Raw genomic sequence first — 434,042 nt, forward strand, 5'->3', positions numbered from 1 at the left:
TTCCAAGAGCGCTACCCGCACTGGCGGTGGGGGATGACGTACGACCGCCAGCGGAAGACCGACCAGTTCGGCATGGGCAAGGCGTTCGAAATCGTCAACAACGACGACCCGGCGAACGCCTTCCTCCAAGAGTCGAACTCGCTGGCCGACCAGAAGGCCGTCATCACCCACGTCGAGGCGCACTCGGACTTCTTCAAGAACAACCAGTGGTTCGGGCTGTTCTCCGACGAGGGGCAGTTCGCCGCGGCCGCGATGCTCGAACGCCACGCCCAGACTATCGAGCGGTACGTCGAAAACCCCGAAATCAGCCGGGACGACGTGGAGAAGTTCATCGACGCCGTCCTCTGTCTGGAAGACACCATCGACCAGCACCGGACCATCCGCGAGGCCGCCGCCGACGAGGACGGTCACATCCCCGAGGACATCCGCGCCCAGTTGGACAGCCTCGATATCTCCGACGACGTGCGCCGCGAGGTGTTCGACGACGCGTGGCTCGATGCGGTCGAAGAGGCCGAACGCGAGGCCGCGAAGCTCACCGACCCCCGGAAGGACGTGCTCGCGTACGTCCGCGAACACGGTATGCGGTACGACGAGGAGACGGGCAAGGCCGAGGAGATGGAGCCGTGGCAGAAGGACGTCCTCGACATGCTCCGCGAGGAGGCGTACTACTTCGCCGCCCAGAAGATGACGAAGGTGATGAACGAGGGGTGGGCGGCCTACTGGGAGTCGCTCATGATGGCCGACGAGCAGTTCGCCGGCACGGACGAGTTCGTCACCTACGCCGACCACCAGTCGCGCGTCCTCGGGTCGCCCGGGCTCAACCCCTACAAACTCGGCAAGGAGCTGTGGGAGTACATCGAGAACTCGACGAACCGCGCGGAGGTCGCCGACAAGCTCCTGCGCGTGAAGGGCGTCACGTGGCGCAACTTCCGCGAGACGGTCGACTTCGACGAGGTGCAGGAACTCCTCCGGGCGGACCCCGCCATCGACGGCGTCAGCGCCGACTCCCTCGACGAACTGTCCGAGCTCGGCCCCGACGACCCCAGAGTCGACCACGAGACGCTCGACAGAGCGCTCTCGGGCGACGACTCGCTGGACCTCGACGCCTACCCGTGGAAGCTCCTCACCTACGCGGGGCTCGCGGAGCGACACTACTCGCTGGTCAAAGCGCAGAACCGCGGGTTCCTCAGTCGGATTCGGCGCTCGGAGCTCGAACAGCTCTCGCGGTACATGTTCGACGACGAGGTGTACGACAGCGTCGCGGACGCCGTCGCCGACGTGGACAAGACCGCCGGGTGGGACCGCATGCGCGAGATTCGCGAGAGTCACAACGACGTGACGTTCCTCGACGCGTTCCTCTCCGAGGAGTTCGTCCGCGCGAACCACTACTTCGCCTACGAGTTCTCCCAGTCGTCACAGCAGTTCCGCGTCTCCTCGTCGGAGTACCGCGACGTGAAAAAGAAGCTCCTGTTCCAGTTCACCAACTTCGGGAAGCCGACCATCGCGGTGTACGACGGCAACTTCGACAACCGCGGGGAGCTCCTGTTGGGCCACCAGTACAACGGCGTCATCCTCGACATGAAACAGGCGAAGGGCGTCTTAGAGCGCGTCTACCACCTCTGGGGTCGCCCGGTGAATCTGATGACCATCACGAAGGAGTTCGACGAACACGAGGTGGAAGTCGCCCGGCGACGGGGGCGCGAGCCGACGCCCGAAGAGCGGGCCATCCGGATTCGGTACGACGGCGAGTCGTTCGAGGAACACGACCTCGACCCCGAACTGGAAGCGCGTATCGCCGCCGGCGAGGTCGACTACGACACGAAGCCCGATGACTGGCTCTGAGCGGGGCGATGGTCGACGCTGAGTCGCCGACCGTGGACGAGTCGGCGGACGATTCGCTCGACGAGGCGGACATCCACGACGTGCTCAGAAACGAGCGGCGGCGGCTCGCGCTCGAACGACTGCGCGACGGGGACGGCCCGGAGTCGGTCGGCGACCTCGCCGAGCACATCGCCGAGATAGAGTCCGGCGAGTCGCCGCCCCCCAAGAACGTCCGGCAGAGCGTCTACATTTCACTGCACCAGACGCATCTGCCCAAACTCGATTCGCTCCGCATCGTCGCGTACGACTCGCGGGCGAAGACCGTCTCGCTCGGGTCGAGCGCCGCCGAACTCGACTACTTCTTGGCCGACGCGGAGCCGACACAGCCACCGCTGGCGCTCCTGTCGCTCGCGACGTGTCTCGCCGGCCTCGCGCTCCTCGTCGCCGGCTGGATGGGCGTCCCCGTCATCGGCGAGGTGGACCCGCGGCTCGTCGCCGGTCTCGCGCTCACCGCGGTCGCGGTCGTCGCCGGCGCGGAACTCGGCTTACAGACGCGAAGCCGGACGTAGCTCGGAGACACGGTCGCGGTCCGTCAGATTCCACTAGCCCTGAATCCGCCGTTTGACTCAAGTCAGCCCCATCCTAAGCGCCGCCGACGATGTCCGAGTCAACTTCGCTCGCGTGGTTCCGCCGCGACCTCCGCCTGCACGACAACGCGGCGCTCGCGGCCGCCTGTGACGCCGACCGCGTGGTTCCCGTCTACTGCGTGGACCCCCGAGAGTACGGCGACCGACCGTTCGGTGGGGCCGACTCCTTCGACTTCGAGAAGACCGGCGCGCACCGCGTCCGCTTCCGGCTCGAATCGCTGACCGACCTGCGGTCGTCGCTCCGCGACCGCGGAAGCGACCTCCTCGTCCGCGAGGGTCGCCCCGAGTCCGTCCTCCCCGAGGTGGCCGCCGCCGTCGACGCCGACTTCGTGACGGTCCACACGCGCCCGACGCCCGAGGAGTCGCGGGTCGAATCGGCGGTCGAAACGGAGCTCCGAGACGACGGCGTCGAACTCCGGCGCTTCTGGGGCCACACGCTCACCCACCTCGATGACCTCCCGATGGCGCTCTCGGAGCTCCCGGACACGTACACGACGTTTCGGAAGGCGGTCGAATCGGCCGCCGAAGACGCCGACACAGACGCGGAGACTGGGCACGGAAGCGCGCGCGTCGGCGACCCCGCTGTCGGCAACCCCGCCGGCCGCGACCCGCTTCCCGAACCGGCCGTCCCGCCGCTTCCCCGAGACGCGCCCGACGGGGGCGAACGTCCTCCCGTCTCGGAGTTCGTCGGAACCCCGGACGCCGAGTTCGACCCCGCTCCCGACGACCGCGGCGTCCTCCCCTTCGACGGCGGCGAGACGGCCGCGCTCGACCGCGTGGAGTCGTACATCTGGACGGGCGACCACCTCCGCGAGTACAAGGAGACGCGGAACGGACTGCTCGGAGCCGACTACTCCTCGAAGCTCTCGCCGTGGCTGAACGAGGGCTGTCTCTCGCCGCGGTACGTCAAAGCCGAGGTGGACCGCTACGAGGACCGGCGGGTCGCCAACGACTCGACGTACTGGCTCGTCTTCGAACTCCGTTGGCGCGACTTCTTCCAGTTCCAGTTCGCCAAACACGGGAGCGACTTCTTCCGCCGCGAGGGCATCCGCGAGCGGACCGACATCGACTGGCGAAGCGACGACGCGCAGTTCGAGCGCTGGGCGGCGGGAGAAACGGGTATCCCCTTCGTCGACGCGAACATGCGGGAGCTGAACGCGACTGGCTACATGTCGAATCGCGGGCGACAGAACGCCGCGTCGTTCCTCGCAAACGACCTCCGACTGGACTGGCGACGCGGCGCGGCCTACTTCGAGACGCGCCTCGTCGATTACGACCCCGCGTCGAACTACGGCAACTGGGCCTACATCGCGGGCGTCGGCAACGACTCGCGGGACCGTTCGTTCGACGTGCGCTGGCAGGCGAAGCGCTACGACGAGGACGCCGAGTACGTGACGACGTGGCTCCCCGAACTCGACGCGTTACCCGCCGAGTACGCCCGCGAGCCGTGGAAACTGAGCGAGGACGAACAGTCGTCCTACGGCGTCGAGCTGGGCGTCGACTACCCCGGTCCGATGGTCGACCTCGACGAGAGTTAGCGAGACGACGGCGCTCGGAGCGCGGTCCCGACCGCGGTCACGTTACATCCCCCACCCGTCGTCGGCCCCGCCGAGGCGGGCGACGGCGACTGCGAGGACCGTCACGAGGGCGAACCCGACGAAGGCGAGTCGCGGAATCGTCAGGAGACCGCCGAGCATGGGATACTGGATGGACGTGCACGGGCCGCCGACGGTGCAAGTCGCGCCCGGCGCGACCTGCAGATAGGAGTGGTACCCCGAAAAGGCGAGGCCACCGAGCGAGAGCGGCAGTACCGTCTTCCAGACCCCGGGTCGGTCTTCGACCGCGGCGACCCCGAGCACCACGACGAGCGGGTACATCAGGATGCGCTGGTACCAACAGAGGTCGCAAGGCGTCAGTCCGAGGCCGAGGCTGAAGTAGAGACTCCCGCTCGTCGCGGCGAGGGCGACGAGGGTTCCCGCGGCGAGCGCGGCGCGCGTCGCGTCCGACACGCTCAGGCGCTCCCGAGGACGTGCCTCGTTCCGTTCGGCTTCCGAGCCGACCGGTGTCGCTCCCCGCGCGGTTCGCCACGGTCTCGTCGAGTCGAGTCGAGTATCATCGCTTGTTGGACGTGGGGCGACGATAGCCCCCGGCGTACCTCAAGCCATCGGCTCGTGCGGCGACCCGTCTGCCCGCCGGTCGCACACCCGCGTCGGTGCCGACCGCTCGCGTCCGCTCCCGTCCGCTCCGCCCGCCCCCGCTCAGGGCTGAACGGCGACGGTGGTGACGATGACGACGCCGACGACGCCGGCGGCCACGAGGAGCGCGCTCCGGCGGGCCACCGGCCCGAGGAGTTCCCGGTCGACGCTCGCCGCGAGCGCGACCTTGACCGCGATGCTCGCGGCGGTGCCGGCGAGGACGCCGACGACGGCGGTCGTCTCGCCGATGGTGCCGCCGCCGTAGAGCGTGACTGCGGTCGTGACGACCGATCCGCTCGACACTAACCCGCCGAGGAAGCTCGTCACGACGAACCCGGTCGCGCCGAAGTACTCCTGTGCCGCCGCGGAGGCGAGCAGGACGAGGAGGAAAAAGACGCCGAATCGGAGGGCGCTTTCGAGGCTGAACGGCGACTCGAACACCACGTCGAGGTCGACGCCCCACTCCCGGGAGTGAAGCGCGTAGCTCACCCCGACGAGCGCGACGAGTCCGAGGGGAACGCCCACCTCGACCGCGAGCTCCGGCGCGAACACGGCGACGAGCGAGAGGTTCCGAAGCGCCATCGCCGCGTCGGCCATCAGAATCGCGCCGGCCGCGAGCGGCCGAATCGACGGGTTTCGGCTGGTCCGACCGGCTATCTCGCCGATGACGGCCGTCGAGTTCACCAGTCCGCCGAAAAACCCCGTGATGGCGATGCCCCGCTCGCCGTACCGCTGGATGATGACGTAGTTGACGAAGCCGATTGCGCTCACCGCGACGACGAGCAGCCAGACGGTTCGGGGGCTGACGGCGTCCCACGGGCCGACCTGTCCCTCGGGGAGCAACGGGTAGACGACGAACGCGATGATGGCGAACTCGACGGCGCTTCGGACCTCGTCCGTCGTCAGTCGCCGAGCGAACCCGTGGAGTTCACGCCGCAGGACCAACAGGAGCGACGAGGTGAGCGCGACGACGACCCCCTCGATGACAAAGCCGCTTACGACCGCCGCGCCGACCGCGTAGGCGACCAGAAGCGACGTGGACGTGGTGAGCGAGAGGCTCACGCCGAGGTCGTCTAACCCGGCGACTCCGGCGTCGTCGCGGCGGTTTCCATCGCGGTGTGAATCGGTATCATCGACGGCGTCGCGGTCGACCCGCGAGTCGGCTCCGTCGGCGTCGCTTTCGTGGGGCCCGCGGTCGAACAGCCCGCGACTCCCGAGCAACACCGCCTGCGCGACGACCAACAGCCCGCCGACCGCGAGGAGGATGTCGCTCCCGACCGCGACGGCGATGCCTCCGAGGAGACTCGTCAGGGTGAACGTCCGAACGCCGGCGCTCTTCTTCGACCGCTCACGGTCTAACCCGAGGAACATACCTAACGCCGCCGCGACGAACAGGCGGACGACCACGGGGTCGAGTTGCGAGACGAACTCTTCGAGCATTACCGACTCCTCGTCTCGGGACGTTCGTGTTCCATGCTATCGTTCGTATTTTAATTGCTATCGTTAAAAACGTGCAAGCTAATCGGGTCGGTCCGCGGCGAACGGGTCGGTCGAGGACGTGAAACGCAGTCGCCACTCTTCGAAGATAGTTCAGCAGGGAACTGCTCGGTCAGGGATTCGAACTTCACTGGCAACACGTTGCTCGCTAGTTCAAATCCCCGACGCTCCGCTCTCTCTTCGTCACGTTGTTCCTTAGAGAAGTGCTCGGTCAGGGATTTGAACCCTGGTCCTCGGCTCGAAAGGCCAAGATGATTGGCCGGACTACACCAACCGAGCGTCTGCATTCACGAGTGGTCGTTGGACTATTTTAAGCGTTGCGTTCCATCGTGGGTGAGTGAGAGGAACCCACCCACGACAGTCGATTACTCGCCCGTGAATTCGGGGTCGCGGTCGCTCGTGAAGGCGGCGACTCCCTCCATCAGGTCGGTGGTCGTGAACACCAGCCCGAACGCCTGTGATTCGACTTCGAGGCCGGCGTCGCTGTCTTCCCACGCGCTGTGCATGGCGCGTTTGGTGAGTCGCTGGGCGACGGGCGGTCCCTGTGCGAACTGTTTGGCGTACTCGAACGCGTCGGCCTCGAAGTTCTCGCTCTCGAAGAGTTCGTTGACGAAGCCGTAGTCGGCCATCGTCTCGGCGTCGTACCGGTCGGCGGTGAAGATGATTTCTTTCGCCCGACCCGTGCCCACGATGCGCTGGAGTCGGACGGTGCCGCCCCACCCGGGGACGAGACCGAGGTTGTGTTCCGGTTGGCCGAACTCGGAGCGTTTCGTGGCGATTCGCAGGTCGGCGCACATGGTGAGCTCCATGCCACCGCCCAGACAGAAGCCGTCGATGGCGGCGACGACGGGCATATCGCTCGCTTCGAGTTTGCTGAACACCTTTTGGCCCGTCCGGGAGAGTTCGGTGCCGGTCAGGGCGTCGGGACCGCTCGCGGCGATGCTTGTCACGTCCGCACCGGCGGAGAACGCGCGCTCGCCGGCCCCCGTGAGGAGGACGGCGCGAACGTCGTCGTCGTCGGCGAACAGGTCGATAGCCGTCGAAAGCTCGTCGATGAGGTCCGTGCTGATGGTGTTGAGACGGTGCGGGCGGTCGAGCGTGATATGGCCGACACCCTCGCGCACGTCGACCGAGAGGGTGTCGAACGCGGGGGCGTCGTCGGACGACCCCTTGCCGCCGTAGAAGCCCTCGCCGGACCGGGCGAGGTCACGGAGGTACGCGACGGCCTCGTAGCGCTCCTCGCCGGTCTCGTCGTGTAGGTCGTCGAGCGCGTCGACGAGGCTGTCGATACCGGCGCTGTCGGCCATCTTCGCCGGGCCGTCGGGGAAGCGCCCGCCGAGTTTGACCGCGCGGTCGATGGCGGCCGGGTCGGCCACGTCGTTTCCGACGAGACCGGCGACCTCGTTCGCCATGACGCCGAGCAGGCGGTTCTTGACCGCCTCGCTTCCCTCGTCGTGAGGGACCTCAGCGCCCTCGCCGTCTTCGTAGTCGTAGAAACCCCTGCCGGTCTTCTGGCCGAGGTCACCCGCCTCGACCTTCTCCGAGAGGAGCGGACACGGTTCGTAGGCGTCGCCGAGCACCTCGTGCATGTATTCGAGGACGTGATAGCCCACGTCGATGCCGACGTAGTCGGCGAGTTCGAAGCTCCCCATCGGAAGGCCCATGTCGTACTTCGTCGTGGAGTCGACTTCGGCCATCGTCGCGTCGCCGGCGTGGACGATCCACGCCGCCTCGTTCATCAGCGGGACGAGGATGCGGTTCACGATGAAGCCGGGGCTGTCCTTGCGGACGCGGACGGGCGTCTTACCCATCGACTCGGCGAGGTCCTCGACGAGGTCGAGCGTCTCGTCGGCGGTGTGCGCGCCGGAGATGACCTCGACGAGGTCCATGCGGACCGGCGGGTTGAAAAAGTGCATCCCGCAGAAGCGCTCGGGTCGCGCCGTCACCTCGGAGAGTTCGGTGATAGAGAGGCTGGAGGTGTTGGTGGCGAACACCGCGTGGTCGGGAGCGTGTTCCTCCAACTCGGTGTACACCTCCTTTTTGATGGCCATCTTCTCGGGGACGGCCTCGATGACGACGTCGGCGTCGGCGACGGCCTCGGCGAGATCCACCGCGGTCGACACGCGGGCGAGCGCGGCGTCGGCGTCCTCCTGCGATAGTCGGTCCTTCTCGGCGAGTTTGTTCAGCGACCACTCGATTTTGTCGTAGCCCTGCTGGACGAACTCGTCTTCGATGTCGCGCAGGACGACGTCGTAGCCGGCGAGCGCCGCGACCTCCGCGATGCCGTGGCCCATGTTGCCCGCTCCGAGAACGGTGATACTGTCGACGTCATCTACGTTCATGGAAGAACGTTATACTGCGTCGCGGTTTCAACGTTTCCCTCGCATGAGATGTAAACTCAACTTCTGTTTATTAAATTCTCGATAGACACCGCCGCAGTCCGTCGATTAACTCGGTCGGTTCGACTTTCCACCCATTTACCGTTAGTCAACGCACCGCCAGAGATACCGGCTGGCGTAGCTCCGATAGGGTGCCCATCGCTCGGCGCGCTCGCGCATCTCGCCGCGGGAGACGGCGTCGCGTTCGAACCCGAAGACGTGTTCCATGCCGCGTCGAATCCCGAGGTCTTCGACCGGGAACACGTCCTCGCGGGCGAGCACGAAGATAAGGAACATCTTGGCGGTCCAGTCGCCGACGCCGCGAATCTCGGTGAGCGCCGCGACGACCTCGCCGTCGTCCATCGCCCGGAGCGAGTCGGCCGACAGTCCGCCTCGGAACGCCTCGGCGACGTTGCGAACGTAGCCGACCTTCTGGTTCGAGAGGCCGCAGTCGCGCAGAACGGCCTCGTCGGCGGCGAGTATCCCCTCGGGCGTGACCTCGACGCGGTCGAACAGGCGGTCCCGAATCGTCGCCGCCGCGGTCGTCGAGAGCTGTTGGTTGACGATTGAGACGACCAGTCGCTCGAAGGGGTCGTCGGCCGGGTCGAGCGAGAGCGGGCCGTGTTCGTCGACCACGTCGCCGAGGTGGGGGTCCGCCCGGAGTTCGCGGTAGGCGTCGTCGCTCATCGACTCGTGGTTGGGTCGTCGGGGAGAAAAGTGCGCGTGTCTGTGGGTGCGGTCGCGGGGAGACGCGACGGCGATGGTGAGCGCGTCGGGGGAGTCGCGCCGGCGGCCGGCTTACTCTTCGAGGAGTTCCTCTTCCTCGTCGTCGCTGTCGGTGCGGTCGGCGTTGGCGCGGCGGCGCACGTCCACGCGGTAGTGTTCGAGGATGTCGCGCCCGAGGAGAAGCGGGTAGTCCATGTGCGAGCGGTCCTCGACGCTGGCGGTCACGGTGTGCTGGGTACCGCCGATACCGATGACGAGGTCGACCACGGGGCGGGCCTTCCCGCTCTTGAGGCTCCCGGACTTCACGCGCGTCATGCTCTTAATCGGCCCCGCGCCGATTTCGGCGGCGAGGCTCGTGTCGATGCTCGTCCGGGTCGCGCCGGTGTCGGACTTCGCGAGGGTCTGCTGGGAGCCGCTGGTCCCGTTGACGACGACTTCCTCGATGTAGCCGATGAGGGGCGCTTCGCCGTCGATGATGGGCGATTCGTTGGGGGCACACGAGGGGACGGAGTCGTCGAGCGTCGCCGACAGCTCCTCGACGCGCGTGTCGTCAATCTCGCCGCCCGCACGCTCGATTGCGAGCTTCGCGATGTGCGGCGCGGGGCTCTTGCCCGTCGCCTGATAGAGGCCCTTGAACCCGGCGGTCGGGTTGGCTTCGAGGACGAACCAGCCGTCCTCGCCCTCGACGAGGTCGACGCCGACGTAGTCCATCTCCATCACTTCGGCGGCGTAGAGCGCCGTCTCACGCGCCTCGTCGGGCATCTCGTCGGTCGCGTCGAGCACGTCGCCGCCGAGGGCGACGTTGGTCCGCCAGTCGCCCTCCGGGGCGTAGCGGTACATCGCGCCGACGATGTCGCCGTCGACGATGTAGACGCGCAGGTCGCGGTGGCGGTCGCCGTCGCGGTCGATGAGCTTCTGAAGGAACGCCTGCCGGTTGCCGACCTTCGGGTTGACGGGCTCGGTCAGGTCGACTTTCCACGTCCCGCCGCCGTGGGTACCGATGGCGGACTTGTAGACGCCGACGTCGCCGAAGCGCTCGCGGCCCTTGTTGAGCCGGTCGTTCGAGAGCGCGAGGAGCGCGTCGGGCACTTGGATGTTCCAGTTGGCGAGCGTCGCGGCCGTGGCGAACTTGTGGATGGCCGCGAGGACCGCGTCCGGCTCGTTGAGCATCGGCCGGATGCGGTTGAACGTCGTCGCCAGCCCGAGTAGCTCCGCGGGCTCTTCGGTGTTCGACAGGAGCAGTCGGTTCGCGATGATGTCCACCTCAGGCTCGACTGTCACCTCGCCGTCTTCGATGCTGACCGCCGCGTTCTCCCGACGGAGCCACACCGGCTCGTGGCCCAGGTCTTCGACCGCGTTGAGGATTGCCTTCGTCTCCTTGCTGTTGTGTAGAGAAAGCACGCCGACACGCACGGCGTCGTCTGTGGTGGACATACTCTGTTGATATCTTCCCGGTTTCAAAGACATGACGGTCGAGAGCGGAAGGCCCTCGGTTCGCAACGGCGAGGACGGCGTCGGGCGGTCCGTCGCGACCGTTTATAACCCCGGCCCACCCATCGAATCACATGGCCGACAACGAGGCCTTCACCTACAACGGCGGGAAGGTCGAGCCGGGCGAGACACAGGACATCCGGTACGGCATCTCGGAGACGTATCTCGGCGACCCGGTTCGCATCCCCGTCACCATCATCAACGGGGAGCGGCCGGGGCCGACCGTGTTCCTCTCCGCCGCCGCCCACGGTGACGAACTGAACGGTATCGAGGTCGTCCGCGAGGTGGCCTACGAGTGGGACCTCGCGGATTTCACGGGCACGCTCGTCTGCATGCCGGTGATGAACGTCCCCGCCTTTCTCGCCCAACAGCGGTATCTCCCCATCTACGACCGCGACCTGAACCGGTCGTTTCCGGGCTCCGAGACCTCGACGGGGGCAAAGCGGATGGCCCACCGAATCTACCAGAACTTCATCGCGCCCTGCGACCTCGGCATCGACTTCCACACCTCGACGCGGGGGCGGACCAACATGCTTCACGTCCGCGCCGACATGTCCGACCCCGCGGTCGCGCGCCTCGCCAACGCCTTCGGCTCGCACGTCATCATCGACAGTTCCGGGTCCAGCGGGATGCTCCGGACGGAGTCGTCGGCGGACGGGACGCCGGCGATAACCGTCGAGATGGGCGAGGCCCACCGCTTCCAGCGCGAACTCATCGACGAGGCGCTCGCGGGCGTCGAGAGCGTCTTCGCCGAGTACGGCCTCCGGGAGACCTCAACGGTCAACTGGCCGGGCTGGCGGACCGTCATCTCGGACGAAAACGAGAAGACGTGGCTCCGCGCCGACGCGGGCGGCATCGTCGACATGCACCACGACCGCGGCGCGCTCGTCCACCAGGGCGACCGCATCTGCACGATTACGAACCCGTTCAAGGACGACAACGTGACCGTCGTGGCCCCCTTCACGGGCCTGCTCGTCGGCGTCCTCGAAAACCCGGTCGTCTACCCCGGCAACCCGCTTTGCCACCTCGTCGAACTGAAGGACAAGGTGCGGCGCGTCGTCGAGCGCGAGCAGTCCGGCGCTCCCGAAGCGACGCGCTGAGACCGGCCGACGCGACCCGAGACGTCCGCGGGCCCGGCGATTCTTGCCGACCCTCACGAAACTCCATACACGTAAGTTCTATACCCTCCCCTTCCCGACACTCACAGGAGCATGAGTCAGTCTTACAATCGGGGCCTCATCGAGGACTTCAGCAGATGGCGGGAGTTCTCGGCCGGCATGTGGGCCTGGATATTCCACAAGTTCACCGGCTGGGTGCTTGTGGGCTATCTCTTCACCCACATCGCCGTGTTGTCGACGGCCCTCTCGGGCGCGGCGGCGTACACGAACACGATTCAGGCGCTGGAGAGTCTCCTGGTCGTGCGTATTCTCGAAGTCGGACTGCTCGCGGTGGCGGTGTTCCACATCCTCAACGGACTGCGACTGCTGTTCGTCGACTTGGGCGTCGGGCTGGAAGCACAGGACAGGAGCTTCTACGCGTCGCTTATCCTCACGGGTGTCATCGTCGTCGCGAGCGTCCCCACGTTCCTCTCGGGGGTGAGCATCTGATGGCGGAACGATACACGTCCTTCGAGCCCGGCGGCCGGCGGTGGCTCTGGCAGCGGCTGACCGCCGCGTTCCTCGTCGTGGTGCTGGCGTTCCATTTCTTCCTGCTCCACTTCCTCAACCACGCCGACGAAGTGACGTTCGCGCTCTCGCAGGCGCGCATGGAGCAGTTGACGTACTTCTCGCTGATGATCCTGTTCCTCGTTACCGCGACGTTCCACGGGGTCAACGGCGTCTACAACGCCCTCGTCAACCAGGGCCTCTCCGGCACCCGGAAGACGGCGGTCAAGGCGATTCTCGGTCTCGCGAGCGTCCTCCTCATCGTGCAGGGCGTCCGTACGGCCCTCGCGTGGGCCGGAGGTGTTCCCATCTAATGAGCACGCAAGTTCCCGAATCAGTCGAAGAGGAATCGGCTACCGAACCCGCGTCCGCCGGCAAGCAGAAACGCGACGCGAAAAAGCGCGAACGCGCCGAGCGCGTCCAAGAACAGCGCGAGGTCGAGGCGGCCGAGAAAGCGCGTTCCGCCGACGACGTCTACCACCTCAAGGTCTTCCGCTACGACCCCGAGGTGCCGGAGAAACAGGAGCCCCGCTTCGACGACTTCCACGTCCCGTACAAACAGGGGATGACGGTCCTCGACGCGCTGATGTGGGCGCGTGACCACTACGACTCCTCGCTGACCTTCCGGCACTCCTGCCGGCAGGCCATCTGCGGGTCCGACGCGCTGTTCGTCAACGGCTCGCAGCGACTCGGCTGTAAGACTCAGCTGTCGGACCTCTCGGAGCCGGTTCGGGTCGAACCGCTCCCGCACGCCGATGTGGTCAAGGACCTCGTCGTCGACATGGAGCATTTCTACGACCAGATGGAGTCCGTCGAGCCGTACTTCCAGACGAACTCGCTTCCGGACGGCGAACTCGACGAGCAACGACAGACGCGAGAGAACCGCGAGAAGGTCAAGATGTCCACCCGTTGCATCTGGTGTAGCGCGTGTATGTCCTCGTGTAACATCGCCGCCGGCGACAACGAGTACCTCGGTCCCGCGGCCATCAACAAGGCCTACCGCTTCGCCATGGACGAACGCGAGGGCGAGGATATGAAACAGCGCCGCCTCGAAATCCTCGAACAGGAACACGGCGTCTGGCGCTGTCAGACGCAGTTCTCCTGTACCGAGGTGTGCCCGAAAGACATCCCCCTCACGGAGCACATCCAGGAACTCAAGCGCGAGGCGATTAAGAACAACCTGAAGTTCTGGTGAACTTCCCGGTGAAACCCTGAAGTTCGACCAACCCTACGACACACCCAAACACACCATGTACGAACACGACGTTATCGTAGTCGGCGCGGGCGGGGCGGGCCTGCGCGCGGCGATTGCGGCACACGAGGAAGGGGCCGACGTGGCCATCGTGTCGAAGCTCCACCCGGTCCGAAGTCACACGGGCGCGGCGGAGGGCGGCATCAACGCCGCGCTCCGCGAAGGCGACTCGTGGGAGGACCACGCCTACGACACGATGAAGGGCTCGGACTATCTCGCCGACGCGCCGGCGGCCGAGACCCTCTGTAAGGACAGTCCGAAAGAGACCATCCAGCTCGAACACTGGGGAATGGCGTTCTCCCGCGACGACGACGGTCGCGTCAGCCAGCGGCCGTTCGGCGGACTCTCGTTCCCGCGGACCACTTACGCGGGCGCGGAGACGGGTCACCAGTTGCTCCACACGATGTACGAGCAACTCGTCAAACGCGGCATCAAGGTGTACGACGAGTGGCACGTGACCCGACTGGCCGTCTCCGACGAGGAGACGCCCGAGGACCGAAGCTGTCACGGCATCGTCGCCTACGACGTCCAGACCGGACAGGTCGAGGGCTTCCGCGCCCGCAACGGCGTCATCCTCGCCACCGGCGGTCTCGGGCAGGTCTACGACCACACGACGAACGCGGTCGCCAACACCGGCGACGGCGTCGCGATGGCCTACCGGGCGGGCGCGCCGATGGAGGACATGGAGTTCATCCAGTTCCACCCGACGACGCTCCCCTCGACGGGCGTCCTCATCACCGAGGGCGTCCGCGGCGAGGGCGGTATCCTCTACAACGAAAACGGCGAGCGCTTCATGTTCGAGTACGGCTACGCGAACAACCTCGGCGAACTCGCCTCTCGCGACGTGGTCTCGCGCGCCGAACTGACCGAGGTCAACGAGGGCCGCGGTATCGAAGACGAGTACGTCCACCTCGACATGCGCCACCTCGGCGAGGAGCGCATCGTCGACCGCCTCGAAAACATCATCCACCTCTCGGAGGACTTCGAGGGCGTCAACCCCCTCGATGCGCCGATGCCGGTCAAGCCGGGCCAGCACTACGCGATGGGCGGCATCGAGACCGACGAGAACGGCGAGACGTGCATCGACGGCCTGTATGCGGCCGGCGAGTGCGCCTGCGCCTCCGTCCACGGCGGCAACCGCCTCGGCGGCAACGCGCTCCCCGAACTCATCGTCTTCGGCAAGCGCGCCGGCCACCACGCCGCGGGCAAGGACATGGAGTCGGCCGAAATCACGACCGGCAAAGAAGGCGAGTACGAACTCGGTGAGGTCGACTCGCCGGTCGAACTCGGCGAAGCGGGCATCGGCGAGGACGCCGTCGCGGACGGCGGGACGGCCGCCGACGCCGGCGCGTCAGCCTCCGGGACCGACCTCGTCCAGCGCGCCGTCGAAGACGAGCGCGAGACCATCGAGACGCTCTTGGAGCGAGACGACGGTATCCAGCAGGCCGAGATTCGCGAGCGCGTCCAGAAGTCGATGACGCGCAACGTGAACGTCTTCCGGGAGGAGTCGGCGCTCAAGGACGCGCTCCGGGACATCCGCGAGGCGCGCGAACTCTATCAGGACGTGTTCGTGGCCGACAAGTCGCGGACGTTCAACACGGACCTGCTCCAGACGCTGGAGACGCGGAACATCCTCGACATCGCCGAGGCCATCACGCTCGGCGCGCTCGCGCGCAACGAGTTCCGCGGTGCCCACTGGCGCAAGGAGTACCAGGAGCGCCGCGACGAGGACTGGCTCAAGCACACGATGCTCTCGTGGAGCGACGGCCGCCCAGAACTCTGGTTCAAACCGGTCATCCTCGAAGGCGAGAACAAGACCTACGAGCCGAAGATTCGGAGCTACTGAGCGAACTCCGACCCCGCCGAGCCACAGCCGACATTTCTTTCGACGCCGACCGCCCAGCGGCGCATCGACGGGCGCTCGGCCCGCCGAACCGCGTGACCGTGACCGGACCCACCAACGGCTATTTGGCCGCTCGACTCCTACGCTCGGCCGGAAGGGTGGCTCAGTGGTAGAGCACACCGGCACAGGCCCTCGCGGTCGGACCGGTGGTTTTCAATGGCTTCGCGTGGTTCGACTCCCGCCCCTTCCGTCTCGAAACCGCGACGCTCCGGGCCGTTCGGCACGCGACGACTCACGGCTCGCGCTCTTCGACGACAGTCGAAGTCGGAGGCGTCGAACGCCGCATTTCGTCGGATAGATATTCGTGATGGATTCGGCGATTCCCCCGAATTCGAGACGTTCGAAGCCTCACTCCCGGCCCCCGTTCTTCGACGATTGTTGTAAGAGAGTTTTATTATCGTCGAAGCAAAGAGGATGACAACGACCATGCAACAGACGGTTCCGACCATCGAAGTCCCCGGCGAACTCGAATCGCCCTCGGCCAAACTCGTGTACCTCTATCTCACCACGCACGACGGCGCGTCTATCACCGACCTGCAAAACGGTCTGGAGATGAAGAAAATCGCTCTCTACAGCATCCTCAGTACGCTCTCGAAGCGCGGATTCGTCCGACAGGACGCCGAGCACTACCACGTCGCGCAGTAACGGCTCGGACCGTTAGTGATTTCTCGGTGAGCGGGCCGCCCGCACCTGCGCGCCGTCGCGGACCATATCCTCGCAGTTCGGACAGACGCGCGGGTTCTCCATGCCATCGGGGGTGAAGACTCGGGCGTATGCTGGCGTCACGAACGAACCACAGTTCTGACATTCCGGCATGGTATCTAGTATCCTCCATGAATATCACATAAGTTTTCTCCCTACACGAGTGCGAGAAGCAGGCCGACGACGAGGAGCGCGAAGATGAGAAGCGTCACGGCGAGCATGAATTGATCGGTCGCGTTCATACCGAACAGGACGTTCCGGGTGAAGATAAAATTCCGTCTCGACGGCGGTCCACCGCCGCGCAGGGTGGCGTTCTCTGATTTTCTCCCGCGATAACGAGGGAGGTAGAACTAAATTCCCCGCACTCGTCGGGCCCGTAACGGTCCTCTAATGGAGTTCGTGTACGCGCTGTCTGGGTTGTTCGCCGGGCTCTTTCTCGGAGCGGTAGCAGTCGTCACCGCGCTCACGTACACGCCTTACGGCGCGTCGCTGTTCGACACCGCGATAACGGCGCTGACCGGCGTCACGCTCCAACTGGGGAATCTCCTGTTCATCTCGGCGCTCACCGCTCTCGCGTTCGAGGCGCTGGCGATGCTCGGGATTCGATATCCGGTCGTCGTCCCCGCGGCGTTCGCGTACGTGTTGACTCACGTCACGGTCTACTACTCGTGTATCCGCATCACCGACCTCCAGTCGGAGCCGCTCGACCCCGACGTTATCATCAAGCATAACCCGTTCCGCGCGCTCGTCCTCGGCGTTCCGGGGTCGCTTCTCCTCATTCGCGTGCGGCCGCCCGCCCGCCGGAACTGACGGCGTGCGTCGAGGCCCCGACTGCGACGGTGGCTCGGTGGCGACGGGATTCGAGAAAAACGAACGAAACGCCGAAACAAGCCAGGAGTGGGATTCGAACCCACGAAGTCTCGATTACAAGTCGAGTGCATGAACCGCCCATGCTCTCCTGGCGCGTCCGTCGATTACCCGTCCTCCTTTGAGTGTGTATCGCTTCGCATCGATTTCTCCAGTTCGACGCGGTGGGGTCGATAGCCGTGTCGCCGATAGAACCGACGGGCGGCGTCGTTGGCCGCCAGCACGTCCAGCGCGACGGTGTCGGCTCCGGCCTCACCGAGTGCGTTCTCCGCGGCCTCCAGCAGTCGCGTGCCGACGCCGGCGTCCCGGTACGCCGGACGGACGAACAGGTTCCGCACCAGCCCGCGGGTCGCGTCCTGTTCGTACGCCCCCGCCTCGATGTCGAACATGACGAAGCCGACGACGTCGTCCGTGCCCGCGGCCTCCGTGTTGCTTCCGCCCTCCGTCCCGCCCGCGGTATCGCCTTCGCGGGCGACGAGCACGCCGTCGGCGGCGACGTGCCGAGCCAGCGCCTCCCGAATCGGCGTCCGGTTGGCGTCGGCGCGGAGGTGCGACCCGAACGCCCGCTGGTCCGCGGCGAGTTCGACCCACAGGTCGGCGAGGCGGTCGAGGTCCGAAAACGCCGCCGAACTGACGCGCATGGGGTCTGTCGTGGCTCTATCTGCTTTTAAGTGTCGCCGATTCGACTCCAAATCGGGGAATCGCGTTCCTGCGGGGTGCCGAGTAGGGTCAGTAAAGACGACCGATGAGGAAAGATTTATCTATGTTTATGGTCCGCACATATCATGAGGATAGTTATCAATGGGTATTGCCGAAACCTACTCCCGTGGAAGGCAGTTTGCCATCGAGCGCCCGTTCGCGCTCGTCTTGGCGGTCATCGTAGTCGTACTGCTCGGTGACTTACTTCGCGGGTTAGCAACGGGGCAGACGCAGTTTGCCGACATTGGCACGCTCGTCTGGGATGGTCTGATGCGGGGGCTCGTAATCGGCCTCGCGGGCATCGGGTTGTCGATGACGTACAGTATTCTAAACTTCGCTAACTTCTCGCACGGCGACTACATCACGGCCGGAGCGTTCTCGGGGTGGGCGACGACGTACCTCATCGCCGGACTGGGTCGCGCCGACGTCGGCGCGCTCCTGCTCGTCGGGGCCGGGGGGTCGGTCTACGGCGGGACGCTCGGTATCGGGGTGCTCTCGACGCCGCTCGCGGTCGTCGCCGGCATCGTCGTCTCCGGCGGCTTCGCCATCGCCCTGTCGCTCGCGGTCGACCGAACCATCTTCAAACCGATTCGAAACGAGGACGGCATCACGCTTCTCATCACGAGCGTCGGCGTCGCGTTCGCGCTCCGCTACCTGATGCAGTTCGTCTTCGGCTCCGACGTTCGCGGCACGACCGCCCAGCCGCCCTCGATATCGCTGTACTTCGTCGACGGAACGGTCTTCATCAACGCCCACGACATCACGCTCCTCGTGGTCGCCTCGGGCCTGATGCTCGGGGTTCACGTCCTCTTACAGCGGACGAAACTCGGGAAGGCGATGCGCGCGATGGCCGACAACAAGGACCTCGCGCTCATCACCGGCATCTCAACCGAGCGCGTCGTCCGCGCGACGTGGATTATCGGCGGGGGCCTGACTGGCGTCGCCGGGTACATGTTCATTCTCTGGAAGGGGACACTCGGGTTCAACGACGGGTGGCTCCTGTTGCTTCTCATCTTCGCCGCGGTCATCCTCGGTGGCATCGGCTCCATCTACGGGGCTATCGCCGGCGGACTCGTCATCGGGCTGACGGCGTCGATGTCGGTCCTGTGGATTCCCTCGGCGTTCTCGCGGGCCGCCGCCTTCGTCGTCATGATCGTCATCCTCCTCGTGAAACCGTCCGGGCTGTTCAGCGGGAGGGCGACCGCATGAGCGTCCGCGACGACTTCACCGACCGCATTCCGGGCGGCGACGCGGGCCTCATCGTGCTGGTCCTCCTCGCGACGTACCTCGCGTACGTCCTCGCCGGGTCCGTCCTCGGCTACACGCTCCGCGGACAGCTCAACTCCATCGCGACGCTGACGTTCTACATCGGCGTCTTCGCCATGCTGTCGCTCGCGCTCAACCTCCATTGGGGATACACCGGGCTGTTCAACATCGGCATCGTCGGCTTCATGGCCGTCGGCGTCTACGTCACGGCCATCGTGACGAAACCGACGTACGTCGCCGGCGGCGCGGCGCAGGTCGGCGGCCTCGGCCTGCCGCTTTGGGTCGGTATCCTCGCCGGGATGCTCGCGGCCGCGCTCTTGGGGCTCGTGGTCGCGCTCCCGGCGCTCCGGTTGCGAGCCGACTACCTCGCTATCGTCACCATCGCCATGTCGGAAATCGTCCGTTTCAGCTTCCTCTCGGGCGAAATCCAGCAGTTCCAGCTGTTCGGCAACCGCGTCGGCTTCGGCGGTGGGTCGGGCCTCATCCTCGACTTCGCCCCGCCGCTTGAGGCGCTGTTCCGCGGCCTCGGCCTCTGGAACGCGTACCTCGGCTTCGTCGACGCCTTCCAAGTGGTGGTGCCGAGGAACCCCAAGCCGGTCGTCGACGGCCTCATCTACGGGCTGTTACTCCTCGGCTTCGTCGCGGTGTTCTACTGGCTACTCAAGCGCACCGGCGAGTCGCCGTTCGGCCGCGTACTGAAGGCTATCCGTGAGGACGAGGACGTGGCGAACGCCCTCGGAAAGAACACCGACCGGTTCAAAATCAAGTCGTTCATGCTCGGGTGCGCGCTGATGGGACTCGCCGGCATCCTCTGGCTCGTCCCGCAGGGCGCGGTGACGCCGAACTTCTTCCGGCCGCGCGTGACGTTCTTCGTCTGGATTGCTCTCATCATCGGCGGCGCTGGCTCGAACACCGGGAGCGTCCTCGGCGGGGCCGTCTTCGCGGCGGTGCTCTATCAGGGGCCGCGGTACTTCCAGAACCTCGTGACGGCGGTGTTCCCCAACTTCGACTCGCCGTCCGGCTTCGGACAGGCTATCTCGCCGCTCATCTCGCAGTTCGACCCCGTGCCGTTCCTCCTGTACACGGTCGACAGCATCCGGCAACTCCAACTGGTCGTGATGGGCCTCGTGCTCATCTGGCTGATGCACAACCGGCCGGAGGGGATGCTCGGCTACCGCAAGGAGACGGCGTCGGTCATCCCGCTGTCGCGGCCGAAGTCGATGACCGCCGACGGCGGGGACGACGACTCGGTCCGCACCGACGGCGGCGTCGACACCGCGGCCGAAGGAGGTGAGACCGATGAGTGACGCCGCCGACCAACCCGCCGAAGACGTGGCGAGGAAAGTCGACGAGGGGGCGCTCGGCGCGTTCGCCTCCGGCGTCGACACGTCGGTCGACTACCCGCTACAGGTCGAGGGACTGGAGAAGTCCTTCGGCGGTATCACCGCCGTCGACGGCGCGACCTTCGAGGTCGAATCCGGGACGCTCACGGGCCTTATCGGCCCGAACGGGGCCGGCAAGTCGACGACGTTCAACCTCATCACGGGCATGCTCAAGCCCGACGCCGGGACGGTCACGTTCAACGGCGAGGACATCACCGGTGAGGAACCCCACCAAATCGCCAACCGCGGGATGGTTCGGACGTTCCAAATCGCCCGCGAACTGAGCGAGATGACGGTCCTCGAAAACATGATGCTCGCACCGAAACACCAGCGGGGCGAGGCGCTGTGGCGCTCGGTCATGCCGGGCCTCCGCGACGACGTTCGCGAACAGGAAGAGGAACTGCTCGAACGCGTCTGGGAGGTGCTCGACTTCTTCGACATCGCCCACATCGCAGAGGAGTACGCGGGCAACCTCTCGGGCGGCCAGCGCAAACTCCTCGAAATGGCGCGGGCGCTTCTGACCGACCCCGACATGCTACTCTTGGACGAGCCGTTCGCCGGGGTCAACCCCACGCTTGAGAAGAAGCTACTCGAACACGTACACGAACTCCGCGAGCAGGGCTACACGTTCCTGCTCGTCGAGCACGACATGGACCTCATCATGAACAACTGTGAACACGTCATCGTCCTCCATCAGGGCTCGGTGCTCACTGAGGGGACGCCCGACGAGATTCGGAGCAACGAAGAGGTCATCAAGGCCTACCTCGGAGGCAACGTATGAGCGTCGACGCCAACACCGACGCGACGAGCGGCGCGGGCGTCGAGGGCCGCGACGACGTGCTCTTGCGCGTCCGCAACCTCGACGCCGGCTACGGCGACCTCCAGATTCTCACCGACGTCGACATGGACGTGTTCGACGGCGAGTACGTCACCATCGTCGGGCCGAACGGAGCCGGCAAATCGACCACGATGAAGTCAGTCTTCGGGCTGACCGTCCACATGGGGGGCAACGTCCGGTTCAAAGACGAGGATATCACCGGCCGCCGGCCCGAGGACATCATCCACGTCGGCATCGGCTACGTCCCGCAGAACGACAACATCTTCCCGACGCTGACGGTCGAAGAGAACCTCGAAATGGGCGCGTACATCCTCGACGAGGTGCCGAAGGACGCCATGGAGGCGGTCTACGAGCGGTTCCCCATCCTCAGAGAGCGGAAAGACCAGAAGGCGGGCACCATGTCCGGCGGGCAACAGCAGATGCTCGCGATGGGTCGCGCGCTCATGCTCGACCCCGACCTCCTGCTCTTAGACGAGCCGTCGGCGGGCCTCGCGCCCGACCTCGTCGAGGAGATGTTCGACAAAATCGACGAAATCAACGAGGCCGGCACGGCCATCCTGATGGTCGAACAGAACGCGACGGAGGCGCTCCAGCGCTGTGACCGCGGCTACGTCCTCGCCAACGGGCAGAACCGCTACATGGACACCGGCACGGCGCTCCTCGAAGACGAACAGGTCCGGCAGGACTTCCTCGGCGGGTAGTCCGTCTCAACGGCCCACGCCATTTTTCGCCGGTCACTCGCAGACGTACTGGAACGACTCGACCGACGGGCCGTCGTCTCCGCCGTTCGAAGCTCCCGCCGAGGTACCGCCGACTGTCACCGTTACATCCGTGCTCCAGCAGTAACACGCCGGGTAGTCGACCGTCTCTGAGCCCGCAGGCGTCTCGACAGCTAGTTCGTACTCGTCGCCGATGGGGACGTCGACCGACACGTTCGACTCGCCGGGTGGGACAGTCTGCGCCGTCTCCGAGACGACCGCGCCCCCAGAGCCGGTTCCGACGCCGGCGTCGTCACCGCCGGCATCAGCGTCGTTGGGGCGGACGAGCGTCAGCGTCACCTCGCGTTCCGTCTCGGCCTCGTTCGCCACGCGAACCGAGGCCGTCTCTGGCCACGCACAGCCGACCCGAAGCGAGCCGTCTGCCGCGACGAGCACCGCGAGCATCGGCCACGCCCACGTCTCCGGGATGTGCCACTCGTGGCTCGCGGTGCGGCCGTCGTCGGCCTCCACGAACACCTCGTAGGTGCCGTGGGACTCGACGAGCGCCGGCGTCGAAATCTCTCTGTCGGTCGCCGCGTCGAACGTGTGCTCGAAAAAGCGGGTCCCGTCGTGTTCGATGGCGACCGTCAGCCGAGCATCGGCGTCGCTCCGGTTCCGAATCCCCGCGGTCGGCGGCGAGAAGATGTCCGCCGCGCCCGGCACCGAGTACGGCAGGTCGGCGTCGTCGAGTGCCGGCGTCACGAGCCGTCGCGGTTCGAGGCCGGCGTCGGACGTGACGACGAGTTCGAGGCGGCGCGTCTCGTTCGTGACCGTCCACTCGTAGTCGAGGGTCGCGCCGCTTTCGAGTTCGGCGACGACGCGGTAGCGACCGTCGTCGACGAGGTCGTTCGCGACGTTCCGGCCGTAGCCGGGGCCGGCACCGACGTCGAGCGAACGGTCGACGCGCGTCTCGTCGTCGTCGGCCACTCGGACCGACAGCGCGTGCGGCTCGTCGTCCTCGTTGACGACCGAGAGGCCGACGCCGGGGTCGGATTCCGAGTCCGGCGTGTCCGACTCGCTCGGGGCGTCAGTCGTGGCCGTGGTGGTCTGCGGGTCCGTGGGGGTCTCGGTCGGGGCGTCGGTGTCGGAGAGACAGCCGCCGGTGAGTCCGAGAGCCGACCCGGCGACCGTCGAGAGGAGGGCGCGTCGCTTCATCGACTCGAAGCTGTCAGCGGCCGTATGTATATCTTGTGTCACCCGGAGGCGTGTAGCGGGAACGCAGAACGGAAGCGACGGGAACCGAATGGACGGGAACGGAACAGGAACGGAGACGTGAACTGGTACGCGGGCGCGGCGACAGAGCGCAGTCGCTCGCGTCGGCGGCGACGAAGAAAAAATCGGGTCTGTCGGGTTAGTTCTCCGGGCCGGACAGCGCCGTCTCGATGACCGAGGAGTACGAGGACTCGCCGATGTTGAACGCGACTTGGTTGTACACTTCGCCGTCGAACGAGTCGCTGAACACGCTCGCAAAGCGCTCGGAGAGCTGTTGGCCGTAGTCGTTGTTGACGTACAGCGTCGAGACCGAACTGGCTTCGAGGCGCTCGGCCATGACCTGCGCCATGACGCGGCCCTGCAGGAAGTCCGAGGGCGCGGTTCGGAAGATGAAGTCGTTGTCTTCGAGGTTCGAGACGGACAGCGCCGTCGAGGACGGCGAACAGCCGACGATTTCGTTCGGGATGAACGCCTGCTGTGAGACGGGGACGTTCACGCCGGACGACGCGGACCCACAGACCGAGGGAACGCCCGCGGAGACGAGCGACTGCGCGGCGGAGACACCGGCGTCCGGGGACGTCTGGGTGTCTTCGATCTGCGCGTTGACCGAGAGGCCGGCCGGGTTGGCGTCGTTGACCTGCATGACCGGAATCTGACCGGCCTGAATCATCGGCGCACCGACGGCCGCGAGGTCGCCGGTCTCGGGCAGGAGGATGCCGATCGACATCTCGCGGTCGGAGCCGCCCGGGCCGCTGTCGGCGGCCGGTCCGGAGCCGTCCGGACTGTCGCCTTCGAAGCTCTGGACGTCCTCTTGGCTCGTCGCGTTGTTGTCGGCGTCGAACGTCCAGATGGCGTACGCGGCTTCCGCCGGGTCGCCGTTCTCGTCGAAGTTGACGGACGAGGACGCACCCTGGTAGTCGATGTCTTCGCCGTTCGCGGCGGCCTCGATACCCTCGACGAGGTTGTCCGGTCCGACGGTCATTCCGCCGGGGTTAGCCATCCGGCGCATCTGGTCCCTGATTGCCGGCCCGGAGTTCTCCCCGGCGGCGGCGTTCGAGAGCAACTGAATCGCGACCGAGTCGTACGTCTGCGACGTGAAGACGCCCGGTGCCGCATCGTACTCGTCCTGAAACAGCTGATTGAACGTATCTTGGTTCGGACCGCCCGCCGCGGGTGCCGTCCCGGTCACGTTCGCCATGTCGTTGCCGACCTGCCCGGGCATCGAGCCGGAGCGCATCCCGTCGGGCACGAGTATCTCCTCGCTCCCGTCGGACGCGCTGTAGTAGTCACGGAACAGTTGAATCCCGCTTTCGGGGTAGCCGATGACGACGAGCCCCTCGGGGCCGCCGCCGCCGCCGCCGCCACCGATGCATCCGGATAAGCCAGTCAAGCCTGCCGCGCCCGCGGCTCCCACTCCCTTGAGGAAGTCGCGGCGTACGATATCACGTACCATGTGAAAGCCAATAGCAACTCCCACTGATAAAACTTACTCCCCGCGTTTGAAAAGACATGATAATTGCGACCGACGGCGGTGCGAGAATCGGTTGTGTGAAACTGCCTGACATCGTGCTTTATATACTCACTCGCCGAAGCCGGCGAACCGCTGCGTTCAAACCCGTTCGCGGGCGTCTTTGGGACAATGACTATCCCGTCGTTCGTCATCGGTATCGCGGGGGGAAGCGGTGCCGGAAAGACCACCGTGGCCCGCCTCATCACGGAGAACGTCGGCGAGTCCGTGATGCGGATTCCGATTGACAACTACTACAAAGACCGGAGCCACCTCGACATGGCCGAACGCGAGCAGTTGAACTACGACCATCCCTCGGCGTTCGAGTGGGAGCTCCTGTACGAACAGCTCTCGGAGCTGATGGAGGGCAGAGCGGTCGAGATGCCACAGTACGACTTCGAAATTCACAACCGGAAGCCCGAGCGGGAGACCGTCGAGCCGACCGATGTCATCATCCTCGAAGGGATTCTCGCGCTCTACGACGAGGACGTAAACGAGATGCTCGACCTCCGACTCTACGTGGAGACCGACGCCGACGTTCGCATCCTCCGGCGCATCCAACGCGACGCCATCGACCGCGGACGCGACCTTCAGGGCGTCATCGACCAGTATCTCTCGACGGTCAAGCCGATGCACGAGCAGTTCATCGAGCCGACGAAGAAGCACGCGGACCTCATCATCCCCGAGGGAGCCAACAGCGTCGCCGTCACGCTCCTCGAAGAGAAGGTGCAAGCCGAAGTAGAGGGCGAAGAGACGCGCACCTGGGAGCGAGGCGCTATCGAGCGGGAAGTCCAAGATCGGACCTCGTTCCGCGGGTCCGGCAACTAACTCGCCGTCGCGGGTCGAAAGTCCGGGCCGCGGAGGTTACGCCTTCTTGCCGGTGACGAACTGGTCTGCGCCCTCGTAGAACCAAAAGCCGTTCTCGCGCATCGCCTTGCCGACGGCCTTATGAAGCTCGACGAAGTCGCCGAACTCCTCGCCGTCGACGTGCTCGAAGATGTCCGCGAGCGAGACGACGCGCTCGTAGTCGAGTCGGATGGGGTGGTCGCCGACCTCCTCGACGAACTCCGCTTTGTTCAGCGGGAAGTCCTCGTCTTCGTCGATCTTCTTCGCGATGACCGCCTGGCCGTACTTGCGTCCGCCTTCGCTCCCCTCTTCGCCGTCCGGGTCGTGTGGCCAATCCATACCCGAGTGTTGGCAGGCCGATTCAAAGCCGTTACGCATCTGTGGGGAGTTGTCACGCGGAGCGTCGCCACCATCGGCGAGGTGGTCGTCGGCTGGACGCATCTCGACCTCCCGCCGGTGTCGCGTGGTAAGTGCGGTGGGACTGGGAGTTGCACCTCACTCGCTCCGCTCACGTCGTTCGCTCCGCTCCCTGCTTCGAATCCCAGTCCGTCTCCGACTTCCACTCACAGGGCCGCGCAGATGTCACTGCGCGGCGTAGGGTTCGTGGAAAATGCGGTGGGACTGGGATTTGAACCCAGGATTCCGTGAGGAAACCTGCTTTCAAGGCAGGCGCGTTAGGCCACTCCGCCATCCCACCCTCACACGAGGTTTTTGAGTCGGATACCTAAGTGTTGTCGCTTCGCTCAGTCGCGGACGAGTTCCAACACGCCGTCGGTCGATTCGACCCGAAGCCCCTTCTCGAAGACGAACGTCGTCGTGTGCTCGGGGACGACCCGCTCGGATTCGACCCGCGAGCGGAGCATCGGCACGACCGTCGCGAGGTCCGCGCCCGTTTCGAGGACGGGGAGCATCGGGACGTAGTCGAGGCCGTGGCCCGCGTCGTCGGCGCGCTCGGCGAGCGTCTCGACTTCCGGCTCCGCGTAGGCGTCGGTGAAGTCGATGGGGTCGAGGAAGCCCGAGAAGTAGACCCGCCCCTCCGTCGAGGGACCGAGGACGACCGGCGTGCTCCGGAGTTTCATCGCCGCGCTGTCGATGTGGGTGCGACCGAGAAGCGGCGCGACCGGCCGGACGACGGCGACCGAGTGGACCTCCTCCTCGGTGAGGAGGTGCGAGACGGTGTTGCCCGCCCGGGCGGAGAACGTCGAGCCGACCTGCGGTTCGAACCGCGCGTCGTCGGTGCCGCCGAGGGCGTCGGCGACGACGCTCCGAATCTCGGCTTCCGACCTGTGGTCGCCGGTGAACTCGTCGGAGAGGTCGTCCTCGGCGCGGTAGTTCACGAGGAGGTCGCCGCCCGACCGCTCGACGGCGATACAGACGTCTTTGAGCATCGCGGCGTAGAGGTCCGCGGCTTCGGCCTCCGAGAGCGGACTCGTCTCCGCGAGTTCCGAAAGCACCAGTCCCGGCCGCGGCGGTTCGGCGAGTACGGCGATGACCGTCATACCCTCCCTCGCGCCGGGGAACCCTTGAACCCGCCGCTTGCGGGGCGCGGTCGCGGACGCCTCGAACCCGGCGGGCCGCCTCAGCGACTCTGCCGCCCCTTCGTCTGCCGGTAGTCCCGGCCGAACACGGACTCGCGGACGTGCTCGACGAACGCCTCGGCGTCGTCGTCGGTCAGGCGCTCGGGCTCTTTCATCGGGACGAGTTCGAAGCCGCGGCCGCGGATTGTCGTCGCGTGCTCCGCGTCGACGTCGAAACTATCCGCCGCGCGCGTGGTGTAATCGAAGGCGAGCGCCTCCAGTGCGGCCTGTCCGACGGGGACGATGATATGCGGGTTTATCATTCGTATCTCCGCGTTCAGGTAGGGCTCGCAGGTCGCGACCTCATCGTCGGTCGGCCCGCGGTCGGGGTGTCGACAGCGCGTGAGATACGTGAAAAAGACGTTCTGTACGTCCGGTTCGTCGGCGTCCGGGTCGGACCGGACGAAGCCGAGGTCGCCGAGGATGCGCTGGACGCGCGCTCCGGCCTCGTCGCCGGTGAAGGGCACGCCCGTCCGCTCCGCGGCCGCGGTCGGGGCCTCGCCGACGAACAGGAACTCCGCGCCCACGTCGCCGTAGCCGTGGACGACCCGCTCGCGCGTCCCGCAGAGCGCCGAGCAGTTCGTGCAGTCGGTGTCCATCGAGAAGGGGTTCCGGAACTGGCGTTGGTGTGCGTCCACACCCTCGAATTCGGCTCCGGAACCAAAACCCGCCCGGTCGACGCAGGGTCAGCGTCCCCCGGCTTCCAGTCCGTGGTGAAAGTGAACACGAGGCGACCGGGTGGGTGAGTCGCCGAAGGCGGCGCTGGCGGTCGAACCGCGGACTCGGAGAAAGCGAAAGTGAACGTCCGAAGGCGGACGCCGGTCGGAGCGCTGGGGAGACGTGGTTTCGGACGGCTCAGCGGTCGATGCCGCCCTGTGCCTTGATGTCCATGATGTGGCGGACGTTCAGGTATATCTCCTCGGGCGAGGTGTCGCCGTCGGGGTCGTAGAGGTCGCTGATGCGGTAGAGGATAGCCGACACCTGCCGACTCTCGGAGGACTCGCCGTAGACGTCGTCGGCGATTTCACGGAGGAACGCGACGCGTTCGGGTTCCGCGGGGAAGTCGGCGTCCGAGTCCGGGGCCATCTCCCAGTCGACTTCGTCGGTGCCGGCGTCGGCATCGGGGTCCGCGTCGGGGTTCGAGTCTGCGTCGGGGTCCGTGTCCGCATCGGGTCGGCCGTCGTCGCTCATCGCTCGCTGACGGTCCGTCGCTGGACGACACCGACCATGTCGGCGATGTTCTCGGTCATCACGCGGAACGCGTCGGCCGTCTCGTCGTTGTCTTCGAGGACGATGGGTTTGCCGCCGTCGCCGCCCTCGCGGACGGCCGGGTCGAGCGGGAGCGCCCCGAGGAACGGCAGGTCGTTCGACGCGGCGAACTCGCGGCCGCCGCCCGAGCCGAAGATGTCGTGGCGGTTGCCGCAGTCGGGACACCGGAACGTGCTCATGTTCTCGACGATGCCGAGGACGTTCGTGTCGTGCTTGCCGAACATGCGGAGGCCCTTGTTGGCGTCGTCGAGGGCGACGTTCTGCGGGGTCGTGACGATGACAGCGCCCGTGAGCGGGAGCGTCTGGAGAATGGAGAGTTGGGTGTCGCCGGTGCCCGGCGGCAGGTCGAGGACGAGGTAGTCGAGACTCCCCCACTCCACGTCCTCGACGAGTTGGGTGAGAAGTTGGTGGACCATCGGGCCGCGCCAGATGACGGGGTCGTCGTCGCCGACGAGGAACGCCATCGACATGAGCTTCATCCCGTACTTCTCGGGCGGGACGATGGTCTGGTCTTGGGTCGCCTGCGGCGCTTCCTCGGCGGCGACCATCCGCGGGACGTTCGGCCCGTAGATGTCGGCGTCGAACAGGCCGACGCGCGCGCCGAGCTTCGAGAGGCCGGCCGCGAGGTTCACGGCGACCGTCGACTTCCCGACGCCGCCCTTTCCGGAGGCGACGGCGATGATGTTCTTCACGCCGGGGAGCACTTCCTCGTCGGGGTCGCGGTCGCTCGGAACGTTGGCGGTGAGGTCGGCCTCCAGTCCGTCCTCGGCGAGGACTTCGCGGATTCGACGGCCGATATCCGTCTCCGTCGGGGAGTACGGGGCACCGAGCGCGAGCGAGATACGGGCGGTGTCGCCGTCCACCTCGACGGCGTTCACCAGCCCGAGCGAGACGATGTCGTCTCCGAGGTCGGGGTCCTCGACCGCACGTAAGCGGTCGCGTACGTCGGCTTCGTCCATGTCCGTCACTCCGGCGGTGCGGCCGATAAGGGTTTTGTAAGGTCTCGTCGCGCGGTGACGGTCGCCGTTACCGACCCGGCCAGCGTGCGCCCCGCGTCGGGGTCCGACCGGCGTCGGTGCGTCGCCGAGCCAACCCACACCGACTTCGAGACGCCGCGGTCGTAACGAAATACGGTTACTACGACCCGGCTATCGACAGCGAATTTATCAACGTACACCTCCAGGATTCGGTATATGGTGTTGGTGGACGACTTCGGCCGCGAGGTAACTGGCGTTCGAATCTCGCTGACTGACCGGTGTAACTTCGACTGCGTCTACTGCCACAACGAGGGACTGGGCGACACCCGCGGGCCGATGGACGCCTCCGACGCGGAGATGAGCGCCGACGACGTGGTCCGCTTTCTCGAAGTCGTCGAGGAGTACGGCGTCGAGAAGGTGAAGTTCACCGGCGGCGAGCCGATGCTCCGCGCGGACCTCGAAGAGATTATCCGGCGGACGCCGGACTCGATGGAGACCTCGCTCACCACCAACGGGACGTTCCTCGGCGACCGTGCCGAGGACCTCGTCGCGGCCGGGCTCGACCGCGTGAACGTCTCGCAGGACGCCCTCGACCCCGAGGCGTTCGCTCAAATCACGAAGTCCGGCGCGTACGACAAAGTGATGGAGGGCGTCAAGGCCGCGGTCGACGCCGGCCTCACGCCGGTGAAGCTCAACATGGTCGTGTTCACGAAGACCGCCGGCCACGTCGAGGAGATGGTCGAGTACGTCGCCGAAAACGAGGGGCTTCAGCTCCAACTCATCCAGTACATGCCCGAACTGACGGGCCGCCCGGAGTGGAACATCGACATCGAGCGCGTCCACCGGTGGCTGGCCGACCTCGCCGACGAGGTGGAGGTCCGCGACATGCACCACCGCCGCCGCTACTACGTCGGCAAGGGTATGGTCGAAATCGTCGACCCCGTCGAGAACCCCGAGTTCTGCGCCAACTGCCACCGCGTGCGCGTGACGCACGAAGGATACCTCAAGGGCTGTCTCAACCGCAACGACGACCTCCGCCCGATGGGAGAGATGACGCGCGCGAACATCCGCGAGACGTTCGAGGCGGTCGTCGAAAACCGCGTGCCGTACTACGGCGAGTACCTCGTCCGCGACGGCGACGACGGCTGGAGGATAAACGAGGAGTACATCGGCGCCTGAGCGTCGGCCGACTCGACACACGGGGTTTCTCCTCCGACGACCGCTCGGGGCGCATGACTGTCACCGTCGAGCGAGTAGTTCTCGCGACGGACGGAAGCGCCCCCGCGCCGGTTTTCGTGGCTCACTTTCTGTGTCCGTTCCGCGTCGGTTCGCGCGTCGATGTGCGTTCGGTCGCTCGGGGACAGAGGCGGACGCGCGACCGCGTTCGCTCGCCGCGTCTCACGAACGGAACTCTCATGAGCGAGAACCAATCGAATCCACGTATGTCCGCACTCACGAAACTCCGCCCCTGGCTCGCCGCGATACTCGGCCTCGTACTCACGGGGCTCGGGCATCTGTATCTGCGACGCTGGCGGCGGGCCGCGCTCTGGGTGCTTCTCACGTTCGCGGTGTCCGCGCTGTTCGTTCCGGCGGAGGCGTTCGACCCGCTGTCCAGCGGTGCGGGCATCCCGCCGTCGGAGTTCGCCGCGGTGCTCGGGAAACTGGTGCCCATCCTCGCGGTGAGCTTCGCGAGCGTCCTCGACGCCTTCTTCCTCGGCTTGCGGCAGGCCGCGGCGCGGGCGGACCGCGCTCCCGTCGAAGACGCCGAGGAGTCGGCGGCCACCGTCGCCGAGCCCGACGCGGACACCGTCACGTGCCCCGAGTGCGGCCGCGAGGTCGACGCCGACATCGACTTCTGCCACTGGTGTACGACCCGCCTCGACGAACCGACCGACCGCTGAGACTGCCACGCCACCACGGGGTCGAAAGAGTGCCCCCGACCGAGGCCGTGCCGAACTGACGCGAACCGACCTTACCGCTCTTTCTCGACGAAGTCGACGACCGCCTGCGCCCCTTGGAAGCCGTCGGCGAGGCGGTCGACGAGTTCGCCGTCTTCGAACAAGAGGAGCGTCGGGACGCTCCGAATCGTGTACCGCTCTGCGACCGACATATCCGTCTGCGGATTTATCATCGCGACGACCACGTCGGTGGCTTTCGAGACGTTGCCGAGGACGGGTTCGATGCTCTGACACAACGTACAGCCCTTCGTGTAGATGTCGAGGAGGACGCGGTCGTGTTCGGCCACGAGGGCGTCGAGCTCCTCGGCGGTGTCGATTCGCACGGGCTTCGTCGGCGCGGTCGCGGACTCTGTCGAACTCATTGCCGGGAATACGTAACAGAAGTCCTTATGATTTCGGTGGGATGGTGTACCACACCACATCGCCGGCGAGCGGCGGTGACTCGGGCTGTCACGCGAGCCCCCTTTCGTGATGTTTAAGTAATGCCCCCGTCTCGTAACGGATGCAATCGATGTAGGGGAATGTCGTCCCCGAGTCCGGAAGGGCGAAACTAACACGACCGAAGTGTTGCGGTAGCCAAGCCTGGCCCAAGGCGCTGGGTTGCTAACTCAGTGGCGTCAAGCCCCCGGGGTTCGAATCCCCGCCGCAACGCTCACAACACGACTTCCAAAGTCATGAGTGCAGAAGAACCACAGGACGGCTCTCCGGAGGAGGAAGAGGACCTCCGTTACTTCATCCGAATTGGTCAGACCGACCTTGACGGAACGAAGACGGTAGAGCGCAGTCTGACGGACATGAAGGGTATCGGCAAGCGCACAGCGCGCATCATCGCCGACGCCGCGGAAGTGAACCGAACGGCGCTGTTCGGTAAGCTCCCCGAAGGCGAGATCGACTCCGTTGTCGATGTCGTCGAGAACTTCGAGGACCACGCCCCCGAGTGGATGGCAAACCGACGGAAGGACTTCTTCTCCGGTGAGACCGACCACATCACGGGTTCGGACCTTGAAGAGAAGCGGCGGCATGATATCAACCGCATGAAGATGATCAGCTCCTACAAGGGCGTTCGACACCAGCGCGGCCAGAAGGTTCGCGGCCAGCGGACGAAGTCCACTGGACGTACCGAAGGCACCATCGGTGTCAACGTCGAGGAGATCAAGGAGGCGCAGGCTGAAGAATGACGACGGGTAACAACACCAAGTTCTACGAGACCCCGAACCACCCGTTCCAGGGCGAGCGTATCGCGCAGGAATCGGACCTCCTCTCTCGGTACGGTCTCAAGAACAAAGAAGAACTCTGGCGCGCGCAGTCCGAACTGCGCAACCTCCGCCGCGAGGCGCGACGCCTCCTCGGCGAGGCCCAGGGTGACGTCGAAGAAGCCGAGTCGCTCGGTGCCGAGTTCATGGCGCGCATGCGCCGCTACGGCATCCTCTCTGCGGAGGACGACATCTCCCAGACACTGCGTCTCGACGTGACCGACATCCTCGAACGTCGGTTCCAGACGGTCGCCTACCGGAAGGGGCTCGCACAGACGCCCCAGCAGGCCCGTCAGTTCATCGTCCACGGTCACGTGACCGTCGACGGTGCGCGGACGACCATCCCCTCCCGCAAGGTCGAGGTCGACGAAGAGGACACCGTGGCGTTCGACGAGACGTCGAAGCTCGCGGACGAACTGCACCCTGAGCGCGCGGAGGCCCAAGAATGAGCGAATCCGAAACCGGTGACAAGTGGGGTATCGCCCACGTCCACGCATCGTTCAACAACACGCTCATCACGGTGACTGACATCACGGGCGCCGAGACGATCGTCAAGTCGTCCGGCGGTTCCGTCGTCAAGCAGAACCGTGACGAGGCATCTCCGTACGCGGCCATGCAGATGGCAGAGAGCGTCGCCGACCAGATTAAGGCGGCCGGTATCGCCGGTCTGCACGTTCGCGTTCGCGGTCCCGGTGGCAACGGTAACAAGAGCCCCGGCCCCGGCGCACAGGCAACGATTCGCGCCCTCGCTCGCGCCGGTCTCGAAATCGGTCGCATCGAGGACGTGACGCCGATTCCGCACGACGGAACTCGCGCGCCGAAAAACAGCCGACTCTAACACACCATGGTAAACGACTTCCAGGTCGAGTTCATCGAACGCGAAGACCGACGCGCCCGTTTCGTCGCGCGCGGTCTGACCCCGGCGCTAGCCAACGGCATTCGCCGGGCGATGGTCGCCGACGTGCCGACGTTCTCCATCGAAACCGTTCGGTTCGTGGAGAACACCTCGGTCATGTTCGACGAGATGATCGGGCTTCGTCTCGGTCTGGTTCCGTTGACCACGCCTCTCGACGACTTCGAGCCCGGTGACACCGTCACCGTCGCGCTCGAAGTCGACGGGCCGGCAACCGCGTACTCCGGGGACATCGAATCCGCGGACGACATGGTCGTCCCGGCGGACGAGAACATCCCCATCATCGAGCTGAAGGAGGGCCAGCGCCTCGAGTTCGAGGCCGACGCCGTCCTCGGCTACGGAAAGGACCACGCCAAGAACCAAGGCGGGGTCGCCGTCGGTTACCGACACCTCCAGCGCGTGGAGGTCGTCGGCGACGCCGGCGAGTTCGATGAACAGGAGCCGAACATCCTCCGCGGCGTCATCGAAGAGGCCGCGGCGGAGCACGCCGAGGGGGACGCCGAAGACGGCGACCTCGTCGCGACGGAGACGTTCGGCAACGACCTGACGGAGCGGTACCCCGGTAAAGAGGTCGAAGTACACGACGTACCCGGAGCGTTCGTCTTCAGTGTGGAGACGGACGGTTCGTTCGATGTCGACGAGCTCGTGACGCGCGCTGTCGCCTCCTTGGGTGACCGCGCGGCCGAACTCGAAGAGAAGGTCGCACTGTAAGAATGAACACTGCCCCGTCTCAACACCGACGTTCGCCCGCCCCACGAGGGGTCACAGCCACCGATAGCGTGGCGTGTGGCTCTCTCACGGCGTCGGGTCGGACCGAAGGTGTTTTTACGGGGCATGAAGTACAGCGGAATGCTTGCAGGGATAGCCAAGTCTGGCCAACGGCGCAGCGTTCAGGGCGCTGTCTCATAGGAGTCCGCAGGTTCAAATCCTGCTCCCTGCACTCCGCTTTCTCTCTGGAGGTAGACAATGAGTAAGACGAACCCGAGACTCAACAGTCTCATCGCCGAGCTGAAGGCGGTCTCGCGTGAGTCCGGTGCCAACGTCTGGCAGGATGTCGCGGACCGTCTCGAAAAGCCACGGCGCACCCACGCGGAAGTCAACCTTGGTCGTATCGAACGATACGCTCAGGAAGACGAGACCGTCGTCGTGCCCGGCAAGGTGCTGGGTAGCGGTGTGCTGCAGAAGAACGTCACAGTCGCGGCCGTGGACTTCTCGTCCACCGCTCGAACGAAGATCGAGCAGGTCGGCGACACCGTGACGCTAGAACAACTCGCTGAACAGAACCCCGACGGGTCCAACGTACGGGTGATCCGATGAGCCTCGCAGAATTCGACGCAGACGTCGTCGTCGACGCTCGAAACTGCATCGTCGGTCGCGTCGCCTCGGAGGTCGCACAGCGCGCCCTCGCGGGCGAGACGGTCGCCGTCGTCAACGCGGAAGACGCCGTCATCACGGGCTCGGAAGAGGACGTGATGGCCAAGTACAGAAAGCGCGTCGAAGTCGGTTCGGACCAGGGTCCGTACTACCCGAAGCGTCCCGACCGCATCTTCAAGCGTGCCATCCGCGGCATGCTTCCGTACAAGAAGCCCCGCGGCCGCGAGGCGCTCTCGAACGTCCGCGTCTACGTCGGCAATCCGTACGACGAAGACGGCGAGATGCTCGAAGACACCTCGCTGGACCGCCTTTCGAACATCAAGTTCATCTCGCTCGGAGAGGTCTCCGAGAAGCTGGGTGCTAACGTCACATGGTAACGAACACGTCCGGGAAGAAGAAGACCGCAATCGCCCGCGCCACCGTGCGCGAGGGCGAGGGTCGAGTCCGAATCAACTCCCAGCCGGTCGAGCTGGTCGAGCCGGAGATGGCCCGCCTCAAGATGCTGGAACCGTTCCGCATCGCAGGCGAGGACCTCCGCTCGCAGGTCGACATCGACGTGCGCGTCAACGGCGGCGGCGTGGCCGGTCAGGCCGACGCAGTCCGCACCGCGCTCGCTCGTGGGCTGGTGCAGCACCTGAACGCCGCAGAGCTTCGCGACGCGTACATGGAGTTCGACCGCTCGCTTCTGGTCAACGACGTTCGCCAGTCCGAACCCAAGAAGTGGGGCGGACCGGGCGCGCGCGCTCGCTACCAGAAGTCCTACCGCTGAGGTGATCTAACCATGATGATTCCCGTCCGGTGTTTCACCTGCGGCACAGTGATCGGCGAACACTGGGACGAATTCAAGGCCCGTGCTCGCGAGGGAGACGAGGACCCCGCTGACGTCCTCGACGACCTCGGGGTCACCCGTGCCTGCTGCCGGCGGATGATGGTGTCGCACAAGGACCTCGTGGACGTCGTGTCTCCCTATCAATGATGCAACGGTACAACCGATACGAGAAGGCACGAATCCTCGGCGCGCGAGCGTTGCAGGTCTCCTACGGCGCACCTGTTCTCGTCGATTCGGAACAGACAGAACCGATATTAATCGCCGCTGAGGAGTACGACGCAGGTGTACTTCCGTTCACCGTCAAACGAGAGGGTAAGTGACAACATGACACGAATCACATCCGTAGCTCTGCGCCGCGTGCTCGACTCCCGTGGGAACCCGACGGTCGAAGCCGACGTGCTCACCGAATCCGGTGGGTTCGGTCGCGCCGCGGCCCCCAGCGGGGCGTCCACCGGCGAGTACGAGGCAATCGAACTGCCGCCGACCGAAGCAATCGCCGCCGCGCGGCGACACGCGGTTCCCCGACTCGTGGACGAGGTCCACGCGGGCAACCAGCGCGAGGTCGACGCGACGCTCCGCGCCGCCGACGGCTCCGAGAACTTCTCGGAAATCGGCGCGAACAGCGCGGTCGCCATCTCGATGGCGGCCGCCAAGGCCGGTGCCGACGTGCTCGGTGCGCCCCTGTACCAGCATCTCGGCGGCGCGTTCCGCGGCGACAACTTCCCGACGCCGCTCGGGAACGTCATCGGTGGCGGTGAACACGCCAAGGAGGCGACGAACATCCAGGAGTTCCTCGCCGCGCCCGTCGGCGCGCCGAGCGTCTCCGAAGCCGTCTTCGCCAACGCGAAGGTCCACGCCCGCGCGTCCGAGATTCTCGACGAGCGCGGCGTGCCCGCCGCGAAGGGCGACGAGGGCGCGTGGGCACCGCCGGTCTCCGACGCCGAGGCGTTCGAAATCATGGGCGAAGCGGTCTCCGACGTCGAGGACGAACTCGGCTTCGAGATTCGCTTCGGCCTCGACATCGCGGCCTCGGAGATGTTCGAAGACGGCGTCTACCACTACGGTGACGAGACGAAGACGACCGACGAGCAGATCGACTACGTCGCCGAGATGGTCGACGAGTACGACCTCGTCTACGTCGAAGACCCCCTCGACGAGAACGACTACGAGGGCTTCGCGGAACTCACAGAGCGCGTGGGCGACCGCACGCTCATCTGCGGTGACGACCTGTTCGTCACCAACGTCGACCGTCTGCAGGACGGCATCGACGTGGGCGCCGCGAACTCCATCCTCATCAAGCCGAACCAGATCGGGACGCTGACCGACGCGTTCGACGCCGTCGAACTGGCCTCCCGAAACGGGATGGACGCCGTCATCTCTCACCGCTCCGGTGAGACCGAAGACGCGACCATCGCACACCTCGCCGTCGCAACCGACGCGCCGTTCATCAAGACTGGCACGGTGCAGGGCGAGCGAACCGCCAAATTGAACGAACTCATCCGCATCGCGGACGACGCAGTATGAGCGACAACGAAAACGACGCGGTGGAGGTCGCCGACGAGGAACCCGAGACGGAGACCGAAGCGGTCGCCGAGACGGAACCCGCCGAGGCCGCCACCGAAGACGAGACAGCAGAGACCGCCGAGGCGGCCGACGACGCCGCCGAGGTCGAAGAAGAAGCAGAGCCGGAACCGGCGTTCGACGAGGACGTCATGCCCGACGAAGACGCCGACCTGCTCATCCCGGTCGAGGACTACCTGGCCGCCGGTGTCCACATCGGTACCCAGCAGAAGACCAAGGACATGGTCCGGTTCATCCACCGTGTCCGCGACGACGGGCTCTACGTGCTCGACGTCAGCCAGACGGACTCGCGAATCCGCACCGCCGCGGACTTCCTCGCGAACTACAATCCGGAGCAGATTCTGGTCACGTCCTCCCGCCAGTACGGTCGCTTCCCGGCCGAGAAGTTCGCCGACGCCGTCGGCGCTCGCGCCCGCACGGGCCGCTTCATCCCGGGCACCCTGACGAACCCGGACTACGCCGGCTACATCGAACCCGACGTGGTCGTCGTCACCGACCCGATTGGTGACGCGCAGGCCGTCAAGGAGGCCATCACGGTCGGCATCCCGGTCATCGCGATGTGCGACTCCAACAACCAGACGTCGAACGTCGACCTCGTCGTCCCGACGAACAACAAGGGTCGACGCGCGCTGTCGGTCGTCTACTGGCTGCTGGCCAACGAGACGCTCGACCGCCGCGGCTCCGACACCGTCTACGCCCTCGAAGACTTCGAGGACGAACTGTAGTTCGGGACGACGTTTCGATTCGACTTTTCTGACACCCATCCGGCGAGCGGCGGCGCTTTCGGCGACTCGACACAGTTGGGACGACGCCGACCGCGATGGCGTGTCGACGCCACACGGGACCACGGACTCGCGTCCGCCGCAAACGGTTTTGTGCGTCGTTCCCATAGCTAACCACATGAGTAAACTCCTCCACCAGCTCACCGTGGGTGAGCTCGCAGACCGGCTCGACGCGGGAGATTCGTTCACCGTGGTCGACACGCGGCCGCCGGAGAGCTTCGAGTCGTGGCACATCGACGGAGCCGTCAACGTCCCCTACCACCCCGTCGACGGACTCGGCGGCGATTGGGACTGGGACCGCGTCGGCGACCTCGCCGCGGAGGGACGGGTCGTCGCTATCTGCGGGAAGGGGCTGTCCTCTACGTCGTTCGGCTTCGAACTCGCGACGCGGGGCTACGACGACGTGGAGGTCGTCAAGGGCGGCATGGAAGACTGGAGCAAGCTGTACGAGGTGGTCGAACTCGGCACCGGCGACGACGACCTATTCGTCGCGCAGGTCCAGCGCCGCGCGAAGGGATGTCTGGGCTACGTCGTCGGCTCGCGGTCGGCCGGCGACGCGGTCGTCGTGGACGCGACCCGGCAGACCCACGAGTTCGAACTCGTCGCCGCCGACGCGGGGATGACGGTCGTGGGCGTGCTCGACACGCACGTCCACGCCGACCACGTCTCCGGGGGGCGCGCGCTCGCCGACCGACTCGGCGTGCCGTACTACCTCGGGTCGGAGGCGACGGGCCGCGACGTCGAGTACGAGTTCACCGCGCTCGACGACGGACAGACGTTGACCGTCGGCGACTACGATATCGAGGCGATTCACGCGCCGGGGCACACCTCGGACATGACGAACTACCTCGTCGACGGTCGGTTCCTCCTCACCGGCGACACGCTGTTCGTCGAGTCGGTCGGCCGCACGGAGCTCCAGTTCGGTGACGACGACGCGGCGACGGGCGCGAAACTCCTCTACGCGACGCTCCACGACACGCTGTTGTCGCTTCCCGACGAGACGCGCGTCCTCCCCGGCCACGTCTCCGTGGACGCGGACGGGCGCTACGGCGTCGCCGCGCCGGGCGAACTCGTGAGCGCGACGCTCGGCGACCTGCGTGCGGACCTCGACCTCCTGTCGATGGACGAGTCGGCGTTCGTCGCCCGCGTCGCAGACGACACGCCCGAGAAGCCGGTGAACTACGAGCGCGTCATCGACATCAACACCGGACGCGCCTCCGTCGGCGACGAGGAGGAGGCGACCGAACTCGAACTCGGACCGAACAACTGCGCCGCCTGAGCCCGTCGTCCGGCTTCAATCGGCGATTCAGGGGAGCTCGACCACGCCCAACCGCCCGTCGAACAGGTCGTGGTCGAACCACGCCATGCGGCGGTCGCTGTAGCGAATCTCGGGGCCGAGCGACAGCGAGTTCCGCGCCCGGTCGAGGTCGGTGACGCCGACGAGGAACGCGCACGGACCCTCGCCGACGTCGTCGATGCGCTCCCTGAGCGCGCCGTCGCCGGGCTCGCACAGGGCGAGCGGCGTGCCGGGAAGGACGGCGAACCCGGAGAACGGGCCGTTGATATCGACCGGCGAGGGGGAGCGGTGCCGCCGGGCGAACAGCGCCGCGGTCGCCTCGCGGTCGGCGGTCGCGACGACGACGGTTCGAAGTCCGCGGACGGCGGCGTTTCGCACGGCACTCGGAACGCGGTAGCTCCGCGGGGTGCGGTCGCGGATGAAAAAGGGAAGTCGCTGGTCTGTGCTCTCGAAGCACATATCCCACTCGACGAGGCGGCCGTCCGGGCGGGCACGGGAGGCCTCGTGGGGGCCGTCGACGGGGAGACCGGCGTCGATGGCGGTCTTGGCGGTGGCGGCGGCGTCGTCGGTCTCCAGACACCACGCCGCGGGGCCGGCGTCGGCCGCGAGGTGGTCGGGCCAGAAGCCGGCGTCCGCGGCGTCGGTCCCGAGCGTCGGCGCGATGAGTTCGAGGTACGAGCCGTCGGGGAACGGAACGACGGCCATGTGGGTCGTTCCGGTCCCGTGTTCGCCGCCGTAGGTCGGCGTGAGACCGACCTCGTTCGCGGCCGCCCGGAGTTCGTACAGCTCGGTACCACCGAACGCGACGTGGTCGATGGTTCGGTCCATACGCCCCCCACGTCCGACTCGATATAGTGTCTAGGGTGGTCGTGTCTGCGAATCGGCGGGTTCGAACACCCCGACCGAAGCGTTTTGCGTCCGGCCCGCCACGGTACGGTATGAACCTCTTTCGGAGCGTCAGAGCGGTCGCGGACGCTTCGGCGACCGGCTCCGGTACCATCGACTGGGACGCCGTCACCGAGGCCGCGAAGTCGGCGACCGACCCCGGGTCGCTCGACCTCACGGACGCCGAGCGCGCGGGCTATGCGGCCGACGTTCGCGACGCGCGCGACCGACTGTCGGCCGTCGCCGAGGTCGAGTTCGACGTGCCCGAGGTCGTCGAAGTCCAGAACCGACACCACTGGATAGACGCGAACGTGGCGACGTTCCGCCGGGTGATGGTCCCGTTCGAAGAACACGGTCCCGCGGTCCTCCCCGGGCTCACGCGCGCGGTCAACACGGGGTCGTTCGCCTTCGTCCTCTCGTTTCTCGGCAACAACGTCCTCGGGCAGTACGACCCGCTCCTCCTCGCCGAGGGCGACGACGACCACGGGTTGTACTTCGTTCACCCGAACATCCGCCGCGTCGCCGCCAGCCTCGACGTGGACTACCCGCGGTTCCGCCGCTGGATCGCCTTCCACGAGGTGGCGCACGCCGCGGAGTTCGGCGCGGCCCCGTGGCTCTCGACGCACCTCGAATCGCGGATGCAACGCGGGGTCGACGCCCTCGTCGACGGCGACATCGACCGCGACGCCTTCCGCGAACTCGACACGGCGATGACGGCCGTCGAGGGCTACGCGGAACTGCTGATGGACCGGGCGTTCGACGACGACTACGAGGACCTCCGCCGGAAACTCGACGAGCGTCGGCAGGGCGGCGGCCCGGTCGCGAAACTCGCACGGCGACTCCTCGGCCTCGGACTCAAGCGCCGGCAGTACGAACGCGGCGCTCGCTTCTTCGAGCGCGTCGCCGACGAGCGCGGCGTCGCCGCCGCGTCGCGGGTGTGGGACCATCCGGAGAACTTACCGACCGACGCGGAACTGGACGCGCCCGAGCAATGGCTCGCGCGGGTGTCGCCCTGAGCGACCGCCTCTACCGGCGGTTCACGGCGGTGAACTCGCGGGCCCACCGCCCCAAGTACCACGTGAGGAGTCCGCCGATGACCAGTCCAGCGAGGAGCGCGAGCGCGCCCTGAAGGAGCGTCCCCCCCGCCTGCACGGCGACGAGCGCGGCCGACACGCCGACCAGCAGGGTAAAGCCGATTTTGAGCCGGTTGTTGGCGAGTCGCGTCTCCTCGTCGCTCATGCTCGAACCGACCATCGTCCCTCCGAAGTCCCGCCGTGGGGCGGTCGTCGCGGCCGCCCGCGGAGCCTATCGTCCATGGATAGCTAATGGAGGTGCGAGGGTTTGAAACCGGTGACTCCTACTGGAAGCCGCGGTTGCGGCCGTCGTCGACGACCTCCGAGCGGATGTCCTGCCAGTGTCTGACGGTGAGCGTACCACACGGTAGAGAAAGCGTGTGACGGTCGGGGGATTCGCACACGCGACCTGCTGAACCGCCCGCGCCCCACCGACGGCTATTTGCCCGCGCCTCACCCACGGTTTCGACGTGAACCTTCGCGGTCCGCTCGTCGAGGTCGGCGAGCCGCGCGACGTCGAGACGAACCACGGCGAGCGCTCGCTGGCGGAGGTGACGCTCCGCCCCGAGCGCGGGACCGGAGAGCCGGTAACCGTCACTCTCTGGGGGAAGTGGACTCACGCCGCCGAGCACGCCGAACCGGGCATGGACCTCCTCGTCACCGACGCCGAGGAGTCCGAGTACCGCGGCGAGACGACCTACACGACCGGCTCGGAGTCGTTCGTCGTCGTCGAGCCCGACTTCCTCGTGGACGTGACCGACATCCGCTCGTGGGTGCAGTGCTCGCGGATGTACTACCTGAACAAGCTCTCTGGCATCCCGCTGAACTACCCGGTGGTAAAGGGGACCATCGTCCACGACGTGTTCGGCGACCTCCTCCGCGGCCGCGACCTCGACTCGTCCATCGACGAGCGCATCGACGAGCGCGGCCTCGAACTCGGCCTGCTCGGCCGCGAGGTCGACGAGGTCGCCGACGAGGTGCGCCGCAACGCCGCCGCCATCGAGGGCTGGCTCTCGCAGGGCGTCCTCACCGACGAAGACGAGTGGCGCTCGGAGTACACCCTCATCTCGCCGACGTTCGGTATCAAGGGCCGCGCCGACGCCCTCCGCCGAGGGTCGCCCGTCGAACTCAAGACCGGCAAGAACCTCAACCGCGACCCGCGGTTTCAGGACAAGATTCAGGCCGCCTCCTACGCGCTCATCCTCGAAGAGCGGGGCGTCCCGGTCGACACGGGGACGCTCCTCTACACGAAGAACACGACGCTCGACCGCGCCGAGGAGTCCGGCGACCTCTCGCCGGCGAAGGACTTCTCCATCGGCCGCGGTCTCCTGGAGTTCGTCGTCCGCACCCGCAACGAAATCGCGGCGATGGAACGCGACGCGTCGGTGCCGACCGGCTACGAGGTGAACTCGAAGTGCGAGTACTGCTTCGAGAAAGACGCCTGCATGGTCGTCTCCGGCAGACTCGATCAGGAGTCGAAAGCCGGCGCAGTCGGGAAACCCGTTCCCGAGGACGAACGCGACTACTTCGACCGCTTCTACCGCGCCGTCGAAGAAGAGCGCCGGGCGGTCCACAAGGAGTACCGCAAACTCTGGGACCAGAGCGCCGAGGAGCGCGCCGACGACGACCGGGCGCTCATCGGCCTCGAACCCATCGGCCAGACGGAGCGCCCCGACGGCACGTGGGAACTCCGGGCGAAGCAGACCGACGACGCGGTGTCGAAGCTCCGCGCCGGCGACGTGGCGCTCGCCAGCGACGGCCACCCCGTCGAGGGCCACGCCGAACTCGCACGCATCGTCGAACTCGGCGACGAAATCGTCGTCACGACCGACGAACCCGTGCCGCTCCGCCGCCTCGACGTCTACCCCTCCGAACTCACCGTCGACCGCCTGCTCACCGCCCTTCACGACGCGGTGCTCAAGGGCTCGACCGACCGAAAGGACGCGCTGTTCGGCCGCCGCGACCCCGAGTTTTCCGACCGCTCTGTGGGTCGCACGTTCATCGATAACAACGACGCGCAGGACGACGCGGTGCGCCTCGCGGTCGACGCCGACGACCTCGCGCTCATCCACGGGCCGCCGGGGACGGGCAAGACCTACACCATCGCCCGGACCATCCGCGCGCTCGTCGAGGACGGCAACCGCGTCCTGCTTTCGGCCTTTACGAACCGCGCGGTCGACAACGCGCTCGAAGCCCTGCGCGACCAGGGGTTCGAGGACAGCGCGGAGCAAAGCTCCGCCGGCGGTCGGCGATTCGCCGACAACGTCGTCCGCGTCGGCACCGAATCGGGCGTCCGAGAGGACATGCAGGACGTGCGCCTCTCGCGGAGCGGCGACCCGAACGCGCTCGCCGCCGCCCTCCGCGACGCGCCGGTCGTCGCCGCGACCACCGCCTCCTGCGGGTCGCGCGTGATGCGCGAGCAGTCGTTCGACGCGGCGCTCGTCGACGAGGCGTCGCAGATAACCGAACCGGGGACGCTCGCCGCCGTCAACCTCGCCGACCGGTTCGTCCTCGTCGGCGACCACAAACAGCTTCCGCCGGTCGTCCGCGCCGAAAACGACCTCCAGACATCGCTGTTCCAGCGGCTCATCGAGACCTACCCCGACGCCTCGGTCATGCTCGACCGCCAGTACCGCATGTCCCAGCGGATTCAGGCGTTCGCCTCAAAGGAGTTCTACGACGGCGCGCTCCGGCCGGCCACGGGTGCGGTCGCCGCCCAGCACCTCCGAGACCTCGGCGTCGACACCGCGGACCTCCCCGCCGAACTCGCGGCCCAAGTCGCCTTCGTCGACCCCGACGGCCGGCGCGTCGGCAACACCAACCCCACCGAGGCGGACCGCGTCGCAGAGGTCGTCGCCGCCTACGAGGCCGCCGGCGTCGACGCTGATGACATCGGCGTCATCGCCCCGTTTCGGGCACAGGTCGCCGAGATTTCCCGCCGAACCGACGCCACCGTCGACACGGTCGACCGGTTCCAGGGCTCCTCGAAGGAGGTCATCGTCGTCTCCTTCGTCGCCACCGGCGAGTTGGACGGCCCGCTGTTCGAGGACCACCGCCGCATCAACGTCGCCCTCACGCGGGCGAAGAAGGCGCTGTGTCTCGTCGGCGACGCCGACGCACTCGAATCCGACCCGTTCTACGACCGGATGCTCGCGTGGGCGCGGCGGTAGGCGTCTCCTCGGCTGTCCGACTGGAGGGCGTCTCACTCCACGTCGATGCCGAGGTCCGTTTCGTCGTCGCCGATTTCGGCCTTGACGCGCTCGTGAAACTCTCTGAGCGCCGCGCTCTCGTCTTCGGCGAGGACCACGTCGCTCGCCGTCAGCGTGGCGAGGCCGAACGCCCGCGGCGTCGGCGACGAGACCTGATGGCCGACCACGGCCACGTCGCCCGCCTGAATCGCCGCAATCGCGTCCTCGATGGCGGCGAGGTTCAGTTTGTCTTCGAGAATCTCGCGGTAGGTCTCTTCCATCACGGCGAACTCGTCGAGGTCCTGGGCGAACGACAGCAACATCTCGGAGGAGACCTGCTGTTGGGCGGCGGACTTCTCGTAGCCCTTGTAGCGCTTGAGAATCATGAGCGAGCGCGTCGCGTTGATGCGGAAGTAGCGCTTCAGGAGGTCGGTCCCGTCGAGGGCGGCCCGCAGGTCGTCCTCGACTTCCTCGGGGTTGAGGTCGCGGAGGACGCCCGCGAGGTCGACTTTGCGGTTGAGCGGCATCGACAGCGAAAAGCCGTTGTCGGCGACGGCGACCTGCACGTTCGCGTTCGTCCGGCGGGACGCGTGGTACGCGAGGAGCCGCGAGAGGCCGTCGTTGAACCGCCGGCCGTCGGTGCAGTGGACGTAGAACTGTCGGCGGTAGGCCTCGCGGTCGAGTTCGGTCTCGACGACGAGTCTGTCGGGGGTCGCCACGCTCTCGGGGCCGGCGTACCTGACCTGCTCGTCGAACAGTCGCGTGACGGCGCGGACGCTGTTCTCGTCGAGCGGGAACTCCCGGAGCCACGACCTGACGGCGGGCGCGCCGCCGGCGTCGAGTCGGTCCACGAGGTCGGCCTGAAACGCCGCGAGTTCGCGGCCGAGGTCGTACGAAAGCGGCAGGCGCTCGGAGAACCACGAGGGGACCGTCGGGCGCTGTGCGGTGCGGTCGACGTACACCTTCGACCCGCGGCGGTAGCGGTAGGCGAAGTGGTCGCCGCCGAGGACGAACACGTCGCCTTTCTCCAGCGTGTCGAGGTAGCCCTCGTCGAGCGTGCCGACCCACTGGTCGGCCCCGCGGACCAGCACGTCGCAGGTGAACGAATCGGGAATCGTGCCGATGTTGGTCATGTAGATGACGCGGGCCATCCGGCCGCGTTTGCCGATGAGCGGCTCGCCCACGGGGTACTCCTCGTAGTGGTGTTCGCCGTCCGGCGAGTCGTTGGTGTCCCGCCAGATTTTCGCGTAGACGTTCTTGTCTTCGAGGCCGTCGTAGTCGGCGGTGAGATAGCGAAACAGGCGCTCGAAGTCGTCGTCGGAGAAGTTCCGATACGGGTAGGCCCGCCGGAGCGTCTCGCGGAGCTCCGACTCGGGGCGAATCGCGTTGATTGCCATCCCGTACACCTGCTGGGCGGCCACGTCGAAGGCGTTCTCGGGGATGAACACCCGGTCGACGAAGCCCGACTCGGCCTTCGAGAGCATCACCGCACACTCGACGAGTTCGTCCCTGTCGAGGGCGATGACGCGCCCCTCGACCGTCTGGCCGAGCTGGTGGCCCGCGCGGCCGACCCGCTGGAGGAGCGCGGCGACGGACTTGGGCGAGCCGACCTGTACGACGAGGTCGATGTGGGGCATGTCGATGCCGAGTTCGAGGCTCGTAGAGGTGGTGACGACCCGCAACTCGCCGGCTTTCAGCTTCGACTCTATCTCCTGTCTGCGCTCTTTCGAGAGGCTCCCGTGGTGACAGCCGGAGTTCGATTCGTCGATGTCGTCGAACCCCTCGCGGAGGTTGTGGAGGACGCGCTCTGCGCCCGACCGCGTGTTGGTGAACACGAGCGTGTTCGTGTGCGAGGCGACGAGGTCGTACAGGCGGTCGTAAAACCGGCTCTGGACCTCGCTTCGGGGCGTCCGAATCAGGTCGTCGGTCGGACACTCCAGTCGGACGTCGAAGTCGCGGACGAACCGCGTGTCCACGAGTTCGTAATCGCGGGGTTCGCCGTCCTCGCAACCGACGAGGAACTCCGCGACCGTGTCGAGCGGTTCGACGGTGGCCGAACAGCCGATGCGCGTCGGCGACGACTCGGCGAGGTCCTCCAGTCGCTCCAGCGACACCGACAGGTGCGTGCCGCGTTTGTTCTCCGCGAGGCTGTGAATCTCGTCGACGACGACGTACTCGACGGTTCGGAGCTTCTCTTTGAACTTCGGCGAGTTGAGCAGAATCGCCAGCGTCTCGGGCGTCGTGTTGAGGATGTGCGGCGTCTCCGAGAGCATCTTCTGGCGGTCCGCCGAGGAGGTGTCGCCGTGGCGGATGGCGTGTCTGATGTCCACCGTCTCGCCGCGGCTCTCGGCGATGTCGGCGATGCCGGAAAGCGGCTCGGCGAGGTTCCGATGGATGTCGTTGGCGAGCGACTTCAGCGGCGAGACGTAGAGACAGTACACCGAGTTGTCGAGGCCGTCTGGCGACTCCCGGTCGCGGCGGAACAGCTCGTTGATGATGGCGGTGAAGGAGGCGAGCGTCTTGCCCGACCCCGTCGGCGCACAGATGAGGGCGTTGTCGCCGTCGTGGATGTGCGGGATGGCCCCGCGCTGTGGCGGGGTGAAAAAGCCGTCGTTGCCGGGGACGAACTCGCCGAATCGGTCGACCCACCACTCCTGAACGGCCGGTTCCAACAGGTCGAGGACGTCCTCGTCGGCGACCGACACCGACTCGGGGTCGAACTCGTAGTCGTCGCCTCTCGACGCGAGAAGCGAGCGGCCGCGCCGGGTCATTATCTCCGGGTTAGCCTGCGCGGGTATGAGGGTTGTGCCTGTGTCCGCGGCGGCCGCCCCGGCGAGCACAAGGACTAACGCCGCCGCCGTGGTAGCTCTGGCCATGCGCGTCACGTTCCTCGGCACCGGCAGTGCGATGCCCGTCACCGGCCGCGCCCAGACCGGTCTCCTCCTCGAATCGGACGGTAACGCCCTCCTCGTGGACTGCGGGTCGGGTGTCCTCGCTCGCCTCGCCGAGACGGAAGTCGGCTACGAGGGCGTCTCGTCGGTCCTCCTCACGCATCACCACCTCGACCACGTGTCGGACCTCATGGCGCTCGTGAAAGCCCGGTGGCTCGCCGGCGCTGACAGCCTCGAAATCGTCGGCCCGGAGGGAACAGAAGACCTCGTCGAGGGGCTGTTCGACGTCCACGACTACCTGCGGGGCCGCCTCGACGTGCAGATTCGGGAAGTCGGCCCGACCGAGTTCGGCATCGCCGGCTTCGACGTGATGGGATTCGAGGTCCGCCACTCGATGCCGACGCTCGCCTACCGCTTCAGCAACGAGCGGGGCGAGGCCGACTTCGTTTTCTCCGGGGACACCGAGGCGTTCTCCGCCCTCGGCGACTTCGCCGACGGCGCGAGCGTCCTCGCGCACGACTGCTCGTTCCCGGACGACGTGGACGTGTCGAACCACCCGACGCCGTCGCAGGTGGGCGAGGCGCTCGCCGGCCGGGACATCGAGTCGGTCTATCTGACGCACCTCTACCCGCACGCCGACCGCGTCGCCGACGACCTCCGCGCGAGCGTGAGCGAACAGTTCGAGGGCGAGGTCAGAGTCGCAAAAGACGGGCTGGTCGTCGAACTCTGAGTCCGCGTTCGGGGTCGCTCACTCCCCGCGGATGACGGTCCCCGGCGACTCGCCGGCGACGAACGCCGACAGCCCCCCGGGGCCGAAGACGTGCGCCGGCGCGCCGAGCGCGAGCAGTTTTCTGACCTTCGCGGCCATCCCGCCGGTCACGTCGGTCGACTCCGACCCGCCGAGCGCGTCGGCCGCGTCCGCGAACGCCGTAATCTCGGGGATCACGTCGCCGTCGGCGTCGAGCACACCGGGCACGGTCGAGCAGAGTCCGACGCGGTCCGCGCCGAGCCCGGACGCGAGCGACACCACGAGGTCGTCGCCGCTGACGATGGTCGCGCCCTTTCCTGCGTGCGCGATGACGTCTCCGTGGAGGACCGGGACGAAGCCCTCGTCGAGCATCGTCTCGGTCGCCGCGAGGGGAAGCGACAGCGAGCCGTCGGCCTCGCGCGCGCCGGCCGAAAGCGGGTGGACCGGCAGGGCCGAGACGCCGCGGTCGGCGAGGGCGTCGAGGACGGCGTCGTTGAGGCGCTTCATCGCGTCGTGGATAGCGCGCACGCCGCGGGCGTCGTGACTGCCGACCTCGGAGGAGACGCCGTGTTCGGCGGCGTGGTGGTGGCCGAAGCTCCCGCCGCCGTGGACGACGACGACGCGGCCCGACTCGGCGAGGGTCGCGACCGCGTCCGCCGCGGCCGCCAGCCCCGCCTCGTCGACGGTCTCCGGTTCGTCCTTGTCGGTGACGACGCTCCCGCCGAGTTTGAGGACGACGAGGCTCACGCCGAGTCCGCCCCCTTCTCCACCCCGTCTCCGGGGTCGCGCTCGGCGTCCGGTTCCGCTTCCGCTTCCGGTTCCGCGTCCGGCGGCACCTCGACGCTGACGCCCTCGGTGGCGAGTTCGGCGCGGAAGGCGTCCTCGCAACCGGGGGTGAACCGGAGCGCGGTCTGAGTCTCGGGCGTCGGGTCGAGAGAGACGATACAGCCGCCGCCGCCCGCGCCGGTCAGTTTCGCGCCGTACGCGCCGGCCTCGCGGGCGGCCCACACCATCGAATCGAGCGAGCGCGAGGAGACGCCGAGGGCCTCCAGCAGGCCGTGGTTGAAGTTCATGAAGCCGCCGAGTTCCGAGAGGAGTTCCTCGGGCGGGTCGTCGGCGTCGGGGTCCGCCTCGGCCAGCAGTTCCTCGCCCCGGCGCACGATGTCGCCGACGGTCGAGACGGTGTCGGCGGCGAAGTCGTACTCCTCGCGGAGCGCGCGGACGCCGGAGACGAGCGCGCCGGTGTCGCCCGCGCCGCCGTCGAAGCCGATGACGAACGGAAGTGGCGGCGCGTCGATGGTCCGGCAGTCGTCGCCCTCGACGCGGACGGCCCCGCCCATCGCCGAACAGAAGGTGTCGGCGCGAGACGCCTGTCCGTCCTGGACCTCGTGTTCGGCTTGGTAGGCGCGTTCCGCGATTTCGCGCGGCGCGAGTTCGACGCCGAGCTCGCGGGTCGCGGCGTCGATGCCGGCGACGACGACCGCCGCGGAGGAGCCGAGGCCGGCCCCCAGCGGGATGTCGCTTTCGACGGTGATGTCGAAGCCGGCGTCGGGCGCGCCGGCGGCGTCGCGGGCCTGGTCGACCGCGGCGTCGATGTAGCCCATCGCGGCCTCCACGAGCGGTGCCGGAACGTCCACGTCGGGGCGGTCGCCGGTCGACCCGCGGTACTCGACGGTGAAGCCGTTGAGACTCAGGTCCTCGGCGCGGACGCGGACGTGGTCGTCGTCGCGGGCGGAGACGGTGACGGTCGCCCGGCGCTCGACCGCGCAGGGGACCGCCGGCTCGCCGTAGACGACTGCGTGCTCCCCGAACAGATACACCTTGCCGGGAGCGCTCGAAACGGTCATACCCCGGAGTTGCTACGGGATTCGCTTAAGGGTATCCGACTGCGGTCGAACCCGGTGGCGGGCGTCGAGGAGAGCGGTCGGTAGAAACGGTCGAAGAGAGCGGTCGGTAGAAACGGTCGGTGGAAGCGGTCGCGGAAAACGGTGTTCGGTGCCGTCGGCTCAGGCGTCGATTTCGACTTCGTCGCGCTCCTCGTCGCCGGCGTCGTCGAGGTCGGTCAGCTCGTCGAACTCGTCGCCGTCGCCGCGGATGTAGCGGACTACCGCCGCGATGCCGACGAGCAGAACCAACCCGACGAGAAGCGCCACGCCGGGGCGGCCGCCCGACTCGTCTGATTCGGATTCGTCGAACGCGTCGTCCTCGTCGGCGTCGAACTCGACGTCGTAGTCGTCGTGCGATTCGCCGTCAGATTCGAGGGCCGTCCCACCGCGCTTGGAGAGAAGCGGCGCGCTGTTGGTCGGGCTGAACTCGAAGCCGTCGTGCAGGTGGACCTCGAAGAGAGTGAAGTCGGCCATACCCATCAGTACGCTCACAAGATGGATATGCCTTGTGGCGACGGGTCGATTCGGGTCGTCGCGTCCTCCGACGACCCCGCCCCGCGGCGATTCCCGGTGGAGTGTGCTGGAGTCGCTGTGTTCTTGTTTCGCCGCTCCGGAACGTCCCGTATGGACGACGACCGACGCGCCTTCCTCGAAGACCTGCTCACCACACCCAGCCCGTCCGGCTACGAGGCCGCCGGCCAGCGCGTGTGGGTGGACTACGTCTCGCAGTTCGCCGACGACGTGACGGTCGACGACTACGGCAACGCCGTCGCGGTCCACGAGGGCACCGGCGAGGGGCCCGAAATCGCCTTCACCGGCCACGCGGACCAAATCGGCTACATCGTCCGCGACATCGACGACGACGGGTTCGTCCGCATCGGCCCCATCGGCGGCGCGGACCGCACCGTCTCGAAGGGCCAGCACGTCACGGTCCACGGCGACGACGGCGACGTGGCGGGCGTCATCGGCCAGACCGCCATCCACCTCCGCGACGTGGGGAGCGAGGAGTACGACGACCTCGAAGAGCAGTTCGTCGACATCGGCGCGACGAGCAAGGGCGACGCGAGAGACCGCGTCGAAGTGGGCGACCCCGTGACGGTCGAAGCGCGGGTCCGCGACCTCGCGGGCGACCGCGTCGCGGCCAACGGGATGGACAACCGCGTCGGCACGTGGTCGGCCGCGGAGGGGCTCCGCGCCGCCGTCGAGGCCGACGTGGACGCGACGGTGTACGCCGTCAGCACCGTCCAAGAAGAAGTCGGCGTGCAGGGCGCGAAGATGGTCGGCTACGACCTCGACCCAGACGCGATGGTCGCCGTCGACGTGACCCACGCGACGGACAACCCCGACGTGCCCGGTAAGCGCAAAGGGCCGGTCGAACTCGGCGAGGGTCCGGTCGTCTCCCGCGGGAGCGCGAACCACCCGAACGTCGTCGCACTCGCCCGCGACGCGGCCGCGGACGCCGACATCGGCGTGCAGTTGCAGGCCGCCGGCGTCCGCACGGGCACCGACGCGGACGCCTTCTACACGAGTCGCTCCGGCATTCCCTCGCTCAACATCGGCATCCCGAACCGCTACATGCACACGCCCGTGGAGGTCGTCTCTACGAACGACCTCGACGACGTGGCCGAACTCCTCGGGTCGATGGCCGCGCTCGCGGGTGACGTGGACTCGTTCGGCGTCGAACTGTAAGCGGGCGGACGGCGGCTCCGCGCGCTGTGCGTAGTTGTCGCATACGACTCCGGGCGAAAGAAAACCGTTAAAAGTCGCCACACGGTGTTTCCACGTATGGCTGGAACTATCGAAGTACTCGTTCCCGGCGGGAAGGCGAACCCCGGTCCGCCGCTCGGCCCGGAACTCGGCCCGACCCCTGTCGACGTGCAGGACGTCGTCAACGACATCAACGACCAGACGGCGGCCTTCGACGGCATGGAAGTCCCCGTCACCGTCGAGTACGACGACGACGGCTCGTTCAGCATCGAGGTGGGCGTCCCGCCGACGGCCGCCCTCATCAAGGACGAAGTCGGATTCGACACCGGAAGCGGCGAACCCCAGGAGAACTTCGTCGCCGACATGTCCATCGAACAGCTGAAGAAGGTCGCAGAGCAGAAGTCCTCTGACCTGCTCTCGTACGACCTCAAGAACGCCTCGAAGGAAGTCGCCGGGACGTGTGCGTCCCTCGGCGTCACCATCGAGGGCGAAGACGCCCGCACGTTCAAACAGCGCATCGACGGCGGCGACTTCGACGACGACTTCGACGACGAGTAATCGTCTCGGAACCGTCTCGGCGGTTCGAACCGCCCTTTCCGTCGGGCCGAGCCGACTCGGCCCGCTTTCTTCTCTCCACCGACCCGACTGCTCCGGAGCGGCTCCCATATCGCTCGCGTGCTCGCCAGCCCGCATGTGTGGCTGTGGCACGCGAAACCCCCGAATTCGGGGGTTTCGGCACCCGTAGTTCGACGGACTTAAGTTGAGCCTACTCGTCCTGCCGGACGAGGCAGGCAGTAGCCTGTTTCACTGACCCGTAGGAGCAATCCTGCGTACTACGGAGGTGAATAATGGCAGACACAATAGTTGACGCAGTCTCTCGCGCACTCGACGAGGCACCTGGGCGGAACTTCCGCGAAACGGTTGACCTCGCCGTGAACTTGCGAGACTTAGATCTTAACGACCCGTCGAAGCGTGTCGACGAGAGCATCGTGCTCCCGTCTGGCACCGGCCAGGACACCCAGATTGTGGTGTTCGCGACCGGTGAAACCGCGCTCCGCGCAGAGGATGTCGCCGACGAAGTTCTCGGGCCCGACGAGCTCGAAGACTTCGGCGACGACACCGATGCGGCGAAAGACCTTGCCGACGAGACCGACTTCTTCGTTGCCGAGGCTGGACTGATGCAGGACATCGGTCGCTACCTCGGTACCGTGCTCGGTCCCCGTGGTAAGATGCCGACCCCGCTTCAGCCCGACGACGACGTCGTCGAGACGGTGAACCGGATGAAGAACACGGTGCAACTCCGCTCGCGTGACCGTCGTACGTTCCACACGCGCGTCGGCGCAGACGACATGACGCCCGACGAGATCGCGGAGAACATCGACGTCATCGTCCGTCGTCTCGAAGCGACGCTCGAAAAGGGCCCGCTCAACATCGACTCCGTCTACGTGAAGACGACGATGGGGCCGTCCGTGGAGGTGCCCGAATGAGCGAATCCGAGGTTCGACAGACCGAGGTTATCCCGCAGTGGAAGCGTGACGAGGTCGACGAACTCGTCGACTTCATCGAATCCTACGAATCCGTCGGCGTCGTCGGCGTCGCGGGCATCCCGAGCCGCCAGCTCCAGGCCATGCGCCGCGAGCTTCACGGCTCGGCCGCGGTGCGCATGAGCCGGAACACGCTCGCGAACCGCGCGCTCGACGAAGTCAACGACGGCTTCGAGGAACTCAAGGAGTACATCGCCGGACAGGTCGCCCTCATCGGCACGAACGACAACCCGTTCGCCCTGTTCAAGGAGCTCGAGGCGTCGAAGACGCCCGCGCCCATCAACGCCGGTGAAGTCGCCCCGAACGACATCGTCATCCCCGAGGGTGACACCGGTGTCGACCCGGGTCCGTTCGTCGGCGAACTCCAGCAGGTCGGGGCGTCCGCCCGCATCATGGACGGCTCGATCAAGGTGACGGAAGACTCCAACGTCCTTTCGGCGGGCGAGGAAGTCTCCGAGGAACTCGCGAACGTCCTGGCGGAACTCGGCATCGAGCCCAAGGAGGTCGGTCTCGACCTCCGCGGCGTCTTCTCCGAAGGCGTCCTGTTCGAGCCCGACGAACTCGCCATCGACATCGACGAGTACCGCGCCGACATCCAGTCGGCCGTCTCCGCCGCGACGAACCTGTCGGTCAACGCGGTCTACCCGACCGCCCAGACCGCGCCGACGCTCATCGCCAAGGCGACGAGCGAGGCCAAGGCCGTCGGTCTGTTCGCCAACATCGAGAGCCCGGACTTCATGCCCGAGCTCATCTCGAAGGCGGACGCCCAGCTTCGGGCGCTCGCGGCGAACATCGACGACGAAGAGGCGCTTCCCGAGGAACTCCGCGGCGTGTCCGCGGCTGACACGGGTGCCGCCGAGGAAGAAGCATCGACTGACGAAGAAGCAGTGGACGCCGACGAGGCAGACGCCGACGCCGACGACGAAGCCGCCGACGACGACGGCGACGACGAAGACGCTGGCGACGCCCTCGGCTCCCTGTTCTAACAACACACAAGGTACACAACAATGGAATACGTCTACGCTGCGCTCATCCTGAACGAGTCGGACGAAGAGGTCAACGAAGAGAACATCACCGCGGTCCTCGAGGCCGCCGGTGTCGATGTCGAGGAGTCCCGTGTCAAGGCGCTCGTCGCCGCGCTCGAGGACGTCGACATCGAAGAGGCCATCGAGACGGCCGCCGCGGCCCCCGCGCCCGCCGCGGGCGGTTCCGCCGGTGGCGAGGTCGAGGCCGCTGACGACGACGACGAGGAAGACGCCGAAGAAGAGGCCGCTGACGAAGGCGGCGACGAAGGCGACGACGACGACGACGAAGAAGCCGACGGCGAGGGCCTCGGCGCGCTCTTCGGTTAAACTTCCGCGAGACCCCGCCGCGTCCGCGGCGACGCTCGCTTCGAAACCCCGCTTTCTTTCGACGCAACCCACCAGCGGCGGCGGCGGCCGCACATCCCCCGTCGCGGATGCGAACCCCGCCGCCGTTAGCGTCGGTGCCGTGCCCGTAGTTTCATAGCCGAGGCCGCGGCCACTCCGGCGCGATGTTCCTCACCGGCGGCGCGGTCGTCTCCCACCTCGGCCGAGTGGCGACGCTCGCGGCTCCCGCCGCGGCCGACCCGACAGTCGCCGCCCTCCTCGGCGTGGCCGTCGGCGTCCTCCTCGGGACCTGCTCGGGGCTGGTCCCCGGCCTCCACGCAAATGCCTTTGCCCTGCTTCTCGCCGGCGTCGCGTCCGACGCGCCCGGGCCGCCGGTCGCCGTCGCGGCCGCCGTGCTCGCCGCGTCGACGGTTCACACGTTCCTCGACGTGGTGCCGGCGCTGACGCTCGGCGTGCCCGACGCCGCGCTCGCGCCGGGTGCGTTGCCGGCGCACGAACTCGTCCTCGGCGGGCGAGGGCGGGAGGCGCTTCGGCTGTCGGCGCTCGGAAGCGGCGCGGCGCTCTGTCTGGCCGTTCCGCTCGCGGTGCCGCTCACCGACGTGCTGGTCGAGGGCTACCCCGTCGTCCGCGACCACCTGTGGCTGGTGCTCGCGGCCGTCGTCGTCGCGCTCGTCTGGACCGAACCGAGCCGTCGGGCGACGCTGGCGGCCTGCGTGACCATCGCCGCCTCGACGGGGCTGGGGCTCGCGGTCCTCGACCGGCCGTTCGGGGGGCCGCTCCCCGTCGGCGGCGTGTTGGCCCCGCTGTTGGCCGGCCTGTTCGGCGTGCCGGTCCTCTTGGCGGCGCGGCGGGGGTCCGGCGTGCCGCCACAGGGCGATGCCGCGCTCGCGACGTCGCCGGGGTCGGTCGCCCGGAGCGTCGCCGCGGGGACCGGCGGGGGCGCGTTCGTCGGCTACCTCCCGGGCGTCTCAGCCGGCGTCGCCGGGACGCTGGCACTGGCCGTCCTCCCCGGCCGCGACCCCGACGAATCGACGCGGACCTACGTCATCGCGACCAGCGCGGCCACGACGGCGACGACGGTGTTCGCGCTGTTCGCGCTCGCCGGCTTGGGAACGCCCAGAACGGGGGCGCTCGTCGCGCTCACCGAGGCGGAACTCCCGACCGGTCTCGGCCTCGCGGTGCCGGTCACGGTCGTCGCGGGGGTCTGCGGGGCGGCGTTGGTGCCGGTCGTCGGCGACCGGGCGCTCGCGGTCGTCGGGAGGTTCGACCAGCGCCGGCTCGTCGCCGCCGTCTGCGTCCTTCTCGTCGTTCTCTCGTGGGCGTTCGCGGGCGTCGGCGGTGTCGCCGTCCTCGCGGTCGCCGGCGTCGTCGGTCACATCCCCGTCCGATTCGGCTGTCGGCGCGTCCACCTGATGTGCGTCCTCATGGGGCCGCTGATACTCGGGTGAGCCGTGTCCACGCGGGACACGGATTTCCCCCGCGGGAACCCGGAAAGACAACGGTTAAAAGTCGCGCGCCGGTTTATGAGCGTATGAGCGAGTCCGAACAGCGACACGCGCACCAGTGTGTGTCCTGTGGCATCAACATCGCCGGCATGAGCGCGGCGACGTTCAAGTGCCCCGACTGTGGCCAGGAGATTTCGCGTTGTTCCAAGTGCCGCAAGCAGAGCAACCTCTACGAGTGCCCCGACTGCGGATTCATGGGTCCATAATCATGGGAAAGGTAGCCGCCAAAATCAAGGTCATGCCGAACAGCCCCGAGCTGGACCTCGACAGCCTCGAGGACGCGCTCGAAGACTCCCTGCCCGAGGGTGCGAAAATCAAGGGCTTCGAACGCGACGACGTCGCGTTCGGTCTCGTCGCCCTCCTGCCGACCGTCATCGTCCCCGACGACGCCGGTGGCACCGAGGCCGTCGAGGAAGCGTTCATCGAAGTCGAAGGCGTCGAGAGCGTCTCCGTCGAGAACGTCGGCCGTATCTGAACTGACGACCGACCTTTTTCGCGGTTCCGCCCCCATCCCCGGCCCCGGAGCGACCGCGCTCGCCCGCCGTTAGCGGCGCTCCATGAAGTAGACGCCGAGGACGACGCCGACCGTGAGCCCGAGCATCACGCCGATGGGCAGGGAGTTGCCGATGACCCCCGCGATGCCGCCGAGGAGGAAGCCGAGTGCCAGCCCGATACCGAACTGCTCGGCGCTGTGGCTCGACCCCTCGTGGTCGTCGGAATCGACCGTCACGGAGTCTGTGGGTTCGGCGTGGCTCTGTCGCTGTACGGACTCCGCACTCAGAGAGACTGACTCCTGGGACATACCACACTATTCATCGTGCTATTCAATAACCCTTACTCGCGTTCCCAACTCGCGGCAACGACGGGTTCGTGCGGGTGCGGTCGGACGAGTCGACCGGAGTCGACGCCTCAGAACGCCGCGTCGAACGCCCGCTGAAGGTCGGCTTTCATGTCGTCGATGTGCTCGATGCCGACGGAGACGCGGATGAGGCCGTCGGTGAGACCGGCTTCGAGGCGCTCCTCGCGGGGGATGGCCGCGTGGGTCATCGCCGCGGGCTGTTCGATGAGGCTCTCGACGCCGCCGAGGCTCTCGGCGAGCGTGAACACCTCGGTCTCCTCGACGACGGTCGATGCCTGTTCGAGCGAGCCGTCGAGTTCGAACGAGAGCATCCCGCCGAAGTCGTCCATCTGCTCGGCCGCGAGGTCGTGTTGCGGGTGGGAGTCGAGGCCGGGGTAGAACACCTCGGCGACCGCCTCGTGGTCGTCGAGCCACGCGGCGAGTTCGCGGGCGTTGTCGCAGTGGCGGTCCATCCGGACCGGGAGCGTCTTCGTCCCGCGGAGGACGAGGAAGCAGTCGAACGGGGAGGGCGTCGCGCCGACGGAGTTCTGGTAGAACGCGAGTTCTTCGTCTAACTCCGCGTCGTCGGTGACGAGCGCGCCGCCGACGACGTCGGAGTGGCCGCCGAGGTACTTCGTCAGCGAGTGCGAGACGATGTCCGCGCCGTGGTCGAGCGGGCGCTGGAGGTACGGCGTGGCGAAGGTGTTGTCGACGGCGCAGAGCGCGCCCACCTCGTGGGCGATGTCGGCGAGCGCGCCGATGTCGTTGACGCGCATGAGGGGGTTCGTCGGCGTCTCGACCCACACGAGTTCGGTCCCCTCGCGGACGGCGTCGCGGACCGCGTCGTGGTCGGTGGTGTCGACGAAGTCGAACTCGAGGTCGTACTTCTCGTACACCTGCGTGAAGATGCGGTGGGTGCCGCCGTAGACGTCGTTGCCGGCGACGACGTGGTCACCCGCTTCGAGGAGGTTGAGCACGGTGTTTATCGATCCCATCCCCGAGGAGAAGGCGCGGCCGTGCGAGCCGTGTTCGAGCGCCGCGAGGTTCGATTCGAGGTCGGTCCGCGTCGGGTTCCCGGTGCGGGAGTACTCGTAGCCGCGGTGGTCGCCCGGCCCGTCTTGGGCGTACGTCGAGTTCGCGTAGATGGGCGTCATGAGCGCGCCCGTCTCCTCGTCGGGCTCCTGTCCCGCGTGGATGGCGCGCGTCTCGATGCGCCGTTCGTCTTCGGACATACGAGAAGCGCCGCACCGACTCGGGTTAAGTCCGTCCCTCCCGCGCGACCACGCGGGAGACACACACGCGCGGTTCGTAACGTGCAATTTATAATGGCGACGCAAGTATTCGTTCTCACGACTATGCCGAGCTCCAACGGTCCGATGAAGGGGACGCGAGGAAAGCTCTCGAACAAGCCGCGCGAGCGCGGCACTTCGCCGCCGCAACGCGCTATCGCGGAATTTGAGGAGGGCCAGAAGGTCCACCTCAACATCGACCCGAGCGTTCGCAAGGGTCGCTTCCACCCGCGCTTCAACGGTCTCACCGGTGAAGTCTCCGGGAAGCAGGGCCGCGCGTTCAAGGTACAGATCAACGACGGCGGCAAAGAGAAGACGGTCATCGTCCGTCCCGCTCACCTGCGCGCCCAGCAGTAAGCGATGACCATCTTCAAAGAAAAGCTCGACGAGGAGTATCTGACGACCTCCGAGGTCAAGGAACTGCTCGCCGAGGTTGAGGCGGAACGCGCCGCCGACGAAGAGCGCGAGATGCGCTACGAACTGGCCCGTGCGATAGAACACGTCAACCGGTTCGCCCACCTCGACCCCGAGGAGTCTCGCGAACTCGTCGAGGAGCTCGCCGACCTCGAGAAGGTCGACGGTCCGACCGCCATCAAAATCGCGGACCTCCTCCCGCAGTCGCGCGACGAACTCCGCGCGGTGTTCGCCCAACAGCGGTACGCGCTCTCGGGCGACGAACTCGACGAAATCCTCAACGTCGTCGCGAAGTACGTCTGACTGCGTGACAGCGCGGCCAACTCTTTAAATATCGGCTCGCCGTAACTACTGACATGACACGTACCGAGAGCGGTGACGCCGACGCCACGACCGAGTACGTCGTCGTACTCGACGTACTCCGCCACGGGCGTCAGGGAGACGACCGACGGCGCTTCGACGCGGCACCCATCGCGTACGCGCTCGGAGAGTCGGACTTCCGTCTCCTCGAGTTGACCCTCGTCGAAGACGCCGACGTGAGCATCGGCGACCAGCTCGTCGTCTCGCCGGTCGCCGACCGCGAACTGATTCAGTCCGTCGAAGACCGCTCGTACGGCGACCTCTCGAACACGGCGACGGCCGAAGTCGACTACGTCGTCGAGGACATCGTCGAGGCCGACGAAAAGCGGTTCGTCGACTTCTACAACGACGCACAGCCCATCACTCTGCGGCTCCACCAGCTCAACTTGCTCCCCGGAATCGGCAAGAAACTCCGCGACAAGATTCTCGAATCGCGCAAGCGACAGGGGCCGTTCGAGTCGTTCGAAGACCTCGAAGAACGCGTCTCCGGGCTCCACCGCCCGAAGGAAGTCATCGTCGAGCGCATCCTCGAGGAACTCCGCGATAACGACGTGAAATACAAGACGTTCGTCGGACGCGACGGGCAGTAGCGGAACGGGGCTTTTACCCCCTCCCGCACGATACCTCTCCCAATGACGAGCGACCGCAACGAACAGGTCCGCGGGGCCGCCGCGCGCGACCCGGACGCCCTCATCCGGCGGGCGGGCGCTCGCGGGAACCCGGACCACGACCAGCACTTCCTCGTCGACGACCGCGTCGTCGACCGAATCCCGACGTATCTCCCCGAGGAGGCAGACCGCTCGCACGTCCTCGAAATCGGCGGCGGGCCGGGCGTCCTCACGGACCGACTGCTCGGCGTCGCCGACCGCGTGACCGTCGTCGAACAGGACCGGACGTTCGCCGAGCACCTGCGCCGCGAGTTCGCCGACGAGGTCGAATCGGGGCGGCTCACCGTCGTCGAGGGCGACGCGCTCGACGTCGACCTGCCCGAGTTCACGGCGTGCGTCTCGAACCTCCCGTACGGCATCTCCTCGGAGATCTCGTTCCGCCTGCTCCCCCGCGGGAAGCCGCTCGTGTTGATGTTCCAGACGGAGTTCGGCGAGCGGATGGCCGCCGAGGCGGGCACCTCGGAGTACGGTCGCCTCTCGGTGAGCACCCAACACTACGGCGAGGTCGAACTCTGCGAGCACGTCCCCCGCGAGGCGTTCGACCCCAAGCCGGCGGTCCAGAGCGTCATCGTCCGCATCACGCCGCGCGAACCGGACTACGAGGTCGCCGACGAGGCGTTCTTCCTCGACTTCGTGAAGGCGCTGTTTACCCAGCGGCGCAAGACCATCAGAAACGGCATCCGCAACACGGCGCACATCTCCGGGCTGTCGGACCCCGAGGCCGTCGTCGAGGCCGCGGACGAAGACGTCCTCCGAAAGCGCGCCGGCAACATGGCTCCCGCAGAGTTCGCCGAACTCGCCGAACTCGCCGCGTCGGTCGGCCGGTAACCTAACTCCATGATACGTCCCGCGCTCGCCGTGGCCCTCTCCCGTCTCGCCTCCGCCGGCACGCCCCTCCAGAGCGGGGCCCTCCTCGACATCGCGTCGCTGTTTCCGACGTTCGAACTCCGCGTCGCCGCGAGCGTCCTCGTGACCGTCGCCGTCGTCGCCATCTGGCGGGTCGGCGCGCGACTCCACGACACGGAGGTCGACGCCGTCTCGATGCCGGTGTGGCATCTCTCGGTGACGATGCTTCGTCTCGTCGTCGTTGTCGCCGGCGGGGCGTTCGTCTTCGCGCTCTGGTCGCTGTCGGGCGACATCGGCACGATTTCTGCGCAGTACGACCTCAACAGACGGACGTTCGTCCGCATTGGGCTGTCGGCGGCGTCCGTCGTCGGCGCGTACGTCCTCACGAGCGTCCTCGGCCGGTTCATCAAGGAAATCGCGAGCACGCGCCCGGAGATTTCGGACCACCAGCGCGAAATCATCTACCGCATCGCGCAGGTGACGACCTACCTCGCGACGCTCGCGGTCATTCTCGGCATCTGGCGGGCCGACCTCGGCGGCTTCCTCGTCGGGGCTGGCTTCCTCGGCATCGTGGTCGGCATGGCCGCGAGACAGACCCTCGGCGCGCTCATTGCGGGCTTCGTCATCATGTTCTCTCGGCCGTTCGAAATCGGTGACTGGGTCGAGGTCGGCGACCACGAGGGCATCGTCACCGAAATCACGGTCGTGAACACGCGCATCCAGACGTTCGACGGCGAGTTCGTGATGATTCCGAACGACGTGGTGAGCTCGGAGAGCCTCGTCAACCGGAGCCGAAAGGGGCGGCTCCGACTCGACGTCGAGGTCGGCGTCGACTACGACACCGACGTCGACCGCGCCGCCGAGGTGGCACAGGCGACCGTCGAAGACCTCGACGAGGTGCTTTCGGTGCCGAAGCCGCAGGTCGTCGCCAAGCGGTTCGGTGACTCGGCGGTCGTTCTCGGGGTGCGCCCGTGGATAGACCGCCCGAGCGCCCGCCGGTGGTGGCGCGCGCGGACGGCGACTATCTCGGCCGTCAGCGAGGCGTTCGACGAGGCGGACATCACCATCCCGTTCCCCCAGCGCGCGCTGTCCGAGCGCGACCCCTCGGGTCCGATTCCGCTCACGGACGCGCGGCCCGAAGCGAGTCCCGAAACCGACGGCGGCGTCGAGAGCGGAGAGGTCGGTAACGACGCCCCGTCCGGCTCCGAGGAGGCGGACCGATGACCGACCTCGCCGAGCGACGCGGGATGAACACCTCGGTTTACCAGCCCGCGGAGGACTCCGGCCTGCTCGCGCAGGCCGCGGTCGGCCGCGTCTCGGGGCGCGTCCTCGAAGTCGGGACCGGCTCGGGCTGGGTCGCAGAACGGCTCGCGAGGAAGACCGACGCCGACGTGGTCGCGAGCGACCTCAACCCCCACGCCTGCCGGCAGGCCGCCGAGCGCGCCGCCGCCCTCCGCGGCGACGGGCACCGCGGGTTCGAGGTCGTCCGCGGGAGCCTCGTCGAACCGTTCCGCGACGACGCCTTCGACGCGGTGGCGTTCAACCCGCCGTACCTCCCCGAGGACCTCGAAGCCGCGCGCGACGACTGGATGGAGGTCGCGCTCACCGGCGGCGAGGACGGCCGCGAAATCATCGACCCCTTCCTCGACACGGTCGGGCGCGTCCTCAAACCGGGCGGCACGGTCTTCCTCCTCGTGAGTAGCTTCACCGGCTACGACGAGGTCCTCGCCCGCGCCGAGGCGAACGGCTTCGGCCACGAGGTCGTCGTTCGGGAGTCGTACCCCTACGAGACGCTCACGGTTCTCGCGTTGGGATAACCAATGCGCATATGTTGATACAGGAAATATTATACACCGTCATTTCTTAGCCAGGAGTGATGACTGAACTCGTCTCGACGACACCGGGGCTGTATCCCCTCCCGGATTGGGCGAAACAGGAGCTTTCGGACCTCAAGGGCCACCAGAAACACGACCTCATCTCCGGTACCGAGGGCGCAGACATCGTGGGCGCGTACGACCGCGCCCGCGAGGAAGTCGTCTCCGAGCAGGGCGACGCCGGTCTCGACCGCGTCGTCGAGGGGCAACTCCGCTGGGACGACATGCTCGCGCACCCGCTGACGGTCCACGAGAACGTCGAGACGGGCGGCATCGTCCGCTACTACGACAACAACAACTTCTACCGCGACCCGCAGGTCCGCGGCGAACTCACCTTCTCCGGCGACGTCGCGGCCGAACTCGACGCCACCGCCGACCTCCTCGGCGACGAGTCGCTGCAGGCTGTCCTCCCCGGCCCGTACTCGCTTTCGGACCTCGCCACCGACGAGCACTACGGCGACGAGGCCGACTTCCTCGACGCCGTGAGCGAGTTCCTCGCGGGCGAGGTCGACGCCTTCCCCGACCACGAGACGCTGTTCCTCCTCGAGCCCTCGCTCGTGTTCTCGCCGCCGGGCGAGGACGTCGACGAGCGCGTCGCCGAGGCCATCTCCGCCGTCTCCGACGCGACCGACGCCGACGTGGTCGTCCACACCTACTGGGGCGCGCTCGACGAGAAGGTCTACGCGCACCTCATGGACGCCGACGTCGACGCCATCGGCTTCGACTTCGTCGCCGGCGACCGCGACCAGACGCTTTACAACATCAACGAGTACGGCACGAAAGACGACATCGCCCTGGGCCTCGTCGACGGCCAGAACACGCTGGTCGAAGACCCCGAGACGGTCCGCGAGCGCGTCGAGTGGACCCTCGACAACGTCCAGACCCAGACGTTCGACACCGCCTACGTGACCTCCAACACCGAACTGTTCTACCTGCCGGAGAACCGCGCGACGGAGAAACTGGCCGCGCTCGCGGCCGCCACCGAGGACGAACTGGAGGTGGAAGCATGAGCCGCGACGCCGAGAACCGCGAGCAGTTCCGCCCCGAGGGCCACGACACCGAGCACTTCCTGCTCACGACCGTCGTCGGCTCTTACCCCAAGCCCAAGTGGCTCAACCGCGCCAACGACCTCGCGGAGGACCCCGACTCCAAGTTCACCCAAGAGCACCTCCACGAGGCCCACGACGACGCCTGTCGCGTCATCACCAACGAGCACGAGCGCTCCGGTCTCGACACCGTCGTCGACGGCGAGATGCGCCGCGAGGAGATGGTCGAGTACTTCGCTCACCGCATCCCCGGCTACGAGTTCAACGGCCCGGTGAAGGTGTGGGGTCACAACTACTTCGACAAACCCTCCGTCGTCGGCGAGGTGGAGTACGACGAGCCGTGGCTGGTCGACGAGTTCGAGTTCACGAGCGAGGTGGCCTCCAAGCCAGTCAAGGTGCCCATCACGGGCCCGTACACGCTGGCGAGCTGGTCGTTCAACGAGCGCTACGACTCCGAGGCGGACCTCGCGTACGCGCTGGCCGACCTCGTCAACGAGGAGATCGAACAGCTCGTCGAGGCGGGCGCGACCTACATCCAAATCGACGAGCCCGCGCTGGCGACGACGCCGGACGACCACGCCATCGTCGGCGAGTGTCTCGAACGCATCGTCGCGGGCATCCCCGACGAGGTGCGCATCGGTCTCCACGTCTGTTACGGCGACTACTCCCGCATCTACCCCGAACTCAACGACTACCCCATCGACGAGTTCGACGTGGAACTCTGCAACGGCGGCTACGAGCAGATCGACGTGTTCACCGACCCCGAGTTCGAGCCGGACCTCGCGCTCGGCGTCGTCGACGTCCACACGGCCGACGTCGAGAGCGTCGAGGAAATAAAGGAGAACATCAAGCAGGGCCTGAAGGTCGTCCCGCCGGAGAAGCTCACCGTCTCGCCCGACTGCGGCGTGAAGCTCCTCCCCCGCGAGGTCGCCTACCAGAAGATGGAGAACATGGTCACAGCCGCCCGCGAGGTCGAAGCCGAACTCGACGCCGGCGAGATCGACCTCGACGCGCCCGTCCCGCAGGCCGACTGAGCCGCCGACGCCGCGTTCGCGTTCGCTCTTTTTCGTCCGTCGCGACCCGCGACCCCGGAGCCGCGGGATTCCGCCGCGGTCGGTCGCGGCTCGGTCGGTGGTGGCGACGCGACGACTTGGCGGCGTGACGGCGCGACTCAGGCGCGCTCGGTCTCGAACGCGCGACCGAGTGCGGCATCGTCGTCGCCCCGGCGGTGGCGGGAGGCGTCGCCGCTTTCGACGCGCCAGCCGCCGTCGGAACCGCGCACCAGCGGAAGCTCCGCGCCGACGGCGTCCGAAATCTCCTCGGGAACCACGTCGCACGCCGCGGCGACGCGCTCGAATCGCGACCCGCCAGTCAGCGCCTCTGGCACCGGCACCCAGACGGTCGCGGTCCGGTCGTCGGGCGTCGCGAGCGCGAGGTCGAACCGCACGCCGTCCCGCCGGGAGAATCGGGCGAGGCCGCTCGCGCCCCGCCGCCGCTCGGGGGCGACGTTCGTGACGACGCCCGAATCGACGTGGTCGAGCGCGCGCAGGCCGGCCACGCGGAGTTCCACGTCGCGGATGTCGGTCGGCCCGAGGACGACCGGGCGCACGAGCGTCGAGAGCGTCGCCGCCAGTCGCGCGGTCGTCCACGCCGCAATCGCGGTCGCGCCGAGCATCGCCACCGCGCCGCCGACGAACACCACCGCGAGCGCGAGGAGCACGAGTTCCACTTCGACCATGTGACACGTTTCGCCGGGCGACGAGAAAACCGTTGTTCGCCGCGCGGTGGACGGTCAGGCCGCGGTGAGGGTCGTCGCCGACCGCGAATGACCGATGGTAGAATCCCGCACACCGAACCGACGAGAACACCCTCTCGACGGCTGGAGCGCGGACGAGAGGGGAGACGTGGCCGTCGCTCCTCTCGAAGAAAGCGTGAGAACCGCGAGACGAGACTTACTCGTAGAGCCAGGTCTCGTCGACGCGCTCGTAGTCGACGAGTTCGTCCTCGTCGAAGAAGAGCGCGATTTCGCGCTCGTTCGCGCCCTCGTCCTCGTGGTCGGAGCCGTGGATGACGTTCCGGCCGAGGTCGAGACCGTAGTCGCCGCGGATGGTACCGGGGGCGGACTCTGCGGGGTCCGTCTCGCCCATCATGCCGCGGACCTGTCGCGTCGCGTCCTGTCCTTCCCAGACCATCGCGAAGACGGGACCGGACGTGATGAATTCGACGAGACCTTCGAAGAAGGGCTTGCCCTCGTGCTCGCCGTAGTGGTCGTGGGCGAGCTCCTCGTCGATCTGCATGAACTTGCCGGCGACCATCTTGAGACCGCGGTCCTCGAAGCGGGAGACGATGTCTCCGATGAGGCCGCGCTGGACGCCGTCGGGCTTGACCATCACGAAGGTGCGCTCTGCGTCGGACATCTAGTTGTCCTCCGACTTGCCGCTCGCGCGGCGGCCGGCCTCCGTCCACTCGAGGTCGCGGGCCTCGCGGCCGAGGAAGTAGTTCTTCTCGGCCTTCGAGTCCTTGAAGTGGAGGATGGTGCCGTCGGTCTTGACGTACATCGTGCCCGTTCCGGGCTCGATTTCGTCACCGCTGTAGTCGCACGTGCGCTTTTCGACCATTGTTACTGCCCTCCGATGGAGTCGGCGTCACGCTGGGTCTCGCGGAGCTGGAGGATGTCGCCCTCGCGGACGGGACCCAGCACGTTTCGCGTGATGATACGGCCCTGGTTGGAGCCTTCGCGGATGCGGCACTTGACCTGCATGGCCTCGCCGTGCATCCCAGTCTTTCCAACGACTTCGATGACTTCGGCAGGCGTCGAGTCGCTGGCTTGTTCGTCCGCGCTCATGGTCGGTTATCGAAGGTCCTCGACCTTAGTCGCGATGTCCTCGACATCGTCGGACGCGTCGCCGGCGTCGACGATGGCGGCCGCGGCACTGCCGACTTCGAGGCCGGCGGCGTGGCCGATGTCGTCCTGCGTCTCGACGAAGATGAACGGAATGCCCTTCTCGTCGGCGAGTTCGGGCAGGTGCATGACGATTTCCTCGGGGGAAACGTCTTCCGCGATGAGGACGAGCTGGGCGTTGCCCCGCTCGATGGACTTGGTCGTTTCGTTGGTTCCTTTCTTCACGATACCAGTATCTCGGGCGACCTCGAGCGCCTCGACGGCGCTGTCAGCGAGGTCGGCCGGTACGTCGAAGTCTACGTAAACAGCCATTGTTGTTCACCTATATCCTGCTCGCGGGCTCGACTCCCTCGCCGGTATCACACCGGTCGGTCGGTCGCGACCGGTCAACGATATCCCTACGGCGAGGAGGTTCATCAACCCCGGACAGGCTGTAACCATCCTTTGCTTCGGCCCCCATAAAAGCGCTTTCAAAATCGTACCGCCGTGCGACGCGTCCGCACGACCCGCGAATCGCCCGATTCCCCGCCGACCACAGCGCCCCGAATCGCAGTGTCGATTGCTCACACGAATCACTCGTGACGGGGTGTGACACCCCACTGAAATCGCCGGCTGAACCGACTGGGGGACGAGCGCGCTCGCACCCGACCGAAGGAAGTGAATAGTCGCGCCGGCGTATCGACCCCATGACCGAACTCGGCGACGACCCCGACGTCGAGGCGCTCGCCGCCGCCCGCCGCGAGGAGGCGCTGGCGACGAACCAGCGACGCCTCCTCGTCCTCGCCGGCGACCGGGACGCCGGTATCGACGCCGCCTTCGACGCGGTCCGCGGGGCCGACGTGCCCGACGACGAGGTGACGTTCGTCACCGCCCGCGAGGGGTTTCGCTTCCACCGCGTCGAACCGAAGCGCGCCTCGTCGCTCCTCGGGACGACCCGAACGCTCGTCGTCCTCGACGCCCACGAGGAGTTCTCGGCGAACGCGCTCGGCCGCGTCGCCGGCGCGGTCGACGGCGGCGGCCTGCTCGTCTTGCTCACCCCGTCGCTCGACGACTGGCCGGCCCGCCGCGACGGCTTCGACGAGCGACTGGCCGTCCCGCCGTTTTCCGTCGGCGACGTGAGTGGTCGCTTCCGCGGCCGACTCGTCTCGACGCTCCGGGACCACCCCGGCGTCGCCCTCGTCGACCTCGATTCGGGAACCGTCGAGCGCGACGGCGCGTACCGACAGGGAATCAGCTTCGACGCCGCCCCGCCGCGGGTGCCGAGAGAGAAAGACCGCAGGTTCCCGCGGCGCGCCTACGAAGACTGCCTCACCGCCGACCAGTCCGAGGCGCTCGCCGCGCTCGAAGCCCTGACGGAACCGGGGACCGCCGTCGTCGTGGAGGCCGACCGCGGCCGCGGGAAGTCGAGCGCGGCGGGTCTCGCCGCCGGCAGTCTCGCGGCCGAGGGCGCCGACGTGGTCGTGACCGCGCCCGGGACGCGGAACGCCGCCGAGGTGTTCGCCCGCGCCGAGCGACTCCTCTCCGAACTCGGCGCGCTCCGAGGCGACGCCACAGCGGAGTTCGACATCGCGACCGAACGCGGCGGGCGCGTCCGCTACGTCCCGCCGACAGAAGCCAGCGCGGCGGCGGCCGACGCCGACGCGCTCGTCGTGGACGAGGCCGCGGCCCTCCCCGTCAGGCTCCTCGAATCGTTCCTCGCCGCGCCCGCGGTCGCCTTCTGTACGACCGTCCGCGGCTACGAGGGCGCGGGTCGCGGCTTCGCCGTCCGCTTCCGCGACCGCCTCGACGACGCGGACCGCGAGGTGACCGACGCGCGCCTCGACGACCCGATTCGCTACGCCGCCGGCGACCCCGTCGAGTCGTGGACGTTCCGCGCGCTCCTCCTCGACGCCCGCCCGCCGGTCGACCAACTCGTCGCGGACGCGACGCCCGAGTCCGCCGCGTACCGGGCGCTTTCGCCCGACGACTTGCTGGCGGACGAGCACCTGCTCCGCGAGGCGTTCGGCCTGCTCGTCCTCGCGCACTACCGGACCGAGCCGGACGACCTCGCCCGCCTCCTCGACGCCCCGAACCTGACGCTTCGGGCGCTCACCCACGAGGGCCGAGTCGTCTCCGTCGCGCTCCTCGCCCGCGAGGGCGGTCTCGACGCCGACACCCGCCGGCAGATGTACGACGGCGGCCGCATCCGCGGGAACATGCTCCCCGACGTGTTCACGAGCCAACTCCGCGACGAGGTCGCGGGCGTCCCCATCGGCTACCGCGTGATGCGCATCGCCACCCACCACGCGGTCCGGTCGTCCGGCCTCGGCTCGCGGCTCCTCTCGGAGCTCCGCGACGAGTTCGGTGGCGAGGCGGACTACCTCGGCGTCGGCTTCGGCGCGACCCCCGAACTCCTCTCGTTTTGGCGCGACAACGGCTACGGGACGGTCCACCTCTCGACCACCAGAAACGACACCAGCGGCGAGTACTCGGCGCTCATGGTGCGCCCCCTGTCGCCCGCCGGCCGCGACCTCCGCGACCGCCACGCGAGGTGGTTCCGCGGCCGCGTCGGCGACGTGCTCGGCGACGCTCTCTCGGACCTCGACGCCGACGTGGCGCGGGCCGCCCTCGCCGCCGTCGAGGTCGGTTCTGACTCCGCCGCCGCCGCCGACGCCGAGTTCGCCTTCTCGCCCGACCTCTCCGAGTACGAGTGGCGCGTCGTCGTCGGCGCGTCGTACGGGCCGGGACTTTACACGACCGCTCCGGGCGCGTTCCGGCGACTCGGACTCGCGCACCTCACGAATCCGGGCCGAGCCTCGCTCACGCCCCGCGAGGAGCGACTGCTGGTCCGCAAGGTCCTCCAGACGCGGCCGTGGGACGCCGTCGCCGACGAACTCGATTTCCACTCGACCGCGGGGGCAATGCGCGCCCTCGGCGACGCCTACGAACCGCTCGTCGACGAGTACGGCACCGACGCGGCCCACGAGGAGCGCGAGCGGTTCCGGTGACGCCGCCCGTGGAACGGTCGCGCCGGTCGCCCCCTCGCCGACACACCGATAGTCGTCGGAGCCGACGCTCCCGGTATGGCTGACTGTAGCGAACCCGACTGCGAGAACGTCGCGGCGGTCAGGCTCTACGTGCCGTGGGACGCCGACAGAGACGTCTGTACGGCTCACGCGAGGGCGCTCGTTCAGCAGGACGGCGTCGTCGCCGAACCCCTCGACGGAGCCGAAGACGACTGGTCGTAAGCCGGTCGAGTGGTCGCGCGACCGGTCGCGAGCTGGGCAGTCGCGAGCCGACGCCTCGCTGTCGGGAAGCGACGACGCGCAGAAAATCAGGGTCGGAGACGAAGCGAATCCGCGCTCACCGGAGCGAGACGGCCATCATCACTTCGTCGACGTAGTCGCCGTCTATCTTGTAGTGGCCGTCGCGGACGGCTTCGGTCTCCCAGCCGCGGCCTTCGAGGAACGCGATAGCCTCCTCGTTGGTCGCCGGGATGCTGTTGTAGAGTTTCTCGAAGCCGCGCTCGCGCGCCCAGTCGACGCCGCGGTCGAGGAGTCTGCTCCCGATGCCGTTGCCGCGGAACTCCGGTCGCGTGCCGACGGTCAGGACGGCGGTGTGGCTCAGTTTCTCCGCCTCGGGCAGGTCGAGGTGGACCCAGCCGGCGAGCTCGTCGCCGACGGTGGCGACGAACACCATCCGGGAGTTGACGTCGTTGTGCCGGAGGACGACCTCCTCGTGGTCGAGCAGGTCGGCGACCGTCTCGGCCTCGATGTACCGGCCCTCGTCCGCGACCTCGTGGATGGCGTCGACGAGGCTCTCCAAATCGACGTTCTGTGCCATCCGAATCGTCGCGTCGAGGTCGCCGAGTTCGACCGTCTCCGCCTCGCCGGGCGCGTAGGCCACCTCGACGTGGTTGCCGACCTTTCGGATGTAGCCGTCGCGTCGCAGGACGGTCAGATGCGCCCCCAGCGCCGCCGGCTCGAAGTTGAGCGCCCGCCGTACCTCGTCCTCGCGGACGGTCCCGTTGCGCTCGATGTACTCGTAGATGTCTTTGCGGTCTTTGTGTCCGAAGTTGAGACTGTCAGTTACTTCCATGGTACACAATCACACTCATTATTTATAATTGTTGTTCGTGTTTGACCCGCCGACAGTCGGCTTCGCCGACGAGTGAAACGAGGACCGCGGGGCGGCGGGCCGACCTCAGCGCCGCTCGGGGACGCAGGTCAGGAGTTGTGCGGTGTCGACCACGTCGTGGGTCCGAAGCAGGACTTCGGCGGCCTCGCGGACCGTGAAGTCCGCGTCGAGGTCGACGCCGTAGCACCGGGCGTACATGGCGAGCCAGTCGTTCATCGCCCGGTGGAGGAGTTCGAACTCCTCGCCGGTAAAGGAGACCAGCCGGTCGCCCGTCCGCGCCCGGACGTAGAGCGAGACCGCCGGACCGACGCCGTCGCGGGCGCATTCGAGCGCGTGCCGGTCCGCGTCGTCCGACGGCGGCGGGTCGAACGACTCCCGCGCCTCCCGCGCCTCGGCGGCGAGGGCTCTGGCGCGCTCGCCGAACCGCACGTCTTCCGGGTGACGCTCCTCGGCCCCTCGGCCGTCGGTGACGGGGCGGGAGTCCGGTTGGGTCGCGTCGCCGCTCATCTTCGCACCCCCGTCACCCCCACTTGAACTCGACGCCCTTGTCGCCGCGGGGGTGGGTCCACTCGGTGTCGGCGACGACGGCGCAGGTGCCGCACTCGACACAGGGTTGGGTGTCGAGGCTGACGACGCGCTCCTCGGAGCCGTTGGTTCGGACGACCTCCTCGCGGTAACAGCCGCCGCCGAAGTCGACCGCCGAGACGGGACAGGCGGCCACTGCGGCCCCGCTCGCCTCGTAGGACTCGTCGCGGAGCGTGATGTGCGGGTTGCCGATGTCGGTGTCGTAGGTCAGCCCGCCGATGCGGGCTTCGAGGTCCGGCGGCGTCACCGAACTCTCGTCGCGCACTCGCGTCCCCAACTCCTCGGCGATGACCGTCGGAAGCGTGACGTACGGCGTCCGCGTGTCCGGCATCAGCGCCGACAGCGTCGGGACGTTGTAAAGGCGTTCGAGCCGCCCCGAGAGCGCGCGGACGCCGGCGCGGCCGACCGCCGAGGTGAGCACGGTGTCGACCACGTCGGTCACGCTATCGTCCTCGGCGACGCCGCGGAGCAGTTCGTAGCCGCGGGGGCGGAGCTTCTTCATCACGCCCTCGCTCCGGAGTTTGCGGGCGTAGCGCGTCCCCGCCTTCTCCGGTTCGTTGCGCGACTTCGCCTGCGCGTACGCCTCCGCGGCGAGCGCCCCGGCGGTGACGGCGTGGTTCATGCCCTTGATTATCGGCCCCTGCGCCTGCATCTGGCCGGCCGCGTCGCCGACGAGAAGCAGGCGGCCGAAGTGCGGCTCGCGCAGGGCGACCTTCTTCGAGTCGGGCACGAGTTTCGCGCTGTACTCCAGTTCGGTGTAGTCGTCGCCGAGCCACTGCGCGAGCAACGGATGGGTCAGGAGCCCGTCCAGTAGCTCGTGTGGCTCCGCCTGCTCCGCGACGAGGCTGTCGAGGTGGAACACCGTTCCGAGCGACAGCGTGTCGCGGTTCGTGTAGAGGAAGCCGCCGCCGCGGACGCCCTCGAACAGGTCGCCCGAGAACAGGTGGGCCGCGCCCTCGTCGTCCGCCACGTCGAACCGGTCGGCGATGGAGTCTTCCGGCATGTCGACGACGGCCTTGACGCCCTGGAACCATTCGTCGGGTTCGTCCCAGTCCATCAGGCCCGCGTCGCGGGCGAGTTCCGAGTTCACCCCGTCGGCCGCGACGATGATATCGGCCGTTATCGGGTCGAGTTCGTCGAGCGTGACGCCGACGATGCGGCCCTCCTCGCGGAGCAGGCCGTTGACGTGGACGCCCGTCAGGAGGCCGCCGCCGGTCTCGCGGGTCCGCTCGTGGACGCGGTCTTCGAGCCACGAGTCCATCTTCCGCCGGAGGACCGACTCGGACCACTCGGTGTCGTGTTCGTGGAGGTCCGTGAGGTCGAACGACTCCACCTTGTCGCCGGCGATGTTGTGGATGCGGTACTTCGTGATGGGCCGCTCGGCGGCCGCCTCGCGGAACCCCGGAAAGAGGTCGTCGATGGTGTAGGGCGCGGACTCCTCGGCGTAGATGAGCCCGCCCGAGACGTTCTTCGACCCGGCCTCGACGCCGCGTTCGAGGACGAGCGTCTCGATGCCGTAGTTTGCGAACGTCGCGGCCGCGGCCGCGCCGCCGGGACCCGCCCCGACGACGAGCGCCTCGTAGTGTTCGTAGTCGCTCATCGCGACTCACCTCGCTCGTCCGCGGCCGCGCCAGCACCAGCGTCGGGCGTTCCGGCCGGCGGCGTCGATGCCGCGCGCCCCCCGTCGCTGGCGACCGCCGCCTCGAACCGCCCCTCCTTGAGCGCCGACGTCAGCCTCGGCAACACCTCGAACAGGTCGCCCTCGATGAAGTAGTCCGAGAAGTCGCCGATGCGGGCGTCGGGGTCGGTGTTGACGGCGACGATGGTGTCCGACTCGTCCATGCCGACCTTGTGCTGGACCGCGCCGGAGATGCCCGCCGCGACGTAGAGTTTCGGCGCGACGACCTGCCCCGTCTCGCCGATTTGTCTGTCCTCGTGGGTGTACTGCTCGACGTGGCCGTCGAAGTTGAACGACCCCGTGACGATGCCGCGGGTGACGCCGACATCGGCGTCCTCGAACTGGTCGGCGAGGTCCAAGGCGAGTTCGATGCCCTTGGTCGGGTCGTCGCCGATGCCACGACCGACCGCGACGATGACCTCGTGGCCGGTCAGGTCGATACCCTCGTCCAGTCGGTCGAAGTCGGTGACGGTGACGCGGAACCAGTCGTCGTCGAGCGGGGCGTCGTGTTCGACCACGAGCCCCTCGCGCTCGGTGTCGGGTTCGGGTAGGTCGAAGCTCCCCGGGATGACCGACGCGCCCTGCGGGTGGAACTCCCGCGTCGGGTTGTCGATACAGAGGATGGTCGAGTACTCGAAGCCGGAGAAGTCCGGGCGCTTCATGTGGAGGACGCGCTGGAACTCCTTTTTCTCGCCGGCGACGCCGGTCTTGACCGGGTTCGAGATGACTTCCTCGGTGATGTACAGCCCCGAGCAGTCGCTGGCGAGGCCGGAGTCGAGTTCGGCCTGCACGAGCGCCGAGAGGTCCCGGCCGTTGTTCGTCGCCGGGAACAGCACGTACCGCGGCTTGTCGTAGTCGCGCCACGACTCGTCGCGGCCGCCTTCGACCTCGAAGTTCTGGTGGGTGGCCCCCGCGCGGGCCATGTCGCAGAATATCTCGGTATACGGCTTGTGCTGGAAGCGCTCGAGTCTGGCGTCCTCGCGGACGACGACCACGTCCGCGCCGCAGGCGATGACGTCCTCGACGTGCTTCGATACGTCGGAGCCGATGAGGACCGCGACGACGCGCTCGTCGTCAGCGCGAGACTCCGTCTCGCTGGCCTCCGAGCCCTGCTCGGAGACACCGTAGTCGTCGTTGTACGCGTCCATCAGCTCGCGGGCCTTCCCGAGCATCTCCTTGGACACGTCCACGAGTTCGCCCGCCTGCGTCTCGCAGTAGACCCACATGTCGCGGTAGGTCCCCCCGTGGAGCGACCGGACGTGTCGCTTGTCACGGGTCGGATGGTCGAGGTCCGGGTGCCGCTCCTCGGGCGGTCGGTCGTCCACCTCGACTTCCGTGTCTTCCTCGTCGCTTCCCTTCACCGAGTCGATGCGGTTGCTGATGAGCCGCGTTACCGGGTCGCGGTTCTCGCCCGCCTCCTCGCGTTCGAGGAGCGATTCGAGCTCCGAGACCTCCTCGACGTTCTGGAGGATGTTTCCGATTTCTGCGGTGCTCATCGACGCGAGGTCCAGTTCGTCCGCGTCCGCCGGCTCCTCGTCGTCCTCGGAGAACTTCTCGATGCGGCTCTCGATGAGCGCGACGGCCGGCGCGCGGTTCTGCCCGCGGTGTTCGGCCTGTAGAATCTCCTCTAGCTCGCCGAGGTCGTCGATGTCCTTGATGGCGGGGCCGAGCTCCGAAATCTCGTAGTCGCCGGGGTCGAAGTCGGTCACGCTCAGTCACCCCCCGCGGCCGCGGCGTCGCCGCCGTCGCCGTCGCCCACCGCCGACTGCATCGCGGTCAGCACGTCCTGCATAGCTCCCGCGTCGTCGGGGTCGACCATCGTGGCCTCCCGCTCCGCCGGGGCCTTCGGAATCGGGTCGACCGACGAGACGATGGTCGGCGAGCCGTCGAGGCCGATGTAGTCCGGGTCGACGTTGATGTCGGCGTGGTCCCGCACTGTCAGGTGCTCCTCGTAGTTTTCGGCGCGCGCCCGGGTCTCCTCGCGGAGGTCCTTCAGCGTCAGGCGCTCGCCGGCCGTCCGATACGAGGGCTCGAACTCGGGGTCCGCGACGACGAACGCCGGAAGCTCCGTCTCGACGGTCTCTATCTCCTCGATGTCGCCTTCGACCAGTCGCTTGGCGCGCAGGGTCCCCGCCTCCTCGTCGATGTCGAGGGAGATGACGTGGGTGACGAGCGACATGTCGAGACACCAGTTCGTCTGCGGGCCGGTGTGGCCCGTCTCCCCGTCCGCGGTCTTGAACCCGGCGAACACCACGTCCGGTTCGCCGAGCGTCTCGATGCCCGCGCTGAGGGTGATGGCCGTCGCCCACGTGTCGGCGGCCGCCATCTCGCGGTCCGAGACGAGGTGGAGGTCGTCGGCGTACACCGTCTCCATCGCCTCCCGTAACACCTCCTTGTACCCCGGCGGCCCCATGCTCATCACGCTCACTCGCCCGCCGTGTCGAACCCGCGTCTGGAGCGCCGCCTCCAGCGCGAAGCGGTCGTTCGGATTCATCACTGTGGGCGTCTTCCCCCGTTCGAGGTGCCCGTCCTCGTCGAACGATACCTGGCCCTCCCGGAAGTCGGGCACGCCTTTGGTAAGTACCACCATGTGCATTGAGAACACTCTCCAGTTAATGCTAGCTCATATTCATAATAATCTTTTGTACTAGGTGACCGGAACGTCCGCGCCGCTCATCGGCGTCGCCGTCGGCGGTGACTCCCGCAAAAAATCGGGGTTTCTTCCCTCAGATGCGTCCCGCTCGCCCGGGGTCGACGTCGATGGCGTCGACCGGGCAGACGTCGACACAGAGCATGCAGTCGATACACTGGTCTTCGTGGGTCGGTTCGGCCTTGATGTCCGACTCCGGGTGGTCGGGCGTGTCGACCCACGTGAACACGTCCACGGGGCAGTCCTCCAGACAGGCCCCGTCGGCGAGACAGATGTCGAAGTCCACCGCGACGTGCGTGCCGTGGATACCGTGTTTTTCCGGCGGGTCCACCGGTCCCCAGACGGCCACCCCGTTTTCCTCTCCGACCTTCTCCCTGTTTGTCTCGAACTGCGGGTCGATAGCCATGACTCTTAGTGACATATTCCGGTAGAGGCAATAAACTATCCCCCGAACGGGCGAACCGCGGCGGCGCGGCGTGGGAACCGCCCCCGACCCGCACCGTCGCCGCGATTCGCCGTCGACCGCCCTCGACGCGCCCACTCGGTGGGGTGAATAGCCCCCGGCCCGAACCCCCCCGGTATGGATGTGTTCCTCTGGGTCGCGCTCGCCCTCCTGGTCCTCGGCGTCGTCGGGAGCGTACTCCCGCTTCTGCCCGGCGCGCTCCTGTCCGTGCTCGGCGTGGTCGTCTACTGGCTGTCGACCGGCTTTTCGGACCCCGGCCCCATCGCGTTCGTCGGCCTCACTCTCGTCGGCCTCGTCGCGCTCGTCACCGACTACGCCGGCGGGATGGTCGCCGCGCGGTTCGGCGGCGCATCGACCCGAACGTCGATTATCGCCGGCGTCGCCGGCTTCCTGCTCATGTTCCTCATCGGCCCGCTCGGCATCTTCGTCGGCGTCGCGGGCACCGTCTTCGCCCTCGAATACCTCGACCATCAGGACGCCGAAGAGAGCGGTCGGCGCGCCCTCGTCGCCACCGTCGGCGTCCTCGCCACCGCGGCGGTGCAGGCGCTGTTGACGCTCTCGATGCTCGTCGGGTTCGTCCTCGCCGTGGTGGTCTGAGCGTTCCGCCGTTCCGCCCTGACCCGCGGTCGGCCGCGCCGCGGCCGAACTACCGCTCGTCGCGCCGCCGAATCAGCCCCGTCTCCGCGTCGGCGACGACCCGGGCGGGCGCGCCGTCGGCGTCCACCCGAAGCGGCATGACGTACAGGTCGAACGTCCGGTCGGTCGGGAGCGCGTCCAACCCGCAGAGGTTCTCGACAACGAGGAGTCCCGCCCCGAGAATCGCGTGGTGGGCGGGCACGCCGTCGCCACCGGTCGGGTCTGGGCTGAGCGCGTCGATACCGACTGAGAGCCCCTGGTCCGCGCAGGCGCGCGCCGTCTCGGGCGCGAGCGCCGGGTGGTCGGTCATGCGCTCGGTCCCCCACTCGTCCTCCCAGCCGGTTCGGAACACGAGGCAGTCCACGCGCGGTTCGAGGTGTTCGGGAATCGCGTCCGGCCCGATTCGACCGCGGGCCCCCGCGTCTCGGCAGTCGATGGCGCGAGCGGTGAACCGGAGCTCCTCGACCGGGAAGTCGTCGAGCGTCGCGCCGTCCGGTTCGGTGTGGGCGGGGGCGTCGACGTGCGTGCCCGCGTGAGTTCCGAGTTCGAGCCGCGAGACGCGGTAGCCGTCGGCGTCGAACTCGGCGTGGGACTCGACTGTGACCGGCGGGTCGCCGGGGTACGTCGGCATCCCGCTTTCGACGCGGCGAGTGAGGTCGAGGAGAGTCATACGACTCCTTAGCAGGGGGTGGGTAAAACGAGTGTGCGTGTCGAGGCGGCGCTCCTGTCGAGAGCGACTGTCCGTCGCTCAGCTCACTTGTGCGCGAAGTAGACGACCGTCTCGTCGTCGCCGCGGTCGTCGACGCGGACGAAGCCGACGCGCTCGAACTGGACGAGTTCGTCCTCGGGCACGTCGCCGAAGTCGGGCTCGGCGACGCCCGTCACGTCGCCGTCGAGGGTGCGCATGCGGACCGGGACGCCGTCGGTCGGGACCCAGTGAATCACGGGCACGTCGCCCTCGCGGACCACGTCGAGGTCGTCGCCGGTGGCGACAAGCGAGTCGCCTTCGCGGCGGACCGCGCCGAAGCCCTTCAGCCAGACGCGCTCGCCCTCGGCGGGCACGTCGCCCGATTCGAGGCGGACGCCGTCGCCGACGGGGATGTCGCGGGTTCCGCGCTCCTCGAAACTCGGGTGGAGCGGCGGGTGCGCGCTGTCGGGGCCGCCCTCGACGGCGAACGCCTCGCCGTCGCGGACGAGGAAGTAGCGGTCCGTCTCGTCGTCGACGAGGTCGCGGTTGTTCGCGTAAACGGTCGACATCGAGAGGTCGACGTTCGAGGTGGAGGTGCCGAGGCCGACCATCGCGTCCACGATGGCCTGCCCGCGGATGCCGCGGCGACGGAGGCTCTTGATGGTCGGCACGCGCGGGTCGTCCCAGCCTTCGACCTCGCCCGCGTCGATGAGTTCCTTGATGCTCGACGTGGACATCTTCACGTCGTAGGCGTCGACCTGTACGTGGCCCCAGTGGACGACCTCGGGGTAGTCCCAGCCGAAGTAGTCGTAGACGAACTGCTGGCGCTTCGCGGAGTCCTGCAGGTCGATGCCGCGGATGATGTGGGTGACGCCCGTGAGGTGGTCGTCGACGCCCGACTGGAAGTCGAGCATCGGCCACGCGCGGTAGTCAGCCGCCTCCTCGCGGGGGTGCGGCGTGTCTATCATGCGGAAGGCGACCCAGTCACGGAGCGCGGGGTTCTTGTGTTCGATGTCGGTCTTGACGCGGAGGACCATCTCGCCCGAGCTGTACTCGCCGGCGACCATGTCCTCGAACTCCTCGCGGGTCGTCTCGGAGTCCTTGTCGCGGTGCGGGCACGGCTTCCCGTCGTTCTTCAGATTCGAGAACGCCTCGCCCGAACACGAGCAGGTGTACGCGCCGCCCATCTCGATGAGTTCGCGGGCGTAGTCGTAGTACGTCTCCACCCGGTCGGACGCGCGAATCACGTCGTCGGGCTCGAACCCGAGGTAGTCGATGTCGTCGAGGATGGCGTCGTACGCCGTCAGGTCCGGCCGCTTCGTCTCCGGGTCGGTGTCGTCGAACCGGACGATAAACGAGCCGTCGTACATCTCCTTGTACGTCCCGATGACCGCGGGCATGCGGGCGTGGCCGAGGTGCCACGGGCCGTTGGGGTTCGGCGCGGCGCGCATGCGGACCTCGTCGTAGTCCTCGGCGTTCGGAAGGTCGGGAAGGAGCGAGTCGTCCGCTTCCTCCTCGGCTTCCATCTCGGCGAGTTCCGCTGGCGCGAGCTCTTCGAGTCGCTCGCGCTTTTCGCCCGCCGACAGCCGGTTGACCTCGGCGACGACGGGGCCGATGAGCCCCGGAATCTCGCCGCCGTGCTGTCGGAAGTCGGGGTTTTCGCCCATCAGCGGGCCCATAATCGCGCCCACGTCGGCGTCGCTGTCGTGTTTGACCGCGTTGAGAAGCGCGTGCTTCTCGGCCTCTCGCTCGATGCGCTCTCGAAGCTCGTCGTCCATTACCGTTCGCTTCCGCGGCGCGCCTAAAAACAGGCCCGGATTGCGGGGAAGGGTCCTCGCGCGGGCAGGGGTACGTCACATGTTAGCACTTCAGAGTAAATATGAGTTACGGCGGGACTCGGGGACGAGACGGTCCGAAGAACGAAGCGCACGGCCGGCGTCCGCGGTTCGCGGCGGGCGGGCCGCGCGCTCAGTAGCCGCGGGTGATGAGGTAGTCCGCGATGTCGCACAGCAGGTCGCGGGCCTCGTTGTCCGGGAGGACGTCGAGCCGCGACTTGGCCTGCTCGGTGAGGGCTTCGGCCATCTCGCGGGCGTAGTCGATGCTTCCCGCCTCGTTCAGTTCGGCGACGGCGGCTTCGACGGCGTCTTCGGTGAGTTCCTCGGCCGTCTCGGCGTCGACGAGGTCGTCCACGTCGATGCCCTGCTGGCGCGCGTGGAGCGAGATGATAGTCTCTTTGTTCTCCACGAGGTCGGAGCCGCGCTGTTTGCCGAGTTGGTCAGACGGCACGGTCAGGTCGAGCACGTCGTCTTGAATCTGGAACGCGCTGCCGGACTCGATGCCGTACTGGTAGAGCGCCTCGACGACCTCGTCGTCAGCGCCCATGACGACCGCCGGAACGGCGGCCGCGGTCCCGTAGAGAACCGCCGTCTTCAGCTCGACCATCTGGAGATACTCGTCGGGGAGCACCTCGGTTCGGCGCTCGAACTCGATGTCGAGCGCCTGCCCCTCGCAGATTTGCGTGCAGGTGGTCGCGAGTCGGCGGACGGCCTCGAGGCCGTCGGCGGGGTCCGCTCCGGTCTTCGTCAGGAGTTCGAACGCCTTGGCGTACAGCGTGTCGCCGGCGAGGATGGCTGTCGAGGTGTCGTACTCCTTGTGGACCGCCGGGACGCCGCGACGGAGGTCGTCGTCGTCCATGATGTCGTCGTGGATGAGCGTGAACGACTGGATGACCTCGATGCTCACGGCGGCGACCATCACGTCGATGGCGTCGCCCGCGAGCGTCGGGAACGCCCGGTAGTCCTCCGACATCGGTTCGACGTCCGCGAGGGATTCCGCGGTCAGGAGGGAGACGGTCGGCCGGAGGCGCTTGCCGCCGGCTTTCAGGAGGTACCGGGTGGCCTCGTAGAGCCGTTCCGGCTCGGCCATCGGCACGTCCTCGTCGAGCGCGTCGTTGACGAGTTCGCGCCGCTCGCGAATCGCCTCGAGCACCCGCCGTTCCGTCGCGTCGGGAGTCATCACTCCACCAGCTGAATCATGTTGCCGTTCCGCGTGACGTGGAGGTCGCGACCGAGGGCGTAGCCCTGACTCTCCGCGAGGTCCACGTACGGAGCGAAACCTTTCAGGTTCTGGTGAGCCGGGATGACGTGCTGGGGCTGGAGCGCCTGCAACATCTCGTAGTGGCCCTCTTCGCGGAGGTGGCCCGAGACGTGAATTTCGTCGTAGATTCGCGCGCCCTGCATGCGCAGGAGGCGTTCGGACTGGTAGCGCTGGCCCTCGTTCGTCGGCTCCGGGATGACCCGCGCCGAGAAGATGACCTTGTCGCCGTCGTCGATCTCGTACGGCGTCTCGCCGCGGCCCATGCGGGTGAGCATCGCGCGCGGCTCGCCCTGGTGGCCCGTCACGATGGGCAGGTAGTTCTCCTTGCCCTCCTTCATGATTCGCTTGAAGGTGCGGTCGACGGACTTGCGGTGGCCGTACATCCCGAGGTCGTCGGGGAGGTCGACGAAGCCGAGGCGCTCGGCGGTGCCGGAGTACTTCTCCATCGAGCGGCCGAGGAGGACCGGCTGGCGGCCGATGTCCTTGGCGAACTCGACGAGCGAGGAGACCCGAGAGATGTGCGACGAGAACGTCGTCGCGACGATGCCGCCGTCGTAGTCCTCGACGGAGGTCATCACGTCTTTGAGGTGGCGGCGCGCGACGGACTCGGAGGGCGTGCGGCCCTTCCGGCCGGCGTTCGTACAGTCTTCGATGTACGCGAGCACGCCGTTGCCCTCGCGGCCGATCTCGCGGAAGCGCTTCATGTCGATGGGGTCTTCGAGGACCGGCGAGTGGTCCATGCGCTTGTCGAGGCCGTAGACGATTGCGCCCTCGGGCGTGTGGATGACCGGGTTGATGGCGTCGATGATGGAGTGGGTGACGTGGACGAACTCGAGTTCGACCTGTCCGGAGTCGCCGATGGACATCGTCGATCCGGCCTCCATCTTGACGAGGTCGTTGTTGACGTTGAACTTGTTCTCGCCTTCGATCTGCTGTTTCACCAGTTCGATGGTGAACGGCGTGGCGACGACGGGGGCGTCGTAGCGGTGGGCGAGCTTGGAGATGGCCCCGATGTGGTCGAGGTGGCCGTGCGTGGGGACGATGGCCTGTACGTCTCCTTCGAGGTCGCTCATGACCCGGTCGTCCGGGATAGCGCCCATGTCGATGAGGTCGAGGCTGTGCATCTTTTCGGTCTCGACGTTGTCGTGGATGAGGACCTGCGACAGGTTGAGACCCATGTCGAAGATGACGACGTCGTCTCCGGCACGGACGGCCGTCATCTGACGGCCGACTTCTTCGTATCCGCCTATGGTTGCGATTTCGATTTCCATGGTTTGTGTCTCGATATTCCGAGCATCGAAAGCCACGATGTGGCGAAGGTGCTCACGGAAAGACGGGTGTCTGGGGGCCACCGGCCCCGGCGTCTTGCAGCTCGTCGGTCGAATGACCCCGCGTACGAGACGGCCCGAACCGGTCGAACTGGGCGCGCCCGCACTTACCCGCGGGTTTCTGGTACTGAGTTCTACTCACGGGGGTACTAAAAACTACGTGGGTTCATCGCGCCCGCACGCCCGAGCTCGTGAGAGAACATCTCACGTGAGGCGAGTTTTCCCCCGTTCAACGACGATTTGCTCCCGGACGGCCGGATTCGACGGCCATCTCGCACTGTCGGTCCGGCACATTTAAGACAACTACGAGACGGATTTGATGCATGAGCGGCCGACCCCTCGACGTCCTCGAAGCGTCACTCGACGAGCCGGTGACGGTTCTCCTCAAGGACGGAAACGCGTACTTCGGCGTCCTCGCTGGTTACGACCAGCACATGAACGTCGTCCTCGAAGAAGCGCTGGACGAAGACACCGTGCCCGGGGATATCGAACTCGAGCAAGTCCAAGACACAACCATTATACGCGGCGATAACGTCGTCACCATCAAAGCATGACGGGTGCAGGAACTCCCAGCCAAGGAAAGAAGAACAAGACGACGCACGTCAAGTGCCGTCGCTGCGGCGAGAAGTCCTACCACGTGAAGAAGAAGGTCTGCTCGTCTTGTGGCTTCGGTAAGTCGAAGAAGCGTCGGAGCTACGCCTGGCAGTCGAAGTCCGGCGACAACTAACGACTCTCGACGGTCTCCGACCGTCTCTGTCTTCTCTCGCCGTCTGCGGCGAGAACGAACCCGCGTTCCTGACTCCCGGTTCGTCTCCGTGACCGTGCCACCCGCTAGCACCGAGTACGAACCGTCCTCGGCACTCGCCGACTGCGTGCGTTCTTCCTCGCGTGTCGTCGCCTCCGCGGTCGTCTTCGTCCTGTTTCTCCGATGAGCACCGTCGTCACCTCTGCAACTGCCAGCGTCTCCGTGGGTGTCGTCATCGCGTTTCGCCACGTCGTCGCCCGCATTTCCGTTACCTATCAAAATATGCACTAACGTGTATATTAACAGGTTCAGAAACCCGTCGTTACTGCATAAGGACGGGTTTTTTACCCCCTCGACTCTCTATCATCTTCCATGGTAACTGGGCGGGACGACTCCCACCACCACATCGGCGGACCGACCGAGAAGTGCGGTGTCGTCGGCGTCGCACTCGGCGGTCGAGACGCCGCACGGCCCCTGTACTACTCGCTGTACGCCCTCCAGCACCGGGGCCAAGAGTCCGCAGGCATCGTCACCCACGACGGGTTCCAACAGCACAGTCACGTCCAGATGGGTCTCGTCGGCGACGCGTTCGACGCCGACGACCTCGACGGCCTGAAGGGCGAGGCCGGCATCGGTCACGTCCGCTACCCCACCGCCGGAGACGTGTCGAAGTCGTGCGCCCAGCCGTTCGCCGTCTCGTTCAAGTCGGGCTCGCTCGGTCTCGCGCACAACGGCAACCTCGTCAACGCCGACGAACTCCGGGACGAACTGGAGAACTTCGGCCACGCCTTCACCTCCACGGGTGACACCGAGGTCATCGCTCACGACCTCGCGCGCAACCTCCTCGAAGAGGACCTCGTCCGCGCCGTCAAGCGGACCATGGAGCGCATCCACGGCTCGTACGCGCTCACCATCATGCACGACGAGACGGTCCTCGGCGTGCGCGACCCCGAGGGGAACCGGCCGCTCTGCATCGGAAAAGTCGACGATGGCTACGTGCTCGCCTCCGAGTCGGCCGCCATCGACACGCTCGACGGCGAACTCGTCCGCGACGTGAAACCGGGCGAACTCGTCGTCCTCGACCCCGACGGAAGCGGCTTCGACTCGTATCAACTGGTCGAACGCGACAACACGGCCCACTGCTTTTTCGAACACATCTACTTCGCCCGCCCGGACTCCGTGATGAACGACACGCTCGTCTACGAGGTCCGCCGCGGGCTCGGCCGGAAGCTCTGGGAGGAAAACGGCGTCGACACCGACGTGGTCATGCCCGTCCCCGACTCGGGTCGCGCGTTCGCCTCCGGCTACGCCGAGGCCGCACAGGAGGACGACGCGACCGTCGAGTTCGCCGAGGGGCTGATGAAGAACCGCTACGTCGGCCGGACGTTCATCATGCCGACCCAAGACGAGCGCGAGCGCGCCGTCCGCCTGAAGCTCAACCCCATCAAGAGCACCGTCGAGGGGAAGTCCGTGACGCTCATCGACGACAGCATCGTCCGCGGGACGACGTCGAACCAGCTCGTCCAACTGCTGTACGACGCCGGCGCGACCGAGGTCCACATGCGAATCGGCGCGCCGCCCATCATCGCGCCCTGCTACATGGGCATCAACATGGCCACCCGCGAGGAACTCATCGCCTCGGACAAGTCCGTCGAGGAGGTCCGAGACACCATCGACGCCGACAGTCTCGGCTACCTCTCTATCGACGCCGTCGCCGAGGTGCTCGAAAAGTCCCGCGCCGACCTCTGTCTCGGTTGCGTCACCGGCGAGTACCCCTACGACATCGACGGCGAGGAGACCGACCGCGACGTGAGCCGTCCCGTCGTCGGTGCCGAAGCGCCGCTGAGCGACTGAGTTTCGGTTCCCTTCGTCCCCCCCGACCTATCGCGCCACCTGACAGTCACCGCGAGCCGCGATAGCATAGTCAACGCGGACTTTCTTTTCTCTCGCGCCCGTCGTTCGAACCGTACTCCGACTCGCCGAGGACCGGGTTGCGAGCGGAGTACGGAGTGCGAATCGACGGGGTGGTGAAACGCCGCGGGAGGGCCCGCACATCCCGTCTCTGTGACCTGCCGGTCGCATCACGTACTACCGCCCGTCCGAACCGGCGGCCTTCGCGCCGCGCGCCCCGCCGCGGGCGTCGGACGGGTACTCCCTTTGAACGCCCGAGCGACGGCGCTCGCCGACTCCCGCCTCAGTAGACGACGTAGAGGAGGACGTAGACGACGTTTCCGAGGACGAACGAGACGAGCCACAGCGAGGCGGCGACGCGGCCGAACCGAGCGTGTTCGGTCCCGAAGACCTCCGTTATCGGCCGCGTCAGCGCCAACAGCAGGACGTAGTAGACGACGGGGACGCAGACGACGGCCAAGAGGATGTGTACCGCCAGCGTCGGGAGGTAGACGAACTGGTAGACCGCGTCGGGGCCGGGGAACTCCGCGGTCCCCTGGACGACGACCTTGTAGAGATAGAGGACGAGGAACGTCGCAAACAGGAGGAACGAGGCGAACATCATGCGCCGGTGGCGCTCGATTTCGCCGCGCCGAACGAACCGGACGCCGGCGAGGATGGTGACGATGGCGACGGTGCTGATGACCGCGTTGACGTGCGGAATCGCGTTCAGCGCGGCCGCCGGCGCGGTCGGAATCGCGGCGCGGGGAATCGCGCCGAGCGCCGCGCCGAAGACGAGCGCGAGCGACAGCACCGAGAGGAGAGCGGTCAGTCCGCGGACGTGGTCGCGTGCTCGGAACTCCATGGGCGTATCCCGGTGCCGCGAGGCCAAAATCGTTCTGTCGCCCGCCCGCGGCACGACGCCTGCAAACGCCCGCCATTGCCGAGTCGAAAGGAAAGTCATTTAAATTACCGCGGGGTAACGGAGAATGCAGTAAGACACAGCGAGCGTGGGTAGCCAAGCCAGGCCAACGGCGCAGCGTTGAGGGCGCTGTCCTGTAGAGGTCCGCCGGTTCAAATCCGGTCCCACGCATCGCATGTGCGGACTCACAGTCCGCAATGAGGCGGCGTAGCCGCCGAATGATGCAGGTGACGTCCCTACACGGACATCACCCACGCACAATCCTTCCACGAAACTACACCCCCGAGAGGCACTCCTCTCTGGGTTTCTCTGAACTATTCCTCGATAGCGAGGGCGCGGTCCTGTAGCGGTCCGCCGGTGAGAATCCGGCTCGCCGGATTCGAACGTCGAGACGAGCGAAGCGAGTCTCGGAAGTTCAAATCCGGTCCCACGCATCGCATGTGCGGACTCACAGTCCGCAATGAGGCGGCGTAGCCGCCGAATGATGCAGGTGACGTCCCTACACGGACATCACCCACGCACAATCCTTCCACGAAACTACACCCCCGAGAGGCACTCCTCTCTGGGTTTCTCTGAACCGCCCCCCGGTGAGAGACACCTCTCTGAGCGTCTCGCTATTCACCGGTCAGCGGCCGTGCCGGCTCCGGATTCGAGCCCCAGCGTCGCCCCGTGCCGCGAGTTTAAAAGGGTCGAACGAGTAACACGGGGCATGGCCAAGTACTCGACGAACCGGGGCGGTGGCGGCGGCGACGGCGACAGTTGCGAACTCTGCGGTCGCAGTACCGCGAAGCTCCGGCGCGCGAACGTGGCCGGCGCGGACCTGTTGGTCTGCCCGGACTGCGCGCCACACGGCGAGAACCGCCACGCGGACCGAAAAAGCGGGTCGAGCGACACCTCCCGGGACGGTTCTTCGGGGAGCCGCAAGAAGCGCGCCGCCCAGCGGACGGCGAAGATGTACGACAGCGCGAAGGGCGATTCCAAGCACTGGGAGGAAAAGGGGACGAACTACGAGAAAGACCGGCTTCCTTACCTCGTCTCCGGCTACGGCGTCGTCGTCGAGTCGGCCCGGCAGGACGCCGGCCTCCAACTCGCCGAACTCGCCGCCGAACTCGACCTCGACGAGAAGCAACTGCTCGCCATCGAGCAGGGCCGCGCCACGCGGGCGAACGTCGGCGGGTCGGCAATCCGCGCGCTCGAAGAGCGCCTCGACGTGACCCTCGTCGACGAGTAGCACGATTTTTCTCGGTCGGGCGTCTCGACGCGCATATGTCCGACTCACTCGCACCCGAGTCGCCGACGGTCCGGGCGTTCGACGCGACGGTGACGCGCGTCGACGGTCGGTCGGTCACGCTCGACGAGACGTACTTCTACCCCGAAGGCGGCGGTCAGCCCGCCGACCGCGGTGTCCTCGGCGGCGTCGATGTCGAACACGTCCGCACGAACGCCGACGGCGCGGTCGTCCACGACCTCGCGTCCGACCCCGACGTCGGCGTCGGCGACGAGGTGACCGGCGTCGTCGACGACGACTTCCGGACGTACTGCATGCGAGCGCACACCGCCAGTCACGTCCTCTACGGCGCGGGTCGCCGCATCTTCGACGACCTCGGTTACGGCGGCTTCGACATCTCTCCGGAGAAGGTCCGCGTCGACTTCGAGACCTCGACCGAGGTCGACGACGACGCGCTCGTCGAACTGGAGCGCCTCGTCAACCGGGCGGTGTGGGACAGCCGCGAGGTGTCGTGGGAGGAGATTTCCGTCGCGGAAGCCCGCGACCGGGAGGAAATCGCGTTCAACGTCAAGACCGAAGAGGGCGTTTTCGCCGAGTCAGAGACGGTCCGAGTCGTCTCCATCGACGGCTGGGACTGGGCGGCCTGCGGCGGCACCCACGTCTCGGACACCGTCGAAATCGGGCCGGTCGAGGTGCTCGGACGGTCGAACCCCGGCGAGGGACTCACCCGCGTCGAGTTCGCGGTCGGCCCGTCGGCCATCGACCGGCGCGCCGCGGTCCGAACGTCCGCCTACGAGGCCGCCCGAGCGCTCGGCACGAACCTCGATGGGCTGGGGGAGTCGGCCGCCGGCACCGCGGCCGCCCGCGAAGAACTGGAGTCCGAACTCGTCGACCTGAAATCCGAAGTCCTGCGCTCCCGTCTCGCCGACTTCGAGACTGTCGAGCGCGACGGACTGACGTGGAACGTCGGAGTGGTCTCCGGCTTCGACGCGAACGAGGTCGGTGAGGCCGCCAAGGAAGCCCGCGACGGAGCGGACGTAGACGTGTTCGTCGCCGTCGGCGAGTCAGACGCGCCGTTCGTCGTCGTCGCCAGCACCGGCGACGCGGCCGCCGGGGAGGTCGTCGCCGAGGTGACAGACGAGTTCGGCGGCGGTGGCGGCGGTGGGCCGATGTTCGCGCAAGGCGGCGGCCTCGGCGCGCCGGCCGACGAGGTGCTGGCGTACGTACGCGACTGAGTTGGCTCCGCCAGTCGCGGCTGTGGTGTGCTGACGCCCGGCGGACGCCCGACGGTTCGATCATCTTTTTCAATGATGGTCCGTACTCATCACCATGGAAACCGTAGGGTCTGCCACGGGTCTGACCGACGAGCAACGGGCCATCCGCGACGTCGTCCACGAGTTCGCCGTCGAGGAGATTCGCCCGACCGCGCGCGAGGCCGACGAGACGGAGACGTTCCCCGAGGACGTGTGGGACGGTCTCGCCGAACTCGACCTGACCGGGCTGACCGTCCCCGAGGAGTACGGCGGGTTCGGTGCGGACCGCGCCACCTACGCCGTCGTCAACGAGGAGGTCGCCTACGGCCAACTCGCCGTCGCCACGGCGCTCTCCGTGCACTGTCTCGCCACCGAGTGCATCGCCGAGTTCGCCACCGACGAGCAGAAGGAGACGTGGCTCCCCGAGATGGCCCGCGGTCGGCCGGTCGGCATGTTCGCCCTCTCCGAGCCGGACGCCGGGTCGAACCCCGCAGAGATGTCGACGGTCGCCCGGCGTGAGGGCGACGAGTACGTCATCAACGGCAAAAAGCAGTGGATAACGAACGGCCAGCGCGGCGGCGTCTGCGTCCTCTTCGCCAAGACCGACCCGGACGACCCCTCGTCAGTCACGCAGTTCCTCGTCCCGGAGTCGGCCGGCTACGAGGTCGGCAAGAAAGAAGAGAAACTCGGTCTCCGCGCGTCCGACACGACGGCGCTCCGCTTCGACGACGTGCGCATCCCGGCCGAAAACCGGCTCACCGAGGAGGGCAAGGGGCTCTCAGCGGCCTTCCGCATCCTGACTGGCGGCCGAATCGGCATCGCCTCGCAGGCCGTGGGGCTCGCGCAGGCCGCGCTCGACGACGCCATCGACTACGCGAACGAGCGCGAGCAGTTCGACGAGCCCATCTCGAAGATTCAGGCGGTTCGCCACAAAATCGCCGACATGGGCACGCAGGTCCACGCTTCGCGGATGCTCGTCCGCGAGGCCGCCCGCGTCGCCGACGCCGGCGACGACCCGCGGACCGCGGCGTCCATCGCGAAGTACTTCGCCAGCGAGGCCGCGGTCGACGTGACCAACGAGGCCGTGCAGGTCCACGGCGGCTACGGCTACACCACCGACTTCGACGTGGAGCGCTACTACCGCGACTCGAAGATAACGACCATCTACGAGGGGACCAGCGAGATTCAAAAGGAAATCATCGCGCGGTCGCTCCTCGACTGAACGGGGCGAGCCGGCGAGCCGGCCTCTGTTTCCGCCAGTCGAGTCGCTCACGGGCTCCGGGCGAACGTCGGCAGTCCTCGCTCGCGGACCACGTCGGCGGCGGCGACGCCCGCGAGGAGGAGACAGCCGACGAGCGTCACCCACGCGCCGGCCGCCGAGACGAAGGTCTCGTCCCACAGCTGGATGAACCGCAGGACTGCGACGGTACCGACGACGCCGACGACGAGTTCCGCGCGGCGGGAGCGCCGCCCGGCGAGCGCGGCCACCGAGAGCAGGACGACAGTCGGGAGGAGGACGATGCCATGGACGAGTTCCAGTCCGTTTCCCATGCCGCCGTAGTAGACTGAGATGACCGGCCCCTCGTAGGCCGGGTCGACCTGAATCCACGGGAGGAAGACGCCGGCGGCGACGACGAGCGACGGGAGGACCGGTGCGAGGCGTTCGCGGAGCGGGGTCGCCATGCCGGAGTCGACGCCGGGTTTCCGTATAGGCCTTCGCCCGAAGCGTCTTTTCCCCGCGGTTCCCTACTGCGGGCAATGACGCTCCCCGACCTCTCGGCGTTCGACGCGGTCGTCTACGACCTCGACGGGACGCTCGTCGATCTCCGCGTCGACTGGAACGACACCGCCCGCGATGCCGCGGCCGTCCTGCGGGACGCCGGCGTCGACGCCGACTCGCTCGACCTCTGGAAGATGCTCGACGCGGCCGACGACGCCGGCGTCCGCGACGAACTGGAGCGGGAAATCGCGGCGCACGAGCGGGAGGGTGCGTGGGTTTCCGACCGCCTCCCGCTCGCGGACCACCTCGCCGAGGACGGCGTCCCCTCCGGCGTCTGCTCGCTCAACGCCGAGGACGCCTGCCGGGTCGCGCTCGACGTGCACGACCTTTCGGACCACGTCGACGCCGTCGTCGGCCGCGACACCGTGGCGACGCAGAAGCCCGACCCGGAGCCGTTGCTCGCGACGCTCGAACGCATGGCGGTCGGCCCCGACTCGGCCGTGTTCGTCGGCGACTCGGCCCGCGACGAGGTGACGGCCGACCGCGCCGGCGTCGCCTTCAGATACGTCGACGGTGGTCCCTCCGGCGTCTGAACGGAGACTCGAGGAACTGGAACAGCTGGAACAGAGCAGAAGCGACGACAGGAGCTGACAGGCGGCACGACCGCTCCGCCGGGCGTCGTGCCGCGCTCCCGCGTCTCGCCCGGCGGCGATGCGCAACGCACGGGGACGCTGGCCGCGGAATGCGTGATAAACCTCGGCCTCCCGGCGCGGGCGTTAAGCCCGCTGAGTCCTACGCTCATCCATGGGATTTCCGGTTTCGTACTACTGTCCGCACTGCGGCGCGGTCGTCGAACTCGAACGCGACGGCTATCTGGCCGACAAGTCGGTGACGCCGTACCCCCTCGAAGGATGGACGTACGCCGACCCGACCGACGACTTCGAAGACGCCGAGGGCGTCCGGTTCGTCTGCGGCGAGGGAGAGAGCGAAGTTGAGGGCGAGGGAGAGGGTGGTGCGTCCCTGTCGTGGACCGGCGACGTGGTCGACGCCGACGACGTAGAGCGCCCCGGGCTGGCGTCGCCGTGCGGCCGCGAGTTTTACCTCTCGTTCGTCAGGTACGAAGACGGCCGCGAAGTCGAGGCGATTCCCGAGAGCGACTACGTCGTCATCGGCGGGCGGGGTCCCTCGGGGCCGGCCGGACCCGGCGGACCGAACGCGGGGCCGCGCGGTCCCGGCGGGTTCTGAGTCTTCGGCGCGACTCGCGCACCCGTGCGCACCGAGACGCGATGTCTTCGCGTCGTGCGAACGCGCGTCACTCCGTATTCAATAGCTCACGCGTCGACTATCCGCCATGGTTCCCATTCAGTCCTCGTTCGGTCTCGGCGACGCGCTGTTCTTCGTCCCGTTCGTCGCCCTCGCCGTCGTCATCTTCGCGTTCGCCGGCGCGGTGGTCTACCTCGAACACAGAAAAGAGATAGCGCTCATCGAGCGCGGGTACTACGACGACATCGGCCGCGACTCGCGGGCGTGGATTCTCGGCGGCGGCCTGCTCGTCCTCGCTATCGGCCTCGGGAGCGTCGTCTCGGCACTCCTCTCGGGGGGCGCGGTCGGCGACGGCGTGACCGCGGTGTTCGTCGGTCTCGCGGCGCTCGCGTACTACTTCTACAAGCGCCGCGCGGTCGGGACGACCGTCGCCTGACCCGCGAACACGGGTCGGGAGCTCAGCCCTTGATGTTGCAGACGGGGAACGTCCGTGCGACCTTGTCGCCGATGCCCAACTCGTCGGAGACGCGGACGACCTCGTCGACGTCCTTGTAGACGCCCGGCGCTTCTTCGGCGACTGTCGCGCCCGACTGGGCCTTCACGTATATCTTGTCCTGCTCGCGGAGTTCGTCCTGCACCGTCTCGCCCCAGTACTCCTGTTTCGCCTTCGTCCGGCTCATGAGCCGGCCCGCGCCGTGGGCCGTCGAGCCGAAGGTGAGGTCGAGCGACTGGTCGCCCCCGCGGAGGACGTAGCTTCCCGCGCCCATGCTCCCGGGGATGATGACCGGCTGGCCCACGTCGGCGTAGGCGGGCGGGAGTTCGGGCCGGCCCGCGGGGAACGCCCGCGTCGCGCCCTTCCGGTGGACGTAGAGTTCGCGCTCCTCCCGCTCGACGGCGTCGCCGTCTCGGACGGGTCGCCCCTCCGGGTCGACCCCGACCTCGTGGACCTCCTTCTTGGCGATGTTGTGGGCCACGTCGTACAGAAGGCGCATCTCCATGTCGCGCCAGTCGCGGTCGAACACGTCGGCGAACACCTCGCGCGTGCGGTGCATGATGAGCTGTCGGTTCACCCACGCGAAGTTGATGGCGGCGCACATCGCGCCGTAGTACTCCTCGGCGAGCTCGGAGCCGGCGGGCGCGGCCGCGAGCTCCTTGTCCGGTAGTTCGTCGAGCAGGTCCTTGTGTTCCTTCTCGATGCGCCGGAGGTAGTCGGTGCAGGTCTGGTGGCCGAGTCCGCGGGAGCCGCAGTGGATGAGCACGACGATTTGGTCGGCTTCGAGGCCGAACGACGCGGCCACGTCGTCGCGGTAGATGTCGGTGACGCGCTGGACTTCGAGGAAGTGGTTCCCGGAGCCGAGACTGCCGATTTGGTTGCGGCCGCGGTCCTTCGCCTTCTGGGAGACGAACTCGGGACGGGCGTCGTCGCGGAAGCCCTCGTCCTCGCAGTGGGCGAGGTCGTCCTCCGTGGCGTAGCCGGCGTCGACCGCCCAGCGCATCCCGCGGGCGAGGATGTCCTCGATGGTCTCGGCGTCGCCTTTGACGACGCCACCGCCACCGAGCCCCGAGGGAACGGCCTCGAACAGGGCGTCGACGAGTTCCTCCTCGTGTCCTTGGAGGTCCTCGTAGGTGAGGTTCGTCGTCATCATGCGGACGCCGCAGTTGATGTCGTAGCCGACCGCGCCGGGCGAGATACAGCCGTCCGTGGCGTCGGTCGCGCCGACGCCGCCGACCGGGAAGCCGTAGCCTTGGTGGCCGTCGGGCATGCAGATGGCGTGGTTGGCGATGCCCGGCAGGTGCGTCGCGTTCCGGAGCTGTTCGAGCGTCTTGTCGTCGCCGATGTGGTCGAGCAACGCCTCGGAGGCCAGCACCCGCGCGGGGGCGTTCATTTCGCCCTCTTGCGGAATCTCCCAGACGTGCTCGCGAACCCGTCGCAGTTCGATGTCGCCGAACTCGCGCGTATCCATACCCGGACAATCGACGCGCCGACTCAATAGGATTCCGTCACGCGCCCGCGGACCGCCCGGACGCGTCACCATCGCTCTCGGCGTCGTCCGCGTCGCGGTCGGACAGCGCGCGGTCGACAGAGAGCGGCCCGCCGCCGGTCACGAGTAGCGCCGACACGAGACCGAAAAGCGAGATGTGCGCCAGCACGGGGTCGTCCGGCAGGCCGAACAGCGTCGTCGTGAACAGCAGGAAGGCGACGGTGGTGGCCGCTCGGGTGAACGCGCCGGCGACGAGCAGAACGCCGACGAGCGCCTCGGTCAGCCCCGCGCCGACGACCCACAGTTCGGGCGCGACCGGGACGACCGCGGTGAGGTCGTACTTGGCGACGACCGCGAGCGCACCGCCGGGTTCCATGAGCTTCTGGGCGACGCCGAGGTAGACGAACGTGAGGCCGAGGCCGACCCGGAGAACCACGGGCACGTAGGATTCGAGGTGGCGAGTCCGCTCGACGAACGGGAGGGCGACCCGTCGGTAGAACGGGTCGACGCGGGAGTAGAACGTCCGGTCGTCGGCCGCCATCGAGGCGACGACGTGGTCGGCGCTGGGGCGACCCCCGCCGACGAGCGCGATAGCGAGGAAGCCGGGAACGTACTCGAACGCGAGCACGAGCGCCGGTTCGACCGCCAGCCCGACGAGGTAGGCCCCGAGGCCGACCGCGGCGACGAGGCGCGTCCCGAACCCGAACAGCAGGAGGAACCCGACCGTGATACCGAACAGTCGGACGAAGACGGGCGACGAGGACTGGACGACGGGCGAGAAGAAGTAGCCCGAAAAGCCCGCCCCGACGAGCGGGAGCCCAACCGCGAGGCGGAGGAGCCACGGGAGAAGCGACTCGTAGGACGCCATCGTTCGGCGGAACGCCCGAACGTCGTTCGGGAGCGGCCGGAACCGAAGGTAGGCCGCGCCGCCGAGCGCGACGCCGAGGCCGCCCGCGCCGAGGACGGCGAGATTGAACGGGTCCGTCAGCGCCGCCAACAGAAACGCCGCCACCTCGACGGGGTCGCTCCCTGTCGTCACGTACTTGACGTGCGCGCTCGCGTTCCCCGCCCCCGCCGCGAGGAGCGCGACGAGGCCGGCGAGTCGGGTCGCCCCGCGGACGTGCTGTGTCATGTCCCGAATTACGACCGACTGGATATAACGGCGCGGGATGAATACGACAGAAATCCGGCGAGAGAAGGTATACAACGATTGAATCGGAACGTCACACGTCGAAGACGACGTACGCCTCCCAGCCGCAGTCGGTCGCTTCCAGCCGCATCTCGGAGTAGGTGACGGCCTTCACGTCGCGGGCGTCCACGTCGGCGAAGGGGACGCCCCGCGCGGACGCCTCGACGACCCACTCGTCGCCCTCTCGGCGGACGGTCGCCTCGTGGGCCGCGGGGAGGACGCCGCGCACGTCGCGCTCGTAGATGAGTTGGTCGAGGTAGTCGAACAACAGCGCCTCGCGGCCCTCCGCGCGGACGGTGAAGGAAAAGCGGTCGCCCGTCTCGGCGGGGGCGTCGCACATCGAGGCGGTGAGCCCGTCGGCGACGGCGGCGAAGACGCCACCGAGGCTCTCGCCGTCGGCCTCGACGGCCACGTCGGCGGTGTGGTCGCGGAGCGTAAATCCCATACGGAAGGACGGACGCCGCCGACCCTCGTCCTTTCGGTCGACGGCGAGCGTGCGTCCGGGGGCCGCTGACCCGCGCGCTTCGTGTCGTCAGGCTATCGAGTCGGCCGGCGGCGACCGCGTCCGGGTGTCCGTACGGACGGTGGAGTTATATTCTCGCTCCGGTTACGACGGGATGTGAGCGTCAACGTGGAGATGCGGGTAGACGCCCCCGGCCAGCGCGAGTACGCCGAGGAGGCGTGGGACCTGAAAGAGCGGATTCGGGTCGAAGAAGGCCTCCTGAAACAGCGACGGGGCTTTTTCATGGACGCCTACCGCCGGTCGAACACGTATCTCCTCTACGAGAACGACGCGCTCGTCGCGTTCGCGTCCACGCGGCGCGACGGCTACATCCTCTTTCTCGCGGTCTCGCCCGACGCCCGCGGCGAGGGCTACGGCAAGCGCCTCGTCGCCGAGGTGGCGAAGGAACACCCGGTCGTGACCTGCCACGCCCGGACGACGAACACGAACGCGCTCGACTTCTACGAGGAGATGGGCTTCGAGGTCCGCCGCCGCATCGACAACTACTACGAGGACGGCGGGGCCGCGTTCTACCTCCGACTGGGCGAGGAAGCCGGCCTCAGAGAGAAGCTTTCGGAGTTCCTCCGCCGGTAGTCGACCGACTGCGACCGTTCGACGCCGATTCGAGAGCGGCCGCGCCCTCCTCGCTTCCCTTGCGCGTATCCTTAATTTTTATTCACTTCCTAGTATATATGGCTGATATGTACATCGGAGTGCTCACCGTCCCGCTCGGAGACGAACCCCTCGACGACGCGCTCGACTACCTGTCGGGTATCGGCGTCGACGGCGTCGAACTCGCCGTCGGCGGCTGGCCCGGCGAGGACCACGTCGACCGGAGCGCCCTCGTCGCGGACGAGAACGCGCAGGCCGACCTCCTCGATTCGGTCGAGAGCCGAGACCTGCAAATCAGCGCGCTCGCCACGCACAACAACCCGTTGCACCCGGACGAGGAGACGGCCGCCGAGGCCGACACCGAACTCCGCGAGGCAATCGAACTCGCGGACGCCCTCGACGTGAACACCGTCACCTGTTTCTCGGGGCTCCCCGCCGGCGGTCCGAACGACGAGGTGCCGAACTGGATTACCGCGCCGTGGCCGACCGAGCACGCCGACGCCCACGACTACCAGTGGGAGGTCGCCGTCGACTACTGGTCCGACCTCGCCGCGTTCGCCGACGACCACGGCGTCGACGTCGCCATCGAGATGCACCCGAACATGCTCGTCTACGAGCCGACCGGGATGCTGAAGCTCCGCGAGGCGACGAACGAGCGCATCGGCGCGAACTTCGACCCCTCGCATCTCTACTGGCAGGACATCTCCATCACCGACGCGATTCGGTTCCTCGGCGCGGAGGACGCTATCCACCACTTCCACGCGAAGGACACGAAGGTCTACGAGTCCGAGTCGCGCATCAAGGGCGTCCTCGACACGACCTCGTACGCGGACACCGCCAACCGCTCGTGGCTGTTCCGCTCTATCGGCTACGGCCACGACGAGGGCCACTGGAAGGACGTGGTCTCGACGCTCCGGATGGTCGGCTACGAGGGCGCGCTCTCCATCGAACACGAGGACGCGCTCACGTCGTCCACGGAGGGACTCGAAAAGGCCGTCGACGTGCTCTCGCGCGCCGTCTTCGAGACGCAACCCGGCGACGCCTACTGGGCGGAGTAATCCATGACTGAACCACTCACCGTCGGCGTCCTCGGCTACCGATTTATGGGGAAGGCGCACTCCAACGCGCTCGCCCGCCTGCCGATGTTCTTTCCCGACGCGCCCGACGTGGAGCGCTCCGTCATCGTCGGCCGCAACGAGGAGGCGCTTTCCGACGCCGCAGACCGCTTCGGCTTCGAATCGACGGCGACCGACTGGCGCGACGTGGTCGACGACGTGGACGTGTTCTACAACCTCGGGCCGAACCACCTCCACGCCGAGCCCTCTATCGCCGCGCTCGAAGCCGGTGCCAGCGTCTTCTGCGAGAAGCCGCTCGCGCCGACGCTCGACGAGGCCGAGGCGATGCGCGACGCCGCCCGCGCGGCAGACGGCGTCGCCGGCTGTGCGTTCAACTACCGTTTCGTGCCCGCCATCCGGTACGCGAAGGGGCTCATCGAGGACGGCGAACTCGGCGAGATTCGACACGTCCGCGGGCGCTACTTACAGGACTGGCTCGTCGACGCCGACGCGCCGTGGACGTGGCGCATGGACGAAGACGCCGCGGGGTCCGGCGCGCTCGGCGACCTCGGCGCGCACACCGTCGACCTCGTTCGGTTCCTCGTCGGCGACCGCGCCGGCGACATCGAACGCATCTCGGGCTACCTCCAGACGTTCGTCGACGAGCGACCCGTGCCCGGCACGGACGAGTACAAGCCCGTGACCGTCGACGACGCCTACACCGCGCAGGCCGAGTTCGAAAACGGCGCGGTCGGGAGCTTCGAGGCCTCGCGGTTCGCCGACGGCCACAAGAACGACCACACAATCGAGATTCACGGCTCCGAGGGGAGCCTGCAGTTCTCGCTCGAACGCCTCAACGAACTGGAGGTCAAAACCGGCGACGCCCGCGGCTACGAGACGGTGCTCGTCACCGACGAGACCGACCCCTACCTCGACCACTGGTGGCCGCCGGGCCACGTCCTCGGCTGGGAACACACCTTCGTCCACGAGAACTACGAGTTCCTGTCGGCGGTCGCCGAGGGCGGCGACTTTTCGCCCTCCTTCGAGGACGGCTACGAGGTGCAAGCGATTCTCGACGCCATCGAGCGCTCCGACGAGGCCGGCGAGTGGGTCAGCCTCGGCTGACGGCGTTGAAACGACAGAGAGTGACTCGACTGCGGGCGACTCGCCGCCCGCTCAGAACTCGATGACGCCCTCGTCGGTGATGACCTCGTCGATGAGGTCGACCGGCGTGGCGTCGTAGGCGGGGTTCTCCAGTTCGATGCCCTCGACGGGTTCGAGCATGACCTCGCTGGGCGAGCGAATCTCGTTTTCGAAACGGAAGCCGCCGTCGACGACCTTCGCGCCCGAGCCGACGACCGTGACCGGCACGCCGACCTCGTTGGCGGCGGCGACGAGCGGGAACGTCCCGATGCGGTTGTAGAGCGTCTCCTCGACGATGCAGTCCATGCCGATGATGACGCGGTCGCACTTCGGGAGGAACATCCCCGACGCGCTGTCGACCATCAGGTGCGGCTCGACGTCGTCGATGGCGGCGAGTTCGCGCGCGAACTTCCGGCCGAGGAACCGCGGGCGGGCCTCCGTCACGTAGGCGGTGAGTTCCGCGCCGTCGGCGACGGCGAGTTCGACGGCCTCCATGACCGTCGAGGAGTAGTCGTGCGTGAGGAACGTCTGGCCGTCCTCGATGGTCGCGGCCGCCTGTTGGGCCGCGTGGCGCTTGCCCGTCTCGACGGTCTCGACCACGCGGTCGATGGTCGCCACGGTGAGCTCCCGCGCCTCGTCGAGGTCGTCGGCCTCGCCTTGGACGTTGCGAAGCACGTCCTGCAGGGCGTTGTACAACGACGCGTGCGAGGGGTTCGCCCGCTTGAGCGCGCCGACGTTACGTTCGAGGTCGCGTTCGAACTCCTCGACGGTCGCGTAGTCGCGCTCGGTCAGCTCCGCGAGCGCCCGCGTGGCCTTGACGGCGACGACCGAGGAGCTGTGCGTCTGCATCTCGCGAATCTCCCCGATGGTCTCGTCTATCATACGAGAACGTCGCCGTATCGTGTGAAAGAGTTTCCGGGAGCGAGCGCCGGTGCGGTCGTCGTCGCGGGCGCGGTCCCGCGGTCGGTCCGCGGTCGGCCCATAGTCGGCCTCAGTCCTCCGCGTCGATGTCGGTGTCCAACTCGACCTCGGGGGGCGTCCCGCCGTCGCCCGCGTTGGTCCGCTTGGCGTAGACGAACAGGGCGACGGCGGTCACGAACCAGATGACCGCGCCGACGCGGACCGCGAACTCGGCGCGCGCGCCCCACGTCTGGAGTCCGGCGTTAATCGAGAGGACCGCGACGATGGGCGAGCCGACGAGAATCGTCGTGACGAACGTCATCTGCATGACCCACCCGTAATCGACGCCGTCCGGATTCGAGCGCTCGACTGGTTGCACGGGTAGCAGTTTCACGGCGACGGCTAATGCGTGCCGGTTCCCGGTCGCGGCGCGCGCTCGCCGGCCCGCGAGCCCGCGCTCAGCAGGCGGCGCTCGTCGAGGTCGGTTCGGTCGGAATCTCGTAGTCGACGAGGACGCTCGACGACCCGTCTTCGCGTTCGATGACGACGCGGTAGCGCTGGCCCGCCTCGCAGATGGGGCGGAGCGCGCTGTCGGAGCCGGACCCGTCGATGTGGGCGTACTCGCCCGCGGGGCCGACTGTCTCGCCGCCGGTCCACACGTCCTCCCACGCGATGCGGTTGTTGGCGTCGTCGACGACGAACACCTGACCGCCGTCTTCGATACTGCCGAACTCGTGGGTGATGTTGATGTACGCGCCGTTCGCGCCGTTGCCCGGGCCGTCGGGGTGGTAGGCGACGTCGAACGACACCTGCGGTTGCGGCTCGGTGAGCACGTCTTCGAACCCCATCACCATCACGCCGACCGTGGCGGCGAGGAGGACGACGATAACGACGAGAAGCGAGACGCCGACGACCGGCGAGAGTCCCCGGGTGGACCGGCGTTCGGAGGGCGATAAAGCGGGCATGCGTCGTTCGCACGGGCGCGTTCAGCTGAGTAAAGTGTTACTGCGGACGAACGCCGGGGCGACCCGCGCGGACGTCGCGGGTTGACGCGGGCCGACGCGGGCCCGCCGACCCGCGTTCGCGACGCAAGGGTAACCTGATAACGCGGACCCGCGAACGACCTCGCATGGTCACGGTACGGTCCATTCGGACGAAGGCTGGTAGCGAGCCCATCACGATGCTCACGGCGTACGACGCGCCGACCGCGAGCGTCGTCGACGAGGCGGGCATCGACGTCATCCTCGTCGGCGACAGCATGGGCAACACGGCGCTCGGCTACGACTCGACGCTCCCGGTGACCGTCGAGGACGTGGCGAGCCGGACCGCCGCGGTGGCGCGCGCGACCGACGACGCCCTCGTCGTCGCCGACATGCCGTTTCTCTCGGTCGGCGTGGACGAGGCGTCGAGCGTCGAACACTGCGGCCGGATGCTCAAGGAGGCCGACGCCGACGCGGTTAAACTGGAGTGCGGCCCCCACACCGTCGAGTTGACCGAACACCTCGTCCGGCTCGGCATCCCGGTGATGGCCCACCTCGGGCTGACGCCCCAGCGCGTCAAGGAGGTCGGCTACGGCAGGCAGGGAACCGACCGCGACGACGCGCGGGAGATTCTCGACCTCGCGACGGCCCACGCCGATGCGGGGGCGTTCTCGCTCGTTCTCGAACACGTCCCGGCGAACCTCGCAGAACAGGTCACGGCGGCCATCGACATCCCGACAATCGGTATCGGTGCGGGCCCCGACTGCGACGGGCAGGTGCTCGTCGTCGACGACGTCGTCGGCATGAGCGACCGCACCCCGCCCTTTGCGGCCCAGTTCGGCGACGTGAAATCGGAGATGGAGCGGGCGGTCGGCGCGTACCGGGACGCCGTCGAGACCGGCGAGTTCCCGGCCGACGAACACAGCCACGTCGAAGGCGACCTCGACGAACTGTACTGAGCGTCGCCCGCTCTCGCTCACTTTTGTCCCTCGCGCCCGGTTGCGGTTGCTCGTCACACGACCTACGCGACGCGGCGGTCGAGGAACGATTTCACGGCCTCGTTGAACGCCGCCGGGCGTTCGAGCATCGCCAGATGCGCGGCGTCTCCGACCGTCCCGAGTTCGCAGTCGGGCATCGTCTCCGCGAGGTACTCGTGGTACGACGGCGGCGTCAGGCGGTCGTACTCGCCGACGAGCGCGAGCGTCGGAACCGAAATCTCGCCCACCTCGTCGCGCACGTCGAAGGTGTGACACGACAGGAAGTCGCGGCGGGTGACGGCCTGTCCGGCGTCGTACATCGCTTCTTTCGAGCCCTCGACGAGTCGCTCGTCGTCGGCGTGGAACAGTTTGTCCTCGCCGTGGAGAAAGGAGACGGCGCGGTCGAAGTCGTCGTCGAGCCAGCTCAGCAGGTCCGAGAGCACGGCGAGTTTCGCGCCCGTGCCCGCGAGGACCAGCGCGTCGAGCTCGAGGTCGCGTTCGAGCGCGAGCGTCAGAGCGACCGCGCCGCCGAGCGAGTTGCCGACGAGGACGCTCGCGTCCGTCGCCTCGGCCACGGCGACCACGTCGTCGACGTAGGCCGACAGCGTCTCGTAACCGGCGTCGGCGTCCACGTCGTCGCTGTCGCCGTGGCCGCTCAGGTCGAGCGCGACCATCGGGTAGTCGCTCGCGAGGCGGAACTGACCCCGCCAGACACCGTGTGCGCCGCCGCTCCCGTGCACACAGAGAACCGTCGGTCCCTCTCCCCCCGCGTCGCGGTATCGATAGGCTGTCTCCCGTCCGTGGTGGTCCGCCGAAGCCCTTTCCATACCTCGAAACTGGTCGCCGCGAGCCAATAAAGCCCCACGCCGGCACCGAGTTTCGGCGGCGGGGCGAAACGGCCGACCGTGCGGCCCACTGCCGAGGCCACTAGTTTGACGTTACTCCGCCGCGAACTGTACGGTGAGGCGTGGCGACTGTGAACCGCAATTCAACCGAAACACGAGATATCGGTGTCGTCACCCGATTCACTGGGAAAAGACTTATATACCCAAAACGCTAACCTTGGGTTAGACTTACCATGAGCATGCAACAGTTCGCCGGCGGGAACGAGCGATTCATTCGCCGGTACGAATACGAAGACAGCTGGGTCATCGCGGCCGACGTGGGTCTCTCGGAAGAGGAGATCGACGTGGACATCGTCGGGTCGACGGCCATCGTCGTGGCCGACACCGGCGACCGCGTGACTGAGACGGAGTTCGAACTTCCCGCCGGCGGCGACGCCGACGTGTCGGTTCGAAACGGCGTGCTCACCATCATCCTCACCAAGTAAATGAACCTCATCGTCAAACCCCTCAAGCAGAAGGACGCCGGCCGCGGGCTCGCCGCTATCGACCGAGCCGCGGCCGCGGAACTCGACCTCGAAGGCGGGGATTTCATCCGCATCGACGGTCCGAACGACGGGACCGCCATCGCCCGCGTCTGGCCCGGCTACCCCGAAGACCAGGGCACGGGCATCATCCGTATCGACGGTCGCCTCCGCCAGCAGGCCGGCGTCGGCATCGACGAGCGCGTCGACGTGGAGAAAGCCGACGTGAAGCCCGCAAAGCGCGTCACCATCGCGCTCCCGCAGAGCCTCCGCATCGGCGGCAACATCGGGACCTACATCCGGGACAAGCTCTCGGGCCAGCCGGTCGCGCAGGGCCAGAGCGTCCAGCTCCCGCTCGGTTTCGGCTTCATGAGCGCGTCGAACCAGTCGGTCCCCATCAAAATCGCGTCGACGGACCCCGACGGGACCGTCGTCGTCACTGACAACACCGAGTTCCAGGTGAGCCAGAAGCCCGCCGAGCAGATTTCGGACGCCGCGCCGGGGGACGACAGCGGTCCCTCCGTCACCTACGAAGACATCGGCGGTCTCGACAAGGAGCTCGAGCAGGTCCGGGAGATGATCGAACTCCCGATGCGCCACCCCGAACTGTTCAAGCGCCTCGGCATCGAGCCGCCGAAAGGCGTCCTCCTGCACGGCCCGCCGGGCACGGGGAAGACCCTCATCGCGAAGGCCGTCGCCAACGAAATCGACGCCTCGTTCCACACCATCTCCGGCCCGGAGATTATGTCGAAGTACTACGGGGAGTCCGAAGAACAGCTCCGCGAAATCTTCGAGGAGGCCACGGAGAACTCGCCGGCCATCGTCTTCATCGACGAGCTCGACTCCATCGCGCCCAAGCGGAGCGAGGCCGGCGGTGACGTGGAACGCCGCGTCGTCGCCCAACTGCTGTCGCTCATGGACGGCCTCGACGAGCGCGGCGAGGTCGTCGTCATCGGCGCGACGAACCGCGTGGACGCCATCGACAACGCGCTCCGCCGCGGCGGCCGCTTCGACCGCGAAATCGAAATCGGCGTGCCGGACCGCGACGGCCGCAAAGAGATCATGCAGGTCCACACGCGGAACATGCCGCTGACCGACGATGTGGACCTCGACGAATACGCCGACAGCACCCACGGCTTCGTCGGAGCCGACCTCGAATCGCTGGCCAAGGAGTCGGCGATGCACGCCCTGCGGCGCATCCGGCCGCAACTCGACCTCGACGCCGAGGAGATAGACGCCGAGGTGCTCGAAGGCCTCAAAGTCACGGAAGACGACTTCAAGCAGGCGCTCAAGAGCATCGAACCCTCGGCGCTCCGCGAGGTGTTCGTCGAGGTCCCCGACGTGACGTGGGAGGACGTCGGCGGACTCGAGCCCACGAAAGAGCGCCTCCGCGAAACCATCCAGTGGCCCCTCGAATACCCCGAGGTGTTCCAGCAGATGGACATGGACGCCGCCAAGGGCGTCCTGATGTACGGCCCGCCGGGCACCGGAAAGACCCTGCTGGCGAAGGCCGTCGCCAACGAGGCGGAGTCGAACTTCATCTCCATCAAGGGCCCCGAACTCCTGAACAAGTTCGTCGGCGAGTCCGAAAAGGGCGTCCGCGAGGTGTTCAAGAAGGCCCGCGAGAACGCCCCGACGGTGGTGTTCTTCGACGAAATCGACTCCATCGCGACCGAGCGCGGCCGCGACTCGTCGAGTTCGGGCGTCACCGAGCGCGTCGTCTCCCAACTGCTCACCGAACTCGACGGCCTCGAAGCGCTCGAAGACGTGGTCGTCATCGCGACGACCAACCGGCCGGACCTCATCGACTCGGCGCTCCTGCGCCCCGGCCGCCTCGACCGCCACGTCCACGTGCCCGTCCCCGACGAGGGGGCCCGCCGCGCCATCCTCGAGGTGCACACCCGCAACAAGCCGCTCGCGGACGACGTGGACCTCGACAGAGTCGCGTCGAAGACCGACGGCTACGTCGGTGCCGACCTCGAAGCGCTCGCCCGCGAGGCGTCGATGAACGCCTCCCGCGAGTTCATCCGAAGCGTCGAGAAAGAAGAGATCGGCGAGAGCGTCGGGAACGTCCGCGTGACGATGGAGCACTTCGAGGACGCCCTCGACGAGGTCGGCGCGAGCGTCACCGACGACGTGCGCCGCCGCTACGACGAAATCGAAGAGCGCTTCCAGAAGAGCGAGGTCGAACGCGACCGCGAGACGGAAGTCGGTCGCACCTTCCAGTAAGCCTCCCGCGGCCGTCGCCCGGCCGTCACCCGACCATCACCCAACCGTCGCGCGACCTCCCGTGCGACCCCTTCGACCCCCGCGATGCAGACGATTTTTCGAACTCGACCCACCGAGCGGTGGCGCTGTCGGCCGGGGTCCCCGGCCGGTTCGCCGGTCAGTTCGCGGCGACTGTTCGACCGCCACCAGCGCGACACGGCACCGCGACCGTCACGTTCATATCACTCCCATCTGCTACGTAGTGGTACGCAGTCCTCAGGATACGAAATAATCAACGGGTTCTACGTTTATTTCACCGGAAATGCGGTGTGTCTCCCGTCGTTTGTAAAGAATGTACTCGGTCGGTAGTTGTCGATTCGGCGCGAGGAGCGAGGAGCGGCCGACCGACCGCTCAGTCGTCGAGGTCGGCGAGGATTTCGTCGGCGTGGCCGTCGGGCGAGACGCCCTCGTAGACCCGTTCGATGGTCCCGTCGGGACCGACGAGGTAGGAGTTTCGGAAGACTCCGTCGAACGTCTTGCCGAACATGTTCTTCTCGCCGTATGAGTCGTACGCCGAGGAGACGCTCCCGTCCTCGTCCGACAGGAGTGTGAACGGGAGGTCGTACTTCTCGGCGAACGAATCGAGGTCCGAGACGGGGTCGTCGCTGATACCGAGGACCGTCGCGTCGCGTTCCTCGAACTCGTCCCACGAGTCGCGGAAGCCGCAGGCCTCGGTGGTACAGCCCGGCGTGTCGGCGCGCGGATAGAAGTAGACCACGACGTGTTCGCCGCGGAAGTCGGACAGTGAAACGAGGTCGCCGCGCTGGTCGGGCAGTTCGAAGTCGGGGGCGTCGTCGCCGGGTTCGAGCATAGCCACCAGTTCAGGCGGCGGAGAGAAGGGTCTTTCTCAGTCGAGTCGCTCGGCCGCGCCGCGCTCGACCAGCGGGTCGGCGTTGGCCGCCGGGAGCGTCACCACGTCCTCGGTTGCGAGGTCGTACTCGCGCTCGTCGACGCCGAGGATGGTCCCCACGTCGGCGGTGATGCGCACCGTCTCGCGCTCGTCGGCGAGGCCGGAAAGCGGGTCGTCGTCGGACGGTTCCACCGCGTCGGTGTCGCCCGCGGACGGGGCCGCGGTCTCCGGGGCCGGTTCGTCCAGCGGAATCGCGGGCTCAGAGTCCACGGGGTCGGAGTCCGCAGGGTTGGAGTCCGCGGGGTCGGAGTCAACGGGGTCAGAATCAGCGGAGACAGCGGCGGCCTCGGCGGCCGACCGGTCGGTCCCCGTCTGCGGTGTCGGCTCCGCGTTCGAGGCGTCATCGACGGTCTCGCCGCCCATCGCGTCAGCGAGCACGTCGCCCGCGGCCGAGTCGCCGGTGGCGGCCTCGGGGGCGCTGGCGTCGGTTCCGGTGCCGGTCGGCACGGTCTCCGGGTCCGGCTCATCCGGCGGAATCGCGGGACTGGAACCGCCGACCGCGTCCGGAGCCGTGTCCGTCGCGGGGGCCGACTCGGCACCGGGCCCACCGGCGTTCGGTTCCGCGGTCGTCACGTCGGTCGCCGCAACGTCGTCCGGCGGGGAGTCGGCGGCCGACACGTCTTCGAGCGCGGAGAGCACCGTCCCGCGGTTCTCCTCGATGCGGGCGACGAGGTCGTCGAACAGCCGTTTTTCCTCGCGGGTCAGCCCGCCCGTCTCGGCGGACATCCCCGCGGCCGCGAAGCTCGCGGCCTTGACGACCTTGCCGACCCGGCGCTCGTAGATGGAGGTGACGACCTCCTCTGCGGTCTCGATTTCGTCCGTGAGCCGCCGAATCTCCGGCGAGTAGTGGGTGCCGAGCTGTTCGGCCTTCTGCTCGCGTGTCGCCTTCTGCTCGGCGATGAACTCCGCGACGTCCTCGTAAAACGACTCGCGGAGGTGCTGTAGGCTGTCTTTCTGTCGCTCCGTCCGAAGCACGCTCCTGAGGTCGTCTACGTTCATTCTGTCACCTTCTCGGCTCGACCGCGAGTCATGAGAAACACGCCGAGGCTCTCGTCTACCGACTGCACGCCGGAGTCGAGTGTAAAGCTATCGCCGTCGAACTCGACCGCGCCGGGGTCGGTCACGTTCACGGCGATGTCGCGGCCGCGGAAGCGGTCCGGCACCGCGTCGGAAAGGGGGTCGAAGCCGTCGATATCGTCGCGGCCGAGCGGTTCGACGACGAGTCCCGACCCGCCGTGGAGGCTCTTGGGGAGGCGAATCAGTCGCTTCGTGTCGGTCGTCACGGGTTCGTCTATCGGCGAGGTGTCGGCCTCGACGGTCTCGTGTGCGAGCGCCTCGACCAGCGTCCGGACGCCCGGGCCGCCGGCCTCGACGTTGCCCTCGCGGACGGCGTCGGGGTTGTTGCGGAACGCGCCGAGAATCGTCTCCGCGCGCCCGTCGCCGATGCCGTCGAGTTCTTTCAGCCGCGAGAGTGCGGCGTCTTCTTCCATCTCCAACAGCGCGTCCACGAAATCGAGGAGTCGCCGGTGCGTCCGCCGGCCCCACCCGCCTTCGGTTCGGAGGACGCGCTGGGTCGTCGTCCCATGTTGTCGCGTCTCGACGAGCGCGTCGAAATCGAGGTCGATGGCGCGGATGTAGTCGACCACCTCGCGGCGGGCCTCGCTGTCGAGGCCCCGGACCGACTCGTCGCGCACGTGGACGTGATAGCCGCGGCCGCCGGAGAACACCGCCTGCGTCTCCTCGAAGGCGAAGTCGTCTTCGAGGAGGGAAAGCAGGTCCAACAGGGCCTCCTTCCCGGCGTCGAGCATATCGGCGTAGCCCGTCGTCTCGGGGTCGATTCCCGGGAGGTGGTCCGCGTCGATGTCGAACACGAGGTCCGCCTCGCGCCAGCCCTTGTCGTCCATCGAGCCCGCGCCGGGGTCCGAAAAGCGGGCCGACGAGAAGTAGACGTGCCGGGGCGCGCTCCGGGCGAGGTAGTCCGAGAGGTCGCCGAGGTCGAGAAGCGACTGGTGGCGGTGCATCCGCGTGCCGCCGGCCGACCACGGGATGACGCCCCACTCTCGTTCGCCCGGTGCGGGCGGGAGCGGAACGTCGGTGCTCCGGTAGTAATCGCCGAAGCGACCTTCGAGGTACTCGCGAGTGCGCCCGTCCATACACCTCGGGTTCCGGTGGCGCGGGTAAAGCGATTACGTCTCCACGCGTCCGTGGTCGTTTCTCTCACCGTCAGCGCGTGCGTATGCTTATCGTTGTCGTTCGTGTATGAACCGATGTGACCGACATGGAGTACACCTACCTCGGCGACACCGGCCTCGAAGTCTCGCGGCTCTGTCTCGGCTGTATGAACTTCGGCTCCAGCGCGGAGTGGATGATGAACGACAGGCAGGCGAGCCTCGACCTCCTCGACAGCGCGCTCGACGCCGGCATCAACTTCCTCGACACGGCGAACGCCTACTCCCGCGGGGAGTCCGAGGAAATCGTCGGCGAGGCCATCGCCGAGCGCGACCGCGAAGAGCTCGCCATCGCGACGAAAGTCTACTTCCCGATGGGCGACGGGCCGAACAAGTCCGGGCTCTCGCGCAAGCACATCATCGACCAAGCGCACGCGAGCCTCGACCGCCTCGGCACCGACTACATCGACCTCTACCAGATTCACCGCTGGGACGACGGCGTCCCCATCGAGGAGACGCTGTCGGCGCTCGACTACCTCGTCGAGGAGGGCCTCGTCCGGTACGTCGGCGCGTCCACGATGTCGTCGTACCAGTTCACGAAGGCGCTGTACACGGCCGACGTGGAGAACCTCGAACGCTTCGCCTGCATGCAACCGGAGTACAACGCGGTCGACCGCCACGAGGAGGCGAACCTGCTTCCGGTCTGCGAGGGCGAGGGCGTCGGCGTCGTCCCGTGGTCGCCGCTTGCGGGCGGTTTCCTCACGGGCAAGTACGAGCGCGACGCCGAGGTGCCCGCGGACACGCGGGCGGAGTCCGACGAGTACACGTCGAACCGCTTTACCGACGAGAACTGGGCCGTGCTCGACGCGATTCGGTCGCTCGCCGAGGAGAAAGACGCCACGCCCGCGCAGGTGTCGCTCGCGTGGCTCCTCCACAAACCCGTCGTGGACGCGCCCATCATCGGGCCGCGCCGACTCGACCACCTCGAAGAGAACGTCGGCGCGCTCGACGTGGACCTGAGCGACGACGACGTCGAGCGAATCGAGGCTCCGAAGTCGCCGAGGTGGCCCGCGCCGGGCAAGGACTAAGCGCCCGACGGCCCATACTTCATATACAATAATTACATATATCGAACCGATTGAATTTCGAAGTGCGGTTAATAGTATCAAGTAGTTTACTACAACAGCGGTAGTGGCCAGCACCAAAACTATAAATAATCAGTAATTGTAGTGTACAAACTGTAATGGTTGATGCTGACTCACGCAAGGGCAAGCGTACTGGCGTCTCTCGACGCAGTTTTGTGAAAGCGGCCGGCGCATCGGGCGTCGCCGTCGGGTTGGCCGGATGCATTAGCACCGGCGGCGGTGACGGCAACGGCGGCGGTAACGGCGGCACGGACACCGCCACCGACACGCCGATTAACACCGAAGCGTCCACCGAGGACATCACGCTTCAGTGGGCCGCTGACACCCGGGTCGCGGAGGCGGAAGCGGAAGTCGTGCAGGCGCTCCGGGACGCCGGCCTCCCGGAGAACATCGACATCGACATCCTCGCCGGCTCGCAGGTGACGGACAACAGACAGGCCCAGTACCAGCAGTGGCTCTCCGGCGGTCGCTCGGAGCCGACGCTACTCATGATGGACAGCGGGTGGACGATTCCCTTCATCGCCCGCAACCAACTGCAGAACCTCTCGCAGTCGCTCCCTTCGGAGCTGACTTCGACCATCGAAGAGGAGTACTTCGAGGCCAGCGTCTCGACGGCGACGGGGCCGAACGGCGACCTCTACGGTCAGCCGCTGTTCCCCGACTTCCCGACGGTCCAGTACCGAAAGGACCTGCTCCGCAACGCGGGCTACACCGACGAGGACTTCTCGACGTGGGCGACCGAGTCGATGTCGTGGGAGGAGTTCTCGCGCGTCACGCGGGAGGCGCTCGACGCCAACTCCGACATCGAGAACGGCTTTACGTTCCAGGCGAACGTCTACGAGGGCCTGTCGTGCTGTGACTTCAACGAGTTCATGACCTCGTACGGCGGCGCGTACTTCGGCGGCCGCGAGAACCTGTTCGGCCCCATCGGCGACCGCCCCATCACGGTCGAAGAGGAGCCGGTTATCAACGCGATTCGGATGGTTCGGACGCTCATCCACGGCGAGGACGACGAGTACGCCCTCGACGGCATCACGGGCGGCGTCTCGCCGGAAGCGGTCCTCCAGTGGACGGAAGACCCGTCCCGACAGCCCTTCACGACCGGCAACGCGGTCATGCACCGCAACTGGCCGTACTCCATCGTCATCAACGGCGCGGAGCCCTCGGAGGAAAACGATCAGACCGGCTTCGGCGAGGACCTCGGCGTCATGCCGATTCCGTACGGCGTCACCGCCGACGAGGCCCAGTACGAGGGCACCGGCGGCCCCGTCGCCGCCCTCGGCGGCTGGCACATGACGATGAACCCGAACTCCTCGGACGAACAGAAGCAGGCCGCGGTGGAGGTGCTTCGGACGATGCAGACCGAGCAGTTCCAGCTCGACATGTTCCGCATCATCGGCTGGATTCCGCCGCGCCCGACCCTCCTCGAATCCGACCAGGCCGCCGAGGTGCCCATCATCGGCCGCTACCTCGACGCCCTGAAGGTCGCCGGCGAGAACGCCATTCCGCGCCCGGTCACCGTCGTCTGGCCCCAGCAGTCCGGCCGCATCTCACAGGAGGTCAACGCCGCGTTCGCCCAGGAGAAATCCCCCGAACAGGCGATGTCCGACCTCGCATCACAGCTCGAACAGATCGAACAGAACGCGTAGAGCAACGTCTTTACCGAGACGTAACCAATACACACGTTATCATTTGACATGGCCACCGAACAACAATCAGGGGAAGCGCTTTCCGACACCCGGAGGAGCGGCCCGTACGCCTCGGCCGTCAACTGGGTGGAGTCGCTTTCCGAGACGCAGTTCGCGTACCTGCTTTTGACGCCCGCGCTCGTCCTCTTGGGGGTAATCGCCGTCTATCCGCTGGTCTCGACGTTCAGCATGTCGCTGTTCGCCGACCAGTTGACGGGAAGCGCGCGGCTCGGCGAGTTCGTCGGACTGCAGAACTACGTGGACCTGTTCACCGGTGCGCGCAACTACGCGCTCCCGTCGCAGTTCCTCCCGACGTTCTCCTCGGAGTTCCCCTTCGTCACGAACATCTACGCCAGCGCGCTCACGGTGACGCTCATCTTCACCGTCTTCAGCGTGCTGTTCGAAACGCTCATCGGCTTCGGTCAGGCGCTCATCTTAGACCAGGACTTCCGCGGGCGGCGGTGGGTCCGGGTCGCCATCATCATCCCGTGGGCCGTCCCCATCGTCATTCAGGGGATGATTTGGTACCTGATGTTCCAACCGAACATCGGCTTCCTCGTCGGGACGAGCCAGAATCCGGCGCTGTTGAACCAACTCGGTCTCATCGGCACGACGCCGCTTCGGAACACCGCCGACGCGCTGTTCCTCATCATCGTGGCCGACGTGTGGAAGACCTCGGCGTTCATGGCGCTTCTCATCCTCGCGGGGATGCAGAGCATCGACCGGTCGCTGTACGACGTGGCGAAGGTCGCCGGCGCGTCGCGCTGGCAACAGTTCAAGCTCATCACCTTCCCGCTCATCCTGCCGACGGTGCTCGTGGCGATGCTGTTCCGCACCATCGACGCGATGCGCGTCTACGGCATCATCCAGACGATGGCCGGCTGTCAGACGGTCCCGTCGTTGTCGTGTCTCGTCGTCACGACGTTCAACACGCCGCTGTACGGGACGTCTGCGACCGTGGCGTTCGTCACCGCCGGCATCATCGCCGTCGTGGTCTCGGTGTACATCGTGAACTTCGCCAGCGAGGGTCTCTGAGATGTCTAACGAAACTCCGGGAGCCGGCATCGGCTCCGACGACGAGATGGAACGCGGGCCGCTCGGCCGCTGGGTCGACTCGGCCATCAAGAACCCCGACAGGGTCTACCGCGCGATGTTCTACGTCGCGATGCTGTTCTTCCTCGTCACGACGCTGTTCCCGTTCTACTGGCTTCTCGTGCTCGCGCTCACGCCGAACAACCTCATCGCCAACATGGGGCTCGTGCCGAAGGGGTTCAACCCCGAGGTGTTCATCGCGATGTTCGAGCGGGTGCCGTTCCACCTGTACATGTTCAACAGCTTCGTGCTGGGCATCACGACCACCGTGCTCGTGTTGCTCATCGCCAGCCTCGCGGGGTACGTCTTCGGCCGCCTCCGCTTCCCCGGCAAGGGCGTGTTGATGCTCGGCATCCTCGCTATCAGCTACTTCCCGCCGGCGGCGTTCCTCATCCCGCTTTTCGAGCTGTTCACCGGGAACACGGCGATTAGCATCGGGATGGTGACGATATCGACGCCGGACCTGTTCAACACGCCGGCACCGATGGTGTTCCCGTTCAGCGCGCTGTTCCTCCCGCTGTCGATATTCATCCTCACGACCTTCTACGGGCAGATTCCCGACGGGTTGGAGGACGCGGCGCGGGTGGAGGGAACGACCCGGCTGGGCGCGCTGTTCCGCGTCATCGTGCCGCTTTCGGCACCCGGCGTGGCGACCGCGGGCGTCCTCACGTTCATCAGCGTCTACAACGAGTTCTTCTTCTCGTTCCTGATGAACAACGGCGAGGCCGATTCGTGGGCACCTATCGTCGCGGGTATCCTGAAGTATCAGGGGCAGTTCGACACCCCGTACAACCTGATGGCCGCCGCCTCCATCGTGGGGGTCTTACCCGTGGCTATTCTTGTCATTATCGCGCAGGAGCGCATCGTGAGTGGACTGACCGCAGGAGCGCTGAAGGAGTAATCATGGGAGACGTAACACTCGAACACGTAAGCAAGTACTACGACGACGTAACGGCGGTCGACGACATGAACCTCGACATCGACGACGGAGAATTCATCTGTCTCGTCGGTCCGTCGGGATGCGGTAAGTCGACGACCATGGAGATGATAGCGGGCCTCACCATCCCCTCGGAGGGGAAGGTGTTCATCGGCGACCGCGAGGTGACGAACCTCCCGCCGAAGGACCGCGGGGTAGCGATGGTGTTCCAGAACATCGCGCTGTTCCCCCACATGGACGTCTACGATAACATCTCCTTCGGGCTCCGCCTCCGCAACTACGACAAGGAGGAAATCGAGCGCCGCGTCGAGCGCGCCGCCGAAATCGTCCAGCTACAGGGGATGCTCGAACGCATGCCCGACGAGATGTCCGGCGGCCAGCGCCAGCGCGTCGCCATCGCCCGCGCCATCGTCCGCAACCCCGGCGTCTTCCTGATGGACGAGCCGCTCGCGAACCTCGACGCGAAGCTCCGGGTCCACATGCGGACCGAACTCCAGCGCCTGCACAAGGAACTGGACACGACCATCATCTACGTCACCCACGACCAGGCGGAGGCGATGACGATGTCCGACCGCATCGCGGTCATCGATTCCGGTCAGCTCCAGCAGATAGACCCGCCGCTGGTCTGTTACAACGAGCCGTCTAACCTGTTCGTCGCGGGCTTCATCGGCTCGCCGTCGATGAACTTCCTCGACGGCGAGGTCACCGAAAACGGGTTCGTCTCGACCAATATCGACGTGGAGTTCGACCCCGCTGACCTCGGTGTCGAGCCGGGGACGGACATCACGATGGGCATCCGCCCCGAAGACGTGTACCTCGTCGGCGACGAGGCGCTCGTGTCGAACCCCAGCCGCCGCATCGAGGCCGTCACGGACGTGCTCGAACCGATGGGCGACGAGATATTCGTCTACCTGAAGCTCTCGGAGACGACCGAGACGAACCTCGAAGACACGAGCGGCGTCGCCAACGACCAACTGCTGATGAGCGTCGCCCCCGACACCGACGTCGAGGAAGACGAGGACGTGACCGTCGTGCTCGACCGCTCGCGCGTCCACCTCTTCGACACGGAGACGGGCGAGGCCGTCAGCCACGGCATCGAGACGCCCGTCCAGACGAGCGGCGCGCCCGGCACGGAAGCCGAGAGCGACGACTGACGCTCGGCCCGGCACGGAAGCCGAGAGCGACGACTGACGCTCGGCCCGGCACGGAAGCGGCGACGGTCGCACCGCGCACCGCCCGCGCCGGTCGGGCTCGCCGCCGGCCCGCCCGCGGCTCGCACAGCCCGCACAACGCTCACCGAACCCACCCCACAGCACACACTCACACCCATGGTCAACGAACTCGGCCTGTTCTACCTCGGCGGGATGACCGTCCTGTTTTTCTTCTGGGCCTACGGTATCGTCTCGTTCCTGCTCGATCTGAAGAACAAGTTCATCCCGAAGGGCAAGCAGTACCTCCGCGGGCGACGCCGGCTCAAGGAAGAACAGCGCCGCGAGGAAGAACGCAAGGAGCGAGAAGAACAGCTCTACTGAGTTGGTTTCGACCCGTGTTCCCCGCCGCACTCGGTTTCGACGCGCGCCGCGCGCCACACCGAGAACGCGCCTTGAACGGCGTCTCGCGGTCGGTCCCGCCAATTCAGCCCAAAGAACGTGAAACTTAACACCACCTGTAGTTAATCATTGAATCATGAGTACGGAATCATCGGTCCGAGTCGGCATCGTCGGACTCGGAAACATCGGACACCACCACGCAGACCGCCTCGCCGACCTCGGTGCGACCCTCGTCGGCGGCCTCGACATTCAGGCGGACGCCCGTCGCGGCTTCGCGGAGAAGTACGACGTGAACACCTACGAGGAAAAGACGGCGCTGTTCGAGAAGGTCGACGCGGTCGTCATCACCACACCGAACCGCTTCCACGAAGAGTACGCCGTCGCCGCGCTCGACGCGGGCCTCGACGTCCTGCTCGAAAAGCCGCTCGCGCACTCGCTGGAATCCGCCGAGCGAATCGCCGCGGCGGCCGCGGCGGCCGACGGCTTCTGCATGGTCGGCTTCAACAACCGCTTTGCCAACCCGGTCGAGGTCATCCGCCACCACTACGAGGAGGGCCGCTTCGGCGACGTCACCCACGTCGAGGCCAACTACGTCCGCCGCCGCGGCATCCCCGGCCGCGGGTCGTGGTTCACCTCCAAGGAGGTCGCGGGCGGCGGCTCGCTCATCGACATCGGCGTCCACGCCATCGACCTCGCGCTCTACTTCCTCGACTTCCCCGAGGTCGTCGAGGTCTCCGGCGTCACCCGCTCGGAGTTCGGCGACCGCGACGACTACACCTTCGTCGAGATGTGGGGCGAGGACGTGGGCCCGGAGGCCTTCGACGTGGACGACTCCGCGAGCGCCTTCATCCGCACCGACGAGGGGACGACTATCTCCCTCGAAGTCGCGTGGGCGACGAACCGCCCGACCAACGACGAGTTCTTCCTCCGCGGCACGGAGGGCGGCGTGCGCTTCGACCGCGCGAGCCACGACCTCCAGTTCTACGAGGACGGCGTCGGCGGCGGCAACCACCTCTCGACGACGGACGTGGAGACCCAGGACAACGACACCCACAAGACCGAACAGGAGGCGTTCCTCGCGGCCGTCGCCGAGGGCGAACACCCCGGCCGCAACACGGTCGAACAGGGCCTCGCCGTCCAGCGCGTCATCGACGCCATCTACCGCTCGTCGGAGACGGGCGAGGCGGTCCGACTCGACGCGGCCGAGACCGAGACGCCCCCGGCGAACTGACCACCGCGAACGCGAACTACTCACAACCCCACGCCTCACACCATGTCCGTCATCGACTCACTCACGCGCCCGGAACACACCGGCGAGAACCGCTGTCTGCCGTGTACCGCCGTCAACGTCGCCGCGGTCGTCGTCGTCGGTCTCGCGGTCAGCGTGCTCTCGCCGGTCGCCGGCCTCGTCGTCCTCGTCGGCGGCGCGCTCTCAGTGTACCTCCGGGGCTACGTCGTCCCCGGCACGCCCTCGTTCGCGCCGCAGTTGGTCGCGGCCGTCGGCCTCGCCGGCGTCTTCGACCACGGCGACGAGGGGTCGGCTCCCGACCGGCGCTCGGAATCGCTCGACGCCGACGTCGACCCCGACGCGATGCTGTCGGCGCTCCTGAACGCCGGCGTTCTCGTCGAAGAGGCAGACGGGCTGTTTCTCACTGACGACGCCCGCGAGGAGTGGGAGTCGACGATGGCGACGCTTCGGAAGACCACCGACGAGGAACTCGCCGAGGCGGTCGCCAACGCGGTCCCGTTCGACGCGACCGTCGACGCCGAGTTCGGCGGTATCTCGCTCGACGGTCCGTCGATGTCCGTGTGGATTTCCCGGTCGCAGGCCATCGCGGACGTGGCGACGCTCTACACGGTCGTCGAGCGCGGGGTCGACCCGACGGTCGCGCTCGCGGCCACGGAGCCGATGCGGATGTTCGTCGAGGTCTGCCCGGACTGCGGCGGCCCCGTCGAGGAGACGACGACCCGCAACTGCTGTGGCGGCACTGCGGGGCTGTACGACTCGCCGGAACACGAGGTGCTCGGCTGTGCGGACTGCGGCGCGGTCGTCTACGAGTTCCCCGACGAGTAGCCGTCGCTGGCCGGGACTGCGAGCGGAAAAGATACGAGCGAAAACTGACGACGCGGTTTCAGACGATTTCGTCGCGGTTCGGAACCTCGTCGCGGCCGAGCAGAATCTCCTGTCCTTCCACGTCTTCGAGCGCGGCGACCAGTCCGCCGACCTCGACGACGCCCTCCTCGGTCTCGATGTGGAGCGACGCGACCTCTTCTGTGTCCTCGAAGGCCGTCTCGATGACGCGCCCCTCGACCACGATGGGGTCGCCCGTCTCGATGTCGCGGCCGGAGACGGAGGCGTAGAAGTCGCCGTCTATCTCGCGGATGTCCTTGACTGCCCGGCGGATAGAGGCGTAGCGGCGGGGGAACGGCCGGCGCTTGCCGTTTGCGACGATGGTTTCGGCGGTGGTCCAGAGGACGGTGCCGAAGAAGCCGCTGACGAGGAAGCCGAGCGCGGAGCGGTTGAAGATAACGCCGTAGCGGTCGCGGTCGTCGCGGAGGGCGTCCTGCGTCGCGTAGATGGAGTACTCGCCGTCGGCGACCGCGAGGACGGGCGAGGTGATGCCGCGGCGGGCGCGGGCGATGGTCGCCACGTCGAGGTAGTTGAACTCGTCGGGGTCGGGCGCGCGGGAGGCGGGCGTGACGAGCAGGTCGATGCTGACGCCGCTGTCGATGGCCGCCGCGAGGTCGTCGCGGAACCGGCGGAGCAGGTCGGGCGTCAACGAGAGCACGAGTTCGTACTCCGCGGCCTCGACGATCTCCTCGATGTAGCGGAGGATGGTCGACCGCGACTTGACGAGCGAGACGGCCTCGGTGTCGCGGGCGGGGGCGGTGTAGCGCGCCTCCAGTTCCTCGATGAGTTCCTCCAGCGAGGTCTTGACGTTCGCGAAGGCGTCGTCGGGGTCGACGGCGACGATTTTCATCGGGCGCGACTCGCGGAGTTCGACGAGGCCGCGGTCCGACAGGCTCCGGACCGTGTCGTACACCCGCGGCTGGGGGATGCTGGTTCGGTCGGCGATTTCGCTCGCCGTCAACTGTCCGTGTTCGAGGACGGCCAGATACGCGTCTATCTCGTACTCGCCGAGGTTGAAGCGCTCACCGACTCGCTCCATGGTGAGCCGCAGTTCGTCAGCCATGGTCGTGTCGTGTACGGCATCACCTAAATCATTTACTAAAATCCGAGTAGCACGAAATTTCGAAAATAAGTGGCATAGCTGATAGCAGGTCGTCGGTCGACCGTCGCGGGACTGCGGGCGGGTCGGCGCTCACATGTACATCCGGTCTTCCGGGAAGTCGGCCTCGCTGTCGCGGAGGCGCTCGGCGAGTTCGGCGTAGTACTGCTGGACCTCGGCCGCAAAGGACTCCAGCGGCGAGGAGTCGACGCCGAGGTCGTACACGTCGTCGGCGGCGTCGACGAGTCTGATGGCCGCCTCCACGTCGGGGACCTGCGCGTGGACGGGCGTGACGTAGACGCCGACGCCGAGGGGCGACCCGATGCCGCGCTCGACGAGCGCCGCGTTGGTGCCGTCGAAGAACCCCCGGCCCATCGGCGGGATGTCGGTGTCGGCGAGCCGCGCCTCGCGGTAGTCGTCGGTGGCGATGTAGAACACGCGGTGTTCGTCCGGGCCGTGGGCCATCGGAATCCCCGAGAGCACGGCGAGTTCCTCGACGCGGTTGCGCTCGGTCCACTCCAGAATGGCGTTTCCGAACTGGGTGCCGTGGACCGCCGGGACGAACAGCTCGCCGACGAGCACGGTCACGTCGAGGTCGTCGCGGGAGAACAGCCGCGTGTGATGTCGGGGTCGACCGTCCTCGAAGGGCGTCACCGTCGGGAGGCCCTCGACGGTGAGGTGGCCGGTCTGTTCGAGGTCGAGGTGGTCGACGATGAAGTCGACGGCGGTCAGTCCGGCGAGTCCGAACGACGAAAAGCCGCAGAGGAGCGCTCGGCTGGGCGGCGTCTCGTGGGTGATGCGGAAGTCGGGACGGGCGGTCGTCGCGTCGGTCATACCGATACTGCGACGCCCCGACACTTAGCCGTTCACCGCGACCGAACCCCCGGAGTAACAACCCTTTTTTCGCCGCTCCCCGTTGCGAGTTCCATGCACGGAGCCGAGGGGGTTGCCGACGCGTCGGCCGCGGTCGGCGGGGGACCGACTGCGGGGAGCCACGTCGCGGTCGCCCCGCTCCAGTCGACGGCAATCGAGCCGCCGGCGTTCGTGCCGGACTACTTCCTGTTTCCGGGGTGGCGCATCGTCGTCGCCCTCGTCATCGTCGCCCTGTCGGTCGGGCTCTCGAAGTACATCGTCCGCCTGCTCGGCCGGCCGGTCGCCCGACAGTTCCGCCGCCAGAGCGTCGCCCAGACAGTTCTCCGAATCGTCCGGCTCACTATCGTCCTCCTCGGCGTCGGTCTCGGGGCGAACGTCCTCGGTCTCGAACTCGGCGACATCGTCCTCTCGGTGACGGTGTTTTCGGCGGTGCTCGGTATCGTTCTCGCGCCCATCGTCGGGAGCATCATCAACGGGGTGTTCGTCCTCTCGGACCAGCCGTTCGAAATCGGCGACATGATCGAACTCGACGACGGCACGAAGGGCTTCATCGACGAGATAACCCTGAGCTACACGAAGATATTCACCCTCGACAACACCTTTCTGGTGATGTCGAACTCGAACATCCGCGACCGCGACGTCATCAACTACTCCGCGGAGGACGAGCGGACCCGCCTGTCGCTCGACGTGCTCGTCACCTACGAGTCCGACATCGACGCCGCCCGCGACCTCGTCGAGCGCGCCGCCCGCGACTGCGACGCGGTGGTCGAAGGCGGTCCGGACATCCGCATCGGGAGCGCGCGCTACCCGGCGAAGCCGACCGCCTACATCAACTCCTACGCCGACAACGGCGTCCTCCTGCGCCTCCGCTACTGGGCGCTGAAACCGTACAAAATCGGCCGCATCCAGTCGGAGGTCCAGACGCGGCTCTGGACGCTCGTCGAGGAGTCCGAGGCGACCGTCGAGTTCGCCTACCCGCACACCCACCTGGTCTTCGACGAGACCAGCGGGAGCCTCCACGTCACCGGCGACGAGGCCGCGAACCGGCGTCACGCCACCGCGTCGCCGGCCCCGGGAGCGCCCGTCCAGTCGGTCTCTGACGGCGAGGGCGCTGAAGCCCCGGTCGATGCGACCGACACGACCGCTCCAACCGCCCCGGCCGACACGACCGACGCGACCGACTCGACGGATACCCCGAGCTCGACGGACGCGGAACCAACAGACAACGATTCGACAGACGCCACCGGCGGCGACTGACCGGGAAGCGACCGAGACAGTCGGCACTGGGGCGGCGTCGAAAGCGGAGCAACGAACCCGACCTCGAGCGTCGCCGGCTCAGCCGTCCGCGCGGACGGTGATGACCGTGCAGTCGAGCTTTTCGCGGAGGAACACGTCGATGTCGGGGTCGTCGAGGAACCGCCGGAGCATCCGCCGCCAGCGGCTCGCCTGTTTCGACCCGATGACGACGATGTCGGCCTCCTCGGCGGCGACCTCTTCGAGAATCGTCTCCTCGACGAGAAAGCCCCGGCGGACGACGTAGCGCGCGCGGACGAGCGGGCCGAACTCGGCTTCGACCGCCCGCTTGAGTTCGGTCCGCGTCACGCCGCGGTTCGACTGGTAGAGGTCGACGTGGAGGACCGTCAGTTCGGCGTCGCGCTCTCTCGCGACGCGGACGGCCTCGTCGAGCGTCGCCCGAGAGTGCTTCGAGAGGGGATACCGAACCGGGACCACGACCCGTGTCATACTCCGAAGCCACTCGCCGGGCGTGCGTGAACCTTTCCCTCTCGGACGGGTTCGCCGGCGGCCGCGTCTCGGTGTCGCCCCCGCTCCGCGCTCAGTCGTCGGCGCGGGTGGCCGACCGGCGCTCGATGCGCCCCTCGACGGCGGCGTCGAAGCCGACCTCGCGGGCGTACCGCGCCAGCGCGTCGTGTTGAATCTCGAACTCGCCGACGCGGTGGGCCTGCGTGATAGCCGGGAACTCCTGCGTGCTGTGGAGCAGGTAGTCGCTCGTGGCGATGGTGTAGCTCGCCGCCGGGTCGACTGGTTCACCGCCGACGAACGCCTCGACGACCTCGTCGCGGTCGTCGTCCCAGACGATGCGCGCGCCGCTGACGTGGGCGTGCCACCAGTCGGGTTCGCCGAAGCCCATCTCGGCCCCGCGGGCGGCTCCGAACGCCGCCAGGAGCTCCGTGCCGGTCACCTCGGCGACGACGAGGTGCTCCTCGAAGGGGACGAGGCTCACGAGGTCGGCGTGGGTCACGTCGGGACCGACGGGTGGGCCGGAGCGGATGCCGCCGCTGTTCTGGAGTCCCACGTCCGCGCCGGTCGCCCAGCGGTAGGCGTCGGCGATGGCGTTTCCGACGCGGCACTCGCCGGCCGCGACGGTCTCCTCGGCGCGGTCCATCGGGCGGTCGATGCGGCAGAGCACCTCGTCGAGGCCGGCGGCGTCGACGCGGCCCTCCAGCGCCGCGACGAGTTCCGCGTCGGGTCGGTACTCGGCGGTCCGGTGGCGGACCGTCTCGATTCTGTCGGCGGCGACGCGGACTTCCCAGACGACGTGGCCGTTCGCGCCGGGGCGGACGACTGGCACGCCGTCGACCGCGTCGTCGCGCTCGGCGTGGACGTGACCGCCGAGGACGAGGTCAACGTCGCACCGCGCGACGAGTTCGTCGTCGCCGCTCCCGAGGTGCGAGAGCGCGACGACGAGGTCCGCGCCGTCGGCTCTGAGCGCGTCGGCGGCGTCCGACGCGGCCGCGTAAGGGTCGGCGAAGTCGAGGTCGGTCGCCTCGGGGTTGATAGAGCCGGTCGCGGGGTCGGTGACGCCGAAGAACCCGAGCGTCAGGCTGTCTATCTCGCGGGTCGTCCGCGAGACGCTCCCCTCGGCGGCGGCGAACCGGCCGCCGCCCTCGCCGTAGACGTTGCTCGTGACCCACGTCGGCCGGCTCGCGGCGACGAGTTCGCGGGTCCGGCTCGGCCCGTAGTCGAAGTCGTGGTTACCGAACGTTTCGAGGTCGGCGTCCACGGCGTCGTAGAAGTCGAGCGCCTGCCCGCCGCGCTCGACGAGCGAGAGGACGCCCGGCGCGGTGTTGTCGCCGGTGCCGACCACGAGGGTGTCGTCGCCGTCGAGGGCGCGGACACAGCCCGCGAGGCGGCCGGCGCGCTCGGTGTCGTCGAAGACGTTCTCGATGTCGGAGTAGTGGAGGAGCCGAGGCATTCGCTTCTCGAATGTGGCGGCGCGGGCGGATAAGAAGCCGTCGGGACGACCCGCGCCGTCAGCGCGGACCGACCCGGATGAGACCGAAACGAAACGGTTGCCGCGGTTACTCGCCGTCTTCTCCTTCGAGTTCGAACGCGACTTCGACCTCGGCTTGGTACTCTCGTGTCTCGACGGACGCGAGTTCGACGCCGAGTTCCTTTACTTCGACCCAGTGGACGCCCGCGAGCGTCTCCTCCGCGCGGTTAATCGCGTCGTCGACAGCGGCGTCGAAACTCTCTGCACTCCGACCGACGAGGGTGATTTTCTTGTAAACCATCTCGTCGGACCCTTCGTCGTACTATCACAAATAATCGTCCCTGATTCGGCGGCGGGACGGTCGGGTGGTCAGGTGGTCGGGGCGGACGAGTCGGACGGAGCGACCCCCGGTGCGTCGTCTCGGGACTCAGTCGTCGGCCCGATACGGGCGCGCGGTCTCGGCCCGCGCCGCGACGAGCGTCCGCCCCCACGCCACGGCCGAGGGGTCGTCGCTCACGACCAGCGCCTCGGGTCCGCCCATGTGGTCGTAGACGGCGAGCGTGACCGAGGCCGTCGTCGGGCGGTTCATCACCACGACGCCGAACCCCGGTTCGTCGTCGACCGCGGACACGCGGACGCCCGCGTCGACCATCGCGTCGAGGTCGTCGGGATAGCGGTTCGAGAGCCAGTCGAGCGACTCCGCGGAGAGCACGAGCGTGGCGCTGTCCCCGAGCCGCACGAGCTGGTCGCTCCTCTCGGGCCAGAGACTGAACAGAAACGGGCCGTTGAAGCCGGTGACCTCCGTCACCTCGCCGAGGTCGAAATCGAGCGAGACCCGCCGTTCCATCGACGTGAGGTCGCCCGTACTGACGACCGCGTCGCGGAACAGCGAGGGCGGCGGGGCGACCGACTCGGGGAGGCGGTCGAGCACCGGTCCCGCGTCAATCACGTTCGCCATGGTCCGGAGCGCCTCGTTGTGCGTCTCCAGCGCGACGCGTCCCGCCGTCGTGGCGACGAACCCGCCGTCCGACCGTTCGACCAGACCGAGGTCGACGAGCCGCTCGACGCCGCGGTCGACGGTGGACCGAGAGACAGAGAGCGTGCGGACCAGTTCGGCTTTCGATAGCGACTCCGACGAGAGCGCCTGGAGAATCTGACTGCGGCGACCGACCGCCTCGAACGCGTCGGCGGCGTCCTCGTCGTCTTCGTCTCCGTCGCCGACCCAACTCGACATCGATGTGAACGTCTCAGTCCGTGTACAAATGTATATCGGGACTCGGCGAGATTCGGCCACGGTCGGCTGATTGGGTCGTCGTCGTGTTCGCTCCTGTCGTGTGTCAGCGGGCTTCTCTTTCGAGCCGGCGCTCCAACGCGCCGACCACGTCGGAGAGGTGTGCGGTGCCCCAGATGGCGACGATGACGCCGCCGACGGCGTCGAACACGAGGTCGAGGAGCGTGTCGTCGAGGCCGTACTGCGTCAGCACCGACCCGGTGCCGGCGAGCGCGGCGGCTCCGGAGATAGAGAACTCGATGACCTCCCAGAAGACGCCGAACGCGATGACGAAAAGCAGGATGAAGACGAACATGAACCGCGGCGGCAGGTAGATGTCCGCCGTGTGCTCGTCGACCGCGCGGACGGTCGCGTAGCCGGCCGCCGCGACGACCGACGACGACAGCGCGTGGGTGAGGTGGTCCCACCACCAGACGCCCGAGTAGAAGCTCGTCTCCGACCCCGGGAGACCGACCGTGCCGAGCGCGTGGAGAAACGCCGCGGAGGAGATCCAGAGCGTCAGCCCGGTGTCCATCGGGATGCGGTAGTCGCGTTCGAGTATCGCCGGGAGGTAGGTCACGCCGAGACCGACGAGGGCGTTGACGACGATACCGAGGTTCCCGCGGTCGAGGCCGATGAAGACGAGGCCGACGAGGACCACCTGCATCGCCCGCGAGAGCTGGGACTGCCGCCGCTCGTCGATGCGGAGGTACGAGCGAATCCTCACGGCGACTCACCGCCTTCCGACGCGCGGGAGTTCCCGTCCGTCTCCGCCGCTTCCGACAGCTCGGCGAGCTCTGCTACCTCCTCCGGGAGCCGCTCGCGCGAGTCGGCCCGGCGGCGGAAGTAGTACTCGAACAGCAACCCGGCGACGAGGCCGGCGACGGTGGCGGCGACGAAGTCCCACATCAGCCCCGCTTCGACGACGTGCTCGGGCCGCCCGTTCAACAGTAGGCGCGTCCCGAGGTAGAGGTCCGAGAGCCACTGGACGACCGCCCAGACGCCCGCGGCGGCCATCGTGGCGATGACGACGAAGAAGACGGCGAAGGAGTGGTTCATCCGAACCGGCGTGAACACGTCGAGTTCGACGGCGACGATGAGCGCGATGGCGGCCACCGCGAGGTACGTCGAGACGCGCCCGGTGAACGTCACGCCGCCGATGGTCTGACCCCGAACGAGGACGCGGGCGACGAGCGGGAGCGAGGCGAGCGCGACGACCTCCCACGGAAGCATCGCTCGCGGCTCGCGGAAGGCGATAGCCGGAACGACGGTGACCGCGGCGACGACGGCCGCGAACCCGCCCCAAACGAGGTCGCCGCCGGTGACGACGCTCCCGACGGCGACGGCGACGAGGAAGCCGACGAACAGCCACGCGAGCGCCGCGTTGAGCCGTCTGCTCCGGACGAATCGCGCCAACTCCGTCTCTGCGGCCTGCGACATGCTCGTCCGTTAGCGACGGGCTGAGAAAACGTTTGGGCGAAGACGCCCCGTTTCGATTACGTGTTCGTGCCGTGAACGACCTCGTAGTCGTTCCCACCACCGTTCGACACGCCGATGATTGCCCACTCGTATGGAAGGTCGATACCGCGAAGCCGCTCTCGAAGCGCGCTGATGTGGTCGTCCCACGTCACGAAACAGCGGAACCGATACGGTGTCTCGGTTCCGCCGTCTGCGAGCACCGGACGGCATTCGGTCGCTTCGCGCGAACTCAGTGCGGTCACGTGGACCGTACGCCACTTGCGTTCGGCCAGCATATCGGGTCCGTCGCCCGAGACGGAGTAGCCGAGCCGGCCGAATATCGACCGAGCCTCCTGAACAGGAGGCATCGAAGCCTGGGCCATGCACGTCTACGTACACCCGCACTCCTGATAAAGATTGCCACGGTATGACATACCACTAGATGACGAACGGTCGCGCCGGCCGCTCGACTACTCGTGAGCGGCGTCCCACTCCTCGGGTTTGCGGACGTTCCCGCAGTTGGTGCACTCGATGCGGGCCATCGTGTCCATCGCGGTGTCGAACGAGTCGCAGTTCCCGCAGAGGTAGCCCCATCGGTTCTCGGCGTCCTCGGTCGAATAGACGACGTAGAACGGTCCCTTCGAGCCGCGTTCGGCCTCGTCGGTGGCGACGAAGACGGTCTTCCCGCTCGATACGGTCTGGGTCTGGAGTTCGGCCATGCCACCGATTCGCTCGCGGGTGGCTTAAGAAATTGGTCCCTACGTCCGGAACGACTCGCCGCACCCGCAACTGCTCTCGGCGTTCGGGTTGTCGACGTGGAAGCCCGCGCCCTGCAGGCCGCCCTCGAACTCGAGGGTCGACCCGCCGATGTAGTTCATGCTCGCGGGGTCGACGAACACGCGGAGGCCGTGCTGTTCGACGACCGTGTCGTCGTCTTCGGGTTCATTGTCGAAGCGCATCCCGTAGGACAGCCCGGCGCACCCGCCCTGCTGGACGAACAGCCGGAGTCCGGCCACGTCGGTGTCCATCGACTCCCCTTCGAGGAGGGAGACGGCCTCGTCCGCGGCCGCGGGCGTGACCGTGACCGCCACATCGCCGCCGCCACTCGCGGATTCCGTGCTCATACGTCCCACTATACTGTGGGAACGGATAACTGTGGCGCAGGCGGAACCTCGCGCGCCGCCCCGGTAGGGTGCGACTCCGGGGAAAACACGGACAGAAACGGCTCGAACCGGTCGCTTCGCCCTACTCGTCGAACCGCTCGCGAACGCTCTGGGCGTGCGCGTCGAGCCCCTCCGCCTCGGCGAGCGTCGTAATCGTCTCCGAAAGCTCCGACAGCCCCTCGCGGTCGAGGCGCTGGACCGTCGTCGAGCGGACGAAGTGGTCCACGGAGAGCCCGCCCTGTCGCTTCGCGCCGCCGCCGGTCGGGAGGACGTGGTTCGTCCCGGAGGCGTAGTCGCCGGCCGCGACGGGCGTGTACGGGCCGAGGAAGACGCTCCCCGCGGAGTCGATGCGGTCCAACAGCGCCTCGTCGTCGTCGGCCTGAATCGTCAGGTGCTCGGCGGCGTACTCCTCGGCGAACAGCACCGCCTCGGACATCGACCGCGCGAGGAGGACGCCCGACGCGTCGCCTTCGAGCGCGGCCTCGATGGTCTCGGCTCGCTCGCGCTCGCCCGCCTGTCGCTCGACCTCCGCGACGACGTCCGCGGCGAGGGCGGCGTCGTCGGTGACGGCGACGACCGACGCGTTGGGGTCGTGTTCGGCCTGCGCGACGAGGTCGGCGGCGACGAACCGCGCGTCGGCCGTCTCGTCGGCCACGACGAGCACCTCGGAGGGGCCGGCGAGGAAGTCGATGTCCACGTCGCCGCGGACCTCGGCCTTCGCCGCGGTGACCCACTTGTTGCCCGGCCCGACGACCTTCTGGACGGCCTTCACCGTCTCCGTGCCGTAGGCGAGCGCGGCGATACCCTGCGCGCCGCCGACCGAGTAGACCGCGTCCGCGCCCGCGACGTGCATCGCGGCGAGCGTGACGGGGTTTATCGGCTCCGCCGGCGGCGTGGCGACCGCGACGTGTTCGACGCCCGCGACCTTCGCGGGGATGACGCCCATCAGGACGCTCGACGGGTAGGCGGCGGTGCCGCCGGGGGCGTAGACGCCCACCCGGTCGAGCGGCCGGTAGCGACGCCCGAGTTCGCGGGTGCCGTCGTCGCCGAACTCCTCGCGCCAGTCCGCAGGGACCTGCTTTTCGTGGAACTCGCGGACGTTCGCCGCGGCGGCCTCGATGGCCTCGCGCACGTCGTCGTCGATTTCGTCGTAGGCGCGCTCGGCGGCGTCGGTCACGTCGATGTTGCCGACTTGGACGCCGTCGAACTCGTTTGAGAACTCACGGACCGCCACGTCGCCCTCGCGGCGGACGCGCTCGACGATGTCGCGCACGTCGGAACGGACCTCCCCGACCCCGGCGTCCCGCTCGAAGAAGGCGCGGCGGGCGTCGGTGCCGAGGTCGGCCAGTTCGCGAACCTCGATGTTCATACCCCGGCTTTGCGGCCGGCGCGAAAAGTCGTTGCGGAACCGGTGGGGCGGTGACGGCGGCCGTCCGACCGCCGCGGGCGGTCGCCGAGTCGGACCCGACGGTGACTCGGCGTTCGGCCGCCCCCGCCCGGTCACCCGAGGAGCGTCGAGTACAGGAGCCAGCCGTTCAGACCCACGATAACGGCGATAACGACGCCGAGGACGCCGGTCGTGGTCGCCCGGTTGCGGAAGTTCCCCATCAGCGACGCCTCGTGGGTGAACCAGAGGAGCGGAATCAGGACGAACGGGAGCTCGAAGCTCAGCGCGACCTGCGAGGCGACGAGCACCGACGTGGGGTCGAAGCCCGCGGCGACGATGAGGAGACTCGGCACGAGCGTGACCGACCGCCGGAGCCAGACGTTGATGTTGAGGTCCAGAAAGCCGTCCATGACGGTCTGACCGGCCATCGTCGCCACGAGCGACGACGAGAGCCCGGCGGCGATGAGCGCGATGCCGAACGCGAGGCTCGCGTTCGCCCCGAAGACGCCGCTGAGAGTGACGTACGCCTCTTCGAGCGTCTCGATGCCCGTCCCCTGAAGCGCGGCGGCGGCGACGATGAGCATCGCGGCGTTCACGAACATCGCGCCGAAGAGCGCGACGACGGTGTCGAGGCGCTCCAGCTGGAAGTGGCGGCGGTGGACGGCCTCGGTGTCGCCGTCGGATTGGATGAGCCGGTTACGGCGGTCCTGGACGATGTACGGGTGGAGGTAGACGCTGTGCGGCATCACGGTCGCGCCGAGGATGCCGATGGCGACGTACAGCGCCGAGGCGTTCGGCACGGTCGGGACGAGGCCGGACGCGACGGTCGAAGCGGTCGGTCTCGCCAGCGCCATCTCGAAGACGAACGCGAGCGCGATGACGCCGACGAGCGACATGATGGTGAGTTCGACCCAGCGGAACCCCCGCTTGTGGGCGGTCCGAACGCCGAGCAGGGCGAACGAGCTCACCGCCGCGAGGACGGCCCCGGCCCACAGCGGTAGCGAGAAGACGAGGCTGAAGCCGATTGCGGCCCCGATGATTTCGGCCATGTCGGTGGCGACCATCGCCAGCTCCGCGGCGGCCCACAGGACCACGACGACGGGTCTCGAGAACCGCTCCCGGCAGAGTTGTGCCACGCCTTTTCCGGTGGCGATGCCGAGCTTGGCGGCGAGCACCTGAATCCCCATCGCCATGACGCTGGCGAGGACGATGACCCACAGCAGGGCGGGGCCGAACTTCGCGCCGCCCGAGATGTTAGTCGCCCAGTTACCGGGGTCCATGTAGGCGACGCTGATGATGAACCCGGGTCCGAGATACGAGAGAAGCTCGCGAAGCGAGGTGCGCATCGCTTACCACCACCCCGATTGTTCACACATGCAAACGTCTGAATTGTCCATGTCTAAATAATAGTTTCACCTACTCAGTAAAACTGCTGTCGATTGTTTCACACGCGAACCAGAGCCACGCCGTCAGTCGGGCGTGCGACGACGGCCCAGCGGTGACCGGAAAGAACCGTACGCGACCGGAACAAGAAACCGGGGAATACCGGTGCTCACCTCTCTCCGTGGCTGACGCGACCTACGCCACGTGGCGCTGTTCGGTGTACGTCAGCGTCCGGTCGTCGGTCTCGATGGTCGTCTGGACCGTAATCCAGCCGTCGGCCTGCCGGACTGCGAACGCCTCCGAGTACGACAGTTTGACGCGCTTTGTCGTCGTGTACGACTCGCCGGCCGCGAGGTCGCCGACCGCTTGGGACCCGCGCCACACCTCGTCGTCCGGGTCGGTGCCGTTGCCGACGAAGATGCGACTGTAGACGGTGACGCCGGAACTGCCGGCGTCCTGCTGGTTCGTTATCGTGCTCGTCACGTCGCGGCAGGTCCGCCCGCACTTCTCGATGTCGTCGACGGCGACGGCGAACGGCGGCACCGATTCCGTCGCGGCCGCGTCGCCGCCGCTGTCGGTGCGACCGGTGTCGTTGCCGCCGGTATCGTTGCCGCCGGTGTCGATGTTGTCGCTCCCACCGCTGTCACCGCTGTCATCATTGGGCGGCGCGGTCGTCCGCGTCGGGAACGCTCCGTCGGAGTCGTCGTCGGAGGTGGTGTCAGCGAACGGTCCGACTCCGGTCACGAACGCGGCCGAGAGACCGACCGTGAGGAGGACCAGAACTGTGGCGGCGACGAGGAGTGTGCGTCTCATAACTGAATGGGGAGTTCGTTTTGGACGGCTGTCGTTCAGCGCAGTTGCCGGCTACCGGCGGCTCGCACTTAGTTACGCACCCGAAACGTCGTTAGCGCGGTCGCTCAGCGAGTCCCCAAGCGACCCGTCGAGGGCTCCGCTCAGGAAATCGCTAACGGGGTCGTGAAACGTGGACACCGCGGCGGGCGTTTTGCGTCGATTTCGCGGAGTTTCGACGCGGCTCACACCGAATTGCCCCGGCCGGAGCCGTTACTGGTTCAACGCTTCGCGCATGGCGGCGAAGCCGGCTTCGGGGTCCACGTCCGCGCCCTGCGCCTCCAGCGCCTCCCCGAGGGCGGTCAGGAGGAACGAGACGTTCTCCGGCCGCGCCGAGTGGCCCATACAGCCGACGCGGAAGATGTCGCCCGCGAGCGCGCCGAGGCCGCCCGCGATTTCGAGGTCGTAGTGGTCGAGGACGTAGTCGATTGCCGCGCCCGCGTCGACGCCCTCGGGGACGAGCACCGCGTTGAGGCTGGGGAGCCAGTAGCCGTCTTCGGGGTTGAGACCGAGGCCCATCGCCTCGACGCCGGCTTTCAGCGCGCCCGCGACCCGGCGGTGGCGCGCCCACCGCTCCTCGATACCCTCTTCGGCGACCAGTCGGAGCGCCTCGCGGATGGCGTAGACGTTGGTGATGGGCGCGGTGTGGTGATACGAGCGGTCGTCGCCCCAGTAGCCCTCCAACAGCGACAGGTCGAGGTACCACGAGCGGGTCGGCTCCTCCCGCGAGAGCACCTTGTCCATCGCGCGGTCGTTGAGCGTCAGCGGGCTCGCGCCCGGCGGGCACGACAGGCACTTCTGCGGGCCGGAGTAGGCCACGTCGATGCCCCAGTCGTCGACTTCGAGTTCGACCCCGCCGAGCGAGGTGACGGTGTCGGCGACGACGAGCGCGTCGTGGTCGTGGGCGATGCTCGTCAGTTCGGGGACGCTCGGCTGTCGCACGCCCGTCGAGGTTTCGGCGTGGACGAACCCGAACACGTCCGGCTGATACTCGTCGAAGGCGTCCTGTACGTCCGCGGGGTCGAGCGGCTCGCCCCACGGCGCGTCCACGTGGACGACCTCGCCGCCGGCGCGCTCGGCCATCGACTCCATGCGCCCGCCGAAGTAGCCGTTCGTCGGGACGAGCATGGTGTCACCCGGTTCGACGAGGTTGCCGATGGCGGCCTCCATCGACGCCGAGCCGGTCCCCGAGACCGGAATCGTCCACTTGTTGTCGGTGCGGAACGTGTAGCGCATGAGCTCCTGCACCTCGTTCATGATGTCGATAAACGACGGGTCGAGGTGACCGACCAGCGGCGTGGACATCGCGCGGAGCACGCGCGGGTGAACGTCGCTCGGGCCGGGGCCCATCAGCGTGCGATTCGGCGGGGTGAGTTCGCCGACATCGGGTGCATCGGACATGGTCTGACTTGACGTGCCACGCAAACCGGCAAAAACGATGTGATTGCGGAACGTCGCGAGACGGATACCGCCCCGACCCGTGGGGGTCCGGCCGGCCGACAGCGCCGACGCGCTCACGCACCTCGACCGCGCCGACGCGGCCGCTCAGCCCGACAGCGCCTGCGCGACCTTCTCTATCGGGTGCGGCGGTCGCCGCGCCGCGTCGTCCCTGTCTTCGAGTTGCGTCCGACACGACGCCCCGGGGGCGACCACTTCGTCACCCGGGCTGTCGTCGACCTGCTCGAACAGGATGTCTCCCATGGCCTTCGAGAGGTCGTAGTGTTCGACCTCGTAGCCGAAGCTCCCGGCCATGCCGCAGCAGCTCGAATCGAGCGGGTCGACCTCGTAGCCGACCCGCCTGAGGACGCCCACCGCGTGGTGGTCCCTGTTCAGCGCCTTCTGGTTGCAGTGGCCGTGGTAGGTGAGCGAGCCGAGCGCGCCGCCGTCGGCGACCGCGGAGGCGACGGGTCCGGCCGCGCCGTCGCCGTCGGCCGAGCGCCCGTGAATCGGGAGCTCCTCGTCCAGTCGGTGGGTGTCGAGGAACTCCATGACGCCGTAGGCGGCCGCGGCGACCGGGGCGACCGCGTCGTCCGGCAGGAGGTCGGCGTACTCGTCTTGGAACATCACCGCGTCCGAGGGCTCGACGAAGACGACCGACCAGCCGGTTTCGACCGACGGGCGGAGCGTCTCGACGTTGTGACCGGCGCGCCGCCGCGCGAGGTCGAGGAAGCCGCCGGAGTAGGCGGCGCGGCCGCTCGGCTCGACGCCCTCCGCGAGCCGGACGTGGACGCCGGCGGCCTCCAGCACGCGAACCGCCGCTTTCCCGATTTCCGGCGTGACGTAGTTCGTGTAGGTGTCGGGAAACAGGAGGACGCGGTGGTCGGCCTCGCTCGCCGGGACGCGGGGCCGTCGCCCGTCCATCCACGATTCGAGCGTGTCGCGGGTGAACGACGGGAGCGACCGGCCGGAGGCGACGCCCGCGAGTCGCTCCATCGCGGCCCGCGCGCCCGGGAGCTCGGCCGCCCAGTTCGAGACGGGCGCGAGGGCGCTCCCGACGCCGGCCAGTCGGTCGATATTGGCGAACAGGCGCTCGCGGAGCGACGCGCCCGCCTCGGCGTGGTGGGCGTGTTTCACCTCGGCTTTGAGCTTCGCCAGGTCGACGCCGGTCGGACAGTCGTTCTGACAGCCCTTACAGCCGACGCAGAGGCCGAGGACCTCCTCTTGGAACCGGTCGGAGTGAATCTCGTCGTCCGAGAGGTCGCCGCTGATGGCCGCGCGGAGCATGTTGGCCCGGCCGCGGGTCGTCTCGGCCTCGTCCTTCGAGGCGCGGTAGGTCGGACACATCGTCTCCGAGCCGGTCTGCCGGCAGGTCCCACAGCCGTTACAGAGTTCGACGAGGTGCGAGAAGCCGCCCTCGTCGGAGAAATCGAGCGTCGTCGCCGGCTCGATGGACTGGTAGGCCGCACCGTACCGGAGGTTCTCGCGCATGTCCGCGCCGACGCCGCGGTCGCCGTCCGGGCCGAGGTCGTCGGGGCCATCGCGGTAGACGACGTTCCCGGGGTTCATGCGCCACTCGGGGTCGAAGGCGGTCTTCAGTTCCTTGAACGCACCCCAGAGTTCGGGGCCGTACATCTTGGGGTTCCACTCGGTTCGGGCCATCCCGTCGCCGTGCTCGCCCGAGAAGGCCCCGCGGTGGTCCAACACGAGGTCGGTCACGTCGTCGGTGATGGCGCGCATCGTCTCGATGCCCGCGGCGTCTTTCAGGTTCAGAATGGGGCGGATGTGGAGCGTCCCCGCGCCGGCGTGAGCGAAGTACGCGGCCGACGTGCCGTGGTCCGCAAGCACGTCCTCGAACGACTGGACGTATTCGGCCAACTCCTCGGGCGGGACGCTCGCGTCCTCGATGAACGGGTAGGGCTTCGGGTCGCCCGGCAACGACATGAGAAGCGGTATCGCCGCCTTGCGGAGCTTCCAGAGGTTCGCCTGCGCTTCGGGCGTGTACGCCTCGATGGCCTCGAACGCGCCGCCGCCGCCGTCGTTGGCGTCACCCCCCGCCGGTTCGTCGCCCGCCGCCGACTCGGCGTCGCCGTCCCGCAGGAAGTGGTCGTTCGCCTCGCGAATCACGGCCTCGAAGTCGTCGTGCAGTTCGGAGTCGAACTCCAGCATCAGCGTCGCCGCCGTCTCGTCGGGAATCCCCTCGACGTACTGGGCGTACTCGCTGGATTCGGCGGCCATCCGCAACACCTCGTCGTCCATGAGTTCGACCGCACTGGCGTCGAAGTCGAGCGCGTCGGGGACCGCGGCCATCGCCTCGACGAGGTCGTCGTAGGCGTAGAGGACGAGCGCCGTCTCCTCGGGGACCGTCACGAGCGACACGGTGGCCTCGACGACGACGCCGAGGGTGCCCTCCGCGCCGACGAACAGCTTCGAGAGGTTGACGACCGTCTCGCCGTCGTCGGTCTCGGAGACGACCTTGTGGAGGTTGTAGCCCGACACCGACCGCTTGAGGCTCGGATACCGCCGCTCGATTTCTTCCTCGTGGTCCTCGACGAGTCCGAGGACGGTCCGGTAGAGTGCGGCCTCGCGGTCGTCTTTCTCGACGATATGGTTCCACTCGTCGCTCCCGACGACCACGTCGCGGGTGTGGACGACCGACCCGTCCGCGAGGACGACCCGCAACTCCTCGGTGTAGGCGTCGGTGATACCGTAGCGGACCGAGTGCGCGCCCGTGGAGTTGTTGCCGATGCCACCGCCGACCGTCGCGCGGTTCGACGACGCCGGGTCCGGCGCGAACTTCAGGCCGTGGTCGGCGAGGCGGTCGTCGAGGTCGTCCTGCACCACGCCGGGTTGGACCCGCGCCCGCCGCGCGTCGGGGTCGACGCAGACGATTTCGTCCATGTACTTCGAGCAGTCGATGACGACACAGCCGGGGCCGACGGTCTGTCCCGCCAGCGACGACCCCGCCCCGCGCGGGAGCACCGGCACGTCGTGTTCGGCCGCCGTCCGCACCGCGGCGCGCACGTCGTCCTCGTCGCGGGGGACGACCACGCCCGCAGGGCGCGCCCGGTAAATCGACCCGTCGGTCGCGTACAACACCTGCGCGTACTCGTCGAACCGAACCTCGCCGGAGACGACCGCCCGGAGGTCGGCGGCGAGGTCGGCGTGTTCGGCTACGTCGACCACGTCGTAGTCGCGCGACTCCTGAAACTGCCGGAAGTCGCCCCGTTTCTCGCCGTCCGTTTCCGCCGCGATTCGTGTCGCCCGCGGAGGGCCGTCGCCAGACATTATCACATATAATCGTGCAAGATAGCAAAAACCTGTGTGTGGCTCGCTACGTTTGCCCGAAGCGGTAGTCACTCGCGAGCGGTCCGAGCCGTCGTCCGCGGGCCGAACGGGGGGCTGACCCGGGTGAGAACCCGTCTACTGCGGCGGGTTCCAGGGGTAGTTTCCGACCCCCGTCCGGAGTTCGCCGTCGGCAACCGCTTCGCCGGCGGAGTCGTCGGCGACCGACTCGGTCCGCACGCCGTGCCCGTGGGCCGCCAGCGCCACCGCGATGCGCCCGGCTATCTTCTCGGTCTGCCCCTCTTTGGTCCCGTACGCGACGGTATCGTCCCATACAGCTCACCACGTTCCTATTAGAACACACACATTATAACGGCATTCGACACCGCTCAGTCGCCGGGAATCCGACCGGGCGACGCCCGGAGGAGGAACTGTTTTGTCCGTCGCCGCACCACTCCAAAATACAACTCATGAATACCTCGATGGGAACCTATCTGGTGACGCAGTCGGACCGCTCCGGTGGTCGGTCGACGCCCGACGTGGTTCGGGCCGCCGTCGACGGCGGCGTCGACGTCGTTCAACTCCGCGAGAAGCGCGCGAGCGCCCGCGACCGCTACGAAGTCGGCCGCGAGGTTCGCGCCGTGACGGCCGACGCGGGCGTCCCGCTCGTCGTCAACGACCGGGTCGACATCGCGGCCGCAATCGACGCCGACGGCGTCCACCTCGGCGACGACGACGTGCCCGTCTCGGTCGCGCGCGAGCAACTCGGCGACGACGCCGTCGTCGGCCGGTCGGTCTCGACCGTCGCGGGCGCGAGAGCCGCCGAGGAGGCCGGCGCGGACTACCTCGGCGTGGGCGCGGTGTTCGCCACCGACACGAAGGAGACCGACCCCGAGCAGTCCGAAATCGGGACCGACCGGGTGTCGGCCATCGCGGACGCCGTCTCGATTCCGTTCGTCGGCATCGGCGGCGTCACGCCCGACAACGCCGCCGACGTGGTCGCCGCGGGGGCCGACGGCGTCGCGGTCGTCTCGGCCATCACCGCCGCGGACGACCCCGCCGACGCGACTCGCCACCTCGCCGACTCGGTCGCCGCCGGGAGGGGCCGTCGATGAGCGGACGCGACGACGCCGACGGGGCGGGTGGGGCGAACGGTTCGGGTGACCCGGAGGGCTCGGACGACGCGACCGGCGCGGGCGGCGTCTCCGCCGTGGCGCTGGACGAGGCGCTCGCCGCCGTCGCGGGCGAGCAACCGCTCATCAACTCGGTCACGAACGACGTGACGGTCAACGACGTGGCGAACGTCACGCTCTACTGGGGCGGCCTGCCCGTCATGTCCGACGACGAGCGCGAGGTCGGCGACATGGTCGGCATCGCCGACGGCTGTCTGCTCAACATGGGGACCGTCAGCGAGTCGGGCGAGGCGACCATGCTGACCGCCGGTCGCGCCGCAAACGAGGCCGGCGTCCCCCTCGTCGTCGACCCCGTCGGCGTCGGCGCGACCCCGACGAGAGACCGGGTCGCGGACCGCCTCGTCACCGACCTCGACGTGGACGTGCTCAACGGCAACTACGGCGAAATCTCCGCACTCGCCGGCGACGACGCCGAGGTCCGCGGGGTCGAGTCGGTCGGCGAGTACGCCGAAATCGCCGCCGCGGCCGTCGAGTGCGCCCGGAAGACCGGCGCGGTCGTCGTCGCCTCCGGCGAGACCGACATCGTCGCCACCGAGGAGGCCGCCTTCGAGGTCGATGCCGGCCACTCGATGATGGGCGCGGTCGTCGGCACCGGCTGTATGCTCGGCGCGACGCTCGCGGTGTTTGCGGCCGCCATCGACGACCCGCTTGCGGCGGCGCTCACCGGAACCGCGGCCTACGGGGTCGCGGGCGAACTCGCCGCCGAGGGCGCGTTCGGCGACTACCGCGGCCCGGCCAGCTACAAAACCGCCTTCCTCGACGCGGTCGCCGGGCTCGCCGAGGCCTCGACGCCCGACATCGCCGACCGCATCGACCGCATCGAGGTGCGATAGATGCCGGGAACTGCGCCCGACCCGCAGACGCCGCCGTACGCCCTCACCATCGCCTCCAGCGACTCCGGCGGCGGCGCGGGCATCCAGGCCGACCTGAAGACGATGACCCGACTCGGCGTCTACGGCGGGTCGGTCGTCGTGGCCGCGACCGCCCAGAACACCCGCGGCGTCGAGGGCTCGCACGTCCTCCCCGCCGAGTCGATTCGCGCCCAGTACGAGGCGGTCGCCGACGACTTCGATATCGCGGCCGTGAAACTCGGGATGCTGGCGACGGCCGAGGCCGTCGAGACGGTCGCCGACTGCCTCGCCGACTACGACGGCCCGGTCGTCCTCGACCCCGTGATGGTCGCCACCTCCGGCGACCGACTGCTGGCCGAGGACGCCGTCGACGCCTACGACGCCCTGTTCGCGCGGGCGACGCTCGCCACGCCGAACGCCGACGAGGCCGAGGCGCTGTCGGGGGTGTTCCCCGACTCCCCGACGGCCGTCTCCGAGGCCGCCGACTGGTTCTTCGACCGCGGCGCGGACGCCGTGCTCCTGAAGGGCGGCCACATCGCCACCGACGGCGACACCGTCGTCGACACGCTCGTCACGCCGACCGAGACGACGACGTTCGTCAACCCGCGCATCGACGCGACGGCGACCCACGGCTCCGGGTGTACCCTTTCGAGCGCCGTCGCCGCCCGCCTCGCCCGCGGCGACGACCTCGCCGACGCGGTCCGCCGCGGCATCGAGTTTACGCGCGCGACCCTCGCCGAACCGGCCGACGTGGGCGAGGGTGCGGGGAGCGTGAACCACCTCGTCGGCGTCGGCGATGGCTGGACGCCCGACGAGTCGTAAGCGACGACCGACGGCGGGGACTCCGACGGCCGCCACCCCCCTTTTTCCGGCCACGTGTCGTATCGCGAACATGGTCGACACCCCATCATCGAACGCGCTCCGGCGGCGGTTCGACAACGGCGGCGTCGCGCTCGGCGTCCTCGACAACACCTACAGCCCGACGCTCGTGGAGTTCTACGGCGAACTCGGTCTCGACTTCGTCTGGCTCGACCTCGAACACGGCGGGCCGAGCCCGCTCGACTCGGGCGCGATGGAAGACCTCCTCCGCGCGGCGGAACGAACCGGCATCGAGCCGCTGGTTCGACTCCCGACGACGGACCCGGAGTTCGTCCGGAAGGCCCTCGACCTCGGCGTCAGGAACGTCTTCCTCCCGCGCGTGGAGTCGGCCGATGAGGTCCGCGCGGCGGTTCGGTCGGCCCGCTTTATTTACGGCGACGGCCCCGGTGACCGCGGTCTCGCGTCGCCGCGCGCCCGTCGGTGGGGACTCGCCGACGACTACGTCGCGGGCGAAGACCGCGAGACCCTCGTCGGTGTGACCATCGAGACCGCCGAGTCGCTTTCGGACCTCGACGCGATTCTCGACGTCCCCGAACTGGGCTTCGTCTTCATCGGGCCGTTCGACCTCTCGGTGGCGCTCGGCCACCCCGGCGAGAGAGACCACCCCGACGTGCAGGACGCAGTCGAGCGAATCCGCTCGGCCGCGGTCGATGCGGGCGTCCCCGTCGGCGGCCTCGGCTTCGGCATGGACGACGTGAACCAGAAGGCCGAAGACGGCTATCAGCTCATCAACCTCGGCAGTACCACCGGCGCGCTCAAGGGCGTCGTCGACGGCTGGCTCGACGACGCGACGGTCGACCGCGAGCAGTAGCGCCCGCGGCTATCGAGTCGCGTCCGTCCCCGAGTCGGACAGCCGCATCGCCACGCTGTACATCTCGCCCGCGGACTCCGATTCGACCGCGTCAGCGACGCGCTCGGCCTCGGCGGCGAGCCACCCGCCCATCGGGTTGGGGATTTCGGCCGCCAGCGACGTCGCCACCGACGCGTGCGCCTCGACGTGGCTTTCGGACCACGGCACCGGGTCCAGCAGGGTCAGCTCGCGGTCGAAGCGCCAGCCGTGTCCCGAAAACAGCGCCCCGAGCGCGTCGGCCGGATAGAACGTCAGCGCGGGTCGACCGCGGGCCAACTGGCTCGCCGCGTTTTCGAGCGCGAACAGCCCCCGAACCGCGGCGTCGTCGGGGAGCGGTTCGTAGTCGTCGACGACGAGGTGACAGCCGGGGGCGGCGACCCGTGTTAGCTCGCCCGCGACGGCGGCGAGCGACGCGGGACCGATGAGATTGAACAGCCCGTGGGCGGTGACGATATCGACCGAATCGTCGGCGAGCGGGAGGCTCCGAACGTCGGCCTCCAGCACCGCGGTTCTCGCTCGGTCCGTCGGCGACGGGGCCACGCGGTCAGAGACGAGTTCCGCGTGTTCGGGGTCGTCGGTGACGGCGTAGACGCGCTTCGCGCCCGCGTCGAGGAGTCCCGCGGTGGCGTTGCCGGTCCCCGCGCCGGCCTCCAGACAGACCGCGCCGCGGACCGGTCGGTCGTCGAGGGCGGCCGTGACGGTCGTTGGAACGTCCATTGGCGGCGGGTGGAAATCGAGGCGCGGCCGTTTCGCCTCGTCAGTGGTGCAGTTGCTCCGGAACCGGGCTCTCGTCGTGGCGGACGCGCTCGATGAGCGACCGCTGGGCCGTCTCGTCCATGCCGTTGTACCGCGTCGCGGCGTCGAGGACCATCGCCACGAGCTTCGGGTCGCCCGGCGTGACGACGCTCGTGAGGCCCTGCGCGGCCGCGAAGTCGAAGCGTTCGGCGATTTCGTCCGGGCTGTCGACCGGCTCGTACCAGTTGGCGAACGGTCGGTCCGCTTCCGGGAGTTCGTCGGTGTCGGGCCACGGCCCGCGGGCGAACGCCTTGATGCCGAGCGTCCCGATGCCGGCCTTCTCGGCCGCCTCGAAGACGCCCGCGTAGTCGTGTTCGTCGTCGCCCTTGCCGACGACGACGGGGTTCAGCGGGAACATCAGCGTTTCGAGGTCGTCGATGCGGTCGATGGCGTCGCGGATGAGCCCGGGGTTGCCGTGGCTCGTCAGCCCGATGTGGCCGATTTTCCCCTCGTCTTTCGCCTCGCGGAAGGCCGCCAGCGCCCCGTCGTCGGCCGTGATTTCGTCCAGTTCGGACTCGTATTCGAGGCCGTGGACCTGATAGAGGTCGATGTAGTCGACGCCGAGGCGGTCGAACGACCGGTCGAGCTTCCGTTTCGCGCCCTCGTAGCCCCGCTCTTGGGTCTTACAGCCGAGGAAGATGTCCTCGCGGTGCTGGCGGAGCTTCGGCCCCAGTTTGAGCTCCGCGTCGCCGTAGGTCGGGGCCACGTCGAAGTGGGTGACGCCCTTCGAGAGGACGTGTTCGACCATCTGGTTCGCGCCCTCCTGTTCGAGCCAGTTGAGCGCGATAGCGCCGAACGTCGCGATGCTACTCTCGTGGCCGGTGTCACCGAGTGCGCGGGTCTGCATACGTCGACTGTCACCGCCGACGGGCAAAAACGTGTGTCTCGCCGACTCGACTGCCGGGTCCGCGCGAGCGGCGATGACGCCGCCGCGACCCGGTAACACTCGCGTCAGCGGATACTCAAGTCCTTCCGGCCCGTAAGACCATCCATGGCAGACATCACGCCGACACCCGGCATCCACCACGTCACCTGCATCGCGGGCGACCCCCAGCAGAACCTCGACTACTGGGTCGAGACGCTCGGACTCCGCCTCGCCAAGCGCTCCATCAATCAGGACGACCCCAGCACGTACCACTTCTTCTTCACGGACGCGGGGGGGACGCCCGGCACGAGCATGACGTTCTTCCCGTGGGAGAACCTCTCGCGCGGGAAGGTCGGCACCGGGCAGGTCTCGCGGACCGCGTTCCGCGTGCCCGAGGGAAGTCTCGACTACTGGGAGGACCGATTCGACGAGTACGGCGTCGACTACGACGCGAGAGTCGAGCGGTTCGGCGAGACGGTCCTCCCCTTCAGCGACCCCGACGGCCTCCCGGTCGAACTGGTCGAAGTCGAGGTTCCCGACGACGACCCGACCGTCCCGTGGACCGAGTTCGTCCCCGGAGACGTTGCGATTCGCGGCTTCCACTCCGTGACGCTCTGGCTGTCCGACCCCCAACCCACCGAAGACCTCCTCGAAACGATGGGCCTCGAGCGCGTCGGCACCGAGGAAGCGCAGGGCGACACCCCCGGCGACGAGCGGACGCGGTTCGCCGCGACCGGCACCGTCGGGACGTACGTGGACGTGTTGCCGACAATCGAGAGCGGTCGACAGGGCCACGGCACGGTCCACCACGTCGCCTTTCAGACGCCGACCGACGAGGACCAAGCGGCGATGCGCAAGGCCGTCCAGTCGAAGGGCCTGCGCCCGACCGCCCAGATTAACCGCCACTGGTTCCGGTCGGTCTACTTCCGCGAGTTCGGCGGCGTGCTGTTCGAACTCGCCACGAGCGAACCGGGCTACACCGCCGACGAACCCCTCGACGACCTCGGCGGCCGCCTCGTCCTCCCCGGCGAGTTCGAAGGCCGGCGCGAGCAGATCGAAGCCGGCCTGACCGACGTGACGGTCCCGCGGGCCGAGTCGGCCGAAGCCGACGACTGAGCCTCGATACCGTCCCGCTTCGGGTCCGTTCTCCACTCGTCGGCCTCCTCGTTTTGCCCCGTGTTAACACCACCTGAGCAGCTGCGACGAGTGTCGCAATCACAAGTACCATCATCGCCCGCGACGCAGTGGTCCGTATTCAGGTGGATGACGTGACGGAAAAACGCGAATACACGGACGACTATCCGGACAAGACGCTGTACATCCCCGGTCCGACCGAGGTGCGCGAGGACGTCATCGCGGAGATGTGCCAGCCGATGTTCGGCCACCGCATGGACCGCATGACCGACCTCTATACGACCATCGTCGAGGACACGAAGGAGTTCCTCGGTACGGACAACGACGTGATGATTCTCACGGGGTCGGGCACCGAAATCTGGGAGTCGTCGACGCTCAACCTCGTCGACGAGAACATCCTCGTGCCGACCTGCGGGAGCTTCAGCGAGCGCCACGCGAACGTCGCGGAGCGCCTCGGCAAGAACGTCGACCGCATCGAATACGAGTGGGGACAGGCCATCAAGCCCGAGGACATCCGCGAGGCGCTGGAATCCAGCGACAAGCAGTACGACGTGGTCGCCACCGTGATGAACGAGAGTTCGACCGGCGTCCGCAACCCCATCGAGGAGATCGGCGACGTGGTCGCCGAGTACCCCGACACCTACTTCGTCGTCGACGCGGTGTCCGCCCTCGGCGGCGACTACGTCGATATCGACGAGCACAACATCGACGTCATCTTCGCCTCGTCGCAGAAGGCGTTCGCCATGCCGCCGGGGCTCGCCATCTGCACCGTCAGCGAGGACGCCTACGAGCGCGAACTGTCGAAGGACTCCGCATCGTGGTACGGCGGTTTCCAGCGCGCCCTCGACTACTACGACCGCAAGGGCCAGACCCACTCCACGCCCGCGATTCCCATCATGCTCGCGTACCGCAAGCAGATGAAGTACATGCTCGACGAGGGTCACGAGGGGCGCGACGAGCGCCACCGCGAGATGGCCGAGTACACCCGCGAGTGGGCCCACGAGCACTTCGACATGTTCCCCGAGGAGGGCTACGAGTCCCAGACGGTCGCCTGCATCGAGAACACGCAGGGCATCGACGTCGCCGCCACCATCGAGGAGGTCAACGAGACGTACGACATGGCCTTTTCGAACGGCTACGGCTCCGCGCTCGGCGAGAAGACGTTCCGCATCGGCCACATGGGCGAACACGACGTGGAGTCCATCAGGGCGCTGACCGACGCCATCGAAGACGTCGCGGACCTGTAGGCCGCGACTCGCTCCGCCCCGACGCCTCGCGTTCTATTCGACCGACTCCGTCCCCGTGCCCTCCGACGGAGCGGGCTTTTTGTCGTCGCGGGCGTATCGGCGAGTCACGCAGATGCCGCATCTCCAGTTCGACCTCGACTTCGAGGTCACGGCGCGCGAGGCGGACCGATTCGCCAGCGAGATAGCCGAGTTGTACGCCGAGCGGATGGACGCCGACACCGACTACGCCGCCGTCAGCGTCCGCGACGCCCGGGCGATTCACCTCGGCCGGGCGACCGGGGACAAGACCGCCGTGTTGCAGGCCGACATCCGGGCGGGCCGGTCGGCGGACCGGAAGCGCGACCTCGCCCTCGCGGTCATCGAGGCCGTCGCCGAGCGGTTCGGCGTGCCGGAGTCGAACCAGAAGGTCGTCTTCACCGAACACGAGGGGAGCCAGCTGATGGGCTACGACCGCGTCGGCGACGACTGGTCCGAATCGGCCTGACCGGGGGCGGTCCGGAGTTCGACCGAGAAGACGGACCCGCAGGGGTTGTTGTCCTCGACCCACACGTCGCCGCCGTACGTCTCGACCAGCGACCGCACGAGGTACAGTCCGAGGCCGGTTCCCCGACTCCCCAGTCCCTTTTCGTCCTTCGCGAAGATTGCCTCTTTCCGCTCGTCGGGCACGCCGCGCCCGTCGTCGGCGATTCGGACGACGACGCGGTCGCCCCCCTCGGTCCCGGAGACGGAGACCTCGATAGTCGGCTCGTCCCCGTCGGTGTGCTGGGCGGCGTTCGTGAGGAGGTTCCGGAAGACGGACCCGAGCATGTCGTCGGCGAGCACCGCGACCGCCGGAACCTCGGCGTCGACCGTCACGCTCGCGTTCGGAGCCATCTCTCGGAGCGACGCGAGCTCGGCTTCGAGGACGGGCCGGAGCGAGACCGGTTCGTTTTCGACGCCCCGACTGCGCATCATCTCCGCCACGTCCCGCGCCGTCTTCGTCAGTTCGACCGCGTGATTGGCGCGCTTCCGGACGATGTCGACGTACTCCCGCGCCTCGTCGTCGGTGACGCGCTCTCCGAGCAACTCCGCGTAGGCGGTCACCAGTTGGAGGTCGTTGCGGACGTCGTGGCGGACGACCTGATTCAGCACCGCGAGCTCGTCGCGTTGCGTTTCGAGGAGGCGGTTCTGCTCGCGGAGCTCCGACTCGTAGCGCTTCCGCGTCGTGATGTCGCGGGCGACGCTCAGCACGACTGTCCTCCCGCGGTAGGTCACGAGGCTCGAACTGATTTCGACGGGTATCTCCCGACCGTCTTTCGCCCGGTGGACCGTCTCGAACACCTGTGTGCCGTCCGACGGCATCTGGGAGATGAGCGCCGATGCCTCGTCGTCGCTGAGGCCCGCGTCGATGTCGTGGACCGTCATCGAGAGGAGTTCGTCCCGCGAGTAGCCGAGCAGTTCCACCGCGGTCTCGTTCACCGCGAGGATGCGGCTGTCGATGTCGATGACCCAGACGGTGTCGTTCATTCCGTCGATGAGTTCTTGGTACTCCTCGCGGGCGCGCTTCAGCTTCCGCTCTCGCTCCCGTCGGTCGGTGATGTCTCTCGACACGGCGATGACGCCGACGACCTCGCCGGCCACCTGAAACGGCGCGAAGCGGTAGCTCAGCGTCCGCGATTCGCCGTCCGGCGTGACGAGTTCGGTCTCGCCTTCGAGCGAGTCGACCTCCGCGTCCAAGAGCCGCTGATACGGGTCGCCCGGACGTTCCTCGCGGACCGTCTCGACGAGTAGGCTCCGCTCGCCTTCGAGTTCGGCTGGCGTCATCCCGTAGAAGTCGGCCAGGTAGTCGCTCGCGAGGAGGAACCGTCCCTCGCGGTCGTACAGACACGCGCCCTCGAGCATCTGCTCGAAGACGCGCTCGTAGACGAGCGAGGAGTCGACCGACCGCCAGTCGGTCGCCGCGACTGCCCGTTCGACCCGGACGGCCAACTCCTCGTAGTCATCCGGTTCCCGAACACGGACGTAATCGGTGACGCCCGCGTCGAGCGCCTCGCTCGCGGTCAACTCGTACGTCGCGTCGGCGACGACGAGAAACGGGAGCTTCGGTTCTCGACTGCGAACCGCCGCGAGGAACTCGAGCGCGTCTCTCCCCTCCCCGTCGACCGACGAGACGACGCAGTCGAAGCCGACGCCTGAGCCGGCGTCCCGCAGTCGCTCTCTCGCCGCGGTCGCGGTCCGAACCGTCTCGACTTCGAACCGCGTCTCTCGCCCCCGGACGCCCTCGGTGACCGCCGTCGCAACGTCCGGGTCGGCGACGACGAGGAGCGGTACCGAACCGTCACCATCGCTCATCACCTAGATAACTCTCGACCATCGGGTAAAGGTCGTGTGGCGCTCAGCGCCGTTCCGAGATGACTACCCGGTTGTAACACCCAGTAGCAACACTTTTGTGACGACCGCCGAGACCACGACGCCATGAACGAACCCAGACTCGACGTATCGGCGGTGACAGGCGGCGACTGGCGGGAGTATCTCTCGGAGATGGGGCCGTCGTGGGTCGCGGGCGCGGTCGCGGCGGGACCGGCGACGATGGCGACCGTGCTCACGGCGGGGGCGACGTTCGGCTACGCGATGCTGTGGGTCGTGGTGCTCTCTGCGGTGCTCGGGGCGTCGGCGCAGTACCTCTCGATGCGACTCGGACTGCTCACGCAGGACGGCCTCGTCTCCGTCGTGGAACGCGAATTGGGCGACGGCTGGGCGTGGGTGCTCGTCGCCGACGCGGTGCTGGCCGCGGGGCTGGCTCAGTTGGTCATCATGAAGGGCCTCGCGGACGTGACCGCGACGATAACCGGCGTCGACGCCCGCCTCTGGGGGGTCGCGTGGGCGGTCGTCCTCGCCGGCGGCCTCGCCGGGCGCGGCTACCGCTTCGTCGAACTCCTCGCGAAGGGACTCGTCGCGGCCGTCGTCGTCGCGTTCCTCGCCTCGCTGGTTTTCGTCCCCGTCGACCCGGCGGCCGCGGTCGGCGGGCTCGTCCCGCGAATCCCGGCCGGCGTCGACGGCGCGCTCGTCGCGGCCGGCATCCTCGGCGGCGCGGTCCACATCACGCTCATCACGATGCACTCGTACACGATGCGCGCCCGCGGCTGGACGACCCGCGACTACGGGCTGGCGACGTTCGACGTGGGCGCGTCGATGCTCGTCGCCTTCGGCGTCTACAGCCTCGCCATCTTCCTCGTCGCCGCGAGCGTCCTCCACGGCCCCGAGGTGGCCGCGAGCGACCTCTCGGCGGTTGCGGCCGCGCAGGCGCTCGGCCCGATTGCGGGCGCGAACGCGAAGTGGCTGTTCCTCCTCGGCCTCCTCGGCGCGGCCGTCTCCACGCTCGGCGGCAACACCGTCGTCCCGCCGTACGTCGTCGCCGACAAGCTCGGCTGGGGGACGGACCTCTCGGACGACCGGTACCGAACGCTCCTCGCGGGCGTGGCGCTGTTCTCCGGCGTCGGCGCGTTCCTCGGCGGGGCCTTTTTCCCGCTTCTCGTGTTGGTGCTGGCGTTCGGCCTCGTCGGCACGCCGTTTGCCATCGCCGTCGTGCTCGTCTTACTCAACGGCGACGCGGTCGCGGAGCCGAACTCGACGCTCGCGAACCTCGGCGGCGTCGTCCTGTTCGCGGTCACGACCGTCCTCGCCGCGAACTTCGTCCGCTCGCGGGCGCTTTCGGACCTCGGCGACCCGCTTTCGGCGTTCGTCGTCGTCTTCGCCGCGGCCATGGCGGCGGCAACGCTCGGCCTGCTCGGCAAGTTCGTCCGCGAGACGATTGCGCGACCGACCGCGGCCTGAGCGGCCCGGCCTGGGGCCGCGAGCCTACTCGCTGTAGCGGCCCGACGCCCGGTCGTACTTAGAGACCATCGCGATGACGGCAGTCCCGAGCCCGCCCGTCGCGGCCCAGAACTGCCACGGGAGCGACCCCGAGGACCCGCCGCTCGGGACGTAGGGGTACGACAGCGACCCCGCCTCGACGATGTCCGCCGACCCGGGCATGAGACCGGAGCCCGGTTCGTTCGGAATCGCGCCCTCCTCGGCCGGCCCGCCGGGGTCGCCGCAGACGACCCGACCGACCATTCCGAGTTGCTTGTGCGGGCTACAGAAGTAGTCGTAGGTCCCCTCGACTTCGAAGGTGTACGAGAAGCTGGTTCCGGTCTCCTCCAAGAGGCCGCTGTCGAAACCGGACGCGCCCTCCGGGATGCGCTGTTCGGCCTGATTCGACTCGGCGTAGGCCGTCGCGGAGTGGTCGCCGCTTTCGAGGACCCACTCGACGGTGTCGCCGGGGTCGACGTGCAGACCGACGGGGTCGAAATAGTACTCCCCGTCTTCTGTCACCATCTGGATAGTATGGGTGGTCGAACCGCCGCCGCCCGCGCCGCCACCGGCGTCTGTACTGCCGCCGGACTCGGCGGTCGAGTTCTCGTTCGACGCCCCGCTGACGCCCGTCGACGCCCCGAGGACGACGACCCCACCCGCAATATTTTTCATGAACGTTCGTCTGTTCATAATGGTGTCTGAGTTCGTATTACCGCTGATACTGCCTACTACCTGACCGTTCGTCTACTATCTTGTAGTTCTGTTGGTTCTCGAACATCCCGAAACAGAAAAACAAATAACCGCTCGTCTGAACGCTTACGTGGCATCGTCGCTCCCGCGAACCCAGGGTCGCCCCCTCGGTCGCGGGAGCGTCAATACGGCATTAACGATTAGGTAAAACCATTGGTACATTCATGAAATTCGTGGTGAATCCGACCCGACGTTCGGCGGTGAGAACCGATGCGGCGTGAGACCGCAGTCATCCTGCTCCTCATCGCGGTCGTACTACTCCCGATGTGGTACGTCGCGCTGACGAGCGGGACCGACGGCGGCGGTATCGGCGTCGGCACCGGCGCGGAGCCGGTCGCCGTCAACACTTCGGGCGACCTCCAGCCCGCGAGCGGCTATCTCCCCGGCCCGGTCGAAGTCGGCGTCAATCAGGCCGGCGTCGTCGCGTGGGTCGCGCTTCTCGGGATGGTCGGCGTGATGGTCGGGACGAAGCGGTTCCTCGACCGCATCAGCCACCTCGGCGACTCCGTCGTCGCCGACGGCGGCCGCGCGACCGTCTCCGTCCCGCCGTACATGGAAACGGAGTCCCGGCGCATCCTCGACTACGTCCCGGCCGTGTCGTCGCGGACGGGACTACTCGTCGTGGCGCTCCTTTCGTGGGTGGACGTGTCGTTCGCCGCCCTCCTCGCGCTGGAGGGACTCGGCTCGGCGCGGACGCAGTTCCTCGGCACCTACGCCGGGATGCTGTTCCTCTCGCTCGCGCTGACCGTCCTCGCGTACACGGCGTACTTCGTCCCGAGCATCACCGTCGCAGAGACCAGAGACCACTGACCATCCGCACAGACATGAGCAACCGCACCACCGACACCGACGCCCAGACCGACACCGACACAGACGCCCCGGACATCCCGCAGACCGACGACGAACTGACGCGGCGAAACATGGCAAAGCTCCTCGCCGGTATCGGCGGCGCGGCCGCCATCGGAAGCTTCGGCGTCGACTACGCCGCGGGACTCCCCGGCAGTCTCGACACCGGAAGCGAGACGCTCTACGTCGAGGGCACGCGCCTCGTCGACAGGGACGGCAACCCCCTGACCGCCGCCGACGCGCTCTCGACCGACGAGTTCGACAAGATGGACGTCTTCCCGGAGAAGGAAGGCGGCGGCGCGCTCGTCACCAAGCGCGCGACCACGCTCCTGCTTCGCTTCCCCGAAGACGAGTACGAAGCGCCCACGAACATCGAGGGGACGGCCAAGGGCTACGTGGCCTACTCGAAGGTCTGCACCCACGAGGGCTGTCTCGTCGCGGGCGAACAGGGCTCCGAGCTCCGGTGTCCCTGTCACGGTAGTCTCTACGACCCCACGAAGGGTGGGTCCGTGACCGGCGGCCCGGCGTCGCGGTCCCTCCCGCAACTTCCCCTCGGCATCGCCGACGACGAGGACGGAACGCTCCTCCTCGCGACGGGACCGTTCGAGGGACCGATTGGGACGGAGGAGTGAGATGACGGGGACAGCACCAGACGACGGCTCCGCCGACGACCGACCGGACGTCCGGCCGGACGGCGGCGAGGCGGACGGCGACCTGCCGGGAACCGACCTGACGGTCCGAACCCACGAGGCCTACCCGAGAAACGCCCTGTTCGACTGGCTGGACCAGCGGCTCGAACTAGACCACACGCTCCTCGGCAAGGCGTTCCCGGAGGACGACTACGGCTCGTTCCTCCTCGGCGAAATCGCGCTTTTCACCTTCGTCATCCTCGGCCTGACGGGGACGTTCCTCGGCCTCCTGTACAATCCGGCGGTCAACAGCGTCACCTACGAGGGCAACGCGCTCCAGTACGCCGGCACGGAGGTGCCCGCGGCGTTCGCGAGCGTCCTGCACATCACCTACGACACCACCTTCGGGATGTTCGCGCGCATGATGCACCACTGGGCGGCGTACCTCTTCATCGCCGCCATTGCCCTGCACATGTTCCGCGTCTTCTTCACGGGCGCGTACCGCAACCCCCACGAGCCGAACTGGTTCATCGGGAGCACGCTCCTCCTTTTCGCCCTCGTGGAGGGCTTTTTCGGCTACGCGCTCCCTTACGACAACTTCAGCAAGACCGCGACGACCATCGGCTTCCAGATGACCGGCACGATTCCGGGCGTCGGGTCGTTCCTGCAGTCGCTCGTCTTCGGCGGGGCGTTCCCGGCGGGGGCTGACCAGGTCATCCCGCGAATGTTTTTCCTCCACGTCTTTCTCATCCCGGCCGCGTTGGTTGGCGCTATCGCCCTCCACATGGCCGTGTTGATGCGGCAGAAACACACCGAACACGCGCCGAGTTCCCGCGGCGAGGGCCGCCCCGACGACGATGACGACAGCCTCGTCGTCGGGATGCCGCTTTTCCCCCAGCAGTTCCTCGTCTCGACTATCGTCTTCCTCCTGACGGCCGCGACCGTCGCCTTCCTCGCCGGCTTCTTCCCGGTCCAGCGTATCGCCGCCATCGGTCCGGCGACGCCCACGTCGACTCCCTCGCACGTCGGCCCGGACTGGTTCTTCATGTGGGTGTTCGGCTCGCTGAAGATGATGCCCTCGTGGCTCGGCGAGTGGGGCCGGTTCGCCGGCGGCGTCGTCGTCCCCTCGCTCATCATCGGCGTGATGATGATTTGGCCGCTCCTCGACAACCCCGAACACCCGGTCCACTTCACCGCCGACCCGCTCGACCGGCCCCTCCAGACGGCCCTCGGCGTCGCGGCCGTCATGCTCATCATCGTCCTCTCTATCGACGGGATGCGGGCCACCGTCGCCGCCGTTCTCGGCGTCTCCGACGCCGTTCTCTACCCGTGGCTCGTCGCGCTGACCGTTGGGATGCCGATTTTCGACTTCGCCGTCGTCTACTGGCTCCTCAAACGCCGTAAACGCCGCAAGCGCCGAACCGGAACCGCCGGCTGACCGCACAGGCTCGCGACCCACCGAACCCGACTTCGACTATGGACGTTCCACTCTCGCCTCGCGCGTTCCGCCTCCTCGACGGCGGCTCGAAACTCGTCGGCCTCGTGGCGATAGCCGCCGCGCTCAACGGAGCCGCGGCCCCGCACTCCCTCGCCGTCGGACTCGTCGGCTTCGTCGTCGGCGTCGGGACCGCGTTCCTCTCGCCCCGCGAGGCCCCATCCGACGACCGCAGAGACGACACCGCCTCCGCGGCCGACCCCGACGACGGCCTCCCCCGACGACCGCTCACGAGTCTCGCGACGCGCCTGTGGCGCAGTCGGCTGGCCCGTCTGGGCGGCGCGCTCTGGCTCTCGGCGTTCGGCGTTGCGGCCGCCGGCGTCGCCCTTCGAGCCGCCGGCTCGTACCGCCTCGCGGCGACGCTGTTCGGGGTCTCCGGGCCGCTCGGACTGGTCGGCATCCTCGGCATCGCCGCCGGCGGTGGGTGGCTCGCGCTCGCCTCGCGTCGGGACTGACCGCGATACCGCGTTCGGCGGTGACTCGCGGGCGAATCAGGCGACTTATCTTCGACCTCGACAAGCGACAGAGACGCGACAGTGCCCTCCGATCCATCCGACGCCGACGTTCCCGACGACCCGAGCCCCAACGCCGACGCCGACGCCGCCTCCGCCCCCGACACTGACGCCGACGCCGCCCCTCCCCCCGATGCTGACGCTGACATCTCCGCCGACGAACGCGAGGCGCTGTTGACTGTCGGCCACGGCGCGGTCGTCGGCTCGGGCGGACAGTCGCTCCAGCGCGCCCTGACGACGGCGACCGAGTACGTCCTCGCACAGGGGTTCGGTCCGGTCGTCTACGGCGTCTACGCGTTCGCGTGGCGAATCGCCCAACTGTTGTTCCGCCTCGTCAACTTCGGGTCGGTCGGGACGCTCCAGCGGTACCTCTCCGCGTACGACGACGACCCCGCTCGACAGGGGCGGGTGGTGGGGCTGGCGTATCTGACGACGCTCGTCGTCGGCCTCGGACTCGCCGGTGGGTTGGTGCTCACGAGCGGGTGGCTCAACGACGCGACGGTGTCACATCCCGCCTTCCCGCCGACGATACACCTGTTCGCGGCGCTGGTCGTCCTCGTCGGACTGGTGCGGATTCACGCCGGCGTCCTCAGGGCGGTGCAGTCGGCCCGCGGCGAGGTACTTTTCAACCGCGTCCTCCGCCCGGCGGTCAAACTGGGTGGTGCCGTGGCCGCGATGGCGCTCGGGTACTCGCTGGTCGGCGTCGCCGCCGCGTTCGTCGTCGGCATGGCCGGACTCGTGGTGCTGGGCGTCCCGATGGTCGTCTCGGCGAGCGGCATCCGCCCGTCCGTCGGCGGCCTGCGCTCCGAGGCCCGGCGGTTCTACAACCACTCGGCCCCCATCGCGCTGAGCAGTCTCGGCAAGGTGTTTCAGAACCGCATCGACGTGATGCTCGTGGGGTTCCTCCTGACCGCGAAGGCGGCGGGCGTCTACAACGTGGTGCTCGTGTTGGTGTCGCTGGCGTGGATTCCGCTCCTCTCGTTTAACATGCTCCTGCCGCCGGTCGCGTCGGGGCTCTACGCCGACGACGAGATGGAGACGCTCAACGCGGTGTACACGGCGGTGACGCGGCTCATCGTCACCTGCGTCGTTCCGATTCTCGCCGTGCTCGCGGTGTACGGGCGGTCGGTTCTCACCGTGTTCGGCCCGAACTTCGCGGCTGGCTACGTCCCGCTCGTCGTCTACCTCGGCGGCGTCTTAGTCGGGAGCGCCGTCGGCGCGACGGGGTGGCTACTCATGATGACCGACCACCAGTACGCCCGGATGGCGCTCGACTGGCTCTTGGCCGTCCTGAACACGCTCCTCACGTTCGCGTTCGTCCGGGCGTTCGGCCTCGCCGGCGCGGCGCTCGGTACGGCCGTCGCCATCGCCGTCCAGAACACGATTCAGGTCGTGCTCTTGCGCCGCTTCGAGGGGCTGTGGCCCTTCGACGCGACGTTTCTCAAGCCCCTCGGCGCGGGCGTCGCGGCGGCCGGCGTCATGCTCCTCGTCCGCGCGACGCTCGCCGGCCCCGGCGGACTCGTCGCCGCCGCCGGCGCGACGCTGGGCGCGGTGACGTACGTCGTCGCGCTCGTCGCCCTCGGCGTCAACGACCGCGACAGACTCGTGGTGACGGCGTTGGCCGCACGGTACCGTCGGGCGATACTCGCGGCCCTCGGCGAGCGGCGGCCCGGGACGTTCGGGGACCGATAGCGGTCGCTCGCGGGGTTTCGGATTCGCCGCATTCGCCAGTCGGACTGGCGACCGACGAGCGTCGAAGAAATCTCTTTCCGGGAGAGGATGTCGCCCAGAACACTAACGGCCGGTGTCATCCCGAGGCGGCGTGCCGCGTCGACCGGGAAACCCTCGTGCCGGGCGGTCCGTCTTTCGGGCGCGGACGTTCCGAAGTACGCCGGCGCTAGCCGGCCAGTAGGTATTGCGCACCCGGGTTCGCCGTGCTGTCATCGCTCCCGAAGCGGGAACACTCGGCCGGGGACTTGAGGTACGCACTCGCCTCTAGCGCGCCGGGGGTAAAACGAGTTCCGACCGGCGGGCGTCGTAGTCGCTCAGGGACTCCGAGATGCTCGACTCGCGGGGGTGGCCTTCGGCGGCCGCTTCGACCACCTTCGGCACCCACGGCTACAGCGCGTACTCGTCTTCGCGCAGTTGGACGTACTTGCCCTTGCGGTACTTCACTTTCGTCCGCTGGTACTGCGTGGCGAGCTTCGCGGCGCTGAACCCGGCGGTGAGCCTCGAGGCGCTGAACGCCTTGTAGCCCTCGTCCTTTTCGAGGAGCTTCCGGGCCGCCTTGAACGTCTTGTCCCACTGGGCGGGGCCGTAGTCGTGGACGATTTCGGCCATGGCGACGTTGCGGAGAATCTCGTCGCCGATGGCGTCCTTCCAGCGGTCGTTGTAGTCGCTCAGGTCGCCCTCGGCGGCGAGCTCGCCGGCGATGGCTCCCGTGCGGACGGCGACGTGGTCGCCGCCCTCGTGGAACGCGGAGGTCGCGCCCATCGCGCCGCCCGTGACGGCGATGCCGGCCGACGCGGGCGAGTCGATGGGGCGCGTCGAGGAGATGGCGTACGTCTCTGTCCCCTTCGTCTTCCCGCGGTCCTCGACGAGCGGGAAGTCCTCCTCGACGTCGTACTCGTCTCCGTACTCCTGTTCGAGGAGGCGGCGGACGTACTCGCGGCCCTGCGGGATGCGCTCGTCGTCCTCGCGGAGGAGCGTGTACGCATCGCGGTCGTCGACCTCGTCGATGTCGAGACCGATGGGCATCGTGAGGCCGACTCGGCAGACGTTGTCGTCGTTCGGGAATACCCACGGATACGCCGTGTGACCGGGCATGTAACCCCACCAGAACTTGATAGCGCCGTCGACCTCGTCGAACAGTTCCGGGGGGAACTCGCGGTGTTCCTGATAGGCGATGTGGTTCGCCTCGGTCGACGACAGGCGGTCCGTGATGGGGAACGGAAGCAGGTCGTCGAGCACCTTGTTCGTGACCGTCCGCTGAGGGCCGTCGGCGAGGACGACGAACGCCGCGCCCACGTCCTCGCCGTTGGCGAGGCGGACGACGTGGCGGGGGTCGTCGCCGGCGGCGTCGAGGTCGGTCTCCACGTCGCGGACGGAGGCCTTCACGCGGTACTCCGCGCCGGCGTCCTCGGCGCGGCCGCGGAGCCAGTCGTCGAACTTCGCGCGGTGGAAGGTGTAGCCGAACTCGTCGTACGAGGAGTCGATGCCGGTGCTCCGAAGCGTCAGCGACTCGTTCGGCCCGATGAACTCCGCGCGGTCGAGGATGTCGAGCACGACGTCGTCGGGGAACTCGTCGGGGTGGATGCCCATGATGTCCACCCAGTAGTCGAGGATACCGGCCGCGTCCGTCGAATCGGGGCCGAGGCCCGGTCTGTCTGCTCGGGGGACGCCCTTTTCGAGGACCAGAGCGGAGGCCCCGGCCGAGGCCGCGGCGTGTGCCGCCGACGTGCCGGCCGGACCGCCGCCGATGATGGCGACATCTACGCGTTCCATACCGCTACAGCACTTCGCTCGGCTATTAAACCCCCTGAAGCGCCGCGGCGTCCGACGGTTTCGAGACCGCGCGTCTCACCTCCCTTCGGGGCGTTTTCCACCGGCGCGTCGCGCTCGCGCCCGACGCGCCGCCGCTCGGTACCTTCCTCGGAGCCGACGGTCCCACGAGCGATATGACCCCCCGGAGCCGACGGTCCCACGAGCGATGTGACCCCCCGGAGCCGACGGTCCCACGAGCGATATGACCCCCCGGAGCCGACGGTCCCACGAGCGATGTGACCCCCCGGAGCCGACGGTCCCACGAGCGACGTGACTCCCCGGAGTTGACGGTCCCGCGGACGACCTGACGCGGGTTCTTCTCGCCTAATTCTGTGATTCGATAACTCATGTATCGTCAGACAGCGTTACTGCGCCCGGTTTTCTCCGAAAACATCAACTGAATACAGCAGTTGATAACCGGAGACGGAGGTTTATAGCGGAGACCGCGGTAGCTCCGAGTCAATGACCGCAGACGAGCCGGACGAGCCGAGAGAGCCCGTCGTGTTCCGCGACGAGACGGGCGACCTCGTGTTCGTCGACGGCGGCCCCGCCCCACAGGGCTATGCGCCCGTTGCGTGGAAACTCGGCGAAGACGGCTCCCGGTTTGTCGTCGACCCGACGGTCGATGCGGTCGCGGTCACCCGGACGATTTCGAAACGTCGCTCGCGGGGGCGCGAGCCCATCGAGTGAGCGGCCTTCCGCGTCCGAATCGGACAGATTCATCACCGCCTTCGAGAATCATCGAGCATGTCCGACCCAGACATCGCGGTGCTTCGGCAGAAGATTCACGGCCTGTCTGCCGAGGCGTACGCCGAAACGCTCCGCGAGCGCCTCCCCGACCGCGAGGTCGCCCTCGCGACGACGCCCGAAGAGGAGCGCGACCTCCTCTCCCGCGCCCGAGTCGCGACCGGCTTCGAGGTGGACGAAACGGACCTCGACGCCGCCCAGAACCTCGACCTGTTCGCCTGCGTGTTCGCCGGCACCGGCCACCTCCCCATCGAGGCGTTCGAGGCCCGCGACGTCGCCGTCACCAACGCCTCCGGCGTCCACGGCCCGAACATCGCCGAGCAGGTCCTCGGAAGCCTCCTCTACTTCGCCCGTCGCTTCCACGTCGCGGAGCGACAGACGGAGGCGAACGTCTGGCAGTCGTACCCGACGGTCGAACTGCAGGGGTCGACGGTCGCCGTCGTCGGCCTCGGAGCGCTCGGCGAGGCCGTCGTGGACCGACTCGAACCGTTCGGCGTCGAGACCGCCGGCGTGCGCTACTCGCCGGAGAAGGGCGGCCCGACCGACGAGGTCGTCGGCTTCGACGACGAGCAGGGCCTCCACGACGCCTTCGCCCGCGCCGACTACGTCGTCATCGCGTGCCCGCTGACGGACGCCACCCGCGGCCTCGTCGACGCCGACGCGTTCGCGTCGATGGCCCCCGACACCGTCCTCGTCAACGTCGGCCGCGGCCCGGTCGTCGACACCGACGCGCTCGTCTCCCAACTCCGGAGCAACGGCATCCGCGGGGCGGCCCTCGACGTGACCGACCCCGAACCGCTCCCCGCGGACCACCCGCTTTGGGATTTCGAGAACGTCCTCATCACGCCCCACAACGCCGGCCACACCCCGAAGTACTGGGAACGCATGGCCGACATCATCGCGGAAAACCTCGACAAACTGGACGCCGGCGACGACGACCTGCGGAACCGCGTGGTCTAAGCCGAGTCGAACCGGCGGCCCCGCGGGCGCGGAGTCAGCGACGCCGCGACCGGGTTCGGCATCTAAACTGTCACTTCGGTGGGGACTGTCGGTTGCGCCGTGCAGTTCTCATCGTGGCGGTGGAACCGAATCATCGCCTAGTGGTCGATAGACGTGTTGCTGTCCGTCCCGTTCGGCTTGTGCGTCTACGGGTTCACCGAACAGCCGCGAAACGTGATTCTGCTGGTCCCGACCGGAACGGCGCTCGGAATCGGGATACTCGCCCTGTACCGAGCGTCCGGACTCGGCCTGTTCTGACGACGGACGACGGCGTCCGCGTCGCGGGAACTGCCGCGGGAGACGCCGCGGCGACTCGCCGTTATTCGTCGCGCGTGAGCGCCGGGTTCGTCACCGCGCCGTTCGCGGCGGAGCCGAAGTCGCGGGCGTACTTCGCCAGCACGCCGGAGGTGTACGCCGGCGGCTTGGGTTCCCAGTCTTCCCTCCGGGCGTCGAGTTCCTCGTCGGTGAGGTCCACGGAGAGTTCGCGGTTCGGGATGTCGACGGTCACCTCGTCGCCGTCTTCGAGGAGGCCGATGGGGCCGCCCTCGGTCGCTTCGGGGGCGACGTGGCCGACCATCGGGCCGCGCGTCGCGCCGGAGAACCGACCGTCGGTGAGAAGCGCCACGTCGTCCTCGTGGCCCTGTCCGACGACGGCGGCGGTGACGCCGAGCATCTCGCGCATGCCGGGGCCGCCGCGCGGTCCCTCGTTGCGGATGGCGATGACGTCGCCCTCCTCGATGTGACCCTCCTGCACGTAGCGCATCGCGTCCTCCTCGTTCTCGAAGACGCGGGCGGGGCCGGTGTGGTGGAAGGCGTCGTCGCCGGTCACCTTCAGGACCGCGCCGTCGGGCGCGAGGTTGCCGGTGAGAATCTTGATTGCGCCCTCGTCCTGATACGGCTCGTCGACGGTGTAGAGGAAGTCCGCTTCGAGGCCGTCGTCGTCCGGCAGGTCGAGGTGGTCGAGCTCCTCGGCGATGGTGCGGCCGGTGACGGTCATCGCGTCGCCGTGGAACAGGCCCGCCTCGACGAGGCGGCGGATGACGACCGGGATACCGCCGATTTCGTGGAGGTCGTTCATGACGCGCGTGCCGCCGGGCTGGAGGTTGGCGATTTTCGGCGTGCGGCGGGAGATCTCGTCGAACTCCTCGATGTCGAGGTCGACGCCGGCCTCGGCGGCGAGCGCGAGCAGGTGGAGCACGGCGTTGGTCGACCCGCCGGTGGCGACCTGCAGGGTGATGGCGTTCTCGAAGGACTCCTTCGTGAGGATGTCGGAGGGGCGGCGGTCGTTTTCGACGCAGTCGAGGACGACCTCGCCGGCGCGGCGGGCGTTCTCGTAGCGCTCGTCGGACTCGGCGGGCGCGGAGGCCGACCCGAGCGGGGCCATCCCGAGCGCCTCGGAGATGGAGGCCATCGTGTTGGCGGTGAACATCCCGCCGCAGGAGCCCGCGCCGGGGCAGGCGTGGCGTTCGAGGTCGTCGAGTTCGTCGGCGCTCATGTCGCCTTCGGCGTAGGTGCCGACGCCCTCGAAGACGTTCTGGACGGTCACTTCGCGGCCCTCGTGCTGGCCGGGCATGATGGAGCCGCCGTAGAGGAACACCGACGGGAGGTCCGTCCGGATGGCGGCCATCATCATGCCGGGGAGGTTCTTGTCACAGCCGGCGACGGTGACGAGCGCGTCCATGCGCTCGCCGAAGGAGACGAGTTCGACGGAGTCGGCGATGACCTCGCGGGAGATGAGCGAGGCCTTCATCCCCTCGGTCCCCATGGAGATGGCGTCGGAGATGGTGACGGTCCCGAACTCGATGGGCATCCCGCCGGCGGCGTCGATGCCCTCGATTGCGGCGTCGGCCACGTCGTCGAGGTGGACGTTACAGGGGGTGATGTCGGCGGCGGGGTTCGGCACGCCGACCATCGGCGACGAGAAGTCCTCGTCGTCGAAACCCATGGCGCGGAACATCGCTCGGTGCGGGGCCTTGTCGGGACCCTCCGTGACCTCCGTGCTTCGGAGGCTCGGGTCCTTACCGCTGGAGAACACGTCGTCCGAGTCCTCCTCGCGAGGGGACTGCTGGCTCATACCTCATCGGAGCGTGTGCGCGAACTTAAATGGCCGCGACTGGGCAGACGTTGCAGTCGGATTCGACCGACGACCCTCGGTTTTTGGGGCGTTTTCCTACTCCGCGTCGCGCCGCGCCAGCCCGGTGAGATGCGGCGCTTCCGGGACGATTATCTCGGCGGTCCCGAGCCGGGCGGCGTTCTCGCTCCCCGGCAGACAGAACGTCGGCGTCTCGTCGACGACGCCCGCGGTCGCGCGGGTGCCGACGACCTTGGTGCCGATTTCGTCGTACGAGAGCCGCCGGAACAGTTCGCCGAAGCCGGGCAACGCCTTCCCGAACAACTGCGCCGTCGCCTCGACGGTCTGGTCGTCGGGCGTGACGCCCGTCCCGCCGGTCGTGACCGTCACGTCGACGTCGCCGCGGTCGGCCATCCGCGCGACCGCGGTCTGAATCTCGTCGTAGTCGTCGTCGACGACCCGCCGGACCGACACCGAGTGACCCGCCTCGCGGAGCAGTTCCGCTATCGCGTCGCCCGCGGGGTCGTCGTCGACCTCGCGGGTGGACGAAATCGTCAGCACCGCCGCTCGGAGCTCGTCGACGTCGTGGTGGTGATGGTCGTGGCCGTGATGATGGCCGTGGTCGTCGTGACCGTGATGATGGCCGTGGTCGTCGTCGCCGTCCCCCTCGCCGTCGCCGTGGTCGTGGTCGCTCACGGCCGCGGCTTCGTCGTCCGGCGATAAAATTCCCGCGTCGCCCCGGCGGTCGTCGGTTCGCGGCGGCCGGTCGGACGACTCACCGGCGACCGGCGCGGCTCACCCGTCGTCTGGAACGCCGTCGAGCGAGTCGAGCGTCAGTCGTTCCGCGTTCTCGCGGAGCGCCTCGAACTGCTCTGTGGCCCACTCGACGGCGGCTTCGGTGTCGTTGCGGGCGACCCCGCCGACGCCGGTGTCGGTGTAGACGACGACCCCCGCCTCCGATTCCGTCACCCAGAGGCCGAACCGGAACGGGGCCTCGCCCCGATAGAGCGTCACCGACTCGTGTCGGAGCTGGTCGGTGATGACCGCGTGCGAGTCCGGGGCGGCGGCGAGTCGGTCCAACAGCTCGTCGGCGATAATCATCTCGACGACCGTCCCACCCTCGGTGGCGGTCTCGTAGAAGGGTCGAAGCTGACCGACGAGCGCGACTGGGGCGACGCCGTAGACTCGCTCTGCGCTCTCGACGCTCGAAAACAGCTCCCGAATCGCGCTGTCCGGGATGTCCGGCGTCGACGTGTGAACCGACGCGCCCGCCAAAAACGCCGGGTCGAGCGGCGCGTCAGTCGGAAGCATCGAAAGGAGGTCCCGAGCCGCCTGGACGCCGCGGAGCGAGTCGAGACACTCGTCGTACGCGCCGAGCGCGCACCGACCGACGCAGGTCAGCCGATACCGGCCGTCGGCACGCTCGACGAAGCCGGCGTCGAGGAGGTCGCGGACGACGCGGTCAACCGTCGAACGCGAGGTGTCGAGGTCGGCGGCGAGTCCGCGCTTGTCTCGCGGTCGCTCCGCGAGCGCCCGGACGAACGACGACCGCCTCACGAGGAGGCGCGAAAGCTGTGCTGAAGTCTCGTCTCCGTTCACGTGCCTGATACTCCTTCCAACGAGTTGGAGCCCTGTCGACCGCCCCTGTTCGGGTCGCCGGTAGCTGTCGGCGAACGTGACTGTCGAACTAGACTATGTTGGGAACCCTGTGTCGTATATATCTTCGCACCGATATGATTTGAATCCATAATGTTTCGTCGAATGTCGATTAAGAGGAAAGACGATTGGCGTAAACCCACACTTTAGTTCCTGCCCATCCTCGGTCGGGTCGAGATGAAAGCGGTCCAATTCACGGAACACGGCGACCGAGACGTCCTCGAATACGGCGACTTCCCGGACCCGGAAGTCGGTCCCGACGAGGTCCTCGTCGACGTGAAGGCGGCCTCGCTCAACCACCTCGACATCTGGACGCGGCGGGGGCTTCCGGGCGTCGAGTTAGAGATGCCGCACATCCCCGGAAGCGACATGGCCGGCGTCGTCACCGAGGTCGGCGAGCGGGTGAGCCGGTTCGAGGTGGGCGACCGCGTCGCGCTCATCGCGGGCGTCGCCGGCGGCGGCGACGAGTTCTCCCGGAAGGGCGACCCGACGCTCGCGCCGGACTTCCACATCATCGGCGAGCACGTCCGCGGCGTCCACGCCGAGTTCGCGGCGGTTCCCGAGGAGAACCTCGTGCCCGTCCCCGAGGGCGTGCCGTGGGAGGTCGCCGGCTCCGCATCGCTCGTCTTCCAGACCGCGTGGCGGATGCTCGTCGACCGCGGCGAACTCCGACCCGGCGAGAAGGTGCTCGTCCTCGGCGCGTCCGGCGGCGTCGGCCACGCGGCCGTCCAAATCGCCGACTACGCGGGCGCGGAAGTGTACGCCACCGCCTCCACCGACGAGAAACTGAAGTACGCCGAGGAATGCGGCGCGGACCACGTCATCAACTACGAGGAGGAGGACTTCTCGAAGGAGATTCGAACGCTCACGGACGGCCGCGGCGTCGACATGGTCGTCGACCACATCGGCGAGGCCACCTACAAGCAGTCGCTCAAGAGCCTCGTCAAGGGCGGCCGCGTCGTCACCTGCGGGGCGACCACCGGCCCCGACCCGGGCGCGGGCCTCAACTACATCTTCTGGAATCAGCTCTCAGTCATCGGCTCGACGATGGCGACGCCCGGCGAGGCCGACGAGGTGCTCGACCTCGTCTGGGACGGCACCTTCGAACCCCGCATCCGCGAGACGCTCCCGATGAGCGAAATCGACCGCGCGCACGAGCTCATCGAGGAGCGACAGGGCTTTGGCAAGGTGGTCGTAATCCCCGATAGTGAGCTCTGACACCACGGCTCGGAACGACGCCACCGCCGAGTCCGACACGTACGTCCACCGACCGGACGGCGTCGCGGTCGGCGGCGACGGCTCGGAGCCGGAAGCGACCGGCTTCGGGAGCCGTGGCTGGGTGCTCGTCGGCGTCGTCGCGCTCTGTTTCCTCGTCGTCCCCGGTGCGGTGTACCTCGTGCCGTCGCTCCCGGCGATGGCCGGCCTGCCGTACCTCGCGGCCATGCTGGCCCTGCCGATGCTCCCGGCGCTCGCGCTCGGCCTCGTCGCCGTCTGGTCGATGACCGCGGCGACCCGCGGCGACGACTGAACCGCCCGTAACCGCACCTTCGACCCGCCGAAACCGCTCTCCCGAAGCGAGCGAGACGCGACGTTTTCACGACCGAGTTCTCGCGCGCGAGCCGCGCTCTCGCCTGCCGGTATCGACTCCCGTCCCCGATTCTCGACGGTGGAATTGCGTGTCGATATAAATGGTTCCGACAAGGCTTATGCCCATCCATGGTTGACATTCACACGCACAGATGTTCGAACGCTTCTCCAGCAGTTACTTCCTCGGCCGGTTGTACGTCGAACCGTACGACGGGGCCGAGGCGGCGATTCACCGAACGGAACACGAGCGACTCAACGAGTGCGTCTACACGGACGGCCGCGGCGTCGAGCGAGTCGACTACCCGCTCGTGATGAAACTCGACACGGCCCACTTCCCGGTCGTCGGCGACGACGGCGTCCCCTCGGGGACGCTCGCGCTCCCCCGAGACGCCGTGGACTCCGATTCGCTTCCGGACGACAGGCCGGTGCTTCTCGCCGACGCCCCGCGAGCCGCCGAGTTGCTCCGGTACGCCGGTTACGACCCCGACGACCTCGCGCCCGGTGGTCCCGACGGCGACGTCCCGGACCGCCCCGACGACAGGCTGGCCTAAGCGGTTCTCGCGGCGTCGCGGCGGGCGGAACGGTCCCGCTCGCCTCGCGTCCGAACGCTCAAGTGGTCGGCCCGCACGCGTCCGTGTATGCTGGATGAGTTGTTGGGCCGAGCCGAACTCAAAGCGCGTATCGCCGAGTTGGAAGACGAACGCGACGCGTTAGCCGGGCGTCTGGAGGGCGAGTCCGAGCGCCGAACGGAGGCGGCCCGCGCGCGACAGGAGGCCGAGGCGGAGGTCAACCGCCTCGAAGACCGCATCACCGAACTCGAAGACCACGTGGAGCGCCTCTCGGGCGACGACGACTCCCTCGACTTCCGCGGGACCGAGGACCTCCGCGGCGACCGCCTCCGCGAGGTGCTGTCGCGCCTCGATTCGTTTTCGACCGACGCGGAGGGCGCGCTCACCGCCGCCGTCTCCGACGACCGCTCTCTCCCCGCGGCCGTCGACGCCGCCTTCGGCGACCGCGCCTCGCTCGTCCGCCGGGCCGCGCCCTGCGTCGCGCTCACCGACGACGCCGGAGTGGTGAGCGTCGCACTCTCCCCGCCCCGCCAGCCCGACGGCTTCGACGCCTGGAGCGACGGTTTCGACCTCCCTCCGGCGTGGTTCCACCCGACCGAGACCACTGTAGTCGCGCTCGTCCGCGGCGACCTATTCGCCCTCGGTCACTACGAGCACGGCGACCTCGAATTCGTCGAGGGCTTCGAGAGCGACGTGAAGTCCGCCCACTCCAAAGGCGGGTTCTCACAGGGCCGCTTCGAGCGCATCCGCGAGGGGCAAATCGACGACCACCTCGACCGCTGTCACGAGGCGCTCGACGAGTTCATCGACGGCGACGCCGACGCGGGCGCGGAAACGGCCGGCGACGACGCGGAGCTCGTCGTACTCGGCGAGCGGACCGTCCTCGGCGAGTTTCGCGACCGCGCCGCGCTGACCGCGACCGTCGACGCCAGCGGCGACCCCGAGGCGGCGCTCGCCGAGGCCTCCAGAGAGTTCTGGACGACACGGCTCTACCGACTCTGAATCGGCGGCGACGCCGCGGTGCGCTCCCAACCGTCCCGAATAGTCGTAGCCGACTCGGCGACGCGACCCGGCAGTCGACGCCGAATCGCCCCACCTTTTAGGGTGGCACGTAGTGACACCCAGTATGAACGACCCACAGCGAGTCGTCGTCCTCGCACACGAGAAGTTCCCCGACCGCGCGAAGACCGCCACGGGCGTCCTGAAGTACGCCGACTACGACGTGGTTGCCGTCCTCGACCGCGACAACCCCGGCACCTCCGCCGCCGACCACCGCCGCGACCTCCCCGACGTGCCCGTCGTCGCCTCGATGGCCGACGCGCCCGACGCCGACGCTCTCCTCGTCGGCATCTCGCCCATCGGCGGCGCGTTCGACGAGACGTGGCGCGACGACGTTCGCACCGCCCTCGCACGCGGCTGTGACCTCATCTCCGGGCTCCACTACTTCCTCGCCGAAGACGAGGAGTTCGCCCGCCTCGCCGACGAACACGGCTGTGACATCAACGACGTTCGCAAGCCTCACGACGACCTCGGCGTCGCGCAGGGCAAGGCCGCCGACGTGGACGCCGAGGTCGTCCTCACCGTCGGCACCGACTGCTCGGTCGGCAAGATGACCGCGACGCTCGAACTCGTCGAGGCCGCCCGCGAGCGGGGCATCGACGCGGGCTTCATCCCGACCGGCCAGACCGGCATCATGATCGCCGGCTGGGGCAACCCCGTCGACCGCGTCGTCAGCGACTTCACCGCCGGCGCGGTCGAGGAGATGATTCTGGAGCAGGGCGACGAACACGACGTGCTGTTCGTCGAAGGGCAGGGGAGCATCGTCCACCCGGCGTACTCCGCGGTCACCTGCGGCATCCTCCACGGGTCGATGGCCGACAAGCTCGTGCTCTGTCACGAGGCCACCCGCGAGGCGATTCACGGCTACGAGGAGTTCGCGCTCCCCGACCTCTCGGAGTACGTCTCGTTGTACGAGAACCTCGCCGCCCCGGTCCACGAGGCCGACGTGGTCGCCGGGATGCTCAACACCTCCCACGTCGACGACGACGTGGAAGCGGCCGAGGCCATCGACGCCTTCGCGGACGAACTCGGCGTCCCCGCGGTCGACCCCGTCCGCTTCGGCTCGGCCGACCTCATAGACGAGGTGTTCTAGATGCTCGCGACCGAGTTCGAGCGCGTCTCGATGCCGCTCGCGGAGCCGTTCGGCATCGCTCGCGGCGTCCAGACCGACGCCGAGAACGTCGTCGTCCGCATCGAGGACGAAGGCGGCATGACGGGCGTCGGCGCGGCCGCCCCGTCGTCACACTACGGCGAGACCGCCGACACCGTCGAAGCGGTCTTGCCCGACCTGCTGTCCGTGGTCGAGGAGGTCGGCGACGCCCACGCCATCGACCGCATCGAGCGCGAGATGGCAGAGACGGTCCGCCGCAACCCGGCCGCGCGGACCGCCGTGAGCATCGCCCTCCACGACCTCGCGGCCAAGCGCCTCGGCGTCCCGCTGTACCGCCTCTGGGGGCTCGACCCCTCGCGGACGCCCGCCTCGTCGTACACCGTCGGCCTCGACGACCTCGACACGATGCGCGAGAAGACCGCGGAGGCCTACGAGGCCGGCTACGACGTGCTCAAGGTCAAACTCGGCACCGACCGCGACCGGGCCGTCATCGAGGCCGTCCGCGACGAGGCCCCCAGCGCGACCATCCGGGTCGACGCCAACGAGGCATGGACGCCCCGCGAGGCCGTCGAGATGACCGAGTTCCTCGCCGACCACGGCGTCGAGTTCGTCGAACAACCCGTCCCCGCCGAGGACCGCGAGGGCCTGAAGTTCGTCTACGACCGCGGCGCGCTTCCCATCGCGGCCGACGAGTCCTGCGTCACCGCCGACGACATCCCGCGCATCGCCGACCGCGTCGACATCGCGAACCTCAAACTGATGAAGTGCGGCGGCCTCACGGAGGCGAAACGCGCCATCCACGCCGCCCGCGCCCACGGGCTGGAGGTCATGCTCGGCTGTATGATAGAGACGAACGCCGCCATCGCGGCGGGCTGTCACCTCGCGCCGCTTCTCGACTACGCCGACCTCGACGGCTCGCTCCTCCTCGCTGACGACCCCTACGAGGGCGTCTCGATGCCGAACGGCCGCATCGACCTCGAAGCGCTCGACCGACCGGGAACCGGCGCACAGCGTCGGTGACGCGGACGCGGTAACGCGGCGACGCCGTCGCGGGACCTCCGCACCCGTCAGGACTCCCAGTCGAGGTCGTCTTCGCGGGTCTCCGACCGGAGCACGAACGGCCCGATAGAGAGCGTCCGTTTTGCGACCGTCGAGATTCGGAGGACCGCGGCCGCGAGCACCGCAAAGGGCGCGAGCGAGACGGCCACCACGAACGCCACGGCGAGAAGCAGGTTCGACACGCCGAGCGTCGCGCCCGTAATCGTGGTCGGGTCGTCGAGAAAGAGAACCGCGGCGATGCTCGCCACCAGCGCGGGGACGGCCGCGTAGAACATCGTCCGCGAGAGGTCGACGAGTTCCCACCGGAAGTACAGCGTCTTGACGTGCTCGCGGGCGGGGCCGAACAGTTCGAGCGCGTCGCGAAGCTCCGACAGCGCCGTCTTCGTCTCCGCCGAGAACTCGGCGTCGTGGACGCGGCGGAGCCGCGCCGCCTGATAGATTTTCCACGAGTAGTTGAGGTCCAGCGCCGCCGACAGCACCGCGAACGTCCCGAACTGCCGGCCCTCCAGCCGCTCGGCGACTGCGTCGGCGTTGGACTCGACCTCCGCGGCGAACTCGCGGACCCGGGTCGTCGGGTCGTCATCGGTATCGCCCGCGTCGCCGTCCGTACCCGCGTCGCCGTTCGCGTCCGCGTCTCCATCCGCATCGAGCGTGTCTTCGACCACCCGCGCCCGCGACGCGATGCCCTCGGCCAGCGCGCGCAGGAACGCCGAGGGCTCCGGCGGCGCGACCGGCGCGTCCAGCAGGTCGGCGACGTCCTCGCGGAAGTTCATCGACCCCTCCATCCGGTCGCGCTGGTCGCCCAGCGGCCCGAGTTCGCGCGAGAGCACGAGCTGGTTGATGGTGACGACGAGCGTGACGCCCGTGATAATCGCGGTGAGAAGGCCCTGCGCGAGCGTCTCGATTGGGTCCGACGATTCGACGGCGACCCGGAGCGGGGTCGGGTCCAGTTGGCCGAGGACGACGACGCTACAGAAGACGACGACGAGCGGGACCGCGGCGACGGCGCGGCGGTCCGCGTCGAGGAGGGCGCGGAGCTTCGCGCGGCTCGTCGTCCCGCGCTCCCGCATCGTGTCGTCGGGCTCGCCCGCCGACGGCCCGCTGGTGTTCGACATGACCGAAGCTATCGAGCGGCGGGGTCAAGTGCGTACTGGCGGTCGGTCGCGGAGACGGCGGAGGCGACTGGGTCAGCCGAGCACCTCAGGGCAAGGCGTCGGTTCGGAGCGGGCGGGCGGGTGCGTTTAGGAGGACGAGGAGTCGTCTTTGTTTTTCAGCTCTTCGAGTTCGGCTTCGATCTCCTCGTCGGCCACGTCGGTCTCGACGTCCACGTCGGCGTCGCTCGCGCCCTCGCTCGATGACGATGACCCGGAGGACTTGCCCATCTCAGCTTTGAGCGTCTCCAGTTCGGTGTCGACCTCGGCGCTGGTGCGACCGGCTTCGAGTTCGCGCTCGATGGAGTCTTTGTCCGACAGCGCGTCGTCGAACGCGCCGGAGTCCATCAGTTCATCCATCGCGGCCGAACGGGCCTCCATATCGTCGGTGCGCTCTTCGGCGCGTTCGAGCGCGCGCCCCACGTCGGCCATCTCGTCGCCGACGCCGGTCATCGCCTCGGAGACGCGACTCGACGCCTCGGCGGCCTCGTAGCGGGCCTTCATCGTCTCCTTTTTGGTGCGGAACTCCTCGATGCGACTCTGGAGTTCGTCCTTCTTGTTGACGAGCTGGTCCTGCGTCTCCTGCAGGCTGGCGATTTGGGTCTCCAGCTCCTCGATTTGGTTCATCTTGGCCTGCTTCTTTTCGAGCGCCTTGCGGGCGAGGTCCTCGCGGTCCTGCTGGACGGCCTCGCGGGCCTGGTCGTTGTGCTTTTCGACGTTCTCTTCGAGGCGGCGCTTCTGTATCTCCAGTCGCTTCTTCTGGGTGGTCAGGTCGGCGATACCCTGTTTGACCTGCTGTAGCTCGTCGCGCATCTTCTCGTAGGAGTAGTCGAGCGTCTCGGTCGGGTCCTCCGCACGGTTGAGGAGGGCGTTTATCTTCGACCGGATGACGTACGACGTGCGAGAGAGAATTCCCATACCCAATTACTACGCGACGTTCGGCTTAAAACCTCACCAGCGCAACCTGTCTCTATGACCGAGACGATTCTCGTCCCCGGGGGGCGCGACGTGCGGGCGACTCTCGACCGCGCCCGCGGGGACAGCACCGACGACGCGGACGGTACCGACGACGCGGCGGCCCGCGGCGACGCGATTGTCGTCGCCTGCCCACCCCACCCCCAACACCAAGGACACCGCGGCGACGCCCGCCTCGTCGCCGTCGGCGACGCGCTCACCGCCCGCGGTGTGGACTGCCTCCGCTTCGATTACGGCCCGTGGGACGAGGGCTACGGCGAGCGCGCCGATACGCTCCGGGCGGTCGAGTGGGCCGCGGAGCGCTACGACCGAGTGGGTCTGTTCGGCTTCTCGTTCGGCGGCGCGATGGCGCTTCTCGCGGCCGCGGAGGGCGCGGACGCGGACGCCGTCTCCGCGCTCGGTCCCGCCGGGCGACTCGCCGACGACCTCGACGCGGTCGCCGCCTTCGACCGCATCCCCGTCCCCGTACAGGTCGTCTACGGCACCCGCGACGACGTCGCCGACTGGGAACCCGTCGTCGAGCGCGCCCGCGAGTATCACCAACCCGTCGTCGAGTTCGCCGCCGACCATTTCTTCGTCGGACAGGAGGCGAAAGTCGCGGCCGCCGTCGCCGACTTCCTCGTGTCGAACCTCGGCGTCGAGTGAGAACGGAAGTGAGCGACGGAGTCGCCTCCGACGCCACCGACCCGCGACGAAACGACCCGCGACGAAACAACCCGCGACCGTTCGACCGAACGACAGACCGGAAACCATTCGACCGAACGACATTTTTGGCTCGGCTCCGAAGCCGGGTGTATGGTCCCCCGCAAGCGACTCGTTGCCGTCGTCGCCCTCCTCGTCGTCGGCGTCGCGCTGAGCCAGTCGTTCGCCGTCGCCACCTCGACCTCGTCGCTCGAATCGACGTACGAAGCCGAAAAAGTGACTGTCGACTCGCCACCCGGTCTCGTCGCCTCCTACGACCCCGACGTGGTCGACCTCGCCGCGACGGTGAACGAGACGCCCCAACTCCGAGAGCCGGTCGCCACCGCCGCCCGGACCGGCCGGTACGACGGCGACATCGAACCCGAGGCGTACATGACCCTCTCGGACGTGAACGAAGACGCCGAGTTCGCCGTCTACGACGGCCGGTACTACCGCCTCTCGTTGAACGTCTCTGGCGACCCGGTCCGCGCGACCATCGAACTCGACCCGACGGACTGGGAGACCGTCGCCGCCGCGGCGTCGACGCCCGCCGCGAACGCCAGCGCCGACGTGCGCGAGGCCATCGACGGCGGCACCGTCACCAACAGCACCTTCGTCGTGCCGGGGCTCTACGAGCGCGGCGACGCACACTACCTCGTCCACCCGGCGAACGAGGGCGAGATTCTCGGGAACTTCCTCGCCCTTATCGGCGGCTTCCTGTTCAACCCCATCGGCTGGGCGTACACCGTCGCGGGTCTCGGGCTCCTCGGAGCGCTCCGGATTCGACGCCGCGCCCGCCCGCTGGACCGCCGAACCGCCTTACTGGTCGTCCCCGGCACGCTCGCCGCCATGTGGCTGGGGACGACGCTCACCAACACGGGGTCGCTCGGCATGCGCTACGTTCTCGTTCCCGGCATCGGCGTCGTGGCCGCCTTCGGCCTGTTCGCCGGCTTCTGCATCCGCCGCGGGTCGTGGAAGTCGCTCGTCGGCTGGAGCGTCGCGCTCGTCGCGGTCGTCGTCGCGGCCGACGCCGTCGCAATCGGCCTCGTCGGCACGATTTTCGGCGCGCTCGGACTCGTCGTCGGCTGGTTCGGGAGCCTGTTGCTCGTCCCCTACGGCTACGCGCTCGCGAGCGATTCGGAGGACGAGCGTGAGGAGAAACCGGGTGCGGTGACGGCCGCGGAGTTGGGTGAGGCGTGATGCGGCTCTCGGGTCTTGATTCGTGAACGTGGAGAAGTAGGTGTCGTCAGTCTCTCAGTTGTACTCCCGCCACCGATAGCCGCATTCCTGACATTTGAAGAATCGCGTCGGCGGTTCGTCGGCCGACCCGGTCTGCTTGATGGTGTACCACGCTTTCGTGTGGCCGCAGTCGTCGCAGTGAACGTCTTTCGCGGTCGGTTTGCCTTCGAACTCCGCGCCCTCTTCGGTTTCGATGAGTTCGTCGTCCGACTGCGCCTCGGTGGAGACGAACTCCGCCGCGAGCTCCTCGTCGCGCTCGGCGGTCCCCCCGCAGTCGTCGTTCGTGCAGGTCATCGCGCCGTTCTGGCTCACCATCATCGAACCGCACTCGTCGCAGAACTGCATACCCGCCGGTAGCGGACCGAGAGCAAAGAAGCTGTCACTCCGCGCTGTCGCGGGAGAACTCGGGCCGCCTCACCGCGCGACGCTCGTCAGTCGTCGGTCTCGACCATCGGGCAGTTCCGCACCCGGAAGTGGTCGCTGTCTTCGAGTTCGACGATGGTCGTCCCCTCGTGGTGGCACACGAGTTTCGGCGGCTCGCCGAAGTGCTCACAGCGCTGGCAGAACTCGGTCTTGGGAACGACGTGGTCCGCGCCGCCCTCGGTGGCGTCGACCGGGGTGGCCTCGGCTCCGACGCCGACGCCCTCCGCCTCCACGTCGTCGCCGCCTTCGACGAGCGACGTCCACACGTCTTCGCGGTCGAGTTCGCCGACCTCGACCGACTCGAAGAGCTCGGTCACGTCGTCGCGCTGGTCGGTGACGCGCGAGCGGTTGCGGCGCTCGGCCACGCGCCCCGCGAGGTCCGAAAGCGGGGCCGAATCGGCGTCGTCGTTGCGTTCGCCGCGGTCCGCCTCCGGGGTGTTCTCGGCGTCGGACGCGCCGTCTGTCGAGTCGTCGCGCTCGGGTCGGTCACCGCGGTCGTCGAAGCTATATGTGTGGTCTCTCGCCGCGTCGTCCGTGGGGTCGTTGTCGTCGGTCATCGTCTTCGTGGGGTCTCAGTCGTCGCCGTGTTCGCTCCCCGCCGCGGCACCGGCGCCCCGCTGGGTGGACTCCTCCTCTCGGGCGGTGGGGGACCGGTCGCGCTCGTCGATAGGGGTGTCGTCCGCGTCCGAACCGGCGTCCGAACCGGCGTCGGCGTCCCGCTCGTCGGGGATGGCCTCGTCGAGGAGGTCTTCGATCTCGTCGGTCGCGTCGGACGAGTCAGCCGCCTCCAGCGCGGGAAGCCGGCCGGTGTGGAGCGTCGCCGTTCCGAAGAACCCGGGCGACGACGACAGTTCGCGGAAGGGGGTCCGACACGACGGACAGCGGGGTTCTGCGAGCAGGTCGAGGTGGACGGTCGCGTCGCACTCTTCGCACCGCGCTTTCTTCTCGCCGGCCGCGTTCGCCGAACGGAGGAGTTCGGCGAGCGCCGTCCGTTCGAGGTCGGCGGCCTCGAGGTCCGCCGCCCGCCCGCGGAGGTCGAGGAGCGTCCGCGCGACCGTCCGGAGGTTCTCGTCGAGCGTCGCCGTCGTCTCGTCGAGGTAGCTGAGAATCTCCTCGAAGTTCTCGAACCCGGCGTCGAGTCGGTCGTCGAGGTCGGCCACGCGGTTGCGAACCGCGTGCACGTCGTCGGCTATCCGGTCGAGTTCGCCGTCCAACTCGGGGTGCGCGTGGTCGCGCGGCGCCTTCTCGTCGGTCTCGCGTTTGACCTGGACGACGCGCGTCCGCACGTCGGCTATCTTCTCGTCGAGTTCATCTTCGAGTGCTTCGACGCGACCCTCGACCCCGTCGAGGCGGTCGGGAACCGATGCGCTCCCGTCGATTGATTCGCCCGCGTCGATCACGGCGAGCCGGTAGGTCCCGAGGGCCCGCGCGAGTACCGTCTCCCGGTCGACGCCCTCCTCGTCGGCGCGTGCTTTGACCCACGTGCGGAGGTCGTCTGAGAGCGACAGCCCGTCTTCCCCTTCCATCTTCGTGTCCAGTTTGTCTACGGAGCCTTAAGAACTGTCCCCGAATCGGAGACAGGTCGTCGCACGGCCCCGCGCCGGTTCGCTCAGCGAATCTTCCGCACGTCACTCACGTCGAGGCCGCTTTCGTTAATCTCGGTCTCGAACTGCACGATGTTCTCGCTCTCCAGTCGGGCGAGCACGCCGCGGAACTCCTGGACGACCATGGTCCGCGCGCGCTTCGACCCCCCGGACTCCCACTCGAAAAGTAGCGACCCACCGGTCGCACCCTTGAGGACGCCGAGTTCGGTCTTCGAGAGCGCTTCGGTGCTCGCGAGCACGAGGATGAGCCCGCCCCACTGGTAGGAGGCCTTCTCCAGGCCCTTGATGACCATCGCGATGTCCGACCACGTCATCTCGTCGGACTGGCTCGCCACGAGGTCGGTCAGGGAGTCGATGACGACGAGGTTCCCGGGGGCGTGTTCGCTCAGGGTGCTCCCCAGCGCGCCCAACACGGACTCGCGGTCGTGTCGGTGGCCGAGGTCCTCCAGCTTCGTCGGCTGGCCGAGATACCACTCGCGGGGAATCGGGCTGAGCTGGAAGTACTCCGGCGAGAGGTCGTGGAACTCGATGTGTTCGACCGCGGACTCGACGACCTCGTCGTCCATCGTGTAGCCCATCTCGCGGCGCAGGTACTCCTCGCCGGCGGTAAACGAGACGTAATGAACCTCCGGCGGCGGCGTCGCGGTGTCCGCGAGCGAGCCGTAGTGGAGGTCGAACAGCTCCGCGTCGGTGTGCGAGAGGGCGTTCATCGTCGCGCTCGTGTAGAGGAACTCCCGAGCGCCCGCGCCGGACTCGCCCGCGAGGAGCACGACGTTCCCCGGGGGTGCGCCGCCGCCGATGATACTGTCGAGGCGGGGGACGCCGAAGGGGATTTGAGACATACCGAAGCCGACTCGGTCGCGTCGGTTAGGCGTTTCGGGGAGCGCGGTGAGGCCGTCGCGGTCGCCGCGTACCACCCGCCCCGAGACGCTCACACCCATTCACTCGACGCGCGCGCCGCGGTTCCGCCCGCGGGCGACCGAGACGGAGCCGTCGATATCGGCGTCGGCCAGCGCCGCCCGGCCCGCCTCGACCGCTTCGTCGACGTGGTCGGCGTCGGTCACGCCGTAGACGCACGGTCCCCACGACGACTGGCCCGCGCCGTAGACCACGGGCGACTCCGACAGCGACGAGACGAGCGCGCCGACCGGCGGCCGGTAGACGCCGCCCTGCTCGTCGGCGTACCACGTCCCGTTGAGTCGGCCGACGGACTCGACGGCCTCCCCGAAGCGCTCGGCGGACCCCTCGGCGAGCGCCGGGAGGAGCCGCCGGGTGACGATGCCGGCGATTCGGTCACCGGTCTGCGCGTCCGCGCGCTCGACGACGGAGCGCATGCTCGACTCCTCGGCCGCGCCGTTGCGGCCGGGGTCCGCGTCGGGGACGACGAGCAGGAACCGCCAGCTGACGGGAACCTCGTGTCTGGCGGCGACCGCCGGCACCGACCACGAGCCGTCTTCCGGGCGGTCGGTGGTGAAGCGCGCGGTCGGGTGGCCCGCGTCGAGGACGGCCCCGCCGGCTTCGAACGTGGCGACGCCCACCCCGGAGCGGCCGCCGCGGCCCATCTCGGGGGCGAGTCGGCGCACGTCGGCCTCGCGGTCGGTGGCGGCCGCGACCGCCCGCAACACCGCGAGCGCGAGCTGTGTCCCGCTCCCGAGGCCGGCGTGTCGCGGCAGGGAGCGCTCGACCGAGAGGTCGACACCCTCGACGCCGAGGAGTTCGACCGCCTGTTCAGCGTACTCGCGGGCGGCGGGATGCCGGCACTGAACGTCGGCCCCGGGCTCGGCGGCGACGACCACCCGCGGCTCGTCGAGCGCGACGCCAACGCCGCCGTAGAGCCGGTCGCGGGCGAGGCTCAGATTGAGGAAGCCGAAGTGGATGCGCGCGCCGGTCGAGACCCGAACCATGTCACCGGCTATCGACGGGGACGCCAAAAGGGGGTTTCGACCATGGCAACGCGGGCCGGAGTTGCCCGCCGCAGTCGGTCGGTTTCGGCGCTCGCGGCGGGCGGCGACCGGTATCGACTCAGCGCACGCGACAGACATCTCAGCATCGTTCGTCGAGAGAGACGACATCTGCAACAGCCAGAATGACCGAGATGAACTCGACATTTGCACACCTAAAATAGTGCAAGAAAATCTGCGTGTCGAGACGGTCAGGAACTCCTGACCGGCTCAGACGAGTTCTTCGGCGACCACGTCGACCGCGAGCAGGTTCGGGTCGATGGCGAGGTCGGCCTGCCCCTTGGCGAACTCCGGAAGCGTGTCGTAGGCGTAGGTCACGACGCGCACGCCGGGGTTCAGCTCTTTCGCCACCGCGATGGCCGTCGCGTCGTCCATGTCGGTGAGCACGAGCAGGTCGGCGTCTTCGATGCCGGCCTCGCCGAGCGAGTCGGCGGAGGCGATGCCCGTGACGCGGACGACCGTCGCGCCCTCGTCCTCGAGCGCTTCGCCGAGTCCGTCGGGGTCCGCCCCCGCGACGACTGCGGTCGTCATTCGTACTCGATGGTCGCCGGCGGTTTGTGGGTCACGTCGTAGACGACGCGGGCGACGTTCTCGTTCGTCCCGGTGATACGTGACTGGATGCGCTGGAGGGTGTCCCACGGCAGTTCCTGCGCGCGGGCGGTCATGCCGTCGCGCGACTCCACGGAGCGCACGGAGACGATCCAGCCGTGGACGCGGTTGTCACCCTTGACGCCGGTGCCCTTGCCGATGACGGCGGCGAACGCCTGCCACGGCTCGTGCTTTTCGGTCTCGTCTTCGACGACGTGACACGCGTCACGGGCGACTTGCACCTTCTCGGGGGTGACTTCGCCGAGGACGCGGACCGCCAGCCCCGGCCCCGGGAACGGCATCCGCTCGGCGATGATGGATTCGAGGCCGAGCGCGCGGGCGACCTCGCGGACCTCGTCCTTGTAGAGGTCGCGGACGGGTTCGACGATGCCCTCGAAGTCCACCACGTCCGGCAGACCGCCGACGTTGTGGTGGGACTTGATGTTGCCCTCGGACTCGATGCGGTCGGGGTAGATGGTCCCCTGCACGAGGTACTGCGCGTCGGTCTCTTTGGCCTCGCGCTCGAACTCGCGGATGAACTGCTCGCCGATGACCTTGCGCTTTTCCTCGGGGTCGACGACGCCTTCGAGCGCGTCGAAAAAGCGGTCGCGAGCGTCGACGACGCGGAGGCTCTCCATGAACGAGAAGGTGTCCGCAATCTGTTCGGTCTCGCCTTTGCGCATCAGGCCGGTGTCGACGTAGACCGGGGTGAGCTGTTCGCCGACGGCCTCGTAGGCGAGCGTCGCGGCGACCGAGGAGTCCACGCCGCCCGAGAGGGCGATGATTGCGTGCTCGTCGCCGATTTGGTCGCGAATCGATTCGGTCGCGTCTTCGATGAATTCGTCTACGTGTACCATTATGCTGTCACCTCTTCGTTACCGAGTTCGCGCGCGTCGAGCTCGCCGAGAACCGCGCGGAGGAAGCCGAGGAACGGCGGGCTCGCGCGGTCGGGTCGAGAGCGGAACTCGGGGTGGAACTGCGTCCCGAAGAAGAACGGGTGGTCGGTCAGTTCGAGAATCTCCATGCGGTTTTCGGCGCGGCCGGAGAAGCGAAGTCCCTCGGACTCGAGCTCGTCGATGAGTTCGGGGTTCACCTCGTAGCGGTGGCGGTGGCGCTCCGTACAGGAGGTACCGCCGTACACCGCCTCTGCGAGCGTGCCGGCGTCGATGTCGGTGTCGTGCGCGCCGAGGCGCATCGTACCGCCCATCTCGTCGACCTCGTACTGCTCGGGCAGGAGGTCGATGACGGGGTAGGGCGTGTCGGGGTCGAGTTCGGCCGAGTGGGCCTCGTCGTGGCCGAGGACGTTCCGGGCCTGCTCGACGACGGCCATCTGGAAGCCGAGGCAGAGACCGAGGAAGGGGACGTCGTTCTCGCGGGCGTAGCGGATGGCCTCGATTTTGCCGCCGGTTCCGCGGGAGCCGAAGCCGCCGGGGACGACGACGCCGTCGGCGTCCTTCAGGCGCTCTTCGTGCTTGTCGAGCATCTCGTCGGAGTCGACCCAGAGGATGTTCACGTCGACGCCGCACTCGATGCCCGCGTGCTTGAGCGCCTCGTGGATGGACATGTAGGCGTCTTCGAGGGCGTACTTGCCGACGAGCGCGATGTCGACCGAGCCGGTTCGGTCGGCCGTGACGAGCTCGCGCCAGCGGTTGTCGCGGTCTTCTTTCGGCATCGCCTCGTCGGCGATGCCGAGCCGCTCCATGACGTACTCGTCGAGGCCCTCCTCTTCGACCATCAGCGGGACGTGGTAGATGTCCGGCACGTCGGGGTTGGAGAACACCGCGGCGTCCGGCACGTCGCAGAACTGCGCGATTTTGCTCTTCGTCGCCGGCTCGAGTTTGTCGTCGGCGCGGCCGACGAGGATGTCCGGCTGGAGACCGATGCTTCGGAGTTCCTTGACGGAGTGCTGGGTGGGCTTCGTCTTCTGCTCGCCGTTTTTCGAGTAGGGGACGAGCGTGACGTGGGTGAAAAGCACGTCGCCGTCTTCCTCCTCGGAGGCGAACTGACGGAGCGATTCGAGGAACGGCATCGACTCGATGTCGCCGACGGTGCCGCCGACCTCGACGAGACACACGTCGGTCCCCTCGGCCGCCTCGCGGATGCGGCGCTTGATGTCCTCCGTGACGTGCGGGATAATCTGGACCGTCTTCCCGAGGTAGTCGCCGTCGCGCTCCTTCTGGATGACGTGCTGGTAGGTCTTGCCCGTCGTGATGTTGTGGTCGGCGGTCATGTCGACGCCCAGGAACCGCTCGTAGTTCCCGAGGTCGAGGTCGACTTCCGCGCCGTCTTTCAGCACGTACACCTCCCCGTGCTCGTAGGGGTTCATCGTCCCGGCGTCGACGTTCAGGTACGGGTCTATCTTGACCGCGGTGACGTCGAACCCGGCGTTCTTCAGGAGTCGGCCGGTGCTCGCGGCCGTGATACCCTTCCCGAGGCCGGACATGACACCCCCGGTTACGAAAATGAACTTGCGCCCCATCTCTGGGTCGTATTCGTCCGTCGGCATACTGACCGTGTGCGAGCGTACTTCAAAACCATTTCGGAGGGAACACCGTGTGCCAGAGCACCGCACGCACCCGAATCCGAGAGAATCGCGCGACCGCGACGCGGCGGTGACGCCGACTCGACGGCGCGCGCCCGGTCAGTCCAGCCTTTTAATGACCCGCGCCGGGTTGCCGCCGACGACCACCGAGTCGGGCACGTCCTTCGTGACGACCGCGCCCGAGGCGACCACCGCGCCGTCGCCGATGGTGACGCCGGGATTGACGACCGCGCGGCCGCCGAGCCACGCGTTGTCGCCGATTGTCACCGGCTCGCCCGACTCGAGTCCGTTGATTCGCTCCGCGGCGTCGAGCGGGTGGGTCGCCGTGTAGACGTGGACGCCCGGCCCGAGCTGGCAGTTGTCGCCGATGGTGATGGGACAGACGTCGAGGAAGACGCAGTCGAAGTTGGCGAAGAACCGCTCGCCGACGCGGACGTTGTAGCCGTAGTCACAGCGGAACGGCGGCTCGATTTCGAACGACTCGCCGACCTCCCCGAACAGCTCTCGAATCAGTTCCTCGCGGCGCTCGGTCCGGGTCTCGTCGGTGTCGTTGAACAGGCGGGTGAGTCGGCGCGCGCGTTTCCGCTCCGCGACGAGTTCCGGGTCGCTCGCGTCGTACGGGTCGCCCGCGAGCATCTTCTCCTTCTCGGAGGGCATACCCGCGATAACTGGCGGGCGGGTGGTAAGTGTACCCACGACTTCCGCAACCGCAGGGTTTGACCCCCCGGTCGCAATCGTCCGTCCGTGACAGAGTTCCCGCGACTCGGCTTCGGGACGTACAAACTCGAAGACCGCGACGACGAGGACGTGGCCGCCATCGACGCCCTCGATTCGACCCACCGCATCGTCGAGTTCGAGGAAGCGCCGTGGAACCGCGCCTGAGCTGACCCGGCCCGCTCCCGGCCGACGGCGGCGCTGAAAATCCCCATTTTTCCACCGCTCGGCCGCTCAGTCTCTCGTATTCGTCGTCACGCATACCCCGACAGACTGGGACGTTCGTCCCGTCATAACCCGGGTGAACATATATGATGGACTCGCCCGTACTGTCAAATATGGCAACGGTGGTGGTGGTGTGCCCACACTGCGGACAGCACGTAGAATCGAGATACGAGGGCGACGCCGACTTCGACGGCGTCAGACAGCGGCTGAAAAGCGAGTACCGCATCGCGCGGCAGACCTGTCCGGTGTGTTCGAACCCATACGACCTCCGTCGGGCCTAATCGGTCCCGACGGCGCGGCGACGGAATCCTCGGCGGGTGGCCGAGGGGGTCGGCGTCGCGTTCGCGTTCGCGTTAGCCCGTGTTTTTCATCCCGGCGGCGATGCCTTTGACGGTGAGCCGCAGGGTCTGTTCTTCCTCGTCGGTCCGGTGGGTCTGCGACAGCAGGTGCGTCTGCAGTAGGTTCAGCGGGTCGACGTAGGGGTTGCGGCGGCGGAGGCTCTCTTCGAGCCACTCGCGCTTCAGGAGGCTACTGCGCTCGCTGATGTCGAGCATCAGCTCCGCGGCGTCCTCGTACTCGTCGGTGAGGCGGGTGAAGAACTCCTCGCGGAGCTCCTCGTCGGCGAGGTTCGCGTACTCGGTGGCGATTTCGAGGTCGGTGCGCGCCAGCGCCATCGCGGCGTTGTCGAACGTGCTTCGGAAGAACGCCCACTCGTCGTACATCTCGCGGAGGTCGTCCATGTCGCCGCCGTCTTCGAGGAAGGCGTTGACGCCGGCGGCCAGCGAGTACCAGCCGGGAAGGATACACCGCGACTGGGTCCACGAGAACACCCACGGGATGGCACGGAGGTCCTCGACGCTCCGCTCGTCGGACCGGGAGGCCGGGCGAGAGCCGAGGTTGAGTTCCTCGATGACGGTGATGGGCGTCGCCTGCTCGAAGTAGGAGACGAAGCCGTCGGATTCGAGGAGGTTCCGGTACTCCTCGCGCGCGGCGGCCGCCATCGTGTCCATGGCGTCGACCCAGCGGTCGGGAACCTCCTCTTCGGGCGTCCGAATCGCCTGCAGGCGGGCGCGAATCTGGGCGTTGAGCATCTGTTCGAGGTTCCGCTCCGCGATGCGCGGGTTGGCGTACTTCTCGGCGATGGCCTCACCCTGCTCGGTGAACTTAATCTGCCCCGTGACGGTCTCGTTCGGGAGCGCGAGCATGGCCTCGTTCATGGGGCCGCCGCCGCGGGAGATGGAGCCGCCGCGGCCGTGGAACAGCCGCATCGTCACGTCGAAGTCGTCGCAGATGTCGGCGAGGCGGCGCTGGTTCTTGTAGAGGTCCCAGTTGGCCGCGAGGAAGCCGTTTTCCTTGTTGGAGTCGGAGTAGCCCAGCATGATTTCCTGGACGTCGTTCCGGGCGGCGAGCGCCGTCCCGTAGGCCTCGTTTTCGAACAGCGTGCCCATGATGCGGCGCGCGCCGTTGAGCGCCGATTCGGTTTCGAGGAGCGGGACCACGTCGATGCCGCAGTGGTCGGGCAGAGAGACGACACCCGCTTGGTCGGCGAGGAACAGCACTTCGAGGACGTGTGACGGCTCTTCGGTCATCGAGATGCAGTAGGTGTCGATGGCGCCGACGCCGTACTCGCGCTGCCACTCGCCGAGCCTGCGGAAGCGGCGGAGGACGCGCTCTGCCGTCTCCGACACGTCGCCCGGCTCTTCGAGGTCGATGACCGGCTCCTCCTGTAGAATCGCGTCCGTGAGCAGTTCGACGCGCTCGTCCTCGGAGCTACCGTCGTAGTCGAGACCCTCGTGGGCCAGCGCCTCGTGGACGGCCTCGGTGTGGTTCTCCTGGTGGTCGCGGAGGTCGAGGCTGGCGAGGGTGAAGCCGAACGTATCGACCTGCCGCATCAGGGGCTCGACGTACACGTCGGCGACCTGCGCCGCGCCGGTCCGGCGGAGGCTGGCGTCGATGACTTCGAGGTCCGCCATGAGTTCGCTCACGTCGGCGTAACCGTTCGGGCGAACGTCCTCGACGCGGCGGATTCGCTCGCGCATCAGCTTGAGTTTCTGGCGGTACGGCTCGTTGGGGTAGCGCTCGTCGGCCTCCTCGGCGACGACGGGGAGGAGGTCGCGGTCGGCCTTCAGCGAGCGTTCGAGCTCGTGGCCCGGGTCGATTCGTGTCGCGTCCTGACTCAGCACACCGGAGAGACGCTTGAGCGAGTCGCTGTACTTTTCCAGGGCGACGCTACGCTGGCGTTCGAGCGTGTCTTCCGTCACCTCGGGCGTGACGAAGGGGTTGCCGTCGCGGTCGGAGCCGGCCCACGAGCGGAACTCGAACAGCTTCGGCACGTCGAGGCCGGGATACTCGGCGCGGAGCTCCTCTTCGAGTTCCTCGTACACCTCGCCGACCACGTCGAAAAGCGTGTTTTCGAGGTACCACTGGACGTTGCGGGCCTCGTCGGTCGGCTCCGGGCGTCGGTCGCGGACCTGCGAGGTCTGCCAGAGGCTCGTCACTTCGGCGACGACGTGCCGCCACTCCTGGTCGTGTTCGAGGTCGGTGAGGCGGCGCTCGTCGAGCGTCTCCAGCCGGTTGGCGATGGAGCGGAGCTTCGATTTCACCGTCTTCCGACGGGCCTCGGTCGGGTGGGCCGTAAAGGTCGGCTCGATGAGCACGTCTTCGAGGACGCGTCCCAGAAGCTCCTCGTCGACCTCCTCGTCGTCCAGCGCGTCGAGCGTGTCGAGGATGCCGTCTTCGAGCGTCCCCTCCTGAGACGCCTCGCGAATGACGCGGACCCGCTCGCGCTCCTCGGCGAGGTTGATGAGTTCGAAGTAGGTCGTGAACGCGCGAGCGACGACGCTCTCGCGCTCCGGTTCGAGGTCGCCGACCACGTCGTAGAGTCGCTCGCGCGACCCGGACTCGCCTTTCCGGTAGGCGATGGCCGCCTGTCGAAGCTCTTCGACCGTCTCGAACGACGCCGTCGACGTCTGCGCTTCGAGCACGTCCCCGAGCAGTGCCCCCAGCTCGCGGACATCTTGCCGCACGTCTCTGGTGTGCAATCGCATCCTACTCGAATACGAGTACCACATTCTAAAAGCCCACGAGTAACGCCGAAAATTTGCCCGGAGGTGAGACCTAAACGAACGTTTCTAATGGTTCGTCCAGTTTCTTCGGCCGCGGGGTCGGCGGGCCGAACCCCTCGCGGGCGGCCGTTTCGTGGGGCGTACTACCACGGCTGATTCGTCACGCTTTTACTGACCGGGTCGAAGGTGGATGTATGAGCGATAGCGACAAGTACCCCGCCGATTCGGGTCGCCGTCGGTTCGTCAAGGGCGTCGTCGGGGGAGCGGCGCTCGCGGGCGTGGGAACGACAGGCGCGGCCGCCATCAACACCGCAACGTCGTCCACCGGTTCCGGTGGTGGGCCGACGCAGGCGTACGCCATCGAGAACACCGGCGGTCCCGCACCGCGCGGCATGCCGCAGATTCCGATCGAGATCGACGACGAGGGCTACATCAGAGGCGTCTGGCCCGAGGTCCAGACCATCACCCAGAACGGTGTGGAAGTCGAACTCGCCATCAACGAGGACTACCAGGGCACGGGCGTCACCTACTCGCAGGACTGGTTCCAGTACTGCGGCGTCCAGACCTACGACGGGTTGGGCCCGAACTTCGAGTCGGACAACTACTTCCGCTCCGACAACGGGGCCTACGACTGGCAGTCCGAGACCTACAGCGCCGGCGACCGCCTGAACGTCAACGACTTCGACGAGTACGAGACGTGGGGCAACGGCATCGGACAGGCCGGTCTCGGGATGCCCGCGACCGGGACGTGGCGCTCGCAGGACACCGAAGACACGATGCCGATTCAGGTGGTCCGCTCGACGCGCATCGAGGAGGCGGCACAGGACAACGAGTGGCTCTCCGCCTCGACGGATCAGGGCGTCATCGCGTGGCTCAACAAGTGTACGCACTTCTGCTGTGTCCCCGGCTACAAGCAGTCGGCCAGCTCCGCCACGTTCGGCGGCGAAGACGGCGTCTACTGCCAGTGCCACCAGTCTACTTACGACCCCTTCACCATCGTCGAGACGCTCTTTACGGCACTGCCGCGCCCGAGCGAGTAACTTCGGCACTCGCCTTCTCGCTCGCGGCCGACCGCGACGCGTCTCCCCGCTCCGTTCTATCCCGTTCCGTTGTTCCATCTCGTTTCGTTCCGTTGTTCTATCTGGTCCAGTTCCATCCGTGCCGTCGTACCCCGTCCCGCGTGCTGACAGACCGGCCGCTCTCGGGTCGTCCATCAGGGCTCGAGAACCAACCACCGACCGGGCGACGTTGCTCCGGGGCGACGACTCCGCGCTAGCCGCCGCTGACCGGCGGGAACAGCGCGAGTTCGTCGCCGGCGGCGGTCGCCTCGCCGAGCGCGGCCGCCTCGCCGTTCCGGAGGACGTTGATGTGGTCGTACAGTTCGCCGTCGTCGCCGAACACCCGCGATTCGAGCGCCGGGTGCGCCCCGACGAGGGCGTCGAGCGCGTCGCCGACGGTCGCGTCGCCGCCGACGTCGACTCGAACGGTGCGCGCGCCGGTGACTTCCGCGAGGTCGGCGAACAGCTTCCACTCCATACTCCCGTCTCGTCGCCCGGCGCTCATGAGGATTGCGCCCCGGACGACCGCGAGCCGTCGGAGCCGCCGGTGTCGGCTCCGTCGTCGTCGCCGCCGTCGGTGCGGCCAGTGTCGGTCGTCGCCCGGCGTTCGACCTTCCGGAGCACCTCCGGCCGGCCGACGACGTAGAGCGTGTCGCCGGCCGCCAGTTCGCGTCCCCGGCCGGGAATCGCGTCCACGGGACGGTTCGAAGACCGGATGGCGACGACCGTGGTGTCGATCTCTGAGACCGTCACGCCGTCGAGGTCGGCACCGGACGCGACGGTCGTGACAGCCATCGTCTCGTCGGCGTTCCGCAGGAGCGACGCGAACTCGCGGTCGACGTGGGGGTCCGCGGGGAGCGTCACGAGTCGGTACTGCTCGCCGCTCGTCAGGCTGTCGGCGTCCTCCTCGTCGAGGGCGACGGTCGCCACGTCGTCGGCGACGCCGCGGAGTTCGCCGAAGGCGACGCGAGTCGGTGCGGTCGGCGCGGTCGGCGCGTCGGTGCCGCCGTCGGACAGCGAGCCGGTATCGGGCTCGCCGGCGGGGGTCGGCGTCTCGGTCGATTCGACGGCGGCGGTCGCCTCGGACGGTTCAGATGCGTCCACGGAGCCGCCGTCGGATGGTTCGTCCTCCTCGTCGCCCGCGTCCGGCTTCGGAACCGACCAGACCTGCACGGGGTCGCCGGCGGCCGCGCCGGAGCCGGGGTCGCCGCGAATCGCGACCGCGACGGTGCCGGGCGCGAGCGTCGGCCCGAGGCCGGCCGCGCGACTGCCGAGCGCGAGGTACGACACCTCGCTCCCGCCGGCCTCGAACTCCACGTCGACGTGGCCGACGCCGTGGTCGTCCTTGATGCGCGTCGCGAGTCGGTCGCGGAGTTCGGCCTCGCTGAGCCGCCGGGGGAACAACAGCGTCTTCCCGCTCAGCTGGGTCTTGACGCTCTCGGCGACCGGGTCGTACCCCTCGATGTCGCCGATGTCATCGGGGAGCGTCACCGACATGACGCGGCCGACGGTCCGGACGAGTCGGCTCACGTCGGCGTCGAGTTCCTTCGCGCCCGCGACGGCGAACACGTCGGTCGCGAGCCGGTCGCCGGCGACCCGGCCGACCGGCGCGATGAGCGCCCCGCCGGCGAGCGACGCGACGTTGAAAAGCACGGTGTCGAGTTGGAACACCTCGGTCTCGGTGCCGGTGGTGAACGCGCCGAACAGGCCGATAGTGTTCAGATAGAGCGCGACGACCGCGCCGCCGAACAGCACCGCCAGCGCCCGCGGGATTATCTCGCGGGTGTACCAGCGGTAGAGAAGCGAGGCGACCGCCGACACGACGAACGCGCCGACAACGAGGCCGACGAGCCGGAGCGCCTGCGGGACGAGCGAGTCGTCGGCCGGCGGAATCGACACCTGTCCGGCGACGGCCGCCGACTGCCCGACCGCCGCGAACAGGTCGGCGGCGGGGGCGGCGGAGGTGAGCCCTACCGACATCACGCCACCGCCTCCTCGAAGCGGGTCAGGTCGCTCCTCGACCCGACCGCGTAGAGCGTGTCGCCGGCGGACACTTCTTGGTCGCCTCGCGGCGCAACCGTCCAGTTCCCGCCGTGGCGGACCGCGAGGACGGCCACGCCGTAGGCGTCGCGGACCCCCACCGTTCCGAGACTCACACCGTCGAGCGGGCTCTCGGACCGAACCGAGAGCCGCGAGAAGCGCTTGCCGGCCCGGCGGAGCAGGGAGACGAGTTCGAACTCCCGGCGGACGCCGCGGGAGGTGACGACGAAGCGCTCCACGTCGCTCTTGAGGAGCGGTTCGACCTTGCCTCGGTCGACCGCGAGCGTGATACGACCCTCGCCGCCGACGGCCGTGGGGGCGCGCGGCGCGGCCTTCGGGGCGTCCGCGTCGTCGTCATCGTCGGGTTCGCTCGGGACCTCGGCGACGGAATCGACCCCGGCGACGGTCGCCGAGACGGTGCCGCCGTCGGCGACGACGACCACGTCGTCGCCCTGTGCGAGCCCCGTCGGCACGAGCGCCGTCACCGACACCGCGCGCTTGCCCGCCGGGAGTCGCTTCGAGAGGCCGCCGAGCGGGGCCGCGGCGGTGACGGTGGCGCGGGCCCGCTCGTCGAGTCTGACCTCGACGGCGGCGAGGTCGAACTCGTTTTGCAGGCGGTCGGCGAACCGCGATTCGAGTTCCACGAGCGGGATGTCGGCCGGGAACGTCCACTCACCGTTTCGGATGCCGGTGCGGATGTCCAGCGGGACCGGCGGGTACCCCTCGATGTCGCCGACCTCGCCGGTGACGGTGACGCCGACCTGCCCGCGGCCGCCGACGAGTTCGACCACGTCCGTCGACAGCGACCGCTCGGTGAGCTTTCGAAGCGACATCTTCCGCGGGATGTCGTTGGCGAAGGCGTCGCCGCGGTTGTGCGCGTACAACGACCCCATCAGGACGACCAACAGCGCGACCGTCAGCCTGACCTGGTTTTCCGACTGCGTGATGCTCGGGTCGGCCAGCGCCATGAGGCCGCCGCTCGCGCCCGCGATGGCGACGCTGAGGACGACGACGCCGAGCCCCGGAACGGTGACGCCGGTGACGTAGCGGAAGCCGAAGCCGAGGAGCCACGCGACGGCGGCCGGCACGAGCCCCGTGAGGATGCCGAAGTACAGCCCGTAGACGACTTCGACGGGGAGTGAAGCCATGGGCCGGTACACTCGCCGACGGGATAAAGACGTGACGGCGCACCCGTGACGGGCCGATACCCGACCGCTTTTGCCCTCTGACGCCAGAACTGCGAGAGACATGGCTTCCGTCCGCGAGTGGGTCGGTGCCCGCGCGACCATCGGGACGGTGTTCGTCGCCGCCGTCCTCTCGGTCGCCATCGGCGTCCTGAACATCAGCGTCCCGGTGAGCGGCGGCGTGCTGGCCCCGTACATCCCGGAGGCGGTCCGCATCACCGCCGGGTTCACCGGGACGCTGACGGGCTTTCTGCTCCTCGCGAGCGTCTTCGGGCTCCGCCGCCGCTACCGCGCCGCGTGGTACTCGGCCGCGATACTGCTCCCGGTGACGGCCGGGCAGGGACTCGTCCAGTCGCCCGAGCGGGCGGCCCCGCTCGTCGGCCTCTCGCTTATCAGCCTCGCGCTCTTGGGGTTCAACTACGGGGCGTTCGACCGCGACCTCGACCTGACGGCGACACAGCTGTCGGCGCTCCTCGCCATCGCGGGGGCACAGACGTACACGACCGCCGGCGCGTGGGCGCTCAGAGAGCAGTTCAACGGCATCGAGACGCTGTTCGACGCGTTCTACTTCGGCGTCGTCACCGGGAGCACGGTCGGTTACGGCGACATCTACCCGCAGACCGCAATCGCCAGGCTGTTCGGGATATCGGCGCTCCTCATCACGGTGGCGACGTTCGCCGTGGCGCTCGGTGTCCTGCTCACGCCCGCAATCGAAGCGCGACTCACCAAAGCACTCGGACGCATGACCGAATCACAACTCGATATTCTGGAGAACCACGTTCTCGTCCTCGGCTACGGGGAACTGACCGAACCGATTCTCGAAGAGCTCGGCGACCGCGCCCGCGTCGTCATCGTCACGCCCGACGAGGCCCGCGCCAAGCGCCTCACCGACCGCGGCTACGCCGTGGTCACAGACGACCCGAGCGACGAGGAGGCCCTCCAGCGGACCCGCGTCGACGCCGCCCGCTCCGTCGTCGTCGCCACCAACAACGACGCCGAAGACGCGCTGGCCATCCTGACGGCGCGACAGCTCAACCCCGACATCCACATCGTCGCGGCGGCGACTCAGCGGGAAAACGAGCGGAAACTGCGCCGCGCCGGGGCCAACACCGTCATCAGCCCGGCGGCGCTCGGCGGCCACTTCCTCGCCGAGTCCGCCATCGGCGGGAGCGGCCTCGAAACCATCGAGGAGCGACTGCTCGACGAACGGCCGGCCGACCCGCCCGACGCCGAGACAACCGAGGCGGACGGGCCGGGCGAGGCAGACGAATCCGGACCGGACGGCCGGAACTGACGGTACGGGCGAGGCAGACGAACCGGTCGTAACCGGCCATCGACGCCGATTGCTCCGCGTTTCTCGCTCCGCTTAGTGCCCGCGGTCGAACACCGCCACGTCGCAGTCTATCTCGCGGATGCGCTCGAACGTCGGCGGCGAGATGAACCGCGAGGCGGGCGAGCGGTCGCCGCTGGAGCCGAGCACCACGAGGTCGTAGGTGGCGGCGTTGGAGGCGATGAAGCCGGTCACGTCGGCGCGGGCGACCCGCGTCTCGATGTTCCCGTCGGCCGTCTCGACCAAGTTGGCGAGCTTCGACTCCGCGGGGCGGCGCTCGACCTCCGAGGTGATGCAGGTCGTGACGCTCACACTCCCCGTTTTCCCGGCGAGGCGGGTCGCGAAGTCTATCATCGCGTGGGCGGCGTCGCCCGGCCGCGAGACGAGCACGAGGATGCGCCGCCAGCGGTAGGTCTCGCCGGTCGAGCGGAACGCCACGGTGTCGTACGACCCGCCGAACAGCCCGCGGATGTAGTCCGAAAGCAGGCCGCGGTCCTCCTCGTAGGGCGTCACCACGAGGTCCGAGTTGGTGTTGGCCGCGGCCTCGGTGGTCGCCGTCAGCGGGTCGCCGCGCGCGACGGCGATTTCGACCGGCACGCCCAACTGAGTCCGCAGTTTGTGAGCGCAGGATTCGAGGCGGGCGACCGACGCGTCGGCGTCGGCGTCGAGGTCGCCGTCTGCGTCCGCATCGGCGTCCGAGTTCGAGTTCGCGTCGGTCTCGTCGGTCGCCTCCGGCGGGAGCACGTCGAGGAGGACGACTTTCCCGGCGCTGTGGGCGGCGGCGAGTCGAGCGGCGAAAAAGGCCGTCTGGGTCGCCGTCTCGCCGCGCATCGGGACGAGGACGTGGTCGTCGCCGCGGACGGTCCCGTAGAGGTACTCCGCGCGGCGCTCGTAGAACTGCTCGCGCCAGACGGTGAAGGCGACGGCGATGACGAAGCTGGCGAAGAAGATGCTCACCACGTACTCCTCGGGGTTCACGTCGCCCGTCACGAGCGTCAACAGCGCCGTCGAAAACGCGGAGGGTGCCTCCACGTCCAGCGCCCACGTCGTGACGCCCGCGAGGAAGATGGCGAGCGCCGCCGCCGACGGGTGGACGACTGCGGTCCCGGTCGGGCCGTAGGCCCACCCGGCGAAGCCGACCGCGACGAGGCCGCAGAGCGCGCCGACCGTGAGGGCGACGACGAACTTCACGGGCGAGGCGTACCGCCCCTCGGGGTCCGAAAACAGGGTGTACGACCCCGACGCGAGCGGCGGGAACAGCAGGAACGACAGCGTGCTGACCGAGTTGGAGATGAGCGTCACCCCGGCGATGAGCACGGGGATAATGAGGAGAATCGAGAGGTGAAGCAGGTTGTTCGTGTTCTCTATCCAGCGTCCGAACGCCACCTTCTCGCGCCGCTCTATCCGGCGAATCCGGGCGCGAAGCGCTCCGGCGCGTGCGACCACTCGGGCCGCGAGGTGGCGGACGTCCACGGCGCTCGTCTACGCGAGTTCGGCGACGGCGTCGAGCGTGATGGAGATGGCGCGCTCGACGTTGTTCTTCGCCTTCTCGGGGAGTTCGTCGTCGGAGTCGGCCCCCTTCTGGGTGCCGGCGACGAGGTTGCCGTCGACCGTGCAGATAGCGCCGGCGCGGAGGCCCCGCCGTCGGGCGAGCGAGAACACCGTCGCGGCCTCCATCTCGATGGCGAGCAGGCCGGCGGCGTTCCAGTCTTCGACGTACTCGTCGGACTCGTTGTAGAACGCGTCGTCGGAGACGATGGGGCCGACGTGGACGTCCTCGTCGTTGGCCTCGGCCGACTCGACGAGCGAGGTGAGCACGTCGTAGTCGGGGACGGCCGGGTAGACCTCGGACTCGTAGCGCTTCGAGGTCCCCTCCTCCTTGGCCGCGCCCGTGGCGACGATCATGTCGCCGATTTCGATGTCCGCTTGGAGCGCGCCGATGGTGCCGACGCGGATGAACGTCTCCACGCCGACGCGGGCGAGTTCCTCGATGGCGATGGCGGCCGAGGGACAGCCGATGCCGGTCGAGGAGATGGTGAGCGGGACGCCCTCGTACTCGGCGTTGACGACCTTGTACTCGCGGTTCTGCGCGATTTCCTCGACGTTCTCGCACTGCTTTGCGATGCGGTCGACGCGTCCGGGGTCGCCCGGGATGAGCGCGATGTCGTTCACGTCGCCTTCTTCGACGAGGAGGTGGGGCTGTTTCGCCATATACCGACCCACTCGGGTCGCGGGCAAAAACGACGCGGTTCGACCGGGGGTGGGGGCGACTCGGTCGACCGGCCGACTGCCCAGTCGACCGACCGCGCCGGCGTCACGCCAGCCCGCTGAAGACCACCGGTGCGAGGACCAGAAGCGTCGCGCCGAAGACGAGCGAGGAGCGGAGCCACTGCCCGCGGACCGCCGTCGCGCGCTCCTCGTAGATGCGCCGGCCGGCGCGCGGGAGGACGAACCGGGCGAACGCGACGTAGATGAACGCTACGACGACCGCGGTCGCGACGAGGTGCGAGGGGAGGTCGACGCCGGCGACTCCGAGGTCCGGCGCGAGGGCATCGGTCGCGAGGTAGGCGACCGCGTAGAGGACGCCCGCGAGCGCGCCGGCGACGTGGTGGACGACGTTGGCGTCGCCGAAGCTCACCTCGTCCGGCGAGGTCCGGCGGACGACCGCCGCGGCGACGTACGCCGGGGTGAAGCCGTCGTCCTGTCGCCACATCGGGATGGCCATCACGACCGCGGCGACGGCGCCGACGACCGCGCCGACCAGCAGTCGCCCGGCGACTGCGCCGAGACTCGACGCGGCGTCGAGGGCGGCGATGGCGGCCGGGAGGTGGTCCAACATCGTCCCGACGAATGGCTGGTGAGGATAAAACTGGTCGGGTCGGAGTCGAGCGGGGTGGAGGGCGGCGTGGTGGGCGGCATGACGGCGGCGTGGCGGGCGGCGGCTCAGCCCGCGACGAGGTCGTCCAGCCGCCGCCAACTGAGTTGCGTCCGCGCGCCGGGTTCGGCCGCGGTGAGCGCGCCGCAGGCGTTGGCGACCGCCAGCGCCCGCTCGTAGGCGGCCCCGTCGAGGCGAGCGGCGATGAACCCCGAGGCGAAGGCGTCGCCCGCGCCGGTCGTGTCAACCGCGTCGACGGGGTAGCCGGGGTGGACGTGTCGCTCGTCGCCGTCTCTGACCTCCGCGCCGCGCGGGCCGTGTTTGAGGACGAGCGTCGTCCGCGCGAGCGCCTCGGTCACGTCCGACATGGGTTCTGCGTCGGCGCTCCGGCCGCGTTCGACCGCCGCCTCGCCGAGCGCGGTGGCGGCCTCGCGGTCGTTGAGAAAGACGTAGTCCACCTCGCGGAGCGCGTCGGCGTAGCCCCGGTCGCCGACGCGCCGGCCGGGGTCGAAGCTGACCGTCGTTTCGGCCTCGTGGGCCCGTCTGGCGAGCGTCGCGGCCGTGTCGGGCGACTGGCTCGTCAGGTGGAGGTGGTCGGCGGCCGCGAGCGGGTCGGTCGGGAGGTCCGTCGCCTCGAACGCCTCGTTGGCACCGGGCGAGCCGAGGACGAACACCTCGCCCGCGGCGTCGACGACGATGTACTTGACTGTGGTCGGGCCGCGGTCGACGCTGACGACGTAGCGGCAGTCGACGCCCTTCGAGGCGAGCTCGGCGACGGCGGCGTGGCCGTGTTCGTCGTCGCCGACGCTCCCGAGGAGCGCGGCGGGCACGTCGAGGCTGACGAGGCCGCTGGCGACGTTGGCGGCGCTCCCGCCGCCCGCGCCGACCCGCGACTCGACGGTCGCCTCGCCGTCCGGCTCCGGCAGGGCGTCCACGCGGAGGGTGACGTCCCAGTTCACGTGGCCGGCGCAGATGACACGGGACATGCGTCCGCGTAGGTCGGTTCGCCGGTGGCATAACTCCCCCGGGTCGGGCGACCGGCGCGCCGAAAAGAGCAAACGCGGGGTGCGGGCGACCCCCCGAGCGGGGTCGCGGCCTCAGCCGGCGATGGCGAACAACAGGAGGTTGTGGACGCCGGGTCCGAGGCCGACGGCGGCGACGAGGCCCAACAGGAGCGACCCCTCGGTCGGGTCCTCGCGGACGTAGTCGGCGAGGAGGGCGACCACGAAGCCGGCAACGGCGAGTTTCACGAGGACGAACAGCCAGCCGACGCCGACGACCTCCGCGGTCGGGAGCGCCGCGGCGGCGTCGAGGATGACGCGCGACAGCGGCGTCCGCTCGCCGAAGCCGAGCACGTCGACGCCGACGGCGGTCGACAGCGCGTCGAGGGCGTGCCCGAAGACGGCGAGGAGGCCGAGCGACCCCGCGGCGGCCGCCTCGGGCGCGAGTCGCGTCACGACCCGCCACGTCAGGGGGCTGACGACGAGGGCGGTGACGAGGGCCACGCCGGGCCAGACGACCGAGAGCGTCCCGGCGGCGAGGCCGATAAACAGCGCGAAGCCGGCGAGGCCGGCGGCGACGAGCAGACCGGGAGCCGCGAGCGTCGGCGGCGAGGCGAGATCGGCCGCGTCGAGCGCGAGCCACGACGCGCCGGCGACGACGGCCACGGTGAGGTAGACCGCGGGCGTGCCGGCGAGCGGTTCGACCGCGGTCGGGAGCGCGTCGACGACGTAGAGCACGTGGAGCGCCGACCCCGATACCATCCACGGGACGAGCGCGAGGACGTGTCCGGGCGTGACCGTCGGGCGCGTGCGAGTCAGTCCGACGCCGACGCCGACGAGCCCCGCGACGAGGGCGACGAGGTAGGGAAGCGGCGGGAGCGCGAACCCCTCGGGGAGGATGGCCATGCAGGAGGCGCGGCGGGGCGGCGTGAAAGCCTTACGTTCTTTACTCTTGGGTCGCCTCCACCGGATATGAACCGAGCCGACCTCGCCGCCCGCATCGACCACACGGTCCTCGGACCCGAGACGACGATGGCCGACGTGGAGGCCGTCCTCGACGACGCCGACGAGTGGGGGCTGAACGCCTGCATCCCGCCGTGCTACGTCGCCGAGGCGAGCGAGTACGCCCCGGACGTGTTGCTGGCGACGGTCGTCGGCTTCCCCCACGGCCAGCACACGACGACGGCCAAACGCGAGGAGGCCGTCGACGCGTGGCAGGCCGGCGCGGACGAACTGGATATGGTCATCAACGTCGGTCGGCTCAAAGCCGGCGAGGACGAACTCGTGACCGAGGACATCTCCGAGGTCGTCGCGGCCGTCCCGATTCCCGTGAAGGTCATCATCGAGACGGCGGTTCTCACCGAAGAAGAGAAGCACCGCGCCTGCGAGGCGGCCGTCGAGGCCGACGCCGCCTTCGTCAAGACCGCCACCGGCTTCGCCGACGGCGGCGCGACCGTCGAAGACGTGGCGCTCATGGCCGAGTACCTGCCCGTCAAGGCCTCCGGCGGCGTCGGCTCCTACGACGAGGCGGTCGCCATGTTCGAAGCCGGTGCGGAGCGCATCGGCGCGTCGTCCGGCGTCGACATCGTCTCCGGCGCGCCCGAGGAGTAGGTCGGCTGTCTGGCGATTTCGCGGTCTCGCAGTCTCGCGGTCCCGCGGTCGTTGGTATATCGCGAACGGCACGGGGCCCAACATTGATTATCCGACTCCCGAGAACCCAGTACCATGCTCCGAGGCGGACCCGTCGTTCAAATCGGCGTCGTTCTCGTGTCAGTACTGGGGCTCTGGGTCGGGGCGCGGCTGTTGGTCGACGCCGCCGTTCGGTCGGCTCGGCGATTCGGGCTCTCGGAGCTCACCATCGGGCTGACAATCGTCGCAATCGGGACGTCGACGCCGGAGCTCTCGGTCGCGGTCGACGCCGCGTACAAGGGGCTGGGCGACATCGCGGTCGCCAACGTCCTCGGCTCGAACATCTACAACTTGGCGTTCGTGCTGGGCGTCATCTCGCTGGTCCGGGTGATCCCGGTCGCGGAGTCGCTCGTCTCCCGCGACGGCGTCGCACTGCTGGCGAGTACGGTCCTCGGTGGCGTCGTCCTGTTCGACCTCCGGGTCACGAGGCTCGAAGGCGCGGTCTTAGTCGGGGCGTTCGTCGCCTACACGGCGTTCCTGCTCCGGGGGTCCCAGACTGGGGCCGACGGACCGACCGACCACTCGACCGACCAGTCGCTCGGCGACGGCGGGGTGACCCGCCCGATAACCGGCCGAATCGATTTCCCCGGACGGGACGCCGTGTTCCTCGCGGGCGGGTTGGCGCTGGTGTTGGTGAGCGGCGACTACATGGTGCTCGCCGCCTCGGAGTTGGCCCGCGGGGCCGGCGTCTCCGAGTGGGTCATCGGCGGGACAATCGTCGCGGCGGGGACGTCGACGCCGGAGTTCGCCGTCTCGCTGGTCGCGCTCCGACAGCGGAGTCTCGGGGTCTCGGTGGGCAACGTCGTCGGGAGCAACATCCTCAACATCACGGGCATCGTCGGCGTCGCGGCTGTCGCCAGCCCGCTCGCGGTGAGCGCCTCGGCGCTCGGGACGTTCGCGTGGCTGGCCGCGGTCACCCTCCTGCTAGTCGCCGCGCTCTGGACCGGGAGAGCCCTCTCCCGGTTGGAAGGTGCCTTCTTCGCGACCTCCGAGGTCACGCGGTGGATACTGGGCCTTCTCTGAGGGTCGCAGTCTCCCGAGGCGGTCCTGTCGAACCTCCTAAACCGCTCCCTTACTCGGCTCGCAACGCGACGAGTCGTCGCGGGTCGTCGCCGCCGCCCGATTCGACGACGAACAGCGCGTCGTGGGCGGGCGTCGGCCCGGTCAGCGCGCGTCCCGAGAGGTCGTATCGCCAGCGCACGGCCCCGACGCGAGTGTCGTCGAGGCCGACGCCACCCCCCGCGTCGTAGGCGACGACCCCGCCGTCGTCGCTCGTATCCGAGGCGAAGACGGTGTCGCCGGCACCGGCGGGCGGGGCGAAGAAGTCGTCGCCGGCCTGCCACGCGGGAGAGCCGGCGCGCCTGTCGAAGGCGTCGAGACCGGCCCCGTCGGTCGAAAAGACGCGCCGGGGACCGACGACGAGCGAACCGTGCGGGGAGGGCCCCTCGCGGTGCCAGTCCACGGCACCGGCGCGGAGGCCGCCTCTGAGCCGGGCGACGCCCGCGCCGAAGAACCCCGCGAACACGTCGTCCGACCCGGCGACCGCGAGCGCTTGCACCCCGCCGGGGAGTTTGGTTCGCCACCGCCCGGTCGCGCCGCGCTCGACGCCCTCGTCTTGGAACGTGACCACCTCACCGCCTTCCGTGCCCGCGACGACGGTGTCGTACCGGGCCGCGAGGGCCCGAACCGGGCCGAACACCTCCTCGCGCCACTCGACGGTCCCGTCGCTGGCGCGGACGCGGGAGAGGTTCCCTGCGGTGTCGGAGGCGTAGAGGTGGTCGCGGTCCGGTTCGGGTCGGACGACGGGTGCCCAGACGCTCGACTCGGTCGTCGCGTGCCACGCTTCCTCGCCGTCGTGGGTGTACGCGAACACGCCGGTTCTGGCCCCGACGTGGCCGACGTAGACGCGCTCCGAGTCGACCGTCACAGACGAGCGGAACCCGCTCTGTGGGCCGCTTTCGACCGACCATAGCTCGGTGCCGTCGGCGACGGAAAACGCCCGGAGACGCTCGCTTGTCGCGAGGTACACCGTCTCGTCGAACGCGACCGGGCGCGCCAGTTCGATACCGCTCACCTCGACGCCCCACGACTCGCTCGGCTTCGAGACCGGACCGGTCGCGCGGGGGTTGTAGCCCGTCCCCTCGGGGGAGAAGTACGGGTGCGGCCAGTCGGCGCGGCCGTCGCCCGTGGACCCCTCGTCGCCGCCGACACAGCCCGCGAGACCGGCGACTGCGCCGGTTCCGATGGCTCCGAGGAACGCCCGTCTCGATAGCCCCGTGTCGGGTCGCGTCACGACTCCGACCCTCCAGCGTCTGCGGTCGTCCCCGCAGTCGCGGTTGTTCCCGCGGACGCGGTCGCCCCCGCGGTCGACTCGTCGGCGTCGGCGTCACCGACGACAGACAGGCTGAACAGGCCGTCGTCGCGGACGAGCGGGCAGAACACCCGGCGGTCGGTCGCGGCCAGCGAGTGGCCGACGTTGCGGCCGAGCGACATCGACCAGCGCTCCCGGTCGCCGAAGGGGCCGCCGCCGTCGGTCCGGTTCAGAGCGACGAGTTCGCCGCGTCCCGTGCCGACGTAGACCGTGTCGCCGACGATGCTCGCGGCGGAGACGGTCTCGTCCGGGTTGTAGCGCCACCGCTCCGCGCCGGTCGCGCTGTCGAGCGCCCGGAGCGACCCGCGGACGGCGTAGAGGCGCTCGCCGTCGAACGCGAGGCGCTCGTGGACGCCGCGGTCGTCCTCCCAGACCACGTCGCCGTTCCGCCGTTCGAGCGCGGCGATGCGGTCCCAGCCGGCGATGTACACCCGCTCGTCGCCGACGACCGGCGCGACGGCTTCGACCGTCTCGGTCGGGACCTGCCAGCGGGCACGTCCGTCAGTTCCGAGGCAGTAGAGCCGCTGTCCCTCGGTGACCACGAAAATCGAGTGGAGGTTGACCGCGAGGGGACGCCGGACCGCGCCGAACAGCGACCGCGTCCACCTGACCTCGGCGGCGTCGATGTCGACCGCGCAGACGCGCTCGTCGTCGAGGCCGAGAAACAGCGTCTCGCGGTCGTTGGAGAACGCCGGCGGCGTCCGCGGGCGGCCGGGGAGTTCGATGGTTCGGAACTCCCGACCGGTCCGGGCGCGGTAGAGCGCGAGTCGGTTCGGACCGTGGACCGTCACACCGAGCGAGTAGACGACGCCGTCGAGGACGACCGGCGCGGTCCAGCTCTCGCCCTGTGCGGCCCACAACTCCTCGCCGGCGGCCGGGTCGATTGCTCGCACCGGGTCGCCGGGCGTGTAGCCCACCCCGTCGGCGGCGACGGGCTCGGTGGAATCCATCGCGAAGTCGGGTTCGTACTCGATAGTCGGCTCAGCGATGGCGGTGCCCTCGCGGAGAAACGCGGTGTTGGCGTCGTCGTGGGCGTAGGTCGGCCAGCCGCGGTCGAAGCGGACCCCCTCGGGGAAGTCGTCGTCCGCCTGTCCGCCGTCACTTCCGAGGCATCCGGCAAGGCCGGCGACCGCGCCCGCCCCGAGCAGGCGAAGCGCGCCGCGGCGGGTGTTGGTGCCGGCGGGGGAAGGCGAACTGCGAGCGGCGGACGAAGCGACACCGTCGGTCGCGGCCGAGTCGTGGGCGGAGGGCGACTCGGGGTGTGTCCTGCGGGAACGCATCGACCACAACTGCACAACACCGTGACAATTGACATCCTCCCCGCGCTAAAGCGCGAGGATTCCTCCGTTGGGGGTTCGGCTATGCCGATTCCACGGAGGCAACTTTCGGGTTTGTGCGCACTTCTTTGGGACTTTCGTGAGGGTGTGGTTTCCCCGACCAGTTGTGGTCGTCCCACTCGAATCGCACGGGCCGTGCCATCGGCCTGACTTCCGTATCGCTGTTTTCTCGAAGGAACGTCTCTGATGCCGTGAGGTCGGCGTGCCCCTCGAATCCGCACGGACACGTCAGCGTGTCCCCGTGGCGAACCGTCTCCTCGTGGTCACCACACTCAGGACACGTCTGACTCGTCCACGCTTCCGACTCGGCTTCGAGGCTGATGCCGTACTCCTCACAGACACACGCGAGACGGTGGATGAACTTCTTGAACGCCCAGAAGTTGTGCGTTTTCTCGTTCACCCTGGCCGACCAGTGCGTTTTCAGCACCTCGGTCAAGTCGCCTACGTACACCGTCGCCACGCCCTCGTCGTACAGTCGTCCAACGAGGTCGCGCACCAGCGCGTTCCGTGCGTGGTCACGGCGTTTCGTCCGCTGTCGGTACAGCTGTCGAATCCGATTCGAGGAGTAGCGTCCCTCTCGGAGTCGTCCGGAAGACTCCGTCTTCCGTGATTCCGAGAGACTCCATCTCTCGGGCAATTTCGACTGTAGGCGGGCGATTTCGTCAGTCGTCTTGCGGAACCGTCCGAACAACTCCCGACCGTCGTAGAGGTACTGGTTCCCAGTAGTCGTGGAACACGCGACGAGATTGTTTGCGCCAACGTCGAGGGCGGCTTCGTGAGAAGCCAGTGGTGAATCCAGTCGAGAATCAGGTACGGTGACTGGTTGGAAAGCCCTGAACGTGTCGCTCTCCTCGTCGTACTCAAGTTCCAGACGACCCTGTTTGCCGTCCCACTTCGGGTTGCCTCGGACTTCGAGGCGGAGTCGTTCGTGGTAGCCGACTCCGTAGTCGTCTTTCAGTTCTTGGCCGACAGGGATTTCGAGACGACTACGCTTCCCCCACTCAATCGTGTACTGGTTGCATCGGATGTAGATCCGGAGTTCGCGTCCGTCCTCTTCGTTGCCCCAGTACGATGGTGGGTTGGCGTACTCGCCTTTCTCCTTGAGGGCAAAGAACGACCGCCACGCTTCGCTGTTCTTGCGCGTGACCTGTTGGACGGTCGCGCTTCCGACGACGCCGTTGTACTGTCCACGGTACTCGGAGGTGTCCCACACGTTGCCGTCACCGAAGTAGTTCTGACGACGTTCGTAGGTGAGTTCGTTCCACAGGGAGGCGGAGGCGTCAAGGAGCCGTAGAAGGCACTCTTTGTCGTTCTCGGTCTGTGGAACCACCTCGAAGGTGTTGACGCGCTTCATTCGTCGCCACCCTCCTGTTCAGCGATGTACTGTTCGACAGCACCCTTCGAGTCACTACCCGCGGTACCGACGTAATAGGAACGAGTCCACTTCACGTGGTCGTCGTACCGCTGGTTATACTTCCGCGCCGAGATGCCCTTGACCCAGTTGACGATGAGGGACGGGGCGTTCTTGGGCGGACTCCCGATGAACAGGTGGACGTGGTCGGGCATGACCTCGGACTCGGCCAGTTCGAGGCCTTTGTCCTCACAGATTTCCGCGAAGATGGTTTCGAGACGTTCTTTCGTCTTCTCCGTCAGGTGCGAGCGCCTGTATTTCGGCACGAACACTATGTGGTAGTAGAGTTCGTATTTCGCGTGACGGGTACTCTTCACCATCTATGCATACTATCACGGTCGGACGGCTTAAAATTGCGTTGGAACCCCGTCTATGTCATCGACGGCGGTTGAATACTGTTGGTCGGCTTCATCCCCGCCCTGAAAGGCGAGGCTTTCGCCTCGAATTTTCCATAATCGCGCCGAGCGTCGTGCCGACGAGTCCGTTGAGCGCACCGTCGGCCGTGTTCGTGCGTGCGGAGGCAACGGCGAGGTGCACGAGGTGCGGAGCGAGACGCTCGCGGAGCGCGTAGGCGAGTCCCGTGAGGCGCTATCACGGGACGCGGACGCCGGCAGTCTCGGGGGAGACCGCGGCGTTTTTGCCCGCTGACCCGGTATGTGGGGTAACCGAATGGCCCGATACCACATCGAGACATACGGCTGTACCTCGAACCGCGGCGAGAGCCGCACCATCGAGAGCGCGCTCCGCGACGCCGGGCACTACCGCGTCGACGGGCCCGAGGAGGCCGATGTCGCCATCATGAACACCTGTACGGTCGTGGAGAAGACGGAGCGGAACATGCTCCGTCGGGCCAAAGAGCTGGAGGCGGAGACGGCGGACCTCATCATCACGGGCTGTATGGCGCTCGCACAGGGCAACGACTTCCGCGAGGAGGGCATCGACGCCCAGATTCTCCACTGGGACGACGTGCCGACCGCCGTCACAAACGGCGAGTGTCCGACCCCCGGCCCCGGCGTCGAGCCCGTCTTGGACGGCGTCGTCGGCATCCTGCCCATCGCCCGCGGCTGTATGTCGAACTGCTCGTACTGCATCACGAAGTTCGCTACCGGTCGGGTCGATTCGCCCTCGGTCGACGAGAACGTCGAGAAGGCGCGAGCGCTCGTCCACGCCGGCGCGAAGGAACTCCGCATCACGGGGCAGGACACCGGCGTCTACGGCTGGGACGAGGGCGACCGAAAGCTCCCCGAGCTACTGGACCGCATCTGCACCGAAATCGACGGCGAGTTCCGCGTCCGCGTCGGCATGGCCAACCCCGGCGGCGTCCACGGCATCCGCGAGGAACTCGCCGACGTGTTCGCCGAACACGACAAGCTCTACAACTTCATCCACGCGCCGGTGCAGTCGGGCTCCGACGAGGTGCTCGAACACATGCGCCGCCAGCACCGCGTCGACAAGTTCCGCGACATCGTGGAGACGTTCGACCGTGAACTGGCGTACTGGACGCTCTCGACGGACTTCATCGTCGGCTACCCGACCGAGACCGACGAGGACCACGAGCGGTCGATGGAACTGCTCCGCGAGATTCGCCCCGAGAAGGTCAACGTCACGCGCTTCTCGAAGCGCCCCGGCACCGACGCCGCGGACCTGAAGGGGCTCGGCGGGACGCTCAAAAAGGAGCGCTCCAAGGAGATGTCCGAGGCGAAGATGGACATCGTCGCCGCCGCCTACGACGAGATGGTCGGCACGGAGCGCGACGTGCTCGTCGTCGAGGAGGGCACCGGCGACTCCGTGAAGTGCCGCGACGAGGCCTACCGCCAGATTATCGTCCAGAACGCCACCGAACACGGTCTCGAACCCGGCGACTTCGCCCGCGTGAAGGTGACCGCCCACCAGACCGTCTACGCCTTCGCCGAGCCGGTCGACGCACAGCCCGAACCGCGGGAGCCGACGGTCGCCTGACCCCGGCTCCGCGGCGGCTCGCATCGCTGTTTGTGGCCGAGGCGGGCAACAAGATTGATAGCGACGCGCCAGATTACAGCACCCGTGTCAGACGACAGTCAATCGGCGGCCCGAGCGTTCGCGAGAGACGCGCTGGAGACGGTCGCCATCGTCGCCGCGGTCGGCGCGATGCTCTTCGCGGTGAGCGGCGTGTGGCCCCCGATGGTCGCCGTCGAAAGCGGGAGCATGCAACCGACCCTCGAACGCGGCGACCTCGTCGTCGTGACCGCGGAGAGTCGCTACGACGGCCCCGCGGCCGACGAGTACGGCATTGTCACGGCCAACGCGAGCGAGGGCTACGGGCGGCTCGGCGGGCCGGGTGACGTCGTCGTCTACGACGCGCCGTCGCGCGACGGTTCGCCCATCATCCACCGCGCGGTCTTCCGGGTCGAGGACGGCGAGAACTGGTACGACCGGGCCGACGACTCGTACGTGGACGGCGCGGATTCCTGTGCCGAACTCCTGCACTGCCCCGCGCCGCACGCCGGCTACGTCACCCGCGGCGACGACAACGACTACTACGACCAGGCGAGGGGCATCGCCTCGCCCGTCCGACCCGACTGGGTCCGGGCGAAAGGCCAGTTCCACGTGCCGTATCTCGGTGAGCTACGGCTGGAAGTCCAGAAACTGCTTTGAGGGAATCCCGGCGCGTCAGCGGGCGTCGCCGCCGTCGGGCGAGAACATGGTGTAGCGGTCCGTCTCGTCGTCTTCCTTCCACTCGCCGAGCTCCCGCGGGTCGATGTGGACGAACACGTCGTCGACATCGTCGATGTTCCGAATCGCCTGCACGATCCACGTCTCGATGTCGTGGGCCTCGGTAATCGTCATGTCGCCTTCGACCTCGATGTGCAGGCTCACGTCGATTTCGGGGCCGACGTAGTGGGCGACCACGTCGTGCGCGCCGTGAACGTCCGGGTGCGACAGCGCGGTCTGGACGATGAGCGCCCGGAGGTACTCCGGCGGGGCGGCCCCGACGAGGTAGTTCACGTTGTCGCGGACGATTTCGTAGCCGGTGTAGACGATGCCGATGGAGACGACCATCGCGGCCAGCGGGTCCAAGATGGGGTAGCCGAACTGGCCGCCGACCACGCCGACGAGCGCCGCGCCGGCGGTGAGGATGTCGTTTCGGTTGTCGACGCCGGCGGCGACGAGCGCGGGCGAGTTCTGCTCGCGGCCGACGGAGTAGCAGTAGCGGTAGAGAACGTACTTGGCCGCCGCCGCGATGACGAGGACGACGACGCCGAGCGTCCCCGCGGCCCCGCCGTAGGTCCCCGCGAGGATAGTGGTCGTGCTCTGCCACAGAATCGCCCCGCCGGCGGCGAAGATGCCGACCGCGACGAAAAGCGAGACGAACGGCTCGATGCGCTCGTGGCCGTGGGGGTGTTCCCAGTCCGGCGGCTTCGTCGTCAGGTAGAGACCGCCGAGGATGATGGTGCTGTAGACCGCGTCTGAGAGGCTGTTGACCGCCTCGGACCCGAGGGCCAGACTCCCGGTCGTCCACCACACGCCGCCCTTCCCGACGACGAGAAGCACGTTCGCCGCGAGGACGACGAATCCGACCCGACGGATGGCCCGTTTCCGCTCCATTACTGTGACTTTCGGGAGTGGGGTTCAAATGCGCTTCGGGCCGAAGCGGCCTATTAGACGCACTCGACGTGAGTTTTAGAGTCAGTCTAATTCGAAGCGAACCGCGTCGTCGTCGCCGTCGACGACCGCGCCGTCGAGCCCGGCGAACGCCTCGTGAAGCTCGTCGTAGGAGTCGTCGAGCGCCTGCACGAGCACTTTCGTGTCGGAGATGACCGGCATGAAGTTCGTGTCGCCGTTCCACCGCGGGACGACGTGTGTGTGGAGGTGGTCGTCGATGGAGCCGCCGGCGGCCGACCCGCCGAGGTTCTCGCCCGCGTTACAGCCGTCGGGGTCGAAGGCGGCGTCTAACGCCGCGAGCGTCTTCGACTTGAGCCGGGCGTGGTCGAGGAGTTCCGCGTCCGAGAGGGCGGCGAACTCGCCGGTGTGGCGCGAGGGGATGACCATGACGTGACCCGGCGCGTAGGGGTAGTTGTTCAGGATGACGAACGAGTGCGGAGAGCGGGCGACGATTTTGCTCTCTCGGTCGTCGTCGCGCTCGGGGAGCGCACAGAAGGGACAGCGGTCGTCGTCCGGGTCGTCGCTGTCGGCGTCTTGGTCGTCGTCGCGGGCGACCCACTCGATGCGCCACGGGGCGAACAGCTGGTCCATGGCGGCCCAACGGGACCGGACGGGCAAGCCGTTTCGGTCTCGGGCGGTCGGTGCCGGCTCCGACCGCATCCGACCCGACTACCGCGTGAGGTTCTCGTAGCCGTCTTCGGTGACGATGATGGTGTCTTCGGCCTGTCCGACCAGCGCGCCGTCTTCCTCTTTCAGGACGGGGTAGCCGCGGAGGATGCCCTGCTGTTCGAGCCGGCGGATGGCCATCTCGGAGCGACCGCCCTCGAACCAGCGGGCCGCGAAGGGGAGCAGTTTGTACTTCTCGCGCACCTCGTCGAGCAGTTTGCGCGACATGCGGTCGCGGACCGAGCGGTCGTTGACGAGGCTGTAAATCTCGTTTTTCGACCCCTCGCTGACCTTGCCGGTGCCGTCGGTGGCGAACGGCTCGATAGCGACCACGTCGCCGACTTCGAGTTCGACGCCGCGCTCTGCGCCGCGGTTCGGGATGGTCGGGTCAGTGTGGGCGTCCCACTGCTCGACGCCGTGGCCCGAGAGGTTGAGGACGGGCGTGTAGCCGTACCCGCGAATCACGTCCTCGATTTCCGCGCCGATTTTCCCGGTGTGCGCGCCCGCTTCGACCATGTCGAGGGCGGCGTCGAGCGCCTCCTCTGCGGACTCGACGAGCTCGTCGTTGCCCGAGAGGTCGACGGTCACGGCGGAGTCGGCGATGTAGCCGTCGACGTGGACGCCGACGTCGAGACAGACCATGTCCTCGCCGAACACGGTGTCGTCGTCGCGGCCGGGGCTGGCGTGCGACGCCTCCTCGTTGACGCTGATGTTGACCGGGAAGGCACAGCCGTCGGCGAGTTCGCGGATGCGCGCTTCGGCGTGTTCGGCGACTTCGAGGTGGGTGACGCCGGGTTCGACCATCTCGGCCGACTCGTCTATCACCGTGCGGAGGACCTCCCCTGCCTCTCGATACTTCTCGACCGTCTCGTCGTCGAGGGGTCCGATGCTCATGGCCGCGACTTCGCGGCCGCGTCGGAAAGCGATTGCGGGATAGCCGGCGACCGAAAGCGAGCCGTCGCTCCCGGCTCGCTCGGTGTGCGAGAGTGTGACTTCCGTGTCTATATAGCACAACAGTTCGAAACTAGCAACCCTTTCTTAGGTAGACGTGTTCAGAAACAGGAGAGAACGTTTCCAATGAGTGTCCCATCCTTCCACCCCGACGTCGCCGACCAACACCTTCGAGTCGACATCGACCACTGGGACGACGTGTACGTCGTCGGCGACGTACACGGGTGTCTGCCGGCGCTCGAACGCCTCGTCGACCGGCTCGATCCGTCCGAGGACGACCTCGTCGTCTTCGTCGGCGACCTCGTGCGGAAGGGTCCCGACAGCAAGGGCGTCGTGGACTACGTCCGCGAGCGCGACAACTTCCTGACCGTCCGCGGCAACAACGAGGAGAAACTCATCCGCGGCACGAAGGAGATAGACGCGCTGACCGACGACGACCTCGAATGGATTTCTGACCTCCCGGTCGCCATCACGTGGGACGGGGCCATCGTCGTTCACGGCGGCGTCCACCCCGAGAAGCCGCTCGACGAACACGACGTCGACGCCCTCGAAAACACCCGGGCGATGAACCCCGGCGACAGCTACGACGGCCCCTTTTGGTTCGAACACTACGAAGGCCCCGAGCGCGTCTTCTTCGGCCACACGGTCATGGCCCACCCGGCCGTGTTCAAGCACGCGATGGGCCTCGACACGGGCGCGGTCTACGGCGGCGCGCTGACGGCGTACGACCTCCACGCCGACGAACTCGTCGCCGTCGACTCCGAGGTCACCCACGAGTCGCGAAAGGACTCGAAGGTTCTCGAACCGCGCCAGCCCGCGCTGGTCTGACCCCCGCCGCGGCGAAGGTGGGAGCGACGGCCGAGGCGGCGGACTCAAGGCCGCCGGCGAACCATCTCCACTCAGCACATGTCCGACGACGACCCTCGCGGCGGCGACTCGCAGGGCCGGCACGCCGGTCAGTCGACCGCGCCGGTCCGCGCCCGCGAGCGCGATGAAGACGCGTCGGAGCCGGCCGACGCCGACCTCACCGACCCCGCGCTGTATCTCAACCGCGAACTCAGCGAACTCGCCTTCCACGAGCGCGTCCTCCACGAGGCGATAGACGACCGCAACCCGCTTTTCGAGCGCGTCAACTTCCTCTCGATTCTCACCTCGAACCTCGACGAGTTCTTCATGAAGCGCGTCGGCGGCCTGAAACAGCAGATGGCCGCGGACGTGAGCGAACGCTCTCCCGACGGCCGGACCCCGAACCGGCAGTGGTCGCTCGTTCTCGACCGCGCCCGCGACCTGCTCGACCGGCAGTCCGCCTGCTTCCACGACCTCGTCCGGCCCGCGCTCGCCGACGCCGGCATCGAAATCGTCGGCTACGATGACCTCGCGCCCGACGAGCGGGCGGCCCTCCGCGACTACTTCGAGGCCTCGGTCCTGCCGACGCTCACGCCCCTGACGTTCGAGCCGGCCCATCCGTTCCCGTTCATCTCGAACCTCTCGCTGTCGCTCGCGGTCCGCACGACGGAGGGCGACGACGAGCCGACGAAGCTCTCGCGGGTCAAGGTCCCCGGCAACCGCCCGCGACTCGTCAACGTGGACGAGCGCGTCGGCGACGCGGACGGGACGGCGGAGTCCGCCGCCTCCGCGCCCGTCAGGTTCGTCCCGCTCGTGGCCGTCATCGAGCGCAACATCGACCTGTTGTTCACGAACGTCGAGGTCGTCGACACCTCCGCGTTCAGGGTGACGCGGAACGCCGAAGTCCGCCGCAACGAGGAGGTCGCAGAGGGGCTCATCACGATGATAGAGGACGTGCTCCGCCAGCGCCGGTTCGCCACGGTGGTCCGCTTGGAGGTCGAGTCGGGGACGCCCGAGGCCGTCCGCGACCTGCTCGCGGAACAGCTCGGCGTGGACGACCCCGAGGTGTTCGAGCGCGACCTGCCGCTGGACTACGGGGCGCTCACGTCGCTTTTCGACCTCGACCGCCCGGCGCTCGAAGTCGCGCCGTGGACGCCCCAGCCCCACCCGCGGTTCGCCGGTCGCTCGGCCGACGACCCCGAGTCGGTGTTCGGCGAAATCGACCGGAAGGACGTGCTCGTCCACCATCCGTACCACTCGTTTACGGGCACCGTCGGAACGTTCCTCGCGGCCGCCGCGGCCGACCCCGACGTGCTGGCAATCAAGGCCACAATCTACCGGACCGCGCCGGACTCCGAGGTCATCGAGACGCTCATCGAGGCCGCGAACAACGGCAAGCAGGTCGCGGTGATGGTCGAACTCAAAGCGCGGTTCGACGAGGAGAACAACCTCCGATGGGTCCGCCGCCTCGAAGAGGAGGGCATCCACGTCGCCTACGGCACCGTCGGGCTGAAGACGCACACGAAGACCGCGCTCGTCGTCCGCGAGGACGGCGACGAGGTGCGACTGTACTCACACGTCGCCACCGGCAACTACCACTCCCAGACCGCGAAGCTCTACACCGACCTCGGACTGTTCACCGCCGACCCGGACATCGGCCACGACCTCGTGCGCCTGTTCAACTTCTTCACCGGCCACTCGCGGGCCGAGACCTACCGGAAACTGCTGGTCGCGCCGACGAACCTCCGCGAGGAGATGACCCGACTCGTCCGCCGGGAGGCCGACCACGCCCGCGCCGGCCGCGACGCCCGCATCGTCGCCAAGATGAACTCCCTCGAAGACCCCGAGATGGTCCGCGAACTGTACGAGGCGTCGATGGCCGGCGTCGACATCGACCTCGTGGTCCGCGGCATCTGTCGGCTCAGACCCGGCATCGACGGGCTCTCGGAGAACGTCTCGGTGTCGAGCGTCGTCGGCCGCTTCCTCGAACACTCACGACTCTTCTACTTCGAAAACGACGGCGACCCCGACTACTACGTCGGCTCCGCGGACTGGATGACCCGCAATCTCGACCGGCGAGTCGAGGCCGTCGCGCCGGTCGAGGACCCCGACCACCGCGCCGAACTCGACGCCGTGCTCGACGCGCTCCTGTCGGACAACCGCCGGCGCTGGGTGATGGACGCCGACGGTCGGTACGAACAGCGTCGCCCCCGCGACGGCGAGCGGGTCCGAGAGGCCCACCGAGAGCTGATGGACCGGGCGCTCGGCGAGGCGTACCGGGCGGGCGACAACTGAAGCACAACCGAGTCCGAGTCAGGCGCTCGGTTGCACCCGCGCGAGCACGTCGCCGCGAGCGAAGTCGTCGCCCTCGCCGACGAGCCGCTCCGCGACCGTCCCCGTCGTCGGCGCGGCCACGTCGATGCTCACCTTCTCGACCTGTATCTCGCAGAGCGTCTCGCCCTCGTCGACCGCCGACCCCTCGCGGACGAACCAGTTGGCGAGGTAGCCCTCGGCCACGTCGTCGGCGTCGTCGGGCCACGAGTCCGCCGAGTTCACGTCGACGGCGTCGGTCATCGCCCGCCTCCGCGGCTGTCCCCGTCTCCGGCTCTCTCCCTGCGTCCGCCCCCGCCACCGTTTGCGCCGAGCGTCCCGGTCATTCGTGGAGTTCGCGGACGGCCGCCGCGATGTCGTCGGTACCGGGGTTGACCTCGTCTTCGAGCGAGCGGGCGTAGGGAATCGGCACGTCCGGGATGGCGAGGCGCTTGACTGCCGAGAGGTCGTCCAGCGCGCCCTCGGCGGCCCGCGCGACGATTTCGCCCGTCACGCCGAACGACTGGTAGTCCTCGTCGACGACGAGGAGTTTCCCGGTCTTGCGGACCGAGTCGAGCACCGTCTCGGTGTCGAGCGGCACGAGCGTCCGGAGGTCGATGACCTCGGCGTCGATGCCGTCGTCGTCGAGCTGTTCTGCGGCCTCCATCGCCCGGTGGACGTGTAGACCGAGGGTGACGACGGTCACGTCGTCGCCGGGGCGCTTCACGTCGGCCTCGCCGAACGGAATCGCGTAGTCCTCCTCGGGGACGCCGGTCTTCGGGCCCGAGGGCGACGGCATCCAGCCGAGGCCCATCAGGCGCTTGTGGAACATGTAGACGACCGGGTCGTCGTCGCGGATGGCGCTGTGCATCAGCCCCTTGGCGTCGTAGGCCGTCGAGGGGACGACGACTTTCATCCCCGGCAGGTGGGCGAAGGTGCCGTAGAGCGTCTGGGAGTGCTGGCCGGCGTCGTTGTAGGTGCCGCCGACGGCCGTGGTCAGCACCATCGGCACCGAAACGGAGCCGCCGCTCATGTAGGTGTTCTTCGCCATGTTGTTGTAGATCTGGTCCATGGCGACGCCGAAGAAGTCGACGAACATCAGCTCGGCAATCGGTCGCATCCCCGCCTGTGCGGCCCCGACGGCCGCACCGAGGTAGGCCGTCTCGCTGATGGGCACGTCCATCACGCGGTCGCGGCCGAACTCGTCTAAGAGGCCGGTCGTACTGGAGAAGATGCCGCCGTAGTCGGCGACGTCCTCACCCATGTAGAACACCTCCTCGTTCTCGCGCATCTCCCACGCGATGGCCTCGACCATCGCTCGGCTCATGGTCAGTTCGCGGTCCGTCTCGGTCGCCTCCGTGTAGTCTCGTGATTCGGTCGCCATCAGTTGTCACCTCCCGTCTCGCCGTCGTCGCCCGGCACGTCTGCCGCGGCCCCGCCGTCCGTCGCCGCCTGCGCCGGCGGGTTCGTGAACACGTTCTCGTACGCCTCCGCCGGCTCGGGTTCGGGCTGTTCTTTCGCCCACGAAATCGCCGCCTCGACCCGCTCGTGAGCGCGCTCTCGAATCTCCTCGATGTCGTCGTCGGTCACGCCGTGCGAGCGGAGGTCCTCGGCGAGTCGCTCGATGGAGTCGCGCTGTTTCGCGCGGTCGATGTCGGCCTCGGGGCGATACCCTTCCGCGTCGCCCATGAAGTGGCCCATCCGGCGGTGGACCTGTACCTCGATGAGCGTCGGCCCGTTGCCGTCGCGGGCGCGCATCACGGCCTCGTCCGCGGCCTCGTAGACCGCCATCGCGTCGTCGGAGTCGACGCGAACGCCGGGCATGTCGAAACCGTCGGCGCGCTGTGCGCCGTTCTGTACGTCCGTTACGCGGTCTTTGGGCATGCTGATGGCCCAGTCGTTGTCCTCGACGACGAAGACGACCGGGAAGTCGCGGACCGCCGCGAGGTTCAGCGATTCGAGGAAGCCACCTTGGTCGATAGCCCCCTCGCCGAGGAAGGCGACGGCCACGGCGTCCGTGTTCCGCTTTTTCGCGGCCATCGCCGCGCCGACCGCCGGCGGACAGCCCTGCGCGATGATGCCCGAACACGCGAAGTTCACGTCGGGGTCGAACAGATGCATGTGGCCGCCTTTCCCGCGGGACAGCCCCGTCTTCCGCCCGAAAATCTCGGCCGTCATGCGCTCGAGGTCGACGCCCTTCGCGATGGCGATGTGGTGCGGTCGGTGCGGCGCGGTCACCGTGTCGTCGTCACGGAGGTGGATGCAGACGCCCGCGCCCGACGCCTCATGGCCCGCCGCGAGGTGTAGTTCGCCGGGAATCGGTCCCGCCGAGATGTCGAACGCCGGCTGTTTCCCCACGAGGTACTCGTCTACCAGTCGCTCCTCGTAGTGCCGAGCGGTCACCATCTGCTCGTACATCGTCCGTAGGTCGGTAACACTCACCATGGTTGGCGTACGGGTGTACTCCCGATTGTATATTAACATTAATTGTGTACTTCATGACCATCAGAACGAGCGGACTGCGAATTCACGCGAAGCGACGGGTCGAGGCAGGCCTAAGCCGCAGTCCGTCGTATCGTCTCGTATGAGCGACACGACGCCGAATCTCGTCTCGATACCCGTCGGCGACGCGGTGCTGGAGGGCGACCTCCGGATTCCGGCGGACGCGTCGGGGCTCGTGGTGTTCGCCCACGGGAGCGGAAGCAGTCGGAAGAGCCCGCGAAACAACTTCGTCGCCGAGGTCATCCGCGACCGCGGGGTCGCGACGCTCCTTTTCGACCTGCTCACGGAGGCGGAAGACGAGCAGTACGCGACGCGGTTCGACATCCCGCTTCTGACCGAGCGACTGCTCGGCGCGACCGACTGGCTCCGCGGCCGCGACGACACCGCCGGGCTCGACTACGGCTACTTCGGGTCGAGCACCGGCGCGGCGGCGGCGCTTCTCGCGGCGGCCGACCTCGGCGACGACGCCGGCGCGGTCGTCTCTCGCGGCGGGCGCGTCGACCTCGCGGAGTCCCGGCTCGGCGACGTGACGGCACCGACGCTGTTCGTCGTCGGCGGTGCCGACGAACCGGTCTTGCGTCTGAACCGCGAGGCGTTCGCGGAACTCGACTGCGAGAAGTCGCTGGAGGTCGTCGCCGGTGCGGGTCACCTGTTCGAGGGACCGGGCGAGTTGGACGCCGTGGCCGACCTCGCCGCCGACTGGTTCGAGGCGCACCTCGGCTGAGGGCGTTGTTCGCGGGAGTCGAAGTCGCGGCCGCAGAGGTTGCAACGGTGGTGTCTGTTGGCCATGTGCATAGCTACGGCCGCTCGCAAAATGAAGTTACTCGCGCGAGCCTCGCCCGGCTGGCGCGGGTTCAGACCCCGTCGACGAGCCGTTCGAGCTGTTCCGGCGGGACCGCGCCGCGGGCCGCATAGCCGTCGTAGGCGAACGTCGGCACGCCGGTCACGCCGTGGCGCTGTGCCTCGGCGAACTGCTCGCGCACCTCCGCGAACAGCGCGTCGTCCGACAGCGCCGAGCGGATTTCGTCGCCGTCGACGCCCGCGTCCTCGGCGAGTTCGACGAGCAGGTCCTCGTCGCCGATGTCCTTGTCCGCCTGCCAGAGCGCGTCGAAGATTGCCACGTCGAATTCGAGCCACGTGTCGTTGTCGTAGTGCCCTTTCACGTGAAACGAGGCGACCTGTGCCGGCAGGGAGTCGATGTCGGTCGCGATGTCGAGGTCCATCTCGACGCCGTACTTGTCCTGCAGACGGCGGACGCCTTCCTTGGCCTGCTCGTAGTAGTCCTCGTCTTTCCCGTCGTCGACGGAGAAGTCGATGCTCCCGTCGGGACGGCGCTTGTGGCTTCGCAGGTCGAAGGGGTGCCAGTCGATGTCGAGTTCCTCGTCGCGGGTCGCCTGATACTGCCTGAGGGACTCGCGGCCGAGGTAACAGAACGGACAGACGTAGTCCGAGTAGACGGTGATGTGGTCCGGCTCCGCGTCGGGTTCGCTCATACACGCTCGTATCTGTTCTGGTTACAAAAGCGGATTGCTCTGTCGTGTGCGGTCGGCGCGACGTCGCGGCGGCGGCTCGGACCGGGCCTCACACACCGGGGGTCGATTCGAGCATCCGGCGGAGCGCCACTTCCAGCTCCTCGAACTCCGAGAGTTCGAGTTCGTCGGTGGTGACGATGGCGTCGGCGACGCTCCGGGTGATTGTCGGCGGTGATTCGGTCACGCTGGTAGATAGCACGCCGCAGTATTTGGCCATCTCGCCTCCCGGCGCTCGTCCGAGACGGGCCGGGAATCAGGCCAGTCGGAACCGCGTGTCGGTGAGCTCTTCCGAGACTTCCCAGAGCCGTGCGGCAGTCTCCGGGTCTCTGGCGCGGTCGCTCGGCTCCGCGATGCCGGGGGTTCCGCGCATGCCGAACAGCCCCTGCGGGCCGACGTACTCCCCGCTTTCGACGGCCGGCGACGTCGCGGCGTACAGGAGCGGGAGCGCGCCCATCTCGGCCGACTGGGCGAATATCGCGTTGCCGAGTTTGCTCATCCAGTACCGGAGCGTCGACCCGGACGCCTCGGGGCCGCGGAGCTGGAGGTTAGTGGCGGCGTAGCCGGGATGTGCGCCCACGCTCAGCACGTCGTCGATGCCCGCGGCGGTCAGCCGGCGGTCGAGTTCGAACGCGAAAAGCAGGTTCGAGAGCTTGCTCTGGGCGTAGGCGTCCCACTCGTCGTAGTCGCGTTCGCCCTGGAGGTCGTCGAACTCCATCCGACCGCGCTCGTGGAGGCCGCTCGACATCGTGACGAGCCGCGTCTCGCCGGGCGTGTCGCGGAGCGTCGGGAACAGGCGGGCGCTCAGGGCGAAGTGGCCGAGGTGATTCACCCCGAACTGGGTCTCGAAGCCCTGTGCGGTCTCTCGTCGGGGAATCGCCATCACGCCGGCGTTGTTGCAGAGGACGTGTAGCGACCCGTGTTCGGCGGCGAACTCGTCGGCGAACCGCCGGACTGAGTCGAGGTCGGCGAGGTCGAGCTCCGAGAGGGTCAGCGAGGCCGCAGACACCGACTCGCGGATGTCGGCCATCGCGTCCTCGCCGCGGTCGAGGCTCCGGCAGGCCATGACGACGTGCGCGCCCTTCTCGGCGAACGTGCGCGTCGCCTCGAAGCCGAGGCCGCTGTTCGCGCCGGTGACGACGACGGTCTTCCCCGAGAGGTCGGGAACGTCGGCCGCGGTCCAGTCACTCATGGGAGATGCAACGGCCCGAACCGAGTAAACCGTGGCGGCGCGGTCGGCGCGACCGAAACGCGGTCGCCGCCGGCCACGACGACCTCACTTCGACGCGGTGCTGGTCTGCATCCCGTCGGAGTTGTACGCCGAGCCGAACCCGTCGTCGTCGAGGAGGATGATGCCCGCCGACGACCCGGTGAGTTCGCCGAACTCCTCGATGGCGAGGTCGGCCGCGGTCTGGGCGTCACAGCCGCGTTCGAGGTGGCCGACCGCGCGGCGGGCGAGCGTCACGCGCGCGATGTCTTCGCCCGCTCCCGTGGTCGACGCACCGCCGGCCGGGGAGGCGTAGAAGCCCGAGCCGACCTGTGGCACGTCGCCGACGCGGCCGGCGAGGGCAAACCAGCGGCCGCCGGTCGAGGTCGCGGAGGCGAACGTCTCGCCGTCGGTGGCGACCGCCCCGACCGTGTCGTGGCCGGGAAGGCGAACATCGTGAGCCGAGCGGTCACTGCCTGCCGAGGTTCCCTCGGAAGTGTCGTTCGCCGGCAGGTAGCCGTCTCCCGCCTCGGCGGTCGGGTCGCTCGTGCTGTCGCCGAACCGGTCGGCGAGCCACGCGAGGTGTTCCGCCGGCGACCCGTCGGGGGCGTCCGCGTTCGCCCAGCGCTCGCGGGTCTCGTCTGTAAAGAGGTCGACGCCGGTCTCGACGCCGGCGTCGGCGGCGAACTCGACCGCCGGCTCGCCCGTCAGGAGGACGTGCGGCGTCTCTTCGAGGACCGCCCGCGCGACGGAGACGGCGTGTTCGACGCCTTCCATGCCGGCGGCCGCGCCGACCCGGCGGTCGCTCAGCATGACGCCCGCGTCGGTCCGGACGACGCCGTCGGACTGGACCGCGCCGCCGACGCCGGCGTTGAACCGGCGGTCGGATTCGAGGACGCGGACCGCGGTCTCGACCGCCGAAAGCGGGTCGGACTCGCTCGCGCCCGCGTCGGCCGCGTCGTCCATGAGGGCCTGTCTGGGCTCCGGTTCGCCGGGGATGCCGCCGGCACCGCCGTGGAGGATAATTCGCATACGCGACTGTCTCGCCGACCGCGAGTGTAAACGTATCGACCCCGGGTAGAGCGATACGTGCATCTCCCCCGTCGATAACGGCAGGACTTTTACACCGCATTAGAAAGCTCTGATTGTTCATGAGCTACGACCAGATTGAGGTTCCGGACGACGGCGAGAAAATCACGGTCGACGAGGAGACGGGCGAGCTCTCCGTCCCCGACAATCCGATTATTCCGATCATCCACGGCGACGGAATCGGAACGGACGTCGGCCCCGCCGCGCAGAAGGTCCTCGACGCCGCCGCCGAGGCGACCGGCCGCTCTGTCTCTTGGATGCGCGTCTACGCCGGTTCGTCCGCCCGCGACAAGTACGACGAGAACCTCCCCGAAGACACGGTAAGCGCCATCCGCAACCACCGCGTCGCCATCAAGGGCCCGCTCACGACGCCCGTCGGCGCGGGCTTCCGCTCGCTCAACGTCGCGCTCCGCAAGAAGCTCGACCTCTACGCGAACGTCCGGCCGACCTACCACCTCGACGGCGTCCCGTCGCCCGTCAAGAACCCCTCGGCGATGGACATGGTCACGTTCCGCGAGAACACCGAGGACGTGTACGCCGGCATCGAGTGGGAAGCCGGTACCGACGAGGTCCAGCAGGTCAAGGAGTTCGTCGAAGACGAGATGGGTGCCACGGGCGTCATCCACGACGGCCCCGTCGGAATCGGCATCAAGCCCATCACCGAGTTCGGGACGAAGCGCCTCGTCCGCGAGGCCATCGAGTACGCCCTCGAAAACGACCGCGACTCCGTCACCCTCGTCCACAAGGGTAACATCATGAAGTTCACCGAGGGCGCGTTCCGCGACTGGGGCTACGAACTCGCCGAAGAGGAGTTCGGCGACGTCACCATCACGGAAGACGAGCTCTGGGAGGAGTACGACGGCGAGCAGCCCGAGGACAAGATCGTCGTCAAGGACCGCATCGCCGACAACATGCTCCAGCAGCTTCTGACCCGCACCGCCGACTACGAAGTCATCGCCACGATGAACCTCAACGGCGACTACATGTCCGACGCCGCCGGCGCGCAGATCGGTGGCCTCGGCATCGCCCCCGGCGCGAACTTCGGCGAGGGCCTCTGTCTCGCAGAGCCCGTCCACGGCTCCGCGCCCAAGTACGCCGGCGAGGACAAGGTCAACCCGACCGCGATGATTCTCTCCGGCCGCCTCATGTTCGAGTACATGGGCTGGAAGGACGCCGGCAAACTCATCCGTGACGCCGTCGAGAAGACCATCTCGGACGGCGACGTGACCTACGACCTCGAACGCCAGATCGAGGGCGGCAACAAGCTCGCCACGAGCGAGTACGCCGACAAGGTCGTCGAGAACATTCAGGAACTCGCGTAAGCGAACACACGACTTCTCTCTCGCGGCACCGACGCCGCATCTCTTTCGCGCCGACTACAGTCGATTCGGGTCTCGCCAGCGCCGAATCCGGTTCCACAGCGGTCTGACGACGCCGAAGACGACCGCGCCGGCGGTGTCGGCGACGATGTCGACCGCCGTGTCTTCCAGATAGACCGACCGGGGCCACTCGACCCAGAAGCCGGTGAAGAGCCGTTCGTACACCTCGAACCACGTGCCGATGGCGGCGACGGCCATCGGGAGGACGACGAGGAGCGCGAGCCGCGAGTGGAGCAGGCGGGGGTTGAGGACGTAGAGAATCGCCGCGACGCCGAACCCTGAGGCGGCGTGGACGAAGATGTCCCACCACCAGATGCGCGTGTAGAGAAACAGCGCCATGCTCGTGAAGTGCGTCACGGTGACGACGCTCCCGAACACGGCGACGACGGCCATCTCTCGGGGCCGTTCTTCCCACCCGGCCAACACCGTCTCGTTCCAGGTTCGTCTCAGCATGCCCGGGTCGAATGGTGAAACGCGTCGGCTGGAGTGGCGGGGAGCTGTGTGCGGTTGCCTGCGAGCGGAAGCATAGACGAGAGATAGGCCATCATCGATATGTAGCTTTTCCCGACGGAACGACACGTCTGGGGTGAAATTAACCTCGTCGACGGCCGTACCGACGCCGGAGTCAGCGATTCGCCGGGCTGTCGTCGCCCGACTTCTCGCCGCCGTCCGAGCGGAGGTGGCCGATTCGGCGCGACGACTCGCCGGAAGCCGCGTCGGCTGGCGTCCGCGACCGGAGGATGCCTTCGACGAAGGCGAAAAAGCCGAGGCCGCCCGCCACGTCGACCACGAGGTCTATCGCGGTGTCTTCGGCGTAGTAGGCCATCGACCAGCCCCACCAGAAGTCCTTGAACAGGTACTCGTACACCTCGAAACCCGCGCCGATAGCGAGGACGATACCGGCGACGACCACGGGGGCGCGAACGCCCCGGAACGTCCGCGGAAACACGAGGAACAACACGCCTGCGACGCCGAAGCCCGAAAGCGAGTGGGTGAGCACGTCCCACCACCAGATGCGCGTGTAGACGTTGTACGCGAGCCCACCGAAGTGGAGCGCGCTGACGACCGCCGCCCAGCCGCCGACGAACGCCCACAGCCACGGCTCGCGTGCGAGGTTCGAGCGACTCATCGTCGGCCGTCGCTCGTCGTGATGGCCGGAGTGTTCGACGCGCTGGGCGTTGTCCATGGGGGAAGTACGCGTGGGGAGGGCATAGTTAGGGACTACCGTCATGCCGTTGGTGACACCACATTGATAAATGCTTTCTCCTCACACGTTCCGGCTGAAACGTATCGAACCCCGTTCGAGAGGCGCGGAGCCCCCGAACCGCATCTCACAGAGACTCTAGCGGGGGTGGCGGTTCGGGCTCGGCTCAGTCCAGCCACGGCGGGTTGGTCCGCGGCGGCGAGACCGCGTCGATGCCGACAACGGTCTCGTCACCGCGGTTCTCCGCGCCGTGGGATTCGCCGCCACACCTGTGCGCACGCTCCCGTTCGGCGCGCTCCCGAACGTTCAAATCCGACGCCGCGGAACAACGGCGTATGTACGCGGTCGTTGGGTGTACGGACTGCGCGAACATGTGGTTGCTTTCGGACCCCGACGGGTCGAAGACGGCGACGTGTCCGCGGTGCGGCAGGCGACACCAGACGAAGAAGCTCCGCCGCTTTTTCGAGTCCGACGACAGGGACGCCGCGCGGCAGGCGCGGTCGGCGCTGTTGGCGAAGAAACACGGCGACAGCGAGGCGTTCGCGCAGGTCGAACACGTCTCGGAGCTCGACCGGCGAGTCGAGGAGTCCGGCGTCGACGACCGCGAGTACCTCGAAGGCTCGGGACTCGACGCCGACGAGGTGTTCGCGGCGGGCGAAGCCGCCGCGCACGGCCGGAGCTCGCCGTCCGGGTCGGCCGACCGCCTGACGGTCGTCCGCGAGGCGGTCCGGGACGGCGACCGGCCGACCGAGGAGGAAATCGTCGCGACGGCGGCCGAGCGGGGCGTCCCCGAGGACCGCGCCCGCGACCTGCTCGACAAGCTCCGGCGGCGCGGCGAGGTGTCGGAGTCTCGGGGGCGACACCGACTGGTCTGAGCGCCGGTGTCGCCCTCGGAGACGGGCTCAGAGCGCGCCGAGCAACTTCGCGACGGTCAGCGCGGCGGCGACGACGCCGAGCGCCAACGTCACCAGCCTGAGCGCGAGCGCCACCCGCCGCGAGTCGTCGTACTCGTCGGGCGGTTCGGGGTCGATACCGCGTGTGGAGACGGGCATGGGAGGGGATGGGTTGTGGACACGCCCGCGGGTGTTCCCCGTCGGATACGTTTTCATCGTTTTCGCGGGGACGGAATAAACGCGAGCCACGGGTGCGGAGTGAAAGTGAACGAGGACAGAGAAGTGCGGCCCCGGTGGTACAGCGCGGGAAAACGCTGAGAAAAGCGATTCAGTCGTTTCTGGTCGTGGTGGAACTGAAGCCGGCTCGCGACACGCGTTACCGACCGAGTTCGGCGTGGGCGCTGGAGAGGTGCCGCGAGGCGAGCGCGGAGAGGAGCGAGAGTTCGCCCGCGAGGGAGCCGACGGCGATGCACTCGGCGAGGGCGTCGGCGTTGGAGCCGGCGGGGTCGCCGCCGCCGCTGACGCCGAGGATGTCGAGGCCCTCGGACTGCGTCGGGAGCTTCGTGCCGCCGCCGACGGTGCCGACTTCGAGGGAGGCGATAGAGACCGAGACGTAGAGGTCGCCGTCCTGCACCTCGGCGGTCGTGATGGCGTTCGCGCCCTCGACGACCTGCGCCTCGTCCTGCCCGGTGGCGAGGAACATCGCGGCGACGACGTTGGCGACGTGGGCGTTGAAGCCGAGGCTCGCGGCTTTCGCGGAGCCGACGAGGTTCTTGCGGGTGTTGAGTTCGGCGACCGCTTCGGGCGTGGTGTGCAGGCGCTTCTCGACGACCTCGCGCGGGATGCGAACGTCGGCGGTGACGCTCCGCCCGCGCCCCTCGACGGCGTTGATGGCGGCGGGCTTCTTGTCGGAACAGAGGTTGCCCGAGAGGGCGACGAGCGAGGCGGTCGTCTCGTCTTCGACGACGCCGCAGGCCGCCTCGGTGGCGATGGTTGCCATGTTCATCCCCATCGCGTCCTTGGTGTCGTAGCGGAACCGCAGGTAGACCGAGTTGCCGACGACGTACGGCGTCACGTCGAGGAGTTCGCCGTGGTTCGTCGTCTCCTCCGCGGCCGCTTTCAGCGCCGCGAAGTTGTCGCGGGTCCACGAGACGAGCGCCTCGGCCTCGGCCACGTCGGCGACGCGGAACACCGGTGCGCGGGTCATCCCGGACTTGAGGACCCGAGCGGTCGCGCCGCCGGCACCGTTGATGACCGAACAGCCGCGGTTGACCGAGGCGAGGAGCGCGCCCTCGGTGGTCGCGAGCGGGAGGTATTTCTCGCCGGCGACGGAGCCGCCGTCGACGCTGACGGGGCCGGCGACGCCCATCGGCACCTGAATCGCGCCGACCATGTTCTCGATGGCCGACTCGGCGGCCTCCGCGGGGAAGCCGTAGTTCCCGACCGCGTCGAGCGACGCGCCGGACTGCTCTTCGACGAGCGAGCGGCGCGCCTCGGCGGCGGTGTCGGCGTCGGCGTGCGCTTCGAGTTCGTGGAGGCGGAGTTCGCCCTCCCGAACGCGGTCGGCGAGGGACGCGGCGTCTGTCATGCCCCGACGTTTCCCGCGCCGGCCCTAACGCGTTCCGGTTCCTCCAACGCCCGCGGTCGACCCCCGTCCGAGGCCGTCCGGCTCCCTTTCGGCGACCCTCCGGCCACCGTTCGGCTACCATCCGGCCACCGTCTGGCTACCGTCCGGCCGCTCCGCCGCCTCCCGAACCGTTTTGCCCTCCCGCGTCGGGGTCGAACGTATGACCGCGGCAGCGGACCTCGTACTGACGAACGCGGAGGTACACACGCTCGGGTCGCCCGACGAGACGCACGAAGCCGTCGCCGTCCGCGACGGCGAGGTGGTCCGGGTCGGCCGCGCGTTCGACGTGGAACTGCTGGCCGGCGTCGAGACGCGGGTCGTCGACTGCGGCGGCCGCGTCGTCCTTCCCGGCTTCATCGACGCCCACACGCACCTCCCGATGGTCGGCCGGTCTATCGTCCACGCCGACCTCTCTGCGGCCGACTCCCCGGCGGAGGCGGTCGAACTGCTCCGCGAGCGGGCCGCCGAGGTCGAACGCGAAAACGGGGCTGATGGCGACGGGGCCGACGACAACGAGACCGGCGACGACGAGACCGACTGGGTGCTCGGCTACGGCTACGACGAGAGCACGTGGGACGAATCCAGATATCTCACCCGCGACGACCTCGACGCCGTCTCCGAGTCGCGCCCAGTGGTCGCCTTCCGCGAGGACCTCCACACCGCCGGCGTCAACTCGGTCGTCCTCGACCGCTACGCCGACGAACTACCCGACGAGGGCGTGCGGACCGCCGGAGACGACGATGGCGACGACGCCGACACCGCCGGCGAGCCGACGGGGGTCGTCGTCGAGGGCGCGGTCGACGTGCTCCGCGAGGCGACCGAGTCGGGCCGCGCGGAGATGGCGGAACTCGTCCGCGCGGCGCAGTCGTACGCGACCGCCCGCGGCGTCACCGGCGTCCACGACATGGTCCGCGGCTCCCGCGCGCCCGAGGTCTACCGCGACCTCGCCGACGCCGGTGAACTGGCCCTCCGCGTCCGAATCAACTACTGGTCCGACCACCTCGACGCGCTCCGCGAGGTCGGCCTGCGGACGAACCACGGCGGCGGGAGCCGCGGCGACCTCGTCACCGTCGGCGGGATAAAGACGTTCACCGACGGGAGCTTCGGCGGGCGGACCGCGAAGCTCACCGACCCCTACGCCGACGCCGCGGCGGACCCCGACGCGGCCGACGACGAGACAGGCCAGTGGGTCGTCGACCCCGAGGAACTCCGCGACCTCGTCGCCGACGCCGACGAGTCGGGCTATCAGCTCACCGCGCACGCCATCGGCGACGCGGCCATCGACGCGGTGCTCGACGCGTACGAGGAGACCGACGACCCCGGCGCGGCCCGCCACCGGGTCGAACACGTCGAACTCGCCTCCGACGAGGCCATCGAGCGGTTCGCCGAGTCGGGCGTCGTCGCCTCGGTCCAGCCGAACTTCCTGAAGTGGGCCGACGAGGGCGGCCTCTACGACGCCCGCCTCGGCGAGCGACGCCTGCGGACCAACCGCTACCGCGACCTGCTCGACGCGGGGGTCCCGCTCGCGTTCGGGAGCGACTGCATGCCGCTCGGACCGCTTTTCGGCGTCGACCTCGCCACCGACCACCCGAACCCCGACCAGTCGCTCACCGTCACCGAGGCGCTTCGGGCGTACACCTCCGGCGCGGCCTACGCCGGATTCGACGAGGACCGACTTGGGACTATCGCGGTCGAGAGCGCGGCCGACCTCGTCGTCCTCGACGAGTCGCCGTGGGAGACCGACTCGATTCGCGATATCGCGGTCTCGATGACCGTCGTGGACGGCCGCGTCGTCTTCGAACGCGACTGAACGAGTAACCGCCACCGACGACGGTGGGTTTTGAATAAAATTGTTCTTCGACCGAGTAGCGACTGCGTTCGACTTCTAACGACCAATCGAGTGCATGTACCACTGGACAATCGGCTGTGTAGAGAATCTTTACGCTTGAGTATGGGTTGTTGAAGAAAAATATTTTTCAATAAGGCCCTCTGATTGGACTTCTACCGTGGTGACCAATCGTGGTTGAATTACAGTCGGTCGGGTTCGAGTCGGAGCTCAGCCTGTTCAAATACGACACGCTCGAACAGCTTCCGGAGAGCCACCGCGACCTCGACGAGGCCGCCCGCTCCCGGCGAATCGCCGCCGCCCGCGAGGCGTTGGGCGACCGCGTCGTCGTCCTCGGACACAACTACCAGCGACGCGAAATCGTCGAGCACGCGGACTTCGTCGGCGACTCCTACGAACTCTCGAAGCGCGCCGCCGAGTCGGACGCCGACTACGTCGTCTTCGCCGGCGTGACGTTCATGGCCGAGAGCGCGGACATCATCACCGACGACGACCAGACGGTGATTCTCCCGTCGATGGAGGCGTCGTGCCCGATGGCCGGGATGGCCGAGGCCGTGCAGGTCGACTCCGCGTGGGAGACGCTCGTCGAGGAGTCCGGGGGCAAGGACATCGTCCCCGTGACGTACATGAACTCCTACGCCGACCTGAAGGCGTTTTGCGCCTCCCACGGCGGGCTCATCTGCACCTCCTCGAACGCCGCCGACGCCTTCGAGTGGGCGTTCGAGCGCGGCGACGCCGTGCTGTTCCTGCCCGACAAGCACCTCGGGCGCAACACGGCCGACGAACTCGGCATCGACGAGGTCGTCGAGTGGGACCCGTGGGCCGGCGACGTGGCCGAGTCGATGGGCGCTACCGGCGAAGCAGACCCCGAGATACCCGACCTCGGCGACGCCGAGGTCGTCCTCTGGGACGGCTACTGTCAGGTCCACGAGCGCTTCCGCGTCGACCACGTCGAGGCGGCGCAGGCCGACGGCGCGAAGGTCGTCGCCCACCCCGAGTGCCGCCCGAGCGTCGTCGCGGCCGCCGACGAAGTCGGTTCCACGAGCCACATCTGCGACGTCGTCGCGAACGCGGACCCCGGTGAGACGTGGGCCATCGGCACCGAGGTCCACCTCGCGCGACACCTCGCGCGCTGGCATCCCGAGGTCGACGTGCGCCCCCTCTGCGGCGATGCCTGCATGGACTGCAACGCCATGCGGCAGGTCGACCCCAACTACCTGACGTGGGTGCTCGAAGAGCTCGCCGCGGGCCGCGAACCCAACGTCGTCGAGGTCGCGCCCGAGGAGAAGGAACTCGCCGCGGTCGCGCTCGACCGCATGCTCGAACTATGAAGGCCGACGTGCTCGTCGTCGGCTCCGGCATCGCCGGCTGTGCCGCGGCCCTCGCCGCCGCCCGCGAGGGGGCCGACGTGCTCGTCGTCACGAAGGCGACCGAGCCCGAGGACGCCGCGTCCGACTGGGCGCAGGGCGGCATCGCCGTCACCCAGTCCGCGCCCGCGGAGTTCGCCGCCGACATCCGGCGGGCGAGCGACGACACCGCCGACCCCGAGGCGGTCGAGACGCTCGTCTCCGAGTCCCGCGCCGTCGTCGAGGACGTGCTGTTGGACACGCTCGGCGTCGAGTTCGACGCCAGCGCCGACGGGGCGAGCGTCGGCGACCCGGACGCCGGCGACGCCGACGACTTCGACCTCGCCCGCGAGGCGGGCCACTCCAGCCGCCGCATCCTCCACGTCGACGCCAGCACCGGCGCGCACGTCCTCCGGCCGTTCCTGAACCACCTCTCGGCCCGGGACGGCGTGCGCGTCGTCGACGGTGCGATGGCGCTCGACCTCCTGACCGAGGAGGGGACCGTCCGCGGCGCGACCGTCCTCGCGGACGGCGACGTCGAACCCGTCTTCGCCGGGGCGACCGTCCTCGCCACCGGCGGCATCGGCGACTGCTACGCCCGCTCGACCAACCCCGCGGGCGCGACCGGCGACGGCGTGGCGATGGCCGCGCTCGCCGGCGCAACCGTCTCGGATATGCAGTACGTCCAGTTCCACCCGACGGCGTACGACCCCGGGACTGACCCGCGGGCCGACGACGACGCGCGACCGTTCCTCGTCAGCGAGGCCGTTCGCGGCGAGGGCGCGACCCTGCGCGACGCCGACGGCCGCCGCTTCATGCCCGACGTGCACGAAGACGCCGAGCTCGCCCCCCGAGACGTGGTCGCCCGCGCCGTCTCCCGCGCCCGCGACCGGACCGGCCGCGTCGTCCTCGACGTGTCCGACCTCGACTTCCGCGAGGAGTTCCCCGACCTCGCGGCGCTCTGCGACGACCGCGGCGTCGACCCCGACGCCGGCATTCCGGTCGCCCCGAGCGAGCACTTCCTCTGCGGCGGCGTCGCCGTCGACGACCGCGGCAGGACCTCGCTGTCCCGCCTGTTCGCCGCCGGCGAGTGCGCCCGCACCGGCGTCCACGGCGCGAACCGGCTCGCCTCGACCAGCCTGCTCGAAGGGCTCGTCTGGGGCGTCCGCGCCGGCGGGACCGCGGCCGACCGCGGCCGCGGCGAGGCCGAGACCGTCGAGTACGCGCCGCCCCGCGACTCCGACCCGGCGCTCCCCGACGCCTTCGCCGACACGAAGTTCGACCGCCTCGGGCGGACGATGGACGAGTTCGTGGGCATCGAGCGCACGCCCGACGGCCTCGACACCGCGCGGGCGCGGCTTCGCCGCCTGAAAGGCGAGGTCGACGCCTACGCCCGCACCCGCGTCTCGCGGCCCGTCTACGAACTCCGGAACGCCTGCGTCTCGTCGCTCCTCGTCGCTCGCGCGGCCGCCGACGCGCCCTCGGCCGGTTGTCACTCGCTCGTCGACCCGGACGGACGTGAGGGAGGCGAGGGAGGCGAGGGAAGCGACGACGCCGAACAGGGGGTGACCCCGAGTGCTGACGACTGAGACGGTCGAGCGCTGGTTGGCCGAGGACGTCGGCCACCGCGACGTGACGAACGACGTGCCCGGCGACACCACCGGGCGACTCGTGGCCACAGAGCCGGCGGTCGCCGCCGGTCTCGACGCCGCCGTCGCCGTCTTCGACTCTCTCGGCGTCGCGGCCGAGAACGCCGTCGAAGTCGGCGACGCGGTCGAACCGGGCGACGAAGTCCTGCGGGTCGACGGCGACGCCCGGAACGTCCTGCGGGGCGAGCGCGTCGCCGCCAACGTCGTCGGCCACGCTTCCGGCGTCGCGACCACGACCCGCGAGGCGGTCGACGCCGCCCGCGAAGTGTCGGACTCGGTTCGGGTCGCCGCGACCCGCAAGACTACCCCCGGCCTCCGCGGCGTCGAAAAACGCGCCGTCGTCGCCGGCGGCGGCGACACCCATCGTCTCACGCTCTCGGGGATGGTGATGGTCAAGGACAACCACATCGCCGAACTCGGCTTGGAGGAGGCGGTCCGCCGCTTCGCCGAGCGCAAGTCGTTCGCGACGAAGCTCGAGGTCGAAGTCGAGACGCCCGAGATGGGCGAGCGCGCCGCGGCCGCCGGAGCCGACATCGTCCTGTTCGACAACCTCCCGCCCGAGGCGGTCCGCGAGGGCGTCACCCGGCTCCCCGACGGCGTGCTCTCGGAGGCCAGCGGCGGCATCACGCCCGAGACGCTCCCCGCCTACGCCGACACCGGCGTCGACGTGGTCTCGATGGGGTGGCTCACCCACAGCGCGCCGAGTTCCGACTTCTCGTTCCGGACCGGGTGAGTGGTGATTCCGACCGGAGCGAAGGGAAAACCCCTTACTTTCGGTCGTCGCACTCGCGGGCAATGGGCTTTTTCGACGACCTCCGCGACCGCATCGAGGCGACAGACAGCGTCGTCTCGGTCGGCCTCGACGCCGACATCGACCGCATCCCCGACCACCTCCTCGACAAGGACCTCCCGCGCTGGGCGTTCAACCGCCGCATCATCGACGCGACTCACGAGCACGCCGCGGCGTACAAGCCGAACGCGGCGTTCTACGAGGACGAGGACGGCTGGCGCGCCCTGCGCGAGACCATCGCCTACGCCCACGGCAAGGGCGTGCCGGTCCTGCTGGACGCCAAGCGCGCCGACATCGGCAACACGACCCGCAAGTACGCCGACCTGCTCGACGACGCCGACGCCATCACGGTCAACCCCTACATGGGCCGCGACTCCATCCAGCCGTTCCTCGCGCGGGCGGACAAGGGCGTGTTCGTCCTCTGCCGCACCTCGAACCCCGGCGGCTCAGACCTCCAGTCGCTCGAACTCGACTCGGGCGAACCCCTCTACGAGCGCGTCGCGGCGCTCTGCGACCTCTGGAACGAACACGGGAACGTCGGCCTCGTCGTCGGCGCGACCGGTCCCGAGGAACTGGAGCACCTCCGCGAGCAGGTGCCCGACCTGCCGTTTCTCGTCCCCGGCGTGGGAGCGCAGGGCGGCGACGCCGAGGCCGCGGTCGAGTTCGGCCTCGCGGACGGCGTCGGCCTCGTGAACTCCTCGCGCGGCATCATCTTCGCCGGCGAGGACGACGGCGAGGACTTCGACAAGGCCGCCGGACAGGCCGCAAAGCGCCTCAAAAAGCGGCTGAACCAGTACCGCTGAGGCGACGCCAGCAGTCGATTTTCCCGGCCGCCCCGTCCGGCGGTCGCGGCCCGGCGAGACGTTTACCACCGTGCGACCCTAACTGCGCCCGTGGACCGAGACCGACTCGTCATGGGGCTCGCGGCGGTGTTCGCGGGCATCACCATGCTCCTCGTCGTGTTGGCGTTCGCCTACCGACAGCTCCTGTTGCTGTTCGTCGCCCTCCCCTTCGGCGCGACGACGTACTTCATGTACGCCCACGTCAGCGGCCGCCTCAAAGAGCGGTTCCGCCGGACGCGCGTCCGTGCCGACGCCGGGCGCGGCGGGTTCGGCTTCCGGTCGGAGCGACGGCAGAGCGACCGACAGGCCACCGGCGGGTTCGGCGCTGGCCCCCGCGGCGACCCACAAGAGGGACCGCGCGCCGGGCGGTTCGGTCCAGACGGCGGGTTCGACGGCGAACGCCGCCGGCGACAGCGAACCCGCGGCGACGAGGCGAGCGTCCGCCCGCCGCGACGCGGTATGAGCCGACAGCAAGCCCTCGACACGCTCGACCTCGACGCCGACGCCTCTGAGGACGACGTGAAAGCGGCCTACCGCGAGCGGGTCAAAGAGACCCACCCGGACTCGAAGACCGGCGACGAGGAGGCGTTCAAGCGCGTCAACCGGGCCTACGAACGACTGAGCGACTGAGCACGTCTCGGTTTCGTTCGCATCTGACCGACACGCGTCTCGTCGGGCGCGTCCGCGTCGCTTCCGTCTCGATTGTGGTACAGTCTCATGGCAATTGCTACCGCGGAAAGCGTTTTCACCGTCGGTTTCCTACCCGAGTCTATGAGCGCGGATCGGGCTCTCTTGGATGAGGCCCTCGAGCGCGGTGAGGAAGAAGGCGGAAGCGTCGAGTTCAAAGAACGCCTCACCCGCGCCGTTCACCTGTCCGACGGCCGGATGGAGTCGCTCGCGGCTCAACTCAGACACCGAGTGCTCTCCGGCGACGGCGTGGCGACCTACGTGGTCGGCGTCACCGACGACGGCGGCATCGCCGGTATCCCGCCGGACGACTTCTCCGAGACCATGGACGTGCTGTCGCTTCTGGCCGAGGAGGCCGGGGCGCACATCGAAGACGTGGAGACGTGGGGCGTCGGCGATTCGGCCGAACGCGGCCTCGTCGGCGTCGCGACAATCCGCGAGGGCACGATGCTCGACGTCGACGACGACCACATCGTCGTCGGCACCGCGGGCCACGTCGACCACGGCAAATCGACGCTCGTCGGCTCGCTCGTGACCGGGCAGGCCGACAACGGCAACGGCGGCACGCGGTCGTTCCTCGACGTGCAACCCCACGAGGTCGAACGCGGCCTGTCTGCGGACCTCTCGTACGCCGTCTACGGCTTTGCCGACGACGGTCCGGTCCACATGCGTAACCCCCACCGGAAGTCCGACCGGGCGCAGGTCGTCCAAGAGGCCGACCGGCTCGTCTCGTTCGTCGACACCGTCGGCCACGAGCCGTGGCTTCGGACGACGATTCGCGGCCTCGTCGGTCAGCGCCTCGACTACGGTCTGCTCGTCGTCGCCGCCGACGACGGCCCGACGAGAACGACCCGCGAACACCTCGGCATCCTGCTCGCTATGGAGCTTCCGACGGTCGTCGCCATCACGAAGGTCGACGCCGTCTCCGACGAGCGCGCCGCCGAGGTCGAACGCGAGGTCGAGCGGCTCCTCCGCGACGTGGGCCGGACGCCCCTGAGCGTCGAGCGTCACGGCGTCGAGGCCGCGGTCGAAGAGATAAGCGAGTCGGTCGTCCCGCTGTTCCCGACGAGCGCAGTCACGATGGACGGCCTCGACGACCTCGACCGGCTGTTCGAGTCGCTCCCGAAGCGAAGCGCCGCCGAGGGCGAGTTCAAGATGTACATCGACCGGACCTACTCGGTCACGGGCGTCGGCGCGGTCGCCTCCGGCACGGTCAACTCCGGGGCGGTCGAGGCCGGCGACAAACTGCTCTTGGGGCCGATGTCCGACGGCGAGTTCCGCGAGGTCGAGGCCCGCTCCATCGAGATGCACTATCACCGGGTCGACCGGGCCAACGCCGGCCGCATCGTCGGCATCGCGCTCAAGGGCGTCCGCGAGTCCGAAATCGAGCGCGGGATGGTGCTCCTCCCGGCCGACGCGGAGCCGACCCCCGTCCGCGAGTTCGAAGCCGACGTGATGGTGCTCAACCACCCGACGCGGATTCAGGAGGGCTACGAGCCGGTCGTCCACCTCGAAACCGTCTCCGAGGCGGCCGTCTTCCACCCAGAGGGCGGGCGACTCCTCCCGGGCGACACCGGCACGACCCGCGTGGAGTTCAAATTCCGCTCGTACTTCGTCGAGGAGGGCCAGCGATTCGTCTTCCGCGAGGGGCGGTCCAAGGGCGTCGGCACCGTGACGAAGGTCGACTAGAATAGCACGGGCGGCGACTCAGGTTCGTCCCGCCGACGGTCAGGCCGCGTCTTCGACCGCGACCGCGACGTAGCCGTCCGTCCGTTTTTCCGCCGCGTCAAACAGCACCGCCCAGTCGAGGAGCCGCGCGACTCTGTCGCGCCAGCGCGACTCCCACCCATCGGGGTCGCGGTGGCGCTCCCAGTTCGGCACGGTCGGCTCGAACGCCTCGAACACCGCGTCCGCAGACGTCGGCTCGTCGCCGAGGGCGTCGAGCGCCTCGCGCGCGCCGAAGACGTTCCCCTCGAAGGCGATTCGCAGGTCGTCGGCGTCGGGGTGGTCGCGGACGCGCTCGAAGCCGCGACTCACCCCGCGGGCGAGCCCGAGCGACTGGCAGAACACGAGCCAGTCGCGGCCCTCGTCGGGCGTCACGTCGAGTCGCTCGGCGACGCGTCCGCAACAGTCGTCTTCCGACCCCGGAATCAGGGGCACGGCGCGGTGGGCGTCCCACAGTCGGTCGAGGGAGTCCGGCGCGGGCGGGACCGGCTTGCGCCTCACAGTCCGAACGAGTCGGCGAGCACGTCCTCGTCGGTCTCGCCGAGGGTGTACGTCGGCCCGTCGACCACGTCGACCGTGACCTGCGCGGGGCCGAACACGTCGGGGTCGACCGCGCCGAACTCCCAGTCGGCGTCCTCGAACAGTTGCTCGAACGGGACGCCGTAGTCCGACCCGGCCGTGGAAATCGCGCGGTCGAAGTCGTCGAAGTCCTCGCTGACGGTGACGTGGACGCGCCCGCCGTAGGCGACGGCGTCGTTCGTCCGGCCCATGGCGACGCTCTCGTCGTAGCTGACTGGGGCGAGCGGGGCGGAGCCGTTGATAGAGAGGACGTTCGTCGGGTCGTAGCCCGCCTCGAAGAGGTTGAACACGGCGAGTTCGGCGGCGCGAGCCGCGCCCGTGACGCTCCCGACGAGCGAGCCGGTCGCGTAGGTCGGCAGGAAGACGGCGCTCGGTTCGAGGCCGGTCGTCTCCGCGACGTGTTCCGCGACCTCGTCGGTCGGGAGGTCGATGCTCTCGACGGCGAGGACCGTCAGGTCGAACTCGTCGTAGTAGCCGAGGTGGTGGAACTCCTCTTCCTCGCCGACCAGCGCGCGTGCGGGGCCGGAGCCGAGGCCGTCGAAGTCGTCGAAGGTGAGCTCCCAGCCGGCCTTCTGCGAGCAGAGGAGAGCCAGTGCGGGGCGGTCGGTGGAGAGTTCGACGTGCGGGCGGGGCGTGCCGGCGACCTCGCCCATCCGCGTCTGTACCGTGGCGAGCCCCGCGGTCTGAATCTCCGCGAGGAGCATCCCCGCTTCGACACCGCCGTCGGCGTCGACGCCGAAGTCGATGACCGTCGCGCCCGAGTCGAGTTCGTAGCCCTCGATGCCGAGCTCCCCGGCGAAGTCGAGCGCCTCGTCGACCAGTTCGATGGCCATCCGATTGATGCTGTCCATGCGAGGCGATTGCGCGCCTTCGGCTAAAGGGTTTGTCAGTCCTCACCGCCCCGGGTCGCGTGGACGTGTCTCGTGTCTCGCATGGCGGACCCGCGCGACGGGTCGCCGCGGCCCGCGAAGCTACTCGCGGTCGCGTCTCGCTTCCCGCCCGAGGTGGGCTTCGACGGCGTCGACCTTGTCGGCGGCCGTCTGGTCTTTCGTGCGCTTGTCGTCTACCTTCAGGAACGTGCTCACGCGGTCGCCGTCGACCGCCTTGTGGGCCGCGCCGACCGCCGCGAGCAGTTCGTCGATGTCGTCGGCCTCGATGACCGTCCCCATCGGGTTCGTCTCGTAGGCCACCTCGAAGTCGTCGAGGGCCGCGACGGCCTTGGCGACCTCGCCCGACATACTCCCTTCGACGACCGGTGCGACGCTCAGCATCGCGATGACTGTCATGACCGTACCCACGCGACACGCGGTAGTAAAACGGGGTGACCAGTCGGCGATTCGATGACCGAACCGACGAGGCTATGCCCTCGAACAGTCACAGACTCCACTATGTTCCAGAGCGAACTCACACGAATGGCGCTCGTCGCGGGGGCGAACGTCGCCGGCGGGGTCACTCTCGGGTCCGCTATCGGCGGGGCCGTCGGCTACGCGGCGGAGTGGACCGTGACGGGTGCCGTCTTGGGGCTGGCGGTCGCCGTCTTCGCCGCCCGCCGGTAGTCACTCTCGCCGAGCGTCGTCACCGCCGACCGGGCGCGCATCGCGCTTTTCTCGTCGGCCGACGTATCAGCGCTCATGAATCCGCGCGTCGAGAGAGCGGTCACGCTGGGCCGGGCCATCGCCTACGAGGTCCGGACCGAGCGGCTCACCTTCATGGCGGGCAGTATCGCCTACGGAGCGTTCGTCTCGCTGTTACCGCTGTTCCTGCTCGTCCTCGCGGCCGTCTCCGCCACCGGCGACAGCGGCCTCCGCGAGGGCGTCATCGCCGTCATCCAGTCCGTCTTGACTCCCGGCGCGAGCGACGTCATCGTCGCCGAACTGGAGTCGTCGACCCAACTTGCGAGCCTCTCCCTCGTCGGGGTGCTCGTGTTGGTGTGGGGGACGCTCCGCATCTTCCGCGGTCTCGACACCGCCTTCTCGGACATCTACGAGTCCGAGGCGGCCAACACCTTCGCCGACCAGCTTTCGGACGGCATCGTCGTGCTCGTCACCGTCGCGGTCGCCGTCGTCATCGTCGCGCTCCTCGAGTCCGTGCTCCCCGCGCTCGACGGGGCGCTCGGCTGGGTCGTCTACCGCGGCCTCCTCGTCGCCGTCCTCTTTCTGACGTTCTACCCGATGTACTACATCTTCCCCGACGAGGACGTGACCTATCTGGGGGTCGTCCCCGGCACGCTCGTCGCCGCCGTCGGGCTGACGACCTTCGAGTCGCTGTTCCGACTCTACGTCGAGTTCAGTAGCCGCGCTCCCGAATCGAGCGTCGTCGCCGGCATCCTCGTCCTCCTGACGTGGCTCTACTTCAGCGGGCTCGTCATCCTCCTCGGCGCGGCCGTCAACGCGGTGCTGTCGAACCGCTCGCGCGACGTGAACGTGCGTCCGCTGTTCGGCGGCGTCCCCCTCGACTCCCAGACCGACACCGTGACGCGCGGTGAGGTGACCGCGGCCATCGAGCGACTCGACCGCCTCATTGCGGCCGCTCCCGACGAGGACCTGACGCTCCGCGTCGGCGACGAGTCCGTCACGCTCCCCCGCCCAGAGCGGGTCGTCGCCGACACCGAGACGAGTCGGTTCCTGCCGGAGGGCCCCGTCAGACTAGAACTCAGATGGTCCTCGTGGCCTGACAGTCACGAGGAGTGACGACGGGCGTTATGTGGATGGCGTGCGTATGCGACACTATGGCAATAAAGACCCCCGCACGACCGACGGAGCCGGCGCGACCGCTCGACGACGAACGAGCGCGGTGGGAAGCCGTCGAGACGACCGCCGAGACTGCCTCTCGCGCGGTTCGACCGCCGACCGTCGTCGAACACCGGCGACTGCCCGAGAAAGACTTCGGCGAGGCCCGACTCGTCTGGCGGTGTGACGACTGCGGCGAACTCGGCTCGCTGACCGCGTTCCCGTCGTCGTGTCCCGACTGCGGCGCGGGCCGCGAGGCACTGTTCTACTCCACCGAGGACTGACTGCCTCGGTCGAGCGCGGTCCGCCATCGGCCGACCGCGACCGTTTTCCCGCCGGCCGACGACCGCCGGATATGTATCTCTCTCACCCCGTCCGTCGCATGCGCGACGACCCGCTCGACGACGCGGTCACGGAGCTCCGCGTCGAACCCGCGGCCGACGACGCCCGCGCCGCGCTCGAAACCCGCGTCGAGTCGCTCGGCGGAAGCATCGAACGCGAACTCCGGTTCGGCGGCGTCGTTGTCTCGCTCGCGGAGTCGGCCGTCTCCGACCTCTGCGAACTCGACGGCATCGAGCGCATCGAGACCGCCGACACGCTCGGCTACTGATTCTTCGCCCGCGCGTGTGAGAACGGGACGCCTCCCCGTTCTGGAAACTGTCAACTATTTAGTGTTCGCTCTACGGACGTGGCGTATGGTCTCTCTTTCCGCCCGCATCGCGCGAGTAGCCCCCGTCGTCTTCGCGTCTCTCAGCGCCCTCGCGGCGTTCCCGGCCGAATCGTGAGCGTGCTTGCCGACCTCGGGGGCGTTCCCCTGCTCGTCGCGTACCTGTTGCTCCTCGCGGGCACGGCCGTGCAGTACCGGCGCGGAAAGCTCCCCGCTACGCGGGCGGTCCTCCTCGTCGGGATGTGTCTCACGTGGCTCTCGTACGCCCTCTTGCAGGTGACCCAGTCCGGGACCGTGCCGACGGGCACGCCGCTCAACTACGCCCTCGACGCGCTCGCCGTGGTCGTCCTCGTCGTCGGCGTGGCCGCGATGGGCTGGTGGTGGCGGACGCGGGACGAAACGTGAGCGTTTCCGGGGACGCGTCGCTGAGTGGGTTGCGTTCGGAGAAGCGCGTCGGCTGGGAGTTCACCGAACACCGCGAGGTGAACGCAGGAACACCGGCGAGCCGGCGGTCGAGTCGGTGAGACGGGAGTTGAACACCACTCGCTCACTCGCGTTCGCTCGCTAGTTCAACTCCCACCGGGCCGCATTCACAACTCATAGTCCGAGCGACACGCACAGCGGTCGCTCGGAAGGTAGATTCGTTGTAGAAGTGCGTCGGCTGGGATTTGAACCCAGGTTGTGACCATGGCAAGGTCACGTGATACCACTACACTACCGACGCATGTGGTGGATGTGCGCTGGCTGGGATTTGAACCCAGGTTGTGACCATGGCAAGGTCACGTGATACCACTACACTACCAGCGCATTCCGCGTGTATCGTGGCGTGCTACTGCGTTACTCGATAGTGTCGGGTTGATAAATAAGACTTGCGAAACGGGGGAGAAATCGGGCGACGGCGCGCCACCTGCTACCACATAAAATTCGCCTTCACCGACCTGTCGCAGACCGTGTAATTATGTACCACGCGACGTTCGCCAATCCCCCGCAAACTTGGTCGTGGGACGCTCTATCACCCCAGAATGGATTCGCTACTCTTTTAGGTAGGCCCCCGGTAGAAACGCCACAGTCTAGACGAGACGAGGATGAATTCGGCATGACACTCAGCGTACTCGTGCCGTCCTCACTCGTCCGGGAAGCCGAAGACAAACGCGAGGCAACTCGCAAACTCGGCTACGTCGCCCGCGCGGCGGCGGTCTTCCGGGCGAACGAACTCGTCGTCTTCCCCGACGAAGACGGCGAGAACAAGTGGGGCGGCGAGTTCGTCGAAACCGTACTCCGGTACGCCGCGACGCCCCCCTACCTCCGCAAGGAGGTCTGGGGCAAGCGCGACGAACTCCGCTACGCTGGTATCCTGCCGCCCGTTCTCGTCGCGTCTACGACCGCGGACGACTCCGACGAGTCGCCCGCGTTGCGAGAAGGAATCGTGACCGAGGTCGGACCTGACGACCGCGTTCGGGTCAATTGCGGAATGCAACACCCGATCTCCCTGTTCGTCCCTCCCGGGATGAACCTCACAGAGGGAGAGCGCGTCGCTGTCAGGATCTCTTCGCGAGAACCGGTCCGTGCGCGGATCGTCGACGAGCCCCTTCCGGGCTTCGACGTATCCCGCATGGACCTCACGGAAGCACTCGGCAGGCCAGATGCGGGCGTGCGAATCGCCACGTCTCGCTATGGCGAACCGCTGTCGGTCCCCAGATTGGGCGACCTGACGGCCCGCATCACCGAGGCCGGCGGCATGACCGTCGTCTTCGGGTCGCCGGGCCGTGGGCTTCCGGACATGCTCGGGATGTCTCCCGAGGATGTTGCAGACGTCGAACCTTCCGTTGGTCCGGGGTTCGACCTCTGGCTCAATACGATTCCGCGACAGGGAAGCGAGGTCGTGCGAACGGAGGAAGCGATGTTCGCCTCCCTCGCCTCCCTGACACTCACGGAGTGAATCCATGCCACAACCAAGCAGACCACGAAAAGGCTCGATGGGCTTCAGCCCCCGCAAGCGTGTGACCAAAGAGGTCCCGCGTATCAAGTCGTGGCCAAGTGACGACGGTTCCCCTGCACTGCAGGGATTCGCTGGCTACAAGGCCGGTATGACCCACGTCATGATGGTCAACGACGAGGCCGACTCCCCCCGCGAAGGAATGGAGGAGTCCGTCCCGGTGACCGTCGTCGAGACGCCGCCGATGCGCGCCGTCGCCCTTCGCGCCTACGAGCAGACGCCGTACGGTATGAAGCCGCAGACCGAGGTCTGGACGGACGAGTTCCACGATGAACTCGACCGCGTCCTCGACCTGCCGGCAGAAGACACGTTCGACTCGGGCGCCGACGCGCTTCGCGAGGCCGTCGAGGCCGGCGAAGTCGATGACCTCCGCGTCATCACGCACACGGTGCCCGCCGAGCTCGCGAACGTGCCCAAGAAGAAGCCCGACGTGATGGAGACTCGCGTCGGCGGCGGCTCCATGGTGGAGCGCGCCGACTTCGCCCTCGACCTCGTTGCCGAGGGCGGCGAACACGAGATGTCCGACGTGTTCCGCGCCGGCGAGTACCTCGACGCCGCGGGTGTCACGAAGGGTAAGGGTACGCAGGGCCCCGTCAAGCGATGGGGCGTCCAGAAGCGTAAGGGCAAGCACGCCCGCCAGGGCTGGAGACGCCGTATTGGCAACCTCGGCCCCTGGAACCCGTCCCGTGTCCGCTCTACGGTTCCGCAGCTCGGTCAGACTGGGTATCACCAGCGCACCGAGCTCAACAAGCGCCTCATCGACCTCGGTGAGGGCGACGACGCCTCCGTCGAAGGTGGCTTCGTCAACTACGGCGAGGTCGACGGCTCCTACGCGCTCATCAAGGGCTCGCTCCCGGGCCCCAACAAGCGCCTCCTGCGGTTCCGCCCGGCCATCCGGCCGAACGACCAGCCGCGCCTCGACCCCGAGGTGCGCTACGTCTCTACCGCATCGAACCAGGGTTAAACCATGCAGGCAACTATCCGAGACCTGAACGGCGACGACGCGGGCAGTATCGACCTGCCCGAGGTCTTCGAGACGGCTTACCGTCCGGACCTCATCAAGCGTGCCGTCATCGCCGCGCAGGCAAACCGAAAACAGCCGTACGGTGCCGACCCCTACGCCGGACTTCGAACCCCGGCAGAGTCCATGGGCAGTGGCCGTGGGATGTCCCACGACCCACGCCAGAACGGCGTCGCCCGACGCGTCCCGCACGCCGTCTCCGGCCGTCGCGCTCACCCGCCGAAGGCCGAGAAGGACCAGGGGAAGGAGATCAACACGAAGGAGCGTAAGCTCGCCGTCCGCTCGGCGCTCGCCGCCACGGCGGACCCCGAGCTGGTCGCCGAGCGCGGTCACCGCTTCGACGACGACGCCGAGCTCCCCCTCGTCGTCTCCGACGACTTCGAGGACCTCGTCAAGACGAAGGAGGTCGTCGACCTCCTGCAGTCCCTCGGCGTCTACGACGACATCGAGCGCTCCGAGGACAACAAGAAGGTCAAGAGCGGCCAGGGCAAGCTCCGCGGTCGCAAGTACACCCGTCCGAAGTCCGTTCTCTTCGTGACGGCCGACGAGCCCTCGAAGGCGGCTCGCAACCTCGCCGGCGTCGACGTCGCCACCGCGGCGAACGTCTCCGCCGAGGACCTCGCACCCGGCACCCACGCCGGTCGCCTCACGCTGTTCACCGAGAGCGCGCTCGAGGAGGTCGCAGAACGATGAGCATCATCGAACATCCGCTGGTCACGGAGAAGGCGATGAACCAGATGGACTTCGACAACAAGCTCCAGTTCATCGTCCACATCGACTCGACCAAGTCCGACGTCAAGTCGGAAGTCGAGTCGCGCTACGACGTGACCGTCGAGAAGGTCAACACGCAGGTCACGATGAAAGGCAAAAAGAAAGCAACAGTTCGTCTCTCTGAAGACGACGACGCGCAGGAAGTCGCGTCGCGTATCGGGGTGTTCTAACCATGGGACGCCGAATTCAGGGTCAGCGTCGCGGTCGCGGTACGTCCACATTCCGGGCGCCGTCGCACCGCTACAAGGCCGAACTGTCGCACAAGAAGTCCGAAGACAAAGACACCATCTCGGGCACGGTCGTCGGCATCGAGCACGACCCCGCACGCAGTGCGCCCATCGCCCTCGTCGAGTTCGAGGACGAACAGCGCATGATTCTCGCGCCCGAGGGCATCTCCGTCGGCGAAGAGCTTCAGATCGGCGTCTCCGCCGAAATCAAGCCCGGCAACACCCTGCCGCTCGCCGAGATTCCCGAGGGTGTTCCCGTCTGTAACGTCGAGCACCAGCCCGGCGACGGCGGGAAGTTCGCCCGCGCCTCCGGCGTGAGCGCGCAGCTGCTCTCGCACGACCGCAAGGTCGCTATCGTGAAGCTCCCGTCGGGCGAGGTCAAGCGCCTCAACCCCAACTGCCGCGCCACCATCGGCGTCGTCGCCGGTGGCGGCCGCACGGAGAAGCCGTTCGTCAAGGCAGGCAAGAAGTACCACAAGATGAAAGCGCGCGGTATCAAGTGGCCGCGCGTGCGTGGTGTTGCTATGAACGCCGTCGACCACCCGTTCGGTGGCGGCGGCCGGCAGCACCCCGGTCAGCCGAAGTCCGTCTCGCGGAACGCTCCGCCGGGACGGAAGGTCGGTGACATCGCCTCCAAACGCACCGGTCGCGGTGGCAAGGGAGGGAAGTAACCATGAGTACGCAATACCGCACCGGCCGCGAAGGTGAGTTCACCTACCGCGGCTACACGCTCGACGAGCTGCAGGAGATGGAGCTCGACGAGGTCACGGAACTGCTCCCCGCTCGTCAGCGGCGAACCATCACCCGAGGCCTGTCGGCCGAGCACGAGAAACTGCTCGCGAAGGCTCAGGACAAGACGGAAGAGGAGACGGCCAACGCGCCCATTCGAACGCACCTGCGCGACATGCCGATTCTCCCCGAACTCGTCGGTCTCACCTTCGCCGTCTACACCGGTCAGGAGTTCGAGCGAACCCAGATTCAGCCCGAGATGATCGGCCACTACCTGGGCGAGTTCCAGCTGACCCGTAGCTCGGTCGAGCACGGTCAGGCCGGTATCGGCGCGACCCGGTCTTCGAAGTTCGTGCCCCTCAAGTAAACCATGGGAATCAACTACAGCGTCGAGGCCGACCCGGACACCACGGCCAAGGGTATGCTCCGGGACCGGCCCATCAGCATCAAGCACAGCAAGGCCATCTCCCGCGCCATCAAGGAGATGCCCGTCGCCGACGCAGAGGAGTACCTCGAAGCCGTCATCGACGGCGAGCGGTCGGTTCCGTTCAAGCAGCACAACTCCGGCGTCGGTCACCGAAGCGACATCGACGGCTGGGACGCGGGACGGTACCCCGAGAAGGCGTCCAAGGCGTTCCTCGAACTCCTCGAAAACGTTCGCAACAACGCGACCGAACAGGGGTTCGACGGACCGGCCATGGAAATCAAGCACGTCGCCGCCCACAAGGTCGGCGAGCGTCAGGGTCGCAAGCCCCGCGCCTTCGGTCGGGCGGACCCGTGGAACACCCCAATCTGTGACGTCGAACTCATCATCGAAGAGGTCGAAGAATAATGGCTGACGAACACCAATTCATCGAGAACGGACTGCAGCGGTCCCAGATCGACGAGTTCTTCGCGGAAGAGCTCGGCCGAGCGGGCTACGGCGGCATGGACGTCGCCAAGACGCCGATGGGCACCCAGATCGTGCTCAAGGCCGAAAAGCCCGGGATGGTCATCGGGAAAGGCGGGAAGAACATCCGTAAGGTCACCCGCGAACTCGAAGAGCGATTCAACCTCGACGACCCCCAGATCGACGTGCAGGAAGTCGACGAGCCGGACCTCAACGCCCGGATCGTCGCCGACCGCCTCGCCAACGCGCTCGAACGCGGCTGGTACTTCCGTAAGGCGGGCCACACGACAATCGACCGCATCATGGACGCCGGCGCACTCGGCGCTGAAATCGTCCTCTCCGGCAAGGTCACGGGTGCTCGCTCCCGCGTGGAGAAGTTCAACCGCGGCTACATCAAGCACAACGGCGAGCCCGCACAGGAGATCGTCGACGAGGGTCAGGGCGTCGCAGTCATGAAGCTCGGCACCATCGGCGTGACGGTCAAGATCATCCCGCCGGGTGCGAAGCTCCCCGACGACTTCGAAGTCGAGGAAGACGCGAATCCCGAGGCCGTCGAACAGATCGAAGAGACCGAGGGCGTCGAAGACCTCCTCGAAGAGGAGCCGGAAGACGTTCCGGACGTCTCCGAGGACGCTGACGCCGAGACGGACGCCGTCGACGAAGACGTCGTCGAGGAAGCGGCCGTCGAAGCGGTCGAAGAGGAAGTCGTCGACGACGACACCGACGACGAGGACGAAGCGGTCGAGGACGTCGTCGACGACGACGAGGAACTCGACGAAGACGTCGCCGAAGAGGCGGCCGACCTCGTCTCGGAGATGGAAGACGAAGACGACGACGAAACGGAGGAAGAATAAATGGCGATCCTCTACACCGAAGAGATTCGCGACATGACGCCCGCAGAGCGCACCGCCGAGCTCGAAGAGCTCGAGACGGAACTGCTCAACGCGAAGGCCGTGCAGGCCGCGGGTGGCGCGCCGGAGAACCCCGGCCGCGTCTCTGAACTGAAAAAGACCATCGCCCGAATCAAGACGATTCAGGGCGAAGAAGGCGACCTCGACGAAGAATAAAATGCCACTCACACCCGAGACCCTCACGCGACACGAACTCAACGGCCTCCACGTGGAGGTCGTCGACGCGGCGAACCCCGACCTCGTCGGGATAGCCGGTCGCATCGTCGTCGAGACGATGCACACGTTCATGCTCGACGACGGGTCTCGGGTGCGGCAGGTGCCGAAACGAGGGGCGACCTTCGAATTTGCGATTCCGCGCACAGATGAAGCCGCCGGCGCCGCGAAGGCGTCGGGGACCGCGTCCAAACTTCGGTCGGATACTACTGGCGGATTTGATGCCAGTCAGTCTGATCGGCTCGCCGACTCATCACCGGCGGCTTCCCGTTCCGGGAATTGCGAGGGCGTGGCCTACGTTACGGTGGATGGCGCACAACTGCTCTCACGACCCGCCCTGCGCACCGAAACTACAGGTGACTCGAAATGGCGATAGGACTTGACGTTCCAATGCCTCCGGAACCTGACGATTCCGAGGCTTACGACTACGAAAAATGTCCGTTCTACGGCTCGCTCTCCGTCCGGGGTCAAACCCTGGAGGGGACAGTCGTCTCGACGGACATGGCAAAGACCGTCATCGTCGAGCGGGAGTACGACGTATTCGTTCCGAAGTACGACCGCTACATGAAGCGACGTTCCCGCATCCCGGCACACGTGCCGGGCGTGCTCGACGACGTCGCTGTCGGTGACGAAGTAACGATTGCGGAGACCCGACCTCTCTCGAAGACGAAATCACACGTCGTCGTCGAGATTATGGGAGGTGACGAGTGATGGAAGCGCTCAAAGCGGACATCACCAAGGGTGTCGCCCGTGGCTCGCTGGTCACGTGCGCCGACAACACCGGCGCTCGTGAACTGAAGATTATCAGCGTCGCGGGTTACTCCGGCACGAAGAACCGCCACCCCAAGGCAGGCATCGGGAACAAGGTGACCGTCTCGGTCACCAAAGGTACCCCCGAGATGCGCCGCCAGGTGCTCGAAGCGGTCATCGTCCGCCAGCGGAAATCCATCCGCCGGCCCGATGGCACGCGTGTGAAGTTCGAGGACAACGCCGCCGTCATCATCGACGAGATGGAAGAGCCTCGCGGGACCGAAATCAAGGGCCCCGTCGCACGCGAAGTCGCCGAGCGCTTCGGGAGTATTGCATCGACGGCTACGATGATTGTATAGTATGACTCGACAACCGCGCAAACAGCGAACCCAGATTCGCGACGCGCCGCTCCACGAGCGGCAAAAGCAGGTCCGCGCACCGCTGTCGGCCGACCTCCGCGAGGAGTACGGTAACCGTAACGTCCGCGTCAACGCGGGCGACACGGTCGAGGTGCTCCGCGGCGACTTCGCCGGCGACGAAAGCGAAGTCACCGAGGTCGACCTCAGGGACGCCGTCATCTACGTCGACGGCGTCACCGTTGAGAAAGCCGACGGCGAGGAGGCCCCACGCCCCCTTCAGGCCAGTAACGTCCGCGTGACGGAACTGGACCTCGAAGACGACGTGCGCGAGGCCCGACTCAAGGAGGATAACGAATGACTCGACACCAGAAGCGACTGTCCGTACCGAAGTCCTGGCCGGTCGAGCGCAAGACAGGCACGTTCACGGTCAAGGCCGGAGCGGGTCCGCACGGCGAATCGGGGGTTCCCCTCCTCATCGTCCTGCGCGACGTGCTCGGCTACGTGGACTCGAAGAAGGAGGCCCAGTACGCCCTCAACCACCAGAGCATTCTGGTCAACGGCGACGTGGCCTCCGACGTCCGCCGTCCCATCGGGATGTTCGACATCCTGGCGTTCGTCCAGCGAGAGGAGTACTACCGCGTCTTCCCCGACGAGGGGGGCCGCCTGGCACTGACGCCCATCGACGCCGACTCGGCATCCAGCCGTCTCGGCAAGATTGTGAACAAGACGCAGGTCAGCGGTGGCGACTTCCAGCTGACGCTCCACGACGGGGCGACGCTCATCGTCGAGGACGCCTCGGAGTACAGCGGCAAGGACTCCATCGTCGTCGACAGCGAGACGAAGGACGTCGTCGCGCACTTCCCCTACGAGGAAGGCGCGCTCGTCACGGCCGTCAACGGGCAGCACGCCGGCGAGATCGGCGAGATCACCGAGATCATTGTCACGCCCGGAAGCGGGAACAACTCCGTTGTCGTCGAGACCGAAGACGGCGAGTTCGAGACGGTCGAACAGTACGTCGTCGTCATCGACGAGAACTTCACGGGGGATGACGAATGAGCGAGGCTGACTTCCACGCGATGCGCGACCCGCGCATCGAGAAGGTCGTCGTCCACATGGGCGTCGGCGAAGGTGGTCGCGAACTCGCCAAGGCCGAGGACATCCTCGAGGAGATTACCGGTCAGGAGAGCGTTCGCACCATCTCCGGCCGCGCCTCGCAGGACTTCGGCGTTCGCCGCGGCGAACCCGTCGGCGCGAAGGTCACCCTCCGCGGTGACACCGCCGTCGAGTTCCTCGAAACCGCACTCCCCATCGCGGACCTCTCGGTCTCGTCGTTCGACGAGACGGGCAACTTCGGCTTCGGCGTCGAAGAGCACACGGAGTTCCCGAGCCAGGAGTACGACCCGCAGATCGGTATCTACGGGCTGGACGTGACGGTCAACCTCGTCCGCCCCGGCTACCGAGTGAAAAAGCGCGACAAGCGTTCCCGCCAGATTCCGTCGTCCCACCGGATGACCGTCGAGGACGCCGTCGCGTTCATCGAGTCCACGTTCGACGTGGAGGTTGAAGAATGAGCGATAGCGAAACAGAACAGACGGGCGAGCACGCGTCCCGCCGCACCGGCCAGGAGAACGAGTGCCGGCGCTGCGGTCGAAAACAGGGACTTGTCAGCAAGTACGACATCAACCTGTGCCGCCAGTGCTTCCGAGAGATCGCCCGCGAGATGGGATTCAAGAAGTACCGATAAGCAATGGCTGACAACGACCCACTCAGTAGCGCGCTCTCCGGTGTGGATAACGCCGAGAGCGTCGGACACCTGTCCCACGAGATCCAGCCCGCCTCCAACATCATCGGCTCCGTCCTCGAGGTCTTCTACGACCGCGGGTACATCGACGGCTTCGAGTTCGTCGACGACGGCAAGGCCGGTCTGTTCGAGGTCGAACTAAAAGGCGCAATCAACGATTGTGGCGTCGTCAAGCCCCGGTATTCCGCCGGAGCCGACGACTTCGAGAAATGGGAGAAGCGATTCCTCCCCGCCCGTGACTACGGCGCGCTCATCGTCACGACGAGCCACGGCGTCATGAGCCACTACGAGGCCCGCGAGAAGGGCATCGGTGGCCAGATCATCGCCTACGTCTACTAGAACAATGAGCCGAATAGAAATCGAAATCCCGGACGAGGTATCCGCCGAGGTCAAGAACCTCGAGCTCACCATCGAGGGCCCCAACGGAAGCGTCACAAAGCGCCTCTGGTACCCGAACGTCTCGGTCTCCGCCGAAGACGACGCTATCGTCATCGAGAGCGACGTCGAGAACGCGAAGACCAACGCGACTATCGGTACCTTCGAGAGCCACGTGAACAACATGCTTCACGGCGCGACCGAGGGGTGGGAGTACAAGATGGAAGTCCACTACGCTCACTTCCCGATGCAGGTTAGCGTCGAAGGGAGCGACGTGGTCATCAAGAACTTCCTCGGCGAGAAGTCCCCGCGACGAGCGCAGATTCGCGGCGACACGGACGTACAGGTCGACGGCGAAGAACTCACCCTGACGGGCTCCAACAAGGAGAACGTCGGGCAGACCGCCGCCGACATCGAACAACTCACCCGCGTCAAGGACAAGGACACTCGCGTGTTCACCGACGGCGTGTACATCACCCAGAAACCGCAGACTGGTGATGCCTAATGTCGGAAGAAATCACCGAACTCGAAGACATCAGCGGCGTCGGCCCGTCGAAGGCCGACGCGCTCCGCGAAGCCGGCTTCGAGAGCGTCGACGACGTCCAGGCCGCGAGCCAGTCCGAACTGGCCGAGGTCGACGGCATCGGTAACGCGCTCGCCGCGCGTATCAAAGCCGACGTCGGTGGCCTCGAGGTCTCCGACGAGGCCGAGGCCGAAGTCGAAGACGAGTCCGAAGCCGAGCCTGAGGAAGAGGAAGCCGAAGACGTCGAGACGGAGCTTCAGCCCCGCGGTCACGCGGACAAGAAGCCCCAGCTCGACGACGAAACGGCGGAGGCCCTGGCGCAGAAGCGCCGCGAGGGCAAGCCGCAGTTCAACCGGCAGGACCACCACAAGAAGAAGCGCACGCCCACGTCGTGGCGTCGCCCCCGTGGTGGTCTCTCCAAACAGCGTATCGGCATCAAGGGCAAGGGCCCCAAGGTCGAGGCGGGCTACCGCACGCCGAAGGCCGCCCGCGGGCTTCACCCCTCGGGCTTCGAGGAGGTCCGCGTGTTCAACACGGACGACCTCGAAGGCATCGACGGCGATACGCAGGCAGTTCGCATCGCCTCCTCGGTCGGCGCGCGCAAGCGCGAGCGCATCGAGGAAGCGTGTGAGGACCGCGAGATCCGCGTCCTCAACCCCACCTACGTCGAAGTCGAGGTGGATAACTGATGACTGACCTCAAAGCGCAGAAGCGAATGGCGGCCGACGTCCTTGACGTCGGCAAGGGTCGAGTGTGGTTCGACCCCGAGGAACAGTCCGAAATCGCGGAGGCCATCACGCGCGAAGACATCCGTGAACTCGTCGACGAGGGCACGATTCGCGCCACGGACGCCAAGGGCAACTCGAAAGGTCGCGCACGCGAGCGCGCCGCCAAGCGTTCCTACGGTCACCGCAAGGGTGCCGGCTCCCGCAAGGGCCGTTCCGGCGCTCGACAGAACAAGAAAGACGCATGGGTCAGCCGAATCCGCGCCCAGCGCCGTCGCCTGAAGGAGCTTCGCGAGGACGGAACGCTCGACCGTTCCCAGTACCGCTCGCTCTACAACAAGGCGTCCGGTGGCGAGTTCGATAGCGTGGACCGGCTCGAAGCGTACATTCAGAACAACTACCAGGTGGAGATTCAATAATGGCGACCGGACCACGATACAAGGTTCCGATGCGGCGTCGCCGCGAAGTCCGGACCGATTACCATCAAAGGTTGCGCCTGCTGAAATCGGGCAAGCCCCGCCTCGTTGCTCGCATGAGCAACAAGCACGTCAGGGCGCAGCTGGTCACTCCGGGCCCGCAGGGCGACGAGACCCACGCTGCAGCGACCTCTGCCGACCTCGACGAGTACGGCTGGGAAGCCCCAACGGGCAACCTCCCGAGCGCGTACCTCACGGGGTATCTGGCAGGTAAGCGGGCGCTGGCCGCCGGCGTCGAGGAAGCGGTCCTCGACATCGGCCTCAACACGGCCACGCCCGGAAACAAGGTCTTCGCGGTGCAGGAGGGTGCTATCGACGCTGGCCTCGAAATCCCCCACAACGACGCAGTACTCGCTGACTGGGACCGCAACCGCGGTGTCCACATCGCCGAGTACGCGGAGCAGCTCGACGAGCCGCTCTACAGTGGAGACTTCGATGCCACGAACCTCCCCGACCACTTCGACGAAGTGCTCGGGAACCTTCAGGAGGACGAATGAGCAGAAATAACAACGGCTGGGAGCCGCGAACGCGGCTCGGCCGCATGGTGCAGAACGGCGACGTCACGTCGATGGACCAGGCGCTCGAGACGGGACTTCCGCTCAAGGAACCCCAGCTCGTCGACCAGCTCCTTCCCGGACTGGACGACGAGGTGCTCGACATCAACATGGTCCAGCGCATGACCGACTCCGGCCGCCGGGTGAAGTTCCGGTGTGTCGTCGCAGTCGGGAACCGTGACGGCTATCTCGGCTACGCTGAGGCCCGCGACGACCAGGTCGGCGGTGCCATCCAGAAAGCCATCGAGGTGGCGAAACTGAACATCATCAAGGTAGACCGCGGCTCGGGCTCGTGGGAAGACCGCGCAGGCGGCCTCAACTCCCTCTCGCGCAAGGCGGAGGGGAAGGCCGGCTCCGTGACGGTCCGCATCATCCCCGCCCCGCAGGGTCTCGGCCTCGCGGCCGCAGAGACCGTCCGGAACATCCTCGAACTCGCCGGTATCCAGGACGCCTGGACCAAGAGCGACGGGAACACCCGGACCACGGTCAACCTCGCGAAGGCGACCTACAACGCACTCAAGAACGCGTCGCAGTCCCGCACTCCGCGGCGCGCTCGCGAAGTCCGTCAGGAGGTGCGCGAATAATGCAGGCTATCGTTCAGCTTCGCGGTGAGGTCAACATCGCTCAGGACGTCCGCGACACGCTTTCGATGCTCAACATCCACCGCGTGAACCACGTGACGTTCGTGCCGGAGACCGACGCCTACCGCGGGATGATCTCGAAGGTCAACGACTTCGTCGCGCACGGCGAGCCGAGCGTCGACGTCGTCGAGACCCTCATCAGCACGCGCGCCGAGCCCGAACAGGGCGACGCCGACATCACCGACGAGTGGGTCTCCGAGAACACCGACTACGACGACGTGGCCGCGCTCGCGCAGGCCATCGTCGACGAGGAGACGACACTGCGAGCGCAGGGCGTCTCCCCCGTGCTTCGTCTGCACCCGCCGCGCGGCGGTCACCGCGGACAGAAGCACGTCACCAAGGAAGGTGGCCAGCTCGGTAAGCACAGCACCGAACAGATCGACGAGCTCCTGGAGGACATGCGATGACGTCCAAGAAGCGACGCCAACGCGGCTCCCGAACGCACAGCGGCGGTACCCACAAGAACCGGCGTGGCGCCGGTCACCGCGGCGGTCGCGGCCGCGCCGGACGCGACAAACACGAGTTCCACAACTACGAGCCGCTCGGCAAGCACGGCTTCAAGCGACCCGACGTCCTACAGGACGACGTCGCCGAAGTCAAGATTCAGAAGCTCGACGAGGACGCGGCGCTCCTCGCGGCCGACGGAGTCGCCGAGAAAGACGGTGACACCTACGTCGTCGACGCTCGCGACGTGGCCGAAGACGGCTGGGACGCGGACGTCGTGAAGGTGCTCGGTGGCGGGCAGGTCCGCAACGAACTGCACGTCGTCGCCGACGCCTTCACGGCTGGTGCCGTCGAACTCATCGAAGAGGCAGGCGGCGACGCCGAACTCTCCGAACGCGCTGAAGAAGCGGCCGAGGCCGAGGCCGAAGAATCGGCTGACGCCGACGAAGACGACGAGGAATAAATCATGGGATGGAAGGACGCCGCCGAACCAGTGCTTTCGCGGATGCCCGCAGTCGCCCGACCGGAGGGACACGTCCCGTTCCGCCGGAAACTCGGGTGGACCGGCGGCATCCTCGTCTTGTACTTCTTCCTGACGAACGTGACGCTGTTCGGCCTCGACGCCGCGACCGCGAACGACCTGTTCGGTCAGTTCCGGTCCATCTTGGCCGGCCAGCAGGGCTCGGTGCTCCAACTGGGCATCGGTCCCATCGTCACGGCGAGCATCGTCCTGCAACTGCTCGGCGGTGCTGACCTGCTCGGACTCGACACGGACAACAACCCGCGCGATCAGGTCCTCTATCAGGGTCTCCAGAAACTGCTCGTCGGGGTCATGATCGTCCTGACGGGGGTGCCGATGGTGTTCGCAGGGAACTTCCTGCCGGCCGACCAGGCCGTCGCGACGTCGCTCGGCATCGGGACGTTCGGCGTTCGGAGTCTCATCTTCGCGCAGATCGCCGTCGGCGGCGTCCTCATCCTGTTCATGGACGAAATCGTCAGCAAGTGGGGCGTCGGGTCCGGGGTCGGCCTGTTCATCATCGCCGGGGTCAGCCAACAGCTCGTCGGTGGGCTGTTCAGCTGGCAGGGTCTCGGCGGCACGTCGGGGCTGTTCCCGACGTGGATTGGCATCGTCACCGGTGCCGTCGAACTGCCGGCCTCGCCGACCGACCTGCTGTCGACGATATTCCTCGGTCAGGGACAGTTGCTCGCGCTCATCACGACGCTTCTCATCTTCGGCATCGTCGTCTACGCCGAGAGCGTCCGCGTCGAGATTCCCCTCTCGCACGCCCGCGTCAAGGGTGCTCGCGGTCGCTTCCCCGTGAAGCTCATCTACGCGAGCGTCCTGCCGATGATCCTCGTTCGCGCCCTGCAGGCGAACATGCAGTTCCTCGGGCGCATCCTCAACAACTCGTGGGTCGGCATGCCAGCGTGGCTCGGCCAGTACACGAGCGGACAGGTCACCGGCGGTCTGTTCTACTATCTCGCGCCCATCCAGTCGCGCTCCGACTGGATGTGGTTCCTCGGCCTCACGTCGGCCGACCCGCTCGACATCGCTATCCGCGTGCTCATCGACCTGATCTTCATGATCGTCGGTGGCGCGGTGTTCGCGATCTTCTGGGTCGAGACGACGGGCATGGGTCCGGAATCGACCGCGCAACAGATTCAGAACTCCGGGATGCAGATTCCCGGCTTCCGCCGTAACCCGCAGGTCATCGAGAAGGTCATGGAGCGGTACATCCCGCAGGTGACCGTCATCGGTGGCGCGCTCGTCGGCCTGCTCGCCGTCATGGCGAACATGCTCGGCACCATCGGTGCAGTCTCCGGGACGGGACTGCTCCTCACGGTCTCCATCACGTACAAACTGTACGAGGAGATCGCGGAGGAACAGCTCATGGAGATGCACCCCATGATGCGCAACATGTTCGGCTCCGAATAGCGAGCACCGACGCGCTCGACGGCCGCCGCGCGCCGCGGCGAACGTCACCGCCGTATCATTTCATTTCTACCGCGCTCGACCGGATAGCGGCGCGGCCGCCTCGACGGACGCCGCCCGCGCCGTCGGCAATCCGGTCACTTTTGACTCCCGGCGGGGGAAGACCGGGGTATGCACGAGGGGCGACTCGCGGTCGATATCGAGACGGCCAGCCCGAACGGCCCGCCGAGCGACTTCCGAGACACCGACGACTTCGAGTTGGTCGCGGTCGGGTTGGGCCACCGCGTCGGCGGCGTCACCGACGCCGACACCGAGGCCGAAGTCGAGGTGCTCCTCCGCGACGGCGACTGGTCGCTCGACCGCACCGCCGACCTCCTCCGGCGGGTCGTCGAGTGGTGCGAGGCCCGCGGGGGGCGCGTCGTCACGTACAACGGCGAGTACTTCGACGAACATCACCTCCGCGCGTGGGCCGACCGAGTCGCCGACGCCGGCGTCTGGGCGGACGCGCCGCGCCGAATCGACGCGCTGTTCGCCGACCACGTCGACCTCGGGGGGCTCGCCGCCGAGGCGTATCCCGGCGCGGTCCGACCGAACCGCGACATCCCGGCGCTGTGGAAGGCGTGCGAGGAGGCCGGCGTCGACCAGCCGACCGTCTGGTACGACGACTACGACCTCCCGGCGGGCTACCTCGAACGCCTCGGCGTCGAGGACGCCCACGTCAAGGGGGCGCACGTCGGCGAGGCGCTGGGCGAGGCGTACGTCGAAGGCGTCGTCGCGGGGCTCGACCACACGCGGACGCACGCCGAACTCGCCCGACTCCTCGTCGACTACGCCGCCGCCGACATCGAACCGCTGTTTTCGCTCCACGACGCGCTCCGCCGGGCCGGCGCGAGCGCGGACTGAGCCGTCTCACCCTCGCAGACTCGGGCCGAGGCCGTCAATTACACGGGAGAGCGTCCTGTCTCGCGGCAAACGTTTAGCCGCCGGCAGTCGTAGCCCGTGGTATGAACGACCTCGAACCGGCGGCCGCCGTCGAAGAGGCGCTCCGCGGTAACGGCATCAGCGTCGAGTCGGTCTCGCTCGACGACCCCGTCTCGCTGACCTATCTCACGGCGTTCCCGGACGTCGAACCCGACCACGGGGAAGTCGGCCGGGCGGTCACGGCCTTCCTCGACCTCGCCCAAGACGACGAGTTCGACCCGAGGACCGTCGAGGCGACGGTGCTCCGAAGCGAGGGCGACGTGCAGGCGACGTGGACGCTCGAAGCCGACTGGATTCGCGCGTACACCGACTACTCGCTGGACGACGAGGAGCTGTCCGAGCGCGTCCTCGACAGCCTCTACGAGGGGGGCGACGCGTGAGCGCGTGGCGACACCGCGGTGAGCCGCCGGCCGCCCGCGGCCCGCGTCGGCCCTCGCACTTCGAGTACTCGCGCGTCTCGTTGACGTTCGACAGCGAGGGGGCGAACTGCGCGGGCTGGCTCTACCGTCCCGACGGCGTCGAGTCGCCGCCGGTGGTCGTCATGGCCGGCGAGCTCGCGGCGGAGCGTCGCTTCGGGCTCCGCCCCTACGCCGAGCGACTGGCCGAGGCGGGCTACGCGGCGTTCCTCTTCGACTATCGCAACACCGGCGACTCCGACGGCGAGCCCCGGAACCTCGTCGCGCCCGACGCGCAGGTGGCCGACTGGCACGCCGCGCTCTCCGGCCTCCGCGAGCGCGACGAGGTGGACTCGCGCTCGCTCGTGCTCTGGGGCGCTGGCCTCTCCGGCGGCTACGCCCTCCGCGCGGCGGCCGAGGACGGCCGCGTCGCCGCCGTCGTCGCCCTGCACCCGATGCTCGACGGGAAGGCCGTCACGCGGGGGCGCGGCGTCAAAGGCACGCTCGCGGCGGTCGCCGCCGGCGTCCGCGACAGACTCCAGTCGCGATTCGTCGGCCCGTATCGCGTCCCCGTCGTCGGCGACGGCTCGTCGATGGCCGTCTTCGAGAACCCCGGCGTTCGCGCCGCCTACCGCGACCTCGTGCCGCCGGGGAGCGCGTGGCGCGACGAGACGCCCGCTCGGTTGTTCCTCTCGTTACTCCGCTACCGGGCGCTTCCCGACCCGGATGCGGTCACCTGCCCGACGCTCCTCGTTTCGGGGACGCGAGACGACCTCGCACCCGCCGACGCGGTGGCTGACCTCGCGGACGAGCTTCCGAACGCGACGCTGGTCGAACTCCCCGCGGGTCACTTCGACCACTACGACCGGGCGTTCGAACAGACGTTCGGCCACCTCCTGTCGTTCCTCCGAACGGTTCGCTGACGGGAGTCGTCAACCCGCTGAATCCTCGCGCGAACCATTATGTCCTCACCCGGCCTATACCATACAGAGATGTCCACATCCACCCGTCTCGTCTCGTTGTTCCTCGCCGTCGCGCTCGTCGCGGTGGCCGCATCCGCACCGGTGTTCGCACAGGAGTCGGAGACGCCGAGCGATGCCGACACACAACGGCTTCTCGAAGAGGGGGTCGCGCTGTACAACGCCAACATCGAAGAGTTAGACGTCTCGTTCGCCCGAAGTCTCGTCGCGGGGCGAACGGTGAACGTCTACATCGAAGACGGGGGAGAGACCCGGGTGTTCTCGGCGTCGGTGCGAGACGACATGCGAATCGAAGACCTGTCGACCGGCCCCGACAGCGAGGCGTCGACCCGCATCACGACGGACCGAGAGACGCTCGAAACCATCGCCGAGTCGTCCGAGCCGATGGCCGAGGTACGAAGCGCCCTCTCCGACGACCGCATCCGCGTCGCCGGCGAGCGAGGACACCCCGTCGACCAGGTCGTCTGGACCGTCGCTAACACGTTCAAGAGCTTCTTCCTCTGAACCCGGACCGAACCGAACGCCGTCCGACTCCGTCTTTTTCCGCGTCGTCGCGTCCGTGGGTCCGTAACCCACTTTGCCACCGTTCTCGTCTCTCCGTCGATGACGTTCACGCGCACGGTCGAACTCGACGGCCACATCATCGATTCGGGGATGATGCAACAGGCGATGGGTATCGTGATGGACCTCGACGGCGACTTCGACGTCGAGCAGTTCGACGTCGGGCGGCAGAAGGACGAGCCTTCCTACTGCCGGATGTCTGTGACCGCGGACGACCGCGAGACGCTTCAGGAGATACTGCACGAACTCCACCAAATCGGCGCGAACCTCACGGACCCCGTCGACGCCCGCGTCGAGGCCTCGCCGGCCGACCGGGTCGTCCCCGTGGGCTTTTACTCGACGACGAACCACCCGACCGACGTTCGGTACCGGGGTGAGTGGCTCCCGGTCGAGGACATCGAGATGGACTGCGCGATAGTCATCGAGGAGACCGAAAACGGCCCGCGCGCCTCCACGAAGGTTCTCAACGGCATCGAGGAGGGCGACCTCGTCGTCACCGACGAGGCGGGGATTCGCGTCAAGCCGCCGGAACGCCCCCGCGACGCCTCCGGCCCCTTCGGGTTCATGCAGGGCGGCGTCTCCTCGGAGCGCCCCTCGGAGTCGCTCATCGGCGAGGTCGCCGAGGCGCTCTGCGAGACCAAAGCTGACGGCGGGAACGTCCTCGTCGTCGCCGGGCCGGCGCTCATCCACTCCGGCGGCGGCGACGCCCTCGCCGAACTCGTCCGCGAGGGCTACGTGGACATGATTTCGGCCGGCAACGGCTTCGCCACTCACGACATCGAGCGCGGGCTGTACGGCACCTCGCTCGGGATGGACATGGAGACGATGGAACACCCGCGGAAGGGCCACAAACACCACATCTACACCATCAGCGAGGTCATTCGCGCCGGCGGCATCGCCGAGGCCGTCGAGGAGGGACTCATCGAATCGGGCGTGATGTACGAGTGCGTGAAACACGACGTGCCGTACGTCCTCGCGGGGTCGATTCGGGACGACGGCCCGCTACCGGACACCATCACCGACACCATCGAGGCGCAGAACGCCATCCGCGAGCAGGCCCACCGCGCCGACATGGTGCTGATGCTCTCGACGCTCCTGCACTCTGTCGCCGTCGGCAACTGCCTGCCCTCGACGGCCAAGACCGTCTGCGTGGACATCAACCCCGCGACCGTCACGCAACTGCTCGACCGCGGCTCCTCGCAGGCCATCGGGATGGTCACGGACATCGGGACGTTCGTGCCGACGCTCGCCGAGAAGGTGCTCGAAGCCGACGGCGAGAACTGACCGGGCCGCTCCCGCCTGTTCCGCCGCGGGCACCGTCTGACGGGTCAATTATCACCCTGTGTGGTCTCTCGTGTCCTGTATGCAACCCAACGCAGTGCGAGTGCTCCTCGCCGCGGTCATGGTTCTCCTCGCCGGGTGCGGGGGCGGCGTCGGCGGCGACGCCACGACCCCGACCGAACCGACGACCGCGACCGAACCCACGACGGACGCGACAGACGCGACGACGACCGCCGGCGGCGAGTCGGCCGACCAGAGCGGCGACGCCGCCGCCGAACGCTCCTCAGTTACGTTCAACGGAACGTGGGACCAGCAGTACCGGACCGGGCAGTACTACCGCTACGACATCGAGAGTCCGAGCATCGACGGCACCGCGACCTACGAGTGGGAGGTCGTCTCCGCGACCGACGACGAGGTGACGGTTCGGACGAAACTGGTCACGCCCAACGCGACGAGCGAGCAGACCGTGACCGCGCCGCCGGACGAGGTGTACGGCGAACTCGCCGGAACTCCGTCGGGGTCGGTCGCTACCCTCGGCTTCGATTCGCCGTACTACAGCGGGGTCGACGGCGAGACTCTCAGCGTCGGCGACCGCTGGGAGTCCTCGGGAGCCAACGGGACCGTGAGCTTCGAAGTCGAGGCGCTATCGACCTACGCCGGCCTCGAGTGTGCGGAGTTCGTCGTCCGGACGAACGGGAGCGTCTTCTGGGAGAGCTGTGTCACCCCTGAGAGTCCGTTGCCGGGCTACGTGGCGTTCTACGAGGAGGAAGGCGACGAGACGCCGGCGTTCGAGATGGAACTCGTCGAGTATCGAAGCGGGAACTGAATCGGCCGGGAGCGCCGTTTCGGGCGGTCAGACTTTTTCCAGCGGGACGACCGCCATCGGGATGTTCGAGTGCAACAGGACGTCCTGTGCCGTGCTCCCGAAGACGATTTTCGAGGTCGGATTGCGCTTTCGGACGCCGATGACGATTTCGTCGGCTCCCTGTTCGTCGGCGCACTGGAGGATGTCGTCGGCGGCGTCGTTACCGCGGATGTACTGGTGGGTCTCGACGTCCACGAGGTCGCCGAGTCGGGACGTCACGACGTTCAAGGCGTCCTCGCCGTCGCGGACGTCCTCGCTGTCGGTCTCGTCGCCGCCGCGGTGGGAGTTGACGACGTGGAGCACGTCCCCGGCGGTGATTCGCCGCGAGAGATAGTCGCAGACTTCGGCGCTCGTGTGGACCGAGTTCGTTCCAATAACGTATGTTGCCATGTCTCATATCGCCACGCCGTCGTATAAAAATCCACGCCCGACCACGCCCGTCAGGCCTGCTTCATCATCGCCAACACGTCGTCTCTCGTCATCGCGTTCCCGTGTTCGTCGTGGGCGTGTTCCTGAATCACTTTCACCACCTCGTTTCTGTTCTCGGAGGTCACGCTGAACCCGCACGAACACGTCGCCTGTTGCATCGCCTTCGACATAGCGAGAGAGATACGCGCTCCAGAGACAAAGCGTGTGTTCACACTCATCACGACACTCCCCCCGGCGGACGGGTTCCCGAGGCCGTGTCGTCGCGGGCGTGCCGGCCGCTCCCCGGACCCGTCGGGGACAAAACATTTACCCGCCCGTAAATGTCAGTCAGATATGGAAAGAAACGCCCTCCTCACCGCCGGGGCGGTCGGCGTCGTCGTCGTGGCGCTCGTCGCCGCCGCCGTCGTTCCGGGGGTCGTCGCGGACCCGACCGACGACGGCCCAGTCCGTCCCGGTCCGGTGGACGTCGCCGGCGTCTCCATCGCCGCCGGGCAGGCGACGGGGGAGACGGTCACCCTCGAAATCGAGACGCGAATCGACCACCGAGGCAACCCAACGGAGAACGTGAGCGTGCTCGTCCGCGCCGTCGACGCCGAGTCGGGACTGCTGACGACGACGCAGGAACTCGACGTGGGAACGCTCTCCAAAGCGGGTGAGACGGCGACGACGACCAACCTCACGGTGCCCCGCGAGGGCGGCTACGACGTCGAGGTCGTCCTCTACAGCGACGACGAGCGGGTCGACGAGGCGCGAAAGAGCGTTCGCGGCGTCTCGGCCATCAAGCCGCCGTACCTCCGGTCGACCACCTCGTTCACCGACAGCGAGGCGCTCCCGCCCGTCTCCTTCGCCATCGCCGAGACCGGCGAGGACCGGACGACACTCGACCTGACGGCGACGCTGACGAACGCCGGCGACGCCCCGGCCGAGGACCTCTCGGTGCTGTTCGTCCTCCGGCAGGCCGAGTCCAACATCGTCGCCTCCCGAACGACGGTCGACGCGGGGACCATCGAGACCGGCCGGACCGAGACGGTGGACGCGTCGGCGAGCGTCCCGAACGACTACAACTACTACATCGACGCCGTGTTGCTCCGCGACGGGGTCGTCATCGACACCGCCCGCGGCGCGGCGAACCTGAACCCAACGAGGACGATTAGCGTGAACCAGACCAGAGAGGACGTGGAACTCCGCGTCGAAGACTTCGAGAACGGCGACGGCGGCGACGCGCCGCAGGCAACCGACTACGAGCAGACCGAGACCTCCTCGTCGGCACCGGGCTTCGGCCCGCTCGTGGCGGTCGTGGGGCTTCTCGCGGCCGTCTTCGTCGCCCGGAGGTGGTCGAAATGAGCGACGAGGCGCGGACGGACGAAGACCGGTCTCCGACCGACGAGACGCGGGCGACCGACGACGCGGCGGGTGCGGACAGGCTCCGAGAGTCCACGGACTCGACCGACGACGAGGAAACCGAGAACCGCGAGTTCGCGGAGCGGATGCGCCGCTACCTCGACTACGCGGTGCTCGCGGGACTGCTGTTGCTCGCGCTCATCGCGGCGCTCCAGTTCTACTTCAACGCCAGCCAGACCATCACGACGTGGGTGAACCCCGAGTACCGCGCACCGTTCCAAGCGGCGTTCAACCTCGTGTTGCTCCTCGGGGCGGCGCTCGGCGTCTCCGTTCAGCTTCGCCGACTGACGAGCGACTGAGCGGTCCGCGTCACCTCTCACCACGCATACAGTTTTCAGTCCGCCGCCCAAGTTGTCGGCTATGAACTTCCTCTTCGTGTCGGCGGACGCCGCGCTCATCACCGACCTCGCGTGGCAGGTCCACAGGGAGGGCCACGACGTGCGGTACTACATCGAGGCCGAGCGCGACAGGGAAATCGGCGACGGCTTCGTCCCGAAGACCGACGACTGGCGCGCGGAGGTCGACTGGGCCGACGTCATCGTCTTCGACGACATCTGGGTCGGCTCCGACATCGGAACCGGCGCGCTGGCACAGGAACTCCGCGAGGAGGGACACGCCGTCGTCGGCGGGACGCCCAACACCGACCGCCTCGAAGAGGACCGCGGCTACGCGATGGACGTACTGGAGGCCCACGGCGTGAGCACGGTCGAACAGCGCGTCTTCAACGACTTCGACGAGGGAATCGAGTACGTCCGGCGGAACCGCGCCCCCTACGTCATCAAGCCGCTCGGCGAGGTGCAGAACGTCAAGCGCCTCCTCTACGTCGGCAACGAGGACGACGGGAGCGACGTGGTCGAAGTGCTCCGCGCGTACAAGCAGGCGTGGGGCCACCGGATGAAGGGCTTTCAGCTCCAGCGGAAGGTCGAAGGCGTCGAAATCGCCGTCTGCGGCTTCTTCAACGGGGAGACGTTCGTCGACCCGGTGAACTTCAACTTCGAGCACAAGAAGCTGTTTCCGGGCAACATCGGCCCCTCGACCGGCGAGATGGGCACCTCGATGTTCTGGGCCGGGCGGAACCGGCTGTTCGAGGAGACGCTGGGCCGACTCGAACCGTGGCTCGCCGAGGAGGGCTACGTCGGGAGTATCGACATCAACTGCATCGTCAACGAACACGGCATCTACCCGCTGGAGTTCACCCCCCGGTTCGGTTACCCGACGATTACGCTCCAAGAGGAGTCGTTCGAGTCGTCGACCGCGCAGTTCTTCTCCGACCTCGCCCACGGCAACGACCCCGAGCTATCGGTTCACGGCGGCTACCAAATCGCGGTCCGCATCGTCCTGCCGCCGTTCCCGTTCACCGACAAACAGACCTACGACGAGAACTCGCGGAACGCGGCGGTCGTCTTCGAGACCGACAGCCGCGAGGGCGTTCACATCGAGGACGCAAAGCTCGTCGACGGGCAGTGGCGCGCCGCCGGCGAGAGCGGTATCCCGCTCGTCGTCACCGGGACGGGCGAGACGATGCAGGAGGCGAGACGACAGGCGTACGACCGCGTCGACGACATCGTCATTCCGAACCTGTACTACCGCGACGACATCGGCGAGCGGTGGATCGCCGGCGACGGCGACCGACTGCTCGCGTGGGGCTACCTCGGCCCGGCCGGCGAGTAGTCGATTCCTCGGGGGTCGGTTCGTCGGGAGTCGATTAGTTGAGCGCCAGCCACGCGGCGAAGACGGCGAGGCCGCCGACGGCGGTGCTCAGCGCGGCGTGGACCCGGAGCCGGTCGAGAACCGCGTGAGCGTGGCCGTCTTCGACGGACAGCAGTTCGTGAATCTCGCTTCCGATTTCACAGCGCGGGAGGAAGTCCATGGCGACGTGGAGGAACACGCCGGAGGCGAAGCCGAAGACGAGGCCGCGGAAGGCGTCGGTCGCGGGGAGCGACACGGCGCTGGAGACGATGGCGGCGATGCCGAGGCCCGCCGCGGGGAGGAGCAACGGCGCGACCGACTTGCCCTGTCCCGAGAGCCGGCGGGCGGCGGCGTAGCCGGCCGGGCCCTTGTGCGAGACGATGGCGAGGCCGAGGCCGACGCCCACGTCGATGTTGCCGTAGACGATGCCGATAATCGCGCCCGCGGAGACGGCGTGCGCCGAGAGCTCGGTCACGGTGCGGTCCACGGGGAACTCCATGTGGGCGAAGCGGTGGCCGACGGTGTGGGCGGCGAAGCCCGCGAGGATGCCGAAGGCGATGCCGAAGCCGCCGAACTGGGGGTGGTGGCCGAGCGCCTGCGGGACCAGAAACACCGCGGCGCTCGTCACCATCGCGCCGCTGGCGAGGCCGTAGCCCCAGACGAGTCCCTCGGCGTGTTCGGTCCGGCTCCGCGCGCCGAGGGGCGCGGCGAGCGCCATCGCGCCGAAGGCGGCCCACGAGACGACGAGCAGGTTCCACGCCTCGACGCTCGCGGCGTACCCCGAGAGCGCGACGAGCGCCACGACGCTCCCCGCGCCGATGGCCGTCGAACGGTTCATATTATGAACGAAACGGTTCGGATTAATAAGAGGCGCGGTTCCGGCGGAACGCGGGGGTCGAATCGCTGAGGGACCTCACCGCGTCGCCCGCTTCCACGCCTTGAGGTCCGCGATGTCGCCGTCGAACTCGGCGGGGTCGGCGTCGGTCGCCGCCCAGACGAACAGGTCGGCCACCTCGTCGGGGTCGCGGCCCTGTCCGCCGGTGAGGTCGGTGGCGACGAGGCCGGGGTCGACGACCGTCACGGTCCGGTCGCAGTCGGCGGCGAACCCCCGGACGAGCGCCTCGGCGGCCGCCTTGGAGACGGCGTACGCGCCCATCCCCGGCTTCGCCTCGCGGGCGATAGAGCCGGAGGGGACGAGGATGCGCCCGTCGTCGGCCATGTGCGGGAGCGCCTCTTTGACCGCCGCGAAGACCCCGCGGACGTTCGTGCGGAGCGTGTCGTCGAACGCCGCGTAGGACTCCTCGGGCGTGCGCATCTCACCGGGGGTGCCGTGGGCGACGGCGGCGTTGGCGACGAGCACGTCGATGCGTCCGCCGGTGCGGGCCGCCGTCTCCATCAGGCGCTCCATGTCGAGTTCGTCGCGCACGTCGGCGCGGACGGCGCTGGCGGTCCCGCCGCCGGCCTCGATGTCGTCGACGACCGACTGGAGGGCGTCGGCGTCGCGGGCGCAGGCGACGACGGTCGCGCCGGCCTGACCGAGGGCGCGTGCGACCGCCGCGCCGATGCCGGAACTCGCGCCTGTGACCACCGCGGTGGTGTCGTTCATGCGGGGCCGTACGGATGGACCGAGCCTAAAGCTACCCCCCGACGGCGGTCGATTCGGTCAGTCGATTTATGTCCTCCACGTCCTTACGAACGGACATGAATTCTGTCTCGGCTCTCGACTCTCTCGCCGGGGAGTCCGTCGTCGTCGTCGGCGGCGGCTTCGGCGGCCTCTCGACGGCGTGCTACCTCGCGGACGCGGGTGCCGACGTGACGCTGTTGGAGAAGAACGAACAGCTCGGCGGCCGAGCCAGCACGCTCGAACGCGACGGCTTCCGGTTCGACATGGGGCCGTCGTGGTACCTCATGCCCGACGTGTTCGAGCGGTTCTTCGCCTACTTCGGCAAGCGCCCCGAGGACTACTACGGGCTGACTCGGCTCGACCCGCACTACCGAATCTTCTTCAAGGACGGCGACCGCGTGGACATGCTCCCCGACGTCGCGGCCAACAAGGCCACCTTCGAGTCGTACGAACCCGGCGCGGGCGACAGGCTCGACGACTACCTCCGGAAGGCCGAGCGGAACTACCGCATCGGGATGGAGCACTTCGTCTACACCGACCGCCCGGACCTCACCGACTACATCGACCTCGACGTGTTCCGGTACTCGTGGGGGCTGTCGCTCGTCGGCTCGATGCAGGACCACGTCGAGAACTACTTCGACCACCCGAAGCTCCAGCAGATAATGCAGTACACGCTGGTGTTCCTCGGCGGCGCGCCGAACAACACCCCGGCGCTCTACAACCTCATGAGCCACGTCGACTTCAACATGGGCGTCTACTACCCCGACGGCGGCCTCGGGGGCGTCGTCGACGCCATCGTCGACCTCGCCGAGGAGCTGGGCGTCGAGTTCCACACCGACTCGCCCGTGGCCGAAATCGCCGGTCGCCGCGGCGGGTTCGCCGTCCGCACCGAAGACGGCCGCGAGTTCCTCTGCGACCAAGTCGTCTCCGACGCGGACTACGCCCACACCGAACAGGAACTCCTCCCGGAGAAGAAGCGCCAGTACGACGCCGACTACTGGGACTCCCGGACGTACGCCCCCTCGGCGTTCCTGCTCTACCTCGGCGTCGAGGGCGACGTGGACGAACTCGCCCATCACACGCTCGTCTTGCCCACCGACTGGGACGACCACTTCGAGACGATATTCGACGACCCGGCGTGGCCAGACGACCCCGCGTACTACCTCTGTGTGCCGTCGAAGACCGACGACTCGGTCGCGCCGGAGGGCCACAGCAACCTGTTCGCGCTCGTCCCCATCGCCGCCGGGTTGGAGGACACGCCCGAACTCCGAGAGAACTACCGCGACCTCGTCCTCGCCGACATCGCCGACAACACCGGCGTCGACCTCCGGGACAGAATCGTCGTCGAGGAGTCGTTCTGCGTGAACGACTTCAAATCGCGCTACAACAGCACGCAGGGAACCGCCCTCGGCCTCGCCCACACGCTGTTCCAGACGGCGCTCCTCCGCCCGCCGCACGGCTCCGACGCGGTCGACGGCCTCTACTTCACCGGCTCGTTCACCACGCCGGGCATCGGCGTCCCGATGTGTCTCATCAGCGGCCAACTCACCGCCGAGGAGATGGCCGACGACGCGAGGTGAGCGCCGACATGGCCACACAGACCGAGGCCGGCGAGGGCGGCGAAGGCGGCGAGGCCGGCGCGCCCGGCGGTGGCGGACGAGGGGACGGCGGTCTGCGGGACCGACTCGTCTATCTCGCGGTCCTCTCGCGGCCCCGGTTCTGGCTCTACCTCGCCGGCCCCGTCGTCGTCGGCGTGGCGGCGGCCGCGAGCGCCCCCGCCGACCTGTTCGGCCTCGAACCGCTCGCCCTGTTCGCGTACTTTCTGGTCCCCGCGAACGTCTTTCTCTACGGCGTCAACGACGTGTTCGACGCCGACGTGGACGAGGCGAACCCGAAGAAAGACGACCGCGAGGCTCGCTGGCGCGGCGACCCAGTAAACACCGCCGTCGTCGCCGCGAGCGGCCTGCTCGGACTCGGCCTGTTCGCCGTCGTCCCGCGGGTCGCGTGGCCGTGGCTCGCCGCGCATTTCTTCCTCGCCGTCGAGTACAGCGCGCCGCCGCTTCGGTTCAAGACGACGCCGCTTTTCGACTCGGTGTCGAACGGCCTGTACGTCCTGCCGGGCGTCGCCGCCTACGCGGCCGTCTCGGGCTCGAATCCCCCGATACTCGCCGTCGCGGGCGCGTGGCTCTGGACGATGGGGATGCACACGTTCTCCGCGATTCCCGACATCGAACCCGACCGCGAGGCCGGGGTTCGGACGACCGCGACGGCCCTCGGCGAGCGCCGAACCTACTGGTACTGCGCCGCGACGTGGGGACTCGCCGCCGTCGCCTTCGCCGCGGTCGACCGCCGACTCGGCGCGCTCTTGGCGGCCTATCCGGCCGTCGTCCTCGGCATCGTCGCCGCCGGCGTCGACGTGGACCGGGCGTACTGGTGGTACCCCGTCATCAACACCGTCGTCGGCATGCTCATCACCCTCGGGGCGCTCTGGAGGCTCGTCTATGGGTGAACGCGAGTCCCCGGGGGTGCGCCCGTGAGCGTGAGCGACCTGCGAGCGCGCCTGCCGTCCACCCGCCGCGAGGCGGAAACCGCCCTCGACCGACTCGTGCGCGACAACCGGTTTACCATCTCGGTGTTCTTCCCGCTGAACGGCGCGGTGCTCCTCGTCGCCAGCGCGATGGGCTGGCTCCCCGCCCCGCTCGCGTTCAACGCGTCTCTCATCCTCCTCGGGACGGTCGTGATGCGCTCGCCGCTCGTCGTGGGCGTCCTCCCGCTCGTGACCCGGCGGGCCGCCCTCGGCGTCGGCGCGCTCACCGCCTACGCCTACACCGTCGAGTACACCGGCGTCACCACGGGCTGGCCCTACGGCTGGTTCCACTACGGCGTCGACCTCGGCCCGACGGTCGCCGGGGTTCCGGTCGGCTTGCCGGTGTTTTTCATCCCGCTCGTGATGAACGCCTACCTGCTGTGTCTGCTCCTGCTGGGCGACCGCGCCCGCAACGGGGCCGTCCGCCTCGGCGTCGTCATCGCGGCCGTGCTCGCCATGGACGTGGTGCTCGACCCCGGCGCGGTCGCGCTCGGCTTCTGGGAGTACGACCGCCTCGCCGACGACGCACTGTTGTTCTACGGCGTCCCGCTTTCGAACTACGCCGGCTGGGTCGTCAGCGCCACCGTCGCCGTCGTCGCGCTCGACTGGTCGTTCGACCGGGAGGCGCTTCTCGCCCGACTCGACCGCACGGAGTTCATGCTCGACGACCTCGTGAGCTTCGTCATCCTCTGGGGCGGCATCAACGCGTGGTTCGGCAACTGGGTACCCGTCGCGGTCGCCGCGCTGTTCGGCGTCGGACTGCTCAAGACGGATCGGTTCGACTCGCGGCTCCTGCGGCTTCCCCGGCGGTTGCCGTGGCGCTCCTGAGGCGCGAGGCAATCGCTCGCGGGAGTCGTTTCCACTTGGGCAGGCCGAAGCCGAGAAGAACCACTCGAAGCCGACGAGCGTGGCCGCGGCCACGGGGTCGGCCACGGGGTCGGTGAACGGGAGCCAACTGGACACCGTCCCGAAGCCGGCGGTGGCGTCGCTGACGAGGTTGCGTTCGACGGAGGCGTGTCGGGGGAGAAGCGAGAAGGACAACAGCTAAACCGTTTCACTCGGGGAGAAACTGCGCGCTCAGTCGGAGCCCCAGCGGTTCAGTGACCGGAGCCACCCGGAGACGCGCCCGCTCCGCCGACTGCGGCCGACCGGCGTCGAACCGGGGCCGAACTCCGCGTCGAGTTCCTCGTCGTCGGGGTAGGGAACGACGCTGACGGTCTTGAACACGGCCACGGGGTCGCGCCAGACTGCCCAGTACGCCGCGGTCTTCGCGAGGAGGGTGAGCTTCCGCCCGAAGCCGAGTTCGGGCGTCGTCGTGAGGGTGTCGTAGTCGAGCTTTCGAATCGACCGGTGGTGGTCGGCGTACAGCACCGCCGAGAGCAACACCGGGAACTGGCAGTCCGCGGGGAGGTACTCGATGCCGGCGACGCCGTTGCGGTACAGCGACTCCGTTCGGCGGAGTTCGTCGCGCATCACGTCGGCGACGCGCGCGTCGAAGTCGAGGTCGAGTAGCTGTTCCGTGTCGACGTCGTGGCGGTCCAGCGTCGTCTGTGGGAGGTAGACGCGGTCGCGCTCGACCACGTCTTCGCCCACGTCGCGGAGAAAGTTCGACATCTGAAACGCCTGTCCGAGCGCCGTCGCGTGCGGGAGCGCCGCCTCGGGGTCGTCGGGCCGCATGACGGCGGTCATCATTCGGCCGACCGCCGAGGCCGACCCGTCCATGTACGCCTCTAACTCCTCGTAGCTCTCGTAGCGGTCCTTCTCGATGTCCGACTCCATGGCATCGATGAAGACGTTCACGTCGTCGGCGTCGATGCCGTAGCGCGCTCTGAGTTCGGCGAACGCCGACAGGACGGGGTCGTCGGTCTCCGCCGAGCCGAGCGCCTCGGCGCGGAGGCGTTCGAGACGCTCGCGCTGTTGGGCCGGCGGCGCGGTCTCCTCGGCGTCGACGACCTCGTCGGCGACGCGGAAGAACGCGTACAGGACGTACGTGGCGTGTCTGACGCGCTCGGGAAGGAGCCGCGTCGCGAAGTAGAACGTCTTTCCCGTCCGCTGTTGGATGTCTTTTCCCGCCTCGACCTGTGATTCATTGAGCATCGTTTCGTGTGCGTGGCCGCGTCCGTCTCGGGACCAACTGAGCTGACCGATGGGGACGACCGTTAGTTCGGTCGCCGCCGACATAACGCTTCGTGCCGCCGTGAAATCAACCCGCGAACCCGCCGACTTCGCGGCGGTCTCGTTTCGGGCGTCTTCTGTCAGTTTTCGTTACCAGAACGTGTCGCTACAGTCGTAGACGACCCCGTGTTCCGGGCAGACGTACTTACAGTGGCGGTGGTCCATCGACGTGCCGCAGAGGGGGCAGGGTCTGCCCTTCGGGGATTCGATGGCGCACGCGTTCCGTCCGGCGTCGTCGTCCATACGAGTTTTCGTAGGACGCGACCGACATATCCCTTACTGCTGTCGGCGGAGTCCGCAGTCGGCTCGGCCTCGTTCGGCCCGGTGGCGAGGGGGGACTCGGCACGTCCGGACGCCACCCGAGTTTGGGACGGAACTGGAACACCGCTCATGTGCGGTCGTCGCCGAGTCGGCCCCGTCGCGTCGAACAGCACCCGCGAGAATAATACCGCGCTCGACCAATCAGTCGAACGAACAGTCGATGGAGAAGACGCGCTGGTATCTGCTCACGGGTCACGGGCGGCGGAGAACGAAAAAACCGAGGCGCGGACGCCGTCGGAAGCGAACGACCGGGCGCGGTCGTCCGATGAAACCACGTAGCGTACCACGCGGCGAGTGCGGGGCCTCGACCGCGCGACGCTGTCGCAACTGCGTCTACCCGTTGTCGGAGCGCGTTGAACCGCTCTGGTTGTGGGTGGTGGGTGGGGGAGCGTTCGTTCGGTGAGAGACCGACGCGAACGGGAGGGTCTCTGACAACGGTGATTACCAGTTCGTTATCACCTGTCAAAGCTGTACCGGTAGTTCGGGAACCGTATCACCGGAGACGAAGCGAGTCGAATTCAGCCGTGAGGCGGCGTGTCGCCGCTCGTGCAGTCGGTCACTCGTCGCCGTCGCCGAACTTCGCGTACGGACTGCGGTGGGTGTTCCGAATCAGGTCCTCGTCGGAGACGCGGAGGCCCAACTCGTCTAACTCCTCGCCGATTCGGCTGAGATCGTCGCCGTCGACGCCGATGGCCCGAACCATGACGTTCCGCTCGCCGGTCATCACCTCCTGTACCTCGACGACGCCGGGGACCGCGGCGGCGGCCTCGGCTAGTTCCTCGCGCTCCGGAATCGGCGCCGTACAGACGATGAGCGTGTACAGCTGGTAGCCCGCGCGCTCGTAGTCCACGTCGGCGTGATAGCCGCGGAGCACCCCATCGGCTTCGAGCCGCTGGATGCGGTTCCGGACGGTGCTCGCCGAGGCGTCGAGTTCGTCGGCGATGTCGGTCGACGACGTGCGGCGCGCCTCCGCCTGCAACGTGTACAGTATCTGTCTGTCCAGCGCGTCGAGTTCTCGACCCGTCATTCGTCTGTCCGTCTGTCGCCCGTACCATTAACTCTCTCGGCCAGCAGTATCGGAACCACGGTTCAAATCGACTAATATTCGGCTTCCGATAAACTACTACATATAGCCTCGGACGGCCGGTGCTTTCTAACGGGTCGAGCGCCAACGGGCGTACCACCGACACAGATGAACCCAACAGAGATCGGCATACGCCTCGTCGCGGGGGCGCTACTCATCCTCACGAACGGTTTCTTCGTCGCTATCGAGTTCGCACTGACCCGCGCGCGGCAGTTCACCGAGTCCGAATTCATCGACGGGGATTCTCGACTCGAACGGGCCTGGGAGATGACCCAAGAGCTCGAACTGTATCTCACGACCTGTCAGGTCGGAATCACGGCGTCCAGCATCGCCGTCGGTATCGTCGCCGAGCCCGCGCTGGCGGCGCTGTTCGAACCGCTACTCGAACCGATTTTCGCCGGGACGACGCTCGCGACCGTCGGGGCCGGCGCGCTCATCGCCTACCTAATTATCAATCTCCTGCACCTCACCCACGGAGAGCAGACGCCGACGTACCTCGGCGTCGAGCGCTCCCGCATGGTCTGTCGCTACGGCGCGACGCCGCTCCACTGGTTCTACGTCGCCATCTCGCCCATCATCAAGTTCGGCGACTGGGTCGCCAAGTGGACGCTCAAACTCTTCGGCATCGAGATGTCGGGCGCGTGGCTCGAAACCGAGACCGACGTCATCGAGTCCCGCGGCCAACTCCGCGAGCGCCTGCACTCCCTGCTCGAAGAGGGCGAACTCCCCGAGGAGCGCCGCGACGAGGTGCTCAACGCGCTCGACGTGGACGAGCTCTCCATCAGCGAGATTATGATTCCCAGTACCGACATCGTCGCGCTCTCGACGGCGGCGACGCCCGGCGAGAACTTCGACCGGATTCGGAACACCCCACACACCCGCTTCCCGCTCGTCGGCGACTCGCTCACCGACTTCCGCGGCGTCGTCTACGCGCCCTCTATCATCGACAACTTCGAGGCGCTCCGGGCCGGCGAGCGCTCGTTCGAGGAAATCGCCGCGCCGACGATGACGCTCGCCGCCGACACGAACGTCAGCGACGCGTTCGACCAGTTCCAGGCCGAAGACCAGGAACTCGCGCTCGTCCTGCGAGACGGCGCGGTCGTCGGCCTGCTCACCGCGACCGACGCCCTCGAAGCGGTCATGGGCGAACTCGACGACCCGCTCGACTAACACGGCGGTCGTGGTTGCGGTCCCATGTGACAAGTCGGAGACTGACCGAAGAATCGGTCTCAACAGACTCGGTTGGGCCTTCGCTTCCGTCGACCCCCCGGGGGGTACGGGGGAATTGGAGGTCGACGGAAACACTCTTTTGAGTTCGGGCTGTACAGCGTTCTGTACCCGTGAATTCGGGACGGTTTCAGACGAACCCTTGTGGGGTTGAAGCTCCGCGAGAGCGGTCACGTAGCGGCTCCACTCGTTTCAGACGAACCCTTGTGGGGTTGAAGCGCTGAACACTCTGGCCTCGATGATGGCCTCGATGATGGTTTCAGACGAACCCTTGTGGGGTTGAAGCCGTCTCGGACGTACTCGACGCGCTGCTGGCGGGTGTTTCAGACGAACCCTTGTGGGGTTGAAGCGTCAGAAGAGGGTGCAGAGTGGCACCGTCAACACTGGTTTCAGACGAACCCTTGTGGGGTTGAAGCGCGCATCGCCTCGTCGACATCGCCCATCACGGCCACTGTTTCAGACGAACCCTTGTGGGGTTGAAGCCGGAACACGCGCCGGATCGGGAATGTGCCCGAAAGTGGTTTCAGACGAACCCTTGTGGGGTTGAAGCGCTCGCTGCTCGAAGAGAAGTTAGACACGCACTAGTTTCAGACGAACCCTTGTGGGGTTGAAGCCCCTAATGGTAGAAGGGACCGGAGGGATAGCGATAGTTTCAGACGAACCCTTGTGGGGTTGAAGCACTCGTAACCGTGGAGTAGGGCGCGTCCCGCCGGAGGTTTCAGACGAACCCTTGTGGGGTTGAAGCTACGACCAACAGAGCATGAGACGATGACCGAAAGTTTCAGACGAACCCTTGTGGGGTTGAAGCTCGTGAGTAGACACCGACGTACTGTGCGTCGATTTCAGTTTCAGACGAACCCTGGTGGGGTTGAAGCGGGGGGAGCCTGCCCCACCACAGGCACCTGAAACCGGTTTCAGACGAACCCTTGTGGGGTTGAAGCCTCGTCTTTGAGGTAGTTCGAGATGGACTGTCGACTCGTTTCAGACGAACCCTTGTGGGGTTGAAGCGAGCATCGTGATGTCGACATTACTCGCTGGCGGCCGGGTTTCAGACGAACCCTTGTGGGGTTGAAGCCTCGAAAGCGACCCTAACCTGATGACTCATACGAGTTTCAGACGAACCCTTGTGGGGTTGAAGCGATTCGTCAGCGCCAGTCATCGAGGGGGATGCGATTGGTTTCAGACGAACCCTTGTGGGGTTGAAGCCGCCTGCCGGCGAAGATGCTCAGTAGGCTCGACGGCGGTTTCAGACGAACCCTTGTGGGGTTGAAGCCGCGGCCTCGGCGCTGGCTACACGGACAGCATCGTGTTTCAGACGAACCCTTGTGGGGTTGAAGCGACTTTGGAGGTGGCGAGTTGCTAACAGTCATTGAGTTTCAGACGAACCCTTGTGGGGTTGAAGCGTACCACTACGATAACATCCGGATGGAGTACCCGTAGTTTCAGACGAACCCTTGTGGGGTTGAAGCCGGTGGTGACCACGACCGCGACGATCGCGACCAGGAGTTTCAGACGAACCCTTGTGGGGTTGAAGCCGAATGTGCCGAAACACGTCGGCTTCGCTACAATGTTTCAGACGAACCCTTGTGGGGTTGAAGCAGTACTGCCCGCGGAAGGACGAGGCCGACGACGAGTTTCAGACGAACCCTTGTGGGGTTGAAGCTCGCGTGCTGATACGTCTGTCCGAACGGCCACGCCTCGTTTCAGACGAACCCTTGTGGGGTTGAAGCACCGATGAGACGACGTCGGTCATGCCTGGCAACCCGGTTTCAGACGAACCCTTGTGGGGTTGAAGCGTTCGGGTCGGGGGAGACGGCGTCACCGGCTGGGTGTTTCAGACGAACCCTTGTGGGGTTGAAGCTTGGAACTCAACGAGACACTCGCGACGGGCATCCGGTTTCAGACGAACCCTTGTGGGGTTGAAGCTCACGAACCCGAGCCCGCTGTCGGACGACTACGGGTTTCAGACGAACCCTTGTGGGGTTGAAGCTGGTCCTCGACGACGTCATCAAAGAGCGCGGCGACGGCCGTTTCAGACGAACCCTTGTGGGGTTGAAGCGGTTGCGGACCGGCGATTGACTCGGTGAGATTCTGGGTTTCAGACGAACCCTTGTGGGGTTGAAGCACGTCGTCCGTGTCGTCGGCCTCGAGGACGTCACAGTTTCAGACGAACCCTTGTGGGGTTGAAGCACCATTAGACATCACCTTCAAACATCACGAACTCGTGTTTCAGACGAACCCTTGTGGGGTTGAAGCGTCCCGATGTCGAGTGTCGCACCAGCCGCACCAGCGTTTCAGACGAACCCTTGTGGGGTTGAAGCGACCACGAGCCAGCCGAAGTCATGAGCGAGATCGTAGTTTCAGACGAACCCTTGTGGGGTTGAAGCGCTCGCTGGCGTCCGCTCGAAGTTTGCGGGCCAGTTGTTTCAGACGAACCCTTGTGGGGTTGAAGCGTCGGCTCAGTCGCCCCGTCGATATTCGGGTACGGCGTTTCAGACGAACCCTTGTGGGGTTGAAGCCACGTCGTTTCTGCGGATTCAGACGTGTCCTCAAGTAGGGTTTCAGACGAACCCTTGTGGGGTTGAAGCAACGGAGGCGAGGCCTGATGGAGTGGATCATCGTCGTTTCAGACGAACCCTTGTGGGGTTGAAGCCTGACGCTCATCATCGCCGCGGTGGGCGTCTACCGTTTCAGACGAACCCTTGTGGGGTTGAAGCGCGTTCCGACTGAACCTCGGGGACGACCGGAAGCGGGTTTCAGACGAACCCTTGTGGGGTTGAAGCTTCGAGGCGAGTGACCCTCCACCGGCAGGTGTTGGTCGTTTCAGACGAACCCTTGTGGGGTTGAAGCCCGACGCGAGCGTAGGCTCGGGAGAGCTGATCGAGTTTCAGACGAACCCTTGTGGGGTTGAAGCACGCTCGATCTGTCGTGGGGTGACGCCGCGGATCTCGGTTTCAGACGAACCCTTGTGGGGTTGAAGCGCGTTGACCGAGACGGTCATCGCGTGGGTGAACGCGTTTCAGACGAACCCTTGTGGGGTTGAAGCAACGACCTGTCCGGGCGTCACTGTGCCCGTGGCAAGTTTCAGACGAACCCTTGTGGGGTTGAAGCGTCTGAAAATTGCTCTACGCGGCGTTAGGGGCTATTGTTTCAGACGAACCCTTGTGGGGTTGAAGCCTTCGAATCAGAATCAGTCATGTCCGTCCTGCCCGTTTCAGACGAACCCTTGTGGGGTTGAAGCATCGTGATGAAACTCGGCCCGTTCACCGGCTTCGGAGAGTTTCAGACAAACTTCTGTGGGGTTGAGTCTCGTTCGAGAGAACGGCCGTCACAACCGCCGGTGACGCGACAGCAGAGAGAACCATCGCTTCCAGTGGGAATCGGGAGATGGCGTCGCGACTCACGTTGTGGTTGTTTACGCGACTGAATCGAAGAATGCCCGGGGTGGGCTCCGAACCCACGATCTCCGCATGTCCCAGGTGCGAGGCCGGCATGACCTCGCGAGGGGCGGAGGCTTCCAAGGCGTTCCGCACCGATTGTGAAACCCTATGAGTGCGGCGCTATGTCCAGCTAAGCCACCCGGGCTCAACTTCCCGTTGTGTGCTGGTTGTATTTAAGCTTCTCATCTGCGGCGGCCACGGGCCGAGTCACCACGCCACTCGATTCGAGTCATCACCCGCGGATTTATGTCCCAACACCGGGTGCACACACGCATGAGCCAACCGGAGATCGTCCAGTCCGTCCTCGGAGAGGAAGACGTGGTAACGCGCGTCCACCTCGGGGGCGAGGACGAACTGTTTGTAACTCCGACGCGGACGCTCGTCTATCGGGCCGAAGGCCTCCTCTCGGACGAGTCCGTCGACGAATTCTCGCACGCCGCCGAACGACTGTCCGTCAAGGAGGGGCGACGAAAAGCGAAGATATCGCTCGACTACGGCCTCGACGGAAGCGAGACGTTCTCGCTGTCGGCGAAGCGACTCGACGACGCGCTCCAGCCCGTCGTCGAGGGCGTCCTCGCGGCCGCCGGCGTGACCGACGAAGACGGCGAGCGCCTGGTTCAGGCGTTCCGATTCAGCGAACTCACGTTCGTCATCACCGACGCACGCGTCGTCCGGCACATCGGAAGTGCGGTCTGGGACGAGGACTACGAGTCGTACCGCTTCGCCGACGTGACCGACCTCGAATTCGAGTCGGGAAGCGTCGCCACGACGGTCGTGCTCACCGTCGACGGCCGCCAAGAGCGGTTCAAGATTCCCAACGAGCAGGCGCGGCTCGTCCGCGAGAAACTCGCGCGGGCGCTGTGTGACTACCACGGCGTCGGTAGTCTCGAAGAGTTCCGCGTCCAGATGGAGAAAGCGCGGGCGACCGCCGAGTCCGCCGACACGGAGCGCGACAACACCGACTTCGGCGCGGGGCCCGACCCCCTGAGCGCGAACCCCGGCGAACTCTCCGACGAACCGTCGAACGCCACCCGCTCCGAGGGCGACGCGCCCGCCGAACCGAGCCAGCGGACCGCCCAGACCCAGTCCGTCGAGTCCGCGCCGGCGACCGGCGCGGTGGCGGAGGCGAAGGCGGCCGAGGCCGCGACGACTCAGTCGGCCACCGAATCGCCGGTCACCGAGCAGTCGGCCGGCAACGTCGCCGACGCCGGCGACCTCGGGTTCGAGGGGTCCGGCTTCGAATCGGCCGCCGACTCCGAGGCGGCCGGGGGCGACGGTTCGGACACCGACTACGCCGAACTCGCCGCCGAAATCGAGTCGCTCCGCGAGGTCGTCGAGGCCCAAAGCGAGCAGATTCGCTACCAGCAGGAGCTGGTCGAACAGCTCATCGAAGAACTCCGCCGCGGGCGGTAGCGCGGAACGTGGCCTCCGGGAACGCGGCCTCCGGCCCGGTCGCGACCGCCCGCGAGCGTCACTCCCGACCGAGCACTTTTCTGACACACGACGAGCCGAACGGCCCGAGTTCGCCGGACTCGAACCGCACGAAGTGGCCCGTCGAGACGGACGCGCCACAGCGGCGACAGTCGAAGTCGCCCTCGCGTTGGACGACCTGACTCTCGAACCGGACGAACGTGCCGCCGCGGTTGTGACGGATGCGGCCGCCGTCGCGCTCGATGATGCCGCGAAGCTCCGCCGCGTCGAGGATGTCGCGGGTGAGCGTCGGGTCCGTGGTGACCGTCTCGATGCGGTCGACAAGCTCTGCGAGAGAGAGTTCGTCGGCTTCGAGATGCGCGAGGAGGTCGAGCGCGAGTTCGACGCGCTCGTCGCGTGTGGGCTCGGTCACGGTTCGGGAGCCAATCGAATCGGAGCGGGCTAAAGCCCTCCGAAGCACAAAGCGTTTGGTCGCCGCGCGACGACGAACCGCAGAGCTTCCGTGCCCCGTCCGCGTCTCGCCGCCGGCCTCGCGCTCGCGGCCGTCGTCGCCGGTCTCCTGCTCGCGTCGCCAGCCACCGTCATCTCGCGCGCGGCGTGGGTCGCCGCGGACCCCGTGCGACTCGTCGTCGTCGTGAGCGCGCTCGCGGTCGTGCGCCCGCTTCTCGCGTGGCCGACGACGCTTCTCGCGCTCGTCGTCGGCTACGGCCTCGGACCCGCCGGCGTGCCGTTGGCGCTGGCGCTCATCGTCCTCACGAGCGTCCCGCCGTACCTCTTCGCGCGGCGCTACCGGGGCACCACCAGACTCGCCGCGGTCGGCGAGCGGACGGTCGAACAGACGGGGTCGGTGACGGGCGTGGCCGCGAGCCGTCTGTTGCCGATCCCCTCCGACGTGGTGTCGGTGGCGGCGGGCGTCGCCAACGTCCGACTCGGCGCGTTCGCGCTCGGGACCGCCGTCGGCGAACTCCCGTGGGCCGTCGCGGGCGTCATCGCCGGCGCGTCGGTCGAGACGCTCACGACGGAGTCACTGGCCGCGGCCGTCCGCCCGGAGTTCGTCGTCCTCGCCGCCGTCGCGGGCGTGTCGATGCTCGTGCCGACTGCGTACCGTCGCTACCGAGGCGAGTCGGGCGCGTAGGGGAACGCGAAAGAAAACCGAACCGAGCGTGCGGGTGGTGACCTATTCTAACAGCGACTCGCCGGTCATCGCGGCCGGCTGGTCGACGTCGACGAGTTCGAGGAGAGTCGGCGCGATGTCGCACAGCGAGCCACCCTCGCGGACGGTTCGGCCGCCCGAAAGCGGGTGGTCGGGGTCGACTTCGGCGTGCTCGCCCTCGGGGTCGTTCTCCGCGGCCGCCTCGTCGTCGCGGTCGGCCGCGAGGTAGACGAACGGGACGGGGTTGAACGTGTGGGCCGTGTGGGGGTCGTCTTCGGTGCCCATGTCGTCGGCGTTGCCGTGGTCGGCGGTGATACAGACGTGACCGCCGTGGGCGCGGACGCTCTCGACGAGCCGCCCGAGCTGTTCGTCGACGGCCTCGACCGCTTCGATGGCGGCCTCGTAGTCGCCGGTGTGGCCGACCATGTCGGGGTTGGCGTAGTTGAGCACCATCACGTTCGGGTCGTCGGACTCGATGATGCCGATGGCCGTGTCTGTGAGCTCCACCGCGGACATCTCGGGTTGGAGGTCGTAGGTCGGCACGTCGGGGCTCTCGACGATGTTCCGAATCTCGCCGTCGAACTCGACCTCGCGGCCGCCGTTGAGGAAGTAGGTGACGTGGGGGTACTTCTCCGATTCGGCCATGCGCAACTGCGTCATGTCCGCCCCGGCGAGCACCTCGCCGAGCGTGTCCTCGGGCTGTTCCGGCGGGGAGGCGACAGAGACGTCGAACGTCTTGTCGTACTGCGTCATCGTCGTCATGAGAATCTCCGGCGGCGTCGTCTCGAACTCCCAGACGGGCTCGATGTCGCAGAGCATCCGCACGAGCTGTCGCGCGCGGTCGGCGCGGAAGTTGAAGAAGACGACCGAGTCGCCGTCTTCGAGCGCGGGCGCGTCGTCGACGACGGTCGGCTCGACGAACTCGTCGGTGTCGCCGCGGTCGTACGACTCGGTGACGGCGTCGACGGCGGTGTCGGCGGTCCACTCCGCCTCGCGCTCGACGATGGCGTCGTAGGCGCGCTTGGTGCGCTCCCAGTTCTGGTCGCGGTCCATCGCGTAGTAGCGCCCGGAGACGGTGGCGACCCCGCCGGTTCCCTGCTCTTCGGCGACGGCTTCGAGGTCAGAGAGGTATTCCTCGCCGCCGGTGGGGCTGGTGTCGCGGCCGTCGGTAAAGGCGTGGGTGACGGCCTCGACGCCGCGGCCGGCGGCGAGTTCGATGAGCGCGTGGAGGTGCTGTTGGTCGGAGTGGACGCCGCCGTCGGAGACGAGACCCATGAGGTGGACGCGCCCGCCGTGTTCGTCGGCGTGGTCGTAGGCGGCCGTGATGGCCTCGTTCTCGAAGAACGAGCCGTCGTCGATGCTGTCGCCGATGCGGGTGTACGCCTGCTTGACGACCCGACCGGCCCCGATGTTGAGGTGGCCGACCTCGCTGTTGCCCATCTGGCCGTCCGGGAGGCCGACGCGCCGGCCGTCGACGATGAGCGTCCCGAACGCGCCCGCGTCGCGGTAGCGGTCGAAGTTCGGCGTGTCCGCCGCCTTGATGGCGTCGCGGCGGTCGTGGTCGCCGAGTCCCCACCCGTCGAGGATAATGAGTGCTGCGTCCATACGTCGCCGTTCGGCGCGCCGGGGTAACTTTCCTTTGCTCCCGACATGGGATGACAACGTATCGCGTACGGAGGGGGAGGGACCTCGAATCGCCGGCGGACGGCCGTCGGCCGCGACGCCCCCACCGTGACGCCCGCACCGTGACGCCCCCACCCCGACGGCCTTTTCTTTCGGCGCGCCGTCGAACTCGGCGATGGGTCTGCGCGATTTCGACCTCGACGCGGCGCTCGACGACTGGACGGAGTACTACCTCGGAAACGGCCCGAGCCTCGTCGTCTTCCTCGTCCTCAACGCCGCCGCGTTCCTCGTCGGGGTGAGCTTCTACGTCCACTCCGACCCCGCGCTCTCGGACCTGCCGACGTTTCTCTACCCGCTTTTCGGCGACTCGCCGACCGCCCTCGCGCTGATGACGCTTTCGGCCGCGACACTGCTTCCGAACCTCGGTCGCCGCGTCGCCGACGCGCCCGTCAACCGGCCGCTCGCGTACCTCCACACCCTCGCGTTCGTCTGGCTCGTCAAGTACGGCGTCTGGACGGTCGTCGCGCTCAACCTCCGGCCCGACCTCTACGTCGGCTTCTCCGGGGCCGCGCTCTGGGACTACTGGGGCATCATGCTCACCCACGCGGGCTTTCTCGCGCTCGCGCTCGTCGTCCCGCGCTACGGGGCGACCACGAAGGGCGCACTCGGGTTCGCCCTCGTCCTCGCGCTCGTCAACGACGTGTTCGACTACGGCCTCGGCTACTACCCGCCGTTGAAGTACGAGGCGGGGGCGCTCCTCGCGGGTATCACCGTCGCCCTCTCGTTCCTCGCGGTGGTGCTCGCGTCGCGGGCGTTCGACCACCTCTCGGACCCCCCGGAGACGGCCCCGTGAGCGCCCCGCGAGTCGCAATCGCTAATCGCACGACGGCGTTGAGACTCACATGAGTCAGGCTTTTCCCCACCGGCAGTCTATGACCTCGTAATGGACTCCGCGGTACTGCTCGACCTACTCGGGAACGAAAACCGCCGGCGCATCCTGCGGTTGCTCTCGCACAAACCGTGCTACGTCACCGAGATAAGCGAGTACCTCGGCGTCAGCCCCAAGGCCGTCATCGACCACCTCCGAAAGCTGGAGGACGCGGGGCTCATCGAGTCGCGCACCGACGACCAGCGGCGCAAGTACTTCCACATCTCGCGGAACCTCCGACTGGAGGTGAACGTCTCGCCGTACGGGTTCGGCGCGAAAAGCGCCTACCCACCGAGTCCGAGCCTCGACATGGCCGGGCGCTGTCCGCACGTGACGCTCGAAGTCGAGAACGCCGGCACCGACAACGTCTCGGAATTGGCGCGCGAACTCGGGAAACTGGAGGAACTCGACAACGAACTCTCCTTGGCCCAGCGGTGGGTGCAGGGCCGCATCACCGACGTGCTCGACCGCCTCAACGACCGCCTCGGCGTCGACGCCGACAGCCGCTTTTACGCGGAGATTCTGGCCGCGCTCGCCAACGGGTCGGACACCGTCCGCGGCGTCGCGAAGGACCTCAACGCAGACCCCGCGGTCGTCGACAGCGCGCTCCACCACCTCGCCGAGGGCGGCCTCGTCGCCCACAACGGGGACCGCTGGCGAATCGACTGACGGCTACAGCTCCTGTGTCAGGCCCGTCCGGAGGTCGCGGCCGAAGTAGTGACCGACCAGCCCCGCGAGCCCGCCGCTCGCCGCGCCGACGCCCGCGATGGCGACGCCGTAGTCCGCGAGCAACTGCACCGCGAAGGGCGCGAACACGGCGAACAGCGTCGAGAGGACGAACGCGAGGCCCGCGGCGATTGCGCCCGCGAGCACGACCTCCGTGTAGCGTCGCTTCGACCCGACGAGTCCGAGGAGGAAGCCGGCGGCGGCGATGCCGGCGAACCGGCCGATAAAGCCGACGATGGGAATCGCGCCGCCGACGAGGAGTCCGCCGACGGAGAGCAGGAGCGCCGCGAGGAACGCGCGCGGGGAGAACAGCCCGCCGAGGCGACCGCCGCCGGACGACGCCGACGCGCTGGTCTGCGTCGCGTCGTCGCGGTCGCGGGTCAATCCGGAGAGCACGTCGTCGACGGACTGCTCAGACTCTTTCTGGTCCGACCGTTGCATGCGTACAGGGTCGCGGGCGAGCCTGATGGCTCTTGTGCCGGTGAGTCAGCCGCGGTGACCGTTCGCGTCGCGTGACGGTGCGCCGCCCGTCTCGGAGCTACGCGTTGCGGCCGAGGATGACGTACAGGACGAGTCCCAAAAGCGGCGCGAGGAAGACGACGACGGCCCAGAGGAACGCCGGGTGACTGCTGTTTCGCTTCGCGTCGCGGTACGTCCACACCACCATCCCGAGGAACAGGAGGAAAAACAGCAGGCCGATTACGAGCGCACCCGCGCCGCCCGACTGGAGGAGTATCGTGGGGAGCATACGCGGGCTGACGTACGGTCGGCTAAAATGTCTTGTGCCAGTCATATCGTGGGAGATGACATCTCATTCGTTGCACCCGGCCGGTTCGGTTCAACTCCGGTCGTCGTACCGAGTAGCGAGCGACGCGAGTTACTCGGCGTTTTTGGTCCAGATTTTTGCCGTGAGTGGGTCGCCTCCGGCGACCCCGAGGAGGAAAAAGGTGGAATGGTGGGTTTGAAGTCTTCCCCCGCGGTATCCCGCGATATGAACGCAGGGGACCGCGTCCGCGTCACCCGCGCGGACGTCACGAACGAAGGCGTGCTCATGCCGTCTTCCACCGAGGACCACCTCGTCGTCAAGCTCGGCGGCGGGTACAACGTCGGCATCGCCCGCGAGGGAGCCGACGTGGACGTGCTCGAAACCGACGTGTACGACATCGAAGACGCACAGTCCGAGGGCGACGGCACCTCCGAAATCGAGTTCGACGACGACCTCCCGACCGTCTCGCTCATCTCCACCGGAGGGACCATCGCCTCGACGGTCGACTACCGCACGGGCGCGGTGACCGCGCAGTTCGACGCCGAGGACGTGCTCCGAGCCGTCCCCGACCTCGCGGGGCGGGCGAACTACCGCGGGCGCGTCGTCGCCAACATCCTCTCGGAGAACATGACGACCGACGTGTGGGTCGACCTCGCCGAGGCCATCGCCGAGGAAATCGAGGCCGGGGCCGACGGCGTCGTCGTCATGCACGGCACCGACACGATGCAGTTCTCCGCGTCGGCGATGTCGTTCATGCTCGACACGCCCGTGCCCATCGTCTTCACGGGCAGTCAGCGCTCGGCGGACCGGCCCTCCTCGGACAACGTGATGAACGCCGTCTGCGCCGTCGAGGCCGCGAAGGCCGACGCCGCCGAGGTCATGGTCTGCATGCACGCCTCGGAGTCCGACGACGTCTGCGCGCTCCACGAGGGGACGCGCGTCCGAAAGAGCCACACCTCTCGGCGCGACGCGTTCGAGACCGTCGGCGCGAAGCCGCTCGGCGAGGTCGACTACGAGGCCGAGGAGGTCACGTTCCGCCGCGACTACGCCCCCCGCGGCGAGGCCGACCTCGCGCTCCACGCCGACCTCGAAGCCGACGTGGAACTCGTGAAGTTCACGCCGGGGATGGACCCCGCGGCGCTCGACTACCTCGACGGGAAGGCCGGCGTCGTCATCGAGGGGACGGGCCTCGGCCACGTCCACACCGACCTCATCCCGCGGTTCGAGGAGCTCGTCGACGACGGCACGGTCGTCGCCATGACCTCGCAGTGTCTCGAAGGCCGCGTCTGCGACCGCGTCTACGACACCGGCCGCGACCTGCTCGACGCCGGCGTCGTCGAGGCGGGCGACACGCTCCCCGGCACGGCGAAGGTGAAGTTGCTGTGGGCGCTCGCCAACGTCGCCGACCCGACGGGCGCGATGGGTCGGAACCTCGAAGGCGAACTGACCCAGCGCTCGGTCCCGTGGGAGTGAGCTGATGGAGATTCGACCCGCGCGGCCCGAGGACTACGACGCGGTCGCCGCGTTCACCCGCGACACGTGGGCCGACCGCGGGGTGTCGGACTACCTCCCCGACATCTACCACGACTGGATTACCCCCGGCGAGTTGGAGCGGGCGACCCTCCTCGTCGATATGGGCGAGGAGACGCCCTCCGACGACGTTGCCGCCATCGCGCAGGTCGTCATGCTCTCGGCGTACGAAGGCTGGGCGCAGGGCATGCGCGTCGCGCCCGACTACCGCGAGCAGGGGCTCGCGACCCGGCTCTCGCACGCGCTTCTCGACTGGGCGCGCGAGCGCGGGGCGCGCCGCGTCCGCAACATGGTCCACTCGTGGAACGTCCCGAGCCTCGGCACCACCCGCACGGCCGGGTTCGACCCCGGCGTCGAGTTCCGGTGGGCGATGCCCGACCCCGACCCGACCGCCGACCCGGAGACGGCCGTCGGCGACGACGCCGACGCCGCGTGGGCCTATTGGACCGGCTGTGAGGCCCGCACCGCGCTGTCGGGGCTCGCGCTCGACCCCGTCGAGTCGTGGGCGCTCTCCGAGCTGACCCGCGAGCGCCTCCACGACGCCGCGGACGACGGCCGACTGTTCGTCGTCGGCGACGACCGCGCGACCGGCTTCACCTATCGCAACCGGAGCTTCGCCCGCGAATCCGACGACGGGGACGAAGAGACGTGGGCCGAGTACGCGGTCGCCGCGTGGGACGACGCGCCGGCCTGTGGGTCGCTGTTGGACGCCGTCCGCCGCGACGCCGCTTCGGTCGGCGCGGACCGGACGCGCGTCCTGTTCCCCGAGCGCGTCGACTGGGTCTCCGACGCGTCGCTCGCCCGGAGCGACCTCGCCGAGGAGCCGACGTTCGTCATGGAAGCCGACGTCTCCTGACGGGCGCGCAGGTCGCCGTTTTCGACGACCGGCCGAACGCCGGTCAGTTCCAGTCGACGCCGCGGACTTCGAAGCGCGCCCCGCCGAGTTCCGAGTCCACCACGTCGAACTGCCAGCCGTGCAGGTCGGCGATTCGTCGCGCCGTCGGGAGATGCGGGGAGTCGTAGTCGACGCCGAGCAACTGGGTCACATCCGGGGTCGCCGCCGCGCGCTCTTCCGGGGACGGGTGGGGGCCGTCGTCGTCGATGTAGAACCCGTCGGCAGTCGTTCCCACGACGACGCTGAACGACGGGCCGGGCGACGCGTTCCGCTCGTAGCAGTTCGTGAGCACCGCGACCAGAAAGAGCCCGAACAGGTGGGTATCGGCCAAGAGCGACCCGTCGCCGACGACCCGAATCGAGCCGTCGTCGCCGCCGTCGAGCGACGCGACGGCCTGTGCTTGCGCGACGTGCTCGCGGAAGTCTACCGGCGCGAGGTCGAGCGTGCTCGGTTGTTCGGCGATGCCGATGCCCCACTCGACGAGCGATGCGATGCGCGAGAGGTTCTCGGAGAGCGCGACCGCGTCGTCGCCGCCGACTGCGGCGAGTCGTTCGGCCGACTTGGTGGCCGTTGCGAGCTGGGCTTTGAGTTCCGAGGCGAGCACGCTGACGAGCGCCGCGAGGTGCTCGTTTTTCTCGTTGACCTGCAGTTCCGTGAGCCGTCTGTCGGTGATATCGAGGTGGACGACGAGCGCGAAGGTCCCGTGTCTCGGCGTGTCTACCGCGACGACGCGGAGCGCGAACCACCGGAACACCGTTGGCGAGTGACACGGGTACTCGGCGGTGAAGAGGTCGCGGTCGCCGCGGAGTACCGCGCGGATGCCGTCGGCGACGACGCCCGCGAGTTCGTCGGTCTCACGGGCCGCATCGCACACCGTGAGATAGTTGACACCCGTCGAATCGGGGTCGCCGTCGTAGTCGTTCGCGTCGGCGAACGCCCGCCACGCCCGGTTCGTGTAGACGATGTCGCCACGCCTGTCGAGGAGCGCAATCGTCGCCGGAAACTCTTCGAACCCGCGTTCGATGAGCGAGACGTCGTCCATCACAGAGTATACGCTAGGAATCCGTTTGACAGTTTCTACCACCTCGGTCTGAAATGCGCGTCGCGTCGCTCGTGGCGCGAGGTATCTGAAAATCGGTGTTCGACCGCCGACGGTCGGGGTGCAATCGACCGGGGCGTCGAGAGTCGGAGGCCGGGTCGGTCGCGGTCGCGGTGGTCAGTCCGAGGGGGCGACTCGGGGCTTAGGCTCGTTTCCCTCCGCACCCGCCATGGCGAGCACGTCGTCGAAGAAGCCGAGCGAGTCGTGGGGACCGGGGTGGGCTTCGGGGTGGTACTGGCGCGTGATGACGCCCAGTTCCTCGCTGGCGAGGCCCTCCGCGGTGTCGTCGTTGACGTTGACCTGCGTCACGTCGAGTTCGTCGCCGGGGTCGGCGACGGTGTAGCCGTGGTTCTGGGTCGTCATGACGACCTTGCCGGTCTGGAGGTCGCGGACGGGCTGGTTGACGCCGCGGTGGCCGAAGGCCATCTTCTCGGTGGTACCGCCGAGCGCGCTGGCGACGATCTGCTGGCCGAGGCAGATGCCAGCCAGCGGGACATCGCCGGCGAACTCCTCGACGAGTTCGCGCGTCGCGGTGTAGTTCTCGGGGTCGCCGGGGCCGTTCGAGATGAAAAGCACGTCGGGGGCGAGCGCGGTCACGTCCTCGGCGTCCGCGTCGTAGGGGAGCACGTGGACCGTCGCGCCGCGGTCGACGAGGGAGTCCACGATGGAGCCCTTCGCGCCGCAGTCGACGAGCGCGACGGTGGTGTCGCCGTCGCCCTCGAACGTCGTCAGTTCGGTCGTGGTGACCTGCGCGCCGATATCGACGTGCTCGCTCATGCCCTTACACTGTGCGAGTTCCGCCTTCGCGTCCTCGGGCGTCACGTCCTCGCCGACGGCGATTCCGACCTTCATCGCGCCCTCCTCGCGGATGGACGTGACGAGGTCGCGCGTGTCGAGGTGGTCGACCGCCGGAACGTCCTCGTCTGCGAGCCAGTCGACGACCTCCTCCGTGAACTCGCGTGCGACGGCCGCCCGAGGGTGGACCCGGTCGGACTCGAATCGCTCGGCTCGGACGCCGTAGTTCCCGATGAGGGGGTACGAGAAGGTGAGAACTTGTTCTTCGTACGAAGGGTCGGTCAGACTCTCTTCGTATCCCGTATATGCGGTTGTGAACACCAGTTCACCGCGTGTGCGCCCCGGAACACGGCCACGCGCTTCGACCACGCGTCCGTCTTCCAGCGCCAGATAGGCGTCCGACATTACGAGAAACGAACGGAACACGGGTGCATAAGTGTTGCTTTCGAAGTCGAGTTACGAAATTCGTAATCGGTAAGTCGCTGGGGGGGACACGTGGTGTATGGACGAGCTTGACCGACGCATCCTCGATATCCTTCGACGGGACGCTCGGACCCCCAACACGGAGATTGCCGACGAGGTCGGGACCTCCGAGGGGACCGTCAGAAACCGCGTCGAGCGGTTGGTCGAGGAGGGCGTCATCGAGCGCTTTACGATTTCGACCCGCACGGGGAACCTGAAGGCGATGATAGAGGTGACCGTCGCGGTCGACGTCGACACCAACGACGTCTCCGAGCTGATGGCCGACTGGAAGGACGTGGACTTCGTCTGGCAGGTCTCCGGCGAGGAGGACATCGTCCTCGTCGTCGACGCCGCCGACACCCGCGCCGTCAACGACCTCATCACTCGCGCCCGCGAGCACGACGACGTGAAGAGCACCAAAACCCGCCTGATTCTCGACGAGCGACTCGGCTGACGGCGCGCCGCCGACCCGTGGTCCGCGATTCGCATCGAAGCTTAGTTGACCCCCGACTCCGACGGAAGTCACATGAGCAACGCAGCGGCCGACGAGGCTACTGAACTCCACAAGAACGCAGCGCAGGACGTCATCGCCGTCGACGCCGACGACAACGCGGAGGGGACGGTCAACCGACTCGACGCCCACACGGGCGACGGCATCCGCCACCGCGCGTTCACCTGCCTCGTGTTCAACGAGGAGGGACAGCTACTCCTCGCCCAGCGCGCCCCCGACAAGCGCCTGTGGGACACCTCCTGGGACGGCACCGTCGCCTCCCACCCCGTCGAGGGCCAGACCCAAGCGGAGGCCACCGAAGAGCGCCTCGAAGAGGAACTCGGCATCACGCCCGACCAGTACTCCGACCTCCGCGTCACGGACAAGTTCGAGTACAAGCGCTACTACGAGAACGCCGGCCTCGAATGGGAGGTCTGTGCCGTCCTGAAGGTCACGCTCGAAGACACCTCGCTCGACCCCGACGAAGACGAGATTGCGGGCATACTCTGGGCGGATTACGAGCACCTCCACGACCACCCCGAGTGGTACCGCCAACTGCGCCTCTGCCCGTGGTTCGAAATCGCCATGCGCCGTGACTTCGAGTAGGCTCTCGCTCGCATCCGACGCGCGGGATTCGATGCTCTCGCACGCCCGCGAGGGTGCCGCCCGCGACCCGCCCGCAGAGGTTTGTGGCGTCCTCGCCGGCGACCGCGACGCGCGCACCGTCACCGCCGTCCACCCCGTTTCGAACGTCGCAGACGAACCGCGCGTCGCCTACGAACTCGACCCCGAGGAGACGGTTTCGATTCTCGAAGCGGTCGAATCGTCCGGCGGCGACGCGGTCGGCTTCTACCACTCGCACCCCGAGTCCGACCCCGTGCCGAGCGCGACCGACCGAGCACAGGCCTCGTGGCCGGGGTACGTCTATCTCATCTGCTCGCCCGACGGCCGGCTGACCGCCCACGAGTGGACCGGTGACGAGTTCCGCGAACTCGCCGTCGCGGTCGAGTGACTCGGTCTTCGGCCAGTCGCCGTCGAGTGACCTAGCATCCCTCTGACCGGTCGCCGTCGCGCGACCCGCCGCCGGCGCGCTTCGGTGAGAATAACCGCCCCGAGTTCTCACACACCCGTATGCAACCCGACCGCTACGACGACCTCGACGGACAGGTCGCGCTCGTCACCGGCGCGAACCGAGGCATCGGCCGCCAGATAGCCGAGAACCTCCGCGACCGCGGCGCGACGGTGTACGCGGGGTCCCGAAGTGTCGCGAACGAGACGCCCGAGGGCACCGAGCGGGTCCTCCTCGACGTGACCCAAGAGGGCGACATCGAGGAGGTCGTCGACGGCGTCTTCGCCGACCAGAGCCGACTCGACATCCTCGTCAACAACGCCGGCGTCGGCGGCGAGGGCGAGGACATCGTCGCCGAGCCGACCGAGCGAATCGACCGCACCCTCGGCGTCAACCTCCGCGGGCCGATGCTCCTGTGCAAGCACGCGATTCCCCTCCTCCTCCAGTCCGACGGCGGCCGCGTCGTCAACGTCTCCTCCGGCATGGGCGCGCTCGGCGAGGAACAGTCCGGCGGGTCGCCCGCGTACCGAATCTCGAAGACCGGCCTCAACGGACTCACCGCCTATCTGGACGGCCAGTACGGCGACGACGGCCTCATCGCCAACTCGGTGTGTCCCGGCTGGGTCCGCACCGACATGGGCGGCGAGGAGGCCACCCGGCCCGTCGAGAAGGGTGCGGAGACGCCGACGTGGCTCGCCACGTTCAAGCCCGGCGCGCCCTCGGGGAAGTTCTGGCGCGACAAGGAAGTCATCGACTGGTAAGCGACCGACGCCTCGCCGCCGCGACCCTCACGTCACGCCGCCGCTCTGGCTCTCGAACGCCTCGTATTCTTTTTCGTCCAGAATCTCGCGCAGGTGTTCGACCGACCGGTACACGTCCTCGAAGCCGACGTAGGCCGGTGCGGGAGCCACGCGGACGACGTTCGGCCGGCGGAAGTCCACGACGACGCCCCGCTCTTTGAGCGCGAGGCTGATGCGGTACGCCTCGGGGTGTTCGACCGCGACGTGGCCGCCGCGGGCCGCGGGGTCTCGCGGGGTGCCGACCTCGCAGTCGGGCAGTCGCTCGTCCACGAGGTCGATGAGGTAGTCCGTGAGCGCCAGCGACTTCTCGCGGAGGGCGACCACGCCGCCGGCGTCCTCGACGATATCGAGCGCGCCGTCGAGGGGGGCCGCCGACAAAACCGGGACCGTCCCAGACTGGAACGCGCCGGCGGACTGCGCCGGTTCGTAGGTCATCGCCATGTCGAACTGCGTCTCCTTGTCGTTGCCCCACCAGCCGGCGAGCGCGGGCGTGACGCCGAAGTGCCGCTCGTTGACGTAGAGCCCGGCGATGGAGCCGGGCCCGGCGTTGAGGTACTTGTAGTGACACCAGACGGCGAAGTCGACGCCCACCTCGGAGAGCCGGTGCGGGACCGCGCCGACCGAGTGCGCGAGGTCGAACCCGGCCAGCGCGCCGGCCTCGTGAGCCGCCTCGGTGATGGTCTCGATATCGAACAGCTGGCCGCTCCGGTAGAGGACCGAGGGGAGAAACACCATCCCCACGTCGCCGTCGATGGCGTCGAGCACGTCCTCGGTCTCGATGGTCCGCCCGTCGCGGCTCTCGACCACGCGAAGCGCCTCGTCGGGGTCGCGGCCGGCCGCCCGGAGTTGCGCGCGAACCGCGTAGTGGTCCGTCGGGAAGTCGAGGTCGTCGACGACGATTCGCTCGCCGCGGGCGGGGTCGTAGAACGTCCCGACGAGCGCGTGGATGTTGACCGTCGTGGAGTTGGCGACGACGACCTCGTCGGGGGTCGCGCCGACGAGCGGGGCGAGTCGCTCGCCCAGTCGCTCGCCGTAGCTGAACCACTCGGGGTCGGCGTCGGTCCACCCGCGGATGGCGAGGTCGCGCCACTCGTCGACGACGCGGTCGAGCGCCGCTTCGGCGTCGACAGAGAGCGGGCCGAGCGAGTTGCCGTCCAGATACAGTTCGCCCTCGGGGACGAAAAAGCGGTCGCGGAGGTCCGAAAGCGGGTCCGCCGCGTCCATCTCGCGGGCGGCGTCGACGGTGAAGTCGCCGAGGTCGTCGGAGTCGTCGGGGTCGTCGGGGTCGCCGGAGTCGGTCATACGAGTCTCGAAGCGCCCGCGCGACAAGTAGGTGCGCGGCCCGCGCTGGAACCCGAGTATCGAGTCCGCTTATTCGGCGTCGGCCGCTGACGACTCTGCTTCGCGGGCGAGTCGGTCGTAGGCGGCCCACGAGGGGTCCACGTCGGGGTGTTCGATGCGCTCGCCGTCGACGACGACGCCCTCGCCCGCGACGACGGTGCCGGCGACGCCGACGGGGGTGCCGCGGGCGTCGAGCGCGGCGACCACGTCGTCCGTGACCGAGGGGTCCGTGGCGACGACGAGCGACCCGGCGGTGGTCGAGCGCCACGGGTCGATGCCGAGGGACTCGCAGGTCTCGCGGACGCCGGGACGAAGCGGGATACTCGACTCGTCGATTTCGAGTTGGACGCCCGCGCTCTCGGCGATTTCGTTGAGCGCGCCGTGGACGCCGCACTCAGTGGCGTCGTGCATGGCGTGGACGCCGCGGCCGCCGGCGGCCGAGACGGTCATCGCGTCGCGGACGGCGTCCGTCTCGTCGAGTCGGGCCTGCGCGGCCGCGAGCACGTCGGCGTCGAGGTCGGAAAAGGCGTCGGGAAAGAGGGTCGTCAGGAGGCCGGTCGCCTCGACGCCCGGCCCCTTCGTCACGAGCACGTCGTCACCGGGTTTCGCGCCGTCCGGGCGGACCACGTCCTCGTGGTCGCCGACGGCGAGGGCGGTCGCGCCGCCGACCCACGGGTACGAACAGCCGGCGTAGCGGGCGGTGTGACCGGTGACGATGCTGACGCCGAGGTCGTCGGCCTCGTCGTGCATCGCGCCCCAGAGTTCGGCGAACTGCTCGTCGGTCATTTCGGGCGGGAGCGTGAAGGAGACGGCGAGATGCGAGGGGTCCAGCCCCGAGACGGCGATGTCCGAGAGGACGATGTCGATGGCGAACCGCCCCGCGCGCTCGAACCCGAGCGCGGGGAGCACGGAGACGGGGTCGGTCGCGATGGCGACGGCGGTGCCGTCGATGTCGAGGAGGCCGAAGTCGACGCCGTGGGTCGGGCCGAGCGCCACGTCGTCGCGGGGCGCGCCCAACCGCGGGTAGATGTACTCGTCGAAGAACTCGCGGTCGACCTTTCCGAGGTCGGTCATACGCGACCTCCGGGGGCCGCGAGTAAGAACGTACTCATCCGCCGCCGAGGCCGGGGCCGATTGTGGTCTCGGTCTCGGTCTCGGTCTCTGTCTCGGTCTCGGCGCGGGTCGCGCTCGACCGATTCGTCGTCGCGGCCGCTCGCCGGTCGAAAGGTGGGACGGTCCCCCGTCCCTGCTCATGAAGAGACGCGGAGACGGTACGAAGGGGCATGGAAAGTCCCACCACCGGACTGCTCCCGCGTCGGTTCGACCTGAACGCCGGACGTACAAGAACCTCGCTAAGTTCCCTCGATGGACCTATATAGCTCCACTGAGTCGGCGGAGAATACTGCCGGTTCGTCGGAATCGACCGCCGACAGTCAGACCGGGCGGTTGCCCGCTTCGTCGGGGGTGTTGTTCGGCGTCCGCCACGCGTCGTCGAGGTGTTCGACGACCGCGCGGGCGACGGCGACCGGCTCCTCGTGGTGGACCCAATGGGTGGCCTCGTCGAACGTCTTGAGGTGGCCGTCCTCGCAGAACGCGAGGCTCTCGCGCGCCATCTTCGGCCGGAGGAACCTGTCTTTGCTCCCCCAGACGACGAGCGTCGGCGGTTCGACCGTCTCGGCGCGGGGGCGCGGGCGCTCGCGGACGACCGCGCGGTACCAATCCACCATCGAGCCGTAGGCTCCGGGCACCGACCACGCGGCGCGGTAGTGGTCGAGGTCGGTCGACGAGAACGTGCCGGGGAGCGCCGAACCGGTCAGCGCCCGCTCCAGGACGGCCCAGTCGCCGACGGGCGTAACGAGTTCGGGAAGCTTCGGAAGCTGGAAGAACAGGACGTACCAGCTCCGGAGCTGTTGGGCCGGGTCGCGCCGGAGGTGGCGGGCGAACACCGCGGGGTGCGGGAGGTTCATCGCGGTGAGCGAGCGCACCCGGTCCGGGTGGTGGAGCGCGGTCCACCACGCCACCGCCCCGCCCCAGTCGTGGCCGACGACGTGCGCCTTCTCGTGGCCGAGCGCGTCCGCGACGCCGACCACGTCGCCGGCGAGTTCGTCGATGCTGTACCACTCGACGCCCGAGGGGCGGTCGCTCAGGTTGTAGCCGCGCTGGTCGAGCGCGACGACCCGATAGCCCGCCTCGGAGAGCGGACGGAGGTAGTCCGCCCACGCGTACCAACACTCCGGGAAGCCGTGGAGGAGCACGACGAGGTCGCCGTCTTCCGGCCCGGCTTCGACCGCGTGGAGCGTGACCTCGCCGACCTCGATACGACGGCTCGCCGCCTCGACGGGGAGTTCCACGTCGTCGCGCGACAGCCCCGATTGCTTCGCCATACTCACCGCTACGGCGGCGAGGGACAAATGTGCCGCGGCGGCGGGCGGCCGTCGTCTGCGAGAACGGAGTCGGTTCCGCGGGCGGCGGGGCGGGGCAGGGTACGGTGGATTTGACTACCCGAACAGGCGCTTTCTGATGCTTCGCGTGCGGCTCTGTTCGGCCATGAGGACCGAACACTCCACGTCGTCGACGACGTCCATGACGACGGTGCCGCGGACGAGTCGCGAGAGCAGGCCACGCTCCGTCGCGCCGATGACGAGGAGCGACGCCTCGGTCGCGTGGGACTCGATGGCCGTCTCGACGTCGCCGGTCTCGACGGTGAGCGTGGCGTCGCCGAGGCCGCGCTCGTCGGCCCACTCCCGGAGGAAGCGCTCGCCCTCTGTCTCGTCATCGGCGACGTGGAGGAGTTCGACCTCCGCGTCGCAGAACTCCCGGAGGACCGAGGCGATGGACGCCGAGAGGTCGGAGTCCGGGCCGCCGGCGGTCGGGACGAGCACGTGCGAGGGGTCGAAGCCGCGGTCCTTCAGCACCAACACGTCGTAGGGGAGCGCGTGGGTTATCTCCTCGAACGCGCTCTCGGCGCGGCCGGGCGACCCGTGGCTGTCGGGGCCCCAGCCCATGACGACGAGGTCGGCGTTGTAGGTCTCCGCCGCGTCGAACACCTCCTCGAACGACCGGTGGGAGAGGACGGTGTGGGTCTCGATGTCCACGTCGAGTTCGTCGGCGTCGACGCGGGCCTGTTCGAGCAGGCGGTCGGCTTCGTCGAAGTCGTACTCCTCGCGGGCCGATTCGAGGGGGGTCTGGTCCGGCACTTTGACGATGTGGACGCCGACGAGCGTCCCGCCGTTCGCCTTGGCGACCGACCCGGCCAGCGACACGAGGTCGCGCTCGCTTTCGGGGTTCGAAAGCGGGACCATGACGCGGTAGCCGCCGTCGGGTTGGACCGTCGAAGCCGCCGACACCGCGGCGTCGGGCAGTTCGCTGGACCGAGAGAGCACGTACCGCGAGAGGATGCCCCGCTTATCGGTGCGCTCGCGGGCGTAGAACAGGTACCAGACGATGCCGAAGACGACGAACAGCACCGACAGCCCGATTTCGATGGGGTCGAGGAAGGCGATGAGTCCGAAGGAGAACACCGCGCCGAGAATCGGCGTGAGCGGGTAGAAGGGCACGGTGAACTCGGGGTCGTACTCGGGCGCGTCGGACTCGCGCATGACGATGAGCGCGAGGTTGAGCAGGCCGTAGACGATGAGGTGGAGGGCGCTACCGGCCTTCGCCAGCACCTTGATGTCGTCGACAGCGACGAGCGAGAAGACGATGATGAAGCCCGTGACCGCGATAGAGCGGTAGGGCGTCGCGAACCGCGGGTGAATCTCGTTGAGCCACGCCGTGACGAGTTTGTCGCGGCCCATGGCGAAGTTGATGCGCGACGACGCGAGGATGGAGGCGTTCGCGCTCGACGCGGTGGCGAGGAGGCCGCCGAAAATGATGACACCGGAGCCGAGTGCGCCGAGGCCGAGTACGGACTCGAACGAGAGTTGCGCGACCTCGACGACGGGGTCGGCACCGGCGGCCGACAGCTCCTGCCACGGCTTGATCGACGCCATGATGATCATCAGGATGGCGTACATCGTCGTGACGATGACGACCGACCCGACGACCGCGAACGGGAGGTTGCGTCCGGGGTTCTTGATCTCCTCGGCGACGGTCGTGATTTTCGCGAAGCCGAGGAAGGAGACGAAGACGAGCGCCGTGCCGGGGAGCACCGCGCCGTAGCCGCCGAGTTCGCTCGGGGCGAACGGGCGGAGCGTCGTGAGGTCGGCTTCGAGGAAGCCGAGTATCGAGAAGGCGGTCAGGATGAGGACGAGCGTGATGACGATGACCACCTGGAGCGTACCGGTCTCCTTCGCGCCGACGTAGTTGACGCCGATGAACAGGAGGCCGGCGAGTATCGCGGCCACCTGCACCGCAGACAGGGAGACGACGCCGAGGTTCACCGCCGGTATCGACACGACGCTGACGAGGAAGTCGCCGAAGCCGATGACGTAGAACGCCGAGGCGAACGCCAGCCCCATCCAGTTTCCCATGCCCGCGATGGAGCCGAAAAGCGGGCCGAGGGCGTGGTTGACGTAGTAGTAGCTCCCGCCGGCTTTCGGCATCGCGGTGCCGAGTTCGGACGCCGACAGCGCCGTAAAAAGCGAGATAATGCCGCCGACGACGAACGAGAGCGCGACGGCCGGACCGGCGATGCCGTACGCCTCGCGCGGGAGGACGAAGATGCCCGCGCCGATCATCGTTCCGACGCCGATGGTGAGCGCGGCGACGGGACCGAGATCCTTCGCAAGTTCCTCGTCGGTCATGTTTCATCCCCGCCGTCGTCGTCCGTTCCCGCCGGCAAAACGACCACGGGGCGGTCGCTGTGCCGGACCAGTTGGTCGCGGACCGCGCCCGAAAACAGGTCCCACCACGAGCGACCGCCGCGCGGGATGAAGACGATAGCCGTCGCGTCGGCCTCGGCGGCGGCGTCGAGGATGGCGTCGCCGACATCGGTCGCAAACCGGAGGTCGGTGTGGAGGTCGATGCCGGCGTCGTCCGCGGCGCGGCGGGCGATGTCGAACAGTTCGTCCGCGACCGCCTCGCGCTGTTCGACGCTGGCTTTGTCCGGCGCGCCGCCCGCCTTCTCGATGACGTGAACGACGGAGGCCCGACCGCCGGCGGCGGCGATGCGGGGGAACGCGGCGGCGCAGGTGAGTTCGGCGTCGTCCGCGTTCGCGAGCGGGAGCAGAGGACGGGAGAACAGCGGCTCGACGTGTTCTGTCATGTGCCGAACCTGCGGGGTTGGGAGTGACGGAGGCGATTCCCCCCGGCGGAACGGGATTGTGCCGGGGTGCCGATGCCCGATTCACAACGTGACCGTCGGGAATTCATGTGCCGGGGTTGTGCGGCAACCGGCTTAGAAGTTCGCAAACCGGGGGAGGGTGTCGAGCGATTCGGTCCCGGCGGGACGCAGACCTCAGACGGCGGTGACCCACGCCCGGTACGCGTCGTCGCGGCCGTAGACCGCCTGAAAGACGCGGTCCGCGAAGCCGGCGAGGCGGTTGGCGTCCGAGCGGGCGGTGATGCGGACGTTCGTCCCGTCGGCCTCCTCGGGGCTCTCCAACTGGTCGATGCGGAACTCGGGGAACTCCGAGAGGAGCGTCTTGAGGCGGTCGAGTTCGCCTTCGGTCACGTCCATGTTGAACGTCTGGTCGGCGAACTGAATCCACGGACCGGGCCCCTCGCCGTCGAGGTCGTCGAGGCGCTCGGCCTCGATGGTGAGAAAGGCACTGCCGCGGTCGCGGTGCGCCGACACGGCGTCGGCGAAAAGCTTCCGGCGCTCGCGGGGGGTGTCGGCCTCGAATCGAGTCATGCGGGTCGATACACCCGCGCGGTACAAAAGCGACCCGCGTCGGGCCGGGCGTGGCGTCAGTCGGCCGGCGACCGAGACGGCCGCCGGCCATCAGAACAGCACGAGGACCGCGGCGAGCGCGAGCGCGCTGACGGTCAGCAGTTGCACGCCGAGGACGGCGAGCGGGGCCGCCCCCGTCTGCCGCATCGCGTCGAGTCGGACGTCGAGGCCGAGGCCGACGAACGCGAGCGCGAACAGGGCGTCGCTGGCGGTGCCGACGGCCGCGAGGGTCGCCTCCGAGAGCAGGCCGAGGTTGGCGACGGCGGCGACGGCGACGAAGCCGACGAGGAACCGCGGGACGCCGTCGAAGACGGCGCGCAGGCCGGTCGCGGCCTCCTCGGCCCGGCCGGCGTAGCGAACCGCGTAGGCGACGGCGACGAAGCCGAGCATGGAGTTGCGCGCGAGTTTGGTCACGGTCGCCCAACGGCCCGCCACTTCGGAGTGGGCGAAGCCGGCCGCGGTGACGGGGCCGGTGCTGAACATGCTCAGGCCGGCCCAGATGCCGAACTGGCGACCGGACAACGGAAGCAGGTCGCCGGCGATGGGGAACGCGGCGAGCGTGAGCGCGTCGAACAGGAGGACCGCGGCGACGACGTGGGCGAGCGACTCGCCGTCGGCGTCGATGGTGCCGGCGATGGCGGTGGCCGCGGAGACGCCGCAGACGCTCGCGCCCGCCGCGAGGAGCGACCCAGTCTTGTCGGCGAGGCCGAACACGCGGCCGGCGACGGCCTCGACGAGGAGGACGCCCGCGGCGACGGTGACGACGACGAGCGCGACCAGCACGGGGCCGGAGGCGACGAGTTCGTCGACGGCGATGCGAGCGCCGAGCAGGACGATACCCGTTTCGAGGAGGAGTTTCTGCGTGTCGATGCCGGGGCGCGCCCAGTCGGGGACGCCGACCGCGTTGGCGACGGCGGCCCCGAAGAAGACGCCGAGCAGGAGCGCGTTGACGCCGGGGACGAACCCGGCGACGAGGGTGGCCGCCCCCGCGAGGGCGACGAGGAGGCCGACGCCGGGGACGAGTCGCGCGAGCCGACCGACGCCGGCGTCCGTGGCGTCCGTGGCGTCCGTATCCGCCCCGGCGCTCACGGCCCGAGCGCCGCGAGGACGGTCACGACGACGAGTCCGAGAGCGGTCGCGCGCCAGCCGCGTTCGAGCGTACACCACAATCCGTACGCGCGCTCGGTGGTGGCCGCGCCGAGCGCGTCGCGCATGGGAGACGAATCGCGCATTTGCCGGAGTCACGAGGGCCGCGCCGTTGAACGTGTCGCTTCCGTCTGTGAAACCGGCAATAAAAACCTCGAAAACGCCGGTTGTCAACCTGAAACAGCGGTAGGACGATAAACAAGGAGCAACTTTTTCTTGTTCCTCTGACCGTCACCGTCGCAGAACTCAGTACGTATCTTCAACACTATATGCTCTCGCCGGATGGGGTCAGATATGGGAAAGCGCATCCTCCTGCTCGGAGCGCCTGGCGCAGGTAAGGGCACACAGTCGAAGCGACTCGCCGAGACCTACGGCGTCGAACACGTCACCACCGGCGACGCGCTGCGCGCGAACAAGGACATGGAGACCGAGTACGGGACGCCCCGTTCGTTCATGGAGAAGGGCGAGCTCGTCCCCGACGCGGTCGTCAACGAAATCGTCGAGGCCGCGCTGGCTGACGCGGATGGTTACGTCCTCGACGGCTACCCGCGGAACCTCTCGCAGGCGGAGTACCTCACCGAAATCACCGACCTCGACGCGGTCATCTACCTGCGGGTCGCCGAGTCCGAGCTCGTCGAGCGCCTCACCGGCCGCCGCGTCTGTGACGACTGCGGCACGAACTTCCACGTGAAGTTCAACCAGCCCGAAGAAGCGGGCGTCTGCGACGACTGCGGCGGCGAACTCGTCCAGCGCGACGACGACACCGAAGAGACCGTCCGCGAGCGCCTGTCGGTGTTCGAGGAGAACACCGAGCCGGTCATCGAACACTACCGCGACGAGGGCGTCCTCGTCGAGGTCGACGGCGAGCAGACTCCCGACGAGGTCTTCGAGGACATCCGGGACGTCGTCGACGACGCCTAAGCGCGGGTTCGACGCGCGAACCGCCTTATCGACGCAGTTCGGCGCGACGTTTTTCACCGACCGAGACGCGTCCGTCCGCATCGCCGACGGTGCGCTCGCTGTCGTCCGCAGAGTAAAACCTTGATAACAGCCGGTTGCTAAAGAGCCGGTAATGGCACGAATCGAATCTCGGGTGCGCGACCTCGTCGGCGAGGACGCCGACATGCGCGCCGCCGTCGAGACCGTCCTCGACCGGGCGGACGACGGTGAAGTCGAGTGGGCCGACGTTCGCGACGAGCTCACGAGCGGCCAGTGGGGTCGCCTCATCGAGAAGGGTATCCTCGTCGACGGCGACGAAGGGTTCCGGCTCGCCGACGTGGGGGAGACCCGCGCCGGCCTCGAAGACGACACGTCCGGCTCCGACGGCTCGTCGGCCGACATCGACACCGACGACTCCTCGTGGTCGAAGTACGACAAGGGTGCGGCCGTCGTCACGGTCGGCCTGTTCCTCGGCTACTCGGTCTCCGAGGTCCGCAACGTCATCGGCGGCGTGATGGACGTGGTGCTCGGCCCGCTCGCCGAGATGCTCCCGTTCTACGCCGTCGTGATGGTCCTCGCGCTCGCGACCGGTCTCTACTCCACGCTCCTGCAGGCGAACCTCATGAACATGGAGAAGATGGGCAAGTACCAAGACCGGATGAAGGACATCCAACAGCGGCAGAAGGACGCCAAGGAGCGCGGCGACGACGCGGAGCTCGAAAAGATTCAAGAAGAGCAGATGGAGGCGATGGGCGACCAGATGGGCATGTTCAAAGAGCAGTTCCGCCCGATGGTCTGGATCATGTTCCTCACCATCCCGGTGTTCCTCTGGATGTACTGGGCCATCGGCGTCGGCGGGAACGCCCAGCCTCACATCATCACCGGGAACATCGTGCTCCCGCTCGTCGGCACCACAGAGTGGACGCAGGGCGTTCTCGGTCCCATGCAGGCGTGGATTGTCTGGTACTTCCTCTGCTCGATGGGCTTCACCCAGATCATCCGCAAGTCGCTCAACATCGACATGTCGCCGTCGGCGTCGTAAGCCGGTTCGGTCGACAGCCGACCCGGTCGATTCGACTCGAATCGACCCGGCTCGAAGCAACTCGGGTTCTCTCTCCGTTTCCGACGCGCGCCGGCCGCGGCGCTCTCTCGTCTCGCCGCCGCGGAGGGTCTTCCGCCGCCGTGCGAAGCCTCCGCAGGGGCCGTCGGCAACGATAACACCTTTTAGCCGACCGCACACAGCATGGATATGTTACTGACCGTCTCCGGACCACCGGGCAGCGGAAAGAGTACGACCGCCGCCGCGCTCGCCGAGGCGTTCGACCTCGAACACATAAGCGGCGGGGACATCTTCCGCGAGCTCGCCGCCGAGCGCGACATGACCGCGGTCGAGTTCAACAAGCACGCCGAGGAAGACGACCAGATCGACCGCGACCTCGACCGCCGCCTCCGCGACATCGCCCTCGACCGCGACGACGTGCTCCTCGAATCCCGACTCGCCGGCTGGCTCGCCGGAGACGCCGCCGACCTCCGCTTCTGGCTCGACGCCCCCGTCGACGTCCGCGCCGAGCGCATCGCCGACCGCGAGGACAAAGCGCCCGACGTCGCCCGCGAGGAGACCACGACCCGCGAGGCGAGCGAGGTCAAGCGGTACGACGCGTACTACGACATCGACATCACGGACCTCTCTATCTACGATATCGCGCTCAACACCGCCCGCTGGGGGCCCGACGAGGTGACGGCCGTCTGCATCGCCGCGGTCGACTCCTACGACCCCGAGGCCGACGAGGGCAAATACCCGGTCGACGGCGTCCGCTACGACTTCTGACCATGCTCCGAGACCCGCCCGAACACCGGAGCGTCGACGACCTGCTCTCGTTCGGCGTCGTCAACCTCGACAAGCCGCCGGGGCCGTCGGCCCATCAGGTCACCGGCTGGGTCCGCGACATGGCCGACGTCGACCGCGCGGCCCACTCGGGGACGCTCGACCCGAAGGTGACCGGCTGTCTCCCCACACTCCTCGGCGACGCGACGCGCATGGCGCAGGTGTTCCTCGAAGGCTCGAAGGAGTACGTCTCCGTGCTCGAACTCCACGGGCCCGCCCCGGCCGATATCGACTCGACCGTCGCCGAGTTCGAATCGAAACTCTACCAGAAGCCCCCGCGGAAGTCCGCTGTCTCGCGTCGCCTCCGCGTCCGCGAAATCTACGACCTCGACCTCCTCGAAGTGACGGACAGACAGGCGCTGTTGCGCATCCGGTGTGAGTCGGGGACGTACGTCCGCAAGCTATGTCACGACCTCGGACTCGCGCTCGGCACCGGCGGCCATATGGGTCACCTCCGCCGGACCGCGACCGACCCCTTCGACGACGCGGACCTCGCGACGCTCCACGACCTCACCGACGCCCTCGCGTTCGCCGCGGAGGGCGACGAGTCGTGGCTCCGCGATGTGGTCTCGCCCGCCGAACGGGCGCTGTCGCACCTCCCGGCCGTGACCATCGCCAACAGCGCGGCCCGCGAGGTCGCCAACGGCGCACCCGTCTACGCCCCCGGCGTCTTCGACGTCGACGCCGACGCCTCCCGCGGCGACCTCGTCGCCTGTTTCACCGACGACGGTTCGGCGGTCTGTCTGGGCGAACTCGTCGGCGACGCCGACGCCGACGCCGGCGAGGTCGTCTCGCTGGAAGCCGTGTTGGTCTGAAGCCGGACTCTACTTTCTCCGGCGCTTTTGTTCCGCGTCCGCGAGCGTCTCCGCCTGCTCGTTGACCGAGGCGACCTCCCGCTTCGCGTCCGATTTGTCGAGGTCGTAGACGTAGCGCCACGAGGCCAGCGGGTAGCCGTGGGACTCCTCGGGGCGGTCCGCCGCCGGTTCGGACTCGCCACCGCGACGAATCGACCACCACCGGCCGGCCCCGACGCCCAACCCGAGGATGAGGAGCACCACGACGACGAACGGGAGCAGTCCGAGCGGGACGGTCTGGAGGGACGTGGACATGAGTTGTCATTACTCGCCGCGCGACAAAAGCGTATTCGCGGCGCAACTCCGGCGAGTCGGGAGCGTTCGAACCGCACGACTCCGATGGGATACAGTGCCACGCCAGTCCGTCGCGTCGCCGCGACGAAACGAAGGGCTTAACCGCGAGACACGCATCGCTTTGAATGCACCCCGGGACCGTGGGGTAGTGGTATCCTCTGCCGATGGGGTCGGTAGGACCTGAGTTCGACTCTCAGCGGTCCCACTTCTTACTTTCGTGGATTAAAATTACTGGTAGTACAAGCTCTCTCTGTACATTTTGCACTTAAAACCTATCTGCAAACAAGGCTCTGCTTAAAAGGCCTCTCTGAGGGGTGGTCTACGTGAGTCTCGCGCCCTCTCGGAAGGCGGGAGACACCGTCGAATCGACCGTCGTTCAGCACCACCCAGAGCTCCGGCACGTCCCCGACAGCCAGCACGAGCATCACGACGCTGTCGTCACGGAACTTCTGACGCCGAGTCGAGAGCTACCGTTCGTCGGAATCTGCCTCCTCGAAGTCGGCACCATCGTCGAAATCAAGAGCGCGATGGTCGTCTACGGCGAAGCCCAGCGCCGCGGGCGCTTCCTGCTTCGCCGCAGTCAGCATGAACACCTCCTCGACGAAGGCGGCGTCTACCTCTTCGCCGTCTGCGCGCCGACTCCCGACCGCGACATCATCGTCGCGAAGGTCGTCCCCGCGACGCTCGTCGATGAGTTCCAGTTCTCGTGGGTCGAGCGGGCGACACGCTCCGACTACGCCCAGATCACCTGGACGCAGGTCTTCGCCCCGAAGGAGGTCGAGTCGCGATGAGCGTTCGCGGCACCTACTTCACCGCGCTTGCGAACGAAGACGTCGTCCCCAGCGACGAAGCGCGAGTCTTCGCTATCGTCCGCGACGTTCCCGAGTGGGCCGACGACCTCGTCGACCGCGCGCTCCCGCACCTCGCGCCGCCCGAGTCTCTTGAGCTCGCGCGGAGTCGCGTCGAAGAGGCCGCCGACGCAGACGGCGTCGAGAACGCGCTCGCTGTTTCGTGGCAGTCCACGGACTTCGAGACGCGTTTCCGGAGCTACCTTCGGTCCACCGGCCCGCGCGAAGTCCTCGCAACGGTGCAGTCCGACGCCGACGAGCGCCCCGTCTGGCTCGTCTCGTGGCGTTCCGACGACCGCTACGACCATCGCCGCATCGTCCTCGAAGAACTTCACCAGCGGACGCAGGACGGCCCTTGTGACGACGGACGCCACGAGTGGAGTCGTGGGTCGGTCGTCGGGGTGCTGGTCTGTGACATCTGCGGCTACTCCTCGCAGTCGGTCACCGACTGGTTCGGTCAGGCGGTCCGCGTCGCCTACGGAGGTGACCGACGGTGAGCGACGACCTCGCCGGCGTCGTCGCGGAGTTCTCCGTCCTCGACGAGGCCGACCTCGTCACGTCGGATGACGAGGATCCCGTCGCGTCCGCAGTTGACAACGGATACGAACCCGGCTCGACCATCGACGACTCCGAAGACGTCGAGTTCGAGATGCCGGAGTTCGTCGCCGCCTGTCGGTACTGCCAGACGAGCTTCGATACCGAAGCGGACGCGCTCGAACACGAGTGGAACTGCGACCTGGAGCCGACCGGCGAGTGTCGCTTCTGTGGCGGCACGCACATCCGGAAGGATGTTCGCGAGGATCACTTCTACAGTTGCTCGGAAGCCGAGCAGCACGAGCGCCGACAGAAGCGCGGTGTCCGCGCGCGGACAATGCGCGGTCAGGACTCGAAGACCGCCGTCTCGGGGCTACGGAAGTTCCTCCTCCCACAACCGCACGAGTTCAGCGCCTATCTCAAGTGGGACGACTCTCTGTCGACGTACTTCGGACTCGTCTCGCTCTACAAGATGCACGATTTCGAGGAGTATGGGAACCTTCGCGCCGGCATCGAGTTCGGTGGCGAAGAGTGGAACGTCGAGTTCAGTTTCAAAGAGTCCGGTGTCGCGACGCCCGAAGACGATACCGATCTCGGTCGTTGGGACTGGCGGCTCGAAAAAGTTCCAGAGTTCCAAGTCTACGTCTACCCAGAAGCGTACCCAGAATACAGTGAAGCGGTTGATGACAATCGAAAACGTGCGTATTTCAAAGTAAGTCCCCGCTGGCCTGGCATCAAGTCAGAAAGCGGGAAGAACATCTCGAACCCGCACAACATCCTCGGCGTCGACGTCGAGACGAAGGGCAGTTACTTCGAGTTTGACCAGTACCCGAGCGTTCTGTACGAAGCGCTGCGAGAACTTCGCGAACGTCAGGACGAGTTCGGTTGGAACTCGTTTACTGAAATCGACTATCAGGCGCTCGCCCCTGAGGATGTCCACAACTCGTCCAATATTACCGACGCCGAGCTTTATGTTCGCGCGAAGAGGGGCGAGACCGGCAGAATGTACGCTTTCGACGGCACACTCCACCGAATCGCATTAATTCTCGGCGGCGAGCGTAGCGGCTACTCGAAGACTGTTCGCGACGACCGCGAGTGCGAAGGCTGGTATCACACGTCCACGGTCTGCGCCATGCGTGCCGCCCAGGTCGTCGGTGGTCACGAACTCCCGAAGGAGATCAAGCATTACCACGTCAAGAACCCGGATGCTGTCGCTGGAACGCCACTGGAGAACCCGAAGATCGGCGTCTCCTATCAAAACTCGCTGTACGACGACACGCTTCGGTTCAAGGACGTCGACCGCCTCCACAAGGAACTCGACGAGGCACTTCTGAACGTTCTGGATTGGTCGGACCTCCCCGTGACGCCCGACCACCAGAAGTTCGTCAAAGACGACTACTTCAAGGTCGAAGGCGAGGCCCGAATGGTCAAAGTCGTCGACAACCCGCTCCCACGAATCGCTGAACAGCAGGACGATGAGATTCGGAAGTTCGCCGTCGCTGGAAATATGAACGAGACAGACCTCGACGTCGTCGAGGAGCTCCTCACTGATGGTGGCGACCTTTCTCCAGCGGAGATCGCAGACAAGATCGGCAAAGCCACCAGCACGGTCTATGATTCCCTCGAGCGTCTCGGAAAGCTTGTTCTCCGTGAGTACGGTCACGTCGAACTCGCGTCGAAGCACATCGCCGAGGGAATCGTCGAACACATCGAGTCTGCGCGTCGGACTGTGGAGGCCACTCTCGAAGAGGCTGCTGACGACATCATCCGCGCCGATACGTACGGCGATGGGAACGGTCCGTGGGAGCGCTGGCTACGCAACTACGTCCGCGACCGGAAGGAACGCGACGATGGTCGCGAGCTTCTCGAACTCGCGCCGCAGGCGACGCGTGAGGAGGTCAAGCGTATCCTCCGAACAGGGGCTTCGAAGTGGGCCGAGGTGACCGGCAACGACTGGCGGCAGTTCGTTCGCGAGTTCGATGTCGTTGGTGAGGCCTACGATACCTCCGCGCCGTTGACGTACAGCTTCGGTCAGATGCGTCAGCTCATCGGCTGACGTCTGGTTTCGCGAGTGGCAACGCTGTTCTCCGAGGTTAGTACCGGCAAGAATGTCTGTGTTTTCAGGGCGTTAGGGACTGAATTTTTCTTGGCGCCGTCTCACCTCGACCAGCACCGCGACCGCCACCACTTCGAATTACGGGGGCCCCCGTAATTCTCCGTTAGATGTGTGATTAAAGAATCACAGAACCAGATTACCGGAGTCTTCGCTTCGCTCAGACTCCAGATGAAACACATGAAATGGGGGTCGCCGCGCCTACTCGGCGCGGCTTGCCCGCGCGAAAAATTTAGACGCTGACGTGCTCGGCGGCTTCTTCCTGCATTTCGCTCACGATTTGGTGCTGGTCGAACGGAATCCCCTCCACCTCCGGGTTCGTCGAGACCTCCCGTTCGTCGAGGACCTCCCACCCGCCGCCAGTGTAAGCGATGCTCTTCGCCGTCGAGCCCGTCACGAGAACGAGCGCGTAACACGTGTTTGGTTCGACTTCGCCGTAAACCGGGAAGTTCCCGAGAATCGAATCGCTCGAATCGAGACTGTCGACTTCTGCTCGACGCAGTGGGCGCGGTGGCAGGGAGTTTAGAATACCCATGGTCGCTTCTCTCAGCGAGACTACTTGAATTTCGTTAGCCGCATCTTCTCCTGTGCGTGTACGCTCGTTACTGCACTGACTGAGCGAGACTGTTCCAGACTAAGTGCTCGATGACCTGTGCATCCTTCCGTTTCACGTTTGTATAGAAACGTGCAACTGTGACGGACGCCACTCGCTCAAACACTCGAAAAGCGCCATCTCAGACGAACCACTGAACCCGCCCGATGACTTATCCTGCGTGCTTCTCTAGAGAAACGTGAACCTATGCGAACCGAACGGAACAAGGACGGGACGTGGAACGTCTGGATGAACCGCCCCGAATATAGAGAGCTCCCACGTCAAGCACACTCCGACCTCGCGGAAATCGCGCTCAGGCTGATGGGCGACTCTGGTCTTCGCGTCGCCGAAGTCCTCGACGTCACCCCGAACGATATCTCTCGACGCGCCGACGGCCGACACTACAAGCTCGAAGTGACCGCCGGGAAAGACACCACGGGCGAGCACGCACACGGGAAGCAACGTGAGACGTGGCTTCCCATCGACCTCGAAGCCCGAATCAATCGCTTCGTCCAGGACGACGACAACGACATCGGTCCAAGCGACCCTGTCGTCCAACGCTCGAAGCGAACTCTCCAGGGCTGGGTCGACCGCGCCGCCGACGCAGCTGCGGACGCGACCGGCGACGACGACTACCGACGGGTGTCCAGTCACGATTTGCGCCGCTGTTGGGCGCACCACCTGCTCGTCGAAGAAGGCGTGTCGCCGCGAATCGTGATGGCCCTCGGCGGCTGGTCCAGCTACGACGCTATCGAACCCTACCTTGCCGCGCCGTCAGAAGAGAACATCATCAAGTCGATGAGCGAGGTCTCGCTGTAGGTGCCAGAAGTCGAGTTGTGGAGTGTCGCCCGTCATCGGTCTCTCTCCAGTATCTCGACTCGAATCTCGTAGTACTCGCGCTCGGCCTCGAGGAGATCGCACTGCTCGTCGACGTCGACAGGATGCTCCACCGACACCAACAGCGACACCAACCAGACCGGGAAGCGCGACTTGCCCTGGAGCGACGCCAACGTATCCTCGATATCGGACAGGTGAGAGCGGCAGAACCCGAGCTTGATGCGACGACGAAGCCCGCGAATCATCGCACACCTCCGCAGGACCCCGCGAGCGGCGCGCCCGCCGGGCGTACACGCGATGAAACGCCGAAGGACCGCCGAAGCCGCCGACCCGACGAACCGCCACTTGCGTATCTCAAGTTAATATAAACACAAGGGTGTGGGGGGGTGGGAGGGTGTCCCGACACTCTACATGACATCGAGGTCCGCCTCCCGAACCACGTATTTCTTGATCTGCTTCGACTCGTCCTCGCTTACTCCGTAGTCCATCTTCAACAGAGCACGGTCGAAGTACTCACCACCCGACGCTTCACTGATGTACTCCTCAACGCGGCCCTCGTCGAGAATCTCCTTCGCCACCTGCACCGGCGACAGTTGTTCCGCCTCGGCTTCCTTCGACTCCGCCCGGACCTTCTCCAGCAGGTCGTCGATGAGGTCGTCAGTGAACTCGCCCTTCGTCGACTCGTACTCCTCTACGAGTTCGGGCGTCGGGAGCTGGAACTTCATCCACTTGTGCCGGCGGAGCACACCATCGTCGCCGATCATTCGATGGTACTTCTTGTACATCTTGCCCGTCTCGTTGTTCGTCTGGATGAACTTCCACCGGGCCTTGCTGATGCCGGCCGACTCGTCCTTTCCGACCATAACCCCGAGGTGATGGAACCGACGCTGAACGTGCGAGTCGATGAGATCGAAGTCCGGCGCGGTCATGATCGCGCCGTTGTTTCGGTGTCGCCACGTCTGCGTCAGCGCGTCGAGGACCTGATTGGCGACCGTGTACCAATTGCGGTTCCCAGCGGCCACACCCGCCTCTTCGAGCACGATAATCGCGCCTTCGGGGAGGTCACTCGCGGCGATTTCGAGGAACTCCTCGACGGAGTACGTCACTCGATGTGGTCCGAACGTCGGGTCAAGGGCTTCCGCGAGTCGGAGTGCCGCGTAAGACTTCCCGTCCCCCGTCTCCCCGGCTAAAAAGCACATCCAGTTCTCGTTGAACACGTTCATCCGCGGCCATATCTTGCGGCGGAGAATCAGGTTCTCGCGGACTCGGTCGGGCATCTCCGAGATGTGGCTGGAGAGATTCTTCGGGGGAGCGTGCGACTGCATCCGGTCGACGATCTCCGGCTCTGGCTGCGAACTCATACGACCTCACCCTCCGCGTCCTGAAGTTCGATAGACGGCTTGAACCCGAGTTTCGTCGCCGCGTCGTCGAGGACACCCGCGATGTCCATCAGCTGTCGCACGTCGAGGACGACCTGTTGGGTCGTCTGTTCTTCCCGCACTCCACGCATCGTCGAGCGGGTCTCCACGACCGTCTCGGTCGCGTCCTCCAGTTCGTCCAGACGTTCGAGACCCCGATACGGGATGTCCCTGACCTCGACAGGTTGGACGCCCTGTGTCTCGAAAATCGTCATCGCCTCGTCTTGCGATACCTCAACTTCCTGCCCGTCTATCTCGAAGACGTACTCTCGCCCGGCGGTCCAGCTCGGCGACAGTACCACCGACGACCACCACTCTTTGATGATGCCCTCGCTCCGAAGCGGGCGGAGCGCCCGGTAGTACTCCAGGACTCGGTTCTGGAAATCGCCACGGAGCGACCGCGGAACCATCGACATCCGCAACCGGGCGTCTTGGACCTCGGAACGCTTCTGGTGGCACCGAACCTGCGCGTCCTCAATGATGCGCTCACGGACCGTCTTCGACCGCGGATCATCCGATTTAGACATCACGATCACCGTCAGGAATCGTGAGAACAATCGAATCGGCGAGCGTGTGGACCACGAGCGGTTGCTTCTTTTCGAGTTCGAGCCATTCCGCCGCATAGCTTGTGAGGTTGATGTTCATCGAACTCCCCGATTGCTGGATATTCCGAACCTCGCTGTTGAGTGAGACCGAATCGAGGTCGCCTGATTCGATGTGTTGGGCGAGTTTCTTCAGTTCGAGCGACTTTCGGACACCCATCTGAGAGGTGCATTCGGCGATTACGGACTCCATTTGCCGTGTCTCACCGCCGCTTTGGATTGCCATAGCGGCCCTACTAGAGAATCTGCATTAAGTCTCCACACGAGGATAGCCACGGTGGATAGTCGTCCGAATATCCACCACAGACCCGCTCTAACACCCCATTCCTGATAGTATATTCCGGAGACATATCACCTCTGCAAAACAGGGCACGTGTATGTCTGCATGTGCAGGCCACCCCGCCGCTGGGTTCCGCCTGGGGCCGGGTGCCAACGTCGACGACGACCGCGCTATCGAAGTGACGGTCGAAGAACCGTTCACCAACCCAATCGAGGACTTCGTCCGCGACCGTGGCGGAGTCTCCGGTCAAGCACTCAACCGCGGCCTCGACGCCGCACAGCGTTTCGGCATCGAGCCCGAGCGAGAACACTTCGCAGAAGACGCGACGACCACCGCCCGCATCTCCGGCTCGATCATGATGGTCTCCCAGGCCATCATCGTCGCCGTCGTCGCGCTCATCGTTCTCGGGTCGCTCTACTCGACCGAAATAGTCGCTAATCCGACGTACAACAACACCTGGACGTCGATGTTCGACACGTTCGCTAACTACGGCGAGACGGCGTTCATCCTCATCGGCGTCGGTCTCATCGCCGCAGGTGCGAGCGTCGCACTCGGGTTCTTCGGTGGCATGGGCGGTGGTATGAACGGCGGCCGGTAGACCGGGACACCCCACCTACGCACCGATTTCTCACCGCTCACCACACCACTCAAGAGCCATGACTAACGCAATCATCACGTTCGCCGTCATCGCCGTCGTCGGTGTTATCGCTATCGCTACCTTCGGGACCTCCTACATCGAGAGTGCCGAAGACCGGGTGGCCACCGAAGGCATCGCCCTCGACGACGCCGGCCGCCTCGTCGACGCGGCAGACATCGCCGTCGACTTCGGCGCGAACGTCACCGTCACGCACAACGGTACGACCCTCTCCGAAGGTGTCGACTACCGTTTCAACGAATCGACCGGGGAATTGCGTCGGCTGGCAAACGCGACCGTCTCCAACGGGACGCAGGTCAACATCAGCTACCAGTTCGACGCACCCGACAAGACCACCCGCGACGTGAACCGCGGGCTCGGTGCGATTAGCATCCCAGTCCCGCTTCTCGCGCTCATCGCCGCCGCATTCGTCGTCTGGGGGTTCCTCGGATGATACTCGTCGCTCACCAGCTGGCACTCGGCCTCCTCGGGACGCTCGCCCTCTTCGGAGCGCTCGTTATCCGCGGCCACGACTCCGAGGCGATTTGGGCGCTACTTGGCCTCATCGTCTGGGGCGCTCTGGCGCTCACCAGCGGTAACGTCGCCGTGTTCAACGAATCAACCGGCGAGTTCGTCTCGCTCGGCTCGCCCACCATCCAGTTCGTGTGCCTCAGCGCGGCCGCCGTGAGTGCTATCGCACTCTATGGAGCCGTCTTCCACACTGCCACTAACGAGGGTGTTCGCGCATGATGGGACGCGACTCCCAGCCCGACCCCGGCGAACTCCAAGCTCGCGAACTCGACGAGCGCGCCGCCCAAGACCTCGAACGAACCGCGGTCAACCGCGGCGTCTCGAACGGCCCGGTCGTCGACCCCATGCACGACATGGAGCCCGAGGACCTCCTCGACCGTCTCCTCGAAGCCGACGTCGAGTCCAACGAGTACGAAGAACTCGTCTCGCTCATCCAGCCGTTCCTCTCGCCGAGCGAGATGCTCGCCGACCACGACGAGGAGTACTACGACGCCCGGTCTCGGCGGCTCCTCAACGAGAACCTCCGCGACCGCATCGTCCGCGGCCGCGAGTATCCCGACCTCTGCACTGGCGTCTTTCGGCAGGTTGCACAAGAGGTCAACGGCGACTCGTTCAGTGGCGTGCGGAGAGACCTCGCGGACCACGAGAAAGAGGCGATCCGCACGGTCATCGACGACGTTCGAACCGACCGCCAGTCGCTCGGCGACGGCCGCCTGCTCGAAGCAGTCACAGAGACACACGTCTCCAGCGAACGGCGCGACCCCGACAGCAACTCGCAGTCCGGTGGTCGAATCAGTAGCATCCTTCCGTGGTAATCCATGACTGACAAGAATCCCAAACCCGACAACACCGACCCGCTCGCACCGGACGAACCAGAACTGTTCGCGAACACTCGACAGAAGCTCGACGAGGAGTCAGAAGACCACAAAATCGCCCGGAAAGCCGGCGACGCCAGCGGTGGCCTGGTCTACAACTTCTTCCGCGGCTTGTGGGTCTTCTGGGTCTCGTTTTGGCTCAAAGTCCTGCGATTCGTCCCGAGGACGAACAAACTCGGCGACAAGGTCATCGACGCCGGCTACCAGCTCAAGCTCAAAACGACCGGAGCCGACACCATCACGCACGTCATCTACGGCGACGGCGTCATCGCGCCACGCGCATCGAGTTGGCACACGACCGAGAACGAGTTCCGAAGCGAGAACGACGAGCGCTTCAAAACCGACGAGCAGGGCATCCCGTACCGGATGCTCGGGAAGTACCCCGTCGCGTGGGCGCTCGGGAAGTACGCCGAGACCACCGACCCTATCGAGGCGTTCATGGGCGGCCAACGTCGCCGTGGGGAGTTCGAGCCAAGCGCCACGACCGATGGAGGGACTGATGTCGCAATCCACGCCGAAGTCGCCGATGACGAATACGACGGTCGCGTCATCTCCTTCCGCGACGGCTACCGTCTGTTCGGCTCGAAAGTGACTCAGGAGGACATGAGTCTCCAGGGGACGCGTGCGAAGCTCGCCGAACTCGACTGGTCCCGAAAAGAACAGCTCTACCTCGTCCTCGTCGGGCTCGGTGGTGTCGCACTCGGTCTCTTCGGACCCGCACTCGCCTCGAGCATCGCTGGGAGCGCATCCGGCACTGGCGGCGGTATCAACGTCCTCCCGTTCATGATTAACGCCGGCCTCGGAGGTGTGTTCTGATGTCCGCTGCAGACCGTGTTTTCAATGCCACGGTGTTCGCGTGCCTCCTCGTGTTCAATTCGGTCCAGCTCAACATCCTCAACGAACTGAACGCGTTTGATCAGTCTGCCGTCGAAGGATTATCACTCTCGTTCTGGCTGTTGGCCGGTCTCGTAATCTCATGGGGGTGCAGCGGGCTCTTGAGTCAGATTGTCACTGGGCTCAAGTCCGCAGGAGGCAAGCGAAACGGCTTCTGGTTCATTTTCGGAGCGACTGTTATTGCTTTCGCAATTACAGCATACCGAACCGCTCCGGAACTCTACACCGTTCTCAATGCAATTCAGTTCGGTTCCATCCTCGGTATTCTGGCCGGGTACCCCGCACTCAAAGCAACCCCACAGTGGGACGCCGCAGTGGACGCACTGAATCGGCGGGTCGAGAACGACGAGGAGGTGATCTAAATGCCGCTTCCCGGCGGAGGAGACGCCGAGGACCGCGAGGCAAAACGCCGCGCCGAGGAAGATATCCGAGACGCTCGCGACCGCGCACGGGACGACAACGACAGTTCCTCATCGTCGTCGGGGTCGTCCTCGTCGAACGACCGTGACAGGGACCGAGACCGAGATCGGGACCGGGACCGGGATAGACAAATCGTCGAACAGCGGAAATCCCAGCGTCGAGGCGACCGATACCAGACTGGACCGTCCGACTCATCGTCGTCCGGGTCGTCAGAGTCTGGGTCGTCATCGTCCGGAGGCTCCAGCAGTCGCTCATCGAGTGATCGTGACCGTGACCCGGTCAGCGACCGCGAGGCGGCCACACGGTACAAGCGCGACGTCCGCGAGACGAAACAGCAGAACGAGCGACGACAGCGCCAAGACGCGCCGATGGTCGGAGACGACTTCGGCTGGAACGACCGCGAACCCGTCACTCGCGCCGAAGCGGAGCGCCGGAACCGAATCCGAGACAAGAAGAAGCAGCTCAAGCAACGCGTCGTCGACCAGACGCCCGGCCTCGACAACACTCGGAACGTCCGGGTCCGACGCGACGGCGACAAGCTCGTCGCCTCGCTCACGACCGTCGGTCAACAAAGCGTCCGCGACTATCAGGTCGCCCAACAGCGAGACGCACGAGCACGCGAACAGCGACTTGCCGAGAAGCTCGGTCAGGAATCATCTGACAACGTGACTGACCGTGCACAGGGAATCGACGCTAAGCTCACCAAGGACGCCAGTGGCGACATCTCCACGGTCCAGCGGGAGCAGGCGCGTCGCGACATCGCTGACAACGTCGATGTCGACCCCGACCGAGTCAAGATTGTCGGGCAGACCGACGACGGCGGCTTCCGGGCGCGTATCGAGAAGCAACCCGAGCGGAAAGAGCAGTTCGGCGATATCGACTGGTCGTTCGGTCTCGGCGATCCCGACAAAGACGAGGTCGAGGGGGGCCTCCGAAACGCCGCCGACGACGTCGACAAGGCCACGAGAAAGGTCGTTGAGATCAACGACAAGTACGGCCCACCCGCAGCGGTTGGGGCCACCTACGACGCGGTTCGAGAGTACGTCCCCAAACCAGTCGACGACCTCATTGCCGGACCGGACGGTGAGACCATCGGCGAAGAGTTCGCCAGCGGCGCTGTCGAGGGGGGCGTCGAACTCGCCAACGTCCCACAGACCGCTGTCGGTCTCATGGAAATCGGTGAGACTGGGAAGTTCATCGTAACCGGCGACGAGGGCACAAAAGGCGCTACTGACGGTAGCTCTGAGGCGTTCGCGAAAGTGATGGCCGCAGGGGGGAAGGCAGGTCAAGAAGCCAAAGAAACGTTCTTCAAAGAACCCGGGCGGACTTCCGGCGCAGTCGTCGGGTCACTCGCCGTGTCTGCCGGGGGGCTCGCGGCGGCGGCGAAGGTCGGTGGGAAGACCGGCGCGGCCGCTCGGCTCGCCGTCCAGCCCGGTGAAGAGGCTGCGAGTTACGTTGCGACGCGCGCTCTCGGTCAGAGTGCACGAGGTCAGCGCATCCTCGACGCGATCCCCGGTGGTCGCGTCGACAACGAGGAGATTGTGATGGCCGCCGCGTCCAAAGCGAAGCCAGCCACATCGAAACTGGTCCGAGGTATCCGACGCACAAGATACGACGCCGTCCGTCGGTTCGAAGCAGAAGGCAAGCGCGCGAAACAGTTTCTCGCCGGTGAGCGCGGCCAACTCGAACTGTCCGGTCCGAGTGGGCGGCGGACCGTCGAGGTCGACGAATCGCCCGGTCGGATGTCGCCCGAACTCGACCGCGCCGACGCCCGCGAACAGGACCTCGACCAGACGCAGTACGAACTGCGTCGGTTTGCCCAGGAAGAGCGCGATGCCGAGCAAGTCCTCCTAGAGGACGCCGGACAGCCGACCTCGACGCCGACGCAAGCCACGCGCGCCGACCAGTTGACTGTCGACCCGGACGAACTCGAAGCTCGCCGTCTCGAAACCGAACAACGATTCCGCGAAGCCTACAGCGTCAGTGATCGCCCTCCGAGAAGCCGTCGCCAGCTCCGTGACGGCAGTCGCCTCAGCGGACAGGAGTGGCCGACTCGTGAAGCGAGACAGATGCGGCAACAGGCCGAAGCATCCAGTTTCGAAGCTGATGCGGCTCGAACCAGCCGGAGAGAAGTCACTGGGGCTGAAATCGCGACCGGAGAAGAACTCGCGCGCCAACAACAGCGGCAGTTCGAGCGCGCACAGGCAGACCTCGCACAACGTCTCGGTTCCGACACACGGGCCGAAAGTCGACAGGATACGTGGCAACCCACGGATGTCGGCCTCGACCAGCGATTCGAGACTGGCTTCGAGACCGAAACGGAGCGCGCGACCGAGTTCGAGAGTGAGCTCGGACGCGCCGGAACCGAATCCGAGAACGAGCCTGTCGAGATGTCCGTGGCGACCGAAGTCGAACGCGAGTTCGAACGTGCTCGCACGCGCTTCGAGACCGAGTTCGAACGGGAGCGAGAGCGCCAACAGTCCTTCGGGGATCAGAACCTCGGCAACGCTTTCGCGGTCGATATGAGCGCGTGGGAGAACAGTTGGAAGACTGGCATCGCAGACATCGACCAGCTCTGGAAAGAGCGCTTCGGAGGGCTCTGATGGCGACCTTCGGGTTCTACATCAAGGCGGCGCTGACGCTCTTCCTCTCGATCTTCGTGCAGGATATCCTCCAGACGGTGACCGACCCGATGCTCGGGCCTGCCTGTGGGCCATCGCGGGTCTCCCAGCCCGTCGTCGAGGGCGCGCAGAACTGCCTTTACGTCACGCAGGCCGTGACGTGGCTCGTTGCACTCGTTATCGTCGGTCTCTTCGTGACCGGCCTCACTCGTGGCGCGCTTCTCGGAGGTGTTAGCCCGTGAGTCCTCGGGTGCTGATCTTCGTCGCCGTCGGTATCGTCCAAATCGCCGGCCTCGTGTTGTTCCTCAACACCGCCGGAGCGGAGGTCTTCCACGTCGCGGAGAGTATGACGTTCCTCCAGTCGACATGGGTCTGGGGTCCGATTCAGAACTTAGAGACGCTGAGCTACTTCCTCATCGTCCCGATATTCATCGTCGATTATCTCGTGTACGCGGCCATCGCCGGCGTGACCCGAGAGAAACAGCAGGTCGCACAGTACCGGAGAGGTCGACTGTGAGGCGACGCAGTATCGTTCTGTTCGCGCTGTTCGCGTCGATGCTCGTTGTGAGTGCCGCGCCCGCGAGTGCCGCCGACGGCGACCTCGTCGTCGGGAGTGAGCACACGACCGGTTCCGACTTCACGAGTGGGACACTGACCAATGTGTCAGTCAGCGGATCGGGAGAGAGCGCATCCGTCGTGTTGGAGCCAACAGTCACCACACTGCTTGAGGACTGGGATGATGGCTCCCTTGCAGATTATAGCGGAGATACCGGCAGTGCATCAATATCCACTGTCTCGCACGATGGGCCAAACTCACTCCGGCTTGAGTCAAGTTACTCGAACGTTTACATTTATAATACATCCTCAGCCGTTGAACCTGGAGACACATTCTCAACATGGGTTCGGCCAGGGTCTGAGGGCGGACGACATGGATGGGTTGTCTTTGGCGACCCCACTGCTGATGGGAGTTCAGATTCGGCCAGGGATGGCTACCAAGCCTACATCGACGCCGATAACGAGATCCGCCTCCAGCGTGTTGATAATGGGTCGGTCACGCAACTGAAATCGGCAACCCCAACGATCAACGCCGACAATTGGTATCGACTCAAAGTCGACTGGGGAGCCGACGGGACAATCGTGATGAGTGTCTATGACGACACTGGCACTCTCATCGATACGATATCTGAGACAGATACGACGTTCCAGTCATCCAGCTTTGTCGGATATGGTATTTACAACGGATATGCCAATTACGACACTCTGCAGATATCAAATGAGTACACTGGAGGGTCATATCTCTCAGCAACCCATGGCGTGAGTGACCCGCCTGAGGGACGTGTGGACCTGACGCTCGACAACGCAACAGCGGATGTGACGTGGCAGGCTAACACGGCGGGCACCTGGACCAATGTCTCGTCAGCGACGTTCTCAACCGGCGGGACCAAAACCGCTGATCTGTCGTCGACGAGCGCCGATCAGTGGCGCGTCCGTGTCGACTTCGAGACAACAGGGGCGGACCCGACCGCAGAACTCGGACGGGACGCCGTCTACTTCCCCGTCTCGACGCCAACGCTTGACGCCACGTCAGCCTCACCGACCGGCGGCGAAGTGGTTCACAACAGCCAGCCGACGCTCTCCATCGACGTCTCCGACGATGATCTATCGACCGCACAGGGCGACCAGCTCACGCTCACGTGGCGCGTCAACGGTACCGTCGTCGACACGACAACTCGGTCCACAAATGGGGCCGCCTCTATCATCGCGCCCTCGCTTTCTGATGGGAACCACACGTGGAGCGTCACCGTCGACGACAGCTACGGCGAAACAGTCACTTCGACCTCGTTCTCGTTCGAAGTCGACCACTTCGAACCAACCATCACCAACCTCGAACCGCCAGACGACACCTCCCTCTCGACGCGCGACATCACGCTCTCTGCCAACCTCACCGATTCGGACTTCGCCTACGAGGGCGACGAACTCACGGCGGAGTTCATCGTCGACGGCAACGTCGTCGGGTCCGAGGTCCTCACCAGCAATGGCACCGCCTCGACGATGTTCTCGATGGACGGCGGGTCCGCATCGTGGTCCGTGCGCGTGAGCGACACCTACGGCAACACCGTCATCTCAGATAATCGGACGATTCGCTCGCCGTCGACGCTCACCATCCGCAACGTCTCGACTGGCGAGCCGATAACCGGGTCCGCGCAGGTGACTGCAAAACTCTACTCAGGCGAACTCATCTTCACGAAGAACACCTCCGACGGGACAATCGACCTGACCGGCGTCCCGGTCGAGCGCGGGTACATCATCGAGGTGACTGTCGACGGCTACGTCACCAGGACGGTCGCCATCGAATCGGTGTTCGAGCAGGGTGACGTCTATCTCCTGCCTGAGACCGCCGACGCGGTCTATCAAGAGATGACGCTGAACGACCAGACGGGCGATTTCGAGGCAAGCTCGACGGTGCTCTACATCGAGCGACCAATCGAGCGGAACGGTACTATCGAATGGCGCGTCGTGACTGGTGACTACTTCGGCGCAGACTCAGTGTTCAAAACGACGCTGGAGAAGGACCAACGATACCGACTCGTCATCGAGAACGACGACGGCGACCGTCGAGAGCTCGGTGCGTACATCGCCGCGGTCAACGGGACCGCCCCACTCGATGTCGGGACGATCCAGTGGCAGGCACCCAAGGGCGACTCCTACCAGTGGGATGCTGTCGTCGACGACGAGATGTCGGCACTCCGCGTCATGTTTTCGGACCCCGAAGACGAGACGACCGACTTCGATATCGTCGTCCACGAACGGGGCAACGCCTCGAACGTCCTCTTCGAATCGTCGGCGACGAATCTTTCGTCGTTCCAGCGAACGGAGCCACTCAGCCAGTCCGAACTCGAACAGGACTGGGCGGTGAACATCACCCTCGAACGGAACAGCCAAACGATCACCATCGACGAGCCCATCTCGTCTGCCGCGTCGATCCGCACGACCGTCCCTATCGACACTCGATGGGCGACGCTTGCCGGACTCGTCCTTCTCGTCGCACTCGCGGCCGCGTTCCCCTCGACGCTCTCACGCGTCGGCGCGGTTGCTGTCGTCTCCGTCGCTACGGGAATCACGTGGCTCGGCTGGGTCGACATCCCGATGAGTGTCATCGGGCTCTCCGGCGCGGTCGCGCTACTCGGGCTCGCCGCCTCCTTCAACTCCTACTCATGAAAGTCACAGTCCCAATGCTGTTCGTCATCTGTTTCGCCGTCGCTGGCGGCCTCATGGCCGGGTCTGGTTTCAACGACGCCGTTGGAATCGACAAAGCGACCGGTCTTCAGGACGATGCCGACCAGCTCTCCGAAGACGCATCGTCGTACCGTGCTGACCGCGGGGGCTCAGTCGAATCTTACCTCGGATTCACTACGCAGGCGACCGGGGCAATCGTCGGAGCGCTGAAATGGAGCCTCATGCTTCCGCTCGCTCTCCAGAACGTCGGGTTCCCTGCGTGGTTCGCCGGCCCCATCGGCGTTCCGATTCAGTTCGTGAACTACATCGGCGTCTGGCAAATCATCCGGGGGATGCGAATCTCATGAGCGCGCTCGACTGCTGGTTCCAGCCGGACGTCCACTCCTGTGTCGCCGACGGCCTCGGCAGTGCCTTCGGCCCGGGGTCCGAGAGCGTCCTCGCGATGTTCATCGTCGCGGGTGTTATCATCCCCATCTACGTCAAGACCGGCGACTACGTCCTCCCCGCGACGCTCCTCGTCCTCATCTCGGGATTCGCCGCGACGTTGCTTCCCGGTATCATCGCCTCCATCGCCTGGACGGTCATCTTCATGACCCTCGTCGTCTCGTTGTTCGCCGCGCTCTTCCAGACGGTGGTACAATGAGTCTCGGTGACCTACGCGATGGGATCTCTCTCGACGAGGACCTCGGCGAGAAGCAACTCGCCGCGCACGTCTTCATCATGGTCAACCTCATCTGCAACGGACTCATGACCGCACCTATCGCCCTCGACGCACCCGGCGTCTTCACGCGCGTCGGAGTCTACTTCGCGCTGGGGTTCAACGGCATGGTCCTCTTCACGCTCTTCGCCCGCGAGGTGCCGCGATGAGCCGCCTCTCGACCCTTCTGACGCCTTCGGTCCCGCTTCACGAACTCACTCACGCTGTCGCGGCCTACCCGTGGGCCGATGTCGACATCTCTCTCGACGGCACCAACTCGCGAGTGACGATGGACTGGGAAGACAGCGCACCCGTTTGGGCGATTCGGGTCGCGCATCTCGCACCGACACTCGTCGGGCTCGGCATCGCGATGCTCCTGGTCGTCGTCTTCGGCGTCCCGAATATCTCCGGTCTCGGCGGCCTTGCACTGCACGACCTCGGTCTACTCGTGATTCTCTTCGTCAACTGGGTCGTCTACGTCTTCCCGAGTTACGCCGACAGGCACCCGTTCGGTTAGTTTCCACCGAGGACCCCGGTTTTTCTGAGGACAGTGTCGATGGCGTTCGTGAGGTAGTCGAGTGCGAGGAATGCTCCGACGATTGCCGTTGCAACAACGGACGTCCAGAAAACAAATAACGCGATTTTGTCAGTGGTTTCTGAATACAGGATAGCACCGACAATCGCTGATGACTGTGGGCCAACCATCGGAAACGCTTTCGAGACGATACCTGCAGAGATACCGACAACGATTCCGATCCCGATGACGGAACTGAGTGCAAGCCAGTACAGAATCAACACTGAGAGGGCTATTCCCGTTACCTCATCGACGAGCGGAAGGTCGTGGAACCGATGATTCAGCCCCTTTCGCATCGATATTAGATAGAAGACACTCACCAATATAATTATATTGTATACTTACACGAGTTTCATTATGAGTAGACAAGTCAGAACAACACAACGACCGTCTGAAAAATACTGGTACACTTTGGCAGGCTACATTGCCCTTGGTGTTCTTGGTTTGATATATTTCGTTATTATGTACCAGCAGTATAGCGGTATGGAGGGCGGTTCATTTGGGATTGGATTCACTGCTGGTTTTGTACTGATTGGGATTTCTGCGTTAGGATTAGGAATCTATCCCGCGTTATTCAAGGACTCGATGGACCTCAGGAGTTCGCGGTCACGGTGGAAACCGAAGTGGTGGTTCTACATTGGTGGTGGATTTCTAACACCACTCCTCGGTTATCTCGTTACAGTGCAACTCGGATACGAATCTCTCGGACTTCTATTAGCGGTCGTAGCACACGCCTTCTCAGCAACTGTCACATCCTCTTTGTACCTCTATAGACGCCACAAATATGTTGGAATACCGTAGAGGCGTAGTAGCAGATTCTTCTTTGAGAAGATCACTCATGTAGTTCTACTTTCGCTCAAACCTTCACTTTCACTCTCCCCTCTTGGATTATCGCTTTTATATGCCCTCACGTCGGTCCCGAGTGCAATGGTCACCATCGAGTTGGAGAACGAAATCGACCGCTGGCAGTGGCGCTGTCCGCGAGGCCACACGACGTGGGAGCCCACGAATCATCATTTTTGGTGCTCGACCTGCGCGAAAATGTGGGGCGACGACGTTGAACCTGAGTTCGAACTCCTGAGAAACGAGAAGACCGGCGAAGTCGTCGAGCGCGACGATGTGGTTCTCGTCACGCCAGCGGGACCGTACGACGATATCGGAGGGGCGGTGTGAGCGTCGGTCACTCGTCGCGCCACGACCCCCAGACTTCGCGGTACTTCCCGAGTTCGCGGTACTCCTTCTTCCGCTCGAACACGTCGATACCGTACAGTGTCTCCTCGGTCTTGTCCCAATCGACGAGAACCCGGAAATCACCGACTCGGAGCTTGTACCCCGGGTGGTTCTTCAACCGGTCGAGAAAGTGCTCAGGGAAGTCTCCGATATCTTCGAGCTTGTTCAGAATGCGCTTTGCGTCCTGTTTTTCGAGTTGTTCGAGCGACGTCACCAGCGTCTCGGTGAGGACGATATCGTGGCCCATCCGCCGTCAGTCACTCCTCAGAGAGACCGAGGCGCTCTTTCGCGTCGGCCATCGACATCGTCCGACCGGCCGCAACGTCGCTGTAGCCGTCTGCGATGCCCTCCTGCGCGCCCGGCGTCAGAATCGGCTCGGTCGTGTCCCGGAGGACCTCGCGGACGAACTCCGAGCGGTTCGTGTAGTTCAACTCCTTCGACAACTCGTCGATCTCGTCGAGGAGACGACGCGGGACTTTCACGTTCAACTTCACCATGTCGTCGTTCTCACCAGTGTCAGTGCTCATACTGCGTGGTACGTGCGTGGTACTGATAGGCGTGACGGTCAGTCAGGGTTCGGGCAGATCGTCCTCGTCGACGTTGCCCGCGAGGAACTCGCGACCGAAGTCAGAGAGCCCGTAGACCCCGTCATCGTTAATCAACAGGTCCGACTCATTCAGGACTTTGAGTCTCCGGTAGACGTACTGTCGATCATACTCGATATTGTACGCCATTATTTTCGGGCTGACACCAATATCGTGTTTCTCGAAGAACAGAAGAATCTCGTAGTCGACCGGAGAAAACCACGAGATTCTCTCAACCATCTCTTGAGCGTCATCGCTCGACATAGTGCAAAAATAACACCTATTGTGGATAACTCTAGCTACATTGACAGACTAATTCTGAATACGAACGTAGACAAGAAATATATACAACAAGGACATTGGTCGTTAATGACGACTCTCACCGTGGCCTACAGGTCGCGGAAAACGCTCGGACTCCTGCGGAGACAGGACCCGAGCAACGGGCCGTCACCGTGGATGACGACCAAATCATCACTCTCGCGGGCACGCAATAAAGCCCGCGACACGACGACTGCAACGTCTTCGAACTGCCCCGCGTGCGCCACGCCCATCGAGGGATTCGCCGCGAGCGGCCCAGCCAGTCGCACGGTCGTTCCGTGCGGTTGCACCCTACCGAACGTCCGCGCGAGCGATATCGCGCGGGAGGACTAACACCATGAGTTACAACAATCTCGATACGCTCCTCGCGTTCTTGCGTGAGGACCTCGAACCCGGACAGGACCGCATCTACTACGCGAAGAACATCGCGACCAGAACCGACCTTGACGGGAAAGAAGTCGGCTACTGGTTCGCGCGGGCGACCGGAGTGTACCCGCAGTGGGACTCCGTGGAGTTCGATGGTCTCGAAATCGAACGCTACCGTCCTGAGACGAAGGCGACGCGATGGCGAGTGACCCGTCTTGAGGATGACGTGCGACTCGTCGCCGATGGCGGTGTTCGGTGGCTCGACCTGAGTGAGTTTCAGCAACAGGTCGTGAAGGCCATCATCGAAATCGAGCAGCGAGGAGGAGAGCCCTACGGACTCGGTATCAAAGAGTTGCTCTCGGAACGCTACAACGAGGAGGTCAACCACGGTCGCCTCTACCCGAACCTCGACGACCTCGTCGAACAGGGTATCATCGAGAAGAGCGAACTCGACAAGCGGACGAACGCCTACGAGTCCACGCCACTCGCTCGGTCGATGGTCGCTGGTGAGGCAGAGCACATGGCCTCGCTGGCCGGCCTCGAACTCGCCGAAGCCGTCGCTGACGGTGGTGAGCGGCAATGAGTTGCGGTATCTGCGGCTCGCGCTGTCGGGGTCGGCTCTGCCGCGAGTGCGAGCTGATGGAGCGCCTCGACGACGAACACGAGTGGCGCTCGGACGATGTCAACGACGACCTCGACGAAGAGGACGGCGTCGACCGCGGCGACGGTGTCGCCACCGACGGCGGGGAAGTCGAGTCCGGTTCATCGCGCGGCGCGTTCGAGACCGTCGCAGAGTGTCTCGGCATCTCGCTGGACACGCTCTACCGCCGGCTCGCGCACGAGACGCCGTCGAACCCACGCGAGTGGGAATCGCCCGTCCCCGGAGCGCAGGCGGCCGCCGGCGCTGACGAGATGCACGTCAACCTCAACGTCGAGCCGACCACCGCGCAGGGAGGCATCGGCGCAGAACTGAGCGACCGAGTCAACCAGCTCTACGTCGAGGCGACGACCGAGACCGTCATCTTCGAGGTTGCAGAGGAGTTCCAGACCGTGTCGTTCTCGACGACGTTCACTCCCGAGCAGGCCGAAGCGATTGGCGTCGCGCTGATTGCGGGCTCGAAGCGTGCCGCGGACGGCAACCCTGGCGTCATCGTCCGGAAGTACAACCTCGCCAGTATCGACCGTGGCGAGGGCATCGAGACTGATGGGGGGCGTGGCCAGGACGAACCGCTCAAAGTCATCGAGAACGGGACCGCGTACTACTACGAGGACGCTGACGACCCGGTTCGCCACGAAGGCCGCATCGAGATTTACGACCACTGGGTTCGCCTCTGCGGTGGGCCCGCCATGACCTGGGTCCCGCGAGAGAAGGTCCAGCAGGTGATGCAGATATGAGTTCTAACGACAAGCCGACGCCGTCGGTCCCGCCGACGGACTTTACGCGCTACGAGACCGGCAAAGGCTCTCGCGTCATCGAGACGAAACACGTCGAGACCTGCGACTGTGGCGGCGACATCGTTGACGAGACCATCGCGACCGGTCGCATGGTCGTCGGGATGTGGGACGCTGAGCATTTCGACCCCGACGAGTACCAGCTCTCCGAGGAGTGGAAGGAAACTGAGAGCCGCGTGCGCTGTACGCGGTGTGGCGCAGGGTGGTCTTACTGATGACGCCCGCGATCAAGTCCCTCGCCGGCGAGACCGAAGTCGAGTTCCACTGTGGCGTCGCTGCGGAGACCGACGAGTGCGACCACGAGCCCGAGACTATCGAACTCGACGAGCCGGCGTACATCGACGCCGAAGGGATGGTCTACCTTCCCGGTCGGCCGCTCGACTGCCCCGAATGTGGTAACCCGCACGACTTCCGCTTCAACGGCGTCGGGGTGATGTTCAGATGAGCCAGACCGGAAACACGGTGTCCGGGTCGTTCGACGACGACCGCAAGCAGTCGCTCGCGGTCGTCGAGGGCGACGACGTCTGCGCGGCGGTCTTCATCGGCCCCGATGCGACCGAGCACGATGTCGTCGGCCTCCTGGAGGACATCCGCGCCGAGGTCTCACAACTCACTGGGGGTGACCTTCGATGACGGAACACACCCGTTCGTACCGAAAGCGCTGCGAAGACTGCGGTCGCGTCGTGTCGATCCGCCCGTACTGCTCAAAATGCGGTGCACGCCTTCTCGACGACGACACATCTCAGCCAGTAACCCCCGAGGCGTCGTCGGTCTTATTCGACCGCTGGATGGGCCAAGCCTCAGAGAACATCGAAGAGTGGGGAGTCCAAGACGAAGCGACGCTCTTGCTCGCAATTCAGGAAGAACTGGGAGAGCTGACGCAGGCTCATCTCGAAGCGAAACACGAAGACAGTCGTGATAGCCGCGTCGACGAGGAACTCGATGACCTCGGCGCGTTGCTACTGCAACTCCACGAGTCGCGGCAGAGAGACGAACCCGAACCCGAGGTCAAGCAAGCGTATCGGCTCGCTTGCTTGCTCACGGACGCGGAGAACCTCATGTCTGGTGAGGCTGACGAACTCGCGTACCGCCGGCCACATCCCGACGAGCATCTCTATGATGTCGAGGAGGGTCTGAGATTCTCCTCGAACAGTATCCGAGAGAGCCACGAAGAGGTGATCTCGGATGTCTGAATACGAGACACGTCTCCGCAGACTCGACGAACTCGACCACGTCATGGGGGTGATCCGGTCGGTTCGTTCGTCCGAAGACGAGTTCCGCGCGAAGGTTGCTTCGAACTTCGGTATCGGCCCGGATGACTTCGACGTCGAGTCCGAGCTCGTCGGAGACGATATTGTCCATCGCGCGAGGTGGTCGCCGTGAGTGACCTCGAACCGCTCTCGCCCAATGACGCGATGGAGATGTGGCTCACTCGACAGCGGTCTGAGAAGGCCGACCAGACGGTTCAGAGCTACTACTACCGAGTCAATCAGTTCATTGAATGGTGCGATGAGAACGGCGTCGATAATCTCAATGCGCTCACGACGCGCGATATTTTCAAATTCGACACTGAACTGCGAGAACGCGACTTGTCTCAGTCAACACTGAAGAATCGATTCGGGACGCTGAAGCTGTTCCTCTCCTTCTGCGAGGACCTGAACGCCGTCGAGGAGGGACTGGTCAAAGCCATCGAAATTCCGAGTCTGCTGAAGGACGAGCGGGTGAACAAGGAGAAACTCGCATCGGGGCGGGCTGAGGAGATTCTCGACAACCTCGCCAAGTTTCGATTTGCATCTCGTGAGCACGCGATGTTCGCCCTTGCTTGGCACACGACCGTCCGTGTCGGTGCTCTGCGAGCGCTTGACGTCGGAGACTGCTACCTTGATGACGACGATTTGGACCGCCTTCGACACTACCCCGAAGTTGGTGAAGAGGAGTTTGAGGAGATCGTCGAGACTGTTGATACGCCGTTCGTCTATTTCCGACATCGGGAGCAGACGCCTCTGAAGAACAAGTTCGAGGGACAGCGTCCTGTTGCTATTTCGGATGAGGTTGCGGAGGTCTTGGACGCGTTCATCCGGGTGAATCGGGTTCCAGTGACCGACGATCATGATCGAGCACCTCTCTTCTCAACCGAGAAGGGAGAAAACCGGATGAGTCGAGGTGCGATTCGACGCGTTTTCAATATCATCACCCAACCTTGCCGTTTCGACAAACCGTGTCCGCATGGTCGGGACGTCCAGACCTGCGAGGCTCGGAAACACGGACTCGAACAGCGGTGTCCATCTGCCCGCTCACCACATCGGGTTCGGACGGGGGCGATCACACACCACCGTGATGAGGGGTGGCCGCCTGAGGTGCTGTCGGAACGCGCGAACGCGACTCCTGAAGTCATCCGGCAGCACTACGACCATCCAGATTTGCTCAAGCGGATGCAGTCACGTCGGGCGTTCCTCGGAGAGGATTCTGAGGAGGAGGACGAGGATGAATGAGATTTCCGCGCGTAGAACTCGGATTCTTCACCTCAGCGGTCCCACTCCACCTTTTTACTTCGTCGACTGTCGCTCAGAGAGCGACAGTCTCCTCGCAAAAATCTGGACCAAAAACGTCCCGCGAGGGCTCGCTTCGCTCCCCTCGCGGTGCAGTAATGCGGTTGTCCGTGCTCGGTCTGGTCTCGGATACTCAAGCGGTGCCGTGCCTCCGAGTGACCGGTGTCGTGCAGAACCATGTGTGAGACACTCGAGGTGCTAAAAGTAGCTAAATAGAACACTCTACTGCTACGAGGAACCCCTTTCCGAACATAACTAACGCAGAGATAGTCAACAGAGTGGAGAGACCAATCAGAACTGCACCGTCCCGCTGGACAACCGAATTCCCTCGTATCCACTTTTCGTATCCACTCAGAAGCCAATTTTCCACAAACACCTGTGAGTGCTCTTGGGAGGTGAATATCTGGTCAAGTGTGTCGCCAGAAACACCGCCAGTATACTCGACGGTCACATACAGATACGTTGCTGAGAAAATTGAAAACGTCAGTAGTCCGCTCCCGACCTGTGTGAACACGTTTACAAAAGAAACTGCGGTGACACAAGAGTCAGAGTCGATACCGATAGCAATAGCCGAAATGAGAATACTGGCTAACAGCAGGTTCAATTTGATCAACTGAATTGCGTCTGTTCGCAAGTGCTGGATTGAACTGACCTGATGACCGACTACGGTTTGAGCTTCTTCGAGAAGGGTGGAGAGTTCTGTATCGGAATCTACTGTTGGGACAATTCGGACGTTATCTTGCTCAACTCGCCGAGACCTCTCGCGAATGAGTGTACTGAATAGAATGAGGAGACCACCCGCAACGATACCCAAAGCGGGCCAGTCATACGGGGCAAGCGGGGTGTATATCGGGTGACTTTGAATAATTCCAGATAGTTGAACGAATATGAGACTAACCAGACCAACAGAGAACAATACCCGTCCAGCCAGCGATATGCCTGATTTGAATAATTCCTTGAGCCAGGACATGATATCTAAATGAACGTATCTGCAACGTGTGTGAAAACTCTACTCACCAGTCACCAGACCGCTTTCGTGGTTCCTTGTGCAGCGGAAGCAGGTCGCTGTGTAGATTCTTTCGACCCGATCTGAAATCGTGCCACTGGGTTCAACCGAGCGGAGGCGTGTTCTAGCTGACTTGTTCTACCAGCGTCCACGAGGAACTCGCTCCCCGTAGAACAGCTACGAGAACGCCAGAAACGCCAACACCAACTCGACGAAGAACGCAACCAGGCCCCATCGTCCCGGCGGTCCGCGACCCGACGACCACCGCGGAGACGCCGCCGACGAGTGGTGACCGACCAGGAGAAACGCGCCGCGTTGCCACTCTTCGACGAACTCGACGATGCTCTTTTCATCCATACAACAGTTCTCTCGTCGCCGGACGAAAATTTCGTGGCGACTGCGAGACCGAGGCGGTCCCACCCCTCGTCACTCGCACAACAGCCGCAAAAAACCGGCCGAGAACCGCTATTCAGGTCGAGACGGCATCGCAGGTCCAGCCGGGGTCGCTCCCCGTACGCCGGATGAGGTCCGCGCGGCACGCCGGACAGTAGTCGGGGACCGTCGTTTCGCCCCGCGGGACATAGACGCCGCCGCCGCATTCCACGCACGCATCGGCGACGACTGTGGTGCAGTCCGCACACAGGTTGAAGTCGTCAACCGTGAGGTCGCGCAGCACTTCGAGCTTTTTGTCCAGGATGTACTCGTCGATAACCGCCTGACAACTGTGGCACGGCTTCATAGCGATACAGCGTGTCAGATGTGACCATGACACATATACCTGTCGTCGGAGGAGTCTCTTGTCGCGGAATTTCAGTCGGAGGAGACCCTCGCCGGAGACGAGAACTGTCACGAATACACGCGATAGAGGCTAGCACGCCCGATGCGAACGCGATTCACAGAATTCATAAGTAACTCGGTGACGAGTTAGTATTTGCCACTGTCAGAGGCACATCGTGGTGGCAAACGGAATCAGTCGCCCACTACACCACCCATTCTCCCGTGTCTATCGATTCGAGCAGTGATGCCCACGAACTCGGTACCGGATGGTGTCCGAGACCGGGTCTCACCGCCGCGGGCTCGCGTCGGTGCGGGCGTCCCCGTATCGCTCTGAGAGCATCGCGTCCGCCGCCCGATGAGCGCCGACGAGAACGACCACGCCCGCGACGATAGTCGCGACCGACAGCGGCGTCGAGAGCAGGCCGAGAGAGACGATGAGCGTCGTCGCGCACGCCGGCGGGTGGACCGCGTCGAGTTCGACCATCCCCCAACTCGTCGCGGCGACTGAGACCCCCCCGCTCGTGACGAGTCGGAGCGTGTCCGTCGACGCGGCCGGAAGCGACGGACCGAGCGTCAGGTCGGGGGCGACGAGCGCGTAGGCCGCGAAGCCGACGACGGCTCCGATGGCGTGCCCGCCGACGATGCGAGTCGAGCGGGGGCGCGCGCCGCGCCGCCGAAACGCGAGCGCGAACGCCGTGGGGCCGAGGCTCGGAAAGACGAACGGCTCGCCGGTGGCCCACGCGATACCGCCGAGCGCGGCGACGAGCAGGCCGGCGGTGAGTCCCGTTTCGAGACCGTGCCGAGACATGGGACACGCTCTGTCGGCGGTGCGTGAAAACGCTGTCCGATTCGAGTGGGAGAGAGTCCGTCGGCGACGCCGAAAGCCGCCCGGAAGCGACGCTAACGGTCGGAGCGAGCCTAAATCCAGCCCTCTTGGGCGAGCAGTTCGCCGTTGAGAACCGAGGCCCCGGCCGCGCCGCGAATCGTGTTGTGCGCGAGGCAGTTGTACTTCACACCGTGTTCGGTCGACTGGATGCCGCCGGCCGAAATCTGCATCCCGTCGCCGCGGTCGCGGTCGAGACGGGGCTGTGGGCGGAACTCGTCCTCGAAGACGTGGATGAGCTGTTCGGGCGCGCTCGGGAGGTCGACGCCGGGGTACTCGCGCATCGCGGCGGCGACGTCCTCGGGGGAGGCGTCGTCGGCGAGGTCGGCGAAGACGCTTTCGAGGTGGCCGTCGAGCGTCGGGATGCGGTTACACGAGGCGTTGACCTCGGCGTCGTGGAGCGCGACCTCCGCGCCGTCGAACGAGCCCAGAAGCTTGCGGGACTCCGTCTCCATCTTCTCGTCTTCGCCGCCGATGTGCGGGATGGCGTTGTCGATAATCTCCATCGAGGTGACGCCGTCGTAGCCCGCGCCGGAGACCGCCTGCAGGGTCGTGACGTCGACGCGTTCGAGTCCGAACCGGTCGAGCGCGGCGAGCGTCGGGACCATCGTGATGGTCGAGCAGTTCGGGTTCTTCACGAGCGCGCCGTCCCAGCCGCGCTCGTCGCGCTGGACCTCGATGAGGTCGAGATGCCCGGGGTTTATCTCCGGAATCGTGAGCGGCACGTCGGGTGCCATCCGGTCGTTCGAGGAGTTCGAGGAGACGACGTAGCCCGCCTCGAGGAACGCGGGTTCGACCTCGGCGGCGACCGACGACGGGAGCGACGAAAACAGGAGATCGATGTCGTCGGGCACGTCCGCGGGGTCGGTGCTCCCGACTTCCATCGCGGCCACGTCGTCCGGGATGGGCGTGTTGACGCGCCACTTCGCGGCCTCGTCGTATCGCTTGCCCGCGCTCGACTCGCTCGCGGTCAGCGCCGCGAGTTCGAACGTCGGGTGGTCGTCGAGGAGTTGGATGAATCGCTGTCCGACTGCGCCGGTTGCACCGAGGATGCCGACTCGTACTGCCATTACCCGTGTCGTAGTGTGGCACGCGCATAAGGCCGTTTGGATTTGAACCAGTATTCGCGGCTGATAGTGCCAGAGAAGTGTAAGCTCGGGCGTTCTATCACGGTCGAACACGCAAATCGTCGTCTGTCGAACCAGCCACCGACGTGCGTTGGGAAAATCGATAGAATAACGTGCGGTTCCCTGAAAGACTACCGCAAATGTTCAGCAAGGTTCTCGTCGCCAACCGAGGCGAGATCGCGGTGCGCGTCATGCGCGCCTGCGAGGAGCTCGGAGTCCGAACCGTCGCCGTCTACAGCGAGGCGGACAAACACGGCGGGCACGTGCGGTACGCCGACGAGGCGTACAACATCGGCCCCGCCCGCGCGGCCGATTCCTACCTCGACCACGAGTCGGTCATCGAGGCCGCGCGGAAAGCCGACGCCGACGCCATCCATCCCGGCTACGGCTTCCTCGCGGAGAACGCCGCGTTCGCCCGAAAGGTCGAGGCGTCCGAGTTCAAGTGGGTCGGCCCGTCGGCCGACGCCATGGAGCGCCTCGGCGAGAAGACGAAGGCCCGCACGCTCATGCAGGACGCCGACGTGCCGGTCGTCCCCGGCACGACCGAGCCCGCCGACTCTGCCGACGACGTGAAGGCCGTCGCCGACGAGTTCGGCTACCCGGTCGCCATCAAGGCCGAGGGCGGCGGCGGCGGCCGCGGCCTGAAGGTCGTCCACTCCGAGGACGAGGTCGACGAGCAGTTCGAGACGGCCAAGCGCGAGGGCGAGGCGTACTTCGACAACGCCTCCGTCTACGTGGAGAAGTACCTCGAATCGCCGCGCCACATCGAGGTGCAGATTCTCGCCGACGAGCACGGCAACGTCCGCCACCTCGGCGAGCGCGACTGCTCGCTCCAGCGCCGCCACCAGAAGGTCATCGAGGAGGCCCCGTCGCCGGCGCTGTCCGACGACCTCCGCGAGCGCATCGGCGAGGCCGCCCGCCGCGGCGTCCGCGCCGCCGGCTACACCAACGCCGGCACCGTGGAGTTCCTCGTCGAAGACAGCGTTGCGTCGGAGACGCAACGAGCAGACGGCGAAGCCGTCGACGCCGAGTTCTACTTCATGGAGGTCAACACGCGCATCCAGGTCGAACACACCGTCACCGAGGAAGTGACGGGTCTCGACGTGGTGAAGTGGCAACTGCGCGTCGCCGCCGGCGAGGAACTCGACTTCTCGCAGGACGACGTGGAGATCGAGGGTCACTCGATGGAGTTCCGCATCAACGCGGAAGCCCCCGAAAAGGAGTTCGCGCCCGCGACGGGCACGCTCGCGACGTACGACCCGCCGGGCGGCATCGGCGTCCGCATGGACGACGCCGTCCGTCAGGGCGACGAAATCGGCGGCGACTACGACTCGATGATTGCCAAGCTCATCGTCACCGCCTCGGACCGCGAGGAGGTCCTCGCCCGCGCCGAGCGCGCGCTCGCCGAGTTCGACATCGAGGGGCTCCGCACGGTCATCCCGTTCCACCGCCTCATGCTCACCGACGAGGCGTTCCGCGAGGGGAGCCACACGACGAAGTACCTCGACGAGGTGCTCGACCCCGACCGCATTCAGGCCGCCGTCGAGCGCTGGTCGCCCGAGGCCGTCGCCGACGATGACGACGACGACGAGGTCACGGAGCGGACCTTCACCGTCGAGGTCAACGGCAAGCGCTTCGAGGTCAGCCTCGAAGAGCGCGGCGCGCCCGCCATCCCGGTCGGCGACGCCTCGGCGGGCGGTTCCAACTCGTCCGGCCCGCGCAAGCGCCGCGACGACGGCGGCGACGACGACGCCCAGCAGATTATCGAGGGCGACGGCGAGTCCGTCACCGCCGAGATGCAGGGAACCATCCTCTCGGTCGAAGTCGAGGAGGGCGACGAGGTCGAACCCGGCGACACCGTCTGCATCCTCGAAGCCATGAAGATGGAAAACGACGTGGTCGCCGAGCGCGGCGGCACCGTCTCGCAGGTCCTCGTCTCCGAGGGCGACAGCGTCGACATGGGCGACGTGTTGCTCGTCCTCGAATAGTCGGCTCGCGACGTCGAACCCGACGCTCGAACCGCGAACCTCTTTTCCCGTGCGCCGGTAGCGACCTCCATGAGCGACACGCGACGCGCCCTCCTCGACGCACTCGCCGCGGGTCCCGTCTCCGGGCCCGACCTCGCCGACCGACTGGACGTCTCCCGCGCGGCCGTCTGGAAACACGTCGAGTCACTCCGCGACGAGGGGTTCGGCATCGAGAGCGCCGACGACGGCTACGTCGTCACCGACGTGCCGGAGTACGGCGGCCCGGCAATCGAGTACGGTCTCGGCGTCGACTACGACGTGGAGTTCCACGAGACGCTCGACTCATCGAACCACCGCGCCCGCGAACTCGCCGCCGAGGGGGCGAGCGACGTGGTCGTCGTCGCCCGCGATCAGACCGCCAGCCGGGGGAGAAAGAACCGCGAGTGGTCCGCGCCCGACGGCGGCGTCTGGATGAGCCTGCTCGTCCGCCCGGACGAACCGCCGGCGTACGCCCCGCTGTACACGCTGGCGATGGCTGTTGCCGTCTGCGACGCGGTGCGCGAGGCCGGAGTGGACGCGAAAATCAAGTGGCCGAACGACGTTATCGTGAGCGAAGCGAACGATAACTCGTCGGGCGCGCAAGCGTCCGACGGAGTTGCCACGAGGGAAGCGAGTGGCGGTTCGTCTGCGAATGCAGAAGGTGTTGCCACGAGGGAAGCGAGTGGCGGTTCGTCTGCGAATGCAGAAGGTGTTGCCACGAGCGAAGCGAGTGGCGGTTCGAACGACGCCGCCACGGCCGACGGCCGCGGCTACCGGAAGCTCTGCGGCATCCTCACCGAGATGGAAGGCGAGGCCGACCGCGTCTCGTGGCTCGTCATCGGCCCCGGAACCAACGTCAACCTCGACCCCGCGGACCTCCCCGCGGGCGCGACGAGCGTCGCCGCCGAGGCCGGTCCCGTCGAGCGCCGCGTGTTCGTCCAGCGGGTGCTCGAACGCTTCGACGACCTGCGCGACGACCTCGACGCGGTCCTCCCCGCGTGGCGCGAGCGGGCGGACACGCTCGGCAGGCGGGTCCGCGTCCACACCGCGAGCGGCGTCATCGAAGGCGACGCAATCGACGTCGAACACCCCGGCACGCTCGTCGTCCGAACCGACGAGGGAGAAACGCGAGTCCACGCCGGCGACTGCGAGCACCTGCGCCCGGCCGACAACGGGCGCTGAATCCGCGACCGAACCCGCGCACCGCTGTTTCTGCTGTTCCGCTACTCGCCGCCGTCTGCGGTCGCCGTCGAGTCGGCGGCCGCGTCCGCCTCCGCGGGCGACTCCGGCGCGGCGTCGTCCGGCACCTCGCCGGCGGCCTCGTCGCCGTCGCCGCCCTCGATGCGGACTGTCAGGACGGGGACTGTCGACGCGCGGACGACCTTTTCTGCGACCGACCCGAGCAGGAGGCGGTCGATGCCGCCGCGGCCGTGGGTCCCCATGACGATGAGGTCGCACTCGCCGCGCTCGGCGAACTCGACGATTTCCCGGCTCGGCGTCCCTTCGAGGACGTGCGTTTCGGCGGGGACACCCTGCGCCTCGGCCGCGCGCTCGACCTTGTCGAGCGCCGACTCGGCGTCGGCGCGCAACATGTCGTCGAGCCCCTCCCACGACGATTCCATCGGGAGCCCCGCGAAGCTCCCCGCGTTCACCACGTACACCCCGTGGAGTTCCGCATCGTGGACGGCCGCTAACGCCGCCGCGTGGACCGCGACGCGCTCGGAGCCGGCTGAGCCGTCGATGGGAACGATGATTCGGTCGTACAACACCATGACACTTGGTAACATATTCTCGGGGTCGGTAATAACCCTTTGCTACGGGAGGAGTACTGCGAGAATAGGTCGGCGTTCGTGAGCGTTCTGCGGCCCGGCAGGAGCGGATTCCGGAAGCGTGGAGTCGTCCGAACTCAGAGGTACACGTCTTTCACGTCCGCCTGCCCGGCCCGGCGGACGACGGCGCGGACCACGTCCTCGACGCCAGCGAGGTTGTCCGTGTCGCCGTCGAGGACCAGAAGCTTGGCGTCGCGGCCCTCCTCGACGAGGCCGTAGTTCAGCCCGGCGATGTCGGCCCCGTTGACGGTCGCCATGCGGAGGACTTCTGTGGCCGACACGTCCGCCAGCTTGGAGGTGAACTCCATCTCGCGGAACATCGAGGGGCTGTTGAGCATCACGTTGTCCGTGCCGAGCGCGACGGTAGTACGGTCGACCAGTTCGCGAATCGGCGCGACGCCCGCGTCGGTGACGAGGTTCGACCGCGGGCAGACGACGATGGGTATCTCGCTGTCCTCGACGCGTTCGAGGTGGAGCGCCTCGGGGTGGACCATGTGGACGAGGAAGTCCGGTTCGAGGTCCAACGCGGCGTTGATGTCGTGGGCGTCGCGCTCGCCCGCGTGGATGCCGAACAGCTTTCCGGCGGCCGCGGTCGCGTTCCGGAGCGCGCCGAACTCGCCGTCCCGCGCGCCCGACGCGCCGAACCCGTCGGCGATTTCCATCGCGTCGGCCGTCTCGCGGCCGAGGACGACCGCCTCGATATCGCGGCCGTCGAGCGCCCGTCGGATGACGTCGACGCCCTCGACGCCGCCCTCGCGGAACTCAACACAGGCCGCCGTCCCGCCGGCCTCCATCATCCGGAGCGACCGGTGCATCGCGGCGGCTTTCTCCTCGGTGCTGGCCGCGCGGAGCAGTCGGTGTTTCAGCCCGTCCGGCGGCGCGACGAGGTCGTCGAGCGACAGCCCCTCGCCGGCCTCCTTGGCGATGGAATCGCCGAGGTGGGTGTGGGCGTTGACGAACGCGGGTAGGACGATGTCCGTCGAATCGGTCGCCGTCTCCTCGATTTCGGTTATCGTGCCGTCCTCGACGACGACCCGCCCCTCGACCGGGTCGAAGTCGCGGCCGCGGAGTATCGTACCCTCGAGTTGCATCGCTCTCGAATGCGTCTCGGCGGGGCTTGAACCTCCCGTCTCGGGACGGCGGCTACTCGAACTCGTCGAGCGTCGCGTTGAGGCCGCTTCTGACCTCGGCGACGAGCGCGCCGTCGGCGTCGAGGCCGAGCACGTCCGCGGCCGCGCGGCCGACCCGCTCTGTCTCCTCGCGGGGGGCGTAGACGCCGAGTCGCCACTGCTGTTCCTGCGCGGTCCGGAGCGCCTGCACGAGCGGCGATTCCCGCTCCAACTGCCGCATCTCGCCGTTGACCATCACCCGCGACGACGACTCGGTCATCGACGGGCGCGCGGGCACGTCGAGGATGACGGACTCGGGCGACACGTCGGCGGCGTCGGCGATGTCCCGCTCGAACGCCGCGAGCGCGTCGTGTTCGGCGTCGATAATCGAGTCGGGGACGTTCGGCAACTCCGCCCAGACGGCCCGCTTGTAGAGGTCGCGGGTGGCCAGTCGCTCGGCGAACCCCCTCGTCGAGTCGGTGAGACGGAGCGCGACGAGCAGGTCCGGGTCGTCCATCCGGCGAAGCTCCTCGGCGTCGATGTCGGGCTCGTCGAGCAGTCGCTCCGACGCCCGCCGGAGCATCGCCTTCGAGATGCGCGCGACGTGGTGCTGGTAGACGGTCGGGTTCATGAGCGCGCGGGCGAGAAGCAGGGATTCGGCGGTCTGGACGTTCCCCTCCGCGAGGACCAACTCGCCGTCGACGAACGTCAGCTCTCGAATCAGTCGCTCGTGGTCGATGGTGCCGTAGGGGACGCCGGTGTGGTGGGCGTCGCGCACGAGGTAGTCCATGCGGTCCACGTCCAACTCCCCGGAGACGAGCTGTCCGAACTCGCCGTCACCCTCGACCAAGGCGGCCACGCGCTCGGGATCTAACCCCTCGTTCTCCAGCGTCTCGCCGACGGTCCCGCGGGCGACGAGTTCCTCCACGTCGTCGTGGTACTTGCCGGTGTGGCGGTGGGTCACGTCCTCGATGTTGTGGCTGTAGGGGCCGTGGCCGACGTCGTGGAGGAGCGCCGCGGCCTCGACGTGGGCGGCGGCGTCGCCCTCGATGCCGAGGTGCGAGAGGGCGCGGGAGGCGAGGTGGTAGACGCCGAGGCTGTGTTCGAACCGCGTGTGGTTCGCCGAGGGGTAGACCAGTTGGACGGTTCCCAACTGCTTGATGTGCCGGAGTCGCTGCATCTCCGGCGTATCGAGGAGGGCTTCGGCCGCGCCCTCTACCTCGATGTGGTCGTGGACGCTGTCCTTGATGGTCGTCATGGTGGGTGAGTCGACCGCCACCGGTCAAAAAGGGTCGGACGGGGAGTCTCCGGCTCTCCCCACGCTTCAGACCGGCGTCGTCACGCGCACGGGAAGCCCGAGGGCGTCCACGGCGGCCGCGGCCACCTCGTCGCGGACGGCTTCGGGCGCGTAGACCCCGAGTCGCCACTGCGTCCGCTCTGCCGACCGGAGCGCGCCCACGAGTTCCGAGGCGTCTTCGAGCCGCCGGACGACGCCGTTGACGACGACGCGCGACCGGGACTCCTTGATTCGCGGCCGCGACGGCGCGTCCACGATGACCGATTCGGGCGACACGTCGGCGGCGTCGGCGATGTCCCGCTCGGCCGCCCGCGTCGCCTCGTAATCGAGTTCGACCACGTCGGTCGGCACGGCGTCGATGGGTGCCCAGACGGCCCGCTTGTAGAGGTCGCGGCGCTCGATGCGGCGGCCGAGGTCGGGCACGCGCTCGCCGAGGGCGACGAGCAGGTCGTGGTCTGCCATCCGGACGAACGCCTCGATTGGCACGCCGTCGTCGACGAGGCGCTCGGAGGCGCGTTCGAGCATCGCGCCCGCGATGCGGGAGACGTGGTGGCGGTAGACGGTCGCGTTCATCAGCGCCCGCGCGAGAAGCAGGGATTCGGCGGTCTGGACGTTCCCCTCGGCCAGTACGAGTTCGCCGTCCCGGTACCGGAGTTCGCGGACGAGGCGGCCGTGGTCGATGGTGCCGTAAGGGACGCCGGTGTGGTGGGCGTCGCGAACGAGGTAATCCATCCGGTCAACGTCCAACTCACCCGAGACTAACTGTCCGAGGCCGCCAGCGCCGTCGACCATGTCGGCGACGCGGTCCGGGTCGAGGCCGTGGTCGGTCAGGACCGCGCCGACTTCGGTCCCGTCGAGCAGGTGGTGAATCTCGTCGTGGTCGCGGCCGGTGCGCCGGCGGATGAGCTCTTCGGTCTGGTGGCCGTAGGGGCCGTGGCCGATGTCGTGGAGGAGCGCGGCGGCGCGGACGTGGGCGGCGCGGTCGCCGTCGACGCCGAGATGCGAGAGGGCGCGAGAGGCGAGGTGGTAGACGCCGAGGCTGTGTTCGAATCGCGTGTGGCTCGCGGAGGGGTAGACGAGCCGGACCGTCGAGAGCTGTTTGATGTGTCGAAGCCGCTGGAACGCGGGCGTGTCGACCAGTTCGGCGGCCACGGGGTCGAGGGAGATGTAGTCGTGGACGCTGTCCTTGACGGCGGTCATGGCGGGTGTTACACGAGAGGCGTCAAATAGCCGAGCATTCGGGTCGTCGCGGGGGCGCGATAGGCGGGCCGACTCCCGTTCGACCGCCCACAAACCGTTTCACGCGGGGGCGACGATACGCGCCCATGAGTCTCCGGTCGGCGCTCGGAAACGCACTCGGCTACGCCCTCCTCGGCCTCGCGTGCCTGTCCGTGATTTTCGCGGGCTACTGGGCCGCGATGAGCGCCCTGAACGGCGTGACCGCCGGGCGCGTGATGTTCGTCATGTCCGGCCTCGGCGCGGCGCTGATAACCGGCTTCTCGGGGTACTTCGTCAGGAAGGCGGTCGCCGGACAGGTGATGCCGTCGGAGTTCGACGTGTCGGTGGCCTATCGCGGCGGTCCCTGACGGGAGCTTCGTCGGTCTACACGGCCGTCTCGACCGCGCGGTCCGCGCGGCCCGCGACCGGCCGGCGTCTCCGGTGAAGGAACTTTCAAACGGACACTCCCCCTACGGCGCACCATGGTCACCTTCCTCGCCGGGGGTACGGGCACCCCCAAACTCCTCGACGGGGCCGCCGGGGTGTTCGACCCCGCCGAGACGACCGTCGTCGCCAACACCGGCGACGACGTGGAACTCGGCGGCCACCTCGTCTGTCCCGACGTGGACACCGTCCTCTTCGCCGGCGGCGGCGTCCTCGACACCGACCGCTGGTGGGGCGTCGCCGGCGACACCACCGCGACCGACGACGAACTCCACCGCCTCGCCGACGCGGCCGGCCTCGAATCCGGCCCGCGCTACCTCCCCGAATCCGCCCAGACCGCCGGCCGCGACATCGCTCGCTGGCGGCGCTTTTCGGGCGTCGCGGAGTTCATGGAAATCGGCGACCGCGACCGCGCGGTCCACATCACCCGCACCTCGCTTCTCGACGAGGGGAACACGCTCACCGAGGTCACACAGAGCCTCGCCGACGCCTTCGACCTCGACGTGTCGCTCCTCCCGATGAGCGACGACCCCGTGGCGACGCTGATTCACACCGACGAGGGGACGATGCACTTCCAAGAGTTCTGGGTTCACCGCCGCGCCGGCCCCGCCGTCAGCGACGTGGAGTTCCGCGGTGCCGACGAGGCCACCGTCACCGACGAGGTCGCCGACGCCCTCGAAGAACCCGTCGTCGTCGGTCCTTCGAACCCAGTCACGAGCATCGGGCCGATGCTCGCCATCGACGGCTTCGCGGCCGCCCTCGCCGACACCCCGGTCGTCGCCGTCTCGCCGTTCGTGGAGGACACCGTGTTCTCCGGGCCGGCCGCCGACCTCATGGCGGGCGTCGGCTACGACCCCTCGACCGCGGGCGTCGCCGAGGCCTACCCCTTCGCCGACGCGTTCGTCCTCGACGCGGCCGACGGCACCGACCTCGACCGGCCGGTCGTGCGAACCGACACCCGAATCGACGGTCCCGAAGACGCCGGTCGCGTCGCCCGCGCCGTTTCCGAGGCGCTCAGCGAGGTGTCGTGATGTTCGCCCCGCGGGTCGCCGTTTCGAGCCTCAGCGGCGAGTCGGACGCCGCGTGGGCCGACACCGCGGCTCCCCACGTCGGCGCGGCGTTCCTCGGCGGCGTCGCCCTCGACGAGCCCTCGCAGGCGGCGGCCCGCGACCTCGTCGCCCGGGGGCGCTCGGAGTTCCTCGCCGACGACCCGGTCGCCTTTGTCGCCGACCAACTCGATTCCCTCGCCGGATTCGACGGCGCGGACCGCTTCGTCGCCGTCAACGTCAGAGCGACCTCGCTCGACCCGATTCGGGAGGTCGCCACCGTCTGTGCCGACCGCGGCGCTGGCGTGGAGATAAACGCCCACTGCCGACAGGACGAACTGTGCGCCGTCGGCTGTGGCGAGACGCTCCTGCGCGACGCCGACCGACTGGCCGCGTACGTCGCCGCGGCCGCCGAATCGGACGCGCCGGTCGGCGCGAAAGTCCGCGCCGAAATCGACGGTGTTGACCTCCCGGGGCTCGCGGCCGCGCTCGCCGACGCGGGGGCCGACTGGCTCCACGTCGACGCGATGGACTCCGAGGCCGTGATCGCCGACGTGGCCGCCGCCGCGCCCGACCTCTTTCTCGTCGCCAACAACGGCGTCCGCGACCGCGAGACGGCGACCGAGTACCTCGACTACGGGGCCGACGCGGTGAGCGTCGGGCGTCCGAGCGACGACCCGACGGTCCTCCGCGGGGTCAGAACCGCCGTGGACGACTGGTTCGCCGGGCGCGAGAACGCCGCCGAGTCGGGCGACGAAAGCGGGGTGTCCGTCTGATGGTCGCGCCCGTCACCGACCGCGGGTTCGGCCCCGCGCGCCACGCCGAACTCGCGCTCCTGCTCGAAGTCGCCGGCACGCCCAAACCGGGGAACGTCGACCGCCGACGCGACCTCTCGGACCTGCACTTCGAGCAGTTCCTCACGGGCGCGGTCGGCTCCGCGGCCGGCCTCGAACTGGCCGAATCGGGCGCACCGGTCGGCGAGGCGTTCGAGGAGGCTGTCGCCGGCATGAGCCGACAGGGCGGCGGCAACACCCAGTTCGGCTGTCTCCTGCTTCTCGTCCCGCTCGTCCGGGCCGCGGCCGCCGAGGACCGCGACCTCACTCCCGCGGGTGCGACCGCCGTGGTCGAATCGACCACCGTCGCCGACGCGGTGGGGTTCTACCGCGCGTTCGAACACGTCGAGGTGGCGGTCGGCGACGCCCCCGACGACGCCCCGGACCTCGACGTTCGGCGCGGCGGCGACGCGGCCGACGCGCTCCGAGACCGCGGGGTCACGCTCTCCGACGTGATGGACCTGAGCGCCGAGCGCGACGCCAACGCCCGCGAGTGGACCGGCGGCTTCGCCCGGACCTTCCGCGCGGCCGAGGCCATCCTCGCCGACGACGGCCCCGTCACCGACCGCGTCGCTCGCGCGTTTCTCGACCTGCTCGCGGAGGAACCGGACACGCTCGTCGCCACGAACCACGGCGAGGCCGTCGCCCGCGACGTGATGGCCCGCGCGGCCGACGTTTCGGACCTCGACGAGGCCGAGGAACTGGCCGAGGCGTTCGTCGCCGAGGGAATCAACCCGGGGACGACCGCCGACATCGCCTGCGCGGCGACGTTCGTCGCGCTGGAGCGGGGGGTCCCGCTGTGAGCGACGAGCGCGAATCCGAGCGCGAACCCGCGGCCGACTGGCCCGTCGAACTCCGCGGCGTCACCGAGACGGTCGTCGCCACGCTCGGGCCGAACGACCGGTGGAACTTCGCGGCGCTCGGCGTCCACGCGCCGGCGGTCGGCGACGCGGGCGACGAAGATGGCGATGCACCCGCCAGCACGCCCTCGCCCCCAGCGACCGCGACGACGTGGGGCAACACCCGAACTCGTCGGAACTTCCACCGGCAGGGCGGCGGTATCGTCCAGTTCGTCTCCGACCCGCGGGCGTTCGTCGAGGCCGCGATGACGATTCACGAGCGGGAGTCACCGGTCCTCGATTCTGCCGACGCGTGGGCCGAAGTCGAGGCGACGCGAGTCGATTCCGGCGCGGACGGCGGGACCGAGTGGGAAACGTGGGAACTCCGGCCCGTCGATGCCGCGGTCGAGCGAACTCGACCGCTCACCATCAACCGCGGTTTCGGCGCGGTCATCGACGCGACGGTGGCGGCCTCGCGCCTCGACGTGCCGGCGTTCGATACCGGCGACCTGCTGGACCGACTCGACTACTTCGCCGAGACGGTCGAGAAATGCGGCGGGAACAGAGAGCGCGAGGCGTTCGCGCGAATCGACGAGTTGACGGGCTGGCGCGAGCGGGCGGCCGCGAGACGGAACGAATCGTTTTAGTGTTCGTCCGGGGAATCTCCCGACATGGCAATCAAGCCCAAGTACGTCAAGCAGCTTGGTAACATCCTGCTGGAGCGATACCCGCAGGCGTTCAACACGGACTTCGAGACGAACAAGGACAGCGTCGAGGAACTGACCACGGTCGAGTCGAAGGGCGTCCGCAACCGCATCGCCGGCTACATCACGCGCAAGAAGGGCGGCCAGGGCGCGTAAGTTCGAGTCAGTCGATTCTCTCTGCGAACACATCTTCTCCGGGTCGCGCGGAGCGGCCGCGCCGGTTCTCGCGCGCCGAGCGCTGTGACGCCCGCCGGCGTCAGTTCACCCAGTAAACGATACCCGAACGAACCGCTCCCGAGTCGTCCCCACCGCTCGCCGCCGCTCGTGAGCCGACCGGAGGAAGCGTTTAGTTCGCCCTCCCGAGATGCACCGATATGCGCGTCATCGGTCACCGCGGCTGTCCCGCCCTCGCACCCGAGAACACGCTCGCGGCCTTCGAGGCGGCCGCGACGCGACTCGACTGGGTCGAACTCGACGTCCGACGCTGTGGCTCCGGCGAACTCGTCGTCTTCCACGACGAGACGCTCGACCGCGTGACCGGCGCGTCCGGCCGCGTCGCCGAGACGAGTCTCGCGGAGTTGCAGGCACTCACGGTCGGCGACTCCGAGGAGTCGGTTCCGACGCTCGCCGCAGTGTTCGACGCCCTGCCGGACCGCGTCGCGGTCAACGTCGAACTGAAGGAGGCCGGCCTCGCAGACGACCTCGCGGCCGTCGTCGGCGAGGCGGAACACGAGATACTCGTCTCGTCGTTCGACGCCGAGGCGCTCCGTGAGGTGCGCGAGGCGACCGCGCTCCCGGTCGCGTTCCTCTTTGCGGCCGACTGGGCGGAGTCGCTGTCGATTGCCGCCGACCTCGACTGCGCGGCCCTCCACCCCCACTACGACCTGCTCTCGTCGGCGCGGGTCGACGAGGCGCACGACCGCGGCTTCGAGGTCAACGCGTGGACGGTCCCCGACCGCGAGGTCGTCCGGCGACTCCGGGAGTACGGCGTCGACGGCGTCGTCGTCGACGACCCGGCACTCGCGGTGTGAGCCGCCGGCTATCGGTCACCGATTTTCGACGGCCGACCACCAGCTCTCGAGACCGAACGTCGGAAAAAGGCGTCGCGTTCTGCCGTGAATCCGCGGTCGAACCGACTCAGAACCGGTCGACGCGTCCCGAGGCGGCCCACGCGTCGGTCGGCGCGCCGGCGGGGACGCGGCGGCCACAGCCGGTGACCGATTCGAGGCGGCCGGCGTACCGCCAGCGGTTCTCGTTCCACGTCTCCTCGTCGTCTTCTGCGGCCGCGGCGGCCGCGGCGACCGTCTGGTCGTGGAGGTGCGCGCCGACGGCGGCGGCGATGGCCGCGGCCTCCTCGTCGTCGGCGTCGTCCGGAATCGACAGCCCAGACAGCAGTTCGCCGCTCATAGCGGGATGTTGCCGTGTTTCTTGTCGGGGTGCGACTTGCGCTTGGAGTTCAGCATCCGGAGGTCGGAAATGAGGCGTTCGCGGGTCTCGCCGGGTTCGATGACGTCGTCGATGAAGCCGCGGTCCGCGGCGGTGTAGGGGTTGGCGAACTCCTCGCGGTACTCCTCGATGAGTTCGTCGCGGCGGGCGTCGGGGTCGTCCGCGGCGTCGAGTTCGTCGCGGTAGAGGATGTTGACCGCGCCTTGGGGGCCCATCACGGCGATTTCGGCGGTCGGCCACGCGTAGTTCACGTCCGCGCCGAGGTGCTTCGAGGCCATCACGTCGTACGCGCCGCCGTAGGCCTTGCGCGTGATGACGGTCATGAGGGGGACCGTCGCCTCGGAGTAGGCATAGAGGAGCTTCGCGCCGTGGCGGATGATGCCGTTGTGCTCCTGGTCGGTGCCGGGCAGGAAGCCGGGCACGTCAACGAACGAGAGGATGGGGATGTTGAAGGAGTCGCAAAAGCGGATGAAGCGCGCGCCCTTCTCGGAGGCCTCGATGTTGAGGGTGCCGGCGTTCACGCGGGGCTGGTTGGCGACGATGCCGACCGAGCGGCCGTCGAGGCGGCCGAAGCCGACGACGATGTTCTTCGCGAAGTCCTCCTGGACGCCGAAGAAGGAGCCCTCGTCGAGGACGCCGTCGAGGACGTCGTGGATGTCGTAGGGCTTGCGGGGCTGGTCGGGAACGACCTCGGCGAGGTCGTCGTCGACGCGCTCGGGGTCGTCCCACGGCTCGACGCGCGGCGGGTCCTCGACGTTGTTCTGCGGGAGGTACGAAAGCAGGTGGCGGATGTCGTCGAGCGCCTGCTCTTCGGTGTCGGTGGCGAAGTGAGCGACCCCGCTGGTCGAGGTGTGGGTCGTCGCGCCGCCGAGCTCGTCGAAGGTGACCTCCTCGCCCGTGACCGTCTTGATGACGTCCGGGCCGGTGATGAACATGTGGCTCGTGTCGCGGACCATGAACGTGAAGTCCGTCAGCGCGGGGGAGTACACCGCGCCGCCCGCGCAGGGGCCCATGATGGCGGAAATCTGCGGGATGACGCCCGACGCCTCGGTGTTGCGGCGGAAGATTTCGCCGAAGCCGCCGAGCGACTGGACGCCCTCCTGAATCCGCGCGCCGGCGGAGTCGTTGAGGCCGACGACGGGCGCGCCGACCTCTATCGCCTTGTCCATCACCTTACACACTTTCTCGGCGAACACCTCGCCGAGCGAGCCGCCGAAGACGGTGAAGTCGTGGGCGAAGACGAAGACGGTTCGGCCGTCGACCTCGCCGTAGCCGGTGATGACGCCGTCGCCGGGGAGCTTCGTCTCCTCCATGCCGAACTTGTGGTTGCGGTGGGTTCGGAACTGGTCGAACTCCCGGAAGGTGCCGTCGTCGAGGAAGTAGTCGATGCGCTCGCGGGCGGTCATCTTACCCTTGTCGTGCTGGGCGGCGATTCGGTCCTCACCGCCGCCTTTCAGGGCTTCCTCGCGCTTCTCGCGGAGTTCGTCGATCCGGTCTTCCATCGTCATGCCAGACCACCTTCGCTCATTGAAACATCGGTCCGCAGTCCTCGGTCAAAGGAGTTCCGCAATCCGGCAACCCTTACTTCGACAGTTGTCGAATAATAGGTGGAACAATCATCACAGTTGTCGGCGGAGGCGCGGACCGCTTCTCGCGGTCGCGTCGCGGAAAACGGAGGGTTCGGAGGCGAGTCGCCGCTCGAACGCGGCGGAGAGGTCGCCGCTCAGACGACCGAGTCGGGCTGTCGAAGGCCGAAGAAGGCGGCGGCGGACCCGACGACGGCGACGGCGACGGTCGGCCAGAAGCCGATGGTCGTGTCCACGCCGAAGTGCGTGAGGAGCGTGAAGACGAGGAACAGCGGGAGGACGACGCCGACGGCGAAGAGCCACGGCGTTCCGAGGGACTTTCCGAAGTCGCCCGCGCCCGCGGCGAACTCTTCGAGCGCCTCGCGTCCCATGACCCAGCCGACGAACAGGAGGAACGCGGCGAGGCCGGCGGTCAGGAGGACGTTCACGAGCGGCCCGGCGACGAAGCCGAAGATGCCCGGGTTGAACGCGCAGACGGTTCCGGTGACGGCGACGACCCCGGTCATCCCGGCGACGGCGCGGTGGCGGGAGACGCCGTACTCATCGACGAGGAACGCGACGGGGATTTCGAGCATACTGATAGAACTCGACAGCGCCGCGAGCGTCACGACGGCGAAGAACGCGGTGGCGATGAGCGTCCCCGCGGGGAGTTGCGAGAACGCCCCGGCGAGGCCGACGAACAGCGCGCCCGGTCCGGTGCCGGTCTCGGTCGGGTTGATGCCCTGCGAGAACAGAAGCGGGAAGACGACGAGGCCGGTGATGATGCCGACGCTCGTGTTGAGAATGGCGATGGCGCTCCCGTCGAAGGGGAGCGACCGGTCCTCGCCGAGGTACGAGGAGTACGTTATCATCGTGCCCGCGCCCAGCGAGAGGGTAAACAGCGCCTGCCCGGCGGCGGGGCCGAGGATGGCGAAGAAGTTCTCGGAGATGACAGAGGGGTCGAACCGGAGGAAGAAGGCGTAGCCCGCGGCCGCGTTGGGCTGGGTCGCGGCCCAGCCGGCGAGGCCGACGAGGAGGACGAGCACGGCGGGCATCATGACCTTCGTGCCGAGTTCGATGCCCTTGCGGACGCCCGCGAAGACGATGAGCGCGGTCAGGCCGAGGAACAAGAGGTGGTAGAGCGCCGCGTCGACGCCAGCGGAGACGCCGCCGAAGTACTGGCCCGGATTCGTGAAGTACGCGGGGTTCCCGCCGACGACCGCGGCCCCGCTTTCGAGGAGATAGCGGATGATCCACCCGCCGACGACGCTGTAGAACGAAAGCAACGAGATACCGGTGACGACCGAGAATGCGCCGACGATACCCCACTTGTTCGACCCCGAGAGGTCCCGGAGCGCCCCGACCGGCGACTTCTTCGCGCGGCGACCGATGACGAACTCGCCGAGGAGTCCGGGGACGCCGACGAGGAGGACGATGCCGAGGTACACGACGAGGAACGCACTGCCGCCGTTTTCTGCGGTCTGCCACGGGAACCGCCAGATGTTCCCGAGGCCGACCGCGCTCCCGACGGCCGCGAGGATGAACCCGAGCCGTGTTGCCCATGTTTCTCGTGTCATTGACACCCATTGCCAGTCCACCGGTAAAAGGGCTTTCGGACCGACGATACGTCATCGGAGAAATTTAACGGTTTTGGGTGGTCTACGAGCGAAAATTGCCGTGGAATAGTCGAAGAAAACGCGTCGCTATCGACGATTCCTAACCGCCCGAAAAGCGGGACCGTTCGCCGCCTCAGAGGGGCGGGATGATAGCCGGGCTCTCGCCGAGGAACAGCGTCTGGAGGCCGAGGGCGAGCGTCGCCACGACGGCGACGATGACGAGCGTGCGGGCGAGCCAGAGCCACGTCAGGCCGACGCCCTCGCCGAGTCCGCTCCCCTTCATCAGTTCGTCGATGGCGGGTGCGCCGTAGACCCACGCCGCGAAGACGAGGATGCCGAGGACCGAAAGCGGGAGGAGAAGCTGGTAGGCGAGCGTGTCGAACCAGCCGAGCCACGCGGAGTCAATGGCCGAGGGGACGCCGAGCAGGAAGATGGTCCCGCCGAGGCCGACGGCCATCTGCGGGCGGGACACGTCGTAGTTGTCGATGGCCCACGAGACGACGACTTCGAGCAGGCTAATCGCCGACGAGAGCGCCGCGATGAGCACGACCGCGAAGAAGACGAAGCCGATTATCTGGCCGCCGGGGATGTCGCCGAACGCGCCGGCGACGCTGATGAACACCGCGCCCGCGCCGCTCGTGTTGGGGTCGATGCCCTGCGCGAACAGGAGCGGGAGGACGACGAGCCCGGCGAGGATGCCGACGAAGCTGTTCAGGAAGACGATGGTGATACCGTCGCCGAACAGGCTCTGGTCGCCGTCGATGTAGGAGGCGTAGGTGATCATCGCGCCCATGCCGAGCGACAGCGAGAAGAACGCCTGCCCGACGGCGAAGGGGACGATTTCGGCGAAGTTCTCCGACAGCGCGTTGAAGTCGGGCGAGAGGAAGTACGCGTAGCCCGCCGACGCGCCGGGGAGCGTGAAGGCGAAGACGGCGAGCGCGCCGAGGATGACGATGATGCTCGGCACCATCAGCTTCGTCGCCTTCTCGATGCCGTCTTCGATGCCGGCGGCGACGATGCCGACGACGAGCGCCATGAACACGGCGTGGAGCGCGAGCGCCTCCATCCCGGCGGACACCTGACCGAAGTACTCCGCGGGGGCGGCGAAGTACGCGCCCGTCAGGCTCCCGCCGATGTATCGGAGGACCCAGCCGCCGACGACGCTGTAGTACGACAGAATCCAGAAGCCGGTGAACAGGCCGATGGCACCGACGACGCGCCACTCCTTGTAGCCGAGTTTCTCGAAGGCGCTGATGGTGTTCAGGTTGGCTTTGCGTCCGATGACGAACTCGGCGAGGATGGCCGGGAGGCCGATGCCGAGCGCCGCGACGAGGTAGACGATCAGGAAGGAGGCACCGCCGAACTCGGCGGTCTTGAACGGGAACTGCCAGATGTTCCCGAGGCCGACCGCACTGCCGACGGCCGCGAGGATGAACCCCGCCCTGGTTGCCCACGTTTCACGTTCGGTCATGTCTACCACCCTGTTGCCGATGTGGGTGTGATAAATGACGCGGTATGCCGTCGCATATCGGGGGGAAATCAACATAATTCTCCAACCAACTGTAGTATGAGGAACGTTCGTCCGAATTCAGACCCCAAATATCCTCATTTTTCTAACGAGTGTCGTGTTCGTGAATCCCTTACGCACCGCGTAAAAATTCGCGCGCACCGAAACGAATGTCATACCGTCTCGTGACGGGTGTTGCCACGAGTCGGGCGTCTCAGGCCTCGCCGTACACCGGGACGGCCGCGCCGCTCGTCACGGGGGTCGCGTCCGAACAGAGCGCGAGGACGGTCCGGGCGATTTCCTCCGGTTTGACCCACGCGTCGAAGTCGGCGTCGGCCATCATCTCGCGGTTCATCGGCGTGTCGATGACGCTCGGCATGACCGCGTTCGCGCGCACGACCCCGCGGTTCTCCTCGGCGATGGTCTCCGTGAGCAGGCGGACGCCCGCCTTCGACGCCCGGTAGACGCCGTCGCCCTCGCCGCCCTCCAGCGACGAGCGGGCCGAGACGCTCACGACGGACCCCTCGGTCTCGCGGAGATGCGGAACCGCGTGTTTCGACGCGAGGAACATCGTCTTGAGATTCACGTCGAACAGGAAGTCGAAGGTGTCCGCGTCCGTCTCATCGACCGGCGTCCCGCCGCGCCACGTCCCGGCGATGTTGGCGAGGTGGTCGAGGCGGCCGAAGTCGGAGACGACCGCGTCGACGACGCGCGCCACGTCGTCCTCGTCGGTGAAGTCTCCCTCGTAGAATCGAACGTCCTCGGCCTCGAAAAAGCCGTCTTCGTCGTCGGGTTCGACCACGTCCGCGGCCGCGACTGACGCGCCCGCCTCGTAGAACGCGCGGGCGACTGCGCCGCCGAGCGCGCCGCTCGCACCGGTCACGAGAGCTACGGTTCCGTCGAAGTCGAATATCACGTCCATACGCTGTGCGATACGTGCGCACGGAACATAACTCGGTCGCGGCTGTGCGCCCGGCGGCGACCGGCCGCGTCGTCACCCTTCAGCGTCGCCGTCAGGGCGTGATGACTAACTTGCCGAGGAAGCTGTCTTCCATGACGGCGCGGTGGGCCTCGGCGGCCTCGTCGAGGTCGTAGGTCCGCGCCACGTCGATTTCGAACTCGCCCGCGCCCATCTGGCCGGCGAGTTCGCGCAGGGGCGCGGAGAGGTCGGGCGTGTTGAACATGCTCATCATCGTCAACGAGAGGTCCTTCCCCCGAGCGGCCGACGACAGGTCGAAACCGACTTCGGGGTCGTTCTCGCCGATGCCGACGATGCGACCGCCGTGGGCGGCCACGTCGGCGTCGAACTGGAGGTAATCGTCCAACCGGTGGTCGAGCGTCAGGTCCACGCCGTCGCCCGTCGCGGCGTCCACGACGGCGTCGGCGAGGTCGTCGCGGTCGTAGTCGAGGACCACGTCCGCGCCGAGTTCGGATACCCGGTCGTGGTAGTCGGGCGCGGCGGTGGCGATGACGCGAGCGCCGGACGCCGCGGCGAGCTGGACCGCGGCGTGACCCACACCGCCGGAGCCGCCGTGAATCAGCACCGTGTCGCCGAGCTGTATGCCGCCGTGGTCGACGAGGGCGCGCCACGCGGTGACGCCGGCGACGCCCGCGCCGCCGGCCGCGACGAGGTTCACGTCGTCCGAGAGGACCGCGAGGCGGTCGGTCGGAACGGCCGCGAACTCGGCGTAGCCGCCGTAATGATCCTTGCCGATGCCGGTGCCGACGACGTGGTCGCCCTCCGCGAATCCCGTCACGTCGGCCCCGACCGCCGCGACCGTCCCGGCCACGTCGATGCCGGGAATCATCGGCATCGCGAACGGCTGGTACGAGCCTTCCCGGAAGTACGTGTCGACGGGGTTGACGCCCGCGGCCGCGACTTCGACGAGGACCTCGCCCGCCGCCGGCTCGGGCGTGTCGATGTCGTCTACCTGAAGCACGTCGCGTCCGCCGTGGTCGTGGAATCTGACAGCGCGCATAGTTACACAGAAGTTCTTATCCTATTACGTATTTTCCCTACACTATGGACCGAAACCTCGCGCCATGGCAGAAACGAGACGGTCCAATGTATCTCTCCGAGAAACAACTCTTGAACCGGCTAGTAGAGCGTGGGGTTTCCACGCCCGAGGACCTCGCGGAGGACCGGTTTCGAGAGAACGTAATTCGGCTTCAATGCCGCTTGCTGAAGCAGAACGATGTCGACTTTCCCGACGAGGAGTGGCCCGGAGATCATATTGAGCGTGCCGTACTGCATTCCAAGATAATTCGTGGCCTCCATTCGGATGTGAAATACAATTCCCTGTGGCTGAAAGACGAACTATACGTTAGTTGGCATCGCTATTTCCGAAACTTCCTCTTGGACTGCGAGAATCGTATGTCGATGAAGCCGACGCTCAAACAGTTACGAAGCGTAATCAACCACGGTCGGGAAAACGGATTTTAGCTTAGACTCGGTCCTCGGCGACCTCACCGGGCGAACCCATTGCCACGTATTTGTCGTGGTTCCTCTCGATGTTCTTGCTGATTAGATCCAGCGTATCTGGGTTCATCTCTGTATGCGCTTTAGATTGCATATACCCAAAAGTGTTTTCCTATCCAGAGCTTCGGGTTGATTTGACCCTACGCGTGCCGCTCAGCCCTCATAGAATGCATATATGCAAAACGAGTTATCTATTAGGAGAGTCTGACACCGTCGACCCTGAACGTAGATGAATGGGATTTAAGCGCGTGCCTTCCCCTCCCACGCATGGTAATGAAGCTTCACGAATACCAGGCGAAGGATATCTTCGCAGAGGCTGGGATTCCGGTGCCAGAGTCCCGTCTCGCGTCGTCGGTAGAGGAGGTCATGGAGGCGGTCGAGGAGATCGGATACCCCGCCGCCATCAAGGCGCAGGTACACGTCGGTGGGCGTGGCAAGGCCGGTGGCATCAAAATCGCCACGGACGAGGACGAGGCTCGACAGGCCGCAGAGGACATCCTCGGGATGGATCTCAAGGGCTACACGGTCGAGCGGGTGCTCGTCGAGGCCGGTGTCGACTTCGAGAACGAGCTGTACGTCGGCATCACGATGGACCGAAGCGAGGGCAAGCCCGTCGCGATGGTCTCGACGGAAGGTGGCGTCAACATCGAGGAAGTGGCCGAGGAGAACCCCGATGCCATCGCGCGCGAACACATCGACCCCGCGTTCGGCCTGCACCCCTATCAGGCCCGCAAGGTCGTTTTCGAGGCGGGTATCCCCCGCGACGTGGCCTTCGACGTGGCCTCGTTCCTCACGACGCTGTACGACCTCTACGAGTCGAACGACGCCTCGGACATCGAAATCAACCCCGTCATGATTACCTCGGACCGCGACATCGTCGCCGCGGACGCCGTCATGAACATCGACGACGACGCCCTGTTCCGTCACGACGACCTCGCGGCGATGGAAGAGGACGCCTACGAGAACGACCTCGAAGCCAAGGCCGGCGAGTACGGCTTCGACTACGTCCGTCTGTCGGGTAACGTCGGCATCATCGGCAACGGTGCCGGGCTCGTCATGACGACGCTCGACCTCGTGGACTACTTCGGCGGCGAACCCGCCAACTTCCTCGACATCGGCGGCGGCGCGAAAGCAGAGCGCGTGTCGAACGCGCTTGACATGGTGTTCTCCGACGAGAACGTCGACTCCGTCGTGTTCAACATCTTCGGCGGCATCACCCGCGGCGACGAGGTCGCCAAGGGTATCAACGAGGCCTTAGAGAGCTTCGACGAGATTCCCAAGCCGGTCGTCGTCCGCCTCGCGGGCACGAACGCCGAGGAGGGTATGGAGATTCTGAACACGGACCTCGTACAGGTCGAGGGGACGCTGGAGGACGCCGTCCAGCGTGCCGTCGAGAACGCACAGGAGGTGTCCCAATGAGCATTTTCGTCGACGACGACACGCGAGTGGTTGTACAGGGTATCACGGGTGGCGAAGGCAAGTTCCACACCCGGCAGATGGTCGAATACGGCACGAACGTCGTCGCCGGGACCTCCCCCGGAAAGGGCGGTCAGGACGTCGACGGCATCCCCGTCTACGACACCGTCGAAGAGGCGGTCGACGAGGAAGACGCCAACGCCTCGGTCGTGTTCGTTCCGCCGGCGTTCGCGGGCGACGCCATCTTCGAGGCGCTCGACACGGACCTCGACCTCGTCGTCGCCATCACCGAGGGCGTCCCGACGCAGGACATGGCCAAGGTCAACAAGCGCCTGTCGGAGACCGACACGCGCCTCATCGGCCCCAACTGCCCGGGCATCATCACGCCCGGCGAGTCCAAGCTCGGCATCCTCCCCGGCAACATCTTCGAGGAGGGGAACGTCGGCCTCGTCTCCCGCTCCGGCACCCTCACCTACCAGGTCGTCTCGAACCTGACCGAGCGCGGCATCGGCCAGACCACCGCCATCGGCATCGGCGGCGACCCCATCATCGGCACCTCGTTCGTCGACGCCCTCGAAGCGTTCGAGAACGACCCCGACACCCACGCCGTCGTCATGTGCGGCGAAATCGGCGGCGAGGACGAAGAGCAGGCCGCGAAGTTCATCGCGGAGCACATGGACACGCCCGTCGCCGGCTTCATCGCCGGCCGCACGGCACCGCCGGGCAAGCGCATGGGTCACGCCGGCGCTATCGTCTCCGGGTCGGGCACGGGTACCGCTGAGTCCAAGATTTCCGCCCTCAACGACGCGGGCGTCCCCGTCGGCGACACCCCCAACGAGGTCGCCGACCACATCGAAGACTTCCTCTAACTCCGCCTCGAACGCGGTTTTCGGCCTGTTGGTTCTTTTTCGCCCCTATCGCAACGCCGCCCCGCACAGCCCACAGCGCCCGCCGTCGGTCGCGTTCGGCGCGCCGCACTCCCGACAGACCGTCGTCCGCCGGCGCGACTGCTCCCGCGCGGACCGCAGGAACGTCGTCGGGTCGAGCGCCGTTCCGGTCGGCCCGTTGCCCTCGTCGACCCTGTCGAGGATGCGCTCGACGAGGGCGTCCTCGCGCATGGCGTCGAGCAGTCTGATGAACCCGACGAACAACAGCGACGGCGCGACGATGCAGAAGCCCGCCACGAGCAGGCGGAACTCGGTTTCCATGCCGTCTGCTAGCGCCCAACGGGTGTATGGCTGACGCTCGAGTCGGCTCGACTCGCGTTCGCGACTGTCGGTGTCGGTCCGCCGTCTGTCGTGTCGTCCAGTATCTCGTTTGATACTCGAATGTGCGGATTTATACACCATATTCGAGTCGGTACGGTAATGGCCGAGAACCTCGTTTTGGAGGCCGAATCACGGCTTCCTGATGCGATTACGGAGACCGACATGCGGCGGCTCGTCGCCGCGATGGTGCCCGTCTCAGTCCACGTCGCCGGCGTCGGAGCCGTCCAGTATCAACAGACGGCATCTACGATAGACGAGAACGCCCGCGCCGACCTCCCCACCGACGGCCCCGCCGCCGGGGGCACGCTCGACGGGCGGTCCTCGGCGACCCTGACGGCCGCGAAAGCGGACATGCCCGCGGACGTCTGAGATGCGCGTCGACGACATCATGACCGACGAGGTGGCGACCGTCGACCTGAGGTCGAGCGTCGCCGACTGCGCCCGGACCATGCTCCGCGAGGGCGCGGGGAGCGTCGTCGTGACGGCCGACGGCGGCCCCGCGGGCATCGTCACCGAGTCGGACGCGCTCCGCGCCGGCGTGGCGAGCGGGAAGCCGCTTTCGGCGGTCCCGACCCGCGCGGTCATGTCGAGTCCCATCAAGTGGGTCCGACCGGACTCCACCGCGCGTGCGGCCGCCAAGAAGATGCGCGAAAAGCGGGTGAAAAAGCTCGTCGTCGTCGTCGACAGTTCCGAGATGGTCGGTATCGTGACCGCCACGGACATCGCTTTCCATCTCTCGGACGTGGCCCGCGACGTCGGCCAGATGATAGAACTCAAGGACAAGTGGGAGTCGGACCGCCGGTTCCGCTGACCGCCGCCCGCCGGTCGTCAGTCGTTCCACGCTGACTGCTACCAGTAACCAAATCGGCGAAGCGTTGATAACGACGTCTCGCTTCTAGTCGCGACGAGTGTACGACCGTCTCGCGTCGATTCGTCCCCGCGTCAGGTCCGGCCTCGAACGAGCGTTCGCGGCGGACCACACACCTCACGAGGTGGCCGCCAGCTTCGCGTTCGGCGTCTTCTTCGTGGCCATGCCGACCGCGGGGACCGCCCTCGCGCTGTTCGTCCTCATCGCCTACTTCGTCGAGCGGGCGAGCCGACTCGCGCTCGTCGCCACGCTCGTCGTGTTCAACCCGCCCGTCAAATGGGCGGTGTACGGCGCGAGCTTCTGGCTCGGCTCGCACCTGCTCGGCCCGGTTCCGGGGGCCTCAGTCGCAGACGTGTCGCTCAGCGCCGGTCTCGATATCCTGTTTCGACAGCTCGTCGGCAACACGATTCTCGCCGTCGCCCTCGCCGTCGTCGGCTACGCGGTGACGCTCCAACTGGCGCGTCTCCACCACCAGCGACAGCGGTCGGCGTCGCCGACGGGAGCCGCCGAGAGTCGAAGCGACGACGCCCGACCCGACGTGCCGTCGTGACGCTACCGCTGTGTCCGCTCTTGTCTGCCCTCGTCGAACGCCCGGAGCGACTGGATGAGCTTGTAGCCCAGATAGACGACCGCGAGCGGGATGAGGAGCAACAGCGCGAGGATGACGAGTTCCGGACCGCCGGGAATCTGTAGGAGGGTCATGGGCGGAATTCGCGGGCGATGGACATAGTGGTTGGGTGGTGCGGGAGGCTGTGTCGAGTAACACGCTCGCGTCGCTCGCGTGAACCTCACTCGCAACGCTACGCGACTCACGGCTCCGCCGGTCATTTTACTGCGACACTGGGTGTCGCACGTTGCTCGCTGGTTCAAATCTGACCCGCGACACGATTGCACGCGACTCGGGGTACCGAGCACACGCTACGCGGTGCTCGGGAGGTAATTCGTCGCGAGAAAGTAGTGGGTTGGGGCAGATTTGAACTGCCGGCCTCCTCCATGTCAAGGAGGTGTCATAACCAGACTAGACCACCAACCCGGTGTGTTGCGAACATCGCCGAACGCCGAAACGCGGGAAGAGGAGTGGGTTGGGGCAGATTTGAACTGCCGGCCTCCTCCATGTCAAGGAGGTGTCATAACCAGACTAGACCACCAACCCGGTTACGGTGCTTCCCGCGTCCGTTCGGACGTATCTCTCCGTTGTCCGGGGTTACAATTTAAGCTTTCGAATCGGACTACGTGCGGCGATTCGGGTCACAGCGCGGTCCCGCCGTCCGTCGCGGTCGATTCACCCCGTGCGGCGACCGCCCGATGGCGGCGATTTTCGCCAGCCCGACACCCTTAAGCCGATGTACGGATTTGTACATCATAACCCGAAGAAGTACATCGGTGATTACCAATGCAGGATTATATCGAACGTGTGACCGGCGGTGCGGACCTGACTGTCGAGGAGGCGCGCGACGCCGCGCGGGCGGTCTTCGAGGACGCGACCGAGGCGCAGATCGGCGCGCTCCTCGCCGCACTCCGGGCGAAAGGCGAGACCGAGGCCGAAATCGCGGGCTTCGCGCAGGGAATGCGCGACGCCGCCCTGACCATCGAGCCCGACCGCGGCCCGCTCGTCGACACCTGCGGCACCGGCGGCGACGACTACAACACCATCAACGTCTCGACCACGAGCGCGCTCGTCGCGGCCGGCGCGGGCGCGGCGGTGGCCAAGCACGGCAACTACTCCGTCTCTTCGTCTTCCGGGAGCGCCGACGTGCTGGAGGTCGCCGGCGTGAACGTCGAGGCCGAACCCGAGTCCGTCGAGGCGTGCATCGATGACAAGGGCGTCGGCTTCATGCTCGCGCCCGTGTTCCACCCCGCGATGAAGGCTGTCATCGGCCCGCGGAAAGAACTCGGCATGCGGACCGTATTCAACGTCCTCGGGCCGCTGACGAACCCCGCCGGGGCCGACGCGCAGGTCCTCGGCGTCTACGACGCCGACCTCGTCCCGCTCATCGCCGAGTCGCTGTCGCACATGCCCGTCGAGCGCGCCCTCGTCGTCCACGGCTCCGGCATGGACGAAATCGCGCTCCACGACGCGACGACGGTCGCCGAAATCGACGGCGACGAAATCACCGAGTACACGCTCACGCCCGCCGACCTCGGTCTCGAACGGGCCCCCATCGAGGCGGTCGCCGGCGGCACGCCGCAGGAGAACGCCGACGACCTCGAAGGCATCCTCACCGGCGACGTGACCGGGCCGAAGCGCGACCTCATCCTCGCCAACGCCGGCGCGGCCGTCTACGTCGCCGACCTCGCGGACTCGCTGGAGGAGGGCGTCGAGGTCGCCCGCGACGCCATCGACTCCGGTGCCGCGGAAGCCAAACTCGACGCGCTCCGGGAGGCGTGAGATGACCCGCGTCAAAGTGTGCGGCGTCACCAACGAGGCCGACCTCGACGCCGTCGACGCGGCCGGTGCCGACGCGGTGGGTGCCATCTGCGACGTGCCCGTGGACACGCCCCGCGAGATTTCTCGCGAGCACGCCCGCGGGCTGTTCGCCGCCGCGCCGCCGTTCCTCACAACCGTCCTCGTGACCATGCCCGACTCCATCGACCACGCCCGCGACCTCGCCCGCGAGGTCGGCCCCGACGTGCTCCAACTCCACGGCGAGTTCGCGGCCGACGACCTCGACTCGCTCCGCGCGACCGGCGTCCGCGTCGTCCCCGTCGTGGACGCCACCGACCTCGACCGCGCACGCGCTGTCGCGCCCGTCGTCGACGCCGTCCTCGTGGACACGCCCTCCGCCTCGGGCGCGGGCGGGACCGGCGAGACCCACGACTGGGACGCCTCGCGCGAACTCGTCGAAGCGGTCGACGTACCCGTGGTGCTCGCGGGCGGCCTGTCGCCCGACAACGTCGCCGAGGCGGTTCGGACGGTCGAACCCGACGGCGTCGACGTCGCCAGCGGCGTCGAGGCCTCAGGCGGCGTCAAGGACCACGACGCGGTCCGCGCGTTCGTCGCCGCGGCGAAGGCGGCTCGCGGGGAGTCCGACGACCACGAGGAGGCGCTCGCGTGACGGCTCCCGACACCGACCGCGAGGAGTTCGTCGACCTCGTCGGCGACGCGGACGAACCGGTCGTGACGCACCTCGTTTCCGACCTCGACGCGTCGGTGGACCCGCTGGCCGCGTACACGACGCTCGCCGACCGAAGCGACTACGGCTTCCTCTTGGAGAGCGCCGAGAAGGTCTCGTCCAGCAACCCGCAGGGCGCGTTCTCGGCGCCCGCGGCCGCCGCCGATTCGCACGCCCGCTTCTCGTTCGTCGGCTACGACCCAGAAGCGGTCGTGACGGTCGGCCCCGACGGCGTCGACGTGACCGACCTCGGCGGTCCCGCCGCGGAGTTCGTCGGCGCGGGCGACGGCGACGTGCTCGACTCCCTGCGCGGCGCGCTCCCGGACCTCCCGCGCGTCAACTTCCCCGAGACGGACCGTCAGACGCTCACCGGCGGGCTGGTCGGCTTCCTCGCCTACGAGGCCGTTTACGACCTCTGGCTCGACGAAGTCGGCCGCGAGCGCCCCGACACCGACGACCCGGACGCCGAGTTCGTCCTCACGACCCGGACCCTCTCGTTCGACCACCGCGAGGACGCCGTCCGCCTCGTCTGTACCCCCGTCGTTACCCCCGACGACGACCCCGGCGAAGTGTACGACGGCGTCGTCGCCGAGGCCGAACGCGTCGCCGAGAAGCTCCGCGCGGCGGACGACCCCTCGCCCGGCGGCTTCGAGCGGACCGGCGAGGACGCCGGTTCGCGCGAGGACTACGAGGCCGCGGTCAGGAAGACGAAAGAACACGTCCGCGACGGCGACATCTATCAGGGCGTCATCTCGCGCACCCGGAAACTCCGCGGACAGGTGGACCCGGTCGGCCTGTACGCCTCCCTGCGCGAGGTGAACCCCTCGCCGTACATGTACTTACTCCGGCACGGCGACCGGCGCGTCGTCGGCGCGAGCCCCGAGACGCTCGTCTCCGTGCGCGGCGACCGCGTCGTCGTCAACCCCATCGCGGGGACGTGCCAGCGCGGCTCCGGCCCGGTCGAGGACCGCCGCCTCGCCGGCGAACTCCTCGCGGACGCGAAAGAGCGCGCCGAGCACACGATGCTCGTCGATCTCGGCCGCAACGACGTGCGCCGGGTCTCGATGCCCGGGAGCGTCCGCGTCGAGGACTTCATGAGCATCATCAAGTACAGCCACGTCCAGCACATCGAATCGACCGTCTCGGGGACGCTCGACGGCGACTCGGACGCCTTCGACGCCACGCGCGTGACGTTCCCCGCGGGGACGCTCACCGGCGCGCCGAAGGTCCGCGCGATGGAGATTATCGACGACCTCGAAGCCGAGCCCCGCGGCGTCTACGGCGGCGGCGTCGGCTACTACTCGTGGACCGGCGACGCCGACATGGCCATCGTCATCCGGACCGCGACGCTCGAAGCCGGCGGCTCGGAGGACACCATCACCGTCCGCGCGGGGGCCGGCATCGTCGCCGACTCCGACCCGACCGCGGAGTACGAGGAGACCGAACAGAAGATGGGTGGGGTGCTCGACGCCGTCCGCCGCATCGAGTACGGGACCGAGGAGGCGTCGCAATGATTCGGCTCGTCGTCGTCGACAACTTCGATTCGTTCACGTACAACCTCGTGGAGTACTTCTCCGAGCAGACCGTCGAGGGCGAACCGCTCGACATCGAGGTGCGGAAGAACACCGCGTCGCTCGACGAGATACGCGACCTCGACCCCGACGCCATCGTCATCTCGCCGGGGCCGGGGCATCCGAAGAACGACCGCGACGTGGGCGTGACGAACGACGTGCTCGCGGAGCTCTCGACCGAGATTCCGACGCTCGGGGTCTGTCTCGGCCTCGAAGCCGCGGTGTACGCCTACGGCGGAACCATCGGCCACGCCCCGGAGCCGATTCACGGCAAGGCGTTCCCGGTCGACCACGACGGCGAGGGCGTCTTCGGCGGCCTCGAAGACGGCTTCCCGGCCGGGCGCTACCACTCCCTCGTCGCCACGGAGGTCCCCGACTGCTTCGACGTCTCGGCGACGACCGACCACGACGGCGAGGCCCTCGTGATGGGCGTTCGTCACCGCGAGTATCCCATCGAGTGCGTCCAGTTCCACCCCGAGAGCGTGCTCACGGGGTCGGGACACGGCGTCGTCAGAAACTTCCTCACGTCGGTCGCCGGCTTCGACGTGGCCTGAGACGGGTCAGATTCGGCCGCGTCGAGGTGCGACTGCTGACTCCCGCCTGCGACGTTCTCTTCTCAGTCGCGGACAGGCGGCTCTACTGTCGTCTCAGAGGACGTTGATGCCGAAAAACGACAGCAACAACAGCGCGCCCACGACGATGGCGGCGATGGTGACCAGTCGCCACGCGACTTTGAGGAACAGCCGGCCGACGAGGATGACGACGGCGACGGCCGCGAGCACCACGAGCATCTGACCGAGCGGCCCCGAGAGCAGGCCGCCGAGCTGTAGCGGGGTGAGCGCGAGGGGAGTCAGTACCATACCCCGATATGACACCCGTAGAGCGGATAAGCTTGTGGGCGGTCTCGTCGCTCGGTTCCGGCGTGACTTTTCGGCCGAAACGACGGATTTCGGCACCCCTGAGCGACCGCGGAATTAGAACATACAAATTCTGATAATTATGCGGCCGTCGACTGTCCGGTCTTCCTTTATATCCTCTCCGGTGATGCGGGACCGTTCACCATGTGACGGTTTCAGACGCTTCGTCTCCCCCCTCACGTTCTACTGGATATCACGGCTACGTCTTGCGATTTCTCGCATCACGATTTCACTTTCGCTCCGCTCTACCTACGGTTATGTGGTTTCCGTCCGTCGTCTGAATCCGTGCACTTCGGACCCGGTCGTCGGCCGTCGGGTAATTGCACTAAGTATGATACGTTCGGCGGTCGAACCTCCGAGTTCGAAGCCCTTAACCAACCACGCAACACACACCAATATCGTCACCAATGAGCGGAATTTCCGGACACTATCGACGCGACCTCGCCCGAACGCGGCTCGGGCGGGAGGCACAGTAAGATGAGCGACGCGAACCTCTCGACGGACGAGCTCGTGCTTCCGGTCAAGCGGACCGAAGGCGAGACTCTCGAAGCGCGGATGACGGGCAACGCCTACAGCAACATCCTCCCCGCCCGCTACCTCCGCAAGGACGCCGACGGCGACCTCATCGAGACGCAGGAGGACCTGTTCCCCCGCGTCGCGAAGAACATCGCGCTCGCGGAGGCCGTCTTCGAGGCCGAAAAGCGCGACACCGAAATCACGGTCACGCCCGACCTTATCAAGCCGGACCACCCGCGCCGAGACGAACTCGCCGCGGAGGTCTTCGGCAAGGGCGTCACGGCCAACGACGACGAGGCCGAGGCGACGCTCTCGGTGTACAACGTCAACAAATTCGCCTACGACACTCTCGTCTCCGAACTCCCCGAGGAGGTACGCGAGGTCGTCGTCGAGAAGCGCGAGACGTTCGAGGAGCTGATGGAACAGCTCTCGTTCATGCCGAACTCGCCGACGCTCATGAACGCCGGCGACGAACTCCAGCAGTTGTCTGCCTGTTTCGTCGACTCGCCCGGTGACGACATCACCGACATCCACCAGACGGCCAAGGAGGCCGCCGAGGTGTTCCAGTCCGGCGGCGGCATGGGCTACGCCTTCTGGAAGCTCCGCCCCTACGGCGACGCGGTCGGCTCGACCGGCGGCATCGCCTCCGGACCCATCACGTTCATGCGGACGTTCGACCAGATGTGCGAGACCATCGCGCAGGGCGGCGCGCGCCGCGGCGCGCAGATGGGCGTCATGCGCGTCAGCCACCCCGACGTCATCCAGTTCCTCCACGCGAAGAACAAGGACGTGTCGCTCGCGCACACGCTCCGCCTGAACGACCCCGACGACTTCACCCACACCAAGTTCGTCGACGCGCTCGACGAGGCACGCGAACTCATCGACGAGGACGGGCGCGTCCCCAAGCACCTCCGCAACGCCGTCGAGGGCCACCTCTCGAACTTCAACATCTCCGTCGGTATCACCGACGGCTTCATGGAGGCGCTGTACAACGACGAGGAGTTCGTCTTCACGAACCCCCGCACCGAAGAGCCGCACGTCGCCACGCCCCAGACGAAAGAGATCTACGACATGTTCGATCTCGGCGAGTACGTCGAGGTCGGCGAGGTGCTGTCGGTCCCCGCGAAGGAACTCTGGGACCAGATCATCGAGGGCGCGTGGGAGAACGGCGAACCCGGCGTCGTCTACCTCGAACGCGCGAACAAACAGCACTCCTTCGACGTCGAAAAACACCCCGACCACCGCATCCTCGCGACCAACCCGTGCGTCACCGGTGACACGTTGATAAGTACCGAGAGCGGCCTCGTCCCGGCCGAAGAGCTGTACGAGCAGGGTGTCGCTCGCGACGTGGTCGTCGATGGCCGCCTGAGCGAAGACCGGGTCAAGGAAGCAAGTAGCGTCTACAAGACCGGAGAGAAGGACGTCTACAAACTCACGACCGAGGAAGGATACGAACTACGTCTCACGGTCGACCACCGGGTCATGACTGACGACGGATGGGTCGAAGCCGGAGACCTCGACGCCGGCGACACGGTCCACATCCAGAACCGAAAAGGTTCCTTCGGGTCACACGGGTCTGCTGAGGAGGGTCGCGTGCTCGGCTGGCTCGTCGGCGACGGCCACCTCAAGCACGAAGAGGAGCGAGCGGTACTGAACTTTTACGACGACGACTCGACGCTTTCTGAATCGTTCACCGCGGACGTCAACGCTGTCGTTAGAGACCCTCACAAGAACCGTGACTACACTGTCGGTGTGAGTACTATCAACCGAGCGGACAGCTACCGTGGTCCGCAGGCGGTCGAACAGCGGATCCGCTCGACGCGACTGTACGAGTACGCCGTCGAATCGGGGCTCGGCGAGAATAAGCTCCAGATTCCCGATGCGGTGATGCGTGGTAGCGAGGACATGGCTCGCGGGTTCCTCCGTGGGCTGTTCAGCGCCGACGGAGGCGTTCAGGGAACACCAGAGAAGGGTGTCTCGGCCCGTCTTTGGAGCACGGATGCTAACCTGCTCAAGCAGACACAACAGTTACTCCTCAACTTCGGCATCGCAAGCAAGGTCCTCACCGACCGGAAGAAAGAGGGGTCGAAAGAACTCCCCGATGGGAAGGGAGGGATGAAATCGTACGATACGAAAGCAGGACACGAACTCATCATCGCCAAGGAAAATCTCGTCCGATTCCGGGACGAGATCGGGTTCCTCCACGAGACGAAGAACAACGCGCTGGCAGAGCGGCTCGACAGCTACGACCGCGGACCGTACAGCGAGCAGTTCGAGGTCACCGTCGAGTCCGTCAAGGCAGACGGACACGAGGCCGTGTACGACCTCACCGAACCCGACACCCACTCGTTCGTCGCGAACGGCATTGTCGTTCACAACTGCGGCGAACAGCCGCTCGAGGAGTACGAGGCGTGTAACCTCGGCCACATCAACCTCTCGACGCTCGTCGCGGAGGACTCGCCCGACTGGCGCGTCTGGTACGACGCCCACGGCGACGAGTACGACTCGCTGGAGGCCGCGACGGACGCCTTCCTCGAAGACGCCGTCGACTGGGAGGAGTTCAACCACCGCATCGAAAGCGGCACGCGCTTCCTCGAAAACGTCGTCACGATGTCGGACTTCCCGGTCGAGAAGATCGAGGAGAAGGTCCGCGAACTCCGTAAAATCGGCCTCGGCATCATGGGGCTCGCCCAGATGTACATCCAGCTCGGCGTCCGCTACGGCTCCGAAGAGGGCAACGAGATGGCCCAGCAACTCATGACCCACATCAACCACGGGTCCAAGCGGGCCTCCCACGAACTCGCCGCGGAGCGCGGCCCGTTCGAGGCGTGGGAAGACTCGAAGTACGCGAACCCGACGGAGTACCGCGAGTGGTTCGAACACCACACCGGCGAGGACGCCGACGACTGGGAAGACGGCTACCCCATCCGCAACCACAACACGACGACCATCGCGCCGACGGGCACCACCTCGATGGTGTCGAACACCACCGGCGGCTGTGAGCCCATCTACAACGTCGCCTACTACAAGAACGTCTCCGACGACGTGCAGGGCGACGAGATGCTCGTCGAGTTCGACGACTACTTCCTCCGCGTGCTGGAGGCCAACGACATCGACGTCGAGGCCGTCAAGCGCGAGGCCCAAGAGCAGATGGCCGCAAACGAGTTCGACGGTGTCGACTCGCTGTCGACCGTCCCGGACGCCATCTCCGAGCTGTTCGTCGTGACCTCCGACCTCGCGGGCATCGAGCACGCGGGCGTCCAGTGCGCCCTCCAGAGCGGCGTCGACTCCGCCATCTCGAAGACCTGTAACTTCCCGAACAGCGCCTCGAAAGAGGACATGGACGAGGTCTACCGCTACATCTACGACCACGGTGGCAAGGGCGTCACCGTCTACCGCGACGGCACCCGCTCGAAGCAGGTGCTCACCACGCGCGCGAAGAACACCGAGTTCTCCGACGACGAGGAGGCCGCCGAGGCCATCGTCTCGCAGATTCGCGACGTGTTCGGCGACGTGGAGGCGTTCCTCGAATCCGAGGAAGTCTCGGACCTCATCGGGAGCGAACTCGAACTCGCCTTCGCCGACTCCCCGAGCGACGTGGGCAAAAAGCGCCCCCGCCCGGACGTGCTGTACGGCGTCACCCAGCGCATCGACACCGGCTACGGGAAGCTCTACGTCAACATCAACGAGGACGAACACGGCGAGCCGTTCGAACTGTTCGCCAACATCGGCAACTCCGGCGGTTTCACCGCCTCCTTCACCGAGGCGCTCGCCAAGACCGTCTCCACCTCGCTCCGCTCGGGCGTCGACCCCGAGGAGATCGCGAACGAGCTGAAGGGCATCCGGAGCCCGAAGGTCGCCTGGGACAAAGGAGAGCAGATCAACTCCATCCCGGACGCCATCGGGACCGCCATGCGGCGGTATCTCGACGGCGATATCGACAAGGGCTACCCGCAACAGCAGAACCTGACCGAGGTCGAAGCCGAGGCCGCCGCGGTCGAGGACGCGGACACCGACGGCGGCGTCGCCGTCGACGACGGCTCCGACAACGACGCCGTCGCGGACCTGCTCGCGGCGGGCGAGAGCCCCGAGTGTCCCGAGTGCGGCGAGATGGACCTCTACTACTCCGAGGGCTGTAAGACCTGTCAGAACTGCGGCTGGTCCGAGTGCTGAACGCGGGGCGGTAACTCCCCGCGGTCGCGGTCTGGTATCTCTTCTGCTCTGTTCTTTTGTCCCCGTCTCCGGGAGTCCGTACTGTCCGTCTCAGGGTGCGTTCGAACCCGCCGTATGAGCCCGTCGGAATCGGGAGGAACGCCGAGACACATCAAATTTCCTTCACGTGTGTTTCTCGAAGAATGTAGTTAGTGACTTAAACACGATATAAAGACTATATTAATGCCCGAATCATGAGGTGAAATAACACATTAATCTGGCACGTAGATTTAAGTTATCGCGGAGATACCGGTCGGGTGGACACACCGCGACGGGTGCCGGGCAGGGATGCTGGTCGCGCGACAGCGACGCGCCACCGGTGTCTTCGGCGAGCTGATACCGTCCGGGTGTCGGACATAACGCATGCAACTCAAACATCTCTTCACGGAAGACCGTGCAGTCAGTCCCGTCATCGGGGTTATCCTGATGGTGGCGATCACAGTCATCCTCGCGGCCGTCATCGGCACGTTCGTCCTCGGACTCGGCGACCAGGTCAGCGAGACGTCCCCGCAGGCGAGCTTTAGCTTCGATTACGACGGCACCGACAACCTGACCATCACCCACGAAAGCGGTGAGCAGATTGCCGCAAACCAGGTCACGGTAACCGGCAACTTCAGCAATCCCGGTAGTAACTGGACCGCTTACGGTGGCTCCGATCCGATCTCCGCAGGTGGGTCCGCCGTCGTAAACAACTCTGATGGATTCGCTGACGGCGACACCGTTCGCGTCATCTGGAACTCGCAGAGCGGAAGCACGTCCTCCACGCTCCAGCAGTGGACCTACAACGGATAGATGAATTTCAAACAACTCCTCGCCGAGGACGACGCGGTATCGCCGGTCATCGGCGTTATCCTCATGGTCGCCATCACGGTGATTCTCGCGGCCGTTATCGGGACGTTCGTCCTCGGTCTCGGCGACCAGGTCGGCGACACTGCTCCGCAGGCGAGTTTCGGGTTCGACTACAACGGCACCGCCCTCACGGTCACCCACGAAAGCGGTACTTCCATCGACGCCTCGCAGGTCAACGTCACCTCTACGGTTGCCCTTGACAACTCCACGGGAACTGAACTCGTCGGGGCGAGCGGTACGACCGGTACTTGGGAGTCGATATCTTCGGATTCGGAGACGGATATCACCGCCGGAAGTCAAGTGACGGTTGTTGAGCAGACGGCCGACGACCTCTCGACCGCGACTGTTCGAGTAATCTGGACCTCCGAGAGTGGCAGTAACTCCGCGACTCTCCAGAGTTGGTCCGGTCCCGACGCCTGAACGCAACACCGCCTTCGCGGCATCGTTTTCTTCCGACCGACCGATTCGCGAGCCGCGGGTGGCTCCACTCCCGCGGAGCGTGTCCGGCCGCGTCGCTGACGCGCGCTCAGGCTCAGACAGGCGAACTGCGCCGTCGCGAGAACAGACGGTTCTTCACCGTTACAAGAGGGTGCGCCGGTCTCAGACCGGGCGGCCCTCTTCGGAGGTGCCGACCAGCCACGTTCCGAGGGTGAGCCCGCCGGCACCGACAACGACCGCGTAGGACATCACCTGTGCGGAGTTCGGTAGCGTTCCCGGCAGCATCGCGAGCGTCCCGACGATCATCAGCGCCATCCCGATGACGGCTTTCTTCGAACTGAGCAGTCCCATGTCCGTCTCTCCGGAAGCGTCCGATATGGAACTTGCGCTTTCGCGTCGCGGTTACTCGTAGTCCCGTTCGCCGGCGGGGACGACCACATCGAGCCAGTTCTCCTCGGGGGGAAGCGGACACTCGAAGGCGTCGGTGAACGCGCAAAACGGGTTGTACGCGAGGTTGAAGTCGACGACGACCTCGTCTAACTCGTCGAGGGACGCGTCGGGCGTCAGCTCCATGTACCGACCGCCGTTGTAGGTCTGTTGTCCCGTCGTCTTGTCGCGGAAGGGGACGAACAGCGTCGGCGAGTCGTCGTGTTCCTGACGGTACGCGCCGAGGGTGAGGTCGGCGTCGCGGAGTTCGAAGTGGAACGTGGCGACGCGGAGATACCGGACCTCGCCGTCGGTCGAGGTGTCCATCGTCACCGGCTCGGGGTCGGCGTGCGTCTCGACCGACGCGGTCACGCGGTAGTCGGGGTCGGGGTCGAAGTAGTCGAGGCCGTCGAAGTCGTCCCGTTCCTCAGGCGGAATCGGCGACTGTGGGTGCGACCCGAAGAAGTCGTCTTTCTCCTCGCGTTTCGCCCGGAGTTCGGAGACGTAGGCGTCGGCGTCGAACGCGTCGTCGGTCATACGCGCCGATACCCGCCGACGACACCTACACCTGACGGTTCGGGGGCGCGGCGACGAACGCGTTACGCGGACACGCGACGCTTCGCGACCGAGATTCGTTCGAACTGTTCGGGCGTGAGGTCGATGTCCGCGGCCGCGACGTTCTCGCCGAGTTGGTCGACCGTGCGCGCGCCGACAATCGGCGCGGTGACCTGCGGGTGATGCATGAGCCACGCGAGGCTGACCTGCGCGGGCGACGCGCCGACCGCCTCGGCGACCTCCTCGACCTGTTCGAGCGTGTCGAAGTTCGACGGCGTGAGGTAGGAGTCGGCGAACCGCTGGTCGTTCGCCGCGCGGGAGTCCGCAGGCGGGCGCTCGTCGCGGGCGTACTTGCCGGTGAGGAAGCCGCCGGCCAAGGGCGACCACGGAACGACGCCGATATGGTAGTCGGCGCACATGTCGAGGTAGTTCCCCTCGATTTCGCGGTTGACGGCGTTGTACCGCGGCTGGGCGACTTTGAACGGCTCGTAACCGCGCTTGTCGGCGAGCTCGTTCGCCTTGACGACCTTCCAGGCGTTGGGTTCGAGCGTCGAGGTGCCGAGATAGTTCACCTTCCCGTCGCGGACGAACCCGTCGAGCGTCCGCATGAACTCCTCGACCGGTGTCTCGTCGTCCCACCGATGGATGTACAGCAGGTCGACGTAGTCAGTGCCGAGTCGGTCGAGAATGCGGTCCATCTGGCGGCGGAGGTGTTTCCGGTTGAGGCCGCGGCCGTTGGCGTCCTCGCGCGTGGGCCAGAAAATTTTCGACGCGACGACGAACTCCTCGCGGTCGCGCTCTCCGAGCCAGTCGCCGATGTACCGCTCGCTCGCGCCGTCGCCGTACATGTCGGCGGTATCGATGAAGTTCCCGCCGGCGGCGGCGTACGCGTCGAGCAGTTCGTGGGCGCGGTCGCGGCCGACCTCGACCTCGCCGTCGTCGTTCTGTCGACCGAACCGCCACGTCCCGAACGCGAGTTCGGAGACCGTCGTTCCCGTCCGTCCGAGTGGAACCATCGCGAGCGACATACCGACTCCGAAGACCGGACCGCGCTAAAGCGACTCGATTCCGGACGGTCAAAAATGAGGAATGTGCGGTAGTGGCCGGGCGGGCGCACGGAGTCCCGAGAGACGGGCGAGAATCGCGGGGGACGCGGTGGAGGCGCGCCGGAAGCGGAGGGGAAGAGGGTCGGGAGAAACGAGCGGACGTCGGGTGCGGAAGTGGCGGGAACACGCAGGTCGCGTCGGTGTGAGCCGCGGACACGAACCGTTTCGACCCCGTCGCCTACGAGCGGGCGTAGTTGTGGCCGAGCACGAGCGCGAGTGCGTTGAGCGCGAGAAGCGCGCCGAAGACGGTGAACTCGCTCGATTCGAGGCCGCCGAACAGCAGGGGAACATACAGGAACGGGAGGGCGACTGCGGCCCAGAAGCCGACGAACCGAAGCGGTGCGGCGACGAGTTCGAAGCCGAGGCGAAGCGACCGTTCTTCCGTGAGAGCCTCACGGAGTTGGGAGAGGCGTTCACGGGGGACCGTAGATGGGGAGTTCGACATTGGTTGGAGGGCACCTACGAACACAACATGGTGCGGAGGGGTCATAATTAGGTACGAGAATTCGATTCGTTTCATACTCGTTTACTCGCGACCGTCAGATAAACGTGAAATTTTATAGGAATCTGAGAGACAGCCTAATACTTTATACACGTCTCTAATTCTTTTATTCACACATTATTCTTGTGTTCCCGAACAGTCTGTATCCCCTGACCGTCTCGGATTTTGACCGACCCGACCTAGCGCCATGCGTTCGTCCCGACACGCGGTTCGTCGGGCGGCCGCCGGCGTCTTCGGCCGCCGTCGCTCCCGCAGGAATTTAGCCCGCGAGCGCGACTGTCGGGGTGATGCCCGAACTCAATCGCGTCGCAAAGCGCATGTACAACATCCACCCGAACGCCATGCACCTCGTCGTCGGCGAGGAGATAGACGGCACGTTCACGCTGGCGAGCGCGGAGTTCTTCCAGACGGAGTTTCAGGCCGAGGGACGGCGCGCCGTCGACGACGCGGTCTATCGGTTCGCGACGACGGAGAACAACGACGCCGTCGTCGTCGGTCGTCAGCGCCCCGGCGAGGACGGCTGGACGATGGTCGGAGAAGTGGAGTCGGTCGAGCGGGCGGACGCGGCGGATGCGGCGGACACGACGGACGCGTAGCCGCGTATAGCCGCGTGTTTCAGTCGGTCGCGCCGGCGCCGTCGCCGAGGCGATACCGGAGTTCGCGCCGAATCGCCCCGCGCTTCAGGAGGACGAACCCGAGGAAGATGAGCGCGAACCCGCCGACCGTGGACGAGGTGGGGACCTCGCTCAGGAACGCCCAGCCGGAGAGCGCCGCGAAGACGGGTGCGACGTACGACACGAGGTTAATCTCGATGGGACCGAGCCGCGCGAGCAGGTCGAAGTAGATGAGGAAGCCGAGCGCGCTCGCCGCCAGCGAGAGGTACGCGAGCGCGGCGACGGACTGGACGGTGAGGTCGACCGAGCCGATGCTCTCACCGAGCCCGACGGACGCGACGTGCATCAGCCCCGCGCCGAGAAGCATCGACCACGCCTCCATCGTCTCGATAGGCATCTCGGAGTCGACCCGACGGGTCAGGACGGAGCCGAGGGCGAACGCGGCGGCCGCACCGAAGATGAGGAGTTTCGCGACCGTGCCGCCGGCGAGGAGGTTGCTCGGGTCGAGTTCCGAGAGGACCGCGACGCCGACGAGTCCGAGGAGGAGACCGACGACGCCGAGCGCGGTGAGTCGCTCGCTCGGGAGCAGGAGTCGCGCGAATCCGGTGGTGAGAACCGGGCTGAGGCTCACGATGACAGCCGCGGCGGCGCTCGTCACGGTGGGGTCGGTCTCGCCGATAAACAGAAGCGCGTGGTACGCGGCGATGAGGAACACCGCGCCGATGGCGACTTCGCTCCACTCGGCCCTGCCGCGCGGGAGCGGCGAGTCGGTGGCGTACAGCGCGTAGGCGAGCATCACTACCCCCGCCACGTCGTACCGGAGCGCCGCGAACAGCACGGGCGGGAAGAACTCCAGCCCGGCTTTGATCGCCATAAACGCGGACCCCCAGACGGCGGCGAGGACGACGAACAGACCAACGTTTCGGTACCGTGTCACAGCGATGGTGCGACCGGGAGGGGCCTGAACGTTTCGTTACGGCCCGGTCGCAGGTTCCCGACCCCCCGAAAACGGGGTACGTTTATTACGTCTCATCTCCGAGACGTTCGTATGGCCGTGACCGGCCGTCCCACACTTCGGGACTTGTTCGACGAGTCGCCGACGCCTCACATCGCACACCCGCCGCGCACGCATCAACGGCACTTCTACGTCGCGACGGACGGGTCGTACCGCCCGAACGGCGGTGGACTCGGTGCGGTGATAGAGACCCGCGACGGCGAGCGAGTCGCCCGTATCGCACTCCCTGACGTGCCGCCGGACAACAACGTCTCGGAGTATCGAGCACTTCACCTCGGACTAGACGTGCTCGCCCATCGTGCGCCGCCGGGGGCTCGCGTGGGCGTCCTCGTCGACCACGACGACCTCGCCGCGAACGTCAACAACGCCGTTCTCGCCGGCGACCACCCCGACTGGAAGTCGCCGAAGCGCATCGTCGTTCCCGCCGGAAGCGAACACCACTGGCGGGGGATTCAGGCCCGCATCGCCGGGTTCGGTGAGCTTCGCGCCGCCCGAATCGACAGTCGCGAGAACCCCGCGCACCCGCTGGCGAACGCGCCGCGCGAGTACGAACACGTCAACCGGCGCGCCGACCGCTGTGTGCTCCCCGACCCCCCTGAGTTCGAGACGGACTCCGGCACGGACGTGAGCTACCTCCCGCCCTCGCGGTTCGAAGGGCGCGCGAGCGACTGAGCGCGAGGCGTCGCTGAGACCCGTTCGCCCCGCCCATCGAGTGGGCCGCCGAGCGCGAGCGGTCTCATCCGCCGCCGCCCCGCCGCCGGCCGGTCACTTCACCGTCAAAGAGTTGACAACGCGGAGCGACGACGCCGGACGTATGGACCCCACGGAGAGCGGCGACGCACTCTCGCGGCGACTCGCCGGGCGGACGAGAGGGAGAGGGCTATCCCTCTTCTGTCTCGTCGGCTTCGCCGCGTGCTTCTCGCCGCCGGATTCGACGACGTTCGCGCTCTACGCGGCCCCGCCCGCAGTCGGACTGGGCGTCGCCGTCGCATGGGTCGAGTTCGGGTAGGTGATAAAAACCGAAGACAGACTGCGCGTTACTCCTCCTGCGCGTCCACGACCGCCGTCGCCGCCAGATTGACGATGTCCTTGACCTCGTCGCCGCGCTGGAGGACGTGAACCGGTTTGTCCATGCCGACGAGCATCGGGCCGATGGCCTCCGCGCCACCGAGGCGCTGGAGGAGCTTGTAGCCGATGTTGCCCGCTTCGAGGTTCGGGAACACGAGCAGGTTCGCCGGCTCGTCGAGTTCGGCGAAGTCGTAGGTGCCTTCGAGGATGTCCTCGACGAGGGCGGTGTCGGCCTGCATCTCGCCGTCGACCGGGAAGTCCACGTCGGGGTCGTCCTGCAGGAGCGTCGCGGCGTCGCGGGGCTTGCGCGTCCCCTCGTTCGTGACGCTCCCGAAGTTGGAGTACGAGAGCAACGCCGCGCGCGGCTCGACGTTGAACTGGCGGGCGAGGTCCGCGGTGTGCTTCGTAATCTCCGCGAGAATCTCCTCGTCGGGGTCGAGGTTGACGGTCGTGTCGGCGCAGAAGACGACGCGGTTCTTGAACGTCATCATGTAGACGCCGGCCGCGTAGTTGGCGTCGTCGGCGGTGCCGATAATCTGGAGCGGCGGGCGGAGTGCCGAGGGGTAGTGGTGGGTCAGCCCCGTCAGCATCGCGTCCGCGTCGCCGACTTCGACCATCACGCTGGCGAAGTAGTTCGAGTCGCGACGGACGAGTTCCTCGGACTCGGACTCCGTGACGCCCTTGCGCTGTCGAAGTTCGTAGAGGCGGTCGACGTAGTGGTCCCACTCGCCGTCGCGGGGGTTGGCGATGGTCGGGTCGAAGTCGAGGCCCAACTCTTCGGCCTTCCGCAGTATCGTCGCCGTCTTCCCGACGAGGATGGGTTCGGCGATGCCCTCCTCCTGCATCTGGTAGGCGGCGCGAATCATCTTCTCGTCTTCGCCCTCGGCGAGAGCGACCCGCTTGGGGTTCGACTTCGCCTTGTTGAGGACGACGCGCATCATCTCGCGGGACTTGCCGAGGCGGGCTTCGAGGCGCTCGCGGTACTCGTTCATATCGAGGCGCTCGCGGGCCGCGCCGGAGGTCATCGCCGCCTGCGCGACCGCGGGGGCGACCTCGAACAGCACGCGGGGGTCCAGCGGCTTGGGGATGACGTAGTCGGGGCCGAACTGGAGCGGGTGGTCGCCGTAGGCCTTGACGACCGCGTCGGGCACGTCCTGCCGGGCGAGTTCGGCGAGCGCCTCGGCGGCCGCGCGCTTCATCGCCTCGTTGATTTCGGTCGCGCGCACGTCGAGCGCGCCGCGGAAGATGAAGGGAAAGCCGAGGACGTTGTTCACCTGATTCGGGTAGTCAGAGCGCCCCGTGGCCATGATGACCGTGTCCTCGCGGGCGTCCTTGGCGTCCTCGTAGGTGATTTCGGGGTCGGGGTTCGCCATCGCGAAGATGATTGGGTCGTCGGCCATCGACTGCACCATCTCTTGGCTGACGATGCCGCCGACCGAGAGGCCGGCGAACACGTCCGCGCCCTCGATTGCGTCCGACAGCGACCCCTCGTCGACCGGCTGTGCGAACTCGGCTTTGTATTTGTTGACGTCGCCCGCCTCGACGCGCGACTCGGTGATGATGCCCGAGGAGTCGCACATCGTGATGTTCTCTTTTTTCGCGCCGAGGGAGACGTAGAACCGCGCCGTCGCGAGCGCGGACGCGCCCGCCCCGGAGAAGACGATATCGAGGTCGTCGAGGTCTTTGCCGGCGACGTCGGCGGCGTTCAAAAGCGCCGCGCCGGAGATGATGGCCGTGCCGTGCTGGTCGTCGTGGAACACGGGGATGTCCATCTGTTCGCGGAGCTGTCGTTCGATTTCGAAGCACTCCGGGGCCTTGATGTCCTCCAAGTTGATGCCGCCGAACGTCGGCTCCATCGCCTTCGTCGCCGCCACGAAGTCGTCCACGTCCGCGATGTCGAGTTCGATGTCGAACACGTCGATGTCGGCGAAGCGCTTGAACAGCACGCCCTTGCCCTCCATCACCGGTTTCGACGCCTGCGCGCCGATGTTCCCCAGCCCGAGCACCGCAGAACCGTTGGAGACGACGCCGACGAGGTTGCCCTTCGCCGTGTACTCGTAGGCGGCGTCTTCGTCGTCGGCGATGTCGAGACACGGCGCGGCCACGCCCGGCGAGTACGCCAGACTCAGGTCGCGCTGAGTGTTCGTCGGCTTCGTCGTCGCAATCTCGATTTTTCCGGGCGGGTCCTGTCTGTGATATTCCCGTGAGTCGTCGTCCAGTCCCATGAACCACACGTCCTCACGCAGGGGGCAAAAAGCTATTCAACAACGTCGAATTTTAACTTCGACAATAGTCGAATCTCCGGCGGACGGCGGCGAGGTCGCGGCGACGAATCGACGCCGCCACGCTCGAAAAATTACTCCGCTTCGATGTGAAGAATTTCCGGCCGTTCGAGTTCGACCGTCTCGTCGGCGTCTGTCACGGTCCGGGTCGGCCAGCGCCCGGTCGCGGTCAGCACCTCGACGCCGTCCTCGGTGACGAGCGCGGTATCCTCGCTCTTTGCACCTTGGATGGTCGGGTTGTAGGCGTAGCCCATCGGCGCGCGGACCGCGTCGTCGGCGTCGGGCGTGGCGAACCACTCCCGGCCGGCGAATCCGGCCGCGCCGCCCTGATGGTGGTTCAGCCATTCCTCGGACTCGCCGACCGCGTCGTAGGCGTCGCGGATGGCGTCGAACACGTCGCCCGCGGTGCCGCCCTCCGCGGCCGCTTTTCGGGTCGCCGCCAGCGCCTCGGTCTCGACCCGCATCGCGCCCTCGTGGCGGGGTTCGAGCCACTCGGGCGCGTCGAACGCGACGGTCCGCGTGCAACTCGCGTAGAGGCCGCCGCGCTGGGCCGTCACGGAGACGAGGGCGTAGTCGCCGAGTTCCTCTTTCTTGGGCGTGTAGTGGCGGTACTTCTGGGCGCGCCGCCCGCCGCCGACGAGCACCACCGGCGCTTCGATGCCCATCGCGCTGAGCGTGACCTTCAGACCGGAGGCGACCTCGTGTTCCGTGTCGCCCGGCGCGAGTTCGCGGCAAACTCGTTCGACCGCGCTCGCCGCGTCGCGGCCGAGTTCGCGGTAGGCCTCGATGTCGGCGTCCGAAAGCGGCTGGCGGACCGCCGAGGCGTCCACGTCCGCGAAGCCGGGGACGTCGAAGTCGGCGGCGGCGGGGGTCGGCGAAACCGCCTCAACGCCGGACGCCAGCGAGCCCTCGTACCACTGGAACCGGTGGACGCGAACGTCCTCGTGGGGCAGTTCTTCGTGGAGCAGGCGGGTCGCTTCGATGTTGTCCGTCACGACGTGGAACTCGTCGCCGTCGTAGCCGGCGGCCGCGACGCCCAGCGGCGAGTCGCGGTCGACGACGCTGTCGCCGCCGAGGAGCCACGCGAAGGAGTTCGGTCGGGCGAACCAGACCGCTTCGAGGTCGCGGTCTTCGAGATACGCGTCGAGTCGGTCCGCTCGGGAGTCGAGTCGCTCGTCCATGTTCGCGCGTCCAACCGAACCGACTTGAATGGGACGACTCGGATGGGGCATGTTACCCGCGCGAGCGACCACCCTCACGACGACGCCTTCGAGGACCATACCGACGAGATTTGACATCCTCCCGTGCCTAAAGACGCGGGAATCCCGACCGCAGTTGGGATATTAGGGTTTGCAACCCGCCTGCTCGCTCGGTGCAAAACGCCCCGAGGTTTGAGTGAACAGGTAGGCTACTGGCCGTGCCAAACGACCGTTACTCATATCCTCCGTCGGAGGATTCTGAGTTATTTTTCTGCGAATGTTCACCGCACCGTTCACGTCCGCGTTCATCGTCACACCGCACGACTCACAGACGTACAACCCACGCTCCACGCGGTTCGCCTCACGCTTCCGCCCACAGCACGAACACGTCTTTGACGTATCTCGCTCACTCTTGCGGTCTACGAGAATCCCGTGTTCTTCGGCCTTGTATTCGAGCAGACGAGTGAACCGGTCGAACTCCCAGCCGTGGAGTTTCTTATTTCTACGTGTACCCCAATTCCGAGAGTCACCATTTTCGTCCTCTCGAATATCGCTCAAGTCACCGACGGCGATACGACCGACCTCGTGGTCGATACACTGCTCGACGATGTGCTTGGAGAGTGCGTGCAGGAAGTGGTCTTTCCGACGCGAGAGCTTCTGGCGAGCGCGAAGCGCACGACGTGACGGCCCGTTCTCGCCTTCAGTATCGTACTCGTCACGGGTGAAGTAGTGTTTGTCCTGTTTCAGCACGTTCCCCGAATACAACTCCGCCTCACCGTCGTCGTAAGCGATGGCGAGGTAGTTCTTGATGCCGAGATCGATACCGGCGGTGTTATCGCCGGGAGCGTCCTCAACGGGGATTTCGACCTCTTTGCAGACGAGGTGCAGTTCCCATCTGTCGCCGTTCCACACGGCTCGCACTTGCTGGATGTTCTCTACGGTCACGTCTGGACGCGTCTCGTACTCGCAGAGGATGAAGTCCGAACGGTGGCTTTTGAGGTTGAACCCCTTGCTGAGACGGAGCCTATTCTTCGAGGTGTCGTGTTTGATGCCGTGCTGCTTCCACGTCACGGTGGAGCGTGGGTGGTTGTCACCTCGCTTTCGGTAGCCGGGCGGATTCGCATCTGTGTCGCCGTTCTTGCGCTTTTTGAACCAACCGGTGAACGACTCAGCGAGTTCTTCGAGAACGCGCTGACTTGACTGAGAATGGAGGTCACTATATCGTTCGTGGTCTTTTAATTCGCGCTTGAGGTCGGCTTCAGACGGAATCTCGCCGGTATCGTTCCATTCTTGCTGGATGTGGTAGCGGGCGACGTTCCACAGTTTCGACGCGGAGTGTCCGCAGTCATCAAGGTCGTCACTCACTTGCGAGTGATTGACGATTGTCGCTCGATAGGTGCGGGTTGTCTCCAGCATCTGACTATGTTCATAAATACTTATGAGGATTAGTATATTAAAAGTAACGAGCGGGCGTGGAATATCGGGGCGTGCTATCGAACGTGGTTAGTGGAGGGGTTGACGGATTCATCCCGCGCCTTCAGGCACGGGTATTCTCCTCGCCATGTATAAGTTCGCGCGGTCCCGACCCACGCCTATGACACCTCGGCTTCGTCGCCTCCTCGCGGGGGCCGCCGCGATGACCGGCGTTCTGATGGTCCTCGGCGTGTACACCGCCGCCGCGGGCGCTGGGCTCACCTGCGCCGGCCGCTGGCCGTTCTGCGACGGCTTCCTCGGACTGTTCCCGGCCAACTGGGGCAGTTTCCTCGAATGGTTCCACCGCCTCGTCGCCATGCTCACCGGCTTTCTCATCCTCGGGACGACCGTGCAGGCGTGGCGCGAGGGCGTCGCAAAAGGGGTCCGCTACGCGCTCGTCGTCGCCACGGTCGTCCTCCCGTTCCAAATCGTCCTCGGGGCGCTCACCGTCACCGAGTACGAGTGGGTCATCCTCACCGCCCACTACGTGGTCGCGACCTCCATCTTCACCGCCGTCGTCGCCGCCGCCGCGTGGGGGCTCGTCGACCGCGGCATCCCCCGCATCGCCGACGCGGTCAGACTGGCGCTCGTCGGCGCGCCCGTCATGCTCGTCCTCGCGCCCCACGCGTTCGTCTCCTTCGGCCCGACCACGCAGGCCGTCTACTACGTCGTCGGGCTCACAACCTACGCCGCGCTCGTCGCGGTCACCCTCTGGGCGAACGCCGCCCACGGCCTGCGGGCGGACGCCTACGGCCGACTCAGATTCGTCACCGCGCCCGCGAGCGTCGTGGTGGTCGCGCTCCTCATCGCCGGCCGGCAGGTGTACGGCCCGGTGCTCGAACTCGCCCACCTCGGCGGGACGGTCCTCGCGCTCGTCCTCGTCGTCGGCGCGGCGGTCCTCGTCCGCGGCGGCCTCCCGGTACCGCAAGCCGGCGCGACGAACGACGCCGACTGACGGGGGAGCGCGACCCCGGTTCGGGTCGTGCTCTGTTTAACAGCAAAAATACAAGAAATCAGATGACTATCGGCGATACACCCAACTTTTCCAGTTCGAGTTGTACACTACTTCGATAAAACGCCGATATAACGAATCCGTTTCACGGTTAGAGGTATATCTCACCCATCCACACAATTCCCGGATATTTTTCGTCAATATCGGAACGAATTGACGAACGGACCGAAGAAGTGTTATACGGGGCTGTGTTACCTGAGGTCTGTTATGGAACGTCGCACCTTTCTGAAGGGCTCCGCCGGGGCCGCGGCCGCGTTCACGCTGGCCGGCTGTCTCGGCGGCGGCGGCGGCAGTGGTAGCGAGACGATAACCATCGGCTCGGACATCCCGTACCGGCCGTTCGAGTACGAGACGACCGAGGGCGAACTCGTCGGCTTCGACGTCGACATCGCCGAGGCGGTCTTCGGGGAACTCGACTACGAACACGAGTTCCAGAAGACGAGCTTCGACAGCATCATCCCCTCGCTCAACAACGGGAACTTCCGCGTCATCATGTCCGCGATGACCATCACCGAGGACCGCGCGGAGCAGATCGACTTCTCGGACCCGTACTTCACCGCGTACCAGACGGTTATCGTCCTCAACAGCAGTGATATCTCCTCGAAGGAGGACCTCCGGGGCGTCACCGTGGGCGTCCAGAAGGGGACGACCGGCGAGAGCGCCGCGACCAGCCTCAAAGAGGAGTTCGACGGCGACCTGACGATTCAGAGCTACGACCAGGTGACCGGCGCGTTCGACGCGCTCCGGAACAACCAGGTCAGCGCGGTCGTCAACGACAACACCGTCAACGCCGCCTTCGTCGACCAGAGCGAGGACGTCCGGTTCCTCGAAGGTCCCGGTGCCGCCGAGGAACAGGGCAAGGAGAACGCCCCGCCGTACCTCACTCTCACCGTCGAGGAGTACGGCATCGGCTTCCGCCAGGACGACGACGACCTGCGCGAGGAGGTCAACGGCGCGCTACAGACCATCCGCGACAACGGCACGTACGACGAGATTTACTCGGAGTACTTCTCCGGATAAGCCGAATCAGGACGCCTTTTTTATCCCACCACTGTGAGAAACACTACCAATGGCTGAATCCTACTCCGAGGGACGAACCGGAGACGGTGAGTACCAAGAGCAGTTCTTGAACGACAAAACGCTCAGGCGACTGGGTGCGGCCATCGCCGGGCTATTCACGCTCGGAGTCGGCGGGTTCATCGCGGCGATTATCTTCACGCAGGTCGATTTCGGACTCCTCGTCGAGATTATCCACCCGCAGTTCGTCAACGCGTTCCTACGGGTGCTCGGTATCGTCCTCGTGGGGAGTCTGTTGTCCGTCACCGCGGGCGTCTTCGTCGGCCTCGGTCGGGTGTCGAACACGAAGTTCACCAACACCGTTGCGACCGCCTACGTCGAGTTCTTCCGCGGCACGCCGCTTCTGTTCCAGTTGCTCGTCATCTACGTCGGGATTCCGGCGTTCTGGCCGCCGGGGCAGTTCCCCATCTCCAACTGGGCGATTCCGACCGCGATTATCGGACTGACGCTCAACCACGCCGCCTACGTCGGCGAGGCCGTCCGCGGGGGTATCGACGCCGTCCCGGAGGGTCAGATGGAGGCCGCCCGCTCGCTCGGGATGTCCTACGTGCAGGGCATGCGCGAGGTCGTCCTCCCGCAGGCGTGGCGCAACGCGCTCGCCGCCATCGGCAACGACCAGGTCATCCTCGTGAAGGACACCTCGCTCCTCACGGTCATCGCCATCCCGGAACTCATCAGCGCGTTCCGCAACGTCAACTCGACCACGTTCGACCCGTGGACGCCGATTCTTCTCGTCGCCATCGCCTATCTCATGATTACGATCCCGCTCGGCAAAATCGTCAGCTACCTCGAAGCCCGCTCCGACTGGGGAGGTGACCGCCGATGAGCCTCCTCGAATTCGACGGGGTGGACAAGTACTTCGGCGAGACCCACGTCCTGAAGGACATCGACCTCGACGTCGAAGAGGGCGAAGTGTGCGTCGTCATCGGCCCTTCGGGGTCCGGGAAATCGACGCTCCTCCGCTGTGCGAACCGCCTCGAAGAGATTCAGGGCGGCGAGATTCGACTCGAAGGCCAGTCCATCTCCGCGGCGGACGCGGACATCAACCGCCTGCGCCAGCGCATCGGCATGGTGTTCCAGAGCTTCAACCTCTTTCCCCACAAGACGGCGCGGGAGAACGTGACGCTCGCGCCGACGAAGGTCAAGGGCCTCAAAGGCGGAGACGCCACGCGCCGCGCCGACGAACTACTCGACCGCGTCGGCCTCGGCGCGCAGTCGAACTCCTATCCGAACCAACTGTCCGGCGGCCAGCAACAGCGCGTCGCCATCGCTCGCGCGCTCGCTATGGACCCCCACGTGATGCTGTTCGACGAGGTCACGAGCGCGCTCGACCCCGAACTCGTCGGGGAGGTGCTCGACGTGATGCACGACCTCGCCAACGAGGGCATGACGATGCTCGTCGTCACCCACGAGATGGGGTTCGCCCGCGAGGTCGGCGACCGCATCGTCCTCATGGCCGACGGCCGCGTCGTCGAGGACTCGCCGCCCGAGGTGTTCTTCGAGAACCCGAAGACCGACCGCGGCAAGCAGTTCCTCTCGAAACTCCTCTGAGACGGGGGAACTGGGCACACACCCGAAATCTTCCAACAAGCTTATCCCCGGAAACGACGCTTCCTGCGGCATGAACTACGCTCCCCGCGAACTCAGTCACGAACCCCCCGATAGCGAACGCACCAAGGCCGTCCTCTTCTGTCAGACCTGCGGCCGCGCCGCCGACATCGACGCGTGGCCCGAACGGACGCGCGACGGCCGCGCGGTCCGACTCGACTGCCCCGACTGCGGCGCGGTCGTCTGGCGCGGGCTGGACGACGAGCCGTCCGAAGGGCGTCGAGCGCCGACGCCGACGCCCTGACCGGGCGTCCGAACCGCCGAACTCCGCTTTTACGGAACCATCACTTCGACGCCGACGGTGTCGTAGTCGGTCATCGCGGCCAGCCGTTCCGGAACCTCGTCGAGCGAGACGGTCCTCGTCACGAGCGAGCCGGGGTCGACCGCGTCCGACGCGAGCAGGGAGAGCAGGTCGTCCGCGCTCGTCGGCGGCATCCCGCGCGCGCCGAGGAACGACACCTCGTGTCTCGTCATCCAGTCGGTCGGCAGGGACACGTTCCCCTGTTCGGCCGCGGTCGTCAGGCCGACCTGTACGTGCGAGCCCCGCGGCCGAACCGACCGAACCGAGTTCCGGCAGGTCTCCGCGACGCCGAGCGCGTCGAGCGAGACGTGCGCCCCGCCGTCGGTCAGCCCGCGGATGGCGTCCACCGGGTCCTCCGCGGAGCCGTCGACGACGGCGTCAGCGCCGAGGTCGGTCGCGGCGTCGAGCGCGGACTCGCGCACGTCGACGGCGACCACGCGCGCGCCGAGGACGTTCGCCACCTGAATCGCCGACAGGCCGACGCCGCCACAGCCGTGGACGGCGACCCACTGGCCCGCGCGGAGGCCGGCGCGGGCGTCGAGGGCGTTGTAGGCCGTCATGAACCGACAGCCGAGCGCGGCCACGTCGGTCGGTGAGACATCCATGGGGAGTCGAATCGCGTTGTAATCGGCAGACGGCAGATGTACCAACTCCGCGAACGCGCCCTGCGCGGAGCGTTCGAAGCCGAGGGCGTGCGGATGGTCGCCCGTGCAGACGTTGCCGTGACCGGTCTGGCAGTAGCCGCACGAACCGCAGGCGAGGTTGAACGGTAAGGCGATGCGGTCGCCCTCCCGAATCGTCTCGACGCGGTCGCCGACCTCGACGACGCGGCCGGCGGGCTCGTGGCCGAGAATCTGGCCGGGAGGGACCGCGTCGTCGGCCCACTCGCCGTGGCCCATCCACGAGTGCCAGTCGCTCCGGCAGATGCCACAGGCCTCGACGTCGACGACGACGCCGTCGGGGTCACACGTCGGGTCGGGAAGTTCTGTCACGTCGAGCGGTTCACCGTGTTCGCGAAGGACTGCGGCTCTCATACGCGCGGTTCGACGGGCGGCCGGAAAAAGCCCCGTGGCGTCAATCTCTGACGGCGGCGCGACGGAAACGCGGCGGGAACACGGCGGAAACGCGGCGCGCAGGCCCCCTCAGAAGAAGTCGTCGAGGCCGGACTGCCCGTCGTCGGCCGCGGCGTCGGCGTCGTCGCCCTCGGCCGCGTCGTCGGGGTCGGCGTCGCGGTCGAGCACGTCGTCAGAGCCGTCGTCACCGTCACCGTCGCCGTCGGCGGCCGCGGCGTCGCCCTCGACGGCCACGTCTTCCATGCCGGCGAACGCGCCGCCGGCGTGTGCTTCGACCAGTTCCTCGCGGAGTTCGCCGGCGTCCTCGACGATGGACTGGACCTTGTTCGTCGTCTCGCCGCTCCCGGTGACAAAGGAGACGTGCGACTCGTCGAACTCGTAGTAGGCGGCCGTGGCGACGGTCAGTTCGCGGGGCTTGCAGTGATGGGTGATAGCCGAGAGGTACGGGAGGACCTCGCGGCGGGCGGTCGCCATGCTGAAGCCGCCGCTCTGCGCGATTTTCCGCACCACGGTGTCGCGGGTCTTGTCGCGGGTCGAGCGGTAGGGCGCGCCGCCGTAGCGGGTCCACCCGCCGCGGGTCCGGTCGCGGGAGGCCGCGACGCCGGCGGCGAGGTTGTCGGTCGCGTAGCGCCAGTAGGAGTAGTTCTGCGTGGCGCGCACGCGGCCGAGCCAGCGGTCGGCGTTGGCGAGGAAGTCGTAGGCGCGGGCGAGTTCGTCGGGTTCGTAGACCAGCGACACCTTGTCTTCGACCCACTTCGTGAGGTCGTCGGGCGTCTCGTCCACGTCGTAGGCGGTGTACAGCGCGTCCTGTGCGGACTCCTCTTTGAGGACGGCGTCGAGGAACTCGAACAGGCCGACAGAGCGGTCGCGGTCGCCCATGACCACGTCCTCCTCGGTGATTTTCTCGCGTCCCTCGGCGATGGCTTGGAGGTCGTTGACGGCCGAGCGAAGGTCGCCGCTGTTCATCTCGGCGATGCGGTCGAGCGCGTCGGACTCGAACTCCAGTCCCTCCTTGCGGCAGATGTCGCGGAGGACGGGGACGATAGAGCGGGCGGCCACGTCGCGGAACTCGATCTCCTGACAGGCGTTCCGAAGCCCGCGGCTCATGTCGTAGAACTCGTTTGCGATGAGGACGATGGGCTGGCTTGACGACTTGACGAGGCGGGTGACGGCGCTGGCCCCGCCGCGGTCGTAGTTGCCGTGGATGTTGTCGGCCTCGTCGAGAATGACCAACTGCCGGGTGGACGTGCCCGCCGACGAGCCGGCGAGCGTCGCGTTCTTCGCGGCGCGGCCGGCGAAGCGTTCGATGACGTCGCCGGTGCGCTGGTCCGACGCGTTCAACTCGACCGTCTCCCAGCCCATGTCGGCGGCGAGCGCGTGGGCCGCGGAGGTCTTTCCGATGCCCGGGCTCCCGTGGACGACGACCGCCTCCAGGTGGTCGTCCCACGTCTCGGCCCACTCCGCGAGGGCGTCGCGGGCCTTGTTGTTGCCGCGGACCTCGGAGAGCGTCGATGGGCGGTACTTCTCCGTCCAGTCTACCATTACCGGAAGGTGGACCGAGGCGCGTTTAGTGGTTGCGGAGCGCCGCGCGCCGGCCGGACGACCCGCCGAAGTTCCGGGGGACTCACCGACGCAGACGCCGGCTCACCACGCCGACCGCCGCGCCCGGTTTCGGGCGTCGACGAGCGACCACCCGAGCGCCGCGAGCGTGGCGAGGCAGACGACGAACAGCGCCACGACGACGCCGACTCGCCCGACGGCGGCGTAGTAGCCGGCGCTGTCGATGACGCCGGCGAAAAGCAGACCGAAGGCGACGAGGCTGAGCGGTCGCGCCCACAACTGTCGCCGGACGAGGCCCACACCCGCCGCCAGAAGCGACACGCCGGTCAACCCCCCCAAGACGAGCGACGCGAACAGCGTGAACGGGCCGGTCCGCGGTTCCATCACCGGGCCGCTGTCGACGGTCAACACCCAGATGGCGAGCGCCACGGCTCCCATGACGAGCGCGTAGCCGCCCACCGTTCGCTCCCAATCCATCTCGTTTCACTCCGTTCCGTCCTCGCTAGACGCGCTCCCACCACAAATACGCACCTCCGGGTTCACGCGCGGGAGAACGTGTGTGCGCCCGGAACGTGTTCGAATCCGACCGGTCCGAGGGCCGCGGCCGGTCCAGGTGGGTTCTACGTCGCTATCTGTCAATACTCAGAAAGCTTATTACTGCCCTCCGAGTGGACTCCGTTCCATGTTCCCCGACGAAATCGTGACCCCGCGGCTCAGGCTCCGCGCCCTGTCGCGGGAGGTCGTCGACCCGTTGGACGCCTACGAGCAGTTCGCGGCCTCGCGGTCGGACACCATCGAGGAGGAGACCGAGTTCGTCACGTGGAACCCCCACGAGACGCCCAAGGAGACGCTGGAGTTCCTCAAACAGGCCGAAGAAGGTCACGAGTCGGCTGAAAACGCCATCTACGCCGTCTTCCCCCGGGACGGTGAGGACGGCGCGGGCGAGTTCGCGGGCACCGCCGGCTTCAACCCCGAGTGGGACAAGCGCCGGGCCGTCTTCGGCATGTGGCTCCGCAAGGAGTTCTGGGGCCGCGGCTACTCGGGCGAGCGGGCGGCCGCCTTCTTCGCCGCCGTCTTCGACGTGCTCGACCTCGACGTCGCGCTCGCGTACGCCATGCCCGAAAACGAGGCGTCGTGTCGCGCCATCCGGAAATACACCGACCGCTTCGGCGGGCAGGAAGACGGCTTGTTCCCCAACGAGACCGTCGACGCCGACGGGACGCCGCGCGACGTTCGCGGCTGGTCGGTGACCCGCGAGCAGTGGGAAGACGCGACCGGCGGCGACTACGACGCCGCGTTCCGCTGGGAGGACAGCGAGTGAGTGACCTCTACCCAACCGTCGTCGAGACACCGCGGCTCCGGTTGGTCGCCCGCCGCCCGAAGTACGTCGGCGTTCACGAGGCGTACGACCTGTGTTCGGCCCCCGAGATGGACGACGTGACCCGGTACATGCCGTGGTCGCGCCACGAGACGCCGAAAGTGACGACGGAGTTCCTCGACCGCGGGGAGTCGAGTTGGGTCGACGCCGAGACCGCCGATTACGCGGTTATCCCGCGCGAGGGCGAAGACGGCGCGGGCGAGATTGCGGGCTTCGGCGGGCTCCACACCGAGTGGGACCGCCGCGTCGGCCGGCTCGGGCTGTGGCTCCACCCGCGCTACTGGGGTCGCGGTTATTCGGGCGAGCGCGCCGCGGCGCTGGCGGCGCTCGCGTTCGACGCGCTGGACCTCGAAGTCGTCTCGGTGTCGCACGTCGCTGAGAACGAGAAATCGAAGCGAGCAATCGAGAAGTACATGGCGGCGCTCGGCGGCGGCCTCGACGGGCGCGACCGAAACAGCATCGTCGTCGACGGCGAGCCGACCGACGAACTCCGCTACAGCGTGTCCCGCGAGGACTGGCTGGCAACGACCGGCGGCGACTACGACGCGGAGTTCCGTTGGGGCGTCGCCCCCGACGACGTTCGCTGAGCCATCGTTATTCGACGCCGGCGATGACGCGGCCGCCCGTCAGACCGTCGTTGGCGCGGGTCGCGGTGTGGACGCCGTATCTCGCCACATCGTACCGCGAGACCCCCACGCACGCCGGCCACGAGACATTTACGGGAGAACGACAATCCCTCCCGACACGATGTCAACGACACCCGAATCGACGCCCGGTTCCACACCATCGACGCTTCGGTCGGTCGGCGGCGGCGGCGTCGCCGGTCTCGGGGCGGCCCTGTTCGGCTACCTCGTCACCTACCTGCTGTCCGCCTCGACCATCGAGAACTCGGCGGCCAGCCAAGTGCTCGAAGCCCTCGGCTCCGACATCTCGACGTGGAAGGTCGTCGGCTGGGTGTTCATGAGCGCCCACGGGGTGACGACGCGGTTCCCCGGTCTGTTCGGAACGACCTCCAGCGCGAACCTCATCGAGAACATCGAGGCGTTCTCGCCGGTGCTCTACGTCGTGCCCGCGGTCGCGCTCCTCGCCGCGGGCGCGCTCGCCGCCGTCGTCAGCGGCGCATCCTCGACGCGGGCGGGCGCGCTGGCCGGCGCGGGAACGGCCGTCGGGTACCTCGTCTTCGCGCTCGCGGGTATCGCACTGTTCACCGTCAGCGTCGGCGAGTCGGCCATCGGCCCCGACCCGGTGACGTCCGCGCTCCTCGCGGGCGTCGCCTATCCCGCCGTCCTCGGCACCGTCGGCGGCGTCGCGGCCGCGGCGCTCCGGTAGTCACGGACGCCCGCCCGTTGGGCTCGCCGGTCCTTCGGTTTCCTGACCTCAGAGGTCGCGCGCGACGAGTTCGCCCCAGTGGTCGAAGCCGTAGCGCTCGTAGAACGCCCGCGCCCGACCGTTCGCCTCGTCCACGTCGAGGACGATTCGGTCCAGGGGGAGGTCCTGCGAGCGCGCGTGGTCCAACACGGCCGCCATGAGCTCGTCGGCGACGCCCGTGCCGCGGTAGTCGGCGTCGAGGAACAGTTCGTTGAGCACGGCCGCATCCCAGATGTACGTCATCTCCTCGGGGAGCGCGAAGGCGTAACCGACGAGCGTCGCGTCCTCACCGTAGCCGCTCTCGACGCCCTCAGACGCCGTCTCGGCGACGACGACGCACCCGGGGTCGTCGGTCGCACAGCGCTCGACCCACGAGAGGTATCGCTTGCGGTAGTCGTCGGTGAGTTTGGCCTCGTACGTCGACAGCTTGTCGTCGCCGCCGGTCCCCGCGCCGAGGCCGAGTTCGAACCCGCGTTTCAGTTCCCAGAACGCGGCCGCGTCGCCCGGTTCGTACGGTCGCACCTCGACGCCATCTAGTGGTTCGCTCATGCACACGGGTGCGTGGCCATCGGTTATGAACGCTCGGAGTCGCGGCCGCGTTCTCGGCTCACTCCGAGCCCCCACGCAGGCGCTCCGACAGGAGTCGCCCGCCGACCACGCCCGTCCCGAGGACGACGAGCATCAGCTCCAGTCCGGACGAGGCGAGCGGAGCGATTCGCTCGACGTTCTCGGGCTCCGCGCCCGGCGAGGGGTCGACCACGGTGCTGTAGTGGAGCGTCTCCGTCGTCGGCGGCGGCGACGCGGGTCGTAGCTCGACGAACGTCTGGACGAACCCGCGCGTGCTCGACCACTCGGCGCGCCCGTTGACGGCGTAGAACGCGTCGTGTAGCGGGTAGAACGCGTTGACGCCGTTGGTGAACAGGTCGGGGAAGACGCCGCCGCAGAGGAGCGCGGCGATGCCGACCCACGCGACTGCGACCCCGCGGGCTCCCCAGCGACCGCGAATCGCGGAGCGCTCGGGGTCCCGAATCCGCGTGTCGTAGACCACGAACGCGACGAGCGCGAGCGGGAGCAAGAGCGTGTGGAGGAGCGCGCGGTGGCTCCCGGGCAGGAGCGTGCTGGTGAACGAATCGAGGTCGGGAACCGCGGCGGCGACGAGCGCGACGCCGACCGACCGGGCGTCGAACCAGCGACCGAGGAGGGCGACACCGACGAGTCCGCCGACCGCGACGTGGACGAGGGTCGATGGCATACCGCGTAGTGGTCGGCCGACGACCTTCAGGGTTCCCACGGGGTTCGTCAGGCGACGACTACCACTTTCGACACCCTTTTGCGGGACACTCGCGCACGTAGTCCCATGACTCACTCGTCCGTCGGACCGAGGTGTTCGCGATGACCGCGGCACCGCGCGACGACCTCGCCCGCCGCATCGCGGGCGAGATCACCCTCTCGGACGACCCCGGCGCGACGCTCCGGAAGTGGCGGACCGACTTCGACATCTCCCAGACGGCGCTCGCCGAGCAGTTGGACGTATCGTCGTCGGTCGTCTCCGACTACGAGAGCGGCCGCCGCGAGAGCCCCGGCATCGGCGTCATCCGCCGGATGGTCGAGGCGCTTCTCGACATCGACGAGGCCCGCGGCGGCAGTCGCATCCGGCAGTACGCCCGCGTCCTCTCGGCCGGCTTCGAGAGCGATATCGTCCAAGACCTCCGGGAGTACCCCACGTCGATTCCGCTGGACAGTTTCTACGACGCCATCGGCGCGACGCCAATCGTCGACGGCGACCAAGACCGCATCAGCGGTCACACCGTCATCAACAGCATTCAGGCCATCACGCGGCTCTCCTCCGAGGAGTTCTACCGGCTCTACGGGCAGTCGACGAGTCGGGCGCTCGTGTTCACCGGCGTCACCCGCGGCGAGTCGCCGCTCGTCGCCATGCGCGTCGTCACGCCGACGCCGAACGCCGTCGTCCTCCACGGTCTCTCGGAGGACGACCTCTGGGAGCACGCGCCCGCGCTCGCCACCATCGACGGCTTCGCCCTCGCCGTGACCGACCGCGACTTAGACGAGATGCTCGAAGACCTGCGGAAGCTTCCCTGAGTTCGCCGCCGTCTCCCGCTTTCCGCCCGGTTCGATTCGGTTTCATTCCGTTCGGCTCCGTTCGATTCGAATTTCCAGAGTGTCCGCCAGAAGGCGAAAAAAGCCGAAGGGCGACCGCGACGATGTCCGTTCATGGACATTCGCGCCCTCCAATCACACCTCGAAACGGCGTTCGAGTTCCCGGTCACGACCGAACGCGTGCTGGAACGCGCCGGCGACATCGAGGTGGCCGCGCCGAACGTCGACGACGCGGAGACCGTCGAGACCATCCTCGCCCCGCTCGGAGCCGAGACCTACGAGTCGGCCACCGACCTGTACAACACGATACTCGGGAGCGTGAGCGACGACTACATCGGCAGAAAGTTCTACGACGACCGAGGGGCGGACCCGGCGGACTCGTGGTCGATACTGCCGGACCAAGCCCGTTCGTTCTGACGACCGGGGTTCGGAGGCGGTCCTCCCGCTACTCCACGTAGTCGTCCTTCCGAAGCGCCGCGAGGCGCTTCGTCTCCGCGCTCGCTTCGCTCGCGCGGACGGTCCCCGCTACTCCACGTAGTCGTAGCGGCGCTCGTTCATCCGGCCCCAGCCCGTGAAGACGAACTCGGCTTCGGGTTGGGTGAACTCCTCGACCTCGATCTCCTTCTCGTGGTTGTGCACGTCGTGGATGAGTTCGTAGTCGTCGAAAGAGATCTCGGTGCGGGCCGCGAGCTGGTCGTCGACGTCCACGGCTTCGATCTCGTCGAGCCACGTCTCTTGGACCGTCTCGGCGTGAATCTCCGCCTGCGCGCCGGAGCCGTACGAACCGACGAGAAGCGACTTTCCGGTCATGTCCTTTCCTTCGTCCGCGGCGGCGATGAGCGCCGACAGCCGGGCGATGTGGACCGAGCCCGTGTACCAGTTGCCGACGCGGCTGGAGATGTCGAGCGTCGGCTCGATGACGCGGCCGTACCACTCGCGGTACTGCTCGGTCGTCTTCAGCTCGTCCATGTAGCCGCGGATGGCCTCCTCGTAGTCGTCCCACGTCTCGAAGTCCTCCTCGCGGGGCTGGCGGCCGATTTCGGCTTCGAGGTCGTCTTCGATGTCGGTGTCGCGGGTCATGTGACGGAACCCGAGGAGCGCCGCCTTCCGAACCATGCCGGGGAACGGCGTGTGGAACGGGATGTACTCGAACAGGTCGGGGTGGGTGCGACCCGCGACGCTCTCGTAGTCTTCGAGCGCCTCGCGCATCCGGGCGAGATACACCTGCATGGAGCGCTTGCCGTCCACGGAGGGGAACTGCTGGTTCGGCTTGAGGAAGTCCGTCTCGTCCATACTGCCGTAGCCCTGCTCGGTCGAGAGTTCGACGAGGTCCGGGTCCTCGTCGATGAGCATCGCGACCGCACCCGCGCCCTGCGTCGCCTCGCCGGGGTCGCCGCGCTCGTAAAGGGCGGTGTCGGTGGCGATGACGAGCGCCGCGCGACCGCGGTTGCGACCCGCCTTAATCCAGTTGTAGGCGTCGTCGAGGCTCTGGGTACCGGCGATGCACGCGAACTTGCGCTCGCCCTTGTTGGCGTGGCGGAAGTCGCCGTCGTACACCTGTTCGAGACAGCCGGCGATGTACGTCGACACCGGCTTGGAGTTGTCGAACGCGGACTCGGTGGCCACGTCGATGCGGCCGATGTCCGCGGGCGTGAGGCCCTTTCGGTCCATCAGTTGCTTGGCGGCGTTCGCCCCCATCGTGACGATGTCCTCGTACACGTCCGGGAACGACGACGTGTGGAGACCCAGACCCTTCGTGTACTTCTCCGGGTCTTCGCCCTTCACCGGCGCGAAGGTGTTGGGGAGGTCTAACACGAGTTTGCCCGTCCAAATCTCCATGGCGTCGATGCCGACGGAAGTCATGGTCGATGCTACAGAACCGAGGGATAAGGTTTTGTCGATGGGGAGTTACGTCGGTTGTCGAACTCAAACGGCAGTTACAGAGCCGCCGTCACAGCAGTTACACTTGCGTCTCATCTTTCGTATCGGAGCCAGTCGCATTTCGGCTATCGGTGACTTCGACAGTCACTTCGACGGTTCCTCTATTTTGATTCCCGTTTAGTTGACTTGTGACGGTCGTTCCCTCCGCGCCGACGAGGCTGAACGAAGCAGTATCAGTCACTTCTCCGTCAACCCGAAGATACACCGTGCCAGTACGAAGGTCTCCATCGGCATCGTCCGGAGTAAAGGACACGGTAGCCGACTTGACGTTTCCTGATGACCCGGACTCGGAGACCTGAATATCGGTGATTTCGACGGTTGGTGCGTCACCCCCACCGTCCGTATCCTGAACGGTCACGGTCGTCGTTCTCGTGCTCGTCTCCCCGTCGTCGTCGGTCACCGTCAGTTCGACGATCACGTCGACGTCGCCCGAGACGCTGTCGGGCGCGTTGAACGTCGGCTGGGCGGAACTGGGGTTCGACAGGCTCGCTTGCCCCGTGGGGTCGTCGGTGATGGACCAACTGTAACTGGTAATCGACCCGTCGCTGTCTGAACTCCCGGAGCCGTCGAGCTGTATCGACCCGCCTTCAGGGACGCTGTACGGCCCCGTCGTCCGGGGGGTCGGCGGGGCGTTCGTGCCACCTTCCGGCTGGGCGTTGGCTTCGAACGAGAACGTCTTGGCGTCGACGAGGCCCGACGGGAGGCGGTAGGTCACGCGAACGGAGAGCCACTCACCGGTCATGTCGACGTTCGTGCCGTCGCGTCCACCTGTATCGTAGAACTCGTAGACGTAGAACCGCGCGGACTCGCCGCTGCCGACGACGGGGTTCGACCCGCCGATGTCACCGCTCTCGTCGATGTCGATTGCAAGCCCGTCTTCGGGCACGTCGACGTACTCGTTCTGGGTAATCTGGTAGTCGACGAGGGCGTCGCCGCTCGGCGACTCGACGTACAGTTCCGTCTCGCCGGGGTCGTCGTTCCCGCCGTCGACCCGGTCTGAGAGTCCATCGATGCTGTCGTCGTGCGGGTTGATCACGACGTTCAGGAGTTCGACGGAGTCGGAACCGACGTTCTGAAGCGAGAACTCGACGCCGCCGGGCGTCGAGAATGAATCGTCGCCGTCGCGGGCGACCGCGTCATTCTCGTAGAGGAGTCCGGCGACGCCGCCCTCGGTGGCCTCCCCGCTCGAAACGGTGACTTCGACAGCCGCGTCCTGCCGCGTGCTCGGGTCGAACGTCTCGTCGTCGAAGCTCCCGATAACCTCGGCGGTCCCCGCCGAGTCACCCGTCGCTGTCACTCGGATTCGACCCTCGGAGTCGGTCGTCGGACTCTGTGGTTCGATTGAGACCGAATCATCGCTCGCGGAGAAGTTCACCGAGGCTCCGGAGACGGGATTGTTGTATCGGTCCCGAACTTCGAAGGTGAGTGTCTCGGTGTTTCCCGTTCCGATGCTTCGAGGCGAGGCACCATCGACGACCGTCAGGTAATACGCGGACGGGTCGTCGACATCCGACCCGACGCCGACCGCTCCGACGCGGAGGTCGTACGTCACGCTCTTGCCATCTTCCTCTGCTTTCATCTCGATTTCGACGCGGTCTCCGGAAACATCGTCCACCCTGTAGACGTAGTTACCGCCGTCACCTTCGAGAAGCTCACGCCACTCGTCCGCCGATAGCTCCGTCGGGACGGTGATGGTCACGTTCCCCGACGCGTCCCCGGTCACCGGAACGGTCCGTGTCGCGGGGCTGACCGCCTGCGCGTCGATACTCGCTGAGCCGACGCCGTTCTCGGAGTAGGTGCCGTTGAGGAGGACGAGCGAAATCGTTCGACCGTGTATCAACGACTGGCCGCTGAGCGTCCCGTTGTAACCGGTGTCGAATCGGTTGTACGCGACGGTGTTTTCGTACACCGTCGTCGGGGTCGACTGCAGAAGGTTGTAGCTCGGCCGGTATTCGAGCGACTCGGTGGGGTACGAGAGGCCGCCGTCGACGTAGTCGCTCGTCTCGGCTTCCGTCGTCTCGACGTTCGAAACCGTCAGCGACCCGATGTCACGGGTCTGTAACGTTCCAGATACCGGTCCGGGATTGACGAACAGCGTCCGACTCGGATAGCGCGTCCCCAACGACACCGTCGACGGACGGGCGGTCGTCTCCGATGAGCTTTCGATAATCGAACCGCGAAGCGACTCGAACTGGTCGTGAACCTCTTGGTTGTGTCGGAACTCGACCTGTTCGTTCTGATTCGGGACGACGGTCGCTTGGTACATCGACATCGAGATGATGATGATACCAAACAGCAGCACTGCGCCGATTTGGACAGTGACCGCTCTTTCGTCCCCCCGAAAGTCCATATGACGTGAAGATACCCGAAACGGGAAAAAGACTCCTACAGAAGCGAGAGGCCGAGTTCAGTCTTCTTCTTCGACTACTTCGGGCTCCGAGAGGCCGCTCTGGAGGCTGTCGAGACCGTTGACCCACTCGGTGACGAGCCCGAATTCGAGTTCGTCGAGGACTTCGATGTCGAGGTCCTCCCCGTCGATGACGCGGGTGCCGACCTGGACGATGTAGCCGAGCGCGCTGTCGAGGTCGTCGGCGGCCTCGGCGTCCGCGGCGGCGCGGATGTAGGCGTCCATGTCGTCTTCGAGTTCGGCGGGACCGGCGACGATGAACTCCTCGGCGGCGAAGAAGGCACACGAGAGGCTCGTCTGGACGCTCCCGATGAGGATTTCGGCCTCCTCCTCGTTTTCGGACTCGAACTCGGGTTCGGCCATGACGATGTCGTGGACGGTCGACAGCTCGTCGAGCGCCTCCTCTTCGCCCAGCGTGTCGTCGTCGTAGCCGGTCAGAATCTTGGCGATGGCGATGGCCGCGTCGTTCTGGATGTTCATCAGGAGACGGCCGGTCTCCTCGCTTTCGAGGTCCAAGTCCTCTTGTTCGACGCGCGTCAACCAGTTCTGCCAGCGTTCCGGCGAGTAGTATCGTTCCTCGGCCTCGGTCATACCTACAACCTCCCGTGCCGGACTCAAATGCCTTTCTTATCCTGCCTGTAACCGTGTGAGGCGACGACGTGGGAGAAGACGGCGCGATTCGACTCGTGCGTCGGTCTCTGGGGTCGGCTCGCCTCTCCCGTCAGCCGTTCCGCCTCATCCGGCTATCGGTCGAGCGTCGCCTCGGTGTCGACGCCGTAGACCAGCGCGGGCGTCTCGACGTGCGCGTTTCGGACCGCGTCGTCGCGGCCCGCGTCCAAGAGCCAGTCGACGCGCCGGGGGACGGTCTTGGGGCCCATCACCGCCCCGGGGCGGTCGGGGTCGTCGATGAAGTCGGTCTCCATGAGGAACGGGTGGCCCCGCTCGGCGGCGTCGTCGAGGCGGTCCTTGTCGCTCATGACGCTCGGCGTGCCGCCGGTTAGGTGGCCCTGCGCGTAGTGTTTGACCACGCGCTCGCCGGGAACGCCGCGTTCGTCGGCCCACTCGGCCACGTCCGAGAGGTCCGTCGTCGACTCGGTGTGGAGCTGGAGCGCGCAGTCGCAGTCGGCGGCGAGCCCGAGGCCGTGTCTGAGGACGGCGTTCGAGACCTCCCAGACGGCCTCGGTGACCTCGTAGTGCGGGCGGCCGGACTTGAGCGCGAGCGCGTCGCCCTCGCGGACGAACTCGGCGGCGGTGTCGAGACCGGCGCACATCAGGTCGCGGGCGGCCTCGGGGTCGAACCCGCGGTCGTCGACGAGTTTCGAGACGAGACCGGGGTGGACGCCGAGGACCGGCCACGCGCGCCCGGGGAGAATCTCGGAGGCCTCGCGGACGACCTCGACGGTCGTCTCGAAGACCGGGCGGAAGTCCTCGCCGCTCTCGACCTCGTGGCCGAGGAGCCACGAGGGCTTGTTGACGACGAGGAGGTGCGTGCCGCCGCTCCGGGCGAAATCCTTCACCGCCTCCAGCCCGCGCCCGTGGTCCGGGTCGAGGTGGAGGTGGTTGTCCACGACCGGCGTGTCGAACTCCTGCATGGACGAGTGGTCGGACGGGGGGAGGAAAAAGCGAACCGTTCGCGGTCTGCGTCAGGGAGGGCGAGTCGGTGTCGAGTCGGCGTCCGGCGAGACGGTCCGCGCCGGCCGCTCGTCGCCCGACTCAGTCGCCGTCGTCGTCGAGGTCGTCGAGCGTCATCGCGTGGGTCGCCGCGTTCTGGAGCGCGTCCGAGCGGCCGTAGCTCCCCGGCGCGATGGCGACCGTCCGCAGGCCGTAGGCGTTGGCCGTCTCCAAAGCGGGCTTGAAGTCGGTGTCCCGCGAGGCGACCGCGATGACGTCGGCGCGGTCCTCGACGGCGTAGCGCGTGAGGTCGACCGCGAGCTTCACGTCCACGTCGCCGCTCGTGACGACGACCTCGAAGCCGCGGGCCTCGGCCGCCTGAATCAGCCCCGGCGTGGCGTGCTCGTCGAGGTAGAGGCGTGCCGCGCTCAACTGGTCGCCGAGCGAGCGCCCCGCCGCCCGGATGTCGTCTAAGTCCACGTCGAACTCGTCGCGGAGGACGTTCGGCCCGTCCACGAAGAGCGCCACTCGGCCCGACGGAAGCCCGTCGGGACCGACCAACCGCCGCAGGAGGTCCATACACCACCTCGCCCGGTTTCGGGTTTATAAATTTCGAGGGAGTCCTACCGGGGTGACCTCGCCCGCGACGCGTCGCGCGGCCGCACAGTCTCGTTTCTCTAGTCCTCGCGATGCGCTGATACGACCGGGACGCGTAGCTCACCTATGGCTGGGGATGCACAAACGGTCACCGTAGGGATTCTGGGGTTCCACGACAGCAGGGAGACGAAAGCTATCAGCAACGCGGTCACGGCGCTCGGCCACGAGGCCGTCTGGCTCCACGAGGAGGCGGTCGGCATCGACGTGTCGCGGGCGGGCGTCGCGCTGGACCCCGACGTCGACGTGGTGGTCAATCGGCTCCTGCTGTCGAAAGCGCGGAACCCGCTCGAAGACCTCTCTATCGCCAGTTGCTACGCCGCGGTTCGGCCCGTGCTCAACGACCCGCGGAGCGTCCTCTTCGCCGTCCACAAGCACGCGACGGCGAGCAGGCTGGCCGCGGCGGGCGTCCCGGTGCCGCACACGTACATGGCCACCGCGGACGCCAAACTGAACGCCGCGCGAGACGGGTTCGGGACGCCGGTCGTCTACAAGACGGCCGTCGGGACCAACGGCGGGGGGACGTGGTTGGTCGACCACGACCGGGCCGTCTCGGCGACCGTCGACGGCCGCCGGGCGTTCGTCCAGCAGTACGTCGACGAGGGCGAGCGCCACCGCGACCTCCGAATCTACGTCGTCGACGACGAGGTCGTCGGCGCGATGTACCGCTACGCCCCGGCGGGCGACTGGCGGACGAACGTCGCCCTCGGCGGCGACGTGGAGGACGCGTCCGAGGAGCTTCCGCAGGGGGCCGCGGGGGCGGCGCTCCGGGCGACGCGGACGCTCGGTCTCGACTACGCCGGCGTCGACCTCATCGAGAGCGACGACGGTTGGGTCGTCCTCGAAGTCAATCCGACGGCGGGGTTCCGCGGGCTCTTCCGCGCCACCGGGCGGTCGCCCGCGGCGGCCATCGCCCGCCTCGCAATCGAGCGGGCCGGCGGGCGCGTCGACCCGGCGCTCGTCGAGCGCGTCGGTCGCGACCTCGATGGAACGCCGCCCGCGGACGCTCCCTCGCGGGTCCGCGACGAGCGGCTTCCGGTTGTCGGCCACGCCGAGCGCGTGACCGTCACCGGAATCAGCGGGTCGAAAGAGGTGCTCGCCCGCATCGATACCGCCGCGTCGATGACTCGAATCGCTCCCGACTTGGCGGCCGACCTCGGCACCGAGCCGTCGGCCGCGGTCGAAGACGGCGCGCCGCCGCAGGTGGACATCGTGGTCGAACTCGCGGGTGAGCGGCGGACCGTGACCGCGGTGCTCGACGAGGAGATGGAACCGGAGACGCCGCTTCGAATCGGCCGGAACGTGCTCCGCGACTACTACGTCGACGTGCGTCGCGGGGTCCGCGGCGACACGGGTGACTAATGAGACCGGATATATCAAGCCATTCGGTTAATTGGCTCTACTACATAGGGTGACTGCGCCCCGTCCCCGATTCGAGAAGCCGTACTTACGCGACACAGTTCGTTTCGACGACCCACCCGCGCTCGACAGCGCGGCCGTGTCGCGTCACGTCCCACGTCGGTCACGACCCAACTGCCGACGCACGGCGCGCCGAATCGACCACCGGACGCGGGCCATTCTCGGAGAACCGACAGACTGCGAGCGGACAGTCTCGAGCGAGCCACAATCTCGGAATGGATTATAATGATTTACTAAACGCAGTGGCGGGTTTTATGTTCCTAATCAACATATGAACGAGTATGTCTGAGACAGCGTCCAAAAATAACTCGAATACGTTCACAATCGTAAATGAAGTCAACAGCCACGGTGCGGCGACGCTCCGCGGGGACAACGGCTCGACGTACCACGTCACGTCCTACGAAAACAGCAGTTTCCGCGACTACCTCGCGAATCACCACGCCGGCGACCGCGTGCGGATGGACATCGTCAGGGCCGGCGTCCGCGCGAACGTCTGGCAGGTGTCGGCGCTCTACCCCGGCGCTGACGAGTAACGCCGGACGCAACGGACGCTCCCGCGCCGCCCGTAATCGGTCGAGAGCGCAGGCGGCGCGGTCGCTGTCGCGGCGGTGACGCGGAAAAGCCGAGGTCTGGACCGGGCGCTACTCGTTGACTTCGAGCACTTTGCCGGCCGCGATGGTCTGTCCCATGTCGCGGATGGCGAAGCTCCCGAGTTCGGCGATTTCTGACGACGGTTCGATGCTGAGCGGCTTCTGCGGACGCAGTGTGACGACAGCGGCGTCGCCGGCCTTGATGAAGTCCGGGGTCTCCTCTGCGACCTCTCCCGACGCGGGGTCGAGCTTCTGGTCGAGCGATTCGAACGTACAGGCCACCTGCGCCGTGTGGGCGTGGATGACCGGCGTGTAGCCAGCGGTGATGACCGAGGGGTGTTGCATCACGACGATCTGCGCCGTGAACGTCTTGGCGACCGACGGCGGGTCGTCGGCCGGGCCGCAGACGTCGCCGCGGCGGATGTCGTCTTTGCCGACGCCGCGGACGTTGAAGCCGACGTTGTCGCCGGGTCCGGCCTCCGGGACCTCCTCGTGGTGCATCTCGATGGTCTTCACCTCGCCGCCGGCGTCAGACGGCATGAACCGGACGTTGTCGCCGGTCTTGAGGACGCCCGTCTCGACGCGGCCGACGGGGACCGTCCCGATGCCGGAGATGGTGTACACGTCCTGAATCGGGACGCGAAGCGGGGCGTCGGTCGGCGGTGACGGCTCTGGGAGGTTGTTGAGCGACTCCAGTACGGTCGGCCCGTCGAACCACGGCATGTTCTCCGAGGGCTCGGAGATGTTGTCGCCCTCGAACGCCGAGATGGGGATGAACCCCGCGTCGTCGGAGTTGAACCGCACCTGGTTCAGGAGCTGTTGGACCTCCTCTTTGACCTGCTTGTAGGAGTCCTCGCTGTAGTCGACGACGTCCATCTTGTTGACCGCGATGATGAGTTCCTCGATGCCGAGCGTTCGGGCGAGGAAGACGTGCTCGCGGGTCTGCGGCGCGACCCCGTCGTCGGCGGCGACGACGAGAATCGCGTGGTCTGCCTGCGACGCGCCCGTAATCATGTTCTTCACGAAGTCGCGGTGACCGGGCGTGTCGACGATGGTGAAGTAGTACTTCTCCGTGTCGAAGCGCTGGTGGGCGATGTCGATGGTGACGCCGCGCTCGCGCTCCTCGGCGAGGTTGTCCATGACGTAGGCGAACTCGAAGCCCGACTTCCCCTTGGACGCCGCCTCCTCGCGGTGCTGTTCGATGATGTGTTCCGGGACGCTACCTGTCTCGAACAGGAGCCGGCCGACGAGCGTGGACTTCCCGTGGTCGACGTGTCCGATGATAGCTAGGTTCTGGTGTGGTTTGTCTGCCATGGGTATCAGGGCGGTGTCGCCCAGTTTGGTAAAATATGACACCCACAGGTAAATCCGTTTTCCCGGGGCGAAGCGCGTCTCGCGCCGGCTCCGACGGGTCGCAGAAAGGGGTTGTCAGGAAACGCGAAAACTCAGGAACGCCGTCACGTTGCGACGCCGTCGGGCGAACCGAGCGGAAAGTCGAAGCGGGAGACGTCGGCTCAGAACCCACGCATCGCGGCGGCCATGTCGGCGAAGGTGGCCGTGCGACGAACGGACTGCTCGTGAGCGTGGGACGTATCGGCGTTATCTTTTACAACAATCATAGTAACTAATTCTACTTTTCGGATAATAAATCTACCGCCGGAGCCGAGTCGCCGAGACGGCCGCGCGATATCAAAGGATAAAGTGCGCTCCCCCCGAGTGAGACGTATGGCCGGCGAGGATATCGACGACGTGGACAGGGCGATTCTGTACGCACTCCAGGAGGACGCCCGGAACATGTCGTCCGGCGACATCGCGAAGCGAACGGGAACCTCGGACAGCACCGTCCGCAAGCGCATCCAGCGGCTCGAATCCGACGGCGTCGTCAAAGGCTACAGCGCGAGCGTCGACTATCAGAAGTCGGGCTATCCGCTCCGAATGTTGCTGTACTGCACCGCCTCGATTCCCAAGCGGGGCGAACTCGTCCCCGAGATTCTGAAGATGGACGGCGTCGTGGCGGTCCAGGAGTTGGTCACCGGCGAACAGAACCTCCTCGTGACCGCCGTCTGCGAGACGGACGGCGACATCACGTCCATCGCCCAGGAGCTCCTCGACATGGGCGTCACCGTCGCCGACGAGGTTCTCGTCCGCACGCACGAGACGACGCCGTTCGGTAAGTTCGATTCCGAGAGGCACGCGGAAAACGACTCCTGAGCGGGCGCGCACCCGATATCTCCGACGAACGGAGCGTTCACGAATCGCTCACTGAGACCGACGAGCGACCGCGGTCGCCGGTCGCCGCGGCGAGGTGACACCCACCGGGCCGCCGTACCAGCTCGTTCGCGCACATCGCGTTATCAGGTTTCTAGCCTCGAACGAGCTGTTCTACGCGGAATCGACGTTCAGAGTCGATAGTCGATGCCCCCCGAACCCGCAAAACTATAATGTTCTATAATGGCTAATTTGCGAACGGTTTGTGAATGTAGATAGATTTAATAGACAATCTGTTCTTGGATGGGTGTAAGGACGACCAGTATCGGACTGAGAGGCGGTCTCGATGACCGGACTGGTCAACGACGAATCGAACGATGTCAGGACACAACTCGAACTCGACGGTCGGAGCACTCCCGGACGCGTCGGCGGATTCGCCGTTCGCGCCCGTTGCACTAACGCGGCTCGTGTGGACGCTGTTCGCCGCGAGCGTCGCCGTGCTCTTTGCCCGAGTCCGACTCGGCGGCGCGTGGGAGGTTCCCGGCGTCGTCGCCGTCGACGGCCTGACCGTGCTTCTGTGGGTTGTCGTGACGTTCTTCAGCGGCATCGTCCACAGCTACTCGCGCCGCTATATGGCCGGGTCCGCCCACGAGACGAAGTTCTTCGCGACCGTGTTCGGCTTCACGGTGGCCGTGATGGGTCTCGTCGCGGCCGACCACCTCGCGCTGTTCTGGCTCCTCTGGCTCGCGATGGGACTCGTGATGGCGAGCCTCATCGGCGTCGTCGACGGCTGGTCGCAGGCGCAGGCCGCCGAGCGCGTCGCCCGCAACTACTTCCTCGCCAGTAGCGCGTTCCTCGGCGTCGCGCTCGCGGCGCTGTGGTGGGCGACCGGTGCGACGACGGTCTCGGGCATCGCCGCGAACGCCGACGGACTCGGCGGCCCGGCGTGGCTCGTCGCCGTCGTCGCGCTCGTGCTCGCGGCGATGATTCAGTCCGCACTCGTCCCGTTCCACGGCTGGCTCCTCTCGTCGATGACCGCGCCGACGCCCGCCTCGGCGCTGATGCACGCCGGGTTCGTCAACGCCGGCGGCATCCTCCTGCTCCGGTTCGCCCCGGTCGTGACCCTCGACGCCACGCTCATGCTCGGCATCGTGACCGTCGGCGCGACGAGCGCTCTCGTCGGGAAACTGCTCAAGAACGTCCAGTCGGACGTCAAGAGCGAACTCGGCTGTTCGACCATCGGGCAGATGGGCTTTATGATTATGCAGGCCGGTCTCGGCTTCTTCGGGGCCGCGATTACTCACCTTATTCTGCACGGCTTCTACAAGGCGTACCACTTCCTCAGCGCGAGCGGCGCGGTCGAACGGACAGCCCCGACCGACCACGAGAACCCGGATACCGGACTCGCGGGCACGGCCGTCATCGTGGCGACCGGACTGGCCGGTGGCGCGCTGTTCGCGGCGCTCACCGGGAAGGGAACGAACCTCGACAGCGGACTCCTGCTCGTGGCGTTCGTCGTGCTCACCACGCTACACGCGGCCCGCAACGTCGTCGCGCGCGCCGCGCTCCCGTCGACGGCCCGCTACGGCGCGGTCCCGCTCGTCTTCCTGCCGGCCATCGCCGTGTACGCCCTCGTCTACGAGGCGATTTCGAGCGTGCTGTCCGGACTACCGGTGGTCGAGGCACCCGCCGAACTGAGCGCGCTCCACGCGCTCGTCGCCGGCGTCTTCCTCGTCGTCTACGTCGCGATAGAACTCGGCGTCCACGAGCGGAGTCGTCGTCTCTACGTCGCGCTGTTGAACGCGAGCCAACCCGCGTCCAGCACCATGCAGACCGCTACGGAGGAATACAATGAGTACTGAACACAGCATCGAAGACAGCATCGACAAAGCCGCGACCACCGTCGGCTCGGTCTGGCCGGTCCACTCGTTCGTGACGGCCAACCCGCTTTCGGGCTTCGAGGACGTGCCGTTCAGCGAGGCGGTCACGCAGGCCGCGGACCTCGTCGGCGGCCGCGGCTACCCGACCCCCGAGACGTTCGAAGCGGCCCTCGAAGGGGGCCAAATCGACCCCGCGGTACTCGACGCGGAACTGGCCGAGCGCGGCTACGAAGACGACCCCGACGCCCTGCTTGAGCGCATGGCCGCCGGCGACGAGTCGGGGCCCGCAGACGCCGAGGCCGACGCCGACACGGACGCCGCGCGGGTCGACCGCGTGCTGACGAAGTGGCTGTCGGCGTTCCTCGACGAGGGCCAAGCCCACTGGCCGATGCCGGACCGCGAGGACGGCTTCTACAGCGCCTTCCGGTCGATGGCCGCGTACGACGGCCAAATCCCCGACGACGGTATCGTCGCCGACCTGCCCGAGTCGCCGGTCGAGGCCATCGAGGCCGCGTTAGCGCCGTATTCCGAGAGTCAGTTAGTACCGATATTCGAGGAGCAACTCGCCGCGCTCCCCGGGTGGACCGGCTTCATCAAGCAACGCGCCGCCGACGGCGGCGAGTGGCAGTCCGCGTACCCGATTTCGCTCGACGGCTACCTCGCGGCCCGCCTCGCGCTCCTCGACGCGTTCGGCGTCGACATCGCGCCGTCGACCGGGTCGAAGGGCGACGAGGCCGAGGCGGCCGACGAACTCGCCGAGGCGTTCCTGAGCGCGTGGGAGGCGAGCTACCGCGACGAGCTGGTCGACCGCGTCGCCGCCGAGAGCGAGGCGCTCGACACCAGCGCCACCACGGGTCGCCCGGAGGCGCAACTGGTCTTCTGTATCGACACGCGCTCGGAGGTCATCCGCCGGCACATCGAGGCGACCGGTGACTACGAAACCCACGGCTACGCCGGCTTCTTCGGCATCCCGATGGAGTACCGGGGGTACGACGCCGAGGTGGCGGTCGACGCCTGTCCCCCGATTGTCGACCCGCAACACCGCGTCTCCGAGGTGCCGACCGGCGGCGATGCGAAGGCGACTCACGACCGCTGGTCGCGCTTCCGCGAGGCGGCGGGCGAGGCCATCGAGGCGCTGAAGACCAACCCCGCAACCGCCTTCGGCTTCGTCGAGAGCGCGGGGAGCGGCTACGGGGTGGCGCTCGCGGCCCGCACGCTCGTCCCCCGTCGCGTCGCCGACCTGCTCGGAACCGCCGACGACGCGGTCCCCGACACCCACGAGTTCTGCGACCAGGTGGTCCACCACCAGCACTCGTACGCGGGCGACCTCCCGGTGGGGCTGACCGACGACGAGAAAGTCGAGTACGCCGCGAACGCCTTCGGGCTGATGGGCTGGGACGAGTTCGGCAGACTCGTCGTGTTCGCCGGTCACGCCAGCGAGACGGCCAACAACCCCTACGATTCGAGTCTGGACTGCGGTGCCTGCGCCGGCAACCCCGGCGGCCCGAACGCCCGCGTCCTCGCGGCCATCTGCAACGACGAGACGGTCAAGAGCGAACTCCGCGACCGCGGGTTCGACATCCCCGACGACACGGTGTTCGTCGCCGGCCAGCACAACACGACGACCGACGAAATCGAACTGTACGACGGCGACGTACCGGAGAGCCACGCGGACGACCTCGACCGGTTGCGCGCCGACCTCGCGGTGGCCCGGGAGCACGCGGCCGCCGAGCGGACTGGGGAAGAGGGCTCCGCGGCCGTCAGCGAGGCGGAGCGCCGCGCCGCCGACTGGGCCGAGACGCGCCCCGAGTGGGGACTGGCCGGCAACGCCGGCTTCGTCATCGGCCCGCGCGAACTGACGAGCGACCTCGACCTCGACGGGCGCGCGTTCCTCCACTCGTACGACCACTCGACGGACCCCGACGGCGACGCGCTCGAAGCGATTCTCACGGGGCCGATGGTCGTCACCCAGTGGATTAACGCCCAGTACTACTTCTCGACGGTCGACAACGCCGTCTACGGGAGCGGGTCGAAGGTGACCCAAAACCCCGTCGGCAACGTCGGCGTCTATCAGGGCAACGGCGGCGACCTGATGACCGGGCTCCCGCTCCAGTCGCTACTGGCCGCCGACGACACGCCGTACCACCAGCCGCTCCGCCTCTCGACGGTTATCCACGCGCCGGTCGACCGCGTCACCGACGTGCTGGCCGACCACGCGGAACTGACCGAACTGCTCGACAACGACTGGCTCTCGCTGACGGTCGTCGACCCGACGCGGGACCACCGCGCGTTCCACTACGAGGAGGAACTGACGTGGACGCCGGCGTCCGAACGGGTCGAAGCGCGCCCGGAGACGCCGGCCGCGACCGCCGTCGCGGACGATTAACCGCTCGGCCCGGAACGCGTTCTCTGTCGGGCGCTGGTGAGCGCGTCACCTGACGCTCCCCGAAGGGTCGTCAAAACCCGCTCACGGCTCGTTTGCTACCGGTCTGCGTCGACGACGGTGAGTGTGACCTGATGGACGCCCTTCAGCGGCCGAATCCGGGAGAGCAACTCCTCGATTCGCTCGCCCGTCCCGTCAACGGCGATGGACTCCAGACAGAGGTGGTCGCCGAGGTGGACGTGATGGACCGCGATGATGGTCTCGGTGAAGTCGTGTTGCAGTTCGGTCATCTCCTCGCTCACGCCGCTGTGGTCGTGCTCGTAGAGGACGACCACGGTTCCGCTGAGGCTCCCGGAGAGACCCGTCTGTCGGTTGAACTCCGTGACGAACGCGCGAAGCGCGTCTCTGGTCGCCTCCGAGCGACTGTCGTACTCGCCGGCGGCGACCACCTCGTCGAGGTCACCAAGCAGACTCGGCGGGAGCGTGACGCTCATCCGGTCGACGTCCTGGCTCATACCCCGCCTTTTCGAAGCAACCGCTTAGTCGTTGGCAGTGACGGTTCCGAATCGGCGACATCCCGACCAGTATTACGATTTAGAAGAAAAGTATTATTACTCGACCACATCACGCGTGTGATACGAATGCACATTCCGGACGGCTTTCTCGACCCCTGGGTGGCGGGTCTCTTCTGGCTCGGCTCCGGCATCGTGATCGGTATCGCGGTCAGACGCGCCCGTGGCGAACTCGGCGACGAGCGAACGCCGCTTCTCGGCGTCGTTGCGGCGGGCATCTTCGCCGCGCAGATGTTGAACTGGCCGATTCCGGGCGGGACGAGCGCTCATTTCGTCGGCGGGGCGTTCGCCGGTATCCTCCTGGGACCGTATCTCGGCGTCCTCGCGATGACCGCCGTCGTGACGATACAGGCGCTCGTGTTCGGCGACGGCGGCATCATCGCGCTCGGTGCGAACCTCTTTGCGATGGCCGTCGTCGACGTCCTCGTCGGATACGCCCTCTTCCGAGCGCTCCGCGGAGTTCACGAAACCGGCGGTTCGTTCGTCGCCGGGTGGGGGGCGATTACCGTCTCGGCGCTGGTCGTCGGCGTCGGCATCGGCCTCTCGTCGGCGTTCGCCTACGAACTGGGCGCGGCCGTGGTAATCATGGTCGTCGGCCACGCGCTTTTGGGTCTCGTCGAGGGCGCGATTACGGCCGCGGTCTACGGCTACGTCGCGGACGCCCGGCCGGACCTCGTCGTCGGGCGACTCGACGACGACTCGCTTTCCCCGGAGGTGGGGCTGTGAACCCGCTCGTGTCTGATTCGTGGGGGCGGCGGGCGCTCTTCGGACTGCTCGTGCTCGTCGTCTTGGCTCCCGTGTTCGGCTGGGCGTCCGGCGTCGTCGGGTACGCCGAACCGCTCGAAAGCGCCGCCGAAGAGACCGGGGCGACCGACGCGGCCGACCCCGTCACCCCCGGACTGCTACCGGAATACTCCGTCCCTGGGCTCAGTTCGCCGCTCGGAACGCTCGTCTCGGCGGTCGTCGGGACGGGAGTCACGCTGGCGGTCGCAGTCGGGGCCGGTCGACTCCTCGAACAGTGACCGGCGTCGTCGGCCGCTCGGTCGAATCCATCACTGGGGCGCTCCGGACCGTCTTCACGGCCGAACAGGTGGCCTCGTCCGACGGGTTTCTCCAGCGACGGGACCCGCGCGTCTCCCTGTGTTCGGTCGCTGGCCTCGCGCTGGCGGTGATGATCACGCGAACCGTCGCGGTCACCATCTGTTTCGGTGTCGTGACCGTCCTCCTGGCGAGGCTGTCGGCCGTTCCGCTCCGACAGTTGCTCGCACGCTCGGCGGTCGTTCCGCTCGCATCCGCCGTTATCGTCGTTCCGCAAGCCGTACTGCTCCCCGGGGACGCGCTCGTACGGGCGTTCGGGTTCGCCGTCACTGACGACGGCCTCGCGTACGTCGTGCTGTTCACCCTCCGCGTCGGCGTCGGCGTCGCGCTTCTGTCGCTCATCGTGATGACGACGCCGTTCTCGAGGGTGGTCGCGGCCATGCGAGAACTTCGCGTCCCGGTCGCGCTCGTGTGGGTCGTCGCCGTCACCTACCGGTACCTGTTCCTGTTTTTCGACGAGTTACAGCGACTCGTTCTCGCGCGGAACAGTCGCACGACCGGACAGTCGAGTCTTCGCGACGGGTGGCGCGATGCGAAACGGCTCGTCGGGACGTTCCTGTTGCGGACGCTCGACCGCGGGGAACGGGTCGGCCGCGGGATGCGGGCCCGTGGCGGTTCCCGACCACCGTCACCGTACAGCCGGTCGCGGGCCGTCGACGGGGGCGACTACGCGCTGGTCGCACTCGCCGTCGTCGCCGTCGTCGGCTCGGGGGTGATTCGATGGGGCCTGTGATCGAAGCGCGGGGACTGACACACGAGTACCCGGACGGAACGACGGCGCTCCGGGACGTGACGGTCACAATCGAGGCGGGTGAGCGGGTCGCCGTCATCGGTGCGAACGGGTCGGGAAAGAGCACGCTACAACTCGTGCTCGGCGGCCTCGTCGAGCCGACGGCCGGCACGGTCGAGTACTTCGGCGAGACGGCGGATGCCGAAGCCGTCAGGGACCGCCTCGGCGTGCTCCTGCAAGACCCCGACGACTACCTGTTCAATACGACCGTCCGCGAGGACATCGAATACGGGCCGGCCCAGCTCGGGATGTCGCGGCGGGCGGCGACACAGCGAGTCGCGCAACTCGCGGCCGAACTCGGGTTAGAGCCCCTGCTGGACCGCCCGCCGTTCCGTCTGTCGGGCGGCGAGAAACAGCGGGCGGCGGTCGCGAGCGTCCTCGCGTTCGAGCCGGAGGTGCTCCTCCTCGACGAACCGTTCGGCGCCGTCGACGCCAGCTACCGAGAACGCATCCTGAAACTGGTGACCGACCGCGAGGGAACCGTGGTGCTGTTCACGCCGTCTGTGGACGTCGTACCCGAGGTTGCCGACCGAGTACTCGTCGTCGGGCAGGAGGGGTCGATAGCCGCGGACGGACCCGTTCGAGACGTGCTGACAGACACTGCCCTGCTGAGAGACAACGGCCTCCGGCCGCCGGCGACGGTGCAGTTGTTCGAGGGGATTCTCGACGCTGACGACGTTCCGCTGACCGTCTCGGACGCGCGAGCCCACCTTCTAGACGAGACACAGTAGTGCGCTGTATCCGGTCCCCGTCACCGAAATCAGCCACGGAGCGGTCGAACCGTCGCCGGACTCTAATTCGACCACGGTGTTCACGAATCGATTATTGAGTTCGTCTCTCTTGAGGTCAATCTCGGAGCGCACGAGGAGTATCCCGACTCACGCGCAGATGTTCGCATTCGGTATCGCGATAATTGCTTTATTACCCTCGCCGCCACCCCGGTCGGTGTCGCATCCGAACGGCATATTTCGCCAGCAGGTTGCGGGTTCGTGGTGTTTTCTCCCGAATCGAGGGGCAAATTAATGCAAGATTGTGGCCACACCGAGCGAACAGATACCAAAGCATTACTTATCCCAGTTCGCAGGGGCGTGTATGGGCCTTCGCAAGCCGCCGTTGTACGACGTCCACGCGGACGCCGGGGCGACGTTCACCGAGTTCGGCGGATGGGACATGCCTGTGGAGTACGACTCCATCAAGGCCGAACACGCGGCCGTCCGCGAGTCGGTCGGCATCTTCGACGTTTCGCACATGAGCGAACTCGAGGTGTCCGGCCCGGACGCGACCGCGCTGATGCAACGCCTGACGACGAACGACGTGACGGCCCTCGAACCGGGTGACTCGCAGTACTCGGCCATCGTGAACGACGAGGGCGTCATCGTCGACGACACCGTCGTCTACCGACTCCCCGACCGCGACGAGCGGGTCTATCTCTTCATTCCGAACGCCGGGCACGACGAGGAGATGTCCGACCGCTGGACCTCGTTCCGCGACGAGTGGGGTCTCGACGCCACCGTCGAGAACGTGACCGAGGAGTGGGCGATGTTCGCGGTACAGGGCCCCGACGCCCTCGATTCGCTCACCGACGCCGCGCCCGACGCGGCCCTCGGCGACCGCTCGAAGTTCCAGGCGACGTTCGCCGACGTGGCGGGCGTCGAGTGCTGGGTGGCCCGGACGGGCTACACCGGCGAAGACGGCTTCGAGGTCCTCTGCCCGTGGGACGACGCCGAGACCGTCTGGGCGGCGCTCGACGCGACCCCCTGCGGGCTCGGCTCTCGCGACACGCTCCGCATGGAGATGGGCTATCTGCTCTCGGGACAGGACTTCGACCCCGAGACGGAGCCTCGGACCCCCTACGAGGCCGGCATCGGTTTCGTCGTCGACCTCGACACCGAGTTCGTTGGGCGCGACGCCCTCGAACGACAGCGCGAGGCCGGCGTCGACGAGACCTTCGTCGGCTTCACGCTCCTCGACCGCGGCGTCCCCCGACACGGATACGACATCGCCGACGCGGACGGCGAGGTCATCGGCGTCGTGACGAGCGGGACGATGAGTCCGACGCTGTCGGAGCCCATCGGCCTCGGTTACGTCCCCGTCGAGTACGCAGACGACGAGACCGAGATTTCGGTGCTCGTCCGCGGCCGCGAGAAGCGCGCAGTAATCGTGACACCTCCCTTCATCAACTGACAATGTTCGAAATTCCCGACGACCGGAAGTATCTGGAATCGCACGAATGGGCCACCACCGAAGGCGACGCCGCCCGCATCGGCATCTCCGACTTCGCGCAGGACGAACTGGGCGACGTCGTCTTCGTCGAACTCCCAGCCGAGGGCGACGAACTCGCCGCCGGCGAGGAGTTCGGCGTGGTCGAGAGCATCAAGGCCGTCTCGGACCTCTACGCCCCCATCTCGGGCACGGTCACGGCCGTCAACGAGGAGCTGTTCGACGCCCCGGAACTCCTCAACGACGACCCCTACGGCGACGGCTGGATGCTCGAAGTCGAACCGGCCGACGAAAGCGAGTTCGACGACCTCCTCTCCCCCGAGGAGTACCGCGAGCAGACGGAGTGAGATGACGGCTGGAAACGGACGGCGGGCCGGAAGCCCGTACGCCCCACACACCGATGCCGACGAGGAAGCGATGCTGGACGCCGTCGGCGTCGACAGCGCAGAAGACCTCTTCGACATCCCCGAGGCGGTCCGCTTCGACGGCGAGTTCGGCGTCGCCGGTGCCGACGAGCGCGAGCTCAGAGACGCCATGGCCGACCTGTTTTCGCGCAACGAGGAGCTGACGGAGTTCCTCGGCCGCGGCCACCACGCCCACTACGTGCCGGCGCTGGTCGACGACCTCTCGCGGCGCTCGGAGTTCCTCACCTCGTACACGCAGTACCAGCCCGAAATCGCGCAGGGTTTCCTGCAGGTGCTGTTCGAGTACCAGTCGATGCTGGTCGAACTGACCGGTCTCCCGGTCGCAAACTGCTCGATGTACGACGCCGCGACGGCGCTCGCCGAGGCCGCGCTCCTCGCGAACCGCCTCCGCCGCGGCGCGAGCGGCCACCGCGTGCTCGTCCCCGAGCACCTCCACGAGGGCCGTCTCGGCGTCCTCGAGAACTACCTCGACGGCGCGGAGATGGAAATCGGCGAGTACCCGATGGCCGACGGCGCGGTCGACGTCGAGGCCCTCGCGGACCTCGTCGACGACGAGACCGCGATGGTTTACGCGGAGACGCCGACGGTCCGCGGCGTCATCGAGGAGCGGCTCGCCGACATCGGCGACCTCGCCCACGACAACGACGCGCTGTTCTGTCTCGGAAGCGACCTCGTGGCGCTCGCGCTCCTCGAAGAGCCCGCGAGCGTCGGTGCCGACGTGGTCGTCGGCGAGGCCGGCGCGCTCGGCCTCGGAACGGCCTACGGCATGGGCCTCGGCATCTTCGCCACCCGCGAGGAGTACCTCCGGCAGGTCCCCGGCCGCCTCGTCGGCGCCTCCGAGGACAAAGCCGATATGCGGGCGTTCACGCTGACGCTCCAGACCCGCGAACAGCACATCCGCAAGGAGCGCGCGACCTCGAACATCTGTACGAATCAGGCGTGGGTCGCGCTCCGAACGGCCATGCACATGGCGTGGCTCGGCCCCGACCGCCTCGTCGACCTCGCGACGCAGGCCGTCACCGACGCGCGCGACCTCGCCGCCCGACTGGACGAGCTTTCGGGCGTCAAAGCGCCGCTGTACGACCGCCACCACTTCCGCGAGTTCGTCGTCCGAACCGACCAGCCCGCACCCGCCATCACGAACGACCTCGCGGGCCGCGGGTTCGCGGTTCACGCCCTCGACGACCACCACCTACAGGTCTGTATCACCGACGCGAACGCCGACGCCGCGGACGGACTGGTCGCGGCCTTCGAGGAGGTCATCTGATGAACTTCGACCAAGCCCGATTCAGCCGCGACGACGAGTACGAACCGCTCCTGTCCGAGAAAGACAGCACCACAGTCAAGGTCGATTCCGAGGGCGTCCTCCCCGACGACCTGACCCGCGACGAACTGACGCTCCCGGCGCTGTCGGAGCCGCAACTGGCGCGCCACTACACGCGGCTGTCGCAGATGAACTACAGCGTCGAACTCGGGCCGTACCCGCTGGGGTCGTGTACGATGAAGTACAACCCCTCGTTCACGGAGGACGTGGCGGCGGACCCCAACGCCGGGGTCCACCCCGACCGCTCCGACCGAACGATTCAGGGGACGCTCGGCCTCCTGCACGGCCTGCAGGAGTACCTCGCCGACATCGGCGGGATGGACGCCGTGACGCTCCAGCCCCCGGCGGGTGCCGCGGGCGAGTTCACGGGCATTCTCGTCGCCAAGGCCTACCACGAGTCCCGCGGCGACGACCGCTCGGAGATTATCATCCCCTCGTCGGCCCACGGGACGAACTTCGCGTCGGCCGCGATGGCCGGCTACGACGTGGTCGAACTCCCCTCGGACGACGACGGCCGCGTGGACATGGAGGCGCTCGACGCCGCCGTCTCCGAGGAGACGGCCGCGCTCATGCTCACGAACCCCAACACGCTCGGGCTGTTCGAGCGCGACATCGTCGATATCGCCGAGTTGGTTCACGACGCGGGCGGCCTGCTGTACTACGACGGCGCGAACCTCAACGCGTTGCTCGGCCGCGCCCGCCCCGGCGACATGGGCTTCGACATCATGCACTACAACGTCCACAAGACGTTCGCCACGCCCCACGGCGGCGGCGGTCCCGGTGCCGGGCCGGTCGGCGTGGTCGACGAGCTCGCGGAGTTCCTCCCGAGTCCGATGGTCCGCGAGACGGCCGCCGGCTACGAGCAGTACGAACCCGAGTCCTCTATCGGCAAGGTCCACGGCTTCGCCGGCAACTGGCTCGTGCTCGTGAAGGCGTACGCCTACATCGCCCGCCTCGGCGACGCGGGCCTCGCGGACGCCAGCGCGAAGGCCGTCCTCAACGCCAACTACCTCGCCTCGCAGATAGCCCTCGACGTCCCGTACGGGCCGTTCCACCACGAGTTCGCGGCGACCTCGGGGGACCGCGACGCCGCCGACGTGGCGAAGCGCATGCTCGACTACGGCGTCCACCCGCCGACGACGAAGTGGCCCGAACTCGTCTCGCAGGCGATGCTCACGGAGCCGACGGAAGTCGAGGACAAGGCGTCGCTCGACGACCTCGCGCACGCCTTCAACGCGGCGTACGCCGACTCCGACGAGGCGCTCGAAACCGCGCCCTCGAAGACCAGCGCCCGCCGCATCGACCAGGTGTCCGCCGCGCGGAACCCGCGGCTCTCGTGGCGGGCGCTCGGCGACGACGAATAACGAGAAAACCTCTTTTCGCGGTTACGCTTCGGCCTTCGCGTACGTCTCGATGTCGTCCGTGATGTGGATGTAGCCGTAGTCGCACTCCGTGCAGTGCCACTTCGTCTTCGTGCCGAGGTGAATCTCCATGCTGGCGGCGAGGTAGAACGTGTCGTTGCCGCAGGCCGGGCATTCGCGCTGGATTTCGAGGTCGCTCATGGGGTCGAATCCGTGGTAGTCGTTGTTGAAGATATTGGTTCGCGGGCGGGTCCGACCTTTGATAAACTGATTATGACGATATGAAACCTGTTTTTCGTCGTCAACTCCCTCGTCTGTCCGTTCAAGGGGGCCGCGTCCCGCCCCGCCGAACTCCGAGGCCGCGATGGACCGGAGTCCTCCGCCCCGTCTGTCAAAGTATTATACAGTTTCGGACACAGTCGCCGACTGTGCCCTCCCGCATCACCGAGCGCCCCCGCGTACTGCTGTTTTCCCTCCTCACCGTCGTTTCGGGCGGGCTGACCGTCCGGGCCGCCGCCCGCGGTCACGACCCCGTGCAAGTGTTGCTCCTCGCCTCGCTGGCGGGGTACGCGGTGACGGGGCTGTTGTTCCAACGAGTGCCGAACGTCGAGCGCCTCGCCGCGGTCCCGCTCGGCGTCGTCGGCGTCGCCGCCTACGCGGTCGGCGCGCCGACGGACCTCCCGGTGCTGTTAGTTCTCCTCGGCGTCGGGGGAGCGGTCGACCTGTTGTGGGACCCGACCGGGAACGTCTCCGGAGAGCGGCCGGAGTGAGAACCTGATACCGGCGTGGGCGGTCGGCGTCGGCGAGTGCGGAACGGAGATGCGGTCGAGTCAGGACGCGGCTACGCCTCGCGGGAGTCGATGCTCCCCAGTTCGGGCGTCGCGTCCTCCCCGGCGCGCGCCCGCACCGTGCCGATACCGACGGCGACGACGTAGATGCCGACCGCGACCAGCACGATGACGCCGCCCGCGGTCGCCTCGCCGTAGTAGGACGCGCCGATACCGAGGAGGACGGCGAGTTCGGCGAGCACGACGGAGACCAAAAGCGACTCCGAGAAGCTTCGGGAGACCTGCGCCGCGCCCGCGACGGGGACGACGAGCATGGCGGCGACGAGGATGACGCCCATAATCTGCATCGCGCCGACGACGACCAGCGCTGTCAGCATGACCATCACGCGGTTGTACCACGTGACCGAGATGCCCGAGACGGCGGCGGCCGTCTCGTCGAACGTCACGTAGAGCAGTTGGTTGCGCGTGAGCGCGACGGTGCCGACGATGACGGCGAACAGCACGAGTAGGATGGCCGCGTTCTCCGCCGAGACGGTCGAGAGGTTGCCGAAGAGGTACTGGTTGATGCCGACCGCGAGGCCGCCCGCGTTGAGGCTGATGAGGACGGTCCCCAGTGCGAAGCCGGTCGACAGCACGATTGCCATCGACACGTCGTTGTAGGCGTCGGTCGCCTCGGAGATGAGTTCGATGAGGAGCGCCGCGATGACCGCGACGACGACGGCGGTCAGATACGGCGAGACGCCGAGGCTGAACACGCCGTTGAGAAAGAGGCCGACGGCGACCCCGGCGAAGGCGGTGTGGGCGAGCGCGTCGCCGATGAGCGCGAGCTGGCGGTGGACGAGGAACGTCCCGATGAGGGGGGCCATCACGCCGATACAGAGGCCGACGAGGATGGCGCGGTGCATGAACCGGTAGTCGAGGAATCCGAGGCCGGTCGCGTCGCCGACGGCGAAAAGCAGGTCGGACCACAGCGCGAGGAGCCAGTAGACTGGCGCGAGGACGGCGTCTAACGGCCCCGCCTGCAACGCGGCGAACAGTTCGACGGGTATCACGCGCCACCACCGCCCGAACCGCCCGAACCGCCCGCAACGGAGGCCGCCGTGCCGAACGCCCGCGCGAGGGCGTCGCTCTCGACGAACTCGTCGGTCGGGCCGTCGAAGTAGACCTCGCGGTTGAGACAGACGACGCGCCGGGCGTGGTCGGTGACCGCGCCGAGGTCGTGCTCGATGAGGAGAATCGTGATTCCCTCTTCGTTGAGCGCTTCGAGCAGGTCGTAGAAGGCGTCGACCGACTCGGCGTCGACGCCGACGGTCGGCTCGTCCAAGACGAGCAGGTCGGCCTCGCCGGCGAGCGCGCGGGCGATGAAGGCGCGCTGGCGCTGGCCGCCCGACAGCTTCGTCACCCGACGGTCGGCGAAGTCGGTCATCCCGACCGTGGCGAGCGCCGCGTCGACGATGCGGTGGTCCGCGGCCGAGAGCCGGCCGAAGCCGACGTGGGGGAACCGACCCATCTTCACGACCTCGCGGACGGTGATGGGCATCTCCTTGGAGGCGCTGGCGTGCTGGGCGACGTAGCCGATTCGCGCGCCGTCGTCGAAGGCGTGGGAGGGCTCGCCGAACAGCCGCGCGGTCCCCTCGCCGGGCCGGAGCAGGCCGAGGATGAGCTTCATCAGCGTCGACTTGCCGGAGCCGTTCGGCCCGACGATGGCGACGTACTCGCCGGGGTCGATGCGGAGCGAGATGTCCTCTACGACGGGCGTGGCGGTGTAGCCGAACTCGACGTCTGCGAGTTCGACGAGGGGGTCAGACGAGCCGCGGCCGTCGTCGGTGGCGTCGTCGGCGACACCGGTGTCGGCGGACTCCGCGGACTCCGCGGACTCGCCGTTACGGAGGGCGCTCATTCGAAGTTCCTCCACTCGTCGGCCCAGCCGTCGTAGCCGACCTCCTCGGGCGACTTGTTGCCGAGGACGATCTCGAACGTGGGCATGTTGATGTTGTACGCGATTTCCTCGTAGCCCCAGTCGTTTTCGACCCAGTCCTCGCGGACGCCCGCATAGGGGGTGACGGGGAAGTACGCCTCGACGGGCGTCTCGGCGATGAGCTGTTTCGCCGGGCGGCGCGTCTCGAAGACGCCCGCGCCGATGTATCGGATGTCGTTTTCTTCGATGACGTGCTTCGCCCCGGTGATGTCCGAGGGCTTCACGTCGCCGCTGGCGGCGAGGTTGACCACGAGCGGGCGCATCTCGACGCCGTAGCGGACGCCGATGTACTGGAAGGCGTTGTGGGCCGCCAACTGGACGACCTTGCGCGACGCCCGGTCGAAGATGTCCTGATAGTCCCGGTCGATGCGGTCGAGCACGTCGGTTTTGTACGCGTCGGCGTTGTCGCGGAACGTCTCCTCGTACTCGGGGGCGAGTTCGACCAGCCCCTCGGTGATGTTGTCGACGGCGGTCTTGGCGCGCCGCGGGTCGAGCCAGAAGTGAGGGTCCTTCCCGCGACCTTCGCCGACGCCCTCTTCGTCGCGGTCGAGGCTCGCGGCGAGTTCCACGAGTTCGACGCCCTCGCGGACGTTGATGAGTTGGGTGTCTACGTCGTCGTCTTTCAGCGTCTGGATGGCGCGGTCGGCCCACGGCTGGAAGTCCTTCCCGACGTAGACGAACGCGTCGGCCTCGATGATGTCGCGCGTGACGCTCGCGTCCGGTTCCCAGCCGTGACCGTGGAGGCCGGTCGGAATGAGGTTCTTGAGCGTCACCGGCGTGTCGGCCGCGACCTTGCGCGCGAAGTCGTAGAAACTGAAGAACGAGGCGACGACGACGAAGTCGTCTTCCGACTCGGACCCGCCGGAGGCGTCGTTCGAACCGGTGTTCGAGCCGCCGCTTTCGCTTCCCGCTCCGACGGCTCCGCCGAGACAGCCGGCGAGGCCGGCCGTCAACAGCCCGGAACCGGCCGCGACGACCGACCGCCGAGATATTTTGGGGCCGGACGAATATAAATTCGCTTTCATCACTACTCTAGATAGAGATAACACATTATATAGATGTGTTGCTCTAAGTTTGAAATTAGACAAGTCTAAATCAGTGGCGAGCCGCAACGGCTCACGGGGGACCGACGACGCGACAGCCGAGACGGCGCGCTCGGACCCACCGGCGTGCAAATCTCTTTGAGTCGGCGCGCCCAACGACGAGCCATGGGAATCGAACTCTACGCGCTCGACGGCTGTCCGTACTGCGAGAAGGTCCACGACGCGCTCTCCGAGGCGGGGGTCGACTACGAGACGCAGTGGGTCGGCGCGCTACACTCGGACCGAAACGAGGTCAAGCGCGTGAGCGGCCAGCGCGGCGTCCCGGTCCTCGTGGACGGTGACCGCGGCGTGACGATGTCCGAGAGCGAGAACATCCTCCGGTACGTCGACCAGACGCTGGCATGAAGATATACACCGGCCGCGGCGACGAGGGGATGACCGACCTGCGGGACATGACCCGCGTATCGAAGACGAGCCACCGCATCGAGGCGTACGGGACGGTTGACGAGGCGAACGCGCTCATCGGTACCGTGCGCCCGACAGGCCACGGCGACGTGGACGACGTGCTCGAAGCCGTCCAGAACCACCTCCACATCGTGCAGGCCGACCTCGCGAACCCCGACCCCGACGAGGGCGACCCCCAGATAGCCGCCGACCACGTGGACGAACTCGAAGCGTGGATAGACGAGGCCGACGAGGAACTCGACCCGCTCACGTCGTTTATCCTCCCCGGCGGGAGCGAGACGGGGGCCAAACTCCATCACGCCCGCGCGGTGTCGCGGCGGGCCGAGCGACGCGTCGTCTCGCTCGCGGCGGAAGAACCCGTCAACGAGGAGGTCGTCGCCTACCTCAACCGCCTCTCCGACGCGCTGTTCGTCTTCGCGCGACTGGTCAACAAGCGCGACGGCGTGCCCGAGGAGTCGCCGACGTACTGAGTCCGAGCGGCCGCCTCGGCCGGCGCGGTCGCTCGCGAGGATAGTGGGACCAGGACGGACGAATCGTGCCCACGGTATCGCCGTCCCGGAAGGGGCCAGACGCTAACTGGGACCGACCACGACGTGTGGCCTGCGTTCCCAGTTTTAGGTATGCCTAAGAATTACTAAAGTGTATCGCTCTTTCTCAGATATGTGACATTCGGTACCGCGCGACATAACCGTTTTCTCGTCGGCGGGACTATCCGGAGGTATGAACCGGCATTTCACCGACGCGTGGTACTACTTCCGGCGGGGGTTCGAGCACCTGTACGCGGGTGTCGACGAGGAGACGGCACCGCTCCGTCGCCGCCTCATGGCGGCGCTCGGGCGCGAGGTCGAGGACGACCCGGAGCCGACGCCGCAGACGCGGCGGGAGCGCGTCGAGTACGGCGCGCGCCGGGCGGCGACGCGGAGTCGCCGGGCCGCCGGGCGGGTTCGCCGTCGCGTGCGGCGACCCGAGTAAGTGCGTGTGCGCCCTCGAATCGGGGCACAACGTAAGTCTTAATTGGCGGCGCGGGAAATCGAAGTCGTAGCCGGGTTGGTGGTCTAGCCAGGTTATGACGGCTCCTTCACACGGAGCAGGCCGGCGGTTCGAATCCGCCCCAACCCACTTTCTGGTACCTCGCAACGACGAGCGACAGCGAGGCGTCTGTGGTGCCGAAAGTGGTGACGGCGGATTCGAAGCAGGGAGCGAACGAAGTGAGCGACCGAGGTTCGAATCCGGCCCAGAATTCATTCAAGATTCTACTGAAGCCAAATTACGTGAACCAGACATCGTGGAGATAGGCGCGCTAAATCTTCCGACCGCGAATGTAATCCTCAGCATCCTCAAGAAGACGGCGCACATCACTCTCATCTGGCTCTACCTCATTTGCATGAGCACAATCAGCCCGAATCGTGGCTAAATGCTGTAGATGGCTATAAGGTGACGAATCAATCTCATCTGCTTCATACAACTTCTGCGCTAACGCCGAAATGCCGTCATTGTAGTTGTACTCGATATCCGAATCCGAATTCTGGCACAGCATCAAGAGATACCGCTCAAGCGCAATTCCAGCGATTACACCACCTGCACGCACCTCGCCATTATCAAATAGGTCTCTCGCTTTGTCCAACTCTCCCTGAGAGACATCCTTAGAAACTTGTTTCCGTACCTTTAATTCTTCAACCCGGACTCGAGCAGGGATAGAATTCACTATGCCCCTCTGAGTATCGAAGTCGCTGTGCTGTGCATCAAGCACTATTTTGATGCCCCGTTTCGCACTTATATTCAACTGAAGGCGTGATTTAAAATCGTCATAGAGAGCTTCGAAGTCTGTCAATCGAGTAGACATATACTCTGAAACCAGGACTCGAGCCGAATTGTACCATAATTCATAGTCATGGAGGGCTTTTCTCTGGTTCTCAGATGCGCTTTCGGGGGGAGTTTTCCAGAATACTTCGAGTCCATTTTGTTCTACACTACACTGTCCAAAGAATTCCGTATATGATTCTTCAATCTCTCTCGCATCCTGCTCAAGACGCTCAACCTCTTGTTCTATCGCGTCTATTGGAGCGCTCATCATCCACAAGTCAGAGGCGAATCAAATAGTGATTAGCATCGACTGACAGATCAAATCCTGGATCTCATGGGGATAATCGAATAAACCACGAAAAACGGAGTTCGAGCGCCTACGCGATATCGTCCAGCGAGACGGCGCTCCCGCGGTCGACCGTAATCCACGAGGTGGTCAACTCCTCCGCTTTCGGGGAGAAGACCGTCAGTGCGGTCGGGTTCTCCGGGTCGTCGTAGATGCATTCGAGGTCGAACACCGGCGCGTCAGCCAACTCGTCGGAACTGTGGGGTGCGACCGTACTCATCAGATGGAGACGTCCGCCTTGCAACTCGCACACAGCGCGTCGCCGACCGCCTCCGTCGGGACCGAGGTCCCGCATCGAGGGCACCGAGAACGGGTGCGCGAGTACTCCGTGTGCGGTGCGATCCGCGAATTCTCGTTGGATTCGCTCATACACGACCAGATACGACACGAGTACAAGAAGTTTTTGGATATTGTGAGAAATACGCCGTGTTCGAACCCGAATATGACGACAATGCCGATTATGGTTCCCACTTCTCAATATAGAAGGCCAATCGGTACCCGAGTAGGAAGTGGGCAGATGGCAGTCCCGAGCGACCCGCGAGGGAGACAGCGATTCGACACCGTCCCAGTTTCGAAACGCTCAGTCGACCGCGTCACTCAAACTGTCAAGACGGTCGCATAAACGAGAGACTACCCAGTTAGCTTCGGCGACTTACTCGCTTTTCTGACAGTTAACGCGTATCGTCTCCCGTGAAATATCGTGTGTCGTGAACTGTTGCGAGAAAGTCGGTCGGGAGGCCACCGGTATCGGAATCAGAGACAGACTAACCGCCTACACCGTCAGGTAAATTGACAGCCCACGCGCGAAACTATTGAAACTATCTCGTCAGCTTTTGCCCGCGGCGTCGGTAGACTGTCATCGCAGACACATGAAAACACAAACACGTATCGCCGGCATTCTCATCGTCGTCGTCGCTCTCGTCGCGGCGGCGACGGGGACGGGACTGGCGGCGGTCGACACACGGCAGGCACAGGTAGAACAACCGACGCAGACACAGGCACAGACGCAGACACAGACACAGACACAGACGCAGTACTGCACGTATCCGAGCAACGGGACCTACGAGTCGTTCGGGGTGAGCAACCTCTCTGCCCCGTCCGACGTCGAACCGGGCGAACCGGTGACGGTGTCGGCGGACATCACCAACCCGAACGACGTGCCGATGATTCAGTGCGTCGAGTTCCGACTCGAAGGTGACGTGGTCGTCCGAACCGGCTGGGCGCTGAACCCGAACGAGACCGAGACCATCGAGTTCGACGTCAACACGACGGATCTCGAAGACGGGACGTACATCCACGGTATCGAGACGCGCGACTTCGGCGAGCTGACGACGCTCACCGTGGCCGAACCGTCCGAGCCCGAACCCGAGGAGCCGACCGCGTCGCTCCAGTTCGACGACCAGGAGTCCGACGGGAGTAACGTGACCGTCGCGAGCGCGAACCTCTCCGAGGGCGGCTACATCGCCATCCTCGACGAGAACGGTTCGGTCGTCGGTGCGACCGACTACCTCGAACCCGGTGAGCAGGAGAACGTCACCGTGCCGCTCCTCGAACCGCTGAACGACAACGAGAGCGTGAACCTCACGGCGCAGGCGCACCTCGACACCAACGACAACCAGACGCTCGACTTCCTCACGTCTAACGGGACTGAGGACGGTCCGTACGCGATGAACGGCACGCCCGTCACCGACGACGCAGTCGTGACAGTCGGCGAGGAGCCGACGACGGAGGAGCCGACGACTACTGACCAACCGGACGAGACAACGACTACTGAAGAACCAACAGACGAGACGACGACCGCTGACGAAACAACGACCGCTGACGAGACAACGACTGCCGACGAAACAACGACCGCTGACGAGACAACGACCGCTGACGAAACAACCACTACTGAAGAAACAACCACTACTGACGAGACAACAACTACTCACGAACCGACGGACGAGACAACGACCACCGACGAATCGATGAGTGAGACTCCGCCACCGTCGGAGACGCCGATTCACAACGAAACGGAGAACTGAGCCGACGACCACCGACCGGCTCGGTCCCCACCGCCGAGTCGGTTCGGAGCTATTTTTTCGAGGCGGGATCCCCGGTCCGCGCGCCCCGGCCGCAGTCAGCGACCGAGCGCCGCGAGCAGGCCGTCGGGAACGCTGAGGAAGCCGAACCAAATCAACAGCACCACGAGCGCGGTGTACCCGATGGAGATGGCGAAGTCCTTGGCGAATCGCTGGCGGGTGTACGGGTGTGATTCGGCCGATACCGCGTCGACTGCGCCCTTGTGGAGCAACACGAACCCGACCACGTTCGTCAGCCAGTAGCCCGCGACGACGCCCGGGAGAAACCAGCTTCGGGAGATGAGACTCACCGCGACGCCGAACGCGTAGGCCAACGGGAGGTTGACCACGAGGTCGTTCCACCACGAAAGCGGAGACAGAACGAACCCGATAAAGGCCAGAATACCGCCTTTCACGCGCCGCCGTTCCATCCCACTAGATTGACGGCCAACGATAATAGTATTGTGAGTATACAGCATCCGAATCCGCGGCGGTCGGGAGCCGCGACGGTCAGTCCGCCGCACTTGGGCCGCCGTCGACGAGCGCGTCGACGAGCGTCGTGAGGTCGGGGACGGCGAGGTCGGGTTCCGGCCCGAACGGTTCCCACGGCGAGTCCTTGCGGTCGACCCAGACACCCTGCATCCCGGCGTGTTGGGCCCCCATCACGTCGAACCAGCCGGCGGTCGCGTGGGCGATTTCGTCGATGGGCGTCCCGGTTCGGGCGGCCGCGTGGCGGTAGAGTTCCGCGTCGGGTTTGAACACCCCGACCTCGTCGGCGCTGACGACGCCGTCGAGGAGGTCGCGGATGTCGGCGTGGTCGACCATCGAGTCGAGCATCTCGGGGTTCCCGTTCGAGACGACGTAGCAGTCGTAGCCGGCGTCGCGGAGGCGGCCGACCGCGTCGCGCACGTCGTCGAACACGTCGAGTTCGTGGTACACCGAGAGAATCTCGTCGCGCTCGCTCGCCGAGACCGGCACGCCGTGGGCGTCCAGCGCGTACTGGAGCGCCGCGCGGTTGACCTCGTAGAAGGGTTCGTACTCGTCGACTTGGTTGCCGACGAACGTGTATTCGAGCGACCGCGACCGCCACAGCTTCGAGACGGGTTCGGGGTCGGCGACGCGCTCGGCGAGCGCTTTCTCGGCGGCATCGACGTCGACGAGGGTGCTGTACGAGTCGAACGTGACCGTCGAGACGCGGTCCGGGGCGAACGACATACGCGGCCCTACGGCGGCGCGGGTGTTAACGATACGGCGGTCGCGCGGACGCGACGTAAAAAAGACCGAAAGAATGGGTCGGCGCTCCTGACGAGCGCGAGTGGTGGCTGGTGGCGGCCGGGTCAGTCACCTCCCTCCCCGTCCTCCCAGAGGGTCACGAGAATGACGACGTCCTGCATGTCGAAGGCCGGACTGCGCGTGTTCGTCGTCCCTAGTTCGAACAGGAAGATGGCCTGATTGCTGTCGAGTTCCATCGTCTCCCCGTCGTCGCTGATGTAGGGGGCGACGAACTCGGCGGCGTCGTCCTGTCCGTTGTAGCCTCGTATCTCCGGGACCGGGTCGCCGTCGCGGAGGACCGCGACCTGTCGGTGGTCGACCGACGAGTCGGCGGTGACGTAGCCGTCGGTGGCGGCGACGATGGAGAGCGTGTCGCCGGAATCGCCAGCCACGCTGAACGAATGGGACCGGCGGTCGTTCACGTCGTCCCAGCCCGCAGAGTGGTGCGACTCGCCGTCGACGACGAAGGTGACGGAGACGGGGACGTCGCGCCACCCGTTCGTGATGGCGCTCCCGAGCAGTTCGAACTCGCCCGTGAAGTCGACCGATGGGACGACTTCACCGTCGTCGATGCTGAAGTCGTCTTCGGGCTCGGGCGTCGTCGGGGCGGTGTTTCGGACCTCGTAGCTCTCGCCCGTCCCGCGGACTTCCAGCGGGATGGTGACCGTCGCGCCGGGGCCGGACGCCCCGTCGAGGGTGACAGTGACGCTGTCGTGTTCGACGTCGGTCACGTCGTCGGGCGCGGTGTACGTGAAGCTCGCGCGGCCGGATTCGTCGGTGACGGCGGTCGCCCCGGCGGTCGGGGAGACGGTGCCGCCGAGCGGGGTCGACGGGCTGACGGTCAGCGTCGCGCCCGCGGCGGGCGCACCGTAGCGGTCGAACGCGCGGACGGTGAGCGTCTCGCGGCCGCCCGAGGGGACCGCGGCGTCCTCGCCTTCGACCGCGACCGCGTAGGCGGCGGGGTCGGGTTCGACCGCCTCGCCGACGCTGAGGCGGGCGACGCGGAAGTCGTAGCGGACGCCGGCGTCGAGTTCGATAGTGACGACCGCGTGGTCGCCGCTGGCGACGTGGGAGACGACCCGTGCGTGGGGTTCCTCGGCCATGAGGTCGGCCCACGCGTCCTCCGAGAGGTAGGTCGGCACCGAGATGCGAACCGGGTCGGTGGCGTTGTACACCGGCAACGACTCGGAGCGCACGGAGACGGGCGCGAGCGCCACGGTGTCGCCGGCGGTCGTGTGGCCGTCGAGGTCGCCCTCGAAGAACACGAGCGTGACGGTCGTGCCGCGGACGAGCGACTGGCGGTGGACGACGGGGTCCCCGCCGGTTTCGAGGTACGAGACGCCGCTTTCGAGCACTATTCGCGCCTCGTCGCGCTCGGCGTAGTTGGCCTCGTAGACGATGGCACCCGTCTCGTAGGTGCGGGTCGTGCCGTCCCAGAACACCGCTTCGGGACCGACCGCGGAGACGCCCGTGACCGTCACGGCGTCCGCGCCGTCGACCCGGAAGGTCCCGGCGCTGTCGGGCGGCGAGACCACGAGGTACCGCTCGGGGTACGACACCTCCGAGTCGACCGCGACGCGACTGCCGGACTCGGCGCCCGAGGCGCGGAAGACCTGCGAGTCGAGCGACGCGAGGTCGGTCGAGACGCTGGCGCTGTGGTCGGCCTCGTCGCCGGCGGTCCAGACGGGCGTGCCCGCGAGTTGGACCATCGCGATGACCGACACGACCAGCCCGAACGCGAAGACCAGCCCGAGGATTTCCGAGACGCCGCGGGAGTCGAGGGAGAGATGAGGCACGGCTCAGACCTCCTTCTCGGGCGCGTTCAGTTCGGGCGTGTCCTCGTCTTCGATAGAGGAGTCGGGCAGGTAGATGCGGACCGCCGCGGTGATGGTCACGTCGTCCTCGGCGGAGATGGCGGCCTCGCGGCCGCTGACCATCCCGCTGTCGGAGGTTATCACCACGTCCGTCTTGGTCGAGGCGATGTTCGCGCCGACGACGAAGACGTTGCCCTCGGCGTCGACGACGATATCGCCGTCGCCGAGCATGACCACGCCGTTGAGGTTGACCCCGCCGCGCGCGGAGACGACGTCGAGCGCGCCGTTGTCTTTGACCCCCGAGAGGCCGGCTCCGGCGAGGTCGACGCCGTCCGCGCCGTCGATGCGGACGTCGCCTTTCCCGCTGATGTCGGCGCTCCGGGCGCTGACGAAGCCGTTCGTCGAGACGATACGGAGGCTGTTGCTGTCCTGTGCGACCGTCACCCCGGCGTTGTCGAGGGTGATGTCGCCGCCGGCCTCGATTGAGAGGCTGTCTTTGCTTCCCTGCGTAATCGACGCCCCCGAGAGGTCGATTTCGTCGCCCGCAGTGACGGTGATGTCCTTCCCCGACACCGAGGTGACGCTCACGCCGACCGCGGCCAGCGAGCCGCTTCCGGCGTCGACGTCGACCCGGCTGTTCGAGCCGGTGGCGACGACGTCGACGTGGAGCGAGACCCCGTCGCCCGCGAGGGTGACGTCGCGGTCGGAGACGATGGTTCCGGTGCTCGGCGGGACGACGAGCCGGTCGGTGCCGGCGTCGTATGTCACGTCGCCGCGCGTGCCGGTGTTGTTGACGCGGTAGTCCGCGCCGTCGAACTCGCCGTTGCCGTCGACGTCGGCGTAGACGAAACCGGGGTCGTCGATGGCGGCCACGAGCCCGCGGAGCGGGTCGGTGACGCCGCCCTCGCGGAGCTGTACGTCGAAGGTCACGCGGTCGACGGTCGCGCCCCCGTCGTCCTTGACGACCACGTCGAACTCGTCGTTGACGACGCCGTCGATGCTTCCGGGCGCGGTGTAGACGAACGTCGCGCGGCCGTCCGAATCGGTGACGGTCGAGACGGTGCCGGTGTCGCGCGCGACGATGCGCCCGCTTTCGGCGGTCAGGCCGGGGCTGGCCTTGACGACCGCGTTGGGGACGGGGTTGTTCTGCGCGTCGCGGACCTCGACGACGGCGCGGTGGGTCGCACCGGGCGGGAGGACGGCGTTGTCGCCCTCGACATCGACGATGTAGGCGGGGGGTTGGAGCGCACCGGGGGTGTCGATGCCGACCCGCGAGAGCCGCAGGTCGTAGGTCTTGCCGGGCGCGAGTTCGACCGTCAGGGTGTTGGAGTCGGCTCCGGTCGCGTAGTCGATAGAGCGGACGTTCGGCTCGTCGGCCAGCAGGTCGCGCCACGTGTCCTCGGAGAGCCGAGTGGGGACCGAGATGGTGATGGGCGTGCCCGAGTCGGTGACCGTAATGTAGTCGGTGCCGGCGCTCAGGGGGACGACGCCGAAGGTGGTCGCCTCGCTCGTCGCGGTGTCGATGTCGCCTTCGAGGAAGACGAGCGATATCTTGGTGCCGTCGACGAGCGACTGGGTCGCACCGACCTCGCCACCGCCGCCGTAGGCGGTGTACTGCGCGGTCCCCTCGTGGACGAGCGAGGGCTCGCTCTGGAGGTACCGGTAGTCGGGCCGGTAGACGAACTGCTGGGTGTCGAACGCGTGTTCGGAGCCGTCCCAGTAGGTGCCGGTCTTGCCGGTCGCGACCGCGCCGGAGATGCGAGCCGTCGCGGGGTCGGTCGTCCGGAGGCTTCCGGAGCCGGCGGCGGGCGAGACGAACAGCGCGCGGGTCGGGTAGTCGACGCCGGCGTCGAGGGTCGCGCGGGTCTGCCGGCCGTCGACGGCCTTCGCGACGCTCTCGTCGAACGCGGCGAAGTCGGTCTCGACGGCCGTGAGGTGTTCGAACTCGGTCTGTTGGTTCCACGCGGGGACCGCCGAGACCTGCACCATCGCGACGAGCGAGACGACGAGCGCGAACGCGAGCATCGTGCCGAGGATGGCCGAGGCCCCGCGGCGGTCACCGCGGAGGTGCGAGCCGCGGCGGGCCGCGCCCGCGACGAGCCCGCGCAGTACGTGCCTGAGGGGCGAGTGTGTGTATTGGGTGTTGTTGGGGGTGTTGTGAGTCATGGCTGTTACACCAGTGCGAAGGCGACGAGCGCCAGCGCGGACAGTCCGAGGGCGTACTTCAGCCCGCTGAGGGCGCTGTTGTCGGCCAGTTTGCCGGCGAGGAGTCCGCTTCCGACCGCCTGAATCAACGCGGAGTGGAAAAACACCACGTGGAAGTTCGCCAGCGGGACGGAGCTGATACCGATTGGGAGCGCCTGCCCGTTCGACGCCGTCGTGGGCCCGGTCATCTCGGCGAGGGGGCCGAGGTAGCTCGCGCCGAGCATCAGGATGACGAACAGGTAGACGAAGTACCCGATGACGACGATGGCGATGTACGAGCCCATCGCGCGACGGCGGGACTTCTCCAGTTTGTAGCGGTTTCGCGTGTCCTCCGCGGCGACGCTGAGGACGCGCGAGAGGTCGCCGCTGGTGCGGCCGCCGCTGGCGATGAGCCGGATGACCCGCGAGAGTTGCGGGACGTTGAGCCGGGTGGCGAACGCCATAAGCGCCGCGTGGGCGTCGTGGTTCCAGCGGATGTCGTTGCGGAGCGCGCGGAGTTCGTCCGCGAGGACGCCGGACGACCAGCGAGAGACGAGCGCGAGCGCCTCGACCAGCGAGATGCCCATCTGGTTGGCGCTCGAAAGCAGGTTCAGCGTGTCGGGGAAGCGTCGTTCGAGGGTGCGCTCGCGGCGGGTCCGAATCTCGTGGAACACCGTCAGCGGGACCGCTACGATGGCGAACGGGAGGACGACGTACCAGACCGTCGTGTTGTACGGGTTCGTGAGCATGGCGTCGAGGCTCGGCGTCGCGAGGCCGAACGCGTAGACGGCGGCGACCGACAGGAGCGCGACGGGCACCGTGACGGCCGCCGAGAGGTACGGCTGGCGGCGCATGATGTCGAGCGGGTCGCCGATGAGCGTCCGAAGCTCGTACACCGCGTTTTCGAGGCGGTAGTCGTCGAGTCGCTCGTCGACGACGCCGCCGTCGGAGGCGATTCCGTCGCTCCCCCAGCGGGCCTCGCGGGCGCGCTGGACCTCGCGGCGCACCGCGCCGAGGAAGTCGACCGTGACCGTCCGAATCTCTTCGAGGACGGTCACGTCGTGTTTCGTCCGGACCGTGTCCTGGGTGTACGGCGCGGAGAGCACGTCCACGAGGAGCAAGAACAGCCCCATCCCGAGTGGGAAGATGAGGTAGTTCAGCGCGTACAGTTGGACGAGCGTGTCGCCGCCGAGGAAGCTGATGACCATCAGGGTGACGATGAGCAGGAGCGGCGCGGCGACGAACGCGGCGACGAACACCTCCGAGAGCATCGACAGCGTCTCGATGAAGTCCTCCTGTTCGTCGCGAGCCTCTTCGAGGTACGTCGCGGACTCGCGGTCGAGGAAGGCGGTCACGTCGCCGCCGGAGTCGAGGACCGACAGCAAGTCGTCGAGGAACTGCTCGAAGTTGATCGAGGGCGTCAGGTTCCGGGAGTTGCGGAGCGCCGTGAACAGGTCGTTACCGAACAGGTCCATGTCGCGGGCGATCATCTCGAACTCGCGGGACACCTCGCCGTAGTCGGGCGCGTCGGCGACGGAGCGGATGACTTCGAGGAAGCTCATCCCGCCGTGGCTGAGCGCGTACATGTAGACGATGGCGTGCGGGAGCAGGATGTCGATGCTCCGGCCGCGCATCTCGGCGCGGCTCTTGGGGAGGTAGTACCGGGCGTAGTAGGTCCCGGCGGCCGCTAACCCGCCGACGAAGGCGACGAGGGCCACGCCGAGAATGGGCACCTTGTAGGGGGAAAGCGGGACGACGTATCGCGCCGCGATGCCGAGGCTCACGGGGCTCGACGCGTTCGCCAGCACGCCCGTGCGGGCGAGGACGAACGTGAGGGCGAGCCCGACGAGCGAGCCGAGCGCCGCGGTGACGACCGCCAGCTTGACCGACTGGCTGAGATACAGGTCGTAGGTCGTGCCCACGCGGGTCTGGTTCAGCCAGCGCTGGAGGTCGCGGTGGCCCCCCGGGTGGCGCTTGAAGTACGTGCGGACGTAGCCGTAGCGCTGGCGGAGTCGCTCGACGTCCTCGGGCGACTCGTCGAAGTGTTCGCGCGGGAAGTACTGCTCGACCTCGTAGTCGGGCAGGGGAACCGACGCCGACGAGTCAGCGGGCATCGTCGGCCTCCCGGTCGTCGTCGTCGTCGGTCACGGTTTCGTCGTTGGTCACGATTTCGTCGTCGTCCGAGGCATCTGAGTCGTCTGAGGTGTCCGTGGCGTCATCGGCCGGCCCGGGGCCGGCCTCCGCGATATCGTCGAACTCGACGGTGTCTGCGACGACTGTGGAATCGGCTTCGGCGGCGTCTGCGCCGGTCTCAGCGTCGTCACCGACGACCTCCCAGTCAGTCCCGACATCGTCGGGCTCGCCGGGGGTGTCGGAGGCGTCGGGGGCGGCGGCATCGCGTTCGGCGGCGGGTGCGGGGGCGGCCTCCGCCTCGGCGGCGTCGGTCGTCTCGTCACCGTCCGCGTCGTCCTCTAACTCGATGTCGAACAGGTCCGCGAGGAGTCGCTCGGTCTCGGGCGAGACCTCGATTTCGTCGTCGTCGAGGTCGTCCGTCGGGCCGTCGCGCTCGTCGCGCTCGCCGTCCTCGGCGTCTTCGCCGTCCTCGTCGACGGAGACCAGCGAGGTCTCGGCGTAGACGTGCGCGAGGAGCCCTTCGCGGTCCCGCTCGAAGCGGCGAATCATCGCCGACACCGTCAGGTAGTCGTCGACGCCCGAGGCGGCGATGTACCGGAGCACGTCGGCGCGGATGTCGAGTTCGTACTGCAGGTCGGCGTTCGTCCAGCCGCGCTCGGCGGCGATTTCGTCGAGGACGACCGAGTCGCCGACGCGCTCGTGGGCGTCGTTCTCGGGGTTGCGCTTGAACACGTCGCGGAGTTCGACCTCGCCGTCGTCGTCGACGCCGGCGATTTCGGTGACGGCCATGTTTCGGCGGGTCCGGTCGCCGTCGAGGTGAATCTGCTTTTGCACCGAGATGATGTCGAGGTCCGAGAGCATCTGGGCGGGCACGCCGAGGGGCTCGTTGCGCATGCGGTGGACCACGCCCTCCGAGGAGTCGGCGTGGAACGTCGTGTACGCGGTGTGGCCCGTGGCGATGGAGTGGAAGAACGTCAGCGCGACGCGCTCTTCGGTGCGAATCTCGCCGACCAGCAGGTACTCGGGGCGCTGTCGGAGCGCCGCCTGCAGGAGCGCGTACATCGACACCTCGCCGCGGCCGTCGGCCGTGAACGTGTCGCGGGTGACCGACTGAATCCAGTTGTCGTGCGGGAGCGTGATTTCGCGGGTGTCTTCGATGGAGACGACCTTCGCGTGGCCGGGGACGAAGAACGACACCGCGTTCATCGAGGTGGTCTTCCCGGAGCCCGTGCCGCCCGCGAAGATGAGCGAGCGGTTGTTCTCGATGGCGAGCCAGAAGTACGCCATCTGCTCGACGCTGAAGGTGTTCCAGCGCACGAGGTCGACCGGCGACAGCGGCACGTCCGAGAACTTCCGGATGGTGAAGTTCGACCCGCGGGTAGCGATGTCGGAGCCGAGGGTCAACTGGACGCGGGAGCCGTCCGGGAGGCTCGCGTCGACGAGCGGGTCGGAGACGGTGACCTGCTTGCCTGCGCGTTGCGCGAGGCGGATGGTGAACGACGAGAGGTCGCCGTCGTCGAAGACGACGTTCGTCGGCACGTCCCGATAGACGCTGTGGAAGACGTAGACGGGCACGTCGTCGCCGTCACAGGAGATGTCTTCGATGCCGGGGTCCCGCATCACGGGGTCGATGCGGCCGAAGTGAATGAAGTCCCGAAGCAGGAAGTAAAACAGCTTCCAGAGCGACCCGTCTTCGACCGTCGCGGCGTGTTCGGAGATTATCTCGCGGGCCTCGTCGTCGAAGACCTCCTCGCGGTCGCCGTCGGCGTCGAGGTCGCGGTACAGCAGGCTGTTGCGCAGAATCTTCGTCAGGTCCTCGCGCACGAAGTCCTCGAAGGCGTCGAGGCGCGGCTCGCTCACGTGGTACCGGTGTTCGCGCTTCTCGTGGTCGTACAGGATGGAGACGAACGCGAAGGGCTTGTTCACCCAATAGTGGTCGACGGTCTCGACGCCGTCGAGGAACGCGAAGTCGAAGAACTTGTCTTCGATGAACGCCTCGGAGGGCGCGGGCGCGAACGCCGTCTCGTCGTCGATGTCGGCGAAGAACGCCTTCACTTCGCGGAGGACGGCCTCCCGGAGCGTTTCCGGGCGGTCCTCGTCTTCCGGCCCGCCTTCGACGGGGTCGTCGACGGGGCCGTACTCGATGCGGTCCGACGCGGGGACCGGGAGTTCACCCGCGCGGGCGGCCATCGCCTTCGGACCGGTCGTGGGGACCAGTTCGGCGGTGCCACCGTCTGCTCGGGACGATTCTTCGCCATCGCGGCGATCAGTCTGGGAATTCTTGTCAGGAGACGCCATTCTCTGGAAATACTGAACGGTAGGAACGGCTGTAAGTATGGAGCGACTAGATGATGTGACTCGGCCGGTTAGGCCCGAACTACCGCCGGATTCAGGGGTCTAGCTAGTTCGCTTTCGGCGGGGGAGTTAGACCGACACGCCCCCGAAGTGACCCCGCAACGGCTGACAACCGAATGAGAGTACTGCCCCTCGCGGCCGGCATCCCCGGCCGACGCGTCGGCGAGAAACGGCGACATTCACCGAAATAGACGTGTTACCAATAGTCACAGGCCGTCTGCCGGCGGAATTCGCCCCTTCAGCCCCGTCGTGGCCTTGCGATTTCGGTCCTTCCTCGCGGATGGAAACGGGACGAACCTTCAAGAGACGAGGCGTTGTATGTAAGGATGTATTATGGATATTGCTGATATCGCCACTCCTGATTTCATCGAGGTCGACGTTGACGAGCGATTAGGCAAAGTCCGCTCCATCTTCGAGCGGGAAAACCCTAAGGGCATCATCGTTCAGGACGACGGCGAGTACGCGGGCGTCATCGGTGAGAAACAGCTCATCAACTCGCACGTCGAAGACAACACCAAAGCGGCCGCGCTGACGAAGGCCGTCCCCAAGATAGACCGTCACGAGAACGTGCGCGAGGTCGCGCGCATGCTCGTCGAGGGCGACACGAAGGTCGCGCCGGTTTACGAGGGCGAAAAACAGTACGGCATCATCACGCAGGACGCCATCCTCGAAGCCGTCCTCGACAACCTCGACGCGCTGACCGTCGAGCAGATTTACACCGACGACGTGGTCACCGTCGGCGAGCGCGACCACCTCGGGCAGGCCATCAACCGCCTCCGCGAACACGGCGTCTCGCGGTTGCCGGTCGTCAACGACGAGGGCCGCCTCGAAGGTATCCTGACCACCTACGACCTCGTCGAGTTCATGGTGCGCGACGAGGGTCGGCAGGGCAAACAGGACCGCCGCGGCGACACCGACCGGATGCTCGACCTCCCGGTCTACGACCTGATGACCAGTCCGGCGCGCACGGCGACCCCCGAAGAGAGCGTCCGCGACGCTGTCGCGCGCATGCTGGAACACGGTATCGCCGGGCTCGTCGTCACGCCCGCCGACGACGACGGCGAGGTGCTCGGCGTGGTGACCAAGACCGACGTGCTCCGCGCGCTCACCTACACCGAAGAAGAGCAGATGGACGTGCAGGTCACGAACATCGGCCTCCTCGAAACGCTGAGCCGCGCCGACATCAACTCGGCTATCACCGAAGTCGCGGACAAGTACCAGCGGATGAGCGTGCTCCACGCCCACGTCCGCTTCCACGAGCACAAAGAGAAACTCCGCGGCACGCCGCTCATCCAGTGCCAGATTCGGCTCCGCACGAGCCACGGGCAACTGGCCGGCAGTGGCGAGGGCTACGGCGCCCAACACGCGTTCCACGTCGCGCTCGACAAGCTCGAACGCAACGTGCTCGAAGTCAAGGGCTTCGAGGCCGACGAGCGCTACCGCGGCCAACTGCGCCGCAAGCTCAACGAGCTGTAACGCAGTCGCCCGGCGCTCACCGGCGCGCCCGAGAGGAAACGCAAACTGAAGATAGAAGCGGGATTCGGTCGGGTCGTCCGCCCGGTCGCGTCGACCTTTTTCTACACGTCTGCCGCGGAGAGCCCGCGGTCGGTTATCTTGAACGTCGCCGTCTCCCCGGCGGGTTTCGCGCGGTGCTTTTCCAGCGTCGCCCGGCGGTTGCCGCCGCGGAAGCGGTCGAGGCGGACGACGGTCCCGGTCCAGTGTTCGAGGGTGTGGCCGCCGAGCGCGCGCGTCCGGTCGGTGTCGGGGTCGGCGTACACCTGGTTCGTCAGGACGACCGCGAGGTCGTGTTTGCGCGCCAGCGACAGCAGGTGCGTGACCTGCCGTGTCACCCGGCGAAGCGCCTCGCCGCCGTCACCCTCGGCGGTCCGTTCCAGTCGGTAGAAGCCGGTCGCCGAGTCGAGGACGATGAGGTCGGCGCTGGCGGCGAACTCCTCGGCGTCGCGGACGGCCTGTTCTTGGTCCTCGAAATCGTACGCCTCGCTTATCATCAGCCGCGAGGTCACAGACTCCACGTCCTCGGGGGCGACCGCCTCCGCGAGCTGTTGGAAGCGGTCGACCGACAGGCCCTCGGTGTCGATGTAGACGACGGTGCCGCCCGCGGCGGCGACCCGGACCGCCGCCGAGAGCGCGACGTTCGTCTTGCCGGCCGCGGAGGGACCGTACACCTGCGTGACGGTGCCGCGTTCGAACCCGCCGTCGAGGAGGTCGTCGAGCGCGTCACAGCCGGTGGAGACTGACTCTGTCACGTCTGGTGGTGAGTGCCACCGGCCGAAAAAGACCCCGGTCGCCGCGGGCGGCCTCGGGGGAACTCGCAGTCGCGCGACCGACCGCCGCCTCGACGCCGGGCCGCGGCCGACGCGAGAGACCACGCACGACGCTTTATTCGTCGCCGCCGCCAAAGACTGCCCGTGATAGTCGTCGCCACCGCCGATTTCGACCTCTACCACGAGGCCGTGTCCGAACTCCGGAGCCGAGGTGTCACGTTTACGACCGTCGAACCGGGTGACCCTCTGCCCGAGCGGGCACGGGTCCTCCTCACCGGCCCGGACGACGACGTCGACGGCGTCGACGCCGGCGTGAGCCGCGTGACCGCCACGGGCGACGACGTGCGCCGCGCCGTCGACGAGGCGCTCGCGAGCCTCCGCGGCGACGGCGGACAGACCGTCGTCGGCGTCGACCCCGGAACCAGACCGGGCATCGCGGTCCTCTCGGGCGAGACGGTCGTCGCCGCGTTCCACGTCCCGCTTTCGGACGCCGTCGACGTCATCCGAGAGGAGACCGACGACGCGGTCGACCCCGTGGTCCGCATCGGCGACGGCGCGCGCCTGCAGGGCGCGAAGCTCATCAACGAACTCGACGGCGTCGCGGTCGAACTCGTCGACGAGACCGGGACGACGCCGTACCTCGGAAGCGGCGCGCGCGGCATGGGCGACGTGCTCGCCGCGGTGAACATCGCCCGCCGGGGCGGCGAGCGCATCGAGTCCCGCGAGATAGAGCCGACCGAGGGCGAACTCACGCGCATCAAGGCGCGCTCGCGGGAGGCGTCCGAGGACAACCGCACCATCGACGAGGAGCTCGCCCGGCGCGTCGCCGGCGGCGAACTGAGCATCGACGAGGCGCTGGACGAACACCGCTCGCGCGAGGAGTGAGGCGGTTAGGCACCGAATAACCGGTCCTAGCTCCGTGTCCGTGGCTCACTCGTTGTCGTCCGACGCCACCGCGTCGACGGCGCGGCGCATGACCTCGCGGACCGGGAGGCCGGTCTCGTTCGCCACGGCGAGCGCGTCGTCGTACTCGGCGCTTCGGTCGTAGACGACGCCGTCGGCGTCGCTTCCGACCTTGACACTCACCTCGTAGTCGTCGCCGTCGACGTCGAGCGTCGCCGTCTCGAACTCGCGGCGGGCGGTCCAGCGGTGGCCCGCGCCGTGCTCGCGGATTCCGAGCGTGCCGGTCTCGACCGCGAGGCGGTAGGCGACGCGCTCGGCGTCTTCGGGCTTGACGACGACCTTGACGAGGTGGCCGGGGCGGGATTTCTTCATCGTCGTCGGGACGATGGTCACGTCGCGCGCGCCGGCGTCTTTGAGGGTCTCCTGTAGCCCGCCGAGGACCTCGGGCGTCGCGTCGTCGAGGTTCGTTTCGAGGACGGAAATCTCGTCGCGGACGAGCCGCGAGCCGCCGTCGCCGACGACCGCGCGGAGGACGTTCGGATGGTCCGAGAAGTCCCAACCGCCGGCCCCGTAGCCGGACGACTCGACCGACATCGACGGGAGCGTCTCGACGCCCTCGGCGAGGTGCGCGAGGATGGCCGCGCCCGTGGGGGTGAGGAGTTCGGCCTCGATGGGGCCGCCGCGGACCGACCAGTCGGCCGCCGCGGCGATGTTGACCACGGCGGGGGCGGGGACCGGGTAGGTTCCGTGGCTCATCTCGGCTTCGCCGCCGCCGACGGCGACCGGGCCGGTGACGACGCGGTCGACGCCGAGGTCGTTGAGGAGGAGACAGACGCCGACCACGTCGGCGATGGCGTCGTCCGCGCCGACCTCGTGGAAGTGCGTCGCGTCGAGGGCCGTGCCGTGGACCTCGGCCTCGGCCTCGCCGAGCACGCGGAAGATGGCCGTCGCGTCCGCGACGACGCCCGCGGGCACGTCCATCGACTCGACGAGGTCGACGACCTCGGGATAGGTCCGATGCGGGCCGTGTCCCTCGGCGTGAGTGGGGTCGTCGTGGTCGTGGTCGTGAGAGTGTGCGTGGTCGTGGTCGTGAGAGTGTGCACTCTCGCCGCGGGCGTGGTCGTGCCGACGGTACTGGTGCTGGTGGCTGTGCCCGGCGTCGACGCCACCCTCGTCGTCTCCGTCACCCTCGCCGTGCTCGTCATCGTCACCGTCCTCGGTTTCGGGCTGGTGTCGGTGGTCGTCGGCGTGGCCCTCGCCGCGGGGGTCGCCCCCGTCGGCCTCCGCGAGGAGCACGTCCACCTTGGTCGCGAGGATACCGTTTTTGTCGACCTCGTGGACGCGGTAGGTCACGTCGAGGGCGTCTTCGACGGGCGAGAGGACGGACGGGTCGGCACCGGCGGCGACGAGCGCGCCGAGGAGCATGTCGCCGCTGGCACCCATCCGGCCGTCGAACGCGAGGAGTCGCATGCGTGAACCGTCGTGTTCGAGCGTAAAAACGCCGGCCATCGACGTGCCGTCCCCTGTCCAGTCGGTAGGGATTAGTAGCCGCCCGCCCTACGGTGTGCTAGGCTGTAACCACGAGAGGACGTCGCCTCGGGCCGACCGGGGAAGGACTTATCCGATGGCCTCTCACAGGTATCAGCATCCCCGCGAGGTAATCATGAACGAAGTCCAACTCGAAGTGGCGAAAGCGTACCCGAACGACTCGGGGCGCGGTATCGCCCGTCTTGATCCGGACACCTTGCTCCATCTCAAGCTCTCGCCGGGAGACATCATCGAGATCGAGGGAGGAAAGACGACCGCCGCGAAGGTGTGGCGGGCAGACCGGCAGGATTGGAACACGGATACGGTCCGCATCGACGGGTTCACGCGGCAGAACGCCGACGTGGGCATCGGAGAGCGGGTCACCATCCGCAAGGCAGAGGCCACGAAGGCCGACAAGCTCGTGTTGGCGCCGCCAGAGGAGGCGAGCGTCCAGTTCGGGTCCGACGCGGCCGGCATGGTCAAACGGCAGATTCTCAAACGCCCCGTGGTCGAACGCGACATCGTCCCGGTGATGTCGAGCACGAACCACCCGTTTATGCGGTCGCCCGGACAGGCGATTCCGCTCATCGCCGTCGAGACGAAGCCCGACGGCGTCGTCCTCGTCACCGAGGACACCGACGTCGAGCTCCGCGAGGAGCCCATCTCGGGCTTCGAGAAGGCCGGCGGCGGCATCACCTACGAGGACATCGGCGGGCTGACAAACGAGATTCAGCGCGTCCGCGAGATGGTCGAACTGCCGATGAAACACCCCCAGATATTCAAGAAACTGGGCATCGAGCCCCCGCAGGGGGTGTTGCTCCACGGTCCGCCGGGCACCGGGAAGACGCTTCTCGCCCGCGCGGTCGCCAACGAGACCTCGGCGAGTTTCTTCTCTATCGCAGGGCCGGAAATCATCTCGAAGTACTACGGCGAGTCCGAACAACAGCTCCGCGAGATATTCGAGGACGCCAAAGAGGAGTCGCCGAGCATCATCTTCATCGACGAACTCGACTCCATCGCGCCCAAACGCGAGGACGTGACCGGCGAGGTCGAACGCCGGGTCGTCGCCCAACTCTTGACGATGATGGACGGGCTCGAAGCCCGCGGCCAGGTCATCGTCATCGCGGCGACGAACCGCGTCGACTCGGTCGACCCCGCGCTCCGCCGTCCCGGCCGGTTCGACCGCGAAATCGAAATCGGCGTGCCTGACGAGGAGGGCCGCAAGGAGATCCTCCAGATTCACACCCGCGGGATGCCGCTTTCGGACGACGTGGACCTCGACGACCTCGCCGACGACACCCACGGCTTCGTCGGTGCGGACATCGAGGCGCTGACCAAGGAGGCCGCGATGAAGGCGCTCCGGCGCTACCTCCCCGAAATCGACCTCGACAGGGAGGACATCCCGCCGAGCCTCATCGACCGCATGGTCGTCAAGAACGACGACTTCGGCGGCGCGCTCGGCGAGGTCGAACCCTCGGCGATGCGCGAGGTGCTCGTCGAGATTCCCAAGGTCACGTGGGAAGACGTGGGCGGTCTCGAAGGGCCCAAACAGAAGGTCCAAGAGAGCGTCGAGTGGCCGCTGACGACCCCCGAGAAGTTCCAGCGGATGGGCATCGAGGCTCCGAAGGGCGTGCTCCTCTACGGGCCGCCCGGCACGGGCAAGACCCTGATAGCGAAGGCCGTCGCCAACGAGACGAACGCGAACTTCATCTCGGTTCGCGGCCCGCAGCTGCTGTCGAAGTGGGTCGGTGAGTCGGAGAAGGCGATTCGGCAGACGTTCCGCAAGGCGCGGCAGGTCTCGCCGACCATCATCTTCTTCGACGAGTTGGACGCGCTCGCCCCGGCCCGCGGCAACGACATGGGCAACAACGTCTCCGAGCGCGTCGTCAACCAGCTCCTGACGGAGCTAGACGGCCTCGAGGACGCGGGCAACGTCATGGTCATCGCGGCGACCAACCGCCCGGACATGATCGACCCCGCGCTCATCCGCTCGGGCCGGTTCGACCGCCTCGTGCTCATCGGCCAGCCCGCAGAGGAGGGCCGCGAGCAGATTCTCGACATCCACACGCAGGAGAGCCCGCTCGCCCCCGACGTGAGCCTCCGCGAAATCGCGGAGATAACCGACGGCTACGTCGGCTCCGACCTCGAATCCATCTGCCGCGAGGCGGCCATCGAGGCGCTCCGCGAGGACGACGACGCCGAGGAAATCGAGATGCGCCACTTCCGTAAGGCGATGGAGTCGGTCCGCCCGACCATCACCGAGGACCTGATGCGCTACTACGAGGACATCCAAGACCAGTTCAAGGGCGGTTCCCGCGAGGGGCTGTCGCCCGACACCCGCGACGGCGGCCGCATCGGCTTCCAGTAAGCCCGACGGTCGGCGCTCTGCGGTCGCGTCTCTCTCCCAATTTTCGAAGAAGACAGCGACGCGTCGGTTTGAGACGCCCGCTCAGAACAGCAGTGAGTCGTCGTTGTCTATCATGTAGAGCGTCCGCGCCGCGACGTTGACGGCGTGGTCGCCGATGCGTTCGAGGTCGCGCACCGTGAGCAGGAGTCGGCGGACGTCGACGAGGGCGGACTCGGGGTCGAGGTCGCCGTCGCCCTCGAAGTCGTCGCCGCTCATGAGGTCGCGGACGATGCTCTGGGAAGCGTTGTCACACATCGTGTCGAGGTTGTCGTCGCGCTCGGCCACGGAGCGGCAGAGCTCGGTGTCTTCGGCCTCGTAGGCGTCCATCGCTTGGTCGACCATGTCGAGGGCGGCGTCGCCGATGCGGCGGATGTCGACCTCCGCGTACACGTCGTTTTGGGCGTCGATGGCGTACTGCGCGAGGTTGGTCGCGAGGTCGCCGATGCGTTCGAGGTCGGTGATAATCTTGAACGACGCCGCGATGAATCGCAGGTCGCCCGCGACCGGCTGTTGGAGCGCGAGCAGGTCGATGCAGTCCTGTTCCAAGTCGAGGTAGATGCGGTTGATTTCGCGGTCTCCCTCGATGACTTCCTGTGCCTTCTGCTCGTCTTTGTCTTCGAGCGCGTCGAGGGCGTATCGGACCCGTTCGGCGGTGAGTTCGCTGAGGTACAACACGTCCTCTTCGAGCTGGTCGAGGCGAGACTGGTACGTGTTTCTAGCCATACGTGACGTTCCGACAGGCGAAGTCAAATTCCTTGTGATGGTTCCGGTGGTCGAGCCGTCGGAACGTCCCGAACGACCGTGTCAAATTCGCGACGGCGGGGCGTGGGCGTCGCTCGGGAGGCGTGAATCGAACGTCTCACAAACCGAAAATTCGCGAGCGCGGACGAGGGCTATCCGAACTTGCCGGTGATGTAGTCTTCGACGCGCTGGCTCTCGGGGTTCTCGAAGATTTTCTGGGTGTCGTCGAACTCGACGAGTTCGCCGCCGGTGAGGAAGACGGCGGTCTTGTCGGAGATGCGCGCGGCCTGTTGCATGTTGTGGGTGACGATGACGACCGTGTAGTCCTCGGCGAGCTCTTCGACGAGGTCTTCGATCTGGGAGGTCGCCACGGGGTCGAGCGCCGACGCGGGCTCGTCCATGAGCAACACCTCGGGGTCGGTCGCGATGGCGCGGGCGATACAGAGGCGCTGTTGTTGGCCGCCGGAGAGGTCGAGCCCGGACTCGTGGAGGCGGTCTTTCACCTCGTCCCAGAGGGCGGCGCGCTTGAGCGACTCCTCGACGACTTCGTCGTAGTCGGCGTCGACGCCCTGAATCTTCAGACCGTAGACGACGTTCTCGTAGATGCTCTTCGGGAACGGGTTCGGCTTCTGGAACACCATGCCGACGCGGCGGCGGAGCGCGACGGGGTCGACGTCGTCGTCGTAGACGTTCTTGCCCCGGAGCGTGAGTCGGCCGTCGACGCGGGCGACGTCGATGAGGTCGTTCATGCGGTTGATACAGCGGAGGAACGTGGACTTCCCACAGCCGGAGGGACCGATCATGGCGGTCACGCTGTTTTCGGGAATCTCCATCGTGATGTCGGTGAGCGCCTGGTCGTCTCCGTACCAGACGTTGATGTTCTCCGAGCTGATGACCGTCTCGGCGCCCCGGCTCACCGAGTTCGCCGACGCAGAGAGCCCGTCGCTCACGTCGGTTTCGACGAGCATCTCGTCGTTCGTCGGGTCCTCTGTTCCGTTCATGGCTTGCTGTTCTCCCTCGGATGCATTGTCTCTTTGGCTCATTGGTGACGTTCAGTTTCCACTTTCGAACTTGTTGCGCAGGACGATGGCGATGGAGTTCATGGCGAGGAGGACCGCCAGGAGGACGACGACGCCCGCCGGGACGGCCTTCGTGTAGAAGTCCTCGCTGGCGAACAGGCTGGACCACGCGTACACCTGCAGGGGCATCGCGCTCACCTTCGAGGTGAGCTCGGTCGGCAGGGTGAAAAGGACGTTCGGCGCGCCGATCATGATGAGCGGCGCGGTCTCGCCGATGGCCCGGCCGAGCGCGAGGATGGTCCCGGTCAGGATGCCGGGGAACGCCTCCGGGAGGACGACGTTCTTCACGGTCTGCCAGCGCGTCGCGCCCATGCCGTAGGACGCCTGCCGCATATCGCTGGGGACCGACCGAATCGCCTCGCGCGAGGAGATGATGACGATGGGCAAGATGAGGAGCGCGAGGGTCGCGCCGCCGATGATGACCGTTCCCGTGGGCTGGCCGAGGTAGGTGACGAACACGCCGAGTCCGAGCAGGCCGTAGACGACCGAGGGGACGCCGGCGAGGTTCGAGATGTTCACGTCGATGAATCGGGTGAAGGCGTTGTCGGGGGCGTACTCTTCGAGGTACACCGCCGCGCCGACGCCGAGCGGGAACGAGAGGGCGGCGACCGTCGCCATCAGCAGGATGGAGCCGCCGATGGCCGGGTAGAGACCGGCGTTCTCCGCGGACCCGCTGTGGGCGCTCGTGAGGAACTGCCAGTCGACCCACGACTGCGGGCCGGCGAAGCCGAGCGCGTCGACCGCGACCGCGCCGACGAGCGAGCCGCCGATGACGACGGCCGCGAGTAGGAGGCCGATTCGCTCCCGTTCGCGGGTGACCGCCGCGCCGCCGGCGTAGGCCACCGTGGGAACGAACCCGACCGACGTGACGACGGCGGCGGCGTTCGCGTCGACGCCCAGCGTCGGGCCGACGACGGCCGCGAGGCCGGTTAAGAGGAGCGCGGACGCCCCCGCCGCGAGGCCGGCCGTGGTGTCTTCGCGGATTCGAGCGACGTACTGGCCGACGACGACCGCGGTCACGCCCCCGAGGACGAGCGTCAGAATCATCCAGTCGGCGGGGACCACGGGGAGTTGGCGGACGATTTCGGGGACGCTGTGGAAGTAGCCCGGCACGCCGACGAGCGAGAGGATGAACGCGGCTCCGGTCGCGGCGACGCGGAGGGTGAAGGAAATCCGCTGTTCGTACCTCGTCAGGACGACGACGAGCGCCGCCGGCACGAGGAGACCGACGACGTACGAGAGACCGGTCAGCGGCGGGATGATGTCGACGAAGACGACGGCGACGCCGCCGCTGAACATCAGGGAGACGGCGAGCATCCCGACGACCATGCCGCCGAGTTTGAGCGCTGGCACGTTGCGCCGGGCGAGATAGCCGACGACGACCGCCGTGGGGACGACGAGCGTCAGGAAGAAGGTGAGGTGCCAGCCGAGGTCGGCGGTGAGCGGGCGAATCGCGTCGTTTGCGACGTAGACGAGGAGGACAGCGAGCGTGACGATGCCGAACATCGTCGCGCCCAACAGCAGATACCGGAAGACGGTTCCGGTGGTTCGGCTGACCTGTCCGAAGCTGTCGATGTAGTCGGTGTCGGTGTCGGTCGCCATCTCAGTAGGCCTCCCGGTAACGCCGCGAGACGTAGTCGCTGATGACGTTCATGACGAGTGTGATGACGAAGAGCACGAGGCCGATGGCGAACAGACTGCGGTAGGCCAGCCCGCCGCCGGTGATGTCACCGGTGAGAAGCTGGACCATCGCGGCGGTCATCGGGAGCGCGCCTTCGAGGTACGACGCGGGGTTCAGCGGGTTGAGGAACTTCGCCTGCGCGCCCGCGGCGACGGTGACGGCCATCGTCTCCCCGATGGCGCGCGAGAGCGCGAGGATGAACGAGGAGAAGATGCCGGAGAGCGCGGCAGGGACGACGATGCCGGTCGACACGTCGAACTTCGTCGCGCCCATGCCGTAGCCCGCCTGCCGGAGTTCGTCGGGGACGGCGGACATCGCGTCCTCGCTGATGGAGGCGACCATCGGGATGATCATGATACCGACGACGATGCTCGCAGACAGCATGTTGAACGTCCCGATGTCGGGGAAGACGACTTCCAGCGCCGGGGTGATGTAGATAAGCGCGAAGAAGCCGTAGACGACGGTCGGGACGCCCGCGAGGATTTCCAGCGCCGGCTTGAGAATCGACCGGGCCTGCGCGCTCGCGTACTCGCTGAGGTAGATGGCGGTGGCGACGCCGAGCGGGAGCGCGATGACGGCCGACCCGATAGTGACCATCAGCGTCGCCGACACGAGCGCCAGCACGCCGAACTCTTGGCTGTGTATCTGCCACGTGGTTCCGGTGAGGAAGTCGACGATAGACGCCGTCTCTCCCGTCACTCCCATCAGCGAGGCCGTCAGCGTGAAGAACTTGGCCGCCTCCGTGATGAGGAGCCCGACGATACTGAGGGTCGTCACGACGGACAGCGCCGCGCACAGGAAGAAGAACGACCGCGTCAGTAGCTCACGCGGAGCGTTCTCCGTGTTCCGCGTGAGGTCGGTTTCGAGGTCATCTGTGCTCATTGGTTGGATTGAATCGTGGTGTGTGAAAAAGCGCTTCGTTAGCTGATTCTATCGAGAGAGCGCTAGTTAGCTTCCTCGATGGCGGCGTTGAGGGTATCGAGCATCTCCTGTTGCTCGTCCTCGCCGAGCGGGACGTAGCCGACCTCGTTGGCGACGATTTCGCGGCTGGTGGAGTTCTCCATCCAGTAGCGGGCGAACGCCGCGATGTGGTCCTCCGCGAGCGACTCGCGGGCGGGGTAGGTGAAAAGCGGGCGAGAAAGCGGGTTGTACTCGCCGGACAGCGCCGTGTCGAGCGACGGTTCGACGAACTCGCCGGCGTCGTTCTCGACGGCGACCGCCTGCACGGCGTCGGTGCTCTCGCTGTAGTACGCGAAGCCGAGATAGCCGATAGCGTACTCGGAGCCCTGGACGCCCTGGATGATGGTGCGGTCCTGCTCGGTCGCGGAGTAGTCCTGGCGGTGGCCCGGACCCTCCTCGCCGATGATGGCCTCGATGAAGTAGTCGTAGGTACCGGAGGCGTCGGTGGGGCCGTAAATCTCGATCTCCTCGTCGGGCCACTCGGCGTTGACGTCCGCCCACGTCGTCGGGGCCGACTCGGCCGAGAAGATGGTCTGGAGCTGTTCGACGGTGAGGCCCTCGCCGATGAAGTCGTTGTCGTTGTTGACGACGACCGTCAGGGCGTCGGTGGCGACTTTGAGCTCGACGGGCGTCACGTCGTTGCTCGCACACTGTTCTTCCTCGTCGGACTGAATCGGGCGCGAGGCGTTGTTGAAGTCGGTCTGGCCCGTACAGAAGTAGTTCGCGAAGCCGCCACCGGAGCCGGTGGACTGGAGGTTGATGTTGACCTCGGAGTGGTCGGTCTGGAAGCGCTCACCCATCGCGGTTGCGAGCGGGAACACCGTCGAGGAGCCGGCGATGTCGATGGTTCCGGAGAGCTCGCCGCTCCCGCCGCCCGACGAGTCCGTTCCCTCGGAGTCACCGCCGGAGTCCCCGCCGGAGCTACCGCCCTCGCCGCCGGAGTCCCCACCGGTGTTGTTCTCCGTACACCCAGCGAGTCCCGCGAGACCGGCCGCGCCCGAGGCAACCAGGAACTTACGCCGCGACAGACCGCTGTCCGAGTTACGCGTCATTGATTCTGAGGAGCCGATTTTTGCGTAAATACCCTGCTATGACGACTATATAGTGATACATTATGATATGTTCTCAATGAATGGTAACGTGTGACGGGAATGGGTCGAATCCGGCGAAAACAGTCGATTATCTCAGTTACGGCCGCTTCGTGGCGAACTTTCTCCGACATGTCAGAAAACGCGGGACGCTCGGGCCGACGGACACGACGCGAAATGACTACTGAGTGAGCGGATTTTCGCGTCCGAATCGACACGAGTCGCGTTCAGTCACGACCACCACATAAAACCAGTCTTCGATATATAGAGATGGACAGTTTTATTGTGTATTGAGAACCACCCACGGATATGGTCGAAACCCGAAAGGTGCAGGTGACGGGCGGTTCCACCTACACCGTCTCGATTCCCAAAGACTGGGCGACAGACAACGGCGTCTCGGCGGGGAGCGAAGTCGAGTTCTACCCGGAGGGCGACTCGCTGTTCTTGACGCCCCGCTCGGAAGAAGAACGCACCGAGGGAACCCTCGACATCGCGACCCTCGAAGGCGACGAACTCACGCGCGCCGTCATGACGATGTACGTGAGCGGGTTCGACATCATCGCGCTGGAGAGCTCGCGCATCACGACCGACCAGCGTCGGACCATCCGCGAGGCGACCCAGAGCCTCGTCGGTCTCGAAGTGCTCGAAGAGACGCGCGACCGGGTCGTCATCCGCGACCTGCTCGACTCCTCCGAGCTCTCCATCCACAACGCGGTCACCCGGATGCGACTCATCTCGCTTTCGATGCTCGAAGACGCCATCGCGGCCATCGCCGAGCAGGACGACGACATGGCCCGCGACGTCATCCAGCGCGACGACGACGTCGACCGCCTCTGGATGGTCGTCTCCCGCATCTTCCGGGCGACGCTCCGGACCCCGAAGGCCGCCGAGGAGCTCGGCCTCCCCCGCGAAATCTGCTTCGACTACCAGTCCGCCGCCCGGCAACTGGAGCGCATCGGCGACCACGCGACCAAAATCGCCCACCTCTCGTTGAACTTCGAGGAGCCGGTCGACGACGAAATCGTCGAGGCGATTCAGGAGCTGTTCGAGGAGGCGAAAGCAGTCGTCAACGGCGGCATGGACGCGCTGTTCGCCGAGGAGAGCGACGAGGCGAGCCGCCTCGCAAACGAGTCCCGCGAGGACGTCCAGGCCATCGACGCGAGCGCCCGCGGCATCGACGAACTCCTCCGGGACCTCGACCCGGCTCGCGCGCAACTGCTCGGCCTCATCGTCGACTCCGTCTCGCGGAGCGCCGACTACGGCGGCAACATCGCCGAGACGGCGCTTCAGAAGTCCGCGCCGACGCCCTGACCGGCCGACCCGCCGGTCGGTTCGTCGCGCGGTTCGATTCGGTATCGTCCAGTCTCGTTTTCGGCTTCGACCGCACCACGTCCGCGAGCGACGACGGCGAGGCTCACGGGGGTGAAACATCGGACCGCGCCGAAACGACGACGCGGGGAGAGAACCTTACTCTTCGTCGACGGCGACGGCGTTGACCTGTCCGTCCTGACCGGGGCGGGAGGTGACGCGGGCGCGACCGGCGCTCGTTTCGATGATGGAGCCCTTCGTGATGATGTTCCGGCGGGCGTAGTTGACGTTCGACGGGTTGTCGACGACGCCTTCGATGTCGGCCTGCGTCACGTCGGCACCGTCTGCGACCTGCGCGACGTTCATCGAGAGGGCGCGGAGCTTCTCGTTGTTACCGCGGGAGTCGATAATCTGGAACCGGGGCTCGCCGACCGTCGTGGCGGCGGGTTCGCGGCCCAGCTGGTAGCGCTTCTTGTTTCGGGACGGCTTGCGCCGACCGCCGGTCCGCTTCCGCTTGGAGCGTCCTTGGTCCTTCATACGGGGTAAAAACCTCGGTGACTACTTGAATCGCTCGAATCGGTGCTCGGCGGAGGCGGGTGCCACCACGTCTCTCGGAGGGGATGGCAACACAAACCGTTTAGTTCGCCCGCGCCCGCCGTCGAACCGATGAGTCTCGACGTCACCGTCGCCGTCCCCTTCCGGCAACACGGCTCGACCCGCCTCGGCGAAGGCGAGTTCGTCGTCGCCCTGTCGCTCGACCGCGACTGGTTCTCCCCGGACCAGGCCAAGCGCCTCATCGACCTCGCCGCGGGCCGCGGCCTCGTCGAGCGTGACGACGGCGAGGTCGTCGCGACGTTCGACCCCGCCGAGGTACGGATACCCGAGGAGTTCGAACCCGACGCCTCCGTCCTCCGCGAGCAGTCGGCGTTCGAGCAGATTCTCGACGCCTGCGTCGCCGCCGACATCGAAAAGCAGGCCGCCGTCGCCGGCATCAACGAGCGGCAGTCGCGCCTCGGCATCACCGCCGAGGCCGCCGCGGTCCTCTTCGCGCGCGCGAACGACGTAAATGTCGACGACGCGGCCGAGAAAGCAAAGCGCTCGCTGGCCGAGTAGCACCGTCTTTTCGTTCCGTTCTCGTCGTTCTGCTCCGTCTTCCGACCGCCCGCGAAGCGACACCCCGAAACCGTCCGGGCGCGAACGACCGGCATGGTCGTCGATTCGCTCTCCGACGGGACACGCATCGCCCAACTGCTCGCCTCGGAGGTCACGGGCCACGAGGACGCCTTCTCGGCTCTCTCGGTCGTCGACGCCGACCCCGACGTGGAACCGACCGACGACGGCGCGCTCGCTTACGCGGTCACCGCCGACGGCGAGCGCGTCGCCGAGGTGTACGTCCAACCGGACCGCGCCCGCGTCGAGTTCCTCGCCCACCCCGACGTGACCGCCGAGGCCGCCTCCGAAGCGGGACTTCGCGTGCGCCCGAAGGCGGTCCGCCCGCCGCGGACGCTCGTGTTCGTCGAGGACGGCGCGCAGGTGAAGTGGACGCTCCCGGCGTTCCGCGCGCTGGTCGCGGCGCTCGACGCCGGGGACCGAACGGAATAACGAGCCGCCCGTCGCGCGACCGACTCAGAGGTCCGCGACGAGTTTCGGAAGTTTGGTCGGCAGGTCGTCGTGGTGGATGTGCGCGACCGCCCGCGGGTCGGGGTCGTCACAGCCCTCCCCGAGCACCTGCACCGGGAGCATCCCGGCGTCGTGCGCGCCGGCGATGTCGTGATGGACGCTGTCACCGACGTAGACGGTCTCGTCGGGTGCGGTTCCGAGGCCGTCGAGCAGGGCGCGGAACGCTCGTTCGTCCGGCTTGCCGGCCGGGAGCGCGCCCGTCACGAGGGCCGTATCGAAGTGGTCGCGCCAGCCGAGTTTGTCGATTTTCGCTTCCTGGGCCACGACCGGCCCGTTGGTGAGGAGGCCGACGCGGTAGGTCGTCCGCAGGCCGGCGAGCATCGCCTCGACGCCCTCGACGGGGACGACCGCGTCGGTGATTCGCTCTCTGTACGCCGTCGCGACGTGCTCCGGGTCGACGGGAGAGTCGTGCTCGTCGAGGAGCGTCTCGAAGATGGGCGCGCGGGTCTCGCGCGTGAGGTTCTCTTGGTGTGCCCGGAGATACGCCTCTCGGGTCAGCGGGGGCGCGCCCGCCGCCGCCGCCGCCTCCGAGAGAATCGTCTCGCGGTCCCGCGTCGGCACCGCGAGTGTGTAGTCGAGGTCGAACCCGACCGCGCTGACAGACATCGTCGGTGAAGCGTTGGCAACGGAGCGGTATGAGCGTGCCGGGACCTGTCGAGGGGACGAGCCGTCTCGCGCGTGCTCGCGCCGGCCCCGTCGGGGCGGCTCCCACCGACGACGACAACCACTATAGCCGTCGGCGACGACGCCGAGGTATGACCCTCGACCCCGTCCACGTGGACGACATCGCGTCCATGGCGAGCACCATCGCGGACTCGGTCGACGACGCCGACTACGACGACCTCGCGCGGACGGTCTGGGAGTCGTGGCTCGACCCCCTCGAATCGCCCGACGGGGGGCTCCCAATCGTCGAACCGCTCGGCGAAAAACAGCTCCACGCCGCCGACGTCGACGACGTGGCGCTCACGGAGTCGCCGTTTCCGACCGTCCACGGCCTCGACTCGGGGACCATCAACCCGACGACGTTCAAAAACGGACTCGTCCTCGACGTGGCCCACGCCGCGATGGCCGCCGAGCCGTCGGACCTCGACCTCCACCGCCACCGCTCTATCGTCATGGCGGCGCACACCCACGACCCGGTTCCCCTGTTCGACACGGACGACTGGCACCAGTCGGACGAGGGGTACGGTCGCCGGCGCGTGCTGAGCGTCCCGCGGGTCAACCGCTACGCCGAGGGCGTCGTCCACGCGCTCGCGCTCTACCTCGCCGAGAGCGACCACGCGCTCGAACACGCCGACGCCGTCTCCGACCTCCTCATCCTCGACGGGCCGGTGTACCCGAAGGAACTCCTGAACTGGCGCGACCGCGACGCCGAACTGAGGGATCTCGCGCGCGACGCGAAGCCGAAGGCCGTCGTGGAGAACTACGTCCGACTCGTCGAGCGCTTCGTCGAGCGCGACGTCCCCCTCGCCGGCTTCGTGAAGAACCCCGGCGCGAAACACGTCGTCCGCACGGTCAGGAAACAGCTCGACGGGAGCGACGCCGGCAGGCGGCCGTGGGTCGACGACGCCGCCTTCTTCGTCAACCTGCTCGAACGCCGGGAGGGCCCCGACGGCGACGAGCGCCGCACCGACGAACTCACGTTCACGAGCTGGTTCGCCTCGCGCGGCGGGTCGGACCGCCAACTGAGCGCCGAGGGCGAGGCGTTCGGCATCGAGCGGAAACTCGACCGCGAGGCGTACACGGTGACGTTCTTCGTGCTGTACGACCCCCGAACCGACGTGTGTTACCGGGTCGAAGCGCCCTACGCGTTCACGAAGGACCCCGAGCGCCGGGCCGACCTGATGCACCACGTCGTCCGCGACGTGGCCGCCACGCGCGGGCCGCCGCTGGCGGTCGAGAAGGCCGACGAACTCGCGCGGGTGAGTATCGGCGAGAAGGCCGCGCTCAGGCGCAAGCTCTCCGAGAAACTCGACTCGGACCCGATGAAGAGCTACGACAACATCCGCTGGGTCGACGCCGACGAGTGAGCCTCGGGGTGTCGCCCGTGCAGACAGCACAGAACCGCATCGGCGCGCGCGACTCAGCGCGACGCGTCGCCCTCGGGAGAGCCCTCGTCGGCGGAGCGGTCCGCCGGCTGTTCGCCCTCCGGCGTCCCCTCCTCTTCGGGCCTGACGACCTCGACTCGCACGTCGTCAGCGGTGACGCCGACCCGGGCGAACTGCGTCCTGACGTGTTCTTTCGCCGCCGACAGCGCCTGTTCGCGGGTGTCGAACCCCCGGGGAAGCGGCGTGTCGAAGGCGACGCGAATCGTCCGCCCGTCGATTTCGGTCTCAGAACCGCCGCTTTCGACCTCGTAGAACTCGTCGCAGACCCAGACGTAGGGGGCGTCCTCGTTCGGCGCGCCGCGGTAGGTCGGCGCTTGCTCCCCCCGCTCGAATATCGTGCCGGTGAGTGCCGTGCCGCCGCCGTGACCGCGGACCAATAACATAGCCGAACTAGGGGCGCGACACGGAAAAGTCGTACGCGACGGCCCGAGACCGCGGGATACGGGATCGTGGGATACGGGACCGCCCGACACGGGACCGAGAGCAGTCGCCGACGCGTGGCTTTTTACTCGCCGCCCGCAAGCGTTGGAACATGACCGACCTGGGGGATTTCAGCGACTTCGCCGGCGACGACTCCGACGACTCGTCAGACGCGGGTCGAGACGAGCAGGCGGAGACCGCCGCCGGGAACGGAGGC

The 434,042-nt window shown here is 67.1% G+C and carries 469 protein-coding genes, 14 tRNA genes, 4 pseudogenes and 1 CRISPR repeat array (2 of these 488 running past the window's edge); of the genes and pseudogenes, 267 read left to right on the forward strand and 220 right to left on the reverse strand.

Translation table 11 applies throughout. The features are described from left to right. The 3 genes from ACFQI8_RS01710 to ACFQI8_RS01720 all read left to right on the forward strand — a co-directional run. A protein-coding gene (locus ACFQI8_RS01710; protein ID WP_390242438.1) for a SpoVR family protein crosses the window boundary here: on the forward strand, nt 1-1,842 show its 3' portion. It extends 168 nt beyond the left edge of the window; the window shows 1,842 of its 2,010 coding nt (coding positions 169-2,010); the start codon falls outside the window, past its left edge; the stop codon is at nt 1,840-1,842. Between the two features lie 8 nt (nt 1,843-1,850). Beyond that, a complete protein-coding gene (locus ACFQI8_RS01715; protein WP_390242440.1) occupies nt 1,851-2,390 on the forward strand; it encodes a DUF7344 domain-containing protein in 540 nt (179 codons plus the stop codon). 89 nt (nt 2,391-2,479) lie between these two features. Continuing rightward, a complete protein-coding gene (locus ACFQI8_RS01720; protein WP_390242442.1) occupies nt 2,480-4,006 on the forward strand; it encodes a DASH family cryptochrome in 1,527 nt (508 codons plus the stop codon). A gap of 42 nt (nt 4,007-4,048) precedes the next feature. Here the strand turns inward: ACFQI8_RS01720 and ACFQI8_RS01725 are convergent, their stop codons facing one another. From ACFQI8_RS01725 to ACFQI8_RS01750, 6 genes are all read right to left on the reverse strand, one after another. After that, nucleotides 4,049-4,477 carry a disulfide bond formation protein B gene (locus ACFQI8_RS01725; protein WP_390242444.1) on the reverse strand — a complete coding sequence of 143 codons (429 nt, stop codon included), beginning with the start codon at nt 4,475-4,477 and terminating at the stop codon, nt 4,049-4,051. A gap of 249 nt (nt 4,478-4,726) precedes the next feature. Further along, nucleotides 4,727-6,103 carry an MgtC/SapB family protein gene (locus ACFQI8_RS01730; RefSeq protein ID WP_390242445.1) on the reverse strand — a complete coding sequence of 459 codons (1,377 nt, stop codon included), beginning with the start codon at nt 6,101-6,103 and terminating at the stop codon, nt 4,727-4,729. A gap of 261 nt (nt 6,104-6,364) precedes the next feature. Then, nucleotides 6,365-6,439, reverse strand: a tRNA-Glu gene (locus ACFQI8_RS01735). An 86-nt stretch (nt 6,440-6,525) separates the two neighbouring features. Continuing rightward, on the reverse strand, nt 6,526-8,502 hold the full coding sequence (locus ACFQI8_RS01740) for a 3-hydroxyacyl-CoA dehydrogenase/enoyl-CoA hydratase family protein (protein WP_390242447.1): 1,977 nt from the start codon (nt 8,500-8,502) through the stop codon (nt 6,526-6,528). Between the two features lie 141 nt (nt 8,503-8,643). Continuing rightward, nucleotides 8,644-9,225 carry a DNA-3-methyladenine glycosylase family protein gene (locus ACFQI8_RS01745; RefSeq protein WP_390242448.1) on the reverse strand — a complete coding sequence of 194 codons (582 nt, stop codon included), beginning with the start codon at nt 9,223-9,225 and terminating at the stop codon, nt 8,644-8,646. A 111-nt stretch (nt 9,226-9,336) separates the two neighbouring features. Beyond that, nucleotides 9,337-10,698: a putative ATP-dependent zinc protease gene (locus tag ACFQI8_RS01750; RefSeq protein WP_390242450.1), complete on the reverse strand. Its 1,362-nt coding sequence runs from the start codon at nt 10,696-10,698 to the stop codon at nt 9,337-9,339. A gap of 131 nt (nt 10,699-10,829) precedes the next feature. Here ACFQI8_RS01750 and ACFQI8_RS01755 point away from each other — a divergent pair, with 131 nt between their 5' ends. The 7 genes from ACFQI8_RS01755 (at nt 10,830) to ACFQI8_RS01785 (ending at nt 16,219) form a co-directional block, all read left to right on the forward strand. Next, nucleotides 10,830-11,855, forward strand: a complete 1,026-nt coding sequence (locus ACFQI8_RS01755; protein WP_390242452.1) for a succinylglutamate desuccinylase/aspartoacylase family protein — start codon at nt 10,830-10,832, stop codon at nt 11,853-11,855. 111 nt (nt 11,856-11,966) lie between these two features. Continuing rightward, on the forward strand, nt 11,967-12,362 hold the full coding sequence (sdhC, locus tag ACFQI8_RS01760; protein WP_004969333.1) for a succinate dehydrogenase, cytochrome b556 subunit: 396 nt from the start codon (nt 11,967-11,969) through the stop codon (nt 12,360-12,362). Beyond that, entirely contained in the window at nt 12,362-12,733 is a 372-nt protein-coding gene (locus tag ACFQI8_RS01765) for a succinate dehydrogenase hydrophobic membrane anchor subunit (protein WP_004969334.1), read from the forward strand. The genes sdhC and ACFQI8_RS01765 overlap by 1 nt, the downstream gene beginning before the upstream one ends. Continuing rightward, nucleotides 12,733-13,614, forward strand: coding sequence for a succinate dehydrogenase/fumarate reductase iron-sulfur subunit (locus ACFQI8_RS01770; RefSeq protein ID WP_390242454.1), 882 nt, complete (start codon nt 12,733-12,735; stop codon nt 13,612-13,614). The genes ACFQI8_RS01765 and ACFQI8_RS01770 overlap by 1 nt, the downstream gene beginning before the upstream one ends. 55 nt (nt 13,615-13,669) lie before the next feature. Next, the gene (locus tag ACFQI8_RS01775) at nt 13,670-15,517 is read left to right on the forward strand and encodes an FAD-binding protein (protein ID WP_390242456.1); all 1,848 of its coding nucleotides are present in this window, start codon (nt 13,670-13,672) and stop codon (nt 15,515-15,517) included. Between the two features lie 149 nt (nt 15,518-15,666). Beyond that, nucleotides 15,667-15,764: transfer RNA gene (locus ACFQI8_RS01780), tRNA-OTHER, on the forward strand. 236 nt (nt 15,765-16,000) lie between these two features. Further along, the gene (locus tag ACFQI8_RS01785) at nt 16,001-16,219 is read left to right on the forward strand and encodes a helix-turn-helix domain-containing protein (RefSeq protein ID WP_004969337.1); all 219 of its coding nucleotides are present in this window, start codon (nt 16,001-16,003) and stop codon (nt 16,217-16,219) included. A 12-nt stretch (nt 16,220-16,231) separates the two neighbouring features. On the opposite strand, the gene ACFQI8_RS19450 is transcribed toward ACFQI8_RS01785, so the two are convergent. Beyond that, nucleotides 16,232-16,390, reverse strand: coding sequence for a DUF7563 family protein (locus tag ACFQI8_RS19450; RefSeq protein WP_013035319.1), 159 nt, complete (start codon nt 16,388-16,390; stop codon nt 16,232-16,234). A 276-nt stretch (nt 16,391-16,666) separates the two neighbouring features. Between ACFQI8_RS19450 and ACFQI8_RS01790 the strand changes: the two genes are divergently transcribed. Beyond that, nucleotides 16,667-17,086, forward strand: a complete 420-nt coding sequence (locus tag ACFQI8_RS01790; RefSeq protein ID WP_390242458.1) for a DUF8133 family membrane protein — start codon at nt 16,667-16,669, stop codon at nt 17,084-17,086. A 79-nt stretch (nt 17,087-17,165) separates the two neighbouring features. On the opposite strand, the gene ACFQI8_RS01795 is transcribed toward ACFQI8_RS01790, so the two are convergent. Both ACFQI8_RS01795 and ACFQI8_RS01800 read right to left on the reverse strand, forming a co-directional pair. Beyond that, a tRNA-Thr gene (locus tag ACFQI8_RS01795) sits at nt 17,166-17,239 on the reverse strand. Nucleotides 17,240-17,250: 11 nt separating this feature from the next. Beyond that, nucleotides 17,251-17,784 (reverse strand): GNAT family N-acetyltransferase, encoded by a 534-nt coding sequence (locus ACFQI8_RS01800; RefSeq protein ID WP_390242460.1) that lies wholly within the window; start codon nt 17,782-17,784, stop codon nt 17,251-17,253. 328 nt (nt 17,785-18,112) lie between these two features. Between ACFQI8_RS01800 and ACFQI8_RS01805 the strand changes: the two genes are divergently transcribed. The 4 genes from ACFQI8_RS01805 to ACFQI8_RS01820 are packed head-to-tail and all read left to right on the forward strand — an operon-like array spanning nt 18,113 to nt 22,029. Next, nucleotides 18,113-19,051, forward strand: a complete 939-nt coding sequence (locus ACFQI8_RS01805; protein ID WP_390242966.1) for a branched-chain amino acid ABC transporter permease — start codon at nt 18,113-18,115, stop codon at nt 19,049-19,051. After that, entirely contained in the window at nt 19,048-20,415 is a 1,368-nt protein-coding gene (locus tag ACFQI8_RS01810) for a branched-chain amino acid ABC transporter permease (protein WP_390242462.1), read from the forward strand. Before ACFQI8_RS01805 ends, ACFQI8_RS01810 begins: the two co-directional genes overlap by 4 nt. Next, complete coding sequence (locus ACFQI8_RS01815) at nt 20,408-21,271, forward strand: ABC transporter ATP-binding protein (RefSeq protein WP_390242463.1); 864 nt, start codon at nt 20,408-20,410, stop codon at nt 21,269-21,271. Before ACFQI8_RS01810 ends, ACFQI8_RS01815 begins: the two co-directional genes overlap by 8 nt. Continuing rightward, entirely contained in the window at nt 21,268-22,029 is a 762-nt protein-coding gene (locus tag ACFQI8_RS01820; RefSeq protein ID WP_390242465.1) for an ABC transporter ATP-binding protein, read from the forward strand. The genes ACFQI8_RS01815 and ACFQI8_RS01820 overlap by 4 nt, the downstream gene beginning before the upstream one ends. 33 nt (nt 22,030-22,062) lie before the next feature. Here ACFQI8_RS01820 and ACFQI8_RS01825 read toward each other — a convergent pair whose 3' ends face one another. Then, nucleotides 22,063-23,241: a hypothetical protein gene (locus ACFQI8_RS01825; RefSeq protein WP_390242466.1), complete on the reverse strand. Its 1,179-nt coding sequence runs from the start codon at nt 23,239-23,241 to the stop codon at nt 22,063-22,065. Between the two features lie 196 nt (nt 23,242-23,437). Next, the gene (locus ACFQI8_RS01830) at nt 23,438-24,751 is read right to left on the reverse strand and encodes an ABC transporter substrate-binding protein (RefSeq protein ID WP_390242468.1); all 1,314 of its coding nucleotides are present in this window, start codon (nt 24,749-24,751) and stop codon (nt 23,438-23,440) included. 186 nt (nt 24,752-24,937) lie between these two features. Between ACFQI8_RS01830 and udk the strand changes: the two genes are divergently transcribed. Beyond that, entirely contained in the window at nt 24,938-25,633 is a 696-nt protein-coding gene (gene udk, locus ACFQI8_RS01835) for a uridine kinase (protein WP_390242470.1), read from the forward strand. Between the two features lie 36 nt (nt 25,634-25,669). On the opposite strand, the gene ACFQI8_RS01840 is transcribed toward udk, so the two are convergent. The 6 genes from ACFQI8_RS01840 to ACFQI8_RS01865 form a co-directional block, all read right to left on the reverse strand. After that, a complete protein-coding gene (locus tag ACFQI8_RS01840; protein ID WP_390242471.1) occupies nt 25,670-25,990 on the reverse strand; it encodes a DUF5785 family protein in 321 nt (106 codons plus the stop codon). 274 nt (nt 25,991-26,264) lie between these two features. Next, nucleotides 26,265-26,348 (reverse strand) — tRNA-Ser (locus ACFQI8_RS01845). Between the two features lie 46 nt (nt 26,349-26,394). Next, the gene (locus ACFQI8_RS01850) at nt 26,395-27,150 is read right to left on the reverse strand and encodes a hypothetical protein (RefSeq protein ID WP_390242473.1); all 756 of its coding nucleotides are present in this window, start codon (nt 27,148-27,150) and stop codon (nt 26,395-26,397) included. Nucleotides 27,151-27,230: 80 nt separating this feature from the next. Further along, nucleotides 27,231-27,866, reverse strand: a complete 636-nt coding sequence (locus tag ACFQI8_RS01855; RefSeq protein ID WP_390242475.1) for a uracil-DNA glycosylase — start codon at nt 27,864-27,866, stop codon at nt 27,231-27,233. Between the two features lie 217 nt (nt 27,867-28,083). Further along, on the reverse strand, nt 28,084-28,419 hold the full coding sequence (locus ACFQI8_RS01860) for a hypothetical protein (protein WP_390242477.1): 336 nt from the start codon (nt 28,417-28,419) through the stop codon (nt 28,084-28,086). Next, complete coding sequence (locus ACFQI8_RS01865) at nt 28,416-29,456, reverse strand: Mrp/NBP35 family ATP-binding protein (protein WP_390242479.1); 1,041 nt, start codon at nt 29,454-29,456, stop codon at nt 28,416-28,418. Before ACFQI8_RS01865 ends, ACFQI8_RS01860 begins: the two co-directional genes overlap by 4 nt. 234 nt (nt 29,457-29,690) lie before the next feature. On the opposite strand from ACFQI8_RS01865, the gene moaA reads away from it, so the two are divergent. Next, on the forward strand, nt 29,691-30,653 hold the full coding sequence (moaA, locus tag ACFQI8_RS01870) for a GTP 3',8-cyclase MoaA (protein WP_390242481.1): 963 nt from the start codon (nt 29,691-29,693) through the stop codon (nt 30,651-30,653). Between the two features lie 263 nt (nt 30,654-30,916). Continuing rightward, nucleotides 30,917-31,375 (forward strand): DUF7575 domain-containing protein, encoded by a 459-nt coding sequence (locus ACFQI8_RS01875; RefSeq protein ID WP_390242482.1) that lies wholly within the window; start codon nt 30,917-30,919, stop codon nt 31,373-31,375. Between the two features lie 71 nt (nt 31,376-31,446). On the opposite strand, the gene ACFQI8_RS01880 is transcribed toward ACFQI8_RS01875, so the two are convergent. Next, the gene (locus ACFQI8_RS01880) at nt 31,447-31,794 is read right to left on the reverse strand and encodes a thioredoxin family protein (protein ID WP_390242484.1); all 348 of its coding nucleotides are present in this window, start codon (nt 31,792-31,794) and stop codon (nt 31,447-31,449) included. A gap of 204 nt (nt 31,795-31,998) precedes the next feature. Here ACFQI8_RS01880 and ACFQI8_RS01885 point away from each other — a divergent pair. The 14 genes from ACFQI8_RS01885 to ACFQI8_RS01950 all read left to right on the forward strand — a co-directional run bounded on the left by ACFQI8_RS01885 (nt 31,999) and on the right by ACFQI8_RS01950 (nt 39,443). Then, a tRNA-Ser gene (locus tag ACFQI8_RS01885) sits at nt 31,999-32,083 on the forward strand. A 23-nt stretch (nt 32,084-32,106) separates the two neighbouring features. Then, nucleotides 32,107-32,610, forward strand: a complete 504-nt coding sequence (locus tag ACFQI8_RS01890; RefSeq protein ID WP_089777466.1) for a 30S ribosomal protein S13 — start codon at nt 32,107-32,109, stop codon at nt 32,608-32,610. Further along, the gene (locus ACFQI8_RS01895; RefSeq protein ID WP_390242486.1) at nt 32,607-33,134 is read left to right on the forward strand and encodes a 30S ribosomal protein S4; all 528 of its coding nucleotides are present in this window, start codon (nt 32,607-32,609) and stop codon (nt 33,132-33,134) included. The genes ACFQI8_RS01890 and ACFQI8_RS01895 overlap by 4 nt, the downstream gene beginning before the upstream one ends. Continuing rightward, the gene (locus tag ACFQI8_RS01900) at nt 33,131-33,523 is read left to right on the forward strand and encodes a 30S ribosomal protein S11 (protein WP_004043027.1); all 393 of its coding nucleotides are present in this window, start codon (nt 33,131-33,133) and stop codon (nt 33,521-33,523) included. The genes ACFQI8_RS01895 and ACFQI8_RS01900 overlap by 4 nt, the downstream gene beginning before the upstream one ends. A gap of 6 nt (nt 33,524-33,529) precedes the next feature. Further along, nucleotides 33,530-34,309: a DNA-directed RNA polymerase subunit D gene (locus tag ACFQI8_RS01905; RefSeq protein WP_004974519.1), complete on the forward strand. Its 780-nt coding sequence runs from the start codon at nt 33,530-33,532 to the stop codon at nt 34,307-34,309. Nucleotides 34,310-34,453: 144 nt separating this feature from the next. Next, nucleotides 34,454-34,538: transfer RNA gene (locus ACFQI8_RS01910), tRNA-Leu, on the forward strand. Nucleotides 34,539-34,564: 26 nt separating this feature from the next. Then, nucleotides 34,565-34,915, forward strand: a complete 351-nt coding sequence (locus ACFQI8_RS01915) for a 50S ribosomal protein L18e (protein ID WP_390242488.1) — start codon at nt 34,565-34,567, stop codon at nt 34,913-34,915. After that, a complete protein-coding gene (locus ACFQI8_RS01920; protein ID WP_004061328.1) occupies nt 34,912-35,349 on the forward strand; it encodes a 50S ribosomal protein L13 in 438 nt (145 codons plus the stop codon). The genes ACFQI8_RS01915 and ACFQI8_RS01920 overlap by 4 nt, the downstream gene beginning before the upstream one ends. Further along, nucleotides 35,343-35,741: a 30S ribosomal protein S9 gene (locus ACFQI8_RS01925; RefSeq protein ID WP_390242491.1), complete on the forward strand. Its 399-nt coding sequence runs from the start codon at nt 35,343-35,345 to the stop codon at nt 35,739-35,741. Before ACFQI8_RS01920 ends, ACFQI8_RS01925 begins: the two co-directional genes overlap by 7 nt. 12 nt (nt 35,742-35,753) lie before the next feature. Then, nucleotides 35,754-35,948, forward strand: coding sequence for a DNA-directed RNA polymerase subunit N (locus tag ACFQI8_RS01930; protein WP_004061330.1), 195 nt, complete (start codon nt 35,754-35,756; stop codon nt 35,946-35,948). Further along, nucleotides 35,945-36,121 carry a DNA-directed RNA polymerase subunit K gene (locus tag ACFQI8_RS01935; protein WP_004043021.1) on the forward strand — a complete coding sequence of 59 codons (177 nt, stop codon included), beginning with the start codon at nt 35,945-35,947 and terminating at the stop codon, nt 36,119-36,121. The genes ACFQI8_RS01930 and ACFQI8_RS01935 overlap by 4 nt, the downstream gene beginning before the upstream one ends. 4 nt (nt 36,122-36,125) lie before the next feature. Beyond that, nucleotides 36,126-37,325, forward strand: coding sequence for a phosphopyruvate hydratase (gene eno / locus ACFQI8_RS01940; RefSeq protein WP_390242493.1), 1,200 nt, complete (start codon nt 36,126-36,128; stop codon nt 37,323-37,325). Beyond that, nucleotides 37,322-38,107, forward strand: coding sequence for a 30S ribosomal protein S2 (rpsB, locus tag ACFQI8_RS01945; protein ID WP_390242495.1), 786 nt, complete (start codon nt 37,322-37,324; stop codon nt 38,105-38,107). The genes eno and rpsB overlap by 4 nt, the downstream gene beginning before the upstream one ends. A 175-nt stretch (nt 38,108-38,282) precedes the next feature. Beyond that, nucleotides 38,283-39,443, forward strand: coding sequence for an MBL fold metallo-hydrolase (locus ACFQI8_RS01950; RefSeq protein WP_390242498.1), 1,161 nt, complete (start codon nt 38,283-38,285; stop codon nt 39,441-39,443). A 27-nt stretch (nt 39,444-39,470) separates the two neighbouring features. Here the strand turns inward: ACFQI8_RS01950 and ACFQI8_RS01955 are convergent, their stop codons facing one another. Further along, nucleotides 39,471-40,289, reverse strand: coding sequence for a VOC family protein (locus ACFQI8_RS01955; protein ID WP_390242501.1), 819 nt, complete (start codon nt 40,287-40,289; stop codon nt 39,471-39,473). A gap of 110 nt (nt 40,290-40,399) precedes the next feature. Here ACFQI8_RS01955 and ACFQI8_RS01960 point away from each other — a divergent pair, with 110 nt between their 5' ends. Next, a complete protein-coding gene (locus ACFQI8_RS01960; protein WP_390242502.1) occupies nt 40,400-41,362 on the forward strand; it encodes a zinc-dependent metalloprotease in 963 nt (320 codons plus the stop codon). 10 nt (nt 41,363-41,372) lie between these two features. Here the strand turns inward: ACFQI8_RS01960 and ACFQI8_RS01965 are convergent, their stop codons facing one another. After that, nucleotides 41,373-41,600 carry a hypothetical protein gene (locus tag ACFQI8_RS01965; RefSeq protein ID WP_390242504.1) on the reverse strand — a complete coding sequence of 76 codons (228 nt, stop codon included), beginning with the start codon at nt 41,598-41,600 and terminating at the stop codon, nt 41,373-41,375. A gap of 289 nt (nt 41,601-41,889) precedes the next feature. On the opposite strand from ACFQI8_RS01965, the gene ACFQI8_RS01970 reads away from it, so the two are divergent. Next, nucleotides 41,890-44,589 carry an AAA domain-containing protein gene (locus ACFQI8_RS01970; RefSeq protein ID WP_390242506.1) on the forward strand — a complete coding sequence of 900 codons (2,700 nt, stop codon included), beginning with the start codon at nt 41,890-41,892 and terminating at the stop codon, nt 44,587-44,589. A 32-nt stretch (nt 44,590-44,621) separates the two neighbouring features. Here ACFQI8_RS01970 and ACFQI8_RS01975 read toward each other — a convergent pair whose 3' ends face one another. Beyond that, nucleotides 44,622-47,378, reverse strand: a complete 2,757-nt coding sequence (locus ACFQI8_RS01975) for an ATP-dependent helicase (protein ID WP_390242508.1) — start codon at nt 47,376-47,378, stop codon at nt 44,622-44,624. A 103-nt stretch (nt 47,379-47,481) separates the two neighbouring features. Between ACFQI8_RS01975 and ACFQI8_RS01980 the strand changes: the two genes are divergently transcribed. Beyond that, nucleotides 47,482-48,228 carry an MBL fold metallo-hydrolase gene (locus tag ACFQI8_RS01980; protein ID WP_390242510.1) on the forward strand — a complete coding sequence of 249 codons (747 nt, stop codon included), beginning with the start codon at nt 47,482-47,484 and terminating at the stop codon, nt 48,226-48,228. Nucleotides 48,229-48,246: 18 nt separating this feature from the next. Here ACFQI8_RS01980 and ACFQI8_RS01985 read toward each other — a convergent pair whose 3' ends face one another. The 3 genes from ACFQI8_RS01985 to ACFQI8_RS01995 form a co-directional block, all read right to left on the reverse strand. After that, complete coding sequence (locus ACFQI8_RS01985) at nt 48,247-48,993, reverse strand: isopentenyl phosphate kinase (RefSeq protein ID WP_390242512.1); 747 nt, start codon at nt 48,991-48,993, stop codon at nt 48,247-48,249. Continuing rightward, on the reverse strand, nt 48,990-50,093 hold the full coding sequence (gene mvk, locus ACFQI8_RS01990; protein ID WP_390242514.1) for a mevalonate kinase: 1,104 nt from the start codon (nt 50,091-50,093) through the stop codon (nt 48,990-48,992). Before mvk ends, ACFQI8_RS01985 begins: the two co-directional genes overlap by 4 nt. Before the next feature lie 159 nt (nt 50,094-50,252). Beyond that, nucleotides 50,253-50,606: a hypothetical protein gene (locus ACFQI8_RS01995; protein WP_390242515.1), complete on the reverse strand. Its 354-nt coding sequence runs from the start codon at nt 50,604-50,606 to the stop codon at nt 50,253-50,255. A gap of 150 nt (nt 50,607-50,756) precedes the next feature. Between ACFQI8_RS01995 and ACFQI8_RS02000 the strand changes: the two genes are divergently transcribed. The 8 genes from ACFQI8_RS02000 to ACFQI8_RS02035 all read left to right on the forward strand — a co-directional run bounded on the left by ACFQI8_RS02000 (nt 50,757) and on the right by ACFQI8_RS02035 (nt 56,733). Continuing rightward, nucleotides 50,757-51,821 (forward strand): zinc-binding metallopeptidase family protein, encoded by a 1,065-nt coding sequence (locus ACFQI8_RS02000; protein ID WP_390242516.1) that lies wholly within the window; start codon nt 50,757-50,759, stop codon nt 51,819-51,821. A 96-nt stretch (nt 51,822-51,917) separates the two neighbouring features. Further along, nucleotides 51,918-52,397: a 50S ribosomal protein L11 gene (locus ACFQI8_RS02005; RefSeq protein WP_390242517.1), complete on the forward strand. Its 480-nt coding sequence runs from the start codon at nt 51,918-51,920 to the stop codon at nt 52,395-52,397. Between the two features lie 290 nt (nt 52,398-52,687). After that, nucleotides 52,688-53,326, forward strand: coding sequence for a 50S ribosomal protein L1 (locus ACFQI8_RS02010; RefSeq protein ID WP_089777448.1), 639 nt, complete (start codon nt 52,688-52,690; stop codon nt 53,324-53,326). Next, on the forward strand, nt 53,323-54,369 hold the full coding sequence (locus ACFQI8_RS02015) for a 50S ribosomal protein L10 (RefSeq protein WP_390242518.1): 1,047 nt from the start codon (nt 53,323-53,325) through the stop codon (nt 54,367-54,369). The genes ACFQI8_RS02010 and ACFQI8_RS02015 overlap by 4 nt, the downstream gene beginning before the upstream one ends. Nucleotides 54,370-54,390: 21 nt before the next feature. After that, on the forward strand, nt 54,391-54,735 hold the full coding sequence (rpl12p, locus tag ACFQI8_RS02020) for a 50S ribosomal protein P1 (protein ID WP_390242519.1): 345 nt from the start codon (nt 54,391-54,393) through the stop codon (nt 54,733-54,735). A gap of 182 nt (nt 54,736-54,917) precedes the next feature. Further along, nucleotides 54,918-56,201 carry a tripartite tricarboxylate transporter permease gene (locus tag ACFQI8_RS02025; RefSeq protein ID WP_390242520.1) on the forward strand — a complete coding sequence of 428 codons (1,284 nt, stop codon included), beginning with the start codon at nt 54,918-54,920 and terminating at the stop codon, nt 56,199-56,201. Between the two features lie 83 nt (nt 56,202-56,284). Next, nucleotides 56,285-56,464 (forward strand): HVO_2753 family zinc finger protein, encoded by a 180-nt coding sequence (locus ACFQI8_RS02030; RefSeq protein WP_004042997.1) that lies wholly within the window; start codon nt 56,285-56,287, stop codon nt 56,462-56,464. A gap of 2 nt (nt 56,465-56,466) precedes the next feature. Next, entirely contained in the window at nt 56,467-56,733 is a 267-nt protein-coding gene (locus ACFQI8_RS02035) for an elongation factor 1-beta (RefSeq protein WP_004042995.1), read from the forward strand. A gap of 69 nt (nt 56,734-56,802) precedes the next feature. Here ACFQI8_RS02035 and ACFQI8_RS02040 read toward each other — a convergent pair whose 3' ends face one another. Then, on the reverse strand, nt 56,803-57,060 hold the full coding sequence (locus tag ACFQI8_RS02040) for a glycine zipper domain-containing protein (RefSeq protein WP_390242521.1): 258 nt from the start codon (nt 57,058-57,060) through the stop codon (nt 56,803-56,805). Nucleotides 57,061-57,167: 107 nt separating this feature from the next. Next, a complete protein-coding gene (locus ACFQI8_RS02045; protein WP_390242522.1) occupies nt 57,168-58,328 on the reverse strand; it encodes a cystathionine gamma-synthase in 1,161 nt (386 codons plus the stop codon). Nucleotides 58,329-58,451: 123 nt separating this feature from the next. On the opposite strand from ACFQI8_RS02045, the gene ACFQI8_RS02050 reads away from it, so the two are divergent. From ACFQI8_RS02050 to ACFQI8_RS02085, 8 genes are read left to right on the forward strand one after another with little or no spacing between them, the layout of a single operon-like run. Beyond that, on the forward strand, nt 58,452-58,742 hold the full coding sequence (locus ACFQI8_RS02050) for a 50S ribosomal protein L21e (RefSeq protein ID WP_390242523.1): 291 nt from the start codon (nt 58,452-58,454) through the stop codon (nt 58,740-58,742). Nucleotides 58,743-58,745: 3 nt separating this feature from the next. Next, nucleotides 58,746-59,102 (forward strand): RNA polymerase Rpb4 family protein, encoded by a 357-nt coding sequence (locus tag ACFQI8_RS02055; RefSeq protein ID WP_390242524.1) that lies wholly within the window; start codon nt 58,746-58,748, stop codon nt 59,100-59,102. Between the two features lie 53 nt (nt 59,103-59,155). Continuing rightward, nucleotides 59,156-59,749 carry a DUF655 domain-containing protein gene (locus ACFQI8_RS02060; RefSeq protein WP_390242525.1) on the forward strand — a complete coding sequence of 198 codons (594 nt, stop codon included), beginning with the start codon at nt 59,156-59,158 and terminating at the stop codon, nt 59,747-59,749. A 42-nt stretch (nt 59,750-59,791) separates the two neighbouring features. Continuing rightward, nucleotides 59,792-60,655 carry a 16S ribosomal RNA methyltransferase A gene (locus tag ACFQI8_RS02065; RefSeq protein ID WP_390242526.1) on the forward strand — a complete coding sequence of 288 codons (864 nt, stop codon included), beginning with the start codon at nt 59,792-59,794 and terminating at the stop codon, nt 60,653-60,655. Nucleotides 60,656-60,664: 9 nt separating this feature from the next. Further along, the gene (locus tag ACFQI8_RS02070; RefSeq protein ID WP_390242527.1) at nt 60,665-61,897 is read left to right on the forward strand and encodes a mechanosensitive ion channel family protein; all 1,233 of its coding nucleotides are present in this window, start codon (nt 60,665-60,667) and stop codon (nt 61,895-61,897) included. After that, nucleotides 61,894-62,490, forward strand: a complete 597-nt coding sequence (locus tag ACFQI8_RS02075) for a HemK2/MTQ2 family protein methyltransferase (RefSeq protein WP_390242528.1) — start codon at nt 61,894-61,896, stop codon at nt 62,488-62,490. The genes ACFQI8_RS02070 and ACFQI8_RS02075 overlap by 4 nt, the downstream gene beginning before the upstream one ends. Before the next feature lie 59 nt (nt 62,491-62,549). Then, nucleotides 62,550-63,557, forward strand: coding sequence for a 5-methyltetrahydropteroyltriglutamate--homocysteine methyltransferase (locus ACFQI8_RS02080; RefSeq protein ID WP_390242529.1), 1,008 nt, complete (start codon nt 62,550-62,552; stop codon nt 63,555-63,557). Continuing rightward, nucleotides 63,554-64,627 (forward strand): methionine synthase, encoded by a 1,074-nt coding sequence (locus tag ACFQI8_RS02085; protein ID WP_390242530.1) that lies wholly within the window; start codon nt 63,554-63,556, stop codon nt 64,625-64,627. The genes ACFQI8_RS02080 and ACFQI8_RS02085 overlap by 4 nt, the downstream gene beginning before the upstream one ends. Before the next feature lie 137 nt (nt 64,628-64,764). Here ACFQI8_RS02085 and ACFQI8_RS02090 read toward each other — a convergent pair whose 3' ends face one another. The 5 genes from ACFQI8_RS02090 to rpl7ae all read right to left on the reverse strand — a co-directional run bounded on the left by ACFQI8_RS02090 (nt 64,765) and on the right by rpl7ae (nt 66,807). Beyond that, a complete protein-coding gene (locus tag ACFQI8_RS02090; protein ID WP_390242531.1) occupies nt 64,765-65,331 on the reverse strand; it encodes a hypothetical protein in 567 nt (188 codons plus the stop codon). Between the two features lie 214 nt (nt 65,332-65,545). Further along, the gene (gene ndk / locus ACFQI8_RS02095) at nt 65,546-66,010 is read right to left on the reverse strand and encodes a nucleoside-diphosphate kinase (RefSeq protein ID WP_089777438.1); all 465 of its coding nucleotides are present in this window, start codon (nt 66,008-66,010) and stop codon (nt 65,546-65,548) included. Next, on the reverse strand, nt 66,011-66,211 hold the full coding sequence (locus ACFQI8_RS02100) for a 50S ribosomal protein L24e (RefSeq protein ID WP_004969391.1): 201 nt from the start codon (nt 66,209-66,211) through the stop codon (nt 66,011-66,013). Nucleotides 66,212-66,213: 2 nt separating this feature from the next. Continuing rightward, a complete protein-coding gene (locus ACFQI8_RS02105) occupies nt 66,214-66,438 on the reverse strand; it encodes a 30S ribosomal protein S28e (protein ID WP_004042966.1) in 225 nt (74 codons plus the stop codon). A gap of 6 nt (nt 66,439-66,444) precedes the next feature. Further along, complete coding sequence (rpl7ae, locus tag ACFQI8_RS02110) at nt 66,445-66,807, reverse strand: 50S ribosomal protein L7Ae (protein ID WP_004042964.1); 363 nt, start codon at nt 66,805-66,807, stop codon at nt 66,445-66,447. 374 nt (nt 66,808-67,181) lie between these two features. Between rpl7ae and tmcA the strand changes: the two genes are divergently transcribed. Together tmcA and ACFQI8_RS02120 are read left to right on the forward strand one after the other, a co-directional pair. Then, on the forward strand, nt 67,182-69,482 hold the full coding sequence (gene tmcA / locus ACFQI8_RS02115) for a tRNA(Met) cytidine acetyltransferase TmcA (protein WP_390242532.1): 2,301 nt from the start codon (nt 67,182-67,184) through the stop codon (nt 69,480-69,482). Nucleotides 69,483-69,557: 75 nt separating this feature from the next. Next, the gene (locus tag ACFQI8_RS02120) at nt 69,558-69,722 is read left to right on the forward strand and encodes a hypothetical protein (RefSeq protein ID WP_310893530.1); all 165 of its coding nucleotides are present in this window, start codon (nt 69,558-69,560) and stop codon (nt 69,720-69,722) included. Nucleotides 69,723-69,837: 115 nt separating this feature from the next. Here the strand turns inward: ACFQI8_RS02120 and ACFQI8_RS02125 are convergent, their stop codons facing one another. The 6 genes from ACFQI8_RS02125 to ACFQI8_RS02150 all read right to left on the reverse strand — a co-directional run bounded on the left by ACFQI8_RS02125 (nt 69,838) and on the right by ACFQI8_RS02150 (nt 75,930). Beyond that, a complete protein-coding gene (locus tag ACFQI8_RS02125; RefSeq protein WP_390242533.1) occupies nt 69,838-70,572 on the reverse strand; it encodes a GNAT family N-acetyltransferase in 735 nt (244 codons plus the stop codon). A gap of 105 nt (nt 70,573-70,677) precedes the next feature. After that, complete coding sequence (locus tag ACFQI8_RS02130; protein ID WP_390242534.1) at nt 70,678-71,118, reverse strand: hypothetical protein; 441 nt, start codon at nt 71,116-71,118, stop codon at nt 70,678-70,680. A gap of 13 nt (nt 71,119-71,131) precedes the next feature. Continuing rightward, nucleotides 71,132-72,796, reverse strand: coding sequence for an FAD-dependent monooxygenase (locus ACFQI8_RS02135; RefSeq protein ID WP_390242535.1), 1,665 nt, complete (start codon nt 72,794-72,796; stop codon nt 71,132-71,134). Continuing rightward, nucleotides 72,793-74,583 (reverse strand): electron transfer flavoprotein subunit alpha/FixB family protein, encoded by a 1,791-nt coding sequence (locus ACFQI8_RS02140; protein WP_390242536.1) that lies wholly within the window; start codon nt 74,581-74,583, stop codon nt 72,793-72,795. Before ACFQI8_RS02140 ends, ACFQI8_RS02135 begins: the two co-directional genes overlap by 4 nt. 2 nt (nt 74,584-74,585) lie before the next feature. Then, on the reverse strand, nt 74,586-75,470 hold the full coding sequence (locus tag ACFQI8_RS02145) for an electron transfer flavoprotein subunit beta/FixA family protein (protein WP_390242537.1): 885 nt from the start codon (nt 75,468-75,470) through the stop codon (nt 74,586-74,588). Nucleotides 75,471-75,600: 130 nt separating this feature from the next. Next, the gene (locus ACFQI8_RS02150; protein WP_390242538.1) at nt 75,601-75,930 is read right to left on the reverse strand and encodes a 4Fe-4S dicluster domain-containing protein; all 330 of its coding nucleotides are present in this window, start codon (nt 75,928-75,930) and stop codon (nt 75,601-75,603) included. Between the two features lie 174 nt (nt 75,931-76,104). Between ACFQI8_RS02150 and ACFQI8_RS02155 the strand changes: the two genes are divergently transcribed. Continuing rightward, the gene (locus tag ACFQI8_RS02155) at nt 76,105-76,584 is read left to right on the forward strand and encodes a DUF456 domain-containing protein (protein WP_390242539.1); all 480 of its coding nucleotides are present in this window, start codon (nt 76,105-76,107) and stop codon (nt 76,582-76,584) included. Between the two features lie 49 nt (nt 76,585-76,633). Here ACFQI8_RS02155 and ACFQI8_RS02160 read toward each other — a convergent pair whose 3' ends face one another. The 4 genes from ACFQI8_RS02160 to ACFQI8_RS02175 form a co-directional block, all read right to left on the reverse strand. Then, nucleotides 76,634-77,293: a cyclase family protein gene (locus tag ACFQI8_RS02160; RefSeq protein WP_390242540.1), complete on the reverse strand. Its 660-nt coding sequence runs from the start codon at nt 77,291-77,293 to the stop codon at nt 76,634-76,636. Between the two features lie 83 nt (nt 77,294-77,376). Continuing rightward, nucleotides 77,377-79,089, reverse strand: coding sequence for a glutamate--tRNA ligase (locus tag ACFQI8_RS02165; RefSeq protein ID WP_390242541.1), 1,713 nt, complete (start codon nt 79,087-79,089; stop codon nt 77,377-77,379). A gap of 190 nt (nt 79,090-79,279) precedes the next feature. Continuing rightward, nucleotides 79,280-80,326: a geranylfarnesyl diphosphate synthase gene (idsA3, locus tag ACFQI8_RS02170; protein ID WP_390242542.1), complete on the reverse strand. Its 1,047-nt coding sequence runs from the start codon at nt 80,324-80,326 to the stop codon at nt 79,280-79,282. Beyond that, entirely contained in the window at nt 80,326-81,678 is a 1,353-nt protein-coding gene (locus tag ACFQI8_RS02175) for an RNase J family beta-CASP ribonuclease (protein WP_390242543.1), read from the reverse strand. Before ACFQI8_RS02175 ends, idsA3 begins: the two co-directional genes overlap by 1 nt. 380 nt (nt 81,679-82,058) lie before the next feature. Between ACFQI8_RS02175 and ACFQI8_RS02180 the strand changes: the two genes are divergently transcribed. The 3 genes from ACFQI8_RS02180 to purF all read left to right on the forward strand — a co-directional run bounded on the left by ACFQI8_RS02180 (nt 82,059) and on the right by purF (nt 84,334). Further along, nucleotides 82,059-82,289, forward strand: a complete 231-nt coding sequence (locus tag ACFQI8_RS02180; protein WP_004042938.1) for an LSM domain-containing protein — start codon at nt 82,059-82,061, stop codon at nt 82,287-82,289. After that, nucleotides 82,286-82,462 carry a 50S ribosomal protein L37e gene (locus ACFQI8_RS02185; RefSeq protein ID WP_004042936.1) on the forward strand — a complete coding sequence of 59 codons (177 nt, stop codon included), beginning with the start codon at nt 82,286-82,288 and terminating at the stop codon, nt 82,460-82,462. Before ACFQI8_RS02180 ends, ACFQI8_RS02185 begins: the two co-directional genes overlap by 4 nt. A gap of 390 nt (nt 82,463-82,852) precedes the next feature. Next, nucleotides 82,853-84,334 carry an amidophosphoribosyltransferase gene (gene purF / locus ACFQI8_RS02190; protein ID WP_390242546.1) on the forward strand — a complete coding sequence of 494 codons (1,482 nt, stop codon included), beginning with the start codon at nt 82,853-82,855 and terminating at the stop codon, nt 84,332-84,334. Between the two features lie 340 nt (nt 84,335-84,674). On the opposite strand, the gene ACFQI8_RS02195 is transcribed toward purF, so the two are convergent. Beyond that, the gene (locus tag ACFQI8_RS02195) at nt 84,675-85,235 is read right to left on the reverse strand and encodes a DUF420 domain-containing protein (protein WP_390242548.1); all 561 of its coding nucleotides are present in this window, start codon (nt 85,233-85,235) and stop codon (nt 84,675-84,677) included. Between the two features lie 143 nt (nt 85,236-85,378). Between ACFQI8_RS02195 and ACFQI8_RS02200 the strand changes: the two genes are divergently transcribed. The 4 genes from ACFQI8_RS02200 to ACFQI8_RS02215 all read left to right on the forward strand — a co-directional run bounded on the left by ACFQI8_RS02200 (nt 85,379) and on the right by ACFQI8_RS02215 (nt 88,995). Continuing rightward, a tRNA-Leu gene (locus ACFQI8_RS02200) sits at nt 85,379-85,463 on the forward strand. Nucleotides 85,464-86,001: 538 nt separating this feature from the next. Further along, nucleotides 86,002-86,523 carry a helix-turn-helix domain-containing protein gene (locus ACFQI8_RS02205; RefSeq protein ID WP_390242549.1) on the forward strand — a complete coding sequence of 174 codons (522 nt, stop codon included), beginning with the start codon at nt 86,002-86,004 and terminating at the stop codon, nt 86,521-86,523. 35 nt (nt 86,524-86,558) lie between these two features. Next, the gene (locus ACFQI8_RS02210; RefSeq protein ID WP_390242550.1) at nt 86,559-87,755 is read left to right on the forward strand and encodes an alanyl-tRNA editing protein; all 1,197 of its coding nucleotides are present in this window, start codon (nt 86,559-86,561) and stop codon (nt 87,753-87,755) included. Between the two features lie 94 nt (nt 87,756-87,849). After that, a complete protein-coding gene (locus ACFQI8_RS02215; protein WP_390242551.1) occupies nt 87,850-88,995 on the forward strand; it encodes an acyl-CoA dehydrogenase family protein in 1,146 nt (381 codons plus the stop codon). 47 nt (nt 88,996-89,042) lie between these two features. Here ACFQI8_RS02215 and ACFQI8_RS02220 read toward each other — a convergent pair whose 3' ends face one another. Next, nucleotides 89,043-89,456 carry a hypothetical protein gene (locus tag ACFQI8_RS02220; RefSeq protein WP_390242552.1) on the reverse strand — a complete coding sequence of 138 codons (414 nt, stop codon included), beginning with the start codon at nt 89,454-89,456 and terminating at the stop codon, nt 89,043-89,045. A 75-nt stretch (nt 89,457-89,531) separates the two neighbouring features. Between ACFQI8_RS02220 and ACFQI8_RS02225 the strand changes: the two genes are divergently transcribed. The 3 genes from ACFQI8_RS02225 (at nt 89,532) to ACFQI8_RS02235 (ending at nt 91,192) form a co-directional block, all read left to right on the forward strand. Next, a complete protein-coding gene (locus ACFQI8_RS02225) occupies nt 89,532-90,086 on the forward strand; it encodes an HAD family hydrolase (RefSeq protein WP_390242553.1) in 555 nt (184 codons plus the stop codon). Between the two features lie 211 nt (nt 90,087-90,297). Continuing rightward, on the forward strand, nt 90,298-90,738 hold the full coding sequence (locus tag ACFQI8_RS02230) for a hypothetical protein (RefSeq protein ID WP_390242554.1): 441 nt from the start codon (nt 90,298-90,300) through the stop codon (nt 90,736-90,738). A 106-nt stretch (nt 90,739-90,844) separates the two neighbouring features. Then, nucleotides 90,845-91,192 carry a hypothetical protein gene (locus ACFQI8_RS02235; RefSeq protein WP_390242555.1) on the forward strand — a complete coding sequence of 116 codons (348 nt, stop codon included), beginning with the start codon at nt 90,845-90,847 and terminating at the stop codon, nt 91,190-91,192. A gap of 22 nt (nt 91,193-91,214) precedes the next feature. On the opposite strand, the gene ACFQI8_RS02240 is transcribed toward ACFQI8_RS02235, so the two are convergent. The 3 genes from ACFQI8_RS02240 to ACFQI8_RS02250 all read right to left on the reverse strand — a co-directional run bounded on the left by ACFQI8_RS02240 (nt 91,215) and on the right by ACFQI8_RS02250 (nt 94,372). Next, nucleotides 91,215-92,720, reverse strand: coding sequence for an RtcB family protein (locus ACFQI8_RS02240; RefSeq protein ID WP_390242556.1), 1,506 nt, complete (start codon nt 92,718-92,720; stop codon nt 91,215-91,217). Between the two features lie 37 nt (nt 92,721-92,757). Further along, nucleotides 92,758-93,870 (reverse strand): DoxX family protein, encoded by a 1,113-nt coding sequence (locus ACFQI8_RS02245; RefSeq protein ID WP_390242557.1) that lies wholly within the window; start codon nt 93,868-93,870, stop codon nt 92,758-92,760. 91 nt (nt 93,871-93,961) lie between these two features. Continuing rightward, nucleotides 93,962-94,372, reverse strand: a complete 411-nt coding sequence (locus tag ACFQI8_RS02250; protein WP_390242558.1) for an archease — start codon at nt 94,370-94,372, stop codon at nt 93,962-93,964. A 174-nt stretch (nt 94,373-94,546) separates the two neighbouring features. Here ACFQI8_RS02250 and ACFQI8_RS02255 point away from each other — a divergent pair, with 174 nt between their 5' ends. The 3 genes from ACFQI8_RS02255 to ACFQI8_RS02265 all read left to right on the forward strand — a co-directional run bounded on the left by ACFQI8_RS02255 (nt 94,547) and on the right by ACFQI8_RS02265 (nt 97,221). After that, nucleotides 94,547-95,023: a GNAT family N-acetyltransferase gene (locus ACFQI8_RS02255; protein WP_390242560.1), complete on the forward strand. Its 477-nt coding sequence runs from the start codon at nt 94,547-94,549 to the stop codon at nt 95,021-95,023. Nucleotides 95,024-95,130: 107 nt separating this feature from the next. Then, a complete protein-coding gene (locus ACFQI8_RS02260; protein ID WP_390242562.1) occupies nt 95,131-96,099 on the forward strand; it encodes a sugar phosphate isomerase/epimerase family protein in 969 nt (322 codons plus the stop codon). 3 nt (nt 96,100-96,102) lie between these two features. Then, nucleotides 96,103-97,221, forward strand: coding sequence for a Gfo/Idh/MocA family protein (locus ACFQI8_RS02265; protein WP_390242563.1), 1,119 nt, complete (start codon nt 96,103-96,105; stop codon nt 97,219-97,221). 51 nt (nt 97,222-97,272) lie between these two features. On the opposite strand, the gene ACFQI8_RS02270 is transcribed toward ACFQI8_RS02265, so the two are convergent. The 3 genes from ACFQI8_RS02270 to ACFQI8_RS02280 all read right to left on the reverse strand — a co-directional run bounded on the left by ACFQI8_RS02270 (nt 97,273) and on the right by ACFQI8_RS02280 (nt 99,104). Then, nucleotides 97,273-98,121 carry an eIF2B alpha/beta/delta subunit family protein gene (locus ACFQI8_RS02270; protein WP_390242565.1) on the reverse strand — a complete coding sequence of 283 codons (849 nt, stop codon included), beginning with the start codon at nt 98,119-98,121 and terminating at the stop codon, nt 97,273-97,275. Between the two features lie 109 nt (nt 98,122-98,230). Next, the gene (locus ACFQI8_RS02275) at nt 98,231-98,467 is read right to left on the reverse strand and encodes a DUF5822 domain-containing protein (protein WP_390242967.1); all 237 of its coding nucleotides are present in this window, start codon (nt 98,465-98,467) and stop codon (nt 98,231-98,233) included. A gap of 130 nt (nt 98,468-98,597) precedes the next feature. Next, nucleotides 98,598-99,104: a type IV pilin domain-containing protein gene (locus tag ACFQI8_RS02280; RefSeq protein WP_390242567.1), complete on the reverse strand. Its 507-nt coding sequence runs from the start codon at nt 99,102-99,104 to the stop codon at nt 98,598-98,600. Nucleotides 99,105-99,268: 164 nt separating this feature from the next. On the opposite strand from ACFQI8_RS02280, the gene panB reads away from it, so the two are divergent. Continuing rightward, the gene (gene panB / locus ACFQI8_RS02285) at nt 99,269-100,078 is read left to right on the forward strand and encodes a 3-methyl-2-oxobutanoate hydroxymethyltransferase (protein WP_390242569.1); all 810 of its coding nucleotides are present in this window, start codon (nt 99,269-99,271) and stop codon (nt 100,076-100,078) included. Between the two features lie 62 nt (nt 100,079-100,140). Here the strand turns inward: panB and ACFQI8_RS02290 are convergent, their stop codons facing one another. Next, entirely contained in the window at nt 100,141-100,923 is a 783-nt protein-coding gene (locus ACFQI8_RS02290) for an alpha/beta fold hydrolase (protein WP_390242571.1), read from the reverse strand. A gap of 251 nt (nt 100,924-101,174) precedes the next feature. On the opposite strand from ACFQI8_RS02290, the gene ACFQI8_RS02295 reads away from it, so the two are divergent. Next, complete coding sequence (locus ACFQI8_RS02295; RefSeq protein WP_390242573.1) at nt 101,175-101,426, forward strand: Hsp20/alpha crystallin family protein; 252 nt, start codon at nt 101,175-101,177, stop codon at nt 101,424-101,426. Further along, nucleotides 101,427-103,691 carry a CDC48 family AAA ATPase gene (locus ACFQI8_RS02300; RefSeq protein WP_390242574.1) on the forward strand — a complete coding sequence of 755 codons (2,265 nt, stop codon included), beginning with the start codon at nt 101,427-101,429 and terminating at the stop codon, nt 103,689-103,691. 391 nt (nt 103,692-104,082) lie between these two features. Here ACFQI8_RS02300 and bcp read toward each other — a convergent pair whose 3' ends face one another. Genes bcp through priS form a run of 3 tightly spaced genes read right to left on the reverse strand, consistent with a single transcriptional unit; the run spans nt 104,083 to nt 106,793 of the window. Next, nucleotides 104,083-104,541: a thioredoxin-dependent thiol peroxidase gene (gene bcp, locus ACFQI8_RS02305; protein ID WP_390242576.1), complete on the reverse strand. Its 459-nt coding sequence runs from the start codon at nt 104,539-104,541 to the stop codon at nt 104,083-104,085. Between the two features lie 36 nt (nt 104,542-104,577). After that, nucleotides 104,578-105,639, reverse strand: a complete 1,062-nt coding sequence (locus ACFQI8_RS02310; protein ID WP_390242578.1) for a DNA replication complex subunit Gins51 — start codon at nt 105,637-105,639, stop codon at nt 104,578-104,580. Next, nucleotides 105,636-106,793: a DNA primase small subunit PriS gene (gene priS, locus ACFQI8_RS02315; protein ID WP_390242579.1), complete on the reverse strand. Its 1,158-nt coding sequence runs from the start codon at nt 106,791-106,793 to the stop codon at nt 105,636-105,638. Before priS ends, ACFQI8_RS02310 begins: the two co-directional genes overlap by 4 nt. Nucleotides 106,794-106,918: 125 nt before the next feature. On the opposite strand from priS, the gene ACFQI8_RS02320 reads away from it, so the two are divergent. From ACFQI8_RS02320 to ACFQI8_RS02355, 8 genes are all read left to right on the forward strand, one after another. Beyond that, nucleotides 106,919-107,896, forward strand: coding sequence for an aldo/keto reductase (locus tag ACFQI8_RS02320; RefSeq protein WP_390242968.1), 978 nt, complete (start codon nt 106,919-106,921; stop codon nt 107,894-107,896). A 155-nt stretch (nt 107,897-108,051) separates the two neighbouring features. Beyond that, the gene (locus ACFQI8_RS02325) at nt 108,052-109,602 is read left to right on the forward strand and encodes a substrate-binding domain-containing protein (RefSeq protein ID WP_390242581.1); all 1,551 of its coding nucleotides are present in this window, start codon (nt 108,052-108,054) and stop codon (nt 109,600-109,602) included. A 126-nt stretch (nt 109,603-109,728) separates the two neighbouring features. Next, entirely contained in the window at nt 109,729-110,676 is a 948-nt protein-coding gene (locus ACFQI8_RS02330) for a carbohydrate ABC transporter permease (protein ID WP_390242969.1), read from the forward strand. 1 nt (nt 110,677) lies between these two features. Further along, a complete protein-coding gene (locus ACFQI8_RS02335; RefSeq protein ID WP_390242583.1) occupies nt 110,678-111,634 on the forward strand; it encodes a carbohydrate ABC transporter permease in 957 nt (318 codons plus the stop codon). A 2-nt stretch (nt 111,635-111,636) separates the two neighbouring features. Next, nucleotides 111,637-112,824 carry an ABC transporter ATP-binding protein gene (locus ACFQI8_RS02340; RefSeq protein WP_390242584.1) on the forward strand — a complete coding sequence of 396 codons (1,188 nt, stop codon included), beginning with the start codon at nt 111,637-111,639 and terminating at the stop codon, nt 112,822-112,824. A 174-nt stretch (nt 112,825-112,998) separates the two neighbouring features. After that, nucleotides 112,999-113,202 (forward strand): DUF8005 family protein, encoded by a 204-nt coding sequence (locus ACFQI8_RS02345; protein WP_004969437.1) that lies wholly within the window; start codon nt 112,999-113,001, stop codon nt 113,200-113,202. 154 nt (nt 113,203-113,356) lie between these two features. Continuing rightward, nucleotides 113,357-114,451, forward strand: coding sequence for a Gfo/Idh/MocA family protein (locus ACFQI8_RS02350; protein ID WP_390242586.1), 1,095 nt, complete (start codon nt 113,357-113,359; stop codon nt 114,449-114,451). A gap of 42 nt (nt 114,452-114,493) precedes the next feature. Then, nucleotides 114,494-115,294 carry a DUF8054 domain-containing protein gene (locus ACFQI8_RS02355; RefSeq protein ID WP_390242587.1) on the forward strand — a complete coding sequence of 267 codons (801 nt, stop codon included), beginning with the start codon at nt 114,494-114,496 and terminating at the stop codon, nt 115,292-115,294. 58 nt (nt 115,295-115,352) lie between these two features. On the opposite strand, the gene trmB is transcribed toward ACFQI8_RS02355, so the two are convergent. Further along, on the reverse strand, nt 115,353-116,414 hold the full coding sequence (gene trmB / locus ACFQI8_RS02360) for an HTH-type sugar sensing transcriptional regulator TrmB (RefSeq protein ID WP_390242589.1): 1,062 nt from the start codon (nt 116,412-116,414) through the stop codon (nt 115,353-115,355). 129 nt (nt 116,415-116,543) lie between these two features. Continuing rightward, nucleotides 116,544-117,284 (reverse strand): proteasome assembly chaperone family protein, encoded by a 741-nt coding sequence (locus ACFQI8_RS02365; protein ID WP_390242591.1) that lies wholly within the window; start codon nt 117,282-117,284, stop codon nt 116,544-116,546. 93 nt (nt 117,285-117,377) lie between these two features. On the opposite strand from ACFQI8_RS02365, the gene ACFQI8_RS02370 reads away from it, so the two are divergent. Continuing rightward, complete coding sequence (locus ACFQI8_RS02370; protein WP_390242593.1) at nt 117,378-118,580, forward strand: mechanosensitive ion channel family protein; 1,203 nt, start codon at nt 117,378-117,380, stop codon at nt 118,578-118,580. Between the two features lie 78 nt (nt 118,581-118,658). Here ACFQI8_RS02370 and ACFQI8_RS02375 read toward each other — a convergent pair whose 3' ends face one another. From ACFQI8_RS02375 to ACFQI8_RS02440, 14 genes are all read right to left on the reverse strand, one after another. Continuing rightward, on the reverse strand, nt 118,659-119,066 hold the full coding sequence (locus ACFQI8_RS02375; RefSeq protein ID WP_390242595.1) for a universal stress protein: 408 nt from the start codon (nt 119,064-119,066) through the stop codon (nt 118,659-118,661). Between the two features lie 91 nt (nt 119,067-119,157). Continuing rightward, nucleotides 119,158-120,537 (reverse strand): bifunctional metallophosphatase/5'-nucleotidase, encoded by a 1,380-nt coding sequence (locus ACFQI8_RS02380; RefSeq protein WP_390242597.1) that lies wholly within the window; start codon nt 120,535-120,537, stop codon nt 119,158-119,160. Between the two features lie 106 nt (nt 120,538-120,643). After that, nucleotides 120,644-120,856: a dodecin gene (locus ACFQI8_RS02385; protein ID WP_390242599.1), complete on the reverse strand. Its 213-nt coding sequence runs from the start codon at nt 120,854-120,856 to the stop codon at nt 120,644-120,646. A 126-nt stretch (nt 120,857-120,982) separates the two neighbouring features. Continuing rightward, the gene (locus ACFQI8_RS02390; RefSeq protein WP_390242601.1) at nt 120,983-121,789 is read right to left on the reverse strand and encodes a helix-turn-helix transcriptional regulator; all 807 of its coding nucleotides are present in this window, start codon (nt 121,787-121,789) and stop codon (nt 120,983-120,985) included. A 103-nt stretch (nt 121,790-121,892) separates the two neighbouring features. Then, complete coding sequence (locus ACFQI8_RS02395) at nt 121,893-122,552, reverse strand: DUF2238 domain-containing protein (protein WP_390242603.1); 660 nt, start codon at nt 122,550-122,552, stop codon at nt 121,893-121,895. Continuing rightward, entirely contained in the window at nt 122,549-123,265 is a 717-nt protein-coding gene (locus tag ACFQI8_RS02400; protein ID WP_390242605.1) for a hypothetical protein, read from the reverse strand. The genes ACFQI8_RS02395 and ACFQI8_RS02400 overlap by 4 nt, the downstream gene beginning before the upstream one ends. 56 nt (nt 123,266-123,321) lie before the next feature. Continuing rightward, nucleotides 123,322-123,666, reverse strand: a complete 345-nt coding sequence (locus tag ACFQI8_RS02405; protein WP_013035460.1) for a DUF7116 family protein — start codon at nt 123,664-123,666, stop codon at nt 123,322-123,324. Between the two features lie 87 nt (nt 123,667-123,753). Beyond that, complete coding sequence (locus tag ACFQI8_RS02410) at nt 123,754-124,002, reverse strand: DUF5816 domain-containing protein (RefSeq protein WP_390242607.1); 249 nt, start codon at nt 124,000-124,002, stop codon at nt 123,754-123,756. Between the two features lie 39 nt (nt 124,003-124,041). Further along, on the reverse strand, nt 124,042-124,407 hold the full coding sequence (locus ACFQI8_RS02415; RefSeq protein WP_390242609.1) for a HesB/IscA family protein: 366 nt from the start codon (nt 124,405-124,407) through the stop codon (nt 124,042-124,044). A 121-nt stretch (nt 124,408-124,528) separates the two neighbouring features. Beyond that, entirely contained in the window at nt 124,529-125,809 is a 1,281-nt protein-coding gene (gene hisD / locus ACFQI8_RS02420; RefSeq protein ID WP_390242970.1) for a histidinol dehydrogenase, read from the reverse strand. 137 nt (nt 125,810-125,946) lie between these two features. Further along, nucleotides 125,947-127,179 (reverse strand): Nramp family divalent metal transporter, encoded by a 1,233-nt coding sequence (locus ACFQI8_RS02425; protein WP_390242611.1) that lies wholly within the window; start codon nt 127,177-127,179, stop codon nt 125,947-125,949. Between the two features lie 232 nt (nt 127,180-127,411). After that, a complete protein-coding gene (locus tag ACFQI8_RS02430) occupies nt 127,412-128,029 on the reverse strand; it encodes a hypothetical protein (protein WP_390242613.1) in 618 nt (205 codons plus the stop codon). A gap of 249 nt (nt 128,030-128,278) precedes the next feature. Continuing rightward, nucleotides 128,279-129,415: a pyridoxal-phosphate-dependent aminotransferase family protein gene (locus ACFQI8_RS02435; protein ID WP_390242971.1), complete on the reverse strand. Its 1,137-nt coding sequence runs from the start codon at nt 129,413-129,415 to the stop codon at nt 128,279-128,281. 195 nt (nt 129,416-129,610) lie between these two features. Then, nucleotides 129,611-132,790, reverse strand: a complete 3,180-nt coding sequence (locus ACFQI8_RS02440) for an FAD-binding and (Fe-S)-binding domain-containing protein (protein ID WP_390242615.1) — start codon at nt 132,788-132,790, stop codon at nt 129,611-129,613. A gap of 479 nt (nt 132,791-133,269) precedes the next feature. Between ACFQI8_RS02440 and thiE the strand changes: the two genes are divergently transcribed. The 4 genes from thiE to ACFQI8_RS02460 all read left to right on the forward strand — a co-directional run bounded on the left by thiE (nt 133,270) and on the right by ACFQI8_RS02460 (nt 136,521). Further along, nucleotides 133,270-133,902 (forward strand): thiamine phosphate synthase, encoded by a 633-nt coding sequence (gene thiE, locus ACFQI8_RS02445; RefSeq protein WP_390242972.1) that lies wholly within the window; start codon nt 133,270-133,272, stop codon nt 133,900-133,902. After that, nucleotides 133,899-134,813, forward strand: a complete 915-nt coding sequence (gene thiM, locus ACFQI8_RS02450; RefSeq protein WP_390242617.1) for a hydroxyethylthiazole kinase — start codon at nt 133,899-133,901, stop codon at nt 134,811-134,813. Before thiE ends, thiM begins: the two co-directional genes overlap by 4 nt. Continuing rightward, nucleotides 134,814-135,653, forward strand: coding sequence for a bifunctional hydroxymethylpyrimidine kinase/phosphomethylpyrimidine kinase (gene thiD / locus ACFQI8_RS02455; protein WP_390242619.1), 840 nt, complete (start codon nt 134,814-134,816; stop codon nt 135,651-135,653). A gap of 70 nt (nt 135,654-135,723) precedes the next feature. Then, on the forward strand, nt 135,724-136,521 hold the full coding sequence (locus ACFQI8_RS02460) for an HpcH/HpaI aldolase family protein (protein ID WP_390242621.1): 798 nt from the start codon (nt 135,724-135,726) through the stop codon (nt 136,519-136,521). A gap of 9 nt (nt 136,522-136,530) precedes the next feature. Here ACFQI8_RS02460 and ACFQI8_RS02465 read toward each other — a convergent pair whose 3' ends face one another. Further along, nucleotides 136,531-137,277 (reverse strand): class I SAM-dependent methyltransferase, encoded by a 747-nt coding sequence (locus ACFQI8_RS02465; RefSeq protein ID WP_390242623.1) that lies wholly within the window; start codon nt 137,275-137,277, stop codon nt 136,531-136,533. Between the two features lie 40 nt (nt 137,278-137,317). Then, nucleotides 137,318-138,202, reverse strand: coding sequence for an aldo/keto reductase (locus ACFQI8_RS02470; RefSeq protein ID WP_390242625.1), 885 nt, complete (start codon nt 138,200-138,202; stop codon nt 137,318-137,320). A 144-nt stretch (nt 138,203-138,346) separates the two neighbouring features. Between ACFQI8_RS02470 and ACFQI8_RS02475 the strand changes: the two genes are divergently transcribed. The 3 genes from ACFQI8_RS02475 to ACFQI8_RS02485 all read left to right on the forward strand — a co-directional run bounded on the left by ACFQI8_RS02475 (nt 138,347) and on the right by ACFQI8_RS02485 (nt 141,085). Further along, entirely contained in the window at nt 138,347-139,336 is a 990-nt protein-coding gene (locus tag ACFQI8_RS02475; RefSeq protein ID WP_390242627.1) for a VOC family protein, read from the forward strand. A 152-nt stretch (nt 139,337-139,488) separates the two neighbouring features. Then, nucleotides 139,489-140,601 carry a pyridoxal-phosphate-dependent aminotransferase family protein gene (locus ACFQI8_RS02480; RefSeq protein ID WP_390242629.1) on the forward strand — a complete coding sequence of 371 codons (1,113 nt, stop codon included), beginning with the start codon at nt 139,489-139,491 and terminating at the stop codon, nt 140,599-140,601. A gap of 112 nt (nt 140,602-140,713) precedes the next feature. Next, nucleotides 140,714-141,085 carry a tautomerase family protein gene (locus tag ACFQI8_RS02485; protein ID WP_390242973.1) on the forward strand — a complete coding sequence of 124 codons (372 nt, stop codon included), beginning with the start codon at nt 140,714-140,716 and terminating at the stop codon, nt 141,083-141,085. On the opposite strand, the gene ACFQI8_RS02490 is transcribed toward ACFQI8_RS02485, so the two are convergent. Beyond that, entirely contained in the window at nt 141,046-142,932 is a 1,887-nt protein-coding gene (locus tag ACFQI8_RS02490) for a PAS domain-containing sensor histidine kinase (protein WP_390242631.1), read from the reverse strand. The genes ACFQI8_RS02485 and ACFQI8_RS02490 overlap by 40 nt on opposite strands. Nucleotides 142,933-143,055: 123 nt before the next feature. On the opposite strand from ACFQI8_RS02490, the gene ACFQI8_RS02495 reads away from it, so the two are divergent. After that, nucleotides 143,056-144,414, forward strand: coding sequence for an NRAMP family divalent metal transporter (locus ACFQI8_RS02495; RefSeq protein WP_390242633.1), 1,359 nt, complete (start codon nt 143,056-143,058; stop codon nt 144,412-144,414). Between the two features lie 24 nt (nt 144,415-144,438). Here the strand turns inward: ACFQI8_RS02495 and ACFQI8_RS02500 are convergent, their stop codons facing one another. Next, on the reverse strand, nt 144,439-145,125 hold the full coding sequence (locus ACFQI8_RS02500; protein WP_390242635.1) for a plastocyanin/azurin family copper-binding protein: 687 nt from the start codon (nt 145,123-145,125) through the stop codon (nt 144,439-144,441). A 270-nt stretch (nt 145,126-145,395) separates the two neighbouring features. On the opposite strand from ACFQI8_RS02500, the gene ACFQI8_RS02505 reads away from it, so the two are divergent. The 5 genes from ACFQI8_RS02505 (at nt 145,396) to ACFQI8_RS02525 (ending at nt 150,359) form a co-directional block, all read left to right on the forward strand. Next, nucleotides 145,396-145,995 (forward strand): hypothetical protein, encoded by a 600-nt coding sequence (locus ACFQI8_RS02505; protein WP_390242636.1) that lies wholly within the window; start codon nt 145,396-145,398, stop codon nt 145,993-145,995. Between the two features lie 14 nt (nt 145,996-146,009). After that, complete coding sequence (locus ACFQI8_RS02510) at nt 146,010-146,663, forward strand: QcrA and Rieske domain-containing protein (protein WP_390242638.1); 654 nt, start codon at nt 146,010-146,012, stop codon at nt 146,661-146,663. A 1-nt stretch (nt 146,664) separates the two neighbouring features. Then, nucleotides 146,665-148,098 carry a cytochrome b gene (locus ACFQI8_RS02515; protein WP_390242640.1) on the forward strand — a complete coding sequence of 478 codons (1,434 nt, stop codon included), beginning with the start codon at nt 146,665-146,667 and terminating at the stop codon, nt 148,096-148,098. Nucleotides 148,099-148,136: 38 nt separating this feature from the next. Then, nucleotides 148,137-148,610, forward strand: coding sequence for a hypothetical protein (locus ACFQI8_RS02520; RefSeq protein ID WP_390242642.1), 474 nt, complete (start codon nt 148,137-148,139; stop codon nt 148,608-148,610). An 81-nt stretch (nt 148,611-148,691) separates the two neighbouring features. Next, nucleotides 148,692-150,359 carry a lipopolysaccharide biosynthesis protein gene (locus tag ACFQI8_RS02525; protein WP_390242644.1) on the forward strand — a complete coding sequence of 556 codons (1,668 nt, stop codon included), beginning with the start codon at nt 148,692-148,694 and terminating at the stop codon, nt 150,357-150,359. A gap of 426 nt (nt 150,360-150,785) precedes the next feature. On the opposite strand, the gene ACFQI8_RS02530 is transcribed toward ACFQI8_RS02525, so the two are convergent. Further along, complete coding sequence (locus ACFQI8_RS02530) at nt 150,786-152,171, reverse strand: NAD(P)/FAD-dependent oxidoreductase (protein ID WP_390242646.1); 1,386 nt, start codon at nt 152,169-152,171, stop codon at nt 150,786-150,788. A 501-nt stretch (nt 152,172-152,672) separates the two neighbouring features. Between ACFQI8_RS02530 and ACFQI8_RS02535 the strand changes: the two genes are divergently transcribed. Beyond that, on the forward strand, nt 152,673-152,900 hold the full coding sequence (locus ACFQI8_RS02535; protein ID WP_390242647.1) for a hypothetical protein: 228 nt from the start codon (nt 152,673-152,675) through the stop codon (nt 152,898-152,900). Nucleotides 152,901-152,957: 57 nt separating this feature from the next. Continuing rightward, nucleotides 152,958-153,917 carry a D-2-hydroxyacid dehydrogenase gene (locus ACFQI8_RS02540; protein WP_390242648.1) on the forward strand — a complete coding sequence of 320 codons (960 nt, stop codon included), beginning with the start codon at nt 152,958-152,960 and terminating at the stop codon, nt 153,915-153,917. Nucleotides 153,918-154,275: 358 nt separating this feature from the next. Here the strand turns inward: ACFQI8_RS02540 and ilvD are convergent, their stop codons facing one another. From ilvD to ACFQI8_RS02555, 3 genes are all read right to left on the reverse strand, one after another. After that, on the reverse strand, nt 154,276-156,030 hold the full coding sequence (ilvD, locus tag ACFQI8_RS02545; RefSeq protein ID WP_390242650.1) for a dihydroxy-acid dehydratase: 1,755 nt from the start codon (nt 156,028-156,030) through the stop codon (nt 154,276-154,278). A 96-nt stretch (nt 156,031-156,126) separates the two neighbouring features. After that, entirely contained in the window at nt 156,127-156,723 is a 597-nt protein-coding gene (locus ACFQI8_RS02550) for a MogA/MoaB family molybdenum cofactor biosynthesis protein (protein WP_390242651.1), read from the reverse strand. A 99-nt stretch (nt 156,724-156,822) separates the two neighbouring features. Further along, nucleotides 156,823-157,626, reverse strand: coding sequence for a helix-turn-helix transcriptional regulator (locus ACFQI8_RS02555; protein WP_390242652.1), 804 nt, complete (start codon nt 157,624-157,626; stop codon nt 156,823-156,825). A 234-nt stretch (nt 157,627-157,860) separates the two neighbouring features. Here ACFQI8_RS02555 and ACFQI8_RS02560 point away from each other — a divergent pair, with 234 nt between their 5' ends. The 6 genes from ACFQI8_RS02560 (at nt 157,861) to ACFQI8_RS02585 (ending at nt 163,029) form a co-directional block, all read left to right on the forward strand. Further along, nucleotides 157,861-158,901, forward strand: coding sequence for a zinc-binding dehydrogenase (locus tag ACFQI8_RS02560; RefSeq protein WP_390242653.1), 1,041 nt, complete (start codon nt 157,861-157,863; stop codon nt 158,899-158,901). Continuing rightward, nucleotides 158,891-159,211, forward strand: coding sequence for a hypothetical protein (locus ACFQI8_RS02565; protein WP_390242654.1), 321 nt, complete (start codon nt 158,891-158,893; stop codon nt 159,209-159,211). The genes ACFQI8_RS02560 and ACFQI8_RS02565 overlap by 11 nt, the downstream gene beginning before the upstream one ends. 211 nt (nt 159,212-159,422) lie before the next feature. After that, nucleotides 159,423-159,821 carry a DUF5802 family protein gene (locus tag ACFQI8_RS02570; protein ID WP_390242655.1) on the forward strand — a complete coding sequence of 133 codons (399 nt, stop codon included), beginning with the start codon at nt 159,423-159,425 and terminating at the stop codon, nt 159,819-159,821. 87 nt (nt 159,822-159,908) lie between these two features. Next, nucleotides 159,909-160,841 (forward strand): Vms1/Ankzf1 family peptidyl-tRNA hydrolase, encoded by a 933-nt coding sequence (locus ACFQI8_RS02575; protein ID WP_390242656.1) that lies wholly within the window; start codon nt 159,909-159,911, stop codon nt 160,839-160,841. Between the two features lie 124 nt (nt 160,842-160,965). Further along, nucleotides 160,966-161,991, forward strand: a complete 1,026-nt coding sequence (locus ACFQI8_RS02580) for a DUF1611 domain-containing protein (protein ID WP_390242657.1) — start codon at nt 160,966-160,968, stop codon at nt 161,989-161,991. After that, the gene (locus tag ACFQI8_RS02585) at nt 161,992-163,029 is read left to right on the forward strand and encodes a dipeptide epimerase (protein ID WP_390242658.1); all 1,038 of its coding nucleotides are present in this window, start codon (nt 161,992-161,994) and stop codon (nt 163,027-163,029) included. A gap of 47 nt (nt 163,030-163,076) precedes the next feature. Here ACFQI8_RS02585 and ACFQI8_RS02590 read toward each other — a convergent pair whose 3' ends face one another. Together ACFQI8_RS02590 and ACFQI8_RS02595 are read right to left on the reverse strand one after the other, a co-directional pair. Further along, nucleotides 163,077-164,183, reverse strand: a complete 1,107-nt coding sequence (locus ACFQI8_RS02590; protein ID WP_390242659.1) for a DUF7972 family membrane protein — start codon at nt 164,181-164,183, stop codon at nt 163,077-163,079. Nucleotides 164,184-164,309: 126 nt separating this feature from the next. Beyond that, nucleotides 164,310-165,137, reverse strand: a complete 828-nt coding sequence (locus ACFQI8_RS02595) for a PspA/IM30 family protein (RefSeq protein WP_390242660.1) — start codon at nt 165,135-165,137, stop codon at nt 164,310-164,312. 54 nt (nt 165,138-165,191) lie between these two features. On the opposite strand from ACFQI8_RS02595, the gene ACFQI8_RS02600 reads away from it, so the two are divergent. Both ACFQI8_RS02600 and ACFQI8_RS02605 read left to right on the forward strand, forming a co-directional pair. Then, nucleotides 165,192-165,839, forward strand: a complete 648-nt coding sequence (locus tag ACFQI8_RS02600; RefSeq protein ID WP_390242661.1) for a dienelactone hydrolase family protein — start codon at nt 165,192-165,194, stop codon at nt 165,837-165,839. A gap of 150 nt (nt 165,840-165,989) precedes the next feature. Next, a complete protein-coding gene (locus ACFQI8_RS02605) occupies nt 165,990-167,075 on the forward strand; it encodes a DUF8127 domain-containing protein (RefSeq protein WP_390242662.1) in 1,086 nt (361 codons plus the stop codon). 54 nt (nt 167,076-167,129) lie between these two features. Here the strand turns inward: ACFQI8_RS02605 and ACFQI8_RS02610 are convergent, their stop codons facing one another. From ACFQI8_RS02610 to ACFQI8_RS02650, 9 genes are all read right to left on the reverse strand, one after another. Further along, on the reverse strand, nt 167,130-167,459 hold the full coding sequence (locus ACFQI8_RS02610; RefSeq protein ID WP_004969514.1) for a transcription factor S: 330 nt from the start codon (nt 167,457-167,459) through the stop codon (nt 167,130-167,132). An 86-nt stretch (nt 167,460-167,545) separates the two neighbouring features. After that, the gene (locus ACFQI8_RS02615) at nt 167,546-168,094 is read right to left on the reverse strand and encodes a DUF8135 domain-containing protein (RefSeq protein ID WP_390242663.1); all 549 of its coding nucleotides are present in this window, start codon (nt 168,092-168,094) and stop codon (nt 167,546-167,548) included. A gap of 15 nt (nt 168,095-168,109) precedes the next feature. Further along, a complete protein-coding gene (locus ACFQI8_RS02620; RefSeq protein WP_390242664.1) occupies nt 168,110-169,063 on the reverse strand; it encodes a hypothetical protein in 954 nt (317 codons plus the stop codon). Nucleotides 169,064-169,146: 83 nt separating this feature from the next. Continuing rightward, complete coding sequence (locus tag ACFQI8_RS02625) at nt 169,147-169,983, reverse strand: RAD55 family ATPase (protein ID WP_390242665.1); 837 nt, start codon at nt 169,981-169,983, stop codon at nt 169,147-169,149. Between the two features lie 99 nt (nt 169,984-170,082). Then, the gene (locus ACFQI8_RS02630) at nt 170,083-171,045 is read right to left on the reverse strand and encodes a beta-ribofuranosylaminobenzene 5'-phosphate synthase family protein (protein ID WP_390242666.1); all 963 of its coding nucleotides are present in this window, start codon (nt 171,043-171,045) and stop codon (nt 170,083-170,085) included. A gap of 267 nt (nt 171,046-171,312) precedes the next feature. Continuing rightward, nucleotides 171,313-171,633, reverse strand: a complete 321-nt coding sequence (locus ACFQI8_RS02635; protein WP_390242667.1) for a DUF7126 family protein — start codon at nt 171,631-171,633, stop codon at nt 171,313-171,315. Beyond that, entirely contained in the window at nt 171,630-172,547 is a 918-nt protein-coding gene (gene guaA / locus ACFQI8_RS02640) for a glutamine-hydrolyzing GMP synthase (protein ID WP_390242668.1), read from the reverse strand. The genes ACFQI8_RS02635 and guaA overlap by 4 nt, the downstream gene beginning before the upstream one ends. Further along, entirely contained in the window at nt 172,547-174,196 is a 1,650-nt protein-coding gene (gene pyrG / locus ACFQI8_RS02645) for a glutamine hydrolyzing CTP synthase (protein WP_390242669.1), read from the reverse strand. Before pyrG ends, guaA begins: the two co-directional genes overlap by 1 nt. Nucleotides 174,197-174,331: 135 nt before the next feature. Then, complete coding sequence (locus ACFQI8_RS02650) at nt 174,332-174,889, reverse strand: sugar O-acetyltransferase (RefSeq protein WP_390242670.1); 558 nt, start codon at nt 174,887-174,889, stop codon at nt 174,332-174,334. 132 nt (nt 174,890-175,021) lie between these two features. Here ACFQI8_RS02650 and ACFQI8_RS02655 point away from each other — a divergent pair. Both ACFQI8_RS02655 and ACFQI8_RS02660 read left to right on the forward strand, forming a co-directional pair. After that, nucleotides 175,022-175,114, forward strand: a pseudogene (locus tag ACFQI8_RS02655) (aldo/keto reductase); the annotation flags it as partial. Nucleotides 175,115-175,284: 170 nt separating this feature from the next. Continuing rightward, a complete protein-coding gene (locus ACFQI8_RS02660) occupies nt 175,285-175,452 on the forward strand; it encodes a hypothetical protein (RefSeq protein ID WP_390242671.1) in 168 nt (55 codons plus the stop codon). A gap of 72 nt (nt 175,453-175,524) precedes the next feature. Here ACFQI8_RS02660 and ppc read toward each other — a convergent pair whose 3' ends face one another. Then, complete coding sequence (gene ppc / locus ACFQI8_RS02665; protein WP_390242672.1) at nt 175,525-178,218, reverse strand: phosphoenolpyruvate carboxylase; 2,694 nt, start codon at nt 178,216-178,218, stop codon at nt 175,525-175,527. A gap of 212 nt (nt 178,219-178,430) precedes the next feature. Between ppc and ACFQI8_RS02670 the strand changes: the two genes are divergently transcribed. Beyond that, nucleotides 178,431-179,276 carry a ubiquinol-cytochrome c reductase iron-sulfur subunit gene (locus ACFQI8_RS02670; RefSeq protein WP_390242673.1) on the forward strand — a complete coding sequence of 282 codons (846 nt, stop codon included), beginning with the start codon at nt 178,431-178,433 and terminating at the stop codon, nt 179,274-179,276. 232 nt (nt 179,277-179,508) lie between these two features. Here the strand turns inward: ACFQI8_RS02670 and samp1 are convergent, their stop codons facing one another. The 3 genes from samp1 to ACFQI8_RS02685 are packed head-to-tail and all read right to left on the reverse strand — an operon-like array spanning nt 179,509 to nt 182,482. Then, complete coding sequence (gene samp1 / locus ACFQI8_RS02675) at nt 179,509-179,772, reverse strand: ubiquitin-like modifier protein SAMP1 (protein ID WP_390242674.1); 264 nt, start codon at nt 179,770-179,772, stop codon at nt 179,509-179,511. 23 nt (nt 179,773-179,795) lie between these two features. After that, the gene (locus tag ACFQI8_RS02680; RefSeq protein WP_390242675.1) at nt 179,796-181,274 is read right to left on the reverse strand and encodes a cation:proton antiporter regulatory subunit; all 1,479 of its coding nucleotides are present in this window, start codon (nt 181,272-181,274) and stop codon (nt 179,796-179,798) included. Further along, nucleotides 181,274-182,482 (reverse strand): potassium channel family protein, encoded by a 1,209-nt coding sequence (locus tag ACFQI8_RS02685; protein ID WP_390242676.1) that lies wholly within the window; start codon nt 182,480-182,482, stop codon nt 181,274-181,276. The genes ACFQI8_RS02680 and ACFQI8_RS02685 overlap by 1 nt, the downstream gene beginning before the upstream one ends. Before the next feature lie 100 nt (nt 182,483-182,582). Here ACFQI8_RS02685 and ACFQI8_RS02690 point away from each other — a divergent pair, with 100 nt between their 5' ends. Then, nucleotides 182,583-183,812, forward strand: coding sequence for an NAD-binding protein (locus ACFQI8_RS02690; protein ID WP_390242677.1), 1,230 nt, complete (start codon nt 182,583-182,585; stop codon nt 183,810-183,812). Between the two features lie 72 nt (nt 183,813-183,884). On the opposite strand, the gene ACFQI8_RS02695 is transcribed toward ACFQI8_RS02690, so the two are convergent. From ACFQI8_RS02695 to ACFQI8_RS02715, 5 genes are all read right to left on the reverse strand, one after another. Beyond that, entirely contained in the window at nt 183,885-185,321 is a 1,437-nt protein-coding gene (locus ACFQI8_RS02695; protein ID WP_390242678.1) for a universal stress protein, read from the reverse strand. A gap of 9 nt (nt 185,322-185,330) precedes the next feature. After that, nucleotides 185,331-186,059, reverse strand: coding sequence for a nucleoside phosphorylase (locus ACFQI8_RS02700; protein ID WP_390242679.1), 729 nt, complete (start codon nt 186,057-186,059; stop codon nt 185,331-185,333). A 103-nt stretch (nt 186,060-186,162) separates the two neighbouring features. After that, nucleotides 186,163-186,687, reverse strand: coding sequence for a hypothetical protein (locus ACFQI8_RS02705; RefSeq protein WP_390242680.1), 525 nt, complete (start codon nt 186,685-186,687; stop codon nt 186,163-186,165). Nucleotides 186,688-186,791: 104 nt separating this feature from the next. Further along, complete coding sequence (locus ACFQI8_RS02710) at nt 186,792-187,709, reverse strand: ATP-dependent ribose-1-phosphate kinase (protein ID WP_390242681.1); 918 nt, start codon at nt 187,707-187,709, stop codon at nt 186,792-186,794. A gap of 111 nt (nt 187,710-187,820) precedes the next feature. Next, nucleotides 187,821-188,630, reverse strand: coding sequence for a DUF63 family protein (locus tag ACFQI8_RS02715; protein ID WP_390242683.1), 810 nt, complete (start codon nt 188,628-188,630; stop codon nt 187,821-187,823). 66 nt (nt 188,631-188,696) lie between these two features. On the opposite strand from ACFQI8_RS02715, the gene deoC reads away from it, so the two are divergent. Both deoC and ACFQI8_RS02725 read left to right on the forward strand, forming a co-directional pair. Next, complete coding sequence (gene deoC / locus ACFQI8_RS02720; protein ID WP_390242684.1) at nt 188,697-189,335, forward strand: deoxyribose-phosphate aldolase; 639 nt, start codon at nt 188,697-188,699, stop codon at nt 189,333-189,335. Nucleotides 189,336-189,449: 114 nt separating this feature from the next. Beyond that, complete coding sequence (locus ACFQI8_RS02725; protein WP_390242685.1) at nt 189,450-190,436, forward strand: calcium/sodium antiporter; 987 nt, start codon at nt 189,450-189,452, stop codon at nt 190,434-190,436. Nucleotides 190,437-190,485: 49 nt separating this feature from the next. On the opposite strand, the gene ACFQI8_RS02730 is transcribed toward ACFQI8_RS02725, so the two are convergent. The 4 genes from ACFQI8_RS02730 to tnpA all read right to left on the reverse strand — a co-directional run bounded on the left by ACFQI8_RS02730 (nt 190,486) and on the right by tnpA (nt 194,852). Beyond that, nucleotides 190,486-191,706 carry an outer membrane protein assembly factor BamB family protein gene (locus ACFQI8_RS02730; protein ID WP_390242686.1) on the reverse strand — a complete coding sequence of 407 codons (1,221 nt, stop codon included), beginning with the start codon at nt 191,704-191,706 and terminating at the stop codon, nt 190,486-190,488. Then, nucleotides 191,703-193,064 (reverse strand): PQQ-binding-like beta-propeller repeat protein, encoded by a 1,362-nt coding sequence (locus ACFQI8_RS02735; RefSeq protein ID WP_390242687.1) that lies wholly within the window; start codon nt 193,062-193,064, stop codon nt 191,703-191,705. The genes ACFQI8_RS02730 and ACFQI8_RS02735 overlap by 4 nt, the downstream gene beginning before the upstream one ends. A 79-nt stretch (nt 193,065-193,143) precedes the next feature. Next, on the reverse strand, nt 193,144-194,475 hold the full coding sequence (locus ACFQI8_RS02740) for an RNA-guided endonuclease InsQ/TnpB family protein (RefSeq protein WP_390242688.1): 1,332 nt from the start codon (nt 194,473-194,475) through the stop codon (nt 193,144-193,146). After that, complete coding sequence (gene tnpA, locus ACFQI8_RS02745) at nt 194,472-194,852, reverse strand: IS200/IS605 family transposase (RefSeq protein ID WP_390242689.1); 381 nt, start codon at nt 194,850-194,852, stop codon at nt 194,472-194,474. The genes ACFQI8_RS02740 and tnpA overlap by 4 nt, the downstream gene beginning before the upstream one ends. A gap of 349 nt (nt 194,853-195,201) precedes the next feature. Here tnpA and ACFQI8_RS02750 point away from each other — a divergent pair, with 349 nt between their 5' ends. Continuing rightward, on the forward strand, nt 195,202-196,491 hold the full coding sequence (locus ACFQI8_RS02750; RefSeq protein ID WP_390242690.1) for a tRNA (N(6)-L-threonylcarbamoyladenosine(37)-C(2))-methylthiotransferase: 1,290 nt from the start codon (nt 195,202-195,204) through the stop codon (nt 196,489-196,491). 84 nt (nt 196,492-196,575) lie between these two features. After that, nucleotides 196,576-197,166: a S26 family signal peptidase gene (locus ACFQI8_RS02755; protein ID WP_390242691.1), complete on the forward strand. Its 591-nt coding sequence runs from the start codon at nt 196,576-196,578 to the stop codon at nt 197,164-197,166. Between the two features lie 15 nt (nt 197,167-197,181). Here the strand turns inward: ACFQI8_RS02755 and ACFQI8_RS02760 are convergent, their stop codons facing one another. The 3 genes from ACFQI8_RS02760 to map form a co-directional block, all read right to left on the reverse strand. Then, a complete protein-coding gene (locus ACFQI8_RS02760; RefSeq protein ID WP_390242692.1) occupies nt 197,182-198,117 on the reverse strand; it encodes a cation diffusion facilitator family transporter in 936 nt (311 codons plus the stop codon). 81 nt (nt 198,118-198,198) lie between these two features. Then, entirely contained in the window at nt 198,199-198,765 is a 567-nt protein-coding gene (locus ACFQI8_RS02765; RefSeq protein WP_390242693.1) for an HIT family protein, read from the reverse strand. Between the two features lie 78 nt (nt 198,766-198,843). Then, the gene (gene map / locus ACFQI8_RS02770; RefSeq protein WP_390242694.1) at nt 198,844-199,734 is read right to left on the reverse strand and encodes a type II methionyl aminopeptidase; all 891 of its coding nucleotides are present in this window, start codon (nt 199,732-199,734) and stop codon (nt 198,844-198,846) included. 183 nt (nt 199,735-199,917) lie between these two features. Between map and ACFQI8_RS02775 the strand changes: the two genes are divergently transcribed. Beyond that, entirely contained in the window at nt 199,918-200,619 is a 702-nt protein-coding gene (locus tag ACFQI8_RS02775; protein ID WP_390242695.1) for a metallophosphoesterase family protein, read from the forward strand. Nucleotides 200,620-200,697: 78 nt separating this feature from the next. After that, on the forward strand, nt 200,698-202,932 hold the full coding sequence (gene ppk1 / locus ACFQI8_RS02780) for a polyphosphate kinase 1 (protein WP_390242696.1): 2,235 nt from the start codon (nt 200,698-200,700) through the stop codon (nt 202,930-202,932). A gap of 18 nt (nt 202,933-202,950) precedes the next feature. Here the strand turns inward: ppk1 and ACFQI8_RS02785 are convergent, their stop codons facing one another. From ACFQI8_RS02785 to ACFQI8_RS02795, 3 genes are all read right to left on the reverse strand, one after another. After that, complete coding sequence (locus ACFQI8_RS02785; protein ID WP_390242697.1) at nt 202,951-203,211, reverse strand: lipoyl domain-containing protein; 261 nt, start codon at nt 203,209-203,211, stop codon at nt 202,951-202,953. Between the two features lie 79 nt (nt 203,212-203,290). Beyond that, nucleotides 203,291-204,331 (reverse strand): alpha-ketoacid dehydrogenase subunit beta, encoded by a 1,041-nt coding sequence (locus tag ACFQI8_RS02790; protein WP_390242698.1) that lies wholly within the window; start codon nt 204,329-204,331, stop codon nt 203,291-203,293. Continuing rightward, nucleotides 204,331-205,365 (reverse strand): thiamine pyrophosphate-dependent dehydrogenase E1 component subunit alpha, encoded by a 1,035-nt coding sequence (locus ACFQI8_RS02795; protein ID WP_390242974.1) that lies wholly within the window; start codon nt 205,363-205,365, stop codon nt 204,331-204,333. Before ACFQI8_RS02795 ends, ACFQI8_RS02790 begins: the two co-directional genes overlap by 1 nt. A gap of 166 nt (nt 205,366-205,531) precedes the next feature. On the opposite strand from ACFQI8_RS02795, the gene ACFQI8_RS02800 reads away from it, so the two are divergent. Continuing rightward, entirely contained in the window at nt 205,532-206,173 is a 642-nt protein-coding gene (locus tag ACFQI8_RS02800; RefSeq protein WP_390242699.1) for a dienelactone hydrolase family protein, read from the forward strand. Between the two features lie 130 nt (nt 206,174-206,303). Here the strand turns inward: ACFQI8_RS02800 and ACFQI8_RS02805 are convergent, their stop codons facing one another. The 4 genes and pseudogenes from ACFQI8_RS02805 to ACFQI8_RS02820 form a co-directional block, all read right to left on the reverse strand. Continuing rightward, on the reverse strand, nt 206,304-206,942 hold the full coding sequence (locus ACFQI8_RS02805) for a DsbA family oxidoreductase (protein ID WP_390242700.1): 639 nt from the start codon (nt 206,940-206,942) through the stop codon (nt 206,304-206,306). An 88-nt stretch (nt 206,943-207,030) separates the two neighbouring features. Further along, nucleotides 207,031-207,120 (reverse strand): annotated as a pseudogene (locus ACFQI8_RS19455) (DUF7522 family protein); the annotation flags it as partial. Nucleotides 207,121-207,234: 114 nt separating this feature from the next. Next, nucleotides 207,235-208,170 carry an oxidoreductase gene (locus tag ACFQI8_RS02815; protein ID WP_390242701.1) on the reverse strand — a complete coding sequence of 312 codons (936 nt, stop codon included), beginning with the start codon at nt 208,168-208,170 and terminating at the stop codon, nt 207,235-207,237. Between the two features lie 84 nt (nt 208,171-208,254). After that, nucleotides 208,255-209,217: an isoaspartyl peptidase/L-asparaginase gene (locus tag ACFQI8_RS02820; protein ID WP_390242702.1), complete on the reverse strand. Its 963-nt coding sequence runs from the start codon at nt 209,215-209,217 to the stop codon at nt 208,255-208,257. A 119-nt stretch (nt 209,218-209,336) separates the two neighbouring features. Here ACFQI8_RS02820 and icd point away from each other — a divergent pair, with 119 nt between their 5' ends. After that, a complete protein-coding gene (gene icd, locus ACFQI8_RS02825) occupies nt 209,337-210,596 on the forward strand; it encodes an isocitrate dehydrogenase (NADP(+)) (protein ID WP_390242703.1) in 1,260 nt (419 codons plus the stop codon). A gap of 54 nt (nt 210,597-210,650) precedes the next feature. Here icd and ACFQI8_RS02830 read toward each other — a convergent pair whose 3' ends face one another. The 3 genes and pseudogenes from ACFQI8_RS02830 to ACFQI8_RS02840 all read right to left on the reverse strand — a co-directional run. After that, nucleotides 210,651-211,106, reverse strand: a complete 456-nt coding sequence (locus tag ACFQI8_RS02830; protein ID WP_004969560.1) for a DUF2238 domain-containing protein — start codon at nt 211,104-211,106, stop codon at nt 210,651-210,653. 172 nt (nt 211,107-211,278) lie between these two features. Then, nucleotides 211,279-211,782, reverse strand: coding sequence for a DUF2238 domain-containing protein (locus tag ACFQI8_RS02835; RefSeq protein WP_390242975.1), 504 nt, complete (start codon nt 211,780-211,782; stop codon nt 211,279-211,281). A 241-nt stretch (nt 211,783-212,023) separates the two neighbouring features. Further along, a pseudogene (locus ACFQI8_RS02840) lies at nt 212,024-212,122 on the reverse strand (cupin domain-containing protein); the annotation flags it as partial. A gap of 70 nt (nt 212,123-212,192) precedes the next feature. Between ACFQI8_RS02840 and ACFQI8_RS02845 the strand changes: the two are divergent. Next, a complete protein-coding gene (locus ACFQI8_RS02845) occupies nt 212,193-212,732 on the forward strand; it encodes a DUF5817 domain-containing protein (protein ID WP_390242704.1) in 540 nt (179 codons plus the stop codon). A gap of 27 nt (nt 212,733-212,759) precedes the next feature. Here the strand turns inward: ACFQI8_RS02845 and ACFQI8_RS02850 are convergent, their stop codons facing one another. Together ACFQI8_RS02850 and hmgA are read right to left on the reverse strand one after the other, a co-directional pair. Beyond that, complete coding sequence (locus ACFQI8_RS02850; protein WP_390242705.1) at nt 212,760-212,909, reverse strand: hypothetical protein; 150 nt, start codon at nt 212,907-212,909, stop codon at nt 212,760-212,762. Nucleotides 212,910-213,126: 217 nt separating this feature from the next. Then, nucleotides 213,127-214,338, reverse strand: coding sequence for a hydroxymethylglutaryl-CoA reductase (NADPH) (gene hmgA / locus ACFQI8_RS02855; protein WP_390242706.1), 1,212 nt, complete (start codon nt 214,336-214,338; stop codon nt 213,127-213,129). Nucleotides 214,339-214,537: 199 nt separating this feature from the next. On the opposite strand from hmgA, the gene ACFQI8_RS02860 reads away from it, so the two are divergent. The 7 genes from ACFQI8_RS02860 to ACFQI8_RS02890 all read left to right on the forward strand — a co-directional run bounded on the left by ACFQI8_RS02860 (nt 214,538) and on the right by ACFQI8_RS02890 (nt 223,226). Next, nucleotides 214,538-216,187 carry an amidohydrolase gene (locus tag ACFQI8_RS02860; RefSeq protein WP_390242707.1) on the forward strand — a complete coding sequence of 550 codons (1,650 nt, stop codon included), beginning with the start codon at nt 214,538-214,540 and terminating at the stop codon, nt 216,185-216,187. 209 nt (nt 216,188-216,396) lie between these two features. Beyond that, nucleotides 216,397-217,554, forward strand: a complete 1,158-nt coding sequence (gene nadA, locus ACFQI8_RS02865; protein ID WP_390242708.1) for a quinolinate synthase NadA — start codon at nt 216,397-216,399, stop codon at nt 217,552-217,554. Then, complete coding sequence (locus tag ACFQI8_RS02870) at nt 217,551-219,158, forward strand: L-aspartate oxidase (protein WP_390242709.1); 1,608 nt, start codon at nt 217,551-217,553, stop codon at nt 219,156-219,158. Before nadA ends, ACFQI8_RS02870 begins: the two co-directional genes overlap by 4 nt. Next, a complete protein-coding gene (gene nadC / locus ACFQI8_RS02875; RefSeq protein WP_390242710.1) occupies nt 219,145-219,951 on the forward strand; it encodes a carboxylating nicotinate-nucleotide diphosphorylase in 807 nt (268 codons plus the stop codon). The genes ACFQI8_RS02870 and nadC overlap by 14 nt, the downstream gene beginning before the upstream one ends. Before the next feature lie 62 nt (nt 219,952-220,013). Further along, a complete protein-coding gene (pyrF, locus tag ACFQI8_RS02880; protein WP_390242711.1) occupies nt 220,014-220,811 on the forward strand; it encodes an orotidine-5'-phosphate decarboxylase in 798 nt (265 codons plus the stop codon). A 90-nt stretch (nt 220,812-220,901) separates the two neighbouring features. Continuing rightward, complete coding sequence (locus ACFQI8_RS02885) at nt 220,902-221,480, forward strand: J domain-containing protein (protein WP_390242712.1); 579 nt, start codon at nt 220,902-220,904, stop codon at nt 221,478-221,480. 141 nt (nt 221,481-221,621) lie between these two features. Then, complete coding sequence (locus ACFQI8_RS02890; protein ID WP_390242713.1) at nt 221,622-223,226, forward strand: GTPBP1 family GTP-binding protein; 1,605 nt, start codon at nt 221,622-221,624, stop codon at nt 223,224-223,226. Nucleotides 223,227-223,265: 39 nt separating this feature from the next. Here the strand turns inward: ACFQI8_RS02890 and ACFQI8_RS02895 are convergent, their stop codons facing one another. From ACFQI8_RS02895 to ACFQI8_RS02910, 4 genes are all read right to left on the reverse strand, one after another. After that, nucleotides 223,266-223,763 carry a hypothetical protein gene (locus tag ACFQI8_RS02895; protein WP_390242714.1) on the reverse strand — a complete coding sequence of 166 codons (498 nt, stop codon included), beginning with the start codon at nt 223,761-223,763 and terminating at the stop codon, nt 223,266-223,268. Then, nucleotides 223,760-224,692, reverse strand: coding sequence for a methenyltetrahydromethanopterin cyclohydrolase (gene mch, locus ACFQI8_RS02900; protein ID WP_390242715.1), 933 nt, complete (start codon nt 224,690-224,692; stop codon nt 223,760-223,762). Before mch ends, ACFQI8_RS02895 begins: the two co-directional genes overlap by 4 nt. Nucleotides 224,693-224,812: 120 nt before the next feature. Further along, nucleotides 224,813-225,127, reverse strand: coding sequence for an MTH1187 family thiamine-binding protein (locus tag ACFQI8_RS02905; protein WP_390242716.1), 315 nt, complete (start codon nt 225,125-225,127; stop codon nt 224,813-224,815). A 197-nt stretch (nt 225,128-225,324) separates the two neighbouring features. Beyond that, entirely contained in the window at nt 225,325-225,474 is a 150-nt protein-coding gene (locus ACFQI8_RS02910; protein WP_390242717.1) for a hypothetical protein, read from the reverse strand. On the opposite strand from ACFQI8_RS02910, the gene ACFQI8_RS02915 reads away from it, so the two are divergent. The 4 genes from ACFQI8_RS02915 to ACFQI8_RS02930 all read left to right on the forward strand — a co-directional run bounded on the left by ACFQI8_RS02915 (nt 225,473) and on the right by ACFQI8_RS02930 (nt 227,642). After that, complete coding sequence (locus ACFQI8_RS02915; protein WP_390242718.1) at nt 225,473-226,531, forward strand: YihY/virulence factor BrkB family protein; 1,059 nt, start codon at nt 225,473-225,475, stop codon at nt 226,529-226,531. The two genes, ACFQI8_RS02910 and ACFQI8_RS02915, sit on opposite strands and share 2 nt — an antisense overlap. A 38-nt stretch (nt 226,532-226,569) precedes the next feature. Then, the gene (locus ACFQI8_RS02920) at nt 226,570-226,854 is read left to right on the forward strand and encodes a DUF7130 family rubredoxin-like protein (protein ID WP_390242719.1); all 285 of its coding nucleotides are present in this window, start codon (nt 226,570-226,572) and stop codon (nt 226,852-226,854) included. 71 nt (nt 226,855-226,925) lie between these two features. Beyond that, entirely contained in the window at nt 226,926-227,180 is a 255-nt protein-coding gene (locus ACFQI8_RS02925; protein WP_390242720.1) for a hypothetical protein, read from the forward strand. A 171-nt stretch (nt 227,181-227,351) separates the two neighbouring features. Then, nucleotides 227,352-227,642 carry a hypothetical protein gene (locus ACFQI8_RS02930; RefSeq protein ID WP_390242721.1) on the forward strand — a complete coding sequence of 97 codons (291 nt, stop codon included), beginning with the start codon at nt 227,352-227,354 and terminating at the stop codon, nt 227,640-227,642. 248 nt (nt 227,643-227,890) lie between these two features. On the opposite strand, the gene ACFQI8_RS02935 is transcribed toward ACFQI8_RS02930, so the two are convergent. Both ACFQI8_RS02935 and ACFQI8_RS02940 read right to left on the reverse strand, forming a co-directional pair. Further along, nucleotides 227,891-227,961: transfer RNA gene (locus tag ACFQI8_RS02935), tRNA-Gly, on the reverse strand. A gap of 12 nt (nt 227,962-227,973) precedes the next feature. After that, nucleotides 227,974-228,044, reverse strand: a tRNA-Gly gene (locus ACFQI8_RS02940). Nucleotides 228,045-228,333: 289 nt separating this feature from the next. Here ACFQI8_RS02940 and ACFQI8_RS02945 point away from each other — a divergent pair. The 31 genes from ACFQI8_RS02945 (at nt 228,334) to ACFQI8_RS03095 (ending at nt 247,599) form a co-directional block, all read left to right on the forward strand. Next, nucleotides 228,334-229,176 (forward strand): putative RNA uridine N3 methyltransferase, encoded by an 843-nt coding sequence (locus tag ACFQI8_RS02945; RefSeq protein WP_390242722.1) that lies wholly within the window; start codon nt 228,334-228,336, stop codon nt 229,174-229,176. A 4-nt stretch (nt 229,177-229,180) separates the two neighbouring features. Beyond that, nucleotides 229,181-230,197: a 50S ribosomal protein L3 gene (locus tag ACFQI8_RS02950; protein WP_390242723.1), complete on the forward strand. Its 1,017-nt coding sequence runs from the start codon at nt 229,181-229,183 to the stop codon at nt 230,195-230,197. 3 nt (nt 230,198-230,200) lie between these two features. Continuing rightward, nucleotides 230,201-230,947 (forward strand): 50S ribosomal protein L4, encoded by a 747-nt coding sequence (gene rpl4p, locus ACFQI8_RS02955; protein ID WP_390242724.1) that lies wholly within the window; start codon nt 230,201-230,203, stop codon nt 230,945-230,947. Further along, on the forward strand, nt 230,944-231,195 hold the full coding sequence (locus ACFQI8_RS02960) for a 50S ribosomal protein L23 (protein WP_004042614.1): 252 nt from the start codon (nt 230,944-230,946) through the stop codon (nt 231,193-231,195). Before rpl4p ends, ACFQI8_RS02960 begins: the two co-directional genes overlap by 4 nt. Before the next feature lie 2 nt (nt 231,196-231,197). After that, nucleotides 231,198-231,923 (forward strand): 50S ribosomal protein L2, encoded by a 726-nt coding sequence (locus ACFQI8_RS02965; protein ID WP_004042612.1) that lies wholly within the window; start codon nt 231,198-231,200, stop codon nt 231,921-231,923. Nucleotides 231,924-231,925: 2 nt separating this feature from the next. Continuing rightward, the gene (locus ACFQI8_RS02970; protein WP_390242725.1) at nt 231,926-232,348 is read left to right on the forward strand and encodes a 30S ribosomal protein S19; all 423 of its coding nucleotides are present in this window, start codon (nt 231,926-231,928) and stop codon (nt 232,346-232,348) included. 3 nt (nt 232,349-232,351) lie between these two features. Continuing rightward, on the forward strand, nt 232,352-232,813 hold the full coding sequence (locus ACFQI8_RS02975) for a 50S ribosomal protein L22 (RefSeq protein ID WP_390242726.1): 462 nt from the start codon (nt 232,352-232,354) through the stop codon (nt 232,811-232,813). Next, nucleotides 232,813-233,724: a 30S ribosomal protein S3 gene (locus ACFQI8_RS02980; RefSeq protein WP_390242727.1), complete on the forward strand. Its 912-nt coding sequence runs from the start codon at nt 232,813-232,815 to the stop codon at nt 233,722-233,724. Before ACFQI8_RS02975 ends, ACFQI8_RS02980 begins: the two co-directional genes overlap by 1 nt. Next, the gene (rpmC, locus tag ACFQI8_RS02985) at nt 233,725-233,937 is read left to right on the forward strand and encodes a 50S ribosomal protein L29 (RefSeq protein ID WP_004062417.1); all 213 of its coding nucleotides are present in this window, start codon (nt 233,725-233,727) and stop codon (nt 233,935-233,937) included. 1 nt (nt 233,938) lies between these two features. Then, entirely contained in the window at nt 233,939-234,370 is a 432-nt protein-coding gene (locus ACFQI8_RS02990; RefSeq protein WP_390242728.1) for a ribonuclease P protein component 1, read from the forward strand. Continuing rightward, nucleotides 234,361-234,705, forward strand: coding sequence for a 30S ribosomal protein S17 (locus ACFQI8_RS02995; RefSeq protein WP_013035359.1), 345 nt, complete (start codon nt 234,361-234,363; stop codon nt 234,703-234,705). Before ACFQI8_RS02990 ends, ACFQI8_RS02995 begins: the two co-directional genes overlap by 10 nt. Next, entirely contained in the window at nt 234,705-235,103 is a 399-nt protein-coding gene (locus tag ACFQI8_RS03000) for a 50S ribosomal protein L14 (RefSeq protein ID WP_004974917.1), read from the forward strand. Before ACFQI8_RS02995 ends, ACFQI8_RS03000 begins: the two co-directional genes overlap by 1 nt. A gap of 1 nt (nt 235,104) precedes the next feature. After that, nucleotides 235,105-235,461: a 50S ribosomal protein L24 gene (gene rplX, locus ACFQI8_RS03005; RefSeq protein WP_390242729.1), complete on the forward strand. Its 357-nt coding sequence runs from the start codon at nt 235,105-235,107 to the stop codon at nt 235,459-235,461. Beyond that, nucleotides 235,458-236,159: a 30S ribosomal protein S4e gene (locus ACFQI8_RS03010; RefSeq protein ID WP_390242730.1), complete on the forward strand. Its 702-nt coding sequence runs from the start codon at nt 235,458-235,460 to the stop codon at nt 236,157-236,159. The genes rplX and ACFQI8_RS03010 overlap by 4 nt, the downstream gene beginning before the upstream one ends. Then, the gene (locus ACFQI8_RS03015; protein ID WP_004969589.1) at nt 236,156-236,674 is read left to right on the forward strand and encodes a 50S ribosomal protein L5; all 519 of its coding nucleotides are present in this window, start codon (nt 236,156-236,158) and stop codon (nt 236,672-236,674) included. The genes ACFQI8_RS03010 and ACFQI8_RS03015 overlap by 4 nt, the downstream gene beginning before the upstream one ends. Next, nucleotides 236,671-236,847, forward strand: a complete 177-nt coding sequence (locus ACFQI8_RS03020) for a 30S ribosomal protein S14 (protein ID WP_004042587.1) — start codon at nt 236,671-236,673, stop codon at nt 236,845-236,847. Before ACFQI8_RS03015 ends, ACFQI8_RS03020 begins: the two co-directional genes overlap by 4 nt. Nucleotides 236,848-236,850: 3 nt before the next feature. Beyond that, complete coding sequence (locus tag ACFQI8_RS03025) at nt 236,851-237,243, forward strand: 30S ribosomal protein S8 (RefSeq protein ID WP_004042581.1); 393 nt, start codon at nt 236,851-236,853, stop codon at nt 237,241-237,243. Between the two features lie 4 nt (nt 237,244-237,247). Next, entirely contained in the window at nt 237,248-237,784 is a 537-nt protein-coding gene (locus tag ACFQI8_RS03030) for a 50S ribosomal protein L6 (protein WP_390242731.1), read from the forward strand. Then, on the forward strand, nt 237,784-238,491 hold the full coding sequence (locus ACFQI8_RS03035; RefSeq protein ID WP_390242732.1) for a 50S ribosomal protein L32e: 708 nt from the start codon (nt 237,784-237,786) through the stop codon (nt 238,489-238,491). Before ACFQI8_RS03030 ends, ACFQI8_RS03035 begins: the two co-directional genes overlap by 1 nt. Then, on the forward strand, nt 238,491-238,946 hold the full coding sequence (locus ACFQI8_RS03040; RefSeq protein WP_390242733.1) for a 50S ribosomal protein L19e: 456 nt from the start codon (nt 238,491-238,493) through the stop codon (nt 238,944-238,946). The genes ACFQI8_RS03035 and ACFQI8_RS03040 overlap by 1 nt, the downstream gene beginning before the upstream one ends. Then, nucleotides 238,946-239,500, forward strand: coding sequence for a 50S ribosomal protein L18 (locus ACFQI8_RS03045; RefSeq protein WP_390242734.1), 555 nt, complete (start codon nt 238,946-238,948; stop codon nt 239,498-239,500). The genes ACFQI8_RS03040 and ACFQI8_RS03045 overlap by 1 nt, the downstream gene beginning before the upstream one ends. Continuing rightward, on the forward strand, nt 239,497-240,141 hold the full coding sequence (locus ACFQI8_RS03050) for a 30S ribosomal protein S5 (RefSeq protein WP_049920563.1): 645 nt from the start codon (nt 239,497-239,499) through the stop codon (nt 240,139-240,141). The genes ACFQI8_RS03045 and ACFQI8_RS03050 overlap by 4 nt, the downstream gene beginning before the upstream one ends. Beyond that, complete coding sequence (locus ACFQI8_RS03055; protein ID WP_390242735.1) at nt 240,141-240,605, forward strand: 50S ribosomal protein L30; 465 nt, start codon at nt 240,141-240,143, stop codon at nt 240,603-240,605. The genes ACFQI8_RS03050 and ACFQI8_RS03055 overlap by 1 nt, the downstream gene beginning before the upstream one ends. Then, nucleotides 240,602-241,105 carry an uL15m family ribosomal protein gene (locus tag ACFQI8_RS03060; RefSeq protein ID WP_390242736.1) on the forward strand — a complete coding sequence of 168 codons (504 nt, stop codon included), beginning with the start codon at nt 240,602-240,604 and terminating at the stop codon, nt 241,103-241,105. Before ACFQI8_RS03055 ends, ACFQI8_RS03060 begins: the two co-directional genes overlap by 4 nt. Before the next feature lie 3 nt (nt 241,106-241,108). Beyond that, complete coding sequence (gene secY / locus ACFQI8_RS03065; RefSeq protein WP_390242737.1) at nt 241,109-242,578, forward strand: preprotein translocase subunit SecY; 1,470 nt, start codon at nt 241,109-241,111, stop codon at nt 242,576-242,578. A 168-nt stretch (nt 242,579-242,746) separates the two neighbouring features. Then, a complete protein-coding gene (locus ACFQI8_RS03070) occupies nt 242,747-243,478 on the forward strand; it encodes a hypothetical protein (RefSeq protein WP_390242738.1) in 732 nt (243 codons plus the stop codon). 101 nt (nt 243,479-243,579) lie between these two features. Next, a complete protein-coding gene (locus ACFQI8_RS03075) occupies nt 243,580-243,936 on the forward strand; it encodes a DUF8159 domain-containing protein (protein WP_390242739.1) in 357 nt (118 codons plus the stop codon). Then, nucleotides 243,933-244,874, forward strand: a complete 942-nt coding sequence (locus tag ACFQI8_RS03080) for an alpha/beta hydrolase (RefSeq protein ID WP_390242740.1) — start codon at nt 243,933-243,935, stop codon at nt 244,872-244,874. The genes ACFQI8_RS03075 and ACFQI8_RS03080 overlap by 4 nt, the downstream gene beginning before the upstream one ends. Nucleotides 244,875-244,943: 69 nt before the next feature. Then, nucleotides 244,944-245,435 (forward strand): hypothetical protein, encoded by a 492-nt coding sequence (locus ACFQI8_RS03085; protein ID WP_390242741.1) that lies wholly within the window; start codon nt 244,944-244,946, stop codon nt 245,433-245,435. A gap of 99 nt (nt 245,436-245,534) precedes the next feature. Continuing rightward, complete coding sequence (locus ACFQI8_RS03090) at nt 245,535-246,776, forward strand: ornithine cyclodeaminase, nickel-pincer nucleotide-dependent (protein ID WP_390242742.1); 1,242 nt, start codon at nt 245,535-245,537, stop codon at nt 246,774-246,776. Nucleotides 246,777-246,876: 100 nt separating this feature from the next. After that, a complete protein-coding gene (locus ACFQI8_RS03095; protein ID WP_390242976.1) occupies nt 246,877-247,599 on the forward strand; it encodes a hypothetical protein in 723 nt (240 codons plus the stop codon). Between the two features lie 27 nt (nt 247,600-247,626). On the opposite strand, the gene ACFQI8_RS03100 is transcribed toward ACFQI8_RS03095, so the two are convergent. Together ACFQI8_RS03100 and ACFQI8_RS03105 are read right to left on the reverse strand one after the other, a co-directional pair. Further along, complete coding sequence (locus tag ACFQI8_RS03100) at nt 247,627-248,028, reverse strand: universal stress protein (RefSeq protein WP_390242743.1); 402 nt, start codon at nt 248,026-248,028, stop codon at nt 247,627-247,629. Nucleotides 248,029-248,078: 50 nt separating this feature from the next. Beyond that, on the reverse strand, nt 248,079-248,237 hold the full coding sequence (locus tag ACFQI8_RS03105; protein ID WP_390242744.1) for a DUF1059 domain-containing protein: 159 nt from the start codon (nt 248,235-248,237) through the stop codon (nt 248,079-248,081). A gap of 163 nt (nt 248,238-248,400) precedes the next feature. Between ACFQI8_RS03105 and ACFQI8_RS03110 the strand changes: the two genes are divergently transcribed. The 3 genes from ACFQI8_RS03110 to ACFQI8_RS03120 all read left to right on the forward strand — a co-directional run bounded on the left by ACFQI8_RS03110 (nt 248,401) and on the right by ACFQI8_RS03120 (nt 251,139). Next, on the forward strand, nt 248,401-249,411 hold the full coding sequence (locus tag ACFQI8_RS03110; protein WP_390242745.1) for a DUF7490 domain-containing protein: 1,011 nt from the start codon (nt 248,401-248,403) through the stop codon (nt 249,409-249,411). After that, nucleotides 249,399-249,767: a hypothetical protein gene (locus ACFQI8_RS03115; protein WP_390242746.1), complete on the forward strand. Its 369-nt coding sequence runs from the start codon at nt 249,399-249,401 to the stop codon at nt 249,765-249,767. The genes ACFQI8_RS03110 and ACFQI8_RS03115 overlap by 13 nt, the downstream gene beginning before the upstream one ends. Before the next feature lie 61 nt (nt 249,768-249,828). Beyond that, nucleotides 249,829-251,139 (forward strand): phosphoribosylamine--glycine ligase, encoded by a 1,311-nt coding sequence (locus tag ACFQI8_RS03120; protein ID WP_390242747.1) that lies wholly within the window; start codon nt 249,829-249,831, stop codon nt 251,137-251,139. A gap of 34 nt (nt 251,140-251,173) precedes the next feature. Here ACFQI8_RS03120 and ACFQI8_RS03125 read toward each other — a convergent pair whose 3' ends face one another. Both ACFQI8_RS03125 and ACFQI8_RS03130 read right to left on the reverse strand, forming a co-directional pair. Next, a complete protein-coding gene (locus ACFQI8_RS03125) occupies nt 251,174-251,995 on the reverse strand; it encodes a ZIP family metal transporter (protein WP_390242748.1) in 822 nt (273 codons plus the stop codon). Between the two features lie 75 nt (nt 251,996-252,070). Continuing rightward, nucleotides 252,071-252,763 carry an SDR family NAD(P)-dependent oxidoreductase gene (locus tag ACFQI8_RS03130; protein WP_390242749.1) on the reverse strand — a complete coding sequence of 231 codons (693 nt, stop codon included), beginning with the start codon at nt 252,761-252,763 and terminating at the stop codon, nt 252,071-252,073. 95 nt (nt 252,764-252,858) lie between these two features. Between ACFQI8_RS03130 and ACFQI8_RS03135 the strand changes: the two genes are divergently transcribed. Genes ACFQI8_RS03135 through cruF form a run of 3 tightly spaced genes read left to right on the forward strand, consistent with a single transcriptional unit; the run spans nt 252,859 to nt 256,196 of the window. Continuing rightward, complete coding sequence (locus ACFQI8_RS03135) at nt 252,859-254,361, forward strand: phytoene desaturase family protein (RefSeq protein WP_390242750.1); 1,503 nt, start codon at nt 252,859-252,861, stop codon at nt 254,359-254,361. Then, the gene (locus tag ACFQI8_RS03140; RefSeq protein WP_390242751.1) at nt 254,358-255,290 is read left to right on the forward strand and encodes a prenyltransferase; all 933 of its coding nucleotides are present in this window, start codon (nt 254,358-254,360) and stop codon (nt 255,288-255,290) included. Before ACFQI8_RS03135 ends, ACFQI8_RS03140 begins: the two co-directional genes overlap by 4 nt. A 24-nt stretch (nt 255,291-255,314) precedes the next feature. Then, nucleotides 255,315-256,196, forward strand: coding sequence for a bisanhydrobacterioruberin hydratase (gene cruF / locus ACFQI8_RS03145; protein ID WP_390242752.1), 882 nt, complete (start codon nt 255,315-255,317; stop codon nt 256,194-256,196). A 249-nt stretch (nt 256,197-256,445) separates the two neighbouring features. Here cruF and ACFQI8_RS03150 read toward each other — a convergent pair whose 3' ends face one another. The 3 genes from ACFQI8_RS03150 to ACFQI8_RS03160 all read right to left on the reverse strand — a co-directional run bounded on the left by ACFQI8_RS03150 (nt 256,446) and on the right by ACFQI8_RS03160 (nt 258,891). After that, nucleotides 256,446-257,465 carry a phytoene/squalene synthase family protein gene (locus ACFQI8_RS03150; RefSeq protein WP_390242753.1) on the reverse strand — a complete coding sequence of 340 codons (1,020 nt, stop codon included), beginning with the start codon at nt 257,463-257,465 and terminating at the stop codon, nt 256,446-256,448. A gap of 168 nt (nt 257,466-257,633) precedes the next feature. After that, nucleotides 257,634-257,786: an HVO_2523 family zinc finger protein gene (locus ACFQI8_RS03155; RefSeq protein WP_390242754.1), complete on the reverse strand. Its 153-nt coding sequence runs from the start codon at nt 257,784-257,786 to the stop codon at nt 257,634-257,636. 634 nt (nt 257,787-258,420) lie between these two features. Then, nucleotides 258,421-258,891 (reverse strand): Lrp/AsnC family transcriptional regulator, encoded by a 471-nt coding sequence (locus tag ACFQI8_RS03160; RefSeq protein WP_390242755.1) that lies wholly within the window; start codon nt 258,889-258,891, stop codon nt 258,421-258,423. Between the two features lie 165 nt (nt 258,892-259,056). Between ACFQI8_RS03160 and ACFQI8_RS03165 the strand changes: the two genes are divergently transcribed. After that, the gene (locus ACFQI8_RS03165; RefSeq protein ID WP_390242756.1) at nt 259,057-260,118 is read left to right on the forward strand and encodes a CNNM domain-containing protein; all 1,062 of its coding nucleotides are present in this window, start codon (nt 259,057-259,059) and stop codon (nt 260,116-260,118) included. Nucleotides 260,119-260,302: 184 nt separating this feature from the next. Beyond that, nucleotides 260,303-263,484: a CRISPR direct-repeat array (repeat unit 30 nt; unit sequence GTTTCAGACGAACCCTTGTGGGGTTGAAGC). Between the two features lie 127 nt (nt 263,485-263,611). On the opposite strand, the gene ACFQI8_RS03170 is transcribed toward ACFQI8_RS03165, so the two are convergent. Further along, nucleotides 263,612-263,760: transfer RNA gene (locus tag ACFQI8_RS03170), tRNA-Met, on the reverse strand. Nucleotides 263,761-263,888: 128 nt separating this feature from the next. Here ACFQI8_RS03170 and ACFQI8_RS03175 point away from each other — a divergent pair. Further along, nucleotides 263,889-265,028, forward strand: coding sequence for a DUF7115 domain-containing protein (locus ACFQI8_RS03175; RefSeq protein ID WP_390242757.1), 1,140 nt, complete (start codon nt 263,889-263,891; stop codon nt 265,026-265,028). Nucleotides 265,029-265,086: 58 nt separating this feature from the next. Here the strand turns inward: ACFQI8_RS03175 and ACFQI8_RS03180 are convergent, their stop codons facing one another. Continuing rightward, a complete protein-coding gene (locus ACFQI8_RS03180; protein WP_390242758.1) occupies nt 265,087-265,458 on the reverse strand; it encodes a DUF5830 family protein in 372 nt (123 codons plus the stop codon). Nucleotides 265,459-265,548: 90 nt separating this feature from the next. Between ACFQI8_RS03180 and ACFQI8_RS03185 the strand changes: the two genes are divergently transcribed. Further along, nucleotides 265,549-266,181 carry a TVP38/TMEM64 family protein gene (locus tag ACFQI8_RS03185; protein ID WP_390242759.1) on the forward strand — a complete coding sequence of 211 codons (633 nt, stop codon included), beginning with the start codon at nt 265,549-265,551 and terminating at the stop codon, nt 266,179-266,181. A gap of 42 nt (nt 266,182-266,223) precedes the next feature. On the opposite strand, the gene gpmI is transcribed toward ACFQI8_RS03185, so the two are convergent. Further along, on the reverse strand, nt 266,224-267,804 hold the full coding sequence (gene gpmI / locus ACFQI8_RS03190) for a 2,3-bisphosphoglycerate-independent phosphoglycerate mutase (protein WP_390242760.1): 1,581 nt from the start codon (nt 267,802-267,804) through the stop codon (nt 266,224-266,226). 193 nt (nt 267,805-267,997) lie between these two features. Between gpmI and ACFQI8_RS03195 the strand changes: the two genes are divergently transcribed. After that, nucleotides 267,998-268,675: a DUF1405 domain-containing protein gene (locus ACFQI8_RS03195; RefSeq protein ID WP_390242761.1), complete on the forward strand. Its 678-nt coding sequence runs from the start codon at nt 267,998-268,000 to the stop codon at nt 268,673-268,675. 90 nt (nt 268,676-268,765) lie between these two features. Further along, on the forward strand, nt 268,766-269,419 hold the full coding sequence (locus ACFQI8_RS03200; RefSeq protein WP_390242762.1) for an ArsR/SmtB family transcription factor: 654 nt from the start codon (nt 268,766-268,768) through the stop codon (nt 269,417-269,419). 3 nt (nt 269,420-269,422) lie between these two features. Here the strand turns inward: ACFQI8_RS03200 and ACFQI8_RS03205 are convergent, their stop codons facing one another. Next, nucleotides 269,423-269,917 carry a hypothetical protein gene (locus ACFQI8_RS03205; RefSeq protein WP_390242763.1) on the reverse strand — a complete coding sequence of 165 codons (495 nt, stop codon included), beginning with the start codon at nt 269,915-269,917 and terminating at the stop codon, nt 269,423-269,425. A gap of 97 nt (nt 269,918-270,014) precedes the next feature. Then, nucleotides 270,015-270,224 (reverse strand): PLDc N-terminal domain-containing protein, encoded by a 210-nt coding sequence (locus ACFQI8_RS03210; protein WP_390242764.1) that lies wholly within the window; start codon nt 270,222-270,224, stop codon nt 270,015-270,017. 243 nt (nt 270,225-270,467) lie between these two features. Between ACFQI8_RS03210 and gatD the strand changes: the two genes are divergently transcribed. After that, nucleotides 270,468-271,715, forward strand: coding sequence for a Glu-tRNA(Gln) amidotransferase subunit GatD (gene gatD, locus ACFQI8_RS03215; protein ID WP_390242765.1), 1,248 nt, complete (start codon nt 270,468-270,470; stop codon nt 271,713-271,715). A gap of 4 nt (nt 271,716-271,719) precedes the next feature. After that, nucleotides 271,720-272,628, forward strand: a complete 909-nt coding sequence (locus ACFQI8_RS03220; RefSeq protein ID WP_390242766.1) for a GNAT family N-acetyltransferase — start codon at nt 271,720-271,722, stop codon at nt 272,626-272,628. Nucleotides 272,629-272,671: 43 nt separating this feature from the next. On the opposite strand, the gene ACFQI8_RS03225 is transcribed toward ACFQI8_RS03220, so the two are convergent. Together ACFQI8_RS03225 and carA are read right to left on the reverse strand one after the other, a co-directional pair. Continuing rightward, nucleotides 272,672-273,709: a PAS domain-containing sensor histidine kinase gene (locus ACFQI8_RS03225; RefSeq protein WP_390242767.1), complete on the reverse strand. Its 1,038-nt coding sequence runs from the start codon at nt 273,707-273,709 to the stop codon at nt 272,672-272,674. Nucleotides 273,710-273,883: 174 nt separating this feature from the next. Then, nucleotides 273,884-274,966 (reverse strand): glutamine-hydrolyzing carbamoyl-phosphate synthase small subunit, encoded by a 1,083-nt coding sequence (gene carA, locus ACFQI8_RS03230; protein ID WP_390242768.1) that lies wholly within the window; start codon nt 274,964-274,966, stop codon nt 273,884-273,886. Nucleotides 274,967-275,063: 97 nt separating this feature from the next. On the opposite strand from carA, the gene ACFQI8_RS03235 reads away from it, so the two are divergent. The 4 genes from ACFQI8_RS03235 to ACFQI8_RS03250 all read left to right on the forward strand — a co-directional run bounded on the left by ACFQI8_RS03235 (nt 275,064) and on the right by ACFQI8_RS03250 (nt 277,343). Then, the gene (locus tag ACFQI8_RS03235; protein WP_390242769.1) at nt 275,064-275,477 is read left to right on the forward strand and encodes an Lrp/AsnC family transcriptional regulator; all 414 of its coding nucleotides are present in this window, start codon (nt 275,064-275,066) and stop codon (nt 275,475-275,477) included. A gap of 72 nt (nt 275,478-275,549) precedes the next feature. Then, a complete protein-coding gene (locus ACFQI8_RS03240; protein WP_390242770.1) occupies nt 275,550-276,119 on the forward strand; it encodes an NUDIX hydrolase in 570 nt (189 codons plus the stop codon). Then, nucleotides 276,106-276,525, forward strand: a complete 420-nt coding sequence (locus ACFQI8_RS03245; RefSeq protein WP_390242771.1) for a desampylase — start codon at nt 276,106-276,108, stop codon at nt 276,523-276,525. Before ACFQI8_RS03240 ends, ACFQI8_RS03245 begins: the two co-directional genes overlap by 14 nt. Nucleotides 276,526-276,644: 119 nt before the next feature. Further along, entirely contained in the window at nt 276,645-277,343 is a 699-nt protein-coding gene (locus ACFQI8_RS03250) for an SDR family NAD(P)-dependent oxidoreductase (RefSeq protein WP_390242772.1), read from the forward strand. 27 nt (nt 277,344-277,370) lie between these two features. Here the strand turns inward: ACFQI8_RS03250 and kynU are convergent, their stop codons facing one another. The 9 genes from kynU to ACFQI8_RS03295 all read right to left on the reverse strand — a co-directional run bounded on the left by kynU (nt 277,371) and on the right by ACFQI8_RS03295 (nt 285,788). Next, the gene (gene kynU / locus ACFQI8_RS03255; protein ID WP_390242773.1) at nt 277,371-278,684 is read right to left on the reverse strand and encodes a kynureninase; all 1,314 of its coding nucleotides are present in this window, start codon (nt 278,682-278,684) and stop codon (nt 277,371-277,373) included. A 69-nt stretch (nt 278,685-278,753) separates the two neighbouring features. Then, nucleotides 278,754-279,797, reverse strand: a complete 1,044-nt coding sequence (locus ACFQI8_RS03260) for a HypE family hydrogenase expression/formation protein (RefSeq protein ID WP_390242774.1) — start codon at nt 279,795-279,797, stop codon at nt 278,754-278,756. Nucleotides 279,798-279,831: 34 nt separating this feature from the next. Beyond that, complete coding sequence (locus ACFQI8_RS03265; protein WP_390242775.1) at nt 279,832-280,008, reverse strand: hypothetical protein; 177 nt, start codon at nt 280,006-280,008, stop codon at nt 279,832-279,834. 148 nt (nt 280,009-280,156) lie between these two features. Next, entirely contained in the window at nt 280,157-281,107 is a 951-nt protein-coding gene (locus tag ACFQI8_RS03270) for an alpha/beta fold hydrolase (RefSeq protein ID WP_390242776.1), read from the reverse strand. A 114-nt stretch (nt 281,108-281,221) separates the two neighbouring features. Beyond that, nucleotides 281,222-283,468, reverse strand: coding sequence for an amino acid permease (locus tag ACFQI8_RS03275; protein WP_390242777.1), 2,247 nt, complete (start codon nt 283,466-283,468; stop codon nt 281,222-281,224). Then, nucleotides 283,465-283,929 carry a universal stress protein gene (locus ACFQI8_RS03280; RefSeq protein ID WP_390242778.1) on the reverse strand — a complete coding sequence of 155 codons (465 nt, stop codon included), beginning with the start codon at nt 283,927-283,929 and terminating at the stop codon, nt 283,465-283,467. The genes ACFQI8_RS03275 and ACFQI8_RS03280 overlap by 4 nt, the downstream gene beginning before the upstream one ends. A 192-nt stretch (nt 283,930-284,121) precedes the next feature. After that, on the reverse strand, nt 284,122-284,517 hold the full coding sequence (locus ACFQI8_RS03285) for a hypothetical protein (RefSeq protein WP_390242779.1): 396 nt from the start codon (nt 284,515-284,517) through the stop codon (nt 284,122-284,124). Between the two features lie 90 nt (nt 284,518-284,607). Further along, on the reverse strand, nt 284,608-285,645 hold the full coding sequence (locus tag ACFQI8_RS03290) for a YeiH family protein (protein WP_390242780.1): 1,038 nt from the start codon (nt 285,643-285,645) through the stop codon (nt 284,608-284,610). Beyond that, nucleotides 285,642-285,788 (reverse strand): hypothetical protein, encoded by a 147-nt coding sequence (locus ACFQI8_RS03295; RefSeq protein WP_390242781.1) that lies wholly within the window; start codon nt 285,786-285,788, stop codon nt 285,642-285,644. Before ACFQI8_RS03295 ends, ACFQI8_RS03290 begins: the two co-directional genes overlap by 4 nt. A gap of 208 nt (nt 285,789-285,996) precedes the next feature. Here ACFQI8_RS03295 and ACFQI8_RS03300 point away from each other — a divergent pair, with 208 nt between their 5' ends. The 4 genes from ACFQI8_RS03300 to ACFQI8_RS03315 all read left to right on the forward strand — a co-directional run bounded on the left by ACFQI8_RS03300 (nt 285,997) and on the right by ACFQI8_RS03315 (nt 289,341). Next, nucleotides 285,997-286,623, forward strand: a complete 627-nt coding sequence (locus tag ACFQI8_RS03300; protein WP_390242782.1) for an adenylate kinase — start codon at nt 285,997-285,999, stop codon at nt 286,621-286,623. Between the two features lie 151 nt (nt 286,624-286,774). Then, complete coding sequence (locus ACFQI8_RS03305) at nt 286,775-287,683, forward strand: DUF106 domain-containing protein (RefSeq protein WP_390242783.1); 909 nt, start codon at nt 286,775-286,777, stop codon at nt 287,681-287,683. Between the two features lie 207 nt (nt 287,684-287,890). Further along, on the forward strand, nt 287,891-288,469 hold the full coding sequence (cmk, locus tag ACFQI8_RS03310) for a (d)CMP kinase (protein ID WP_390242784.1): 579 nt from the start codon (nt 287,891-287,893) through the stop codon (nt 288,467-288,469). 2 nt (nt 288,470-288,471) lie between these two features. Beyond that, nucleotides 288,472-289,341 carry an RNA-guided pseudouridylation complex pseudouridine synthase subunit Cbf5 gene (locus ACFQI8_RS03315; protein ID WP_390242785.1) on the forward strand — a complete coding sequence of 290 codons (870 nt, stop codon included), beginning with the start codon at nt 288,472-288,474 and terminating at the stop codon, nt 289,339-289,341. A 9-nt stretch (nt 289,342-289,350) separates the two neighbouring features. Here the strand turns inward: ACFQI8_RS03315 and ACFQI8_RS03320 are convergent, their stop codons facing one another. Next, a complete protein-coding gene (locus ACFQI8_RS03320) occupies nt 289,351-289,635 on the reverse strand; it encodes a hypothetical protein (RefSeq protein ID WP_390242786.1) in 285 nt (94 codons plus the stop codon). Between the two features lie 173 nt (nt 289,636-289,808). Here ACFQI8_RS03320 and ACFQI8_RS03325 point away from each other — a divergent pair. The 4 genes from ACFQI8_RS03325 (at nt 289,809) to ACFQI8_RS03340 (ending at nt 293,112) form a co-directional block, all read left to right on the forward strand. Further along, nucleotides 289,809-289,879, forward strand: a tRNA-Pro gene (locus ACFQI8_RS03325). Between the two features lie 118 nt (nt 289,880-289,997). Next, the gene (locus ACFQI8_RS03330; protein ID WP_390242787.1) at nt 289,998-290,465 is read left to right on the forward strand and encodes a hypothetical protein; all 468 of its coding nucleotides are present in this window, start codon (nt 289,998-290,000) and stop codon (nt 290,463-290,465) included. Then, a complete protein-coding gene (locus ACFQI8_RS03335; RefSeq protein ID WP_390242788.1) occupies nt 290,462-291,019 on the forward strand; it encodes a hypothetical protein in 558 nt (185 codons plus the stop codon). Before ACFQI8_RS03330 ends, ACFQI8_RS03335 begins: the two co-directional genes overlap by 4 nt. After that, nucleotides 291,016-293,112: a DUF7845 domain-containing protein gene (locus tag ACFQI8_RS03340; protein ID WP_390242789.1), complete on the forward strand. Its 2,097-nt coding sequence runs from the start codon at nt 291,016-291,018 to the stop codon at nt 293,110-293,112. Before ACFQI8_RS03335 ends, ACFQI8_RS03340 begins: the two co-directional genes overlap by 4 nt. 289 nt (nt 293,113-293,401) lie before the next feature. On the opposite strand, the gene ACFQI8_RS03345 is transcribed toward ACFQI8_RS03340, so the two are convergent. Then, on the reverse strand, nt 293,402-293,704 hold the full coding sequence (locus ACFQI8_RS03345; RefSeq protein WP_390242791.1) for a DUF7964 domain-containing protein: 303 nt from the start codon (nt 293,702-293,704) through the stop codon (nt 293,402-293,404). Between the two features lie 264 nt (nt 293,705-293,968). On the opposite strand from ACFQI8_RS03345, the gene ACFQI8_RS03350 reads away from it, so the two are divergent. Beyond that, complete coding sequence (locus tag ACFQI8_RS03350) at nt 293,969-294,580, forward strand: site-specific integrase (protein ID WP_390242793.1); 612 nt, start codon at nt 293,969-293,971, stop codon at nt 294,578-294,580. Nucleotides 294,581-294,612: 32 nt separating this feature from the next. Here the strand turns inward: ACFQI8_RS03350 and ACFQI8_RS03355 are convergent, their stop codons facing one another. The 4 genes from ACFQI8_RS03355 to ACFQI8_RS03370 form a co-directional block, all read right to left on the reverse strand. Next, the gene (locus ACFQI8_RS03355) at nt 294,613-294,843 is read right to left on the reverse strand and encodes a hypothetical protein (protein WP_390242794.1); all 231 of its coding nucleotides are present in this window, start codon (nt 294,841-294,843) and stop codon (nt 294,613-294,615) included. Nucleotides 294,844-295,005: 162 nt separating this feature from the next. Beyond that, nucleotides 295,006-295,959: a hypothetical protein gene (locus ACFQI8_RS03360; RefSeq protein WP_390242795.1), complete on the reverse strand. Its 954-nt coding sequence runs from the start codon at nt 295,957-295,959 to the stop codon at nt 295,006-295,008. After that, a complete protein-coding gene (locus tag ACFQI8_RS03365) occupies nt 295,956-296,543 on the reverse strand; it encodes a hypothetical protein (RefSeq protein WP_390242796.1) in 588 nt (195 codons plus the stop codon). The genes ACFQI8_RS03360 and ACFQI8_RS03365 overlap by 4 nt, the downstream gene beginning before the upstream one ends. Beyond that, a complete protein-coding gene (locus tag ACFQI8_RS03370) occupies nt 296,536-296,811 on the reverse strand; it encodes a hypothetical protein (protein ID WP_390242797.1) in 276 nt (91 codons plus the stop codon). The genes ACFQI8_RS03365 and ACFQI8_RS03370 overlap by 8 nt, the downstream gene beginning before the upstream one ends. A 184-nt stretch (nt 296,812-296,995) precedes the next feature. Here ACFQI8_RS03370 and ACFQI8_RS03375 point away from each other — a divergent pair, with 184 nt between their 5' ends. From ACFQI8_RS03375 to ACFQI8_RS03440, 14 genes are all read left to right on the forward strand, one after another. Continuing rightward, nucleotides 296,996-297,496 (forward strand): hypothetical protein, encoded by a 501-nt coding sequence (locus ACFQI8_RS03375; RefSeq protein WP_390242798.1) that lies wholly within the window; start codon nt 296,996-296,998, stop codon nt 297,494-297,496. 58 nt (nt 297,497-297,554) lie between these two features. Next, on the forward strand, nt 297,555-297,986 hold the full coding sequence (locus ACFQI8_RS03380) for a hypothetical protein (protein ID WP_390242799.1): 432 nt from the start codon (nt 297,555-297,557) through the stop codon (nt 297,984-297,986). Next, the gene (locus tag ACFQI8_RS03385) at nt 297,983-298,282 is read left to right on the forward strand and encodes a hypothetical protein (protein ID WP_390242800.1); all 300 of its coding nucleotides are present in this window, start codon (nt 297,983-297,985) and stop codon (nt 298,280-298,282) included. The genes ACFQI8_RS03380 and ACFQI8_RS03385 overlap by 4 nt, the downstream gene beginning before the upstream one ends. Then, nucleotides 298,279-298,878, forward strand: coding sequence for a hypothetical protein (locus ACFQI8_RS03390; protein WP_390242801.1), 600 nt, complete (start codon nt 298,279-298,281; stop codon nt 298,876-298,878). Before ACFQI8_RS03385 ends, ACFQI8_RS03390 begins: the two co-directional genes overlap by 4 nt. Nucleotides 298,879-298,881: 3 nt before the next feature. Beyond that, a complete protein-coding gene (locus ACFQI8_RS03395; protein WP_390242802.1) occupies nt 298,882-299,754 on the forward strand; it encodes a hypothetical protein in 873 nt (290 codons plus the stop codon). Next, nucleotides 299,754-300,194 carry a hypothetical protein gene (locus ACFQI8_RS03400; protein ID WP_390242803.1) on the forward strand — a complete coding sequence of 147 codons (441 nt, stop codon included), beginning with the start codon at nt 299,754-299,756 and terminating at the stop codon, nt 300,192-300,194. Before ACFQI8_RS03395 ends, ACFQI8_RS03400 begins: the two co-directional genes overlap by 1 nt. Before the next feature lie 426 nt (nt 300,195-300,620). Next, nucleotides 300,621-302,855: a hypothetical protein gene (locus ACFQI8_RS03405; protein ID WP_390242804.1), complete on the forward strand. Its 2,235-nt coding sequence runs from the start codon at nt 300,621-300,623 to the stop codon at nt 302,853-302,855. Then, nucleotides 302,855-303,115, forward strand: coding sequence for a hypothetical protein (locus ACFQI8_RS03410; protein WP_390242805.1), 261 nt, complete (start codon nt 302,855-302,857; stop codon nt 303,113-303,115). The genes ACFQI8_RS03405 and ACFQI8_RS03410 overlap by 1 nt, the downstream gene beginning before the upstream one ends. After that, on the forward strand, nt 303,112-303,390 hold the full coding sequence (locus tag ACFQI8_RS03415; RefSeq protein ID WP_390242806.1) for a hypothetical protein: 279 nt from the start codon (nt 303,112-303,114) through the stop codon (nt 303,388-303,390). Before ACFQI8_RS03410 ends, ACFQI8_RS03415 begins: the two co-directional genes overlap by 4 nt. Next, entirely contained in the window at nt 303,387-306,092 is a 2,706-nt protein-coding gene (locus ACFQI8_RS03420) for an Ig-like domain-containing protein (RefSeq protein ID WP_390242807.1), read from the forward strand. Before ACFQI8_RS03415 ends, ACFQI8_RS03420 begins: the two co-directional genes overlap by 4 nt. Beyond that, on the forward strand, nt 306,089-306,457 hold the full coding sequence (locus ACFQI8_RS03425; protein ID WP_390242808.1) for a hypothetical protein: 369 nt from the start codon (nt 306,089-306,091) through the stop codon (nt 306,455-306,457). Before ACFQI8_RS03420 ends, ACFQI8_RS03425 begins: the two co-directional genes overlap by 4 nt. After that, nucleotides 306,454-306,753, forward strand: coding sequence for a hypothetical protein (locus ACFQI8_RS03430; RefSeq protein WP_390242809.1), 300 nt, complete (start codon nt 306,454-306,456; stop codon nt 306,751-306,753). Before ACFQI8_RS03425 ends, ACFQI8_RS03430 begins: the two co-directional genes overlap by 4 nt. Then, on the forward strand, nt 306,750-306,977 hold the full coding sequence (locus tag ACFQI8_RS03435) for a hypothetical protein (RefSeq protein WP_390242810.1): 228 nt from the start codon (nt 306,750-306,752) through the stop codon (nt 306,975-306,977). Before ACFQI8_RS03430 ends, ACFQI8_RS03435 begins: the two co-directional genes overlap by 4 nt. After that, nucleotides 306,974-307,324, forward strand: coding sequence for a hypothetical protein (locus tag ACFQI8_RS03440; protein ID WP_390242811.1), 351 nt, complete (start codon nt 306,974-306,976; stop codon nt 307,322-307,324). Before ACFQI8_RS03435 ends, ACFQI8_RS03440 begins: the two co-directional genes overlap by 4 nt. On the opposite strand, the gene ACFQI8_RS03445 is transcribed toward ACFQI8_RS03440, so the two are convergent. Continuing rightward, nucleotides 307,321-307,677 (reverse strand): hypothetical protein, encoded by a 357-nt coding sequence (locus ACFQI8_RS03445; RefSeq protein ID WP_390242813.1) that lies wholly within the window; start codon nt 307,675-307,677, stop codon nt 307,321-307,323. The two genes, ACFQI8_RS03440 and ACFQI8_RS03445, sit on opposite strands and share 4 nt — an antisense overlap. A 61-nt stretch (nt 307,678-307,738) precedes the next feature. Between ACFQI8_RS03445 and ACFQI8_RS03450 the strand changes: the two genes are divergently transcribed. Together ACFQI8_RS03450 and ACFQI8_RS03455 are read left to right on the forward strand one after the other, a co-directional pair. Then, on the forward strand, nt 307,739-308,182 hold the full coding sequence (locus ACFQI8_RS03450; protein ID WP_390242815.1) for a hypothetical protein: 444 nt from the start codon (nt 307,739-307,741) through the stop codon (nt 308,180-308,182). A gap of 240 nt (nt 308,183-308,422) precedes the next feature. Further along, nucleotides 308,423-308,554 (forward strand): hypothetical protein, encoded by a 132-nt coding sequence (locus ACFQI8_RS03455; RefSeq protein ID WP_390242816.1) that lies wholly within the window; start codon nt 308,423-308,425, stop codon nt 308,552-308,554. A 7-nt stretch (nt 308,555-308,561) separates the two neighbouring features. Here ACFQI8_RS03455 and ACFQI8_RS03460 read toward each other — a convergent pair whose 3' ends face one another. From ACFQI8_RS03460 to ACFQI8_RS03470, 3 genes are read right to left on the reverse strand one after another with little or no spacing between them, the layout of a single operon-like run. Beyond that, nucleotides 308,562-308,858 carry a type II toxin-antitoxin system RelE family toxin gene (locus ACFQI8_RS03460; protein WP_390242818.1) on the reverse strand — a complete coding sequence of 99 codons (297 nt, stop codon included), beginning with the start codon at nt 308,856-308,858 and terminating at the stop codon, nt 308,562-308,564. 10 nt (nt 308,859-308,868) lie between these two features. Then, complete coding sequence (locus ACFQI8_RS03465) at nt 308,869-309,138, reverse strand: ribbon-helix-helix domain-containing protein (RefSeq protein ID WP_390242819.1); 270 nt, start codon at nt 309,136-309,138, stop codon at nt 308,869-308,871. A 42-nt stretch (nt 309,139-309,180) separates the two neighbouring features. Beyond that, nucleotides 309,181-309,459, reverse strand: coding sequence for a MarR family transcriptional regulator (locus tag ACFQI8_RS03470; protein WP_390242820.1), 279 nt, complete (start codon nt 309,457-309,459; stop codon nt 309,181-309,183). 391 nt (nt 309,460-309,850) lie between these two features. On the opposite strand from ACFQI8_RS03470, the gene ACFQI8_RS03475 reads away from it, so the two are divergent. From ACFQI8_RS03475 to ACFQI8_RS03505, 7 genes are all read left to right on the forward strand, one after another. Beyond that, nucleotides 309,851-310,462: a helix-turn-helix transcriptional regulator gene (locus ACFQI8_RS03475; RefSeq protein WP_390242821.1), complete on the forward strand. Its 612-nt coding sequence runs from the start codon at nt 309,851-309,853 to the stop codon at nt 310,460-310,462. Next, the gene (locus ACFQI8_RS03480) at nt 310,459-311,274 is read left to right on the forward strand and encodes a hypothetical protein (protein WP_390242822.1); all 816 of its coding nucleotides are present in this window, start codon (nt 310,459-310,461) and stop codon (nt 311,272-311,274) included. The genes ACFQI8_RS03475 and ACFQI8_RS03480 overlap by 4 nt, the downstream gene beginning before the upstream one ends. Beyond that, on the forward strand, nt 311,271-311,546 hold the full coding sequence (locus tag ACFQI8_RS03485) for a hypothetical protein (protein ID WP_390242823.1): 276 nt from the start codon (nt 311,271-311,273) through the stop codon (nt 311,544-311,546). Before ACFQI8_RS03480 ends, ACFQI8_RS03485 begins: the two co-directional genes overlap by 4 nt. Beyond that, nucleotides 311,546-311,776, forward strand: coding sequence for a hypothetical protein (locus ACFQI8_RS03490; protein WP_390242824.1), 231 nt, complete (start codon nt 311,546-311,548; stop codon nt 311,774-311,776). Before ACFQI8_RS03485 ends, ACFQI8_RS03490 begins: the two co-directional genes overlap by 1 nt. Further along, nucleotides 311,773-311,964 carry a hypothetical protein gene (locus ACFQI8_RS03495; RefSeq protein ID WP_390242825.1) on the forward strand — a complete coding sequence of 64 codons (192 nt, stop codon included), beginning with the start codon at nt 311,773-311,775 and terminating at the stop codon, nt 311,962-311,964. Before ACFQI8_RS03490 ends, ACFQI8_RS03495 begins: the two co-directional genes overlap by 4 nt. Then, the gene (locus ACFQI8_RS03500; RefSeq protein ID WP_390242826.1) at nt 311,961-312,524 is read left to right on the forward strand and encodes a nucleoside triphosphate pyrophosphohydrolase family protein; all 564 of its coding nucleotides are present in this window, start codon (nt 311,961-311,963) and stop codon (nt 312,522-312,524) included. Before ACFQI8_RS03495 ends, ACFQI8_RS03500 begins: the two co-directional genes overlap by 4 nt. A gap of 222 nt (nt 312,525-312,746) precedes the next feature. Further along, complete coding sequence (locus ACFQI8_RS03505) at nt 312,747-313,823, forward strand: tyrosine-type recombinase/integrase (RefSeq protein WP_390242977.1); 1,077 nt, start codon at nt 312,747-312,749, stop codon at nt 313,821-313,823. 265 nt (nt 313,824-314,088) lie between these two features. Here the strand turns inward: ACFQI8_RS03505 and ACFQI8_RS03510 are convergent, their stop codons facing one another. The 5 genes from ACFQI8_RS03510 to asd all read right to left on the reverse strand — a co-directional run bounded on the left by ACFQI8_RS03510 (nt 314,089) and on the right by asd (nt 317,616). After that, nucleotides 314,089-314,850, reverse strand: a complete 762-nt coding sequence (locus ACFQI8_RS03510; protein ID WP_390242827.1) for a hypothetical protein — start codon at nt 314,848-314,850, stop codon at nt 314,089-314,091. A gap of 213 nt (nt 314,851-315,063) precedes the next feature. Next, the gene (locus ACFQI8_RS03515; RefSeq protein ID WP_390242828.1) at nt 315,064-315,243 is read right to left on the reverse strand and encodes a DUF8144 family membrane protein; all 180 of its coding nucleotides are present in this window, start codon (nt 315,241-315,243) and stop codon (nt 315,064-315,066) included. A gap of 112 nt (nt 315,244-315,355) precedes the next feature. Next, a complete protein-coding gene (locus tag ACFQI8_RS03520; protein ID WP_004042445.1) occupies nt 315,356-315,625 on the reverse strand; it encodes a DUF7571 family protein in 270 nt (89 codons plus the stop codon). Nucleotides 315,626-315,949: 324 nt separating this feature from the next. Beyond that, nucleotides 315,950-316,471, reverse strand: a complete 522-nt coding sequence (locus ACFQI8_RS03525; protein ID WP_390242829.1) for an HPP family protein — start codon at nt 316,469-316,471, stop codon at nt 315,950-315,952. Nucleotides 316,472-316,581: 110 nt separating this feature from the next. Then, nucleotides 316,582-317,616: an aspartate-semialdehyde dehydrogenase gene (gene asd / locus ACFQI8_RS03530; RefSeq protein WP_390242830.1), complete on the reverse strand. Its 1,035-nt coding sequence runs from the start codon at nt 317,614-317,616 to the stop codon at nt 316,582-316,584. Nucleotides 317,617-317,813: 197 nt separating this feature from the next. On the opposite strand from asd, the gene pccA reads away from it, so the two are divergent. Further along, nucleotides 317,814-319,661 carry a propionyl-CoA carboxylase biotin carboxylase/biotin-carboxyl carrier subunit gene (gene pccA, locus ACFQI8_RS03535; RefSeq protein ID WP_390242831.1) on the forward strand — a complete coding sequence of 616 codons (1,848 nt, stop codon included), beginning with the start codon at nt 317,814-317,816 and terminating at the stop codon, nt 319,659-319,661. A gap of 69 nt (nt 319,662-319,730) precedes the next feature. Beyond that, complete coding sequence (locus tag ACFQI8_RS03540) at nt 319,731-320,861, forward strand: biotin--[acetyl-CoA-carboxylase] ligase (RefSeq protein ID WP_390242832.1); 1,131 nt, start codon at nt 319,731-319,733, stop codon at nt 320,859-320,861. A 41-nt stretch (nt 320,862-320,902) separates the two neighbouring features. On the opposite strand, the gene ACFQI8_RS03545 is transcribed toward ACFQI8_RS03540, so the two are convergent. From ACFQI8_RS03545 to ACFQI8_RS03560, 4 genes are all read right to left on the reverse strand, one after another. Then, nucleotides 320,903-321,451, reverse strand: coding sequence for a universal stress protein (locus tag ACFQI8_RS03545; RefSeq protein ID WP_390242833.1), 549 nt, complete (start codon nt 321,449-321,451; stop codon nt 320,903-320,905). Nucleotides 321,452-321,585: 134 nt separating this feature from the next. Then, nucleotides 321,586-322,599 (reverse strand): amidohydrolase family protein, encoded by a 1,014-nt coding sequence (locus tag ACFQI8_RS03550; protein ID WP_390242834.1) that lies wholly within the window; start codon nt 322,597-322,599, stop codon nt 321,586-321,588. A gap of 52 nt (nt 322,600-322,651) precedes the next feature. After that, nucleotides 322,652-323,875: an HD domain-containing protein gene (locus tag ACFQI8_RS03555; protein ID WP_390242835.1), complete on the reverse strand. Its 1,224-nt coding sequence runs from the start codon at nt 323,873-323,875 to the stop codon at nt 322,652-322,654. Between the two features lie 66 nt (nt 323,876-323,941). After that, nucleotides 323,942-325,114 (reverse strand): HD domain-containing protein, encoded by a 1,173-nt coding sequence (locus ACFQI8_RS03560; RefSeq protein WP_390242836.1) that lies wholly within the window; start codon nt 325,112-325,114, stop codon nt 323,942-323,944. Between the two features lie 125 nt (nt 325,115-325,239). Between ACFQI8_RS03560 and ACFQI8_RS03565 the strand changes: the two genes are divergently transcribed. From ACFQI8_RS03565 to ACFQI8_RS03595, 7 genes are all read left to right on the forward strand, one after another. Next, the gene (locus ACFQI8_RS03565) at nt 325,240-325,500 is read left to right on the forward strand and encodes a hypothetical protein (protein WP_390242837.1); all 261 of its coding nucleotides are present in this window, start codon (nt 325,240-325,242) and stop codon (nt 325,498-325,500) included. Between the two features lie 114 nt (nt 325,501-325,614). Further along, nucleotides 325,615-326,607 (forward strand): 2-phospho-L-lactate transferase, encoded by a 993-nt coding sequence (gene cofD / locus ACFQI8_RS03570; protein ID WP_390242838.1) that lies wholly within the window; start codon nt 325,615-325,617, stop codon nt 326,605-326,607. Then, complete coding sequence (locus ACFQI8_RS03575) at nt 326,607-327,398, forward strand: tRNA-dihydrouridine synthase (protein WP_390242839.1); 792 nt, start codon at nt 326,607-326,609, stop codon at nt 327,396-327,398. The genes cofD and ACFQI8_RS03575 overlap by 1 nt, the downstream gene beginning before the upstream one ends. Then, nucleotides 327,398-328,258, forward strand: a complete 861-nt coding sequence (locus tag ACFQI8_RS03580) for a triphosphoribosyl-dephospho-CoA synthase (protein ID WP_390242840.1) — start codon at nt 327,398-327,400, stop codon at nt 328,256-328,258. Before ACFQI8_RS03575 ends, ACFQI8_RS03580 begins: the two co-directional genes overlap by 1 nt. Next, on the forward strand, nt 328,255-328,941 hold the full coding sequence (locus ACFQI8_RS03585) for a DUF447 domain-containing protein (RefSeq protein WP_390242841.1): 687 nt from the start codon (nt 328,255-328,257) through the stop codon (nt 328,939-328,941). Before ACFQI8_RS03580 ends, ACFQI8_RS03585 begins: the two co-directional genes overlap by 4 nt. 24 nt (nt 328,942-328,965) lie before the next feature. Beyond that, nucleotides 328,966-329,154, forward strand: coding sequence for a 30S ribosomal protein S17e (locus ACFQI8_RS03590; RefSeq protein WP_004042417.1), 189 nt, complete (start codon nt 328,966-328,968; stop codon nt 329,152-329,154). A 218-nt stretch (nt 329,155-329,372) separates the two neighbouring features. Beyond that, a complete protein-coding gene (locus ACFQI8_RS03595; RefSeq protein WP_390242842.1) occupies nt 329,373-330,029 on the forward strand; it encodes a glycerophosphodiester phosphodiesterase in 657 nt (218 codons plus the stop codon). A gap of 106 nt (nt 330,030-330,135) precedes the next feature. On the opposite strand, the gene ACFQI8_RS03600 is transcribed toward ACFQI8_RS03595, so the two are convergent. The 7 genes from ACFQI8_RS03600 to ACFQI8_RS03630 form a co-directional block, all read right to left on the reverse strand. Further along, nucleotides 330,136-330,405: an acc operon protein gene (locus ACFQI8_RS03600; protein WP_390242843.1), complete on the reverse strand. Its 270-nt coding sequence runs from the start codon at nt 330,403-330,405 to the stop codon at nt 330,136-330,138. Beyond that, the gene (locus ACFQI8_RS03605; RefSeq protein WP_390242844.1) at nt 330,402-331,946 is read right to left on the reverse strand and encodes an acyl-CoA carboxylase subunit beta; all 1,545 of its coding nucleotides are present in this window, start codon (nt 331,944-331,946) and stop codon (nt 330,402-330,404) included. The genes ACFQI8_RS03600 and ACFQI8_RS03605 overlap by 4 nt, the downstream gene beginning before the upstream one ends. A gap of 221 nt (nt 331,947-332,167) precedes the next feature. Next, nucleotides 332,168-333,586: a sodium-dependent transporter gene (locus ACFQI8_RS03610; protein ID WP_390242845.1), complete on the reverse strand. Its 1,419-nt coding sequence runs from the start codon at nt 333,584-333,586 to the stop codon at nt 332,168-332,170. Nucleotides 333,587-333,758: 172 nt separating this feature from the next. Then, on the reverse strand, nt 333,759-335,096 hold the full coding sequence (locus ACFQI8_RS03615; protein WP_390242846.1) for a sodium-dependent transporter: 1,338 nt from the start codon (nt 335,094-335,096) through the stop codon (nt 333,759-333,761). A gap of 250 nt (nt 335,097-335,346) precedes the next feature. Then, nucleotides 335,347-336,054 carry an SDR family oxidoreductase gene (locus ACFQI8_RS03620; protein WP_390242847.1) on the reverse strand — a complete coding sequence of 236 codons (708 nt, stop codon included), beginning with the start codon at nt 336,052-336,054 and terminating at the stop codon, nt 335,347-335,349. 91 nt (nt 336,055-336,145) lie between these two features. After that, entirely contained in the window at nt 336,146-337,111 is a 966-nt protein-coding gene (locus ACFQI8_RS03625; protein ID WP_390242848.1) for an NADPH:quinone reductase, read from the reverse strand. 119 nt (nt 337,112-337,230) lie between these two features. Next, nucleotides 337,231-337,410 (reverse strand): hypothetical protein, encoded by a 180-nt coding sequence (locus ACFQI8_RS03630; protein ID WP_390242849.1) that lies wholly within the window; start codon nt 337,408-337,410, stop codon nt 337,231-337,233. Nucleotides 337,411-337,884: 474 nt separating this feature from the next. On the opposite strand from ACFQI8_RS03630, the gene sucC reads away from it, so the two are divergent. Together sucC and sucD are read left to right on the forward strand one after the other, a co-directional pair. Next, nucleotides 337,885-339,030 (forward strand): ADP-forming succinate--CoA ligase subunit beta, encoded by a 1,146-nt coding sequence (gene sucC / locus ACFQI8_RS03635; RefSeq protein WP_390242850.1) that lies wholly within the window; start codon nt 337,885-337,887, stop codon nt 339,028-339,030. Beyond that, entirely contained in the window at nt 339,027-339,896 is an 870-nt protein-coding gene (gene sucD, locus ACFQI8_RS03640) for a succinate--CoA ligase subunit alpha (RefSeq protein ID WP_390242851.1), read from the forward strand. The genes sucC and sucD overlap by 4 nt, the downstream gene beginning before the upstream one ends. A 45-nt stretch (nt 339,897-339,941) precedes the next feature. Here the strand turns inward: sucD and ACFQI8_RS03645 are convergent, their stop codons facing one another. Then, the gene (locus ACFQI8_RS03645) at nt 339,942-340,235 is read right to left on the reverse strand and encodes a zinc ribbon domain-containing protein (protein ID WP_390242852.1); all 294 of its coding nucleotides are present in this window, start codon (nt 340,233-340,235) and stop codon (nt 339,942-339,944) included. A gap of 159 nt (nt 340,236-340,394) precedes the next feature. On the opposite strand from ACFQI8_RS03645, the pseudogene ACFQI8_RS03650 reads away from it, so the two are divergent. The 3 genes and pseudogenes from ACFQI8_RS03650 to ACFQI8_RS03660 all read left to right on the forward strand — a co-directional run. After that, nucleotides 340,395-340,661: pseudogene (locus ACFQI8_RS03650) on the forward strand (methyl-accepting chemotaxis protein); the annotation flags it as partial. 4 nt (nt 340,662-340,665) lie between these two features. Further along, the gene (locus tag ACFQI8_RS03655; protein WP_390242853.1) at nt 340,666-341,106 is read left to right on the forward strand and encodes a CBS domain-containing protein; all 441 of its coding nucleotides are present in this window, start codon (nt 340,666-340,668) and stop codon (nt 341,104-341,106) included. Nucleotides 341,107-341,203: 97 nt separating this feature from the next. Beyond that, nucleotides 341,204-341,713, forward strand: a complete 510-nt coding sequence (locus tag ACFQI8_RS03660; RefSeq protein ID WP_390242854.1) for a DUF2062 domain-containing protein — start codon at nt 341,204-341,206, stop codon at nt 341,711-341,713. 2 nt (nt 341,714-341,715) lie between these two features. Here ACFQI8_RS03660 and ACFQI8_RS03665 read toward each other — a convergent pair whose 3' ends face one another. The 3 genes from ACFQI8_RS03665 to ACFQI8_RS03675 all read right to left on the reverse strand — a co-directional run bounded on the left by ACFQI8_RS03665 (nt 341,716) and on the right by ACFQI8_RS03675 (nt 342,316). Beyond that, a complete protein-coding gene (locus ACFQI8_RS03665; RefSeq protein ID WP_390242855.1) occupies nt 341,716-341,865 on the reverse strand; it encodes a hypothetical protein in 150 nt (49 codons plus the stop codon). A gap of 256 nt (nt 341,866-342,121) precedes the next feature. Next, a tRNA-Val gene (locus ACFQI8_RS03670) sits at nt 342,122-342,196 on the reverse strand. Nucleotides 342,197-342,241: 45 nt separating this feature from the next. Continuing rightward, a tRNA-Val gene (locus ACFQI8_RS03675) sits at nt 342,242-342,316 on the reverse strand. Nucleotides 342,317-342,556: 240 nt separating this feature from the next. On the opposite strand from ACFQI8_RS03675, the gene trpD reads away from it, so the two are divergent. From trpD to trpG, 4 genes are read left to right on the forward strand one after another with little or no spacing between them, the layout of a single operon-like run. Then, the gene (gene trpD / locus ACFQI8_RS03680) at nt 342,557-343,552 is read left to right on the forward strand and encodes an anthranilate phosphoribosyltransferase (protein WP_390242856.1); all 996 of its coding nucleotides are present in this window, start codon (nt 342,557-342,559) and stop codon (nt 343,550-343,552) included. 1 nt (nt 343,553) lies between these two features. After that, the gene (gene trpF, locus ACFQI8_RS03685) at nt 343,554-344,219 is read left to right on the forward strand and encodes a phosphoribosylanthranilate isomerase (RefSeq protein ID WP_390242857.1); all 666 of its coding nucleotides are present in this window, start codon (nt 343,554-343,556) and stop codon (nt 344,217-344,219) included. After that, entirely contained in the window at nt 344,216-345,790 is a 1,575-nt protein-coding gene (gene trpE / locus ACFQI8_RS03690) for an anthranilate synthase component I (protein WP_390242858.1), read from the forward strand. The genes trpF and trpE overlap by 4 nt, the downstream gene beginning before the upstream one ends. Then, a complete protein-coding gene (gene trpG / locus ACFQI8_RS03695; protein ID WP_390242859.1) occupies nt 345,787-346,401 on the forward strand; it encodes an anthranilate synthase component II in 615 nt (204 codons plus the stop codon). The genes trpE and trpG overlap by 4 nt, the downstream gene beginning before the upstream one ends. 93 nt (nt 346,402-346,494) lie before the next feature. On the opposite strand, the gene ACFQI8_RS03700 is transcribed toward trpG, so the two are convergent. Next, nucleotides 346,495-346,707 (reverse strand): hypothetical protein, encoded by a 213-nt coding sequence (locus ACFQI8_RS03700; RefSeq protein WP_004969819.1) that lies wholly within the window; start codon nt 346,705-346,707, stop codon nt 346,495-346,497. A gap of 534 nt (nt 346,708-347,241) precedes the next feature. Here ACFQI8_RS03700 and ACFQI8_RS03705 point away from each other — a divergent pair. The 3 genes from ACFQI8_RS03705 (at nt 347,242) to ACFQI8_RS03715 (ending at nt 352,761) form a co-directional block, all read left to right on the forward strand. After that, nucleotides 347,242-351,453 (forward strand): TSCPD domain-containing protein, encoded by a 4,212-nt coding sequence (locus ACFQI8_RS03705; protein WP_390242861.1) that lies wholly within the window; start codon nt 347,242-347,244, stop codon nt 351,451-351,453. Nucleotides 351,454-351,855: 402 nt separating this feature from the next. Then, the gene (locus ACFQI8_RS03710; protein WP_390242862.1) at nt 351,856-352,284 is read left to right on the forward strand and encodes a type IV pilin domain-containing protein; all 429 of its coding nucleotides are present in this window, start codon (nt 351,856-351,858) and stop codon (nt 352,282-352,284) included. Beyond that, nucleotides 352,285-352,761, forward strand: a complete 477-nt coding sequence (locus ACFQI8_RS03715; protein WP_390242863.1) for a type IV pilin domain-containing protein — start codon at nt 352,285-352,287, stop codon at nt 352,759-352,761. A gap of 180 nt (nt 352,762-352,941) precedes the next feature. On the opposite strand, the gene ACFQI8_RS03720 is transcribed toward ACFQI8_RS03715, so the two are convergent. The 4 genes from ACFQI8_RS03720 to ACFQI8_RS03735 all read right to left on the reverse strand — a co-directional run bounded on the left by ACFQI8_RS03720 (nt 352,942) and on the right by ACFQI8_RS03735 (nt 355,311). After that, the gene (locus tag ACFQI8_RS03720; RefSeq protein WP_390242864.1) at nt 352,942-353,130 is read right to left on the reverse strand and encodes a DUF8178 family membrane protein; all 189 of its coding nucleotides are present in this window, start codon (nt 353,128-353,130) and stop codon (nt 352,942-352,944) included. Nucleotides 353,131-353,181: 51 nt separating this feature from the next. Beyond that, on the reverse strand, nt 353,182-353,742 hold the full coding sequence (locus ACFQI8_RS03725) for a DUF1684 domain-containing protein (RefSeq protein WP_390242865.1): 561 nt from the start codon (nt 353,740-353,742) through the stop codon (nt 353,182-353,184). 62 nt (nt 353,743-353,804) lie between these two features. Next, nucleotides 353,805-354,788 (reverse strand): aldo/keto reductase, encoded by a 984-nt coding sequence (locus tag ACFQI8_RS03730; protein WP_390242866.1) that lies wholly within the window; start codon nt 354,786-354,788, stop codon nt 353,805-353,807. Between the two features lie 256 nt (nt 354,789-355,044). Beyond that, the gene (locus tag ACFQI8_RS03735) at nt 355,045-355,311 is read right to left on the reverse strand and encodes a DUF8028 family protein (RefSeq protein WP_390242867.1); all 267 of its coding nucleotides are present in this window, start codon (nt 355,309-355,311) and stop codon (nt 355,045-355,047) included. 344 nt (nt 355,312-355,655) lie between these two features. On the opposite strand from ACFQI8_RS03735, the gene ACFQI8_RS03740 reads away from it, so the two are divergent. Further along, complete coding sequence (locus tag ACFQI8_RS03740; RefSeq protein WP_390242868.1) at nt 355,656-355,964, forward strand: transcriptional regulator; 309 nt, start codon at nt 355,656-355,658, stop codon at nt 355,962-355,964. 19 nt (nt 355,965-355,983) lie between these two features. On the opposite strand, the gene ACFQI8_RS03745 is transcribed toward ACFQI8_RS03740, so the two are convergent. Then, nucleotides 355,984-356,919 carry a DMT family transporter gene (locus tag ACFQI8_RS03745; protein ID WP_390242869.1) on the reverse strand — a complete coding sequence of 312 codons (936 nt, stop codon included), beginning with the start codon at nt 356,917-356,919 and terminating at the stop codon, nt 355,984-355,986. A 111-nt stretch (nt 356,920-357,030) separates the two neighbouring features. On the opposite strand from ACFQI8_RS03745, the gene ACFQI8_RS03750 reads away from it, so the two are divergent. Together ACFQI8_RS03750 and ACFQI8_RS03755 are read left to right on the forward strand one after the other, a co-directional pair. Further along, entirely contained in the window at nt 357,031-357,669 is a 639-nt protein-coding gene (locus tag ACFQI8_RS03750; RefSeq protein WP_390242870.1) for a ribonuclease H family protein, read from the forward strand. Nucleotides 357,670-357,811: 142 nt separating this feature from the next. Next, nucleotides 357,812-358,006, forward strand: a complete 195-nt coding sequence (locus tag ACFQI8_RS03755; protein ID WP_390242981.1) for a hypothetical protein — start codon at nt 357,812-357,814, stop codon at nt 358,004-358,006. 28 nt (nt 358,007-358,034) lie between these two features. On the opposite strand, the gene ACFQI8_RS03760 is transcribed toward ACFQI8_RS03755, so the two are convergent. The 3 genes from ACFQI8_RS03760 to ACFQI8_RS03770 form a co-directional block, all read right to left on the reverse strand. Continuing rightward, nucleotides 358,035-360,290 (reverse strand): NADP-dependent malic enzyme, encoded by a 2,256-nt coding sequence (locus ACFQI8_RS03760; protein WP_390242871.1) that lies wholly within the window; start codon nt 360,288-360,290, stop codon nt 358,035-358,037. 131 nt (nt 360,291-360,421) lie between these two features. Continuing rightward, on the reverse strand, nt 360,422-361,528 hold the full coding sequence (locus ACFQI8_RS03765) for a M24 family metallopeptidase (RefSeq protein ID WP_390242872.1): 1,107 nt from the start codon (nt 361,526-361,528) through the stop codon (nt 360,422-360,424). Nucleotides 361,529-361,690: 162 nt separating this feature from the next. After that, nucleotides 361,691-362,962: an RNA-guided endonuclease InsQ/TnpB family protein gene (locus tag ACFQI8_RS03770; RefSeq protein WP_390242873.1), complete on the reverse strand. Its 1,272-nt coding sequence runs from the start codon at nt 362,960-362,962 to the stop codon at nt 361,691-361,693. Nucleotides 362,963-363,140: 178 nt separating this feature from the next. Between ACFQI8_RS03770 and ACFQI8_RS03775 the strand changes: the two genes are divergently transcribed. The 5 genes from ACFQI8_RS03775 (at nt 363,141) to ACFQI8_RS03795 (ending at nt 366,960) form a co-directional block, all read left to right on the forward strand. After that, a complete protein-coding gene (locus ACFQI8_RS03775; RefSeq protein ID WP_465261704.1) occupies nt 363,141-363,974 on the forward strand; it encodes a COX15/CtaA family protein in 834 nt (277 codons plus the stop codon). Between the two features lie 264 nt (nt 363,975-364,238). Continuing rightward, nucleotides 364,239-365,051 (forward strand): basic amino acid ABC transporter substrate-binding protein, encoded by an 813-nt coding sequence (locus ACFQI8_RS03780; RefSeq protein ID WP_390242874.1) that lies wholly within the window; start codon nt 364,239-364,241, stop codon nt 365,049-365,051. A gap of 49 nt (nt 365,052-365,100) precedes the next feature. Continuing rightward, the gene (locus ACFQI8_RS03785) at nt 365,101-365,934 is read left to right on the forward strand and encodes an amino acid ABC transporter permease (protein ID WP_390242875.1); all 834 of its coding nucleotides are present in this window, start codon (nt 365,101-365,103) and stop codon (nt 365,932-365,934) included. Continuing rightward, nucleotides 365,931-366,659 carry an amino acid ABC transporter ATP-binding protein gene (locus ACFQI8_RS03790; protein ID WP_390242876.1) on the forward strand — a complete coding sequence of 243 codons (729 nt, stop codon included), beginning with the start codon at nt 365,931-365,933 and terminating at the stop codon, nt 366,657-366,659. The genes ACFQI8_RS03785 and ACFQI8_RS03790 overlap by 4 nt, the downstream gene beginning before the upstream one ends. A 70-nt stretch (nt 366,660-366,729) precedes the next feature. Continuing rightward, nucleotides 366,730-366,960: a DUF8106 domain-containing protein gene (locus ACFQI8_RS03795; protein WP_390242877.1), complete on the forward strand. Its 231-nt coding sequence runs from the start codon at nt 366,730-366,732 to the stop codon at nt 366,958-366,960. A gap of 29 nt (nt 366,961-366,989) precedes the next feature. On the opposite strand, the gene ACFQI8_RS03800 is transcribed toward ACFQI8_RS03795, so the two are convergent. The 3 genes from ACFQI8_RS03800 to ACFQI8_RS03810 form a co-directional block, all read right to left on the reverse strand. Continuing rightward, nucleotides 366,990-368,051, reverse strand: coding sequence for a zinc-dependent alcohol dehydrogenase family protein (locus ACFQI8_RS03800; protein WP_390242878.1), 1,062 nt, complete (start codon nt 368,049-368,051; stop codon nt 366,990-366,992). Between the two features lie 108 nt (nt 368,052-368,159). Continuing rightward, complete coding sequence (locus ACFQI8_RS03805; protein WP_390242879.1) at nt 368,160-369,632, reverse strand: replication factor C large subunit; 1,473 nt, start codon at nt 369,630-369,632, stop codon at nt 368,160-368,162. A gap of 102 nt (nt 369,633-369,734) precedes the next feature. Then, nucleotides 369,735-370,127: a DUF8058 family membrane protein gene (locus ACFQI8_RS03810; RefSeq protein ID WP_390242880.1), complete on the reverse strand. Its 393-nt coding sequence runs from the start codon at nt 370,125-370,127 to the stop codon at nt 369,735-369,737. Between the two features lie 205 nt (nt 370,128-370,332). Between ACFQI8_RS03810 and ACFQI8_RS03815 the strand changes: the two genes are divergently transcribed. The 3 genes from ACFQI8_RS03815 (at nt 370,333) to ACFQI8_RS03825 (ending at nt 372,357) form a co-directional block, all read left to right on the forward strand. After that, nucleotides 370,333-370,971, forward strand: a complete 639-nt coding sequence (locus ACFQI8_RS03815) for a GNAT family N-acetyltransferase (protein WP_390242881.1) — start codon at nt 370,333-370,335, stop codon at nt 370,969-370,971. Next, nucleotides 370,968-371,615 carry a GNAT family N-acetyltransferase gene (locus tag ACFQI8_RS03820; RefSeq protein ID WP_390242882.1) on the forward strand — a complete coding sequence of 216 codons (648 nt, stop codon included), beginning with the start codon at nt 370,968-370,970 and terminating at the stop codon, nt 371,613-371,615. The genes ACFQI8_RS03815 and ACFQI8_RS03820 overlap by 4 nt, the downstream gene beginning before the upstream one ends. 160 nt (nt 371,616-371,775) lie before the next feature. Next, complete coding sequence (locus tag ACFQI8_RS03825; protein WP_390242883.1) at nt 371,776-372,357, forward strand: DUF7978 family protein; 582 nt, start codon at nt 371,776-371,778, stop codon at nt 372,355-372,357. A gap of 48 nt (nt 372,358-372,405) precedes the next feature. Here the strand turns inward: ACFQI8_RS03825 and ACFQI8_RS03830 are convergent, their stop codons facing one another. Both ACFQI8_RS03830 and ACFQI8_RS03835 read right to left on the reverse strand, forming a co-directional pair. After that, complete coding sequence (locus tag ACFQI8_RS03830; RefSeq protein ID WP_390242884.1) at nt 372,406-372,945, reverse strand: GNAT family N-acetyltransferase; 540 nt, start codon at nt 372,943-372,945, stop codon at nt 372,406-372,408. Nucleotides 372,946-373,003: 58 nt separating this feature from the next. Further along, nucleotides 373,004-373,648, reverse strand: coding sequence for a metal-dependent hydrolase (locus ACFQI8_RS03835; protein ID WP_390242885.1), 645 nt, complete (start codon nt 373,646-373,648; stop codon nt 373,004-373,006). A 140-nt stretch (nt 373,649-373,788) separates the two neighbouring features. Between ACFQI8_RS03835 and ACFQI8_RS03840 the strand changes: the two genes are divergently transcribed. Further along, entirely contained in the window at nt 373,789-374,496 is a 708-nt protein-coding gene (locus ACFQI8_RS03840; RefSeq protein WP_004062555.1) for a helix-turn-helix domain-containing protein, read from the forward strand. A gap of 132 nt (nt 374,497-374,628) precedes the next feature. Then, a complete protein-coding gene (locus ACFQI8_RS03845) occupies nt 374,629-374,931 on the forward strand; it encodes a DUF5789 family protein (protein WP_390242886.1) in 303 nt (100 codons plus the stop codon). Between the two features lie 108 nt (nt 374,932-375,039). On the opposite strand, the gene hmgB is transcribed toward ACFQI8_RS03845, so the two are convergent. From hmgB to ACFQI8_RS03870, 5 genes are all read right to left on the reverse strand, one after another. After that, complete coding sequence (gene hmgB / locus ACFQI8_RS03850; protein ID WP_390242887.1) at nt 375,040-376,377, reverse strand: hydroxymethylglutaryl-CoA synthase; 1,338 nt, start codon at nt 376,375-376,377, stop codon at nt 375,040-375,042. A 97-nt stretch (nt 376,378-376,474) separates the two neighbouring features. Continuing rightward, entirely contained in the window at nt 376,475-378,805 is a 2,331-nt protein-coding gene (locus ACFQI8_RS03855) for an Ig-like domain-containing protein (protein ID WP_390242888.1), read from the reverse strand. 57 nt (nt 378,806-378,862) lie between these two features. Beyond that, entirely contained in the window at nt 378,863-379,453 is a 591-nt protein-coding gene (locus tag ACFQI8_RS03860) for a DUF2150 family protein (protein WP_390242889.1), read from the reverse strand. A 152-nt stretch (nt 379,454-379,605) separates the two neighbouring features. Then, complete coding sequence (locus ACFQI8_RS03865; RefSeq protein ID WP_390242890.1) at nt 379,606-380,454, reverse strand: TatD family hydrolase; 849 nt, start codon at nt 380,452-380,454, stop codon at nt 379,606-379,608. A gap of 121 nt (nt 380,455-380,575) precedes the next feature. Beyond that, a complete protein-coding gene (locus tag ACFQI8_RS03870) occupies nt 380,576-381,052 on the reverse strand; it encodes an NYN domain-containing protein (RefSeq protein WP_390242891.1) in 477 nt (158 codons plus the stop codon). A gap of 144 nt (nt 381,053-381,196) precedes the next feature. On the opposite strand from ACFQI8_RS03870, the gene ACFQI8_RS03875 reads away from it, so the two are divergent. Both ACFQI8_RS03875 and ACFQI8_RS03880 read left to right on the forward strand, forming a co-directional pair. Further along, on the forward strand, nt 381,197-382,489 hold the full coding sequence (locus ACFQI8_RS03875; protein ID WP_390242892.1) for an ATP-grasp domain-containing protein: 1,293 nt from the start codon (nt 381,197-381,199) through the stop codon (nt 382,487-382,489). Between the two features lie 338 nt (nt 382,490-382,827). Next, nucleotides 382,828-383,079 (forward strand): hypothetical protein, encoded by a 252-nt coding sequence (locus ACFQI8_RS03880; protein ID WP_390242893.1) that lies wholly within the window; start codon nt 382,828-382,830, stop codon nt 383,077-383,079. Between the two features lie 108 nt (nt 383,080-383,187). On the opposite strand, the gene tuf is transcribed toward ACFQI8_RS03880, so the two are convergent. Then, on the reverse strand, nt 383,188-384,450 hold the full coding sequence (gene tuf, locus ACFQI8_RS03885) for a translation elongation factor EF-1 subunit alpha (RefSeq protein WP_390242894.1): 1,263 nt from the start codon (nt 384,448-384,450) through the stop codon (nt 383,188-383,190). A gap of 411 nt (nt 384,451-384,861) precedes the next feature. Between tuf and ACFQI8_RS03890 the strand changes: the two genes are divergently transcribed. From ACFQI8_RS03890 to ACFQI8_RS03900, 3 genes are all read left to right on the forward strand, one after another. Beyond that, nucleotides 384,862-385,347, forward strand: coding sequence for an Lrp/AsnC family transcriptional regulator (locus ACFQI8_RS03890; protein WP_390242895.1), 486 nt, complete (start codon nt 384,862-384,864; stop codon nt 385,345-385,347). 374 nt (nt 385,348-385,721) lie between these two features. Then, nucleotides 385,722-387,206, forward strand: a complete 1,485-nt coding sequence (locus ACFQI8_RS03895; protein ID WP_390242896.1) for a proton-conducting transporter transmembrane domain-containing protein — start codon at nt 385,722-385,724, stop codon at nt 387,204-387,206. Continuing rightward, entirely contained in the window at nt 387,196-389,610 is a 2,415-nt protein-coding gene (locus ACFQI8_RS03900; RefSeq protein WP_390242897.1) for a DUF2309 domain-containing protein, read from the forward strand. Before ACFQI8_RS03895 ends, ACFQI8_RS03900 begins: the two co-directional genes overlap by 11 nt. Nucleotides 389,611-389,705: 95 nt before the next feature. Here ACFQI8_RS03900 and ACFQI8_RS03905 read toward each other — a convergent pair whose 3' ends face one another. Next, nucleotides 389,706-390,122 (reverse strand): CopG family ribbon-helix-helix protein, encoded by a 417-nt coding sequence (locus ACFQI8_RS03905; RefSeq protein ID WP_390242898.1) that lies wholly within the window; start codon nt 390,120-390,122, stop codon nt 389,706-389,708. 126 nt (nt 390,123-390,248) lie between these two features. On the opposite strand from ACFQI8_RS03905, the gene ACFQI8_RS03910 reads away from it, so the two are divergent. From ACFQI8_RS03910 to gcvPB, 8 genes are all read left to right on the forward strand, one after another. Beyond that, nucleotides 390,249-390,905 carry an energy-coupling factor ABC transporter permease gene (locus ACFQI8_RS03910; RefSeq protein ID WP_390242899.1) on the forward strand — a complete coding sequence of 219 codons (657 nt, stop codon included), beginning with the start codon at nt 390,249-390,251 and terminating at the stop codon, nt 390,903-390,905. Beyond that, complete coding sequence (locus ACFQI8_RS03915; RefSeq protein ID WP_390242900.1) at nt 390,902-391,201, forward strand: PDGLE domain-containing protein; 300 nt, start codon at nt 390,902-390,904, stop codon at nt 391,199-391,201. The genes ACFQI8_RS03910 and ACFQI8_RS03915 overlap by 4 nt, the downstream gene beginning before the upstream one ends. Continuing rightward, nucleotides 391,198-392,010: a cobalt ECF transporter T component CbiQ gene (gene cbiQ, locus ACFQI8_RS03920; protein WP_390242901.1), complete on the forward strand. Its 813-nt coding sequence runs from the start codon at nt 391,198-391,200 to the stop codon at nt 392,008-392,010. Before ACFQI8_RS03915 ends, cbiQ begins: the two co-directional genes overlap by 4 nt. After that, entirely contained in the window at nt 391,998-392,798 is an 801-nt protein-coding gene (locus tag ACFQI8_RS03925; protein WP_390242902.1) for an energy-coupling factor ABC transporter ATP-binding protein, read from the forward strand. Before cbiQ ends, ACFQI8_RS03925 begins: the two co-directional genes overlap by 13 nt. A 361-nt stretch (nt 392,799-393,159) precedes the next feature. Beyond that, nucleotides 393,160-394,251 (forward strand): glycine cleavage system aminomethyltransferase GcvT, encoded by a 1,092-nt coding sequence (gcvT, locus tag ACFQI8_RS03930; protein ID WP_390242903.1) that lies wholly within the window; start codon nt 393,160-393,162, stop codon nt 394,249-394,251. 2 nt (nt 394,252-394,253) lie between these two features. Beyond that, nucleotides 394,254-394,634, forward strand: coding sequence for a glycine cleavage system protein GcvH (gene gcvH, locus ACFQI8_RS03935; protein WP_390242904.1), 381 nt, complete (start codon nt 394,254-394,256; stop codon nt 394,632-394,634). 1 nt (nt 394,635) lies between these two features. Further along, nucleotides 394,636-395,979: an aminomethyl-transferring glycine dehydrogenase subunit GcvPA gene (gene gcvPA / locus ACFQI8_RS03940; RefSeq protein WP_390242905.1), complete on the forward strand. Its 1,344-nt coding sequence runs from the start codon at nt 394,636-394,638 to the stop codon at nt 395,977-395,979. Next, nucleotides 395,979-397,400 (forward strand): aminomethyl-transferring glycine dehydrogenase subunit GcvPB, encoded by a 1,422-nt coding sequence (gene gcvPB, locus ACFQI8_RS03945; protein ID WP_390242906.1) that lies wholly within the window; start codon nt 395,979-395,981, stop codon nt 397,398-397,400. Before gcvPA ends, gcvPB begins: the two co-directional genes overlap by 1 nt. Before the next feature lie 21 nt (nt 397,401-397,421). On the opposite strand, the gene ACFQI8_RS03950 is transcribed toward gcvPB, so the two are convergent. Next, nucleotides 397,422-397,598 (reverse strand): DUF7838 family putative zinc beta-ribbon protein, encoded by a 177-nt coding sequence (locus tag ACFQI8_RS03950; protein ID WP_004969725.1) that lies wholly within the window; start codon nt 397,596-397,598, stop codon nt 397,422-397,424. A gap of 227 nt (nt 397,599-397,825) precedes the next feature. Here ACFQI8_RS03950 and ACFQI8_RS03955 point away from each other — a divergent pair, with 227 nt between their 5' ends. Beyond that, complete coding sequence (locus tag ACFQI8_RS03955; RefSeq protein WP_390242908.1) at nt 397,826-398,167, forward strand: hypothetical protein; 342 nt, start codon at nt 397,826-397,828, stop codon at nt 398,165-398,167. Between the two features lie 71 nt (nt 398,168-398,238). Here ACFQI8_RS03955 and ACFQI8_RS03960 read toward each other — a convergent pair whose 3' ends face one another. From ACFQI8_RS03960 to ACFQI8_RS03970, 3 genes are read right to left on the reverse strand one after another with little or no spacing between them, the layout of a single operon-like run. Next, a complete protein-coding gene (locus ACFQI8_RS03960; RefSeq protein ID WP_390242909.1) occupies nt 398,239-399,237 on the reverse strand; it encodes a metal ABC transporter permease in 999 nt (332 codons plus the stop codon). Further along, nucleotides 399,234-400,085: a metal ABC transporter ATP-binding protein gene (locus ACFQI8_RS03965; RefSeq protein WP_390242910.1), complete on the reverse strand. Its 852-nt coding sequence runs from the start codon at nt 400,083-400,085 to the stop codon at nt 399,234-399,236. Before ACFQI8_RS03965 ends, ACFQI8_RS03960 begins: the two co-directional genes overlap by 4 nt. Then, nucleotides 400,082-401,188: a metal ABC transporter substrate-binding protein gene (locus tag ACFQI8_RS03970; RefSeq protein WP_390242911.1), complete on the reverse strand. Its 1,107-nt coding sequence runs from the start codon at nt 401,186-401,188 to the stop codon at nt 400,082-400,084. Before ACFQI8_RS03970 ends, ACFQI8_RS03965 begins: the two co-directional genes overlap by 4 nt. A 183-nt stretch (nt 401,189-401,371) precedes the next feature. On the opposite strand from ACFQI8_RS03970, the gene ACFQI8_RS03975 reads away from it, so the two are divergent. The 4 genes from ACFQI8_RS03975 to ACFQI8_RS03990 all read left to right on the forward strand — a co-directional run bounded on the left by ACFQI8_RS03975 (nt 401,372) and on the right by ACFQI8_RS03990 (nt 402,790). After that, nucleotides 401,372-401,611 (forward strand): glutaredoxin family protein, encoded by a 240-nt coding sequence (locus ACFQI8_RS03975; RefSeq protein WP_390242912.1) that lies wholly within the window; start codon nt 401,372-401,374, stop codon nt 401,609-401,611. Next, on the forward strand, nt 401,608-402,141 hold the full coding sequence (locus ACFQI8_RS03980; RefSeq protein WP_390242913.1) for a cob(I)yrinic acid a,c-diamide adenosyltransferase: 534 nt from the start codon (nt 401,608-401,610) through the stop codon (nt 402,139-402,141). The genes ACFQI8_RS03975 and ACFQI8_RS03980 overlap by 4 nt, the downstream gene beginning before the upstream one ends. Before the next feature lie 250 nt (nt 402,142-402,391). Continuing rightward, the gene (locus ACFQI8_RS03985) at nt 402,392-402,643 is read left to right on the forward strand and encodes a hypothetical protein (protein WP_390242914.1); all 252 of its coding nucleotides are present in this window, start codon (nt 402,392-402,394) and stop codon (nt 402,641-402,643) included. Between the two features lie 72 nt (nt 402,644-402,715). Then, nucleotides 402,716-402,790: transfer RNA gene (locus tag ACFQI8_RS03990), tRNA-Val, on the forward strand. Nucleotides 402,791-402,971: 181 nt separating this feature from the next. Here ACFQI8_RS03990 and ACFQI8_RS03995 read toward each other — a convergent pair. From ACFQI8_RS03995 to ACFQI8_RS04005, 3 genes are all read right to left on the reverse strand, one after another. Continuing rightward, nucleotides 402,972-403,742 carry a hypothetical protein gene (locus ACFQI8_RS03995; RefSeq protein WP_390242915.1) on the reverse strand — a complete coding sequence of 257 codons (771 nt, stop codon included), beginning with the start codon at nt 403,740-403,742 and terminating at the stop codon, nt 402,972-402,974. Nucleotides 403,743-403,851: 109 nt separating this feature from the next. Then, a complete protein-coding gene (locus ACFQI8_RS04000) occupies nt 403,852-404,040 on the reverse strand; it encodes a DUF7511 domain-containing protein (protein WP_390242916.1) in 189 nt (62 codons plus the stop codon). Next, nucleotides 404,040-404,189: a hypothetical protein gene (locus ACFQI8_RS04005; protein ID WP_390242917.1), complete on the reverse strand. Its 150-nt coding sequence runs from the start codon at nt 404,187-404,189 to the stop codon at nt 404,040-404,042. The genes ACFQI8_RS04000 and ACFQI8_RS04005 overlap by 1 nt, the downstream gene beginning before the upstream one ends. A gap of 500 nt (nt 404,190-404,689) precedes the next feature. Between ACFQI8_RS04005 and ACFQI8_RS04010 the strand changes: the two genes are divergently transcribed. Continuing rightward, a complete protein-coding gene (locus ACFQI8_RS04010; protein WP_390242918.1) occupies nt 404,690-405,844 on the forward strand; it encodes a DUF7282 domain-containing protein in 1,155 nt (384 codons plus the stop codon). 95 nt (nt 405,845-405,939) lie between these two features. Here the strand turns inward: ACFQI8_RS04010 and ACFQI8_RS04015 are convergent, their stop codons facing one another. The 6 genes from ACFQI8_RS04015 to ACFQI8_RS04040 all read right to left on the reverse strand — a co-directional run bounded on the left by ACFQI8_RS04015 (nt 405,940) and on the right by ACFQI8_RS04040 (nt 415,581). Continuing rightward, the gene (locus ACFQI8_RS04015; protein WP_390242919.1) at nt 405,940-406,311 is read right to left on the reverse strand and encodes a hypothetical protein; all 372 of its coding nucleotides are present in this window, start codon (nt 406,309-406,311) and stop codon (nt 405,940-405,942) included. 79 nt (nt 406,312-406,390) lie between these two features. After that, nucleotides 406,391-407,095, reverse strand: coding sequence for a haloacid dehalogenase type II (locus ACFQI8_RS04020; protein ID WP_390242920.1), 705 nt, complete (start codon nt 407,093-407,095; stop codon nt 406,391-406,393). 122 nt (nt 407,096-407,217) lie between these two features. Beyond that, nucleotides 407,218-408,948 carry an Ig-like domain-containing protein gene (locus tag ACFQI8_RS04025; protein WP_390242921.1) on the reverse strand — a complete coding sequence of 577 codons (1,731 nt, stop codon included), beginning with the start codon at nt 408,946-408,948 and terminating at the stop codon, nt 407,218-407,220. Nucleotides 408,949-408,951: 3 nt separating this feature from the next. Continuing rightward, nucleotides 408,952-411,132: a hypothetical protein gene (locus ACFQI8_RS04030; RefSeq protein WP_390242922.1), complete on the reverse strand. Its 2,181-nt coding sequence runs from the start codon at nt 411,130-411,132 to the stop codon at nt 408,952-408,954. A 5-nt stretch (nt 411,133-411,137) separates the two neighbouring features. Next, nucleotides 411,138-413,264 carry a type II secretion system F family protein gene (locus ACFQI8_RS04035; protein ID WP_390242923.1) on the reverse strand — a complete coding sequence of 709 codons (2,127 nt, stop codon included), beginning with the start codon at nt 413,262-413,264 and terminating at the stop codon, nt 411,138-411,140. Continuing rightward, on the reverse strand, nt 413,254-415,581 hold the full coding sequence (locus ACFQI8_RS04040; protein ID WP_390242924.1) for a type II/IV secretion system ATPase subunit: 2,328 nt from the start codon (nt 415,579-415,581) through the stop codon (nt 413,254-413,256). Before ACFQI8_RS04040 ends, ACFQI8_RS04035 begins: the two co-directional genes overlap by 11 nt. Nucleotides 415,582-415,971: 390 nt before the next feature. On the opposite strand from ACFQI8_RS04040, the gene ACFQI8_RS04045 reads away from it, so the two are divergent. Then, nucleotides 415,972-417,114, forward strand: coding sequence for a CBS domain-containing protein (locus tag ACFQI8_RS04045; protein ID WP_390242925.1), 1,143 nt, complete (start codon nt 415,972-415,974; stop codon nt 417,112-417,114). Between the two features lie 101 nt (nt 417,115-417,215). On the opposite strand, the gene radB is transcribed toward ACFQI8_RS04045, so the two are convergent. Then, nucleotides 417,216-417,905: a DNA repair and recombination protein RadB gene (gene radB / locus ACFQI8_RS04050; protein WP_390242926.1), complete on the reverse strand. Its 690-nt coding sequence runs from the start codon at nt 417,903-417,905 to the stop codon at nt 417,216-417,218. Between the two features lie 162 nt (nt 417,906-418,067). On the opposite strand from radB, the gene ACFQI8_RS04055 reads away from it, so the two are divergent. After that, nucleotides 418,068-418,808, forward strand: coding sequence for a hypothetical protein (locus tag ACFQI8_RS04055; protein ID WP_390242927.1), 741 nt, complete (start codon nt 418,068-418,070; stop codon nt 418,806-418,808). Nucleotides 418,809-418,853: 45 nt separating this feature from the next. Here ACFQI8_RS04055 and larC read toward each other — a convergent pair whose 3' ends face one another. Next, the gene (gene larC, locus ACFQI8_RS04060; protein ID WP_390242928.1) at nt 418,854-420,296 is read right to left on the reverse strand and encodes a nickel pincer cofactor biosynthesis protein LarC; all 1,443 of its coding nucleotides are present in this window, start codon (nt 420,294-420,296) and stop codon (nt 418,854-418,856) included. Between the two features lie 193 nt (nt 420,297-420,489). Here larC and ACFQI8_RS04065 point away from each other — a divergent pair, with 193 nt between their 5' ends. Beyond that, entirely contained in the window at nt 420,490-422,721 is a 2,232-nt protein-coding gene (locus ACFQI8_RS04065; protein WP_390242929.1) for a CDC48 family AAA ATPase, read from the forward strand. A gap of 81 nt (nt 422,722-422,802) precedes the next feature. Here the strand turns inward: ACFQI8_RS04065 and phoU are convergent, their stop codons facing one another. The 5 genes from phoU to ACFQI8_RS04090 all read right to left on the reverse strand — a co-directional run bounded on the left by phoU (nt 422,803) and on the right by ACFQI8_RS04090 (nt 428,273). Then, entirely contained in the window at nt 422,803-423,483 is a 681-nt protein-coding gene (gene phoU / locus ACFQI8_RS04070; RefSeq protein ID WP_390242930.1) for a phosphate signaling complex protein PhoU, read from the reverse strand. Between the two features lie 170 nt (nt 423,484-423,653). Next, nucleotides 423,654-424,502, reverse strand: coding sequence for a phosphate ABC transporter ATP-binding protein PstB (gene pstB, locus ACFQI8_RS04075; protein WP_390242931.1), 849 nt, complete (start codon nt 424,500-424,502; stop codon nt 423,654-423,656). A gap of 51 nt (nt 424,503-424,553) precedes the next feature. Next, nucleotides 424,554-426,182, reverse strand: coding sequence for a phosphate ABC transporter permease PstA (pstA, locus tag ACFQI8_RS04080; protein WP_390242932.1), 1,629 nt, complete (start codon nt 426,180-426,182; stop codon nt 424,554-424,556). 1 nt (nt 426,183) lies between these two features. Then, nucleotides 426,184-427,143, reverse strand: coding sequence for a phosphate ABC transporter permease subunit PstC (gene pstC / locus ACFQI8_RS04085; protein ID WP_390242933.1), 960 nt, complete (start codon nt 427,141-427,143; stop codon nt 426,184-426,186). Between the two features lie 62 nt (nt 427,144-427,205). Further along, on the reverse strand, nt 427,206-428,273 hold the full coding sequence (locus tag ACFQI8_RS04090) for a PstS family phosphate ABC transporter substrate-binding protein (protein WP_390242934.1): 1,068 nt from the start codon (nt 428,271-428,273) through the stop codon (nt 427,206-427,208). A gap of 345 nt (nt 428,274-428,618) precedes the next feature. Between ACFQI8_RS04090 and ACFQI8_RS04095 the strand changes: the two genes are divergently transcribed. Continuing rightward, a complete protein-coding gene (locus tag ACFQI8_RS04095; protein ID WP_390242935.1) occupies nt 428,619-429,620 on the forward strand; it encodes a PhoU domain-containing protein in 1,002 nt (333 codons plus the stop codon). Here ACFQI8_RS04095 and ACFQI8_RS04100 read toward each other — a convergent pair. Further along, nucleotides 429,596-429,727 (reverse strand): hypothetical protein, encoded by a 132-nt coding sequence (locus ACFQI8_RS04100; protein WP_390242936.1) that lies wholly within the window; start codon nt 429,725-429,727, stop codon nt 429,596-429,598. The two genes, ACFQI8_RS04095 and ACFQI8_RS04100, sit on opposite strands and share 25 nt — an antisense overlap. Nucleotides 429,728-429,776: 49 nt before the next feature. Then, nucleotides 429,777-430,154 carry a 30S ribosomal protein S8e gene (locus ACFQI8_RS04105; protein ID WP_390242937.1) on the reverse strand — a complete coding sequence of 126 codons (378 nt, stop codon included), beginning with the start codon at nt 430,152-430,154 and terminating at the stop codon, nt 429,777-429,779. 129 nt (nt 430,155-430,283) lie between these two features. On the opposite strand from ACFQI8_RS04105, the gene ACFQI8_RS04110 reads away from it, so the two are divergent. Further along, complete coding sequence (locus ACFQI8_RS04110) at nt 430,284-430,730, forward strand: DUF2240 family protein (RefSeq protein WP_390242938.1); 447 nt, start codon at nt 430,284-430,286, stop codon at nt 430,728-430,730. 93 nt (nt 430,731-430,823) lie between these two features. Continuing rightward, nucleotides 430,824-431,219, forward strand: a complete 396-nt coding sequence (locus ACFQI8_RS04115) for a hypothetical protein (RefSeq protein ID WP_390242939.1) — start codon at nt 430,824-430,826, stop codon at nt 431,217-431,219. A 24-nt stretch (nt 431,220-431,243) separates the two neighbouring features. Here ACFQI8_RS04115 and ACFQI8_RS04120 read toward each other — a convergent pair whose 3' ends face one another. Beyond that, the gene (locus tag ACFQI8_RS04120) at nt 431,244-431,903 is read right to left on the reverse strand and encodes an HAD family hydrolase (RefSeq protein WP_390242941.1); all 660 of its coding nucleotides are present in this window, start codon (nt 431,901-431,903) and stop codon (nt 431,244-431,246) included. Nucleotides 431,904-432,052: 149 nt separating this feature from the next. Between ACFQI8_RS04120 and ACFQI8_RS04125 the strand changes: the two genes are divergently transcribed. Then, the gene (locus ACFQI8_RS04125) at nt 432,053-433,327 is read left to right on the forward strand and encodes a DNA double-strand break repair nuclease NurA (RefSeq protein ID WP_390242943.1); all 1,275 of its coding nucleotides are present in this window, start codon (nt 432,053-432,055) and stop codon (nt 433,325-433,327) included. A 53-nt stretch (nt 433,328-433,380) separates the two neighbouring features. On the opposite strand, the gene ACFQI8_RS04130 is transcribed toward ACFQI8_RS04125, so the two are convergent. Next, nucleotides 433,381-433,788, reverse strand: coding sequence for a DUF7113 family protein (locus ACFQI8_RS04130; protein WP_390242944.1), 408 nt, complete (start codon nt 433,786-433,788; stop codon nt 433,381-433,383). Between the two features lie 149 nt (nt 433,789-433,937). Between ACFQI8_RS04130 and ACFQI8_RS04135 the strand changes: the two genes are divergently transcribed. Beyond that, nucleotides 433,938-434,042, forward strand: partial view of an ATP-binding protein gene (locus ACFQI8_RS04135; RefSeq protein WP_390242945.1) — the 5' end (the start) only. The gene runs 1,875 nt beyond the window's last position; the window shows 105 of its 1,980 coding nt (coding positions 1-105); its start codon is at nt 433,938-433,940; its stop codon lies off the right edge, out of view.

This window comes from Haloferax chudinovii, from assembly GCF_042663345.1.
Classification (GTDB): Archaea; Halobacteriota; Halobacteria; order Halobacteriales; family Haloferacaceae; genus Haloferax; species Haloferax chudinovii.

What these genes read in the sequence shown, in the direction of transcription:
- ACFQI8_RS03280 (WP_390242778.1), bottom strand. Translation starts at nt 283,929, where the DNA reads ATGACAGAACACGTCGAGCCGCTGTTCTCCCGTCCTCTGCTCCCGCTC.
- ACFQI8_RS03485 (WP_390242823.1), top strand. Translation starts at nt 311,271, where the DNA reads ATGAGTTCTAACGACAAGCCGACGCCGTCGGTCCCGCCGACGGACTTT.
- ACFQI8_RS03965 (WP_390242910.1), bottom strand. Translation starts at nt 400,085, where the DNA reads ATGAGCGCCCTCCGTAACGGCGAGTCCGCGGAGTCCGCGGAGTCCGCC.
- ACFQI8_RS02380 (WP_390242597.1), bottom strand. Translation starts at nt 120,537, where the DNA reads ATGCCTCGGCTCCTCCACTACTCCGACATCGAGAACGTCTTCGACGAC.
- ACFQI8_RS02660 (WP_390242671.1), top strand. Translation starts at nt 175,285, where the DNA reads ATGGCAACGGTGGTGGTGGTGTGCCCACACTGCGGACAGCACGTAGAA.
- ACFQI8_RS02250 (WP_390242558.1), bottom strand. Translation starts at nt 94,372, where the DNA reads ATGGGATTTACGCTCCGCGACCACACCGCCGACGTGGCCGTCGAGGCC.
- ACFQI8_RS02130 (WP_390242534.1), bottom strand. Translation starts at nt 71,118, where the DNA reads ATGAGCGGCGACGCGACCCAACCGGACTCCCGCCCCGTCACCGACGGC.
- icd (WP_390242703.1), top strand. Translation starts at nt 209,337, where the DNA reads ATGAGCTACGACCAGATTGAGGTTCCGGACGACGGCGAGAAAATCACG.
- gcvH (WP_390242904.1), top strand. Translation starts at nt 394,254, where the DNA reads ATGTTCGAAATTCCCGACGACCGGAAGTATCTGGAATCGCACGAATGG.
- ACFQI8_RS03460 (WP_390242818.1), bottom strand. Translation starts at nt 308,858, where the DNA reads ATGGGCCACGATATCGTCCTCACCGAGACGCTGGTGACGTCGCTCGAA.
- ACFQI8_RS01770 (WP_390242454.1), top strand. Translation starts at nt 12,733, where the DNA reads ATGAGCACGCAAGTTCCCGAATCAGTCGAAGAGGAATCGGCTACCGAA.
- ACFQI8_RS02010 (WP_089777448.1), top strand. Translation starts at nt 52,688, where the DNA reads ATGGCAGACACAATAGTTGACGCAGTCTCTCGCGCACTCGACGAGGCA.
- idsA3 (WP_390242542.1), bottom strand. Translation starts at nt 80,326, where the DNA reads ATGACTCCCGACGCGACGGAACGGCGGGTGCTCGAGGCGATTCGCGAG.
- pstC (WP_390242933.1), bottom strand. Translation starts at nt 427,143, where the DNA reads ATGAGCACAGATGACCTCGAAACCGACCTCACGCGGAACACGGAGAAC.
- thiD (WP_390242619.1), top strand. Translation starts at nt 134,814, where the DNA reads ATGCCGGGAACTGCGCCCGACCCGCAGACGCCGCCGTACGCCCTCACC.
- ACFQI8_RS02980 (WP_390242727.1), top strand. Translation starts at nt 232,813, where the DNA reads ATGGCTGACGAACACCAATTCATCGAGAACGGACTGCAGCGGTCCCAG.
- ACFQI8_RS03520 (WP_004042445.1), bottom strand. Translation starts at nt 315,625, where the DNA reads ATGAAGCCGTGCCACAGTTGTCAGGCGGTTATCGACGAGTACATCCTG.
- rpl4p (WP_390242724.1), top strand. Translation starts at nt 230,201, where the DNA reads ATGCAGGCAACTATCCGAGACCTGAACGGCGACGACGCGGGCAGTATC.
- bcp (WP_390242576.1), bottom strand. Translation starts at nt 104,541, where the DNA reads ATGCTCGAACCCGGCGACGACGCCCCCGACTTCGAACTGCCCGACCAG.
- ACFQI8_RS01825 (WP_390242466.1), bottom strand. Translation starts at nt 23,241, where the DNA reads ATGAAGCGACGCGCCCTCCTCTCGACGGTCGCCGGGTCGGCTCTCGGA.
- ACFQI8_RS02905 (WP_390242716.1), bottom strand. Translation starts at nt 225,127, where the DNA reads ATGACAGTCATCGCGATGCTGAGCGTCGCACCGGTCGTCGAAGGGAGT.
- ACFQI8_RS03350 (WP_390242793.1), top strand. Translation starts at nt 293,969, where the DNA reads ATGCGAACCGAACGGAACAAGGACGGGACGTGGAACGTCTGGATGAAC.
- ACFQI8_RS01920 (WP_004061328.1), top strand. Translation starts at nt 34,912, where the DNA reads ATGAGCCTCGCAGAATTCGACGCAGACGTCGTCGTCGACGCTCGAAAC.
- ACFQI8_RS02760 (WP_390242692.1), bottom strand. Translation starts at nt 198,117, where the DNA reads ATGGAGCGGAAACGGGCCATCCGTCGGGTCGGATTCGTCGTCCTCGCG.
- ACFQI8_RS02775 (WP_390242695.1), top strand. Translation starts at nt 199,918, where the DNA reads ATGAGTGTCCCATCCTTCCACCCCGACGTCGCCGACCAACACCTTCGA.
- ACFQI8_RS03435 (WP_390242810.1), top strand. Translation starts at nt 306,750, where the DNA reads ATGAGTCTCGGTGACCTACGCGATGGGATCTCTCTCGACGAGGACCTC.
- ACFQI8_RS02635 (WP_390242667.1), bottom strand. Translation starts at nt 171,633, where the DNA reads ATGACGACCGCAGTCGTCGCGGGGGCGGACCCCGACGGACTCGGCGAA.
- ACFQI8_RS02015 (WP_390242518.1), top strand. Translation starts at nt 53,323, where the DNA reads ATGAGCGAATCCGAGGTTCGACAGACCGAGGTTATCCCGCAGTGGAAG.
- ACFQI8_RS02475 (WP_390242627.1), top strand. Translation starts at nt 138,347, where the DNA reads ATGGCAGACATCACGCCGACACCCGGCATCCACCACGTCACCTGCATC.
- pstB (WP_390242931.1), bottom strand. Translation starts at nt 424,502, where the DNA reads ATGAACGGAACAGAGGACCCGACGAACGACGAGATGCTCGTCGAAACC.
- tuf (WP_390242894.1), bottom strand. Translation starts at nt 384,450, where the DNA reads ATGGCAGACAAACCACACCAGAACCTAGCTATCATCGGACACGTCGAC.
- ACFQI8_RS03380 (WP_390242799.1), top strand. Translation starts at nt 297,555, where the DNA reads ATGACTAACGCAATCATCACGTTCGCCGTCATCGCCGTCGTCGGTGTT.
- ACFQI8_RS02710 (WP_390242681.1), bottom strand. Translation starts at nt 187,709, where the DNA reads ATGTCCCGTGTCATCTGCGCCGGCCACGTGAACTGGGACGTCACCCTC.
- rpmC (WP_004062417.1), top strand. Translation starts at nt 233,725, where the DNA reads ATGGCGATCCTCTACACCGAAGAGATTCGCGACATGACGCCCGCAGAG.
- ACFQI8_RS03750 (WP_390242870.1), top strand. Translation starts at nt 357,031, where the DNA reads ATGGCCGTGACCGGCCGTCCCACACTTCGGGACTTGTTCGACGAGTCG.
- ACFQI8_RS02995 (WP_013035359.1), top strand. Translation starts at nt 234,361, where the DNA reads ATGGCGATAGGACTTGACGTTCCAATGCCTCCGGAACCTGACGATTCC.
- ACFQI8_RS02490 (WP_390242631.1), bottom strand. Translation starts at nt 142,932, where the DNA reads ATGAGCGATGGTGACGGTTCGGTACCGCTCCTCGTCGTCGCCGACCCG.
- ACFQI8_RS02740 (WP_390242688.1), bottom strand. Translation starts at nt 194,475, where the DNA reads ATGAAGCGCGTCAACACCTTCGAGGTGGTTCCACAGACCGAGAACGAC.
- ACFQI8_RS02990 (WP_390242728.1), top strand. Translation starts at nt 233,939, where the DNA reads ATGCCACTCACACCCGAGACCCTCACGCGACACGAACTCAACGGCCTC.
- ACFQI8_RS03925 (WP_390242902.1), top strand. Translation starts at nt 391,998, where the DNA reads ATGGGGCCTGTGATCGAAGCGCGGGGACTGACACACGAGTACCCGGAC.
- ACFQI8_RS01955 (WP_390242501.1), bottom strand. Translation starts at nt 40,289, where the DNA reads ATGGACCGAACCATCGACCACGTCGCGTTCGGTGGTACCGAGCTGTAC.
- ACFQI8_RS02220 (WP_390242552.1), bottom strand. Translation starts at nt 89,456, where the DNA reads ATGGCGACCCCGCTCCGCGAACGCCTCGCACCGGTCCTCCCGTCGCTC.
- ACFQI8_RS03855 (WP_390242888.1), bottom strand. Translation starts at nt 378,805, where the DNA reads ATGGACTTTCGGGGGGACGAAAGAGCGGTCACTGTCCAAATCGGCGCA.
- pccA (WP_390242831.1), top strand. Translation starts at nt 317,814, where the DNA reads ATGTTCAGCAAGGTTCTCGTCGCCAACCGAGGCGAGATCGCGGTGCGC.
- ACFQI8_RS01865 (WP_390242479.1), bottom strand. Translation starts at nt 29,456, where the DNA reads ATGGACGAAGCCGACGTACGCGACCGCTTACGTGCGGTCGAGGACCCC.
- ACFQI8_RS01810 (WP_390242462.1), top strand. Translation starts at nt 19,048, where the DNA reads ATGAGCGTCCGCGACGACTTCACCGACCGCATTCCGGGCGGCGACGCG.
- ACFQI8_RS02280 (WP_390242567.1), bottom strand. Translation starts at nt 99,104, where the DNA reads ATGCCCGCTTTATCGCCCTCCGAACGCCGGTCCACCCGGGGACTCTCG.
- ACFQI8_RS01785 (WP_004969337.1), top strand. Translation starts at nt 16,001, where the DNA reads ATGCAACAGACGGTTCCGACCATCGAAGTCCCCGGCGAACTCGAATCG.
- ACFQI8_RS02860 (WP_390242707.1), top strand. Translation starts at nt 214,538, where the DNA reads ATGACCGCGGCAGCGGACCTCGTACTGACGAACGCGGAGGTACACACG.
- eno (WP_390242493.1), top strand. Translation starts at nt 36,126, where the DNA reads ATGACACGAATCACATCCGTAGCTCTGCGCCGCGTGCTCGACTCCCGT.
- ACFQI8_RS03200 (WP_390242762.1), top strand. Translation starts at nt 268,766, where the DNA reads ATGGACTCCGCGGTACTGCTCGACCTACTCGGGAACGAAAACCGCCGG.
- rpl12p (WP_390242519.1), top strand. Translation starts at nt 54,391, where the DNA reads ATGGAATACGTCTACGCTGCGCTCATCCTGAACGAGTCGGACGAAGAG.
- ACFQI8_RS02160 (WP_390242540.1), bottom strand. Translation starts at nt 77,293, where the DNA reads ATGACTCTCCTCGACCTCACTCGCCGCGTCGAAAGCGGGATGCCGACG.
- map (WP_390242694.1), bottom strand. Translation starts at nt 199,734, where the DNA reads ATGAGCATCGGACCCCTCGACGACGAGACGGTCGAGAAGTATCGAGAG.
- ACFQI8_RS02705 (WP_390242680.1), bottom strand. Translation starts at nt 186,687, where the DNA reads ATGTTGGACCACCTCCCGGCCGCCATCGCCGCCCTCGACGCCGCGTCG.
- ACFQI8_RS03580 (WP_390242840.1), top strand. Translation starts at nt 327,398, where the DNA reads ATGGTCGCGCCCGTCACCGACCGCGGGTTCGGCCCCGCGCGCCACGCC.
- ACFQI8_RS02890 (WP_390242713.1), top strand. Translation starts at nt 221,622, where the DNA reads ATGAGCGCGGATCGGGCTCTCTTGGATGAGGCCCTCGAGCGCGGTGAG.
- ACFQI8_RS03505 (WP_390242977.1), top strand. Translation starts at nt 312,747, where the DNA reads ATGGAGATGTGGCTCACTCGACAGCGGTCTGAGAAGGCCGACCAGACG.
- ACFQI8_RS03440 (WP_390242811.1), top strand. Translation starts at nt 306,974, where the DNA reads ATGAGCCGCCTCTCGACCCTTCTGACGCCTTCGGTCCCGCTTCACGAA.
- ACFQI8_RS03800 (WP_390242878.1), bottom strand. Translation starts at nt 368,051, where the DNA reads ATGAGAGCCGCAGTCCTTCGCGAACACGGTGAACCGCTCGACGTGACA.
- ACFQI8_RS03000 (WP_004974917.1), top strand. Translation starts at nt 234,705, where the DNA reads ATGGAAGCGCTCAAAGCGGACATCACCAAGGGTGTCGCCCGTGGCTCG.
- ACFQI8_RS02215 (WP_390242551.1), top strand. Translation starts at nt 87,850, where the DNA reads ATGGAAACCGTAGGGTCTGCCACGGGTCTGACCGACGAGCAACGGGCC.
- ACFQI8_RS03360 (WP_390242795.1), bottom strand. Translation starts at nt 295,959, where the DNA reads ATGAGTTCGCAGCCAGAGCCGGAGATCGTCGACCGGATGCAGTCGCAC.
- ACFQI8_RS03235 (WP_390242769.1), top strand. Translation starts at nt 275,064, where the DNA reads ATGGACGAGCTTGACCGACGCATCCTCGATATCCTTCGACGGGACGCT.
- ACFQI8_RS01915 (WP_390242488.1), top strand. Translation starts at nt 34,565, where the DNA reads ATGAGTAAGACGAACCCGAGACTCAACAGTCTCATCGCCGAGCTGAAG.
- ACFQI8_RS02460 (WP_390242621.1), top strand. Translation starts at nt 135,724, where the DNA reads ATGGTCGACACCCCATCATCGAACGCGCTCCGGCGGCGGTTCGACAAC.
- ACFQI8_RS02405 (WP_013035460.1), bottom strand. Translation starts at nt 123,666, where the DNA reads ATGGCCCAGGCTTCGATGCCTCCTGTTCAGGAGGCTCGGTCGATATTC.
- ACFQI8_RS03995 (WP_390242915.1), bottom strand. Translation starts at nt 403,742, where the DNA reads ATGAGCGCTCCAATAGACGCGATAGAACAAGAGGTTGAGCGTCTTGAG.
- ACFQI8_RS03840 (WP_004062555.1), top strand. Translation starts at nt 373,789, where the DNA reads ATGACCGCGGCACCGCGCGACGACCTCGCCCGCCGCATCGCGGGCGAG.
- ACFQI8_RS03875 (WP_390242892.1), top strand. Translation starts at nt 381,197, where the DNA reads ATGGCTGGGGATGCACAAACGGTCACCGTAGGGATTCTGGGGTTCCAC.
- ACFQI8_RS03105 (WP_390242744.1), bottom strand. Translation starts at nt 248,237, where the DNA reads ATGTCGAAGGCGATGCAACAGGCGACGTGTTCGTGCGGGTTCAGCGTG.
- ACFQI8_RS03035 (WP_390242732.1), top strand. Translation starts at nt 237,784, where the DNA reads ATGTCGGAAGAAATCACCGAACTCGAAGACATCAGCGGCGTCGGCCCG.
- ACFQI8_RS04095 (WP_390242935.1), top strand. Translation starts at nt 428,619, where the DNA reads ATGGTCGAAACCCGAAAGGTGCAGGTGACGGGCGGTTCCACCTACACC.
- ACFQI8_RS02290 (WP_390242571.1), bottom strand. Translation starts at nt 100,923, where the DNA reads ATGGAAAGGGCTTCGGCGGACCACCACGGACGGGAGACAGCCTATCGA.
- ACFQI8_RS02030 (WP_004042997.1), top strand. Translation starts at nt 56,285, where the DNA reads ATGAGCGAGTCCGAACAGCGACACGCGCACCAGTGTGTGTCCTGTGGC.
- ACFQI8_RS03500 (WP_390242826.1), top strand. Translation starts at nt 311,961, where the DNA reads ATGACGGAACACACCCGTTCGTACCGAAAGCGCTGCGAAGACTGCGGT.
- ACFQI8_RS03835 (WP_390242885.1), bottom strand. Translation starts at nt 373,648, where the DNA reads ATGCCATCGACCCTCGTCCACGTCGCGGTCGGCGGACTCGTCGGTGTC.
- ACFQI8_RS03320 (WP_390242786.1), bottom strand. Translation starts at nt 289,635, where the DNA reads ATGTCCACGTCCCTCCAGACCGTCCCGCTCGGACTGCTCCCGTTCGTC.
- ACFQI8_RS04005 (WP_390242917.1), bottom strand. Translation starts at nt 404,189, where the DNA reads ATGAGCGAATCCAACGAGAATTCGCGGATCGCACCGCACACGGAGTAC.
- ACFQI8_RS01830 (WP_390242468.1), bottom strand. Translation starts at nt 24,751, where the DNA reads ATGGTACGTGATATCGTACGCCGCGACTTCCTCAAGGGAGTGGGAGCC.
- ACFQI8_RS02485 (WP_390242973.1), top strand. Translation starts at nt 140,714, where the DNA reads ATGCCGCATCTCCAGTTCGACCTCGACTTCGAGGTCACGGCGCGCGAG.
- ACFQI8_RS02595 (WP_390242660.1), bottom strand. Translation starts at nt 165,137, where the DNA reads ATGGGAATTCTCTCTCGCACGTCGTACGTCATCCGGTCGAAGATAAAC.
- ACFQI8_RS01720 (WP_390242442.1), top strand. Translation starts at nt 2,480, where the DNA reads ATGTCCGAGTCAACTTCGCTCGCGTGGTTCCGCCGCGACCTCCGCCTG.
- ppc (WP_390242672.1), bottom strand. Translation starts at nt 178,218, where the DNA reads ATGCGATTGCACACCAGAGACGTGCGGCAAGATGTCCGCGAGCTGGGG.
- ACFQI8_RS02165 (WP_390242541.1), bottom strand. Translation starts at nt 79,089, where the DNA reads ATGGACGACGAGCTTCGAGAGCGCATCGAGCGAGAGGCCGAGAAGCAC.
- mvk (WP_390242514.1), bottom strand. Translation starts at nt 50,093, where the DNA reads ATGACCGTTTCGAGCGCTCCCGGCAAGGTGTATCTGTTCGGGGAGCAC.
- ACFQI8_RS04010 (WP_390242918.1), top strand. Translation starts at nt 404,690, where the DNA reads ATGAAAACACAAACACGTATCGCCGGCATTCTCATCGTCGTCGTCGCT.
- ACFQI8_RS03475 (WP_390242821.1), top strand. Translation starts at nt 309,851, where the DNA reads ATGAGTTACAACAATCTCGATACGCTCCTCGCGTTCTTGCGTGAGGAC.
- ACFQI8_RS03055 (WP_390242735.1), top strand. Translation starts at nt 240,141, where the DNA reads ATGCAGGCTATCGTTCAGCTTCGCGGTGAGGTCAACATCGCTCAGGAC.
- ACFQI8_RS03225 (WP_390242767.1), bottom strand. Translation starts at nt 273,709, where the DNA reads ATGGACGACGTCTCGCTCATCGAACGCGGGTTCGAAGAGTTTCCGGCG.
- asd (WP_390242830.1), bottom strand. Translation starts at nt 317,616, where the DNA reads ATGGCAGTACGAGTCGGCATCCTCGGTGCAACCGGCGCAGTCGGACAG.
- rplX (WP_390242729.1), top strand. Translation starts at nt 235,105, where the DNA reads ATGACTCGACAACCGCGCAAACAGCGAACCCAGATTCGCGACGCGCCG.
- mch (WP_390242715.1), bottom strand. Translation starts at nt 224,692, where the DNA reads ATGGACAGCATCAATCGGATGGCCATCGAACTGGTCGACGAGGCGCTC.
- ACFQI8_RS04040 (WP_390242924.1), bottom strand. Translation starts at nt 415,581, where the DNA reads ATGGCGTCTCCTGACAAGAATTCCCAGACTGATCGCCGCGATGGCGAA.
- ACFQI8_RS03510 (WP_390242827.1), bottom strand. Translation starts at nt 314,850, where the DNA reads ATGTCCTGGCTCAAGGAATTATTCAAATCAGGCATATCGCTGGCTGGA.
- ACFQI8_RS03030 (WP_390242731.1), top strand. Translation starts at nt 237,248, where the DNA reads ATGAGCCGAATAGAAATCGAAATCCCGGACGAGGTATCCGCCGAGGTC.
- trpF (WP_390242857.1), top strand. Translation starts at nt 343,554, where the DNA reads ATGACCCGCGTCAAAGTGTGCGGCGTCACCAACGAGGCCGACCTCGAC.
- ACFQI8_RS03020 (WP_004042587.1), top strand. Translation starts at nt 236,671, where the DNA reads ATGAGCGATAGCGAAACAGAACAGACGGGCGAGCACGCGTCCCGCCGC.
- ACFQI8_RS02605 (WP_390242662.1), top strand. Translation starts at nt 165,990, where the DNA reads ATGGTCCCCCGCAAGCGACTCGTTGCCGTCGTCGCCCTCCTCGTCGTC.
- ACFQI8_RS01790 (WP_390242458.1), top strand. Translation starts at nt 16,667, where the DNA reads ATGGAGTTCGTGTACGCGCTGTCTGGGTTGTTCGCCGGGCTCTTTCTC.
- ndk (WP_089777438.1), bottom strand. Translation starts at nt 66,010, where the DNA reads ATGTCCGACGCAGAGCGCACCTTCGTGATGGTCAAGCCCGACGGCGTC.
- ACFQI8_RS02750 (WP_390242690.1), top strand. Translation starts at nt 195,202, where the DNA reads ATGGCCCGATACCACATCGAGACATACGGCTGTACCTCGAACCGCGGC.
- ACFQI8_RS01975 (WP_390242508.1), bottom strand. Translation starts at nt 47,378, where the DNA reads ATGACCCGGCGCGGCCGCTCGCTTCTCGCGTCGAGAGGCGACGACTAC.
- ACFQI8_RS02070 (WP_390242527.1), top strand. Translation starts at nt 60,665, where the DNA reads ATGATACGTCCCGCGCTCGCCGTGGCCCTCTCCCGTCTCGCCTCCGCC.
- ACFQI8_RS02785 (WP_390242697.1), bottom strand. Translation starts at nt 203,211, where the DNA reads ATGACCGACGCCGTCGACGTGAACTCGGCGGACTCGTGGCCCGACGAC.
- ACFQI8_RS03490 (WP_390242824.1), top strand. Translation starts at nt 311,546, where the DNA reads ATGACGCCCGCGATCAAGTCCCTCGCCGGCGAGACCGAAGTCGAGTTC.
- ACFQI8_RS03400 (WP_390242803.1), top strand. Translation starts at nt 299,754, where the DNA reads ATGTCCGCTGCAGACCGTGTTTTCAATGCCACGGTGTTCGCGTGCCTC.
- ACFQI8_RS03565 (WP_390242837.1), top strand. Translation starts at nt 325,240, where the DNA reads ATGAGTCTCCGGTCGGCGCTCGGAAACGCACTCGGCTACGCCCTCCTC.
- ACFQI8_RS02440 (WP_390242615.1), bottom strand. Translation starts at nt 132,790, where the DNA reads ATGTCTGGCGACGGCCCTCCGCGGGCGACACGAATCGCGGCGGAAACG.
- ACFQI8_RS03795 (WP_390242877.1), top strand. Translation starts at nt 366,730, where the DNA reads ATGAACTACGCTCCCCGCGAACTCAGTCACGAACCCCCCGATAGCGAA.
- ACFQI8_RS03335 (WP_390242788.1), top strand. Translation starts at nt 290,462, where the DNA reads ATGAGCGTTCGCGGCACCTACTTCACCGCGCTTGCGAACGAAGACGTC.
- ACFQI8_RS03070 (WP_390242738.1), top strand. Translation starts at nt 242,747, where the DNA reads ATGCACGAGGGGCGACTCGCGGTCGATATCGAGACGGCCAGCCCGAAC.
- gatD (WP_390242765.1), top strand. Translation starts at nt 270,468, where the DNA reads ATGAACGCAGGGGACCGCGTCCGCGTCACCCGCGCGGACGTCACGAAC.
- ACFQI8_RS03740 (WP_390242868.1), top strand. Translation starts at nt 355,656, where the DNA reads ATGCCCGAACTCAATCGCGTCGCAAAGCGCATGTACAACATCCACCCG.
- tnpA (WP_390242689.1), bottom strand. Translation starts at nt 194,852, where the DNA reads ATGGTGAAGAGTACCCGTCACGCGAAATACGAACTCTACTACCACATA.
- ACFQI8_RS04065 (WP_390242929.1), top strand. Translation starts at nt 420,490, where the DNA reads ATGAACGAAGTCCAACTCGAAGTGGCGAAAGCGTACCCGAACGACTCG.
- ACFQI8_RS02580 (WP_390242657.1), top strand. Translation starts at nt 160,966, where the DNA reads ATGAACGACCCACAGCGAGTCGTCGTCCTCGCACACGAGAAGTTCCCC.
- ACFQI8_RS02500 (WP_390242635.1), bottom strand. Translation starts at nt 145,125, where the DNA reads ATGAACAGACGAACGTTCATGAAAAATATTGCGGGTGGGGTCGTCGTC.
- ACFQI8_RS02350 (WP_390242586.1), top strand. Translation starts at nt 113,357, where the DNA reads ATGAGTACGGAATCATCGGTCCGAGTCGGCATCGTCGGACTCGGAAAC.
- ACFQI8_RS03040 (WP_390242733.1), top strand. Translation starts at nt 238,491, where the DNA reads ATGACTGACCTCAAAGCGCAGAAGCGAATGGCGGCCGACGTCCTTGAC.
- ACFQI8_RS02820 (WP_390242702.1), bottom strand. Translation starts at nt 209,217, where the DNA reads ATGCGAATTATCCTCCACGGCGGTGCCGGCGGCATCCCCGGCGAACCG.
- sucC (WP_390242850.1), top strand. Translation starts at nt 337,885, where the DNA reads ATGAAGCTTCACGAATACCAGGCGAAGGATATCTTCGCAGAGGCTGGG.
- ACFQI8_RS02205 (WP_390242549.1), top strand. Translation starts at nt 86,002, where the DNA reads ATGGCCAAGTACTCGACGAACCGGGGCGGTGGCGGCGGCGACGGCGAC.
- ACFQI8_RS02045 (WP_390242522.1), bottom strand. Translation starts at nt 58,328, where the DNA reads ATGTCCGAAGACGAACGGCGCATCGAGACGCGCGCCATCCACGCGGGA.
- trpG (WP_390242859.1), top strand. Translation starts at nt 345,787, where the DNA reads ATGATTCGGCTCGTCGTCGTCGACAACTTCGATTCGTTCACGTACAAC.
- tmcA (WP_390242532.1), top strand. Translation starts at nt 67,182, where the DNA reads ATGACCGAACTCGGCGACGACCCCGACGTCGAGGCGCTCGCCGCCGCC.
- ACFQI8_RS02175 (WP_390242543.1), bottom strand. Translation starts at nt 81,678, where the DNA reads ATGGAAATCGAAATCGCAACCATAGGCGGATACGAAGAAGTCGGCCGT.
- ACFQI8_RS03765 (WP_390242872.1), bottom strand. Translation starts at nt 361,528, where the DNA reads ATGGACGAGCGACTCGACTCCCGAGCGGACCGACTCGACGCGTATCTC.
- ACFQI8_RS02025 (WP_390242520.1), top strand. Translation starts at nt 54,918, where the DNA reads ATGTTCCTCACCGGCGGCGCGGTCGTCTCCCACCTCGGCCGAGTGGCG.
- cofD (WP_390242838.1), top strand. Translation starts at nt 325,615, where the DNA reads ATGGTCACCTTCCTCGCCGGGGGTACGGGCACCCCCAAACTCCTCGAC.
- ACFQI8_RS03625 (WP_390242848.1), bottom strand. Translation starts at nt 337,111, where the DNA reads ATGCGCGCTGTCAGATTCCACGACCACGGCGGACGCGACGTGCTTCAG.
- ACFQI8_RS03985 (WP_390242914.1), top strand. Translation starts at nt 402,392, where the DNA reads ATGAACCGGCATTTCACCGACGCGTGGTACTACTTCCGGCGGGGGTTC.
- ACFQI8_RS03730 (WP_390242866.1), bottom strand. Translation starts at nt 354,788, where the DNA reads ATGTCGCTCGCGATGGTTCCACTCGGACGGACGGGAACGACGGTCTCC.
- trmB (WP_390242589.1), bottom strand. Translation starts at nt 116,414, where the DNA reads ATGGCTGACGAACTGCGGCTCACCATGGAGCGAGTCGGTGAGCGCTTC.
- ACFQI8_RS02975 (WP_390242726.1), top strand. Translation starts at nt 232,352, where the DNA reads ATGGGAATCAACTACAGCGTCGAGGCCGACCCGGACACCACGGCCAAG.
- ACFQI8_RS02465 (WP_390242623.1), bottom strand. Translation starts at nt 137,277, where the DNA reads ATGGACGTTCCAACGACCGTCACGGCCGCCCTCGACGACCGACCGGTC.
- ACFQI8_RS02795 (WP_390242974.1), bottom strand. Translation starts at nt 205,365, where the DNA reads ATGTACGAGCAGATGGTGACCGCTCGGCACTACGAGGAGCGACTGGTA.
- ACFQI8_RS01875 (WP_390242482.1), top strand. Translation starts at nt 30,917, where the DNA reads ATGTCCGCACTCACGAAACTCCGCCCCTGGCTCGCCGCGATACTCGGC.
- ACFQI8_RS03130 (WP_390242749.1), bottom strand. Translation starts at nt 252,763, where the DNA reads ATGAACGACACCACCGCGGTGGTCACAGGCGCGAGTTCCGGCATCGGC.
- ACFQI8_RS04090 (WP_390242934.1), bottom strand. Translation starts at nt 428,273, where the DNA reads ATGACGCGTAACTCGGACAGCGGTCTGTCGCGGCGTAAGTTCCTGGTT.
- ACFQI8_RS01840 (WP_390242471.1), bottom strand. Translation starts at nt 25,990, where the DNA reads ATGGATTGGCCACACGACCCGGACGGCGAAGAGGGGAGCGAAGGCGGA.
- ACFQI8_RS01745 (WP_390242448.1), bottom strand. Translation starts at nt 9,225, where the DNA reads ATGAGCGACGACGCCTACCGCGAACTCCGGGCGGACCCCCACCTCGGC.
- ACFQI8_RS03550 (WP_390242834.1), bottom strand. Translation starts at nt 322,599, where the DNA reads ATGCAACTCGAGGGTACGATACTCCGCGGCCGCGACTTCGACCCGGTC.
- ACFQI8_RS03830 (WP_390242884.1), bottom strand. Translation starts at nt 372,945, where the DNA reads ATGAGCGAACCACTAGATGGCGTCGAGGTGCGACCGTACGAACCGGGC.
- ACFQI8_RS02600 (WP_390242661.1), top strand. Translation starts at nt 165,192, where the DNA reads ATGACCGAGACGATTCTCGTCCCCGGGGGGCGCGACGTGCGGGCGACT.
- ACFQI8_RS02060 (WP_390242525.1), top strand. Translation starts at nt 59,156, where the DNA reads ATGACACGTACCGAGAGCGGTGACGCCGACGCCACGACCGAGTACGTC.
- carA (WP_390242768.1), bottom strand. Translation starts at nt 274,966, where the DNA reads ATGTCGGACGCCTATCTGGCGCTGGAAGACGGACGCGTGGTCGAAGCG.
- ACFQI8_RS02410 (WP_390242607.1), bottom strand. Translation starts at nt 124,002, where the DNA reads ATGGCCGAACTCCAGACCCAGACCGTATCGAGCGGGAAGACCGTCTTC.
- ACFQI8_RS02325 (WP_390242581.1), top strand. Translation starts at nt 108,052, where the DNA reads ATGGTTGATGCTGACTCACGCAAGGGCAAGCGTACTGGCGTCTCTCGA.
- ACFQI8_RS02910 (WP_390242717.1), bottom strand. Translation starts at nt 225,474, where the DNA reads ATGAGCGCTGATACGTCGGCCGACGAGAAAAGCGCGATGCGCGCCCGG.
- ACFQI8_RS01965 (WP_390242504.1), bottom strand. Translation starts at nt 41,600, where the DNA reads ATGGTCGGTTCGAGCATGAGCGACGAGGAGACGCGACTCGCCAACAAC.
- larC (WP_390242928.1), bottom strand. Translation starts at nt 420,296, where the DNA reads ATGCGACTCCTCGCGTTCGACGGCCGGATGGGTGCCAGCGGCGACATG.
- ACFQI8_RS01860 (WP_390242477.1), bottom strand. Translation starts at nt 28,419, where the DNA reads ATGAGCGACGACGGCCGACCCGATGCGGACACGGACCCCGACGCAGAC.
- ACFQI8_RS03770 (WP_390242873.1), bottom strand. Translation starts at nt 362,962, where the DNA reads ATGCTGGAGACAACCCGCACCTATCGAGCGACAATCGTCAATCACTCG.
- purF (WP_390242546.1), top strand. Translation starts at nt 82,853, where the DNA reads ATGGTAACTGGGCGGGACGACTCCCACCACCACATCGGCGGACCGACC.
- ACFQI8_RS02065 (WP_390242526.1), top strand. Translation starts at nt 59,792, where the DNA reads ATGACGAGCGACCGCAACGAACAGGTCCGCGGGGCCGCCGCGCGCGAC.
- ACFQI8_RS03025 (WP_004042581.1), top strand. Translation starts at nt 236,851, where the DNA reads ATGGCTGACAACGACCCACTCAGTAGCGCGCTCTCCGGTGTGGATAAC.
- thiM (WP_390242617.1), top strand. Translation starts at nt 133,899, where the DNA reads ATGAGCGGACGCGACGACGCCGACGGGGCGGGTGGGGCGAACGGTTCG.
- ACFQI8_RS02035 (WP_004042995.1), top strand. Translation starts at nt 56,467, where the DNA reads ATGGGAAAGGTAGCCGCCAAAATCAAGGTCATGCCGAACAGCCCCGAG.
- ACFQI8_RS03805 (WP_390242879.1), bottom strand. Translation starts at nt 369,632, where the DNA reads ATGGTAGACTGGACGGAGAAGTACCGCCCATCGACGCTCTCCGAGGTC.
- ACFQI8_RS02365 (WP_390242591.1), bottom strand. Translation starts at nt 117,284, where the DNA reads ATGACCGACGCGACGACCGCCCGTCCCGACTTCCGCATCACCCACGAG.
- ACFQI8_RS02125 (WP_390242533.1), bottom strand. Translation starts at nt 70,572, where the DNA reads ATGGAAGTAACTGACAGTCTCAACTTCGGACACAAAGACCGCAAAGAC.
- ACFQI8_RS03285 (WP_390242779.1), bottom strand. Translation starts at nt 284,517, where the DNA reads ATGACTCGATTCGAGGCCGACACCCCCCGCGAGCGCCGGAAGCTTTTC.
- deoC (WP_390242684.1), top strand. Translation starts at nt 188,697, where the DNA reads ATGAACCGAGCCGACCTCGCCGCCCGCATCGACCACACGGTCCTCGGA.
- ACFQI8_RS03395 (WP_390242802.1), top strand. Translation starts at nt 298,882, where the DNA reads ATGACTGACAAGAATCCCAAACCCGACAACACCGACCCGCTCGCACCG.
- ACFQI8_RS02835 (WP_390242975.1), bottom strand. Translation starts at nt 211,782, where the DNA reads ATGAGTCGCTCGAACCTCGCACGCGAGCCGTGGCTGTGGGCGTTCGTC.
- ACFQI8_RS03525 (WP_390242829.1), bottom strand. Translation starts at nt 316,471, where the DNA reads ATGTCTCGGCACGGTCTCGAAACGGGACTCACCGCCGGCCTGCTCGTC.
- ACFQI8_RS02355 (WP_390242587.1), top strand. Translation starts at nt 114,494, where the DNA reads ATGTCCGTCATCGACTCACTCACGCGCCCGGAACACACCGGCGAGAAC.
- ACFQI8_RS04020 (WP_390242920.1), bottom strand. Translation starts at nt 407,095, where the DNA reads ATGTCGTTCGCCCCGGACCGCGTCTCGACGGTCACGTTCGACTCGTAC.
- secY (WP_390242737.1), top strand. Translation starts at nt 241,109, where the DNA reads ATGGGATGGAAGGACGCCGCCGAACCAGTGCTTTCGCGGATGCCCGCA.
- ACFQI8_RS03715 (WP_390242863.1), top strand. Translation starts at nt 352,285, where the DNA reads ATGAATTTCAAACAACTCCTCGCCGAGGACGACGCGGTATCGCCGGTC.
- ACFQI8_RS02690 (WP_390242677.1), top strand. Translation starts at nt 182,583, where the DNA reads ATGGCTTCCGTCCGCGAGTGGGTCGGTGCCCGCGCGACCATCGGGACG.
- ACFQI8_RS03355 (WP_390242794.1), bottom strand. Translation starts at nt 294,843, where the DNA reads ATGATTCGCGGGCTTCGTCGTCGCATCAAGCTCGGGTTCTGCCGCTCT.
- ACFQI8_RS02570 (WP_390242655.1), top strand. Translation starts at nt 159,423, where the DNA reads ATGTTCGAACGCTTCTCCAGCAGTTACTTCCTCGGCCGGTTGTACGTC.
- ACFQI8_RS02630 (WP_390242666.1), bottom strand. Translation starts at nt 171,045, where the DNA reads ATGGTTCGGGTCTCGACCGGCGCGCGCATCCACTTCGGCTTCCTCAAT.
- ACFQI8_RS02235 (WP_390242555.1), top strand. Translation starts at nt 90,845, where the DNA reads ATGGTTCCCATTCAGTCCTCGTTCGGTCTCGGCGACGCGCTGTTCTTC.
- thiE (WP_390242972.1), top strand. Translation starts at nt 133,270, where the DNA reads ATGGGAACCTATCTGGTGACGCAGTCGGACCGCTCCGGTGGTCGGTCG.
- ACFQI8_RS03590 (WP_004042417.1), top strand. Translation starts at nt 328,966, where the DNA reads ATGGCAATCAAGCCCAAGTACGTCAAGCAGCTTGGTAACATCCTGCTG.
- ACFQI8_RS02685 (WP_390242676.1), bottom strand. Translation starts at nt 182,482, where the DNA reads ATGGCTTCACTCCCCGTCGAAGTCGTCTACGGGCTGTACTTCGGCATC.
- ilvD (WP_390242650.1), bottom strand. Translation starts at nt 156,030, where the DNA reads ATGAGCCAGCAGTCCCCTCGCGAGGAGGACTCGGACGACGTGTTCTCC.
- ACFQI8_RS03250 (WP_390242772.1), top strand. Translation starts at nt 276,645, where the DNA reads ATGCAACCCGACCGCTACGACGACCTCGACGGACAGGTCGCGCTCGTC.
- ACFQI8_RS02005 (WP_390242517.1), top strand. Translation starts at nt 51,918, where the DNA reads ATGGCTGGAACTATCGAAGTACTCGTTCCCGGCGGGAAGGCGAACCCC.
- ACFQI8_RS03810 (WP_390242880.1), bottom strand. Translation starts at nt 370,127, where the DNA reads ATGGATTGGGAGCGAACGGTGGGCGGCTACGCGCTCGTCATGGGAGCC.
- ACFQI8_RS02080 (WP_390242529.1), top strand. Translation starts at nt 62,550, where the DNA reads ATGACTGAACTCGTCTCGACGACACCGGGGCTGTATCCCCTCCCGGAT.
- ACFQI8_RS03155 (WP_390242754.1), bottom strand. Translation starts at nt 257,786, where the DNA reads ATGGACGACGACGCCGGACGGAACGCGTGCGCCATCGAATCCCCGAAG.
- ACFQI8_RS03345 (WP_390242791.1), bottom strand. Translation starts at nt 293,704, where the DNA reads ATGGGTATTCTAAACTCCCTGCCACCGCGCCCACTGCGTCGAGCAGAA.
- ACFQI8_RS02375 (WP_390242595.1), bottom strand. Translation starts at nt 119,066, where the DNA reads ATGACACGGGTCGTGGTCCCGGTTCGGTATCCCCTCTCGAAGCACTCT.
- ACFQI8_RS03160 (WP_390242755.1), bottom strand. Translation starts at nt 258,891, where the DNA reads ATGACGGGTCGAGAACTCGACGCGCTGGACAGACAGATACTGTACACG.
- moaA (WP_390242481.1), top strand. Translation starts at nt 29,691, where the DNA reads ATGGTGTTGGTGGACGACTTCGGCCGCGAGGTAACTGGCGTTCGAATC.
- ACFQI8_RS03120 (WP_390242747.1), top strand. Translation starts at nt 249,829, where the DNA reads ATGAACTTCCTCTTCGTGTCGGCGGACGCCGCGCTCATCACCGACCTC.
- ACFQI8_RS03780 (WP_390242874.1), top strand. Translation starts at nt 364,239, where the DNA reads ATGGAACGTCGCACCTTTCTGAAGGGCTCCGCCGGGGCCGCGGCCGCG.
- ACFQI8_RS02915 (WP_390242718.1), top strand. Translation starts at nt 225,473, where the DNA reads ATGAATCCGCGCGTCGAGAGAGCGGTCACGCTGGGCCGGGCCATCGCC.
- ACFQI8_RS03845 (WP_390242886.1), top strand. Translation starts at nt 374,629, where the DNA reads ATGGACATTCGCGCCCTCCAATCACACCTCGAAACGGCGTTCGAGTTC.
- ACFQI8_RS02925 (WP_390242720.1), top strand. Translation starts at nt 226,926, where the DNA reads ATGTATCTCTCTCACCCCGTCCGTCGCATGCGCGACGACCCGCTCGAC.
- ACFQI8_RS02390 (WP_390242601.1), bottom strand. Translation starts at nt 121,789, where the DNA reads ATGTCGAGTTGGGTCGGCGACGGAGACGAAGACGACGAGGACGCCGCC.
- ACFQI8_RS02970 (WP_390242725.1), top strand. Translation starts at nt 231,926, where the DNA reads ATGAGTACGCAATACCGCACCGGCCGCGAAGGTGAGTTCACCTACCGC.
- ACFQI8_RS02870 (WP_390242709.1), top strand. Translation starts at nt 217,551, where the DNA reads ATGAAGGCCGACGTGCTCGTCGTCGGCTCCGGCATCGCCGGCTGTGCC.
- ACFQI8_RS01805 (WP_390242966.1), top strand. Translation starts at nt 18,113, where the DNA reads ATGCGGGGGCTCGTAATCGGCCTCGCGGGCATCGGGTTGTCGATGACG.
- ACFQI8_RS03045 (WP_390242734.1), top strand. Translation starts at nt 238,946, where the DNA reads ATGGCGACCGGACCACGATACAAGGTTCCGATGCGGCGTCGCCGCGAA.
- ACFQI8_RS01730 (WP_390242445.1), bottom strand. Translation starts at nt 6,103, where the DNA reads ATGCTCGAAGAGTTCGTCTCGCAACTCGACCCCGTGGTCGTCCGCCTG.
- udk (WP_390242470.1), top strand. Translation starts at nt 24,938, where the DNA reads ATGACTATCCCGTCGTTCGTCATCGGTATCGCGGGGGGAAGCGGTGCC.
- ACFQI8_RS03210 (WP_390242764.1), bottom strand. Translation starts at nt 270,224, where the DNA reads ATGCTCCCCACGATACTCCTCCAGTCGGGCGGCGCGGGTGCGCTCGTA.
- ACFQI8_RS03100 (WP_390242743.1), bottom strand. Translation starts at nt 248,028, where the DNA reads ATGGCAACATACGTTATTGGAACGAACTCGGTCCACACGAGCGCCGAA.
- ACFQI8_RS03300 (WP_390242782.1), top strand. Translation starts at nt 285,997, where the DNA reads ATGGGAAAGCGCATCCTCCTGCTCGGAGCGCCTGGCGCAGGTAAGGGC.
- ACFQI8_RS01890 (WP_089777466.1), top strand. Translation starts at nt 32,107, where the DNA reads ATGAGTGCAGAAGAACCACAGGACGGCTCTCCGGAGGAGGAAGAGGAC.
- ACFQI8_RS01815 (WP_390242463.1), top strand. Translation starts at nt 20,408, where the DNA reads ATGAGTGACGCCGCCGACCAACCCGCCGAAGACGTGGCGAGGAAAGTC.
- hmgB (WP_390242887.1), bottom strand. Translation starts at nt 376,377, where the DNA reads ATGACTTCCGTCGGCATCGACGCCATGGAGATTTGGACGGGCAAACTC.
- ACFQI8_RS03555 (WP_390242835.1), bottom strand. Translation starts at nt 323,875, where the DNA reads ATGACGACCATCAAGGACAGCGTCCACGACCACATCGAGGTAGAGGGC.
- ACFQI8_RS03470 (WP_390242820.1), bottom strand. Translation starts at nt 309,459, where the DNA reads ATGTCGAGCGATGACGCTCAAGAGATGGTTGAGAGAATCTCGTGGTTT.
- ACFQI8_RS02560 (WP_390242653.1), top strand. Translation starts at nt 157,861, where the DNA reads ATGAAAGCGGTCCAATTCACGGAACACGGCGACCGAGACGTCCTCGAA.
- ACFQI8_RS03075 (WP_390242739.1), top strand. Translation starts at nt 243,580, where the DNA reads ATGAACGACCTCGAACCGGCGGCCGCCGTCGAAGAGGCGCTCCGCGGT.
- ACFQI8_RS01930 (WP_004061330.1), top strand. Translation starts at nt 35,754, where the DNA reads ATGATGATTCCCGTCCGGTGTTTCACCTGCGGCACAGTGATCGGCGAA.
- ACFQI8_RS01755 (WP_390242452.1), top strand. Translation starts at nt 10,830, where the DNA reads ATGGCCGACAACGAGGCCTTCACCTACAACGGCGGGAAGGTCGAGCCG.
- ACFQI8_RS02155 (WP_390242539.1), top strand. Translation starts at nt 76,105, where the DNA reads ATGGATGTGTTCCTCTGGGTCGCGCTCGCCCTCCTGGTCCTCGGCGTC.
- ACFQI8_RS02765 (WP_390242693.1), bottom strand. Translation starts at nt 198,765, where the DNA reads ATGGACCAGCTGTTCGCCCCGTGGCGCATCGAGTGGGTCGCCCGCGAC.
- ACFQI8_RS02515 (WP_390242640.1), top strand. Translation starts at nt 146,665, where the DNA reads ATGACGGGGACAGCACCAGACGACGGCTCCGCCGACGACCGACCGGAC.
- ACFQI8_RS03615 (WP_390242846.1), bottom strand. Translation starts at nt 335,096, where the DNA reads ATGACCGAACGTGAAACGTGGGCAACCAGGGCGGGGTTCATCCTCGCG.
- ACFQI8_RS04035 (WP_390242923.1), bottom strand. Translation starts at nt 413,264, where the DNA reads ATGCCCGCTGACTCGTCGGCGTCGGTTCCCCTGCCCGACTACGAGGTC.
- ACFQI8_RS02650 (WP_390242670.1), bottom strand. Translation starts at nt 174,889, where the DNA reads ATGCCCTCCGAGAAGGAGAAGATGCTCGCGGGCGACCCGTACGACGCG.
- ACFQI8_RS01995 (WP_390242515.1), bottom strand. Translation starts at nt 50,606, where the DNA reads ATGGCCGACTTCACTCTCTTCGAGGTCCACCTGCACGACGGCTTCGAG.
- ACFQI8_RS03430 (WP_390242809.1), top strand. Translation starts at nt 306,454, where the DNA reads ATGAGCGCGCTCGACTGCTGGTTCCAGCCGGACGTCCACTCCTGTGTC.
- ACFQI8_RS04130 (WP_390242944.1), bottom strand. Translation starts at nt 433,788, where the DNA reads ATGTTATTGGTCCGCGGTCACGGCGGCGGCACGGCACTCACCGGCACG.
- phoU (WP_390242930.1), bottom strand. Translation starts at nt 423,483, where the DNA reads ATGGCTAGAAACACGTACCAGTCTCGCCTCGACCAGCTCGAAGAGGAC.
- ACFQI8_RS02150 (WP_390242538.1), bottom strand. Translation starts at nt 75,930, where the DNA reads ATGGCTATCGACCCGCAGTTCGAGACAAACAGGGAGAAGGTCGGAGAG.
- ACFQI8_RS02505 (WP_390242636.1), top strand. Translation starts at nt 145,396, where the DNA reads ATGCGGCGTGAGACCGCAGTCATCCTGCTCCTCATCGCGGTCGTACTA.
- ACFQI8_RS02105 (WP_004042966.1), bottom strand. Translation starts at nt 66,438, where the DNA reads ATGAGCGCGGACGAACAAGCCAGCGACTCGACGCCTGCCGAAGTCATC.
- ACFQI8_RS03700 (WP_004969819.1), bottom strand. Translation starts at nt 346,707, where the DNA reads ATGGTACTGACTCCCCTCGCGCTCACCCCGCTACAGCTCGGCGGCCTG.
- gcvPA (WP_390242905.1), top strand. Translation starts at nt 394,636, where the DNA reads ATGACGGCTGGAAACGGACGGCGGGCCGGAAGCCCGTACGCCCCACAC.
- ACFQI8_RS02610 (WP_004969514.1), bottom strand. Translation starts at nt 167,459, where the DNA reads ATGCAGTTCTGCGACGAGTGCGGTTCGATGATGGTGAGCCAGAACGGC.
- ACFQI8_RS02625 (WP_390242665.1), bottom strand. Translation starts at nt 169,983, where the DNA reads ATGTCTCAAATCCCCTTCGGCGTCCCCCGCCTCGACAGTATCATCGGC.
- ACFQI8_RS03880 (WP_390242893.1), top strand. Translation starts at nt 382,828, where the DNA reads ATGTCTGAGACAGCGTCCAAAAATAACTCGAATACGTTCACAATCGTA.
- ACFQI8_RS03575 (WP_390242839.1), top strand. Translation starts at nt 326,607, where the DNA reads ATGTTCGCCCCGCGGGTCGCCGTTTCGAGCCTCAGCGGCGAGTCGGAC.
- ACFQI8_RS04015 (WP_390242919.1), bottom strand. Translation starts at nt 406,311, where the DNA reads ATGGAACGGCGGCGCGTGAAAGGCGGTATTCTGGCCTTTATCGGGTTC.
- ACFQI8_RS03665 (WP_390242855.1), bottom strand. Translation starts at nt 341,865, where the DNA reads ATGACCCTCCTACAGATTCCCGGCGGTCCGGAACTCGTCATCCTCGCG.
- ACFQI8_RS02090 (WP_390242531.1), bottom strand. Translation starts at nt 65,331, where the DNA reads ATGGTCGAAGTGGAACTCGTGCTCCTCGCGCTCGCGGTGGTGTTCGTC.
- ACFQI8_RS03910 (WP_390242899.1), top strand. Translation starts at nt 390,249, where the DNA reads ATGCACATTCCGGACGGCTTTCTCGACCCCTGGGTGGCGGGTCTCTTC.
- ACFQI8_RS03515 (WP_390242828.1), bottom strand. Translation starts at nt 315,243, where the DNA reads ATGGATGAAAAGAGCATCGTCGAGTTCGTCGAAGAGTGGCAACGCGGC.
- ACFQI8_RS03455 (WP_390242816.1), top strand. Translation starts at nt 308,423, where the DNA reads ATGTGGGGCGACGACGTTGAACCTGAGTTCGAACTCCTGAGAAACGAG.
- ACFQI8_RS03265 (WP_390242775.1), bottom strand. Translation starts at nt 280,008, where the DNA reads ATGCCCCTTCGTACCGTCTCCGCGTCTCTTCATGAGCAGGGACGGGGG.
- ACFQI8_RS02145 (WP_390242537.1), bottom strand. Translation starts at nt 75,470, where the DNA reads ATGCACATGGTGGTACTTACCAAAGGCGTGCCCGACTTCCGGGAGGGC.
- ACFQI8_RS03480 (WP_390242822.1), top strand. Translation starts at nt 310,459, where the DNA reads ATGAGTTGCGGTATCTGCGGCTCGCGCTGTCGGGGTCGGCTCTGCCGC.
- ACFQI8_RS02495 (WP_390242633.1), top strand. Translation starts at nt 143,056, where the DNA reads ATGAACGAACCCAGACTCGACGTATCGGCGGTGACAGGCGGCGACTGG.
- ACFQI8_RS02670 (WP_390242673.1), top strand. Translation starts at nt 178,431, where the DNA reads ATGAGCGATAGCGACAAGTACCCCGCCGATTCGGGTCGCCGTCGGTTC.
- rpl7ae (WP_004042964.1), bottom strand. Translation starts at nt 66,807, where the DNA reads ATGGCTGTTTACGTAGACTTCGACGTACCGGCCGACCTCGCTGACAGC.
- ACFQI8_RS01950 (WP_390242498.1), top strand. Translation starts at nt 38,283, where the DNA reads ATGAGTAAACTCCTCCACCAGCTCACCGTGGGTGAGCTCGCAGACCGG.
- ACFQI8_RS03785 (WP_390242875.1), top strand. Translation starts at nt 365,101, where the DNA reads ATGGCTGAATCCTACTCCGAGGGACGAACCGGAGACGGTGAGTACCAA.
- ACFQI8_RS03710 (WP_390242862.1), top strand. Translation starts at nt 351,856, where the DNA reads ATGCAACTCAAACATCTCTTCACGGAAGACCGTGCAGTCAGTCCCGTC.
- ACFQI8_RS03645 (WP_390242852.1), bottom strand. Translation starts at nt 340,235, where the DNA reads ATGGAAACCGAGTTCCGCCTGCTCGTGGCGGGCTTCTGCATCGTCGCG.
- ACFQI8_RS02075 (WP_390242528.1), top strand. Translation starts at nt 61,894, where the DNA reads ATGACCGACCTCGCCGAGCGACGCGGGATGAACACCTCGGTTTACCAG.
- ACFQI8_RS01895 (WP_390242486.1), top strand. Translation starts at nt 32,607, where the DNA reads ATGACGACGGGTAACAACACCAAGTTCTACGAGACCCCGAACCACCCG.
- gpmI (WP_390242760.1), bottom strand. Translation starts at nt 267,804, where the DNA reads ATGGACGCAGCACTCATTATCCTCGACGGGTGGGGACTCGGCGACCAC.
- ACFQI8_RS02295 (WP_390242573.1), top strand. Translation starts at nt 101,175, where the DNA reads ATGAGCATGCAACAGTTCGCCGGCGGGAACGAGCGATTCATTCGCCGG.
- ACFQI8_RS02050 (WP_390242523.1), top strand. Translation starts at nt 58,452, where the DNA reads ATGCCGAGCTCCAACGGTCCGATGAAGGGGACGCGAGGAAAGCTCTCG.
- ACFQI8_RS02950 (WP_390242723.1), top strand. Translation starts at nt 229,181, where the DNA reads ATGCCACAACCAAGCAGACCACGAAAAGGCTCGATGGGCTTCAGCCCC.
- ACFQI8_RS03205 (WP_390242763.1), bottom strand. Translation starts at nt 269,917, where the DNA reads ATGCAACGGTCGGACCAGAAAGAGTCTGAGCAGTCCGTCGACGACGTG.
- ACFQI8_RS03495 (WP_390242825.1), top strand. Translation starts at nt 311,773, where the DNA reads ATGAGCCAGACCGGAAACACGGTGTCCGGGTCGTTCGACGACGACCGC.
- ACFQI8_RS03600 (WP_390242843.1), bottom strand. Translation starts at nt 330,405, where the DNA reads ATGAGCGGCGAACTGCTGTCTGGGCTGTCGATTCCGGACGACGCCGAC.
- ACFQI8_RS03390 (WP_390242801.1), top strand. Translation starts at nt 298,279, where the DNA reads ATGATGGGACGCGACTCCCAGCCCGACCCCGGCGAACTCCAAGCTCGC.
- ACFQI8_RS01935 (WP_004043021.1), top strand. Translation starts at nt 35,945, where the DNA reads ATGATGCAACGGTACAACCGATACGAGAAGGCACGAATCCTCGGCGCG.
- ACFQI8_RS02430 (WP_390242613.1), bottom strand. Translation starts at nt 128,029, where the DNA reads ATGAGACGCACACTCCTCGTCGCCGCCACAGTTCTGGTCCTCCTCACG.
- ACFQI8_RS03150 (WP_390242753.1), bottom strand. Translation starts at nt 257,465, where the DNA reads ATGCTCAATGAATCACAGGTCGAGGCGGGAAAAGACATCCAACAGCGG.
- ACFQI8_RS02960 (WP_004042614.1), top strand. Translation starts at nt 230,944, where the DNA reads ATGAGCATCATCGAACATCCGCTGGTCACGGAGAAGGCGATGAACCAG.
- ACFQI8_RS02340 (WP_390242584.1), top strand. Translation starts at nt 111,637, where the DNA reads ATGGGAGACGTAACACTCGAACACGTAAGCAAGTACTACGACGACGTA.
- ACFQI8_RS01960 (WP_390242502.1), top strand. Translation starts at nt 40,400, where the DNA reads ATGAACCTCTTTCGGAGCGTCAGAGCGGTCGCGGACGCTTCGGCGACC.
- ACFQI8_RS04000 (WP_390242916.1), bottom strand. Translation starts at nt 404,040, where the DNA reads ATGAGTACGGTCGCACCCCACAGTTCCGACGAGTTGGCTGACGCGCCG.
- ACFQI8_RS02470 (WP_390242625.1), bottom strand. Translation starts at nt 138,202, where the DNA reads ATGCAGACCCGCGCACTCGGTGACACCGGCCACGAGAGTAGCATCGCG.
- ACFQI8_RS02700 (WP_390242679.1), bottom strand. Translation starts at nt 186,059, where the DNA reads ATGGCGAAACAGCCCCACCTCCTCGTCGAAGAAGGCGACGTGAACGAC.
- ACFQI8_RS02185 (WP_004042936.1), top strand. Translation starts at nt 82,286, where the DNA reads ATGACGGGTGCAGGAACTCCCAGCCAAGGAAAGAAGAACAAGACGACG.
- ACFQI8_RS03090 (WP_390242742.1), top strand. Translation starts at nt 245,535, where the DNA reads ATGACGTTCACGCGCACGGTCGAACTCGACGGCCACATCATCGATTCG.
- ACFQI8_RS02815 (WP_390242701.1), bottom strand. Translation starts at nt 208,170, where the DNA reads ATGAGTGACTGGACCGCGGCCGACGTTCCCGACCTCTCGGGGAAGACC.
- hmgA (WP_390242706.1), bottom strand. Translation starts at nt 214,338, where the DNA reads ATGACAGACGCCGCGTCCCTCGCCGACCGCGTTCGGGAGGGCGAACTC.
- ACFQI8_RS02535 (WP_390242647.1), top strand. Translation starts at nt 152,673, where the DNA reads ATGACCGCAGACGAGCCGGACGAGCCGAGAGAGCCCGTCGTGTTCCGC.
- ACFQI8_RS03010 (WP_390242730.1), top strand. Translation starts at nt 235,458, where the DNA reads ATGACTCGACACCAGAAGCGACTGTCCGTACCGAAGTCCTGGCCGGTC.
- ACFQI8_RS03315 (WP_390242785.1), top strand. Translation starts at nt 288,472, where the DNA reads ATGCTCCGAGACCCGCCCGAACACCGGAGCGTCGACGACCTGCTCTCG.
- ACFQI8_RS03905 (WP_390242898.1), bottom strand. Translation starts at nt 390,122, where the DNA reads ATGAGCCAGGACGTCGACCGGATGAGCGTCACGCTCCCGCCGAGTCTG.
- ACFQI8_RS02265 (WP_390242563.1), top strand. Translation starts at nt 96,103, where the DNA reads ATGACTGAACCACTCACCGTCGGCGTCCTCGGCTACCGATTTATGGGG.
- ACFQI8_RS02120 (WP_310893530.1), top strand. Translation starts at nt 69,558, where the DNA reads ATGGCTGACTGTAGCGAACCCGACTGCGAGAACGTCGCGGCGGTCAGG.
- ACFQI8_RS03620 (WP_390242847.1), bottom strand. Translation starts at nt 336,054, where the DNA reads ATGGACGTGATATTCGACTTCGACGGAACCGTAGCTCTCGTGACCGGT.
- ACFQI8_RS04125 (WP_390242943.1), top strand. Translation starts at nt 432,053, where the DNA reads ATGACCCTCGACCCCGTCCACGTGGACGACATCGCGTCCATGGCGAGC.
- ACFQI8_RS01775 (WP_390242456.1), top strand. Translation starts at nt 13,670, where the DNA reads ATGTACGAACACGACGTTATCGTAGTCGGCGCGGGCGGGGCGGGCCTG.
- ACFQI8_RS02735 (WP_390242687.1), bottom strand. Translation starts at nt 193,064, where the DNA reads ATGCGTTCCCGCAGGACACACCCCGAGTCGCCCTCCGCCCACGACTCG.
- ACFQI8_RS02320 (WP_390242968.1), top strand. Translation starts at nt 106,919, where the DNA reads ATGGAGTACACCTACCTCGGCGACACCGGCCTCGAAGTCTCGCGGCTC.
- ACFQI8_RS02230 (WP_390242554.1), top strand. Translation starts at nt 90,298, where the DNA reads ATGGGATTTCCGGTTTCGTACTACTGTCCGCACTGCGGCGCGGTCGTC.
- ACFQI8_RS03305 (WP_390242783.1), top strand. Translation starts at nt 286,775, where the DNA reads ATGGCACGAATCGAATCTCGGGTGCGCGACCTCGTCGGCGAGGACGCC.
- ACFQI8_RS01905 (WP_004974519.1), top strand. Translation starts at nt 33,530, where the DNA reads ATGGTAAACGACTTCCAGGTCGAGTTCATCGAACGCGAAGACCGACGC.
- ACFQI8_RS02240 (WP_390242556.1), bottom strand. Translation starts at nt 92,720, where the DNA reads ATGGATACGCGCGAGTTCGGCGACATCGAACTGCGACGGGTTCGCGAG.
- ACFQI8_RS02345 (WP_004969437.1), top strand. Translation starts at nt 112,999, where the DNA reads ATGGTCAACGAACTCGGCCTGTTCTACCTCGGCGGGATGACCGTCCTG.
- ACFQI8_RS04110 (WP_390242938.1), top strand. Translation starts at nt 430,284, where the DNA reads ATGAGTCTCGACGTCACCGTCGCCGTCCCCTTCCGGCAACACGGCTCG.
- ACFQI8_RS02790 (WP_390242698.1), bottom strand. Translation starts at nt 204,331, where the DNA reads ATGGCGACCGAATCACGAGACTACACGGAGGCGACCGAGACGGACCGC.
- kynU (WP_390242773.1), bottom strand. Translation starts at nt 278,684, where the DNA reads ATGACCGACTCCGGCGACCCCGACGACCCCGACGACTCCGACGACCTC.
- ACFQI8_RS02180 (WP_004042938.1), top strand. Translation starts at nt 82,059, where the DNA reads ATGAGCGGCCGACCCCTCGACGTCCTCGAAGCGTCACTCGACGAGCCG.
- ACFQI8_RS03540 (WP_390242832.1), top strand. Translation starts at nt 319,731, where the DNA reads ATGAGCGACACGCGACGCGCCCTCCTCGACGCACTCGCCGCGGGTCCC.
- ACFQI8_RS02195 (WP_390242548.1), bottom strand. Translation starts at nt 85,235, where the DNA reads ATGGAGTTCCGAGCACGCGACCACGTCCGCGGACTGACCGCTCTCCTC.
- ACFQI8_RS03760 (WP_390242871.1), bottom strand. Translation starts at nt 360,290, where the DNA reads ATGGGACTGGACGACGACTCACGGGAATATCACAGACAGGACCCGCCC.
- ACFQI8_RS02435 (WP_390242971.1), bottom strand. Translation starts at nt 129,415, where the DNA reads ATGGGCCCCGGCCCGAGCGACGTTCACCCGCGCGTGCTCCGCGCGATG.
- ACFQI8_RS03950 (WP_004969725.1), bottom strand. Translation starts at nt 397,598, where the DNA reads ATGAGCGACCTCGAAATCCAGCGCGAATGCCCGGCCTGCGGCAACGAC.
- guaA (WP_390242668.1), bottom strand. Translation starts at nt 172,547, where the DNA reads ATGGTACACGTAGACGAATTCATCGAAGACGCGACCGAATCGATTCGC.
- ACFQI8_RS02585 (WP_390242658.1), top strand. Translation starts at nt 161,992, where the DNA reads ATGCTCGCGACCGAGTTCGAGCGCGTCTCGATGCCGCTCGCGGAGCCG.
- trpD (WP_390242856.1), top strand. Translation starts at nt 342,557, where the DNA reads ATGCAGGATTATATCGAACGTGTGACCGGCGGTGCGGACCTGACTGTC.
- ACFQI8_RS02540 (WP_390242648.1), top strand. Translation starts at nt 152,958, where the DNA reads ATGTCCGACCCAGACATCGCGGTGCTTCGGCAGAAGATTCACGGCCTG.
- ACFQI8_RS02275 (WP_390242967.1), bottom strand. Translation starts at nt 98,467, where the DNA reads ATGCAGATGACGTTCGTCACGACGATTCTCGTCGGCTCGCCCATCGTC.
- ACFQI8_RS02055 (WP_390242524.1), top strand. Translation starts at nt 58,746, where the DNA reads ATGACCATCTTCAAAGAAAAGCTCGACGAGGAGTATCTGACGACCTCC.
- ACFQI8_RS04045 (WP_390242925.1), top strand. Translation starts at nt 415,972, where the DNA reads ATGGATATTGCTGATATCGCCACTCCTGATTTCATCGAGGTCGACGTT.
- ACFQI8_RS03220 (WP_390242766.1), top strand. Translation starts at nt 271,720, where the DNA reads ATGGAGATTCGACCCGCGCGGCCCGAGGACTACGACGCGGTCGCCGCG.
- ACFQI8_RS03980 (WP_390242913.1), top strand. Translation starts at nt 401,608, where the DNA reads ATGAAGATATACACCGGCCGCGGCGACGAGGGGATGACCGACCTGCGG.
- gcvPB (WP_390242906.1), top strand. Translation starts at nt 395,979, where the DNA reads ATGAACTTCGACCAAGCCCGATTCAGCCGCGACGACGAGTACGAACCG.
- ACFQI8_RS02680 (WP_390242675.1), bottom strand. Translation starts at nt 181,274, where the DNA reads ATGTCGGTAGGGCTCACCTCCGCCGCCCCCGCCGCCGACCTGTTCGCG.
- ACFQI8_RS03365 (WP_390242796.1), bottom strand. Translation starts at nt 296,543, where the DNA reads ATGTCTAAATCGGATGATCCGCGGTCGAAGACGGTCCGTGAGCGCATC.
- ACFQI8_RS03605 (WP_390242844.1), bottom strand. Translation starts at nt 331,946, where the DNA reads ATGGAAGACCGGATCGACGAACTCCGCGAGAAGCGCGAGGAAGCCCTG.
- ACFQI8_RS02135 (WP_390242535.1), bottom strand. Translation starts at nt 72,796, where the DNA reads ATGAGCGACTACGAACACTACGAGGCGCTCGTCGTCGGGGCGGGTCCC.
- ACFQI8_RS03410 (WP_390242805.1), top strand. Translation starts at nt 302,855, where the DNA reads ATGGCGACCTTCGGGTTCTACATCAAGGCGGCGCTGACGCTCTTCCTC.
- ACFQI8_RS02920 (WP_390242719.1), top strand. Translation starts at nt 226,570, where the DNA reads ATGGCAATAAAGACCCCCGCACGACCGACGGAGCCGGCGCGACCGCTC.
- ACFQI8_RS03720 (WP_390242864.1), bottom strand. Translation starts at nt 353,130, where the DNA reads ATGGGACTGCTCAGTTCGAAGAAAGCCGTCATCGGGATGGCGCTGATG.
- pyrF (WP_390242711.1), top strand. Translation starts at nt 220,014, where the DNA reads ATGGGCTTTTTCGACGACCTCCGCGACCGCATCGAGGCGACAGACAGC.
- ACFQI8_RS02575 (WP_390242656.1), top strand. Translation starts at nt 159,909, where the DNA reads ATGCTGGATGAGTTGTTGGGCCGAGCCGAACTCAAAGCGCGTATCGCC.
- ACFQI8_RS03975 (WP_390242912.1), top strand. Translation starts at nt 401,372, where the DNA reads ATGGGAATCGAACTCTACGCGCTCGACGGCTGTCCGTACTGCGAGAAG.
- ACFQI8_RS02000 (WP_390242516.1), top strand. Translation starts at nt 50,757, where the DNA reads ATGGACGACGACCGACGCGCCTTCCTCGAAGACCTGCTCACCACACCC.
- ACFQI8_RS03790 (WP_390242876.1), top strand. Translation starts at nt 365,931, where the DNA reads ATGAGCCTCCTCGAATTCGACGGGGTGGACAAGTACTTCGGCGAGACC.
- ACFQI8_RS03465 (WP_390242819.1), bottom strand. Translation starts at nt 309,138, where the DNA reads ATGAGCACTGACACTGGTGAGAACGACGACATGGTGAAGTTGAACGTG.
- ACFQI8_RS02510 (WP_390242638.1), top strand. Translation starts at nt 146,010, where the DNA reads ATGAGCAACCGCACCACCGACACCGACGCCCAGACCGACACCGACACA.
- ACFQI8_RS01880 (WP_390242484.1), bottom strand. Translation starts at nt 31,794, where the DNA reads ATGAGTTCGACAGAGTCCGCGACCGCGCCGACGAAGCCCGTGCGAATC.
- ACFQI8_RS03705 (WP_390242861.1), top strand. Translation starts at nt 347,242, where the DNA reads ATGAGCGACGCGAACCTCTCGACGGACGAGCTCGTGCTTCCGGTCAAG.
- ACFQI8_RS02425 (WP_390242611.1), bottom strand. Translation starts at nt 127,179, where the DNA reads ATGCGCACCTCGCTTCGCGAGCTTCTCTCGTATCTCGGACCCGGGTTC.
- ACFQI8_RS03545 (WP_390242833.1), bottom strand. Translation starts at nt 321,451, where the DNA reads ATGGTGTTGTACGACCGAATCATCGTTCCCATCGACGGCTCAGCCGGC.
- ACFQI8_RS03815 (WP_390242881.1), top strand. Translation starts at nt 370,333, where the DNA reads ATGTTCCCCGACGAAATCGTGACCCCGCGGCTCAGGCTCCGCGCCCTG.
- ACFQI8_RS03610 (WP_390242845.1), bottom strand. Translation starts at nt 333,586, where the DNA reads ATGACACGAGAAACATGGGCAACACGGCTCGGGTTCATCCTCGCGGCC.
- ACFQI8_RS03450 (WP_390242815.1), top strand. Translation starts at nt 307,739, where the DNA reads ATGAGTAGACAAGTCAGAACAACACAACGACCGTCTGAAAAATACTGG.
- ACFQI8_RS04115 (WP_390242939.1), top strand. Translation starts at nt 430,824, where the DNA reads ATGGTCGTCGATTCGCTCTCCGACGGGACACGCATCGCCCAACTGCTC.
- ACFQI8_RS02620 (WP_390242664.1), bottom strand. Translation starts at nt 169,063, where the DNA reads ATGGAAGGGGAAGACGGGCTGTCGCTCTCAGACGACCTCCGCACGTGG.
- ACFQI8_RS02040 (WP_390242521.1), bottom strand. Translation starts at nt 57,060, where the DNA reads ATGTCCCAGGAGTCAGTCTCTCTGAGTGCGGAGTCCGTACAGCGACAG.
- ACFQI8_RS02805 (WP_390242700.1), bottom strand. Translation starts at nt 206,942, where the DNA reads ATGAGCGAACCCGACGCGGAGCCGGACCACATCACCGTCTACTCGGAC.
- ACFQI8_RS03405 (WP_390242804.1), top strand. Translation starts at nt 300,621, where the DNA reads ATGGTCGGAGACGACTTCGGCTGGAACGACCGCGAACCCGTCACTCGC.
- ppk1 (WP_390242696.1), top strand. Translation starts at nt 200,698, where the DNA reads ATGTCCGACGACGACCCTCGCGGCGGCGACTCGCAGGGCCGGCACGCC.
- ACFQI8_RS03175 (WP_390242757.1), top strand. Translation starts at nt 263,889, where the DNA reads ATGAGCCAACCGGAGATCGTCCAGTCCGTCCTCGGAGAGGAAGACGTG.
- ACFQI8_RS03015 (WP_004969589.1), top strand. Translation starts at nt 236,156, where the DNA reads ATGAGCGAGGCTGACTTCCACGCGATGCGCGACCCGCGCATCGAGAAG.
- ACFQI8_RS02385 (WP_390242599.1), bottom strand. Translation starts at nt 120,856, where the DNA reads ATGGTTTACAAGAAAATCACCCTCGTCGGTCGGAGTGCAGAGAGTTTC.
- ACFQI8_RS03560 (WP_390242836.1), bottom strand. Translation starts at nt 325,114, where the DNA reads ATGACCGCCGTCAAGGACAGCGTCCACGACTACATCTCCCTCGACCCC.
- ACFQI8_RS02845 (WP_390242704.1), top strand. Translation starts at nt 212,193, where the DNA reads ATGTACGCGGTCGTTGGGTGTACGGACTGCGCGAACATGTGGTTGCTT.
- ACFQI8_RS03900 (WP_390242897.1), top strand. Translation starts at nt 387,196, where the DNA reads ATGAGTACTGAACACAGCATCGAAGACAGCATCGACAAAGCCGCGACC.
- ACFQI8_RS02530 (WP_390242646.1), bottom strand. Translation starts at nt 152,171, where the DNA reads ATGGAACGCGTAGATGTCGCCATCATCGGCGGCGGTCCGGCCGGCACG.
- ACFQI8_RS03970 (WP_390242911.1), bottom strand. Translation starts at nt 401,188, where the DNA reads ATGAAAGCGAATTTATATTCGTCCGGCCCCAAAATATCTCGGCGGTCG.
- ACFQI8_RS02415 (WP_390242609.1), bottom strand. Translation starts at nt 124,407, where the DNA reads ATGAGCACGGAATCCGCGAGTGGCGGCGGCGATGTGGCGGTCACGGTC.
- ACFQI8_RS02245 (WP_390242557.1), bottom strand. Translation starts at nt 93,870, where the DNA reads ATGACACAGCACGTCCGCGGGGCGACCCGACTCGCCGGCCTCGTCGCG.
- ACFQI8_RS01820 (WP_390242465.1), top strand. Translation starts at nt 21,268, where the DNA reads ATGAGCGTCGACGCCAACACCGACGCGACGAGCGGCGCGGGCGTCGAG.
- ACFQI8_RS19450 (WP_013035319.1), bottom strand. Translation starts at nt 16,390, where the DNA reads ATGCCGGAATGTCAGAACTGTGGTTCGTTCGTGACGCCAGCATACGCC.
- ACFQI8_RS03260 (WP_390242774.1), bottom strand. Translation starts at nt 279,797, where the DNA reads ATGACCGACCTCGGAAAGGTCGACCGCGAGTTCTTCGACGAGTACATC.
- ACFQI8_RS03725 (WP_390242865.1), bottom strand. Translation starts at nt 353,742, where the DNA reads ATGACCGACGACGCGTTCGACGCCGACGCCTACGTCTCCGAACTCCGG.
- ACFQI8_RS01900 (WP_004043027.1), top strand. Translation starts at nt 33,131, where the DNA reads ATGAGCGAATCCGAAACCGGTGACAAGTGGGGTATCGCCCACGTCCAC.
- ACFQI8_RS01765 (WP_004969334.1), top strand. Translation starts at nt 12,362, where the DNA reads ATGGCGGAACGATACACGTCCTTCGAGCCCGGCGGCCGGCGGTGGCTC.
- ACFQI8_RS03125 (WP_390242748.1), bottom strand. Translation starts at nt 251,995, where the DNA reads ATGAACCGTTCGACGGCCATCGGCGCGGGGAGCGTCGTGGCGCTCGTC.
- cmk (WP_390242784.1), top strand. Translation starts at nt 287,891, where the DNA reads ATGTTACTGACCGTCTCCGGACCACCGGGCAGCGGAAAGAGTACGACC.
- ACFQI8_RS03655 (WP_390242853.1), top strand. Translation starts at nt 340,666, where the DNA reads ATGCGCGTCGACGACATCATGACCGACGAGGTGGCGACCGTCGACCTG.
- ACFQI8_RS04105 (WP_390242937.1), bottom strand. Translation starts at nt 430,154, where the DNA reads ATGAAGGACCAAGGACGCTCCAAGCGGAAGCGGACCGGCGGTCGGCGC.
- ACFQI8_RS02225 (WP_390242553.1), top strand. Translation starts at nt 89,532, where the DNA reads ATGACGCTCCCCGACCTCTCGGCGTTCGACGCGGTCGTCTACGACCTC.
- ACFQI8_RS03865 (WP_390242890.1), bottom strand. Translation starts at nt 380,454, where the DNA reads ATGCAGGAGTTCGACACGCCGGTCGTGGACAACCACCTCCACCTCGAC.
- ACFQI8_RS02270 (WP_390242565.1), bottom strand. Translation starts at nt 98,121, where the DNA reads ATGATAGACGAGACCATCGGGGAGATTCGCGAGATGCAGACGCACAGC.
- ACFQI8_RS03425 (WP_390242808.1), top strand. Translation starts at nt 306,089, where the DNA reads ATGAAAGTCACAGTCCCAATGCTGTTCGTCATCTGTTTCGCCGTCGCT.
- ACFQI8_RS03775 (WP_465261704.1), top strand. Translation starts at nt 363,141, where the DNA reads ATGACACCTCGGCTTCGTCGCCTCCTCGCGGGGGCCGCCGCGATGACC.
- ACFQI8_RS02300 (WP_390242574.1), top strand. Translation starts at nt 101,427, where the DNA reads ATGAACCTCATCGTCAAACCCCTCAAGCAGAAGGACGCCGGCCGCGGG.
- ACFQI8_RS03860 (WP_390242889.1), bottom strand. Translation starts at nt 379,453, where the DNA reads ATGACCGAGGCCGAGGAACGATACTACTCGCCGGAACGCTGGCAGAAC.
- ACFQI8_RS01925 (WP_390242491.1), top strand. Translation starts at nt 35,343, where the DNA reads ATGGTAACGAACACGTCCGGGAAGAAGAAGACCGCAATCGCCCGCGCC.
- ACFQI8_RS02590 (WP_390242659.1), bottom strand. Translation starts at nt 164,183, where the DNA reads ATGTCGAACACCAGCGGGCCGTCGGCGGGCGAGCCCGACGACACGATG.
- ACFQI8_RS02945 (WP_390242722.1), top strand. Translation starts at nt 228,334, where the DNA reads ATGACACTCAGCGTACTCGTGCCGTCCTCACTCGTCCGGGAAGCCGAA.
- ACFQI8_RS03135 (WP_390242750.1), top strand. Translation starts at nt 252,859, where the DNA reads ATGAATTCTGTCTCGGCTCTCGACTCTCTCGCCGGGGAGTCCGTCGTC.
- ACFQI8_RS03870 (WP_390242891.1), bottom strand. Translation starts at nt 381,052, where the DNA reads ATGGACCTCCTGCGGCGGTTGGTCGGTCCCGACGGGCTTCCGTCGGGC.
- samp1 (WP_390242674.1), bottom strand. Translation starts at nt 179,772, where the DNA reads ATGGAGTGGAAGCTGTTCGCCGACCTCGCGGAAGTCACCGGCGCGCGC.
- ACFQI8_RS01800 (WP_390242460.1), bottom strand. Translation starts at nt 17,784, where the DNA reads ATGCGCGTCAGTTCGGCGGCGTTTTCGGACCTCGACCGCCTCGCCGAC.
- ACFQI8_RS02715 (WP_390242683.1), bottom strand. Translation starts at nt 188,630, where the DNA reads ATGGCCATCCTCCCCGAGGGGTTCGCGCTCCCGCCGCTTCCCTACCTC.
- sdhC (WP_004969333.1), top strand. Translation starts at nt 11,967, where the DNA reads ATGAGTCAGTCTTACAATCGGGGCCTCATCGAGGACTTCAGCAGATGG.
- ACFQI8_RS02800 (WP_390242699.1), top strand. Translation starts at nt 205,532, where the DNA reads ATGAGCGACACGACGCCGAATCTCGTCTCGATACCCGTCGGCGACGCG.
- priS (WP_390242579.1), bottom strand. Translation starts at nt 106,793, where the DNA reads ATGGACGGGCGCACTCGCGAGTACCTCGAAGGTCGCTTCGGCGATTAC.
- ACFQI8_RS03050 (WP_049920563.1), top strand. Translation starts at nt 239,497, where the DNA reads ATGAGCAGAAATAACAACGGCTGGGAGCCGCGAACGCGGCTCGGCCGC.
- ACFQI8_RS03755 (WP_390242981.1), top strand. Translation starts at nt 357,812, where the DNA reads ATGGACCCCACGGAGAGCGGCGACGCACTCTCGCGGCGACTCGCCGGG.
- ACFQI8_RS04120 (WP_390242941.1), bottom strand. Translation starts at nt 431,903, where the DNA reads ATGTCTGTCAGCGCGGTCGGGTTCGACCTCGACTACACACTCGCGGTG.
- ACFQI8_RS03375 (WP_390242798.1), top strand. Translation starts at nt 296,996, where the DNA reads ATGTCTGCATGTGCAGGCCACCCCGCCGCTGGGTTCCGCCTGGGGCCG.
- ACFQI8_RS03275 (WP_390242777.1), bottom strand. Translation starts at nt 283,468, where the DNA reads ATGACCGACGAGGAACTTGCGAAGGATCTCGGTCCCGTCGCCGCGCTC.
- ACFQI8_RS02085 (WP_390242530.1), top strand. Translation starts at nt 63,554, where the DNA reads ATGAGCCGCGACGCCGAGAACCGCGAGCAGTTCCGCCCCGAGGGCCAC.
- ACFQI8_RS02725 (WP_390242685.1), top strand. Translation starts at nt 189,450, where the DNA reads ATGCTCCGAGGCGGACCCGTCGTTCAAATCGGCGTCGTTCTCGTGTCA.
- ACFQI8_RS03895 (WP_390242896.1), top strand. Translation starts at nt 385,722, where the DNA reads ATGTCAGGACACAACTCGAACTCGACGGTCGGAGCACTCCCGGACGCG.
- ACFQI8_RS02965 (WP_004042612.1), top strand. Translation starts at nt 231,198, where the DNA reads ATGGGACGCCGAATTCAGGGTCAGCGTCGCGGTCGCGGTACGTCCACA.
- ACFQI8_RS03735 (WP_390242867.1), bottom strand. Translation starts at nt 355,311, where the DNA reads ATGTCGAACTCCCCATCTACGGTCCCCCGTGAACGCCTCTCCCAACTC.
- ACFQI8_RS02370 (WP_390242593.1), top strand. Translation starts at nt 117,378, where the DNA reads ATGCACGGAGCCGAGGGGGTTGCCGACGCGTCGGCCGCGGTCGGCGGG.
- ACFQI8_RS03890 (WP_390242895.1), top strand. Translation starts at nt 384,862, where the DNA reads ATGGCCGGCGAGGATATCGACGACGTGGACAGGGCGATTCTGTACGCA.
- ACFQI8_RS03060 (WP_390242736.1), top strand. Translation starts at nt 240,602, where the DNA reads ATGACGTCCAAGAAGCGACGCCAACGCGGCTCCCGAACGCACAGCGGC.
- pyrG (WP_390242669.1), bottom strand. Translation starts at nt 174,196, where the DNA reads ATGCCGACGGACGAATACGACCCAGAGATGGGGCGCAAGTTCATTTTC.
- ACFQI8_RS03630 (WP_390242849.1), bottom strand. Translation starts at nt 337,410, where the DNA reads ATGGAGGCCACGAATTATCTTGGAATGCAGTACGGCACGCTCAATATG.
- pstA (WP_390242932.1), bottom strand. Translation starts at nt 426,182, where the DNA reads ATGGCGACCGACACCGACACCGACTACATCGACAGCTTCGGACAGGTC.
- ACFQI8_RS02400 (WP_390242605.1), bottom strand. Translation starts at nt 123,265, where the DNA reads ATGTCGCAGGCCGCAGAGACGGAGTTGGCGCGATTCGTCCGGAGCAGA.
- ACFQI8_RS01740 (WP_390242447.1), bottom strand. Translation starts at nt 8,502, where the DNA reads ATGAACGTAGATGACGTCGACAGTATCACCGTTCTCGGAGCGGGCAAC.
- ACFQI8_RS02520 (WP_390242642.1), top strand. Translation starts at nt 148,137, where the DNA reads ATGGACGTTCCACTCTCGCCTCGCGCGTTCCGCCTCCTCGACGGCGGC.
- ACFQI8_RS03270 (WP_390242776.1), bottom strand. Translation starts at nt 281,107, where the DNA reads ATGGCGAAGCAATCGGGGCTGTCGCGCGACGACGTGGAACTCCCCGTC.
- ACFQI8_RS01715 (WP_390242440.1), top strand. Translation starts at nt 1,851, where the DNA reads ATGGTCGACGCTGAGTCGCCGACCGTGGACGAGTCGGCGGACGATTCG.
- ACFQI8_RS01850 (WP_390242473.1), bottom strand. Translation starts at nt 27,150, where the DNA reads ATGACGGTCATCGCCGTACTCGCCGAACCGCCGCGGCCGGGACTGGTG.
- ACFQI8_RS02310 (WP_390242578.1), bottom strand. Translation starts at nt 105,639, where the DNA reads ATGAACGTAGACGACCTCAGGAGCGTGCTTCGGACGGAGCGACAGAAA.
- sucD (WP_390242851.1), top strand. Translation starts at nt 339,027, where the DNA reads ATGAGCATTTTCGTCGACGACGACACGCGAGTGGTTGTACAGGGTATC.
- ACFQI8_RS03370 (WP_390242797.1), bottom strand. Translation starts at nt 296,811, where the DNA reads ATGGAGTCCGTAATCGCCGAATGCACCTCTCAGATGGGTGTCCGAAAG.
- ACFQI8_RS03595 (WP_390242842.1), top strand. Translation starts at nt 329,373, where the DNA reads ATGCGCGTCATCGGTCACCGCGGCTGTCCCGCCCTCGCACCCGAGAAC.
- ACFQI8_RS03195 (WP_390242761.1), top strand. Translation starts at nt 267,998, where the DNA reads ATGGGTCTGCGCGATTTCGACCTCGACGCGGCGCTCGACGACTGGACG.
- ACFQI8_RS03385 (WP_390242800.1), top strand. Translation starts at nt 297,983, where the DNA reads ATGATACTCGTCGCTCACCAGCTGGCACTCGGCCTCCTCGGGACGCTC.
- ACFQI8_RS01750 (WP_390242450.1), bottom strand. Translation starts at nt 10,698, where the DNA reads ATGTCCACCACAGACGACGCCGTGCGTGTCGGCGTGCTTTCTCTACAC.
- gcvT (WP_390242903.1), top strand. Translation starts at nt 393,160, where the DNA reads ATGGGCCTTCGCAAGCCGCCGTTGTACGACGTCCACGCGGACGCCGGG.
- ACFQI8_RS02830 (WP_004969560.1), bottom strand. Translation starts at nt 211,106, where the DNA reads ATGCTGAGACGAACCTGGAACGAGACGGTGTTGGCCGGGTGGGAAGAA.
- ACFQI8_RS01980 (WP_390242510.1), top strand. Translation starts at nt 47,482, where the DNA reads ATGCGCGTCACGTTCCTCGGCACCGGCAGTGCGATGCCCGTCACCGGC.
- ACFQI8_RS03825 (WP_390242883.1), top strand. Translation starts at nt 371,776, where the DNA reads ATGTCAACGACACCCGAATCGACGCCCGGTTCCACACCATCGACGCTT.
- ACFQI8_RS02210 (WP_390242550.1), top strand. Translation starts at nt 86,559, where the DNA reads ATGTCCGACTCACTCGCACCCGAGTCGCCGACGGTCCGGGCGTTCGAC.
- ACFQI8_RS02615 (WP_390242663.1), bottom strand. Translation starts at nt 168,094, where the DNA reads ATGACCGACGACAACGACCCCACGGACGACGCGGCGAGAGACCACACA.
- ACFQI8_RS03240 (WP_390242770.1), top strand. Translation starts at nt 275,550, where the DNA reads ATGAGCAACGCAGCGGCCGACGAGGCTACTGAACTCCACAAGAACGCA.
- ACFQI8_RS04030 (WP_390242922.1), bottom strand. Translation starts at nt 411,132, where the DNA reads ATGACTCACAACACCCCCAACAACACCCAATACACACACTCGCCCCTC.
- rpsB (WP_390242495.1), top strand. Translation starts at nt 37,322, where the DNA reads ATGAGCGACAACGAAAACGACGCGGTGGAGGTCGCCGACGAGGAACCC.
- ACFQI8_RS03110 (WP_390242745.1), top strand. Translation starts at nt 248,401, where the DNA reads ATGGAAAGAAACGCCCTCCTCACCGCCGGGGCGGTCGGCGTCGTCGTC.
- ACFQI8_RS02850 (WP_390242705.1), bottom strand. Translation starts at nt 212,909, where the DNA reads ATGCCCGTCTCCACACGCGGTATCGACCCCGAACCGCCCGACGAGTAC.
- ACFQI8_RS03295 (WP_390242781.1), bottom strand. Translation starts at nt 285,788, where the DNA reads ATGCGCGATTCGTCTCCCATGCGCGACGCGCTCGGCGCGGCCACCACC.
- ACFQI8_RS03085 (WP_390242741.1), top strand. Translation starts at nt 244,944, where the DNA reads ATGTCCACATCCACCCGTCTCGTCTCGTTGTTCCTCGCCGTCGCGCTC.
- ACFQI8_RS02260 (WP_390242562.1), top strand. Translation starts at nt 95,131, where the DNA reads ATGTACATCGGAGTGCTCACCGTCCCGCTCGGAGACGAACCCCTCGAC.
- ACFQI8_RS02100 (WP_004969391.1), bottom strand. Translation starts at nt 66,211, where the DNA reads ATGGTCGAAAAGCGCACGTGCGACTACAGCGGTGACGAAATCGAGCCC.
- ACFQI8_RS03165 (WP_390242756.1), top strand. Translation starts at nt 259,057, where the DNA reads ATGAACCCAACAGAGATCGGCATACGCCTCGTCGCGGGGGCGCTACTC.
- ACFQI8_RS02335 (WP_390242583.1), top strand. Translation starts at nt 110,678, where the DNA reads ATGTCTAACGAAACTCCGGGAGCCGGCATCGGCTCCGACGACGAGATG.
- panB (WP_390242569.1), top strand. Translation starts at nt 99,269, where the DNA reads ATGGTCACGGTACGGTCCATTCGGACGAAGGCTGGTAGCGAGCCCATC.
- ACFQI8_RS03445 (WP_390242813.1), bottom strand. Translation starts at nt 307,677, where the DNA reads ATGCGAAAGGGGCTGAATCATCGGTTCCACGACCTTCCGCTCGTCGAT.